This window comes from Streptomyces solicamelliae (genome assembly GCF_045348655.1).
Lineage (GTDB): Bacteria > Actinomycetota > Actinomycetes > Streptomycetales > Streptomycetaceae > Streptomyces > Streptomyces solicamelliae.
The window spans coordinates 449773-904068 of the sequence record NZ_CP160404.1 but is presented as its reverse complement, the minus strand read 5'-3'; the positions used below and the strand labels follow the sequence as shown (position 1 = coordinate 904068).

The following is a 454296-nucleotide window of genomic DNA, read 5'->3' as shown; positions in this document are numbered from 1 at the left end:
CTCGATGACGCCTTCCCCGTAGTACCTCGCGTACTTCTCCTCGACCAGGCTGTACCGCCGGCCGAAGTAGGCCTTGCCGTCGTTCTCCGCGTCCTTGGGGAAGTCGGCGGCCCGATAGCCGTTCGCGTACTGGTCGGCTCCCTTGCCGCGCCCGGGCGCCTTGAACAGGGAGATGTAGCCGTCCCGGTCGGAGTACTTCTCCTTCTTCGGCGTCGCCGGGGTGCTGGGCGCTGGCGCCGGGGCCGGCTTCTTCTTGGGCATGACGCCCGGGGAGGGCTTGGCCGGCGCGGTGGGGCTGGTCTTCCTGGTCACCAGGTCGGCGACCAGGCTGGGCAGCGTGTACGTCCACTTGTCGGTGTTGTATCCGTGGCTCGCCACCCAGTTGTCGAACTGCGTGCCGTAGTCACAGCCCGGCGTTCCGGGACCGCCGTCGCCCCAGCAGTCGCCGTCGACGAGCCAGCCGCCGTACTCCGCCGCGTGCGGGACGTTCGACACCAGGCCGTAGAAGACCTCTCCGGTGCCCATGAAGATGCCGTTGGCGGTGTCCGCGATGGCGTCGCCGGCGGCCTCGCACCAGTCGATCCCGAAGCAGTGGCCGTCGAGTTCGACATTGCTGACCGGGTTGCCGCCGGAGAAGGCGTACCGGTTTCCGGTGTACGGGTCGCTGCCCAGCCGCATGTCGGCGAGGGCACCGTTGTACATGTCCCGGGTGGTGAAGCGGTTCAGGCCCGGGTTGTAGTCCCGGAAGCCCATGTCGTACGTGCCGGAAGCGGCGTCCCAGCGCTTGGAGTTGAAGCGGTACGGGTTGTACGCCTCCTTGTCGGGCTGGCCGGCCTCGGGCTTGTCGATGCCGGTGAACTCGGACGCGTCGTCTTTGCCGTAGGCGGTGTAGCCGTAGGTCGCCTTGGTGTCACCCGCGCTGTCGGTGAGGATCTCCGCGTCGGTGTGGCTGTTGTAGCCGTAGACCCCGAGCTCCTCGGTGCCGTCGCTGTTGTGCTTGATCTGCGACAGGCGCTTGCCCCACGGGCTGTACTGGAAGGACTTGGTGATCTCACCTGCCACCCGCTCGTCGAGCACCTCGCCACTCGTACCGAGGTAGTTGTAGTCGGTGGTCTTGGTTCCCTCGGTCTTGGCGGTCTTGCGGTCCAGCGGGTCGAAGGTGTACTTCGTCGTCTTCGACGTGCCGTCACTCTGCAGCTTGGTGTGCTCGACGACGTGGTCGAAGCCGTCGTAGGTGTTGTCCTCCAGGGTCTTGCCGCCACCCGTGACGTTGTCCAGACGCCCGTACGCGTCGTAGTGGTACGTCGCGGTGGAACCGCCCGTGGTCGAGGTGTCGAGCCGGTTGCGGTCGTAGTCGAAGGTGGTCTGGACGCCCTTCACCGTCTGGTTGATGACGTTGGCGTTGTTGTCGTGGGTGTACGTCTCGGTCGCCGCCCCGTTGCCGGTCTTGGTGACCTTGGCGATCCGCTCGGCCGGGTCGTACGTGTAGGTGCTGGTGCTCTCGAGGTACGCCGCGTGGTTGTCGGCGTTCATCTTCTTCGCCACGTCCTGCGCCTTGTTGCCGTTGGCGTCGTACGTGTACGAGTGCGAGGCGACCAGCGCACCGCCGGACTTCTTCTCCGTGGTGCTCTTCAGCTCTCCGTTGAGGAAGTAGGTGTAGTCGACCGTGTTCTTGTTGGCCTTGGTCTCCCGCAGCATCTGGCCGCGGTCGGTGTAGGTGTACTCCGTCACCTCGGGGGAGGCGTCCGTCGGCGACTTGCCGACCTTCGCCGATTTGACCAGCTCGCGCAGGTCATAGGTGAACTGGGAGTACTGGTCGGGGTGGGTGACCGACTCCGTCTGGCCGTTCACGTCGTACACGTACGACGTCGTCTTCTTCGCCTCGCCGGCCAGAGCCTCGGTGACCTTCTCGACCTGGTTGAGGCCGGTGTAGGTCATCGTGTACGCGTCGATCCTGGCACCGGCGGAGGTGTCGTCGATCGACGTGGTGTTGCCGTTGGCGTCGTAGGCGTAGGCGAACGACTTGCGGTCCGTGCCCGCGGACGGCGCGTCCGTACGGGTCTTCATCGACCCGTCCGGCCAGTAGGCGGTCGTCATGGTCCGGGACGGCGAGCCGCCCGCACCGGTCAGGGTGCGCCCGGTCTGCCGGCCCACGCTGTCGTAGGTGTACGAGGTCCGGATGTCCCAGGCGTCCGTGGACGTCTTCACCCAGCCGTTGTCGAAGTAGGTGTAGTCCGTGTCGATGCGGACCGTCTCACCCGAGGACGGCGGTGCCGAGACCTTGCTCACCTGGCCGACCGCGTCGAACACCGTCTGGGTGTAGACGTTCGGGTTGTTGAAGGTGGCGTCGGCCGGGTCGTACGGCTGGTACTGCTTCACCGCACGGTTGAGCTTGTCGTACTCCGTACGGAGGGTGAAGTCCTCCGTGGCGGCGGTGTTCACACCGCGCGGGGTGACGACCTTGGTGCGGTTGCCGACCTCGTCGTACTCGAACTTCGTGGTCCGGACCGTGGTGCCCTCGTAGGGCTCCTTCTTCTCGACGGGCATGGCACGCTCGTCGTGGACGACCTCGGTCTTGTTGCGCTCCTTGTCCGTGGCCGCGATGACCAGCGAGTCCTTGTCGTACACCGTGGTGGTGTACTTGCCCGCGGCGTCTGTGCCCTTGACGACCCGGTGGTTGAGGTCGTAGGTCGTCTTCGCCGTGTAGTCGGTGGTGTCCGCGGTGGCGTTCTTCCGCGGGTCGACGACCGTCACGACGTTTCCTACGTTGTCGTACTCGTAGGAGATCTTGTCGCCCTCGGCGTCCACCACGCCGGTGAGCTGGTAGATCGCGTCGTACTGGTTGGTGGTGACGAAGTCCGTGGCGTCCGCGGTGGTCGCGACGCCCTTCGGCTCGGTCGTGGTGCTGAGGTTGCCGACCTTGTCGTAGGTGTACTTCGTGGTGCGGCTGACGTTGTTGTTGTCGGGGCCGGTCGACGCGGTGACGGCGTCCGCCGCGTTGTAGACGGCCGTGGTGACGGCGCCGGCCGGGTCGGCGGACGAGGTCACGTTGTCGTTGGCGTCGTACACCGGCGCCGGCGTGGTGATGTAGACACCGGCGGCCTGGTCCTTCGGCACCCTGCTGACGAGCGGGCGGCCGAAGGCGTCGTAGGTCTGCGTGGTCGTCTTCTGCAGGGCGTCGGTGACCGAGGTGACCTGGCCGCGCACGTCGTAGACGAACTTCGTCGCGTGGTTCTCCGCGTCGGTGGTCGTCTTCGGGTAGCCGGACGCGTCGAAGTCCGCGTTCGTCGTCGCGTTGCCGTTGGCGTCGACCGTCTTGGTCTGCTGGCCGTACGCGTCGTACTCGTACGTCGTGGTGTAGTCGTCCACGGTCGCCGTGGCGACACCCTTGGGGTCGGTGACCTTCGTCAGGTTGCCGAAGGCGTCGTAGCCGAACTGCCAGGCACGGCCCTCGCGGGACGTCTTGCGGACGAGGTCGGCCGAGTAGCCGTCCAGACGTGTCTGGTACGCGAACTGGGCAGCCCCCGGAAGAGCGGCCCCGTTCGCCGGGTCGCAGTAGTACGTGGCGATGAGCTGCTCGGACTGCCAGGTCTTGGTCGTCTCCGCGTCCCAGTCACGCAGCGGGAAACCGGTCTTCTGGTCGTAGCAGAACGCCGACTTGGCGCCGTTGGCCTCCTCGATGTACGTGACGTTGTTGTCCGCGTCCCAGTTCATCCTGGTGGTCTCGGACTTGGCGTTCGTCACCTTCACCTGGCGGCCGAAGTCGTCCGTCACGTAGTCCGTGGCGTGCGACTCCGCGTCGGTGACCTCGGTGTCGGTGAACTTCGAGTTCGAGGCGTTCGCCGCGTAGGCGTACGACGTGTCGTTGTTCAGCCGGTCGGTGATCTTCTTGGTCCACCAGTGGTACTTCGGGTCGTCACCGGCCGAGGGCGCGTAGTACGCCATCGCCGTGGAGTTGCCGCGCGGGTCGGTGGCCTTGACGAGCTTGACGTTCTTGTTGCCCTGGGTGGCGTCGTACTCGAAGCCGAAGACCTTCGGCTGGGACGAGCCCACGCCGTCGGTGATCTTGGTGAGCAGCCCCTTGTCGGAGTACTCGAAGGTCAGCTTGCGCAGCGAGATGTCGGTGATCGACTTGATGTGGTCGACGATCTTCGGGCTGCTGCTGTCGGTCTTCGTGTAGTAGTCGATCGTCAGCGACTGACGGCCGGTGGGGTCGGTGATGTACTTGAGGAACTTGGTCGGCTTGTTGTTGGACTTCCGCTCCTCGTACGTGTACGTCTGCGTGTTCCCGTTCTTCTCGATCAGCGACGTCATGTAGCCGTCGCAGCCGAAGACGAACCGGGTGCCGTCGGGGCGCGTGAGCGTCCAGGCGTCGGGGACCGGGTCCTTGAGCGGGGTGCAGTCCAGACCGGGCTTGGACGTCAGGTTGTAGTGGACACCGGCCGGGGCCTTCCAGGAGCCGTCGGCCTGCTTGCGGAAGACGTGGGTGGTGCCGTCACCGTCCGGGAGACGGATCTCCGTCGGGTGAGGGTTCGGGTGGAAGTCCAGCGCCGCGCCGAGCCGGATCGGGCCCGAGGCCTGGAACGACCAGCCGTGACCGGAGACCGTGTCCGACGTGTCCTGACTGTTGTACGCGAAGCGGGCGAAGGTGGTGACACCGCGGCCCGGGTTGGTGAACGCGTTGTACTGCCAGACGTTGTTGCCGGACGCCAGGTTGTTCATGACCGACGAGCCGGCGCCGGTGTTCTTGCCGGTGTAGGCGTAGAACTTCTCCATGCCGAGCTGGTTGGAGGTGGGGTCCTCGACCGCGACGTTCTGCTTCAGACCGGGGATGCCGGAGGTGCTGGAGATCCAGGTGCCGGTGGTCTTGTTGAAGAGGTCCCAGGTGAGGATGTAGTCGGTGCGCTTGTTGCCGTTGTCCGAGTTGATCGGTGTCTTGACCTGCGCCTGGAGGCCGACGGTGTCGCCGGGGACGATGTCCTTGGGCAGGGCGGTCTGGACCTGGTTGCCGCCGTTGGTGACGTCGGTGCCGTCGGGCAGCGTCCACCGGTAGGACAGGACGTGGTCTGCGGTCGTCCAGTTGGCGGCGGTGGTGTTGGTGAGGGTGAAGTCGACCGTGTAGTCGCTGTTCGGGGTCATGCGCGCGGGGGTCTGGGGCGCGTAGTACGTCGACTCGGTGGTGGAGTCGATGTACGTGACCACGATGCGCGGACGCAGGCGCTGTTCGGTGCCCTCGGACGACAGGAACAGGGTGCGTTCCTGCGAGGCGGTCTCGTCGGCCATCTTGATGACGACGCCCTGCTGGGAGGCGGGGGTGGTCACCCAGGACTGGGCGAGGGAGGTGATGCCCCAGTCGTGACGGGCCGGGTCGTTCGTCTTCGCGCCCGTGTCACCCACGACCGCGCCGAAGTCACCGCCGGCGGTCGTCCAGTTGGTGGTGGCGTTGGCCTTGACCCAGGTGGCGTTCTCGTCGAAGTCCCGGGTGAGCGGCCGCAGTTCGTAGAGCGCGCCGGCGGCGTCCGTGGCGGTCTGGGTGGACCACAGGCGGACCTTGGCGTCGAGGACGCGGGCCGTCTGCGGGATGCCCAGGGCGGGGAACTTCAGGACGGCGCGGGTGTCGCCGTAGGTGAGGGAGTTGTTGCCGACGCTCAGCCAGTTCTTCGGGCCGCCGTCGTCGATCGTGTCGTGCGTCGACGTGGTGCGGGCCGAGGACAGGGTGGTGTCCTGGGTGGCGTCCATGACCTTCGTCGTCCGGCCGGCCTTCGGCAGGCGGACGAGCTGGGTCGGGGCGCCGACGACCTGTCCGTCGTTGGTCTTGACCGCGACCATGTAGTAGTACGCGCGGCCGTACGGGTCCGGGTCGTCCGCCTTCGTCGGCGTGGCCGACGTGTCCGTGTAGGACGTCGTACCGGACGCGACCGGGGAGACGAGCGTCGCGGCGGACGGGGTGAAGGTCTGGTTGATGGACCGGTGGACCTGGTACTCGGCCAGGTCGTCACCGGTCGCGGTGGACGGGTCGGCGTAGGCCGACCAGTTCAGCTCCGCGCCGGTGTCGTGGATCGTGGTGGGGGCGGCGAGGTCGACGCCCTGTCGGCCGAAGGTCAGCACGAGGCGGGGGTAGTTGGCGGTCTCGCCGCCGTACCCGAACTCGCTGCCCTCGTACCGCGGACCGCCCTTGGGGCCGTTCGCCGTCTCGTCGCTACCTTGATCACGAAACCGTTGTTCGTGTACGTGCCGTCGATCCACTGCTGGACCGTCTTGGTCACCGGGAACGAATGCCAGGTGTTCAGCTCACCGGGCTGCTTGGTGACCACACCGCCCTTGGTGAACCGCATCGCGTCCGCGAGAACGGCCGTCGTGGTCGAGGCGGGGCCGTCACCGAGGACGACCTTGCCCAGCGTGCCCGCCTTGAACGGGTGGCTGCCGAGGGTCTTCCACACACCGCCGGTGCCGGCGGCCTGGTTGACCGTGTACGCCTTGGTGCCGCCGTTGTAGGTGACGGTGTACGGCGCGTTCGTCGCACGGTCGGCGGCCGGGACGTAGTGCGTCTCGACCTGGTAGGTGCCGTCCTCCGGCAGGCTCGGCTGCCAGGTGTAGGTGTCACCCGCGACCGAGTCCTTGTTGTACATGTACGTCTGGTTCACCGCGTACTGCGTGTACGCCGTGTTCCCCGACGCCGGCCACGAACCCACCGCAGCCGTCCGACCCGCCTCACCGTTGTCGACGAGGACGGAGGTGCCGGACAGTTCGCCGGTGAACGTGTTCGCGCTGTTCCAGGTGGCCGTGTCCTCCTGCCACGCCTGGGTCGCGCGGTGCGCCTCCAGCTGCACCTCCGTGTCACCGGTGGTGTGCGTCTGGTCGAAGTACAGCTTCAGATCGGCGGAGTCCAGCTTCGTCCCCGCCGCAACACCCGTGATCGGGAAACGGATCAACGCACGCGACGCGCCCGTCGTCGTGTTGCCGACCGACAGACGCCAGTTGTCCTTGTAGTTCGTCCCCGGACCGTCCGACGAGATCATCACGTCCTGCGCCGTCGACGGCGTCGGAGCGATCGCGATCGTCGGATCGATCGTCACGGGATACGCGCGCTCGGGGGCCGCCAGCCACTTCGCATCCGGAGTGACGGCGAGCGTCCACGCCTTGCCGGCCCGGGTGAGCTTCTGCGTCACGGCCGGGCTGTAACCCGTCTTCGCGTCCGTCATGAACGCCGACGGGATCACGAGGACCGGATCCGCGCCCTCACCGAAGAACGCGATCGAGCCGTCCTTGTTCGCCTTCGGCGTCAGACCGCCCGCGTCCAGGGTGAACGTGTACGACACCGGACCCGACGGCTTCGCGTCGAGAACGATGTTCTCCTTCACCCGCCCCGGACCCACCACGTACGACAGGTCCGCGCCACCGACCGCATCCTTGTAGGTGACGGTGTCCCCGGCGGCGACCGGGGACAGCTTCCCCGCACCGCCCTTCAGCCCCAGCGTCACCGTGTGGCCGCCGGCCTCGAACCGCAGCAGCCGGCCCGCGTCCGAACCGAACGACGTACGCGCGGCGTTCGTCGTGTTGACGAACGGGAAACCCGCCGTCCCGCCCGGCGTGACCGTCGGATCGATGTCCTTCCAGGACGCCCCCGACCGGTACCCCGTCGGCACCGCCGACACCTCGGCCTGCACCCGACCGTCCGACAACTGCCAGTACCGGGCGTTCGCGGTACGCCGCCCGGTCAGTTCCCCGACGCGCTTCGGCTTCGGGGCCGCCTTGCCCTTCGGGAGCTTCTCCCGGACCGGGAGCGTCGGTGTCCCGCCGGTCTGCGGGGCTTCCGGCAGGCCGTCCTCGTCGTCCGAGAACCAGCCGTCGAAAACACTCCCCGTACCTTCGGTGTCGTCACTCGAAACCGGGGCCGCATAAGCGACTTGTGGCAGCATGGTCCCGGCTATCGCCGAGGCCACGAGGCAGGCTATTACCCGCCCGTGTTTCGTTCTCACGCCATTCCTTCCATCGGCACATCCGTGCTGACCAGGCGCGATGCGGTGCTCAAGGCACGCGGAACCAGGCCGTCCCCAGAAAGTGGAAACGGCCTTGCACGCATACTGCGCCTGGTCGGAGCGTGGGCTTTCTAATCACCCGACTGATGCAGTGTCAATCAGCCGCGCAATTAGGGCATTTGTAGGGTGAAGCGAAGTGCCCGACAGAAGGGGCGGGCTCGCGGAGCGTCGTGGACCGTAAGGTGCTCGATGAGGTCCGCTCGCGTCGGCTCGGGTCAGGTGGACCTTCAGCGGGCCGTATCTCGTTACGTCACAGGCCGCCCGCTGGATAACCTGGGGAAATGCTTACAGAAGTGACAGCGACCCGCTATGTCACCCCTCTGCGTGAGGGCGGCTCGCTCCCCGGGATCGTCGAGGCCGACGATCTCGGTACGTACGTCATGAAGTTCACGGGGGCCGGGCAGGGGCGGAAGACCCTCGTCGCCGAGGTGATCTGCGGGCAGCTCGCGCGGCGGCTCGGGCTGCGGGTGCCCGAGCTGGTGTCGATCCAGCTCGACCCGGTCATCGGGCTCTCCGAGCCCGATCAGGAGGTGCAGGAGCTGCTCAAGGCGAGCGGCGGGCTGAACCTGGGGATGGACTTCCTGCCCGGTTCGCTGGGCTTCGACCCTCTGGCGTACGAAGTGGACGCGAAGGAGGCGGGGCGGGTCGTCTGGTTCGACGCGGTGATCAACAACGTCGACCGGTCCTGGCGCAATCCGAACATGCTCGTCTGGCACGGCGACCTGTGGCTGATCGACCACGGCGCCACCATGATCTGGCACCACAACTGGCCCGGCGCCCAGGCGTCCGCCGCCAAGCCCTACGACGCCTCCGACCACGCGCTCGCGCCGTTCTCGCCGGACGTCGCCGCCGCGGCCGCCGAGCTGGCCCCGCGGGTGACCGAGGAGCTCCTGACCGAGGTGGCCGCCGACGTGCCCGACGAGTGGCTGGTCGACGAGCCCGGCTTCGACGGCCCGGACGCGCTGCGCCGTGCGTACGTCGAGGCGCTGCTGCCGCGCGCCGCGACCATCCACGAGCGCATCACCCTGGGCCCGCGCACCGAGCGCCGGGCCCAGCAGCCGCCCGGCTGGCTCGCCGCCCGCCTCGCCCCCCGGCACGCCCAGGAGAAGGACAGCACCACGTGACCGACCGCGATGTCTTCGAGTACGCGCTGCTGCGCGTGGTGCCCCGCGTCGAGCGCGGCGAGTGCTTCAACGCCGGCGTGGTCGTGTACTGCCGCGCCCGGTCCTTCGTGGCCGCCCGTACGCATCTGGACGAGGCCAAGCTGGCCGTGCTCGACCCGGCCGCCGACGTGGTGGGCGTACGGGCGGCGCTGCACGCCGTGGAGGGGGTGTGCCTGGGCGGCGAGGACGCCGGACAGGCGGCCGGGGACGACGCCGGCCGGCGGTTCCGGTGGCTGATCGCGCCGCGCTCCACCGTCGTCCAGCCGGGGCCGGTGCACACCGGGCTGACCGTCGATCCGGAGGCCGAGGTCGAAAGACTGCTCGATCTGCTGGTGCGCTGATCGTGACGGCCGTAACGGTGGCGTGACGCGGTGCACCCGGTGGGCCGTTGACACCGGGTGCCAGGGCTTCTAGCGTCTCGTCTGCGGAAGGTACTAAGCGGTTGCTCACCCCAGGGCGGGCCGTCGCGGTTCCGCCATCAAGGGACGATCCAAGGGCGAGGAGAACCAGCATGACCACCGAGCAGCGCGTAGCCGTCGTCACCGGTGCGGCACGGGGCATCGGAGCGGCCACCGCCCTCCGCCTGGCCGCGGAGGGCCGGGCCGTGGCCGTACTCGACCTCGACGAGGCGGCCTGCAAGGACACCGTCGAGAAGATCACCGCCGCGGGCGGCCGCGCCATCGCGGTGGGCTGCGACGTCTCCGACGGCGCCCAGGTCGAGGCGGCCGTGGCGCGCGTCGCGGACGAGCTCGGCGCGCCGACGATCCTGGTCAACAACGCGGGCGTGCTGCGCGACAACCTGCTCTTCAAGATGAGCGAGTCGGACTGGGACCTCGTGATGAACGTGCACCTCAAGGGCGCGTTCCTGATGGCCAAGGCGGTCCAGAAGCACATGGTCGACGCCGGCTTCGGCCGGATCGTCTCGCTCTCCTCGTCCTCCGCCCTCGGCAACCGCGGCCAGGCGAACTACTCCGCCGTCAAGGCCGGTCTGCAGGGCTTCACCAAGACCCTGGCCAAGGAGCTCGGCAAGTTCGGCATCACCGCCAACGCCGTCGCCCCCGGCTTCATCGTCACCGAGATGACGGCCCAGACGGCCGCCCGCGTCGGCATGGGCTTCGAGGAGTTCCAGGCCGCCGCCGCGACCCAGATCCCGGTGGCGCGCGTCGGCCGCCCCGAGGACGTCGCCAACGCCATCGCCTTCTTCACGGGCGACGACGCGGGCTTCGTCTCCGGCCAGGTCATGTACGTGGCCGGCGGCCCGCTCAACTGACCCGGCACGGGACCAGAGGGACGACGACAGGGACAAGGGGCAGCGACATGACCGCACAGGAACTTCCTCCGCTCTCCGGAAAGGTCGCGCTGGTCACCGGCGCGAGCCGGGGCATCGGGTACGGCGTCGCCGAGGCGCTGGTCGCCCGCGGCGACCGGGTCTGCATCACCGGGCGCGGCGAGGAGGCGCTCAAGGAGGCCGCCGAGCGGCTCGGCGCCGACCGGGTGATCGCGGTGCCCGGCAAGGCGCACGACGAGGCCCACCAGGCCGCCGCCGTGGAGGCCACCATGGCCGCCTTCGGCCGGGTCGACTTCCTGGTGAACAACGCCGGCACCAATCCGGTCTTCGGTCCGATCGCCGAGATGGACCTGAACGTGGCCCGCAAGGTCTTCGAGACGAACGTCGTCTCGGCGCTGGGCTTCGCCCAGCAGACCTGGAGGGCCTGGCAGAAGGAGAACGGCGGCGCGATCGTGAACATCGCGTCGATCGCCGGCGTCTCCGCCTCGCCGTTCATCGGCGCGTACGGCATGAGCAAGGCTGCCATGATCAACCTGACCCTGCAGCTGGCGCACGAGTACGCTCCGCTGGTCCGGGTCAACGCGATCGCCCCGGCCGTGGTGAAGACGAAGTTCGCGCAGGCCCTGTACGAGGGCCGGGAGGCGGAGGCGGCGTCCGCCTATCCGCTCGGCCGGCTCGGCCTGCCGGAGGACATCGGCGGCACCGCCGCTTTTCTCACCTCCTCGCAGGCGGACTGGATTACCGGCCAGACGCTGGTCGTGGACGGTGGTCTGTTCCTCAACGCCGGAGTGGCGTGACCGTGACGCCTCTATGGCGTGACCTTTGTGTGACCGAATTCGGAGCCGTCATCTGACCGGTTTGTTACCGGTTGTGCGCCGAATGCCTCAAGTGCCCCGCCAGGGCTCCACATTGACCTGGCGGGGCACTGCGGTATGGTCGCTCGACCCATGGCTGAACGAGGAGCGTGCACGTGTTCAACCGGACCAGTCTGCAGATCACTGCAGCCCTTGCGTCCATATCCCTGGTGAGTGGCTGCAGCCTCTTCGAGGGTGACGAGGCCGAGGGCGAGAAGAAGCTCGTCGTGGGCACGACAAGCTCCCCGACCAGCCTGGATCCCGCTGCCGCGTGGGACAACTCGTGGGAGCTGTACCGGAACGTCTTCCAGACCCTGGTGGCCTTTCCGACCGGCAGCACCACCCCGCAGCCGGACGCCGCGGACTGTAAATTCACCGATACCGCGAGTCGTGTCTTCGAGTGCACGCTTCGTGACGGTCTGAAGTTCTCCAATGGGCACGTACTCGACGCGGCGGCCGTGCAGCACTCCATCGAGCGCATCCGGAAGATCGACGACAAGAGCGGTCCGAATGGAATGCTCGGTTCGCTCGCCAAGATCGAAACCGTCGGCAGCAGGACCGTGGTGTTCCGGCTGAAGGAATCGGACGCGACGTTCCCGTTCGTTCTCGCCACTCCCGCCATGTCGCTGGTCGACCCCGCCGAATACCCGATGGACTCCCTCCGCAAGGACGGGAAGCTGATGGGCTCCGGCCCGTACGTCCTCGACTCCTTCGAGGTCGACGGCGAGGGCATTCCCCAGGAGGCGGTCCTCACCAAGAACCCCTCCTACAAGGGCTTCGCCGACCGCAAGAACGGCGGCGTGACCATCAAGTACTTCGAGCAGTCCGAGCCGATGGTCACGGCCCTGAAGAAGAAGGAGATCGACGCGGTCTACCGTGGTCTGACCGCGGAGGAGGTCAACGAGCTCCAGGGCAAGGGCAAGGAGAACGAGCACCTCCAGATCGTCGAGACCACCGGCGCGGACATCCGCTACCTGGTCTTCAACTCCGCCGATCCGGTCGCCCGCAAGCTCCCGGTCCGCAAGGCCGTCGCGCAGGTGATCGACCGCGACGAGCTGGTCGGGAAGGTCTACCAGGGCACCGCCGAGCCGCTGTACTCGATGGTCCCCAAGGGCATCACCGGCCACACCACCAAGTTCTTCGACCGCTACGGCGACCCGGACGTCGCCAAGGCCCGCAAGATCCTCCGCCAGGCCGGGATCGACGAGCCGGTCGAGATGACCTTCTGGTACACCGAGGACCGGTACGGCTCCGGCACCGCCGCGGAATTCGCCGAGATCAAGCGGCAGCTCGACGCCACCGGGCTGTTCAAGATCACGATCAAGGGCAAGAAGTGGGGCGAGTTCCAGAAGGACTACCAGGCCGGCAAGTACCAGGTCTTCGGCCGCGGCTGGTTCCCCGACTTCCCGGACCCGGACAACTTCGTGGCCCCGTTCGTCGGCAAGAAGAACGTCCTCGGCAACCCGTACGAGTCTCCGAAGATCACCGAGAAGCTGCTGCCGCAGTCCCGCAAGCAGAGTGACCGCAGCGCGGTGACCGAGGACTTCGCGGAGGCCCAGGAGATCATGGTGGGCGACGTGCAGCTGCTGCCGCTGTGGCAGGGCAAGCTGTACGTGGCCGCCAGCGAGGACATCTCCGGCGGCGAGAACGCCCTGGACCCGCAGACCGTCATGCAGATGTGGGAGCTGGGCAAGAAGACCAGCTGGTAGGACCGGCCGGCCGCGGGCGGGCAGGAGGCCCGCGGCGGGCGTTGTCAGTGGCCCCCGGTAGGTTCTGATCCAGAAGTGATCGCCTACCGGAGGTTGTTGACGTGACCGACACCGACATGCTGCCCGAGTCCTGGCGCGGCGTCCTCGGCGAGGAACTGCAGAAGCCCTACTTCAAGCAGCTCACCGAGTTCGTCGAGGAGGAGCGGGCCAAGGGGCCGGTCTACCCGCCGCGCGAGGAGGTCTTCGCCGCCCTCGCCGCCACTCCGTACGACAAGGTCAAGGTCCTCGTCCTCGGCCAGGACCCGTACCACGGCGAGGGGCAGGGCCACGGCCTGTGCTTCTCCGTGCGGCCCGGCGTGAAGACCCCGCCCTCGCTCCGCAACATCTACAAGGAGATGAACGCGGAGCTCGGCCACCCGATCCCGGACAACGGCTATCTGATGCCGTGGGCCGAGCAGGGCGTGCTGCTGCTCAACGCGGTCCTCACGGTCCGCGCCGGCGAGGCGAACTCGCACAAGAACCAGGGCTGGGAGAAGTTCACCGACGCGGTGATCACGGCCGTGGCCTCCCGCCCCGACCCGGCGGTCTTCGTGCTCTGGGGCGCGTACGCGCAGAAGAAGCTCCCGCTCATCGACCAGGAGCGGCACGTCGTGGTGAAGGGCGCCCACCCCTCCCCGCTGTCCGCGAAGAAGTTCTTCGGCTCCAAGCCCTTCACCCAGATCGACGAGGCGATCGCGGCCCAGGGCCACGAGGCCGTCGACTGGCGGATCCCGAACCTGGGCTGATCCCCGGTGCGACACAGGCGCGGGCCCCGGCCCGCGCCTGACCGGGATCCGGCGCGGTGCGGGCTAGCGTCGGTCCGGCGACGCACCGCGCGGCGCCCCGCCGGACCGCACCCAAGGAGGCCGCATTGGGCGACCAGCAGCCCTCGGAGGATCCCGTCATGACCCGGATCGGGCAGGCGACGATGCTGCTCCACGCCGGGGACCGGGAAGAGGCCCGCAACCGCCTCGGGGCGCTGTGGGAGGAGCTCGGGGCGGACGGCGACCTCCTGCACCGGTGCACCCTCGCGCACTACATGGCCGACACCCAGGAGGACCCGGACACCGAGCTCGCCTGGGACCTGCGGGCGCTCGGCGCGGCGGAGGAGCTGAGCGAGGAGCGGGTCGCCCGGGACGACTCGGCGGTCGCGCTGCGCTCGCTCTACCCCTCGCTGCATCTCAACCTGGCCGCGGACTACGTCAAGCTGCGCCGGCCCGACGCGGCCCGCGTCCACCTCGACCGGGCCCGCGCCGCATCGGAGGCCCTCGGCGACGACGGGTACGGGAACGGCGTACGGGCCGCGATCGGCCGTCTGGAGAGCCGGCTCGGCCCGCAGGAGTGAGCCGGCGCGGCCGGTCGGCCCCGGCCGACCGCGGCGCGCTCAGCCCCGGCCGCCGTACGTGTCGCGGCAGATGCGGGACTGGTCGCTGCCGCGGCCCCAGCCGCCGTACTTCTCGCCGATGTCGCACACCTCGCCCCGGGACCGCGGCGGGTGAACCGGCAGCTTCGGCAGCACCGGCGGGAGGACGATCTGCGGCCCGCCGCCGGGAGACCGGCCCCGCTCGCGCTGCTCGTGCGGCCGGTCCGTCTCGTTCTGCTGCGAGCCCCCGTGGGCCCGCTCAGGGGCCTCCTGGCGCCGCGGCGGCGCGGCGGGCCGCTCCGGCGGATCGACGGCCTCCAGGGCCTCCCTGGCGGGCGCCTCGACGACGACCTGGGGCTCCGCCTGTCCGGCCGGCAGCCCGACCCCGGCGGGCGCCGGGATCGGCGGCGCTGCCGGTGGCGGCTCCACGGACACGCAGCCGGTGACCGCCGCGACGGTCACCCCGACCACCCCGGCCATCCCGGCCAGGACCTTCGTAGTGGTTCTCGTTCGATGCACCCGCGCAACCTTGCAGGTCGCAGGAGGTCCGCATACCCCTACCGGCCGGGAATGCCCCGCACGAGTGATCTTCGCGCCCCGGGGTTCCCGGCCGTACGGGCGGTGCCGGGTCAGTCCCCGGTGACGCCGTCGATCGCCTCGCGGACGAGGTCCGCGTGACCGTTGTGCCGCGCGTACTCCTCGATCATGTGCACGTAGATCCAGCGCAGGTTGAACTGCGTTCCGGTGCGGTGCTTGCCCGCGCCGATGTCGTCGAGCGTGCGGGCCGCCGCGAGCTCACGGGCCCGGGCGATCTCCGCCTGCCAGGTCGCGTGCGCCTCCTCGAAGGTGTCCTCGGGGTCCGGATCGAAGTCCTTGTCCCGGTCGTCCTCGGTGGTGTACAGCGGCGGGGCGTCCTCGTCGGAGAGGATCCGCCGGAACCAGTGGCGCTCCACCTCCGCCATGTGCCGCACGAGGCCGAACAGGGTCAGGTCCGACGGGGGAGCGGAGGCGGTGCGCAGCTGGGCGTCGTTCAGGCCCTCGGTCTTGACGGCCAGGGTGGCGCGGTGGAATTCGAGCCAGGACTCGAGGCTCTCGCGCTCGCCGGCCAGGGTCGGGGGAGAGGTGCGTTCGACGGTCATCCCGGAATCGTCGCCGCGGCCCGTGCGGCGCGCCAGCCGATTATCGGCCCTCGTCGCCCAGCATGCCGCGCAGCAATTCCTCGAAGCCGGTGCGCAGTTCGTCGAGGCTCGGCACGTCGGCGTGGAACGAGCCGATCGCGCAGGAGAACATCAGCCCCTCCGACCAGGCGACCAAGGACAGCGCGTGGCGCCGGGGGGACGGCGAGCCGGCCCGCTCCATCATCGCGATCAGCGGCCCGCGGAAGGCCGCGCCGGTGGCGTCGAAGAAGCTGCGCAGCTCCGGCCGGCGGGTCGCCTCCAGGGCCAGTTCGTAGCGGGAGACCAGCAGCGGCCGGTGGTCGGTGAGGTAGCGGTGCAGGGCGAGTGCGAGGGCGTCGGCGACGGCCTGGACGCCGCCGTCGGGCGCCGGCATCTCGTCCGGCGCGAGCACCTGCGCCTCGTGGTGGGCCTGGCGGCGCACGGCGGTCTCCAGGAGGGCCTGCCGGGTGCGGGCGTGATTGGAGGTCGAGCCCTGCGGGAGTCCGGCCCGCTCGTCCACGGCCCGGTGGGTGAGTCCGCGCATGCCCCGCTCGGCGAGAAGGGCCAGGGCGGTGTCGCCGATGAGGTCGGACCTCGGGGAAGGCGGCGCGGCGGAGGTGCGTGCGGTCATGGGGCCAACCTATCGATCCGCCCCTGGCCGCGGGACTACAGCTGTAGTACGGTCGAGATGTCACTACACCTGTAGTTTCGATCGAGGAGGGGTCATGCAGCAGCATGCCGTCGTCATCGGAGGCGGGATCGGCGGACTCACCGCCGCCGTCGCGCTCCACCGGCAGGGCCGCCGGGTCACCGTCCTGGAGCGGGCCGCGTCCCTCGCCCCCGTCGGGGCCGGGATCGGTCTCGCCCCCAACGCCCAGCGCGCCCTGGACGTGATCGGCCTCGGCGACCCGGTCCGCGCACTCGCCGCCTGGCAGGGCGACGGGGGCATGCGCACCCCGTCGGGCCGCTGGCTGTGCCGCACCGACGCCGCCGCGGCCGCCGAGCGCTTCGGCGGCCCGCTCGTCCTGCTCCACCGGGCCACCCTCGTCGACCTGCTGCGCGCCGCCCTCCCCGACGGCACAGTCCGTACGGGCGTCACCGCCTCGGTCGCCGACCCCGGCGACGGGCGGCGCCCGGCCCGCGTCGTGACGGCGGACGGCGAGACGTTCGAGGCCGGTCTCGTCGTCGCCGCCGACGGCATCCACTCCGCCGTCCGCCGCGGCCTGTTCCCCGACCACCCCGGCCCGGCGTACTCCGGGTTCACCACCTGGCGCGTCGTCGTCCCCGCCCCCGACCGGCCCTTCGCCCCGCACGAGACCTGGGGCGCGGGCAGCCTGTGGGGCACCCAGCCGCTCAAGGACGGCCGGATCTACGCGTACGCCATGGCCGCCGCCCCCGCCGGCGCGCACGCCGCCGACGACGAACGGGCCGAACTGCTGCGCCGCTTCGGCGACTGGCACGACCCGATCCCGGCGATCCTCGCCGCTGCCGCGCCCGAGGACGTCCTCCGCCACGACGTGCACCACCTGATCACGTCGCTGCCCGCCTTCCACCGCGGCCGCGTGGCCCTGCTCGGCGACGCCGCGCACGCCATGGAGCCCACGCTCGGCCAGGGCGGCAACCAGGCGATCGAGGACGCGATCGTGCTCGCCCACCACGTCGCCGCCGGGCCGCCCGTGGACCGCGCCCTCGCCGCGTACACCGCCGACCGGCTGCCCCGCACCACCGCGATCGTCCGCAAGGCCGCCCGCACCGGGCGGCTGACCCTGCTCTCCGCCCGCCCCGCCGTCGCCGTCCGCAACACGCTCATCGCCGCCGTGTCCCGCTGCGGACCCGGGCTGGTCCTGCGCGGCTTCGACGGCATCGCCGACTGGTCACCGCCGGCCGCCACGTATGCTGCCGACAGGCGGGACCTGCGGGAACGACAGGAGCCGCGGACGACCAGGCACTAGGGAGTGGACCGTGAGGATCGGCTGCATCGGGCTCGGCGACATCGCGCAGAAGGCGTACCTGCCCGTGCTGTCCACCCTCCCCGGCGTCGAGCTCCACCTGCAGACCCGCACCCCCGAGACGCTCCGCCGCGTCGGCGACTCCCTGCACGTCCCCGGCACCCAACGGCACGGCGACCTCGACGCGTTGCTGTCGGCCGGACTCGACGCCGCGTTCGTCCACGCGCCCACCGACGCCCATCCGGAGATCGTCGCGCGCCTCCTCGACGCGGGTGTGCCGACCTACGTCGACAAGCCGCTCGCGTACGAACTCGCCGACTCCCGCCGACTCGTGGAGCTCGCCGAGGAACGCGGCACCGGTCTCGCCGTGGGCTTCAACCGGCGGCTCGCCCCCGGCTACGCCCAGTGCCTCGACCACCCGCGCGAACTGATCCTCATGCAGAAGAACCGCATCGGGCTGCCCGAGGACCCGCGCACCTTCGTCCTCGACGACTTCATCCACGTCGTCGACACCCTGCGCTTCCTGCTGCCCGGCCCCGTCGAGCACACCGACGTACGGGCCCGGATCCGCGACGGCCTGCTGCACCACGTCGTGCTCCAGCTGTCCGGCGACGGCTTCACCGCCCTCGGCATCATGAACCGGCTCAGCGGCTCGACCGAGGAGATCCTCGAGGTCTCGGGCCAGGACACCAAGCGCCAGGTCCTCAACCTCGCCGAGGTCGTCGACCACAAGGGCCAGCCCTCGGTCCGGCGGCGCGGCGACTGGGTGCCGGTCGCCCGGCAGCGCGGGATCGAGCAGGCCGTGCACCTCTTCCTCGACGACGTGCGCGCGGGCCGGACGACCAGCGCCCGCGACGCGCTGCTCACCCACGAGCTCTGCGAGCACGTGGTGCGCGAGTGCCTCGCGCAGAGCGCCTGAACGAACCCGCGCCCTCCACCGCGCACAGCGCCGCGAGCACGGCGAACGCCGCGTACACGGCCCAGTCGCCGTACCGCACGTACGCCGTCGTCGCCTCGGACAGCGGTACGGAGTACACCGCCGTGCCGCGGTAGTCCGTGCCCAGCGGCTCGCCGACGCGCGCCCCGTCGGGCCCGTACACCGCGCTCACACCGGTCAGCGTCGCGTGCACCACCGGACGGCCGGACTCCGCCGCCCGCAGCGCCGCCAGCGAGGCGTGCTGCTCCGGGGCCCAGCTGCCCTGGAACGTCGAGGTCGCCGACTGCGCCACCACCACCTGCGCGCCGTCCCTGACCAGGCGCCGGGTCATGTCCGGGAACGCCGTCTCGAAGCAGACCAGCGGCCCGATCCCCAGCCCGTTTTCGCCCGGCAGCGTCATCACCACCTGGGCCTCGCCGCGCCGCCGGTCCTCCCCGGCCGCCCGGCCCACGGACGTCGCCCAGCCCAGCACCGAGCGGGCCGGGACGTACTCGCCGAACGGGACCAGGCGCATCTTGTCGTACCGCTCGCCCGTCAGACCGTCCGGGCCGATCAGGACGCTGCTCTTGTAGATGCCGGGCTCGTCCGAACGGCGCGCGTCCACGTTGACGAGGATCGGCGCGCCGACCGCCCGCGACAGCGCGGCGACCCGCTCCGCGAGCTCCGGGCGCCTGCCCAGGTCGCGGCCCACGCTGCTCTCGCCCCACACCACCAGGTCCACGTCCTGCCCGATCAGCGTGCGGGTCAGCCGCTCGCCCTCGTCGAAGCGGCGGTCCACGCCGCCCGCGCCGTGGTGGATGCCCGGCTGCACGACCGCGAACCTCACCGCACCGACCGGACTCGGCGGCTCCGCCCACACCCAGACCAGACTTGTGGTGAGCGCGCACACCAACAGCCCCACCAGGGCGGACACCCGTACGGCGGCCACCGACACCAGCAGCGCCACCGCGGTGTTGACCGCCACCACCAGCAGGCTCACCAGCCACACCCCGCCCACCGAGGCGAGCCGCAGCGCCGGGGCGACCTCCCACTGACTCGCGCCGAGCAGCCCCCAGGGGCCGCCGAGGCCCTCCCAGGACCGCACCAGCTCGACCATCAGCCATCCCGAGGGCACCACCACGACCGCGGCGAGGGCGCGCGCCGGCGACGGCTCGCCGCTCAGCATCGCCCGCACCACCCAGCCCCACGGCAGCCACAGCAGCCCGAGCAGGGCGGCGACGAGCAGGATGAAGACGTGGAGGTTCGGCACCAGCCAGTGGTGCACGGCCAGCATGAACCCGATCCCGCCCAGCCAGCCGTCCAGGGCGGCCCGGCGGGCGGAGCCCGCCGAGCGGATCAGCAGCAGCCACGGCACCAGCGCCACGTACGCGAACCACCACAGCGACGGCTCCGGGAACGCCAGCGCGGGCAGGGCCCCGGCCGCCGCGGCGAGCAGCGCACGCCACCACGGCGAGGCGAGCGCGGCGCGGGCGGCCCCGCCGGCTCGGTTGCGGGCGTTGGTACGGGCCGCCACCGGGATCTGCATGTACGCGACGCCTCCTCATGCCGACTGCCGACCGCCGACCGCCGGGGGAGCGGTGTCGCCTCCAGTGTGCGCGCCGGGCGCGTACGGGGACAGAGGGCGCGACCGGGGGCGCGCGCGGCGCGGCCGGGGTTCAGCCGGACGGCATCGCACGGGGCGACGCGGTGGTCGGCCGGAGGCCATCGCGCGGGGGCGGCCCGGGTCAGCCGGAAGGCATCCGGCGCCACTTCTCGTGCACGACCACGGACCGCAGCCGCCAGCCCGCGTCCGTGCGGGCCAGGCCGAAGGCGTACCGGCCGCCGCAGACGAAGTCCTCGCCGGACTCGAACCGCATCGGGTTGACGTAGTCGGCCCGTACCTCGGCGGTGTCGCCCGGGTAGCCGCCGAGGTCCTGGAGCCGGATCAGCCGGTTGACGACGAGGTGCTGGCGTACCGGGAAGAGCCGCATCGTCTCCGCGAGCCAGTCGGCGACCTCGGCCGCCGGGCCCTCGATCCCGCCCGAGCCGCGGTAGTCGGCGCGGCCGTCCAGGGTGAAGAGGTCCCGGTACGCCGCCCAGTCGGCGTCGTCCACGGCCGCGGCGTAGCCGGTGACCACGTCGTCGACGGCGAGCCGGTCCATCAGGGTCGCGAGCTCCACACGCAGCGTCATCGCCTCAGTGTGGGGCGACGGGGCGGCCCGGGCCAAGGGCCGTGCAGGGACTCGGACGACGCGACCGCCCGCGGGGGTCAGTCCCCGGACTCGCCGGCGTGGGGGGACAGGACGTCCGTGCCGACCAGGATGAACAGGACGATGCCGAGGATGATCCGGTAGATCACGAAGGGCATGAAGGACTTCGTGGTGATGAACTTCATGAACCAGGCGATGACCGCGTAGCCCACGGCGAAGGCGATGATCGTCGCGAAGATCGTCGGGCCCCAGGAGACGTGCCCCTCGCCCGCGTCCTTCAGCTCGAAGACGCCGGACGCCAGGACCGCGGGGATCGCGAGCAGGAACGAGTAGCGGGCCGCGGCCTCGCGGGTGTAGCCCATCAGCAGACCGCCGGAGATCGTCGCGCCGGAGCGGGAGACGCCGGGGATCAGGGCCATCGCCTGGCAGATGCCGAAGATCAGGCCGTCCTTCACGTTCAGCTGCTGCAGCGTCTTGCGCTCCCGGATGGCGCGGTGCCGGCCGCCGATCTCGTCGCGGGCCGCCAGCCGGTCGGCGATGCCGAGCACGATGCCCATCACGATCAGCGTGGTGGCGATCAGCCGGAGGTCGCGGAACGGGCCCTCGATCTGGTCCTTGAGCGTGATGCCGAGGACGCCGATCGGGATCGAGCCGACGATGACCAGCCAGCCCATCTGCGCGTCGTGGTCGGAGCGCATCGACTTGTCGGTCAGCGAGCGGAACCAGGCGGAGATGATCCGCATGATGTCCTTGCGGAAGTAGATCAGGACGGCCGTCTCGGTGCCGATCTGCGTGATCGCGGTGAACGCCGCGCCCGGGTCCTCCCAGCCCGCGAACGCCGCGGTGAGGCGCAGGTGCGCGCTGGAGGAGATGGGGAGGAACTCGGTCAGCCCCTGGACGAGCCCGAGGATGAATGATTCGAACCAACTCATGGGGCTAGGGCCGTCCCGAGTGTGCGCGTGCGGTCATGGGCGAGGCGGTCGTTGATCGACCGCCGCTCGCCCCGCAGCGTACCGCCCCCGGGTGAATGCCCCGAGGCCGGGCGTCAGTCCCCGGCCGGGCCGGTCCGGGTCCACCCGGGCGGGTCGACCCGGTCGGTGACGCTCGCGTCGTCCACGTCACCGCCGCATCCGGCGCACACGAGCCGGGGGGTCAGCTCGTCGCCGCAGCGGTGCGTCAGGACCACCGGCGGGACCTCGTTGAGGTGCCGGTCGCCCCAGGTCATCAACGCGAGCAGCACCGGCTGAAGTTCCTCGCCGGCCGCGGTCGCGCGGTACTCGTACCGCTGCGGGCGCTCGCTGTACGGGACCTTCTCGAGCACCCCCGCCTCGACGAGCTTGCGCAGCCGGGCGGTCAGGATGTCGCGCGGGGCGCCGGTGTTGCGGGCGATGCGGTCGAACCGGCGCACGCCGAGCAGGACTTCGCGGAGCACGAGCAGGGAGTACTTCTCGCCGACGAGGCTCAGGGCGTCGGCGATCGAGCAGGGGCGGGGCGCGGCCTTCATGGGACCAGCCTAGAGCAGCACCCGGGGTGAGTTGGAAAACTGGACTCGCTCCGCTATGTTACTCGCGATGGTCGGTCCAGTTTTCCAACTCATGTCGTCCAGTCCAGGAGCTGTGATCATGCGAGACGCCGTCATCGTCGAAGCCGTCCGTACGCCCATCGGACGCGGCAAGCCCGGCGGGGCCCTGTCCGACGTCCACCCCGTCGCCGTGCTCTCCCACACGTTGCGCGCGCTGATCGAGCGCAGCGGCATCGACCCCGCCCTCGTGGACGACGTGATCGGCGGGACCGTCGACCAGGTCGGCGAGCAGGCCATGAACACCACGCGGTACGCCTGGCTGGGCGCCGGGTTCCCGGAGTCCGTGCCCGCCACGACCGTCGACCGGCAGTGCGGGTCCTCGCAGCAGGCCGTCCACTTCGCCGCCCAGGGCGTGCTCTCCGGCGCGTACGACGTCGTCGTCGCCTGTGGGGTCGAGTCGATGAGCCGCGTCCCGATGTGGTCGAACGTGCCGCCCGGCGCGGACCCCTTCGGCCCCGGCGTCGCCGCGCGCTACCCGGAGGGCCTCGTGCCGCAGGGCATCAGCGCGGAGCTGATCGCCGCGAAGTGGTCGATCGGGCGGGAGGCGATGGACGAGTTCGCCGCCGCCTCCCACGCCAAGGCGGCGGCGAGCTGGGACGCCGGACTGTTCGACGCCGAGGTCGCGCCGTACGGCGACGTCCGCCGCGACGAGTCGGTGCGGCCCGCCACCACGACCGGGATCCTCGCCGGGCTGCGTCCCGCCTTCGAGGACCCGGCGTTCGCCGAGCGCTTCCCGCAGATCGACTGGTCCGTGACGGCGGGCAACAGCAGCCCCGTCAACGACGGCGCCTCGGCCGTCCTGATCATGGCCGCGGAGACCGCGGAGCGGCTCGGGCTGCGGCCGCTCGCCCGGCTGCACGCCTTCGCCGTGACCGGCTCGGACCCGCTGCTCATGCTGACCGGGGTCATCCCCGCGACCGAGAAGGTGCTGAAGCGGTCCGGGCTCGGGCTCGCCGACATCGACCTCTTCGAGATCAACGAGGCGTTCGCGAGCGTCGTCCTCGCCTGGCAGCAGGAGACCGGGGCGGACCTGGCCAAGGTCAACGTGCACGGCGGTGCCATCGCCCTCGGCCACCCGCTCGGCGCGAGCGGGACCCGGCTGACGACGACCCTGGTGCACGCGCTGCGGGCCCGCGGGGCGCGGTACGGCCTGCAGGCCATGTGCGAGGCGGGCGGTCTGGCGAACGCGATGATCGTCGAGGCGCTCTGACGCGGCTGCGCGATCGTCGAGGCGCCCTGACGCGGTTGCTCAGACGGGCGAGGGGGTCCGGTCCCCGGCGGGGACCGGGGCCTCGGTCGGCCGGGCCGGCTCGGTCGCCCGGTGCAGGCGGTGCCGCTTGCGCCAGGCGACGACCGCGCCCGCGAGGCCCGTCACCACAATGAACCCCGTCGAGATCAGGAACGCGGGCGACGACGGCGACGAGGCCTCGCTGCCGGCGATCACGTACGCGGTCGTGTTCGGCAGCGAGCCGAGTCCGGTGCCGATGAGGAACGGCGCGTACTTCATGCGCGACACCGCCGCGCAGTAGTTGGCGGCGGCGAACGGGATCCCTGGGAGGAGCCGGATCACCAGGGTCGAGCGGAAGCCGTGCCGGCTCAGCTGCCCGTCCGCCGCCTGCAGCCAGCGTCCGCGCAGCAGCGGGCGCAGCGCGTCCTGCCCCAGCAGCCGGCCGAGGGTGAACGCGATTCCCGCGCCGAGGACCGTGCCGGCCACGGCGCCGACGACGCCGAGCCACGTGCCGAACAGGGCGCCGGCGGCCAGGTTCAGGATCGGCCGCGGCACGAACGCGGCCGTGCACAGCCCGTATGCCACCCCGAACACCACGACCGCGCCGACGCCGGACAACTGCGGGGGCCAGCCCTCGGCCAGCAGTTTCTGCGGCTCGAAGAGCACGACGAGCGACACCGCACCGGCCAGCAGCGCGCCCAGCACGGAAATGCGCACCCGGGGGGAACGCAGCGCCCGGATGCAGCGAAGAAGGGAGGAGCCCGGCGGCCGGGTCACGGGGTCGAGCACGCGGCGAGACTAACCGAAGCCGGCAGGTGATCGCTGTCGCGTCGGTCACGGGACGCCGCGGGCGCAAGGTGTGCGCGTGAGGCCCCAGCCAGGGCCGCGCGGCGCCCCAGCCGGGGCCGCGCGGCGCCCCAGCCAGGGCCCTGCCGCGCCCCGGCCAGGGCCCTGCGGCGCCCCAGCCAGGGCCTCCGGGCAGGTCTGTGTCGCGGCCGGCCCCGGGAGGGACCACAGCGGCCCTTGCGCAGGCCTCTCCCCGGCACCGCCGCCTGCATAAGGTGGCCCCATGCCCGCCTCCGTGCCCGACAGCGACCTCGCCGACACCGTGCTGGCCCGCCTCACCACCGTGTATCCCGGCGGCGGGGATCCCTTCCGGGCGCAGGAGATGGTGGCGTACATGAAGGGGGTCGTGCCCTTCCTCGGGATCCGGACGCCGGAGCGGCGTGCGCTGTCCCGCGCCGTGCTGGAGGGGCTGCCGCGGCCCGGTGAGGACGACTGTGCGGCCGTGGCGCTGCGGTGCTTCGCGCTGCCGGAGCGCGAGTACCACTACTTCGCCGTCGACTACCTCCGCCGCCACGTCGCCCGCTGCTCCTCCGGCTTCCTGCCCGTCGCCCGCAGCCTCGTCACCACCGAGTCCTGGTGGGACACCGTCGACCACCTCGCCGCGCATGTCGTCGGCGGACTCGTCGCCGCCGACTCGGCGCTCGCGGAGCGGATGGACGAGTGGATCGGGGACGACGACCTGTGGGTCGCCCGCACGGCCCTGCTCCACCAGCTCCGCTTCAAGAACGCCACCGACGCCGAGCGCCTCTTCGCGTACTGCCTGCGCCGCGCCGGCCACCCCGACTTCTTCATCCGCAAGGCCATCGGCTGGTCGTTGCGCGAGTACGCCAAGACCGCCCCCGCCGAGGTCCGCGCCTTCGTGGCCGCCCACGAGGGCGAGTTCGCACCCCTGTCGGTCCGCGAGGCGCTCAAGAACCTAATCCCGTCTTAAGAGCGGGATTGGGGAGCCGAGTGCTCCCGGGCCTGTTCGAGCACCAAGGCCCGTGATGCCTATCAAGAACCTGGCCCTCAGGCCTCGTCAGAGAGTGGCGCGAGGGCTGTGGTGTTCATGGTGGTGGCGTCCAGGCGGGTGCCGAGTGGACGACTTCGTGTGATCGGGTCCCGAGACCTTGTGCCAGACCGAGCGCGTCTCGGCACCTCCCTGACCGCCACCGCAGGGGCGTCAACACTTGCCACTTGATCGCTCGTTGGAGTTGGTGGTGCGAGCCCACCGTGCGGTGACTTCTCGATGCTGCCGAGCCGCAGAGCTCCCAGATAGACCGAGGCCCGTGGGGTGAGCTGGTGCCACGAACAGCTACTGAGGTGGCGGACCGGCCCTCGCGTCGAGTCCTGGGATTAGGTCGCTGCGTGGTTCCGCACGAGCTCGTGACCAGCACAAATACACAGCAGTACCGGGAGGGACCTTGATCTACTGCGGCATCGACTGGGCGGAGAGGACACACGACGTCGCCCTCGTCGACGACACCGGCCAGCTCCTGGCCAAACGCCACATCACCGACGACGCCAACGGCTACAAGATCCTGCTGGACCTGCTCGCCGAGTACGGCGACACTGCCGAGGACCCGATCCCGGTCGCGATCGAGACGTCCCGCGGCCTGCTCGTTGCCGTGCTGCGGACCGGCAAGCGGCAGGTCTTCGCGATCAACCCGATGGCAGCCGCCCGCTACCGAGACCGGCACTCCGTCTCCCGCAAGAAGTCCGACCCCGGCGACGCGCTGGTCCTGGCAAACATCCTCCGCACCGACATGCACGCCCACCGGCCCCTGCCCAACGACTCCGACCTGGCCCGGGCCGTTGCCGTCCTCGCCCGAGCTCAGCAGGATGCCACCTGGAACCGCCAGCAGATCTCCAACCAGCTCCGCTCACTGCTGCGCGAGTACTACCCCGCAGCCCTGGCAGCAGCGGACGGCTGGAAGAACGGTCTGTGCCGGTCCGAGGCCCGCGAACTCCTCCGGACAGCCCCGACTCCGACCCGTGCTGCACGGCTCACCCGCACCCAGCTCCAGGCCGTCCTCAAGCGCGCGGGCCGCCAGCGCGGCATCGAGGCCGAAGTCGAACGGCTGCGTGAGGTCTTCCGGTCCGAGTGGGCTCATCAGCCACCGCTGGTCGAGGAGGCGCTGGGCAAGCAGACGCTCGCCCTCCTGACGCAGCTTGATGCGGCCTGCACGGCCGCCGACCAGCTCGCCAACGCCGTGGAAGAGTCCTTCCCTCAGCACCCGGACGCTGAGATCATCCTCAGCTTTCCCGGCCTCGGCCTCCAGCTCGGCGCCCGGGTGCTCGCCGAGGTCGGAGACGACCGGCAGCGGTTCGCCGACGCCCGCGGCCTGAAGGCATACGCCGGCGCCTCGCCCATCACCAGAGCCTCCGGAAAGAAGTCGTCCATCACCCGCCGCTGGGTCAAGAACGACCGCCTCAACCACGCCGGCTACCTCTGGGCCTTCGCCTCGCTCACGGCCTCACCCGGCGCCAAGGCCCACTACCGGCGCCGCCGCGACCACGGAGACTGGCATGCCGCCGCCCAGCGCAACCTCTTCAACCGCATGATCGGCCAGCTCTACCACTGCCTGCAGCGCGGCGAACAGTTCGACGAGCAGGCTGCCTTCCCCGCACCCCCTTCAACGGCGGAGATGGCAGCCGCTTGACCTGCAGTTATCTTGCTCAGTTCACCCACGGCAGTCGATCATTCAAGGATGAGACCCGAAGTTCAGGCTTTCGTCGCCGACGGCCCTCTCCCCGACTGGGACACCGACGACGAGGAGCTCGTCGACCGCCGAGGTCGGCAAATCGACGCCATCTCCGCGCCAGTCACACCCGACGAGGCGCAGGCCCTGGCTGGCTGCTTCGGCCCCGACGACTGCTATGGCGTCGCCTGGTCGCTGCTGCACCTGATCGAGACCAGCCCAGGCCCGCTGCCGGCCGTGACACGCCCGGGGCCCGACGCCGACGTCTGGCATCGCACGCTCTGGAATCGCTGGGGAAACCCCGGACTCACCGACGAGGACTTGACGCGTTAGAACCCTGAGGTGTCTCTGACCGCCGCGTAATTCGTTCGACGTGGACGGGCCGGTGCGCGAGGATCAGCGGCATGTTCCGGCACGCCTTCCTCGCAGTGACGTCCGCAGTCGCGGACGCGCCGAAGGCTGCCCTGGACGCGGCGTTCGCCGCAGTCGCAGCGCCCTTCGACGGCGCGCGAAGCTGACCCTCCCCGGAACGTCCGGCGGACCCCGCAGGGGGAGGGTCGGTAAGGCCCCAGGGGTCCCCCTCCGCGAGGGAGCAAGCATCGAGTTCCGGGAAGGAACCGAACCAGTCATGTCCAAGACGGCGTACGTGCGTACCAAGCCGCATCTCAACATCGGCACCATGGGCCACGTCGACCACGGCAAGACCACCCTCACCGCCGCCATCACCAAGGTCCTCAGCGAGCGCGGGACCGGCACGTTCGTGCCGTTCGACCGGATCGACCGGGCGCCCGAGGAGGCGCAGCGCGGCATCACCATCAACATCGCGCACGTCGAGTACGAGACCGACACCCGCCACTACGCGCACGTCGACATGCCCGGCCACGCCGACTACGTCAAGAACATGGTCACCGGCGCCGCGCAGCTCGACGGGGCGATCCTCGTCGTCTCCGCGCTCGACGGGATCATGCCGCAGACCGCCGAGCACGTCCTGCTCGCCCGGCAGGTCGGCGTCGACCACATCGTCGTCGCGCTCAACAAGGCCGACGCGGGCGACGACGAGCTGACCGACCTGGTCGAGCTCGAGGTCCGCGAGCTGCTGAGCGCCCACGGCTACGGGGGCGACACCGTGCCCGTCGTACGGGTCTCCGGGCTCCGGGCGCTGGAGGGCGACCCGCGGTGGACCGCCGCCGTCGAGGCGCTGCTCGACGCGGTGGACACGTACGTGCCGATGCCCGTGCGCTACGTGGACGCGCCGTTCCTGATGCCGGTGGAGAACGTGCTCACCATCACCGGGCGCGGCACCGTGGTCACCGGAGCGGTCGAGCGCGGCACCGTACGGGTCGGCGACCGCGTCCAGGTCCTGGGCGCGGAGACCGAGACCGTCGTCACCGGTGTCGAGACCTTCGGCAAGCCCATGGAGTCCGCGCAGGCCGGCGACAACGTGGCCCTGCTGCTCCGCGGCGTCCCCCGCGACGCCGTCCGCCGCGGCCACGTCGTCGCCGCGCCGGGCAGCGTCGAGCCGCGCAACCGCTTCACCGCGCAGGTCTACGTGCTGTCCGGCGCCGAGGGCGGCCGCAGCAAGCCGCTGTCGACCGGCTACCGGCCGCAGTTCTACATCCGCACCGCGGACGTCGTCGGCGACGTCGACCTCGGGTCCGCGGGCCTCGCCCGGCCCGGCGAGACGGTCACCATGACCGTCGAGCTCGGCCGCGCGGTGCCCCTTGAGCCCGGTCTCGGCTTCGCCATCCGCGAGGGCGGCCGGACCGTCGGCGCGGGCACGGTGACCGAGGTCGCCTGAGCCCACCGCGGCGGAGGCCCGCGTTCCGTACCCCCACGGGACGCGGGCCTCCTGCCGGTGCGTCAGACTCGGGTCATGACGCAGACACGAAGGACGGCACTGGTACTGGGCGCGGGTGGACTCGTCGGCGGAGCCTGGGAGTTGGGCGTGCTCCAGGGCCTCGCGGAGGCCGGCGCGGACCTGTCCACGGCGGACCTCGTCGTCGGCAGCTCCGCCGGCGCGGTCGTCGCGGCGCGGCTCGCCGCCGGGAAGGACACCCTCGCCGGGCTGTACGAGCGTGAGCTCGACGGCACCGCCCCCGCGGAGCCCGCGGCCCGGCTCGGCGCCGGAAACATCCTGCGGTACGCGCTCGCCCTGCTGACGTCCCGCACCCCCGAGGCGTACGGCCGCAGGCTCGGCCGGCTGGCCCTCGGCACGGACACGGTCGACGAGGCCCGGCGGCGGGCCGTGATCGCCCGGCGGCTCGACCCTGTCACCGACTGGCCCGAGCGCCCGCTCCTGGTCACCGCCGTCGACGCGCTCACGGGGGAGCTCGCCGCCCTGGACAAGGACTCCGGCGCGCCCCTCGCCGACGCCGTCACCGCGAGCTGCGCCATCCCCGGACTCTGGCCGCCGGCCACGCTCCTCGGCCGCCGCTACATCGACGGCGGGCTGCACTCCACCGCCAACGCCCACCTCGCCGCCGGGTACGCACGCGTCGTGATCATCGCGCCCAGCACCGTCGGCAGCAAGGTGATCCACGCCCCGGCCCGGCAGGGCGCCGACCTCGCCGCCACGGGCGCGCGCGTCGAGGTCGTCACTCCGGACAAGGCGTCGAAGGCGGCCTTCGGGCGCAACCCGCTCGATCCGTCGCGCCGCGCCCCCGCCGCCCGCGCCGGGCGGGCCCAGGCTGCCGCCCACGCGCCGGCGGTCACCGCGCTCTGGGCAGAATAGGCATGTGAACGAGCAGATTCCCGTGATCCGGGACGTCGACGGCGGCACCGCCCGTCTCCTCCCGGATGTCGACCGCGAGCGGGCCTGGCTGCTCACCGTGGACGACGCCCCCCAGTCGTACGTCGACCTCGACGAGCCGACGCACCTCGAGTTCGAGTACGCCCGCCGGCTCGCCCACGTCGTGGACCGGGCCGCCGAGGAGGGCGCCCCGCTCGACGTCCTGCACCTGGGCGGCGGGGCGCTGACCCTGCCCCGCTACGTGGCGGCCACCCGGCCAGGCTCCCGGCAGGACGTCGTGGAGGCCGACCGCGGGCTGCTCGCCCTGGTCACCGAGCACCTGCCGCTGCCCGAGGGTTCGGGCGTCACCGTGCTTGGGGCGGACGCCCGCGCCTGGCTGGAGGCCGCGCCCGCCACGTCCTTCGACCTGATCGTCGGCGACGTCTTCGGCGGCTCGCGGGTGCCCGCGCACCTGACGTCGACCGCGTACGCGAAGGCCGTGCGGCGGGCGCTGCGGCCGGGTGGCGTGTACCTCGCGAATCTGGCGGACGGCGCCCCGTTCGCCTTCCTCCGCTCCCAACTGGCCACCTTCGCCGCGGAGTTCCCCGAGCTGGCGCTGGTCGCCGAGCCGGCGGTGCTGCGCGGGCGGCGCTTCGGCAACGCGGTCCTCGTCGCGTCCGACGCCCCGCTCGACACCGCCTACCTGGCCCGCCGCGCCGCCGCCGACCCGTTCCCGGCGCGGGTGGAGGCGGGGGACTCCCTGACCCGCTTCGTCGGCGACGCCCGACCGGTCACCGACGAGGACGCGGTGCCGTCGCCGGTACCGCCGGGCGGCACGTTCACGGTCGGCTGACGCCCGGGCTCCCCCGGCCGGCGCTCCCCGAGCCGTCGGACACGCGGGCCGTCGGGCTAGCGGCCGTCGGGCTCGCGGGCCGTCAGACCGCCTCGGTGCGCACCGCAGCCGGGGCGGGCTCCCCGCCGCCCGCGACCTGCTTCGTCTCCGTACGCCGTGTCAGGTTCCGTACGTCCGGGACCAGCAGGACCAGCGCGGTGACCACCACGACCAGCGCCGCCGAGCCCCACAGCGCGTTCGTCCGGCCGAACCAGCTCTCCGCCGGGCCCGCCAGGGCGGTGGAGACGGGGAGCAGGGCCGTCGAGCCGAACCAGTCGTAGGCGGAGACCCGGGACAGCTTCTCCTCCGGGATCTCCTGGTGCAGCGTGGTCATCCAGGCCACGCCGAACATCTCGCTGCACACACCGCAGACGAACATCGCCGCGGAAAGTCCGATCGTGTCCAGCGGCACGGCGAGCGCCGCCGACGGCAGCGCGAGCGGGAACACGCCCAGCGTGCCGACCAGCAGCATCCGCCGCGGCTTCCACCGCATCATCAGCAGTGCGCCGCCCAGCGTGCCGAGGCCGAACGCGGCCAGCGCCAGGCCCCAGGGCTTCGAGCCGCCGAGTTCGTCGCGGGCGACCAGAGGTCCGTACACGGACTCGACCGCGCCGACCAGCGCCACCACGATCGCGAACTGCGCCACGATCGACCACAGCCACGGCCGGCCGATGAACTCCTGCCAGCCCTCGCGCAGATCGGAGAGCAGTCCGCCGCCGGGCGCGCGCTCGGCGATGTGGCTCACGTCCAGGAAGGCGCGCAGCCCGCCCGCGACGGCGAAGGCGACGGCGTCGATCGCGAGCACCCAGCCGGGGCCGACGAGGGCGACCAGGAGGCCGCCGAGCGCGGCTCCGCCGAGGCCCGCGCCGTGCATCGCCATCCGGAACAGCGCGAAGGCCCGGCCGGCCTGTTCGCCGGTCACGCTGGACATCAGCATGCCCTCGGCGGCGGGGTTGAAGAACGCCTGGCCGGCGCCGCACAGCGCGGTCAGAAGCATCATCTGCCAGATCTGCGGCTCGCCTGCCAGGACGAGCACCGCGAAGACCGCCTGCGAGACGCAGTTGAGCGCGTTGGCCGCGACCATCACGCGGTGCCGCGGCACGCGGTCGGCGACCGCGCCGCCGATCAGCAGGAAGAGGACCAGCGGGACGATCCGGGCCGCCGCCACCAGACCGACGTCCCCCGCGTCGCCGCCGGCGTCGAACACCGCCCAGGTGGTGGCGATCAGGGCGCCGTGCGCGCCCAGGTTGGTGACGATCGCGGCGGCGGTCAGCAGGGTGTAGTTGCGTCCGGCCCACGCGGGGGCGAGCCGGCGACGGGAGGCGGCGGGGGGAGTACTCACGTCAGGACTATCCCCGCCGACACACCTGTCTGCCAAACCGTTATGCGGCCGGTTCCCTCAACGGCGGGCCGTTCGGAGCCCGTCGGCCCCTCAGGAGCCCGTCGGGCCGCCGGGGGCCAGCCGGACCGTGCTCAGGATCTGCCGCATCGTCGCGTCCGGGACCTCGTCCTTGACGCCCGCGTTCGCGTACAGCACCCAGGTGGCGAAGTCGCCCTTGCCGTTCTTGAAGCTGAACGCGATCGACTTGCCGTCGGTGTCGCACTTGCCCTTCTTGGTCAGGCCGGTGGACCTGGCCGTGGCGACATGGCCGCTCAGTCCGGACTTCGAGGTGTACGCCTCGGCCGGGCTGACCTTGATCTTGTCCTTGCCCTTGTCGCCGGGCTCGTCCTGGGCGAACGGACCGAAGACCCACGCGCCCGCCTCGTTGCGCGCGTTGTCCGAGGTGTTGGTGGCGCCCTGGCCGCCGCGGGTGCCGGTGGCGGCCAGATTGCTGTCCTCCATCGACCCGTCCTTGTCGGAGTCCTCGCTGCACCACTTGGACTTGTACTCGGCCGGGGCCGACATGACGATGTACGCCGAACCGTCGTCCTTCTTGTGATCCTCGATGATCATCATGACGCCGCTGCCGGCCACCTCCCACGTCGCCGGGACGTCGAAGATCGTGCCGTGCCGCGGGTTGATCACCGGCTTCCAGCCCGGGATGGACGGCTTGGCCTCGGCGCCGCCGCCGCGCGGGTTGTCGATCGAGGGATCCGTGGCGGGCGTGGAGGCGCTGACGGACGGCTTCGGGTCACCGCCGGCCTGCGGCTTCTCCTCGTCCTTGTTCAGCACCAGGAAGCCGGTGACGCCGGCGGCGATCACGACGGCGAGCGCCGCCCCGATCGCGACGAGCGTCGTCCTGTTCTTCTGCCCGCCCGGTCCGCCCGGCTGCGGCGCGCCCGGCACCGCGTACTGCGGCACGGTGGGTTGCTGGTACGGGTTCGGCTGGCCGTAGCCCGGCTGCCCCTGCGGCGGCTGCCCCTGCGGGGGGTAGCCGGGCTGCTGGTAGCCCGGCTGCGGCGCCGTCGGCTGCTGGTACGGGTTCGGCTGCCCGTATCCCGGCTGCTGGTACGGGTTCTGACTCTGGTCCTGCGGGTTCTGCTCGCCCCCGGGCGGCTGCTGTCCTGGCCACATGGCCAGTAACCATAGAGGGGGCGCGGCTCCGGTGGGGACCGGGGATGGCCAAGCCGGGCTACTCGTGGGTAACATCGCGGCCATGAGCGCAGACCAGATGTCCGTCGGCGAGCTGCTCGCCGCCACGGTGCCCATGGCCAGGACCCTGAAGCTGGAGTTCCTGGAGACCACTCCGGAGCGTGCAGTGGTGCGCCTGCCGGACCAGGCCGACTACCACAACCACGTCGGCGGCCCGCACGCCGGCGCGATGTTCACCCTGGCCGAGTCCGCCAGCGGCGCGATCGTCCTCGCCGCCTTCGGCGAGCAGCTGAGCCGCGCCGTGCCGCTCGCCGTGAGTGCCGAGATCGGCTACAAGAAGCTGGCCATGGGCGTCGTCACCGCGACCGCCACCCTCGGCCGCCCGGCCGCCGAGGTCGTCGCCGAACTGGACGCCGGGCAGCGCCCCGAGTTCCCGGTCCGGATCGACATCACCCGCGAGGACGGCGCGGTCACCGGCGAGATGACCGTCGTCTGGACCCTGCGCCCCAACAGCTGACCGGCCCTCCGGCCGCTGCGCCTCCGCCCCCGCACCCCGAATGGGTGCGGGGGCGGAGGCGTTCCGGGGGCGGCGCCCCGGAAACGGACGAACCGTCACGCATAGTGCGTTCGGAACGATCCGCCGTACGAAGGAGCCGCCGCCGTGACCGTCGACGTACCCCAGGACCAGGCCGCCGCGCGCGGTGTGACCCGGCGCACCGCCCTCGGACTGCTCGGCGCGGCCGTCGCGCTCGCCGCCACCATGGCCCCCGCCGGGCCCGCCCGCGCCACGGCGCCAGGCCGACGGGTCGAGGAACTCCTCGGCGCGCTCACCCTCGACGAGAAGATCTCCCTGCTGCACGGCGCCGGCGACCCGAAGAGCCTCGGCCAGGCCGGGTACGTGCCCGGCGTCCCCCGCCTCGGTATCCCCGAACTCCGGCTCGCCGACGGCCCCGCCGGCGTGCGGGTGCGCGCGAACGCCACCGCGCTGCCCGCCCCCGTCATGCTCGCCGCCGCCTTCGACCCCGCCCTCGCCCGCGCCTACGGCCGGGTCATCGGCCGCGAGGGCCGCGCGCTCGGGCAGGACGTCCTGCTCTCCCCGATGGTCAACCTGATCCGCACCCCGTACGCGGGCCGCAACTTCGAGACCTTCTCCGAGGACCCGCTGCTCTCCGCCGACCTGGTCGCCGAGGAGATCGGCGGCATCCAGGCCGAGGGCCTGATCGCCACCGTCAAGCACTTCGCCCTCAACAACCAGGAGGCGAACCGCACTTCGATCGACGCCCGGGCGAGCGAGCGGACCCTGCACGAGACCGAACTGCGCGGCTTCGAGGCCGCCGTCGACGCCGGGACCGGCGCGATCATGGCCGCGTACAACAAGGTCAACGGCGTCCACGCGGGCGAGAGCGCCGCCCTCCTCACCGGTGTCCTGCGCGACCGCTGGGGCTTCGACGGCTGGGTGATGAGCGACTGGGACGCCACCCACAGCACCGCCCCCGCGCTCACCGCGGGGCTCGACATGGAGATGCCCGCCGGCGCCCGCTTCGGCGAACCCCTCAGGAACGCCGTCGCCGAGGGCACGGTCCCCGAGGCCGCCGTCGACCGGGCCGTACGCCGGATCCTCGCCGTCCGCGAGCGCTTCGGACTGCTCGGCCCGGAGACGTCCGCGCGCCCCGCCCGCGACGCGGCCGACGGCGCGCGCCTCGCGCTGCGGGTCGCCACCGCCGGGGCCACCCTGCTCCGCAACGAGCACGGCGCCCTGCCGCTGGCCGGGCCCGCCGCCCGTTCCCTCGCGGTCGTCGGGCCCACCGGCGCCGTCCCCTTCGTCAGCGGCGGCGGCAGCGCCCACGTCGTCCCGGACGCCGCCGCCCGTCCGGTCGACGCGCTGCGCGCCCGCGCCGGCGCCGGTGCCGAGGTCGCGTACGCGCTCGGCGAGGACCTCTACGGCAAGCCGCTCCCGCCGCTGACCCCGGCCGCCTCCCTGGAGGACCGGGGCGTGGCGGCGGGCGCGACCTGGACGCACGAGGCGACGCTCACCGTTCCCGAGGACGACAGCTGGACCTTCGTCGTCCACTACAGCGGCGAACGCCCGGTGATCACCGTCGACGGGGCCGAACTCTTCCCCGTCCGCCAGGGCGTCGCCGAGTTCTTCGCCGGCGGCCTGCTCGGCACCGCCCCCGACGGCCTGCACGTCCGCCGCGCCGACGTCCGGCTCACCGCCGGCGCGCACCGGATCACGGTGACCGCGAAGGGCGGGGCCACCGGCCAGCGGTTCTCGCTGCGGGCGATCACCTCGGCGGGCCGCGCCGCCGACGTCGCCGAGGCGGTCGCCGCCGCCCGCGCCGCGCACACGGTCGTGCTCTTCGCCTACGAGGACGCCACCGAGGGCCGCGACCGCACGACCCTCGCCCTGCCCGGTCGTCAGGAGGAGCTGATCCGGGCCGTCACCGCCGCCAACCCGCGCACGGTCGTGGTGCTCAACACCTCCTCCGCGGTCACCATGCCCTGGCTCGACCGGACCGCGGCCGTGCTGCAGATGTACTACCCCGGCCAGGAGGGCGCCGCCGCGACCGCCGCCGTCCTGTTCGGCGACGCCGACCCCGGCGGCCGGCTCACCCAGAGCTTCCCCGCCTCCGAGGACGCCCACCCGACGGCCGGCGACCCGCACCGGTACCCCGGCCAGGACGGCACCGAGGAGTACTCGGAGGGCGTCCACGTCGGCCACCGCTGGTACGACGGCCAGGGCGTCGCGCCGCTGTTCCCGTTCGGGCACGGACTGTCGTACACCACGTTCGCGTACGAGGGCCTCCGGCTCGCGCCCCGCGCCGACGGCGCTCTGGACGTCTCCTTCACCGTGCGGAACAGCGGCCGCCGGTCCGGCGTCGAGGTGGCCCAGATCTACGCCGGACCTTCGCCCGACCTGCGGCTCGACCAGCCCGCGCAGTTCCTCGCGGGCTACCGGCGCCTGGAGCTGGCGGCGGGGGAGCGGCGGCGGGTCACCGTTCGGATCGCCGCCCGTACGCTGTCGTCCTTCGACCCGGCCCGGGGCGGCTGGGTGCTCGGCACCGGTGTGCGCACGATCCGGGTAGGGTCCTCCTCGCGGGATCTGGGGCTGAGCGCAGAAGTCGAAGTGACATCGAGTTGATTCGATAGGCTGAGCCGACCGCAGTGCGCGACGCGGCGCACGCCAAGAAAACGGGAGGTACCGCGTTGCACGTCCAGGACTGGCTGGAGACGATCCCCGCGGTCGCCGTGTACGCGCTGGTCGGCGTGGTGATCGGCCTCGAGAGTCTGGGCATCCCGCTGCCCGGCGAGATCGTTCTCGTGAGCTCCGCGCTGCTGGCCTCCCAGCACGGTGACATCAACCCGTGGGTGCTCGGCGCCTGCGCCACCGCCGGTGCGATCATCGGCGACTCGATCGGCTACGCGATCGGCCGCAAGGGCGGCCGGCCGCTGCTCACCTGGCTGGGCGGGAAGTTCCCGAAACACTTCAGCCCGGCCAACATCGCCCTGGCGGAGCGGTCGTTCGAGAAGTGGGGCATGTGGGCGGTCTTCTTCGGCCGCTTCGTGGCGCTGCTGCGGATCTTCGCGGGCCCGCTGGCCGGCGTGCTGAAGATGCCGTACTGGAAGTTCGCCCTCGCCAACGTCTTCGGCGGCATCCTCTGGGCCGGCGGCACCACGGCGGTCATCTACACGGTCGGCGTCGTGGCCGAGGCGTGGCTGAAGCGGTTCTCCTGGCTGGGCCTGGTGCTCGCGGTGGCCGTCGGCGTGACCTCGATGCTGGTGATCAAGAACCGTGCCAAGAAGGCGGCGGAGAAGGCGGAGCAGGCCGAGAAGGATCAGAAGGACGCGCAGCCGGAGCCGGTCGCGGTGGCGGCCGACTGACCCCCGGTCGTACGGAAGGGCCCGGCGCTCGGTGGAGCGGCCGGGCCCTTCGGCGTACCGGGGTCAGCGCTCCTCGTGCGCCTCGCGGTGCGCCTTCGCCAGGTGCAGGTACATCTCCGCGTTGAGCTTCATGCCCTCGCGCTCCTCGTCCGTCAGCGGCCGGCGCACCTTCGCCGGGACGCCCGCGACCAGCGAACCCGGCGGGACGACCATGCCCTGCGGCACCAGCGCCTGCGCCGCGACCAGCGAACCGGTGCCGATGACCGCGCCGTTCAGGACGGTCGCGCCCATGCCGACGAGCACATCGTCCTCGATGGTGCAGCCGTGCACGGTCGCGTTGTGGCCGACGGTGACCCGCTCGCCGATGGTCACCGGGAAGCCCGGGTCGACGTGCACCGTGCAGTTGTCCTGGATGTTGGAGTCCGCGCCGAGCACGATCGGGCCGCAGTCCGCGCGCAGGACCGCGTGGTACCAGATGTTCGAGCCCGCGGCCATCGTCACGTCGCCGATCACCACGGAGGTGGGCGCGGTGAACGCCGTCGGATCGACCTGCGGCTCCTTGCCGCCCACACCCATGATCAACGCCCGCTCGGTCATCGTCCGTTCCGCCTTTCCTCGCTGTCGGTCGCGCCACGGGCACCCTACGAGATGCCCATGACGGACATCACAGCGCACCGCGGTGATCAGCGCGGACACGGCCGACTACGGTGTCCGGGTGCCCAGGAACAGAAACACGTTCTCGTCCTTCACCGCCTGGCGGCGGCGCGTCGTCGCCGGCGCCGTGCAGGGCGCGTGGCGATGGCTGCAGCAGGCGGGAGCCGTCTCCGCCGAGACGCCCGGGCGCCTGAGGTTCCGGAAGCTCGGGGCGGGCACCCGGCTGGCGTTCCCCCAGGGCACCGTCTTCGGCGAGCAGTGGATCGAACTGGGCGAGTGCTGCATCATCGCCGAGCAGGTGACGCTCACAGCGGGCATGATGCCGGGCCTCGACCTCGGTCCGGACCCGATCCTGACGCTCGGCGACGGCGTCGTCCTCGGCCGCGGCAGCCATGTCATCGCCGACACCCGCATCACCATCGGCTCCGACACCTTCTGCGGGCCGTACGTGTACATCACCTCGACCAACCACAGCTACGACGACCCGCACGAGCCGGTCGGCCGCCAGTGGCCGCGCACCGACCCGGTCGAGATCGGTCCGGGCTGCTGGCTCGGCACCGGCGCCGTGATCCTGCCCGGCGCGAAGCTCGGCCGCAACGTGGTGGTCGCGGCCGGCGCGGTCGTACGCGGCGAGGTGCCCGACCACGCGGTGGTGGCCGGCGCCCCGGCCAAGGTCGTGCGCCGCTGGGACCCGGAGCTCGGCTGGCAGCCCCCGCTGCGCACGCCCGCCCCGATGCCGATCCCCGACGGGATCACCCCGGAGCAGCTGGCCGCCCTGGCGGAACTGGACCTCCAGGACGGCTGAACCCACCTCAGCCGGTGGCGAGCAGGACCGTGCCGATCAGCGCGAGGCCCGCGCCCGCCGCCTGCACCGCGCGCAGCCGTTCCTTGAGCACACCCCGCGCGGCGAGCGCGGTGATCACCGGGTACAGGTTGGCGAGTACCGCCGCCACCGTGACCGGCCCGTTCTGCGCGGCCAGTGCGTAGGTGCCGTTGGCGGCCACGTCGGCGAGGCCGACGAACGCCAGCGCCGGGAGCGCGGCCGTGATCACCTTCCAGCCGCCCGCCCCGGGCTCGGGCAGCGCGCGGCCGCCGCGCTTCACGGAGGCGTACAGGGCGGCGCCGCCGACGGCCACATTGGTCACGCGCTGTACGAACAGCGCGAGGAAAAGACCGGTCAGCGTGGTGGACGCCTCGGCGATCAGCGCCATCACCGAGCCGAAGCCGAAGGCCGCCACGAGCGTGAGCAGTACGGCCTGCCGCTGGACCGGCGCGCCCTTCAGCTCCGGCCCGCCGGCCAGGACCACGCCCACGATCGCCACGCCGATGCCGGCGAACTGCAGCAGTCCCGGCCGGTCGCCGAGCAGCAGCCCGATCGACACCGGCACGATCACCCCGAGCGAACCGAGCGGCGAGACCACGCCCATCGGGCCGAGCGCGAGCGCCTTGTAGAAGCAGAGCATCGCCACCGGGCCGACCGCGCCTGCCGCCACGGCGTACCAGAGCTGCGGTCCGGCCTCGGTCCAGCCGCCGGTGGCGACCACGAGCGCGCCGAGCACGATCACGGCGATCGTCTGCGAGACGACCACGACGGTCAGCGCGGGCATGCGCCGGGTGAGCAGCCCGCCGCCGAAGTCGGCCAGCCCCCAGAGGAGGCTGGTGGCCAGGGCGAGCAGTGCTGTCATCGGATCCTCGCAGTACAGTGCGGTGAACATCGGGGTGCACTCGACGGTAGTCCACTCCATTGAACTCTGTCATCCAAAATAATGGACGGAATGTGTCGGACCTCGATCAGCTCACGCAGTCGCTCGCCCGCAACCTGAAGCGGTGGCGCGGCGAACGCGGCTTCACGCTGGACGCGCTCGCCGCCCGCTCCGGCGTCAGCCGCGGCATGATCATCCAGATCGAGCAGGCCCGGACCAACCCCAGCGTGGGCACCACGGTGAAGCTCGCCGACGCGCTCGGCGTCTCGATCACCACCCTGCTCGACTACGAGCAGGGCCCCCACGTCCGGCTCGTCCCGCCGGAGCAGGCCGTCCGCATGTGGTCCACCGAGGCCGGCAGCCACACCACCCTGCTCGTCGGCACCGAGTCCCGCGGCCCGCTGGAACTGTGGGCCTGGATGCTGATGCCCGGCGACGGCAGCGCCTCCGACCCGCACCCCGAGGGCACCACGGAACTCCTCCATGTCACGGCCGGCGAACTCACCCTCGTCGTCGACGGACAGCCGCACACCGTGCCCGCCGGGACCTCCGCCACCTTCGAGGCCCATGTCCCGCACGAGTACCGCAACGACGGCGACGTCCCCGTCGAGCTGACCATGGCCGTGTCGGTCCCGCCCGTCCGCTGAGACGGTCAACGGGTCTCCGTGCGACCGCTGTTAGCGTGTGATCATGCGCGCACCCATCGGAGACTTCGACGACGCCCGCCCCGCCCCCGACTGCCTCGACGAGCTCACGGAGCCCGTGGCCGCGGCCGTCCGCGCCTGGCGGGGCGCCGTCCCCGCCGACCAGTTCCTGTACGTGGACACCGACCCGGCCATCGCCGACACCGCGGTCTTCGTCGAGCACCACGGTGCGCAGCTCCTGGAGGAGTCCGCGAACTGCGTGATCGTCGCGGGCAAGCGCGGCGACACCACCACCCTGGCCGCCTGCGTGGTGCGCTCCGCGAACAAGATCGACGTCAATGGCGTCGTCCGCAAGGAGATCGGCGCCCGCAAGGTGCGATTCGCCGACCGGGACACCGCCATCGGCGCAACGGGCATGGAGTACGGCGGTGTCACGCCCCTCGGCCTCCCCGCCGACTGGCCCGTCCTCGTCGACGCCGCGGTCGTCGACACCCCCTGGGTCCTCGTCGGCAGCGGCCGCCGCCGCGGCAAGCTCATCCTCCCGGGCAAGGCCTTCGCCGAGCTCCCCGGCGCGGTGGTCCTGGAGGGCCTGGGACTGTCCGCAGACTGAGCGCCCCTCCGTTCGAACCGGCGGCGCGCCGGGGACGGTTGACGTGGACTTCCTGTGACGAAGATCTCCCTCGCTGCGCGTTCCTCGGCTATCGTGCAGTGTGGATTTAGCAATGATCCAGCAGTACTTCACGGTGGGCATGGATGTGATCGTCCACCTCCGAGGCGGTCGGGGGGCGCGGGGACGACTGCAGGCGATCGGGAACGACAGCGTCGTGCTGGCGACCGAGACCGGTCCGGCTCTGCTGAGCGCCGCCGCGGTCGAATTGATCGAGATGGCCGGTGCTGCTGCTTCCCCCGCCGCGTCGACAGGTGAGCGGCGGGGCGAGCATCGGACAGCGTCCGCGGAGCTCTCCGAGGAGTGGGACGCCCTGGGCGGAGAGTTCCCCGCGGGCTCGGTCGAGTTGACGTTCACCAGGCCGTCCTACCGACTCGATGCCGCCGTGCCCCTCCCGTACAGCGTCACGAACGACGTCCGGCAGGCCCTCAACCGGGCCAGGAACCGGGTAGAGTCGGCGCGGCTCACCCGAGACGGGGCCAAAGCCGGTCTCGCTGTGCGTGATCTTGCCCAGGCGGGCCTGGCGCTCGACTACCCGCCCGCGCTCCATCTGGCCGCGCTCCTGCTGCTGGAGTGGGAGGAGAGCGAGGCCACCCGCCACCAGGCCGGGCAATGGCTGGAATTGGCCGCTCACCTCGGCGGCCGCTACGCCTGGGACCTCGCCGTCCTGCGGGCCCGCAGCGGACACACCCCCGACGCCCTGGCGGCACTGGGCGACGCTCTGCACGACACGCCCGCCCAGGACAACGACGACCTGCTGCTCCGGGCCTTCCTCGACCTCGCGCTGCACACCGGGGACAGCGACAAAGCGGCCCGTGCGCTGTCCGGCGCCGTGACGGCCGAGGCCGGCCCGCGCCTGATCGCGACCCGCGCCGCCCTGCACCTGGTCCGGCGCCTCTTCCCCGAACGGGCCGCACCGCTCGAACCGCTCCTCTCCCGCACGGCACCCGCCTCCGGCGACCTGCGCCGCGTCCTGGACGTGTTGAGCCCGGGCATGTTGGAGCGGCTGGGCCCGGCGACCTCGAACGACGACCTCACGAACGCTGCGACGAACACCGGGACGGAGCCCGGGGCCGTCGTCGCGAAACCCCGTCCGACCGCCGCTCCCGAGGCTCCCCGCACCCCGGCCGACGGCCGCGACCCCCAGCGCCGGCTGGAGGCGGCCCAGCGCCAGTTCCAGCAGGGAAACCTCGACAACGCCCTGCGGATCGCGCGGACCGCGCTCGACCGCTTCCCGAGCCATCCGGGACTCCTGGACATCGTGGACATGGCCGAACGGGAACTCGCGGCACGGGCCGCGGACCGTTCACCCGCCCGGCCCCGGCCGGCCCGCGGCCGCGACTCCCTGAATGCCAAGGCCCAGTACGCAGCCACCCGCGAGAAGGACTGGCAGAAGGCCGAGGCCCTGTATCGGCAGGTGCTGGAGGAGGACCCGGGCAACGAGCGGGCCCGCCGTTCCCTCGCCTGGGGCCTGCACCGGGGCAAGCGCAGCGAGGAGGCCCTGGAAGTCCTCCGTGTCCCGGGCATAGCGGTGCAGGAGGTCCTCCAGCACCAGAACATGATCATCGCGATCCTGGGTGACTGCCAGCGCTGGTCCGAGGCGGCCCAGTTACTGGAGGAGCTGCTCGACGGCTGGCACAGCAACCAGACTCGCACCGGGCTCCTGAAGCGGCTCATCGTCCTCTACCGTCGGCTGGGCGATGCCGAACAGGCCAAGGGGGCAGCGCAGCGGCTGCTCCAGCACGGGCCGCGCAACCCGGAATTCATCTCGATCGCCGAGGAGATCGCCCATGCCGACCGTACCGGGGTGTGGGACACGTTCGACGGAATCGTCGCCACGAGCGACTGGCAGCCCGAGCGGGCCGTCTCCCTCAGCAGCATCGTGCAGATGCACCTGGACCGTTGCGAATACGCGGGCGTCAGCGCCGTACGCATTCAGGAGGGCTCCCTCAGCGAGCTCGACGTCCAGGAGTTGGTGAAGCTCATCGAACGGCTGGGCCCCTCCCGGCCCGCCGATCGCGCGGCTTACAACCTCTCCGCGGCCTGCATTCTCCGGGACCTCGATCAGACCGCCGACGACCGCTTCCGGAGGTCGCTGCGCGGCTTCGGCGCGGCCATGGGCGACCTGTGCACCGTCGAGCGCAAGCCGCCGGACGTGACCCGCGCCTACTACACCGAGGCGGTCTCACTCGGCGGTTGGGACGACATGGGGGAGCTGAAGGTCAAGCAGTTCGTGACCTCCTACCTCGACCCGGACTGGCAGCAGCCCGAGACCCGCCCACCCTTCGAGCTCTGCATGAGCTGGGTCCTGGAGGACAAAAACCGCCACAAGCCCCTGGCGATGGGGCTGGTCGGACTGCTGTCGGTGAGTTCGGAGCGCGTGCGGCGCGAGATCATCTCGCGGACGTACCGGGACACCCGGATCCGCGAGGTCCTCGTCCGCGAACTGCGGGCCTACCTCCAGGTCTCCGACTCCTCGACGGCGCAGAACGCCTACACCGAGCTATGGGAGGAGGCGTTTTCTCACCATGCACGGCTCCTGGACGCCCAGCGCGACACCCTCCAGCTCCTCCTTGATCGCGACGAACCTCTCCGCACCCTCACGGAGGACCAGGAGGTTCTTGAAGGCGCCGCCGGGATCGCGTACACGACGCCTCTGGACCGCGACCGTTTCACCAAGGTGGCCGGCATCCTCGCCGAGCTGCGCGGCTACCTGGAGCAGCCCGCCTACCTGGAGCAGGAGCGGCTGGAGTCCCGCATACGCGCCACGATCCGCGATCTGGTCAACACGATCGAGAGGCTGCCCACCCGGATCAGCCTGGAGTTTCTGGTCCCGCCGCTGGAGAACCTGGAATCGGCACTGACCGCCCACTTCCGGGACGTCCAGCGCGCCGCCGAACCCACCGACCTGGACGTCGAGCCCGTCCTCTCCGCCTATACGCCGAATGCAGCCTCGCTGATCCACGTGCAGCTCAGCGTCACCAACCTGCCCCGGCGCTCGCCCGCCGTCGATGTCAGGCTGCGGGTCCTGGACAACGACGACGACTACGAGCCGGTAGCCGCGCCGATCCCGGTGGCGCCCAGCCTGCGCGACGAGCAGACCGAGACGTGCACCGTGCCGCTGGTGCTGACACCCAGGACCATCGGCGAAAAGGTCGCGACCCTGCGGTACTGCCTGGAGTTCACCCTCCGCTCGGACCAGCGCCTCACCACCGAACCCCGCACCCTCTCACTGCGGCTCAGCGCCGCGCCGGACTGGGAGCCCATTCAGGACCCGTTCGCCGAGGGCGCGCCCGTCCAGAACGAGAGGATGTTCTTCGGACGCGACCGGCTCATTGAACGTCTCGCCGAGACGCTCCGCGGGGCCGACGCCAAATGCGTGGTGATCTACGGCCAGAAGCGCGTCGGCAAGTCCTCCGTCCTGCACCACCTGCAGAAAGCGTTGGAACCGCCCCTGCTGGCGGCGAAGCTGAGCCTGCTGGACATCGCCACGGACCTCAATCACGCCAGCCTGCTCTACCGGATTGCCAGCGCCTTCCACCACCGTCTGGAGGATCTGGAGGACGCGGGATACCCGCCGCTTGATCTGGAGCGCCCGGTTCTCCGTGAGTTCACCGACAGCGGCTCCCCGCATCTGCACTTCGACGCCTACCTCACCGACATCCAGCGCCACATGCGGCGCAGCGAAGCCCACCGCGACTGGCGGATGGTGCTGCTCCTCGACGAGTTCACCGTGCTCTACTCGGCGATCGAACGGGGCGCGCTGCCGCGAGAGTTCATGAAGTCCTGGAAGGCGCTGTTGGAGAGCCGCATGTTCTCCAGCGTCGTCGTCGGTAACGACCTCATGCCTCGGTTCCTCAAGATGTTCCCGAACGAGTTCCAGGTGGCCCGGCAGGAACCCGTCTCGTACCTGGACGAGAACTCCGCGCAGGCGCTGATCACGGAACCGATCGCCCTCGCGGACGGCGGAAACCGCTACCGGGGCGACTCCGTCCAACGGATCATCGCACTGACGGCCCGCAGCCCGTACTACATCCAGCTGCTCTGCAGCCGGCTGGTGCAGCACATGAACGCGGAGCGTCAGCCGCTCATCGGACCCGCCGACGTCGATGCGGTGGCCTCCTCGCTCACCAGCGGGGAACAAGCCCTGCTCCAGGAGCAGTTCGACAACCTGCTCACTCCCGGGGACGCGGACGTCAGCGAGCTGAGCGACGACGTCGTCCTCACAGTGCTCAAACGCGGTCTCTCCGGGCACCGAAGGGACCTGCACATCGACGGGCGCAAGGCCCGGGAACTGTCCGAAGGGCCGCGGGTTCTGGAGGACCTGCTGCGCCGTGACGTGATCGAACGCGAGTCGGCGGACCGCTACCGGATCAAGGTCGGTCTTTTCGCCGAGTGGCTCTGGCACCGGAGGGTATGACGCGATGACCGAGGCAGACAACCGGACGGGGATCGGCGGGGCGCACGTGCCGCGGCAGGGCGCTCCCGGCGTTCCGGTGGCCCGCGACAACCCGTTCGCCACCGTCGGGCATCCCGTCCACGGGGCCGCCCACGCCGGCCGGGCCCACCAGATCCGCGTGCTGCGCCAGCGGGTCCTGGAGCAGCCCACCGCCGGCGCCACGGCCGTCATCGGGCCGCCGCGGATCGGCAAGTCCAGCCTGGCGTACCACCTCTTCATGCGGCCCGAGGCCCTGGCGGAGTACCCCCGGCTGATCCCGGTGTGGATGAACGTCCGGACCGGCGGCGGGATCGCCCAGGTCGTGCTGCGGCTCGTCGAGGACGTGTGGGAGGCCCTGGAGGAGCGCGCGCCCGAGCAGGACCGCCGGATCACCGCCGCGTACGAGCGCGCCGTGGCCCCGGGAATGGAGTGGGTCGAGGCCCAGACCGAGACCCAGGAGTTCCTGAGGCTCGTCCGCAGACGGGGCTGGCGCGTCGTGCTGATCCTGGACGAGTTCGACGCCGCGCGTGAGGTCTTCCGGTCGCAGCCGGGGACGTTCCAGGCGCTGCGCGAGTTCGCCTACAACCTGGACTGGAACATCGGGCTGGTCACCACCTCCCGGCGGGAGCTCCGGGAGATCGTCGACATGGCGGACCCGGACGAGTCGACCTTCGCCGGGATCTTCCGCTCGGTCTTTCTCACCTGCTTCGACGAGCCGGACCTCACGGAGCTGGCGGGGCGCGTCGACGGCGTCGAGCCGGAGGATCTCGCCCGGACGACGCGCCGGCTCGCGGAACTCACCGGCGGACATCCGTACCTGGCCAGCGTGCTCCTCGACCGGGTCTGCTCGGCCGAGGCGGACCACCTGCCGCTGGCCACGGCACTGGAGCGCCACGTCGACCCGCTGCCGGCCGAGTTCTCCTACTACTACCGGGACCTGGCGGGTCTGCTGGACGCCGACGGCCGGCTGCGCGCCCTGCTCGAGGTCGTCCTCGGGCCGCAGCTCGTGGTGACGCCCGACGACGCGCAGGTCCTGCTCCAGCAGGGACTGATCGTGGTCCGGGACGACACCTACCGGGCCTTCTCCCAGGACTTCCAGGAGTACCTCACCCTGATCGGCCGGCAGCTGGGTCACTGGGATCAGTGGATGGCCGTCGAGGGGCGGGTCCGGGACCTCGTCGACGACGGGTTCACCGGGCGGTACGGCGAGGAGTGGCCGGACGAGCTCAGGGCGAAGCGACCGAAGCTCACCGCCGTCCTGGACAAGTGCGAGGAGCTGCGGGCCAGGGAGGCGCGGGCCTACGGCGCGCGGGCCTCGGCCCGGCTCCTCGACTTCACCTATCCCCGGGACCTGTACGACTTGATGGCCTCGCACTGGGACGTCTTCGGCAAGCTGCTCGGCAAGGACAAGGCGTACTGGAGCGAGCGCTTCTCGCTGCTCGCCAAGGTGCGCAATCCCATGGTCCACAACCGGATGTCCGTGGTGACCCCGGTCGAGCAGCGGATGTTCGGGGTGTACTGCGAGGAGCTGATGGAGCTGCTCGACCGGCTGGCCGACGGCTGAGCGCCGGGCCCCACGGTCTCAGCCCAGCCGGGGGATCTCGATCGCGGGGCAGCGGTCCATGACCATGTCGAGCCCGGCCTCGCGGGTCCGCGCGTACGCCGCCTCGTCGATCACGCCGAGCTGGAACCACACCGCCTTGGCGCCGACGGCCGCGGCCTCGTCGGCGATCGGGCCCGCGTGCTCGCTGTTCACGAAGACGTCCACCACGTCGACCGGGAAGGGGATGTCGGCGAGCGAGGCGTAGCCCTGCTCGCCGTGCACCGTCTCCGCCTTCGGGTGGACGGGGACGATCCGCTTCCCGAAGCGCTGCAGCACCGCGGCCACCCCGTACGCCGCGCGGGCGGTGTTCGAGGACAGGCCCACGACGGCCCAGGTGTCGCCGGCGGCCGTGAGGATCTTCCTCACGGTGTCCGACTCGGTGGTCGCGGTCTCGACGCTCATGTGCTGCCTCCTGTGGCTCGTCACTGGTGCAGAACGAGCCGCGGTCCCCGGTGATTCCCGGCCCTCGTCCGCCGCTCTCCCAAGCGGACCCGTTCCGCCCCGGCGGACCGAGGACGGCGGCGCCGCGGCGGGCGCATAGGGTGGCGGGATGCAGGAGCAGTACCGCACGGTGGCCCGGGAGGGCGTGCACGAGACCGAGATCAGCCGTTCGCGCTTCATCTGCGCGCTCGCGCCAGCCGCGACCGAGCAGGAGGCGCAGGACTTCGTCGCACGCATCCGCAAGGAGCACCCCACCGCCACGCACAACTGCTTCGCGTACGTCATCGGGGCCGACGGCTCCGTCCAGAAGGCCGGCGACGACGGCGAGCCCGGCGGCACCGCCGGGGTGCCGATGCTGCAGATGCTGACGCGGCGCGAGGTGCGGTACGTGGTCGCCGTCGTCACCCGGTACTACGGCGGGGTGAAGCTCGGCGCGGGCGGGCTGATCCGTGCGTACGGCGGCGTGGTCGGCGAGGCGCTCGACGCGCTCGGCACGATCACCCGGCAGAGGTTCCGGCTGGCCACCGTGACCGTCGACCACCAGCGCGCGGGCAAGCTGGAGAACGACCTGCGGGCGACCGGGCGCGCGGTGCGAGAGGTGCGGTACGCGGAGGCGGTCACGATCGAGATCGGGCTGCCGGACGCGGACGTGGACGACTTCCGGGCCTGGCTGGCCGACGTGACGGCCGGGACCGCCGGGTTCGAGCTGGGCGGCGAGGCGTACGGCGATGCGTGAGGGGGAGTCGCCGGGCGGCGGCCGCGCGCGGCTGGAGGTCGCGGCGGGCGGTGCGGCGGGGAGGGTGCCCGCGTCCGACGCGGACGGGCTGGCGCGCGGGGTGTCCGGGCCGGTGCCGGGCGGGCTGGCGCGCGGGGTGTCCGGGCCGGTGCCGGGCGGGTCGGTGCACGGGGTGTCCGGGCCGGTCCCGGGCCGGACGACGCACGCCGTGTCCGGGGTGTTCCCGGCCCGGAATTCCGAAGTCGCCGCCGTTGTCCGACCCTCCCGATACGCTCCTCGATCATGAGACTCCTGCACACGTCGGACTGGCACCTGGGGCGGTCGTTCCACCGGGTGAGCCTGCTCGACGCCCAGGCGGCGTTCCTCGACCACCTCATCGCCACGGTGCGCGAGCGCGAGGTGGACGCCGTACTGGTCGCGGGGGACGTGTACGACCGGGCCGTGCCGCCGCTGGCCGCCGTCGAGCTGTTCGACCGCGCGCTGCACCGGCTCGCCGAGGCCGGAGTGCCGACCGTCATGATCTCCGGCAACCACGACTCCGCCCGCCGGCTCGGCGTCGGCGCGGGGCTGATCGAGCGCGCCGGGATCCATCTGCGGACCGACCCGGCCGGCGCCGGGGTCCCCGTCGTGCTCTCCGACGCGCACGGCGACGTCGCGCTGTACGGGCTGCCCTACCTGGAGCCCTCCCTCGTCCGCGAGCAGCTCGGCGCGGTGAAGCCCGGGCACGAGGCGGTGCTCTCCGCGGCCATGGACCGGGTCCGCGCCGACCTCGCCGCCCGGCCCGCCGGCACTCGGTCCGTCGTCCTCGCGCACGCCTTCGTCGCGGGCGGCGAACCGAGCGACAGCGAGCGGGACATCACCGTCGGCGGGGTCGCCGCCGTCCCTGCCGGGGTGTTCGCCGGCGTCGACTACGTGGCCCTCGGCCACCTGCACGGCAGCCAGACCGTCGACGAACGGGTCCGCTACTCCGGCTCGCCGCTGGCGTACTCCTTCTCCGAGGTGCACCACCGCAAGACGATGTGGCTGATCGACCTCGGCGCCGACGGCGCGATCGAGGCCGCCGAACGCGTCGACTGCCCCGTGCCGCGACCGCTCGCCCGGATCAGCGGCCGGCTCGACGACCTGCTCGCCGACCCGGAGCTCGCCCGGCACGAGGAGGCGTGGGTCGAGGCGACCCTCACCGACCCGGTGCGGCCCGCCGAGCCCATGGCCCGGCTCACCGCCCGCTTCCCGCACACGCTCAACCTGGTCTTCGAGCCGGAGCGCACCGACGACGCCCCGCACGCCTCGTACGCCCAGCGGCTCCGGGACCGCACCGACCAGCAGATCGCGGAGGACTTCGTGGCCCATGTGCGCGGCGCCGGTCCCGACGGTGCCGAACGCACGGTGTTGCACGGCGCGTTCGAGGCGGTTCGGGTGGACGCGGCGGAGCGCGAGGTGGCCCGGTGAGGCTGCACCGACTCGTCGTCACCGGCTTCGGCCCATTCGGCGGCACGCAGGAGATCGACTTCGACGCCCTGTCGTCCGCAGGGCTGTTCCTGCTGCACGGGCCGACCGGCGCGGGCAAGACGTCCGTCCTCGACGCCGTCTGCTACGCGCTGTACGGCGCCGTGCCCGGCGCCCGGCAGAGCCCCGGCGCCTCGCTGCGCAGCGACCACACGCCGGCCGGCACGTACACCGAGGTCACCCTCGAACTCACCGTCGCCGGGCGGCGGTTGGAGGTCACCCGGCGCCCTGCCCAGCAGCGTCCCAAGAAGCGCGGCGGTGGCTTCACCACCGAGAAGGCGCAGAGCTGGCTGCGCGCGTACGACGCGGAGACCGCGAGCTGGCAGGCCCTCAGCCGCTCCCACCAGGAGATCGGCGAGGAGCTCACCCAGCTCGTCGGCATGAGCCGCGAGCAGTTCTGCCAGGTGGTGCTGCTGCCGCAGGGCGACTTCGCCCGCTTCCTGCGGGCCGATGCCGAGGCGCGCGGCAGACTGCTCGGCCGCCTCTTCGACACGCGACGGTTCGCCGCCGTCGAGGAGCGCCTCGCCGAGCTGCGGCGCGGCGCGGAACAGCGGGTCCGGGAGGGCGACGAGCGGCTGCTCGGCCTCGCCCAGCGGATGGCCGAGGCCGCGGCGGGCGGCGCGTCCGGGGGCGGCGCGGTCGAGGAGCGGCCCGGCGAGCCCGGGCTCGCGGAGGCCGTGCAGGTACGGGCCGCGGTGGCCCGATCCGAGGCGCGCGAGGCGCTCGACGTCGCCGACCTGGCCCTGCGCGCGGCGGAGGGCCGGCGCGCGGCGGCCCGACTCCGCCTCGACGACGAGCGCGAACTCGCCGCCCGGCAGCAGCGGCACGCCGACGCGCTGCGGCGGCGGGCCGACCTCGACACGCGGCGGGACGAGCGCGACGCCTGGCAGGCGGCCCTGGACCGGGCCCGCAAGGCCGACCTCGTCGCGCCCGCGCTCGATCTGCGGGACGACGCCGAGCGGGCGCACGCCGCGGCGACCGGGGCCCGCGAGCGGTCCCGCGCCGACCTGCCGCCTGACCTCGCCGACGCCGGCGCGGAGCCGCTGTCCCGGCTGGAGCAGGAGCTGCGGGACCGGCTCGCCCGGCTCGACTCCGCCCGCCGCGCGGAGCGCCGCAGCGCCGAGATCGGCGAGGAACTGGCCGCCCTGGAGAGGCAGTCCCGGGCGGACGACGAGATCATCCAGGACGCCGACGCCTGGCTGGCCGACTGGGAGTCCCGCCGGTCCGCCCACGACGAGCGGATCGACGCCGCGCAGGACGCCGCGACCCGCGCCGAGCACCTTGCGGGCCGCCTCGAACCGGCCCGCCGCCGCCTCGACGCCGCACGCCTTCGCGACAAGCTCGCGGCGCGGGTGACCGAGGACGAGGGCCGCGTCGTCGCGGCGCGCGAGGAGCGGAACGCGGCCAAGGAGACCTGGCTCGACGTCAAGTCCCGCCGTCTGCAGGGCATCGCCGCCGAACTGGCCGCCGCCCTGACCGACGGCGCCCCCTGCCAGGTCTGCGGCTCGGCCACCCACCCGGCCCCCGCCCGCACCGGCGCCGACCACGTCGACCGCGCCGCGGAGGACGCCGCGTACGCCACGTACACGCGGGCCGAACAGGCCCACGCGGCGGCCGAACGCGACCTGGCGGTCACCAAGGAGTCCTGGACGACCGCGCGGGCAGAGGTGCTGGCAGGGCACGTACCGACGGAGGCCGGAACGGCGCGCGCGACGTCCGCGTCGAGCACGGACACCGGCGCAGGCCCGGCTACCGCGTCCGCCCCGGCCGCCGCTCCCTCCGCCCTCTCCGACCCGGCCGTCGTGGAACTGGCCGACGAGGTGGAGCGCCTCGAGCGGGAGCACGCCGACGCGCACGCCCTCGCCGGTCAGGCCCACGCCGCCCGCGAGGCCAAGGCACGAGCCGAGCGGGAGCACGACGAACGGCTCGCGGCCAAGCAGGAGGCCGAGCGGCGGGCCGCCGGGCGGAGCTCGCAGCGCGAGACCCTGGAGCGGGAGCGCACGACGCTCGACGAGGAAGTCGCCCACGGGCGCGGCGAGTCGAGCAGCGTCGCCGAGCACGCGACCCTGCTCGAACGCCGCATCGGGATCCTGGTCGCCGCCGCTGAGTCCGTGCGCGCCGTCGAACAGACCGCCCAGCGGCTCAAGGAGGCCGACGGCCGGCTCGCCGACGCCGCCTTCCGCGCCGGCTTCGACACCCCCGCCGCGGCCGCGGCCGCCCGCATCGACGACGCCCGCCACCGCGACCTCCAGCACCGCCTCGACGCCTGGCAGGCCGAGGACGCCGCGGTCGCCGACCGGCTCCGCGACGCGGAGACCCGCGCCGCCGCCGCGCTCCCGCCCGCCGACCCGGCCGCCGCCGAGGCCGCCCACACCGCGGCCGAGCGGACGCTGCGCGCCGCCGACACGGCGCTCGCGGCCGTACGGGACCGGTGCGCCGCCCTCGGCCGGCTGTCCCGGCAGGCGGACGACGAGGTCCGCCGGCTCGGCCCGCTCCGCGAGGAGTACGAGCGGGTGGCCCGGCTCGCCGGGCTCACCGCCGGCACCTCCGCCGACAACGAGCGCAAGATGCGCCTGGAGTCGTACGTGCTCGCCGCGCGCCTCGAACAGGTCGCGGCCGCCGCCACCGCCCGCCTCCAGCGCATGTCGTCGGGCCGCTACACGCTGGTGCACTCCGACGCCCGCACCGGCGGCAAGCGGGCCGGCCTCGGTCTGCACGTCGTCGACGCCTGGACCGGCAACGAACGCGACACCGCCACGCTCTCCGGCGGCGAGACGTTCTTCGCCTCGCTCGCCCTGGCCCTCGGCCTCGCCGACGTGGTCTCGGACGAGGCCGGCGGCGTCCGCCTCGACACCCTCTTCATCGACGAGGGCTTCGGCAGTCTGGACGACCAGACCCTCGACGAGGTCCTCGACGTCCTGGACTCGCTGCGCGAACGCGACCGCAGCGTCGGCATCGTCAGCCACGTCCCCGATCTGCGCCGCCGCATCCCCGCCCAGCTGGAGGTGGTCAAGGAGCGGCACGGATCGGCCGTGCGCCTGCGGGTCGGCGGCTGACCCGCAGGCACGGCGGGTCAGGTCACCGGTGCGCCGAAGCGCTCTCGCCAGGACTCCAGGTCCTGCTCCGTGACCTTCGCGAACAGCACCGGCGGCACGGTGAACGGCGTGCCCGCCGGGACGGAGTCCAGGGACCTGGCCCGGCCGGGGGTCACCCAGGTCGCCGTGTCGTCCGCCAGGGCGAACGCCCCGCGCATGGCGGCGGCCGTGGCCGGGACGAACGGCTCGGAGACGACCGCGTACAGGTGGATCAGGTTCATCGCCGTGCGCAGGGTCAGCGCGGCGCCGTCCGGGTCGGTCCTGACCTCCACCCAGGGCAGCTTCTCGCCCAGGTAGGCGTTGCCCGCGGACCACAGCGCGCGCAGCGCGGCGGCGGCCCTGCGGAACTGCAGCGCCTCCATCTGCTCCTCGTACTCGGCCAGCAGACGCGCGATCTCCTCGCCCAGCCTCGCCTCCGCGTCCCCCGCGGCGCGGCCGGCCGGGACCTCGTCGCCGAACCGCTTGCGCGAGAAGGACAGCACGCGGTTGACGAAGTTGCCGAGGGTGTCGGCGAGATCCTTGTTGACCGTGGTGGCGAAGTGCTCCCAGGTGAAGGACGAGTCGTCGGACTCGGGGGCGTGGGCGATCAGGAAGTAGCGCCAGTAGTCGCCGGGCAGGATCTCCAGGGCCGCGTCGGTGAAGACGCCGCGCTTCTGCGAGGTGGAGAACTTGCCGCCGTAGTACGTCAGCCAGTTGAAGCCCTTCACGACGTCGACCTTCTTCCACGGCTCACGGACACCGAGCTCGGTGGCCGGGAACATCACCGTGTGGAACGGGACGTTGTCCTTCGCCATGAACTGCGTGTACCGGACGGTGTCGTCGGCCTCGTACCACCACGACTTCCAGTCGCGGACCGCGCCGTCTGAGGCGGCGTCCGCCCACTCCTTCGTCGCGGCGATGTACGCGACGGGGGCGTCGAACCAGACGTAGAAGACCTTGCCCTCGGCCGCGAGCTCCGGCCAGGTGTCGGCCGGCACCGGCACGCCCCAGTCGAGGTCCCGGGTGATGGCGCGGTCGTTCAGGCCCTCGGTCAGCCACTTGCGGGCGATGGACGTGGACAGATGCGGCCAGTCCGCGCCGACCCCGGCGATCCACTCCTCGACCTCGGGCTGGAGCTTCGACTGCAGCAGGAAGAGGTGCGTGGTCTCGCGGACCTCCAGGTCCGTGGAACCGCTGATCGCCGAGCGCGGACCGATCAGGTCGGTCGGGTCGAGCACCCGGGTGCAGTTCTCGCACTGGTCGCCGCGGGCCCTGTCGTAGCCGCAGTGCGGACACGTCCCCTCGACGTACCGGTCCGGCAGGAAGCGGCCGTCGACCGGCGAGTACACCTGCCGGATCGCCCGCTCCTCGATGAAGCCGTTCTCGTACAGCCGCCGCGCGAAGTGCTGGGTGATCTCCACGTTCTGCGCCGAGGAGCTGCGACCGAAGTGGTCGAAGGCCAGCTCGAAGCCGTCGTACACGGCCTTCTGCGCCTCGTGCGCCTGCGCGCAGAACGCGGCGACCGACAGCCCGGCCTCCTTGGCGGCCAACTCGGCCGGAGTGCCGTGCTCGTCCGTGGCGCAGATGTAGAGCACGTCGTGACCACGCTGGCGGAGGTACCGGGAGTACACGTCCGCCGGAAGCATCGACCCGACCATGTTGCCCAGGTGCTTGATCCCGTTGATGTAGGGAAGTGCGCTGGTCACCAGGTGTCGAGCCATCCTCGGACGCTCCCTCTCGTGCGGACGGGGCGAGCCCGTCGTTGCAGGTCGCCGCAATCGTAGCGACGGCTCCCGCGCCCCTTCGACGCAATTTGCCCGCCGGCCGGACAGCCCAGGACCGCACCGGAGACGCCTCGCAGCGGGGAGGGAATCACCGGCTGATCGGACGCCGGGGCAGGGGGGACGAGTACACGACGCTGGTCGTCACCGAGCCGAGGGTGCCGACCTTGCCGGAGACCTGTTCCAGGTGCTTCATCGAGCGGGCGGCGACCTTCAGGACGAAGCAGTCGTCGCCGGTGACGTGGTGCGCCTCCAGGATCTCCGGGGTGGTGTCGAGGAGGTCGTGGAACGGCTTGTAGTTCCCGTTCGGGTAGCGGAGCCGGACGAACGCGAGGATGGGCAGGCCGAGCCGTTCGGGATCGATCACCGCGGTGTAGCCGGTGATCACACCGGCCTCCTCCAGACGCCGGACCCGCTCGGTCACCGCGGAGGCCGACATGGACACCGACTTGGCGAGTTCGGTGAAGCTGGCCCGGCCCTGGTGCTGCAGGGCTTCGATGATGCGCCGGTCGGTGGCGTCCGGTGAGTATCCCGTCATGCGCGCCACACAACAGGGAAATCCCCGGGCGATCAAGCCTCGCCCGGGGACCCCGAGGGGGTGCGTCAGAGCTTCGAGATCTCGTCCACCAGGTCGTCCAGACCCAGCGGGCCCTGCGACAGCGCCGCCATGTGCCAGGCCTTCGCGTCGAACGCCTCGCCGTGCCGGGCCTGTGCGTTCGCCCGGCCGAGCAGCCAGGCCCGCTCGCCCAGCTTGTAGCCGATCGCCTGCGCCGGCATCGACAGGTAGCGGGTCAGCTCGCTCTCCACGAACGCGGCCGGACGGCTGCTGTGCCGCTGGAAGAACTCCTGCGCCAGCTCCGGCGTCCACCGCTCGCCGGGGTGGAACGGCGAGTCCGCCGGGACCTCCAGCTCCAGGTGCATGCCGATGTCGACGATCACCCGGCAGGCCCGCATCATCTGCGCGTCGAGGTAGCCGAGCCGCCGCTCCGGGTCGGGCAGGAAGCCCAGCTCGTCCATCAGGCGCTCCGCGTACAGCGCCCAGCCCTCGCAGTTCGCGGAGACGCCGCCGACGGTCGCCTGGTAGCGCGAGAGGGTGTCCGCGACGTGCGCCCACTGCGCGATCTGCAGGTGGTGGCCCGGCACGCCCTCGTGGTACCAGGTCGACACCAGGTCGTAGACGGGGAACCGGGTCTCTCCGTCCACCGGCAGCCAGGTGCGGCCGGGGCGGGAGAAGTCCTCCGACGGACCGGTGTAGTACGGGGCCGCCGCGCCTCCCGGCGGGGCGATCCGCGACTCCACCTTCCGTACCCGCTCGGCGAGTTCGAAGTGCGTGCCGTCCAGCGCCTCGATCGCCTCGTCCATCAGGCCCTGGAGCCAGACCCGGACCTCCTCGACGCCCTCGATGTGCGTACCGTGCTCGTCGAGGTGCGCCAGCGCCTCCCACGGGTCGGAGCCCGGCAGGATCCGGTCCGCCTCGGCGCGCATCTCGCCGGCCAGCCGGTGGTACTCGGCCCAGCCGTACGCGTACGCCTCGTCCAGGTCGAAGTCCGTGCCGTTGAAGTACCGCGACCAGCGCCGGTACCGCTCCCGGCCCACCGTGTTCGGGGCGTCCGCGACCGCCGGGGCGTACACGTCCCGCATCCAGTCGCGCAGCGCCGTCACCGCCGCCGTCGCGGCGTGCGCCGCCTCGTCCAGCTCGGCACGCAGCTCCTCGGGGCCGCCCGCGGCGAACTCCTCGAACCAGCCCCGCCCGTCCTCGCCGCCCGCCCACTCGGTGAGCTGCCCGACGAACGTGGCCGTCGGCCGCGGACCGGCGAACAGCTTCCGCTCCAGGCCCAGTTCGAGCGAGGCGCGATAGCCCTCGAAGGCGGCCGGCACGGCGCGCAGCCGCTCGGCGACGGCCGCCCAGTCCTCGGCGGTCTCGGTCGGCATCACGGTGAAGACGATCCGCACGCTGTGCGCGGGGGAGCGCAGATTGCTCACCGCGCAGAGCCCCTCCTCGGCCTCGTGCACGGCGAGTTCGGCGGTCAGCCGCTCGCGCAGCAGGCGGCCGCAGCGGCGTTCCGTGTCGCTCTCCGCGCCCGGACGGCGTTCGGCCTCGTCGAGCAGGGCCAGGGTGCGTCGGGCGAGTTCGGCCACCTCCTCCTGGCCGGCGGGGGAGAAGTCCGGAAGGCGGCCGGCGCTCTCGTTGACTCCCAGGTAGGTACCGGTGATCGGGTCGAGGGCGATGAGTTCGTCGACGTAGGTGTCGGCGACCTGGCGGGGCAGCGGGCTGCTGGAAGTCTCTGGCATGCGGCTCATCCTGGCCCCTCCGGCGCCCCCGCGTCACCCTCATCCGATCTCAGTCGGCTGACAAATGAGCGCCGGCCGAGGGCGGCAGCATCGGGCCGCACTCCCACTGCTGGAATATCAGCCGGGTCTCCACGCGCGCCACCTCGCGCCGTGAGGTGAACTCGTCGAGGACGAGTCGCTGCAGGTCAGCAGCGTCCGCGACGGCAACGTGCACCAGGTAGTCGTCCGGTCCGGTCAGATGGAACAGCGCCCGGGACTCCGGCAGGGCGCGGATCCGTTCGACGAAGGGGCCGATCAGTTCACGACGGTGGGGCCGAACCTGCACCGACAACAGCGCCTCGAGACCGCGGCCGAGTTTGGCTGGATCCAGTCGTAGCCGGTTGCCCAGGATCACTCCGGTGCGCCTCAGCCGGGCCACGCGGTCGAGGCAGGTCGACGGGGCCACGCCGACCTCGGCCGCGAGCTCGCGGTACGTGGTCCGGGCGTCGTTCTGCAGGAGGCGAAGAATGTGCAGATCGATCGGATCGAGTACGACGGAATCGGCCATGCGGCGAACGTAACACGACGGTTTTCCGCTACTCCCCGGTATCCGTTCAGGGTGCGGCCATGGACAACGACGTCTCGACCACCCCCAGAGCCCTGGCCACCGAGGCCGTGCACGCCGGACGCGAGGACCTCGCCGCCCTCGGCCTGCACGCCCCGCCGCTCGACCTGTCGACGACCTACCCCTCGTACGACACCCGGGCCGAGGCCGCACGGATCGACGAGTTCGCCGGCACGGGCGCCCGCCCGGACGGCCCGCCGGTCTACGCCCGCCTCGACAACCCCACCACCGCCCGCTTCGAGGACGCCCTCGCCCGCCTGGAGGGGACCGACAGCGCCGTCGCCTTCGCCAGCGGCATGGCGGCCCTGACCGCCGTCCTGCTGGTCCGGGCGAGCCTCGGCCTGCGGCACGTGGTGGCCGTCCGCCCGCTGTACGGCTGCAGCGACCACCTGCTCACCGCGGGCCTGCTCGGCACCGAGGTGACCTGGACCGACCCGGCCGGTGTCGCGGACGCGATCCGTCCCGACACCGGCCTGGTCATGGTGGAGACCCCGGCCAACCCGACGCTGGCCGAGGTCGACCTCGACGCCCTGGCGCACTCCTGCGGCTCGGTGCCGCTGCTGGTCGACAACACCTTCGCCACCCCGGTGCTGCAGCAGCCGGTGCGGCACGGGGCGCGGATCGTGCTGCACAGCGCCACCAAGTACCTCGGCGGCCACGGCGACGTGCTCGGCGGCGTGGTGGCCTGCGACGAGGAGTTCGCCCGCGCACTGCGCCAGGTCCGCTTCGCGACGGGCGGGGTGCTCCACCCGCTGGCCGGCTATCTGCTGCTGCGCGGCCTGTCCACGCTGCCGGTCCGGGTCAGGGCGGCCTCGGCGACCGCGGCGGAACTGGTCCGGCGGCTCTCCGCCGACCCGCGCGTCGCCCGCGTCCACTACCCGAGCATCGGCGGCGCGATGATCGCGTTCGAGGTGTACGGCGATCCGCACGCCGTGACCGCCGGGGTCCGGCTGATCACCCCGGCCGTCAGCCTCGGCAGCGTCGACACGCTGATCCAGCACCCGGCGTCCATCAGCCACCGCATCGTGGCCGAGGGAGACCGCAGGGCGGCCGGCGTCAGCGACCGGCTGCTGCGGATGTCGGTGGGGCTGGAGGACGTCGAGGACCTGTGGCGGGATCTGACGCAGGCGCTCAGCGCTCCTGCGGCCGGCACGCCTCGTCCGGCAGCGGACGCGATACCGGAGCCGCGGCCAGCTGCGCGGTGATCACCAGGGTGCCCTCCTCGATCTGGTAGTCGAGGGGCAGGTTCAGCGACCGCATCGCCGCGACCATGCCGGTGTTGGACGACTGCGTCACCGCGTACACGCTCCCGCAGCCGGCCTCCACCGCCAGGGCGATCAGCCGGCGCAGCAGCTCCGAGCCGATGCCGCGGCGCTGCCAGTCGTCCTCCACCAGCAGGGCGACCTCCGTCTCGTCGCCGTCCCAGAGCAGATGGCCGAGTGCGACGAGACGGCCGGATGCGGTCTGCACCGCGAGGGTGCGGCCGAAGCGGGGGCTGAGCAGGTGGTTCAGATAGCGGTCGGCGTCGGCCACCGGGCCGTGGTAGCGCAGGCCCAGGGTGCGGTCGGAGCAGCGGTCGTGCATGGCGCGGGCGGCGACGACGTCGCTCTGGTCCACCCGGCGGACGGTGATCTCGTTGCCCTCGGGCAGCGTGAGCACGTCCTGGCTGCGCGGGATGCGCGGGCCGAGCCGGGCGTCCAGCTCGACGAGGGCCCGGGCGCGGGCGAACTCGGTGGGCGTGAACGGCAGATAGGGCCGCTCGACGGTGATCACGCCGCCGTTGGGGTCGCGCAGCCGCATCACGGTCTCCTCCAGGACGCCCTCGACGGGCGCGGCCTCCCGGTTGGGGCGGCCGGTCGGGGAGACGGCGGGGATCGAGTGGATGGTGCAGCGGCCGAGGAGCTGGCGCAGCGCGAGCGGCAGTTCGGCCGCGTCGAGGGCGGTACGGGTGGCCAGGCCGAGCAGCCGGGTGGGGGTGTCGACGAGGTCGTGGGCGTCGGCGCGCTCGAGCCAGGTGCTGCGGCCGCCGGCCGCCGCGATCTCGCCGGTGAGCCGGTCGGCCTGGAGGCCGGCGGGGGCGCGCAGCAGGAACTCGTCGACGGTGCCGTCGGCGAGCGGGTGGGTCTGCAGCGTGAGGATGTCCACGCGGTGCCGGGCCAGCGCCGTGCACAGCGCGGCGAGGCTGCCAGGGGTGTCCTGAACCGTGGTCCGCATCCGCCACAGGACGGTCTCGGTCTCGATCCCGGCCCCGGCGGGCTCGTCGCCGTCGCCGCGCGGCGACGGCGGAGGTGTCCGGCCGGGATCGCCGGTGGGCGGCGCATGGCTGTGCCTCCGTGCCCACCATGTGTGGAACGCGGCGGTGGCGGTGAGCGCGATCGCGGAGGCCACCAGGAGGTACGGGCCGTCGGGTCCCTTCACCACGGTCTTCGCGATCGTGTCGGCCACCACCACGGCCGTGAACAGCGCGGCCAGTTCGATGAGGTCCCGCCGCCAGTGATGGGGGCGGCGGGCACTCTTCGCAGAAGTCACATCAGTCATGCACTCACTGTGGCCGAGCGGTGTTGCGTGATCACGAACGCTTTGTGACTGACGGGTTAAGCGCCAATCTGGTGGATTACCAGCGGTTTTCCACCGGTCATGACACCTCCTGCGCGGATCCGTGTGCGAGTGCGATCGTCAGGCGCTTCGCCTGCACCACGAGCTGCGACGCACCCTTGCGCCCCGCCACCCCGTCGAGTCCCGGCAGCGCACCGCCCGGCCGGCACTGCTCGGCGCAGTCCGCCGCCACCGCGAGCAGCTCGCCGAGACCCCGTACCGGCTTCGCCTCCTCCAGAAGCGGCGGCAGCAGCGCGGCGAGCACCGACCAGGTCGTGGCGTACGCGCCGGTCGCCGCCGCCGTACGAGCCGCGTCGGCCAGCCGGTTGGGCTTGGCGTATCCGTCCCGGACCAGCCCGGCCAGCGCCGTCCCCAGGCCGGCGGCGTCCAGCTCCCCGGACGCGGCGAGCACCAGGAGCGCGTCCACCGCCTTCAGCCGGTCCGCCGCGTGGGCACTGGTCGTGCCGCACGCCAGGGCGAGCATCCCCGCCGCACCGGGCTCGCCCTCCGCCTCGGCGAACGCCGTCAGCCACCAGGTCGAGTCCCGCGCGTCCCACTCGACGCCCGCAGCGAGCCGGCGCAGCAGCCAGGAGGCAAGTGCCTCGCGGTCCACCGGCAGGACCAGCGGCAGGTGCTCCTGCTGGTGACTCCAGAGCCGGCACGGCTCGGTGTGCGCGTCGAAGGGGCGGGCCAGCCACTGGAACGCGCCCGAGGCGTCCCACCGTATGTCCGGCCGTGCGCAGCCGATCACTTCGATCCGGTCCGACCAGTGGGGCTGCCCGTGTCGCCTCTCGACCGGGGGCCCGATCTGCAGCACGGGTGTGAGCGGCGCCGCGCCGGAGAGCCACTGCGCCAGCCGGTCGCCGGCCTCCGTTCCCAATGCGGCGGCCGCGTGGGCCGCCCCGGCGGCCGTCGGATCGGTACGCCGCACCCGCAGCAGCGCCTGCGCGAAGTCCGCCGGAGCGGGTTCGCAGCCCGCGTCCCGGTAGAGCCGCAGCCGCTCCACCAGCTCGTCCGCGTCCACCGCGCCGGTGTGCCAGGTGGGCATGGCGAGCAGGAACGGCAGCGCCGGCGTACCGATCAGGTCGGCGATCTCCCAGAGCCGCTGCTCGACGACCGCCTCCAGGACGTGCCGGGCGCAGTCCGGGTGGACGTGCTGCCGCGCCCGGCCGGCGTCGAGGAACTCCTGCGGCACCCTGCCGAGCAGCGCCGCGAGCACGACCTCGAGACCGTGCGCGGAGTGCCGGAAGTAGCTGTCCCGGTGCGGATAGCCCTCCATCAGCCACCATGCGTCGGCGACCAGCCCGCGCACCGCCTCGGCGACGGCACCGCGGTCCCGCGCCGCGTGCCGGACCAGCCCGTCGAGCACCCGGTCCAGCGCCTCGGGCTCCGCCCGGCGCCGTCCCTTCACCAGCGGGACCAGGTCCTCGATCAGCTCCGGCAGCGTGCCGGCCGCGGGTGCGAGCCGTCGCCGCTCCGGGACCGGCGGCAGGAACTCCTCGTACGGCAGGCCGGGTTCCGCCGGCAGGGCCGCGCCGAACAGGTCGCCGGCGAGCGGCCGGTGCACCGCGCTCAGCAGCTCCGCCGCCCCGGCCAGTTCGCCCCGCACCGCCTCGTCCACAGCGGGCAGGTGCGCGCCCACCAGCTTCAGCGCCCGCAGCTGGACGTCGCTGTCCGCGTGCCCGAACGCCTCCGCGACCACCGGCAGCAGCTCGGTCGACGCGGCGGGCCGCTTCTTCAACACCTTGCCGAGCAGCGTCAGCTGCGCCCGCACCAGCTTCTTCTCGGTACGGAAGAGGAGCGCGCCGGACATCTCCGCGAGCTGCGCGTCCGGGAGGTCGCCCGCGAGCGCCTGCACGGTCAGGGCCTCCTGCGCGTACCCGGCCACCGTCGACGGACCGTCGGCGGCCATGCCGAGCAGGTCGGCGATGTGCGCCCGCAGGTCCTCGTCCGTCGGTGCGAGGCGCTGGAGCAGCGCGAGGTGGAAGCGCAGGTCGTGCGGCCGTCCGCCGCGCACCAGCCGGGCGAGGCAGCCGTCGAGGAGGTCGCGCCGCTCGAGTTCGCCGTCCTCCGCCGCGGCGGTCAGGGCCTCCGCCCAGGCGTACCCCGAGGAGGCGTCGCCGCCCTGGGCGCTCGCGTGCCGATGCAGGGGCTGCGGGGTCTCCGCCAGCTCGAAGAGGCGGGCCACGAGCAGCCGGGTGTGCGGGTGGTCCCGCAGCTCCTCGGCCAGGCGCGTGTGGTCCAGGGACGCCGTCCACCCGGCCACGTAAAGGTCCGTGGCCGGCACCTCGCCGCCCGATCGAAGCACCAGCTCCTGGACGAGCCGGAACTCGAACTCGACGAAGTTCCGGCGGTCCGCGAGCCGCCGCGCGACGTCGCCGAGCCAGGCCGGGTCGCGATCCGCCAGGACCTCCAGCGTGGCCGTGTGGGACACGCCGCCCCAGTCCTCCATCTCCCGAGCGGCGAGCCAGGTCGCGACGGCCGCCGCACCCGTCTGGCAGCCTGTGCCCGCGACGCGGAGCGCCGCGAGCGTGCGCCGCCAGTCCCGCCACCGCACGCGGCCGTTCAGCAGTGCGGTCTTCAGCTCCTTGAGTTCGACCAGGAGGGCCTTGCGTCCGGCCGCGTCCAGGGCCTTCAGCAGGGCCGGGACCTCGTCCACGGCGCCCTTGCGGACGGCCTGCATCAGCGCCTGCGACGGATTGCGCGTGAGGATCATCGGCTTGCTCCGGTCGTTCCGTCGCGGCGCGCGATGCGGACCGCGAGCGCGTGCTTGCAGGGGCCGCGACGGCCCCGGTAGTCGGCCCACCACGGGCAGGTGCAGCTCAGCGCCCCGCCCGACTCCCGTACCTGGTAGGCCCGTTCGCCCGAGGCCACGGAGGCCAGGGCGCCATCGAGCGTCACCGCCCCCTCCGCGACCAGCACGCGGGCCGCCACCAGGCGCGGGTTGTGCCGCTCCGCGCGGCCGGCGTCGTACGGCAGCTCGCGGTGGAAGTACGCCGCGTCCGCCACGTCGTAGCCGACGCGGCCCGCCGTCCCGAGCCGGGTCAGCGCCGCGCGCACCCGTGCCACGGGCAGCCCGGACTGCTCGGCCAGGTCCGCCGGGTCGATCCGCGGCTCCCAGGCGAGCAGGACGGAGATCAGCTCCGCGTCCTGCGCGGCCTCCTCCGTGGCCAGCGCCTCGAGCACGCCGCCCTCGCCGGAGAAGCCGCGCGAGGCGTCCGGCGACAGCGTGAGCGTCATCCGCATGCCCGGCAGTACGACCTCCCAGGCGCTCGCCGTGGGCGCGCCGTCGGGCGCCGGCCCGTACACGCGCAGCGCCGTCGCGTCCCGCAGCACCCGCTCCAGGGCGACCAGCCGCTCCGGCCCCGTCAGACACACCGCGCCCGGCCCCGGCCGCGTCGTCGGCCGCAGCGTCCGCCCGGCCGGCACGACCCACAGCGGCCCCCGCCCCCGGCCCCCGGCGCGCGGCAGTCCGCGCAGGAACCGCACCGCCTCCGCCACCGGCAGCTCCGCCCGCAGATCGAAGCCGGCGCTCACCACCTGGGCCTCGGCGAAGCCGCGCAGCCAGCGGTCCGGCAGCGGCACCTTCTTCTCCACCACGCGCCCGCCGAGCGTGGTCACCGCCAACTCCTCGGGGCCGACCCGCAGATGCAGCGGATCGTCCCCGGTCATCCGGGACAGCGCCTCCCGCAGCGGGTTGTTGACGTCCACGTTCGTCGTGCCGTGCCCGGTCGCGGCCCCGTCCAGGCCCTCGCTCAGCACGTCGAGCCGCGCGTACACCCCGCCGCACCCCGAGAAGGACTCGAACCGCAGCCGGTCGCCGTTCCCCGTCACCACCGGATCCAGCGACGCCGGACTCGGTCTCTGGTAGTAGCGCGTGGCCGCAACGTCCGCCACCGCGAGCAGTCCCCGGGCGGCGACCCGGGGCGAGCTGAGGAACCCTGCGAAGAAACGGGGGTGCGCCTCGACCCCGTGGGGCGTGAGCCCCTCGGAGGTCTCCAGCCCGAGCACCCGCCCGCTCCCGGACGACTCCAGGACGGACGGGCGCGCGTAGGCGAGCGCCTGTACGGATCGCATCATGGCAAGAACCGTAGGCCCCGGCACTGACACGCGACGCCCGGCCGTCGCGTCAGGCCCCCGCGATCGCCCGCAGAGCCTCCAAGTGCCGCCGGTACACCACCCGGCCCTGGTCGGTGAGCGCCAGCCAGGTCCGCGTCCGCCGCCCCACCCGGCCCTTGTGCACGGCCACCAGGCCGGCCTCCTCCAGCGCCGCGACCTGCTTGGACAGCGCCGAGTCGGTGACCTGCACCAGGTCGCGGACGAACGCGAACTCGGCCTTGTCCAGCGGCGCGAGGGCCGCCACCACCGACAGCCGCACCGGCGAGGTCAGCAGCGGCTCCAGATCGTGCCGCGGATGCGGAAGGGGACCCGCGCTCACGCCGTCGCCCCGTCCCGCAGCTCCAGACCGACGCCGACCGCGACCGGCAGTGCGCAGCACAGCGCCGCGCCGACCGCGAACGGCACGCTGTCCGGCGCCACCATCGGGCCGAGCACCAGTGTCGCGGCGTACAGCACACCCCAGCTCGCGATGATCAGCCCGTGCCGCAGCCCGAACCGCCGGCGCACCGCGCGCTGCCGGCCCGCGTACGCGCTCAATCCCCCGACGCACAGCGCGAACAGCGCGGTGCTGACCCCGACCGCCACCGGCCCGTGCCACAGCAGGACCGTCAGCACCAGCGCCGTCTGCGCGACGCCGTAGACGATCAGGTACCGCAGGTACCAGCGGCTCTGCCGTCGTACCGCGTCCTCCATCGCCCCCGAGCGCGTCAACGCCTCGGCCGCGTCCGCGTATTCGGACATGACTCTCCCCCTTGTCGCCGTCGGCAATTACTTTCCACTATGGCAAGTCATTGCTGAGGCGGCAAGGGAGAGTTGGCCGGAGGAGCCGGCCGGAGTGCCCGTCTACTGGCCCACCAGCCCCGGCCGCAGAGTCTTCGAGAAGAGCACAAGCCCGCCCTCGGCCCGCAGACGGACCGTCAGTTCGCCGCTGTCGCCGTCGATGTCGACCTCGCCGAAGTACTGCGGCGACTCCATCGGCGACAGATTGGCGCGCTCCGGCGCGCGGACGAAGACCCGCTCCGGGCCGAACGTCGCGTCCAGGGCGTTGGCCGGGAAGCCACCGGCGGCGAGCGGACCCGAGACGAACTCCCAGAACGGCGCGAAGTCCTGGAACGCGGCCCGCTCCGGCGCGTAGTGCTGCGCCGAGGTGTAGTGCACGTCCGCCGTCAGCCACAGGGTGCCGGTGATCCGGCGGTGCTTGACGAACCGCAGCAGCTCCGCGATCTGCAGCTCGCGGCCGAGCGGGGCGCCCGGGTCGCCCTGCGCGATCGCCTCGATGTTCGCCGCGCCGTCCGGCACCACCAGGCCGAGCGGCATGTCCGCGGCCAGCACCTTCCACACCGCGCGCGACCGGCTCAGCTCCCGCTTCAGCCACTCCAGCTGCTCCGCGCCCAGGATGCCGGTGCCGTCGTCGGCCTGCCGGCCGGGCGAGTTCGCGTTCCGGTACGAGCGCATGTCCAGGACGAACACGTCGAGCAGCGGGCCGTACCGGACCACGCGGTGCATCCGCCGGTCCGCGCCGCTCGGCTGCAGCGTGGACACCGGGAAGTACTCGCCGAACGCCTGTACCGCACGGGCGGAGAGCACGTCCACGTCCTTCTCCGTGTAGCGCGCGTCCTCCAGGATCTGGCCGGGGTACCAGTTGTTGCGCACCTCGTGGTCGTCCCACTGCACGACGGACGGCACCTGGGCGTTGAACGCCCGCACGTTGTGGTCGAGCAGGTTGTAGCGGAAGTTGCCGCGGTACTCGTCGAGGGTCTCGGCGACCTTCGACTTCTCCGGCGTCGTCAGGTTGCGCCAGACCCGGCCGTCCGGCAGCGTCACGCTCGGCTGGATCGGGCCGTCCGCGTACACGGTGTCGCCGCTGCACAGGAAGAAGTCCGGGTCCAGCCGGCGCATCTCCTCGAAGGCGCGGAAGCCGCCGATGTCCGGGTTGATGCCCCAGCCCTGCCCGGCGATGTCGCCCGACCACAGGAACCGCACACCGTCCCGGCGGCGCGCCGGAGCCGTGCGGAAGGTGCCGGTGACGGGCTCGCCGGCGCGGCGCGGGTCGTCGGGGTCGGCCAGGGTGACCCGATAGTGGATCTGCTCGCCCGGCGGCAGCCCGCGCAGGGCGGTCGTCCCCGTGAAGTCGCTGCCGGGACCCAGCAGCGGCCCGTACCAGCGGCGGGCGCCGCGGAACGACTCGGTCGCCGCGGTCTCCACCAGCATCCGGGCCGGCCTGTCCGCCCGCACCCACACCAGGCCCGACGTCGCGGTGACGTCCCCGGCCTGGACGCCCCAGGCGGCGCGCGGCCGGCCCGACAGCGCGAGCGCGGGGGCCGCGGCGGCGCCCAGCGAGAGCGCCGCCGTCGCGGCCAGGGAGCCGCGCAGCACGCTGCGCCGGGCGGGGTTCGGACTCGGTGTGCCGTACGACATCGTCGCCTCCAGGCGGTCGGGCGGGGCCGGTGTGCCGACCCATGCCTAACGCCCGGCGGCGGCGACCGCGCGAACCCCGCGTGAACAACGCTGCGGGGCACGCGAGGTGATGTGCCGTCAGTGACTGTCGTCTGTGACTGTCGTCAGCGACTGCCGTCGAGGATGACGCGGGCGACCAGCGCCGGGTCGTCGTTCATCGGCACGTGGCCGCAGCCCGGCAGCCGCACCAGGCGGGCCTCCGGGATGGCCTGCTTGGCCCGGACGCCCTGCCGGCGCAGGAGCAGCCGGTCCTGGCTGCCCCAGGCGATGGTGACCGGCAGCCCGGTGACGTCCTGGGTGAGCGCGACACCGCGGCCGGACTCCAGGGTCCGGCGGAAGCCGGTCGCCCCGCGCAGTGCGAGCGCCTCGGCGAACGCCTCCTCGGGCGAACGGCGCGCGGGCCGGGCGTAGATGGTGCCGGTGAGGACGGCCCGTCCGGCCGCCGAGCGGGACAGCCGGTCGATGAGCGGCAGCGGCATGGCGGAGGCGGCCGCGCGCATCGCGCGCAGGGTGCCGAAGGCGTACCGCCGCTCGCCCTCGGACCAGAAGCCCGCGGGGGAGAGCGCGGTCACCGACCGCACCAGCTTCTGCCGCCCCATTTCGAGGGCGAGGAGTCCGCCGAGCGAGTTGCCCGCGACGTGCGGCCGCTCGATCCCGAGGGCCTCGCACAGCGCGCCCAGGACCGGTACCACCGTCGTCAGGTCGTACCCGCAGCCGTCCGGCAGCGGGGCGGACGCGCCGAAGCCCGGCAGGTCCACGGCGATGACGTCGCGCTCCGCGGCGAGCACCGGGATCACCGGCTCCCAGGCCTGCCAGTGGTGGCCGATGCCGTGGAGCAGCAGCAGCGGCTCGCCCTCGCCGCGCCGGTCGTATGTCACCGACACCTCGCCCGGCCCCAGCGGGGTCTCGATGGTGAACTCGATCTGTGCGGACATGCGACTGCTCCCTCTCGTAGACACCCTGTCAGGGAGAATTACCCACCGGTAGGGTCGAGTTCAAGGGGTAGCCGGAAGAGGCGGGGGACAGCGGCGGCCGAAAGGGACGGGCTGCAGTGGACACGGCGCGGGCCCCGGGCTGGGATGGGGGAGTGGTGACGGAGACTGCGACCGACCTGTTCGAAGAGCACCGCCCGCTGCTGACGGGCGTCGCGTACCGGATGCTCGGCCGCGCGGCCGACGCCGAGGACGTGGTCCAGGAGGCCTGGCTGCGCTGGATCGCCGCCGACGTACAACAGGTCCGAGAGCCCCGCGCCTATCTCGTACGGGTCACCACCCGCCTCGCCGTCGACCGGCTGCGCCAGGTCCAGGCGCGCCGGGAGGCGTACGTCGGCCCCTGGCTCCCCGAACCCGTCGTCACCGACTTCGGCTCGGCCGTGCCCGACACCGCCGAGCGGGCCGTGCTCGCCGAGTCCGTCTCGCTCGCCGTGCTCGTGGTCCTCGAATCGCTCTCCCCGCTGGAGCGTGCGGTGTTCGTGCTCCGGGAGGCCTTCGGCTTCCCGTACGCCGAGATCGCCGCCACCCTCGACCGCACCGAGTCCGCCGTGCGCCAGCTCGCCGGCCGCGCCCGCCGCCATGTCGACGAGGGCCGCCCGCGGTACGACGTCGACCCCGCCGAACGACGCGCGCTGACCGAACGGTTCCTCGAGGCCGCGGCCGGCGGCGACCTGGCGGAGCTGCTCGCGCTGCTCGCCCCGGACGTCCGGCTGGTCGGCGACAGCGGCGGCAAGTCCAAGAGCCCGCTGCGGGTCGTGGAGAGCGCCGACAAGGTGGGCCGGTTCCTGTTCGCCGTCGCGCGGACCGAGGTCGCGGACCACACGTACCGCTTCGACGAGATCAACGGCGCTCCGGCGCTGGTCGGCGTGGTCGACGGGCGGGTCGACGTGGTCTTCCAGATCGAGAGCGCCGACGGAGCGATCCAATGCGTCTACATCATGCGCAATCCGGACAAACTCCAGGCCGTACCCGTCTAGACCCTCCCGCCGCCGCCCCGTGTCCGCCCGAACCCGGGGCGGATTGCTGCGCACGGCTCACGACGGCGCGAACGTCCTGTGAACATCCGCGCCGGAGACCCGGTGCTGAGCCGACCCGACGCAGGATTGGTCTTGACCAAGGAGATGCGCCGTCCTATGGTCGCAGAGTTAGTGCAGGAACCTTTAATAAACAAGGGCGCGGAAAAGCCGCCGAGGACACGGATCTTGCGGAGGATCAGGGTGGGGACCACGCAGCTGGATTCGGTGCCGGAGCCCAAGTACTGGCACCTCAAGACCGTGATCGGCGAGGCGCTGGACTCCGACTTCGCCGTCGGCGAGATCCTGCCGAACGAACGCGAGCTCGCCGCCCGCTTCGGCGTCGCCCGCGCCACGCTCCGCCAGGCCCTGGAACAGCTCGAGCTCGAGGGTCGGCTGCAGCGCCGCCGCGGCGTCGGCACCACCGTCGCCCCGCCCCGCATGGGCGTCGACGTCTCCACCGCCCAGCAGGCCTGGCCCGGCGCCGGCGAGGACGTCTGGCAGTCCCTCGACTCCGCCGTCGACGTCCCGCCCGCCGCGGTCGCCCGCCAGCTCGACACCGAGCCCGACGAGCCCGTCCACGTGGTGCGCCGACTGCGCGTCAGCCAGGGCCAGCCCGTCGCCGCCGAGCTGCTGTACGTGCCCTTCGGCTGCGTCCCCGAGCGCCCCACCGCCGACCCGCTCGGCGGCCCCGCGCGCGCCCGCGCCGTCCTGCGCGAACTGCAGCGACTGGCCCTCGACGGCCAGGACCGCTCCGTGGAACTCGGCTCCGCCCGCGCCGACGACGCCAAGGAACTCGACCGGCTGCCCGGCGCGCCGGTGCTCGTCGTCACCACCCGGTACCTCTCCGAGGGCCGCACCGCCGCCGTGTCGGCGGCCACCTACCGCGCCGACACCTGCCGCCTCACCTTCGGCGACTCCGGCGACCTCGTCATGGCCTCCTGACGCACCGACCGACCCACCGACGACACGAAGCGGCCCCGGCGTTCACCGAACGCCGGGGCCGCTTCGCGTCGCGCCCGCTCACCGCCGGGACGTCACCGCCCCGTCCACGGCGAACAACTGCTCCTCGACATGGTCCAGCGCCAGCTTCAGCGCGCCCGTACCCACCGCCGCCTCGCCCAGCAGGGACAGCGCCACCCGCGGCGGGCGCAGACAGAACCGGGCCAGCTCCTCGCGCAGCGGCTGCAGCACCCCGTCCAGACCGGCTGCCCAGCCGCCGACCACCACCAGCTCCGGATCCAGCGCGAGGACCAGCGCCGCCACATCGTGGACCAGCCGCTGGATGAACCGGTCCACCGCCGCCTGCGCCCGGGCGTCCCCGCTGCGCGCCAGCGCGAACACCTCGGCCACCGCCTGCTCGTCGAGCGGGTGCAGCGGTTCGTCCGTCGTCGAGAGCAGCGTCTCCGGGGTGACCTCACGGCCCAGCAGATGCAGCGCCCCGATCTCGCCGGCCGCCCCGCCGTAACCCCGGTGCAGCCGCCCGCCGATCAGCGAGCCCGCGCCCGGGCTGAGCCCGGCGAGCACGAACACGATGTCGTCCGAGTCCGTCGCGGCGCCCTTCCAGTGCTCGGCGACCGCCGCCGCGTTGGCGTCGTTCTCCACGAGCACCGGGCAGCGGAACGAGCGGCGCAGCCGCTCGCCCAGCGCCAGGCCCGTCCAGCCGGGCAGCGCCGTGCTCAGCCGGACCGTGCCGTCCGCCTCGACGATCCCGGGCGTGCCGACGCCGACCGCGCGCAGATTGCTCCGCGGCACCCCGGCCCGCCGCAGGACGTCGGCGACCACCGCGCGGACCCGCTCCAGCCGTTCGTCCGCCGACGCCGTCTCGGAGACCTCGCGGGAACCGGCCATCATGATCCGGCCGTCGAGCCCGGACAGCAGCGCGGCGACCCGGTGCGGGCCGATCTCGACCCCCAGCAGATGCCCTGCCTCGACACGGAAGCGGAACCTCCGCGCCGGCCGGCCCTGCCGCCGGGTCTCGCGCTCCTCCGGCGCCGCCTCGACGACCAGACCGGTCGCCATCAGGCCCTCCGTCACGCCCTCGACGGTCGGCCGGGACAGGCCGGTGACCCGGGTGAGGTCGGTGAGCGTCAGCGCGTCGGATCCGCGCAGCGCATGGAGCACCACTGCGGAATTGATCCGCCGCAGCAGCGACGGGTCCCCGCCGGTCAGCCGCCCCACAGTGTGTCCTCCCAGCTCGCAGCGCGTGTCTGCCGGATGGTACTCAATGGTTGTCAAGGACGGCGAGGCGAGTGGGCGTCTGACGGACCCTCGGCCGACCGCCGACTGTCAGTGGGCTTCGCTTTACTTGATCCATGACCCTCGCAGGCCATCTCGCGACGATCGACCGGCTCCGACTCGACCCCTTCCCGGAGTCGCCGGTCAGATCCGGGCTGTGCGACAGCGGTCCGGGCTTCCATGTCGCCTCGCTCGCCCGCAGCGAGGAGTTCTGGGAGGACGACGGCACCCGTCGCTTAGAGGTGGAGGAGCAGTACGAAGCGGAGCGGGACGCGCTCGGCGAACTGCTCGCCGCCCGCTGGGGCGCGCACGAGCACGTCTCGCTCTTCTCCGTCCTCGCCCGCTCCATGGACGGCGAGGACATACCGGAACCGTGGGACGTCCTCAGCAACCACACGCCCGACCTCTACCTGTGGCGGGCGGACGGCCGCTGGATAGGGCTCGGCGTCTCCCAGTGGGACGACGAACTGCCTTTTGAACTCGTCCTGCTGGTCACCGAGGTCGACCCGCCCTGACGGTCTCGGACGCTCACTCCCCGGCGGCCGCCGCCCGCAGCCGTCCGTACTCCTCCGCCATCGTCTCGGCCGTCCAGTGCGCGTTCAGCCCGCTGGGGTTGGGCAGGGCCCAGATGCGGGTCTCGCCGATGGTCCGTTCCTGCGGCCCGATGCGAGCCTTCGGCTCGGCGAAGGCGGCCCGGTAGGCGGTCACGCCGACCACGGCGAGCCAACGGGGCCGCAGCTCCCGCACCTTCGCGGCGAGGATCCGGCCGCCCTCGCGGTGCTCCTCCGCGCTCAGCTCGTCGGCCCGCGCGGTGGGGCGGGCGACCACGTTGGTGATGCCGAGCCCGTACGCGAGCAGTTCGCCCTGCTCCTCCGGCAGCAGCCGGCGCGGGGTGAAGCCGGACAGGTGGAGCACCGGCCAGAACCGGTTGCCGGGGCGGGCGAAGTGGTGGCCGGTGGCGGCGGTCATCAGCCCCGGGTTGATGCCGCAGAAGAGTACGGAAAGGCCGCCCGCGGCCACGTCGGGGACGACGCGGTCGCGAGCGGCCTCCAGCTCCGCCGGGGTGAACCGGGTCAGAGGATGGCTCCCGGGGTGTAGCCCGCGGCCTCGGGGTGCTGCTTGACGAGCTCCTCGATGCGGCCGACGACCGTGGCCACCTGGCCCGCGGCCGCGCCGGTGAAGGACAGCTTGTCGGCCATCAGCGCGTCGAGCTCCGCGCGGTCCAGCGGGATGCGCTCGTCGGCGGCCAGCTTGTCGAGCAGCTCGTTGCGCTCGGCGCCCTGCTCGCGCATGGCGAGCGCGGAGGCGACGGCGTTCTCCTTGATGGCCTCGTGCGCGACCTCGCGGCCGACGCCCGCGCGCACCGCGCCCATGAGGACCTTGGTGGTGGCGAGGAACGGCAGGTACCGGTCGAGCTCGCGGGCGATGACGGCCGGGAAGGCGCCGAACTCGTCGAGCACGGTGAGGAAGGTCTCGAGCAGACCGTCGAGCGCGAAGAACGCGTCCGGCAGCGCCACACGGCGGACCACCGAGCACGACACGTCGCCCTCGTTCCACTGATCGCCGGCCAGCTCGCCGGTCATCGACGCGTACCCGCGCAGGATGACCATCAGGCCGTTGACGCGCTCGCAGGAGCGGGTGTTCATCTTGTGCGGCATCGCGGACGAGCCGACCTGGCCGGGCTTGAAGCCCTCGGTCACCAACTCGTGACCGGCCATCAGCCGGATGGTCTTCGCGATCGAGGACGGCGCGGCGGCCAGCTGCACCAGGGTGCTGACCACGTCGTAGTCGAGGGAGCGCGGGTAGACCTGGCCGACCGAGGTGAAGGCGTGCGCGAAGCCGAGGTGACCGGCGATCCGCTGCTCGAGGTCGGCCAGCTTGTCGGCGTCGCCGCCGAGCAGGTCCAGCATGTCCTGCGCGGTGCCGACCGGGCCCTTGATCCCGCGCAGCGGGTAGCGGCCGAGCAGGTCCTCCAGGCGGGCGTACGCGACCAGCAGCTCGTCCGCGGCGGTGGCGAAGCGCTTGCCGAGGGTGGTGGCCTGGGCGGCGACGTTGTGCGAGCGGCCGGCCATGACCAGCTCCGCGTACTCGCCGGACAGCTTGCCGAGCCGCGCGAGGACGGCGACCGTGCGGTCGCGCATCAGCTCCAGGGAGAGCCGGATCTGCAGCTGCTCGACGTTCTCGGTGAGGTCGCGCGAGGTCATGCCCTTGTGGACGTGCTCGTGGCCGGCGAGGGCGTTGAACTCCTCGATCCGGGCCTTCACGTCGTGCCGGGTGACCTTCTCGCGCTCGGCGATCGAGCCGAGGTCGACCTGGTCGAGGACGCGCTCGTAGTCGGCGAGCGCCTCGTCCGGCACCTCGATCCCGAGGTCCTTCTGGGCACGCAGCACCGCGAGCCACAGCCGGCGCTCCAGCTTCACCTTCTGCTCGGGGGACCAGAGGACGGCGAGCTCCGCGGAGGCGTAGCGGCCGGCCAGGACGTTGGGGATGCGGGGCTTCGCAGTCACAGCAGTCACGTGTCCTGATTCTACTGGCGGTTTCTGCAGGCCAGCGCCATGGCCCGGTTGGGAGCTTGCTACGAGACGCTCGTCACGTTGCCGGCCCCGTCGGGACCGGACCCGTTCGGCGACGCGGCGTACGGCAGCAGCTCCGGGCGCTTGGGCGGCAGGCCGTCGCCCGAGGACCGGCCGGTCAGGCGCCGCATGACCCAGGGCCCGAGGTACTCCCGGGCGAAGCGCGCGTCGGCGACCCGCCGGGCCGCCCAGGCCGGGCGTACGGCCGGCGGCAGTTCGGTGCGCCAGTCGTCCTCGGCCGGCAGACCCAGGGACTGCCACACGGCCTCGGCCACCCGACGGTGCCCCTCGTCGGTCAGGTGCAGCCGGTCGACGTCCCACATCCGTTGGTCGCCCAGGGCGGGAGCGCCGTACAGGTCGACCACCAGCGCGCCGTGCCGGGCGGCGAGCTGGTCGATGTGGTCGAACAGCTCCTCCATCCGGGGTCGGAAACGCTCCATCACCGGGCCGTTCCGGCCGGGGGAACGCATCAGCACCAGCTGCCCGCAGGACGGCGCCAGCTTCTCGACCGCCTCGGTCAGCAGCCCGCGCACCCGGCCCATGTCGCACTTCGGCCGCAGGGTGTCGTTGAGCCCGCCGACCAGCGTCACCACGTCCGCCTGCATCGCGGCGGCCGCGTCGACCTGCTCCTCGACGATCTGGCCGATCAGTTTTCCGCGGACGGCGAGGTTCGCATACCGGAATCCCGGGGTACGCGTCGCCAGACGGGCGGCCAGGAGGTCGGCCCAGCCGCGGTACGTCCCGTCCGGCAACCGGTCGGACATACCCTCGGTGAAACTGTCGCCCAGGGCGACGAGACTGTTGTAACGAGCATTGATCTCCATGGCGGAGCGATCATACCGCGCGGTATGGCGCGCACGGATCCGCGGGAGACCGGGAGGGGAAGACCCAATGAGCGAGGCGCTGCAGAGCGCGCTGGCGGAGGCGCTGGCGGACCTGGTGACGATGATCGACACCTGTGACGACGACGAGGCGCTCGACCAGGACATGGCGGTCACGTGGCTGGAGAGCACCGGCTACATCCTCGGCAGGCTCTCCGAGGCCGACCGCCGGACCCTCGACCGGCTCTTCCGCGAGGCCGCGCTCCGCCAGGAGCCCGGCCCGTACCGCGACGCGCTGCTCACCACCTCCGAAGGCTTCGGCCTCACCCTGGACGTGCACGCCGCGCAGTGCGACGCCGTCGAGGACCTCGGCCGCCGGTTCGTGAAGACCGTGCAGGACGCCGACCCGGCCACGCCCGTTCCCACCTGCCCCGGCTGGACCCTGGCCCACCTGACCCGGCACGTCGGCTCCGTGCACCGCTGGGCCGGGCACCTCGTCGGCACCCGGTCCACGACGCGCGTCCGTGCCGCAGACCTTCCGCTGGACCTGCCGGAGGACCCGGCCGCGTACCCCGGCTGGCTGGCCGCCTCCGCCCACTCCTGCCTGGGCACTCTTCGGAACGCCGACCCCGACACCGGCCTCTGGTCGCCCGGCGGCGACCCGCACGTGCGGTACTACCCGCGGCACCTTCTCGCCGAGCTGCTGGTGCACCTCGCCGACGCCGAGCTGGCGCTGGGCGGGGGACCGGGCCCGATCGAGCCCTCCCACGCCGCCGACGGCATCGACCACTTCCTGTCGAACGCCGCCCACCTCCCGTGGGTCGCCGAGCCGATCGCCCAGCTCGGCCGCGACGGCGCGGTGCTCCGCCTGGAGGCGGGCGACACCGGCGCCGTGTGGAACGTCACGCTCGGCGGGGGCGGCTTCGCCTGGCGGCGCACGGCGGAGGGCGACGCCACCGCGACGGTGCGCGGCGACGTCGCCGATCTGCTGCTGTTCGTCCACGGCCGGTACGAGACGGAGAACCCGCGGCTCGCCGTCACCGGCGACCGCGGGCTCCTCGACGCCTGGCGGGGTGCCACCGCGCTGTGAGCGCTAGGGCGCCAGCGGCCGGCCCACCAGCTCCCGCAGCACGTCTTCCATCGTGACGAGTCCGGCCAGCTTGCCGTCCTCGTCCAGGACCGCCGCCAGGTGCGTCCGGCTGCGGCGCATCGCCGTCAGCACGTCGTCCAGCGGCGTCGCCGCCCGCACCCGGGCGATCGGCCGCAGCGCCGACACCGGGAACGGCAGGTCGCGCGGGGTGACGTCGAGCGCGTCCTTCACATGGAGGTAGCCGAGGATCTTCCGGCCCGCGTCCACCACCGGGAAGCGGGAGAAGCCCGATTCGGCCGACAGGGCCTCCAGCTCCTCCGGCGTGGTGCCGGCCCGCGCGTACACCACGCGCTCCACCGGCATCACCACGTCCCGGACCGGGCGGCGGCCCAGCTCGAGCGCGTCGTGCAGCCGCTCGGCCGCACGGTCGTCGAGCAGGCCCGCGTCCCCGGCGTCGGTGACCATCCGGGCCAGCTCGTCGTCCGAGAACGTGGCCGCGACCTCGTTCTTGGGCTCCACCCGCAGCAGCTTCAGCAGCCCGTTGGCGAAGGCGTTGATCGTGAAGATCACCGGCCGCAGCGCTCGCGTCAGGGTCACCAGCGGCGGTCCGAGCGCCAGGGCCGTACGCGTCGGCTCGGCGAGCGCGATGTTCTTCGGCACCATCTCGCCGAGCAGCATGTGCAGGTACGTCGCCAGGGCCAGCGCGATCGCGAACGAGATCGTGGTGGCCACGCCGTGCGGCACGCCCATCGCGTCGAACATCGGCTCCAGCAGGTGCTCGATGGCCGGCTCGGCCACGATGCCGAGCACCAGGGTGCACAGCGTGATGCCGAGCTGCGCCGCCGCGAGCAGCGCCGAGACGTGCTCCAGACCCCACATGACGCTGCGCGCCCGCCGGTTCCCGGCCTCCGCCAGCGGCTCGATCTGACTGCGGCGTACGGAGATCAGCGCGAACTCCGCGCCGACGAAGAACGCGTTCACGACCAGCGTCAGCAGGCCGATCAGCAACTGGATCGCGATCATCGGCCCGCCTCCCGGGACTCGTCCGTACCGTCCCCGTCCGTCGGCGCGTGCATCAGCACCCGCGCCGCGCGCCGGCCGGAGGCGTCCACGACGTCCAGCCGCCAGCCCACCAGCTCGACGCTGTCGCCGACCTCGGGGATCCGGCCGAGCAGCGTCGCGAGGACCCCGGCCAGCGTCTCGTACGGGCCGTCCGGCACGCGCATGCCGATGGCCTGCAGCTGGTCCGTACGGGCCGCGCCGTCGGCGGACCAGAGCTCGCGCCCGTCCTCGTCGACGCCCGCCCGGGCCAGGTCCGGGGTCTCGTGCGGGTCGTGCTCGTCGCGGACCTCGCCGACGACCTCCTCGACGATGTCCTCCAGGGTCACCACGCCGGCCGTGCCGCCGTACTCGTCGATGACCACGGCCATCGTCCGCTTCCCGGACAGCCGGTCGAGCAGCCGGTCCACGGTCAGCGTCTCCGGCACCAGCAGCGGCTCGCGCACGATGTCGGCGACGCTGCGGCGGCGCCGCTCGTCGGCCGGTATGGCCAGCACGTCCTTGATGTGGGCGATGCCCACGACCGTGTCGAGGTTGCCCCGGTAGACCGGGAACCGGGACAGGCCGGTCGCGCGGGTCGCGTTGGCGACGTCCTCGGCCGTGGCCTGCACGTCGAGGGCGGTGACCTGGACCCGCGGCGTCATCACGTTCTCGGCGTCCAGCTCCGCCAGGTTGAGCGTGCGGACGAACAGCTCGGCGGTGTCCGCCTCGAGGGCGCCCTCCTTCGCCGAGTGCCGGGCCAGCGCCACCAGCTCCTGCGGGGAGCGGGCGGAGGCCAGCTCCTCGGTCGGCTCCAGGCCGAGCCGGCGCAGGATGCGGTTGGCGGTGTTGTTCAGGTGGGTGATCAGGGGCTTGAACGCGGTGGAGAACACCCGCTGCGGGTTGCCCACCACCTTCGCCATGGCCAGCGGCGAGGAGATCGCCCAGTTCTTCGGTACCAGCTCGCCGACGACCATCAGGACCACGGTCGACAGGGCCGTGCCGACGACCAGCGCCACCGACGAGGCCACCGACGCGGACAGGCCGATCGCCTCGAACGGTCCGCGCAGCAGCGCGGCGATCGAGGGCTCGGCCAGCATGCCGACGACCAGGTTGGTCACGGTGATGCCCAGCTGCGCGCCGGAGAGCTGGAAGGTGAGGGACCGTACGGCCTTCAGCGCGCCGCCTGCGCCCCGCTCGCCGCGCTCCGCGGCGCGCTCGAGGTCGGCGCGTTCGACGGTGGTCAGCGAGAACTCCGCCGCGACGAAGGCGCCGCACGCCACGGCGAGCAGGAGCGCCACCAGGAGCAGGAGCACTTCGGTCATCGGTTCACCTCCGTCCCATGATCGGGCAGGGGGAGGCGGATCGCTCGATGTCTGCTACTGGGAGGCTCGCCCATGGGCGGACGCTCACACCTTTCGGTCGTCGTTCGGTGCCCGGGCGCGCTCGCGCCGGGCGAAAGAAGACCATGGTAAAGGACAGGCAAAGCAGGGCCGTCATCCGGCCACATCGCGGACGCCTCCACGCCCTCGCACGCTCATGCCCTCACGAGGTGCCGTGCCCGGCCAGCGGCTTGACCCAGCGGGTCCACTGCTCCTGCGGCGCGTACGCGGCGGCCTGCCACGCCCGCTGCCCGAGCTCGTTCCGGTCGAGCACCATCGCGTCCGCCCGCCGCCCGCCGAGCCGTGCGAACCGCTCCTCCGCCGCGTCCAGCAGCGCCCCGCCGATGCCCTGCCGGCGGTGCTCCGGGTGCACGGCCAGCCGGTACAGATGGCAGCGCCATCCGTCGTACCCGGCGATCACGCTCCCCACGAGCACACCGTCCCGCTCGGCGAGGATCAGCGCCTCGGGGTCCCGGGTCACGAGTCGCGCCACCCCGTCCCGGTCGTCGGTGATGCTGGTGCCCTCGGCGGACTCCCGCCAGAACGCCAGCACGGCGTCGATGTCGTCGGGACCGGCCGGGCGGATACGCACAAGATCGTCCATGCGTCGAGCCAAGCAGAGCCGTCCCCGGCCGGGCGAGCGAATTCCACGGTGTGGACACGCTGCCGGCCTCCGGTGCGGTCAGTCCTTCCGGAGCTCCGCGACGACCTCCCCGAACGCCTCCATCGAGTCCTGCAGCACCGTGACGTACGAGAAGCCGTACCGCGCACGCTGCGCCCGCAGCCGGTCGGCGATCTCCCGCACCGTGCCGACGAGGAGCAGCGGCAGTTCGAGGGCCTGCTTCTCGGTCAGGTAGGGGACATGGGGGAGGAACTCCGCCACCGCTGCCGCGCGGTCCTCCGTCAGCACGACACGCTGGACCAGCAGGTTCCGTTCGGCCGGCGCCTCCCGGCCGGCCTCCCGTTCGAACCGGGTGTACGCCGCGACCCGCGCGTCCAGCTCCTCGGCGGTCAGCACCCGCACCCGCCCGCTCTCGGTGCGTCCGCCGGTGAACGCCGCCACCTCGGCGCGGCGCGCCGCGAGCCGCAGCAGCCGGTCGCCGTTGCCGCCGATCAGCAGGGGCGGCGCCTGGCCGTCGAGATGCCGGTCCAGCTCCTCGACCGTGCGCTCCAGCAGGGCGACGCGCTCGCCGGGCGGCAGGAAGTCGATGCCCGCCGCCTCGTGCTCCTCGCGTACGTAGCCCGTGCCGATGCCCAGTTCGAGCCGCCCGTCCGTCAGCGCCTGCGTCGTCGCGACCTCGCGGGCCAGCAAGGCCGGATTCCAGAAGCCGGCGTTGAGCACGAAGGTGCCGAGCCGCGGCCGGCTGGTCACGGCCGCGGCGGCGACCAGCGCGGGGAAGGGGGCGGGCATGCCCAGATGGTCGGCGACGAGGATCCGGTCGTACCCGAGTTCCTCCGCGCGCCGGCAGCGGGCGCGCCACTCCTCGCCGGTGCTGTGGCCGACCATGTTGACGCCGAAACGGAAGGGACGGACGGGTAATTCGGTCGCGTACATGTACGGGTCTCTCCCCTTGTCGGTGCTAGCAGATCGGCGCTAGCGTGGCGATGTGGCCAAGACACAGCTGAACGTACGCGTGGACGAGACCACCGCGGAAGTGGCCCGCCGGCGGGCCCAGCAGCGCGGGGTGAGCGTCAACCGGTACATCGAAGAACTCGTGCAGCAGGACGCGGGCGAGGTCGGGCGGGCCTTCGTCGAGGCCGCCGCCGACTTCATGCGCGAGTACGAGACCGTGTTCGCCGAGGAGTTCGGGCAGGAGCACCCCGGCCGCGCCGCATGACCGTCGACATCGACCTGTCCTGGCTGCTCATGGTCGCCGAGCACCGGACGCCGGGGGACCCGCAGGTGACCGACTGGGGCGCCCTGATCGCCGCGGTCGCCCGGCACGAGGCCGAGATCTTCGGCGTGTCCGTCTACACCGACCCGCACGCCCGCGCCGCCGCGCTGCTCCAACTCCTCCTGCACGTACCGGCGTTGGAGCACTCCAACGCCATGTACGCCTCCGCCGTCGCCTACGGCTATCTCGTCGCCTGCGGGTTGAAGGTCGTCACCTCGCCCGAGCAGGTCCGGGACCTGGCCCGGCTCGTCAAGGACGGCAAGGGGGACGTGCGAGCCGTCGCCGACGAACTGCGCGGCTGGACCCGCTGAGCCGTCGGGACCCGGTCCGTCAGGCCGACGGTCGGCGCGCCGAGCCCAGGACGCAGTACGACGACGGCATCCGCGGGCCCTTCTCCGGGATCAGCAGACTGCGGTACGACACGTCCTCGAAGCCGGCCGCCTCGATCGCCCGCACCGGCTCCCGCGCCGTGTGACAGCCGCCGAACAGCAGCGGCCACACCGTCAGGTCCAGGCCCCGCTGCGCGGTCGCCATCGCCCGCCCCGGCGCCCGGCCGTGCTCGAAGAAGCGCAGTTCGCCGCCCGGGCGCAGCACCCGGTACAGCTCCTGGAGCGCCCGCGGCACATCCCGTACCGTGCACAGCACCAGCGACGCCACCGCCGCGTCGAACGCCTCGCTCTTCACCGGCAGCGCCTCCGCCGCACCCGGAACCACGTCCACCGGAACGCCCGCCCGCAGCGCGGCATCCGTGGCCAACTGCCGCAGATGACGCTCCGGTTCGATCGCCACCACCTCGGAGACCGCGCCCGGGTAGTACGCGAAGTTCAGCCCGTTGCCCGCGCCGATCTCGATCACCCGGCCCGACAGGCCGGACAGCAGCGCCTCGCGGTGCCGCGCCACCCCGCCCTTCAGATCCGCCTGGACGCTGAACCGGGCGTAGAACCGGGCGAAGAGCGGATGGTGGACGGCGTCCTTCCGGACCTTCGGGGGGCGTGGTGACATGACGGACCTCCTCGGGCGGATACGCCCATTCTCCCCCGTGGATCAGTTCACGAAGCAGAACTCGTTGCCCTCGGGGTCGCGCATCACCTGGAAATCGCCCTGCGGGTCGGTCACGATCCCGCCGACCCGCACCGCTCCCAGCCGTTCCGCCGCGTCCGCGGCGGCGGACACCGAGCCGCCCTCCAGGTCGAGATGGAGCCGGTTCTTCACCGCCTTGCCCTCCGGCACCTGCTGGAAGGCGATCCGCACGAACCCGGGCGGTTCGACGTACGACCAGTCAGGACCGCGGTCCACCGGCTCGCCGCCGAGCAGCGCCGCCCAGAACCGGACCAGGGCCGCCGGATCCGCGCAGTCGAACACGATCTCGCTGACCTTCGCTCTCATGGCCGTCAGCCTACGGAACGGGCGAACGCCTCCGCGTCCCACGCGCCGCCGAGCCGCGGGGCGAGCCAGCCGGCCGCGCGCGTACGGAACTCCTCCGGCGTGAGCGCGCCGGCGCCGTGCGGGACCGCGCCGAGCAGCGGTGCGCCGGCGGCCTCCGGGAGGTCCGTCAGATTGCAGCGCTCCGCGAGGTCCGGCTCGTCCGGCCAGCTGCCGACGACCACACCGAGCGGGTCCAGGCCCCGGGCGCGCAGGGCCTCCGTGGTGAGCGCCGTGGCGTTGAGGGTGCCGAGCCCGGCGGGCGCGACGACCAGGACGGGGGCGTCGAGGGCGCGGGCCACGTCGGCGAGGGTGCCGCCGTCCTCGTCGAAGCGGACGAGGAGACCGCCGGCGCCCTCGACGAGCACGAGGTCGTGCTCCTCGGCGAGCTTCGCCGCGGCGGCGGCGGCCTCCGCCGGAGTGACGGGGGTGAGGCCGGCCCGGCGGGCGGAGGTCGCGGGGGCCAACGGCTCCGGGAACCGGGCGAGTTCGCTGGCCGTCGCGGCGCCGGAGAGGTGCGCGGCGGTGTGCGCGTCGCCCGGCTCGTCCGGCGCGAGGCCGGTCTGCGCGGGCTTCAGCACGGCGACGGAGCGGCCCTGCGCGCTCGCGACCGCGGCGAGCGCCGCGGTCACGATCGTCTTGCCGATCTCCGTCCCGGTCCCGGTGACGACGATGACGTTCACAAGAATTCCTTTCCTCGCTGCCCCCACCGGGGGAGGGGACCCGCTCAGCCCGCTGCCGCCGCCGCGCGGACCGCCGCGCAGATCCGCGCCACGTCCGCGTCCCCCGTCACGAACGGCGGCATCGTGTAGATCAGGTCGCGGAAGGGGCGCAGCCAGACGCCCTCCCGGACCGCCGCGGCCGTCGCCGCCGCCATGTCGATGTCGTGGTCCAGCTGGACCACGCCGATGGCGCCGAGGACCCGGACATCCCGGACGCCCGGGAGCGTGCGGGCCGGCTCCAAGCCCTCGCGCAGGCCGCCCTCGATCCGCTTGACCTCCGTCTGCCAGTCCTGCGACAGGAGCAGGTCGATCGAGGCGCAGGCCACCGACGAGGCGAGGGGGTTGCCCATGAACGTCGGGCCGTGGGCCAGCACCGGGACCTCGCCGCGCGAGATCCCGTCGGCCACCTCCGACGTGCACAGCGTCGCCGCCATCGACAGATAGCCGCCGGTCAGCGCCTTGCCCACGCACATCACGTCCGGCGCGACACCGGCCGCGTCCGCCGCGAACAGCGTGCCCGTCCGGCCGAACCCGGTCGCGATCTCGTCGAACACCAGCAGCACGCCGTGCTCGTCGCACGCCTCGCGCAGCACCCGCAGGTACTCCGGCGCGTGGAACCGCATCCCGCCCGCGCCCTGCACCACCGGCTCCACGATGACCGCCGCCAGCTCGTCCGCGTGCCGCGCGACCGCCTCGCGCAGCAGCTGCGCGTACGACTCCTCGTACGCCGCCGGCGGCGCGTCGACGAACAGCTGCCGGGGCAGCACCCCGGACCAGAGCTCGTGCATCCCGCCCTCGGGGTCGCACACCGACATCGGCTGCCAGGTGTCCCCGTGGTAGCCGCCGCGCCAGGTCAGCAGCCGCTGCTTGGCCGGCCGGCCCACGGAGCGCCAGTACTGCAGGCACATCTTCGCGGCGACCTCGACGGACACCGAGCCCGAGTCGCTGAGGAAGACGTGCTGCAGCGGCCCGGGGGTGATCTCGACCAGCCTTGCGGCGAGCCGGACCGCGGGCTCGTGGGTGAGCCCGCCGAACATCACATGGCTCATCCGGTCGAGCTGACCGCGCGCCGCCTCGTTCAGGACGGGGTGGTTGTAGCCGTGGATCGCCGACCACCAGGACGACATGCCGTCGATCAGCTCGTCCTGCCCGTGGGCCGGTTCGGCGAGCCTGAGCCGTACCCCGGACGCGGACGCGACGACCAGCGGCTCCGCACGGCCCGGCATGGGGCCGTACGGGTGCCAGACGTGCGCCCGGTCCAAGGCGAGCAGTTCGTCGTTACGCATTCGGCGCCAGGTCCGTGCCCGCGCCGCGGCGGCGCACGGCCACCAGGTCGGTACGGGCGGGGTTGGCGTCCTCGGCCGACGGCGCCTCGGCGGCGACCGGCTCGGAGGCCGGCTCCGCCGCCGCGTGCCCGCCGCACGGACCGCAGCCGCCGCCCGCGTGCGAGCCGCACGCTGCGGCATCCGCGTCCGCGGAAGCGGACGAGCCGCAGCCGCCCGCCGCCGCGCCGGAACCGCAGCCGCCGCCCGCCGCGGCGAGCGCGTCGGCACGGTGCGCGGGCAGCGTCGTCGTCCCGGCGCCCTCCACCTCGAAGCCGGCGTCGGCGATCATGTCGAGGTCGGCCTGACCGGCCTGGCCCTCACTGGTCAGGTAGTCGCCGAGGAAGATCGAGTTGGCGATGTGCAGCGCCAGCGGCTGCATCGACCGCAGGTGCACCTCACGGCCGCCCGCGATCCGGACCTCCACGTCGGGGCAGACGAAGCGGACCATGGCCAGGATCCGCAGACAGCGCTGCGGGGTGAGGTGCCACTCCTTCGCGAGGGGGGTGCCCTCGAACGGGATCAGGAAGTTGACCGGCACCGAGTCCGAGTCCAGCTCGCGCAGCGCGTACACCACGTCGACCAGGTCCTCGTCGGCCTCGCCCATGCCCGCGATCAGGCCCGAGCAGGCCGACAGGCCGGCCGCGTGCGCCTTCTGCACGGTGTCCACGCGGTCCGCGTAGGTGTGGGTGGTGGTGATCTCCCCGTACGTCCCCTCGGACGTGTTCAGGTTGTGGTTGTACGCGTCGGCGCCGGCGTCCTTGAGCCGCTCGGCCTGGCCGTCGGAGAGCAGACCGAGACAGGCGCAGACCTCGATGCCCTCGTTCTGCTCCTTGATCGTCTCGATCGTCTTCCCGACCCGCTCCACGTCCCGGTCCGTCGGACCGCGGCCGCTCGCGACCAGGCAGACCCGCTTCGCACCGCCCGCGACACCGGCGGCGGCCGCCTGGGAGGCCTCCTCCGGCTTCAGCCAGGTGTACTTGAGGATCCCGGCCGTGGAGCCGAGGCGCTGCGAGCAGTACGAGCAGTCCTCGGGGCACAGCCCGGACTTCAGGTTGACCAGGTAATTGAGCTTGACCCGGCGGCCGAACCACTGACGGCGCACCTTGCCGGCAGCGGCCACCACATCGAGCAGTTCGTCGTCGGAGGTCGCCAGCACGGCGAGCGCTTCTTCACGGGTCGGCAGCTCGCGCCGCAGGCCCTTCTCCACCAGCGTGTTCAGCAGGTCCATAAGGGCTGATCCTGACCTACGTCACGCCTTTCGGCCAAGGAGGATCCGAACAAACGGGCCCGTTCGAGGTGTGTGTATGACCACACCCCGACCTCGGCGTCCTGCGGTTAGGGTCTGTGCGCTGCCTACAAAAGGATCTGTCATGTCCCAGGCCGTGGACCCGCGCCGACGCGCGTTCGACTGGACCGACGCCGAGGCCCGCCGCCGTACGGACGCCGGACTCGTCCGGACGCTGCGCCCCCGCGCCGCCGAACCGGACGTCCTGGACCTCGCGAGCAACGACTACCTGGGCCTGACCCACCGTGCCGAGGTCAAGGAGGCGGCAGCCGAGGCCGCCCTGCGCTGGGGCGCCGGCTCCACCGGCTCGCGCCTGGTCACCGGCACGACGGCGCTGCACACCCGGCTGGACCGGGAGCTCGCCGCGTTCTGCGGCTTCGAGGCCGCCCTGGTCTTCTCCTCCGGCTACACCGCCAACCTCGCCGCGCTCACCGCGCTCGGCGGTCACGGCTCGCTGACCGTCTCGGACGCCGCCAACCACGCCTCCATCGTCGACGGCTGCCGCCTCTCCCGCGCCGAGACCGCGATCGTCCCGCACACCGACCCCGAGGCGGTACGCAAGACCCTCGACGCCCACCCGGGCCGCCGCGCCCTGGTGGTCTCCGACTCGGTGTTCTCCGTCGACGGCGACAAGGCCCCGCTGGCCGAGCTCGCCGCCGCCTGCCGCGCCCACGGCCCGGCCGCGCTGGTCGTGGACGACGCCCACGGCTTCGGCGTCCTCGGCGAGGGCGGCCGGGGCGCCCTGCACGAGGCGGGGCTCGCCGGCGACCCGGACGTGGTCGCCACCCTCACCCTGTCCAAGTCGCTGGGCAGCCAGGGCGGCGCGGTCCTCGGCCCGGCCAGGGTGATCGAGCACCTGGTCAACGCGGCCCGCACGTTCATCTTCGACACCGGCCTCGCCCCGGCCGCCGTCGGCGCCGCTCTCGCGAGCCTGCGGCTGATCCGCGAGGAGCCGGGACTCGCGGAGCGGGCCCGTACCGTCGCCGCCGCCCTGCACCGTGGGCTCACCGACGCCGGGCTGACCGCGGCCCGCCCCGACGCGGCGGTGGTGTCGGTGCACGCGCCCTCCCCGGACGCGGCGCTGCGCTGGGCCGCGGACTGCCGCGAACAGGGTCTGGGCGTCGGCTGCTTCCGGCCGCCGTCGGTGCCGGACGGCATCTCGCGGCTGCGGCTGACGGCCCGCGCCGACCTCACGGACCAGCAGGTCGACGAGGCCGTCGCCACGATCCTGCGCACGGCACCGGAGGCCTGACCTCCGGCGGACTCGGGGCCGGGGCCGGTGCCGGACTCGGGGCCGGGGTCCGGCCGTCGAGCAGACCGGCCCTCAAATGCGTTCTGGCATCGCAGAGTTCACCGCATCGAGCGACAGATTTACGCATATCTCCGTGAAACACCTCCCAGGTCCCCCGGAACGGTGGCACTCTGGCGCGAAGCGCAATCCGGGGCCGGGCGCCCCGGTGGGAAAGGGACAGCGTCGCCATGGCAGACCATCAAGAAGCAACCCTCACTCTGCCGAGCGATCCGGCCTCGGTCTCCACGGCCCGCAGATACGTCGCCGGCGTGCTCGCCGGCTGGGGCCTCGACGAGGGTTCCGAGACCTCCGACACCGTCCGTCTGATCGTCTCCGAACTGGCCACCAACGCCGTCCAGCACACCTTCGGCCAGTCGCCCACCTTCACCGTCGACGTCCGCCTCGAACGCGACGAGCAGCTGCACATCGGCGTCACCGACAGCCACCCCCGCTGGCCCCAGCGGCTGCCCGCCGCCGTCCAGCAGGACAACGGGCGCGGCATGGTGATCATCCGCTGGCTGACCGCCGAGTGCGGCGGCAGGCTCTCGGTCCGCCCGACCGACGACGGCGGCAAGACGGTCTGGATCGAACTCCCCTGGACCACCCCGTCCCCCAACTGACCCCGTCCCCCGACCGACAGGGGGTGACCGGCGGCGCGCTCGCCGGTCTCGGGCTCACCCTGCCGGCCGCCCCGGTGACGGGACACTGAACCGGGGCGGCCGCCGCGTCAGCGGACCCTGCCGTACCAGACCTTCGAGGACCAGATCCGGTCGAGCTTCACCCACGAGCCCGTCTTGGGGGAGTGCCAGATCCTGCCGTTCCCGGCGTAGATGCCGACGTGGTAGACGCGTCCGCCGGAGTGGAAGAAGACCAGGTCGCCCTTGGCCCGGCCGGAGGCCGCGATGTGCCGGGTCTTGTTGTACTGCTGCTGCGCCGTGCGGGGCAGCGCCTTGCCCGCGCGCTTGTACGAGTAGAGCGTGAGCCCCGAGCAGTCGAACCTGCTGGGCCCGGTCGCGCCGTACTTGTAGGGGGCGCCCTTCTTCGACGCGGCGACGCCGAGCGCCTTGCTCGCGTACACGGTGGCCGCCTCGGCCTCGGGCGCCGCGCCGGGGGCGAGGAGCGTGCCGCCGACGGCGGCGAGGGTCAGGGCCGATACGGCGCCGGCCCGGGAGAGCAGGGACGGGACATGAATCTGCGCAGACATGCGCAACCCTTCGTCAGCCGCCTGTGAAGGATGACCTGTCGGGTTCGGGCCCGAAGAAGCCCGGCCGCGGCTGCGGCTTCACCCCGAGGACCTGCCGTGGTCGTGCGTACGGCCGGTCCGTGTTGCCTGGGTCCTCCACTCCTGCCGATCCACTCTGTCGACCAGACGTCCGGAGCGGCGGCAGGACTCGGCGTCCGCCCGGACCGCCCCGCCGGGGATGGCGGGGGCTTGTCGTCGACAGGGATCTTGACCCAGCTCGTGCCGAAATCCGAGCTGAAACGAGGTGATGTGAGGCTGCTCACGACTGATCCGATCGGGTGGACAGGCAGTCTTTGTGATCAGCGGAGGTTTGGCGGATGAGCCCCGTACCAGCACCGGAATAGTTCATTCCGCCAAATGCGTACACCGGTTGCGCAACTCACCCGCGACACAAGTCGATTCGTCGACTACGCCGATCGAGCGAGGGTTCCTGCGACCGACTGGCCCTGGACACGACATGCGGAACTGTCAACTGGCGGAGGAGTCGGCCAGGGTGACCCGGTGTGCGCGGCGCTCGCCGTCCAACACCCGCAGGGCGCGCGCCAATGTGGCCGCGTGGACCTCGCTCTCCCCGCGCCGGTGCATGACTTCCAGGGCGTCCCGCAGGGCGACCGCCCGTCCCACCAGGGCCTGAGCCGCCCTCAGGGCCCCATAGGTATGCGATGCCCTGGATGGATTGATTCTCCCCAGTTGGTCGACGACTTCGAGGTACGCGTCGACCAACTCACCCTCGGCGCGGGTGAGGGCGGGGAGCGGCGGCAGTTCGGGGACCACCTGCGCTCACCTCGGTCCGGCGCCGCGGTTCTGCACCACGTGGTCCACGAGCCCGTACTCCACGGCCTGCCCGGCGTCGAAGACCGAGAGGCGGTCGAGGTCGGCGTCGATCCGCTCGCGGCTCTGCCCGGTGTGCTCGGTCAGCATCCCGGCGACCATGGCGCGCAGCCGCAGCATCTCCGCCGCCTGGATCTCCAGGTCGCTGGGCTGCCCCTGCACCGGCTCGTCCGTGCCCGGCTGCTCGAGCACGATGCGCGCCCCGGGCAGGGCCATCCGCTTGCCGGGCGCGCCGGCGGCGAGCAGGACGGCGGCCGTCGACACGGCCTGGCCGAGGCAGGTCGTCGCGACCTCGCAGGTGATGACCTGCATCGTGTCGTAGATCGAGGCCATGGCACTCGGCGAGCCGCCGGGCGAGTTGATGTAGAGCGCGATCTCCCGGTCGGGGTCGGCGTACTCGAGGTGCAGCAGCTGGGCGATCACGTCGTTCGCCGAGGTCTCGTCGATCGGCGTGCCGAGGAAGACGATCCGCTCCTCCAGGAGCTTGGAGTACGGATCGAGGGTGCGGCTCCCGTAGCTGGTGCGCTCGGTGAACTCGGGCAGGACGTAGCGGTTCTGCATGGCGGCGCCTCCTCTGTAAAAAATGTACAGGACGTACAGGCCGTAAGATGAGGAGCATGGCCTACGAGATTCCGGTGACGCAAGCGCGGGCAGAGCTCGCCGACCTGATCAACCGCGTCGTGTACGGCAACGAGCGCGTGGTCGTGACCCGCCACGGCAAGCCCCTTGTGGCCCTGGTATCCGCCGCTGACCTGGAGAAACTCGAAGCGGACCCGGAGCCGGCGGAGGAGCCGGTGATCAGCACGGTCGCCGCCGTCCGCCCGGTCGCGTCCGCTCCCGGTGAACAGGGCCGGTTCGGCATCGCCGCCCGCCACCGCGAACGGGGCGCCTGACGGAGCCCGTCCGGCGAACGCCTGAGGGCGATGGCCGCATGACGCAGCCCGCATGACGAAGGCCGCGTGCCCCCGTCCGCTACAGCGGGGACACGCGGCCGTACAGAAGGAGCGGGCTCAGCGCACCGGCTCCGGCTCCGGCTCCGGTCGCGCCGCGGCCGGGCCCTGCGCCGCGGCCGTCGCACCGCCCTGCCGCACCGCGAGCACCGCGACCAGGCCCGCCGTCGCCCACGTGCCCAGGACGAGGAGCGCGCCCCCGGCACCGTTGCCGTCGAAGTAGGCGACCGAGCGCAGAGCCGTGCCCGCCGCGCCCGGCGGCAGCCACTGGCCGAGCAGTCCGGCCGGCTCCGGCAGGAGCTGCGGCGCGGAGCCGATGCCCGAGAACGGGTTGCCGATCAGGATCATCAGCAGGCCGCCGACGCCCAGGCCGCGCGGGCCGAGCAGCGCGCCCAGGCCGGCCATCGTCGCGCCGATCGCCAGCACGGTCAGGCCCAGCACCCCGGCCTCCGCCCACCACGAGCCGGTCAGGACGCCGAGCCAGCTGTGCGCGAGCGCCGCGCCGGTGATGCCTGCGAGCGCCGCCGCGCCGACCAGCGCGGCCCCGGCCCGCAGTCCGCGCAGACCGAACAGCGTGACCACCGCGCCGGTCGCCGCCCCGCCGATCGCCAGCGGCATCAGGCTCGACGCGAACACACCGCCGCGCGGATCGGTCGCCGGCGCCTTGACGACATCGGTGACCTTGGGCTCGGCGCCCGCGGGCAGTTGCCCGGTGACCGCCTCGCGCAGCAGCTGGGCGACGGCCGGGCTCGCGGCCGTGGCGGTGAGCAGTTCGGGGCCCTGCGGGGTGACGACGATCGCGCCGTACACCTCGCGGTCCTCGATCGCGCGGCGGGCCGCGTCGGCGTCCGCGTAGCGGTGCACGTCGAAGGCGCCTTCGTGCCGGGCGAGGTTCTGCTCCAGCGGTGCGGTGGCGGTCGCCGGGCCCGCCACGCCGAGCGGCAGGTCGCGGGGGGCCGTCCGGGCGGCCGGCCAGGCGAAGGCCCACAGGGCCAGGGCCACCACGATCGGGATCAGGGCCAGGACCGCGACCGTGCGGCGGGTGGCGTTGGCGGACATGGCACCCCTCGATTCAAAGAGAAGGATCGTTCGTTTTTCTGTTGCCCCGACTGTCCCGCCGAGTCCGCTCCTTGTCAAGAAGGAATGTTCGTTTTAACTTTGCGGGCATGGCACGCGTATCCCAGGAGCACCTCGACGCCCGCCGCCGGCAGATCCTCGACGGCGCCGCCCGCTGCTTCGCCCGCAACGGCTTCCACGCCACGTCCATGCAGGACGTCTTCACCGAGGTCGGCCTGTCGGCCGGAGCGGTCTACCGCTACTTCAACGGCAAGGAGGCCCTGATCGCGGCCATCGCCCAAGAGGCGTTCGGCGGGATCCGGGCCGCCTTCGAGGACGCCTCGCGGATGGTCCCGCCGCCCATGCCGGACGTGCTGCTCGGCGGGGTGCTGCGCATGTTCCTGGAGCAGCGGATCCCCGGCGCCGACCAGCGGGCCTTCCCCCGGCTGATCATCCAGGTGTGGACCGAGACGCTGCGCGACGAGCAGCTGTCCGCGACCCTGGCCGCGGGCTACCAGGGCATGCGCGCGGCCTGGTCCGAGCTGGTCGAGGCGTACCGGAAGAACGGGCTGCTCCGCGCGGACGTCCCCGCCGACCACGTCGCCCGCACCCTCATCGCCGTCGCCCAGGGATTCATCGCTCAGCAGGCGCTCTTCGGAGACGTGGCCGTCGAGGTCCTGGAGGACGGGCTGCGCGGGCTCATGTCCATGGAGACGCAAAGCGCCAGTTAACGCGCCGGAAAAACTTCCGCCCTAACGTGCAATGTCTGACCGCACGGACCGTCCTCGCAGTTCGACGGGCTGTTGAAGATCGGTAGGGTCCACCGACGATCGACCGGTCCGCGGCCGTCAGGATGCCCGCCCGGTGGACGACTGTGAGGTGGAAGCGTGCAACTGAGCCCCCATGAGCAGGAACGCCTGCTCATCCATGTCGCGGCCGACGTGGCCGAGAAGCGCCGCGCGCGCGGGGTCAAGCTCAACCACCCCGAGGCCGTCGCCCTGATCACCGCGCACGTCCTGGAGGGCGCCCGGGACGGCCGTACCGTCGCCGAACTCATGGCCTCCGGGCGGAAGGTGCTCACCCGCGACGACGTGATGGCCGGTATCGCCGAGATGATCCACGACGTCCAGGTCGAGGCCACCTTCCCGGACGGCACCAAGCTCGTCACCGTCCACGAGCCGATCGCCTGAGGGGCTGACCCGCGCCGTGATTCCCGGAGAAATCCTTTTGGGTGAAGGTCCGGTCGTCCTCAACGAGGGCAGCCCGGTCACCACGCTCACCGTGCTCAACGCCGCCGACCGGCCCGTCCAGGTCGGCTCCCACTACCACTTCGCCGAGGCCAACCCCGGCCTGGAGTTCGACCGGCCGGCCGCTCACGGTCTGCGCCTGAACATCGCCGCCGGCACCGCGGTCCGCTTCGAGCCCGGCATCCCCGTCGAGGTCGAACTCGTCCCGCTGGCCGGCCGCCGGATCGTCGCCGGACTGCGCGGCGCGATCGGAGGACCGCTCGATGCCTGAACTGCACCGCGCCGTGTACGCCGACCTGTTCGGCCCCACCACCGGCGACCGCATCCGGCTCGCCGACACCGACCTGCTCATCGAGATCGAGGAGGACCGCAGCGGTGGCCCCGGCCGGGCCGGCGACGAGGCCGTCTTCGGCGGCGGCAAGGTCATCCGCGAGTCCATGGGGCAGTCCCGCACGACCCGTGCCGAGGGCGCGCCCGACACCGTGATCACCGGGGCCGTCGTCCTCGACCACTGGGGCGTCGTCAAGGCCGACATCGGCATCCGCGGCGGCCGGATCACGGTCCTCGGCAAGGCCGGCAACCCCGACACCATGGACGGCGTCCACCCCGGGCTCGTCATCGGCCCCGAGACCGAGGTCATCGCCGGCAACGGGCGGATCGTCACCGCCGGCGCCGTCGACGCCCACGTGCACTTCATCTCGCCGACCGTCGTCGACCAGGCCCTGGCCACCGGCGTCACCACCCTCGTCGGCGGCGGCACCGGCCCCGCCGAGGGCACCAAGGCCACCACGATCACGCCCGGGCCCTGGCACCTGGCCCGGATGTTCGAGGCCCTGGAGACCTACCCGGTCAACATCGGCCTGCTCGGCAAGGGCAACACCATGTCCCGCGAGGCCATGCTCTCCCAACTGCGCGGCGGCGCCGTCGGGTTCAAGATCCACGAGGACTGGGGCGCCACCCCGGCCGTCATCGACGCCTGCCTGGGCGTCTGCGACGAGACCGGCGCCCAGCTCGCCGTGCACACCGACACCCTCAACGAGGCCGGATTCGTCGGCGACACCCTCGCCGCCATCGGCGGCCGGACCATCCACGCGTACCACACCGAGGGCGCGGGCGGCGGACACGCGCCGGACATCATCACCGTCGTCTCCGAGCCGTACGTGCTGCCCAGTTCGACCAACCCCACCCGGCCGCACACGGTCAACACCGTCGAGGAGCACCTCGACATGCTGATGGTCTGCCACCACCTCAACCCGGCCGTGCCCGAGGACCTGGCCTTCGCCGAGTCACGGATCCGGCCGTCCACCATCGCCGCCGAGGACGTGCTGCACGACCTCGGCGCGATCTCGATCATCTCCTCCGACTCCCAGGCCATGGGCCGCATCGGCGAGGTGATCCTGCGGACCTGGCAGACCGCGCACGTGATGAAGAAGCGGCGCGGCGCTCTGCCCGGCGACGGCCGCGCCGACAACCTGCGCGCACGTCGCTATGTCGCCAAGTACACGATCAACCCCGCCGTCGCGCAGGGCATGGATCACCTGATCGGCTCCGTCGAACCGGGCAAGCTCGCCGATCTCGTCCTGTGGGAGCCGGCGTTCTTCGGCGTCAAGCCGCTCGCCGTGCTCAAGGGCGGCCAGCTCGCGTACGCGCAGATGGGCGACGCCAACGCCTCCATCCCCACCCCCCAACCGGTCCTGCCCCGGCCGATGTTCGGCGCGCTCGGCAAGGCGGCGGCCACCGGCTCGGTCAACTTCGTCGCCCCGGCCGCCCTCGAGGACGACCTGCCCGAACGCCTCGGTCTGGGCAAGACGTTCACCCCCATCGGCAGCACCCGCCGGGTCACCAAGGCGGACATGCGGGAGAACGACGCGCTGCCCCGCGTCGAGGTCGACGCCGACACCTTCACGGTGACGATCGACGGGGAGGCGGTCGAGCCCGCGGCCGCCACCGAACTGCCCATGGCCCAGCGGTACTTCCTCTTCTGATGACGAACAGATCGGCCCTCCTCGTGCTCGCCGACGGGCGGTTCCCCGCCGGCGGCCACGCCCACTCCGGCGGCGCCGAGGCCGCGGTGAGGGCCGGCCGCCTCCGGGACGCCGCGGACCTCGCCGCGTTCTGCCGGGGCCGGCTGCACACCACCGGGCTCACCTCGGCGGGCCTCGCCGGGGCGGCCGCGCTCGGCATGGACCCGTACGCGCTGGACGCCGCGGCCGACGCGCGCACCCCGTCGTCCGCGCTGCGGGCCGCGTCCCGCAAGCTCGGCCGGCAACTGATGCGGGCCGGCCGCGCCGCCTGGCCGGGGCCCGAACTCGACGCGCTCGCCGCGGCGTTCCCGCGGGGGGCGCACCAGCCGGTCGTGCTCGGCACCGCTGCCCGGGCCGCGGGGCTCGGGGCCGAGGACGCGGCGTACTGCGTCGCGTACGAGACGGTCGGCGGGCCTGCGACGGCGGCCGTGCGGCTGCTGAGCCTCGATCCGTACCAGGCCACTGCCGTCTTGGCCCGGCTTGCCCCGGAGATGGACGAGGTCGCGGAGCGGGCGGCGGCCGCGGCTCGGGAGGGCCTGCATGCGTTGCCCGCCGCGTCCGCGCCTCTGCTCGACATCGCCGCCGAGCACCATGGCGCCTGGCCGGTCCGTTTGTTTGCGTCGTGACCGGCTGTCCCGGGGGCCTCGGGGTCGAGGAGCTTGATCGGGCGCCGCCCTGCGGGGTTGTGCCCGCCCATCCCCCAGGCTCTCGGCTTCGCCCGAGCAGGGGGACCCCCATCGCCCCGCGGAACGTATGCCCACAACGGTAGAAGCAGGAGCCGCCCCTATGCATCTCGACCACTCTCACGATCACCACGGCGCCGTGTCCGCCGATGCCCACCGGCCCGACGGGTCCCGGCGGGCTCTGCGGGTCGGGCTCGGTGGGCCCGTCGGGTCCGGCAAGACCGCGACCGTCGCCGCGCTGTGCCGCGTCCTGCGCGACGAGTTCTCGCTCGCCGTCGTCACCAACGACATCTACACGCGCGAGGACGCCGAGTTCCTGCTGCGCAACGCGGTCCTGCCGCCCGAGCGCATCCAGGCCGTGGAGACCGGGGCCTGCCCGCACACCGCGATCCGCGACGACATCTCGGCCAACCTGGAGGCCGTCGAGGACCTGGAGGACGAGGTCGGTCCGCTCGACCTGATCCTCGTCGAGTCCGGCGGCGACAACCTCACCGCCACCTTCTCCAAGGGCCTGGTCGACGCCCAGGTCTTCGTCATCGACGTGGCCGGCGGCGACGACATCCCGCGCAAGGGCGGCCCCGGCGTCACCACCGCCGACCTGCTCGTCGTCAACAAGACCGACCTCGCCCCGTACGTCGGCTCCGACCTGGAGCGGATGGCCCGCGACGCCGAGGCGCAGCGCGGCGAACTGCCCGTCGTGTTCACCTCGCTGACCGGGCCGGAGGGCGTCGCCCCCGTCGCCGCGTGGGTCCGCGCCCGGCTCGCCGACTGGACCGCATGAGCCTGCGCGCCACCGCACGGATCGTCGCCGCCGCCGACGGCTCCCTGCCGGTCCTCCGCAGCGACGGCCCCTTCGCCCTGCGCCGCACCCGCAGCACCGACGCGTACACCCGGGTCACCGTCGTCGGCGCGATGAGCGCCCCGCTGGGCGGCGACGAACTCGACCTGGAGGCACGGGCGGAGGACGGCGCCCGGCTCGCCGTCGGCACCGCCGCCGCGACCGTCGCCCTGCCCGGCCGCACTCCCGGCCCCGCCCACTACCGCGTCCGGCTGTCGGTCGGGGCGGACGCGGCGCTGCGCTGGCTGCCCGAGCCGCTGGTCTCCGCCCGCGGCTCGGACCTGCGCGCCCGGACCACGGTCGAACTCGCCGCCGGTGCCCGGCTGGTGCTCCGCGAGGAGCAGGTCCTCGGGCGGTACGGCGAGGAGCCCGGGACCCTCAGGTCCCGGCTCACCGTCACCCTCGCCGGCCGTCCGCTGCTCGACCAGGAGCTCGCGTACGGGCCGGGTGCGCCCGGCGGCTGGGACGGTCCCGCCGTCCTCGCCGGCCACCGTGCGGTAGGGCAACTCCTCCTCGTTGCACCTGAGTTCGAGGCGAAACCGGCCGAGGCCGCGCTGCTCGGCGAGTACGCCGCCGTCACCCCGCTCGCCGGTCCCGCCGCGCTGGTCTCCGCCGTCGCCGCGGACGCGCTCGGACTGCGCCGGACCCTCGACGAGGCCCAGTCCGCACTCGTCCCGTTCTGAGGGTGTGACGACCCCTCATTTCACCGTCCGCGTCCAGGTGTTCGGTCAGCGGTGTGCGGAACTCGCTTATCGGTTCGGCAAAAAAACACCTGTACGACTGTTCGTGGGTGTACGGAGGGCGCGAGGATCCCCCTCGACTCGACTTTCAGCAAGGGGGAGGACCTACGTGACACGACGTACAGGAGCATTCGGCACGGCCGGAGCCCTGGTCGCCGGCGCGCTCGTCGCGAGCGCGGTCGCCGCGCCCACGGCCGGCGCCGACACCCGGGACCGGACCTGGTCCGAGGCCCGCGGCGTCACGATCGCGGCGGCGCGCGCCGCGAAGCAGGGCATCGACTGGGCCGACTGCCCGGCCGACTGGGGCCTGGCCAAGCCCATCCAGTGCGGCTGGGTGACCGTCCCGCTCGACTACGCCCGCCCGAACGGCAAGCAGATCAAGCTCGCCGTCGACCGCGCCAAGAGCACCGGCACCGACGCCGAGCGCCAGGGCGCGCTGCTCTACAACCCGGGCGGCCCCGGCGGCTCCGGCATGCGCTTCCCCGTCCGGACCACCAGCGGCAGCAAGCTGTGGGTCAACACCGCGAAGGCGTACGACTTCGTGGGCTTCGACCCGCGCGGCGTCGGCCACTCCACGCCGATCTCCTGCGTCGACCCGCAGGAGTTCGTCAAGGGCCCGAAGATGGACCCGGTCCCCGACAGCGAGGCCGACAAGCGCGTCCAGCGCAAGCTCGCCCGCGCGTACGCGGACGGCTGCGCCGAGCGCAGCGGCTGGATGCTGCCGCACATGACCACCCCGAACACGGCCCGTGACCTGGACGTCATCCGCGCCGCGCTCGGCGAGAAGAAGCTCAACTTCATCGGCGTCTCCTACGGCACCTACCTCGGCGCGGTCTACACGACCCTGTTCCCGGGCCACGTGCGCCGCATGATCGTCGACAGCGTGGTCAACCCCTCGCGCGAGAAGATCTGGTACCAGGCCAACCTCGACCAGGACGTCGCCTTCCAGACCCGCTGGAACGACTGGAAGGCCTGGGTCGCCGCCAACGACGCCACCTTCCACCTCGGCGACACCCCCGAGAAGGTCGAGGCACAGTGGCAGCAGCTGCGCGCCACCGCCAAGAAGGCCCCGCTCGGCGGCCTCGTCGGCCCGTCCGAGCTGATCGGCTTCTTCCAGAGCGCCCCGTACTACGACTCCTCCTGGGTGCCGGTCGCCGACGCCTGGAGCAAGTACGTCGCGGGCGACCCGAAGGACCTCATCGAGAACGCGGCGCCGAACCCCGACGACACGGCCGGCAACATCCGCGCCGAGAACGGCAACGCCGTCTACACGGCCGTCGAGTGCGCGGACGCCAAGTGGCCCACCAACTGGAAGCGCTGGGACCGCGACAACACCCGGCTGCACCAGAGCCACCCGTTCATGACCTGGGCCAACGCCTGGATGAACCTGCCCTGCGCCACCTGGTCCGCCAAGCAGCAGACCCCGGTGCAGGTGAAGTCCGGCAAGGACCTCACGCCGATCCTGATCGTGCAGGCCGAGCGTGACGCCGCCACCCCGTACGAGGGCGCCGTCGAGCTGCACAAGCGCCTGCACAACTCGCGGCTGATCACCGAGAAGGGCGCCGGCTCGCACGGCGTCACCGGCCTGGTCAACCCGTGCGTCAACGAGCGGGTGGACGCCTACCTGCTCAAGGGCACGGTGGACGCGGCGGACGTGACCTGCGCCCCGCACGCCACGCCGAAGCCGTAACACCGCACGGACACGGGGGAGGGGCGGCCGTCCGACGGCCGCCCCTCCTCTCCGCCTGTCAGCCGCGGGCCGCCAGCCAGGCGTCCTCCGCCGCGTAGTCGAAGAAGTCCACGCCGTACTTCACCAGGCCCGGGAACGCCTCCCGCCAGTCCTGCTCCCGCAGCCGCCCGGTCAGCCACTCGACCGTCGCCGGCAGCGAGTCGGTGTACGAGACCACCGGCCGGTACCCCAACTCCCGCTCCGCCGTGGCCATGTCGTACACGACCGGATGCGGGCAGGTCCACGGCGTCTGCCCCACCGTGCCCTCCGGCGGCCCCGGCAGCAGCACCGTCTCGCTCTCCGCGCCCAGCACCGCGTCGATCGCCGCACCGATCTCGGCGACCGTCGGGGCCTCGGGGTCCGCGGCGTTGAGCACCCGCGGCGCCGGCGCGGCCGCCGCGAGCCGGATCAGCTCGGCCAGGTTGTCCACGTGCACCGGCTGGAACCGGGACGTGCCCTCGTACGCCAGCGGCCGCACCGGCCGTCCGTCCAGGGCCCGCTTCACGAACCACGCCTCGCGCGGGCCGGGGCAGTACGGGCCGTGGATCGCGCCCGCCCGCAGCACCGTCGTCGGCAGCCGCTCGTCCGCCCGCAGCACCTCGTACTCGAGCGCGACCTTCCGCGTGCCGTACGTGCCGTGGCCCGGCGGCACCGTCGGCTGGGTCTCCAGGACCGGCACCGGATAGCGCGGGAAGCCGTCCGGCTCGTCCTGGGTGTCGAAGCCGCGGCCGCGGTCGTCGACGTACACCGCGCCGCTGGAGATCACCACCGCCGAGCCGATCCGGTCCGCGAGCCCGGTGAGCTGCCGGCCGTGCCCGGCGTCGTACGCGACCACGTCCACCAGCACGTCCACGCCGTCGCCGAGCGCCCGCGCCAGCGCGCCGTCCTCGTCGCGGTCCACCGCCACCGTGCGGGTCCCGCCCGAGTCCGTTCCGCCGCCCCGGCGGGAGGCGGCCGTCACCTCCCAGCCGTCCGCGGCGAGCGCCCGCACGGCCGCCCGCCCCACCTGTCCCGTCGCTCCCAGTACGAATGCGTGTCCCTTGGTCATGATCGCGACGCTACGGCGCCCCGGGCCCCGCGGCCCAGTGACTCAGCTCTCGGCAGAGCCGCGGGCCTTCACCACGGCCGCGTAGTCGTCCACGTACTCCTGTCCGGACAGCTCCAGGATCCGGTACATGATCTCGTCCGTGACCGCCCGCACCACCGCCTTCTCGCCCTCCATGCCCGCGAACCGCGAGAAGTCCAGCGGCTCCCCGAAGCGGATGGTCACCGGCCGGATCCGCGGCAGCACCTTCCCGGGCGGCTGGATCTCGAAGGTCCCCACCATCGCGCACGGCACCACCGGCACCCCGGCCGTCAGCGCCATCACCGCCACGCCCACCTTGCCCTTGTACAGCCGGCCGTCGTGCGAGCGGGTGCCCTCCGGGTAGATCCCGAGCAGCTCGTCCTTCGCCAGCACCGCGAGTCCCTCGCGGATCGCCGCCTGCCCGGCCTCCTTGCCGGAGCGGTCCACCGGGATCTGCCCGGCGCTGCGGAAGAACGCGGCCGTGAGCCGGCCCTTGAGGCCGGGCCCGGTGAAGTACTCCTGTTTGGCCAGGAACGTGATCCGCCGCTTCAGCACCGTCGGCATCAGGAAGTGGTCCGAGAACGACAGATGGTTCCCGGCGACGATCGCCGCGCCCTCCTCCGGAATGTGCTCCAGTCCCTCGATCCGCGGCCGGAACAGCAGCCGCAGGATCGGGCCCAGCAACACGTATTTCAGCAACTGGTAGAACACCAGGCGACCCCCGTCCATGTCCCCGCACCCCGTTGTGCGGAGATCCGACTGAGAGTGTCCAACCAAGCGCCCCCGTGGTCCACTGGAGGGGGAGCAGAACCATGCCCGGCGCGACGAGAAACCGACGGCGTCCCGGTGCGATCCGCATCGCGCTCCTGAGTCTCCTGAGCGCGGTGACGGCGGCCGGGCTGTACGGCTGCACCTCGGACGGCACGCAGGAGACCCCGCCGCCGGACGGTACGCCGCCGCCGAGCGCGCCCGCGAGCCCGACCGCCCGCTCCCCGTTCACCGGACTGCCCGCCAAGCCCGCCCAGGTCCTCGCCGTGAAGATCGACAACGTGCAGGCGGCCCGCCCGGCCACCGGCCTCGGCACCGCCGATCTGGTCTACGTCGAGCAGGTCGAGGGCGGCGTGACCCGGCTGCTCGCCGTGTACTCGGCCCACCTGCCCGACCGGATCGGCCCGGTCCGCAGCGCCCGCGAGTCCGACCTCTCCCTGCTGCGTCCCTTCGGCCGCCCGGTGCTCGCCTACTCCGGCGCCCAGTCCGCTCTGAACCCGCTGATCGAGGCGGCCCCGCTGTACCCGGTCACCGAGGGCGACACCCCGGCCGCGTTCGTGCGCGACCCCGCCCGGCCCGCCCCGCACAACCTGTATCTGCGTCCCGAGCGGGCGCTGGCCGCCGCTCCGGACGCCACGCGCGCCCGCGACATCGGCTTCCGCTTCGGCTCCGCCCCGGCCGACGGCACCGCCGTGAACTCGACCTCGGTGCGCTTCCCGGCCGCCCGCTACACCTTCACCTGGTCCGCCCCGGACAAGGCCTGGCGGGTGGCGATGGACGGCCGGGCGGGGCGCAGCACCGACACCGGGGCGCTGACCCCGGAGACGGTCGTGATCCAGTACGTCACCGTCCGCCCCTCCGGTTTCCGCGACCGGTTCGGTTCGGTCTCCCCGTACACCGAGACCGTCGGCAGCGGCAACGCGGTCGTGCTGCGCGACGGACGGAGCCACCAGGCCCGCTGGAACCGGCCCACGCAGGACGCCGGCACGGCCTTCACCACGCCGGCCGGGACCCCGCTGAACTTCGCCCGGGGCCAGGTCTGGGTGGTCCTGGCGCCGCGGTGACCCGCCCGCGCCGAGGCCGCTCAGGACGTGGGCCCGTGCGACCGTCCCGGCCGGGGCATCGTCGTCGGCGGGACGCTGTCCGCCGCCGCCATGCCGAGGGTGACCAGGCCGAGCACGACCCAGCCGAACCACAGCAGCCCGTTGCTGCCCAGGGCCACCGTGTACGCGGTCGTCAGCACCAGGGCGACGACGGTGATCACACCCATCGACTTCGTGGGACCGGACATGGCTGTCCTCCTCCGACCGGGGCCGTCCCCGCCATGGTCCCTCCGCTGCCGCGGGCCGCGCCACTAGTGGGCGCGGATCACCTGCCGCGGGTCTGGAGCGAGGCGAGGTACGCGTTGTACGCCTCCAGCTCCTGGTCGCCGTCCCGGTCCGCCTTCCGGTCCTCGCGGACCGCCTGGCGCTGCTCGGAGTGGTACCACTGGTAGACCAGCGCGATCAGCACGAGCACCGACGGGATCTCGCTGAACGCCCAGGCGATCCCGCCCGCCGCGTTCTGGTCGGAGAGCGCGTCGATGCCCAGCGAGACAGGCGGGTTCGCGTACGCCTTCACCATCGGCTCGGTCGCCATCATCAGGGCGATCCCGAAGAACGCGTGGAACGGCATGCCCGCGAACAGCTCCAGCATCCGCATCACGTAGCCGGGGCGGTGCGGACCCGGGTCGATGCCCATGATCGGCCAGAAGAACACCACGCCGACCATCAGGAAGTGCACCATCATCGCGATGTGCCCCGGCTTCGACTCCATCAGGAAGTCGAACAGCGGCGTGAAGTACAGCGCGTACAGGCTTGCGATGAACATCGGGATCGTGAACGCCGGGTGCGTGATGATCCGCATGTACCGGCTGTGCAGCAGCTTCAGGAGCAGCTCGCGCGGCCCGAGCGAGCCGCGGGCGGCCACCGGCAGCGCCCGCAGTGCCAGCGTCATCGGCGCGCCGAGCAGCAGCAGGATGGGCGAGACCATGCTGACGACCATGTGCTGCACCATGTGCACGCTGAACATGACCATGCCGTAGTCGTTGAGCTTGGTGCACATCACCAGCGCGATGCTGAGCACACCGATCGCGAACGCGACGGTCCGGCCGGCGCCCCACTTGTCGCCCCGCCGGCGCAGCCGCGCCACGCCCCAGCCGTACAGGCCGAGTGCGGCGAGACAGCCGAACAGGAAGAACAGGTCGGGAGAGAACTCCAGGGCCCGTCCCAGCGTGAACGGCGGCAGATCCATGGTCGTGCCGTGCCCGCTGTGATCCATGTGTGTACTCCTGGAGCCCGATTCGCGCTTTGTGTCCGCACCAGACTAGAACCGCCCCCGGCCGCGACTGCGACCGGGGGCGGTACGAAGGGGTGGCGGCGCGTGCTCAGAGCACGGTCTCGGCCTCCTCGTAGCGGTCCGCGGGGACCGTCTTCAGCGTCTGGGTGGCCTCCGTGAGCGGGACCATGGTGATGTCCGTGCCGCGCAGCGCGGTCATCATGCCGAACTCGCCGCGGTGCGCCGCCTCCACGGCGTGCCAGCCGAAGCGGGTGGCGAGGACCCGGTCGTACGCGGTCGGGGTGCCGCCGCGCTGCACGTGCCCGAGGATCACCGGACGGGCCTCCTTGCCGAGGCGCTTCTCCAGCTCGACGGAGAGCTGGTTGGCGACGCCGGTGAACCGCTCGTGGCCGTAGATGTCGGTACCGGCGGTCTTGAAGTCCATGGAGCCCTCGCGCGGCTTCGCGCCCTCGGCGACCACGACGATCGCGAAGCGCTTGCCGTTCTCGAAGCGGGCGCCGACCCGGGCGGTGAGCTCGTCCATGTCGAAGGGCCGCTCGGGCACGACGATGGCGTGGGCGCCGGCCGCCATGCCGGAGTGCAGCGCGATCCAGCCGGTGTGCCGGCCCATGACCTCGACGATCAGCACGCGCTGGTGGGACTCGGCGGTGGTCTTGAGGCGGTCGAGGGCCTCGGTGGCCACGCCGACGGCGGTGTCGAAGCCGAAGGTGACGTCGGTCGACGCGATGTCGTTGTCGATGGTCTTGGGGACGCCGACGATCGGCAGGCCCGCGTTCGACAGCAGGGTCGCGGCCTTGAGGGTGCCCTCGCCGCCGATCGGGATGATCGCGTCGAGACCCAGCTCCGCGACATGGCCCTTGGCCCGCTCGACGCCGTCGACCAGATGCGCGGGCTGGACCCGGGAGGAGCCGAGGATGGTGCCGCCGCGGGCCAGGATGCCGGCCACCGCGTCCAGGTCGAGCTTGCGGTAGTCCGCCTCCAGAAGGCCCTTCCAGCCGTCGTGGAAGCCGATGACCTCGTCGCCGTGGTCGACGACGGCGCGGTGCACGACGGAGCGGATGACGGCGTTCAGACCGGGGCAGTCGCCGCCGGAGGTGAGCACACCAATGCGCATAGCCCGAAATACCTTTGCAACGTGGGCCGACTCCGGACCACGTCGTCCGGTTGGATCCCCGCCACCCTATCGTCGGCGAGCGGCGGGGTCCTACCGGATGTCCAAAGTTTGGACGTCGTATTTACTTACGAATCCAATGGGCGTATGGGCGCTCAGACGTGCAGTCGGTTCACCGGCCCCGGAGCCCGTCAGGCGGTCTGCGTGGCCGCCGCGATCCGCTCGGCGCGCAGCGCCTCGTACCAGCGGTCGTCGGTCGGCGGCAGCGCGTTGACGTCGAGGGCCAGCTTCAGCATCAGGTCCGCGATCTGCGGGTTGCGCGCCATGACGGGGCCGTGCATGTACGTGCCGAACACGGTGTCGTTGTACGCGCCCTCGGTGCCGTCCCCGGTGCCGTTGCCACGGCCGAACACGGTGCGGGCGAACGGGCGGGCCGTCGGGCCGAGGTGCGTGACGCCCTGGTGGTTCTCGAAACCGGTGAGCTGGGGCAGGCCGAGGTGCGGGTCGATGTCCGCGAGCACGTCGCCGACGCACCGCTCGCCCTCGCCGCGCACCGTGGTCACGTCGAGCAGGCCCAGGCCGGGCTGGCGCTCGCCGACGTCGTTGACGAACTCGTGGCCCAGGATCTGGTAGCCGGCGCAGACCGAGAAGATGATCGCGCCGTTGGCCGCGGCCCGGCTCAGACCGCCGTCGCGGACCAGCCGCTCGGCCGCGAGCCGCTGCGGACGGTCCTCTCCTCCACCGATCAGGTAGATGTCGCCGGACGTCGGGACCGGCTGGTCGCTGCGCACGTCGAGCCGCTCGACGCTGAGACCGCGCTGGCGGGCGCGGCGCTCGACGACGAGCACGTTGCCCTGGTCGCCGTAGGTGCTGAGCAGGTCCGGGTAGACCCAGACCAGACGCAGGCTGCTGTCAGTCATTGCTTGCCAAGTCCTCTAGGGGGTCGGGTCGGGTCAGTTGCCGACGCGGCGGCGGACGTCCTGGAAGGCGGTGTAGTTCGCGATCAGCTCGATCTGCCCGGGCGGGGCCAGCTGGACGGCCTCGTCGAGCGTCTCGCAGACGCGGAACTCCACACCGGCGACCTCGAGGCGGACCGCCAGGTCCAGCCTGCGGTCGCCGATCACCATGATCGGATGTCCGGCCAGCCGGCCGTAGTCGACGTCCCACAGCCAGGAGGTGTCCGTGCCGTCCGCGCCGCGCGCGTTGACGGAGAGGATCACCGGGGCCGGCGGGCCGTCGATGAGGGAAAACGTTTCGAGCCAGCCCGCCGGGTTCTTCGCGAGCAGCAGCCGCAGCTCCCGGTTCTGGAAGCTGACGACGTCGTACCGGCCGGCCACCGCCTGCACCTGGTACATCCGCTCCAGGGCGACCTGCGGCGGCACCCCGAACACCGCGGCGACCGCGGCGGAGGTGGTGGCGTTCGCCTTGTTGGCGCGGCCGGGCAGCTGGAGGTGGATCGGCCAGGCCGAACCGTGCGGGTCGAGCACGTGGTCGCCGTTGAGCGCCCAGCTCGGCGCGGGGCGGCGGAAGCCGCAGTCGCCGCAGAACCAGTCGTCGCCGGGGCGCTGCAGCACACCGCCGCACGACGGGCAGGACCAGGCGTCGTCCTTCCACTCCTGGCCGGCGGCCACCCACACGACGTTGGGGGAGGAGGAGGCGGCCCAGACGATCAGCGGGTCGTCCGCGTTGGCGATGACCACGGCCTTGGTGCCGTTCAGCCCTTCACGCCACTTCTCCGCCAGCATCCGCGTCTCGGCGGCGCGGTCGAGCTGGTCGCGGGAGAGGTTCAGCAGCGCGATCGCCTTGGGCGTGGTGTCCCGGGCGACGCCCGCGAGGTACTTCTCGTCGACCTCGATCACGCCGTACTTGGCGTCCGAGCCGCCGGCCAGGGCGGAGGTGATGCCCGCGGGCATGTTGGCGCCCAGGGCGTTCGACACGACCGGACCCGCGGCCCGCAGCGCCTCGGCGATCAGCCGGGTCGTCGTGGTCTTGCCGTTGGTCGCCGACACCAGGACGACGTCCAGATGCTGCGCGAGCCGCGCCAGAAGGTCGGGGTCCAGCTTGAGCGCGACCCGCCCGCCGATCACCGAACCGCTGCCGCGTCCCGCCGCCCGCGACACCGCTGCGGCTGCCTTGCCCGCCGTCACGGCCAGCTTGGCGCGCGGCGACAGCGGCTCTGGATTACCGGGGTGTCCTGACATCGTCCTTGTTCCTCCTTGCGTCGGTCCGTGCTCAGCCTATCGAGATCCGGCCAGGGCCCCGAACCGCGGCACCGCCGAAACGACGAGGTCAGGCCGGAACGTAACCTTGCCGTCATGCGAAACCGCCCGATCCCCGGCACTTCCGGCCTCGTACGCGCCATGACCCTCCTCGGCGACCCGGTGCTGCACGCGCCCTGCGCCCCGGTCACCGACTTCGGCCCGGAACTGGCCCGGCTCGTGGAGGACATGTTCGCCACGATGTACGCCGCCGAGGGCGTCGGTCTCGCGGCGAACCAGGTGGGCGTGGGCCTGCGGGTCTTCGTGTACGACTGCCCGGACGACGAGGACGTGCGGCACCTGGGGCACGTGGTCAACCCGCGCCTGGTCGAGGCGGACGGGGAGGAGTTCAGCGGCCCCGAGGGCTGTCTGTCCCTGCCCGGTCTGGAGGCCCCGACGCCGCGCTTCGACCGCGCGGTGGTCGAGGGTGTACGTCTTGACGGGACGCCGGTGCGGATCGAGGGCACCGGGTTCTTCGCCCGCTGCCTCCAGCACGAGTGCGACCACCTGGAGGGCGGGGTGTACGCGGATCACGTCACCGGCCGGCGGCGCTCCCGGCTGCTGCGGTCGATCCGCAAGCAGCCGTGGGGCGGCGGGGTGGCCGTGCTGGAGGGCTGAGCGCTCCCGTACCGCCGGGTCTAGAACCCCGGAGCGCCCGGCAGGTCCTCCGCCTCGGCCAGCCGGCCCCACAGCAGGTCGGCCAGGGCGCTCACCAACTCGGCCCGGTTGCACGGGCGTTCGCCGAGCCACCAGTCGCCGGCCGCGTGCATCATGCCGACGATGCCGTGGCCCCAGATCCGGGCCATGGCGTCCCCGCCGGGGCCCAGGTCGATCCGCTCGGCGATCACCTGGCCCAGCTCCTCGCCCATCCGCCGCAGCAGCGGCGCGGAGTGCCGACCCACGTCGAAGCCCTGCTCGGTCTGCTGGGTCTCCTCGTTCGGATGCATCAGGAACCGGTAGACCTGGGGCATCGCCTCGATCGAGGCGAGGTACGTGTCGAGGGTCGCCTCCACGCGCCGTCGGCGGTCGGCGGGTGCGTCCAGCGCCGTCCGCAGCGCCGAGAGCAGCCCGTCGGTGTGCCGCTTGGCCAGCGCACGGTACAGCCCGCCCTTGTCGCCGAAGTGCCGGTAGAGGATCGGCTTGGTGATCCCCGCCTCCGCGGCGATGGCGTTCATCGAGGCCTTCGGCCCGTCCCGGAGCACCACACGGTCCGCCGCCTCGAGCAGCTCGCGCCGGCGCTGCGCGGCCGACTTCTGCTGATCGGCCCGGTGTGCAGTGTCCATGGTGTGTCTCCCCGCCCGTGAATGTTCCGTAAGGCTTGCGCAACGTAACACCCACCCGCCCCCCGGCGCGTTCCGGGCCGTGACGGGCGTCCGGTACGGGACGCCGGTTGACAGACCTTACTTGCGAGTAACAGACTGTTGTTACTGCAAGTAACGTAATGCTGGGAGGGAAAATGGCCGAGTTCACGCTCGATCTCAATGACGACCAGAAGCAGGTCCGTGACTGGCTTCACGGCTTCGCCGCGGACGTGATGCGCCCCGCCGCCGCCGAGTGGGACGAGCGTGAGGAGACCCCCTGGCCGATCATCCAGGAGGCCGCCAAGCTCGGCATCTACTCGCTCGACTTCTACGCCCAGCAGTTCTTCGACCCGACCGGCCTCGGCATCCCGATGGCGATGGAGGAGCTGTTCTGGGGCGACGCGGGCATTGCCCTGTCGATCGTCGGCACCGGCCTCGCCGCCGTCGGCGTCCTCGCCAACGGCACCGAGGAGCAGATCGGCACCTGGATCCCTCAGATGTACGGCGACGTCAACGACGTCAAGGTCGCCGCCTTCTGCTCCTCCGAGCCGGACGCCGGCTCCGACGTGGCCTCCATGCGCACCCGCGCCGTCTACGACGAGGCCAAGGACGAGTGGGTCCTCAACGGCACCAAGACCTGGGCGACCAACGGCGGCATCGCCAACGTCCACGTCGTCGTCGCCTGCGTCGACGCCGAGCTCGGCTCCAAGGGGCACGCCTCCTTCATCGTGCCGCCGAACACCCCCGGTCTGTCCCAGGGGCAGAAGTTCCAGAAGCACGGCATCCGCGCCTCCCACACCGCCGAGGTCGTCCTGGAGGACGTGCGCATCCCCGGCAGCTGCCTGCTCGGCGGCAAGGACAAGCTCGACGAGCGGCTCGCCCGGGCCCGCGAGAAGGCCAAGGCGGGCGGCGGCGAGCGCGTGAAGAACGCCGCCATGGCCACCTTCGAGGCGTCCCGCCCGGCCGTCGGCGCCATGGCCGTCGGCACCGCCCGCGCCGCGTACGAGGTCGCCCTCGACTACGCCAAGACCCGCGAGCAGTTCGGCCGCCCGATCATCGACAACCAGGGCATCGCCTTCCAGCTGGCCGACATGCGCACCCAGATCGACGCCGCCCGCCTCCTGGTCTGGCGCGCCTCCTGGATGGCGACCACCGGCAAGCCGTTCACCGCGGCCGAGGGCTCCATGTCCAAGCTGTTCGCGAGCGAGGTCGCCAAGAAGGTCACCGCCCAGGCCATCCAGATCCTCGGCGGCAACGGCTTCACCCGCGAGTACCCGGTGGAGCGGATGCACCGCGACGCCGCGATCTACACCATCTTCGAGGGCACCAGCGAGATCCAGCGTCTGGTCATCGCCCGCACCCTCTCGGGGATGCAGATCCGCTGACCCCCCCCACGGGCCGCGCCGGCTCCGCTCCCGTGGGGGGCGCGGAGCCGGCGCTCGGGCTTCGGGGGCCGGAGCGCCGGCGTCGGGACCGGTCGACCCGCCGACCGGCTGACCCGCCGACCGGCCGATTCCGGACGGGAGTTCACCAGACGCTACCCGTGAGTTCGGTCCTGCGGCAGAATCGTTCGTGGAAACGATCAAGGGGGCGTGGATCCATGACAACCACCGGAACCGAGATTCCCGGACCGGCGGGACTCCCGCTGCTCGGCTCGATGTTCGACCTCAAGAACGACTCGCTCGGCACCTTCCTCAAGGCCCAGCGCGAGCACGGCGACGTCGTACGGATCACCGCCGGACCGCCCGGGGTCCGCGCCACCGTGTACGGGGTCTTCTCCGCCGAGGGCGTCCAGCAGGTGCTCGCCACCGACTCCGCCAACTTCCGCAAGGACAACAACTTCTACCAGGAGCTCCGCGAGTCCTTCGGCAACGGCCTGCTGACCAGCCAGGACGAGGACTACCTGCGACAGCGCCGGCTCGTCCAGCCGCTGTTCACCAAGCGCCGCGTCGACGGCTACGCGGACGCGGTCGCCGCCGAGGTCGCGAAGCTCGTCGCCGACTGGGCGGACGCCGAGGACGCCACCGTCGACGTGCTCGACGAGATGACCGAGCTCGCGCTGCGCGCGGTCGCCCGGATCCTCTTCGGCACGGACGTCGACACCGCCGTGGAGATCGTCGAGCGCTCCTTCCCCGTCATCAACGACTACGTGCTCCGCCGCGGCTTCTCGCCGCTCAACGTCCCCCGCGACTGGCCCACCCCCGGCAACCGCCGAGCCGCCGCCGCGCACGAGGAGCTGTACGCGGTCTGCGACCGGATCATCGCCGAACGCCGGGCCTCCGGCCGCCGCGGCGACGACCTGCTCAGCCTGCTCGCCGAGGCGGAGAGCGCCGAGGACCGCAGCTTCGACCCCGGCGAACTGCGCGAGCAGGTACTGGTGTTCCTGCTCGCCGGCCACGAGACCACGGCCACCTCGCTGGGCTTCGCCCTCCACCTGCTCGCCCGCCACCCCGAGGAGCGCAAGCGCGCCCACGAGGAGGTCGACCGGGTCCTCGCCGGCCGCGTTCCCACCGCCGCCGACCTGGACGGCCTGCCGTACCTCACCCGGGTCCTCAAGGAGGCCATGCGCCTCTTCCCGGCCGCCCCGGCCATCGGCCGCCGCGCCGTCGCCGCCACCGAGATCGGCGGCCACACCATCCCGGCCGGCGCCGACGTCATCGTCGCCCCCTGGGTCACCCACCGTCACCCCCGCCACTGGCCGGACGCCGAGCGCTTCGACCCCGACCGCTTCACCCCAGAGGCGGAGGCCGAACGCCCCCGCTACGCCTGGTTCCCCTTCGGCGGCGGCCCCCGCGCCTGCATCGGCCAGCACTTCTCGATGCTGGAGTCGGTGATCGCCCTCGCGATGCTCCTGCAGGCGTACGACCTGGACGCCATCGACACCGAGGTCCCCCTCGCCACCGGCATCACCCTCCAGGCCCTGGGCACCGCCCGCGTCAGGCTGCGGGCGCGGTAGACGCACGTGGACGAGGGTGAACCGCAGCCGGGCTTCGGCGGGATCCTGACCCGGCTGCTGCGCCACCGCCGGACGGACGCCGGACGCCTGTCATCGGCGTCCGGCATCCCGGAGGCGGAACTCCGGACGGTGGTGCGGGGGGCGCCCCCGTCGCCCGGTCAGCTGGACGCCCTCGCCGCCGCCCTCGGCCTCCACACCGAGGATCTGCACGTGATGGCCGGTGTCCCGGTGCCGGACGCCCACTCCCGGTGGGACCCGGCGGGGAGGGCCAGGACGGTGAGCCTGCTCAAGGTCACCATGGCGCTGCCGCCGGACCAGCGGGACCGTGTCCACCGGCTGGTCGGCGAACTGCCCCGGGAACCCGTCACCGGGCCGTCGGAGCCGGTGCGGGTCTCCTACCCACGACGGGGCGGCTCCGGCGCGCTGCTGGTCAACCTGCTCTGCGGCAACCGGCTCGGGCACTCCGTGCCCAGCGGCGCCATGGCTCTGGCGCTGCTGACCCGTGGCCGGGTGTACCCGGCCGCGTCCACGGTCAACGGCATCGGCCGGGGCCGCGTCCCGCTGACACCGGAACTGGTGGCCGGCTTCGCGGTCACCCTCGGCATGGATCCGGGCGACCTCGCCGCCATCACGGGGGTCGAACTCCCGGAGCCGTCGCAGCCCACGGACCCGCTGACGCAGGAGATGGCTCGACTGCTGTGGAACTGCCGCCACCTCACCGCGGCGCAGGCCCGGCAGGCGTACGACACGGCGACGTCCCTGCCCGTGGCCGTGCCCGAGGACGCTCCGGAGGAGGACTGGAACCGCGTCCATCGCCGGTACGGGACCTGGTGGGGCGCACCGAGGGGATGACCGGCGCGGCCGCACTCAGCGGGTGGCGACGACGACCGTGGCGTACAGGTCCTCGTCGGTGACCACCCGCGGCGTCAGGCCCGCCGTGGCCAGTGCGTCGAGGGCCGCGGCGCACTGCCGCTCGCTGGTCTCCGACAGCAGGGAACCGCCCGGCGCCAGCCACGCGTCGGCCTCCGCGGCCACCCGGCGCAGCACGTCCAGGCCGTCCGCACCGCCGTCGAGCGCCACCAGCGGCTCGTGCTCGCGCGCCTCCGCCGGGAGCAGCCCGACCTCGGCGGAGGGCACGTACGGCACGTTCGCGACCAGGACCTCGACCCGGCCGCGCAGCTCCCGCGGCAGCGGGCCGAAGAGGTCGCCCTCGTACACCCGGCCCCCGCGCGGCTCCACGTTGCGCCGCGCGCAGCGCACCGCCGCCGGATCGACGTCCGAGGCATGCACCTCCGCGTCCGGCACCGCCGACAGCAGCACGGCCGCGGCCGCGCCGGACCCGCAGCACAGATCGACGCAGACGGCCCCGGGCCGGGCCAGGCCCACGGCGGAGCCGACCAGGAACTCGGTGCGCCGGCGGGGCACGAACACCCCGGGGTCCACGGCGATCCGCAGCCCGGAGAAGGCGGCCCAGCCCACGACCTGTTCGAGGGGCAGCCCGGCCACGCGCCGCGCGGCCATGGCGTCGAGCTCCACGGCGTCGCGGGCCGCGGCGAGAAGAAGCTCCGCCTCGTCCTCCGCGAAGACGCAGCCTGCGGCGCGCAGACGGGAGACGGTGGCGGAGCGGAGGGAATCAGAGGGGTACGACGGGTAGGACATGTGGACCTTCCGGGACGCGAGGGGCGCTCCCGCGGTCACCGTCGTCCGGCCGACCACACGGTCGTCGAGGGGGAGCACCCTGCCTGCATGGCGTGAATGGGTCCCACCTCCTCGGATCGTGCGCGGCCTCTGGCGCCGCACACACTACATGATCGTCACTGTGTGCGAGCGCCGGTCGGCCGGACGAACGCCCGGCGTCAGCCCGCGAGCTGCGCCTCGATCGCGGCGACCACCTCGGGGGCGTCCGGCTCGGTGCGCGGACGGAAGCGGGTCACCGTGCCGTCGCGGCCGACGAGGAACTTCTCGAAGTTCCACTGGATGTCGCCGGCCTCGCCCGCGGCGTCCGCGATCTGCGTCAGCTCCGCGTACAGCGGGTGCCGCTCCGCACCGTTCACGTCCGTCTTCTCCAGCAGCGGGAAGCTCACGCCGTAGGTGGTCGAGCAGAAGGTCCGGATCTCCTCCGCGCTGCCCGGCTCCTGGCCCGCGAACTGGTTGCACGGCACGCCGAGCACGGTGAAGCCGCGCTCCCCGTACTCCTTCTGCAGCCGCTCCAGACCGGCGTACTGCGGGGTCAGCCCGCACTTGGAGGCCACGTTGACCACCAGGACGGCACGGTCGCGGAAGTCGGCCAGCGAGGTCGGCTCGCCGGACAGGGTCTTCAGGGGGATGTCGTACAGGGCCACGAAAAGCTCCTCGGTTCCGGAACGGGAATAGGGTTGGATCCCAGCATGGGTGAAGAACCGCTGACGATCGAGATCGATTCCGCACCGGCCGACGGAACACCGCGCCGCGTGTGGTGCCGGCTCTGCGGCCGCCCCCTCACCGGCGCCGATTCCCGCCGCACCGGCCTCGGCCCGTCCTGCGACGCGAAACTCCACCCGCCGGGCCCGGACATCCGTACCCGGCGGCACGAGGTCGAGCAGGACACCCTGCCCGGCGTCTGAGCCCCACAGCCCTACAGCTTCCGGAACAGGCCCTCCTGGACCACCGACACCAGCAGCCGGCCCTCGCGGTCGTAGATGCGGCCCCGGGCCAGACCGCGGCCGCCGGTGGCGATCGGGGACTCCTGGTCGTACAGGAACCACTCGTCGGCGCGGAACGGGCGGTGGAACCACATCGCGTGGTCCAGGGACGCCATGTCGAAGCCCCGCGGCCCCCACAGCGGCTCCACCGGGATCCGCACCGCGTCCAGGAGCGTCATGTCCGAGGCGTACGTCAGGGCGCAGGTGTGCACCAGCGGGTCGTCGCCCAGCGGGCCGACCGCGCGCATCCACACCGCGCTGCGCGGGTCCGCGCCCCTGACCTCGTCCTTCGTCCAGCGCAGCCGGTCCACGTAGCGGATGTCGAAAGCCATCCGCCGGGCCATCCGGTCCAGCGCCTCCGGCAGCGTGCCGAGGTGGTCGCGGATCTCGTCCGCGAGCTGGGGCAGGCTCTCCGGGTCGGTGAGGTGCCGCGGCGGGAGCTGGTGCTCGAACGCCGACTCCTCCGGCTTGTGGAACGAGGCCGTCAGATTGAAGATCGTCCGGCCCTCCTGGATCGCGGTGACCCGCCGCGTGGTGAACGACCGGCCGTCCCGCACCCGTTCCACCTGGTACACGATCGGCACGCCCGGCCGGCCCGGCCGCAGGAAGTAGGCGTGCAGCGAGTGCACCGGCCGGTCCTGCTCCGTCGTCCGCCCGGCCGCGACCAGCGCCTGCCCGGCGACCTGCCCGCCGAAGACCCGCTGCAGCGACTCCTGCGGACTGCGGCCGCGGAAGATGTTCACCTCGATCCGCTCCAGGTCGAGCAGATCCACGAGCCTCTCGGCGGCGTTGGTCACCTCATGCTCCTTCTACAGCTGTCCGACCGACGTCACACGGACCACCGCACGGCCCTCCTCGTCGGAGGCGGCCAGGTCCACCTCCGCGCTGATGCCCCAGTCATGGTCGCCGTTCGGGTCCGCGAAGGTCTGCCGGACGCGCCACAGCCCGTGCTCCGGGTCCTCCTCGATCGCCAGCAGCTTCGGGCCGCGCGCGTCCGGGCCGGTGCCGAGGTCCTCGTACTCGTCCCAGTACCCGTCCATCGCCTCGCCCCAGGCGTCCGCGTCCCAGCCCGACTCGCCGTCCAGCTCGCCCAGCTGGTCCACCTGGTCCAGCGCCGCCAGCTCCACCCGGCGGAACATCGCGTTGCGCACGAGCACCCGGAAGGCGCGGGCGTTCGCGGTGACCGGCTTGACCTGGTCGGCCTTCTCCTGGGCCTCCTCGGCGCTCTCCAGCTCCGGGTTCGCCAGCTGCTCCCACTCGTCGAGCAGCGAGGAGTCCACCTGGCGCACCATCTCGCCCAGCCAGGCGATCAGGTCCTCCAGGTCCTCGGTCTTCAGATCGTCCGGGATGGTGTGGTCGAGCGCCTTGTACGCGCTCGCGAGATAGCGCAGCACGATGCCCTCGGTGCGGGCCAGCTCGTAGTGCGAGGTGAACTCGGTGAACGACAGCGCCCGTTCGTACATGTCCCGGATCACCGACTTCGGCGACACCGGGTGGTCGCCGACCCACGGGTGGGACTTCCGGTACGTGTCGTACGCGTGCCACAGCAGCTCGTCCAGCGGCTTCGGGTACGAGATGTCCTGGAGCCGCTCCATCCGCTCCTCGTACTCGACCCCGTCGGCCTTCATCGCGCCGACCGCCTCGCCGCGCGCCTTGTTCTGCTGCGCCGCGAGGATCTGCCGCGGGTCGTCCAGCGTCGACTCCACCACCGACACCATGTCCAGCGCGTACGACGGCGACTCAGGGTCCAGCAGGTCGAACGCGGCGAGCGCGAACGTCGACAGCGGCTGGTTCAGCGCGAAGTCCTGCTGCAGGTCGACCGTCAGCCGGATCGTGCGGCCCTCCGCGTCCGGCGTCTCCAGCCGCTCCACGACGCCTCCGTCGAGCAGCGACCGGTAGATCGCGATGGCCCGGCGGATGTGCCGCAGCTGGTTCTTCCGCGGCTCGTGGTTGTCCTCCAGGAGCTTGCGCATCGCCTCGAAGGCGTTGCCCGGCCGGGCGATCACCGAGAGCAGCATCGTGTGGGTGACCCGGAAGCGTGAGGTCAGCGGCTCCGGCTCGGAGGCGATCAGCTTCTCGAAGGTGTTCTCCGACCAGGCGACGAAGCCCTCCGGGGCCTTCTTGCGGACCACCTTGCGGCGCTTCTTCGGGTCGTCGCCCGCCTTCGCCAGCGCCTTCTCGTTCTCGATCACGTGCTCCGGCGCCTGCGCCACCACGAAGCCGGCGGTGTCGAAGCCGGCCCGGCCCGCGCGGCCGGCGATCTGGTGGAACTCGCGGGCCCGCAGCGTGCGCACCCGGTTGCCGTCGTACTTCGTCAGCGCCGTGAACAGCACCGTGCGGATCGGCACGTTCACGCCCACGCCCAGCGTGTCGGTGCCGCAGATGACCTTCAGCAGACCGGCCTGCGCCAGCTTCTCCACGAGCCGCCGGTACTTCGGCAGCATGCCCGCGTGGTGCACGCCGATGCCGTGCCGCACGTACCGCGAGAGGTTCTTGCCGAACTTCGTGGTGAACCGGAAGTTGCCGATCATCTCGGCGATGGCGTCCTTCTCCTCCCGCGAGCACATGTTGATGCTCATCAGGGACTGCGCCCGCTCGACGGCCTGCGCCTGCGTGAAGTGGACGATGTAGACCGGCGCCTGCTTGGTCTCCAGCAGCTCGGTCAGCGTCTCCGTGATCGGCGTGAGCTCGTACTCGTACGACAGCGGCACCGGCCGCGTCGCCGAGCGGACCACGGCCGTCGGCCGCCCCGTCCGCCGGGTCAGGTCCTTCTCGAACATCGACACGTCGCCGAGCGTCGCCGACATGAGCACGAACTGCGCCTGCGGCAGTTCGAGGATCGGGATCTGCCAGGCCCAGCCGCGGTCCGCCTCCGCGTAGAAGTGGAACTCGTCCATCACAACCTGGCCGATGTCGGCGTCCTTGCCGTCGCGCAGCGCGATCGACGCCAGCACCTCGGCCGTGCAGCAGATCACCGGCGCGTCCGCGTTCACGGAGGCGTCGCCGGTCAGCATGCCCACGTTCTCGGTGCCGAAGATCTTGCACAGGTCGAAGAACTTCTCCGACACCAGCGCCTTGATCGGCGCCGTGTAGAAGGTGACCTGGTCGTTCGCCAGCGCCGCGAAGTGCGCACCCGCCGCGACCAGCGACTTCCCGGAGCCGGTCGGGGTCGAGAGGATCACGTTGGCCCCCGAGACCACCTCGATCAGCGCCTCCTCCTGGGCCGGGTAGAGCGTGATGCCCCGGCCCTCCGCCCAGGAGGAGAAGGCCTCGAAGAGGGCGTCGGGGTCGGCGGTCGCAGGCAGCTGATCGATAAGGGTCACGCCCCCATCTTGCCTGGATTCCCCCCGGATGAGGGAACCGGCCGTCGGCCCGAAGATCACGGAGGATACGATGCCCCGTCGACCGGTCGTCAACTGAGCGCCGGCGTACGACGAATGGGGCGGGAACGACCATGATGGGACCGGCGCACTCGCTGTCGGGAGCGGCGGCCTGGCTGGGCGTCGGGGCGGCCGCGGCCGGCTTCGGACACCCCATGCCGTGGCCGGTACTCGTCGTCGGCGCGCTCATCTGCGCGGGCGCGGCGCTCGCGCCGGACCTCGACCACAAGTCCGCGACCATCTCGCGCGCCTTCGGGCCGGTCTCGCGGGGGCTGTGCGAGATCGTCGACAAGCTCTCGTACGCGGTCTACAAGTCCACGCGCTCCACCGCCGACCCGCGCCGCTCCGGCGGCCACCGCACCCTCACCCACACCTGGGTCTGGGCGGTGCTGATCGGCGCCGGCGCCTCCGCGGTGGCGATCACCGGCGGCCGCTGGGCCGTGCTCGGGATCCTCTTCGTGCACCTGGTGCTGGCCGTGGAGGGCCTGCTGTGGCGGGCCGCCCGGATGTCCAGCGACGTGCTCGTGTGGCTGCTCGGCGCGACCAGCGCGTGGATCCTCGCGGGCGTCCTCGACAAGCCCGGCAGCGGCGCCGACTGGCTGTTCGCCGGCCAGGACTATCTGTGGCTGGGCCTGCCGATCGTGCTGGGCGCGCTGGTGCACGACATCGGCGACGCGCTGACCGTCTCCGGCTGCCCGATCCTGTGGCCGATCCCGGTGGGCCGCAAGCGCTGGTACCCGGTCGGCCCGCCGAAGGCGATGCGGTTCCGGGCCGGCTCCTGGGTGGAGCTGAAGGTGCTGATGCCCGCGTTCATGCTGCTCGGCGGCGTCGGGGGCGCGTCGGCGCTCGGCTATCTGTAGGGGGAGCGGGTCGTGGGGATACTCGAGCTGTTCCGCGGCGGTGCGGGCTCCCGCAGCCCGCGGATCCTGGAGCGGCGGATCCGCGACGCCCACGCGCTGACCGGCCAGGGGCGGCACGCCGAGGCCGAGGAGGGGCTGCGGGCCGTGGTCCGCGACGCCCGGCACCTGTTCGGCGCGACGCATCCGGTGATGGTCTCGGCGCGGCTCGCCCTCGTGTCGGTGCTGCACGCCGCCGGCCGGTTCGCGGAGGCGGAGGACGAGGCCCGCGCCGTCGCCGCCACGCGCGGCCACCTGCCGGACGACGCGCTGCGCGTGCACGTCCTGGGGCTCGCGGAGACGCTGCGGAGCCAGCGCGGCGGGCACGAGGAGGCTGTCGCCGCGTACGACGGGCTGCTGCCCGAGATGACCCGGATCAACGGGCCCGAGCACCCGTGGACCCTGCAGCTGCGGACCAACCGCGCCATGGCGCTGGCCCAGCTCGGCGGGCATCCGGAGGCCGAGGCGGAAGCCCTCGCGATCGCCGCCTGTGCCGACCGGCTCAGGGCGCCCGGGGCCACCGCGCCCTGGCTGGCGGCGAGCATCGTGCTCGCGTACGCCCTGAACGGCGCGGAGCGCCACACCGAGGCCGAGTCAGTGGCCCGCGGGGCGCTCGCGCAGGCCGTCCGGGCCGCCTCCGCACCGGGCGTCACCCGCATGCTGCCGGTCCTCGGCGCCGCCCTCGCCCGTGCGCTGTCCGGTCAGGGCCGTCACGAGGAGGCCCTGGCCGAGGTGACCACGGCCCGTCTGTACGACACGGGCGTCCACGCCGGTGACACGGGCCTGACCGACCTGGCCGCGGCCCGCGCCCTCCACGGCCTGGGCCGCGCGCCGGAGGCACGGGCGGAGGCCGAGAAGGCGCTGGCGTCCTGCACGGCCGTGTTCGGTCCGGATCACCACCGGACCGCGGAGGCTCGCGAGCTGGTGGCGTCGCCGACGCCGGCGTGATGCCGTCCGGGTGCGGTGGGCCGGAGAATCCGCTCCCTCTCCCCGGTTCCGATGGCCCGGGATGTCGCGCCGCGTGCCGTCTGGCCATCCTGTCCCGCAGCGTCCATGATGTCTCTCCATGCGTGCCGACGGTCCGTCAGAAGACTGTCGGCATCGGACTGTTGGACTGGGGGGTCCGCATGGACAGACGGAGAGTACGGTTCGGGCGCGGCGGCGGACGGGGGACCGCGGCGGCGGTGACGGCACTTGCCGCACTCGCCGTGGCCGTGCCCGCGCAGGCGGCGGTGACGCCCGAGGGCGCGGCGGGAGGGACGTGCAAGCCCTCCGTGACGATCCTGCAGTCGGTGCCGCCGGGCACCGGAGGACCGGACATCGGGGGGTACGGGACCCGCGTCAACGACATCGGCCGGTTCGGCCTCGCGGTGGGAGCGTCCCGCAACGTGCCGGTCTACTGGACCGGCCGGCGGGTCCACCGGGTCCCGCTGCCCGAGGGCTTCGCGGGCGGCACCGTGGAGGCGGTCAACCGGTACGGACTGATGGTGGGGACCATCCGGAAGGCCGGAGAGACCCGGGCCTTCAGCTACCGGCCCGGTGCCACCGCCGTCACCCTGCTGCCCGGCGGCGGCCACGCGGCGGACGTCAACGACCGGGGCCACATCGTCGGCCACCGGGACGTGCCGGACGGCCGCAGTGTCGGCCTGGAATGGGTCGGCAGCACGCTCCGCCGCGAACTGGCCGTCCCGGCCCACGTCCGCGTCGCGGAGGTCACCGCGATCAACAACGCCGGCCGGATCGTCGGCCACGGCGACGGCGTGCAGGACGAGGAGTACGGCTACAACACGGCGCTGCTCTGGTCCGCCGACCCCGCCGCCCCGGCAACCGAGTTGCCGCCGACCTACCCGGGCGACACCTACAGCCACTACGAGCCGAGCGAGATCGACGAGCACGGCCGGATCGTCGGTTCGTACGGCTTCTCCCGTCACGACTCGGGCAACGGGACGACCTGGGCCCCGCCGTACGCGGAGCACCGCGACGTGCCGAACCTCGGCGAGCGCACTCAGGGCAGCCTGGAGGACACCAGCCCGACGACCGGCGTGAGTGTCGGCGTCGCCTGGGACTCGATCATCGTGGGGCCCTGGCCGCCCGAGACCGCCCCGCCGCGCCAGGCGCAGTACTGGCCGGGCAGCGGCCCCATGCTCGCGCTGCCTCGGCTCGTGCCGGACGGCCACTCCGCCGCGTACGCCGTCACCGACCGGGACCGCGTCGGCGGCCAGGCGGTGAACGCCGCAGGGATGCAGCCGGTCATCTGGAACTGCGCCTCGAAGCAGGCCTACCTGCCGACGGTCGAGACGCCGTAGCCGAGCCGCGGGGCCCCGATGACACCCGGGGTCCCGCGTGGCACTTCCGGCTCACCCGTGCCACGACCTCCACAACGCCGCGTACGCGCCGTCGGCGGTCACCAGGTCGTTGTGGCTGCCGAGTTCGGTGATGCGGCCGTTCTCGACGACGGCGATGACGTCGGCGTCGTGGGCGGTGTGGAGGCGGTGGGCGATGGCGACGACCGTGCGGCCGTCGAGCACCCGGGACAGCGAGCGTTCGAGGTGGCGGGCGGCCCGGGGGTCGAGCAGCGACGTCGCCTCGTCGAGGACCAGGGTGTGCGGGTCCGCCAGGACCAGGCGGGCCAGGGCGATCTGCTGGGCCTGCGCCGGGCTCATCGCCGCACCGCCCGAGCCGATCTCGGTGTCCAGGCCCTCGTCCAGGGCCCGCGCCCAGCCGTCCGCGTCGACCGCGCCGAGCGCCGCCCACAGTTCGGCGTCCTCGGCGCCGGTGCGGGCGAGCAGCAGGTTGTCCCGCAGCGAGCCGACGAACACGTGGTGCTCCTGGTTGACCAGCGCCACATGCTCCCGCACCCGCTCCGCGGGCATGCGCGCCAGCTCGGCCGCGCCGAGGGTGACCGTGCCCGTGCGCGGGGCGTAGATCCCCGCGAGCAGCCGGCCCAGCGTGGACTTGCCGGCGCCCGACGGGCCGACCAGCGCGACCCGGCTCCCCGGGGCGACGGCCAACGACACCTCGTGCAGGACGTCGACGCCCTCGCGGTACCCGAAGTGCACCTCGTCCGCCCGGACCGCTCGGCCCTCGGGCCGTACCCCGTCGTCGCCGGCGTCCGGCGCGATGTCGCGCACGCCGACCAGGCGGGCCAGCGACACCTGGGCCACCTGCAGCTCGTCGTACCAGCGCAGCACGATCCCGATCGGGTCCACCAGCATCTGCGCGAGCAGCGCGCCGGTGGTCAACTGACCCACGTTCATCCAGCCGTTGAGGACGAAGACGCCGCCGATCATCAGCACCGAGCCCAGCACCAGCATGTGGGTCAGGTTGACGACCGGGAACAGCACGGTGCGGAGGAAGAGCGTGTACCGCTCCCAGGCCGTCCACTCCGTGATCCGCCGGTCGGACAGCGCGACCCGGCCCGCACCGAGCCGGTGCGCCTCGATGGTCCGGCCCGCGTCGACGGTCTCGGCGAGCGCGGCGGCGACCGCCGCGTACCCCGCCGCCTCCGAGCGGTACGCCGCGCCCGCCCGCTTGAAGTACCAGCGGCAGCCGACGATCAGCAGCGGCGCGGCGACCACCACGGCCAGTGCCAGCGGCGGCGCGGTGAGGGTCAGGCCGCCGACCAGCAGCCCGACCCACACCACGCCGATCGCCAGCTGCGGCACGGCCTCGCGCATCGCGTTGGAGAGCCGGTCGACGTCCGTGGTGATCCGGGACAGCAGATCACCCGTGCCGGCCCGCTCCAGGACGCTCGGCGGCAGGCCCACCGACCGCACGAGGAAGTCCTCGCGCAGATCGGCCAGCATCTCCTCGCCGAGCATCGCCCCGCGCAGCCGCACCATCCGGACGAACAGGGCCTGCACCAGCAGCGCCGCCGCGAACAGGCCGACGACGTACGGGAGACGGAGCTCGCGCGCCCCGTCGGCCAGCCGCTCGACCAGCCCGCCGAGCAGGTACGGGCCGACCATCGAGGCCACCACGGCCACCGCGTTGACGCTCACCAGCGCCACGAAGGCCGTACGGTGCCGGCGGAGCAGCTCCCGTACGTACCCGCGGACCGTCGCCGTCGTGCCGACGGGCAGGGTGGTCGCCGACGTCGGCGCCGCCGGGTCGTACTCCGGCGGTGCGATGCCGATCATGCCGACTCTCCTTCCGCTTCCGCGAGTTCGAGCTCGTCGTCGAGTTCGTCCACGATCTCGTCGTCGAGCGCCTTCAGATCCGCGAGTTCCTCGTCCGTCTCCCGGGTGACGACGGACCGGTACCGGGGCTCGGTGCGCAGCAGTTCACGGTGCGTGCCGACCGCCACGGCCTGCCCCTCGTGGACCAGGACCACCCGGTCCGCGCGGTCGAGCAGCAGGGGTGAGGAGGCGAGCACGACCGTCGTCCGGCCCTGCCGCAGCCGGGCCACGCCTGCCGCGATCCGCGACTCGGTGTGCGAGTCGACCGCCGACGTCGGCTCGTCGAGCACCAGCACCTCCGGGTCGGTGACCAGCGAACGCGCCAGCGCCAGGCGCTGCCGCTGACCGCCGGAGAGCGAGCGTCCGCGCTCGGTGATCCGGGTGCGCATCGGGTCGCCGTCGGTGTCCACCGACGCCTGGGCCAGCGCTTCGAGCACGTCGCCGCACTGCGCCGCGTCCAGCGCCTGCGCCGCCGCGATCTTGCCCGACGACGGCACGTCCAGGAGTTCCCGCAGAGTGCCCGAGAGCAGCACCGGGTCCTTGTCCTGGACGAGCACGGCGGTGCGGGCGGTGCCCAGCGGCAGCTCGTCCAGTGGCACCGCGCCGAGCAGGACCGAGGCGTGCGCCTCGTCCGGCTCCGCGGGATGGCCGCCGAGCCGGTCCGCCAGCCGTCCGGCCGCGTCCGGGTCGCCGCAGACCACGGCGGTGAGCAGTCCGGCCGGGGCGAGGACGCCGGTGGCGGGGTCGTACAGGTCGCCGCCGAGCGCCGTGGCCCGGGTGTGGGCGCGCTCGTCCGAGGTGGTCGTGGTCCGCTTCAGCGACAGGACGCGCGCGGCCCGCCTCGCCGACGGCTTGGAGAAGGAGTACGCCATGGCGATCTCCTCGAAGTGCCGCAGCGGCTGGTACGTGAGCGCCACCATGCCGTACACGGTGACCAGCTCACCGACCGCGATCCGCCCGTCGAGCGCCAGCCGCGCCCCGTACGCGACGACCGCGAGCAGCAGCAGCCCCGGCAGCACCACCTGGACGGCCGCGATCAGCGCCCACATCCGGGCGCTGCGCACGGCCGCCCGGCGGACCTCCTGCGAGGCGGCCCGGTAGCGGCCGAGGAACAGCTCCTCACCGCCGATGCCGCGCAGCACGCGCAGTCCGGCGACGGTGTCGGAGGCGAGTTCGGTGGCCCGGCCCGCCTTCTCGCGCTGCTCGTCGGCGCGCTTGGTGGCGCGCGGCAGGAGCGGCAGCACGGCCAGGGCGAGCACCGGGACGCCCGCCGCGACGACGGCGCCGAGCGCGGGCTGGTACACGACGAGGCCGACGCAGACGAGGACGAGGGTGAGCGCGGCGGCCGCGAAGCGCGAGAGCGCCTCGACGAACCAGCCGATCTTCTCCACGTCGCCCGTGGACACCGCGACGACCTCGCCCGCGGCGACCCGCCGGGTCAGCACGGAGCCGAGCTCGGCGGTCTTGCGGGACAGCAGCTGCTGCACCCGCGCGGCGGCGGTGATCCAGTTGGTGACGGCGACGCGGTGAAGCATGGCGTCGCCCACGGCGATGACCACACCGAGCAGCGCGATCAGCCCGCCGGCGAGGGCAAGCCGGCCGCCGCTGCCGTCCACGACGGCCTGGACGGCGAAGCCGACACCGAGCGGCAGCCCGGCGATGCCGAGCTGGAGCAGCAGGCCCCAGAGCATCGCCTTGACCTGCCCGCCCAGCTGATTGCGGCCCAGCCAGAGGAGGAACCGGGTGCCCGAGCGGACATCGGGGACGCCTGGATCGGCATACGGAAGCTCACGGATCTGCACTCATGCAACGTTCGCCGTCCGGGGTGGCCCCCGGCAAACGGTTTTCCGGCAACACGGCACAGAACGCGCCAAGATCTCACAAGCGCTCCGGGGCGTGGCCCCGGCATCCGGCCCCGACGCCCGCGGGTGGACGGATCACCCGTTCGTACGGCAGCGCAGGCGGCGTGCCGAGCCCGCGCACAGACTTCAGGAGCGCCCCCGTGCCGTGCCGTGTCACGACGGGCGGGGAAGGACACCACTCGCGAGGGGCTGAGTCATGGCCGGAACGTTCCGCGGCAATCCGCACCGCGTCGCCGTCGCCGTCAGCGGCGAGCCGTACGTCGACCCCGAGCGCGCGGGCGAGGCGACGCCCGCCCGCGAACAGCCGGGCGGGGTCGGTTACTTCTGCTGAGACACAGGCGGGTGGCGATGTCCGTACACGACGACCCCCTCTTCACCCTGGACGCGCACGGCCGGGTCGTGGGGTGGAGCGGGCGGGCGGAGCACATCTTCCGCCGTCTCGCGGCGGATGTCCTGGGGCGGGGGGTGTTCGACCTCGTCGGCTCCGAGGGGCCGGGGCCGTGTCCGTGGCGGATCGTGCCGCTGACGGACGGGCCGCCGGAACGCGCGTGGGCGGTGTGGGCCGAGGACGACGGCCTGCCGGGGCTGAGCACGGCGATCCTGGACGCCGTGTTCGCGCAGGCGGATATCGGCCTGCACATCCTTGACGCGCAGCTGAGGGTCGTGCGGATCAACCCGGTCGCCATCGGCATGCGCGGCGTCTCCCGGGAGAGCGTCATCGGCCTTCCGGTGGCGGAGGCGTACGCGCCGCTGGGGGTCCGCCTCGACGAGTCCCTGCTGCGTGACGTCCTGGCCACGGGGAAACCGGTCCGCGACGTCCTCGTGAGCACCCGGCCGTTCGCCGACCCCGAACACGAGCACACCATCTCGTTGTCGGTCCACCGCCTGACCGACGAGGCGGACCGGGCCCTGGGACTGGTGGCGACCACGGTCGACGTGACCGACCGGGAGCGTGCGCAGGCCCGACTGCGCCTCCTGCACAAGGCCCGGGAACGGATCGGGAGCACACTCCAGGTGGAGCGCACGGCCGGCGAACTCGTCGACGTCGCCGTACCGGACTTCGCGGACAGCGCCGTGGTGGCGCTCACCGACGCCGTCCTGCAGGGCAAGGCGCCCGAGCTGCTGCCCCCGGACGGCGAGGCGCTGCTGCGCTGCACGGCGGCGGCCGGTGCGGACAGCGACCGCCCCGTCCCGCCGGCCGGGTCGATCCTGCTGCCCGGACTGTTCGGCCCGCAGCTTCCCACGTCCCCCGTCGTCCTGCCGCCGCCCGCGCAAGATCCCCCCGGTCCGGCGGGCACCGTCGACACCCCGCGACTCGTCGCGCCGCTGTCGGCCCGCGGGCAGATCTTCGGCGTGGTCGCCTTCGCACGCCGCCCCGGCCGCGAACCCTTCACCGCCGACGACCTGGAACTGGCGGAGGGCATCACCACGCGCACCGCGGGCCATCTCGAGAACGCGCTCCGCTTCACCCGCGAACACGTCGTCATGACGGCACTGCAGAGCTGGCCGCTGCGGCAGGAGCCGCAGACCCAGCGGGCCGCCGAGATCGCCCAGCGGCACCGCGCCGCCGGCAGCGGCGCCGGGTCATGGTTCGACATCCTGCCGCTCCCCGGCGCCCGCGTGGCCCTCGTGGTGGGCCAGGTCGAGCGTCCCGGGCTGAGCACCGTCGCCACGATGAGCCGGCTGCGGACGGCGGTCCACAGTCTCACCACTCTGGATCTCGACCCGCACGAACTCCTCGCCCGCCTGCACTCCACGGTGCAGCGCCTGGCCAGGGAACAGCCCGACGCGGAGGGGGTTCACGAACCGACGGTCCACTGCACGTTCGCCGTCCACGACCCTGTCAGGGGACGCTTCGACATCGCCCGGGCCGGCCGGTCGCTCCTCGTCGTCGTCCGCCCGGACGGCACCGTGGACACCGCGCCCGTGGACGAAGGACCCCTTCTCGGGGAGGAGGGCCCCCCGTTCGCCAGCGCCGGCCACGTTCTGCCGGAGGGAAGCACGATCTGCCTGGCGTCCCCCGCACTGTCGGAGGAGGAGGGCCCCACCGTCGACCGGCTGGCCGCCGCGCTCGGCCATCCGGGGCGCGGCCCGCAGGAGATGGCGGACGACGTGGAGCGACTGCTCGCGTCCGACCGTGTCCTGCTCGTCGCCCGCACGCGGCGGCTGCCCGCGCCGGACGTGTGGCAGCGCGAGGTGCCGGCCGAGTTCCGGGCCGTCGGCCGGGCCAGGAAGCGGGCGGAGGCGTGCCTGCACGACTGGGGGCTCGCCGTCGATCCGTTCGCCGCCGAGCTCGTCGTGAGCGAACTGGTCACCAACGCCGTCCGCTACGGGGCCGCCCCGATCACCCTCCGCCTCATCAGGGGAGAGTCGGCCCTGATCTGCGAGGTCGACGACGCCGCGCTCACCGCCCCTCACCTGCGCCACGCGAGGGCGGCGGACGAGGGCGGCCGCGGCCTCCACATCTGCGCCATGCTCGCCGAGGGCTGGGGCGTGCGCTACCGCGAGGACGGCAAGACGGTCTGGGCCGAACTGCCCGTCCTGCCGGACGGACGGGACGGCTAGCGCGGCGCCCCGCGCCGTAGGGTGGCGCCGACTGGCGGCGCATGGGCCGCGTCCGCACCTGCCAGCGGGCCGCCGCCGAGCAGGTGGAGAAGCTCCGGGTGCAGCTCGCGCGCGCCGAGCACTTCGAGGACACCTTCCGGCGGCGGCCTGACGCCGCCCGACCCCTCCGACAGCCCCTGACGAACGGCCCGCGAACACCGGAAGCCGACACGACGCTCAGGCCGCGTCGGGTGTCCGGTGGTTCATGCGTTCTTCCATGTGGCCGAAGAACTCCTCGGGCGGTGTCACGCCCGCCGTGACCCGGACGAACTCGTCACAGGCCTCAGGGCTCTGCGACACGGCCAGGAGCAGTTGCCGCTCCTCGGGGGACGGCGGTTCCATCGTGGCGAACTCCGCCGTGAACTCGTACATGCTCGTGACCTCGGCGTCCCTCGCCTCCTGGGCGGCCCGCATCGCCGCGTCGAAGGGCCGGCGGCCGGTGAGCGCGTCGTCGAGCGCGCGGGTGCAGCGTTCCGCGTCGCGGAAGGCGTCCTGGATGCCCTGGGCGGTGATGGGGTCCTTCAGGTATCCCGCGTCGCCGACGAGGGCCCAGCCCGGGCCGTAGGGCTTGCGGAAGTAGTTGGGGATGGCCGTGCCGACGTACCGCTCGGCCCGCGTGGCCTGCGCGATCCGGTCGGCGAAGGCCGGCGCACGGGCCAGCGTGGCGTGGTAGTTGCCCTCGATGTCGCCCCGGTTGGTCTCGAAGTCGCGCATGGGCCAGCCGCAGATGACCATCGTGAGGTCGTCGTGGGTGGGCCACGCGGCGAAGGCACGGTCGCCGCGGTCGTACGCCTCGAAGGTGCCGTCCATGGGCAGCCCCGCCCAGTACGTGTAGTAGTAGGCGTTGATCTTCGGTTTCTCGGCGTAGGGGGCGGCTTTCGTCGCCTTGGCGACGGACGAGTGGAGCCCGTCCGCACCCACCACGACACGGGCCCGGTCGACGGAGTGCGTGCCGTCCTTGCCGTGGCCCCTGATCCCGGTCACCGCGGGCCCGTCGAACAGGACCTCCTCGACCGTGTACCCCTCGCGCACCTCGGCGCCGGATTCCGCGGCGGCGTCGACGAGAAGCTTGTCGAGGACCGTGCGCCGCGGCGCGTACGACGCCTCGAACCCCTCTCCGGCCGGGGACCCGACGACGGCCAGCGGTCCGAGGTCGAACGCGTAGGTGCCGATGGGCGGACACCCGGTCGCCACGACCCGCTCCAGGAGCCCCCAGCGCCGCAGCGCGGCCAGTCCGGGCGGATGGATCAGATGCGTGGAGATCGTGTCGCTGGGGAAGGTCGCCCGGTCGACCAGGAGCACCCGGTGACCGAGGCGCGCCAGGAGCATCGCGGTCGGTGCGCCGGCACAGCGCGCGCCGACGACGATCACGTCATGGAGGTGGTTACCGTCGCCGGCCGTGCCGTTCATCCATCTCACCCGCCGATCGGCTGCATCGCCCGAGAGGCGGCGGGCCGGACAGGTGGACCGTCGCGGCCGTCGCCGCTGCGAGGCGCCGTCTCCTTCCACGCTAGAACACCGTCAGGGCCGCGTCGCGCGCTCCAGCTCCAGCAGCGCCGAGCAGTACGTCCGGCCGGTCGCGTGGTCCATGCCGATCTCGCACATCCGGTTCGCCGACAGATGCACGTCGTACGCCCGCGAGGTGACCTCCGCCGCCTCCCGCGCCGTCGCCGACTCCGTCAGCTCTTTGTGCAGCAGCCCGCGGTCGCCCGCGAACGCGCAGCAGCCCGCGTCCAGCGGGACGACGACCTCGTCGGCCACCGCCTCGGCCAGTGCCGTGAGCCGGTCCTCGTCGCCCAGGTGCCGCATCGAGCAGGTCGGGTGGACGACCGCCGAGCCGGTGCGGCGGCGCACCCTCAGCCGGGGGAGCAGCTCGTCCGCCGCCCAGACCAGCGAGTCGACGACCGTCAGTTCCGCGTGCAACTCCCGGTTGTCGTCGGTCAGGTACGGCACGACCTCCCGCGCGAGGCCGAGCGTGCAGGACGAGGCGTCGACCACCAGCGGCAGCGTGCCGCCGGCCGTCCAGCCCCAGGCGGCCTCGACGATCCGGTTCGCCATGATCGCATTGCCCCGCGCGTACCCCTTGGAGTGCCAGATGGTGGCGCAGCAGGTGCCCGCCACGTCGTCCGGGATCCACACGGGACGGCCCGCCCGCGCCGACAGCCGGACCACGGCCTCGGGCAGCGACGGCCCGCGCCGCGCCTTCGGTCCGCCGAAGATCCGGTTCACACAGGCCGGGTAGTACACGGCCACCGCCGCCGGCCGGTGCGTGCGCGGCAGCCGCCGGGGCGCCGCGCCGGGGACCTCGGGCAGCCACTCCGGTACGAGGTCGGGGCGCACGCTCCGGCGGGCCAGACCGGTCACCGACTCCAGGAACCGGTCGCCCAGCGGCGCCGCGGTCGCCACCGCGAGCCGCGCGGCGGCCTCCACGCCGCGGAAGTGCTTCGCCGCGTAGGCGGCGGCCCGCTCCTCGCCCGGGGAGTGCCTCGCGTGCCGGAAGTCCCTCATCAGCGCCCCGGTGTCGATGCCCACCGGGCAGGCGAGCCGGCACAGCGAGTCTCCGGCGCAGGTGTCCACGGCCTCGTACCCGTACGCCTGGAGCAGGCTCTCCGCCACCGGGGAGCCGTCCGCCTGCCGCATCAACTCACGTCTGAGGACGATCCGTTGCCGCGGAGTGGTGGTCAGGTCGCGGCTGGGGCAGGCGGGTTCGCAGAAGCCGCACTCGATGCACGGATCGACCTCCGCCTCCACCTTCGGGATGGTCTTCAGGCCGCGCAGATGCGCCCGCGGGTCGCGGTCGAGCACGATGCGCGGGGCGAGCACCCCGTCCGGGTCGATGATCTGCTTGGTCCGCCACATCAGTTCGGTGGCTCGCGGACCCCATTCCAGCTCCAGGAACGGCGCGATGTTCCGCCCGGTGGCGTGCTCGGCCTTGAGGGAGCCGTCGAACCGCTCCACGGTGAGCTTGCAGAAGTCCGCCATGAACCGTGCGTACCGCTCCACGTCCGCCGGGTCGGCCGCGTCGAAGGCGAGCAGGAAGTGCAGGTTGCCGTGGGCCGCGTGACCGGCGACCGCCGCGTCGAAGCCGTGCCGTTCCTGGAGGTCGAGCAGCGCCGCGCACGCCTCGGCCAACCGCTCCGGCGGCACCGCGAAGTCCTCGGTGATCAGCGTCGTACCGGAGGGGCGCGAGCCGCCGACCGCGGTGACGAACGCCTTGCGGGCCTTCCAGTACCCGGCCACGGTGCCGGGGTCGCGGGTGAAGGCGTTGTCGGCCGAGGCCACCGGGGCGATCAGGTCGAGGGTCCGGACGACGCGCTCGGCGGCCTGCTCGTAGGCGGTGAGCGCGGCGGTGTCCGGGGCGCGGAACTCGACCAGGAGCGCGGTCGTCTCCTTCGGCAGCCCGGCCCAGTCGGCGGGCACGCCGGGGACGCTGACGGAGGCGCGGAGGGTGTTGCCGTCCATCAGCTCCACGGCCAGGGCCCCGGCGTCGTTGAAGCGGGGCACGGCGGCGGCCGCGGTGGACAGCGAGGGGAAGAACAGCAGCGCGGCGGCGACCTCGCGGTCCAGCGGGAGGGTGTCGAGGACGACCTCGGAGATGAACCCGAAGGTGCCCTCGGAGCCGACCATCAGGCCGCGCAGGATCTGCACGGGCGTGTCGCCGTCGAGGAAGGCGTCCAGGCGGTAGCCGTTGGTGTTCTTGATGGCGTGCTTGGCGCGGACCCGGGCGCTGAGCTCCGGGTCGGCCTCGAGCTCCGCCTTGATCTGCAGGAGCCCGGCGCACAGCCGCGGCTCCGCGCGGGCCAGCTCCTCGTCGGCGGCCGGGTCGGCGGTGTCGACGACGGTGCCGCTCGGCAGGACGAAGGTGAGCGAGGCGAGCGTGCGGTACGCGTTGCGGGCGGTGCCGGCGGTCATGCCCGAGGCGTTGTTGGCGACGACCCCGCCGACCGTGCAGGCCGCGGCGCTGGCCGGGTCGGGGCCGAGGACCCGGCCGTGGCGGGCGAGCGCCGCGTTGACCCGTGCGACGGTGGTGCCGGGGCGGACCCGGACCCGCGCCCCGTCGTCGAGGACCCGGACGCCGGTCCAGTGGCGGCGTACGTCGACGAGGATGTCCTCGCCCTGGGCCTGGCCGTTCAGGCTGGTGCCGGCCGCCCGGAAGACGACCTCGCGGCCCTTGCCGTGCGCGTACGACAGCACGGCGGAGACGTCGTCGACGTCCTCGGGGACCACCACGACCTGCGGGACGAAGCGGTAGGGGCTGGCGTCGGAGGCGTAGCGGACCAGGTCGGAGACGGTGGACAGGACCTTGCGGGGGTCGCCGCCGAGCAGGGCGGTCAGCTCGTCGCGGAGGGGGCCGGGCGTGCCGCGGGCCTGGAGGTCGGGGACCCGGTCGGGGGCCGGGGTTCTGCGGCGGCTGCCGGGGCGCAGGGTGCGCGGGTCGGGCTCCAGCAGCGGCATCGCGGGCTCCCCTCAGCAGCGGCGCTCCGGTGCCGGGTCGACCAGAGCGGACAGCAGGCCGCCGAGCAGGTCCCGCTGCTCGCCGGTCAATGGAGCAAGGATGTCCTCTGCGGCGGCCCGCCGCGCGCTGCGCAGCTCGCGCAGCGTGGCGCGGCCCGCGTCGGTGAGCTCGATCCGGACCACCCGCCGGTTCGTCGGGTCCGGCGCCCGGCGCACCCGGCCGGCCGCCTCCAGGCCGTCGACCAGGCTGGTCACGGCGCGTGGCACGACCTCGAGACGGGCGGCGAGGTCCGCCATGCGGGGCGGCCGGTCGTAGTGCGCGACCGTGCGCAGCAGCCGGGACTGCGCCGGGGTGATGCCCACCGGCTCCAGGTGCTGCTTCTGGATGCGGTGCAGGCGGCGGGTGAGGCGCAGCAGCTGCTCGGCGAGCAGACCGTCGGAGTCGGGGGTGCGCGCGGCCGGGGTGTTCATGCGGGAACTTTATCAGGACCTGGTTCATTGTGAGTATAGGTAACAATGAGCTAGGCTCTGATCGACTTGAACATCGAATCGAATGTCTCCTTGATGGAGAGGTACCCGCACCGGCAACGGCACCGGGAAGCGCCGTTCCGTCCGACCCCGCGCAGGAGCCCATGCACCCCCACGACCAGTCCACCTGGACACCCCCGCCCCGTGACCCCGCCCAGCCGAAGGAACCCGCCCAGATCCGGCGGATCCTGCGGCTCTTCCGTCCGTACTGCGGCCGGCTCGCCGTCGTCGTCCTGCTCGTCGGCGCGTCGTCGCTGGTCACGGTCGCCTCGCCGTTCCTCCTGAAGGAGATCCTGGACACCGCGATCCCGCAGGGCCGCACCGGCCTGCTGAGCCTGCTCGCCCTCGGCATGATCGCCACCGCCGTGATGACCAGCGTGTTCGGCGTGCTCCAGACGCTGATCTCGACCACGGTCGGCCAGCGCGTGATGCACGATCTGCGCACCGCCGTCTACGCCCAGCTCCAGCGCATGCCGCTGGCCTTCTTCACGCGCACCCGCACCGGTGAGGTCCAGTCCCGGATCGCCAACGACATCGGGGGGATGCAGGCCACGGTCACCTCGACCGCGACCTCCCTGGTCTCCAACGTGACCGCCGTCGTCGCCACGATCGCGGCCATGCTGGCCCTCGACTGGCGGCTCACGCTCGTCTCGCTGGCCCTGCTGCCGGTGTTCGTGTGGATCAGCCGCCGGGTCGGCCGCGAGCGCAAGAGGATCACCACGCAGCGGCAGAAGCAGATGGCCGCCATGGCCGCCACGGTCACCGAGTCGCTCTCCGTCAGCGGCATCCTGCTCGGCCGCACCATGGGCCGCGCCGACTCGCTCACCCGGTCCTTCGCCGACGAGTCCGAGCGCCTCGTCGACCTCGAAGTGCGCTCCTCCATGGCCGGGCGCTGGCGGATGTCCACCATCGGCATCGTCATGGCCGCCATGCCCGCGCTGATCTACTGGGCCGCCGGCCTCGCCCTCCAGTCGGGCGGCCCGGCGCTCTCGATCGGCACCCTGGTCGCCTTCGTCTCGCTGCAGCAGGGCCTGTTCCGCCCGGCCGTCAGCCTGCTCTCCACCGGCGTGCAGATCCAGACCTCGCTCGCCCTGTTCCAGCGGATCTTCGAGTACCTCGACCTGCCGGTCGACATCACCGAGCCCGAGCGGCCGGTGCGGCTGGAGAAGGTACGCGGCGAGGTCGTCTTCGAGAAGGTCGACTTCCACTACGACGCGGAGAACGGCCCCACCCTCGACGGTGTCGACGTGACCGTCCCCGCGGGCGCCGGCCTGGCCGTCGTCGGGTCCACCGGCTCCGGCAAGTCCACCCTCAGCTACCTCGTGCCGCGGCTGTACGACGTGACCGGCGGCCGGGTCACCCTCGACGGCGTGGACGTCCGCGACCTCGACTTCGACACGCTGGCCCGCGCGGTCGGCGTGGTCTCCCAGGAGACGTACCTCTTCCACGCCTCCGTCGCCGACAACCTGCGCTTCGCCAAGCCGGACGCCACCGACGAGGAGATCGAGGCCGCCGCCCGCGCCGCCCAGATCCACGACCACATCTCCTCGCTGCCCGACGGCTACGACACCCTCGTCGGCGAGCGCGGCTACCGCTTCTCCGGCGGCGAGAAGCAGCGCCTGGCCATCGCCCGCACCATCCTCCGCGACCCGCCGGTGCTCATCCTCGACGAGGCGACCAGCGCGCTCGACACGCGCACCGAGCACGCGGTCCAGCAGGCCATCGACGCGCTCTCCGCGGGACGCACGACCATCACCATCGCCCACCGCCTCTCCACGGTCCGCGACGCCGACCAGATCGTCGTCCTGGAGTCCGGACGGATCGTCGAGCGCGGCACCCATGACGAACTCCTCGACCGGAACGGCCGGTACGCGGCTCTGGTGCGGCGTGACGAACACACGAACGCCCGAGCGGTTGTTCCCCGGTGCGTGTGATCGCCCCGGTATTCGTTGCTCAACTCCCGTGTGACGTCAGATGATTACGGTGCGCAAGCGACGGGCTGCAGACCGCGACCGCGCTGTCCCTGAAGAAGTATCTGTACGAGGAGAAGCACCACCATGGACCTGATCACCAACCTGCTCGCCGGCGTCTTCCACTTCCTGGGCTGGCTCGTCTGACCTCGATGACCCTGACCTGACCCTCGGGGTCGAGCAGGAAAGCGGCGCCGTCGGCCCCTCGTCCCAGGGGGTCGGGGGCGCCGCGCCCTCGTATGGCTCATACGACCTGTATGAGTCATACGACAGGAAGACAGTGATGTACACGGTTATGTCCGGTCACCGGGTTAGCGTGCCCCCATGAACCACGCGTTCCCCCGGCCCGAACGCCCACGCCGGCGCCGGGGCCGTCTGACCCGGCGCGGCCGGTTGCTGCTGCTCGTGACCGCCCTGCTCGTCGTGGCCGCCGCCGTCGCCGTACCGCTGCTGCTGCTCCGCCCGGAGGCGCAGCCCCCGGTCGTCGCGAAGAAGCGCACGCTCCTGATCCCGGAGGGCTGGCGCGCCGGCCAGGTGTACACCGCCGTCGACCGCGCCCTGAAGCTCCCCACAGGCACCGCCCGCAAGGCCATGACGGCCGCCGCCCCCGTCCTCCCGGCCGCGGCCCGCGGCAACCCCGAGGGCTACCTGTTCCCCGCGACGTACCCCATCGAGTCCTCGACCACCCCGGAGAACCTGCTCCGCTACATGGTCCGCACGGCGGGGGAGCGCTTCGGCACCGCCGGCATCACGGCGGGCGCCCAGCGGCACGGGCTGAGCCTGCACCAGACGGTGATCGTGGCCAGCATCGTCCAGGCCGAGGCGGACTCCGTCGAGGACATGGCCAAGGTGGCGCGCGTGGTCCACAACCGGCTCGCCCGCGGGATGGCGCTGCAGATGGACTCGACGCTCAACTACGCGCTGAATCGTTCCACCGTGGACACGAGCTACGAGGACACGCGCATCGACAGCCCCTACAACACCTACGAGCGCAAGGGACTCCCGCCCACCCCCATCGCCAACCCCGGCGAGCAGGCCATGGCGGCGGCGATCGACCCGGCGCAGGGGGACTGGCTGTACTTCGTCACGGTCCGGCCCGGCGACACGAGGTTCACGGCGGACTACGCCGAACAGCAGCGCAACGTCCAGGACTTCAACGAGGAACGCCGACGCGCGACGGAAGGCTGAACGGAGCCCCCGGCGGGGCACCGCCCGCCTTACGCGCGCACGGCCCGCCCTGGCCCCGCCCTAAGCGGGCACGGCCTCCGGCTCGCGGGCGAGCAGTCGGCGGATCTCGGTCACAGCGGCGCGTCCGGCGCGGTTCGCGCCGATGGTCGAGGCGGACGGCCCGTACCCGACGAGGTGGATGCGCTCGTCGCGTACCGCCCGGGTGCCCTCCACCTGGATACCGCCGCCCGGCTCGCGCAGCCGCAGCGGGGCGAGGTGGTCGATGGCGGCGCGGAAACCGGTCGCCCAGAGGATCACGTCCGCGTCGACGGTCCGGCCGTCGTCCCAGGCCACACCCGTCGGGGTGATCCGGTCGAACATCGGCAGGCGGTCCAGGATCCCGCGCGCGCGTGCGCTGCGGATCGCGTCGGTGAGCGGCAGTCCGGTCACGGACACCACGCTCTGCGGCGGCAGCCCCTGCCGCACCCGCTCCTCGACGAGTGCGACGGCGGCCCGCCCCTGCTCCTCGCCGAACGGTCCCTCCCGCCAGATCGGCTCCTTCCGGGTCACCCAGGTCGTCGCGGCCGCGACCTCGGCGATCTCCATCAGGTGCTGCGTCCCCGACGCCCCGCCGCCGACCACGACCACCCGCAACCCGGCGAAGGCGCCGGGCCCGGGGTAGGCGGCGGTGTGCAGCTGCCGCCCGAGGAAGGTCTCCTGCCCGGGGTAGCGGGGCAGGAAGGGCCGGTCCCACGTCCCCGTCGCGTTGATCAGTGCCCGGGTCGCGTAGGTCCCCTCGGACGACTCGACGAGCAGCCGCCCGCCCGTGCCCTCGCGCACGGCGCGCACGTCGACGGGCCGGTGCACCCGCAGGTCGAAGACCTCCTCGTAGGAGTCGAAGTACTCCCCGATGACATCGGAGGAGGGCCGCTCGGGATCGGCCCCGACCAGCTCCATCCCGGGCAGGGCGTACATGCCGTGCACCTTGCCGTACGTGAGCGAGGGCCACCGGAACTGCCAGGCCCCGCCGGGCCGCGGCGCGTGGTCGAGCACCACGAAGTCGTGCTCCGGCTCCAACCCGGTCCGCCGGAGGTGGTACGCGGCGGACAGGCCCGCCTGCCCGGCCCCGACGACCACCACGTCCACGTCGCGTACTCCGAAATCGTTCACGATTCCACTAACCGGGGGCGGCCCCGGGTTCTTCCCCGCCGGCCGAGGGGCGCCCCGACGGCCCAGCCGCGACAATGAGCCCCATGTCACCCGCCTTCACCACCAGGGTCCTCGACCTCACCACCGGCCGCTCCGAGACCGTCACCGACCTCACGGGGGCCTGCGAGACCTTCCTCCGCGAGACCGCCTCCGGCCGCGACGGCCTCCTCAACCTCTTCGTCCCGCACGCCACGGCGGGCCTGGCCCTCCTGGAGACCGGCTCCGGCAGCGACGACGACCTCCTCACCGCCCTCCACCACCTGCTCCCCGCCGACGACCGCTGGCAGCACCGCCACGGCAGCCCCGGCCACGGCCGCGACCACGTCCTCCCCGCCCTGGTCCCGCCCCATGCCACCCTCCCGGTCGTCAACGGCAGCCTGGTCCTGGGGACTTGGCAGTCCATCTGCCTCGTCGACACCAACAAGGACAACCCGGACCGACAGGTGCGGCTGAGCTTCCTGGGCTGACCGAGCCGAGCTCGGCCGAGGACCCGGAGGGCTGAGATCCGAGCCTCTGGTTCCTCGGGAAAGGGAAAATGGGTTGAGCCTCGGCGGCGGCGGCGCGAGGATCGGGCACAACCGATGAGTTCTTCCCGGCGCCGCGGTCTGTCAGTGTGACCCGCTTCGAGCGGAGGACACCGACATGACGGAAGGCACCATGCTCGACCCCCACACAACGCCCACCATCCCAGCCGCCCGCGTCACCACCGTGCTGCGGATTCTCGTGCTGTCGACCTTCGTCGTCCTCCTCAATGAGACGATCATGGTCAACGCGATCCCGCGCCTCATGCGCCACTTCGAGGTCAGCGCGGCGGCCGCCGGGTGGCTGTCCACGGCCTTCATGCTCACCATGGCCGTCGTCATCCCGGTGACGGGATGGTTCCTGCAGCGCGTGACGACCCGTACCGCCTTCGGTCTGGCCATGGCGCTGTTCCTCGCCGGCACGGCGCTGGCCGCGGCCGCGCCCACGTTCCCCGTGCTGCTGGCCGCCCGTGTCATCCAGGCCGGCGGCACCGCCGTCATGATGCCGCTGCTCATGACGACGCTGATGACCCTCGTGCCCCCGCAGGACCGTGGCCGGGTCATGGGGAACATCACCCTCGTCATCTCCGTCGCACCCGCCCTCGGCCCCGCGGCCTCCGGCGTGCTGCTGCAACTGGGGACGTGGCGCCTGCTGTTCCTTGCCGTGCTGCCCATCGCCGGAGCCATGGCGTTCTTCGGCCGCCGTCACCTGGTCAACATCGGCGAGCCGCAGGCCGGTCCCATCGACTGGCTGTCCGTACCGCTCGCGGCCGTGGGCTTCGGCGCCCTCGTCTACGGCCTGAGCGGGCTCGGCGCCGAGAGCTCGGCCCAGGCTCCCCTGCCCCCGGCCGTCACGACCCTGGTGGGAGGCGTGATGGTGGCCCTGTTCGTATGGCGGCAGCTGGCGCTGCAGCGCTCGTCCACGCCGCTACTGGACCTGCGCACCCTGACGTACCGCCACTTCTCCGTGGCGCTCGGCCTGATGTGCCTGTCCTTCATGGCGCTCATGGGCGCGTTCATCCTGCTGCCGATCTACCTGCAGGAGGTGGTCGGGCTGAGCTCGCTGCAGACCGGGCTGCTGCTCATCCCCGGCGGCCTCACCATGGGCCTGCTCGGACCGCAGGTCGGCAAGCTCTACGACCGGCTCGGTGCGCCGCGCCTCGTCGTGCCCGGGGCCGTGCTCACCGCGGTCTGCCTCGCCCTGTTCGCCCTCACCGACGCCCAGACCTCGCCCTGGCTGGTGCTCGCCCTTCACGTGGCCCTGAGTGCCGGCATGGCGTTCGTCTTCACCCCCGTTTTCACCTCCGGCCTGGCCGTGCTGCCGCCGCACCTCTACCCCCACGGCTCCGCCATCCTGGGCTCGCTCCAGCAGGTCGCGGCCGCCGCCGGTACCGCCCTGGTCATCAGCGTCATGTCGGGCCGGGCCGCCTCGGCCGGTGCTGCCGGCGCCGACGCCACCGGTGCCCTGGAGACCGGCATCCGGTGGGGATTCGGCGTCGGTGCCGCGATCGGCGGACTGACCGTACTGGTCGCGCTGCTGGTCCGTACCCCGCCCGCTCCGCAGCAGCCCTCCGAGTCGTCCGCCGCGTCGGAGGTCCAGGACGACGAGGACGGCACCACCGCGGACCAGGCGGCCCAGACGCCCGCGGGCTGACGTCGGCTCCGCGGTCCGCGGGCCGGAGCTGTCGACGTTCAGCAGGTGCGGCCGAGCCCCCTGGGCTGACCCGGGAACCCGGGCCGCAGCGAGATCGTCCCGGGGGCTCTTACCGCTCCGTCGATGAGCGGATCTGCTGCATGGCCCGGCGCCGGGCGTCCCGGAGCCGCTCGCGGCTGTCGTGGTGGCCGGTTCCGTCGGGGATCCGGGGTGCCGGACTGGCGTGACCGGTGGTGCCCGACTCCGCAGGAGCGGGGGTGGTCAGATCGAGGGCGGCAGCCAGAGCCCGCAGGTTCGGGTGCAGGAACAGCAGGAGCGGGTCCAGCCGCCGGCCGAGGACCGTGCTCAACTCCGCCCCGAACTGCAGCAAGGTGATCGAGGTGAAGCCGGCGTCGAAGAAGTTGGCCGTGGGGGAGACCGGGTGGCCGAGTACGGCCGTCGCCGTCTCCTGGAGGCGGTCGTCGAGTGACACGAGGGCCCCGGTGTCACTCGGTGCGGCGTCCGCTCCCGTGCCAGGGGCGACGGGCTTGAGATTCGCGGACAGTTCCAGTCGGTCCACGATCGAGATCGTGGCAGGAAGCGCCGGTGCGGCGAGCACCTCGGTGAGATGCGCGCGTACGAGGGCCTCCTGCGGACGTGCCTCCGCGGCCCGGGGCTGTACCCACAGCCGGAGCGCCTGGTGGTCTTCGTCGCCGACAAGTTCGGCCACCGCGTCGGCGACCCGGGGACAGCCGCGTGCCGCGGCCTCGACCTCGTCGAGCAGGACGCGGTGGGAGTTGACCAGAACCTGCCGATCGCGGCGACCGACCAGATGGATCAGTCCGGTCGTGTCACGCCGCGCGAGGTCGCCGGTGCGCACCAGACGGAAGGGTGCGGTGACGAACCGCTCGGGCGCGTCGGCGAGGTATCCGGACGCGATCCACGGCTCGCCGACGAGGAGTTCACCGCGTTCTCCGTCGGTGCACCGGCGCCCGTCCTCGGTGACGAGCTCGACCCGTCTGCCGGGCAGCGGGCGGCCGATGGGTACGTGGGAGGTGTCGGGGAGCGGGTCGTCGGGGTCGAGGCGGTGGGCGACCGCCAGTTGCGGGATCTCGACGCATCCGTAGCCGTTGACGATCACGGCTTGCGGGGCCCGCGACCTGATCAGCGCCGCCGTCGCGGTGCTGAGCGGGGCGCCGCCACAGATGACGAGACGCAGGTCGGGCAGGAGCGAGGCGTTCCGGTCCCCGCCGAGGACGAGCGCCAGCAGGGTCGGGGTCGCGCTGAGGACGCTGATCCGCTGGGCGCGCAGCCACTGGGCCAGGCCGGTGAGATCGGCCTGCTCGCTCGGCGTCGGCAGGCAGAGGCAGGCCCCCGTCCGTACCGCGAGGCCGATGTCGCGCAGGGCAGGGTCGTGGGCGGGGCCGCTGAGCAGGGCGACGCGGTCGTCGGCGCCCACGCCGAGCCAGGTCACGAGGTCGGCGACCGCGGCATCGGTCACGGGTGTGGGTACCAACACCGGGAGGGGATCCGCGGTCGTGCCGGAGGTGAAGAGCACATGGGCGGCCGATGGGAGGCCGTGCGCCTGCCGGGGTGGGGCGGGGAGCGCCCGCAGGGGGCCGTCGTCCAGGGGGAAGGCATAGGAGGCGTGGCTGCCGAGCGCCGCCGCGTCGCGGCGTGCCGGTGGCCACGCGGCATCGATCAGGACCGGGGTGACCTCGGCGCGCATGCAGGCGAGCAGCCGCTCGACGAAGAGCCGGTCCCGTCGGGCGGGCAGGGCGACCAGAGCCCCGGGTTCGGCCGTTTCCAGCAGGTGCGCCGCGCGGGCGGTGACGGCGCGGTCGAGCGTGTGCCGGTCGACGACTCCGTCGCCGGTGTCGAGAGCGGGCGCGGAGGGCTGTTCGGCTGCCGTACGGGAGAGGAGCTCGACCGTCGACGGCGCGGGACCGAGGGCGAGGGGTGGGGTGCCGGGGCCGCCGGTGCGCGGGGACGGCAGGAGATCGGCGAGGCGGCGCTGCGGGTCCGTCGCGGCGGCCGAGCAGACCTGTGCCACCTGTTCGGCGAATGCGGTGAGGTCGGCGACGTCGTGCGGTGCCGATCCCCGAGGGGCGACGAAGTGCAGGCGGTAACCGGCAGCGGCGCGTCTGACGTACAGGCTGAGATCGAACAGCGCCCACCCGGGTGGGAGGTCGTGTTCGGTACTCGACTGCCCGCCGAAGCGTGCCGGTGGAGCCGCCCCGGTGAGGTCGTTGAACCACAGACGGACGAGCGGACTGCGGGACGTGCGGGGGAGCTGCAGGCGGTCCAGGATCTCGTCGTAGGTGGGAGTCGCGTGATCGACGGCGTCGAGGAGTGTGAGCCGTGTCGCCGCGCACGCGTCGAGGACGCTCCGCCCGTCGGCGGCGGGATGGCCGGGGTCCAGCAGCAGGGTGTCGAGGAGGAAGGCGACGGTCTGCTCGTCCGCGGGGTCCGCGACCCGCACGCTCGGCACGCCGACCACACCCGGGTCGCCGCCGGAGCGTGCCGCGAGCACCGATGCGGCGACGGTCAGGAAGAAGACGGCCGGCGTGACTCCGGCGCTGCGCAGCAACGCGTCCACGGCACGGCCGGCCCTCGGCGGGAGGTCGACGGTGTGGGTGGTGGCCCGGTGCGCGTCGGGTCCGGCCGGGAGGGGGGCGGGCGCGGGCAGCATGGTGCGGGCGCGGGCGGCCAGCAGCCGACCCCACCAGTCGAGGTCCGCCTTCCACCGCGCGGAGTCGACGAGGCCGCCCTGGCGGCGGAGATGGGGCAGGAGGCGGGGGGCCGGGCGCGGCCACCGCGGTGCGGATCCGGTCCGGCGGGCCGCGTAGGCGGTGGCGAGGTCGTCGAGCACGATGTCCGACGCGCGCAGGTCGCTGATGAGGTGGTGCATCACCAAGGCGATCCAGGTGCGCCCGGTGCCGGGCGACCAGACGAGGCCGCACCGCCACAAGGGTCCGGGATCGAGGGGGATCGGCCGGTCGGCGATCCGCCGCAGTGCGGCGTCGACCTGGTCGGCCACGTCGTCGTGTGCCGTGCCGCGCACGACGTCGATCACCAGCGGTACGGAGACCGCCTCGTCGACGACGATCGCGGCACGGGCAGGTGAGGGCTCGACGACGTGGCAGCGCAGGGCTTCATGCCGGTCGGCCACATCCGCCAGGGCGGCGCGCAGCGGTGCGGGTTGCACCTGGGCGTCGAGCGTGAGCACTCGTACGACGTTGTAGGCGGGGGAGTCCGGGTAGAGCTGGTGCCACGTCCAGATCCTGCGCATGGCGGGGGAGATGGGCTCCGACTCCGGTCGACGGCCGGCCGTGGTCTCCGGGGCGGCATGGGGTGGAGCGGCCGTGGTCGCCGGGGCGGGTGCGTGCCTGGCCTGCTCGACCAGCGCGACGAGGTCGGTGAGTGAAGGGTTGTCCCTGATGAGGGCGGCGAGGCTGAGTGTGGCGTCGAGTTCGGTGCCGATGCGGGCGACGAGCCGTGCGGCCAGTACCGAGTGTCCACCCGCTTCGAGGAGTCCGGTGTCGGGCCCGGTGTCGCCGAGCAGGTCGGTCCAGATGGCGTGCAGTCGACGGGCGAGACCGCTGTCGGGGCCGGTCATCGGTGACCTCCGGGGAAGGTGGTCGGATCCGCCTCGGTCACGAGCTGTGCCAGCGCCGCCCGGTCGACCTTGCCGTTCGGGGTGAGGGGGAGTGCGTCCAGGCGGCCGAGATGGCTCGGAATCATGTAGGGCGGAAGCCGGGAGGCGAGCAGCTCGCGCATCTCGGTCCCGGACGTCCCGGCTCCGCGGCAGGTGTAGAAGCCGGCGAGCGTCCGGTTCCCGTCGCGGTCGCAGGTGACGACGACGGCGGACCGGACATCCCGCGCACCGGCCATCACGGCCTCGATCTCCTCGAGTTCGACGCGGTACCCGCGCACCTTCACCTGGTGGTCGATCCGGCCCAGCAACTGCATCTGGCCGTCCGCCCGCCAGCGGCCGCGGTCGCCACTGGCGTACATGCGCCGACCGGGCCGGAACGGATCGGGGACGAAGCTTCGTGCGGTCTGCGCGGGGTCCCCGTGATAGCCGAGGGCGAGTGACTCACCGGCCGTGTAGATCTGGCCGACTTCGCCGGGCGCGGTGGGTTGTCGCCGGTCGTCGAGGATGTAGTAGTGCGAGCCCTTCAGCGGGAGTCCGTAGGGGATGCTCGGCCACTGCGGGTCCACGGTGCCGATCTCGTAGAAGCACGACCAGATCGCGGTCTCGGTCGCTCCGCCCAGGTTGACGATCCGGACCTCGGGGAAGACCTCACGGGTCTCGTCCGGCATGGAGATGGGGATCCAGTCGCCGGCGAGCAACATCAGGCGCAGCGACTTCTGTTGCCGGTGGGGCGCGTCACGGTCGGTGAGGAACGGGAGGAGCCAGGCGAACATCGAGGGTGCCGAGTTCCACACGGTGATCTCTTCGTCGAGCAGCACCTGGGCGAGCACTCTGGGTTCGGCGAGTTCGGTGTCGCCGGCGATGCGCAGGGCGCCTCCGGCGGACAGCACCCCGAAGACATCGAAGATGGAGAGGTCGAAGCAGAACGACGTCACCTGCAGGAGAGTGTCGTCGGCCCGCACGGCGAACCGGTCGGCGGAGGCCGAGAGCGTGTTGACGAGTGCGCTGTTGCTGACCGCGACGCCCTTGGGGCGCCCGGTGGAGCCCGACGTGTAGATCACGTAGGCGACGTCGCCGGAAGTGGCCGGAACGGGCGGCGGGGAGTCGGGCTGCCGGGCGAGGTGCCATCGGGTGTGAACTCGCCCGGCGGACCGTTCTGTCGTGTCCGGCGGAAGGTCCGTTCGACGCAGGAGGCCTGTCTGCCTGCCCGGTGCCGGAGGCTCGATCGCCCAGGCGTGGTCGGGTCCGTGCGGGAGGGGACCGGGCAGGAGAACGGCACCGCCGGGCCGGACGACCGTCGCGAGGGCGCGCAGCAGCGCGGGGGAGGGCGCCGGAGGTACGACGGCCACGTCGACGGTCGTCGACAGGAGCTCGTCGAGGCGTTCCGGGTCTCCGACGACAAGGTCGGCGAACACACCCTGCTCCTCGGCCCATGCGGCCGCGGTGCGTACCGCGCCCTCGTCGGCGTCGACGGCGGTGAACAGGTCCAGGCGAGGGGCGACGAGCTTCAGCAGGTCGCCCCGCCCCAGGCCGATCTGCAGGACGGTGCCTGGCTCTTCGGCCATGACGTGATCGGCGATCGCCCTGAAGTCGCTCCCGGCGGGAGCTTGTTCCGCGGGCGGCGATGCGTGGCGTGGCTGCGGAGGACGTTCGGTGGGGACGTCGAGGAGCACGATGTCGGTGAGCTCGGGGCAGACGGCCGTGAGCTGCTCGAACAGGGCCAGGTCCTCGGCGAACCCGAGAAGGCAGCGGACCTCGGTCGAGCGCAGCACGTACGCGGTCCGTTCGAGCGGCCACTGGTCACTGACGGGTACGAACGCGGCACCCGCCAGAGCCGTGCCGAGGATCGCGACGACGGATTCCGGGCGGCGTCGTCCGATGAACGCCACATGGTGTCCGGGCTCGATGCGGTGCTCGTGGAGCAGCCCGGCGACCTGTGCCGAGAGCTTCAGCAGCTCCTCGTAGGTGTACACGACACGGTCCCGCTCCACGACGGCCGGTGCGTCCGGTGTCCGTCGCGCGGTGAGCGCGACGAGGCCCACCGCGGTGACGTCTTCGGGGACGGCCCGATCCGTGGCCGGGCTCGGCCGGGACGCCGTGACCGACGGCGCGGGACGGACGGCCTGAATGTGCGCCATTCCTGCCGCCACCGCGGCGCCGAACGCCGTCTCGTCCTCGTGCAGTGCGAGGTGGGAGCCCTTGACGCGGCTCTGCAGGGGATCCGTGCAGACCTCGCCCCAGGCCCGGAGCGACGGCTCGGGTACCAGCCAGTCGGCGTCGAAGCCGACGACGCAGGTCGGCACGGAGAGCGGGGGGCGCGGCCGGTGGCGGTAGCTCTGCACCACGGAGAAGTCGGCGTGCAGCGGCTCGGCGAACAGCTCGACCATGCCCGGGACTTCGAGCATCTCCGGGGCCGCGAGCCCCATCTCGACGGCTTCGCGGAGGAATTCCCTGCCGGGCGGACGCATCGTGACCGACGGGTGCCCGATCCCGCTCTGGGGAGCGCGGGTGCCGCACACGATCAGGCCCATGGGCGGAGTTCCCGCGTCGGCGAGCCGTGCGGCCGCCTCGTAGGCGAGCCACCCGCCCATGCTGTACCCCAGGAGCACGATCCGTTCCGTCGGCAGTTCCGCCAGCGCGTCGAGCAGCTCGGTGACGACGTCGTCGGCATCGCGCAGGCAGGGTTCGGACATGCGGGGGCCGTGTCCCGGCAGGTCGACGAGCGCCAGCACGCTGTCGCCGTCCAGGTGCCGGTGAAGCGGACGGAACGCGCGCCCCGAGCCGCCGGCGTAGGGCAGCGCGATCACGAGGGGGCCGTCCCCGTCCGGGTTGATCACGTCGCTGAACCAGGCCGACGAGAATGCGGTCATGCGGATGCCGTCCGATCTGGCGTCGTCAGCGGGGACTGGACCTGGGAGTCGTCGTGGACGACCACACGCAGTTCGCTGGTGTGGGGCCGGCCGTCGGGTCCGGCGAGCCACAGCTCGTCCGGGGACGGAAGCATCTCGGTGAAGGTGATGGCGGCTTCGGCGTCGGAGGCGACGCTTCGGCGCAGACCCCGCGCGAGATTGCGGAGGGACAGCGGAGCGTCCTGGTCGACGAGGTAGGGCTTCGGCTGGTCCGGTGTCCGGGCGAACAGCCACCGCGGCATGCCCAGTTCCTGCAGCCGCCGGCGCAGCGCGCGATGGCGGTAGTCGTTGTCGACGGTGTGGGGGAGTTCCGACACCGGCACGTGCCAGCTCTCCCGCGCGATGACCACGTCGTCGAGCAGCAGGCGGGGCTGGTGACCGGCGCGGGGCCGGATGCCGAACCGGTTGGCGACGACCGCGGTGAGGAACTCGCCGAGTACTTCGGTGAGCGGTGCCCGCCAGTCGGCGTCGGCGGAGCGGACGAGGAGTCGGCCGCCGTCGTCCTGTTCGACGACCAGTCCGGCCCCGGGCAGGGCCGCCCGGCCCGAGGGATGGCCCTCGTCCGCGGTCCAGGACCAGTACTGGTACAGGTCGGGAAGATCGAGGGCGAGGGGCGGATAGGTCCGTGAGGTGACCGCCGGTGACGCGGCCGGGTAGACGGGCACGAAGCGGCCGTCGGGGAAGTCGGCCGCGGTCGCCGCACGCAGTTCGGCACGATCGTCGGCCTGCGTGGCGAAGGCGCGGTTCTCCAGCGTGTTGACCGCGAGGTGCAGTTCGCCGAGCACCCATTGCGGACGGTGGCCGGGGCGTTCGCGGAGCATCAGGTCCGGGCTGTGCTGCCGGGCTGCACGCCATCCGACCGGGCCGGCCGGGAACAGCGTGCGTACGAGCGGGGCCATCGCCTCGGTGGAGAGCCGGACCGAGGATGCCGAGGACTCCGTCGCGGTGGCGAGCAGTTCCGCCCAGCGTGCCTGGAAGTCGTCGGCGACGCGTGCGACCGCGGTCCCGGGCAGTCCGCCGAGGAGGTCGCCGGAGGCCATCACCAGGTCGCACAGGGCCACCGGCCGCCCCGAGGCGGCCCGCAGGGAATCTGCGCGTGCCGCGAACTCCCGCTCGAGTTCCGCCCCGCTCTCGCGGACCAGCCAGCGGGCCGTGTCCAGCAGGAGCCCGAGCGGGGCGCGGAGGTCGTCGATCAGGTCGACGCCGATGGTGACGTCGAGGTCGCGCCGGCAGTCCTCGTACACGATGCACCGCCCGAGGTCGCGGTCGGGCTTGGCGCGCTGGTCGCCGACCCCGGCCAGGGACCGGAACTCCGTCCCCAGCCGGTCCAGGGCGTCGCGCAGTGCGATCGGGTCGCCGGCCGCGTCCGCGACGGCGTCCACGGCGCGGTCGAGCCGGTCGAGTTCGGCCAGGAGGCCGCCGCGCAGCTTCTCGTCCGGGATCTGCGCGAGGTGCCCGCGCAGGACGTCCTCGGGCCGGTCGGTGACCGGGACGGGCAGTCCGACGAGGACCGCACCGGTGGCGGTGAGCCGCTCCAGAGCCTGCTCGGCCGTCGGCTGGGCTTCGGGAGGTCCGTACGCGCTCAGCAGTTCACCCACCTGGCGCGGACGATCGAGGAGAGCCGTCAACGCGGCCTCGTCGGCGTCCAGTTGCTGCGGCCGGCGTCGTGGCCGGCGCAGGACTCGTCCGTCGAAGGAGCACGCCGGGTGGCGCCGCGCGATCAGGTGGGGGTGGAGTTCGGGCCGCGCGGCGAAGGCGCGCGCGATGGCGTCGACGGCCCAGTGCTCGCGGAAGAGGCTGCGGCTGCGCAGGCCGGAGGTGCCGTCGGTACGGATTCCGGGGTGGTCGTCGCCGAACCGTGCCCAGGCCACCGGACCGAAGAATCCGATGGTCTCGTTCTTGGCGCAGTAGCGCTGTGCGAGGAAGGCGACCAGCGCTTCGCGTTGGTCCCTGCGGGAGAGGCGTCCGTCTCCGCCCGCGGCGAGGTCGGCGGCGAAGCCGCCCATCCAGTTCCGGACGAGAGCCGGATTCTGCCAGGTGACCGCCTCGAGGAACGCCGGCTGCGCGACGACGGAGCGTACGGCCGCCGCGGCGGTCTCGCGGCTGCGGGTGTCGGAGTCGTCGTCCGCGCAGGAGGGGACCGCGAACGCGTCGAGCCAGGAGATCGGCATACCCGCGCTGCGCAGGGCGGCCAGCCGCCACAGCGACCAGTCGCCGTGCAGCGTGAGGCGATGGGCGGGCCCCGTCGTGGACTCGGACGACGCGGACGACTCGGATGCGGGGGAGGACGGGGGCGGCGCGACGGTCATGACCGCACCCGCTGGTCGACGACCTCGGCGAGTTCGGCCAAGGTGGGGGCCTCGAAGAGGAATCCGACGGTCAGCTCGATGTCGAACAGCTCTCTGATCTGCGCCATCAGGTCGATCGCGGTCAGCGAGTCGCCTCCCAGGTCGAAGAAGTCGTCGTCGGGTGAGATGTGGTCGTGGCCCAGGATGCGCACCCACAGACCGCGAAGACGATCCGTGGTCGAGTCCGGCGTCGTGTCCGTCGGGGAACCGGCGGCCGGTGCCGCGGGCCCTGGGGGCACGTTCCCTGACCCGGCCCGCTGGAGCGGCAGGGAAGGCACGGTACGAGGGGAGGCGGAGGTCGGTTGCGTGGTGGCGGGGTGCGCGGGAGACGGCACCGGCACAGGCGCGGGTACCGGCACGGGCACCGGCCCCGACAGAGGAACCGGCCCCGACACAGGCACCGGCCGGCCGTTTCGGTGCGGGCGCACCAGCACCTGATCGGGGGTGCGGGAGGAGAGCAGCCTCATCAGGATGCCGGTTCCGACGGACGGGTCGATGCCCGCATGCTCCTGGCCGTCGGCCTCCTGGCCTATCCGGTCGTCGGGGTCGGCGCCGAACGCCGTCCGGTCCGCCTTCCGCATCGTGAAGCCCTCGACGGCGACGAGGACGCGGCCGTCGGAGCCCATCACGTCGATGTCCGCCACGAGCTGTCCGTGACGGGTCTCCTTCCTGCGGATGTGGACGGCGATCTCCTCCTGGAGCGGAGCGAAGACGGTGAGCGCGCGGTACAGGAACGGCAGATACGCCTCGTCGGCGCGGTCCTCGGGGCCGGGCCCCGGGCACCCCCGCAGCGCGGAGGTCGCCATGTCCAGGAGCGCCGGGTGCAGAGGGTGGGTACGGAGATCATCGGCGAACCGCTGCGGGAGCCGCAGTTCGACCAGCCGTTCGTCCGCGCCGTCGCGGACCTCCAGGACCGAGTCCCAGCGCGGTCCGAGCGTGAAGGACCCGGCTGCGGATCCGGCCGTCGGACGCGTGGACATGCGCAGCGCGGCGAGATCGCGGGCAGGCGCCTCGACGCTCCGGCGTGCGATCCGTCCGGTCGCGTGCGTGACCCACCGCGCGGTCGTGTCGTCCGCCGGCTGGGACCGGACCTCGAAGCGGTGCCCGGCGCCGTCGGGTGCGAACGCGGCGATGACGCGCCGCGCCTGACGTGCGGTCAGGGGCGCGACGAACACGATGTCGGAGAGCACCGGTACGAGACCGGCGGGCGCCGGCACGGTGTGGTCGTACGCGCGGGTGACCAGGTCCAGATGGCCGGTCCCGGGCAGGATGGGGGTGCCGTCGAGCCGGTGCTCGTCGAGCGTCCAGGTGTCCGCGGCGTCGAGCGTGGCCGTCCAGTGCAGTTCGCCGACCGCGGGCGCGCCGTTGGGCCGGCTGGCCATGCCGATGGTCGTCCAGCTCGGGTAGTTGACGCTCAGCACCCTGCGCGCGGGGAACAGACCAGGACGCGTGCACAGGTCCATGACCCCGTTCGCCGCCGCGTAGTCCCCGCCGCCGACGAGGCCGTCGACGGCGGCGCGACTCGAGAACAGCACGGTCCAGTCGAGTTCGGGCCGGCCGGCCAGCGCCTCCGCGAGGGCGAACGTCCCGTGCACCTTGGGTCGCAGCACCTCGGCCGCCTGCGCCGGGTCGCGGGCCTGCAGGATTCCGTTGCCGGCCACGCCGGCGAGATGCAGCAGCCCCTGGACCGGCCCGAAGGCGGCCGCGACGATGTCGAGGGCGCGCCGCACCTGTCGCGGGTCGCCCACGTCGCACGCGAGGAGCCGGACCTCGGCCCCGAGCGCGGTGGCTTCGCGGACGGCGGCCGTGACGTCGGCCGACCAGGTGTCGACGGGCTCCTCGGTGGCGGGGAGGGTGCGGCCGAGCAGCGCGATCCGCGGACGGATGCCCGTCGCGGCGATGCTGCGCATGGTGGCCAGGCCGAGCGCGCCCATCCCTCCGGTGATGACGTACACGCCCCCGGAACGAAGGGCCGGTGTGTGGTCCGGCGACACCCGCAGCGGCGTTTCCCTGCGCACCCAGCGGCGACGCCCGCGCAGCGCGACGACGAGGTCGTCGTCGGCGCGGCAGAGTTCGTCGCGCAGTTCGTCGACGGGAGTGTGGGGCGAGAGGTCGATGATCTTGCAGCGCTGCCGGGGAAGCTCGGCGGCCAGGGTGCGTACGAGTCCGTGGACGCTCGCCTTCACCGGGTCGACCGGGTCGGCTCCCGAGACGTCGACCGCGCCGGAGGTCAGCGCGACGAGCTCGGGGACACGCCCCGTCCCGCCGGTTCGCAGCCCGTGCCGGACCAGCGACAGTGCGCTGAAGAAGCTGTCGTCCAGCTGCTGTTGGACGTTTGCCGTGGTCGCCGCCGGCCAGGGAGCGGCGGCGACGGCATGCACCAGCAGGTCGGCCTCGACGCCGCGGCGGGCGAGTTCGCCGAAGACCTGCTTCGTGTCGGCGGTGACGCCCGGGCGGACGGCGAACTCGTCGCCGTCGTGGCGGTAGGCGTCGGCCGGACGGATCCGGATCGTGTGCATCTCGGCCCGCTCGAGCGCGGCCACCACGTCGTTCGCGCGGGCCTCGGCGGCAGGGAGGAAGACGACGGCGGTCGCCCCGGCCCGGGTGAGATTCGGTGGTGTCGGAGCGGAGGCGGTCCAGTGCAGCGAGGAGAACGGGCCGGGCTGACCGTCTTCGGCATCCGAAGCGGTCGGCGGTGGTGCCGTGTGCGCTGCGCCGGGCGCGTCCGGCGCCGTCATGGCATCCGCGAGGGCGGCCGGCGGCGCGTCGACCCAGTGCCGCTTGCGCTGGTACGGATAGCCGGGGAGCGGGATCCGATGCCGGAGCGGAGCCTGCCCGACGGCTTCCCACGCGATGTCGGTGCCTGCCGTCCACAGGTGCGCCGCGGCCGTCAGCACGGCGGTCATGTCCTGGTGGGCGTCGTCGGCAGCCGTTCCGCCCCGCCTCTTCGGCAGCGTCGGCACGACGGCGACGGCAGCGTCCCGGACCCGCTCGTGGCGGCGGGCCAGCTCGGTGAGGACCTGCCCGGGGCCCACCTCCAGAAGTACCCCGGGCCCGGTCTCGCCCAGCGCGTCCAGAGCGGTGGCGAACCGTACGGGCTCGACGAGCTGATTCACCCAGAACGCGGGGTCGACGGCCTCGTCCGCGGAGATGACGCGTCCGGTGGCGGCCGAGTGGACGGGCACGGCCGGTGGCGCCAGGGTCACGCCGGCGAAGGCCTTCTCGAAGGCGCGGGCGGCATCCCGGAGCAGGGGGGTGTGGAAGGCACCCGACGTGGGCAGCCGGGTGCATGCGACACCGCGGTCGGCGAGCTCCGCGGCCACGTCGGCGAGGTCGTCCTCCGACCCGGCCAGTACGACCTGGTCGGCTCGGTTGATCACGGCCACGGTGACGGTCCCGCCGAGCACGTCGCGGAGCGCATCCGCACCGGTCGCGGCGGCGAGCATGCCACCGCCGGCGGGATGGTCGCGCATCGCCCTGGCGCGGGCCAGGACGAGTGCGGCGGCGGCGTCGGGTGCGAAGACCCCCGCGACCGTGGCGGCCGCCAACTCGCCCAGACTGTGGCCGAGAAGCGCGGTGGGACGGACTCCGGCCTGCTGCCACATGTGGGCCAGGGCGAGTTCGGTGGCGAACAGGAGCGGCTGTGCGAGGGAGGTCTCGTTGATGTCCAGCCCTGCCTTGCCGAGCCAGCAGTCGCGGAGCGGCAGGTCGGGGGAGTCCAGCCGGTCGAGCCATTCGTCGAGTGCACGTGTGAAACCCGGCACGCGCCGGTACAGGCCCCGCGCCATCTCCACGTGCTGGGAGCCCTGACCGGGGAACAGCAGACAGACGGAGGGCGGACCCGTCACCGGCTGCGGGGAGAAGAGGACGCGACCGGTGTCGGCCGCCGTCATGGTGGTGGCCGCGTCGTGCGCGCCGGTGCACACGGCCGCCGCGCGGACCGGATGGGTCTGGCGGCCGTGCTGCAGGGTCGCCGCCGCGTCCGCGAACACCTCTTCCCCCAACTGCAGGAAGGCATCGGCGAGTCGGCCGCGGACGGCCGGCTCGGCGTCCGCGGTGGGGCTCGACCAGACCACCGCACGCGGTTCCCCTTGGTGGGGTGTGAGGGCGTGGGCGGGGGGCTCCTCCAGCACCACGTGGGCGTTGGAGCCACCGATGCCCATGGCGCTGACGCCCGCGCGGCGTGGCCGCTCCGGGTCCCGGGGCCAGGCGGTGAGCCGGTCCTGTACGCGGAACGGGGAGGATCCGAAGTCGATCCGGGGGTTGGGCGAACGGTAGTTGATGCTGGGCGGCAGCTGCTCGTGCTCCAGCGCGAGTACCGTCTTGATGAAACCCGCCAGGCCGGCCATCGGTCCCAGATGCCCGATGTTGCCCTTCACCGAGCCTATGGAGCAGCCGCCCACCGGGAGTTGCTCCTCGGCGAGGCCGGTGAAGGCGTCGGTCAGCGCGCTGATCTCGATGGGATCGCCCACGACGGTGCCGGTCCCGTGCGCCTCGACGTAGGAGATGTCGGCCGGTCGCAGACCGGCCATCGCCAGTGCCTCCATCACCACGGCACGCTGGGCGGCCGCGTTGGGCGCGCCGAAACTGACCTTGTCCGAGCCGTCGTTGTTGATCGCGCTGCCGCGGATCACGGCGTGGATGTGGTCGTGGTCGGCGACGGCGTCGGGAAGTCTCTTCAGCATGACCGCGCAGGCGCCCCCGCCGAACACGGTGCCGTCGGCTTCCGCGTCGAAGGGGCTGCAGTGACCGCTGCGTGACTGCACTCCTCCTTCCGACCAGAGGTAGCCGTGCCCGTACGGGAAGTCGATGCTGGCACCTCCGACGAGCGCGGTGTCGCAGTCGCCGACGCGCAGCGACTGGCACGCCATGTGCAGGGCGACCAGGCTGCTGGAGCAGGCGGTCTGCACGGTCACGCTGGGCCCGTGCAGGTTGAGCTTGTAGGAGGCCATGGTGGCGATGTAGCCGCCGAGATTGAGGGACGCCACGTCGGAGAGAGGAAAGCCCATCGCGTCCTTCCGGGGGCGCAGATGGTGTTCGTCGTAGAGCGGCGCGCCGGCCGAGGCGAAGACCGCGGTGCCGGCACCGATGGTGGTCGGGTCGTAGCCGGCGTTCTCGATCGCCGTGTGGGCCGCTTCGAGGAACAGCCGGATCTGCGGGTCGCAGGTCTGCGCTTCGCGCGGTGTCATCGCGAACAGGCCGGCGTCGAAGTACTGCGCGCCCGGCACCAGGGCGGCCGCCTTCACGTACGAGGTGTCGCTCAGCAGCTCTTCGGAGACGCCGTGATCGCGCAGGTGCTCGTCGCTCAGCGCTGTCACGGACTCCTTGCCCCGGACGAGGTTCAGCCAGTAGGCGTCAACGCAAGACGCGCCGGGGACCTGTGCCGCGACCCCGACCACCGCGATCTTGTCGTCATCGTCCACTGAGGCCTCCTCGATCAACGACGTGCGACCTCTTGGAAGCTACGGCCCGGGTCGGGATCGGTCGTGTCGCCGAAACAGGCGACCGGTCACCGGCCCCGGGACGGATCGGCCGGCAGGAGGAGGGATCGCAGGGGCTGCAGCCGGCATCCGCGGAAGCGCTTCGCGGGCAGGGATCCGGTCCCGAAGTCGAGCAGTGTGGCGCCCTCGGCGATGGCGCGGGCGATGGGTTCGTAATAGGTCACGTTGAAGTACTGGGCGTGCTCCGGTGCCGCGTAGTCGCGGCCCACCGCCCTGACGGCCCAGGTGCCGCCGCGGCGGTGCACGACCGAGAAGGCCACCGGCCTGCCGGACAGATATCCCACCAGCGCGCGTACCTCGGAACCCGGTGTCATCGCGAGCATGGCCAGGTAGAACTCCGCCTCCAATGCGCTCGCGGGGTCGCCATGGCGCTGCTGGGTCTGCGCGAGCAGCGGTGCGACGTCGGCCGCGACCGAGGCCAGCGGCTCGTCGCGCAGGACGATCCCGCTGTCCGCGAAGGCGCGGCGCTCCTGGCGGACCTGCCATCGGCGCTTGCGCGGGAGGGCGGCCAGGTACTCGGAGAAATGGCCCCACTCGATCGGCATCACGGCCTTGTCGCGGGTCGCGACCGCGACCGCCTCCGGCTCGAACTCCGCGAGCCATCGCGCCTGGGCCGGGTCGAGGTCCGGGATCAGGACCTGCGGGCAGCCGGCCGCCGAGGCGAGCTCCCGGGCGGCCGAGACCAGGGTGCGCGCGGCGCCGGCGGCACACGCGGGCTCGATCGCCGAGCTCAGGAGCAGGTGATTCCGGTAGCCGCCGGCCCCACCGGCCGAACACAGTCGGGAGCCGGTCGAAGGGGGCGGGTCGCCGAAGATGTTCTCCGGGGCGAGGGAAGCGTCGTGGGGGCGCGCGAACTGATAGACGGGAAGCAGACCCAGAGCAGCACCTGACGTGCGGCGCACCACGAGATAGGTGACGGGGGTGCCACGTCTGCGCTCCACTACGTGGTGGCGTTCCAGTTCCCCCAGGACGTGGTCGGGTGCCGTGATGCCGAGTTCGTCCAGGAGGTCGATCGACACGTGGTCGACTTCCTCGGTACGCATTGCCTCATCCCGTCGCCTGCGGGCCCGTGGGACGAGCCCTCTCTGCAGGGGACAGTGCGGACCCGGCGGGCTGCCAGTCACCCGAACGGGCGGCATGACGCCGCGTGCGGCGTACCCGAGACTCACCTCATCGGTTTGCCCGCCGAACAGCTCGGATGAACGGTGAACTCGACGCGGGACTTTCGTATCGTACGGTGACGCCACCGCATTCCGGAATTGATGTCCGCTGGAGGAACGCGGCACAGGGTGGTCGAGTCGAACGGACGTCTCCTGGAGGGAATCTGATGAACGTTCACACGCTCAGTCGTGTGGATGCGCGGCGGATCGCGATTCGCGCGCAGCTTCTGCACGGCGAGCGGCCGAAAGCGTTGACCGACATGGTCCGGCACTTGACGTTGTTGCAGCTGGATCCCACCGCGGCCATTGCGCCGGCCGCGGATCTGGTGTCGTGGAGCAGGCTCGGCGGGGCTTATGCGCCGGAGTTCCTGGTCCAGGCGCTCAAGGAGCGGCAACTCGTCGAGATCGGGGCGACCATCCGGCCGGTCGAGGACGCGGTGCTCTTTCGGGCCGAGATGCTCGAGATGCGGCGCCGGCCGCCGGTGGCCGACTGGGAGAAGAGGTTCCACGGCTGGCTCGAGGCCAATGACGCCTGCCGCCGGGACATCTTTGCGCGGCTGGAAGCCGATGGCCCGCTGCTCTCGCGCGACATCCCGGACACGTGCGTGCTGCCGTGGAAGTCGACCGGGTGGACGAACGACCAGAACGTGATCCGGCTGCTGGGGCTCATGGCCGATCTGGGAGAGGTGGCCATCGCGGGGCGGCAGGGCCGCAACCGGCTGTGGGACCTGGCCGAGCGGGTGTACCCGGATGCCCCGGTTCCGGACCCCGGGGAGGCGTTGCGGGAACGCGACGAGCGGAGGCTGCGGGCCTTGGGCATCGCCCGCACCAAGTCGACCAAGGTGCCCATCGAGCCGTACGACGTCGGTGCGGCGGGCGAGGCGGCCGTCGTCGAGGGAGTCAAGGGCGAGTGGCGCGTCGACCCCATGTATCTCGGGCAGCCCTTCGAGGGGCGTGCCGCACTGTTGTCCCCCTTCGACCGCCTCATTCATGACCGCAAGCGTGCGGTGGAGCTCTTTGATTTTGAATACGGCGTCGAGATGTACAAGCCCGCGGCGAAACGCCGTTGGGGGTATTTCGCGCTGCCGATTCTGTTCCACGACCGCATGGTGGGAAAGCTCGACGCGACCGCGGACCGGAAGGCGGGCGTCCTCCGGGTCAATGCCGTCCACGAGGACGAGGCGTTCACGAAGGAGATGACGGTGGCCGTCGATGCGGAGGTGGACGCGCTGGCCGAGTGGCTCGAACTGGAAGTGGAGCGTTCTTGAGCGACGTGTTCTCTCCGCATCAGACCCTGCGACAATCTGCCGCCCAGCGCGCCCGGGCGCTATGACACGGACATCGTGGTACCGGCGCTTTGCTCGTCCCCTGTCGAGGTGACGAATTTACCGAGGAGAGCGGCTCGGGTGAGTTCGGCCTTGTTTCCGACGTCGAGTTTGACGCGAATACGTTTCACGTAGGTGTCGACGGTGTGCTGGCTTATGCCGAGCCGGGTCGCTATCTGGCCGTGCGTTCTTCCCTGCGCGATCTGGCTGAGCACCTGCTGCTCGCGGTCCGAGAGCGTGGGCTGGCCCGGCTGGACTCCGTTTCCCGTGGGGCCGGGGCCGGGCTGGTCCGAAGCCAGGGGACCGGCCGAGCCGGCGGCGGCGAGTTGGACGGCGCGCACAATCCTGGACCCCGGCTCGTGTTTGCTGATGACGGCTGTCGCGCCTTCTTTTATGTAGTCTTTGCCGTCTATGGAGGGGCCGTTGGTGAGGATGAGTACCGCCATGGACCGGGCGGCGTCCGTGACGATACGGGCATCTGTACCGGTGACCGCGTCGGCGTCTATGACCGCCACGTCGGCGAGCCAGCACGGCTCCTCACGGGCCGAAGTGCGGGTGGCGACAATTCTGACCCCGGCCGCAGTGAGGACCTGGCTCAGGCCGAGCAGGAAGCAGGGGGAAGTCACGAGCAGATCTGTACGGAGCATGCGTGTCCCAAGGAGAAAGGCGGCCACTGGCGGTAGTGCGACCGACGGACGTCAGGTGTGCATGAGTGATGCTGTCGCGGCGTCAGGATTATCCGTGAATAGGGACCTCCAACGGGGAACAACAGTACCCCTGTTCGGACATGTCAACCTTCGACTCGCCGGGGATGTGACACGCGTAGTGTGCATGACACTGAGTGGCAGAACATCCGCTGAACGTAAGGGAGTTGAGTGCGGTGGAGGCGCGCTGACGACCCATCGGCCGACTCGCTGCAGTTATGCCGGTCAGTAACCGTCGCACTACTCATTCGCTCACCGCTCCCCCGGAGATGGGCACAATAACCCGTCCCGCACTCGTGTGGTGAGAGGTTGTCAGTAGTGGGGTGAGGGGCTAGCGTTTTGGTGCGTTTTAGGGACAGTCGATCAATAGGCAGGAGGAGACTGCAGAGATGGCCGAAATTCTGCTGTACCACCACATCCAAGGCTTGACCGACGGGATCCAGGCGTTCGCCGACGACCTGAGGCAGGCCGGCCACACCGTGCATACGCCGGATCTGTTCGAGGGCCGCACTTTCGGGAGTCTCGAGGAGGGTATGGAGTACGCGCGGGAAACCGGGTTCGACACCCTCCGGGAGCGTGGTGCGGCGGCGGCCGAGGACCTCGGTCCGGAGCTGGTCTACGTCGGATTCTCCTTCGGCGTGACGATCGCTCAGAAACTCGCCCAGACGCGGCCGGGCGCACGTGGTGCGCTGCTTATGCACTCCTGCATCCCGGTGTCGGAGTTCGGGGAATCCTGGCCCGACGGCGTGCCGGTGCAGCTGCACGGCAAAGAGGGTGACGAGTTCTTCGAGGAAGACCTGCCGGCGGCACACGAACTGGCCAAGTCCGCCTCGGCCGCGGAACTGTTCGTCTATCCCGGGGAACAGCACCTGTTCACCGACGCCTCGCTCGATGCCTTCGACGCGGAGGCGTCCAAGCTGCTCATGGACCGCGTGCGGACGTTCCTCGCATCGGTCTGATGCACGCGCCGACCGGCGGCCGGTCTCACGCCGAACCCGGTGTGAGCCGGGCCGCGAGCGCGCGCCCGCGGCCCGGGCCGGAAGCCGGTCGGCACCCGTCCTGGTCAGAGGCGTACGAGCATCTTGCCCAGGTTGCGTCCGCGCATCATGTCCAGAAAGGCGCGAGGGGCTGCATCGAGGCCCTCGGCGAACGTTTCCCTGTAGTGCAGCTCGCCGCCGTTCAGCCACTCGGCGGCCTCGGCGACGAACCGATCCCGCAGGTCCGCGAAATCGCCGGCGAGAAAGCCCCGAAGGGTGAGCCGCTTGCCCATGCACAGCGCCAGGTTCCGGGGCGCCGCCGGTGATTCATCGGCGTTGTACATCGAGATCGCGCCGCACATCGCGATCCGACCGTGCGGGTGCATGGCGCCGATGGCGACCTCGAGGTGCCGACCGCCGACGTTGTCGAAGTAGACGTCGATGCCGTCCGGCGCGGCAGTGCGCAGGGAGCGGCGCAGGGCACCGTCGTGGTAGTCGAAGCCGGCGTCGAACCCGATGCTGCTCAGGTACGCGACCTTTTCCGGGGAGCCGGCGGACCCGACGACCCGCCCGGCCCCCTTCAACCGCGCGATCTGTCCCGCCGCGCTGCCGACGGCACCGGCGGCGGCCGACACGAAGACGGTCTCGCCCGGCTGCAGGGCGGCGACCTCCAGGATCCCCGCGTAGGCGGTGAGGCCCGGCATCCCGAGCACTCCGAGATAGGCCGAGGGCGGGGCGAGACCTGGGTCCACGCGCGTCGCGGCGTCCTCCGGCACGACCGCGTACTCCCGCCAGCCGGCCTGGTGCAGGACGACATCGCCCGCCGCGAAGAGCGCCGACCCGGACTCGATCACCGTGCCGACGGCGCCGCCCTCCAGCGGTCGCCCGATCTCGAAGGGCGGCACGTACGACGGGATCTCGTTCATCCGTCCGCGCATGTAGGGGTCCACGGACATCACCTGGTTGCGGACGAGCAGTTCACCTGCCCGGGGCTCGGCCACCACGACCTCGGCCAGGCGGAAATCGTCCTCCGACGGCCAGCCGAGGGGCCTCGAAGCCAAGTGGATCTCGCGGCCTTTCATGAGTGACACGGTAGGTGCCGCCCACGGATCGGCGTCGCCCCAAGTTCCGGTGACAGGACGCCTCGTCGGGCGTTGCCTAGCTTCAGTTGTCCCGACACTCCGTCCCCGTCAGCGGTGCTGCCGCGCACGCGCGGGTGTCGTCCCTCGTGCTGGAGGTTCACCGTGGCGCCGAAGGAACAGCTCGTGGTCTCGCGTACCGTCTCCGAGCTGTTGCAGGAGCGTACGCGCGAGCGGCCGGACGCGGTCGGCTACACCTATCTGACGGACGGCGAGGCCGAGCGGGAGACGCTCAGCCATGCCGACCTGGACCGCAGGGCGTCCGCGATCGCCGCCGCCATCCATGCCGCCGGCGCCGCGCCCGGGGACCGGGCCCTGCTGCTGATGGCTCCCGGACTCGACTACGTATCCGCCTTCTTCGGCTGCCTCTATGCCGGAGTGGTGGCGGTGCCGTCCTATCCGCCGGACCCGTTCCGGCCCGAACGCACCCTGCCCCGGCTCATGGGTGTGGTGGACGACGCCGATCCGGTCACCGCCCTGACGACATCGGATCTGCTCGGGTTCATCGACGGTCTCGGCGAGCATGCGCCACCCCTGCGGAAGCTGCGCTGGATCGCCGTCGACGCCGTGCCCGACGAGACGGCCGCACCCGTCGCGGTCGACCCCGCCTCGACGGCCTTCCTGCAGTACACCTCGGGCTCGACGGCCGCACCGCGCGGCGTGATGGTCTCGCACGAGAATCTGCTGCACAACCTCGGGATGATCCAGAAGTACTTCGGCACCGACCCCGACACCCAGGCGCTGATCTGGCTGCCGCCCTATCACGACATGGGTCTCATCGGCGGTCTGCTGCAGCCCTTGTACGCGGGCTGCCCCGTGACGCTGCTGTCTCCGCTGCACTTCCTCGAGCAGCCGATGCGCTGGCTGCGGATGATCTCGCGTCTCGGCGTCACCGTCAGCGGCGGCCCCAACTTCGCCTACGAGCTGTGTGCCCGCCGTGCCACTCCGGAGGAGGTCGACCAGCTGGATCTGAGCACCTGGCAGGTGGCCTTCAACGGGGCCGAACCGATCCGTCCGGCGACGCTGGACCGGTTCGCCGCCGTCTTCGGTCCCGCGGGGTTCCGGGCGGATGCCTTCCTGTCGTGTTACGGCCTCGCCGAGGCGACGCTGATCGTGAGCGGCACCGAACGGGGCACACCGGTGCCTCGACTCCAGGTCGACCGCGACGCACTGGCCGGCCACACGGCCGCCGCGCCCGGCGGGGGTGAGGAAGTGTCGCTCGTCTCCTGCGGTTCCGGGGCCGCGGACCAGGAGATCGCGATCGTCGACGCCGGCACCGGGCGACGATGCCCCGACGGCGTGGTGGGGGAGATCTGGGTTTCGGGGCCGAGTGTCGCCCGCGGGTACTGGCGCCGTCCCGAGGAGACCGCGCGCGTCTTCGGCGCACGCCTTGCGGGCGAGGACGCCGACTACCTGCGCACGGGGGATCTGGGGTTCTGGTCGGAGGGCGGGCTCGTGGTGACGGGGCGGTCCAAGGACCTTCTCGTCGTCCGCGGCCGGAACCACTACCCGCACGACATCGAGTACACCGCCGAGCACGCGCATCCGATGCTGCGGGTCGGCTGTTCCGTGGCGTTCCAGGTGCCCGATGACCGTGACGAGGACCGGTTGGTCCTGGTGATGGAGGTGCGCGGGGCGTCCGGGACCGTCGACGGCGCCGAGATCACCGCCCGGGTCCGCGAGGCCGTGGCCCTCGTCCACGGCCTGCGGGCCCACACGATCCTGCTGGTGCGCGCCGGCACGGTGCCGAAGACCTCCAGCGGCAAGGTCCAGCGCAGTCTGTGTCGCGCGCGTTATCTGGCCGGCGAGCTGACGGAGGCGGCCGTGGAGCGTGCGCCCGCGGCCACCCTGCCCCCGGCCACCCCGCCCGCGGTCGATGCGCCTGCGGGCGATGCGCGGCCCGGGCCCCGCGACGATCTGGACCACCGGCTGCGGGCGCTCGTCGCAGAGCTGCTCGATGCCGCACCCGACACCCTCGACGTGAAGGTTCCGCTTCTGGCCCTCGGCCTCGACTCGCTCGCCCTCGTCACGTTGCAGCACCGGATGGAAGCGGCGTTCGGTGTCACGGTGCCGCTCGGTGACGTGCTCGCCGGCGGGACCATGGAAGGGGTTCTCCAGCAGATCACGGATAGCTGGTCACAGCACGCCCCCGGGGCGGCCGGGACGGGAACGCCCGGGGACGGAGCCCCCTCGCCGGCCTGGGACGCGACCGGAGAGGCACGGGCACCGCTGTCGCACGGCGCGCGGGAGATCTGGCTGATGCAGCAACTCGATCCGGACAATCCCGAGTTCACCGTCGCGACCGCGCTGCGCCTGCCGGAGTCCGTCGAACTCGGCGCGCTGCAGAAGGCGTTGGACGCCGTCGTCGCCCGGCACCCGGTGCTGCGGACGACGTTCGAGGTGCGCGACGAGGAGCTGGTACAGGTCGTCCGGCCGGAGAGCCCGGTCACGGTCCGGGTGCACGACGTGCCCGAACTGGACGAACACGCCCTCGCCGCCCGCCTGAACGCCGTGTCGAGCACCCCGATCGATCTCGTCACCGGTCCCCTGCTGCAGGTCGACCTCTACCGCTCCGCAGTCGGTGAAGTCCTTCTGGTCCGCATGCACCACATCATCACGGACTTCTGGTCCAGCACGCTCCTCGCCCGTGAGGTGGGCGCCTTCTACAGCGCCTACGCCGCCGGTCAGGAGCTCACCCTGGCGCCGCCACGCGCCACCTATCTCGACGTGTCCGCCTGGCGGAACGCCGTCCTGGCCGACCACGAACACGTACGCCGCTCGGAGCGCCACTGGCTCGACCAGCTGGAGGTCGCGGCGGACACCGCGTGGCCACGGCTCACCTTTCCCCGGGGAGACGGGGGCGGACGCGACGGCGGTGCGATCGAGTTCGCGCTCACCGCAGAGCTGACGGACGCGCTGCGCGCGCGTGCCGCCGACGGGAACGCGACGCTGTACGTCCTGCTCCTCGCCTCGTTCATGGCGGTCCTGCACCGGACGACGGGTCAGCACGATCTGGTCGTGGGGACGCCCATGATGGGTCGCACCCGTCCCGAGTTCGCGGACGTGGTCGGATGCTGCGCCGGCACCTCGGTGATCCGCTGCCGAGCGGCCGGTGACATGCCGTTCTCCGCGCTGCTCGGCCGGGTGCGCCGACAGGTCATCGGCGCGCTGGAGCACCAGGACTACCCGATGTCCCTGCTCCGTGAACGGCACGGCGTCGGCGGACGCGGACATCTCGTGGACGTGCTGTTCACCGTCAACCAGACACCCCCGCGTCCCATCGGCGACCCCCGCGCGGCGGGATCGGCGACACCGCGCCGGCCGGGCACGGCGCACGACACCGCCGAGATCGCCGCGCTGGCCCAGGTGGGTCCCGCGGCGGTCCGCGGCCGGCTGGGTTCCCTGCCGGTCGAGAAGTTCCCGTTGTCCATCGGCGGGGGTGCGGTACCCGTCGAGGTCGTGATCGCCGAGGTGTCCGGCACCGCGCACGGGCTGCTGCGGTTCCGCGCGGGCTCGCTCGACGCCGTGGCGGCCGATCGCCTGGTACGGGACTACCTGGCGGTTCTGGACCGGGTCGCCGCCGACCCGGGCGCGACGCTCTCCGGCCTCACCGACAGGGGTGCGTAGTCAGCCGCGGATCGCGGAGAGCGTGGCCGCGATCTCGTGGGTGAGGGCGCGCGACCCCTCGTCGGAGAGCATCCAGTGGTCGGTCTTCAGCTCGACGCTCCGGAAGAGCGCCCGGGTCTGCGCCTTCCAGAGGGGCTGCTCCGCCGCGGGCACCGTCGGGTCGTCCGCCCCGCGCGCCGTCAGGATCGGGACGGGGAGCGCGGGGGAGCCGGTGTGGACGTAGCCGTCGAAGACCTCCCAGTCCGCACGCATCGGCCGTTCCAGCAGGTCGAGGAAGTCCCGGTCGGCCAGGAGCGCGTCCGGCAGGCCTCCCAGAGCGGCGGTCCGCGCGAACATGTCCTCGCGGGAGAGCCTGCTGGTGCCGGTGTCCGGAACGAGCTCCGGAGGCCGGCAGCTGCAGACCACGAGCAACTGCGGATTCGCACACGGCAGACGGACGAGCAGACGTGCGATCTCGAGGGCGACGAGGGAGCCGGAGCAGTGCCCCAGCAGGCCGTAGTCGCCGGAGAAGGCGGCGAAGTCGTCGCACCTCGCCGCTTCTTCGATCTCGGCGAGCAGCGAGGGGATCGAGCGGTGCGGCGCCTCCCGGACCCGGCGTCCACGCCCGGGCAGCAACGCCCCCGTCACGGAGATCCCCGCCTCCCCGGCCGTCTCGCGGAGCGAGTGGAACAGCGTGGGCCCCGCCGCGACGTGCGGAAAGGCGAACAGCTCAAATCCGTCGGTCTCCCTCCGGTAGGGAAACAGCCTGTCGATCGGTGACATCAGTGCTCCCTCTGCGGACCGGCAACCGGATACGCCCAGTCAACCCGGCCTCCGCGCAGGTCTCCTGTCCGGTGTTCGAGTGACAGGCCCCCACCTGCGACGCACGAGCGCCGGTACCCGATTTCTGCGACGCCACCGAGGTCCGGACCCGCCCCTAACGTGAGTCCTGTGGCCTCTCATCCTCCGCCCCCTGCATCCGATCGGACAGACGTGACCCCTGATGACGCGGCGCACCCCGCCGACGACGGTACGGCGACCTCCCGATCCGCTGTCGAGGAGGGCATCGGCGCGATCTTCCGCGACATCCTCCGGCGCGACGACATAGGCGTGCTCGACGACTTCTTCGATCTCGGCGGAAGCTCACTGATGGCCGTGCGGGCCCTCGGACAGATCCACGAGCGGTACGGGGTGCGGGTCCGGGCGATGGACTTCTTCGAGTCCCCCGTGGTGGCCACCCTGGCGCAACACGTGGTGGATGCCGCGCCCGCCCGGTGGCCCGAGGTCAGCAGGCGCCCCGCGGGAGCCGAACCCGTCCTGTCCTACGACCAGCAGCGGCTCTGGCTGGAGGACCAGCTCCTGCCGAGCGCCGCCTATCACGTGCACGGTCGGCAGCGGCTCCGCGGCGACCTGGACGTGGCGGCCCTGGACGCCTCACTGCGCGCCATCATGGACCGGCACGAGGCACTGCGCTCCCGGTTCCCCGTCCAGGACGGCAGGACGGTGCAGATCGTCGACGACCTCGCGGACGACTGGCACCTCCGGTTCGAGGACGTCAGCGCCCGACCCGACGGTGAGGACCGGGCGCGCGAACTGATGGACGCCGATGCCGCCGAGCCCTTCAGCCTCGAACACGGCCCCCTGGTGCGCTGTCTGGTGATCCGGGTGGGCGAGGCCGAGCATCTGCTGAGCATCACCGCGCACCACATCGTGTGCGACGACTGGTCGGTCGGTGTCTTCGTACGGGAGCTGTCCGCCCTGTACGCGGCGGGCGGCGATCCGCAGCGGGAGGATCTGCCCGAACTGGACGTCCAGTACCGCGACTTCGCCGTGTGGCAGCGGCGATGGCTGACCGGCGAGTACCTGCAGCGGCAGGTGGACTACTGGCGCGAGCACCTCGCCGGCGCCCCGGCCTCCCTGGCGCTCCCCAGCCGACGGCGCAGCACACCGGACGACGTTCTGGTGGGCGGACGGGTGTCCGCCGCGCTCTCGGCAGCCGATACGACGGCGCTCGGCGAGCTGTGCCGGAAGGCGGACGCGACCGCGTTCATGGCGCTCCTGGCCGGCTTCGGGACGGTTCTCGGCCGCTGGTCGGGCCAGGAGGACGTGGTGATCGGGGTGCCGATCACCGGGCGGTCCGACGCCCGCTTGCAGAACCTCATCGGCTTCTTCGTCAACACGCTCCCGTTCCGGCTCGACCTCGCCGGCGACCCGACGTTCGCCGAGCTCCTCGCCCGGGCCCGCAAGGCGGCGCTCGGCGGATACGCGCATGCGGAAGCGCCCTTGGACCTGCTGGTCGGCGAGCTTCCCGCGACCCGTGTCCCGTCCAGGACACCGCTGTTCCAGGTGATCCTGAACGGGGTCGACACCCCTGAGGTCCGTCCACTGGCGGGCACCACGGGGGAGTTGCTGGACACCCCGGCCCGGCCCAGCAAGTTCGAGCTGACGTTGAGTGCGCGTGAATGGGACGGCGTCCTCCGCTTCGACCTGGAATTCGACGCGAACCGGTACGAGCGCGTCATGATCGAGCAGCTTCTGGAGCAGATGACGGATCTCCTCCGGACCGCGGCGCACGCTCCTGACCGCCCGCTGAGCGAGTACCGGCCGACCTCAGCCGACGAGTCGCAGGCCGGGACCGCGGACCCGCACCTGGCGGAAGCGTCCCCCGCACCGGCCCGTGGACTGCTGTCGGCGGCCGACCCTGATGCGGTCGCGGTCGTCGACCGCGACGGCGAGTGGGCCTACCGCCGCCTCGACGAGGTGGCGGACCGCGTCTCCCGGGCGCTGACGCGGCACCTTCCCTCACCCGCCGGAAACGGTCGACCTGACGGCGACGAGGGCCGGGTCGTCCTCGCCTGGCGGCCGTCCGCTCTCTGCGTGGCCGCGCTCCTGGGGTGTCTGCGGGCCGGAATCCGGGTGTCCCTGGATCGCTCGGGCGATGCCCCGGAGGCCGCCGGACGCTTGGCGGTGCGCTCCGACGGCTCCGGCATCACGCTGCGGCTCGGGCCGGACGAGGTACACGTCATCGATCCCGACGGCCCGTCGAGCGACGGGACGGACTCGGGCACCGACGCGGTCGTCCCCGGTGGGGGCCCCGACTGGGCGGTGGCACGCTACGGGTTCGACTCCCACGACCGCTTCGCCGTGCTCTCCGGCTCCACCCACCACGTGATCTCGGGACTCCTGACCGCCTTCGCCGCGGGGGGGACCGTGGTGCTGGTCGACCGGACGACTGCCGGTGCGACGGGCGCGCTCGCCGCGGAACTGGAGAGCGCCGGTGTCAGCGTGCTCTATACGGGGCCGGAGTCGGTGCGCGGCCTGGCGGGTTCCTCCCTGCCCGGACTGCGCCACGTCGTCGTCGAGAACACGGGATCCTTCGTGGCACAGGACGTCGTCGCGGTACGCCGGACGGCCCCGGACGCCCGGTGCACGGGCCTGTACGGCATCGGGCCCGACGGCCGGCCCGCGACGGTCCACGACATCCCGGACGGGTGGGTGGCGGAGACAGCACCCCTGCGCGTCCCCCTCGGCCGTGCCGTGCACGGTCCGGTGCGGCTCGTCCGGCGCGGCGGACAGGACGCGGCGGTCGGCGAAGTCGCCGAACTCCGCGCGGAGGGCGGCCGGAGCGGGGAGCTCGGGCGGCGCTGGGCCGACGGGACGTTCGAGATGGTCGGCACGGCCGACAGCGACCCGTCGGCCGAAACTCTTCCGGTCACCTGCGCGCTGCGTGAGCTGCCGGGCGTCGTCGACGCCCTCGTCGTGGACGCGACGGAAGCCGGCGCGGACACGGAACTCGTCGCCTATGTGGTCACCGAGGACGGAGAGTTCGACCTCGCCGCGGCCAAGCCCCGGCTCGCGGCGCGGGTGCCCGACGCACTGCTCCCACGGCATGTCGTGGTGCTCGAACGGCTGCCGCTGACCGCGGACGGAGCGTACGACCTCGCCGCTCTGCCCCGTCCGGAGTCGCGGGAGACGGCCGACCGGTACGTCGCTCCGCGCACCCCGGTGGAGCGTCAGCTCGCCGACATCCTCGCGGAACTCCTCAAGGTCGACCGGGTCGGCGTCCATGACAGCTTCTTCGAACTGGGCGGATTCTCCCTGCTCGCGACGCAGTTGAACATCCGGATCCGGGAGACCATCCAGGTGGACCTCACCCTGCGCGACATCTTCGCCTCGGCGACGGTCGAGATGCTCGCGCGGCGCATCGCGTACCGCCAGGCCGAGCAGGAGCCGGTGGAGGATGTCGAGGCCCTGCTGAGCGATCTGGAGTCCGAGGCGTCCCGCCGCGCCTGAGGGCGCGGCGGTCCACTCGGCGCGGAACGACCGGATCCCTCGGCGGGCATGCCCGCCGAGGGATCCGGTCGTTCAGGCGTCCTGTGTCAGAACGAGAAGGTGCGTACGGAAATGGTCTGACCCGACAGCACCGGGAAGCCCGCCCAGCCCGTACCCGGCGGGAGCCGAGGTGCGTCGACACCCTCCGGCAGGCCGGAGGCGGCGGACAGGACGCGCAGGCGCAGAGGGCCGTCCCCCTTGGTCCGGAGGGTGAGGTCGACGCCCTTGTCCGAGGGCGCGGCGTAGCGGATTCCCCAGCCCCAGGGTTCGGCGAGCACGGCCTTCGTGGCATCGACGTCCACGCCGTCGACCGTCGCGCCCCGCACCGAGTGGCGGGTGGTGTCCGCGAACACGTCCACCATGAAGGCGTCGCCGGGCACGGTGAGGCGAAGTCGCACGGTGCGCTGCCCGGTGGCGGGGTCGACGACGTCGGGGGCGGTGCGTCGGAGCAGGGGCTCGGGGACGTCGCGGGCCTTGAGTGCGCTGCCGCGGTACAGCGGCGCCCCGGACAGGGACGGGATCCGGTCGTCCAGCCGGCTCGGTCCGGCGGTCAGCAGCCGCCCCACGGCCGGCTGCTCCCGCCCGCCGCGGCTGAGCCAACTGGCCGTTCCGGTGTCGGCCTCCCAGGCGTACGCGAGGCTGACGGGGCGCGGATTGCTGTCGCTGTACCCGTTCAGGGAGGCGGCGACCGCCGCTGCGGCCGCCGTGCCCAGGAGCAGGCTCGCCCCGAGTGCCGCGGAGACGCGGCGGCTCGGCCGTGGCTCGACGAGGGGAGACTCGACGAGAGGGAGCGCCGTCGCGGCGAGCAGCGTCAGCATCAGCAGGGGAGCGGCACTCAGGCCGAGTCCGACAGCGGCCGTCACCAGCACCGCGACCGGGAGCAGCAGGACGGTGGCAGGCAGCGCCGCGGCCCCGGCGGCCAGCAGGTGCAGCGGCGAGCGGGGTTCGGCGTGCGGCGTCGCGGCCAGGGCGCCCAGACCGAGCAGGGCCGGCCAGGTGAAGAGGTAGGCACCTCCGGGCAGCAGGACCGCGCTGACCAGCGCGAGCGCCACGAACCAGCCCAGTACGCCGGTGGTCGCCTCCGCGGGCGACATACGGCGGCGTGCCCACCGGTACCAGACCAGCAGGGCCCCCACCATCAGCAGCGCCCCCGCCACGAGGTAGGGCTCCGGGTGGTAGACGGCACCGATGCCGAGGCCGAAAGCGGGCTGGATCGCGGTCAGCAGCCACCATCCGCCGAAGCCGACGCCCGCGGCGGCCAGCAGGACGGCGGTGAACGAGCCCGCCGCGAGTCCGGCTCGGGAGGGACGCAGTCCGTGACGCCGGCCGCGGACCATGACCAGGACGAGGGCCGCGAGCGCGGCGAGGGCGAGCGGCAGGGTGAGCCAGGCCGGATAGGAGACGACGGTGCCGAACAAGGAGAAGTAGGTGGCCTCGGGCTCGTCCTCGGCGAGGTCGGCGGCGCCCAGTGCGCGCGCGGCGGCGAGGGCGGTGTCTCCCATGTGCTGCACGCTTCCGGCGTTCACGTGGGCGATGTCGTCCTGGGCCGTGTGGTAGCGGGCGACGCCGCCCATGTAGGCGAGGTTGATTCCGCGCATGCCGTCGGCGGCCAGGACGCTGAGGTCGGTGTCGTTGGGGAGCAGGCTGTACAACGCGCCCGCGAACGACGTGGTCACCACGTCGGAGTCGGCCACCGCGGAGGTCAGACCGCCCTCCATCTGGAACATCAGCGCCGGGCCCGAGACGCCGCGGGCCTCCAGATTCACGACCGCGACACGACGCGGATCGCCGGCCGCTCCCGAGTCGACGAACCCCTGGGCACCGAGCAGGCCGGCCTCCTCGGCGTCGGTGAACAGCACATCGATGTCGTTGCGCGCCTGCGGCAGCGAGCGGAGCGCACGGACGATCTCGAGGACGGCGGCGACATTGGCTCCGTTGTCACTGGCGCCGGGGCCGGTGGGCACGGAGTCGTAGTGGGCCACCAGCAGGACCCGGCCGGTGGGTTTCGAGCCCGGTACATGAGCGTGGACGTTGCTCACCCTGCCGAGTGTCGGATAGCCGTCCGTCGGCAGGCGGGACGCCACGCGCGTCTGCACGGTGGGCCGGGCGCCGAGGCTGCTCAGCTCACGGACGAGGTAGTCCCGCACCTCGGCCGCGGCCGCGGAGCCCGAAGGGTGCGGGACCGCGGCGATGTCGTCGATCCTCGCGAGGGCGCGCTCCGCGGAGAACTCCGTCTGCGGTACGGAGGCGGGCCTCGAAGCGGGCGGCCGCAGGGACCAGAGGCTCACAGCGCCGATCAGCAGCAGCGCGAGCGCGAGCGCGGCCGACACCGCGCGCCGGTGCCACGCGGGAGGCGAGGGCGCGCGCTGTGCGGCCGAGGACGGCGGTGTCCGCTGCTGGATCGTCATAGGCGTTGCCGACCTGTCATCAGAGAGCCCAGTCCTATCGGGTCCATGATCCGGCAGCCGTCGCGAGCCCGAGCACTCCCCGGTTTCAGGGACTCCGGGAGACAGGCCGGGCCGCGAGGAGATCGCTACGGTGAGAGCACGCTTCTCGCCGGCGAGCGGTCGCCGGCCGGCAACCCTGGACGACCACACGGGAGAGGGGCCCATGCGGCTGCGGAGTCAGACGGTCGAGCAGCGCGACTCACCCATCAGCACGGCCTACGATCTGCTCGAAGGGCACGCGTACGCCGGGAAGTTGCTCGACCTCGCGCAGGCCGCGCCGCAGTATCCGCCGGCTCAGGTGGTGAGCGAGCACGTGGCCGACCTCGTACGTCGCGGCGAGGGCGGCGAGTACACCGAGGTGCCCGGAATCCCACGGCTGCGTGCTGCGTTGGCCGCCGAGCTGAGCGAGGCGTACGCAGGGCGGGTGGCGCCCGAGAACGTCGTCGTCACCGCAGGGTGCAACCAGGCGTTCTCGCTGGTCGCCTCCGCGTTGGCGGGCCCCGGTGACGAGGTCGTGCTGGCGCTGCCGTACTACTTCAACCACGACATGTGGCTCCGGATGAACGGCATCGTGCCGGTGTATCTGGAGCCCGACGCGGACCTGGTGCCGCGCGCGGCGGACGCGGAACCGCTGATCACCGGGCGGACGCGGGCGATCGTGCTGGTCACCCCCGGAAACCCGACGGGCGTGACGATGCCCCCGGGGGAGATCGCCGAGTTCGCGGCGCTGGCCGCGAGGCACGGCATCGCCCTGGTGGTGGACGAGACCTATCGCTCCTTCCGGTCCACGGACCGGCCGGCGCACGACCTCTTCGCGGATCCGTCCTGGGCGAGGACCGTGGTGAGCCTGCACTCGTTCTCGAAGGACCTCGCCGTTCCCGGCTATCGGGTCGGGGCCGTGGTGGCATCGCCCGAGCTCAACCGCGAGGTGTGCAAGCTCCTCGACTGCGTGGCGGTGTGCGCCCCGCGGATCGGCCAGGAGGCGGCGTGGGCGGGACTGACGCAGGCCCGGCGGTGGCGGGTCGACCGCGCGCAGGAACTCGCACGCCAGAGAGCGTGGCTGGGGGAGGCGATGGCCGATCGCCCGGGCGGGTTCGAACTGCTGTCGTGCGGAGGGTTCTTCGGCTGGATCAGGCACCCCTTCGCCGACCGTCCGACGGCGGATGTCGTGCGGGCCCTCGTCCGCGAGCACGGTGTGCTGGTGGTCCCCGGCACCGCGTTCCTGCCCGACGACCGGCGGACCCTGCGGGTGAGTGCGGGCAATGCCGATCTGGCGGCCATCTCCGAACTCGCGGTCCGCTTCCGGGCCATGGGAGCCGCATGACCTCGCCGGGCGTGGATCCGGCCGTCGGTGTCCTGGCTTCACGTGACAGTGCAAGCAGGTGGTCCGGCAGTAGCTTGCCTCTTGTCCGAGCTGTCGACACACGATGAGTGAGGCACCATGAATCCGTTCGACGATCCCGACGGCACCTTTCTCGTGCTCGTGAACGACGAGGAGCAGTACTCCCTGTGGCCGGCGACTCTCGACGTCCCGGCCGGATGGAGCATCAGCCATGAGGCCGATACGCGCCAGGGGTGTCTCGATCACGTGGAGAAGACCTGGACGGATCTGCGGCCGCGCAGCGCCCGCGTCGAAGGCATCGCTTAGTGGACACCAGCATCTTCTTCTTCTCCGCGGACGCGGAGGCGGGAGGGGCCGGAACGGACCAGTACGCGCTGGTGAAGGCCGTCGCCGCGCGCATCGACGACAGCGCCATGTGCGGGCTGTGGACGCCCGAACGGCACTTCCACGTGTTCGGCGGTCTGTACCCCAACCCCTCGGTGCTGGGTGCCGCACTGGCCGTGTCGACCAGCAGGGTGGCGATCAGGGCGGGCAGTGTCGTGCTTCCCCTGCACGATCCCGTCCGTGTCGCCGAGGAGTGGTCGGTGGTCGACAACCTGTCGGCCGGACGCGCGGAGATCGCCTTCTCCAGTGGCTGGCACGCCAACGACTTCGTCCTGGCACCGGACGCCTACGAGGGGCGACTCGCGTCCCTGGACGATGCCATGGACCGCTTCACGCGGCTGTGGCAGGGGGGCGCGGAGAAGCGGACCGACGGCAACGGTGACCAGATCTCGGTCATGACATATCCGCGCCCGCGGCGATCCGAGATTCCCCTGTGGATGTCCGGGCAGTCCGACACGACGTTCGTGCACGCGGCGCGGCGAGGCATGGGCATCGTCACGAACTTCACCGGACGGCGCTTCGACGACCTCGAACGGAGAATCACCCTCTACCGTTCCGAGTTCGTGCCGTCCGGCCACACCCCGGAACCCCGGGTCGGGCTGATGCTGCACACGTACGTCAATGACGATCCGCACGCCGTGGTGGAGGCACTCGACTCGTCCTACGACGCCTACATCCGCCGCCACCTCGATCTGCAGCTGCAGAACGAGGCGGCCGACGTCACGGCGGCCGATCTGGACGACATGGTGGCCACGGCCAAGAGCCGGCTGCGGGGCGGCGGCGGCCTCGTCGGCGACAAGGCCACCTGTGCGGAGCGGATCCGCCGCTTCGCCGGGATCGGTGTCACCGAGATCGCCTTCCTGGTCGACTTCGGCATCGACCCGGAACTGGTTCTCGAGAGCCTTGACGATCTCGACGATCTCGCGTCGTCGGTCCGAGGGTTGGGGGAGTAATGGAACTGCCACTCGCGAAGCTCGAAGAATGGATGCGGCGTTACTACCACGCGGTCGACCACGACATCGGCAGCAGCGGCGTCCGGGATCTGACCGTCGGTGAGCTGTGCGACGTCGCCGGCTTCGAGCTGGCCGAACTGTCGGCGCTTCCGTTCCACGACAGCGAGCCCCTCGGGGGCCGGAATCTGCGCGCCGCGCTGGCCGATCGCTGGACCGGCGGGGACAGCGAGCGGGTGATGGTCACCCATGGGTCCAGTGAAGCGATCTGGCTCGTCATGCAGACCCTGGTGCGGCCCGGGGACGATGTCATCGTGGTCGATCCCGCCTACCAGCAACTGCATGACATCGCCGTGGCCCGGGGGTGTCGCCTGCGCAGGTGGGATCTCTCCTCCGGTGACGGGTTCGCCGTCGAGATGAACCGGCTGCGGGAGCTCGTGGCGGTGGAGCGGCCGCGCATGATCGTGGTCAACTTCCCGCACAACCCCACGGGTGTCTCCCTCACCCGCGAGCAGCAGGACGAGCTGATCGAGATCTCGGCCGCCGCCGGCGCCTGGCTCGTCTGGGACAACGCCTTCGGCGAGATGACCTACGAGGCCGAGAACCTGCCGCTGCCGCACGACCGCTACGAGCGCAGCCTGTCCTTCGGCACGTTCTCGAAGAGCTACGGCCTGGCGGGCATCCGTACCGGCTGGTGCCTGGCGCCCCCCAAGCTGCTGACGGAGATGGCGTACATACGCGACTACGTGGCGCTCTACGTCTCACCGGTGCTCGAGTTCTTCGCCGAGCGGGCCGTCCGCAACGCCGACCGCATCGTCGCGATGCAACGCGAACACGCCGCGGGGAACCGGGAACTGCTGCTCGCGTGGGCGCGGGAGCGGCCCGACCACGTCCGGCTGACCCCTCCTGCGGGCGGCGTCAGCGCGCTCGTCGAACTGACCGGCGTCCCGGACGTGACCGAGGTGTGCCGCAGGCTCGCCGAGGAGTACCGCACGCTGCTGATTCCCGGGGAGTGCTTCGGTGACGCGTACCGCAATCACGTCCGGCTGGGCTTCGGAGGCACCCGTGCCGAGCTCACGGCGGGGCTGGCCAACCTGGATCTGCTGCTGAAGCCGTGAGTCCGGCAGCGGTTCCGCTGCCGGACTCACGGATCGGGGCACCAGGAGAGGGACGTAGCGGACGACCTAGTAGATGACCCGGTCGTCCGCGGCCGGGCGCCAGGCCCGCGAACCACGGAGGTTGCGCGTGATGTTCAGACGCTTCAGCCAGCGGTCGCTTCCGTCGTAGCGGGCCCGGAAGGAGTTGCGGCCGTGCACGGCGCGGAAGTTGTCGATGAAGGCGACATCGCCCGGCTCCAGGGCGATGCCCTTCATCTTGGACTCGATCTCGTCGCACAGCCCGGTGTAAGCCGTCAGCGAGCGTTCGCTCCAGCCCTCGGTTTTCATGTGGTAAGGGTCCAGGACCATGTAGGGATCGGCCCGGTCGCCGAAAAGGACCGGTCGCTTGACCGGATTCGCGTTCCACTCCTCGATGGTCCGGAAGCTGTCCTCGCGCAGCCTCCGGATCGTCGGATCGCCGGTTGACGTCGAATTCACCGGCAGGTGGGAGTTGTCGGGCATCTGGGTGAAGGCCGGCTCGAAGAGCGCCTCGACGTCCAGCCCGGACCAGTCGAGATCGCCCGCGTCACAGACCGTCGTCTCGACGGCATCGGGGTTCTTCAGGCACATCAGGGCGACGTAGTCCCCGCGGCAGGGGTGGAACGCGTCCTCCGTGTGCCAGGACAGGTGCTGGAGGCTGTTCGACCCGAGTTCGTAATGCTCGTGGCCCTTGATGGGCAGGACGTCATGCATGATCCGGCCGTCCTGCTGGGTCGACCAGCCGAACACGTCGCCCAGCACCGAGGCGCACAGCAGGAAGAAGACCTCGTGGCGCAGGGTGGGCGAGGAGACGTGGCTGCCGCGCCAGTGCTCCGGTGTCGGTCCGATCTCCTCCTCGTCCACCTCGAAGCCGGAGACCAGGCAGAGCGCCGCCGGCTCGCGCAACCGGTGGTCCTCGAGGAACTCCAGGAGACGCGCGGGCAGTCGCCGGGCGAGCAGCGGAGCCCGTCGCTGGAGCTCCGGATCCTCGATGGTGGTGTACCGGGCAGCGATGTCGCGGAGCAGCGGGGCGACTTCCGTACGGTCGTGCGCCGTCAGCGTGAGCTTGTTCATCGCACTTCCTTCTGCCGCCCTGGTGCGCGGCGAGTTCAGGACACGTAGAGCGCGCACAAGCGTACGAGTCCACGCGGCGGCGGTGGAGGTGCCCAATACAAGGGACAAGTAATCAACGCCCTCCCAAAATATGGTCTCCAGCGTTGATCCCGATTCGGAATCCTTGATATCGGCAGACGAGGGAATTTGTGACCGCGAACCTGACCTTGATGGAAGTCGACGCTCTGACAGATCCCGACGGTGGCCTCAATCTGACGGACGGACATGCGCGTCTGGCGTTGACGCCGGAGCAGGCAGCCATCGTCGCCCGCATCCCGGAGATGTTCGCGATCGCCACCCGCCGAGCCTTTCCGGCCATCGAGGAGGCGGCGCACACCGCCTTCCTCGGCGCCATCGGGCAGCGCTCGGCACCGATCGGCACCGGCCGCATCCTGAGCTGCTACTCCTCGACGCTCGCCACCGACATCGTGGCGCGCGCCCTGCCGGCGGGCGCGACCGTCGCCGTCCTGCATCCGACGTTCGACAACATCGCCGACCTCTTCCAGACCCGAGGTCTGAAACTGGTGCCGCTGCAGGAAGAGGCGTTGCTCAACCAGGACTGGCCGGGATCACCGGTGAGCGTCGTCGTCATCACCATGCCGAACAACCCGACGGGCCTGGTCACCCCGGAGGGCCATCTGCGCTCGCTGGCCGAGCACGCCGCGCGGCACGGCCAGACGGTGATCGTCGACGCCAGTTTCCGCGGCCAGGTGCGGGACGCGCAGTACGACACGTACGCCGTTCTCGAGGCCGCGGGTGCGGACTGGATCATCATCGAGGACACCGGCAAGCTGTGGCCGATGCACGAGCTGAAGATCGGGATGCTGGCCTACAGCGAACGGACCACGCTCCCGATCAGGCGTGCCTTCTCCGAGTCGATGCTGGCCGCGTCACCGGTGGTGCTGCAGCTGGTCGAGGCGCTGGCCGGCGACTGGGCCGACGGCGGCTACGAGCGCGCCCGCGCTCTCGTCGAGCGGAACCGCAGCGCGGTGCGCGAGGCGATCGAGGCCGTCGGCACCGGTCTGGCCGACCCCGACTCCCAGATCAGCGTGGCGCGGGTCGCGCTGCCGGAGGGCGGCCCCGACTCCTCGCAGCTGTACCACGACCTGAGGGACCGCGGAGCGCACGTGCTGCCCTGTGCCCCCTTCTACTGGGCCGATCCCGAGAGCGGCCAGCGCAGCATACGCATGTCGCTCGCGCGGCCGTACGAAGTCGTCCACACCGCAGCCGCGGCCCTGGCCGACGCCTACTCCGCCCGGAGGTGAGCGGTGACCGCCGCGACGATGGACTTCGCGATCAGCCCGACGAGCAGACCCCTGCCCGCGGCCGAACGCGAAGCGGTGCTGAAGGAACCGGGGTTCGGGCAGACGTTCACCGATCACATGGTGACGCTGCGCTGGTCCGCCGAGCGCGGTTGGCACGACGGACGCCTCGAACCGTACGGGGCGTTCACGCTGGAGCCGGCGACCTCGGTGTTCCACTACGGGCAGGCGCTGTTCGAGGGGATGAAGGCGTACCGCCGGCCTGACGGAGCGGTCACGCTGTTCCGTCCGGACGCGAACGCGGCACGGTTCAACGCTTCGGCGCGGCGCATGGCGATGCCCGAACTGCCCCCGGAGATCTTCGTCAAGGCGGTCGAACTGCTGGTGGCCCACGACCGCGCCTGGGTGCCGGAAGGAGCCGGCCGGAGCCTGTACCTGCGCCCCTTCATGATCGCCACGGACCCCTCGCTCGGCTTCACCCACCCGTCGCGGACCTTCCTGTTCTGCGTCGTCGCCTCGCCGGCCACCGCGTACTTCGGCGGCGGGACGCCCAGGCCCCTGTCGGTCTGGCTGTCGACGAACTACACGCGCGCGGTCCGCGGCGGCACGGGATACGCCAAGACGGGCGGCAACTACGCGGGCGCCTTCGCCGCAGGGCTGGAGGCAACGGCCCACGGGTGCGACCAGGTGGTCTGGCTGGACGCCGAGGAACACCGGTGGGCCGAGGAGATGGGGGGCATGAACCTCTTCTTCGTCCATGCGCGGCCCGGCGGACGACCGCGCCTGACGACCCCGCCGCTGACCGGCACCCTGCTGCCCGGCATCACGCGTGACTCGCTCCTCACCCTGGCGCCGAAACTGGGCTACGACGCGGTCGAGAGCCCCGTCTCCATCGACCAGTGGCGCGAGGAATGCGCGTCGGGTGAGCTCACCGAGGTGTTCGCCTGCGGAACGGCGGCGGTGATCGCACCCGTCGGCACCGTGAAGTCGGAGAACGGGCAATGGACGGTCTCCGACGGCGAGCCGGGGCCGGTGACACTGCGGCTGCGCCGGGAGCTGCTGGGAATCCAGCACGGTTCGGCGCCCGACCCGGAGGGCTGGGTCCATCATGTCCGCTGAACTCGAAGTCCGCGTGCGCGAACCGCGCTGTATCCACGAGATGGTCGTCGCGCAGGCCCGCCGTACACCGGAGGCCGTCGCCGTCAGCCACGGGGACCTGCGGATCACCTACGGCGAGCTGGACACGCGATCGGCGGTGCTGGCGCGGCGCCTGCGGAGCGCCGGGGTGGCGCACGGCGACATCGTCGTGGTGCTCCTCGACCGGTCGATCGACCTGATCGTGGCGTTGACGGCCGTACTGCGCGCCGGCGGAGCCTACCTCTATCTGGATCCGGCCGAGCCCACCGGTCAGCGCGAGCGGATCCTGGCCGACACCCGCGCCCGACACGTCATCACCAACGGCGCCTTCGCCCCTCGGATCGACCTCCCGGTCGTGGTGCGCATCGACGACGTCGTCGATGCCGGGACAGCAGGAGCCGGCACCGACCCGGCCGACGAGGCCGGCGGAACTCCCGTCGACAGCCCCGCGTACGTCTGCTACACGTCGGGATCCACCGGGGACCCCAAGGGCGTGGTCGTCTCGCACCGGGCCGTGTTCCGGCTCGTCGACGACCCGTCCTGGATCGAGGTCCGCGACGACGACGTGTTCTTCCAGCTCACCCGCGTCGGGTTCGACGTGTCCACCTTCGAGATCTGGATGCCCCTGGTGCGCGGCCTGAGGCTCGCCCTGGGACCGCCGCTGCACGCCAACCTCGATCTCGCCGACCTGGCCGGGATCATGCGCGCCGAGGGCGTCACCGTGCTGTGGCTGACGTCGGGTCTGTTCCACAAGATGGTGATGCACCACCTGGACGGCCTCGCGGGGATCCGGCATCTGCTCGCCGGCGGCGACGTGCTGTCCCCCGCGCACGTGAGCCGGGTCATGACCGCCTACCCCGGCATGCTCTTCACCAACGGCTACGGACCGACGGAGAACACCACCTTCAGCACCTGCTGGACCACGAGCGAGCCCGGCTCGGCACCCACGGTGCCCATCGGGGTCCCGATCGACGGCAGCTCCGCCGTGGTCCGCGGCGCCGACCTGCAGCCCGTGCCCGACGGAGAGGTCGGCGAGCTGTGGGTGGGCGGCAGCGGGGTGGCGAACGGATACCTGCACCGAGGCCCGGAGACGGCGGCGCGCTTCGTCGCGGACCTCGACCCCGCGGCCGCCCCGGGCAGCCGGATGTACCGAACAGGCGACCTGGCGCGGTGGCGTGACGACGGCACCCTCGAGTTCCTCGGCCGGGTGGACCGGCAGCTGAAGATCCGCGGCTACCGTGTCGAGCCGAGCATGGTGGAGTCGGAGATCCTGCGCCTCCCCGGTGTCGCGCAGGCCGCCGTGGTGCCCCGCACGTACGGGGCGAGCGACACCCGCCTGATCGCGTACGTCGCCGCCGGCGACCGCGACCCGTCGACCTGGGCGGCGTTCAGCGCCTCGCTGCGCGAGCAGCTGCAGGCGGTGCTGCCGGCCCACCTGGTCCCGTGGGCGATCGTCCTGCACCCCGAGCTGTCGCTCAACCCGAACGGGAAGGTCGACCGTTCCGCACTGCCGTCGGCGAAGATCCCGCGGAACGTGTGGAACGCGTACGTGGCGCCCAGGGACTCCGTCGAGGCCCGGCTGGCCGAGATCTGGAGCGAGGCGCTGGACATCGACCAGGTCGGCGTCGAGGACAACTTCTTCGACCTGGGCGGGCATTCGCTGCTCGCCGCCGAACTGCTGGCCGCGCTGCCCGTGGAGTTCGACGCGACACTGCCCGCCCGCACGCTGTACCTGCGCCCGACGATCGCCGAACTCGCGAAGGAACTCCGCGGCGGCGCGGGGGAGTCGGAACCCGAGAGGAGTACGGATGCGTCCGCTCCGTAGCAACGAGGCCGGATCGCCCGCCGCTCCGGCCGCGGGCTGCCCCGTCGGTGCGGCCGCCGCCGGCCTGGCGCACTCCGAGGCCTTCACCGAGCTGGGTTTCCGCGGGGTCTGGGCCCGGATGCGCGAGGAGGACCACCTGGAGTGGACCCAGGTGGACGACCACAACGGCTTCTGGTCGGTGGTGACCTACGACGACGTGGAGCGGGTGCTGCGCGACGCCGCCGGCTTCACCTCGGAACGCGGCACCATGATCAACATTCTGGGGGTGGAGGACCCGGCCGGCGGGCGGCAGATCGCCGCGACCGATCCGCCGCGTCACACCGTCATGCGGGCGCGCCTGCAGAAGGCGCTCGCCATCAAGTCCATCGAGAAGCAGCAGAGCATGATCAGCCGCCTGGTCGACGAGGCGCTGGCACCGCTGGCCGCCGACGGCGGCTTCGACTTCGCGGAGGCGATGCTGGCCCTGCCGGTGGCCATCGGCGGCGAGTCCATGGGGCTGCCCCGGGCGGACTGGCCGCGGCTGGGAGAGCTCCTGGTCGCCTCGATCGCCGCCGACGATCCCGCCTACCAGAAGGACGGGGGCACCCAGGCGACGCTGGACGCCGCCCACCGCGAACTGTTCGCGTACTTCCAGGACATCTACCGCGAGCGGCAGCGCAACCTCGGCGACGACCTCATCAGCGTGCTGATCACCACCGAGGTGGACGGACGCACCATGACCCCCGGCGAGGTCATGTCGAACTGCTACAGCGTGCTGCTCGGAGCGGTCGTCACGACGCCGCACGCCCCCAACTACATGATGACCGAGCACATCGCCGACGGGACCCTCGACCGGTGGGCCGAGGACCTCACCGCCACCCCGACCGCGGTGGAGGAGGCGCTGCGACTGGGCTCACCGGTCAGCCACTTCATGCGGTACGCCGTCGACGACGTGGTACTCCACGGGACCCGCATACGGGCCGGCGACGCCGTGGTCAGCTGGCTCGGCGCGGCGAACAGGGACGGCGCGGTGTTCCCGGATCCGGAGCGCTTCGACCTGCGCCGGCGCCCGAACAAGCATCTGGCCTTCGGGATCGGCCCGCACTACTGCGTGGGGCACACCGTCGCGCGGGTCACCCTGCGCACCTTGTTCAACGAACTGCTGACGCGGTTCACGGCGTTCGAGCCGGCCGGCGAGCCGCAGCGTCTGCGCTCCAACTTCGTCTCCGGTCACCGGAAGCTGCCGATCACCGCGTCGCCTGTCCACACAGGCTGAGTCCGAACGTCGGAAAGGTTCCCCATGTCCTCGTCCCGACCTCCCCTGCGCAACCGCTGGCTGCCCCGTGAACCCTCGCGGGCCGCGCGCGCACGGGTCTTCCTCATTCCCTATTCGGGTTGCGGCGCGAGCATGTACCGGCAGTGGCCCGCGGAGCGGGACGGCGTGGAGTTCCTGCCGGTCGAGCTTCCGGGGCACGAGTCACGGTTCGCCGAGCCCAACTTCACCTCCTACGCGGAGCTCGGCGAGCAGATGATCGAAGGGCTCGCCCCCTACCTCGACGTGCCGTTCGGCTTCTTCGGCCACTGCGGGTCGGCGCTCGCGGCGTACGAGACCTCGGTGCAGCTGGTCACCAGGAACGTGGCGACTCCGTCCGCGCTGTTCGTCTCGTCCGAGGTCGCCCCCCAGGACGGCCCCGCCGGCAGGTTCCTCGAGATGGACGACCACGAGCTGGGCGCCGAGCTGGAGAAGCTGATCCGCGAACTGGGCGGCACGCCGTCCGCCGAACTGATCGAGCTGTACCTCGAGGTACTGCGCGCCGACGTGGAGACCAACAAGCGGTACGTCGTGCCCGAGCCCATCCGGCTGCCGTGTCCGATCATCGCCGTGGGCTGGACCGGGGACGAGGAGATCCCCTACTCCACCATGGGTGGCTGGCCGACGTGCGGGGACACGAAGTCGGTGCTGCTCGAGGGCGGTCACCACCGGTTCATCGAGGCGCCGGCCGACCTGCTCGACCTGATGGGTGCCGCCCTCGGGGCCACCTCATGAGCGGCGCCGGGGGCACGCCGACGGAGCGGGAACGGCGATTGCTCAAGCGGTTCGCCGCACCCGCGCCGACCGGGTCGACCACGCTGCTCTGCTTCCACTACGCCGGGGGGAGCGCGGGGCTCTTCCGCCACTGGCCCGCGCTGCTTCCGTCGGTGGACGTCATCGGCGTGCAGCTTCCGGGGCGGGCGGACCGGTTCCTGGAAGAACGCCATGTTCGGATGGAGCCGCTGGTGGAGGAGCTGATCACGGTCCTGGGGCCGTCGCTGGGCCGGCCGTTCGCCTGCTACGGATCGAGCATGGGCGCGCGGGTGGCGTGGGCGCTGGCGCATGCCCTGCGCGAGCGTGGACTGCCGGGACCCCGTGCGCTGTTCGTGGCCGCGAGCGGCGGGCCGGCCCTCGACGACGGGAGCTGGCTCTGGGAGGACCGCGACGACGGACTCGAAGGCTATGTACGGGAGATGGGGGGCACCCCGCCGTCCGTGCTCGCCGAGGCCGGTCTGCTGGCCGCTCTGCTGCCCGTACTGGAGGCGGACCTGACGGTGCTGAGCACCCACGACTTCCACCCGGACGTTCCGCTCGACATACCGATCCACGCCTTCGCCGCGGAGCAGGACGACGAGGCGGGGCCGGATCGCATGCGGGCCTGGCGGGACGAGACGACGGCGGCCTTCTCGATGGACGTGCTGCCGTGCGGGCATTTCTTCGACTCCGCGTCCGAGGCAAGGGTGATCGACTCCGTCGGCCGCATGCTCGGTGAGCTGCAGGTGCAGGTGCCCACGAACGAAGGAGTGGCGAAGTGAGCGACCTGGAAGCGCGCATCGCCGCACTGCCGCCGGAGCAGCGGGCCGTGCTCGAGGCCCGTCTGGCCGACCGCGCCGCCGCGCGCGGGCAGAGCACGGTAGGCCGGATCCTGCCGCGCGACCGCTCCGCCGCGACGCCGCTGAGTGTCGCCCAGCACCGGGAGTGGGCGGTCGGGCAGATCCGCTCGGTCAACAACATCACCGGCGCTCTGCGGCTGGAAGGCGGCCTCGACCTGACCCTGCTGAGCAGCGTCCTCACCGGGATCGTCGAGCGGCACGAGGTGCTGCGTACGACGATCGAGCTCGACGGACACGGGACACCGGTTCAGGTCGTCCAGGCGGTGACGCCGGTGCCGACGCCGGTGGTGGACCTGACGCACGTGGCGCCGTCACGGCAGACGGACGAGGTCACACGGCTCGCCCGCCGCGACATGACGCGCCCGTTCGACCCCGCTGATCCGCAACGCCTGCGGGTGACGCTGCTGAGGCTGGAGGCGGAGGTGCATGTGGCGCTGTTCGCAGCCGACCACGCCGCCTCGGACGCCTGGTCGCTGGCGATCATCGTCGAGGAGCTGGCCGCGACGTTCCGCAGCCGCCTCGGCGACGCCCCTGCGGACCTCCCGCCGCTCGACATCCAGTTCGGGGACTTCGCCGCGTGGCAGCGCGCGGAGCGCACCGAGGAGAAGGAAGAGCTCGAAGTCCGGTACTGGCGAGAGCAGTTGGCGGGCATGCCGGTCGAGTCGGCACTGCCGGCCGACCGCCCCGGTCCGGCGCGCCCGACGTATGCCGGCGGCGTGTACGACACGCGCCTTCCCGAGGAGCTGGCGGCGGGCGTCCAGCGGTTCGGGGAGAAGGAGGGCGCCTCGCTTTTCGGCGTGCTGCTGGCCGCCTGCTCCGTGCTGCTCAACCGGTACTCGGGCGAGGACGACGTGGTCGTCGGGTCGCTCGTGTCGGGACGCACCCGCGGGGAGACCCAGCGGCTCATCGGCAGCTTCGCCAACCCGCTGCCGCTGCGGGTGCGGATCCACGATGGACTGACGCTCCGTCAGGTCGTCCGGGAGGCCCACGCGACGCTGGCCGGCGCGCTCGACCACCAGGACCTCCCGTACGAGCGGGTCGCCGAGGGCCTCGACCTCGGCCGTGAGTCGACCCGCACCTCGTTCAGCCGGGTCTGGATCAACGTGCTCACCGTGCCCGACATGACGCTGGAACTGCCGGGGCTGCGCATCACGCCGGTGTCGATCGCCCCGGCCAAGACGTCGGTCGACCTCACCCTCAACGTCACGCCGGCCGCCGGGACGTTGCAGATCCAGTGGCACTTCATGTCCGAGCTCTTCGACACGGCCACGGTCGCGTTGCTGGCCGAGCAGTTCCAGCGGGTGCTCCGTCAGCTCGTCGACGATCCGGACACACCGGTCTGGGCCGTCGAACTCGAAGTCGGCGCCGCGGAGAGCAAGCCGGCGGTCCCGGCCGAGGTGAGCGGATTCGTCGAGCAGTTCCAGAACCGCGTGCGGCTCGCCCCCTACGCTCCGGCGGTGGTCTGGGACGGCGTCGCGACCAGCTACACGGAACTCAACCGCCGTGCGAACCGGCTGGCCCGCAGGCTGCGCGCCGCGGGAGTGCGCCGGGACGCGCGCGTCGGTGTCCTGGTGGACCGGTCCCCGGCCCTGGCCGTGGCGATCCTGGCGGTGCTCAAGGCACACGGGGCCTACGTGCCCATCGACCCGACGTACCCGCCGGAACGCATGGCGTTCCTGCTCGCCGACGCGGATGTACGCGTCCTGGTCACCGAGGAGCTGCTGGCGGACGTGCCGGGCTCCGGCGGGTGGACCACCGTGCTCATGGACGGGGCCGACGAGTCCGCGGCGGACGAGGGAGACCTCGACCCGCCGGATCCGGCAGCGGCGGCGTACGTCGTCTACACCTCCGGATCGACCGGTCGTCCGAAGGGCGCCGTGATCGAGCACCGCTCGCTCGCGGTGTTCGCGCGCGACGTGGTGGACCGACTCGGCCTGGGCACCGGCGACCGGTTCCTGCAGTTCGCCTCGCCGGGTTTCGACGTACTCGCCGAGGAGCTGTTCCCGACCTGGCTCGCCGGCGGCGCCGTGGTCATGCCGACGAAGCACCTGATCAGCGGTGAGGACGACCTGGCCGCGCTGGTCGAGCGGGAACATCTGACCGTGATGGAGCTGCCCACGGCCTACTGGCACGAGTGGGCGCGCGAGATCGACCGGCTGGGCCTGGAACTCCCCAGGCACCTCCGCCTGGTGATCATCGGCGGTGAGCGGGTCCTGCCCGAGCGCCTCGCCATGTGGCGGCGTACCGGCGTCCCCCTCGCCCACGTGTACGGGCTCACCGAGACGACGGTCAGTTCCACCTTCTTCCGGCTGGACCCGGACGATCCGGAGACGGAGTGGCCGAACCTGCCGATCGGCACCCCGCTCCCCTCGGCCGACCTGCGCATCCTCGACCGCCGGATGCAGCCGGTCCCGGCCGGGGGCGTGGGCGAGCTCTACATCGGTGGTGTCAGCCTGGCCCGCGGCTATCTGGGGCGCCCGGGCCTCACCGCACAGCGCTTCGTCGCGGACCCGACCCGGCCGGGCGAGCGGGTCTACCGCACGGGCGACCTGGTGCGCCGCCGCACCGACGGCAACCTCGAGTTCCACTCCCGGGTGGACACACAGGTCAAGATTCGCGGTTTCCGCGTCGAGCCCACCGAGGTCGAATCGGCGCTTCTCGACCATCCCGGCGTCGCCGAGGCCGTGGTGACGGTCCATGAGCCCGCTCCGGGAGACCGGCGGCTCGTGGCGCATGTGGTGCCGACGGCGGGGATGACCGGTGTGGCCGCCCTGCTGCGGGACTTCCTCCTCGACCGGCTGCCCTCCTACCTCGTTCCCTCGGCGTTCGTCGAGATAGCGGAGCTGCCGCTCAACGCGAACGGCAAGATCGACCGCGCGCGCCTGCCCGCTCCGGGCGGTGCGGACGCGACCGCCCGAGCAGGCTTCCGCGCGCCGGAGTCGGCGACGGAAAAGGCGTTGGCGGGGATCGTCGCCGGTGTGGTGGGCGTCGCGGAGATCGGCGTCGACGACAACTTCTTCGAGGTCGGCGGCGACTCGATCCTCGCGATCCAGGTGGTCGCCCAGGCGCAGCAGGCGGGCCTGCGGCTGACGCCGTACGACCTCTTCGCGAACCCCTCGGTCGGCCGGCTCGCCGTGGTGGTCGAGGCCGGCCGCACCGTCGATGCCGAGCAGGCGGACGTCACGGGTCCGGCGCCCCTCGCGCCCACCCAGCACGCTTTGTGCACGGCCGGGTTGACGGCACCCGCGCAGTGGAACCTGTCGGTGCTGCTGGACCTGGCCGTCGCGGTCGATCCCGAGGTGCTGCGCGCGGCCGTCGAGGCGGTGCTCGGGCACCATGACGGGCTGCGCCAGCGGCTGCTGCTCGCGGGGGCCCGGACCCGGTCGCGCATCGCCCCGCGCGGGGACGAGACGCCGTTCGCGTGCTACGACTTCGCGTCCGGCCAGGACCCGGATCAGCGGACCGAGGAGGTCTGTGCCGAACTGCAGCGCAGCCTCGATCCGGCGGTCGGGCCGATGATCAGGGTCGCGTTGCTGCGACCCGGCCGGGGGCGGGCGGACCGGCTGGCCGTGGTGGCCCACCGGCTGGTGGCAGACGAGGCGTCCATGAGGATCCTCCTCGCGGACCTGGAGACCGCGGTGGTGCAGCTGTCCGCCGGCGAGCCGCTGCGGTTCCTGCCGAAGACCACGTCGTGGCAGTCCTGGACGCGCCGGCTCGCCTCCTACGCGTCATCGGAGTCCGTACAGGGCCAACGCCCGTACTGGTCCGAGGTGGTGACCGGAGGTCCCGGCGGGGTGCTGCGCGGGCGGCTGCCCGACGACCACCCGGAGGAGCAGGGCCCCGACACCGAAGCCGGTTCCCGGACCGTCACCGCGCGTCTCGATCCGGCCGCGACCTCGGCGTTGCTCGGGGCGCCCGAGCGGCTGGCCTGCACGGTCGAGGAACTGCTGCTGGCGGCGCTGGCCCGGACCCTCGAGGAAATGACCGGTGCCGAGCGGCACCTCGTCGATCTCGTCCGCCACGACAGGGCGCAGCTGTTCGACGACGTCGATGTGACGCGTACCGTCGGCTGGTTCGGTCCCACCCACCCGCTGCTCCTGCGGGCCGCCGGGGAGGAGACGCTCCGCACCGTCAAGGAGACCCTGCGGGCCGTGCCCGCGGGCGGCACCGGCTGGCAGCTGCTCCGGCAGGGGCGCGAGCCGCTGGACGCGGCGCCGGTCGATCTCTCGTTCGCCTATACGGGCAAGGCCATGGAGCCCGCGTCCGGGACCTTCTCCGTCGCGGCGGACACCGTCGGCGGGGACCGCAGCCCCGTGGACCTCCGGCCCTATCCCCTCGAGGTCCGCGCCGGTGTCCGCGCCGGTGAACTCGTCGTCGCCTGGCAGTACGGCGAGCGGCGGCACGACGCCGGGACCGTGGAACGTCTCTCCACGAGCCACCTCTCCCACCTCCGCACGCTGATCGGCGCGGCGGCCCCGGAGGGCGCGTCGGCGAGCTTCCCGCTCGCGCGCGTCGACCGGGCCCAGCTCGACGGCCTGCTCGGCAGGCTCGCCGAGAGGCAGGCTGAATGAGCCCGGAGGACGTGGAGGACGTCTACGAGCTGTCGCCGCTGCAGCAGGGCATGCTGCTGCACAGCCTCTACGGCGGAGACTCCGACACGTACCTGGCGCAGCACAGTTTCGCCGTCGACGGGCGGCTCGACGCAGGCGCGCTGGAGACCGCCTGGCAGCAGACCGTCCGCGCACACCCTGCCCTGCGCACCTCCTTCCACTGGGAGGGCATGGACACGCCCCTGCAGGTCGTGCACCGCCATGTGACCGTCGACCTGCGCCGTCACGACTGGTCCGGTGTGGAGCAGGCCGTCCAGGACGAGAAGGCGGAGCAGCTGCTCGCGGCCGAGCGGGCGGCAGGGTTCGACCCGGCACAGGCCCCCCTGCTCCGCCTCGACCTCGTGCGCCTGGGCGCCGAGCGGCACCTCGTGGTGTGGACCCACCACATGCTGCCGATCGACGGCTGGTCCGTGCCGCTGGTCATCGGGGAGGTCGTCGCCCGCTACCTCAGCCTCACCGCGGGGACACCGCCTCCGGCACCCGCTCCGCCCTATCGCGACTACATCGCCTGGCTCCAGCAGCAGGACCTGGACGCCGCACAGGAGTACTGGGCCGAAACCCTCGGGAACGGCGCCGGGTTCGACAGACTGGCGCCTCTGCGGCCGGTCGCGCCGGACGCTCCGCCCTCGGTCATCGACGAGCACAACCTCGCGCTGGGCGACGAGTTGAGCGCCGCGGTGCGGCAGACCGCCGCCCGGCACGGTGTCACGCCGGGCACGCTGATGCTGGCCGCATGGGCCCTCGTGACGGAGTGCTTCAGCGGAGGCTCGGTCGTACGGTTCGGGGTTGCCTGCTCGGGCCGGCCCGCGCTGCTGCCGCAGGTGGAGCGGATGGTCGGCAGCTTCGTGAACAGCCTTCCGCTGCAGCTCACGGTTCCCGTGGACCGCGGCGTGGGGGAGTGGCTGCGCGAGGTCCAGGCGGCGCATGCGGCGGCGCGCCGCTTCGAGTTCACTCCGCTCGCCCAGATCAAGTCCTGGACGGGGGTCACGGCGACCGAGCGGCTGTTCGACACTCTGCTCGTTCTGGAGAACTACCCCGTCGACTTCGGCGAGAGCACCGACGCGCAGCCGCTGACGCTGCGGGGACTGACGGATTTCGAGAAGACCAGTGAACCCCTGACCGTCTTCGTCACCGCGGCGTCCACGCTGCGTGCGCTCTATCACCGGGACCGGATCGGCTCCCGGGAGGTGGAGGAGATCCTCGCGGCCTTCCGGACGGCCCTGACGGGGCTGACGCGTGAGGCGAGGATCGGCGGTGTCGCCTCGGGTCTCGCGCGGTCGGGGCGGCCGGAGCCGGCGGCGTCCGGGAGTTTCGCGCGGTACGGCGACCGAGGGGCGAGCCTGCCCGCGCTGGTGCGGCGGTGGGTGGAACGGACGCCGTCCGCGCCCGCGGTGGTGGCGGAGGAGGGCGTGCTCACCTTCGCCGAGCTGTGGGACCGGTCGTGCGCGCTGGCAGCGGCGCTGACCGACGCGGGAGCAAGCCGCGGATCGACGGTCGGGGTCTGTCTCGAACGCTCCGCCGACCTCGTGGTCGCCGTCCTGGGAACACAGCTCGCGGGTGCGGCGTACCTGCCGCTGGAGCCGTCGCTTCCCGAGGCGCGACTGTCGTTCATGGTCACCGACGCCGGGGCCGACGTGGTGATCGCACAGCCCGCCCTGGCGCCCCTGGCACGCCGTCTCGGCGCGGTCTCGGTCGTCAGCCCCCTGTCTCCGGTGCAGGTGCCCGGTACGGGCCGGACCCCGATGCCGATGCCGATGCCGATGCAGGGCTCCGACCTCGCGTACGTCATCTACACGTCCGGATCCACCGGACGCCCGAAGGGCGTCGCGATCACGCACGAGGCGATCCTCAACCGTCTGCTGTGGGCGCAGGACACCTTCGGCCTGACGCCGGACGACCGCGTGCTGCAGAAGACCCCGTTCGGCTTCGACGTCTCCGTGTGGGAGCTGTTCTGGCCCCTGATCACGGGTGCGGTGATGGTGGTGGCCCGCCCGGGCGGGCACCAGGACGCCGCCTATCTGGCCGGGATCCTGGCGGAAGAGAAGGTGACGACCGCTCACTTCGTGCCGTCGATGCTGGAACTGTTCGTGGACGACCCGGGCGCCGTCGAGCTGCCGGCCCTGCGGCGGGTGCTGTGCAGCGGGGAGGCGTTGCCTCATGGCCTCGCCCGCAGGTTCGCGCAGCTCCTGCCGCAGGTGGAGCTGCACAACCTCTACGGGCCGACCGAGGCCGCGGTGGACGTCACATGGTGGGACTGCGCCGGGACGGCCCCCGCGGGGGTGGTCCCCATCGGCCGGCCGGTGGCGAACGTACGGGCCCATGTCCTGGACGGCCGGCTCGCGGAGGTGCCCCGGTCGGTGCCGGGAGAGCTGTACCTGGGGGGTGTCCAGCTCGCGACCGGGTACGTGGGGCGGCCGGGACTGACCGCGGCCACGTTCGTCGCGCATCCGCTGGCGGGCCCCGGCGGACGGCTGTACCGCACGGGCGACAAGGTGCGCAGGCTGGCGGACGGGTCACTGGAATTCCTCGGCCGCATCGACCACCAGGTGAAGATCAACGGGTACCGGATCGAACTCGGGGAGGTGGAGCACACTCTGACCGGCCACCCCGCGGTGCGCGAGAGCGCCGTCACGGTCCACGCGCGCGGTGAACACCGCGAGCTCGCGGCGTACGTGACGGCCGCCGACCGAGAGGTCGATCGCGAGGAGCTGCCGGCGCAGCTGAGGACGTACCTCGCCGACCGGCTGCCGCGCTACATGGTGCCGGCGACGGTCACCGTGCTCGACGCGATGCCGTTGAGCCCGAACGGGAAGCTCGACCGGAAGCAGCTGCCCGATCCGCGCAGAGAGGTGCGCGTGTCGGACGGCCGCCCGTGGAGGGGACCGGAGACCCCGGGCGAGAAGGCGGTCGCCGCCGCCTTCGAGGCCGTGCTCGGAGTGCAGTCGATCGAGCGCGACAGCGACTTCTTCCAGCTCGGCGGGACGTCCTTCGACGCGGTGCGCGCGATCCGGCGGATCGAGGGAGCCACCGTTCCGCTGATCACCACGCACCCGACCGTGCGTGGACTGGCGGCCGCGCTGGAGTCGCCCGCCTCCGCCGCGAGCATGCTCCTGAACCTGGCACCGCGGACCCAGCCCGCGACGCAGCTGGTGTGCGTGCCGTTCGGCGGCGGCAGCGCCATCGCCTACCGGACACTCGCCGGCCACCTGTCGCCCGACGTCTCGCTCCAGGCGGTGACGCTTCCGGGACACGAACCGGGCAGCGACCCGCAGTTGCGTTCCGTCGACGCCATCGCCGGTGAGTGCGCCGCCGCCGTGCTGGCGCTGCCGCCCGGCCCGGTCGCCGTCTACGGGCACTGCGTGGGCGTCGCGCTGGCGGTCGAGGTCGTCCGCCGGGTCGAGGCCGCGGGGCGCCCGGTCGAGCGACTGTTCCTGGGTGCCTCCTTCCCCTTCTACGAGCCGCGTCGCATCGGGCGTGCCATGCAGCGGGTGCTGGCGGCTCTGGTGCAGCGAGGGTGGCTCCGGGTGGGCGCACGGACGGTGGGGACGACCCGGGGGAGTGTGCCCGAGGCAGATGAGGCGGAGGTGCGCTATCTGCGGTCCATCGGCGGCTTCGGCAGCGAGGTCGACGACGAGACCATCGCGTTCGTGATGCGCGCCTTCCGCCACGATGTCACCGAAGGCGGCCGCTACTTCGCCGAGACGTGGACGCGCGGGACCGAGCCGTGGCTGAGCGAGCCGGCGGAGCCGCCCACGCCGCTCTCGACACCGATCACCTTCATCGCGGGCACCGCCGACCCGATGACCTCCGGATACGGTCGTGGAGTGCGGCTGTGGGACCGGTTCAGCAGCAAGGTGGACCTGGCCGTGATCCCCGAGGGGAGCCACTACTTCCTCCAGGACCAGGCCGAGGCGCTGGCCGGGGTGATCGAGAAGTCCCTGGACGCTCACTGCGGCCGCTGCGGGGCGGTGACCGCGGCCGGTTGACCCCGGCCGCCGGCCGCCGGCCGCCCGGCCGCGGCCGGGGTCAGTGGGCCCGTGCGGTGCGCCAGGTGACCTCGCACGGGAGCGTGGCGAAACCGCGCTGGTGCGGGGTGTGGACGCGGCGGGCGCGGTCGGGGTCGACCTCGTACGCGGACACGAGAGCGCCGATCTCCTCCAGTGCGATACGCATCTCGAGCTTGGCGAGGACCGAGCCGAGGCAGTGATGCGGTCCGTGCCCGAAGCTGATCATCCTGCCGGTGTCGCGGTCCAGGTCGAAGCGTTCGGGGTCGGGGAAGACCCGCGGGTCGCGGTTGGCGCACGCGGGCAGGATGGCGATCCGGGCCCCCGCGGGCAGCCGGACGTCGTGCAGCACGGTGTCCTCGGTGAGGCGACGGGCGACCATCTGGCTGGCCGAGTCGTAGCGCAGCGTCTCGCTCGCCCAGTCGTCGGCCCGCCCGTTCAGCCCGGCCTGCTGGATCCCACGATCGAGATGCCCGTGGTACCAGGCGTTGCCGATGGTCTTGCCGGTGGACTCGTTGCCCGCGCCGACCATGACGAAGAGGAATCCGACGATCTCCGAATCGGTCAGCCGCCGGCCGTCGACCTCTGCCTCGATCAGGGTCGAGGTCAGGTCCTGGCCGGGGTTCTTACGGAGGTCGGTGACGAGGGCGACGAAGTACTGGGCCATGCGCAGCGCTGCCGCGGTCGCCGTCGGGCCGCGCTCGTCGGACATGTCCTCGCGTACGTTGAGCGCATCGGTGTCCGCGCGGATCAGGTCCCAGTCCCACTCGGGTATGCCGAGCATCTCGCACAGGACGTCGTTGGGCAGGGCGGCGGCGTAGTCGGTGGCGAAGTCGAAGCGCTGCTGACCGCGCAGGGCCTCGAGCCGGTCGCGGGTGACCTCGCGGACCCGCGCCTCCATCGCGGCCACGTGGCGCGGCGTGAAGGCGCTGGAGACCAACGCACGGTAGGTGCCGTGGTCGGGTGGGTCCATGGCGAGGAAGAAGCTGGTCTTGGGCGCATGCGGACCCCACAGTTCCGGCTCCAGCGAGATGCCGAACCGGTTGGAGAACAGCCGGGGTCTGCGCAGCGCGTCGACGACGTCGGCGTGGCGGGACAGGGCCCAGAAGTCCCGTTCCTCGTTGCGGTACACGGGAGCGTGCTCCCGCATCCAGGCGTAGAACGGATAGGGGTCCTCGTGGATCCGGAAGTCGAAGGGGTCGTAGCCGTGGGGGAACAGATCGGCGAGGGCGTCTGCTCCGCCGGCGGCGACCGGGTCGTGGGCCATGCCGGGATCCTCCTGGTCGGTGGTGGTCATGGGCGGGCGGCCGGTTCACGGCCCGAGGAGGAGCCTGCGGCGTCGGCCCGCTGCTTCGGTGCCGCGTCCGCCGCTGCCGGGGCGGTCAGCGGCACGTCGTCGCGCAGGGCGCGCAGGTCGCGTGAGAAGTAGGCGAGCCGCGCGACGATCAGGACGGCCACCCCGAGCAGCAGGATGAGGAAGGCCGAGCCGCGTCCGGCGCCGACGCCGATCACCCGGCCGACCGTGTCGGCCAGGGCGCCGTCCGGTCGCAGCAGCGGTTCGAAGATCCGCTCGGAGACGGGCCCGGCGAGCATGTAGCCGGTGAACAGCACCGTGTTGGTGATCATGTTGAAGGCGGCGAAGGCGCGGCCCTGCATGCCGGGCTCCACCTCGGTCTGCAGCACACTCCGGCTGGTGCCGTCGATGATCATCGAGCAGAACTGGAAGCCGAAGGCGGCGACGGCGACCAGGGCGATGCTCGGACGCAGGGCGCCCAGGCAGAGGAAGAACCCGAGCGGCACGGCCAGCCCGGCGATGCCGTGGATCCGCTTCGGCGGCCCTCCCCACGCGGCCATGGTGGCGCCGCCGAGGAACATGCCGACGCCGCCGGCCGTCAGCACCGCACCGAGCGCCGTCACCGAGGCCATGCCGATCACCAGCGGCGTGAAGAGGACGTCGACGAACCCGACCGCCAGATTGAGCGCGGCGTAGAAGCAGAGTAGCGGGACCAGACCGCGCCTGGTGGCGAGGTGGTGCCAGCCCTCGCGGATCTCCCCGAAGATTCCGGCCGGTCCGTCCTCCGACGGGGTGGGTCTGGGTATGCGGAGCCGGAGGAGGATGGCGATGTTGAGCAGGAACGTCGCGCAGTCGATGGCGAGGATGCCGGGGAGACCGATCGCGACGATGAGCAGCCCGCCGAGCGCCGGAGCCACGGTCTGGCTCACCGCGGTCGCGGTCATCACCATGCCGTTGGCGCGGCCCAGTTGGCTGCGCGGGGCGAGCTGCGTCACGCTCGCGTTCAGCGCCGGTACGAGGAACGCCCCCAGGGCCGAGCGGACGGTGATGGTGACGAAGATGTGCCAGGGCTCAAGAACGTCCAGGCCGGCGAGCACGGCCAGGGAGAGGCTCGTGCACACCCCGACCGTGTCGCCGGCGAGCATCACCGTGCGCCGGTCCCAGCGGTCGACCAGCGCTCCGGCGAAGGGGGACAGCGCGATCGCGGGCAGCAGTGACAGGATGAAACCGATGGCGAACTGGATCGTCGAGCCGGTTTCCAGATAGATCCAGACGGTGAGCGCGAACGAGGTCAGCGCCGTGCCCGTCATGCTGACGATGTAGCCCCCGCAGAGCACCGTGAACCTTCGCACCGGTCGACCGTCCGATCCCTGCCCTGTCGGCGTGGTAGAGGGCTTGTGTGGACACGTACTGACGCCCATGGTCGGGGAGTTCGCGGCGGGACTGCATCCCCCGAATTCTGGGACAGCGCGTCGCCGGCCGGGTCCGGCTCAAGCCCTCGACGGCCACCGCGGGCAAGCCGAGGACAGCCCGCGACTGACGGCCTCCGCCCTCTGCCGCACGAGCCCTCGGCCCGGTCACGGCCGGGGGCTCGCCGAGGACTGCCGGCCGCGTCAGCCCGCCGGGCCCTGGGGCGAGGTGGACCGCTGCGGGGAGCGGAGTACGAGCAGGGTGATCTCGCTGGGGGCGAAGACACGGAAGGGCGGGCCCCAGAAGCCGGTGCCGCGGCTGGTGTAGAGGAGGGTGCGGGTGCCGTGGTGGCTGAGGCCGGCGAGGGCCGGTTGGTCGAGGCGGACCAAGTGGTGGAAGGGCCAGATCTGGCCGCCGTGGGTGTGGCCGGAGAGCTGGAGGTCGATGCCGTGGGCCGCCGCGCGGTCGACGAACTTGGGCTGATGGGCGAGGAGGAGGACGGGGAGGTCGGGGTCGGCGCCGTGGAGGGCTCCGGCGAGGTGGGCGCGGTGACCCTCGAGCCCGGAGGACTCGGCGGTGACGTCGTCCACGCCGGCGACCACGAGGGTGTCGCCGCCGCGTTCGAGCAGCAGATGGCGGTTGCGCAGCGGCTCCCAGCCCAGCTCGTCCATCAGGTCGACCCAGCCCTGGGCCTCGCTGTAGTACTCGTGGTTGCCGGTGACGTAGACACGGGCCCGAGTCGCCCGCACGGTGCCCAGGGGGGTGGCCTGGGCGCGACGGCGCTCGGCGGTGCCGTCCGCGATGTCGCCGGTGTGGCAGACCAGGTCGGCCTCCAGGGTGTTCACCGTCTCGCAGACCCGTTCCGACCAGCGGGCCCGGTCGAGCGGACCGTAGTGCGTGTCGGTGATCAGGACGACTCGGGTGCCGTCCAGCCCGGCACCCAGACGCGGGAGTCGTACGTCGAGCCGGCGCACCCGCGGCACGCGTCGCGCCTCGGTGTAGCCCCAGGCGAGCAGCACGGCGGCCACGCCGAGGACGGCCCAGGTGACGATGCGCGCCCGGCCCTGTCCGTCACCGACGCCCGCCACGGTCAGGGTGAGCCGCAGCACGACGCCGAGCAGGACGGACCAGGTGAACAGGACCCAGATACCGCCCAGAAGCGTGTCACCGACGATCGCCGCCCGGTCCTGCCCGCGCCGACCGTGGCCGCGCACCATCGCGAGCGGCATACCGATCAGGCCGAGCGCGAACAGTCCGGTGCCGATCAGCGCGACGGGAAGCGGCCAGTGCTGACCGGTGTGCAGCAGAACCCAGCACGGCACGGTCCAGAGCAGGACGGGTGCGACCAGGGGGATGTAGCGCATCAGGCGCTGCAGTCGGCTCCGCTGCGCCCCTTGCGTGTCATTGGCGGCGGATCGGGTCTCGCTGGTCTCGGTCACGCTTCCCCTCCTGAGGTTCTGTCCGACGGCTGGTGCCCGCGGAGGAGCCGGGCCGTCGCCACGGCACATGTCATCGCACGATCTGTCCGTCCGCGGCCCCGGCAGGATCCGCCGCCCATGCCTCGATTCTCCATCGGCTGCGACGGCTTGGGGCGCCAGGTGCGGCAGAGCTTCCTGTGCCGACACCGCCCGACGTCCCGGCGTCGGGCGGTGTCGAGCCGCTTCCGTCACGGGTGGCGGCTCTGCCCGGTGTTCTCGGGGTGGCCCGGCCACCAGAAGCGCTTGCCGGTGAGGAGGACGAGGGCGGGGACGAGGACGGTGCGGACGAGGAGGGTGTCGAGGAGTACGCCGAGGCCGACGATCACACCGATCTGGGTGAGGGTGATGAGGGGGAGCACGCCCAGGACGGCGAAGACCGCGGCGAGCAGGATGCCCGCGCTGGTGATGACTCCACCGGTCGAGGCGAGGGCACGCAGGACCGCGCGTCGCGTGTCGTGGCCGGCGAGGGTGTCCTCGCGGGCCCGTGCGATCAGGAAGATGTTGTAGTCGACGCCGAGGGCGACGAGGAAGAGGAAGGACAGCAGGGGGACGTTGGTGTCGAGGGCGGGGAAGTCGTAGACGGTGCGGAAGAGCACCCAGGCGGCTCCGAGTGCGGCGAAGTAGGAGGCGATGACGGTCGCCACCAGCAGCACGGGCGCGACGAGGGCGCGGAGGAGCACGACGAGTACCAGGAAGACGACGGCCAGGACGAGGGGCACGACGAGGCGGGTGTCGTGGGCGTTGGCCCGGGCGGTGTCGTACGCCTCTGCCGTCGTGCCGCCGACGAGGGCGTCGGCGGACGGAACGCTCGCGACGGTGTCGCGCAGGCGCTCGATGGTCCGGTCGGAAGCCTCCGTCCCGGGCGCGGCTTCGAGGACGACGTCGGCTCGCGCCCACTCGGCGGTGGACGGTCCAGGGGTGACGCCGGCTACTCCCGGGACGGTACGGGCCGCCCGTACGACCTCGTCGCCGGCGGACGAGGCGGAGATCAGCGTGAGCGGGTCCGCGGCTCCGTCGGGCTGGACGGCCGCCAGGGTCCGCTGGCCGAGGACCGCCTCCGGGGTCTCGCGGAAGGAGTCCTCCTGTGCGAGCCCGGTGCGCAGGGTGAACGCGCCCGAGGCGAGCACGAGCAGGACCGCGGTGGCCGCGACGGCCACCTGGGCGGGGCGCTTGGCGACGGACTGCCCGATGCGGGACCACACGCCACCGCGGTCGGCGATGGCGGGCTCGCCGGCCTTCGGGACGAGCGGCCAGAACAGCCGGCGCCCGGGGAGGACGAGCGCGGCCGGCAGGACGACGAGCCCGAAGAGCATGGCCGTGGCGATGCCGACGGCGCCGGCGAAGCCGAGTCCGCGGTTGCCGGTGAGCTCGGCCGCGAGCAGGGTCAGCAGGCTGAGGACGACGGTGGTGCCGCTGGCCAGAACGGCCGGCGCGGTGCCCCGCCAGGCGCGGGCCATGGCGGTGAAGCGGTCTTCGGTGAGGTGGAGTTCGTCGCGGTACCGGGAGACGAGGAGCAGGGCGTAGTCGGTGCCCGCGCCGAAGACGAGGACGGAGAGGATGCCGGCCGCCGAGGCGTCGACCTCCACGCCCGCGTGGGGGGCGAGGACGCCGACCAGGATGCCGGCCACGCGATCGCCCGCACCCACCACCAGGAGCGGGACGAGCCACAGGATGGGGCTTCGGTAGGTGATCAGGAGCAGGACCGCGACGACCGACGCCGTGGCGACGAGCAGGTTGGTGTCGGCGCCTTCGAAGACGGCACCGACGTCGGCGCGGAACGCCGGGCCGCCGGTCACCTGCGCCTGCAGGGGCGCGGGAAGGTCCTTCGACGCGGTCTGCCGGATCAGGTCGATCTTCTCGGAGTTCTCGCCGTCGCCGGCCTCGGTGGGCAGCAGGACGGCCACGCTGGTGACCGTCCTGTCGACGGATGCCGGGCGGGCGGCCCCGGGAGCGATGCCGAGGGCGCCGAGCGGCCCGGACCGCTGGGAGATCACCGCCTGCTGGGACGGGGTCAGGGGGCTTTTGTCGGTGTTGCTGAAGACCACGATCGCCGGAGCCACGGCACCGGTCGGGAAGCTCTCCACGATCTCGGCGACCCTGGCCGACTGCGAGGCGGCGGGCAGGGAAGTGCCGGTCGCCTCGGTGGTGGTGGCATCGGACGGGCCCAGCGAGAAGGCGGCGCCCAGGCCGATGAGCGTGAGGAGGAGGACGAGCCATGCCGTGGCACGGGGTCGCCGGGGGCCGCTGCGGGGAGCAGGGGGAGTGGTCGGCCGATTGCGGTCGGCCAGGCGTTGGGACACGGTACGCACCCTCGATACTCGTTAAGTAACTTAGCGATTTTTACCGTGTCAGAATTCTTGTCATGGCGCAACATCCCTCTCCACGAGCACCGGTCGGCGACGCGCTCTCGGAAGCGCTGCGCGACGTCCTGACTCTCACGCAGCTGGCGCGCGGCGAGTTGGCCGAGAGACTCGGCATGCCGCTCACCAACGTGGAGGCGGTCGAGCACGTCGTCATGGCCCGAGCCGCCGACGACCCCATCGGTCCCGTGGAACTGTCCCGCCGGCTGGGCGTCACGAGCGCCGCAAGCACCCAGTCCGTCAACCGGCTGGTGTCGGAGGGGCATCTCGTCCGTCACCCGCATCCGCACGACCGGCGCCGGCAGATCCTCGACGTGACGGACACCGGCCTGCGGCACGTGATGGGGGAGCTGGCCCCCCTCCTGGGCCTGCTCCATGAGGCGGGGGCGGGGCTCAGTGACGACGAGCGGGAGGGAGCGAAGCGTTACCTGCGGAATGTCGCGGCGGCGTACCGCGTGTACCTCGCCGGCGATGCGGAAGACTGAGGCCGTCAGCACGTCGTCCGGGCGCGCCCGGCACCGTCGGGCGGTCGCGGTCCGAGCGCTGCGCTGCCGGTACACGTAGGTCACCTCGCACACTCCCCGGTCGACGCGTCTCCGGTCCTCACGGTGCAACCGGTTACGGTGCCGGAGCGAGTCGCATCGTTTGTGCAGCGCCTTCACAAGCGTGCGGGCCGGGCTCTGAGGCAGCCCGGCCCGCACTTCACTCGATCCGGGCTCCCAAGCGGCCCGGTCGTGCGCACGTCACTCGGCCCGGACCCTGAGGCGGTCCGGCCCGTACGGCATCCGGCTCGGTCAGCCGAACAGGCCGCCCAGGAGGGCGTTCAGCCCGGCCGGACCGCTCGCGGAGTCCGCGGCCTGGTCGGCGGTGTCGCTCGTGACCAGGGAGGACGAAGTGCCCTCCGGCCCGGCGGAGTTCGTCGCCGTGGCGTGGAAGGCTTCGCCCGCCGCCGTGGTGCCGCTGACGACCGAGGAGACGCTCGCGCCGGCCGGTCCGGCCTGCGAGTTGAGCTGGTCGTAGGTGTCGGCGTTGGCGACTCCGACCGACAGCATGACGGCCGGTGCGATGGCGGCGGCAACGACCGCGCCGCGCAGAACCTTGCGCATGAAGGTGTGACCTTTCTCGAGGGGTGTACCCGGCTGGGCACGAGTCGAGTATGTGCCCGGATCCGCTTATGTCTGGGAATCGTCCGCACCCGATCTCGCGTATTTCCTGCATTCCCGCAGGTCGGCCACGGAAATGCGATGTCCGGGATTCACGCGGATGGCTGCACAGGGGTGTCGCGGCGCCGTCTCCACACATTGTGAAGGCCCTGCGCGGAAATGGAATCAGTCGAATGTGTGGAAGAGGGGAATTCTGCATCCTACGCAGAATCGATTCTTCACTGGATTCAAATAGACGGTAATTCAGTCGAATGTGATTCGGTGGCTATTTCTGCATTGTGATTCGCGAGATGCGGGGGTGGGGTGAGGGGGTCCCGGGTGGGATAGTCGGACAAGCTGCTGAATCGTCGAACGCGTTCCCGAAGGCTGCCGAGGGCTCCTGCGGGCGGTTCGCGGCGCCCCCTTGTGGCGGGCACACGTGGGCCGGTGTCCCCGCGGTCGTCTCTGATCGTGGGCGGCCGCAGCCGTCCCCGTTCATCCCCCGGGGGTCCGCCCGGATCGGGGCTCGTCGGCGTCCGGCCCCGCGCGGTGAAAAGTGTGCCGGACGGTGCGGAATTGCGGCGCCGGAGGTGTGGGTTCGGTCGGCTGGATTCGGTCTCCTCACATGTGATCCTGACGTGTGTGACATGTGAAGGCGCCCCGAACTCGAGTCGCCGATTTCTTTCCGCTGTGACCGATGGCTAGCGTGTTCGCCGTGAGTCCTGTGCATCGTGAATATGGATTGATCTGTCGGCCCGGGGTTGCTCATAGGCCGCTGAGTGAGATCAGTACGCTCCGTGAATCCTTGCGCTATCGAGGTTTCAAGATCGCCTTCGATTTCGGATTCGTCGCGGTGGAAGCGGTCGCCGCCGACCTGCCGCTCGACGAAGTCATGTACCTCGCTCTGCGCGTCGACCCCTGCGACTGCGGGCGCCTCACGTTCGAGGGGGAGGGTCTCGACCGCGCGCACCTGGCATGGGTCGCCGCCCGCGCCTTCCCCGCCGCCCAGGGCCTCCTGCTGGCCGCGCTCGACTACGCCCGGCGTACCCGAGGGCGCGCCGGCCTCGACGCCCTGGTCCGCGAACTGTGCGCCCAGGACCCTGCCCCCTTCGAGTCGTTCCCCGTCGGGGCCCTGCTGGAGCGGGTGGAGACGGCGAGCCGGACGGTCGGGTACGGCGGCGCTCCCGGACGGATCTACGACGCCGTCACCTGGCCCCGGCGGGCCCGCACCTGGCTGCCCGACCTCAGCCCGTTCGCACGGTGACGGTGCCGGGAATGACCGACGGAACCGACCGGCGGAGCGCACTGACAGCGCTGCGGTACCTGGAGCTGACGCTCGACGGCGACAGGCGTGCGCGCAGGCAACTGGAGCGCAGGCCGCGCGACTTGGCCTTCGGGCTCGCACACGTCGGACTCATGGCCGTCGACGTCGTGGCCCTGCCCGCGCTCGCGGAGCGTCCGAACCCCCGACGGGAGGAGTGGCTGCTGCGCGTCCGGGAGATCTTCCGGACGCGTTGCCGCGTCGCCGCGAGGGTGGCACCCGTACTGCAGACCCGCATGCTGTCCCGCCTGGTCCTGCGCGTCATCCTGCCGCCCGGTGCGGGGAGGCGGGAAGGCGCGCAGGTCATCCGGAGCCTGGCCGACCTCTGAGGGCAGTCGCCCCTCCGTCCAGCGACCCATCCCCGTCCGTACGCCCCGGCCGCCGCGGCTTCACGCCGCGGCCCCCGGCCGGCCGGCAGCGCCCCGACGTCTTCCGTCACCAGACCGCGTCGCGGAGAGAAACATCATGGTGCCCCCGAAACCGACGCAGTTCGCGTGCCCGCACTGCGTCGAGAACCGCATGTCGTCCCTCGTCGAGGAGTCCCGCAGCCCATGCTTCGACCACGTCTACTCCACCTGGCGTCGTTCCGTCCTCGGCTGGGCGGAGCGCCTCGCGGGCGCAGGCGCAGGCGTCGACACGGAGGCCGTGAGCCAGGAGGTCTTCCTCGACGTGTGGCGGCAGTCCGCGATGCGCTGCCCGCGACGAGGACATGCGGGGGAGTGGCTCTACGCCCTCACCACCACGAAGACCGCCGAAGCCCTCGGCGCGGCTGACGGACACGCGGCCGCCGCCGCATACCTGCACCTCGAGGAACGGTGCGGGGACGCGGCGGAGCAGGTCGTCGACTGCCTCTGGCTCTCCGCGGCCATGCAGCGTCTTCCCCGGGAGCAGCAGGCCGTGCTGTACCTCGCGTACTACCAGGACCTGAGGCAGGAGCACATCGCCGACCGTCTCGGCCTCCCGCTGGGAACGGTCAAGAGCCACAGCAAGCGAGCCGTGCACGCCCTCAGGACGAGGGGCATGAGCCGGCGCCTCAGGTAGGGGAAGAGTTTCGATGCGGAAACGATGCGGGTTGAGCGGAGAGGCGGGTCAGCCGGAGCGTGACGGTGTGCGGGGCCGATGAGGTCCCGACGCCGACCGGAGGAGTGAGCGTCATGACCGCGCACCGGATCGCCGGTGACCTCGTCGACCCCTCGGAGCCGTACTCCGGCCACAGGCCGCTCGGTGACGACGACGACCGGATCGCCCGCGGCCTGGTCCGCGGCGACGAGTACTGCCTGGCTGCGGCCTACCGCCGCTGGGGCGGGCTGGTGCACGCCCTGGCGGCCCGGGCGCTGGGGGACCCCCGCGAGGCGGAGGACGTCACCCAGCAGGTGTTCGTCGCCGCGTGGCGCGGGCGGGCCAACTTCCGCCACGAGCGCGGCAGTCTGCCGGCGTGGCTCACCGGGATCACGCGCCGGAAGATCGCCGACGCGCTGACCGCCCGTACCCGCCGGACCGAGCTCACGGCGATGCTCGGCGCCGCCCTGCAGCACGAGGACCGGACGGACGAGCAGCCCGAGCGGATCCTCGACCGGATGGTCGTCACCGAGGAACTGGCCCGGCTGCCCGGCGTCCAGCGCGACGTACTGGAACTCGCCTACTTCGCCGACCTGACCCAGACCCAGATCGCCGACCGCACCGGCATGCCCCTCGGCACCGTCAAGAGCCACGCACGGCGCGGCCTCCAGCGGATGCGCCAGAGCCTCGGCTGAGGCGAGTGCCTCCCCCGAACCCGCGTCACTCCAAGCCACGTCCCGCGAACCCTCGTCACTCCTCCGCGACCTCGCCCGGCTCTCCGTACAGCCGTGAGACCACACCGATCGCCTCGCGCAGTCCGGTGGGACGCACCGTCCCGGGAGCGGGCGTCCGGCCGCGCCAGCCGGGGCCCGCGAGGAGGACGAGGGGCGTGGTGCGTGCTCCCCGTACCCCGAAGCCCGTCGCGGCGACATGCCGGGCCAGGGAGTGGTTCGCGGTGGACCGCGCCTGGGACCAGAGGGCGACGGCAGCCGGACCGGACCGTCGCACCGCCGCGTCGAGGGCCTCCGCCGGCACGGCCGCGCCGAACATCCTGGTCGGCAGCCCCCGTTCGGCGAGTCCCGCGGCGAGCGCCTCCAGAGACAGGCTGTGCTGCTCCCCGGGGACGCAGGCCAGCACGACCGGAGCGGCCGAGGACGGGATCGCCGGTTCGGTGACGGCGGCCCGCCGCAGCGCGGTGGAGATGTGCCAGGAGAGCAGGTGCTCCACCTCGACGTAGCGGTCGCCCGACGACTCCCACTTCCGGCCCACGGCGAGGAGCGTGGGCGTCATGATCTCCTCCCAGGCCGTGACCAGCCCGTGCTCCGCGAGCGCCTCCCGGAGCAGCCGTTCCATGGTCGGACCGTCGAGCCGCACGGCCGCACGGGCGAGCCCGCGGCACTCCTGCCGTACGTCGCCGCCCAGAGGCAGACCGCTGCCGGGCCCGGCGCGGCCGGTCCTGACCGGCGGCACGTCCTCCGGGGGCTCGGGATGCACCTGCCGGGCGGCCCGGGCCGCCTCCGCCGGCGGTACGCCCGACGCCGTCAGACGGCACATCTCCTCGAGCATGGCGACGTCCCCGGGGCTCCACCGCCGGTGCCGTCCGTCCGCGCGCACGGCAGGGCCGATGCCGTACCGCCGGTCCCAGGACCGGACCGTGGTGGGGGACACGCCCAGACGCCGTGCCACGGCGCCCGTCGTGATCCCGTGAGCCGTGTCGGATGGCATGTGATCCACCATACGACGCGGAATCGATGCGGAATCAGTGCGAAGGAGCGGTCGGTCCTGCATCCGCCTGCCCCGGCCTCGAAGAAGAAGACGCAGAGGAAGACGAGAAGCATCCGCGGGACGCGTGTACGCCACGCCCATCGGTGAAACGGATCAGCGCATGGACACTGCCACCCCGTCCGAGGGCCCCCGCTGCCTGGTCACCGGCGCGAGCGGTTACATCGGGGGCCGACTCGTGCCGGAGCTGCTCGACCGCGGCTACCGGGTGCGCTGTCTCGCCCGGCACCCGGACAAGCTCCGGGACTTCCCCTGGGCCGACCGTGCGGAGACCGTGCGCGGGGACGTCACCGACGCCGCCGGCCTCCGCGGGCCGCTGGCCGGCGTCGACGTGGCCTACTACCTCGTCCACTCCATGAGCTCGACGGCGGAGTTCGAGGAGGCCGACCGGCTCGCCGCCCGGAACTTCTCCACCGAGGCGCGGGCCGCCGGGGTGCGGCGCATCGTCTACCTGGGCGGCCTCGCGCCCCGCGGAGCGACGGACGGCGAACTCTCGCCCCACCTGCGTTCCCGGACCGAGGTGGGCCGGATCCTCCTCGACTCGGGCGTCCCCACCACCGTGCTGCGGGCGGCCGTCGTCATCGGCTCCGGATCGGCGTCCTTCGAGATGCTCCGGTACCTGACGGAACGGCTGCCCGTCATGGTCACCCCGAGCTGGGTGGACAGCCGCGTCCAGCCCATCGCGGTCCGCGACGTGCTGCGCTACCTGGTGGGGAGCGCCGGTATGCCGGCGGACGTCAGCCGGACCTTCGACATCGGCGGGCCCGACGTGCTCACATACCGGGAGATGATGCTCCGGTACGCGGAGGTCGCCGGTCTCCGCAAGCGCCTGATCGTCCCCGTGCCGGTCCTCACGCCCCGCTTGTCCAGCCAGTGGATCGGTCTGGTCACACCGGTCCCCGCCTCCCTGGCCCGGCCCCTCACCGAATCGCTGCGGCACGAGGTCGTGTGCACCGAGAAGGACATCACGCGGTACGTCCCGGACGGCCCCGGGGAGCCCGTCCCCTTCGAGGAGTCCCTCCGGCTGGCCCTCCGCCGGGTGCGCGAGGCGCGGGTCACCACGCGCTGGTCCTCCGCCTCGACGCCCGGGACCCCGAGCGATCCGCTGCCGACCGACCCGGACTGGGCGGGCGGCAGCCTCTACACCGACGAACGGTCGCGCACCGTCGACGCGAGCCCGGAGTCGCTGTGGCGGGTCATCGAGGGGGTGGGCGGGGAGAACGGCTGGTACTCCTTCCCGCTCGCCTGGGCCGTCCGCGGGTGGGCGGACCGGCTCGTCGGGGGAGTGGGGCTGCGCCGGGGACGCCGGGACTCGGCGCGGCTCCGGGTCGGCGACGCGCTGGACTTCTGGCGCGTCGAGGAGATCGACCGCGGACGCCTGCTGCGCCTGCGCGCCGAGATGCGGCTGCCCGGGCTCGCATGGCTGGAGATGGCCGTCGACCACGACGAGCGCGGCCGGACGTCGTACCGGCAGCGGGCGCTCTTCCATCCCCGGGGCCTCGCGGGACAGACGTACTGGTGGAGCGTGGCCCCGTTCCACGCGGTGATCTTCGGCGGCATGGCCAGGAACATCGCCCGGACCGCCGAGACGGAGCGCCGGCGGCGGGACGTGCCGTGAACGCCCGTCGCACGAGACCGGGACGGCTTCCCTCCGCGTGAACATGCGAAGCACTTCGGTGAATGCTCCAATGGACGCAGGCTCCGACGCACGACTCCAGCAACGACGCACAACTCCAGGAACTCGGACAGCTGAAGAACAAGGCTTCGGCTCCGCCGAAGGAGAAACGCATGGCCAGCAATGTCAGGGGTGCCGACCGGGGGGACATCGGGCACAGCTCGCACGGCGGCGTGGAGGTCGGGGGATGGGTCGTCTTCGCCGCGGTGTTGATGATCTTCGTCGGCTTCATGACCCTCTTCCAGGGGATCGCCGCGATCGCCAAGGACGACGTGTTCGTCAGCACGCGCAACTACGTCTACCAGTTCAGCCTGACCGGCTGGGGCTGGGTCCACCTGATCCTGGGCATCGTCATGGTGCTCGCCGGTTTCGCCCTGTTCAAGGGAGCCCTGTGGGCGCGCATGGTCGGTGTCGCGCTGGCAGGACTCGGCATGATCGCGAACTTCATGTGGCTGCCGTACTACCCGTTCTGGGCCGTACTGCTGATCGCGATCGACGTCATCGTCATCTGGGCTCTGTGCGCGGCACCGCGCTGGAAGGACGTGCAGTGACAGGTCCGGCACCCGCCGGACAGCCGGCGCGGCCCGGGGCGACGAGTTCGCCCCGGGCCGCGGCACGCTGCCGAGCGGCGGACGCCTCGCCGGGGCGTGCGTGCTCAGGACGCCAACTGGTAGATGCTTCTGCCCACCAGGAACACCCCCGCCACCAGCGCCACGGCCACGAGGGCCTGCTCCTGGTGCGTCTCGAGCCAGGTCCGCAGATTCCCGAGGCGCACACGGGCCGTGTCGGGCGCGAACATCGTGTACAGCTGCATCGCCAGCAGCGTGCTCGTGGCGAGGACGCAGTACGCGACCAGGACCAGGTAGGACGAGGTGTGGGACAGGTCGGCGCCCACCACGGTCGCCGCACCGGCCGCCACGAGCCCCCACGGCTGGAGCAACGGAGCCAGTCCGGCCGCGGTCCACACCGAGACACGGTCGAGCCGTGCCGCCATCCCGCCGGTGGAACGGGGCCGGGGGCCGGTGCGCTTGCGGACCGTGTGCCGGTACCAGCCGTACGCGACCAGCCCCACGCCGATCGCGAGCTTGACGGCGGACGAAGCCGTGGACGGCGGGGACTTGGGCGCCGGAGGCGTGCCGCCGGTGGAGACGAGTACGGCGACCAGGACGGCCACGAAGCAGGCGAGCCAGCCGATGATGAAGGCGAAGCCCTTCCACGTTCCCCCGGGCGCCGACACCACCAGGACGAACGCGGTCAGCGACAGCGGGAAGACCGCGATACACAGGCCGATGACCACCAGGTCAAGCACCATCGCAGCCCCCGCACGGTCCCGCGGGCCCGGCTGCCCGGCCGCTCTCGCTCATGGCCCCATCCTCACCGCCCCGCCGGAACCCCACAAATCCTCTGGACATGCGTCCCCGCGCCACCGTTCACCACGCGCGGCCGCGATTCACCTGTTCGGCCGTCGTGGCGGTCCCGCCGCGAGCCCGAACGCCCTGGGGGCGGCACCCTGGCAGCATGCAGCCAGCGCCACGGCGAGACCGCTCGCCGAGTTCCCGGGTGACGCGGCTGCGGGCCCGGGCCGAGGCCAGGTTCCCGTTGATCACGCATCTCACGTCCCATCTGATCTCGGTGAACGTGCTCGACTCGGCGACCCGGCTGGCGGCCCAGACGTTCCTCACGGCGGTCCCGTTGGTGTTCCTGGTCGCCTCCTTCGCCCCGGAGGGGCTGCGGGAGCAGTTGGTCGAGTCCGTGCACGCCCTGTTCGGCCTCTCCGGAAGCGCGGAGACGGAACTGAACAAGGCACTCGACGGCGCGGGCGATCCCTCGGACGAACTGCGGCAGACCACCGGTGCCATCAGCGGGCTGATGGTGCTCATCTCGGCCACCGCGTGCAGCCGTGCCATGCAGCGGCTGTGCGAGCGCGCCTGGAGCCTGCGCGGCGCGAGCGCGCGGGTGGCCGCCTGGCGCTGGCTCGCCTGGCTCGCCGCATGGCTGGTCATGCTCGCCGTGCAGGGGAGCCTGCGCGACGGCTTCGGGGCCGGCCTGTGGCTGGGCGTGCCGCTGCTGCTGCTCGCGGAGGTCGGCATGTGGTGGTGGACGCAGCATCTGCTGCTGACGGCGCGGGTGCCGTGGCTGCCGCTGCTGCCCGGCGCGGTGCTGACCGGAGCGGCCCTGGGCGTCCTCACCTCCACCGCGACGCTGTACGTGCCCCAGGTCCTCAACCACAGCCTGGACAAGTACGGCTCGCTGGGCGCGGTCTTCACCCTGTTGTCCTGGCTCATCGCGCTCTGCGTGGTCGTCACCCTCGGCATCACCGCCGGCGCCGTCATCGCCCGCGAACCCTGGGCGGCGCGCCGTCTGGGCACCCGCGGACCGCCGAACGGCACGCCCCGGGACGAGTGAGAGGACGAAGAGCGGCGGCAGGCCCCGCGGGCCCGCCGCCGCTCTTCGTCCGGCCGGAGCGGGTCAGCAGCAGCGGCCGGTGTTCTTCCAGCCCTCGCAGAACGAGCTGTCCCAGCAGCGGTTGGTGTAGAGCTGGCCGCGCGAACAGAACGGCACGTACACGCACTTGGTGTCGGTCCACCACGTGGCCTGCGCCGTCACCTTCGGCGCCACCGTGCTCATCATCCGGTCGGCAAGGCGCTGCAGCGTGCTCATCTCGGTCTCCCTCCGTCGCCGGCCACCGGGTGCGGCCGGGCCGAGCCGGAACCTATGACGGCGGTGCACACACCCCGTCCGCCTCCACCGGGACAGAACCTGTATGTCGCCTGCCTACCGTGCCGATCCGCAGGAGAACAGACCGCGGAGGAAGGGGGCGGGGGCCGTGGACATGGCGGATCCCCTGGCGTACGCCGGTACGGCCGGACGGGTGCTGCTCGGGTGCGTGTTCCTGGCGTCCGCGGCCGGCAAGCTGCGCGGGCGTACGGCGTTCACGGCCTTTCTGGACAGCGTCACCGCGCTGCGGCTCGTCCCGCCCGCGCTCGCCCGCGTCGCCGGGGTGACGGTCCTCGTCGCGGAGTGCGCGGTCGTGGTGCTGCTCGCCTGGGGCCCCTGGGTCCGGGCGGGGCTCTGGCTGGCCCTCGGGCTGCTGGCAGTCCTCACCTTCGCCGTCGCGCGCACGCTGCGCCGCGGGATCAGCGCGCCGTGCCTGTGCTTCGGCGGCGCGCCGGTGCCCTTCCGGCGCCGTCACGTCGTCCGCAACGCCCTGCTCCTGGCGGTCGCCGTCGCCGCGCTCCCGCAGCCGGACGCCCTGCCCGCCGGGGCCGCCGCGCTGGTCGCCGCCGCGGCGGGGATCGCCGGGGCGGCCGCCGTCGTCACCCTCGACGACCTCGTCGAGCTCTTCGCGCCCGACGACGAGCCGGCCGCGACCCCTCACCACGCCGGTCACTAGGAGTTCTCATGGATCTGTCGGACGCCCTCACCGGGCTGCTGACCGTGCTCTGCCTGTTCAACCTGGTCCTCAGCTACGGGATCGTCCGACGGTTGCGCGCCATGGCACGGGCCCGCGCCGGGAGTCCGGCGACCGTGTCCGGGCGCGTGGAGGACTTCACGGTCACCGCCACGTCCGGCGCCCGCGTCAGCCGGGCGGAGCTCGTGCCGGACAGCGTCCTGGGGTTCTTCTCTCCCGGCTGCCCGCCCTGCGCCGCGCTCCTGCCGCGCTTCGTCGCGGCGGTCGAGGACGCCGGACTGCCCGCCGAGCGCGTCCTCGCCGTGGTCATGCCCGGCGAGGACGACGCCGAGGCGCGGCAGTACGCGCAGCGCCTGGCGCGGGTCGCCACGGTCGTCGCCGGCGAACAGGCCCGTACCGTCTCGGCGGCCTGCGGGGTCCAGGGGTTCCCCGCCGTCTGCGCGATCGACGCGGTGGGCCGGATCCACGAGGTGGACAGCGACCTGGCGGCCCTCGCCGCGCACCGTCCGGCGGGCGTCGCGTGAGCCGTGCGGGCCGCCGGGCCTCCGCGCTGCGCGCGGTGGCCGCGCTGGCCGTGCGGGCCGCGCCCGGTGCACTGGCGGGCGTCCTGGTCGTCGCCGTGGTGGAGGCCGCTCTCCCGGTGCTCGCCGCATGGCTGACCAAGACCGTCCTCGACGCCCTGGCGGAACCCGGAGCGGGAACGTCAGCCGTGTACGTTCCCGCCGTCGCCCTGGCCGGTGTCGGCGTCGCGGCGTCCGTACTGCCCCATGTGGCGCAGCTGCTGCGTGCCGAACTCGGCCGTCGCGTCGGCCTGTTGGCCCAGGACCGGCTGTACGCCTCGGTCAACTCCCTCACCGGGCTGGGACGTTTCGAGGACCCGGCGGCGCTCGACAGGCTCCGGCTGGCCCAGCAGTGCGGCCAGGACACCCCGCCGCAGATCGTCGCCAGCGTCGTCGGACTCGCCCGCTCGGCCGTCACGCTCGCCGGGTTCTCGGTGTCGCTGGTGCTGCTGAACCCGTGGCTCGCCCTCGCCGTCGTCATCTCGGCCGTACCCGCCCTGCTCACGGAGATCAGGCTCGCCCGCGCCAGGGTCGGCACGGCGCTGACCGTGAGCCCGCTGGAGCGGCGCGAGTCGTTCTACGGCTTCCTCCTCGGCAGCGTGCAGACCGCCAAGGAGATACGCCTGTTCGGCATCGGCGACCACCTCCGCGGCAAGATGCGCCGTGACCGGAGCGCCATCAACGCCACCCACGGTCGGCTCGATCGCCGAGCGGCACTGGCCCAGACCGGTCCCGCGCTGGTCGCCGCCGCGACCGGAGCGGGCGGGCTCGTCTGGGCCGTGGGCGCGGTGGCCGGCGGAGAACTCACCCTCGGGGACGTGGCGTTGCTGCTCTCCGGCGTCGCCGCCGTGCAGGGCGGTCTCGCGGGGATCGCGGTCATGGTCGCCGTCACCCACCAGCATCTGATGCTCTTCGGGCACTACCTGGAGGTGACGACACAGCCCCCCGACCTGCCCGTACCCCACGACCCGCTGCCCGCAGGGCCGTTGACGCGCGGAGTGGAACTGCGGGACGTGTGGTTCCGCTACTCCCCGCAGCACGACTGGGTGCTGCGCGGGGTGAACCTGACCATCCCGGCGGGCGGCACGGTGGCGCTCGTCGGCGACAACGGCGCGGGCAAGAGCACCATCGTCAAGCTGCTGTGCCGGTTCTACGATCCCGTGCGCGGCTCGGTCCTCTGGGACGGCACGGACATCCGCGCACTGTCGCCGGAGGACCTGCGCGGCCGACTGAGCGGAATCTTCCAGGACTTCATGCGCTACGACCTGCCGGCGGGCGAGAACATCGGGCTCGGGGACGTGCGCCACGTGGCCGACACCGCCCGGATCCGCGACGCGGCGGCACGCGCGGGCATGGACGAGACCCTCGCCGCACTGCCCCGCGGCTACGACACCATGCTGTCGCGGACCTTCACCGAGGACGGGGCCGGGGACGACGACGGCGTCGAGCTGTCCGGCGGCCAGTGGCAGCGCGTGGGACTCGCCCGCGGGCTGCTGCGCCGGGACGCCGACCTGCTGATCCTCGACGAACCGAGCTCCGGGCTGGACCCCGAGGCCGAGCACGAGGTCCACCGGCTGCTCCTGGAGCACCGCGAGGGCCGGACCGGACTGCTCGTCTCGCACCGGCTCAACGCGGTGCGCGGCGCCGACGTCATCGTCGTGCTCCGCGGCGGTGAGGTCGTCGAGCAGGGCAACCACGACGAACTGATGCGCGCGGGGGGCCGGTACGCCACGCTGTTCCGCCGGCAGGCGGAGGGGTACACGGACGTCGCGGCGGTGGCGCGGTGATCCCGGCGGCGCTCGCCGGACTCGCCGCTCTTCTGTCCGTCCTGCTGGTGCGACGGCGGATGGTCGTGGTCACCGTCGACGGCTCCAGCATGGTCCCGACCCTGCGCGACGGGGACGTGGTGCTGGTCCGCCGCCGTCGCCCCGCGGACCTGTCCGTCGGGCAGGTCGTCGTGGTGGAGTGCCCCGTACCGCCGGCGGCACGGCCCGACTGGTCCTGGCCCGATCCCGACGAGCCGTCCGAGCGGCGCGCCTGGATGGTCAAACGGCTCGCGGCGCTCCCGGGACAGGAGTGGCCCGCCTCCTGCACCGGGCGGACCGGTTCCCTCCCGGACGGCACGCTCGCGGTCCTGGGGGACAACGCGGCGGCCAGCGTCGACTCCCGCCAGATGGGCGCGATCCCCGTGGACCGCGTCCTCGGGGTGGTGGTGCGGCGCATGAGCACGGGCCGACACCCCGTCAGATCGGCTTAGCTGCAAGAAGTTTCAGCAAGATCCTGCAAGCGTCTTGCTAAGTGTCCGTCACCCGGTGCATGGTTCAAGCCGACCGGATCGCGGGGGTGCGTCCGGCGGACTGGGGGTGGCGTGGAGGCGGCTTTTCGCATGCTCGGGCGGGTACGGCACGGGGGCGACACGGGTGCGGGGAGCGCGGCGGAGGTCGGCGGCGGCAAGGCGCGCGCCCTCCTGGTGACGCTGCTGCTGCAGGCGAACCGCACGGTCACCGTGGACCGGGTGGTCGAAGCCCTGTGGGAGGGGGAGCCGCCCCTGTCGGCGGTGGCCAACGTGCGCACGCACGCCAGCGTCCTGCGCCGGCACCTGAGGCCCGGCGCAGGGCTCGTCGGCGGAGGCGGCGGGTACGTCCTCGAGGTGGCGGCCGAACACTGCGACCACCTGGTGTTCCTGGACCGCGCCGCCGACGGGCGGGAGGCGCTGCGCGCCGGTGACTGCGCCGGGGCCGCGGAACTGCTGACCGCGGCGCTGGCCCTGTGGGACGGCGACCGGGCCGCGGTGGGGGTGCCCCGGCACGGCCCCCTGGAGGGCTGGCTGGGGCACCTGGAGGAGGAGAGGATGCGCGCCGTCGAGGACCTGGCCGGTGCTTTCCTGCACCTCGGCGAGCCCCGGGCCGCCCTCCGCGACGTGAACGCCCTGCTCGCCGTCTCGCCGCTGCGCGGCCGGAGCTGGGCCCTGCGGATGCGGGCACACCACGCGCTCGGCGAGCGCGGGAGCCTGGCCGAGACGTACCGGGCGGCCGTCCACGTCCACCGCAGCGAGCTGGGCGTCGGCCCCGACCGGCACCTCAGGCGCCTCTTCGAGGAGCTGGTCGCGGGCTGACGTCCGGGTGCGCTACCGCGCGGTCCTGCGGCGGTCGCCGCGGGTGGACGTGCGGTCGCCGGTGCCGCTGGCCGCCGTGCGCCGGCCGGAGCCGCGGCCGGACTGGCCGGTGGCGGCGCGGGCCGGGGTCCCCTCGCCGGTACGACGCTCGGGGGTGGTGCGGCCGTTCGACCCGGCCCCGGTACCCGTGGCCTTGCCGCTCCCGGCACGGCGGGCGGAGCCGCGGCCCTCGGTCGCGGACGGCCGCCCGGAGGCAGCGGGTCGCCCGGACGCCGCCGGCCGCCCGGACCCCGCCGGTGCCGCGGCGGTCCGGCGGTTCGAGCTCCGGCCGGTCGTGCCCGTGCCGGTGGCCGAGTCCGTCGCCGCCGCGTTGCCGCCGCCCCTCCGGCGGCGGCCGGACGGTGCGCCGGCCTTCCGCTCCCGGCGGGGCGCCGGCGGCGTCGCCGGCTGCGGCACCTCGATGGTGACGGGGACGCCGGAGGGCTCGCGGGCACCGGTGAGGGTGGCGAGCTCCGCGTCGCCGGACTGGACGCGGGCCGTCCTGGGGCGAATGCCCGCGTGGGACATGAGCCGGGTGAAGTCCCGCTTCTGGTCGGGCAGGACCAGCGTGACCACGCTGCCGGTGCCGCCCGCGCGGGCCGTGCGGCCGCCGCGGTGCAGGTAGTCCTTGTGGTCCGTGGGGGGATCGACGTTCACGACGAGGTCGAGGTCGTCGATGTGGATGCCCCGGGCCGCGACGTTCGTCGCCACCAGCGCCGTGACCTGGCCGCTCTTGAACTGGTCCAGGGTGCGGTTCCGCTGCGGCTGGCTGCGGCCGCCGTGCAGGGCGGCGGCGCGGACGCCGACGGCCAGGAGCCGCTTGGCGAGCCGGTCGGCGGACCTCTTCGTGTCGAGGAAGAGGATGACCCGGCCGTCCCGGGCCGCGATGCGCGTGGTGACGGCCTTCTTGTCCGTCTCGTCCAGGACGTGGAGCACGTGGTGCTCCATGGTGCTCACCGCTCCCGCGGACGGGTCCACGGAGTGCACCACGGGGTCGGTCAGGAACCGCTTGACCAGGCGGTCGATGTTGGCGTCCAGGGTGGCCGAGAAGAGCAGGCGCTGCCCGTCGGGCCGCACCTGCTGGATCAGCTTGGTGACCTGGGGCAGGAAGCCCATGTCGGTCATCTGGTCGGCCTCGTCGAGGACCGTGATGCGTACGTCGTCGAGCACGCAGTCGCCGCGCTCGATGAGGTCGTTGAGCCGGCCGGGACTCGCCACGAGCACCTCGGCGCCGCGCCGGAGCGCGGCGGCCTGCTTGGTGATGGACAGCCCGCCGACCACGGTGGCCAGCCGGAGGTTCACGGCAGTGGCGTACGGAGTCAGCGCGTCGGTCACCTGCTGGGCGAGTTCACGCGTGGGGACGAGCACCAGCGCGAGCGGCGCCTTGGGCTCGGCCCGCAGTCCGGCGGTACGGGCCAGCAGGGCCAGTCCGAACGCGAGGGTCTTGCCGGAGCCGGTCCGTCCCCGGCCGAGCAGGTCACGCCCGGCCAGCGAGTTGGGCAGCGTGGCGGCCTGGATGGGGAAGGGGGTGGTGACGCCCTGGGCGACGAGCGTCTTCAGGAGCCCCGCGGGCATGTCCATGCCGGCGAAGTCCTCGACGGCGGGAAGCGCGGGCGTCGTGCTTTCGGGCAGCCGGAACTCCCTCGGTGACGAGGGTGCCGGTGACGGCGACGAGGTGCGTCGGTTCGACTTCTGGGGCCTACGGGACATGCGGTGCTCTGCCTTCCTCGGAACAGCGCAAACCGGGGTCCGCACCATCACGGTGCGGACCCCGGTGTGCGGGTACGCGTGCGGCGATCAGGCGGGAACGATGTTCTCCGCCTGGGGGCCCTTCTGGCCCTGCGTCACGTCGAACGAGACCCGCTGGCCCTCGTGGAGCTCACGGAAGCCCTGGGTGGCGATGTTCGAGTAGTGGGCGAAGACGTCGGGGCCGCCGCCGTCCTGCTCGATGAAGCCGAAGCCCTTTTCGGCGTTGAACCACTTCACGGTTCCCTGTGCCATGATCTTCTCCTTCTGTAGGCAGAGGCCCCATCCGGAGATGCCGGAAAACAAATAATGCGCCTGAAGGAAGCATCCCGTCAGGCGCACATAGGTTCATGGGTACCGCAACTGCAACCCCTTGATTATAGCACTGCTCGACCGGGCGACCCCGCCCATGCCGAAGGAGCTGACCGACCTCATGACCGCAGGACGCCTGCTCAGGGCCCACGACCGACCCGCGACGCCCTGGCGGAACGGCGGCGGTGTGACCAGGGAGGTCGCCGCAGGCCCGGCCGACGCGGGCCTGGAGGACTTCGTCTGGCGGGTGAGCCTCGCCGATGTCGCGGCCGGCGGCCCCTTCTCGTCCTTCCCCGGAGTGGACCGGATCATCACCGTCGTCGACGGGCCGGGGATGGAGCTGACGGTCGACGGGGTCCCGCACACCGTCGACGCCCTGTACGAGCCCTTCGCCTTCCCCGGCGACGCCGACACGGACTGCCGGCTGCTCGGCGGCCCCCTCGTCGACTTCAACGTCATGACGCGCCGCACCGCCGCGACGGCGCGGGTGCGCGTGACGCGCGAGGGTTTCTCCGTCGCCCCGCAGGGCGGGGCCGTGACGCTCGTGATCGCCCTGGCGGGCACGGCGACGGTGGCCGAGTCCGGCGCCACCCTCGACCGCTTCGACGCCGTCCTCTTCTCCGGCCCCGGATCCGGCACCGTCCACGTCACCGGCGTGACGGCCGCCGTCACCATCACGCCGACCGGGGGCTGACCCGGCGCAGCGCGACGGCCGGCGGTGGCGGGTCCCTGGTGGAAAGTTCTGAACGGTGCTTCACTTCTTCGTGGCATGCCGACGGCCGCCCGACGTGCACGGAGCATCCGGACGACCGCAGACCCCACTCGGAGGATCCGATGAGCGCCCCCACCGACAGCTCCCCCCTGCGAAGCCGGCCCTCCGCGCGCACCCACGAGGTGACCAACCAGTCTCCGCCCCTCGTCGGCCACGACGTCGCGGACGACCCGGTGCTGCTGGAGGGCGTGGAGCGGGAGGGCGCGGCCTGGCACCGGGACGAGCTGCACCGCCTGGGCCGGCTCGCCGGGACCGAGGAGGTGCAGCGCTGGGGCGACGAGGCCAACCGCCACGAGCCGGTGCTGAGGACGCACGACCGGTACGGCAACCGCGTCGACGAGGTCGACTTCCACCCCTCGTACCACGCACTGCTCGACCTGTCGGTCGGCGCGGGTCTCGCCGGCGCGCCCTGGGCCGACGAGCGTCCGGGCGTCCATGTCGCGCGGGCCGCCGACTTCATGATCGTCACCGGGGTCGAGCAGGGGCACCTCTGCCCGGTCAGCATGACGTACGCCGTCGTTCCGGCCCTGCGCAACAGCCCCGGACTCGCCGCCCGCTACGAGCCGTTGCTGACCAGCCGGGTCTACGACCCCGGTCTGCGCGCCCCCGGCGACAAGCAGGGCCTGCTCGCGGGCATGGGGATGACCGAGAAGCAGGGCGGCACCGACGTCCGCGCGAACACCACCAGCGCGACCGAACAGACCGACGGCAGCTGGCGGTTGCGCGGCCACAAGTGGTTCACCAGCGCCCCCATGAACGACCTCTTCCTCGTCCTGGCGCAGGCCCCCGGCGGACTCTCCTGCTTCCTCGTCCCCCGGGTGCTGCCCGACGGCAGTCGCAACACCTTCCGCATCCAGCGGCTCAAGGACAAGCTCGGCAACCGCTCCAACGCCAGCAGCGAGCCCGAGTTCGACGACACCGTCGCCTGGCTCGTGGGCGAGGAGGGGCGCGGGGTGCGGACGATCATCGACATGGTCACCATGACCCGGCTCGACTGCGTCCTCGGCTCGGCGGCCGGCATCCGCGCCGCGCTGGCCCAGGCCGCCCACCACGTCCGGCACCGCTCCGTCTTCGGCGCCAAGCTCATCGACCAGCCGCTCATGCGCAACGTCATCGCCGACCTCGGCCTGGAGTCGGAGGCCGCCACCACGCTCGCGCTGCGCCTCGCCGGAGCCGCCGACCGGGCGCAGCGCGGCGACGCCGGCGAGCGCGCCTTCCTGCGCCTGGCCACTGCCGTCGGCAAGTACTGGGTCTGCAAGCGGCAGCCGGCCGCTGTCGCCGAGGCCCTGGAGTGCCTCGGCGGCAACGGCTACGACGAGGCGTCGGGCATGCCCCGCCTCTACCGCGAGGCCCCGCTCAACAGCATCTGGGAGGGCTCCGGCAACGTGAACGCCCTCGACGTGCTGCGCGCGCTGACCCGGGAGCCGGAGAGCATGCACGCGTACGCCGCCGAGGTCGAGGCGGCCGCGGGCGCGGACGCCCGCCTCGACGCCGCCTGGCGCGCGCTGCGCGAGCAGCTGCTCGTCACCGAGGACGCCCAACTGCGCGCCCGCAGCCTGGTGGAGCGGATGGCCCTGGTCCTGCAGGGCTCGCTCCTGGTCCGGCACGCCCCGGCCGCCGTCGCCGACGCCTTCTGCGCCACCCGCCTCGGCGGCGGCTACGGCCTGGCGTTCGGCACTCTCCCGGCCGGTCTCGACCTCGACGGGATCATCGCCCGCACCCCGGGCGCCACCGGCTGAGCCGTCCGGTCAACGGGACGCCAGACCGAGGGCGATGTCGACGATCATGTCCTCCTGGCCGCCGACCAGGCGTCGGCGGCCGCACTCGGTCAGGATGTCGCGCACGTCGACCTCGTACCGCCGGGCGGCGGTCTCCGCGTGCCGCAGGAAGCTGGAGTAGACCCCCGCGTACCCCAGCGTGAGGGTCTCGCGGTCGACCCGGACCGGGCGGTCCTGCAGCGGGCGGACGAGGTCGTCGGCGGCGTCCTGCAGCTTGAACAGGTCGCAATCGTGCGCGAAGCCCGACAGGTCGGCGACGGCCACGAACGCCTCGATGGGGCAGTTGCCCGCGCCCGCGCCGTGGCCGGCGAGCGAGGCGTCGACGCGGTACGCGCCGTTCTCCACCGCGACCACGGAGTTGGCGACCGAGAGCGAGAGGTTCTCGTGTGCGTGGATGCCGATTTCGGTGGCCGGGTCGAGGACGTCCCGGTACGCGCGCACCCGCGCGGCGACGTCGTTCATCGTCAGCCGGCCGCCCGAGTCGGTGACGTACACGCACTGGGCGCCGTACGACTCCATCAACCTGGCCTGCCGCGCGAGCTGTTCGGGCTCGGCCATGTGGGAGAGCATCAGGAAGCCGGAGACGTCCATGCCCAGCTCGCGGGCGGCGGCGATGTGCTGCGCGGAGATGTCGGCCTCGGTGCAGTGGGTGGCCACCCGCACCGAGCGGACACCGAGGTCGTAGGCGTGCCTCAGCTCGTGGAGGGTGCCCACGCCAGGCAGCAGCAGGGTGGTGAGACGGGCCTTCTCCAGGACCGAGGCGGCGGCCTCGATCCACTCCCAGTCGGTGTGGGAGCCCGGACCGTAGTTGACCGAACCGCCGGCGAGGCCGTCGCCGTGGGCGACCTCGATCGCGTCGACGCCGGCGTCCTCCAGGGCCATGACGATGCGCCGGACGTCGTCGGGGGTGATGCGGTGCCGGACGGCGTGCATGCCGTCGCGGAGGGTGACGTCCTGGACGAAGATCGGGGTGCTCACTGCGTGGCCTCCTTCGCGGCGGCGATCTTCTCGGCCATCTGCACGGCGGCCGAGGTCATGATGTCGAGGTTCCCGGCGTACGCCGGGAGGTGCATGCCCGCGCCCTCGACCTCCAGGAACACCGACACCTGGTGGGTCGGCCGCCCGGTCGCGTCCTCCGCGAGGAGCGTCTCCACCGGCTGATCGGCCGGGATCCCGGCGATCTGGACGTCCTGGACCGTCCGGTAGCCCGGGACGTACGCCGAGACCTCGGCGACCATCTTCCGCACCGACGCGGTGATCTGTGCCTTCGCCGTCTCGCCGTCCTCGCCCTCGGGCAGGGTGACCAGCGCGAAGACCGTGTCCCGCATCATCAGCGGCGGCTCGGCCGGGTTGAGGATGATGATCGCCTTGCCGCGCCGGGCGCCGCCGACCTGCACGATCGCCGAGGAGGTGGTCTCGGTGAACTCGTCGATGTTGGCGCGGGTGCCGGGGCCGGCCGACCTGGAGGCGATCGAGGCGACGATCTCCGCATAGGCCACCGGGACGACGCGGCTGATCGCGGCCACGACCGGGATCGTGGCCTGGCCGCCGCAGGTGACCATGTTGACGTTCGGGGCGTCGAGGTGCTCGTCGAGGTTGACCGCCGGGACGACGTACGGGCCGATCGCGGCCGGCGTCAGGTCGATCACGCGGATGCCGAGCGGGCGCAGCTTCGCGTCGTTGTGCCGGTGCGCACCGGCCGAGGTGGCGTCGAAGACGATGCCGATCTCGTCGATCCGCGGCGACCTCAGAAGCCCGTCCACGCCTTCGGCGGTGGTCTCGAACCCGAGGCGCGCGGCGCGGGCCAGGCCGTCGGAGGCCGGGTCGATGCCGACCATGACGCCCATTTCGAGATGCTGCGCCGTGCGCATGATCTTGATCATCAGGTCGGTGCCGATGTTGCCCGAGCCGATGACGGCGACCTTGGTCCTGCTGGTGCTGCTCATCGTCGCTCCTCAAGCGGAGAAGGTGACCGACACCGTGCCGAGGCCGGTGACGGTGGCGTGGACGGTGGCGCCCGGCGCCACGGGACGCATCGGGCCGAGGGCGCCGGACAGGACGACCTGCCCCGCGCGCAGCGGCTCGCCGAACTCACGGGCGCGGCGGGCGAGCCGGACGACGGCGTTGATTGGGTCGCCGAGGCAGGCGGCGCCGCTGCCGGTGGAGACGGTCTCGCCGTCGACGGTCATGGTCATCTCGGCCGCTACGGGGTCGAAACCGGTGAGCGGGACGCGCCGGGTGCCGAGGACGTAAGCACCTGCCGAGGCGTTGTCGGCGACCGTGTCGCCGAAGCTGATGTCCCAGCCGGCCACCCGGCTGCCGCAGATCTCGATCGCGGCGACGGCGTGGTCGACGGCCGCGCGCACCTGGGCGTCGTCCAGCGGTCCCTCGGCGAGGTCGGCCCCGAGGACGAAGGCGATCTCGGCCTCGATGCGCGGCTGGAGGACCGCGCCGACCGGCACGGCCGAGCCGTCGGCGTACTCCATGTCGTCGAAGAGGACACCGAAGTCGGGCTGGTCGACGCCGAGTTGCCGCTGCACGGCCGCGGACGTCAGACCGATCTTCCGGCCGACGACCGTGGCGCCGGCCGCGATCCGCTCGGCGGTCAGCCGCCGCTGCACGGCGTACGCGGCCGTGACGTCCTCGCGGCCGATCAGGTCGCGCACGGGGGCGGCGGGGGTGCCGGTGGCGGCGGCCCGACGGAGCCGGGCCGCGGCGGCGGCGATGCTGTCGTCGCCGACAGGGGTGTGAGTCTGGGGCATGTCGACCAATCTGCGGCACGGGGTGCGGCGAGCTCCATGAAGGCGTTCCACTCAGCGGTACGCTCTTTTCCATGGAGGACAGCCACACCGTCCTGGGCAAGGCACTGGCGATCCTGCGCGCGTTCGGCCCGGCGGACTCCGTGCTGCCGCTCGCCGAACTGGTGCGGCGCACCGGCCTGGCGAAGGGCACCGTGCACCGCGTCGCCGGGGACCTGGTCCACCACCGGCTGCTCGACAAGACCGAGCACGGCTACCGGTTGTCCGGCGGCCTCTTCGAGCTCGGCATGCGCGCCGCCACCGAACGCACCCTGCTGGAGCTGGCGATGCCGTTCCTGCAGGACCTCTACGAGCGCACCCACGAGACGGTGCACCTCGGTATGCGTGAGGGCCACGAGGTCGTCTACCTCGCCAAGATCGGCGGACACCGCCAGGCGAAGACCCCTTCCCGCACCGGCGGGCGCATGCCGCTGCACTGCACGGCGATCGGCAAGGTGCTGCTCGCGCACGCCCCGGAGGACGAGCAGACCGCCGTACTGACCGGCCCGCTCGAACGCCGCACCCCGCACACCGTGATCGCCCCCGGCCTGCTGCGCCGGCAGCTGGAGAAGGCGGTCGAGACGGGCGTCGCCTACGAACGCGAGGAGTCGACACCGGGCCTGCTCTGCGTGGCCGCGCCGGTCCTCGCACCCGACGGCCGAACGGCGGTCGCCGCCATCAGCGTGACCGGCCCGGTCGGACGCTTCCGGCCTGAGTCCCACGCGAACGCCGTACGCGCCGCGGCGACGGCCCTCGGCTCCACCCTCGCCCGCCGCCGCCCCTGACCCTCGCCCCTGACCACCGACCGGTCGGGCCACCGGGTCCTCGACGGCCGCCGACGTCACCACCCGGATGCAGCCGGGCCGGTCCGCGTACGAGCGGGGAGGGGTGAGGCGGTAGGCGATCCGGAAGAGGCGGCAGGCGGCGCCTGGGAGCAACTACCGGAACACTGACCCCTGTTCGGCCGGGAGAGCGCCGCATGACAGGATCGCGGCCATGTCCCTCAGTGTTCCCCGGCTCCGGATCGGCTCGACCGAGATCATCGCCCTTCCCGACGCGGAGGGCCCGTTCTTCTCCCCGCGCGCAGAGGCCTTCCCCGAGGCCACGGCCGGTCAGTGGGCCGAGGCCGACCGCTACGACCCGGGTGCGGTCGACGCCGAGGGCCGGTGGTGGCTCCGGTTCCGCGCGTACGCGATCCGCGGCGACCAGGGGATCACCGTCGTGGACGCCGGGATCGGTCCGGCGGACAGCCCGGCCGCCTCGTGGGCACCCGTGCCCGGTGCCCTTCCCGCGTCGCTCGCCGCGGCGGACATCGACCCGGCCGACGTCGACACCGTCGTGCTCACCCACCTGCACACCGATCACGTCGGATGGGCGGTGGTGACCGAGGCGGCCGTGCCCTCGGCGGACGGCACCGCTGCGGCCGGCGGGCGCCGCCCCTACTTCCCGAACGCCGAATACCTGCTCCAGCGAGCCGAGTTCGACGCCCTCGACGCGCTCAACCCGCAGCTCCGCGAGGCCCTCACCGATCCGCTCGCGGACGCCGGCCGGCTGAGGCTCCTCGACGGGGACACACCGCTGCGCACCGGGCGCGCGATCGCCACGCCCGGCCACACGCCCGGACACCAGAGCGTGCTGGTCGCCGACGGGCGCGAGCTGGCGCTCGTCACCGGCGACCTCCTGGTGCACGCGCTCCAGCTGCTCCACCCCGAACTCGCCTACGCGCACGAGCTCGACCCCGAGGCGGCCCGGCGGTCGAGGGAGCGGATGCTCGGCCGTGCGGCCGCCACCACGCTGCACCTGGCGACGCCGCATCTGACGGAGCCGTTCGTCTCCGTGTGAGCGGCTCAGGGGCGGTCGGGCGGCTCGCTCGGGCCGATCGCGGCCTCGATCTGGGCGAGCTGGGCGGCGAGGATCTCCTCGAACGCGGCGCCGCGGTCCGCCCCGAGGGGGCGGACCTCGCGGGCGAAGTGGGCCAGGGCCGGGAAGCGCTCGGGGTCGGCGCCGAGCACCGCGACGCGGAACAGCTCCATGCCCTGTTCGTACTCCTCCGGGGTGATGGTGCTGACTCCGGCCTCGGAGGCGATCAGCGCGGCGATGAGGACCGCGAGCCGGTGGTAGCGCGCCGGGATCTCCTCGTCGGCCAGGCCCGACGCGCGCAGGGCCTGCAGCACCTCTTCCATGACCAGCCGGGAACCGGCACCGCTCGACGCGTACCGTCCCCAGACCGCGGCGAGTTCGGGCTGCTCGCCGAAGGCCTCGCGCAGGCGCAGGGCCAGGGCGGTGATGCGCTGCTTCCAGTCGCCCTCGGCGCGGTAGCCGTCCATGGAGGTCAGGAGGATCCGGTCGGCGACCGCGCGCAGCAGTTCCGTCTTGCTGCGGAAGTGCCGGTAGAGGCTGGAGGAATCGGTCCCGAGGGTGGCGGCGAGCTTGCGCACGCTGAACGACTCCGCGTCGCTCGTGCGCAGCAACTCCGCAGCCGCGTCCAGGATTTCCTCGGTCGACCAACGCCTTCGGCCTGCCATGTCGCCCCTCTCGTCGAACTCAGTCTAGCCGTGCACTTGGTGTTGCACGCACCGCGTGCATAATGAGGGCATGGGCGCTGCGCGGCGCCCACCCCAAGGCACGCGAAAGGACGCATGTCGTGAGCAACTCAATGGACTTAACGGCACTGGACGCCGCCCTCGAGAACGTCCACCGGGCCGGGATGCCGGGCCTGTTCGCCGAGGTACGAGACGGCGACCGGGTCTGGCGCGGCGCCGCCGGGGTCGCCGATGTCACCACCGGCCGCCCCGTCACCGCCGACCTGCGGCACCGGGTCGGCAGCATCACCAAGACCTTCACCGCGGCAGCGGTCCTGCAGCAGGTCGAGGCCGGCCGGATCGAGCTCGACGCACCGATCGGCCGGTACCTCCCGAAGCTGGTTCCCGGGGAGCGCGGTGACGCGATCACGGTCCGGATGCTGGTCAACCACACCAGCGGCCTCCCCGAGTACTTCCCGTACGCCTACCCGTCCATGAAGGCGTTCCCCGCCCTCGCCGAGACCGGACCCGAGAGCCTGGACGACCTCCGGTTCACGCGGTTCGACCCCGTCGACCTGATCGCGATGGGGGTCACCGCACCCGCCGTCGGCACCCCGGGCGGCGCGCCGGGGCTGTACTCCAACACCAACTACCTGCTCCTCGTCCAGCTCCTGAAAGAGGTGACCGGCACCGCGGCCGAGCAGTACATCACCCGGAACGTCATCGAGCGCGCCGGTCTGCGGGACACCGGATTCCCCGCCGGCCGGACGATCGACGGGCCGCACTCGCAGCACTACGAGGCGTGGTTCGGCATGATCGACCCGCCGCGCGACTACAGCGTCTACGACATGTCATGGGTGGGGCCGTCGGCCTCGCTGGTATCGACCGTGGCGGACCTCAACCGCTTCTACCGCATGCTGTTCGCCGGTGAGATCGTCGGTCCGTCGTCGCTGGAGCAGATGCAGCGCACCGTCCAGGTCGTCTCCCAGGAGGGGAAGACGGTCGACTACGGTCTCGGCCTGTACCCGATGGCGGATCCCGGTCAGGCCACCTTCTGGGGGCACGGCGGTACGGTCTGGGGCGGCGGAGCACTGGCCATGATCCGTGCCGACGGCGAGCGGCAGATGGCCGTCGCGGTGAACCTGCAGAGGTGGAACAGGCTCGACTCCTCCGGCAGGCCGGAACCCCACGCCATCGACGCCGCGCTGACGGCCCTCTACAGCACCGCCATGTACGGCTGACCCGCGCGCCACCTGCCCCGGCTCACCGGATCGAGCCGAGGAAGGTTCTCGTCCGGTCGTGGTCCGGGGCGTCCAACAGCTTCTCCGGCGGCCCGGATTCCAGGACGCGGCCCTCGTCGAACATCAGGATGCGGTCGGAGACGTCCCGGGCGAAGCCCATCTCGTGGGTGACGCAGAGCATCGTGAGGTCGGTGGACCCGGCCACGTCCCGCAGGACGTCCAGGACCTCCGCGACCAGTTCGGGGTCGAGGGCCGAGGTCACCTCGTCCAGGAGCAGGATGCCGGGTCTCATCGCCAGGGCCCGCGCGATGGCGACGCGCTGCTGCTGGCCGCCGGAGAGGCGGGTGGGGTGGGCGTCGGCCTTGTCGGCGAGACCGACGAGGCCCAGCAGTTCGCGGGCCCGGGCGGCGGCCTCGTCCTTGTCGAGGCCCAGGACGTTCACGGGCGCCTCCATGACGTTCGCCAGGACGCTCATGTGAGGGAAGAGGTTGAACTGCTGGAAGACCATGCCGATGTGCCGGCGGCGCGGGGCGAGGTAGCGCTCGTTCGCCGGGACGAGCTTCCCGCCCGCGCCGGCCGGCATGTGGGAGAAGGGCTCCCCGTCCACCTGGATGACGCCGTCCGTGACCCGCTCCAGCGTCATCAGGAGACGGAGGATCGTGGTCTTCCCCGAGCCGCTCGGGCCGATCAGGGTCACGCGCTCGCCCGGTGCGACGGTGAGGTCGAGGCCGTCGAGCACGGTGTTCTCACCGAAGCGCTTCGTCACCCGCGTGAAGCGGACTTTGTCCCCCGGGCGTGTGTCAGTGGGCAAGGCGTGCCTCCAGTCGGCGTACGAGCAGGGACGTCGGCCAGCTCGCGAGCAGGAAGACGCCGGCGGCCAGGGTGAAACTCTCCAGATAGGCGAAGTGGGTGCTGCCGAAGGTGTTCGCCTCGTGGACCATCTCGTTCACGGTGATCACCGACAGGAACGGCGTCTCCTTGAACATCGAGATCGCGTAATTGCCCAGCGCGGGAAGCACGTTGCGCACCGCCTGCGGCAGCACCACCGCACGCCACACCCGCCGGCGCGGCAGCGAGAGCGCCGTGCAGGCGTCCCACTGTCCCTTCGGTACGGCGTCGATGCCCGCGCGGTACACCTCGGAGAGGTACGTGGCGTAGTGCACGCCCAGGACCAGCACGCCGATCGTCAGCGCGTTCAGCCCCGGCACCAGTACCCACGTGGCGAACAGCTGCACCATCACCGGGGTCGAGCGGACGAACGAGGCCGCCGCCCGGACCGGCAGCGCGAGCCACCGGGGCGCGGAGCGCTGGACCAGCGCGATGAGGAGCCCCGCGCACACCGCGACCGCGAAACCGAGCACGGTCGCGAGCAGGGTGACGCCGAAGCCCGACAGCACGACCGGCAGCGCGGCGCGCGCCGCCTCCATGTCCCACATCAGACACCACTCCCGTCCTGGCCGAGCCGGTTCTTCGCCGTGCGCTCCAGCGCGTTCATCCCCGTGCTCAGCAGGACGGCCAGGCCGAAGTAGAGAAGCAGGAGCAGCAGGTACGCGGCGGCCGTGCCGCCGGTCGCCGACCGCAACTGGTCGATCCGGAACGTCAGATCGGCGACGGTCACCAGGGACAGCAGCGGCGTCGCCTTCAGCAGCTGGATCAGCAGGTTCTTGAACGGCGGGATCATCAGCACGTACGCCTGCGGCAGCACCACCCGCCGCAGCCGCAGCCCCGGCCCCATCCCGAGGGCGAGCGCCGCCTCGCTCTGCGCGGCGGGCACCGCCGCGATCGAGCCCCGGACCACCTCCGCGCCGTACGCCCCGTAGTTGAGGCCGAACGCGAGCACCCCGCACGCCAGCGGCTCCAGCCGGAAGCCCAGCATCGGCAGGGCGAAGAACAGCCAGAACAGCTGCACGTACAACGAGGTGCCGCGCAGGAACTCGACGGTGACCCGGGACGCCCCGCGCACCAGGACGCGGCGGGACCGCGCGGCGAGGCCGAGCGCGAAGGCGACGAGGAGGGCGAGCGCCGCGCCCAGCCCCGTCGCCTCCAGCGTGACCAGCAGCCCCTCGCCGATCGCGGGCAGCGCCCGGCCCGTCTCGGCCAGGAAGTCAGCCATCCCCGCCGCCCGTCACGCCTTGCACAGCTCGGCCGTGCGCAGGGTGCGCGGCGGCACCTCGCGGTCGGTGAAGCCGTACTTCCCGATCAGGCCCACGTACCGGGCCGGATCGCCGGTGATCTTCGCGAGCTCCGCGTTGAACGCGTCGCGCAGCGAGGTGGCCCCCGGCCGGAAGACCGCGCCGCCCGGGCTGTACTGCTCCACGCCCTTGACCACCGGCACGAACGGGTCCAGGACCTCGACCGCGGCGCCCTCGTTGGTACGGGCCAGCCAGCGCAGCGAGATGCCGGTCAGGGCGAAGGCGTCGATCCGGCCGGCGAGCAGCGCGTCGAGCCCGTCCTGCTGCTTGGCCAGCGACACCACCGCCGGGTCCCGGACGCCGGCCTCCTTGGCGTACGAGGTCTCCACCGCGGCCGTCAGGACCCCGACGCGGACGCCCTTCGCCGCGCACGACCGCAGGTCGGTCAGCCCCTTGGGGTTGCCCTTGCGGACCATCAGCGCGGTCGGGGAGACGAACTCGGGCTCCGAGAAGATCACCTTGGCGCAGCGCTCGGGCGTGATGGCCATCCCTGCGCTGACCACGTCGAACCGCCCGGCGAGCAGCCCCGGGATCAGCGCCCCGAACTCGGTGAGCGTGGGCTTGAGCTCCCCGATGCCGAGGGCCTTGAAGATCTCCCGGTGGAGCGTCGGCGCCTCGCCGGCGAGCTCGCTCCCGTCCTGGAAGCCGTACGGAGCCTCGCCCGCGAAGCCCACCCGGACGTGGCCCTGCTTCCGCAGCTTCGCGAGCAGGTCCGCGTCGCCGGCCGGCGCCCCGGTGCCCACCTCCGTACGGCTGCACGCGGCGAGCGGACCGGAGACGGCGAGCAGTCCGCCGAGCGCGGCCGCCCGGGTCAGGAGGCGTCTGCGGGAGAGGGGCACGGTCATGTCCGTTCCTTTCGGCAGGGCGAGCAGAGTGAGCGGTGGGGGAGGCGCGGGGTGGAGCAGGTGCCGGCCGGTCAGCCGATCGGCGTGGTGTCCCGGGAGGCGATGAAGGACGGTCGCCGGACGGGCGCTGCGAACGGCAGCTCCGGCGCGTTCTCCACACTGTTGAAGACGAGGAAGACATTGCTGCGCGGGAACGGGGTGATGTTGTCGCCCGAGCCGTGCATGGCATTGCAGTCGAACCACACGGCGGAGCCCGCGTCCCCGGTGAAGTGCTCGATCCCGCACGCCTCGGCGAACGTGGTGAGCGCCTTCTGCGAGGGCGTGCCGGCGTCCTGCATCCGCAGCGACTTCTTGTAGTTGTCCGAGGGCGTCTCCCCGGCGCAGCCGAGGAAGGTGCGGTGCGAACCCGGCATGATCATGAGACTGCCGTTGGTCGTGAAGTTCGGGGTCAGCGCGATCGACACCGACACGGTCCGCATCTGCGGCAGCCCGTCCTCGGCGTGCCAGGTCTCGAAGTCGGAGTGCCAGTAGAAGCCGCTCGCGCCGAAGCCGGGCTTCACGTTGATCCGGGACTGGTGGACGTACACGTCGGAGCCGAGGATCTGCCGGGCGCGGTCCACGAGCCGCGGGTCGGCGGCGAGCCGGGCGAACACCTCACTGATCCGGTGCACTTCGAAGACGGACCGGATCTCCTGGGACCGCGGCTCGACGATCGCCCGCTCGTCCTCCCGGATCTTCGGGTCGGCGACCAGCCGGTCCAGTTCGGCGCGCAGTGCGGTGACCTCGTCGGGGCCGACGAGGCCGTCGACGGCGAAGAAGCCGTTGCGTTCGAAGTCCTCCAGCTCACGGGGCCAGAACGGCCCGGGGGTTCCGGGGTCGGACCAGACGACGGGTTCCTTGCGCAGGACGAGGGCTTCTTCGGCGCCGCGGGTGGGGTACGGGTCGACGGGGCGGGCGGGGGCGCTGGTCATCGCGGGTGCTGGCCTTTCTCGTACACGGGGGAGTGCGCGGGTCGTGGGGTGTCAGACGGGGTCCGGCTCCGTGAGCAGGGGGTAGACGCCGTTCTCGTCGTGGTCCTCGCGGCCGGTCACCGGCGGGTTGAAGACGCACAGGCAGCGGAACTCCTCCTTGACCTTGAGCGTGTGCCGCTCGTGGCCGTCGAGGAGGTACATCGTCCCGGGCGTGATCGTGTGGGTCTCGCCGGTCTCGTGGTCGGTGAGTTCGGCCTCGCCGGCCGTGCAGACGACTGCCTCGACGTGGTGCGCGTACCACATCGTGGTCTCGGTGCCGGCGTGGAGGACGGTCTCGTGGAGGGAGAAGCCGACGCGCTCGCGGGCGAGCACGATGCGCTTGCTCTCCCAGGTGCCGGAGGCGGACTTCACATGGCGGTCCGTGTTCTCCAGCTCGGCGAAGGAGCGGACGATCATGGGGTGTTTTCCTTCCGTACGGGGACGGGGGACGGGGGATCAGGCAGCGCCGGCGGTGTGCCGGACGGCGCGGGCGAGGATCCCGAGGCCCTCGTCGAGCTCGTCGTCGGTGACGGTCAGCGGCGGCAGGAGCTTGACCACCTCGCTGCGGGGACCGGAGGTCTCGACGAGCAGACCGAGTTCGAAGGCGCGGCGGCACACGGCCTCGGCGCGTCCCTCCTGCGCGAACTCCAGTCCCCAGACCAGGCCGCGGCCGCGGGGGGTGATGTCCAGCCGCTCGTTCCCCGCGGTGAGTTCGAGCAGCGCCCGCTCGACCTGGTCGGCCCGCTGGAGGGTGCGGTCCCGCAGGGCGCCGTCACGCCAGTACGTGTCGAGGGCGGCGGTCGCCGTGACGAACGCGGGGTTGTTGCCGCGGAAGGTGCCGTTGTGCTCGCCCGGCTCCCACAGGTCGAGCTCGTCGCGGAACAGGCAGAGGGACATGGGCAGTCCGTAGCCGCTGATGGACTTGGAGAGGGTGACGATGTCCGGGGTGATGCCGGCCTCCTCGAAGGAGAAGAAGTCGCCGGTGCGGCCGCAGCCCATCTGGATGTCGTCGACGATCAGCAGCATGTCGCGGCGGCGGCACAGGTCGGCCAGGCCCCGCAGCCACTCGTTGCGGGCCACGTTGACGCCGCCCTCGCCCTGCACCGTCTCGACGATCACGGCGGCCGGGTGGTCGAGGCCGGAACCGGAGTCCTCCAGGAGGCGCTCGAACCACAGGAAGTCCGGCACCTGGCCGCCGAGGTAGTGGTCGTACGGCATCTGCGTGGTGTGGGTCAGCGGCACCCCGGCGCCGGCGCGCTTGCCGGCGTTGCCGGTGAGGGCGAGCGAGCCCAGCGACATGCCGTGGAAGGCGTTGGTGAAGGAGACCACCGTCTTGCGACCGGTGACCTTGCGGGCGAGCTTGAGCGCCGCCTCGACGGCGTTGGTGCCGGTCGGGCCCGGGAACATCACCTTGTAGGGCAGGCCGCGGGGTTCGAGGACGGTCGAGCGGAACGTCTCCAGGAACCGTCGTTTCGCCGTCGTCGACATGTCGAGCCCGTGGGTGATGCCGTCGCTGCCCAGGTAGTCCAGGAGCGGTCGCTTCAGGGCGGGGTTGTTGTGGCCGTAGTTCAGCGAACCGGCACCCGCGAAGAAGTCGAGGAACGGTCGCCCGTGCTCGTCGAACAGGCGGCTTCCGGTGGCTCGTTCGAAGACGGTCGGCCAGGCGCGGCAGTAGCTGCGGACCTCCGACTCGACGGTCTCGAACACGGTCGTGGGCTTGTCGGCGATGAGCGTCATGCTGTTTCTCCAGTACGTGAGGGACGGCGCCCGGGGGGTCGGGGCGCCAGGACCGCGGCGGGTGGGCGGTCGGGGGCCGGGCCGGCGGTCAGAAGGTCAACGGCGCGATGCGGTGCAGCACTTCGGGCTCGTGGGAGTCGCCCGGGAAGACCACGGCAGGGAAGAGGACCGTCCGGCCGACCCGCGCGCCGTGCCGCCGCGCGAACGCGTCGAACAGTCGCTCGGACGCGGTGTTGCCGGGCGTGATGGTGGTCTCGACGGCGTCGATCCCGTGCGCGCCGGCCACGCGCAGGGAGAGCGCGTCGAGCAGCGCACCGGCGATGCCGAGGCCCCGGTACGAGACGTCGACGGCGATCTGCCACACCAGCAGCGTCCGCGGGGCGTCGGGCCGCAGGTATCCGGTCACGAACCCCACCGCCCGGCCGTCCGCGTCGCGGACGACGGCGGACGTGTCGGCGAAGTCCCGGCACCACAGCAGGTAGCTGTACGAGGAGTTGACGTCCAGCACCTCGGACTCACGCGCCAGCCGCCACAGCTGCGCCCCGTCCGCCACCTCCGGCCGGCCGACGGTCCACCCCGGGGGCAGCGTCGGCGCTTCGTCCTGAATGCGAATCGTGTGAGCAGTGGTCATGGGCGCCGAAGCTACCCAGCAGAACTGCGAACTTCCTGGGCCTGTGGGGTTACGGACGACGCGGTCTCTGTGTTATGCCTCCTGCCCCGGCGGCGAGTCGGCGTGCGGATCATGTCTCATATTCGGGGGCACTCATGCATAGAAACCGGGTCAAAGTGTCGTTGTATAACGACGATGTAACACCTTTGCCAGGTGTCACTTTTGCGATCGGAGTGTTATTGCATCGTGGGTCGCGAGGGCGTTTGGTGTCGCCGGGTCCGGAAAGGGATCTCCTGCTGGGCCCGGAATGCGGCGCCGGAACGCGGTGGAATGCAGGGGGAACGCGGCGGAATTCCACGGAAGCCGGCGCCCGGCGCGCTCAGAGGAAACGGTGCAGGATGTGGAGCCCCACCCGCCCGTGACGAGGGTGCTCGTAAGCCTTGGGAACGGTGCCCAGGATCGTGAAGCCGAGCGACTGCCACAGGCGCAGCGCGGGGTTGGTCTCGACCACCGCGTTGAACACCATGGCCGTGTAGCCGTCCGCACGCGCCGCGTCGAGGACGTGCCCGGCGAGCAGCCGGCCGATGCCGCGGCCCGCGTGGGCCGGGGACACCATGAACCCCGCGTTGGCCACCGTCCGCGCCGGGCCCCCGTAGTTGGGCCGCACATACGCCGAGGCGACGATGCGGTCCGCGGGATGGGACGCGTCCGGGTCCTCGACGACGAACACCCGGGCGCCCGGCGCCATCCACAGGGCCCGGGCGGTGCCCTCGTCGGCGCCGGGGTCCCAGGCGTACGTGTCGCCGGCGGCCACGATCTCGTGCCAGAAGGGCCAGATCCGCGGCCAGTCCTCCGCCACCGCGTCGCGCACCCGCAACGGCCTCCGCTCCGCGCGCTCGCCCACGGCCCGCTCCTCTCCTCGGTCGGGTACGCGGCGATCGTGCCAGACGCGGGTGGTGATGAGGAGCGGACACACAGGGGAGCCCCGGCCGCCCGGACCGTCAGGTCAGTTCCTGGACGCCCGAGCCGTCGCGGACGAACACGGTCCGGGTGTCGGTCGCCCGGTAGGTCTCGACGACGGTGAAGGCCGGGGGCGACCCCGCCTCCGGGGCGTCGGGAGCCTCGAAGTGGAGCACGTACGTCTTCGAGGCGTCCGTCTCGCTCTCGAGCTGCAGCCAGCCCTCGTAGCCCGCCGCCGGGAACGTACCCGTCGCCGTGAGGTCGACCTGCGCGGGCGTCCTGGTGATGTCGTACGTAGCCGTGCCGAGTTCGAGACGCTTGCGGGCACCGTCCTTCCAGCGCCGGAAGAGCGCGATCCACTCCTCGGGCCACAGACCGCCGCCGGTCACCGGCGGCATGTCCTGCTCCAGACGGTCGAGGATGTCGTCGGCCTGGGCGACGACGTCGTCGTAGTCCCACAGGTCCAGGGCCCAGATCATGTGCTCGCGGTCGGTCGCGCGGAACATGGGCCGGATGTGCAGCTCGAAGACAGGGGTGCGCATGTCAGGCGTACACCTCCATGAGCACGTTCTCCAGGGCGACTTCCTCGATCAGCCCGGCCGGCTGGTCGGCGGGGTCCGTGCTCGTGGGCAACGGGACGTAGTGGAGCGTCAGCACGTGATCCTCGGTCGGCTGGGGCGTCGCTTCGACGGCCGCGGTGACGTCGAAGCGGGCCGTGCAGCCCGTGGGGTGATGGGCCGGCGGCGGGTTGTCGTGCCCACCGTCGCCGTGACCTCCGTGACCACCGTGGCCGCCGTGCTCGTGACCGCCGTGGTCATGCTCGCCGTGTCCGTTCCCGTGGCCGTCCTCGTGCAGATGCGCCCGCCACATCACCACGTACCCGACGCCGTACTGCTCCGCGAAGTCCTCGTCGGTGCGGAACTCCACGTCCTGGGGGTGGGCGAAGGCCCGGATCATGAAGCTGCCGGTCTTGGGCACCTTCAGGTCGCTGAGCCGCACCGCCAGACGCCGGCCCTCGTCGGGCGGGGCCGAGAAACGGAACTGGGCGTGCTCCGTGTCGCGCAGCTGGGTCGTGAGGTCGTCCTCCGAGACCGGCTCCATGGGCTTCGACGCCACCAGCTCCCGCGGGCCGGGCATCGGCGGGGCGATGCCGAACGCGCTCGTGAGCTGGTCCGAGTACTCGTACGCGTAGCCGAGGGCCTCCGTGTCGTGGAAGTCGGCGATCTTGTGCTTCGGCCGGCTGGTGAATCCGCGCAGGTCACGGGTGGGCGACGTCAGGGCCGGTGCGCCGTTGCGGCGTTGCCACTCCGCCCACATCAGGTCGATGAAGCAGTGGAAGCTCCAGTAGATGGGGTCCTTGGCCGCCTGGCTCGGATTGGCCATCATGCCCCCGATGAACTCGGGGTGCATGTAGTTGTGCGGGCCCTCCTCGAGGCGGCCGTAGTCGCCGGCCGGATCGTCCTCCGGGAAGCCGGCGAAGAGTTCCTGGTCCGTCTCGGTGGTGACGATCTCCAGTGTGTCGGGCGGCAGTTCCTTGGGCAGCTGGTCCCGGTCCGGCGTCGCCGTCAGACCCGGCCGGGCGAACGCCGCCGGGAACTTCCCGGTCGTCTGCGGGTGGATCCAGTCCCAGTACGGGATGGTGACGTCGGCCGTCCGGGGCGGGTCGGCCGCCTGCAGCAGCTGCTCGAAGTAGTGCAGATGCGCGCGGTGCCACGGCAGGAACGCGTCGCTGCCGTGCTCGCACGGGCCGACGAACACGTTGTTGTGCAGGTCGGCCTGGAAGGCGTACCCCGTGGGGTCGCTCGGGTTCACCGCCGAACGGGCGCGCAGGATGTCGAGCGCGTGGATGTAGTCGTCCAGCTGGGCCTGGGTCAGGGAGTTGATGTCCCGGCGTTTCTTCGTCACTGTGCCTCCACCCCCCGGTGCATACGGACAGTGTTCATAGGTATGCATGAAGACACGGAACGTAACCATGGCGGTGGGGAACAGCTCGCCTGGCGGACAACGGGCCGTGCGCACCTTCAGGTCGGGCCACGGTGGCGCAGCCGATGTTCCTCCCCGCGTCCACGCCGGCCATAAAGGGCCGGCAGGCGACGGCCGAACTCGGCTACGGCCCGCTGCCTGCCCAGCCGGCCCGTGATGTCAGGAACGCACTGCCTCGAAGTCGACGCTGAGGACGGCGGCGAGCGAGGCCGCCAGGTGGGGGACGTGCCGGGCGGACAGACCGGCGATGTTGATGCGGCCGCCGGTGGTGCCGTAGACGGCGTACTGGCGGCGCAGCCGGCGCATGTCGTCGGGGGTGAGGGGGAGCGTGGAGAACATGCCCTTCTGGTGGGCCAGGGAGCGCGCCGCCCGTTCCGCCCCCAGGGCCTCCAGGTGGTCGGCCAGGGCCGCGCGGTTCTCGGCGATGCGGCCGCGCATCGCGTCGAGTTCGGCGCGCCACAGGGAGTGCAGGGCGCCGTCCTCCAGGACGGTGGCGACGACCGCCGCGCCGTGCTCGGGGGGCATCGAGTACAGGGTGCGGGCGGCGTTCTGCAGGGTGGTCTCGACCTGGCGCAGGGCCGCCTTCGACGAGGACAGGACCATGGCGCAGCCCGTGCGGTCGGCGTAGAGGCCGAAGTTCTTGGAGCAGCTGACCGCGATCAGCAGCTCGGGCAGGCGCGACGCCAGCATGCGTGTGGCGGCCAGGTCGGCCTCCAGGCCGTCGCCCAGGCCGTGGTACGCCAGGTCGATCAGCGGGACCCAGCCGTTCCGGGCGGCCAGGTCCGCCAGGGCCAGCCACTCCTCGGGCGTCGGGTCGACGCCGGTCGGGTTGTGGCAGCAGCCCTGCAGCAGCACCACGTCGTCACGGCGCGCCGCGCGCAGGCCGTCGACGAGGTCCGCGCCGTCGCCCAGGGCGTACGTACGGACCTTCAGGCCGGCGGCCTCCAGGATCGGCCGGTGGTTCACGTACGCGGGATCGCTGATCCACACCGTGGTGCCCGGGTACGACTGCCGCACCAGGTCGGCGAGCAGGCGCAGCGCGCCCGTACCGGCCACCGTCTGGACGGTCACCGCGCGCTCCGCGGGGATCCCCGCGCCGAGGACCAGGTCCTGCATCGACCGGTTGAAGCGCGTGTTGCCCGACAGGCCCCGGTACTCCTTCGACTCCGCGCGTTCCGCGAGCCGGGCCTCGGCCTCGCGGACCGCGGCCATCACCGGGGTGGTCCCCGAGTCGTCGCGGTACACCCCGAGGACGAGGTCCAGGCGCTCCGGGCGCGGGTCGGCGGCGTACTCCGCGGTGAGGTCCCACAGCGGGTCGACGGGCGGGGCGGGAAGCAGCTCAAGCACGGGCGGTGTCCTCGGTGGTGGTTCGGGGGCGGGGCCGTCGGTTGGCGAGCACGACACCCGTGGTGATCAGGGGGACGCCGATCAGGACGGAGACCGTCGGCGACTCGTGGAGGAGGGGGACGGCCAGCAGTACGACGGCCACGGGGCTCAGGCTGCCGACGACCGCGCAGCGCTCCGGGCCGAGCCGGCGGATCGCGAACGCGTACAGCAGGCCCGCGCACAGCCCCACGCCCAGGCCCTGGACGACGAGGAACAGCAGCACGTCACCGGCCGCCGCCCGGCCGAGGCCCATGGGCAGCACGCCGGTCAGCGCCAGCAGCGCGACGACCGCGAAGGACGGCAGGCACAGCACCCCGATGGAGCCGACCGGGTCGAGCTCCACCTCCCGCAGGCCCACGGTGTACAGCGCCCACAGCCCGCTGGCGACCAGCAGCGCGCCCGCGCCGAGCAGGACGTCCTGGTCGAGCGCGACGGTGTGCCGCCACACCAGCGCCACGACGCCCGCCACGATCAGCGCGAGACCGGCGCTCTGCGCGCCGCGCGGCAGGCCCCGCCCGCTCGCCACCATGAGGGCGGAGACGAACAGCGGCACCATGCCGGGCACGATCGCGCCGACGAACGCGGCCGACGTCAGCGCGCCGCCGTGCATCACGATCAGGAAGAACGGCACGCCCGCGCCGCACATGATCTTGAGCGCCGGACCCGGCCGTACGGAGGCCAGCGCGCGGCGCCGGCGCCACAGCGCCGGAGCGAGGACCAGCAGCGGCACGCCGAAGCGGATCAGGGCCGCGTCGGCGGGCAGCAGCGTCGACGCGCCGAGCGCGCGGGCGCTGAGCGCGAAGCCGGCCCAGATCAGGACCGTGAGGCCGAGGGCGACGGGACCCGCCGCCCGGTGCTCCAGGATCCCGCGCCGGGGCCCGGCGGCGGACGGCGCCTCGGCCGCTGCCGCCGTTGTCGTTGCGACCACTGAAAGGTTTCCTCACACTCGGAACGGAGTCGGAGACACCCCCGCCCGAACGGCAACCCTAGGAGCTTCGCCGGGGCAGCCGATTGCCAGTTCTGCCCTCCATGCCTAGCGTGGGGGCAGAATCTGCCAAGATATGAGGAAGAGGGACGGGGAACGGCGATGGACGACGTGGATCTCCAGATCATCCGCGAGCTGCAGGCGGACGGCCGGCTGTCCAACCAGGACCTCGCCGACCGCGTCCGCCTCTCTCCCTCGCCCTGCCTGCGGCGGGTGCGGAGGCTGGAGGAGGCCGGGCTGCTCAGCGGGTACACCGCGATGGTCGACCAGGTCGCGTACGGGCTGCCGATCACCGTCTTCGTACGGATCGGCCTGGAGCGGCACACGGCCGAGGCGGTCAATGTCTTCGAGGAGCACGTCGGCCTCATCGACCACATCCAGGACTGCTATCTGATGGCCGGCAGCAGCGACTACCTGCTGCGCGTCGTGATCGAGAGCCTGGAGGCGTACGAGACCCTGGTCCGGACGCGGATCCACGCCATCCCCGGTATCGCGTCGATCGAGTCCAGCTTCGCCTTCGGCAGCGTCAAGCAGTCCAAGGTCTTCCCGCGCCCCGGCACCCTCACGCGCCGCGGCCGCTCCTGACCGCGTCCGCGATCCGCGCGGCGGCCTCGCGGAGCCGGTCCGGCGGGTGGGCCGCGTAGCCGACGACCAGGCCCGGCGGGCCGGGGCGGCCGCGGTGCCAGGAGAGCGGATGGGTGAGGACACCGGCGGCGCGCACCCGCTCCGCGAGCTCCGTGTCCGGCACGGCGTCGGCGGCGCCGCCCGCCTCCGCCGCGCCGCCCGCCTCCGCCGATCCGGCCGGCTCCGGGAACGTGATCAGCAGATGCAGGCCCGCCGCGATCCCCTGCACCCGTGCGGAGGGCAGCCGCGCGGTCAGGGCGGTCAGGAAGGCGTCCCGGCGGCTGCGGTACCGGCCGCGGGTGAGCCGCAGATGACGGTCCAGGTCGCCGCCCGCGATCAGCCGGGCGAGCACCAGCTGCGGCAGCACGGGTGAGCCCAGGTCGCTGGCGTGCTTCGCCGCGACCAGTTCCTCCTGCAGCGCGCGCGGGGCGATCAGCCAGCCGAGCCGGATGCCGGGGGCCAGCGTCTTGGACACGCTGCCGGTGTGCACCACGTGCTCCGGCGCGGACGCCTGGAGCGCGGGCACCGGCGCCCGGTCGTAGCGGTGCTCCGCGTCGTAGTCGTCCTCGATGATCAGCCCGCCGGCCGCCGCCCACGCCAGCAGCGCGCGTCGGCGCCCGGGCGCCAGGACGACCCCGGTCGGGAACTGGTGGGCCGGCGTGAGCAGCGCCGCCGGCACCCCGGTGCGGGTCAACTCGCCGACGTCCAGGCCCTGTTCGTCCACCGGTACGGGCACCGGCCGCACGCCCCAGTAGGTCAGCGCCTCCACGGCCCCGCGCGACCCCGGGTCCTCCACGGCGATCTCCGTGACGCCCCTGGCCTTCAGCGTGTGCGCCACCAGGGCGAGGGACTGGGCGACCCCGCCCACCACCAGCACGTCCTCCGGGTCCGCGCGCACCCCCCGCACCCGGCCGAGCCAGCCCGCCAGTTCCCGCCGCAGCGCCGGCGAGCCGCGCGGATCGCCGTACGCGAACTCCGCCGTCGACGCCCCGCCGAGCACCTGCCGTTCGGCCCGCAGCCACGCGGTGCGCGGAAAGGCGGACAGGTCAGGCAGTCCCGGCGAGAGGTTGATGTCCACCGCCGGCGCGAACGGCCCGAGCGGCAGCCTGGGCAGCGCCGCCCCGGTCCGCGCCACGGGGGCCGCCCCGGCCCGCGGGCGCCCCGGGCCCGCGGGCACCACCGCGACCCGGGTGCCGCCGCCCGCGTGCCCGCTGACCAGGCCCTCCTCCGCGAGCCGCCGGTACGCCTCGACGACCACCCCGCGTGACAGCCTCAGGTCGGCCGCCAGCGCCCGGGTCGCGGGCAGCCGCGCGCCCGCGCGCAGCCGCCCGTCGGCGACGGCCGCGCGGACGGCGTCCACCAGCCAGGCCGTCAGGCCCGACGGGGGCGCGGCCGGACGCCGCAACTGCAGGAAGTCCGCGCCTTCTTCGGTCTCATTGGTCCTGTCCACAAGGCCACCGATGGTACTGGCCGGCGGACCAACCGGAAGATCGAATGGGGTGAAACACCGTACTGCGCACCACAGTTGTGGAGGACAGCCCCATGCACAGCACCGCAGCCGCCGACGCCTTCGACCACTGGCTCCGGACCGACTTCGTGGCCCTCAACACCCGCCTGGAGGAGGCCGGTCCCGGATCCGACCGGCTCGAACAGCGCCTCGCGCAGGAGGGCGCGGTGCTGGTCCGCCGGATCGCCGAGGAGGAAGGCCGCGCCGTGCTCGCCGCCGACCGCGACACCCGCTATGAACTCCTCGGCTCGGTCGGCATGTACCTCGCCGCCTGCCGCCGTCACGAGGTCGACGCCCCGCAGGGCCCGCAGTCGGCCGCCTGGCCCCTCGCGACCGCCCTCGGTGCCTCCCTCGGCGTCGCCCCGCGCTTCGTCTTCGCCCACCAGGCCTTCTGCAACCGGGCGGTCGGCGACCGCATCCGGACCTTCACCTCGTTCGACGACGAGCGCACCTTCATCGTCCACAACGCGCTCTCCGGCCTCGCCTACCGCCGCGCCGCCACCGCCCTCGGCGGCGTCGGGCCCCTCGGGGCGTCCAGCCCCATGACCGAGTACCTGCTCCGCGAGGCGCTGGCCGGGCTCGACGACGTCATGGACTTCGGGACGACGCTGAGCGAGAACCTCGACGTCGACCGCTTCTTCCACCACATCCGGCCGTACTTCAAGTCCCATCGCGTCGGCGCCGCCGAGTACCGGGGCGCGAACGCGGGCGACTTCGCGGCGGTCAACGCCGTCGACGTCCTGCTCGGCCTGTGCTCCCCGCACGACCCCTTCTACCAGGCCGTGCTCGCCGAGAAGCAGCCGTACCTGCCGCCGGAGGACCAGCCCGCCCTGCGCTCCGCCGTACGTGCCGAGCCGCTGCTCGACGTCTTCCTGCGCGAGGCGGAGCGGCAGGCCGTCACACCGCAGCTGCGCGAGAACGCCCGGCTGCTGCTCGCCCTGTGCACGCGGCACGGCGCCGTCTCCTCGTTCCACCACCACCGGCTGGTCGTGCCCTTCCTCCAGAAGCCGGCGTCGCTGCTGCCGGAGCCCGAGGACCTCACCTCCAGCGGCCCGCCCCTCGACATGGTCGTGGCGCAGCTGGCCCGCCTGGTGGACCTGCGGACGGCCCGGCCGCGAGCCGGCACCTTCGGGGCGCGGGACCGGCTCGACCGGCTGAGGACGGCGGCCGGGCTCTGACCGGCCGGGGTCCCGGGCCGGGCCCCGGCCCCGGATCCGGCACAATGCAGCAATGCACCCCGTGAGCGAAGACGACCCGTACCTCTGGCTGGAAGACGTGTCGGGCGAGGCCGCCCTCGCCTGGGTGGCCGAGCGGAACGCCGAGACAGACGCCGCCCTCGTCGCCGACCCCGGGTTCGCCGGGCTGAAGGAGCGGCTGCGGGAGGTGCGGGACGCCTCGGACCGGATCCCGTACACCACGCGGCGCGGGGCCTACCTCTACAACTTCTGGCAGGACGCCGAGCACGTCCGCGGGCTGTGGCGGCGCACGACGCCGGAGCAGTACCGCAAGGACGCCCCCGAGTGGGAGGTACTGCTCGACGTCGACGCGCTGGCCGAGGCCGAGGGGGAGAAGTGGGTGTGGGCCGGGGCCCGCGTCCGGCACCCCGCGTACGACCGGGCCCTCGTCCAGCTGTCCCGCGACGGCGGGGACGCGGTCGTGGTCCGCGAGTTCGACATGGCCACGCTCGCCTTCGTCGAGGACGGCTTCCGGGTGGAGGAGGCCAAGACCCGGATCGGCTGGATCGACGCCGACACCGTCTTCGTGGGCACCGACTTCGGGCCCGGCTCGCTGACCGACTCCGGCTACCCGCGCACGGTACGGCGCTGGCGGCGCGGCACCCCCCTGGCGGCGGCCGAGCAGGTCTTCGAGGCGGAGCAGGACGACGTCGACGCCTGGGGCGTGCACGACTCCACGCCGGGCTTCGAGCGGGACTTCGTCGGCCGTTCGCCGGACTTCTTCCACTCCGAGATGCACCTGCTGACCGCGGGCGGCGAGCTGGTCCGGATCGACGTCCCGGACGACGCCGAGGCGTACGCCCACCGCACGCACCTGATCGTGCAGCTCAAGTCGGACTGGCTGGGCCACCCGTCGGGCGCGCTGCTCGCCTTCGACTTCGACGCCTTCCTGGCCGGCGACCGCACCGCCGAGGTGCTGTTCACCCCCGACGAGCGCACCGCCCTCGCCGGCCAGTCGTGGACCCGCCGCCACCTGATCCTGGAGACGATGCGGGACGTCAGCACCCGGATCGAGGTGCTCACCCCCGGCGCGGACGGCTGGACGCGCGCGCCGCTCGCCGACGTGCCCGCGCTGTCCGCGGTGAGCGTCACCGACACCGACCCCGACGTCTCCGACGAGTACTTCCTCGACGTCTCCGGCTTCCTGCAGCCCTCCACGCTCTACCGCGGGGAGATCGGCGCCGGTTCCGAGCTCCTCAAGCAGGCGCCGGCCCGTTTCGACACGGCCGGGCTCGTGGTGCGCCAGCACTTCGCCGTCTCGGACGACGGCACCCGCGTCCCGTACTTCGAGATCGGCCCCGACCGCGCGGTCACCGGCCCCGGTCCGACGCTGCTCTACGGCTACGGCGGCTTCGAGGTCTCCCTCACCCCGTACTACGGCGGGGTCACCGGCCGGGCCTGGCTGGAGCGCGGCGGCACGTACGTGATCGCCAACATCCGCGGCGGCGGCGAGTACGGCCCCGCATGGCACCAGGCGGCGCTCGCAGCGAACCGGCCGCGCGCCTTCGAGGACTTCGCGGCCGTGGCCCGGGACCTGGTGGCGCGCGGCGTCACCACCCCGGCCATGCTCGGTGCCGAGGGCGGCAGCAACGGCGGACTGCTCGTCGGCGCGATGCTCACCCGGTACCCCGAGCTGTTCGGCGCGCTCGTCTCCGAGGTGCCGCTGCTCGACATGGTGCGATTCCACAAGCTGCTCGCCGGCGCGTCCTGGATCGCCGAGTACGGCGACCCGGACGACGCCGCCGACCTGGAGCACCTGCGGGCCCTGTCCCCGTACCATCATCTCGCCGCGGACCGGAGCTACCCGCCGGTGCTGCTGATGACCTCCACCCGCGACGACCGGGTCCACCCCGGGCACGCCCGCAAGGCGGCCGCGCGGCTGCGGGAGCTGGGGCACGAGGTGCTGTTCCACGAGAACACCGGCGGCGGTCACGCGGGCGCCTCGGACAACGAGCAGACCGCCCACAACGACGCGCTCGTGCACACCTTCCTGTGGCAGAGACTGAGCCGCTCCGAGGACTGATCAGCAGGTCCGAGGGCCGCGCCCGCTTCCCGAACATCCGCCCGTTCACGGCCGATTGACCCTCACTCAGCCGTGAACGGGCGCTTTTGCGTCCCCGCTTGACATGGACGGTTCAGGGCCCGGTAGAACCTGCGCCGACGGCTGCCAACCGGCGGCCCAGGAAGGGACTCGACCCATGTTCGGACCACGAGCGCGAAGGCTCCTTGCGGTCAGCGGGGTGATGGCGGTCGTCGCGACGATCAGCCCCCTGCCCGCGTACGCCGCGCCGCCCGACGGCGACACGATCGTCGAAGGCATCAAGAGCTGGTTCGGCGGTGACGGCCAGAAGGACGCCGACCCGCCCCGGCTCCCCGACACCGCGGTACCCAGCAACGAGCACCTCCCGAAGGGCAAGGCGGCCGCCGCGCCCCGGCGGGTCAAGGAGCTCACCGAACGGCGCACCCCGCAGGCCCGCTACTGGCAGCTCTCCGACGGCCGGATCCAGTCCGAGGTCTCCGGCACGGCCACCCACTACGCCACGGGCAAGGGCCGGGACCGGACGTGGAAGCCCATCGACACCACGGTCGCCCCCACCGACCGGGCCGGCTTCCCGCACGCCAACACCACCAACGTCGCCCGCACCTGGTTCGGCGACACCGCCGGGCAGCTCGTCCGGTTCGAACTCGACGACGGACACTGGGTGTCCCTCGGCCTCAAGGGCGGCGGCACGCGCAAGCTCGTCCCGCAGACCTCCGGCAGCACCGTCACCTACAAGGACGCCCTCGGCAAGGGCGCCGATCTCCGGTACGACGTCGGCAACGGCACCGTCAAGGAGGGCATAGTCCTCCACGGCCGGCCCGACGGCGCCCCCGCCTACGAGTTCACCCTCACCACCCACGGCCTCGCCGCCCAGGCGCGCAAGGACGGCTCCATCGCGCTGTACAGCGAGAGCGCCGGCCCCACCCGCCCGGAACTCGTCATCCCCGCCCCGTTCATGACGGACGCCCGGCCCGACGCGAGCGGCGCGTACGGCACCGCCGCCAGTCACGACGTCGCGCAGCGGCTCACCGGACGCGACGGCTCGTACGCGCTGAGCCTGAAGCCCGACGCCGCCTGGCTCGCCGCACCGGAGCGCCGGTACCCGGTCGTCGTCGACCCGACCATCTCGATCTCGCCGACGACCACCCAGTCGCGCGACGTGATGATCACGTCGGACGACCCGACGGCCAACCACGACGGCAGCTGGCGGCTCTCCGTCGGCAACACCGGCGCCGGCAGCTCCCGCGCGCTGCTGTACTTCGGCCTGTCCGCCGTGCCCGCGGGCACGAAGCTGGACTCCGCCGAGCTGAAGCTCTACTACGACCAGACCCACACCACCGGCGACAGTGAGGTCCGCCTGGAGGCCCACCGCGCCACCGGCGCCTGGACCGAGACCGGCGCGACCTGGAACAACGCCAACGGCCTCACCGGCGAACTGTCCGGCACCTCCGTCGTGGTCGACGACGGCGACGCCGGTCGCACCGCCGCCAAGGGCGCCTGGCCGGCGTCCGGGAACACCGCGTTCACGCAGTACGCGGTCAACCAGGACTACCTGTACAACAAGGACGCGGTCGCCGGGGACACCTACACCTGGCAGCCCAACCTCCCCGAGGACGGCCAGTACCAGGTCGACGCGCACTACGTCCCCGCCTCGGACCGGGCCGGCGCCGCGCCGTACACCGTGACCTACGACGGCGGCAGCAAGGCGTACACCGTCGACCAGCGGGCCGGCAGCGGCGGCGTGTGGAAGCCGCTCGGGACCCACCCGTTCAAGGCGGGCACCGCGGGCAAGATCGTCCTCGGCGACGGCCCCGCGTCCACCACCACCTCGGTGATCGCGGACGCCGTCCGGTTCACCAAGGGCGGCGTGGTCACCAAGAAGCCGGGCGAGCAGAACACCTGGCACAGCTTCCCGGTGACCAAGACCGTCCAGCAGTGGATCGACGGCACGTACACCAACCACGGCTTCGTCGTGAAGGCAGGCGACGAGTCCGCGAGCGCCCCCAAGGGCGGTCCGCGGTACGAGGCCGCCGAGTTCGCGTACAAGGGCGAGGCAGCCAACTTCCCGAAGCTGGTGCTCACCTGGGGCCGGCCCAGCGTCACGCTGGACGCGCCGCAGGTCATCCACGCCACCGGCGCCGAGCTCGACTGGTCCGCCTACGCCGACCCGTCGACCGCCGACGCCGACGACATCGTCGAGTACCAGGTCCACCGCAGCGTCTACCAGACCTTCACACCCTCCGCGCAGACCCTGGTCGCGCCGGTGTCGAAGGACCTGACCGCGTACACGGACTCGACGGCCACGCCGACGCCCGCCGACTCGGCGGACTCCTTCGGCAACGTCTTCTACTACATGGTCGCGGTGAAGACGAAGGACGGCCAGGTCGTCCCCGCGCCGACGCAGATCGTCAAGCTGCCCAAGGCCGGCCGCACCACGGTCGTCCTCCAGGGCACCGGGACCGACACCACCCTGTCGTCCACGCAGCCGGCCACCGGCCACGACACCCTCTCCGATTCCGGTCTCGCCCGGCCGTGGCTGTCCGTCGGCAACAACAGCGGCACGTACGGCAAGACGCGCGCCCTGCTGAAGTTCCCGGTGTCCGGCATCCCCGCGAACTCCCGGGTCCTGGAGGCGCAGCTCGACCTGTGGGGCTTCACCACCACCACGGACACCAGCGGCGCGGTCTACGAGGCGCACGGCCTGACGCGCGACTTCGACGAGGCCGCCGCCTCCTGGAACAAGGCGGACGCCGCCACCGCGTGGACCGCGCCCGGCGGCGACATGGACGCGGCCGTCGCGGACACGGTCGGCACGGTCACCAACGACCCGGCCCGGCAGAGCTGGTACGTCACCTCCCTCGCTCAGAACTGGGTCAGCGACCCGGCGAGCAACAAGGGCGTGGCGCTGCGGCTCCGCGACGAGTCGGCCACCGGACCGCAGGAGCGGACGGTCTTCCTGTCGTCGGAGGCGGAGGAGCCGCAGCTGCGGCCGCAGCTGGTCGTCACGTACATCGACAAGTCGACCGACTCCACGTACTTCGCGCCGTACACCCCGGCGCGGATGATCCCCGGCGACGACCAGACCGTCGACGTCACCCTGACCAACACCACCACCTCGGTGTGGCGGGCCGCCGAGCGCAAGCTCTCCTACACCTGGTCCCTCCCGGACGGCAGCGACGCCACCACCGGCGGCAACCAGCTGCAGACCGCCCTGCCGCGGGACCTGTACCCGGGCGAGTCGGTGACCGTCCCGGCCGCGCTGCGGGCACCGATCAACTCGGACTCCGGCAACAAGCGGCTCGACTACGTCCTCAAGTGGGACCTGCGCGACACCGTCGCGGGCAGCTGGCTGTCGGCCACCGAGTCGATCCCGCCGCTCGCCCAGAACATCCGCGTGGAGGACCCCACCTCCGACCAGCTGGGCATGGAGAAGTTCCTCTCGTACAGCGGGAAGAACACCGGCGCCGGCGGCACGCTGATGAACAACGTGTACGCGGGCAACACGGTCTGGCAGTACAACGCCTTCAACAACCCCGGCCGCGGCCTCACCACGTTCCTGCGGCTCGCGTACAACTCGCTGGACACCTCCGACACCGTCCTCGGCCACGGCTGGTCGGCGCAGGCCGCCTCGCCGCTGCGGCTCGGCGCGGGACTGGACTTCCACCCCGACCCGAACCCGACCGAGGTGACCCTGCCGGACGGCGACGGCACCTCGCACGTCTTCCGCAAGCAGGAGGACGGCACCTGGAAGGCCCCGGCCGGCGTGCACTACCTGCTCCGGCAGGGCGCGGGCACCGACTGCACCCCGGACAAGGACGGTGACCCGAAGGCCTGGTCGCTGACCCGCCCGGACCGTACGCAGTTCTTCTTCGACTGCGACGGCTACATCACCTCGACGGTGGACAAGAACGGCAACACCCAGACGTTCACCTACGAGGAGCGCAAGTCCAACAACAAGCCGGTCAAGTTCCTCCGGTACATCACCGACCCGGCCGGCCGGCAGACGCTCACCCTCGACTACTACTCGAAGGCCGACACCAGCAGCCCGAAGATCATCGACCACGTCAAGTCGATGACCGACGTCTCGCAGCGCAAGCTGACCTTCGAGTACTCCGACAAGGGTCTGATGACCAAGCTCACCGACGGCGCGGGCTCGACCCAGCCGAAGGTGTTCCTCTTCGAGTACGACGCCACGCAGGGCAACAAGAACGTCAAGCTGGTCAAGGTCACCGACCCGCGCGGCAACGCGACCTCGCTCGACTACTACTACCCGAGCGAGCACGAGGACCCGAAGTTCCACTGGCGCACCCAGACGTTCACCGACCGTCTCGGCGGCACCACCGGCTTCGTCTACACCGACCCCGACGGCAGCGCCGGTTCGACGATCGAGACCAAGGTCACCGACGCCGAGAACCACACCGCCGGCCAGCTGCTCGACGGCTACGGGCGCGTCACCCGGTTCACCAACGCCAAGTCCGAGACGACGAAGCTCAACTGGGACGCCGACAACAACGTGACCCGCCTGGAGGAGGCCAACGGGGCCGTCACCACCTGGGTCTACGACCAGAAGACCGGCTACCCGCTGGAGCAGAAGGACGCCGAGGCCAACAAGAACGGCACCCCGGCCCGGACGTACACCTACTCCACCGGTCTCGACGGCCACATCGCCGACCTCTTCCGGAAGAAGTCGCCCGAGGGCCGCACCTGGCAGTTCGGCTACGACACCCGGGGCAACCTGACGTCGGTCACCGACCCCAAGGGCCTCGCCACCGCCGAACCCGACGACTACACGTCGACGTCCGAGTACGACACCTACGGACAGCTGACGAAGTCCACGGACGCCAACGGGCACGCCACCGTCAACAGTGACTTCACCCCGGTCGGCTACCCGGCGACCATCACCGACGCCGCCCAGAACCGCTCGACGTTCGTGTACGACGAACGGGGCAACGTCAGGAAGGTCGTCAACGCCAAGGGCGCCGAGGTCACCCAGGCATACGACACCTTCGCCCGCCCGCTGGAGAAGAAGGAGCCCAAGGACCAGGCCGCCGGGGACTTCGTCACCACACCCGCCCCGGTCTACGACGCCAACGACAACATCACCCGCACCACCGCCCCGAACGGCACCGTGTCGACCTCCGTCTACGACAAGGCCGACCAGCTGACCGAGGCGGCGATGCCCGGTGACGAGCCCACCGACCCGGTGCGCCGCACCACCGCCACCTACGACAGGGTCGGCAACGTCCTGACCATCACCGACCCGCGGGGCAACGAGACCCCGACGGCCGGCGACCACACGACGACCACCACCTACGACGCCATCTACCAGCCGGTCGCCACGACCGACGCCGAGGGCGGCAGGGTCACCACGGAGTACGACAGCGTCGGCAACGTGGTGAAGGTCGTCGACCCGAAGAAGAACGCCACGGCGGACCCCGACGACTACACCACCGCGTTCACCAACGACCTGAACCACCGGGTCGTCAGGACCACGGACCCGCTCGGGAACGCCACCACCGTCCGCTACGACCGGGACGGCCTGACCCTCGGCAAGACCGACTCCGAGGGCAACGAGGCACTCGCCTCCTACGACGAACGCGGCGCGCTCGTCGAGTCCAAGGTGCCGTTCAGCAAGGACGCGTCCGGGACCCTCACGTACCGCACCACCAGGTACGCGTACGACGAGGTCGGCAACCGGACGAAGACGATCACGCCGCGCGGCGTCGAGACCACCGACGACGCCGACGACTTCACGGCCGAGACCGTCTACGACGAACTGAACCGGGTCAAGGAGGAGCGCTCGCCCTTCGACAAGGACGACGCCCGCTACAACACGCCCGACAGCACGCTCTACAGCTACGACTCCGTGGGCAACCTGCAGTCCGTCTCGGCGCCCCCGTCGAGCGGCCAGACCGTCCGCAACGTCACCGAGTACGCGTACTTCGACAACGGCTGGACCCGGACCGCGAAGGACCCGTGGGACATCACCACGTCCTACGAGTACAACGCGCTCGGCCAGCAGACGAAGAACACCATGACCTCGGCGGGCGGCTCCCAGCAGCGCACCATGACCTGGGACTTCTACCCCTCGGGCAACCAGCGCGCCCGCTCCGACGACGGCGTGCCCGTCGGCCGGCAGGTCGTGCTCGTCGACAGCTCGGACTTCAACAACACCGCGACCCAGGGCAACTGGTCCCGCACCCAGTCCGAGCTGCAGTACGGCTACGACACCTTCTCCCACCCGGCCGGCACCGGGGCCTCGGAGTTCGCCTGGCAGCTGCACATCCCGCAGGGGGGCACCTACGAGGTGTTCGTCCGGCACCCGCGGACGACCGGCGCGGCCAGTGACGCCAAGTTCACCGTCGCCCACTCCGGCGGCAGCACCGTCAAGACCGTCGACCAGACCCGGAACGCCGGCGACTGGGTCTCCCTCGGCAGCTACTCCTTCGCCGAGGACGGCCTGCACAAGGTCAGCGTCACCGACCAGGCCAACGGCACGGTCCTCGCCGACACCGTGAAGCTGGTGCGCTCGAACACCGGTGAGGCGGACACCGAGAAGAAGGACTTCACCTACAAGTACGACGCCAACGGCGCCATGGTGGAGGTGAAGGACAACTCCTCCGGTGCGAAGATCGACACCTACCGGATCGCCTACGACGGCGGCAACCGGATCGCCAAGGTCGAGGAGCTGGCCGGCGGCACGGTGAAGAACACCACCGCGCTGACCTACGACGCCAACGGCAACCCCGTCACCTCGACCCACGACCTCACCTGGTCGAAGATCGAGTACGACACGCGCAACCTGGTCTCCAAGGTGACCAACGCCGACTCGCCCACAGCGGCGGACCAGCAGATCACCTCGCTGACCTACACCGCCCGCGGGCAGCTGCTCAAGCAGACCCGGCCCAACGGCAACACGCTCGACCTGTCCTACTACCTCGACGGCTCCGTCAAGAAGTCCCTCGAGAAGACCTCGGGCGGGACGATCGTCGCGCAGCACGACCTGGAGTACACGCCGAACGGCCACCGCTCCAAGGACGTGCTGAAGCTGATGAACGCCGACGACAACGCGGCGACCATCGACAACACGTACACCTTCGGGTACGACCCCCAGGACCGGATCGTCAAGGTCGACAAGACCGGTGACTCCACGGCGACCGAGTCCTACACCTACGACCGCAACAGCAACGTCATCGAGCAGACCGTCGACGGCATCACGACGACGCAGCGCTACGACCGCAACAGGCTGCTGAGCGCCACCGCCGAAGGCGTCTCCTCCACCTACAACTACGACCCGCTCGGCCGGCTGGACACGGTCAGCATCGGCGGCGAGACCTCGCAGAAGTACACCTACGACGGCTTCGACCGCCAGGTGAAGGCCCGTACCGGCTCCGGCGCGGGCGCGGTCACCACCAGCTACTCGTACGACCCGTTCGACCGGACGGTCTCCCAGGCCACCTCGGGGGCCGAGGCCGAGACCACCGCGTTCACCTACCTCGGCCTGGGCAACCAGGTGCTGCGCGAGGAGCTGAACGGCAAGGCCGACAAGTCGTACCAGTACCTGCCGTCCGGCCAGCAGGCCACCCAGATCAAGCACAAGGACGACGGCGGCCGCGAGTACTCGCAGTACACCACCAGCCCGCGCGGCGACATCGAGGCGATCACCAAGGAGGACGGCAGGACCCGCGCGACCTACGGCTACACCGCCTACGGCAAGGACGACGCCTCCCAGTTCACCGGCGCCGACAAGCCCGAGGCGGGCAACCCCGACAAGGACTCGTACAACGCCTTCCGGTTCAACTCGTCCCGCTGGGACAAGGGTTCCGGCACGTACGACATGGGCTTCCGCAACTACGACCCGGGCCTGAACCGCTTCACGACCCGGGACTCGTACGGCGGCGCCCTGTCCGACATGTCGCTGGCCACCGACCCCTTCACCGGGAACCGGTACGCCTTCGCCGGCGGCAACCCGATCTCCTTCGTGGAGCTCGACGGCCACCTCTTCGGCCTGTCGCTGTCCGACATCGGCCACGCGGCGCTCGACGTCGTCGGCATGGTGCCGGTGGTCGGCGAGGTCGCGGACGTCGCCAACGGCATCTGGTACGCCGCCGAGGGCAACTACGCGGACGCGGCACTGTCCATGGCGTCGGCGATCCCGCTGGTCGGCTACGGGGCGACGGCGATCAAGGCCGGCAAGTACGTGGCCAAGGGCGTCGAGGCGGTCGACAGCGCCAACGACGTCCGCAAGACCGTCGACAAGGTCGACGACGTCGGCGACGCGGCGAGCACCGCGCGGAAGGCCGACGGCGAGACGCCCGGCGTCACACCGAAGAAGGAACCCGAAGCCCCGAAGTGCACCAACAGCTTCGTGCCCGGCACGAAGGTGGTGCTGGCCGACGGCTCCACGAAGGCCATCGAGGCGCTCCGCGAGGGCGACCGGGTGCTCGCCACCGACGTCGAGTCCGGTGACACCCGCGCCCGCGAGGTGCGCGCCACGCTCGAGAACAAGGGTCCGAAGGACCTCGTCACCCTGACCGTCGACGTCGACGGCCGGGACGGGGACCGCATCGGGAAGATCACCTCGACGGCGGCGCACACCTACTGGCTGCCGGACGTCGGCCGCTGGGCCGAGGCCGCGGACCTGGCCCCGGGCGCGTGGCTGCGGGCCTCCAGCGGTACCTGGGTCCAGGTCACCGCCGTCGCCCACGAGAAGCGCACCGAGCGGGTCCACAACCTGACCGTCGACGGCGTCCACACGTACTACGTGGTCGCCGGCGGGCAGAGCCTGCTGGTCCACAACGCCAACTGCGGACCGGTCGAGATCACGGTCAAGTACCAGCAGGGCATGTCCAAGGTGGAGTTCGCCAAGAAGGCCGCCGCCCTGCAGAAGCTCAGCGACCAGGGCAAGCTCTTCAAGGCCCCCAACCCGGTCGCCCGCAACAAGCAGGTCACCAAGAACTACAAGGGCGATCTGATCAAGCGGGTGTACGACCAGTACGGGTCCACCAACCCGGCCTTCGCCGACAAGCTGAAGGACCGCATCCTCAACCGGATGGACCCCGACCACGTCCACGAGCTGCAGCTCGGCGGGCCCGATGTGGCGAGTAACCTCAAGATGCTCGACCGCTACACCAACTGGCACGTCGGGACCCAGCAGATCTGGCCGCAGATCAAGAACCTGGACGACTTCACCCCGATCAAGATCAAGATCGAATGGTAGGGAGCGGATGATGAACGCCGAACTCCGGCGGGTGGTGGAGGAGTTGCGCGCCGCCCTCGACGAGCGCGACGAGTGGCGCATGATGAACGCGCTGCCCGCCGGGGCGCGGCCCGAGTCGCTCGACCCGGGGATCCCGCCCGCCGTCCGGGAGTTCCTCGCGCTGAGCGACGGGGCGACCTGCGGCGACGTGACGGTCTTCGGCAGCGGCACGCTCCCCGGGATGCAGTTCCACTGCGACCCGGTGGAGGGCGCCGCGGTGACGCTCGGACGGGAGAAGTGGTTCTGCATCGGGGTGATCTCCGACGAGCCGTTCTTCGTGGACCGGGCATCCGGGGCCGTCTGGTACTTCCCGGACACCGGGGTCGAATGGTGGATGTCATCCGATTTCGCAAAAGCGGCCGACGACTTCACCACTTTCTTCCTCGAGTCCGTGGCGGGTCCCGGCCATCCGCGGCTGACCGGCGCCGGCCCGGACGATCAGTGGCCCGAGCTGCTGGAACACCTGGGGCGCCTGCGCGCCTGAGGGGCCACTGAGAGCGGCATCACGTGAGAAAGGGCGCCCGGCCGGAGAACCCCGGCCGGGCGCCTTACGTATGCTCCCTCGAGACCTCCACGAGATTTCTCGGCGTTTTCCGTTATCCGGCCGGATCGCCGGGGTCTCCCAGACACAGGGAACGACGGCAGGCGCGACAGGCAGGGTGAGTCAGGGATGAGCGGACAGCACGGCACCGATCTGGTCAGGGCGGCACAGGCCGGCGACCCGTGGGCGCGGGACCAGCTCGTCGACGCGTACCTGCCCCTGGTGTACAACATCGTGGGCCGCGCGCTGAACGGCGGCCACGACGTCGACGACGTCGTGCAGGACACCATGCTGCGTGCCCTCGACGGACTCGGCACGCTGCGCGCCCCGGACAGCTTCCGCTCCTGGCTGGTGGCCATCGCCATGAACGCGATACGCAGCCACTGGCACGAATCGCAGACCGGTCTGCGCACCGGCGTCCTCGACGAGGCGCGCGATCTGGCCCAGCCCGGCGGCGACTTCGTCGACCTGACCGTGGTCCGGCTGAACCTCTCCGGGCAGCGGCGCGAGACCGCCGAGGCCACCCGCTGGCTGGAGCCGGACGACAGCGCGCTGCTCTCGCTGTGGTGGCTGGAGTGCGCGGGCCAGCTCACCCGGTACGAGGTCGCGATCGCCCTCGACCTGTCCACCGCGCACACCGCGGTGCGGGTGCAGCGGATGAAGGAGCAGCTGGAGACCGCCCGGATCGTCGTCCGGGCCCTGGCGCAGAACCCGCCGTGCCCGACGCTGCACTACGAGCTCGCCGGCTGGGACGGCCGCCCCTCCGCGCTGTGGCGCAAGCGAATAGCCCGGCACGCCCGCGGCTGCGCCCGCTGCGCCGGCCTGTGGAGCGGCCTCGTCCCGGCGGAGGGCCTGCTGGCCGGCCTGCTGTTCGTCCCGCCGGCGGCCGCGCTGGTCGCGGCGGTCCGGGAGGGCGCGTCGGGGCTGGGGCTGGCCGGGTCCTACGGGGCCGGTGCGGGGTACGAGGCGTACGGGGCCTCCGGGGCCGGTGCGGGGTACGAGACGTACGGGAACGGGGCGGCCCACGAGGCGTACGGGGCGGGTGCCTATGACCCGTACGGCTCCGGCGCGGCGTACGAGTCCGGCGCCGCGTACGAGCAGCCGTACGAGACGGGCGTGGCCGCCCACGAGTCGTACGAGCAGGGCGTGCCGGCGTACCAGTCGTACGAGACGGCCGGAGCCTACGAGCCGTACGAGACCACCCCGGCGTACGAGCCCTACGAGACCGCCACCCTCCACGAGTCGTACGAGACCGGCGCGGCACGCGAGTCCTACGAGCCGGCTCCGGAGGCGTCCGGCGCCGCCGTGCCGTCGCCCGCGGGCGGGGGCCGGGGCGGGCGCGGCGCGCGGCGCAGGCAGGCGGAGCGGCGGCGGCGCGACCGGCGTCGTGCCGTGGTCGCCGCCGGCATAGCCGTCGTGGCGGTCACCGGCGGGTCCTTCTACCTGGGCAGCGGCCGCGACGAGGACGTGACGACGGTCGACGCCGCGGACACGCCGTCGACCGGGTCCGGCCTCGACGTCGCACCCGCCGAGGCGTCCGCCTCCTCCGCGGTCCCGACGTCCCCGACCCCCTCGGCCTCGCCCACCCCGACCAAGAAGCCCTCGCCCACCGCGAGCCCCTCCGCCAAGCCGAAGCCCACGACCAAGGCCCCCGTCCGCCCCACCACGCAGGCTCCGCGCCCGCGCCCCACGCGCGAGGCGACCAGCGGGGGCGGGGGCGGCGGCTCCGAAGCCCAGCAGGTCGTGGCGCTGGTGAACTCCGAGCGGGCGAAGGCCGGTTGCGGTCCGCTGAGCGGGAACGCACTGCTCGACAAGGCCGCCCAGGGGCACTCCGAGGACATGGCCGCCCGGGACTTCTTCGACCACACCAACCCCGACGGCGACGGCCCGGGGGAGCGGGTGACCGCGGCCGGCTACCAGTGGTCCACGTACGGCGAGAACATCGCCATGGGCCAGCAGACCCCGAAGGACGTCATGGAGTCCTGGATGAACAGTCCGGGCCACCGCGCGAACATCCTCAACTGCTCCTTCAAGGAGATCGGCATCGGCATCCACCATGCGGGCGGCCCGTACTGGACGCAGGTCTTCGGCGCGCGGTGAGCGAGCCCTCCTAGGGGTGTCTGGCAATTCCCCGCGGCGTCGCGGAATTGTCAGACACCCCTAGCCCCGCGCGCGGACCGGGTGCTTGCTCAGGATCGACACCCGGTTGAACGCGTTGATCGTGATCGCCACCCACAGCACGGCGGACAGTTCGTCGTCCCCGAACACCTCCCGGGCCTGCGCGTAGGCGCGCTCCTGCGCGAGCTCGTCCGCCGGGGAGGTGGTCGCCTCGGCCAGGGCCAGGGCGGCCCGCTCGCGGGCGGTGAACACGTCGGTGTCGCGCCAGGCGGCGAGCACGGCCAGGCGCTGCGTGGTCTCGCCGGCCCGCAGTGCCGCCCGGGTGTGCACGTCGAGGCAGTACGCGCAGCCGTTGATCTGCGAGACGCGCAGGTTGACCAGCTCCACGAGGATGCGGTCGAGCCCCGCCGAGGCGGCGGTCGCCCGGACGGTCTCGGCCGTCTGGATCAGGGCGTGGTACGCCGTCGGGCTCTGCTTGTCGAGGTAGACCCGACCGTTCCCGGGGGCTCCCGCGGTGTCGCTCACCGTGCGCTCCTTCACCGGCCGCCGGCGTTCCGGCGGCCTTGTCGTCGTCCTCGTCGCCGCCCGTGCACATCATGGGTACAAGGGCTATGATCATCATAGTTTGTTGAAATCGAAACTACATGAAACGGGAGTCCGCGTCATGACCCAGCAGGCCACCGCCCCCGTCGTGCGGCATGTCGACGCCCGGCACCGCTACGAGATCCTGGTCGGCGGCGAGCGCGCCGGCCTCACCGCCTACCGCGACCGCGGCGGACAGCGCGTCTTCTTCCACACCGAGATCGACGACGCCTACGCCGGCCAGGGGCTGGCCGGCGTCCTCGTCCAGGAGGCGCTCACCCATGTGCGCGCATCCGGTCTGCGGATCGTGCCGGTCTGCCCGTACGTGGCGAAGTTCCTGAAGAAGCACGACGAGTTCGCCGACATCACCGACCCGGTGACGCCCGAGGCCCTGCAGTGGCTGGACGGCGTCCTGGGGCGCTGACCGGGCCCCGCGTTTGCGGGGGCCGTGGGGCTCCCGCAGGCTCGACCGTGGCGGGCCGTGTGCGGACCGCCACGCCCTGTCAGGTCACGAGAGGCGGCAGTCATGCCTTCGAAACTCAACCCGTACCTCACCTTCGACGGCGACGCCAAGCCGGCCATGGAGTTCTACAAGGAGGTCTTCGGCGGCACCCTCAGGGTGCACACGTACGAGGACTTCGCCGACCAGGTGCCGCCCAGCCACACCGACAAGGTCATGCACGCCATGCTCGAGACCGACGAAGGCTTCACGCTGATGGCCGGGGACAATCCGCCCGGCAACGAGTTCAAGCCCGGCAACACCATGTCGATCAGCGTGAGCGGTGAGGACGAGGCCCGGCTGCGTGGCTACTGGGACCGGCTCTCGGGCGGCGGCACGGTGGCCGTGCCGCTGGAGATGCAGATGTGGGGCGACGTGTTCGGCATGTGCGTCGACCGCTATGGCGTCACCTGGATGGTCAACGTCAACACCCGGCAGAGCTGACCCGCCTGGTCCCGCCCCCTCGCGCGAGCCGCACCGGCCGCTTCCGATCACCTCCTCGCGGAGGCCGGGAGCGGCCGGTGCGTTTTCATGTACCTTCCGGCGCGGATAGCCACCGCTTGCAACTAATGCGCGCATGCAAGTATTGTCTCCATCTGTAAGTCCCCCCGCGCAAGCATTTCTGGAAGGTGCATCGTCATGCCACTCGCGCTCCTGGCCCTGGCCATCGGGGCCTTCGGGATCGGCACCACCGAGTTCGTGATCATGGGCGTGCTGCCCCAGGTCGCCGGCGACTTCGGCGTCTCGATCCCCACCGCCGGCTGGCTGGTGACGGGCTACGCCCTGGGCGTCGTGGTCGGCGCCCCGATCCTGACCGTCCTGGGCGCGAAGGCGTCCCGCAAGAAGATGCTCATGATCCTCATGGGCCTGTTCGTGGTCGGCAACACGCTGTCCGCGCTCGCCCCGACCTTCGGCCTCATGCTGACCGGCCGGGTCGTCGCCTCCCTGGCCCACGGCGCCTTCTTCGGCATCGGCTCCGTCGTCGCCGCCGACCTCGTCGCCCCGCAGAAGAAGGCCTCGGCCATCTCCCTGATGTTCATGGGGCTCACCGTCGCCAACATCGTCGGCGTCCCCGGCGGCACCTCCATCGGTCAGGCCCTCGGCTGGCGGGTCACCTTCGGTCTCGTCGCCGTCCTCGGCGTCGTCGGCCTGCTCGGCGTGGCGAAGCTCGTGCCCGAGCACGGCCGGCCCGAGGCCGCGAACGTCCGCACCGAGTTCGCCGCCTTCAAGAACGTCCAGGTCTGGCTCGCCATGGCGATGACCGTCCTCGGGTACGGCGGCGTCTTCGCGGCCATCACCTACATCACCCCGATGATGACCGAGGTGGCGGGCTACACCGAGGGCGCGGTCACCTGGCTGCTCGTCCTCTTCGGGATCGGCATGTTCCTGGGGAACCTGCTCGGCGGGAAGTTCGCCGACCGCGCCCTGATGCCCATGCTGTTCGTCAGCCTGGCCGCCCTCTCCGCGACGCTCCTCGTCTTCACCGCGACCGCGCACCACAAGGTCCTCGCCGCGATCACCCTCACCCTGATCGGCGCCCTCGGCTTCGCGACGGTGCCCCTGCTGCAGAAGTGGGTCCTGGATCAGGCTTCCGCCGCCCCCACGCTCGCCTCCGCCGCCAACATCGGCGCCTTCAACCTGGGCAACGCCCTCGCCGCCTGGCTCGGCGGCGTCGTGATCGCCGCCGGACTCGGCTTCACCGCCCCCAACTGGGTCGGCGCGCTGCTCTCCGGCACGGCCCTGCTGCTGGCCTTCCTGGCCGCGTACCTCGACCGCCGCACCCGCGCCGCCCGCTCCCGCGTCGTAGCCGCCGGTACGCCGGAGGCCGCCCCCGCCCCGGTCGCGGCCGCCCACCACTGACCCTCACCACCGAACGACCCACGAGGAAGCACGCACCATGACCGTCATCACCGCCCCCGCCCCGCTGACCGTCCAGGACGCCGAGGCCCTGATCGCCGCCGCCCGCGACGCGGCCGAGACCGCCGGAGTCGCCGTCGCGATCACCGTCCTCGACGCCGGCGGCCACCTCCTGGCCTTCCGCCGCGACGACCGCGCCGTGCTCATCGCCGGCGAGACCAGCACCCGCAAGGCGTACACGGCGCTCCAGCTGAACGCACCCACCGCCGACCTGGTCGACCTGGTCAAGCCGGACGGGCCGTTCCACAGCCTCCCCACCGCCCTCGACCGTCCGCTGCTGTTCATCGCCGGCGGCATCCCCGTCCACCGCGACGGCCGGCTGATCGGCGCGATCGGCGTCGGCGGCGGCGCGCCCGAGCAGGACCACGGCTTCGCGACCGAGGCGCTCGGCGTCCTCGCCTGAGCCCGGGGCCGGCCGGTCGCACCCCCTGGGGCCGGCCGGTCGCCCCCTGAGGCCGGCCGGTCTCAGCCGTCCGCGGCCGTATCCGGCTCTTCCCGCGTCGCCCTGCGGTTCTCCCGCAGGGCGACGTACACCGCCCAGACCACCGACACCAGCGGTACCGCCACCACCGCCCCCACCACCCCGGCCGCGATCGAGCCCGCGATCACCGAGATCGCCACCACCAGCGGGTGCAGCCGCACCGCCCAGCTCATCACCAGCGGATGCAGCAGATGCCCCTCGATCTGGCCGATGATCACGATCAGGGCCACCACGATCCCCGCCACCAGCGGCCCCTTCGACGCCAGCGCCACCACAGCGGCGACCGCCAGCGCGATCGGGGAGCCGATCAGCGGCACGAACGCGGCCATGAACTCGAGCAGCGCCAGCGGCACCGCGAGCGGCACGCCGAGCAGCCACAGCGCCACGCCGACCAGGACCGCGTTCACCGCCGCCACCAGCACGATCCCGTGCGTGTACCCGGTGAACGTACGCCAGGCCGCCCGCCCCCCGATCCCCACCCGGTCGCGCACCGAGCCCGGCAGCTGCCCGCTGAACCACGCCCACTGCCGGTCCCCGGAGTGGATGAAGAACACCGAGCTGAACAGCGCGAGCGCCAGCGTCGTCAGCACCGCCACCAGCCGGTGCGCCCCGCTCACCGCCTCGCTCACCACGGTCGAGCGGTGGCTCGACAGCCACTGCCCGACCTTCGCCTGGACGTCCGACAGCGCCTCCGGGTTCACCCGGAACGGCGGCTTCTCCAGCCAGTTCTCGATCCGCTCGATGCCCTGCCGGAACTCCCGCACCAGCGTCGTCCGGTCGTCCGCCACCGCCTCGCCGACCAGCGCGAGGATGCCCAGGACCAGCGCGATCCCGCCGAGCAGGGTGAGCGCCACGGCCAGCGGGCGCGGCAGCCCCCGGGCGGCGATGTCGGCCACCGGCCGCAGCAGTGCGGTGATCACCAGGCCCAGGAACAGCGCCACGCCGATCTCGTGGAACCGTCCGAGCACGGCGAACAGGCTGTACACCAGCGCCCCGACGACCAGCACCCGCCACGCGTAGGCGGCGGCCGTGCGGAGGAACGGGACCACGTGCGGAGGCGGGGCGGGCTGCATGACCGACGACGTACCACCCCGGGCGCCCCGCGCCACGCCCCCGGCCCCACATTCGCCCGACCGGTGCCGCCGATGGGCGGCCCCGCCGCGCACCGGTGAGGATCGGAGGATGGGCGTGCTGCTGCCGGTCGTGTTCTCCCTGTTCGCCGCGTTCAGCAACGCGCTCGCGACGGTGCTGCAGCGCCGCGCCGCGCTGACGGTGCCGCAGTCCGACGCGTTCCGGCCCGGACTGATCCTCGACCTGATGCGCCGCCCGCTCTGGCTGGGCGGCATCCTCGCGGTGATCGCCGCCGGGGTCGGACAGGCCGCCGCCCTCGCGACCGGGCCGCTCTCGCTCGTCCAGCCGCTGTTCGTGCTCGAACTGCCGCTCGCGCTGCTCATCGCCTCCCTGCTGGCGCGGGAGAAACTGCCGTCCGCGCTGTGGCTCGCCGTGGCCGCCGTGGTCGGCGGGCTCGGCGTCGCCCTGGTCGCCGCCTCGCCCGACGGCAACCGCACCCATGTGGCCCTCGACCGCTGGGTGCCCGCGCTCGTCGTGCTCTCCGTCGCCGTGGTCGCCCTCGCGGTCGCGGGACTGCGCCGGCCCGCGGGCCGCGCCCGGGCCGGCTGCCTCGGGGCGGCCACGGCGATCTGCTACGCGCTGACCGCCGCCCTGATGAAGGCGGCCATGCACATCCTCGACGACCAGGGCATCGGCGGGTTCCTGACGAGCTGGCAGACCTACGCCTTCTGCGTGACCGGCATCGCCGCGCTGCTGCTCCTCGAACACGCCATGCAGGGCGGCCCGCTCGTCGCCTCCCAGCCCGCGCTCACCCTCGGCGACGCCACCATCAGCCTCGCCCTCGGCATCCTGCTGTACGAGGAGCACATCCGGTCCGGCTGGTGGCTGCTGCCCCAGCTGGCCGGCCTCGCCCTGATCGTCTTCGGCGTCTTCGCCCTGGCCCGCAGCGGGGTCAGCGCCGCCTAGCGAGGGCCTGTCCGGCGGATCAGGGGCCGGACAGGCCCAGGCCCGCTCACAGCGCCGACGGGGCCGCGCGCGGTACGCCGGCGACCTCGACCGCGTACAGCCGGATCAGCTCGTGCATCCGGAACACCCGCTCGGTGACCGGCTCCACCAACTGCGCCTCCACCAGCCCGTCCAGGGCGCAGGCCGCCCGGTACACGTCCGTCCCGAGCAGCCCCGCCACGTCGGCCACGTCGAACTCGGCGCGGTCGTACAGCCCCAGCAGCCGGAACGCCCGCACCGAGCGGACCCGGCCCGGCAGCGCCGTGTGCAGCAGCTCCCGGTAGCTCTCGGCGATGCAGGCGCGCACCGACACCCCCTCGGCGCGCAGCTCGTCGAGCCGGTGGCCCCGGTCCCGCAGCCGGTCCGCGAAGCCGGCGAGCGACCACTCCGGACGGGCGACGAGCCGCGCCCCCGCGATGCGCAGCGCCAGCGGCTGCCGACCGCACAGCCGGGCCAGCTCCACGGCCGCGCCGGGCTCCCGGACGAACCGCTCGCCCGTGCCCGTCAGAGCGAGCAGCCGGACGGACGCCTCCTCGTCCAGCGCGCCGACCGGGATCCGGGCGGCGAGCAGGGTCGGCAGGCTGGAGCGGCCGGTGGCCAGGACCGCACAGGCGGTGTTCGCCGGGATCAGCGGGCGGATCTGGGCGGCGTCCCGGGCGTTGTCGACGACGACGAGCAGCCGCCGTCCGGCGACCGCCGACCGGTAGCGGCGGACCGCCTCGGCGGGGGAGTCGGGGATCTGCCCGGCCGGTACGCCGAGGGCCCGCAGGAAGCCGGCGACCGGATCGTGCGGACGCTGCGGGCCGCCGTCCGGGGCGGGGGCGGCCAGATCCGCGTACAGCTGGCCGTCCGGGTACTGCGGCGCCAGCTCGTGCGCCAGCCGCAGCGCCAGCGCCGACTTCCCGAACCCGCCCTGCCCGTGCAGGACGACCGTCGGCGCGCTCACGGCCGACCCGGGCACGGCGAGCGCCGCCCGCGCGAGCGCCAGCTCGTGATGTCGGCCCACGAACACGGTCGTCTCCGGCGGTAACTGACGGGGCGTCACAGTCGACGGGGCGGCTGCCGGGGACGACACCTCGGTGCCGCCCGCCTCCGCCGCCGGACGCCCGAGCGCCGGGTCCCGGCGCAGTACCGCGCGATGGATGCGGCACAGCTCCTCGCCCGGGTCCATGCCCAGCTCGTCCCGCAGCGCCGCGCGCGCCTCGTCGAACGCGTCCAGCGCCCCGGCCGCGTCCCCGCTGCCGTACAGGGCCAGCATCAGCCTGCCCCGGAGCCGCTCGTTCAGCGGGTGCAGCGCGACCACCTGCCGCAGCCGCTGCACGACCCGGCCCTCCCGGCCCAGCGCCGACTCCACCTCGACATGCTCCTCCACGGCGCTCAGATACGCCTCCGTGAGGTGCTGCGCGAAGGCGCGCAGCGCCGGCCCCTGGCCGACGTCCTCCAGCGGGACCCCGCGCCACAGATCCAGCGCCCGGCCGTACAACTCCGCCGCCTCCGGCAGCCGTTGCCCGGCCACCGCGCGGCGCGCCCGCGCCACCCGCCCCCGGAAGCGCGGGAGGTCGAAGTCGGCGTCGTCGACCCTCAGCACGTACCCCGCGCGCGAGGTCGCGAGCCGCGCGCCGGTGGGCCGCAGGTGCCGGCGCAGCTGCATCACGTACGTCCGCAGATTGGCCACGGCCGAGCGCGGCGGCTCGTCGCCCCAGATCTCCCGGATCAGCGTCGGCACCGGCACCGCCCGCCCGCCGTGCGCGAGCAGCATGGCCAGCAGCACCCGCTGCTTGTCCGCGCCGATCTCCACCGGCTCCCCGGCCACCCGCAGTTCGAGCGGTCCCAGCGCCCGGAACACCGGCGCACCGGCTCTCGGACCGTCGCCGTCCGCCATGCCGCCGTTTTCGCTCATACGGCGGGCGTCCGGGGCGCGCCGAGCCGCCGCACCACGGTCCCGAGCAGTCCGCCGCCCGGGTAGCAGCCGCGATGGCGGGAGTCGATGCTGTCGGGGTTGTCGCCGCGCACCACCAGCGCGCCCGCCGGGACCCGTTCCCCCGGCCCCGCCCCCGCGGTCCCCTCCGGCACCGGATCGCCCGGCAGCGCGGTCACCCGCTTGACGTTCCAGCCCGCGCCGTGCCGGTCGGTGCCGTACGCGTCCTCCCGCTCCGACGTCGGCGGCGGCTTGAGGACCACGACGTCGCCCCGGCGCACCCGGGCCAGCGGCCGCCGCCGTACCACCACCCGGTCACCGTCCCGCAGCGCGGGAGCCATGCTGTCCCCCCGCACCGACACCACAACCACGGACGTGCGGACCCGTACGACCGCGATCGCGGCCCCCACGGCGAGCACACCCGCCCCTGCGCACAACCAGCCCCCGCGCAACTGAAGCCTCCTCAGGGATCTTCCTCAGGGATCTTCGAGCGATCAGGAATCCTCCGTCCCATCCGCCACAAGTGTCAATCCCTGCACGGCAGTTACACGTCAGGCCGCTGTATCCGGGCTGTATCCCCGCTGTACGTGCCGTGTACGGCCCGCTGTACGCCCCGCTCGTAGGGTCCTGAGCCGCACCGCCTTTCCTCCACCTACCGACGCAACGGAAGGGGCAGACATGAACGCTGTCAGGAAGCTCGGGGACAAGGTGCTGGAGCGTCTCGCGCCCAGCACGTCCGCTCAGGCCGACACCAGCTACTACAAGTTCTGCTACTGCAGCGGCCCGTACTACTACCGCAAGCTGTGCCACGTCGTCGGCGGCATCAGCAGCTGCGGCGCGTGCTACCGCTCGGGCGAGTGCTGAGCGCAGACCCCACGAGGCGCTCCGGGGCCACCCGGCCCCGGAGCCCACGGAACCCTCCGCCGAGGAGCCGACGCGCGTGTATTACATCGGGCTCGCCGCCCGCCTCCTGCTGGTCCTCGTCTTCCTCGCCGCGGCCGTCGGCAAGACCCGGCGGCGCTCGTCCTTCACCGGCTTCGCGGCCTCGCTGGCCGCGCTGCGTCTCTTCCCCCGCCGCCTGGCCACACCGGTGGCGGCCGCGACCGTCGCCGCGGAGGCGCTCACCGCCGTGCTGCTCGCCGTCCCGGCCACCGCGGGCGCGGGCCTCGCCCTCGCGATCGCCGTGCTCGCGGCGTTCGTCGCCGGCATCCTCGCCGCCCGGCGCGGCGGCCGCCTCGTGCCCTGCCGCTGCTTCGGCGCCACCAGCGCGCCCCTCGGCCTGCCGCACGTGATCCGCAATGCGCTGCTCGCCGCCGTCGCCGCGGTGGGCCTCGCCGCCCTGGCCGCGGCCTCCGCACCCGGCGCCGTGCACCCCGGCGGGCTCGCGCTCGCCGCCGGCACCGCGGCGACCGGGGCCCTGCTGGTCGTGCGCATGGACGACCTGCTGGCCCTCGTGCCGACCCCTCGCTGACTGGAGTCACCCATGGCCTATCTCGTCGTCGCACTGGTCCTCGTCGCCGCGCTCTGCGTCTTCCAGCTGCTCGTGATCTTCGCCGTGCTGCGCCGGCTGCGCGAGCACGAGACCAGGTTCGAGCAGCTCGCCCGCTCCGCCGGGCCGATGGACGCGTACGACCCGAACGAGCTGGTCGGCCGCCGGGTCCCCGAACTCGCCGCGCACACCGGCGGCGTCGCGCGCACCGTGGGCTTCTTCTCCGTCGGCTGCGAGGCCTGCCACGAGCAGGCCCCGGAGTTCGTGGCCGCCGCGGCGGCCGGCGACGCCTCGGCCGTCGTCGTCGGCACCCCCGCCGACGAGCTGACCGGTCTCCTCGCCGGCGTGCCGACCGTCGTCACCGGGGACGAGGGCGACCGGCTGATGAAGGCCGTCGACATCCGCGCCTTCCCGACCTTCCTGCAGGTCGACGAGGACGGCGTGATCCTCCGCGCCGGCATCGCCGTGGCCGAGTCGCCCTCCCCGGCCCCGGCCCCCGCGCGGTGACCGTCCCGCCGAACGGCCGCCTGCGGGCCCTGGGCCGTCTGCGGACCGTCTGGGCCGCCTGCTGGCAGGCCGCGCCCGGGATCTGGGCCGGCCACCTGCCGGTCGCGGTGGCGGCCGGACTCGTCCCGCCGGCCACCGCCTGGCTCACCAAGCTCCTGGTCGACGACCTCACGCAGGGCCGCGGCGATCACACCCTCGCCTACGCGGCGGGGCTCGGCGCGGTCGGCCTGTTCGGCGCGCTGCTCCCGCACCTCGGCGAGTACCTGCGCGGCGAACTCGGCCGCCGCATGGACCGGGCGCTGCGCGACCGGCTGCACACCGCGGTCAACGGCTTCCACGGCCTGTCCCGCTTCGAGGACCCCCGGCACCTGGACCGGCTGCGGATGGCGGCGCAGGCGTCCGGGGGCTCGCTCTCGCCGGTGACCGGCGGGATGGCCGAGACCGGCCGCAACGTCGTGGCGCTGCTGAGCCTGCTCGCCACGCTGTTCGTGCTCAGCCCGGTGATGGCGGTCGTCGTGCTGCTGGCCGCCGTGCCGGTGCTGCTCGGCCGGCTCGCGCTGTCCCGCCGACGGGTCGGCATGCTGGCGGCGACCTCGGAGGGGATGCGCAAGGAGCTGTTCTACTCGGCCCTCCTGACGGAGGAACAGGCGGCCAAGGAGGTCCGCCTGTACGGCCTCGGCGGCTTCTTCAAGGACCGCATGCTGGACGAACTGTCCGCGATCCAGCGCGCCGAGCGCCGCCTGGACCGCAGGGAGTCCGCCGTCCAGGGCGGGCTCGCCGTCCTCTCCGCCGCGGTGGCCGGCGGCGGCCTGCTCTGGGCGGTGGACGCGGCGCTCGCCGGCCGGCTCACCGCAGGCGACGTCACCGCCTTCGTCGCCGCCGTCGCCGGGGTGCAGGCCGCGCTCGTCGGCCTGGTCGCCGGACTCGCCCAGGCCCACGAGGCCCTGCTGCTGTTCGGGTACCACGTCGAGGTCACCGGACTCGACGACGACCTGGCGGCGTTGCCGGGGCCCGCCACGGCGCACCTCCCCGCGCTGCGGCACGGCATCGAGCTGCGCGACGTGTGGTTCCGCTACCACGACGACCACCCCTGGGTCCTGAAGGGCGTCGACCTGTTCATCCCCTTCGGCCGCTCCGTCGCCCTCGTCGGCCTCAACGGCGCGGGCAAGAGCACCCTGATCAAGATCCTCTGCCGCTTCTACGACCCCGTGCGCGGCTCGGTCCGCTGGGACGGCACCGACCTGCGGGCCGTCGCCCCCGACGAACTGCGCCGCCGCATGGGCGTGTTGTTCCAGGACTTCATGAACTACGACCTCACCGCCCGCGAGAACATCGGCGTCGGCGACCTCGACCGCCTCGCCGACCACGGCCGCGTCCGCGCCGCCGCCGAACTGGCCGGTGCGCACGAGCTGGTGGCCGCACTGCCGCGGGGCTACGACACCCTGCTCAGCCGGATCTTCTTCGCCGACGGCGAGACCGAGGAGGACGACGACCCGACCGCCGGCACCGTCCTCTCCGGCGGCCAGTGGCAGCGGCTCGCCCTCGCCCGGGCACTGGTCCGGCAGAACCGGGACCTGCTGATCCTCGACGAGCCCAGCGCGGGCCTCGACGCCCGCGCCGAGTACGAGGTGCACGCCGGACTGCGCGCCCACCGCGCCGGCCGCACCAGCCTGCTCGTCTCCCACCGGCTCAGCGCGGTCCGCGAGGCCGAAACGATCGTCGTCCTCGACGACGGCCGGATCACCGAACAGGGCACGCACGACGAGCTGATGGCGTCCGGCGGCGTGTACGAGCGGCTGTTCACCGTGCAGGCGGAGGGCTACGTGGACGCCTAGGGGGTGTCTGACAATTCCCCGTGGAAGAAGGAGCGGCGTCCGGTGCGTGCGATCGCAAGGCGCCGGAGAGCCCTCGTAGCGGAGCTACTAGGGCTTTTCGGCAACGCGGCGAGCGTGCGTGCCGGGCGTCGCGACGCGGCGGGGAATTGTCAGACACCCCCTAGGGCTCCGCCCGAGGGGGAGGGGGTGGGGGGCACGCCCGGAACGGGCCTCGTACGCTGGCCCGACCGTGCCCGCCCGCCCTGTGAGGAGCTTCGATGTCGCGACTGTCCGGACTGCTGGGGCTGCCCAGGATGCTGCGGCACCTGGGCGCGACCGGGGCGGGGCTGCCGGCGGACGACGAGGTGGAGTTCGACGCACCGGACCCGCGGGTGCGGGCGGCGTGCGAGGCCGTACGGCTCGGCCGGTTCGCACCGGCCGAGGAACTGCTCGCCGAGACCCGTGCGGAAGGCCTCTGGGACCTGCGGGGCGCGGCGGCGAACGCCCTCGCCGAGACGCTGCTGGAGAGCCCGGGGCGGCTCGAGGACTGGTGGGCCCGCAGACCCGGGGACCGGGACGTGGCGCTCGTCCGGGCCGAGGCGGCCATCGAGCGGGCCTGGGCCGTACGGACCGACGCGCGGGCCGCGCACGTGTCCGCCGGGCAGTTCGCCGCGTTCCGCGCGCTGCTCGCCGACGCCGTGCCCGTCCTGGAGGAGGCCGTCTCGCTCAACCAGGGCGACCCAACGCCCTGGGCGACGGTCCTCACCCACGACATGGGCACGCGGGCCCCGCGCGAGGACTTCGAGGACCACCTCGCGAGCGCCCTCGCCCTCGACCCGCACAACTGGTCCGCCCACGCGCGCGCCGTGCAGTACCTCGCCGCCAAGTGGTACGGCTCGCACGAGGAGATGTTCGCCTTCGCCGAGCGCGCGGCGGCCGCGAGCCCCGCCGGCCACCGGCTGCGCGGCCTGCCGGTCGTCGCGCTCTCCGAACTCGCCCTGGACGAGAGCATCGACGGCGAGGCCACCAAGTACGGCCCGCTCTCCCGGGACCGCGTCGACCGGGCCATCGCGGAGGCCCGCGTGCTGTCCGCGACCGGTCCGGCCGGCGAGCGGCGGCTGGCCGGGGTCCGCAACCACCTCGCGTGGGCGATGATCCGCGACGGTCGGCCCGACGCCGAGATCCTGGAGGTGTTCCGGGCGATCGGCCGCCACGCCACCAGCCACCCCTGGGCCTACCTCGGCGGCACGGACACGTTCCTTCAGTTCCGCACGGGAGTCCGCGCCGGGGTGGCGCTGAACACCCCGTTCTTCGGCGGCACGGTGACCCCGCCCGGGCCCGGCCCCGTCGACCCCTCCCTGCACGCGGGCGGCGCGCGCCGCGAACTGGCCCTCGTGCCCGCGACGATGCGCCAGGTCACCGAGGCCGTGGCGCTCACCGGCGTCACGTACCGCATGGCGCCGCTCCTCGGCACCGGCATCACTCTCGTCGAACCGGCCCCCTCGCAGGAACCGGCGGGCGGGAAGCGGTCAGGGCTGCGCCGGACGCTGCTCGGCGAGGGCGATCTCGTCCGACTGACCCGCACGTTCACCACGGGCGAGTCCTGGCCGGTCCTGGTGGTGTCCCTGGTCTCCGACCGGTACGGCCTGAGCCTCGTCCGCGACCGTGAGGTCGTCACCGGCCACTCCTGGCAGGGCCCGGACGGCATCCCCACCCAGGACGAGGCGGACGCGACCGCGGCCGCCCTCGTCGCCGCCTTCCCGAAGGGCGACCGGCGGCGCGTCACCGCCGCCCTCCGCGCCCCCGGCCGGGACCGCGGCCCGCTCGACGCGGCACTCGCGGCCCTCGGCCTGCCCGCTCTCCCGGAGGCGTACGGCGAGGGGTACGAGATCCTGGCGGACGTGCCCGAGGCGCGGGTGGTCGCCCGCCGCGGCCTGCGCGCCGCCCTCGGGGACTCGCTGCGCGGTGACCCGGCCGACCCGAAGGCCGAACTCCCGCCGCTCGGCCTGTGACCACGGCGCGCAACGGGGACGGCCGGCCCCGAGGGACTCGGGACCGGCCGCGCGTGAAGTCGAGGGCAAGGAAAGCGAACGGACTATCAGACTGTGAGTGTGGAGAAGGAAGCCCGCTCATGGCCTCGCCACGGCTGACGGTAGCAGTCAGGCCGGGACGATGTCGCGGAGATTTCCGGGCGTGAGCACCCGGGAGCCCGCCGGCAGCCCGTCGGGGCGCTCCAGACCGATGTAGGTCACCGGTTCCTCCGGGAGCGTCTTCCCGTCCCACAGGGTCACGTTCCCGCCGGCGACGGTCAGCAGCCCGACCAGGTAGCGGATCGTCAGGTAGCGTCGTTCGACGACCCCACGCACCAGCGTCGACACCGACACCCGGTTCTCCTCGACCCGGTTGCTCGCCGGCCTGCCCCGAAGATGGAAGTGCATCCACTTCGCGTACCAGCGGCCGTCGTCCTCGTCCCGCAGGAACACCAGCGGCAACGCCACCCGGCCGGGGCCGCGCAGGTCCGACTTCATCCGCACGGTGCGCGGCTCGAACGGCCGGCCCTGCTGTTCGGACTCGCGGAGCATGAACCCGAAGAACGACTCCTCGGTCTCCTCGAAGCCCTCCCCGGAGAAGAGGTTGACCTGCGGCACGATGTACCGGCCCCGCACCGCGCCCAGGCGCAGGTTGATGAACTCCGAGGCCCCGTCGGGTGCGTCCGTGATGTCACCGGAGTGCTCGCCCTCCACGCCGGTCAGCGCCGTGTACGACAGCCAGGACTGCGTCGAGTAGTCGGCCTTCAGCATCAGCGCCGACAGGTCGTAGTCGGTGCTCTGCGCGGTCTGCTTCCAGTACACGAAGAAGCGCAGCAGCTCGCCCTCGATCGCGGTCACCGAGCCGCGCGGCAGCACGCCGACGCCGGAGGCGACGGCCTTGCCGCTGAGCGGCAGCGCCACGTCGAGGACCTCCGGGTCGACCAACAGGTTCTCGGCGAGGGGGAGTCGACGGGACAGCTCGGCGTCGATCGACTCGATCAGCCGCTCGGCGTGGGACGCCGGCAGACCCGCGCGGGTGTCGGGCGTCACCCAGGCGGAGCCGCTGCCGTTGACGAACAGGCGGGGCGCGCCGAACGCCCCCCGGCGCCGGTTGTCCAGGTGCTCCCGTACGGACAGCAGCACCCGCCCCGACACCGCGGGTGCGACGGCCGTGGCGGCGGCCACCACCGCGCCCCGCACCTCGCGCTGCCGCACCGGGGTCTCCTCCCAGTCGGCGCGCAGCAGCCGGTCCAGGGACCGGAACAGCCTGCCGGGCGCGGACTTCAGCAGCGCCGTCGCCCCGAGCACGTCTCCGTGGTCGAGCAGCTCCTCCAGCCGGCTGTCGAAGGACCGCGCGACCTTCTCGCCGCGGGCGACCGCGAACACCTCCGCGGCATGCGGCCACTTCGGGTACTCGTGCGGGTGCAGCCGCTCGCCGAGGCGCTTCCACGCCTCGCGGTGCGCGGCGACGTCGGCGAGCTTCGCCGGGGACGCGGCGACCACCGCGTCCAGTCCGGCGAGCAGCGTACGGCGCACCGGCCGGGACAGCGCCCGGAAGCGCGTCGGCTCACGCAGGGTGACGTCGCCGTCCGCGAGCGCGCAGGCGAGCCGGAGCACGTCGGTGACGGTGTCCAGGAGCGGGCTCGCCCCGGCGCGCAGCCGGGCGGCGTTGACCACCGCGCGGTTCTCCCGGACGGGGAACTCCCCGGGCTGCGGCCCGCCGACGCACTCCGCCGCGAGAACGGCGAGATCCGCCAGCGCCTCCTCGCCCAGCGGCGTGGTGCTGCCGGCGAGCGCGAGGTACAGCTCGGAGACCTCCTCCGCCGGCTCACCGCCGAGGTGCAGCACCGTCAGGCGGTCGCCGGCGGCGGCGATCAGCTCGTCCTGGGCGGTGAGCATCTCCTCGTAGGTGTGCAGGTACGTGCCGTACGAGGGCAGGGTCAGCAGGTCCACCATCCCGGACGACAGCTGGGCGAGCGTGCTCGCGCGGGAGCTGTCGTCGGCGAGCGCCTCGGAGACGCACCACGCCCAGAAGTCGTGCGTGTCGGGGACGTTCGCCGGGAAGTCGCGGAAGTACACGTTGTGCCGGACGTGGTCGCCGACCCTCCGCCGCAGCGTGTCCAGCGTCTCCGCGGCGGTCCCGGTGACGGTCTCGCGGGGGAGCCCCGCCAGCCGTGCGAACAACGCGGAGGACAGCTTGAAGCCCGCGGTCATCAGCGCGGCGTCGAACTGCCGGGCCGCGGCCGCGCCCTGACCGGGGGTCGTCGTGGATCCGGAGGGTACGGGCAGGCGCAACGTGTGGCGGACGACGAGCTGTTCGAGAGTCGGGACCATCCCGGCATGGTCACAGACGAGCCGGACCCGTCGCATCCGGGTTTCGGGGCCCGTAGGCCCGCGGGACCGCCGGCCCGCCCGGTCAGGGTGCGGCGTACTGGGCGGCGAACTCCGCCGTCGGGGCGATGGGCGTGATGACGTCGATCAGTACGCCGTTCGGATCGGACACGATGAAGTGGCGCTGGCCGAAGTCCTCGCTGCGCAGCTCCAGCAGGGGCTCGAGCCCCTCCCGCACGACGAGCCGCTCCCACTCCGCGTCCGCGTCCGGCACCTCGAAGTTGAGCAGCAGCCCTTGGGCGGCGACGCGGTGGCCCTCGGGGATCGTGGGGTGGGTGTGGTCGAGCAGGGCGAGTTCGTAGCCGGGTTCCCCGGGCTGCCGCAGGCTCACGTACCAGTCCGCCGCGAAGGTCACCTCGAACCCGAGGAGCCGTGTGTAGAAGTCGCGGGACTCCTCCAGACGGGCCGTGCCGATCACCGGATAGAAGCTGGTCGTCCTCATGTCCGCCTCCCGTTTCGCATACCATCGGTACGCGAATCACGGTATTCACATACCTTCGGTATGTCAAAGGGAAGTCGCCGGAAAGGGGACGCGGTGAAGCAGTCGGGCGTGCGGGCACAGCAGCGGGAACAGACCAGGCGGGCGCTGCTGCGGGAGAGCAGGAGGCGTTTCGCGGAGCACGGTTACGCGGCCGTGGGCCTGGCGGAGATCGTCGCGGCCACGGGCGTCACGAAAGGAGCGCTGTACCACCACTTCGACGGCAAGGCGGAACTCTTCCGCGCCGTCCTGGAGGAAGTGCAGCAGGAGACGGGCCGGCGGGTGGCCGCCGCGGCCGACGCCCAGGACGACCCCTGGGAGCAGTTCACCGCCGGCTGCCAGGAGTTCCTCACGGCCGCGACCGATCCGGACCTCCAGCGGATCATGCTCATCGACGGCCCCGCCGTGCTCGGCTGGAACGAGTGGCGGGCCATGGACGAGGCCGCGTCGGCCCGTCACCTGGCCGAGGCGCTGACCGCGCTCGTCGACGCCGGGCTCGTCGCCCGGCAGCCCGTCGCGCCGCTGGTCCACCTGCTCTCCGGCGCGATGAACGAAGCGGCCCTGTGGCTGGCCTCCGACCCGGCCCCCGGAAACCTGGCCGACGCCCGCGCCGCCCTCGCCCGACTCCTCGCCGCCCTCCGCACGGACTGAGCCCGCGTCCGCACGGACTGAGCCCGCACGCGCGCGGCCTGACCCCGCGTCCGTACGGCCCGGCCCCGCGTCCGTACGGCCCGAGCGCGCGTCCTCCCGCTGCTCACCGCACCCCCCGGAGGCCGCCCGTGATCACCCTGAAGCAGCCGGGCGGAGCGCCCCGAGCGGCAGGGCTGGGAGCGGGTCGACTACTGAGCCCGCGAGGCGTGGCGGGCTCAGCCGCTCCGCGGCGCGTACATGATCACGGCCATGCCGGCCAGGCAGATCAGCGCGCCGATCACGTCGTACCGGTCCGGCCGGTACCCGTCCGCGATCATGCCCCAGGCCAGGGACCCGGCGACGAAGACACCGCCGTACGCGGCGAGGATCCGGCCGAAGTTCGCGTCCTCCTGGAACGTCGCGACCACGCCGTACAGGCCCAGCGCCACCACGCCCGCGCCGATCCAGACCCAGCCCCGGTGCTCGCGGACGCCCTGCCAGACGAGCCAGGCGCCGCCGATCTCGAAGAGCGCGGCGAAGGCGAACAGGGCGACGGAACGAGCGACGGTCATGGTCCACGACCCTAGCCGGGCACTCCGCGGCGGCTCACGAGGCCCCGTCCGCCGGGGACACCGCCCCCGGCGCGCGCCGCTCCACGGCCACGAGCGCCGCGTCGTCGCCGAGCCGCCCGCCGACATAGCCGGTCAGATCGGTGGACAGCCGGTGCAGCAGGTCGCCCGGACTGTCCCCGGACCAGGCGGGCAACCGCTCCGCCAGCGGATAGAACGCTCGCGACGCCCGGTCGCGGGCCTCGATCACGCCGTCCGTGTACAGCAGCAGCACGTCGCCCACCCGGAACGGGAAGGACTCGACGACCACGTCCGGGGAGAGCACCGCGGTCAGCCCCAGCGGCGGGCTCGGCGCGCCGCTGGTGAGGGACACCACCCGGCCATCGCGCAGGATCAGCGGCGGCGGGTGGCCGCAGTTCGCCACCCGGACCACCGGCTCGTCGTCCGGGATCTCCAGGACCAGCGCGGTCACGAACGCCTCCTCGCGGGCGAACTCCGCCTCCGAGTCCCCGTCGTCCTCCCCGTCGCCCCCGTACTGCGCCGAGCCGACGCCCGCCTCCAGACTCGCCACCACCTCGGGCAGCGCGCCCGCCCGCCCCGCCGACACCCGGAACGCGCCCATGACCAGCGACGCCTCGCTGATCGCGTCGAGACCCTTGCCCCGGGCGTCCCCGATGAGCAGCCGGGTCCCGGTCGCCGTGCGCGCCGCCGCGTACAGATCGCCGCCCATCAGCGCCTCCTCCTCGGCGGCCAGATAGAGCGACGCGATGCCCAGCGGACCGGAGCGACGCGGCAGCGGGTGCAGCACCGCGCCCTGCGCGGCCCGCGCGATCGAACGGAGCCGGGACACCTTGCTCTCGTGCTGCTCACGCAGATGGGCGAAGAAGGTGACCACCACCGAGATCAGGATCAGGGCCAGAATCTGGTACGTGTGGTTGAGGTCCGTCAGGCTCGTCCGCGCGACGGCCACGACGACCTGCGCCAGCACGGCCACCGCCCCCACCAGTGCCGTCGTCCGCGTCCCCGCGAACGACGCGGTCAGCGCCGGTGCGGCGACCAGGAACGGCCCCAGATGGACCTCCGGCGGAGCCAGGATGTCCACCACCGTCACCACGGCGATCAGCGCGAACGCGAACCCCAGCAGCCAGGGAGCGGCGCGGCGCCGCGGGATGCGCGGGGAGTCGACGCGCTGCGAGGAGTCCATACCACTTGCATACAGGAGGCTCGGCCGACGGGCTTACCGACATACCGACACGCCCCCGGGCACCGGCACGGCGGCGAAACTCGGCTGCGCGCCGGGCCCCGGCCTCCTACGCTGAAGAAGGGGTTCGGCGGTCCCGTGCGGTCGGAGGAGCACATGAGACGACGGCATCACTTCCACGTCGACCACGCGGGTCACTCCGTGAGCGTCACCGTCCAGACCGGACACACGTCCCAGGTCGAGGTCCTCGTCGACGGCAAGGAGACGGGCCACGCGACCACCCTGCACGACCGCCCCGTCGTCGTCGACGTCGAACTGCCGACCGACCCGCCGACACCGGTCGCGGTGCACGTCACCCCGGGCCCGGGCATCCCCCGCTGCTTCCTCGCCGCACCACCGGACGCGGAGCCGCAGGTGATGTCGCCGCGGCATTACTGACGTGGCACCACCGAAGCGGCACCACCGCACACACAGAGCCCCGAGAGGCGGTCCACGATCGAGGACGAGACGACGTACGCGCCGGTGGGCACGCAGGCGGGGCTGCTGCAGAGGGGGCGAGGGCTCGGCGTCGTCGAGGCGCACCGGGATCCGGCGGCGGCCTCTCTCGTGCTCGACATCGTCACCCAGGACTGGTGCTGGGACTTCGCCGACGCCCGCGAACTGTACGGCGCGCGGTTGGTACGGGACCTGGAACTCCCGCTCGACCCGCTCGTCGCGCTCCTGCGGGACGCGGACGAGCACGCGTGTGCCCGAGGCTCCGGCATGCTGTGCCTGCTCGCCCGCGGAGGATCGGCCGAGGCCCGCGAGGCGCTGCGGGCCTACGTCCGGGACGGGGAGCACTGGGAGGACACCCTGGTCGACATGGCGCGCGACTGGCCCGTCGCCTGGTGGGACGACCTGGCCGACGTCGCCCGGGCGCGACTCGACGGCCGGCAGCCGTACCTGTGGCGGTCGGAGCCCTGGAAGCGCTGGCGGGACCGTATCCCGCTCCAGCGCCGGGAGCGCCCGGCCGGGCGGCACCGCTACGACCTGGGTCCCCGCCCCGACCGGCTGCTCGCGGTCCTCGTCGACCCGGGCGAGGGCGACAGCGCGAAGGGGCAGGCCCTGCACACCCTGGCCGGGCGACCGCCCGAGCCCGCCCTGCTGTCGCTCGTACCCGAGCTGGGCTCCGCCGACGGCGGGCGGCCACTGCCGATGCTGGGACCGGCGGTCAGCCGCCTCGGGGCGCACGCCGTGCCCCGGGCGCGGGAGTGGGCGCGGGACGGGCGGACGTGGCTGGAGTGGATCGGTCTGGACGTTCTCGCCCGGCACGGCGAGCGCAGTGATGTGCCGCGCCTGACGGAGGCGTTGGAGGACGAGTGGTGGCAGGGGAACTGGTGCGGCCCCGCCGTGCTCGCCGAAGGACTCGCCCGCCACGGGGCCGCCGCGGCCGACGCCGTCCCCACGCTGCGGAAGTTCTGGCGGCACACCCCGCACTCGCACGAACGTCCCGCCTACCTCGAGGCCCTCGCCGCGATCGACCCCACCGGCCTGGAGCCGGTGTACGTCGAATCCCTCTGGGACTGCGAGGAGAAGGCGCGCCTGCTCGCCATCGCGTCGGCACCGGATCTGCCCGTCGTACGGCAGCGGCTCGCGGAGCTGGCCGACGACCCGATCGAGGAGCCGGAGGTGCGGGCGGCCGCCAAGACCCGTGTCGACAGCCTGAGTTGAGTATCCGTACCCACGCCGCCGGTCCGGTCCCGGACCCACCCTGGGGTCGAGACGAGGGGGCGGGACATGCGGAAGGTGCTCGGGGCGGTCCTCGCGGTGAGTCAGCTCGGCGGCTCCTGCGCCGTCACGCGCGCCAGGAGCCGCGTGTAGCGGCAGCGGCGGTCCGGCCGCGCGCGGGACTCGGCGCGACGCAGCGTCGGTACGGCGCCGGGGCCGATGCGGACCAGCGCCTCCTCGGCGGCCTGTCGGACGATGGCGTGGCTGTGGTCGAGCAGCGTGGTGAACGCGGGCACGGCCGGCTGCCAGCGGGCCTGGCCCAGGACCCGGACCGCGTTGCGCACGAGGTTCGCCTGCGGGTCGTCGAGCAGGATCTCGGTGAGCCCGAGATGGGTCTCGCGGTCGAGCAGCGCGCGGGAGACGCGGTGCGCGTGGAGCCGCGTGGCCGTGTCGGGGTGGGTGAGGACAGCGCGCAGGACGTCGGCGAGTTCCTGCTGCTCCAAGGCCGTCGCGTGCTCCGTGACGTGGGTGAGCGCGCGGCGGACCTCCGTCCGGTCGTCGGACCGGAGCCGCCCGATCAGCTCCTCGCGCGACGGCAGCGGTACCGTCGCGGCGGGGGCACGCTCGCGCAGGGTCCGGAGTGCGGCCGCGTCCTGCGCGACGGCGTCCGGGCCGCGCAGCGGGCCGTCGACGAGGACGAGCCGCGCTTCGGGGTGGAGTTCCTGAATGCGCGCGAGGGCGGGGGTGCGGAGGACGCGGAGGCCGGCGAGAAGGTCGAGCAGGCCGGTCGCGCCGGAGGTGATCCGGGGTTCCAGGGCCAGGGCGAGGACGTCCGCGGGCAGGCGGCGCAGGGCGTCGGCGGCGGGGCCGCGTGCGGCGGCCGGGCCCCGCTCCCAGAGGTGGAGGAGCACCGGCAACAGGGCTTCCAGCGCGTGGCCGTCGAGCCCGGCGGCGAGGTCCGCGAGGCGCTCGGCCCGGACCGCGTCATCGAGGACGGCGTCGGGTCCGGCCTCGCCGAGGGCCCGGCTCAGGGCCGCCCGGAGCGGGCCGTGCGGGACGTCCACGAGGCCCCGCAGATACGGCGCGAGCACGGCGGCGCGCGCCGCGGGCTCCGGCCAGGCCGGCAGCGTGCGCGCGGCGAGGTCGCGCTGCTCGGGCACGTCCGAGCCGAGCATGGTGAGCAGCCGCTCGCGCTGGGCCGCGGACCGGGGCTGGTCCAGGTCGGCGGGGCGGGGCGCGCGGGGCGCGCGTTCGGGGGAGGTCTCGGCGAGAGTCCAGGCCGGGAGCCCCAGCGGCTGAAGGTCCGTCATCCAGTCGACCAGCGCGGCCCGGACGGCGGTCGAGGCGTCGGTGTGGACGTCGATCAGCGCGACGAGCAGGGCACGGGAGTCGCGGATGCCCGACCGGGCGCGGAAGGCGGCCAGGTCCGCCACGCTCTGTGCGCCGGCGGCGAGTTCGTCGCGATCGACCTCGGGATCGACCTCGGGGTCGGTGTCGGTGACTCCGAACGCCTCCCGGAGCAGACGCGTCCGCGCGGCATCGGGGGTGGGCGAGAGGGCCGTCGCCGCGAGCTCGCGGTCGAGGTCCGCGCGGACCACGACCGCGCCGGAGAGACCGAGCAGGGGGAGCGTGGAGCGGCGGCCGGGGGACCGCGGGGACAGCGCCCGGACGGCTGAGGCGAGTCGGGCGGCGGCGGTGGACGTCAACGCCGGTGCCACGGCTTCGAGGGCCTCGATCAGCTCGTCCCGTGCCTCGCCCTCCGCCTCCGCCAGGCCGTCGAGCAGCACGGTGAAGGAGCGTGCGAAGGTGGCCCTCTCGTGGGCCGCCCACGGGGTGGGGCAGATCGAGGGCAGGAGGGGCAGTACGGTGCGCCGTGCGTGCCCCGAGGCGGCGGCCAGCTCCAGCCAGTCGGCCAGGAGGGGGCGCAGCTCGCACAGCTGGTCCCTGGAGCGGCCGGGGAGTTCGGCGAAGCCCAGCGCGATGTCCGGGTCCCAGCCCCGCTGCGTCAGGCGGCGCAGGTAGGCCTCGCCGGGGTCCGGAACGTGGCTGTGACCGAGCGACCTGAGCAGCCGCACGCGGACGCGCTCGTCCGGCTCGCGGCGCGCGGCCGCCTCGACGGTCGCCCCGAGGGTGTCCCCGAGCAGCGCGCGCAGCGCCTCGACGAGCAGCCGGCCCAGGCCGGGGTTGTCGGTGCGGCCGAGGTGGTGGAGGACGTGGGGTACGACCGACGGCGTTCCGGCCGTGGCGAGGGCCCCGGCGGCGGTCTTGCGGACGCTCATGACCTGGTGGTCGAGACAGTCGGCGACGGCCCCCGAAGCCCACCTGGCCCCGGCCGCCCCGAGGGCGGCCAGGGTCTGCCGTACCGTATCCGGGTCCTGCTCCGGCCCGGTGAGCGCGAGCAGCCCCGCCGACAGCGCCTCGACCCCGTCGCCGGAGGCGTCCCGGGCGAGCAGCGCGACGGCGTGCTTGCGGACGTGACGGTCGGAGTGGCGCAGCAGCCGGTGCACGCGGGCCCGGACGGGGCCGTGCGGTACGCGCGGCAGGTCGACCAGGACCTTGAGCAGGGCGGCCTGTTCGGCCGCGGTGACCCCGTCCCGCTCCACCAGCCCGAGCACCAGGTCGGCGGCGACCGCCTGCCCGGCCGTCTCGGCGTCGGCGGCGTCCAGCAGCGCCGCCGGGCGGATCCGCCCGCGGCCGTGCAGCCGCCGGCCCAGTCCGCACAGCGCCTCCACCACCTCCGGCGGGACCGGGGGCTCCTTGGCCGTGGAGGGTTCGCCGGCGATGCGGAGCAGCAGGTCGGCGAGTACGGGCAGGGTCCCGGGGCCGCCGTGGTCGGCGAGGCGGCGGAACGCGGCGACCGGCTGCTCCGGGTCCAAGTGGGAGGCCAGGACGGCGAGTTCGCGCTCGTCGGGGCCGCCGAGATCCGCGGCGATCCGTGCGGGGATCTGCTGCGGGTCCAGGCGGACGAGGATGCGGTGGCGGAGGTCCGGGTCGGTGGTCAGGAGCCAGAGGATTTCCAGGGCGCGGTCGCGTACGGGCCGCAACTCCGGTGTGATCGGGGAAGGTTCGGGGGTGTCGAGCCCGAGGCCCTGGGCGAGTACCTGGACGGTCCGTTCGCCGCCGACCGCTTCCAGGGCGTCGAGGGCATCGGCCGGCGCCTCGGGGAGAACGGCGAGTACGGCGGCCTCGGTCTCCGGGGCGCGCAGCGTGCGGAGTGCGCGCAGGAGCGGGCCGGGCGCCGGGGCCGACGGCAGCAGCGCGGCGACCTCCGCCGCGACCGGCAGCCCGGTCGCCCCCTGCGCGTCGAGCGCCACCAGCAGGTCGAGGCGGCGCGACAGGTTCGGGTCGTCCGGTGCGGTGTCCAGCAGCAGGTGGAGAAGCGCGTGGCGGCTCGTGTACAGGATCGTCGCCACCGCGCGCGCCGGGATGCCGTGGTCGGCCAGGGCGAGTGCGACGACGGCCGGCACGTCGGCGTCGGTGGCGAATTGGCCGCGGCGGTGCAGGGCACGCAGGCAGTCCACGGCGGCCCCGCCCAGGAGCAGCGGGTCCTCCGCGGCGACGGTGAGCACGGCGCGCACGTCGTCCCGCCGGGCGGTCTCCCCGAACTGCGCGAGCGCCCGCTGCCGCACCCGTCCCGGCCGGGCCCGGTCCTCGGCGGTCCGCAGCAGCAGGTCGCCGTGACCGTGCGCGGCGGCGGCCGCAAGTGCGGGTCCGGCGCTGGGGCCGTCGAGGAGGGGGGCCAGGAGGTGTGCGGGTAGTGGCTCCAACGCCGCCCAGGGCTCGGTGAGTTCGGTCAGGGCGCCGGTCGCGACGGCCTCGGTGGGTGAGTGCAGCAGTCCGGTCAGCACGCCGCGGACGAACCGCGGGCCGAGCAGCTGTGCCCGCAGTCCCTCCCGGGCCAGCCGCAGCGCCTCGCCCTCCAGGACGGGGTCCCCGCTGCCCGCGAGCTCCTCGACGAGTCCGGCGGGCCGGTCCACCGTGTGGAGGTCCGTCGCGTGGACGGCCTGGTACAGCACCTCTCCGCGCTGCTCGCGCGCCGGCGTCGCGGGGTCCCGTGCGAGCTCGGCGCGCAGCAGTGCGACACGCACCGCCGGGACGAGCACCTCGGAGGGCCACTCCCGCCATGCGGGGAGCGTCTCCGCGCCGCTCTCGGCCACGAGGAGCGCCTGCTCGGGGGTGCGGGGCGGGAGTCCGGCCGGGGAGGGGCGCAGGGGATCGATCACCCCGGGATCGTACGATCCGTGCCCTGGGCGTGACACACGCTTTTCGGCGGGGCGGGGCGGGCGTCCCGGCTCAGGCGGTGGTGTCGCGGCCGACCGCCTCGACCAGCGGCAGCAGTCGGTGCGGGACGCGTTCGCGGAGGGCCATCTCCGTGCGGGTGCGCACCACGCCGGGCAGGTTGATCAGCCGCTGGATCACGTCCTCCAGATGCCCGTTGTCGCGGGCGACGACCCGGGTCAGCAGATCGCCGCCGCCCGTGATCGAGAACGCCTCGACGATCTCCGGCACCGCGGAGAGCGCGTCGCCGACCTCGTCGAGGTGTCCCTGCGTCACCTCGATGTGCACGAAGGCGAGCACCGGGTGGCCGAGGGCGGCGGGGGAGAGGACGGGGCCGGTGCCGGTGATCACACCGTCCCGCTCCATGCGGTCGATCCGGGCCTGAAGAGTGCCCCGGGCGACGCCGAGGATCCGCGCGTACTCGCGCACGCTGGTGCGGGGCTGCTCGATCAGGAGCCGCAGGATGCGGGTGTCCAGGGCGTCGACGGCCACGGTGCGCGGTCCTCCTCATGGCCAGGTTTCCGGCCCTTCGACCGTACCAATGGCCCGGTGGGGACGCCGCGCGGGCGCGGGCACGGGCATGGGCTCACCAGCCGAAGCGCCGGTCGATCTCCTTGGTGAACTCCTCGAAGGTCAGCACGTCGTCGCCGTCCTGGTTCGCCGCGTCGAACAGCGCGGAGGCGGAGTCGACGTCGCCGAGCCCCCAGAACGGCAGGAGCCCCTGCGCGGCGAGCGTCGGTCCCTTGGACCGCAGCGCGGTGATCACCTCGACCCGGGTGAGGGTGCCGTCGCTGTCGAGGTCCAGCGCGTCGAACAGCGTGCGGGCCTTCTCGCTCATCGGGGGTTCCTTTCGGGGCTCACGGGCTCACCGGGAAGGACGCGCCGCGGCGGTGCGAGGTTCATCCGGCCGCCTTTCGGGCGGCGCTCGCTCCGACTCCGCCCGCGTCCCGGCCGGCCCGAGACCGAGGACGGCGCGGATGACCGTGGGCCGGTGGGCCGAGGTGGGGGCTCCTCACGCCGGACGACGAGCTCCATGCGTCAGTCCGACAGGGCCAGGCGGATGCCGAAGCCGGCGATGACGGTGCCGGTGATGCGGTCCATCACCAGACGGGCACGGGGGCGGCTCAGCCAGGTGCGGAAGGCGCGGGCGCAGGCGATGAGGGCGGCCGACCAGACCAGGCCCAGCGCGATGTGGACGGACGTCAGCATCAGGCCCATCGTGAAGTGGCCCTCGCCCGGCGGGATGAACTGGGGCAGGACAGCCACGTAGAACGCGCCGACCTTCGGGTTCAGCAGGTTCGTCAGGGCGCCCTGGCGGAAACCGGCGCCCAGCGAGTCCGCGGCCGTGACCGGCGCGTCCTCGTCCGGCACCTGCGGCAGGCCGCGGCGCAACGTGTCGTACAGCATGCGCCCGCCCATCCACACCAGGTACGCCGCGCCGGCCCAGCGCAGCGCCTCGTACGCGACCTGGGAGGCGGTGAGCAGCGCGGTCACGCCCAGCGAGGTGAGCGCGCCCCAGGTGAGCGTGCCGCCCTGGATGCCGAGCACCACACCCCAGGCGCGCCGGCGGTGACCGATCGCGGAGGTGCGCAGGATCAGCGCGGTGTCGAGACCGGGCGTGAGCGTGAGCAGCCCGACGACGAGCGCGAACGACCAGAGTGCGGTACCGGTTTCCATGGGCGCGACCCTATGCGATGCGGTGCGCCGCCAGTCCGGTGCTTGGGTCGGTGGCTGGCGCCGCGTGGGACGTTCCGGGGGTCGCATTCGGGACTGCATGATTTACGGCGCGTTCGGCTCTCTGGTGTTGTCGCCGTTTCTGTCGCGCCACAAATCACGCTTCACGTCCCGAATGCGACCCCCTCCACGTCCCCCGCTCCCCGTCGTCGTCGGGGCGGGGGCAGAGGGTCGAAGCGGTTTCGGGTGCCTGCGGTGCCTGCCATGCCTGCGGTGCCTGCCATGCCCGTGGTGCCTGCCATGCCCGCGCTGCCCGCGGTGCTTCGGGTCGGTGGCTCCCGGGTCTGTGCGGGCCTTGCGTCCTCGCCTCGCTCGTACTCCTACGCCGGCCCCGCGGCCCCGTCCTTCCCCGTGCCCGTGATGCGTTCCAGGTCGGAGAGCAGGCCGTCCAGCCAGGACACGGCCACGTAGTACGCCGGTGACGCGTCCGGCGGGTCCGCCTCCAGGCCCGCGGCGACGGTCGGGTCGCGCAGGGGGACCGGGGCCTCCGGTGTGTCGCCGCCGGGGTCGACCGCGGCCGACACCAGCAGCATCCGGCCCGCCACGCGGTCGCCGAGCCGCTGGACCTCCGCCGCGGCCTCCCGGCCCAGCGGCGGTTCCACCGTCGGGCCGTCGGGGCCGGCGGGCGGTGGGGGCGGGACGAGCAGGCGGTCCGAGCCCCACAGGGTGTGGTGGGCCATCATCAGCGTGGCCTGCCAGTCCGGATCCGTGGACGACGCTCCCGTCCGCAGGACCCCTACGCCCCGTCCCGCCCCGTCCGGCTCCCTCTGGAACTGTGCGAACGCCGACTCCGCGAGGATCAGACCGTGCTGCAGCGACCGGTGCCCCGGCGCGGTGGCCCGTGGCTCGCGGAGCCCACCCGCCACCACCGCCGCGACCGTCGCCACGACGATCTCCGCCGCCTCCCGCACCAGCTCGGCCCCCGACCGCCGTACCTCGTCGTGCGCGCCCCGGGGCCACGCGAGCAGCCCGAACACCGCGCCGATCGCGCTGCCCGCCAGCACCTCCAGGAGCCGGAACTCGGCCAGCTGCCACGTCGAGTGCGCCAGCTGCGCGAACACCATCGAGACGACCACCGTGAACAGGGCCTGCGTCCACCCCACCCCCTTGACCGGTCCCAGCGTGAACGCGCCGAGCATCACGAACGGCAGGATCACCGCGTACACCGTCGTGTCCGAACCCGCCGCGATCAGCAGTCCGGCCGCCACCAGCGCACCGACCAGCGTCCCGGTCAGCGCCTGCCGCACGGTCACCCGGGTCTCCGCCACGGTGGTCCGGGTCAGCGTCAGCGTCGCGAGCAGCGCCCAGAAGCCGTGCGGCAGCGTGTCCACGCCGGCGATCAGCCGGGCCGCCGCCAGTGCCAGGCTGATCCGTACCGCGTTCTGGAAGTGGACCGACCGCCGGCCCACGTTGCCGGCGAGCCGGTGCCACCAGAGTTCCGGGGCGCGTCTGCCCGCGTACCAGAAGCGGCCCGGAGAGGCGACCGCCCCGGCCGTCCGCCCGTGCACGGCCAGCGTGGCGGCCATCGACAGGGCCAGCGTGGCGTCCACGATCTCGAGGAGCGACGCCCGCCGCCGCTGTGCCGGGGCGGAGTCCGGTCCGGTGCCGGAGTGCGGAGCCGTCACCAGCGCCGTCCGGATCCTGGCCAGCTCTTCGTGCGTCCGCCCGGGGACTTCCGTGCCCTCCCCTGTCAGCCGCAGCGCGGTCTCGTCCGTCACCCGCGCCACCGCGTCGAGCACTCCGGGCCCGTGGCTTCCGGCCGGGGGCGGCCCGAGCCGCGTCAGCCGGCTCAGTACCGCGCGGGCCGCGAGGCCCGAGTGGGCGAGTGCCCGGTCCCGCAGGCCCGGCCCGGCCGGACGTGCCGGCTCCGGTACGCGGGACGGCCGCAGCCCCTGCGCCGCAGAGTGTGCCGCCCGCGCGTCCTGCGCCGTCAGCGCGTACGGCGGCGCGCCCAGCACCCGCGCCCAGTGCCCCGCGAGGCGCGCGGCCGCGGCGACCCGCTCCCCGTACGACGGCTCGGGCCGCTCCGGGAACAGGAACGCCTCGGCCAGGACCAGCAGGCCGAGCCCCACCGCCGCCCCGCCGAGCCGCTCCCCGAGTGAGCCCGGATCGTACGGCGGGAAGCACGGCAGGATGTACAGCAGTTGGAGGCCGGGCGCCGCTCCGGCCGGCCGCGGACCGCACACCGCGAGGAACGCCAGCGCGAACCCGACGACCAGCATCCCCGCCACCGCGCTCCACGTCCGTACGGCGAGGAACGTGCCGAGCGTGATCAGGACCCACGACCAGGGCGCCGCCCGCAGCATCACGGCGGCCCGCTGCCGTCCGGTGCCGGGGATGCGCGAGAGCCCGCCGAGAGCGACCGCGGCGAACAGCGCGTACGTCGCGGCGGTGACGGAGTCGAAGGCGTAGAGGAAGAGGTAGAAGCCGCCGCCCGCCGCGGCCGTGACCCGCACCGCCCGGCGGCCCGCGCGGCGGTACCCGGCGGGCACCGCGGCCCGCGACGCCCGGGGCGCCTGCGGCCCGCTCGGCGCCTTCACGACACCGGCCATGCCACCAGCATCACCCGGACCGGCGACCCCCGCGCGCCGTCACCTGTCCCGTCGCGCCCCGAACATCAGCCGTCGCGTCCCCGGGCTCCCGATGCTCTCCAGCGTCGGCTCCGGCTCCGACGCGTCCGGGCCGGTGGCGGTGAGCGGGATCGCCAGGCTCTGGCACATCCGCTGGGCGCGGGCGAGGGCGCTGAGGGTGGCGGGGGAGGGTGTGCCCGCGGGGAGCTCGACGACGACGGAACCCGGGCGGTGCGCGGAGACCAGCGCCTCGATCTGCAGCGCGGCGGCGGCGCGATTGGTGATGTCCAGGTCCCGGAGGATCGTGACGCGCAGGACGCCGTCGCCGGCACCGTCGAAGACATGGCTGATGATCATGGCCCACCTGCCGTTCAGACCCCGGGGGTTCGGCGTCCGTCCACATCGGCGCGCCGCTCACTGTCGAGGATAAGCGCGCTCCCCACCGCCGGCCCGTACGCGTCGCCGTGGCGCCGCCGGCAATCCAATGGCGCACTCCTGGCCGCCGGACGGAGGTGTCGACCGGACCAATGGTCCAGTGATCCATGCCCGTGTTGAGCCACTTGTGTCCCCGCCGTTATCCTTGGGGCATCCACCATTTCCAGGCGCCGCAGCGCCGGACGGCAACGACGCCGCCTCCGGACCGCGGTGCCTTCGTCGTGTCCGTGCGCGGCCCACCACCCCGGGCGGCAGCGGGACGGCGCGCACCACCGCAAGGGGGGCGGCGCACCGCCGTGAAGAAGATGTTCGTGGCCCCGGACCCGGGATTCCTGAGACTGCGCACCGCGCTGCGCGCCGTGCTCGGCACCGGCCTGTCCGTCGCGGCCGCCCAGGCGGCCGGACTGTCGCTGATCGCGTCGATCGTCGCCGGCCTCGCCGCGCTGCTCGCCCTGTTCACCGTCACCGACGCGAGCGTGCGCGCCCAGGCCGTCACCACCGCGCTGCTGCCGGCCGCGGGCTTCCCGGTCCTGGCCGTGGCCACCGCCCTGCACGGGTTCCCGCAGCTCCGCGACGCGGCGTTCGTGCTCGTGGTCTTCTGCGGCGTGTACGCCCGGCGCTGGGGGCCCCGGGGCCACGCCCTGGGGATCTTCGCGTTCATGATGTTCTTCAGCACGCAGTTCCTGCACGCCGTGCCCGCCCAGCTCCCGGAGCTGTACGGGGCCGTCCTGCTGGCCCTCGCCGCCTCCGGCGCGACGCGCTTCGTCCTCTGGCCGATCGAGCGCCGCACCCCGCCCGCGGCCGCCCCGCCGGCGCTGCCCGGGGCCGGCCTCGCCCGGGCCACCACCCGGCAGGCCGTACAGGCGTCGGCCGCCTCCGCGGTCGCGCTGGTCGTCGGCCAGTTCCTCTCCGACGAGCGCTGGTACTGGGCCGTGGGCACCGTCTGGTGGATCTTCGTCAACACCACCTCGCGCGGCGAGACCCTGGTCCGCGGCTTCCGCCGGGTGCTCGGCACGGTCGTCGGCATCGTGTTCGGCGTGCTCGTCGCGATCCCGCTGCACGGCGCGCCCGCGCCCACGGCGGTCCTGGTCGCGGTCTGCGTCTTCGGCATCTTCTACACCGCGGCCGTCTCCTACTCGTGGATGATGCTGGCCGTCACGGTCATGGCCAGCTCGCTGTACGGCCTGCTCGGCGTCCTCGACGCCGGACTGCTGGTGCTCCGGCTCGCCGAGACGGGCGTCGGCGCGGTCTGCGCCGCCCTGGCGGTCGCGCTGGTGCTGCCGATCACCACGCACGCCACGAATCACGCCTGGATCCAGCGGGCGCTGCACAGCATGCACGCCGCCACCGCCGAGGCCATCGCCCGGCTGGCCGGCGACCGCGAGGGAGACCCGGCCCCGCACGCCGCCGAGCTGGAGCAGCTGCTGGTCCGGGTGCGGATGGCGCTCGCCCCGCTGCTGCACCCGCTGAACCCGTTCCGCGCCCGCAAGGCCCGCGCCCGGCACGTCATCGCGCTGCTCGACGACTGCGCCCGCGAGGTGCGCGGTCTGGTGGCCGTGGCCGCCGACCCCTCCGCCGCGCACGACGCCCGCCTGGCCGCCGCCTGCTGGCGGGTGGAGGAGGCGGTGGAGGCCCTGACGGCCGACGAGCTGGGCTGCTGCCGCGTCGACACGGACGCACCGCAGGTGCACCCGGCCCAGGACCGCGGCGAGCCCGCCCTGGCGCACCTCCACGGCCTCGAGAAGGCCCTCGCCGAACTCGCGACCCCCCTGAACTCCAAGCCCCAGGACCCGCTTCTCTCCGCCTGACCCCCGTTGGTCTAGACCGCCTGCTACCGTCGCCGACGCAGAGGGATCACGCGGAGGGGAGAGGCCGTGACGCAGCAGGACACTGCAGGGGATGCCGCCGGAGCGCGGGAGGGCGGGGCTGCTGACCACCCCGCCGTCGGCCCGCCGGGCGACGCGGCGCGCGCCGACGGCGCCGCACCGGCTGCCGCCGCCCCGATCGGCGGCTTCGTGCCCGCCCGCCGTGCCCCGCGGGCGTTCGTCGGGTCGTTCACCTCGGCCGGGGGCCGAGGTGTCGTCGCTGCCGACGTCGACCCGGACAGCGGGGCGCTCCGGCAATCCGGTGCGACGGACGCCGTCGCCGATCCGTCCTTTCTCGCGGCCGGGCCCGGCGGCCTCCTGTACGCCGTCTCCGAGGGCGATGACGGGGCCGTGGCCGCGTTCGACGTCTCCGGGGGCGTGCCGCGTCTGTTCGGCGCGCCCGCGCGCGTACGCGGGGCCGGGCCCACTCATCTGTGCGTGGCCGGCGGGCACGTGGTGACGGCGAACTACACCTCCGGGAGCGTCAGCGTGCTGCCGCTCGCCGCGGACGGTTCGCCGTGCCTCGCCTCGGACGTCCTGCGGCACGAGGGGGCCGGGCCCGTCGTCGAGCGGCAGGCCGGGCCGCATGCGCATCAGGTGGTTCCGGATCCGGGCGGGCGCTGGATCCTCTCCGTGGACCTCGGCACGGACTCCGTCCGTGTCTGCGCGCTCGACCCGGCGACGGGGGCCCTGCGCCTCCACCACGAGTGCGGGCTGCGGCCCGGCAGCGGGCCCCGGCATCTCGCGTTCCATCCGTCGGGCGCGTACGTGTACGTCGTGTACGAGCTCGACCCGGTCGTCACCGTCTGCCGCTGGGACGCCGACCAGGGCGTCCTGGAGCCGCTGGGGGAGACCGCGCTCACGGCGCCCGGGTACCCGTCCGGGATCGTCGTCGCCCCGGACGGACGGTTCGCGTGGGCGGCGGTCCGCGGCGGCGACGTCCTCGCGGTTCTGGCCCTGTCCGGCGAGGGGGACGCGGCGGAGCTCGTCGCCACCGTGCCGTGCGGCGGCCACTGGCCCCGCGACCTGGCGCTCGACCCCGCCGGGCGGCGGCTGTACGTCGCCAACGAGCGCTCCGGCGACGTCACCTGGTTCGACCTCGACCCGGCGACCGGCCTGCCGGCTCGGGCCGGCTCGCTCCCGGTGCCGGCGGCGACCTGCGTGGTCTTCGCCTGACCGTCCGGCCAACGCCGCAGGGCCCGTACCGGAACTCCGGCGCGGGCCCTGCGGCTGTCGTGCGGATGACGTGCGGTGGGCGTCAGAGCGCCGGGGACCCCTGCTGCAGCGTGATGCCCTGGGCCGCCGCGTACTGCGAGAGCACCAGCTTGCCGATCGCCGGGTACGCGCCGAGCGGCTCCGAGGAGGCGCAGCCCGCCTCCTTCGCGGCCTCGTCGAGCAGGCCCTCGGCCAGCTCCGGGCCGACCAGGTACGGGGCGAGCGCCAGCTGCGCCGAGCCCGCGCCGCGCAGCTGCTCGGCGACGGAGGCGATCGAACCCTCCTGGTCGAGCGCGGCGGCGATCACCGGGACCGCCAGGCGCGCGGCCAACAGCATGCCGGTGATGCCGGCGGCCTGGACGGCCTCCTCGCCGCCGACCGTCGCCAGGATGATGCCGTCGGCGGCCGTGGCCACCGTGAACAGCCGGGCGCGGTCGGCACGGGCCAGACCGGCCTCGGAGAGCCGCACGTGCAGCGCCTCGGCGAGCAGCGGGTGCGGGCCGAGGACGTCGGTCAGCTCCGCGCCCGAGCCGCTGCTGAGGACGGACTCCCGGATCCGGCGCATCAGCGCGCTCTCCGGGCCGGCGAGCAGCGGGACGACGACCGCGGGCGCACCGTCGGGGGCGCTGACCTCGCGGCCCGCGGCCACGGCGAGCTCGTAGCGCTGGGCGCGCACGGCGGTGACATGGGCCAGGACGGTCCCGAGGGTCGGGTACTCGGTGTCGTCGCCGTCGACGTAGCCGATCGCGGCCTCGAGGCCGGGCAGCTCGGAGCGGGCGATGCTGACGACTTCCTCGGCCAGGGAGCGTATGGCCGGAGTGGGCGTGCCGGGTACCGCCAGGACCAGCGTCGGAGCGCCCTCGGGCGCCGCCACGGGTTCGGGTCGGCGGTGCCGCCCGGTCTGGCGGGGGCGCGGCATTCGTACGGGCAGGCCGGGAGTGGGCCCAGTGGGGGAGCTCATGCGGCCGCATGCTACTGGTTTTGACCGCCCCGCTGTTCGGTGAGGTGCGACTGGGCGTCGGATGCCCGCGTTTGTCCGACCTGCCTCTTACGGGGTCAATGCTCGGGTACGTACAGCAGTCGCGGATCCTCCGGCAGGCGGAGGCCGCCGGCCGCCAGCGCCGCGGCGAGCGCGACCGCGCCCGACAGCGGGTCCCCGGCCGCGGCGACCCGCCGGGCGTGCGGGAGTTGTGCCGCCAGTTCCTCCTCCAGCGGTACGAGCAGCGGCTCGCCGAGCTTGAACAGCCCACCGGTCAGCGCGACTTCGCCCACAGCCGCATTCGCCTCGCCGGCCGGCGCGGGGCACACCGCGGCCGCGGCCTCCGCGATGTGCGCGGCCGCCTGCCGCAGCACGCCGGCCGCCACCGGGTCCCCGTCCGCCGCGCAGCGCGCCACGTCGGGCGCGAAGGCGGCCAGTACGGCGGGCCGGTCGGTACGCGGGTACAGCGCGCCGGGAAGCCCGGCCGCCGGCCCGAACCGCCGCTCGGCGCACACCAGCAGCGCGGGCGAACCGCCCCGCCGCCCGTCGTGCGCCCGCATCGCCGCCTCCAGACCGGCCCGGCCGATCCACGCGCCGCCGCCGCAGTCCCCGAGCAGATGGCCCCAGCCGTCCGCCCGCCGCCAGCCGTGGAGATCGGTGCCGAGCGCGACCAGTCCCGTCCCGCCGGCCACGACCGCCCCGGGTCGCTGCCCGAGCGCGCCCGCATACGCGGTGACCGCGTCGGCCGCCATGGCGAGCCGTCGCACCCCGAGGGCCTTCTCCAGCGCCCCGGGCAGCTCGGCCCGCAGCCCGTCCCCGAGCGTCGCCATCCCTGCCGCCCCGACCGCCACCGCGGCCACCCGGCCGCCGTGCCGTCCCAGGAAGCCGTTCACGACCGGCAGCACCTGCCCCAGCAGATGGCCGGCGTCGATCCCGCGCGGCCCGGTGCGCACCGGATCGCGCGTCGACTCGGTCTCCGCCGGCCGGCCACCGGCCGCGTCCGCACAGGCGATCCGGAGACCGGAGCCGCCCGAATCGACGCCCACCACCCACTCGCTCACGGCACTGTCCACGCCGCGCACCCTATCCCCGGAGTGGTCGGGCGCTGTCGGTGTAGGCCGGTAGGGTGACACACCGTGGCAGCGCGACCGTTGAACGAACTGGTGGAGCCCGGCTGGGCTGAGGCGTTGCGTCCCGTCGAGGGGCGCATCGCGGCGATGGGCGACTTCCTGCGGGCGGAGATCGCCGCCGGCCGGCAGTACCTGCCCGCGGGGCAGCACATCCTGCGGGCCTTCCAGCAACCCTTCGACGACGTACGGGTACTGATCGTGGGTCAGGACCCGTACCACACGCCGGGGATGCCGATCGGGCTGAGCTTCGCGGTGGCGCCCGACGTACGCCGGCTGCCGCCCAGCCTGGAGAACATCTACCAGGAGCTCAACACCGACCTGGGCCTGCCCCGTCCGTCGAACGGCGACCTCACCCCCTGGGCCCGCCAGGGAGTGCTGCTGCTCAACAGGTCGCTGACCACCGAACCGCGCAAGGCCAACAGCCACCGCGGCAAGGGCTGGGAAGAGGTCACCGAGCAGGCGATCCGCGCCCTGGCCGCCCGGGGCAAGCCGCTGGTATCGATCCTGTGGGGCCGGGACGCCCGCAATCTGCGGCCGTTCCTCGGCGACCTGCCGGCGATCGAGTCCGCCCACCCCTCGCCGATGTCCGCGGACCGCGGCTTCTTCGGCTCCCGCCCGTTCAGCCGCGCCAACGAACTCCTGGCGGGGCAGGGCGCCGCACCCGTCGACTGGCGCCTGCCCTAGCGCTCCGCGGGCGCACCCCGCACGCTCCTCAGCCGATCACCGCCGCTCTCACGCAGAGCACGTCGGGCAGGTGCTCGGCCAGGAGCTGCCAGGTGTCGCCGTCGTCCGCGCTCGCGTACACCTCGCCGTTCCGGTTGCCGAAGTAGACGCCGGCCGGGTTCGCGTCGTCGGTGCGCAGGGCGTCGCGGAGGACCGTGCCGTAGTGGTCGCCCTGCGGGAGCCCGGCGGACAGGGCCTCCCAGCTCGCGCCGGCGTCGGTGGTCCGGTAGACCCGGCAGCGCCGGCCCGCCGGGACGCGGTCCTCGTCGGCGTTGATGGGGAAGACGTACGCGGTGTCCCCGCGGTGCGGGTGGGCGGCGACGGCGAAGCCGAAGGTGGACGGCAGCCCGGCGCCGATGTCCGACCAGGTCGCGCCCGCGTCGTCGCTGCGGTAGACGCCCCAGTGGTTCTGCAGATAGAGCCGGTCCTCGTCGACCGCGTCGCGGGCGACCTTGTGCACGCACTGGCCGAACTCCGGGTTGGGATCGGGCAGGAAGACCGCCGAGACCCCCTTGTTCGACGGGTCCCAGCTCGCGCCGCCGTCCCGGGAGCGGAACACGCCCGCCGCCGACACCGCGACCGTCACCGAGTCCGGGTCCCGGGGGTCGGTGACCACCGTGTGCACGGCCTCACCGCCGCCACCCGGGGCCCACTTGCTACGCGTGGGATGCTCCCAGAGCGGCCGGATCAGCTCGAACGACGCGCCGCCGTCCACCGACTTGAACAGCGCGGCCGGCTCCGTCCCCGCGTACACCACGTCCGGCTCGTCGCGGCCCGCCGGCTGCAACTGCCAGACGCGCTCCAGCGAAGCTCCGGTGTCCTGGGGGAACTTGACGGCCGGCTGTTTCGGCTCGGTCCATGTCGCGCCGAGATCCTCGGAGCGGAAGACCGACGGGCCCCAGTGCGAACTGTCGCCGCCGACGAGCAGCCGGGGCGTGCCGCCGCGGGTGTCGATCGCGACCGAGTACACGGCCTGCGCGTTGAAGTGGGGACCGTCGAAGTCCCAGCGTCCGCCGCGCCGGCGGCCGATGAACAGACCCTTGCGAGTGCCTACGGTGAGCAGTACGTCGGACATGGCCGACACCTCCGGAACGACGCCGTTGTCGTGGATACGGGCAAGTCTGCACCCCACCACTGACAACGGCCCCCCGACCGGGCGTCCCCGCAGGTCACGGGCGTGTTCAGGCGCGCTCGCACGATTCCGGCGCGGTCGTTTCCGGCAGGAGTCCGGTGGCCGGAGAGACCGCGCCGGCCTCGCCGTATCCCCCGCCTACGCCGCCGGCCGGGCCGCCGTGCGCAGCCCTTCCCAGTCCGGGATCTTCACCGAGTGCCGGCCCAGGGAGCGGCCCAGTTCCGCCTCCGCCCGTTCGATCGCGAGCCAGCCCGGCCAGGTCACCGGCTCGTGGCCCAGCTCGCGCAGAGCGGCCACCGGGTCCGCCGGGACCTCGCGGGTCGCCAGCGCCGGTGCGTCCGCGAGGAGTGAGGCTGCGGTCTCCTTCGCGCAGGGGCGGTTGGTGCCGATCACGCCGGTCGGGCCGCGCTTGATCCACCCGGCCACGTACTCCCCGGGCGACGCGACCCCGTCGCGCAGCACCCGGCCCGCGTCGTGCGGCACGGTCCCGTGCGCCTCGTCGAACGGCAGCCCGGGCAGCGGGACGCCCCGGTACCCGATCGCCCGCAGCACCAACTGGGCCTCGACGTCCTCGTACACACCGGTGCCCCGCACGCCCCCGGCGCCGTCCGGCTCCGTGCGCTCGAACCGTACCCCGGCCACCCGCCCGTCCTCGCCCAGCAGTTCCACCGGCCGCAGGAAGAACCGCAGCGTGATGTGCCGCCCGGGCCCGTCGTCCCGCGGCTGCGCCGCCCAGCCCCGCACGACCTCCAGATTGCGCCGGTTCACCGCCGGCAGCCCCGAGGGGTCCGCGAACGCCGGGTCGAGCGCCAGGTCCGCCGGGTCCACGGAGACCGACGCGCCCGGCAGCGTGCCCAGTTCGCGCAGTTCCTTGGTGGTGAACCGGGCCTGCCCGGGGCCGCGCCGGGCCACCATGCGCACCTCGCGCACCCCGCTGTGCTCCAGCGCCGCGAGCGCGCCCTGCGGGACGTCCGTGGGCCGCAGCTCCGCCCCGCCGCGGGCCAGGATCCGGGTCACGTCGACCGCCACGTTGCCCGCGCCGATCACCACCGCCGAGCGCGCGCCGAGCCCGAAGCCGTCGCCCGCCGCGTCCGGGTGGGCGCTGTACCAGGAGACGAACTCGGTCGCCGACCGGCTCCCGGCCAGGTCCTCGCCGGGAATCCCGAGCCGCCGGTCGCGGGCCGCGCCCACGCAGTACACGACGGCGTGGTACAGCTCCAGGAGCCTGGCCGGTGTCAGTCCCCGCGCGCCGACCTCGACGTTGCCGAGGAAGCGGATCCGCTCGTCCTCCAGGACGGCGCGCAGGGTGCCCTGCAGCGACTTGATCTTCTCGTGGTCGGGGGCGACGCCGTACCGCACCAGGCCGTACGGGCAGGGCAGCCGGTCCAGCACGTCCACCCGCACCCCGGGGACGAGGTCCTGCCGCACCAGGTCCTGAGCGGTGTACACCCCGCTCGGACCCGAGCCGACGACTGCGACGCGAAGCACGGAACGTCTCCTTCCCGCCGGTGTCTCCAGGATCGCACCGGCGGGCTCCGGACGGGCGGCCGTGCGGCTACATCGAGCGCATCCGGTTGATCTCGGCCGTCTGCTGGGCGATGACGTCGTTCGCCATCTCCTCGATCTGCACGTTGTTGCCCTCGGACAGGACCTCGGCGGCCATCGTCACCGCCCCGTCGTGGTGGGTGATCATCAGCTTGAGGAAGAGATCGTCGAACGCCTCGCCCCGGGCCGCCTTCAGCTGCGCCAGCTGGGCGTCGGTGGCCATACCGGGCATCGCTCCGTGGCTGTGGTGGCCCTGCTGTGTCTGCCCACCGTTCGTTTTCAGCCAGCCCTCCATCGCGGCGATCTCGGGCTGCTGGGCCGCCGTGATGCGCGCCGCCAGCTTCTCGACCTGGCCCGACGCGGCCCGTTCCGGGACCAGCGCGGTCATCGTCAGCGCCTGCCGGTGGTGCACGATCATCATCTGCGCGTAGTCGCGGTCCGCCGCGTTCGGCCGCTCGTCCGGGAGGGCGCGGGCCGCCTCCTGCGGGGAGAGGGTCCGGGCCGCCTCGCCCGGCTTCCCGGGCGCGATCACACCGGCCCCCGAGCCCTTGCCGGCCTGCGGCCCGGCGTCCGAAGGCCCCGCGTCGCAGCCGGCGAGGAGGAACACGGCGAGCAGACCCGCGGACGCGAGGGCGGCGGTGCGGACCGGGCGCTTCGACAAGACGACCTCCAGGGACGAGCGGGGCGGACGGCGGGAACGGGACGGACGGGACGGACGGGTACGTGAGGGGCCGTACTCATGTCTGCGTCAGGAGCGTCGAGTAAAAACCTTCATGACGGCTGTGTTGCCATCTATTGAGATGTACACGGAAAGGAAGATACTGCCGGGGTCACAGGAACCGTTCAACTCTGAACGGACACAAGGGAGGACGCGTGACTTCGGTGCGTACCACGCACGTACGACGCAGACCTCTGGCAGTGGCGGCGGCCGCCGTCGGACTGCTGGCCACCCTGCTGACGGCCGGACCCGCGGCCGCCACGCCCGACCCAGGCGACGCCGCCACCCAGGGCGCCGTCACCGCCGAGCAGGCAGCAGAAGCACGGACCGCCGTCCGCAGCGGCGAGATACCCGGCGTGGACGAGGTCGTCCACAGCGACAACATCACCCATCTCACCAACATCCCGAAGGACGCCCTGCCGGGGACCAACTCGGACCTGGCGTTCCAGGGCAAGTACGCCTTCGCCGGCAACTACGACGGTTTCCGGATCTTCGACGTCAGCGACCCCAAGGCCCCCAAGACGGTCGCCCAGGTGCTCTGCCCGGGCTCCCAGAACGACATCTCCGTCTCCGGCGACCTGCTCTTCCTGTCCACGGACTCCTCCCGCAGCGACGACTCCTGTGCCAGCACCACGCAGCCGGCCACGGAGAAGTCCTCGTGGGAGGGCATGAAGATCTTCGACATCAGCGACATCGCCAACCCGAAGTACGTGGCCGCGGTCGAGACGGCCTGCGGTTCGCACACCCACACGCTCGTGCCGGAGCGCAAGGACGTGTACGTGTACGTGTCCTCGTACTCGCCGAACGCGGCCTTCCCCGACTGCCAGCCGCCGCACGACGGCATCTCGGTCATCAAGGTCCCGCGCAAGGCTCCGGAGCAGGCCCGGATCGTCAACTTCCCGGTGCTGTTCCCGGGTGAGGGCCCGGACGGCGGCGGCAACCCGGGCGGGCCCACCAACCCGGGCGTGTCCAAGACCACCGGCTGCCACGACATCACGGTCCTGCCGTCGAAGGACCTGGCCGCCGGCGCCTGCATGGGCGACGGCATCCTCTTCGACATCGAGGACCCGGAGCACCCGAAGGTCATCGACCAGGTCCAGGACAACGTGAACTTCGCGTTCTGGCACTCGGCGACCTTCAACCAGAAGGCGAACAAGGTCGTCTTCACCGACGAGCTCGGCGGTGGCGGCGGCGCCACCTGCAACGCGGTCGTCGGCCCGAACCGCGGCGCCGACGGCATCTACGACATCGTCGGCAAGGGCGACAACCGCAAGCTGGTGTTCCGCAGCTACTTCAAGATCCCGCGCCACCAGGCGGACACCGAGAACTGCGTGGCCCACAACGGCTCGCTCATCCCGGTCAAGGGCAAGGACCTCATGGTCCAGGCCTGGTACCAGGGCGGCGTCTCCGTGTGGGACTTCACCGACTCCGCCAAGCCGAAGGAGATCGCGTACTTCGAGCGCGGCCCGATCAGCACCGACGTGCTCCGGACCGGCGGCTCGTGGTCGGCGTACTACTACAACGGCTACATCTACTCGAACGACATCGCCAAGGGCTTCGACGTGCTGAAGCTCAGCGACCGGCGTACCGACGCCGCGAAGCGGATCCGGATGGACGAGCTCAACGTCCAGACCCAGCCGGACTACTTCGAGGACTTCGAGGACTGACGCACCGACTGACGCACCACACGTGACGGCAGGCCGTCGGGCGGATCCCCGTCCGGCGGCACGCCCATGTCCCAGTCGAGCCCGTACCGCTGGAACAGCTCCGCGCGCAGCCGCGGCAGCGGCATCGGCGCACCGGGCAGCAGCACCGCCACCACCGCGCCCATCAACAGCGCCCGCAGCAGCGGGTACTCGGTGTCCACGTCCGGCGTGCCGTACCGGGCCATGGTGTCCCGCAGCAGGAAGGCGAGCCGCTGCTGCTCCGGGCACTGTACGAAGCCCTCGGCCTGCAGGATGCCGGCCATGTGCGTCCGCATCAGCCGTGGCCGGTCCCGGGCCAGGCCCAGGATCGCGTCGATCGCCCGGGCCAGCCGCTCCCGGCCGTCCTCGGTGCGCGGCTCCCGCTCCAGGGCCTCTTCCAGCGTCAGGTGCATGAGCCGGTGCACGGCCGACTGCAGCAGCTGGCGCTTGCCGGGGAAGTAGTACGACACCAGTCCGCGGGCCGTACCGGCCCGGTCGGCGATGTCGCCCAGGGTGGTCTCCTCGTACCCGCGCTCGCCGACGAGCTCGACGGCGGCCTGCAGAATGCGCTCGCGAGAACGCCGACGAAGCTCTTCATTGACCGCTGGGCTCCGCGGGGACATGCTGGACTCCTGCGTTGACTGGCTTCCAGCCAATATACTCAGAGCGTCCTGCCGCCGAGCCTCACGCCTGGCCGGCCGGGCGCTGCCGTCTGTTCTGGGCGACGCGGGGGATCGTCCAGAACAGGCGGTTCTGTCCTATTCTCCTCCGGTCTCCCGGGGTGAGTGGGCCCGACAGGTGAGTACGGTCACGCCGACCAGGCAGACCCCGATCAGCCAGCCGGCGACCACGTCCGACAGCCAGTGCACGCCCAGGTACACCCGGGTCCAGCCGACGCCGATCACCGACACCAGCGCCGTCACCGTCACGAGGCTCCAGCCGCGCCACCGCTCCTGCCAGTGCAGCGCCAGCACCCACAGCAGCAGTCCGCAGGTCACCGTCGCCGTCAGCGCGTGCCCGGAGGGGAACGCGTCGTACCGGGCGGAGTCGACCGGGTCCGGCCAGTGCGGGCGGTCCCGTCCGACCAGCACCTTCAGCGCGTGCTGCAGGGCCGCGGTCAGCAGGCTCGCCCCGGCGACCCACAGCGCGAGCCGGCGTTCCCGGCGCAGCCACAGGAACACCACGGTCACCGCGATCAGGGCGCGCATGGTCCAGGGGTCCCAGACCCAGTCGCTGAGGATCCGGTTCAGCTGGGTGAAGCCCGGTTCGGTGACCGCGCTGCGGTGCAGCGACTCGGCCACGTCGCGGTCCACCGTGAGCAGCGGGGAGCACTGGGCGACCACGAGCACCAGCAGGAGGAGGGAGAGCAGGCCCGAGACGACGGCGGAGGAGCGCATGCGTCGATCTTCGCGGACGGACCCGAAGCGCGTCCTCCGCTTCCGCCGGAACGGCGGGACGTGTCCTGAGACAGGGCCGATCAGTTCAGGGCCGCGAGTCCCGGTACCAGCGCGACGACCAGCGGGACCACGGGGAGCAGTGCCGCCGTGGCCGTCAGGTGCAGCCGCTGGAGCGGCCGGAGTCGCGGCAGGGCGGTCAGCAGCCGGTTCACCCGCTGGGGCAGGTGCGCCTCCGGCGACGAGGAGGGACCGAACACGCCCCGGTCCTCGTTGAGTTCGACCAGCGCGAGCGCGGTGGTCAGCCGGCCGTGCCGGCGCGAGGCCACGTCGTCGGCGGCCAGCTCGACCAGGCGGTGCATCTCGGCGCGGAAGGCGGCGAACACCGGGATCCCCGGGAAGCCCCCGGCGAGCGCCGCCGCGCAGTGCAGCAGCCAGTCGTGCCGGGCCCGGGCGTGCCCCTCCTCGTGCGCCAGGACCGCGTCGAGCTGACGCCCCTTCAGTCGCTGCAGCGCGGCGGTGGTGATGACCAGCTGCGGTGTGGACCCCGGCAGGAAATAGGCGTCCGGCCGCTCGCCCTCCAGGACGACCAGCGGTCCCGCGCCGCGCTCCTCACCCGGCAACAGGGGGGAGCGCACCAGCAGTTCGCGTCGTCGCTGCCTGCGGCGGGCGCGGGCGCGGCGGATCTCCCGGGCGAGCATCGCGGCGGTCCACAGTCCGCCGCAGGCCAGGAGCACGGCGAGCGGCGCGGACCAGGGCTGGTGGGAGCCGAGTTCGTACGCCTCGATCACGCCGTTCGGCGCGGAGGCGAACAGTCGGCCCCGTACGGCCTGCCAGGCCACGGCGGCGCTCAGAAGCATCGACAGGCCGAAGCTGAACAGCACGGCGGCCACCACGCACTGCCACACCCACAGCGCCACCACCGGCTCGCGCTCCGCCCACACCGCTCGCGCCAGCAGCCGGGGAGCGACGGCCGCGGTCACTACGCCGAGGGCGAGCAACGTGAGAGAGACCACCATGCCGCCAGCCTATGAGGCCGTGCTACCCGGGGGTATGGCCGTACGCGGCAAGTGACGTACGCCACGGTTTGGACGGCACCGCCGCGCACACCGCCGCGATCGTCACAACGTCACCAGCATCGCCAGCATGGCGAGCCCCATCGACAGCCGGCAGACCGCCGTCAGCTCGGGTCGCGCCGTCCAGCCCACCCTCGCGGCCGGCCCCGCCGAGGGCGCGGGCACGGACATCACCGGCACCAGCCGCGCCCCCGACCGCAGGACGTACACGGTGTAGTAGAGGAGCAGCGCGCCGGTCAGCAGCGGCAGCCCCGCCGTCGGTATGCCGCCCCCGCCGTGCGCCCCGTGCGCTCCCTGTGTCGCCGACATCGCCGGGACCGCCATCGCCAGCGCCATGTACACCATCGCCAGCGAGCCGACCAGATGGTGCAGATGGTGCCCGCCGTGCCGGGCCGGCCACAGTGCCCGCAGCGCCGCGCCGCCGAACACCACCGCGTACAGGGCCCAGCTCCACGCGGGCGGCGCGAACACCGCGGCGGGCACGGCCATCGCCGCCATCCCGAACCCCATCAGCGCCTCGCCGCCCGCAGCCCGCCGCTCCGCGCCCGCGCAGCTGCGCATCCGCACCAGGCAGTACGCCCCCGAGGCCGCGCACAGCGCCACCAGCAGCCACCCGACCGTCGCCGGTCCGTGCACGGGCCACCTCCCCCTCGCCGCCACTGCTGCGTGGATGCCCGCCCCTCCGGGCCGCTACGCGAGCGCAGGGGTGTACAGGGGGAGCGCGCCGGGCGGGAGTTACGCTCGGGGGAGTCGCCGCCGCCACGAGGGGAGCCCCACAGCCATGGACACCGCACTGCCCCGGGAGACCGGAACGCTCAGCTACCGGGACGCGGTCGAGGCGGACGTCGCCGCCGTGGTCCCGCTGGTCGAGTCGGCCTACCGGGGTGACTCCAGCCGCACCGGCTGGACGACCGAGGCGGACATCCTGCAGGGGCAGCGCACCGACCCCGAGGGCGTGCGGGAGGTCATCGCCGCGGACGGCTCCAGGCTGCTCCTGGTGGAGCGGGACGGCGAGCTGATCGGCTGCTGCCACCTGGAACACCGCGGCGAGGCGGCGTACTTCGGCATGTTCGCGGTCCGGCCGGGTGTGCAGGGCGGCGGCCTGGGCCGGGAGATCCTCGCCGAGGCCGAGCGGCAGGCGCGCGAGGGCTGGGGCGTGACCGAGATGCACATGACCGTGATCTCGGTGCGCGACGAGCTCATCGCGTACTACGAGCGGCGCGGCTACCGCCGCACGGGACGGATGACCCCGTTCCCGTACGGCGACGAGCGCTTCGGCCTGCCGCAGCGCGACGACCTGCAGTTCGAGCTCCTGGTGAAGGAACTCGTCTGACGACGGCCCGCCCGGTCAGGCGGTGAAGCGGCCGGTGCGGCGGATCTCCGGGTAGTCGGTCGCCGCGCCGTCCAGTTCCAGGGCCCGGACGAGGCGCAGGTGGTCCTGGGTGTTGACCACCCATCCGATCACCTTCACGCCCTCGCCGTGCGCGTGCTCCACGGTCTCCAGGGAGAGCCGGCGGATGTTCAGTGCCAGGCTCTCCGCCCCGACCGCCTTCGCCCGGTCCACGATGTCCGCGCCCCAGCGGCTGGCGATGAGCGCCGTCCGCACCCCCGGCACCAGGTCCTTGATCTCGGCGAGCGCGGCGTCGTGGAAGGACGACACCTCCACCCGGCCGACCAGGTCGCGCCGGTGCATCACGTCGGCCAGCGCCCGCGCCGCCGCCTCGTCCTTGATCTCCGCCTGGAGCGGGGACCGGACCGCGTCCAGGACCTCCTCGAAGACGGGGATACGCTCGCCGTGTCCGGCGTCGAGCCCGCGCAGCTCGGCGAGCGTCTGCTCGGCGATCAGGCCGGTGCCGTCCGTGGTGCGGTCGACCTCCGCGTCGTGCATGACGACGAGCGCGCCGTCCTTGCTCAGGTGCAGATCGAGCTCGATGACGTCCATGCCCGCGTGCTCCGCGCGGACGAAGGAGCGCAGGGTGTTCTCGGGTTCGACACCCATGACTCCGCGATGACCGATGGTGAGGAAACTCAAGATCTTCTCGCTTCCGTCGATGGCCGGGCCGTCGAGGTCCGCACGCCCGGGTCCCTTCCGGGCGCCGTCGCGGCTCGGGCGCAGCCTAGCGCCGGGCGCCGACGATGCCATCGGTCGTGCACGGGCCGTCGGAGGCGTTGCTTCCAGGGATTTCGCGCCCCATGGAGGCTGACGCCTCACCCGCGCGTGGGCGCGTCCGCCGCGCCTTGACGTTCCTGCGGAGATGGTCATTCCGTACGTACACGTGGATGACGCCCTGCCGCGCAGGAAAAATCACGGTGACCATGGGGGGTCGGCAGGATAATTTCTTCTCTCTCCTCTTGTCTCGAAGAACCCTGAATGGTTACGGTGTTTTGACACGAGGTTCTCCTGTGAAGGAAGAGGCATGACGGAAATTCTTGTGCAGGACGCGATCAGCGGGGGCATAGCGACCGGCGAGCGTGTGGTCGACCACCCCGCCTGGCCGGCGCTCAAGAAGGCCGTGGAGGAGATCCGCCCCTGGCAGTCGAAGGACGGCTCCATCGACTTCGAGGCCGACGGCGCGCCCTCCCGTGCCCTCGTCGAGAAGACCCTCGAGCGCGTCGTCGACTCCGTCGAGACGCTCTCCCCGCTGGTCCCGCACGGCGCCGCGTACCACCGCGCCCTCGTCGCCGACCTGCGCAAGTGGGCCGAGCAGGGCTTCGGCGTGCCGGACTTCCTCGACTCCCTGCTGGAGTTCCACCCCGCCTCGCGCCGCGAGGACGGCCTGCAGCACCTCGTGCTCTTCCCGATGTACACCCAGAACGGCAACCCGGACCGCAACCTCGAGGCGGTCGTGCTGCGCATGGTGTGGCCGGAGTGGCTCTCCGAGCTGGAGGCCACCCGCTACGACAACCCGCTGTTCTGCGGCATCACCTTCGAGGACTTCACCGCCGGGTACGACACCAACTCGGCCGTCCTCTTCCCCGAGACCATCGCCGTCCGCGAGGCCCCCGAGCGCTTCACCTGGGGCGGCATCTTCTGCGACCGCGAGGCCGCCCGCTTCCGCAAGGTCACCGAGGCCTCCGTCGACATCCTCGGCATCGAGCTGCCCGAGGACATCGCCGCCATGGTCGAGGACCAGGAGCGCTGCGAGAAGGCCTTCGTCCTGTGGGACATGGTCCACGACCGCACCCACAGCCACGGCGACCTGCCGTTCGACCCGTTCATGATCAAGCAGCGCCAGCCGTTCTGGATGTACGGCCTGGAGGAGCTGCGCTGCGACCTCACCGCCTTCAAGGAGGCCGTGAAGCTCGAGGCCGAGGGCAACGAGCACGGCCGTGACGTCCAGTACGCGGTGCTCTTCGACCGGATGTTCCGCTTCCCGGTCTCCGGCGACCGCAACCGCAACTACGACGGCCTCGGCGGCCAGCTGCTCTTCGCGTACCTGCACAAGCACGACGTCGTCCGCTGGACCGACAACAAGCTGCAGATCGACTGGGTGCGCGCCCCCGAGATCACCAACCAGCTCTGCGCCGAGATCGAGAAGCTGTACCGCGACGGCATCGACCGCCCGAAGCTGGTCCACTGGTTCGCCGCGTACGACCTGGTCTCCACCTACCTCGCCCCGCACCCCGGCTCGAAGTGGGCCAAGGGTCCCGACGCCCTGGACCTGACCCAGCCGCCGCGCAAGCTCGTCGACGACGTGCTTCCGGACGAGTTTCCGCTCAGCATGTTCTATGAGGCCCTTTCCAAGAAGCTCAAGGGTGTGATCGCCGCCACGAAGGGGATCACTGCCTCGAGCGCCGCGGGGTCCGAGCAGGCTGCCGCGTGAGCTCTCGCACGGAGGACACGGAGGAGGCGTCGCCCATGACGAACGGCAACGGAAACGGCGGATCGCTCGACGGCGCGGTGGTCGCCGTCGCGGGAGCGGCCGGACCGGCGGGCCGGGCCGCCCTGCTGCGCCTGGCGGAGGCCGGCGCCACGGTCGTGGCGTCCGACGCCGACCCGGCGCGGCTCGCGGAGGCGGTCGACGCCGCCCGGTACGCGCACGGCGGTGCCACGGTCACCGGCGACACGGTCGACCTGCTCGACCTGGAGGCCACCAAGGAGTGGGCCGCCAAGACCGAGAAGGAGTTCGGCCGGGTCGACGGCCTGGTCCACCTGGTCGGCGGCTGGCGCGGCAGCGCCTCCTTCACCGAGACCGACCTGAAGGACTGGAACTTCCTGGAGCGGCTGCTCATCCGCACCGTCCAGCACACGTCCCTCGCGTTCCACGACCCGCTGCTGCGCAGCGGCAACGGCCGCTACGTCCTGATCAGCCAGTCCGGCGCGCACAAGCCGGTGGCCACCAACGCCGCGTACAACGCCGGCAAGGCCGCGGCCGAGGCCTGGACGCTCGCCATGGCGGACTCGTTCCGCAAGGCCGGCGGCGACGCCGAGCCGCAGGCGGCCGCCGCGATCCTGGTGATCAAGGCCCTGGTGCACGACGCCATGCGCGCCGAGCGCCCCAACGCCAAGTTCGCCGGCTTCACGGACGTCAAGGAACTCGCCGACGCCATCGCCGGGCTCTGGGACCGGACCGCCTCCGAAGTGAATGGACAGCGTCTGTGGCTGACCCCCGAGCCGTGACCGGCGTCCCCCCGAAGACCGACGCGCGTCGTCACCACGACCCGTCGGTCCGGGGCTTCGCCAGTGACAACTACGCCGGTGTCCACCCGGAGATCCTCGCGGCGATCGCCCTCGCCAACGAAGGCCACCAGGTCTCCTACGGCGAGGACGAGTACACCGAGCACCTCCAGCGGATCATGCACAGCCACTTCGGCCCGACCGCCGAGGCCTTCCCGGTCTTCAACGGCACCGGCGCGAACGTCACCGCCCTGCAGGCGCTGACCGACCGCTGGGGCGCGGTGGTCTGCGCTGAGACCGCGCACATCAACGTGGACGAGGGCGGCGCCCCGGAGCGGATGGCGGGCCTCAAGCTGCTCACCGTGCCGACCCCGGACGGCAAGCTCACTCCCGAGCTGATCGACCGGCAGGCCTGGGGCTGGGACGACGAGCACCGGGCCATGCCCCAGGTCGTCTCGATCACCCAGAACACCGAACTGGGCACCGTCTACACGGTGGACGAGATCCGGGCGATCGTCGAGCACGCCCACGGCCTGGGCATGAAGGTGCACCTCGATGGCGCCCGGATAGCCAACGCGGCCGCGTCCCTGGACGTGCCGATGCGGGCGTTCACCAACGCGGTCGGCGTCGACGTGCTCTCGTACGGCGGCACCAAGAACGGCATGCTGTTCGGCGAGGCGATCGTCGTCCTCAACCCGGACGCGGTCAGCCACATGAAGCACCTGCGCAAGATGTCCATGCAGCTCGCGTCCAAGATGCGGTTCCTCTCGGTGCAGTTCGAAGCGCTGCTCGCCAAGGACCTGTGGCTGCGCAACGCGCGGCACTCCAACGAGATGGCGCAGCGGCTCGCGGCCGGCGTGCGCGAGATCGACGGGGTGGAGATCCTCTACCCGGTGCAGGCCAACGCGGTCTTCGCGCGGCTGCCGCACGAGGTCACCCGGCGGCTCCAGAAGCGGTTCCGCTTCTACTTCTGGGACGAGGCGGCCGGCGACGTCCGCTGGATGTGCTCCTTCGACACCCGCGAGGACGACGTGGACGCGTTCCTCCAGGCGCTGAAGGAAGAGATGGCGCGCGGCTGAGACCGCGCGAGACCGACGGCGGCCCGCCGGAGTCCTGAGAGGGACCCCGGCGGGCCGCTTCGTCGCCGAATGTCAGTGCAGTGGAGTGGACTGCCCGGTCCGGTAAGCTGTACCGCATGCGATTCATCGTCTCCGACGGGGTACGGACCCTCGTCCCCGGCTTCACCCATCTCGCCATCGAGGCCCGCGGACTCGTCAACGGGCCCAGTGACGACGCCAGTTCGGCTCTGCTCGACGACGCCGCGCGGCGGCTCGCCGAGCGGCTCGACGGCCGTACGCCCGACCAGGACCCGCACATCGCCGCCTGGCGCGCCGCGTACACCGCCTTCGGCGCCAAGCCGTCCCGTACCCGCAACTCCGCCGAGGCGCTGGCCCGGCGGGCGCTCGCGGACGGCGGACTGCCCCGGATCAACCGGCTCGTCGACGCCTACAACGCGATCAGCGTCGCCCACCTGATCCCGGCCGGCGGCGAGGACCTCGACCGCATCCAGGGCGACATGCGGCTGATCCGGGCCGTCGGGGACGAGCCGTTCACGACCACGGCCGGCGGCGAGCAGACCGTCGAGCACCCGGAGACCGGCGAGATCGTCTGGTGCGACGACGAGGGCGTCACCTGCCGCCGCTGGAACTGGCGCCAGGGCCCGCGCACCCGGATCGACGACGCCACGGAGAACGCGATCTTCCTGCTGGAGTCGCTGGCCCCGATGACCGTCGACGCCCTGGTCGCCGCGGGCGCCGAGCTCGCCGAGTCCCTGGAGAGGCTCAGCCCCGGGGCGCGGATCACCGTCCACAGCCCCGTCTGAGGCGCGGGGCGGGTCAGCCCCGGTCCTTGACCTCCTGCGGGGTCGGCGCGGTGCCTCCGAGGTGCGCCGGTACCCACCAGGTGTCCGTCGCGTCCTTCGGGCGCACCGGGTACGCCCGCTGCGCCGCCTCCAGGAGCTCCTGGACGCGCTCGCGCAGGCGTCGCGTGAGGGCGCCCGCGTACTGGTCCGCCGGCGCCTCGATCGGCTCGCCGACCCGGATCGTCACCGGGATGTGGCTGCGCTTGAAGTTCCGCGGACGGCCCTTGGTCCACACCCGCTGGGTGCCCCACAGCGCCATCGGGATCAGCGGCACCCCGGCGTCCTGCGCCAGGCGCGCCGCGCCCGACTTGAAGCTCTTCAGGGTGAACGACTGGGAGATGGTCGCCTCGGGGAACACGCCCACGATCTCGCCGGCCCTCAGGGACTCCAGCGCGTGCTGGTACGCGTGCTCACCCTGGGAGCGGTCCACCGGGATGTGCTTCATGCCGCGCATCAGCGGACCGGAGATCTTGTGCTTGAAGACCGAGTCCTTCGCCATGAACCGCACCAGCCGCTTCTGCGGCAGCGCGGCCAGGCCCGTGAAGATGAAGTCCAGATAGCTGATGTGGTTGCTCACCAGCACGGCGCCGCCGGTCCTCGGGATGTGCTCGGAACCCTTGGTGTCGATCTTCAGGTCGAGCGCCTTGAACATCGTGAGCGCGGCGCCGATGACCGGCCGATAGACGAGCTCTGCCATCTTGGGAGGAACCCCTTCTCGAATGCCCGGGGAGGGTTCTCCCGGCGGAAGTTACGCAGCCGTAGGTTTGCGGCTTTGGGAGATCGTGCCCCATGTGGGCCGCGCTGACCAGTCCTGACGCCTGCGTACAGGGAGATTCTCGTCACTCCCGGTGTTCGTGGCGGGAATCGAACGGCGCTGTGGGACGCTGCACCGGGGGAGCGGCGAAGGGCGCCGGAACAGGGACGGAAGCGGGCGATGACACCGATGGAGGACCGGTCGAGGGTGATTCTCGACGCGGACCGGCTGGGCGCCGAGCTGGGGGAGCGGGCCACATTCGTCCAGTTCTCCACTGCCTTCTGCCAGCCCTGCCGGGCCACCCGCCGCACCCTCGCCGAGGTGGCCGACATGGTCGAGGGGGTGCGGCACGTCGAGATCGACGCGGAGGAGCGGCTCGACCTCGTCCGCGAACTCGGCATCGCCCGCACCCCGACCGTGTTCGTCCTCGACCGCGCCGGCCGGATCGTCCGGCGGGCGTCGGGGCAGCCGCGGAAGGCGGACGTCATCGCGGCGCTGGGTCGAGCGGTCTGACGGCGTGACATGTCTCCCACATGTCGGGACCCGCTTGACTGTGTACGGCAACGATCGTCACCCTGACGAGGTGCTGCCCCCAGAACTCCTTCTCCATGGGCGGGCCGACGTGGATCTGGCCCGCAACGCGAGTGCGCGCTGTCCGGGTGTCCGGTAACCCCAGGCCCCGTACGTCTCCCCCGCAGAAGGACAACTCGATGACGGTTTCGCCCGAGCTCCGCACCACTCGGCAGGCCAGCTCCGATCTTCTCCGCTCCGTCTTCCGGCAGCACGCCGCCGGCGTCGCGGTCGTCACCGCCCACGGTGACCGCCCCGTCGGCTTCACCGCCACCTCCCTCAACTCCGTGTCCGCGGAACCCGCGTTGATCTCCTTCGGAGTGGGCACCGGCTCGTCCAGCTGGCCCGTGCTCTCCGAGGCCGAGCACATCGGCGTGCACATACTCGGCGAGCACCAGTCCGGGCTCGCCGCCACCTTCGCGCGCAGCGGCGCCGACCGCTTCGCCCCGCCCACCCGCTGGCGGCCCGGCCCCGAAGGGGTCCCGCTGCTCGACGGCGTCCTCGCCTGGCTGGTGGCCCGTGTGGTGGCGAAGGTCCCGGCCGGCGACCACCGGATCGTCATCGCCGAGGTCGTCGACGGCGACCCGCGGGGCGAGGGCCGCCCGTTGCTGTACCACCAGGGTCGCTTCAACGCCCTGCGCGACTGAGCGTTCCCGGCGCGCGGCGTTGGCAAGGTCACACGCCTGAGCGCTTGCTCACTGGTAACGAACTGGGTGTACTGACGAGTAATATCCCGTCGGGGGCGTCGGACGCCCCGACCGGAAAACCCGCCCTTCAGGCGCCTATGCTGCCCCTTGACAAGGCAGCTCAGTAATGACGATGCAGTAGGAGAGCCGGCGTGAGCTTGAGGATCGTTGTCTGTGTGAAGTACGTGCCGGACGCCACCGGCGACCGGAAGTTCGCCGACGACCTGACGGTCGACCGCGACGAGGTCGACGGCCTGCTGTCGGAGCTCGACGAGTACGCGGTCGAGCAGGCGCTGCAGATCGCCGAGGAGGCGGACGACGCCGAGGTCACCGTGCTCACCGTCGGCCCCGAGGACGCCAAGGACGCGCTGCGCAAGGCGCTGTCCATGGGTGCCGACAAGGCCGTCCACGTCGAGGACGACGACCTGCACGGCACCGACGTCATGGGCACCTCGCTGGTGCTCGCCAAGGCGATCGAGAAGGTCGGCTACGACGTCGTCATCGCCGGCATGGCGTCCACCGACGGCACCATGGGCGTCCTGCCCGCCGTCCTGGCCGAGCGCCTGGGCGTCCCGCAGGTCACCCTGCTCTCCGAGGTCTCCATCGAGGACGGCGTCGTGAAGGGCCGTCGCGACGGCGACACCGCCTCGGAGCAGCTCGAGGCGTCCCTGCCGGCCGTCGTCTCCGTGACGGACCAGTCGGGCGAGGCCCGCTACCCGTCCTTCAAGGGCATCATGGCCGCCAAGAAGAAGCCGGTCGAGGAGCTCGACCTGGACGACCTGGAGATCGACGCCGACGAGGTCGGCCTCGAGGGCGCCTGGACCGCGGTGGACTCCGCCGCCGAGCGTCCCGCGCGCACCGCGGGCACGATCGTCAAGGACGAGGGCGAGGGCGGCAAGCAGCTGGCCGAGTTCCTCGCGAGCCAGAAGTTCATCTAAGGCTCGCGCGAGCCATCTCACCCGCCCCCTTTTCGTTCGCAGGAGATTGAAGTCCCATGGCTGAGATTCTCGTCTACGTCGACCACGTCGACGGAGCCGTCCGCAAGCCCACGCTGGAGCTGCTGACGCTGGCCCGCCGCCTCGGCGAGCCGGTCGCGGTCGCCCTCGGCAACGGCGCCGCCGACACCGCCGCGGCCCTGGCCGAGCACGGCGCCGTGAAGGTCCTCACCGCCGACGCCCCGGAGTTCGCCGACTACCTGGTCGTCCCGAAGGTCGACGCCCTCCAGGCCGCGTACGAGGCCGTCTCCCCGGCCGCCGTGCTGGTCCCGTCCTCCGCCGAGGGCAAGGAGATCGCCGCCCGCCTCGCCGTCCGCATCGGCTCCGGCATCATCACCGACGCCGTGGACCTGGAGGCCGGTGACGAGGGCCCGGTCGCGACGCAGTCCGCGTTCGCCGCGTCCTTCACCACCAAGTCCCGTGTCTCCAAGGGCACTCCGGTCATCACGGTCAAGCCGAACTCCGCCCCGGTCGAGGCCGCCCCGGCCGCCGGCGCCGTCGAGGCCCTGTCCGTGTCCTTCGGCGAGCTGGCCACCGGCACCAAGGTCACCTCGCGCACCCCGCGCGAGTCGACCGGCCGTCCGGAGCTGACCGAGGCCGCGATCGTGGTCTCCGGCGGCCGCGGCGTCAACGGCGCCGAGAACTTCGCGATCATCGAGTCCCTCGCCGACTCGCTCGGTGCGGCCGTCGGCGCCTCCCGCGCCGCGGTGGACGCCGGCTGGTACCCGCACTCCAACCAGGTCGGCCAGACCGGCAAGTCCGTGTCGCCGCAGCTGTACATCGCCTCCGGCATCTCCGGCGCGATCCAGCACCGCGCCGGCATGCAGACCTCGAAGACGATCGTCGCGATCAACAAGGACGCCGAGGCGCCCATCTTCGAGCTCGTCGACTACGGCGTCGTGGGCGACCTCTTCGACGTCGTCCCGCAGCTCACCGAGGAGATCAAGACCCGCAAGGGCTGAGCCTCGCAGGGCTGACCTGCTGTTCTGTACGGCCCGGGGGCCGCGCGGCGAAATATCGCCGCGCGGCCCCCGGCCGTTTCGGGCAACCATTGACGCAGGTCCCGGCGGACTACTAACTTCGCTATACGGATTGTTGATTCCGTGCAGCGGAAAACAGGAGGATGTGGGATGGGTCAGCAGGAGAAGGTGTCGACGAGCCTCGCCGGCGCGGTCAGCGAGGGCATCAGCGCCTCCCTCGCCACGGTGGACGCCGAGCTCGACCGGCGCTACCCCGGAGACCCCGGCACCCGTCAGCCCGTCCACACCGTCTACGTACCCGGCAACGTCTTCGCCGCCGACACCATCCGCTCCTGGGGCGACCAGGCCCTTGCCGCGCTCGACGAGCACGCCCCCGACGCCGGCACCTTCGCCCGCGTGCTCGGCCTCTCCGACGCCCTCGCCGAGGACGTGTACGGCCGCGTCCGCGCCAAGCTGGAGCGCGAGCCGATCGAAGACCTCCGGGTCGACTTCGAGGACGGCTACGCCGGACAGGACGAGGACGCCGACGCCGCCCGCGCCGCCCGCCTGATCGCCGAGGCGTACGCCGGGGTCACCTCCCGGCCGGAGGCTGGAGGAGGCACCGCCGCCCCGTACATGGGCATCCGGATGAAGTGCATGGAGGCCGCCGTCCGCGACCGCGGCATCCGCACCACCGACGTCTTCCTCACCGGCCTGATGGAGCACGGCGGCCTGCCCGACGGCCTGGTGCTCACCCTGCCCAAGGTCACCTACCCCGAGCAGGTCTCCGCCTTCGTCCGGCTCCTGGAGGCCTTCGAGAAGGCCCACGGCCTCGACGCCGGCCGCCTCGGCTTCGAGATCCAGATCGAGACCAGCCAGGCCATCCTCGCCGCCGACGGCACCGCCGCCGTCGCCCGCATGATCGACGCCGCCGAGGGCCGCGCCACCGGACTGCACTACGGCACCTTCGACTACAGCGCCTGCCTCGGCGTCTCCGCCGCCTACCAGGCCAGCGACCACCCGGCGGCGGACCACGCCAAGGCGATCATGCAGGTAGCCGCGGCCGGCACCGGCGTACGCGTCTCCGACGGCTCCACCAACGTCCTCCCGGTCGGCTCCACCGCCCACGTCCACGAGGCCTGGAAGCTGCACTACGGGCTCACCCGCCGCGCCCTGGCCCGCGCGTACTACCAGGGCTGGGACATGCACCCGGGCCACATCCCCACCCGGTACGCCGCCGTCTTCGCGTTCTACCGCGAGGGCTTCGAGGCCGCCGCCAAGCGCCTCTCCGCGTACGCCAACCACGCCGGCGGCGACGTCATGGACGAGCCCGCGACCGCCAAGGCCCTCAGCTCCTACCTGCTGCGCGGCATCGACTGCGGCGCCCTCGACACCCCCGAGGTCGACGCCCTCACCGGTCTGACCCGCGCCGACCTCGACCGCTTCGCCGCCCCGCGGCGCGGCGACCTGACGGCCACGGCCCAGTGACGGCCACGGCCTCGTCAGGGCTCGCCCGCCGCTGACTCAGGCGGGCGGGATCTCGCCCGTGCCGCGCGGGATCAGCGTGGGCGTCAGCTCGATGCGGGCGGGCGGCTCCTCCGCGCCGTCGAGACGGCGGAAGAGCCGCTCGGCCGCGGTGCGGCCCAGGGCGGCGGCGTCCTGGGCGACGACCGTGATGCCGAGCAGATCGGCCAGCTCGATGTCGTCGAAGCCCACCAGGGCCACCGGCGCTGGGTGCTCGGCGAGCACCCGGACGGCGGTGACGGTCACCCGGTTGTTGCCCGCGAAGAGGGCGGTGACCGGGGCCGGGCCGGTCAGCATCGCGGTGACGGCGGCGCGGACCGGGCCGGGATCGGTGGGGCCGAGGGAGACCCAGGCCTCGTCCACCGGCAGGCCCGCGTCGTCCATGGCCGCGCGGTAGCCGCGCAGCCGCTCGGTCGCGGTGTGGATGTGCGGCCGGTCACCGAGGAAGCCGATGCGGCGGTGGCCGTGGGCGATCAGATGGGCCACGCCCTCGCGCGCCCCGCCGAAGCTGTCCGAGAGCACGGTGTCCGCGCGGATGCCGCCCGCCGGGCGGTCCACGAACACCGTGGCGATGCCGGCCCGGATCTCGGGCTCCAGATAGCGGTGGTCGGAGCCGGCCGGGATCACGATCAGCCCGTCCACCCGCCGGGCGCACAGCGCGAGCGCCAACTCCTGTTCGCGGTCGGGGTCCTCGGCGCTGGAGCCGTTGATCAGCAGCGCGCCGTGGGTCCGGGCGACCTCCTCGACGGCGCGGCTGAGCGGCCCGTAGAAGGGGTCCGCGAGGTCCTCCAGGACCAGGCCGATCGAGGCGGTGCGGCCCTTGCGGAGCACCCGGGCGCTGTCGTTGCGGCGGAAGCCCAGCGAATCGATGGCCTCCTGGACCCGGCGCTCGGTGTCCGCGGTGACCCCGGGCTCTCCGTTGACCACCCGGGAGACCGTCTTGAGGCCCACCCCGGCGCGCGCGGCCACGTCCTTCATGGTGGGCCGCGTGCCGTAGCGACGGTCGGAGGGGCGGGTGGAGTCGGCCACGGTGCGCTGTTCCTCTGTTCCTCGGTCCCGGCGGGAGATGTTGTCGAGCATAGGCCCTGGACAACGTTGTCAGAGGCGGGGAGACTGGATCTCGACCAAGCCTCCCCCTGCCTTCCCCGGAGATCCCGCACCCATGCACACCGAGCTCGTCGCCGCTCTCGACATCGGCGGCACCAAGATCGCCGGCGCGCTCGTGGACGGCTCCGGAGGGATCCTCGTCCGGACGCAGCGCCCCACGCCGGCGCGGGAGGACGGCGAGACGGTGATGCGCGCGGTCGAGGGGGTCCTCGCGGAGCTCACGGCCGGGCCGCTCTGGCCGTCGGTCCGGGCGGTCGGCATCGGCAGCGCCGGGCCGGTGGACGCGGCGCGGGGTGCCGTCAGCCCTGTCAACATCCCCGGCTGGCGCGACTATCCGCTGGTCGAACGGGTGCGCCGGGCCGTCGACGGCCGCCCCGTCACCCTGGTCGGCGACGGCGTCGCCATGACCGCGGCCGAGCACTGGCAGGGCGCGGCCCGCGGGTACGACAACGCGCTCTGCCTGGTCGTCTCCACGGGCGTCGGCGGTGGACTCGTCCTCGGCGGCCGCCTCCACCCCGGACCCACCGGCAACGCCGGTCACATCGGGCACATCAGCGTCGACCTGGACGGCGACCCCTGCGCCTGTGGGGCCCGCGGCTGCGTCGAACGCATCGCCAGCGGCCCGCACCTCGCCCGCCGCGCCCTCGACGCCGGCTGGCGGCCCGGCCGGGACGGCGACGCCTCGGCCGCCGCGGTCGCCGCCGCGGCCCGGGCCGGCGACCCGATCGCCCAGGCCTCCTTCGACCGGGCGGCGCGTGCGCTCGCCGCGGGGATCGCCGCCACGGCCCACCTCGTCGAGCTCGACATCGCCGTGGTGGGCGGGGGAGTGGCCGGGGCGGGCGAGGTCCTGTTCGCGCCGCTGCGGCGCAGCCTGCGCGCGTACGCCACACTGTCCTTCGTCCGCGACCTCACCGTCGTGCCCGCCCTCACGGGCACGGACGCCGGCCTCCTCGGCGCGGCCGCGGCCGCCTGCGGCCCGCTGACGGCGGAGAAGCAGGGGGCCTGACGGCGGGTCCGGTGCCGCGCGGCCCGGGAGGCCCGACGGCCCGTGGGCCTTGATTCGGCAGTCCGACGGAATGACGGATTCCCACCCGGCCACCCGCGCCGGACATCCGTGCGGCGCCTCTCCCCACCCGATTCGCCCGGCCGACCGGGCCGTCGGCCCGGTCTCAGGCCGCCGCCGGTTCCGCTCCCGTCCCCGCCGTGCGTTCCCCCGTCGGCTGCTGCGGGACGACCACCAGGAACGCGTCCGACTCCAGGTCCATCACGACCTGCGCCGGCAGGCCCTCTTCCCGGCGTGCCCGTGCGTACTCCTCGGCCGGCCAACTGCCCCGCGGGCCGCCTGCGGGAAACCGTTCCAACACCGTGCGCATGTCCGCACCCCCTTGTCATTGCCCGATCAACGAGGCTCCGTTGCGAAGTGTCACGCCTCGGCGGGCCGCGTGGTTCGGGCCGTGAGACGACTCACACCCCGGCGTTCGTCATGGCAGGGTGGTGGGGGCAACCCCACCAAGGGGCTATACAGAGGGGGCACTGTGATCGTCTGGATCAACGGAACGTTCAGCGCGGGCAAGACCAGCACCGCGCGCGAACTGGTCGAGCTGATCCCGCACAGCACCTTGTACGACCCCGAACTCACCGGCTTCGGACTGCGCCACCTGCTGCCGCCGAAGCGCCTCGCCGAGGTCGACGACTTCCAGGACCTGCCGATCTGGCGGCGCATGGTCGTGAACACCGCCGCCGCGCTGCTCGCCGAGGTCGGCGGCACGCTCGTGGTCCCGATGACCCTGCTCCGCCAGGAGTACCGGGACGAGATCTTCGGCGGTCTGGCGGCCCGCCGCATAGAGGTCCGGCATGTGCTGCTCGCAACTGACGAAACGATCCTGCGCGGTCGCATAGCCGGCCGCGAGGAGTACGCGGACGACCCGGAGGGCAACGAGCGGGTCCGGAACTGGGCGTACGACCACATCGACCCGTACCTCGCCGCGCTCGGCGGCTGGCTCGGCGAGGACGCGTACGTCGTCGACAACTCGAGCCTCACGCCCGCCGCCACCGCGGCGACCGTCGCCGAGGCGCTCCGCAACGGCGCGGCCCGGCCCTGCGGGATCGTGCAGACCCCCGAGCCGACGAGCGAGACCGTGGCCTCCGGGGTGCTGCTCTTCGACGAGCAGGACCGGGTACTGCTCGTGGACCCCACGTACAAGGCCGGCTGGGAGTTCCCCGGCGGCGTCGTCGAGGCCGGAGAGTCGCCCGCCCGGGCCGGGGTCCGCGAGGTCGCCGAGGAGCTGGGGCTGCGGCTGGACGCCCCGCCGGGTCTGCTCGTCGTCGACTGGGAGCAGCCGCAGCCCCCGGGGTACGGCGGACTGCGCTTCCTCTTCGACGGCGGGACGCTCCCCGCCGCGGCCGCCGCCGAACTCCTGCTGCCCGGTGCCGAACTGCGCGGCTGGCGGTTCGTGACCGAGGCCGAGGCCGCCGAACTGCTGCCCCCGGTCCGCTACCAGCGGCTGCGCTGGGCGCTGCGCGCCCGCGAACGGGGCACCGTGCTCAACCTGGAGGGCGGCGTCCCGGTCGGCTGACGGCATGAGCCGCGCCGGCCGATGACCTAGAGCCCTTTCCGACCCTGATCCGCCGGACAGGCCCTAGGCCGCCTCCGCCGCCCGCTTCAGGACGGTCGCGGCGTTCTCCGTCAGGGGGACGCCGTGACCGAAGCACACCACCGACGGGGCGAGTCCGGCGAGCCGTCGCATCGACGCGCGGGCCCGTTCCCGGTCGGTGTGGAAGACGCCCAGTGTCACTCCCTGGACCGCGGCCACCGTGTCACCGGTGAACAGCACGCCGTGCCGGGGCAGATGGACGGCGATCGAGCCGTCCGTGTGTCCCGGGGTGTGCACCACGAACGCCCCGTCGCCGAAGCCCAGTTCGTCGCCGTCCTCCAGCTCCCGGTCCACCCGCGTCGGCGGCGCGACGGGGACGGTGAGTCCGTGCGCGTACAGCGGGAGCTCCCAGTCCAGCAGGACCGGCTCGGGGACCGGCGCCTCGCCCCGTACCACCGGCGCGTCCAGGCGGTGGGCGAGGATCTCGGCGCCGTGCCGTTCCGCCAACTCCTGGGCGCAGCCCACATGGTCGCGGTGGCAGTGCGTGAGCACGATCCGGCGCAGCCGGGCCGGGTCGAGGCCGGCCGAGCGGATCGCCGCGTCGACCGCGTCGGCGGCGCCCGTCCAGCCGGCGTCGATCAGCGTCAACTCCTCCTCGTCGCGCCAGAGATGGGCCTGGCCGATGGAGAAGTCCAGCTGGTGGAGCCGGGGTGTGATCTCGGTGAGTTCGACGGTGACGTCCATGCGGCGAACGTACGCATCCGCGCACGTCCGCCGCACACTTCTCTGCCCTCGGCCGATTCCGCCGAGGGCGGAGCGGATCAGTTCTGCTTCGAGCGGGCGTAGTTGAGCAGGAAGTGCGCCTCGGCGACCGACAGCCGCTCCAGCTCCTCCGGCGACACCGACTCGTTCACCGCGTGGATCTGCGCCTCCGGCTCGCTCAGGCCGATCAGCAGGATCTCGGCCTCCGGGTACAGCGCGGCCAGCGTGTTGCACAGCGGGATCGAGCCGCCCATGCCGGACGCCTGCATCTCCTCGCCCGGGTACGCCAGCTTCATCGCCTCGGCCATCGAGGTGTACGCCGGGCTGGTGACGTCCGCACGGAACGGCTGGCCCTGGCCGACCTGTTCGAAGCTCACCCGCGCGTTCCACGGCACGTGCTTCTCCATGTGCGCGAACAGCAGCTTCGTCGCCTCGCCGGCGTCCTGGCCGGGCGGCACCCGCAGGCTGATCTGGGCGCGCGCGGTCCGCGGGATCGACGGCGTGGCGCCGGCCACCGGGTGGCAGTCGATGCCGACGACGGTCACGGCCGGACGGGCCCAGATGCGGTCCGCCACGGTGCCGTGGCCCGGCAGCTCCACACCCTCCAGGACGCGGGCGTCCTTGCGGAAGTCCTCCTCCGGGTACTGCAGACCGTCCCAGACCGCGTCCGCGGGCAGCCCGTCGATGACCGTGGAGCCGTCCTCGGCGCGCAGCGTGTCCAGGACGCGGATCAGCGCGGCAAGGGCGTCCGGCGCGGCGCCGCCGAACTGCCCGGAGTGCAGATTGCCCTCCAGGGTGTCGATCTGGACCCGGACCATCGTCATGCCGCGCAGCGTGGCGGTCACGGTCGGCAGACCGACCCGGAAGTTGCCCGTGTCGCCGATCACGATGGCGTCCGCGGTCAGCAGCTCAGGGTGCGCCTCGGCGTACTGCTCCAGGCCGCCGGTGCCCTGCTCCTCCGAGCCCTCGACGATCATCTTCACCGTCACCGGCACGCCGCCGTTGGCCTTGAGGGCGCGCAGGGCGAGCAGGTGCATGATGAAGCCGCCCTTGCAGTCGGCCGCGCCGCGCCCGTACCAGCGGCCGTCGCGCTCCGTCAGCTCGAAAGCAGGGGAGATCCACGCCGACGGGTCCAGCTGCGGCTGCACGTCGTAGTGCGCGTAGAGAAGAACCGTCGGCGCGTCGGCCGGACCGGGCAGCACGCCGTACACAGACTGCGTACCGTCGGGGGTGTCGAGCAGCGCGACGTCCTGGAAGTCCTCCGCGCGCAGCGCGTCGGCCACCCAGTTCGCGGCGGCCTCGCACTCGCTGCGCGGGGCCACGGCCTCGTCCGCCACCGACTGGAAGGCCACCAGCTCCGCGAGCTCCGTCTTGGCGCGGGGCATCAGGGACGCAACGGTCTCGGCGATCGGATGGGCGGTCATGGGCACGCTCCTGGTGGGTGCGACGTTAGAGAGGACGAACGCCGTTTCGGTTGTACGGCGAACGCATGGCCGATCCTACGGCGCGGGCACCCGAAGGCCGCGCCGTAGGATGCCGAGAAGAGCAGGCACCACCGGGTCGGATCAGGAGCAGAAGCACATCGTGAGCAGCGAGAACGCAGACGCCGGAGCGGCAGAGGCGGGCGCGGGGCAGTCCGCGGCGGACGGCGTCCGGGCAGGCGACCCGGAAGGGACCGGGCCCGGCGCGGAGCCCGCGGCCGGCGCGGAGCCCGAACGTCCGGGTGAGCCCGAGGGTGTGTGGGACGTCGTCGTGGTGGGAGCCGGCCCCGCCGGGGCCTCGGCGGCGTACGCGGCGGCCGTGGCCGGGCGGCGCGTGCTGCTCCTGGAGAAGGCGGAGCTGCCCCGGTACAAGACGTGCGGCGGAGGCATCATCGGCCCGTCCCGCGACGCGCTGCCGCCCGGCTTCGAACTGCCCCTGCAGGACCGGGTGCACGCGGTCACCTTCTCGATGAACGGCCGGTTCGCCCGCACCCGCCGGTCGCGCCGCATGCTCTTCGGCCTGATCAACCGGCCGGAGTTCGACGCCGGTCTGGTCGAGCAGGCGCAGAAGGCCGGCGCGGAGCTGCGGACCGGGGCGGCCGTCGCCCGGGTCGAGCAGCACGGACCGGCGGTGCCGGACCGGCGCACGGTCGCCGTGGTGCTGGCCGACGGCGAGACGGTCCTCGCGCGCGCGGTGGTCGGCGCGGACGGCAGCGCGGGCCGGATAGGAGCGCACGTCGGGGTGAAGCTCGATCAGGTCGACCTGGGCCTGGAGGCGGAGATCCCGGTGCCGGCCACGGTGGCCGAGGACTGGAAGGGCCGGGTCCTCATCGACTGGGGCCCGATGCCGGGGAGTTACGGCTGGGTGTTCCCCAAGGGCGACACGCTGACCGTGGGCGTGATCTCGGCGCGCGGCGAGGGCGCCGCGACCAAGCGGTACCTGGAGGACTTCATCGCCCGGCTCGGGCTCGCGGGCTTCGAGCCGGCGATCTCGTCCGGGCATCTGACGCGCTGTCGCAGCGACGACTCGCCGCTGTCCCGGGGCCGCGTCCTGGTCTGTGGCGACGCGGCGGGCCTGCTGGAGCCGTGGACCCGCGAGGGCATCTCGTACGCGCTGCGCTCGGGCCGGCTCGCCGGGGAGTGGGCGGTCAGGATCGCCGAGGCGGGCGACGCGGTGGACGCGCGGCGGCAGGCGCTGAACTACGCCTTCGCGATCAAGGCCGGGCTTGGTGTGGAGATGGCCGTCGGGCGCCGGATGCTGGCCATGTTCGAGCGCCGGCCGGGTCTGCTGCACGCGACGATCACCGGACTGCGGCCGGCCTGGAACGCGTTCGCGGACATCACGCGCGGGGTCACCTCGCTCGCCGGCATGGTCCGGACGAACGGGGTGGCGCGCCGCGCCCTGGACGTGGTGGACCGCCGTCTGGTGGGCGGCCCCGGTCCGAGCAGGGGCGTGACGCAGCCGACGGGAGCCGACGAGGAGTCCTGACGAGGAGTCGACGAGGAGTCCTGGCAGGGGGTGTGGCGGCGGTCCGTCGCGGGCGACGAGCCCGGCGGGCCGCCGTCGTCGTGTGCGCCTGCGCCGCCGGCCCGGGGGCCGGGCCGGGGTCATCCGGTGGTGGTGATGCGGAAGACCGGGTGCTTGGGGGCGATGGCGCGCAGCTCCTCGTCGGAGGAGTCCGGGCCCACGCCCCCGAAGAAGACGCCGACCTCGGCCTTCCAGCGCTTGAGGTAGGCCCGCAGCAGGGCGGGCTTCTCGTCGTCGGCGAGCTCGACGGCGGTGAACGGGGTGACGTGCTTGCCGAGGTGCAGTTCGCCGCCGCCGGCCGCGCGCATGTTGTGGGTCCACTGGACGTGGCCGCGGGGGGCGACGAGGTACTGGCCGCCGTCGAAGGTCAGCAGGTTGACGGGGGTGCGCCGCCACTCGCCGGTCTTGCGGCCGCGGACGGCGAGGACGCGGGAGCCCCAGACGCTGATGCCGCGGCGGGTCATCCACGCGACGGCGCGGTTGAAGACGTTGATCGTGAACCAGCCGGGCTTGATGACGTGCGCGGACGGGCTGGGCTGCGGCTGAGCGGACATCGGGATCTCCTCCGGAAGCAAAGTGTGAGCAGTGCTCTCGCTTGAGATCAGTGTGCACGGATCGGCGCTCACAAGCAAGAGCGATGCTCTCGTTTGTGTGCAGTGCTCCGTTTTGATGGCACACTGATCCCATGACCAGCGTTCAAGGAGCCCGCGCCCGGGCGCGGGCCGAGATCACCGCGACCATCAAGGACCAGGCCCGCCGGCAGCTCGCCGCCGACGGCGCCGCCAAGCTGTCCCTGCGTGCCGTCGCCCGCGAGGTCGGCATGGTCTCCTCCGCCCTCTACCGCTACTTCCCCAGCCGCGACGACCTCCTGACCGCCCTGATCGTCGACGCCTACGACGCCGTCGGCGAGGCCGCCGAGGCCGCCCTCGCCGCCGCCCCGAAGGCCGACCACCCCGCCCGCTGGACCGCCGTCTGCCGCGCCGTCCGCGCCTGGGCCCTCGCCCACCCCCACGAGTACGCCCTCATCTACGGCTCGCCGGTCCCCGGCTACAGCGCCCCGCAGGACACCGTCGGCCCCGCGGCCCGCGTCGGCCGCGTCCTGATCGCGATCCTGCGCGACGCGTACACCTCCGACCGCATCTCGCTGCCGCCGCTCGACGGCCGGCTGCGCCCCGAGGCCGAGCGGATCGCCGCCGACCTCGCCCCCGATCTGCCGCCCGCCGTCGCCGTCACCCTGGTCGCCGTCTGGGCGCAGCTCTTCGGGACGATCTCCTTCGAGGTGTTCGGCCAGTTCCACCGGGTCGTCGAGGACCGCGACACCTTCTTCGACGACGCCGCCGCACGCCTCGGCCGCGAGGCCGGTCTGCTGCCGCGCCTCTGACGCGACCCGGTGCGGGCCTCCCGTACTCCTCCGGGAGTACGGGCGATCACCACGCGCGGCTGACGCCGCCGCCCGCCCGCCGCGTCTAGCGTGGCCGTATGGACGAACAGCGCCGCGCCGCCGGCCCCCCGTGGCTGCGCCACTGGGCCGACACGGAGCCGGGTGCCCGGCTGCCCTGGCGGTCCACGCTGCTGATCGCCGCGTTCGTCCTCGTCGGTACCGGCTTCGCCTCGCGCGGCCAGCTCGACCGGCAGCCGCTCGACGTGTACGCCCGGATCCTGCTGCTCGCCGGACCGGCACTGCTGCTGTTCCGCCACCGCCGGCCGGTCCCGGTCGTGTTCGGCGTCGCCGCCACCGCCCTCGTGTACCTCGCCGCCGGCTACCCGTACGGACCGGTCTTCGTCACCGTCGCCGTCGCCTGCTACGCCGCGATCGTGCACGGCCGGCGGCGCGCCGCCTGGTGGGCGCTCGGGCTGCTCTGGCTCGGCCACGTCCTGGCCGGCCACTGGCTCTACCGGTACCTGCCGCCCGCCGGCGACGGCCCCGCCCCCTGGGGCCAGGAACTCGCCGTCGCGGGCTTCGTGGTGGCGATCCTCACCGCCTCCGAGCTGGTCAGGGTCCGCCGCGAGCAGTGGGCGCAGCAGCGCGCCGAGCGTGCCGCGGCCGAACGCCGCCGCGCCGACGAGGAACGGCTGCGCATCGCCCGCGAACTCCACGACGTCCTCGCGCACTCCCTGTCCGTCATCAACGTCCAGGCCGGAGTCGGCCTCGCGCTCCTCGACGGCGACCCGGAGCAGGCCCGTACCGCGCTCACCACCATCAAGGCCGCCAGCAAGGAGGCGCTCGGCGAGGTCCGCCAGGTCCTCGACTCCCTGCGGACCCCCGGCGACGCCCCCCGCACCCCGGCGCCCGGCCTCGACCGGCTCCCCGAACTCGTCGAACTGGCCGCGGCGGCCGGACTCGCCGTCGACGTCGCCCGCACCGGCGACCCGGCCCCCGTCCCGCCCGGCGCCGACCTCGCGGCCTTCCGCATCGTCCAGGAGGCGCTCACCAACGTCGTCCGCCACTCCGGCTCCCGCACCGCCCGCGTCCACGTCGAGCAGCACCCCGACGCGCTGCGGCTGCAGATCGACGACGACGGCCCGGCCACCGGCGACGACGCCGGCGGCAGCGGCAACGGCCTGGCCGGCATGCGCGAGCGGGCGGCGGCCCTCGGTGGCACGATCGACGCGGGCACCCGGCCCGACGGCGGGTTCCGGGTCCGCGCCAGGCTCCCCCTCCGTCCGAAGGAGACCCCGTGATCCGTCCGAAGGAGACCCCGTGATCCGTCCGAAGGAGACCCCGTGATCCGTCCGAAGGAGACCCCGTGATCCGTCCGAAGGAGACCCCGTGATCCGTCCGAAGGAGACCCCGTGATCCGCGTCCTGCTCGCCGACGACCAGCTGCTGGTGCGGGCCGGCTTCCGGGCCCTGCTCGACGCCCAGCCGGACATCGAGGTGGCCGGGGAGGCCGCGGACGGCGACGAGGCTGTGGCGCTGGTCCGTGAACTGCGGCCGGACGTCGTCCTGATGGACATCCGCATGCCGCGGCTCGACGGCCTGGCCGCGACCCGCGCGATCACCGGCGACAACGGGCTCGGCGACGTCAGGGTGGTCATGCTGACCACCTTCGAGCTCGACGAGTACGTCTTCGAGGCGATCCGCGCCGGCGCGTCCGGCTTCCTGGTCAAGGACACCGAACCGGAGGAGCTGCTGCGGGCGGTGCGTGCCGTCGTCGACGGCGACGCGCTGCTCTCGCCCGGCGTCACCCGCCGCCTGATCGAGGAGTTCGCGGCCCGCTCCAAGGGCCCCGCAGGGCCGCACGGCCTCGACGAACTCACCGAGCGGGAACGGGAGGTGATGGCCCTGGTCGGCATCGGTCTGTCCAACGAGGAGATCGCCCGCCGTCTGGTCGTCAGCCCGCTGACCGCCAAGACCCACGTCAGCCGGACCATGGTGAAGCTCGGCGCCCGCGACCGCGCCCAACTGGTGGTCCTGGCCTACGAGTCGGGGCTGGTGCGCCCCGGCTGGCTGGGCTGAGCGCGCGGGGGCGGCCGCAGTGCCTGCGGCCGCCCCGGTTCCGTGCCCGCCCCCGTGCGGGCACGGACGTCTTGTGAGAAACGCCGGGTCAGTCGCGCGCTCCGACCGGCTCCTGGGCGGGCCGCGTCTCGGACTTCGCCACGATCAGCGACTCCGGCCGGCTCCGCCGGGTCCGCAGCCCCGGCAGCGTGATCAGCAGACCGGCGAGGGCGATGACGGCGACGACGGCGAGACCCGGCCGGAAACTGTCCAGGACCGCCTGCGGCGAACCGCCGGTGTGCCCGCCCGCCGTGATCACCGCGGTGACGACGGCCAGGAAGATCGCCCCGCCGACCTGGATGGAGGTGTTCAGCAGACCGGAGACCATGCCCTGCTCGTCGTCCGCCACCCCGTTGGTGGCCTGGATGTTGAGCGAGGGGAAGACCAGGGCACAGGCCGCGCCGATCAGCAGCATCGACGGCAGGATGACCGCCGCGTACTGCGGGGTGAGCGAGATCCGCAGGAAGAGCGCGTAGCCGACGACGAGCAGCGTGAAGCCGGCCGCGATCACCCGCGGGGTGCCGAACCGGTCGACGACCGCGCCGATCTTCGTCGAGGACAGCGCCACCAGCAGACCGGCCGGCAGGAACGCCAGCGCCGTCTGCAGCGCCGACCAGTGGAGCAGCGCCTGCATGTACTGGGTCACGATGAACTGGAAGGCCACGTACGAGCCGAAGAACGCGGCCGCGCCGAGCTGGGCCCGCACCTGCGAGCCGGAGCGCAGCACTCCGAGCCGCACCAGCGGGCTCGCGCTGCGCCGTTCGATCGCGACGAAGGCGGCGAGCAGGAGGGCGGCGCCGAGGAAGGACAGCAGCGTGCGGGCCGAGCCCCAGCCGGCCTCGGGGGCCTGGACGACGGTGAAGACGAGCAGCAGCATCGCGGCCGTGCCGGTGACGGCGCCCGGCAGGTCGTAACCGCCGCGGCCCTGTTCGCGGGCGCTGTGCGGGATCAGCTTCAGGGCGAAGGCCAGCGCGATCAGGGCGACCGGTGCGGGCAGCAGCATCGTCCAGCGCCAGCTGAGCTCGGTCAGCAGGCCGGAGAGCACCAGGCCCATGGAGAAGCCGGTGGCGGCGCAGGTGGTGTAGATGGACAGGGCCCGATTGCGCTGCGGGCCCTCCTTGAAGGTCGTGGTGATGATCGAGAGGCCGGCGGGCGCGGTGAAGGCGGCGCTCAGGCCCTTGATGAAGCGACTGGCGATCAGCAGCGGTCCGGAGTCGACCAGTCCGCCGAGGAGCGAGGCGAGGGCGAAGACGGCGAGGGCGATGAGGAAGACCCGGCGGCGGCCGAGGAGGTCTGCCGCGCGGCCGCCGAGGAGTAACAGCCCGCCGTAGCCGAGGATGTAGCCGCTGACGATCCACTGGAGCGTGGCGGTGGACAGGCCGAGATCGGTGGCGATGGACGGCAGCGCGACACCGACCATGGAGACGTCGAGGGCGTCGAGGAACATGGCGGCGCAGAGCACGAGCAGGGTCCCCCACAGGCGGGGGCTCCATCGGTCTTGTGGCGCAGGGGAGTTGAGCGGAGTGGTCATGCACCGCACAGTACATGCATGCGCATTGGATGCAAACGCATTTAATTCCGATGCAACAGAAGGCGGCTTCTCTGCTAACGTGCGCTCATGGCAGCGAAGAAGTCCGAACGGGTGCTCGTCCAGGAGTGGCGGGACGTCCTCTCGCTGCATGCCCGGACCACCTGTGAGCTGGACCGCGCGCTGCACGAGTACGGCATCGGCGCCAGCGACTTCGAGGTGCTCGACGTCCTGGCCGAGTCGACGCCCGCGGACGGCGGCAGCGCCTTCCGCGTCCAGGAACTGGCGGCCCACGTCCATCTGAGCCAGAGCGCGCTGTCCCGCCTCGTGGCCCGTCTGGAGAAGGCCGGGCTCGTCGCGCGCGGGATGTGCGGCGAGGACCGGCGCGGGGTGCGGGTGGCTCTCACGGACGCCGGCCGGCAGCGGCACGCGGAGGCGAGGCCGCTGCAACGGGCCGTGCTGAAGCGGATGTTGGACGAGCGGGCGACGGCGCCGGGCGCCTGAGGGCGTCGGCTACGACCAGGTGATCGCCGAGTGCTCGCGCCAGAGCGCGGCGAGCGAGGCGTCCCCGGACACGTCCACGGCGTCGGCGGGCAGCCGGTTCCAGAGCAGCAGATAGAGCTGTGAGGCGGGCCCGGAGAGCGTGCAGTCGGCGGGACCGTCGTCGTCGCGCACGGTGTCGGGCGCGGCATCGGGCGACAGCCGTACGGTCCACACGTCACCCGTGTCCGTGGCGCGCACCCGCAGCACGCGGGGCGTCTCGCTGCGGACGCGGCTGTAGCTCCGCCCGTGGAACGCGCGCAGGAGCTCGTCGACACCGTCGACGGCGAGGCCCGCGGCGACCGGGCGCGGCCCGCCCGGGAGCGCCGACTCGGCGTCCGCGCGGTGCACTTCGGTCTCGTGCGCCTGGCGCCGCGCCCAGAACGCGAGCGGCGACGGCGCGGGCAGGAACGTCCAGCACTCCAGGTCCGCGGGTGCCTTGCCGAGGGCGTCGACCAGTGCGGCGTGCCCCTCGCGGAAGTACGCGAGCAACTCCGCACCGTCGAGCTGCGTCTCGCCCCCTTCGGGCCGGTACGAGGTGTGCCCCTCGGTCACGAATCCGGCCGCCCAGCGGTGCACCATCGCGGTGTGCCGCAGGAGATCACGGACCTGCCAGCCGGGGCAGGTCGGCACCGTCGCGTCGAACCCCGCCTCGGCGGCCGCGGCGGCGAGCGCGCGGCCCGACGCATCGAGTGCGGTGACCTGCTCGGCGACGCTGAGGATCGGTTCCATGCCATCGATTCTGCCAGCTGGTTGCCCGGCCGCCGCGGCCGGCCGGGCCCGTGATCGGCGACCGGGCGCCGATCGCGCATCAACCCGGTACACCCGACTCCACTTGGACGGGCCCACACGCTAGATTCACCTGGTCTTCACAGCACAACCACAGGGAGGGGACCCGCATGACCCAGCAGCCCGGATGGGGCCCGCAGCAACCCGGTCAGCCGCCGTACGGCTACCCGCAGCAGCCCGGCCCGTACGGCCCGCCGCCGCCGCAGAGGAGGGGCATCGGAGTCGGCGGCGGCATCGCGATCGGCTGCGGCGTACTTCTCCTCCTGGGCGTGCTCCTCATGGTGATCGGGCTGCTCGCCTACGACGGCGACAGCGGCGAAGCCAAGGGCCCCCGACAGCCCGCCCCCACCGCCCCCGCGGAACAGCCGACCGGCAAGGCCCCGGCCACCGAGGCGCCGAAGGAGCAGAGCCAGGCCGACGAGTTCAAGGCCTTCGTCGCGAAGAACGGCACCGAGGCCGAGAAGGCCGCGATCAAGCACGTGACGAAGGTGCAGGGCGCGGACGTGCAGAACGACCTCCTCGACACGGCCGACGTCTACACGGACTTCGAGGGCGGCATCATGAGCAAGGACGCCGCCCAGGCGAAACTCATCGCCTCCGCGTTCGCCGACTGGAAGACCTCGAAGAACGGCCTCGTCACCGTCTACGGCGCGGACGGCCGCCTCATCTCCAACGGCAACTACTGACCGACGGGGCGTGGCCGCAGGCCCTCCGACGAGGTCCGCGGCCCACCTCACGCCTGGGGCGGCCAGGTGCCGAGGGCGTGGGCGAGGGCGCGGGTCTGTGCCTGGGTGATGCCCCGGGCCAGGGAAACGCCGGAGCGGGGGCTGTGCGGCTCGTCGCACAGGAGGATGCCGTCGAAGAGCCGGTCGTCGGGTGCGGCGCCCGAGAGAGGGGACGCGGTGGGGCGTATCCACTCGGCCGGCTCCCAGAGCGGATGGTCCACGAGCAGCGCCTCGCTCAGCCGCCCTGCCTCATCCTCCGGAGCTCCCACCCGGACGAGCGCGTCCCGCACGATGCCGCCGGCGGCGGGCGGGAGATCGGCGTCGCCCAGAACGGGCAGGAGCAGGAGCAGGCGGACGTGCGGATCGTGCAGCCCGGGGGCTTGGAGATCGGGCGTGCGGGCTATGCGAAGCAGCTCGCTCCACGCCAGACCCGGGCCGGCGTGATGCCCGTCCAGCGTGGCGAGGTGTCCGCGGTGATCCCAGTCGGGGTGCGTGACGACGTACTGAGTGCCCGGGTCGTCAGGAAGGTTGCACGCCTGCACGACCACCGTGTGCCCGCCGCCGAACGGAACCCGGAACACCGGCCAGCGCTCCGGGTCGGACAACGCCTCGTACGCCGCGTCCGCATCGGCCCCGTCCACGCCGAACCACGCGGGCTCGGGCTGCTCACCCTCCTCCGTCCGGCACAGCCACATCAGATAGGCCGCCCAGAACCCCGGCAGAGCGAGCAGCTCCTCGCCCGGGGCGACGAGGGCGGCCTCGGATTCCTCGATCTCGTCGATCAGCACCCGTACAGACTGCCAGCCGCCTCTGACATCCGTCTTCCCGCACGATCCCCCTTCAGGGGATTCGCCGAGCTCGTGACCCAACTGCCCTACGTCAAATGCAGGTTGAGCAGGGCTTCGCGGCATCCGGGTGCTGTAGTTTCCTGCCATGGCCACGAGCAAAGTGATCGAGAACCCGGAACTGCGCTTCTCCGCCTTGTTGGTGCGCGCGGCAAGCCTTCCGGGTGTGCGTATCGACAGGGAGGCGTACCTCCGTCAGGCGCTGGCTCGCTTTTGCTCCGAGGACGAAATCCGCAGAGCGATCGACGAGACCCCTGCAGCGGCGGGCATCCCCCTCGAGGTACTCGACAGGGCAGCCGACGATTCGATCCGCTACGAGACCGCCAAGGCCAGCGCCCTCTCTGCGGCTGCCGGGATACCCGGCTTGCTCTTCCTTCCCGCCACTGTCCCCGCCGATGTGGCACAGTACTTCGGCCACATGCTGCGAATCGCGCAGAAGCTCGCCTACCTCTACAGCTGGCCCGACCTGTTCTCCGGTGACAGTGATGACCTTGATGACGCGACCAAGGGAGTGCTGACGCTGTTCATCGGCGTGATGTTCGGCACCCAATCGGCGAATGCCGCCGTGGGGAAGGTCGCGGGGATGATGTCGAAGCAGGTGGCCAAGAAGCTGCCGCAGAAAGCACTCACCCAGGGCGTCATCTATCCCATAGTGAAAAAGGTCGCGGGTTACCTCGGCGCTCAGATGACGAAGCAGACTTTCGCGAAGTCGGTCTCCAAGGCCATCCCCGTCGTCGGGGCCGTCGTTTCCGGCGGGCTCACGCTTGCGACCTACCTCCCCATGGCCAAGAGGCTGAAGAAGCACCTCTCCAGCCTGGAACTGACGAAGCCCACGCATCGAACGGCCGACGTGGAAGTCGAAGAAGTCGACGAGCCCCTGACCTCGGATCACGCTGAGCGGTATGTCGCGGACGGCGCCGTCGTCGACCTGGAGAGTCCTCGCTCCTCTTGAGGGCCCATCCGGAACAGCCTCTCGTCCAGCAGCTCGGGGCCCCGCCCGAACGGACCGTCGTGGCAGCCGGGTACGCCCGCAGGATGGAGATCCACGGCGTCGTTGCTCGCGCGGGGCCCATGATGCCGCGTCCTCGTCCGGCCGGCGGCCGTCAGGCCCCGTTGTCGGCGGTGGTGTTGCGGGTGAGGTGGCCGATGAGGGCTGCGGTGGCGGCCAGGGCGGCGACGGTGGTGAGGGCCAGGGGGAGGGAGAGCCAGTCGGCGAGGAAGCCGATCGACGGGGGGCCGAGGAGCATGCCGCCGTAGCCGAGGGTGGAGGCGGTCGCGACGCCGCTGGGGCCGGCGAGCGCGCCGGCGCGGGCGACCGCGACGGGGAAGATGTTCGCCAGGCCGAGGCCGGTGATCGCGAAGCCGAGCAGGGCGGCCCAGACGTCGGGGGCGAGCGAGCCCAGCAGCATGCCGAGTGCCGCCGTCGCGCCGCCGACCACCAACGTGCGGGTCTGGCCGAGGCGTTCGAGGAGCGCGGTGCCGGAGAGCCGGCCGGCGGTCATGGTGAGCGCGAACACCGAGTAGCCGGCCGCCGCGACGCCCGGGTGGGCGTGCAGGTCCTGCTCCAGGTGCAGTGCGCCCCAGTCGGCGAGGGCGCCCTCGCCGTAGGCGGTGCAGAGGGCGATGACGCCGAGGACGAGGACGACGCGACGCGGGCCGCGCGCCGCCGGGCGCGACGCGGCGGCCGCGGGCTCCCGCGGCGGCGCGGGGGAGGGGTGGCGCAGGAGGACCGGACCGGCGAGCGCCGTGAGCGCGAGGCCGGCGACGGTCAGCCCCAGCAGGTGCGCCGACGGCGCCACGGACCCGGCGACCAGCCCGCCGAGCCCCGCCCCGAGCATCCCGCCGAGGCTGAACGCGGCGTGGAACCCGGGCATCACGGGCCGCCGCAGCGCCGCGACGAGATCGACGGCGGCGCTGTTCATCGCCACGTTGATCCCGCCGTACGCCGCGCCGAACACCAGCAGGACCAGGCCGAGGGCGAGGGGCGAGCGGGTGAGCGCGGGCAGCGCGATGCTGAGCGAGAGCAGGACGGCGGTCACGACGGTGACGGCGTGGCTGCCGTACCGCCGGCACAGCCGGCCGGTCAGGGTCATGGTCACGACCGCGCCAGCCGAGACGCCGAGCAGGGCGAGGCCGAGGTCGCCGGCGGACGCGCCGGTCTGCTGCTTGATGGCGGGGATGCGGACGACCCAGCCGGCGAAGAGGAACCCGTCGAGGGCGAAGAACAGGGTGAGGGCGACGCGCAGGCGGGACAGGGAGTGGGTGGCGGTGTCTCCGCCGTGGCCCCCCGGAACGGCCGTCGCTAGTTTGTTTAGTAGCGGCACAAAGTCAGCGTAGCAGGCTCTGCGGCCCTGCCGTAGGGTCGCCGCATGCGATCGACGGTGAGGTGGGCCGCGCTGACGGGGGCGGCGGTCCTGGTCTCGGCGGAGTGGCTGAACTGGCGCTGGTCCCGCACGCTCGTCGGGAACCGTGCGGGCGACAGGGAGGCGGTCGTCGTCCTCGGGTACCGCAACCCTCAGCCTGCTGCGAACCGTGTCAACCGCTGGCGGGTCCGCGCCGGACTCCGCTCCGTCGATGTCGATGTCGACGCCGCCGGCGCCGGCGGGCGTGCCACGCGCGTGATCTTCAGCGGCGGCCCGACCAGCGGCGGCCCCGCCGAGGCCCGGCTGATGGCCGACTACGCACGGTCCGAGCTCGGGTTCGACGGCAGGGTGCAGATCGAGGACCGGAGCGCGTCGACCTGGGAGAACGTCACGCACGTGATCCCGCTGATCGAGGACGCGGACCGCATCAAGATCGTCTCCCAGCCGGCGCACGCGCTCAAGGCCCGCGCGTACCTGCGGCGGCAGCGGCCGGACCTCGCCGAACGGCTCGTCCGCGCGGACGACTACCGCCCGGGCGAGTGGCTGCTCCTCAAGCCGCTGCTCGCGGTGTACGGACTGTGGGCGCTGCGGCGTCTCCGGGCCGACGAGCGGAACCCGCCGCGGTAGCGGTGCGGCGGTGGTCCAGCGCGGTACGGACCAAGGCCGCCGCGAGGGCGGGGAGCCGGTCCTGGGGGACCAACGCGGCCAGGGCCCGCGGATCCGTCGGCAGGCCCAGTTTCCGGGCGCCGTCCAGGGCGCGGCCGTCGAGGACCGGGGCGTACTCCGGCCAGACCCCCTGCACCTCGCGGAGGAAGATGTCCGCGCCCGCGGGGCCGATGCCCGGGGAGGCGCGCAGGGCCTCGCGCAGCGCGTCCGGGTCGCCGTCGGCCGCCGCGCGCATACGGCGCAGGTCGCCGCCGTACTCCGCCAGGACCAGCTCGGCCTCGCTGCCCAGCTGCGTCGCCGTGCTCTCGTCGTAGCGGCGGTACCCGCCCTCGCCGAGCGCGTCGACCCGCTGCTGCCACGTCGCGTCGTGCATGCGTCGCGGGGTGCTCATGCCCGCCGCGAACAGGGCGCGGGCCGCCGCGACCGCCGTCGACGCGCGGATCCGTGCGCTGAGCAGATGGGTCAGGACGAGGAGCTCGTACAGCGGCTGCGGGGTGTCCTTCAGCCGGATCCCCGCCTCCTCCGCGTACGTCTCCCCACGCTCGGCGAGCAGCGCCTCCACCTGCGCCCGCGCGCGCGTGTCGTCAGTGCCGGTGCCGGTGCGGGCACCTGTACCTGCGTCGGTGCCTGCGTCTGTGCCAGTGCCGGTGTCGGGCATGCCGCCTCCCGGGGAAACCCCGCCCCTCACCCCGCGCGGTACCCCCCGCGCCGGCCGCAAAACCGTCCCCTCCCGCCCGTAGGGGAACCAAGGCGGCCGATCATGGGAGACTCGCCCCCATGAACGGCAAGGCGACCACGACCCGGACACGGCTTGACAGGGGCCGCAGCGCACTCGGACCCGCGCTGGAACTCGTGCACACCGGACGCGCCCCCACCCGCGCCGTGCTCACCGCCGAGCTGGGTGTCACCCGGGCGACCGCCGGGGCCGTGGCCGCCGAGCTCGAAGCCCTCGGCCTCATCCGCGTCGACTCCAACCCGGGCGCCGCCGCCGGCTCCCAGGGCCGGCCCTCGCACCGCCTCTCCGTCGACGACAACGGGCCCGTCGCCCTCGCCGCCCAGGTCCACGCCGACGGCTTCCGTGCCGCCCTCGTCGGCCTCGGCGGGCGCCTCGTCGCCACCGCGCCCGGCTGCGTCACCGTCTCCGAGGACCCCGCGCAGGTACTCGGCGAGGTCGTCGAGGCCGGTGCGGCGCTGCTCCGCGAGAGCGGGCGCCGCTGCGTCGGCGCCGGGCTCGCCGCGCCCTCCGCCGTCGCCGAACCCGAGGGCACCGCCCTCAACCCGCTCCACCTCGCCTGGCCCGCCGGCGCGCCCGTCCGCGAGATCTTCGCGGAGCGGGTACGCGCCGCCGGCATCGAAGGCCCCGCCTTCACCGGCAACGACGTCAACCTCGCCGCCTTGGCCGAGCACCGCCACGGCGCCGGCCGCGGGGCGCAGCACCTGCTCTGCGTCGCCACCGGCCACCGCGGCGTGGGCGGTGCGCTCGTCCTCGACGGCCGCCTGCACACCGGCAGTTCCGGCCTCGCCCTCGAGGTCGGGCACCTCACCGTGAACCCGGAGGGCCGCGCCTGTTACTGCGGCAGCCGCGGCTGCCTCGACGTCGAGACCGACCCGCTGGCCTTCCTCGTGGCCGCCGGCCGCGACCCCGGCCCCGAGGTCTCCCTGCTCGCCCAGTCACGCGAACTGCTGCGCAGCCGGCCGGACGACCCGGGGGTGCGCGCCGCCACCGAGGAACTGATCGACCGGCTCGGCCTCGGGCTCGCCGGCCTGGTCAACATCCTCAACCCGGACCGCATCATCCTCGGCGGCCTGCACCGCGAACTCCTCGACGCCGACCCGGAGCGCCTGCGCGCGGTCGTCGCCGACCGCAGCCTGTGGGGCCGCAGCGGCGGTGTACCGATCCTGCCGTGCACCCTGGACCACAACAGCCTCGTCGGCGCCGCCGAACTCGCCTGGCAGCCGGTCCTCGACGACCCGATCGGCGCGCTGGGGGGCCAGAAGGCGGAGTGAGGGGAGCCGGGAGGAAGAAGACACAAACCACTGGCCCCCGCCCCACCAGCCCGCTACCGTCCCGCCCCATGACCGACAACGATCTTCCGCCCCGCCTCGGCAGCCTCACCTTCCACGGTCCGCTCTCCGAGACCCGGGCCGCCGGGCTCATCCAGCGCCTCGCCGACGCCTCGCCCGCCACCGTCCTCGACATCGGCTGCGGCTGGGGCGAGTTGCTGCTGCGCGTGCTGGAGGCGGCACCCGGGTCGACCGGCGTCGGGCTCGACATCAACGCCGAGGACCTCGCGCGCGGGCGGCTCCTGGCGAAGGAGCGCGGGCTGTCCGACCGCGTGACGTTCGTCGAGGAGTCCGCGCTCGGCACCACCCGCGGGCCCGTGGACGCGATCCTCTGCCTGGGGTCCAGCCAGGCGCTCTGCGACCCCGAGCTGCCGCACGACCCCGCGGCCGCGCTGCGCGAGCTGCGCCGGCTGGTCCGGCCCGGCGGCCGGGTCGTGCTCGGCGAGGGTTTCTGGGAGCGCACGCCCACCGACGCTGAGCTCGCCGGCATGTGGCCCGGTGCCTCGGCCGCCGACCACCTGCTCCTCCCCGAACTCGTCGACCTGGCCGTCGAGTCCGGCTTCCGGCCCGCCTGGATCGAGACCGGCGGCCGCGACGAGTGGGAGGCGTTCGAGTCCGGCTACCGCCACGACACCGAACTCTGGCTCGCCGCCCACCCCGACCATCCGCTCGCCGAGGAGACCCGCGCCCGTGTCGACCGCCAGCGCTCCGGCTGGATGCACTACCGCAACGTCCTCGGCATCGCCTACCTGACCCTCGTCCCGGTCGGCTGACGGGACGTCACCATAGGCGGCCCCGGGCCAACTTGCCGCGCTCCGGGGCCGACAGGTGCAGTACCCGGAACCGTTCGCCCGCGTCCGCGGCCGGTTCCGCCGCCCACAGGGTGAAGGCCAGTAGCTCCCAGTGGCGCGGGTCGACGGCGAGCGCGCTCGCCACCACGCCGTCCGTCCGGGCCTCCGCCTCGTGCCGCGCCAGTGCCTCCTCGACGGCCTCCGCCGGGGGAGCCCCCTCCGGCAGCGGGCTCCGGCGACGCGTCGCCGTGCGCGGCGCGCTCGCGGCCGCGGGCCCCTCCGCGTACCCGAGCCCCGCCCAGTGCTGGACGACCGGCCGCCCGAAGTCGTTCACGATCCCCTGGAAACCGGGGCCCCACAGGAAGGCGTTCATGCCCTCGGGAGCCGCCCACAGATAGAACGGCGCGTACTGGTTGACCGGCGAGCCGTCCGCCCGCTCCCGCATCAGATACGCCTTCACCGCCAGCCCCGGGAAGGCGTCGAGCAGATGCCCCCGGGTCGCCACCCGCTCGCGGATGATCCCCATGTCGTAATCCGCGGGCAGAGTGATCTCGTACTGCATCGCGTGCATGCGACCAACCCCCTCGAAACTCGAAAAGTCCTACTCCACCCGGCCCTTGTGGGCCGCCAGCAGCATGAGCAGTCCGTCGACGGCGGTGTCGAAGGCCGCCGCCGAACCCGACGACCGGGCCAGCACATAGCCGCCCTGTACCGTCGCCACGACCGTCGCCGCCAGTGCCTCCGGGTCCAGCGGGCCCGTCAACTCCCCGCGTTCCAGACCCTCCTGGACGATTCCGGCGAGCCTGCCCCGCAGCCAGTCCAGCGTCTCGTCGACCGGCGCGCGCAGTTCGTCGCTCGCCATCACGTCCGGGTCCATCGTCAGCCGGCCCACCGGGCAGCCCCGCAGCACGTCGCGCTCGCGCCGCAGGTACGCCTCGATCCGCGCATCCGCGGTTCCCTCACCGCCCAGCGCCGCCTCGGCCGCGGCCCGCAGCTCCTCCGCCGTGCGCCGGATCGCGGCCAGCGCCAGATCCGGCTTGCCGGCGAAGTGGTGGTACATGCTGCCCTGGCCCGCTCCGGCCGCCTGCTGGATCGCCTTGGGGCTGGTGCCCACGTACCCGCGCTCCCACAGCAGCGCGCGAGTGGCCTCGATCAGTCGGTCCGGAGTGCTCATGCGGACACTGTACATACCAGTAGGTACAGAAGGGGCGCTTCCGGACCGCATTCCCGGACTGAGGTTCCGTTGACGTCCCGTACTCCCCACGTCGTACGCGCGAAGCCGCTGACCGTACGACGCCCCGGACCCCCTCCGCGCGGGACTCTCGGCAGTACCGAACCCAAGGAGCTGACCGAGATGAACACCCTCGCCCACGCAGGCCCCGGACCCTGGGTCCTCTTCTTCCCGCTGGTCTGGGCCGCCGTGATCGTCACCGTCGTCACCGTCCTGCGCCGTACCGTGTGGCGCGGTCGCCGCGGGCCCGGCGGCTTCGCCGGCCCGCGGCCCGCCTACGACGAGAAGTCGCCCATCGCGCTCCTCGGCCACCGCTTCGCCGCCGGGGAGATCGACGAGGACGAGTACTGGCGCCGCCTCACCGTCCTGGAGGAGCAGTTCGGCCGGGTCGCCCGGCCCAAGGGAGGCGGCCCGGCATGACGAACCGCCCGTCATGACGAACCGTCCGCGGCCGTCCGCCGTCGTCCGCGGTCGTCAGCCGGCGACCGCGGACCTGGCCGTGGCGTGGGTCCGCACCGACTCGGCGGGGGCGCCGAACGGGACGTCGTCCGGGACGAAGGCCGCGGGCGCGAACGGCCCGTCCGTGGTCGCGCCGTGCACCGCGTGCGGACGCGGCGGCGCGGTCAGCGACAGGGAAGGGGCCGGAAGAGTGAACCAGACGACCTTCCCGGACCCCTCGGCCCGGACGCCCCAGCTCTCGCTGACCGCCTCGACGATCGCGAGGCCGCGCCCCGAGGTGGCGTACGGATCGGGGTCCTCGCCCGGGTCGCCGGCCGTCTCGGACGGCAGCCGCGGGTCGTGGTCCTGGACCGACACGGTGAGCCGGTCGAGCAGCAGCTCGACCTCGACGGTGCACTTCTTGTCCGGCTGTGCGTGCCGGTGGACATTGGTCAGCAGCTCGGTCAGGCCGAGTGCCGCATGGTCTATCAGTGCGTCCAGGTGCCAGTAGCGCAGATGCGCCGACACGATTCTGCGGACCTGACCGATCCGCGACGGCAGAGCCTGGACCTCTACCGTGCAGTGCCTGCTCGGTTCGCTGATCACGGCTGCGACTCCCCGAAATTGGTCCGGAAGAAGACGAAGATCCGATCCAGCAGTCAGCTGCCTGCTGTTCGTGCAGAGCGGAGGCTGGGTCACAGCGTCACCGCTCATGAACCCTGAGTGATGCCACCCAGCCTGGACCAGCCGTCGCGACCCCGCAACTCGCGGCGACCGTCACCCTCCGTCAGTCGTCGTCGCCCTTGCCGCCCGCCGCCCGCTTCAGCGCGTCCAGGAAGCCGCCCGAGCGCGCGGGCTCCATCGTCAGCCGGTAGCGGGTGCCGTTGACCGTCGCGACGGCCGAGTCCGGGCCCGAGAACCAGGACCGGCCCGCCCGTACGGCCTTCACCGGTGCGCTGTCGATCTCCCGGCCGTAGCTGGTCAGCAACGACAGCCGGCCGTCCTCGATCCGCACCTCGCCGGCCCGGGTCAACGACCGCGGCCAGCGCTCGATGCGCACGCGCGTGGCACTGAACTCGGGCTTCGACATGACCTACCGCCCCCTTCGCACCGGTCTCCCTCGCCAGTCTGACCGAGCGCGGGGCGCGGCACCAGACCCGGCGGAGCCTTCGGCCGAACGGGGTTCCCGGCCCTCCCCGGGCCCGTCCCGGCGTCTCCCAAGGGACTCCTATGGCTCCCCAAAGCGATCGTTTGCGCAGGTGAGGGGGTTATCGTCGGCAGTGGGAACAGGACGAGGAGAACCTCCATGAGCACCACCATGCCGCCCGCCACCATCGACGTGGACCGCAGCGACCCCGCATACCGCGCCTGGCTGAAAGACGCCGTCCGCAAGGTGCAGGCCGACGCGAACCGCTCGGCCGACACGCACCTGCTGCGCTTCCCGCTCCCCGAGGAGTGGGGCATCGACCTGTACCTGAAGGACGAGTCCACCCATCCGACCGGCAGCCTCAAGCACCGGCTGGCCCGCTCGCTGTTCCTGTACGCGCTGTGCAACGGCTGGATCCGTCCCGGCAAGCCGGTCATCGAGGCGTCCAGCGGTTCGACGGCCGTCTCGGAGGCGTACTTCGCCAAGCTGATCGGCGTCCCGTTCGTCGCGGTGATGCCGCGCACCACCAGCCCGGAGAAGTGCCGGCTCATCGAATTCCACGGCGGCCGGTGCCACTTCGTGGACGACTCGCGCACCATCTACGAGGAGTCCGCCGCCCTCGCCGAGCGCACCGGCGGCCACTACATGGACCAGTTCACGTACGCGGAGCGGGCCACCGACTGGCGCGGCAACAACAACATCGCCGAGTCGATCTACCAGCAGCTGCGCCTGGAGCGGTACCCGGAGCCCGCCTGGATCGTGGCCACCGCGGGCACCGGCGGCACCTCGGCGACCATCGCCCGGTACGTGCACTACATGCAGCACGACACCCGCGTCTGCGTCGCCGACCCGGAGAACTCCTGTTTCTTCGACGGCTGGACGCTGGGCGACCCGAACGCCACCGCCGACTGCGGCTCCCGCATCGAGGGCATCGGACGGCCGCGCATGGAGCCCAGCTTCGTGCCCGGCGCCATCGACCGGATGATGAAGGTGCCCGACGCGGCGAGCGTCGCGGCCGTACGCGCCCTGGAGACGGCGATCGGCCGCAAGGCGGGCGGCTCGACCGGTACCGGGCTGTGGAGCGCGCTGAAGATCGTCGCCGAGATGGTGGCGGCGGGCCGCACCGGCAGCCTGGTCACGCTGATCTGCGACCCCGGCGAGCGGTACCTCGACAAGTACTACTCCGACGCCTGGCTCGCCGAACAGGGCCTGGACATCGCCCCGTACGCCGCCGCGCTCGAGAGCTTCCTCGCTACGGGCGACTGGCCGGAGTGAGCCGCCGGTCCAGGCAGCGCATCGCGTCCCGGAACGACTTGCGGACGCCCGGCCGGGCCAGCCGGAGGGCCAGCCGGCAGGGGGCCGGGCCGTCGACGGCCATGGTCCAGGTGACCCGGGTGCCGGCACCCGCCGCGGGGGAGAGGACCCAGTCCTCCAGCATGGCGGTCACGCCGGGGGCGTTGGTCTCGTCGATCCGGTAGGCGTACCGGGCTCCCGGCTCCGCCGCCATGATCGTCTCCCGGAAGCCGATCCCGCCGCGCAGCCGGACCGTCCGCCCCGCGCCGCCCTCGTGCGGGGTCGCGACGGCCACCGCGGCGAACCAGTCGGGGGTGCTCTCCACATCCTCGGCGAGCGCGCGGTACACGTCGCCGGGCGGGGCGGCCAGTTCGGCGGTGAACGCCAGGCGTACGGGCGCGGTCGCGGCGAAGTCGAGCTCCACGAGCCGGAGTCGGCGGGGCATGGACCGTACCTCCCGAGGGGCGGGGCCGAGGTCCGCACACGATAGCTGGCGATCCGTCAGATGCCCAGCCTCCGTCCGGCTGCGACGACATGACGAGTCGTCAGCTTCTCAGCAGCCCGTCCATCGCCCGGCCGAACAGCAGCCGGCCCGCCGTGGCGAGGAGCGGATCGGCGGCACGGGGCAGGCCGCGGAGACGCAGCTCCTCGTGCCACACGACGCGGCTGCCGCCGCCCGCGGCCGCGGTCACCTCGATCTCCGCCCAGCCGAGCACCACCCGCCCGCGCTTCTCCAGGCGGCACACGCCCGGCGCGGCCGTCGGCGGCTCCCAGCGGACGAGCTCCATCGGGTCGTCGAAGGCGACCCGCCCGAGGCCCGTACGCGCCGTGAAGCGGGTGCCGACCGCCGTCGGGCCGGGCGTCAGGACGCGGGTGCGGGTGAGCGGGACCTGCGCGCCGTGCGCCGGCCAGTCCGTCAGACGCCGCCACGCCTCCGCGGGCGGGAGCGGGGTGATCCGCTCGATCCGGAACACGCTCATGCGTCGCCCTCGGACTCCTCCACCGACCCGCCCGGGCCCGCGACGACCAGACCCGGGAGATGCTCGCTCATCTCCGCGCGGATCCGCGCCGACGCGCCCCGGTCGGTCACCAGCGTGTCCACCTCGTCCAGATTCGCGAACGAACTCAGGCCCAGCGTCCCCCACTTGGTGTGGTCGGCGACCACCACGACGCGGCGCGCCGACCGCATCAGCCGCCGATTGGTCTCCGCCTCCGCCAGGTTGGGCGTGGAGAGACCCGCCTCCACCGAGATTCCGTGCACGCCGAGGAACAGCACGTCGAAGTGGAGCGAGGCGATCGCCCGGTCCGCGACCGGTCCCACCAGCGCGTCCGACGGCGTCCGCACCCCGCCCGTCAGCACCACCGTCGCCGCGCCCGGCCGCGCCGCACCCGACGGGCCCGGCGGCTGCGCGGCATGGAACACGTCCGCCACGCGCACCGAGTTGGTCACCACCGTCAGGTCCGGCACGTCCAGGAGCTGCTGCGCCAGCGCGTACGTCGTCGTCCCGCCCGAGAGCGCGATCGCGCTGCCCGGCGAGGCCATCGCCGCCGCGGCCCGCGCGATGTCCTCCTTCGCGCCCGGCTCCAGCGTCGACTTGGCCTCGAACCCCGGCTCGTGACCGGCCGGCTCGGCGACCGGCACCGCACCGCCGTGGACCTTCTCCACCAGGCCCTGCCGGGCCAGCGCGTCCAGATCCCGGCGCACGGTCATGTCCGAGACATTGAGCCGCCGCGTCAGCTCGTTGACGCGGACACCTCCCCGACGCCGTACCTCGTCCAGAATCAGAGCGCGCCGCTGTTCCGCGAGGAGGTTCTGATTGTCGCTCACCGCCGGGGCCGGTCCTTCCAGAGGGGACAAAGTGCGGATTGTGTGCGTCCCCTGCCCCGGGGCCGTACACATCCGCAATTCTGTACGTGCCGTCGAATCCTCCCACTCAGAGAGTGAGCCACCGAAGTGTCCCCTGCCACACCGGCCCCGCAGAGCGGGGGCGCGGCACTCGAGCTGCTCGTCCACGGCGTCGGCGGCGCCACCCCGCAGGACATGCTCGACGACCCGCGCACCATACGGGTCACCGGCGACACCACCGCGGCCATGCACCGCCGTGGCGCCGACCTCGACGCGGAGGACCACCCCGAGCGCTACGCCGAACGGCCGGTGCCGGAGGCGTACTGCTGGTCCAACCTCACCTCGGGCAACGGCACCCGGGCGCTGTGGCTGCTGCTCCTGCCGTTCATGGTCGTCAACCTCGCGCACTGGATGCGGCCGCCGGCCGGGGGCCGCCGCCGCGCCGTGCGCCTCTACGGCGTCCTCGTACGGCTGCTCGCGCTCACCCTCACCGTCCTGCTGACCGCCGCCGCGTGCGAGGTCGCCCTGGACCTGACGGCCTGGCAGTGCGCGGGCTCCGCCGCCTGCGCCGCCGACCGCGCCTGGCTCGGCTTCCTCGCCGCCGACCGCGGCGGCTGGTGGTCCCAGCCCGGCCGCCGACTCGCGCTCGCCGCGCTCGTTCCGGCCGCCCTCGTCGCCCTGCTCTGGTACCTGTCCAACCGCACCTGGACCGCGTACGAGGCCCAGCGCCCGCCCACCGGGTACGACGACGTCGCCACGCCCCCGCCCGGCGACCCGGCTGCCGGCGACTCCGGCGACTCCGTGAACCCCGACGACTCCGGCGACGAGGACCAGGAGCAGGAACGGATCCGTCCCGCGCTCGGCCGACCCGGCTTCTGGTACGGCCGCCGGCTCGTCGCCCGGCTGCGCGCGGCGCACACCGCCGCCGGGTTCCTCACGATCGCCGCCGCCGTGTGCGGCGCGGCCGCCCGGCACGACCGGGTGACCGGCGGTGCGGCGGCCCTCGTCGGCTCGGTGCTCGAAGGCGCGCTGGTGCTGGCCGCCCTCGTGTGCCTCGTCGTGGTGATCCGGCGCGGCCGCAGCGAGAAGCGTCTCGACCACGCCGTCGACAGCGCCCTCGTGGCCTGGCTGCCCGCCGCCTCACTGACGTTGCTCGGCGCGGCACTCCTGTACGCCGCCTGGTCCCGGCCGGGCTGGGTGTCCGCCGGCACGCTGCCCGGCGACACCACCTTCGGCGTGCTCACGCTCTCCCAGGGCCTGCTCGTCGTCGCCCTCGGCGTGGTCGCCCTCTCCCTGTACCGCAGCGCCCCGCATGCCCGGACCGCCATGTCCGGGCTGGGCGGCCCCGCCACCGCCATGCTGGCCTGCGCGCTCGGCGGCGTCATGACCGGCGGCGTCGCCCAGCGCGTCGCCGACTGGCTGGACGGCCCGGGCACACCCGGCGCCGGGGGCGGGCGGATCGTCGGCCCGCCGGTGCTGCTCAGCTGGCAGGCGTCGGTGATCCCGGTGCTGCTGATGGTGCTCGTGGTGCCCTGCGCGGTGCTCGCCGCCCGTACCGCCCTGACGGCCCGCCGGTTCGCCAAGGAGGTGGACGCGGACTACGGCGTCACCAGCCCCGACCCGGTTCGCACCCAGCGCATCGCCTCCACCCGCGCCGCCGCCGGGCTCACCGACGCCGCGCCCGCGCTCATCGGCATCGTCGCCGGCGCGACCCTGCTGCTCGGGGCCGGCGCCGTGGCCGGGGCCTGGACCAGCGGGAACGTGCCCGGCCGGGCCTTCGCCGGCGCCCACGACGTGATCGCCGGCGCCGCCGACACCGCCCAGGCAACCGGCTCCTGGCTGGTCGGCTTCGGCTTCATACTGTTCGTCACCTGGGGCAGGCGCGCGTACAAGGACGCCTCCGCCCGCCGCACCATCGGCATCCTCTGGGACGTCGGCACCTTCTGGCCGCGCGCCGCGCACCCGTTCGCCCCGCCCTGCTACGCCGAGCGGGCCGTGCCCGACCTGACCTGGCGGATGAGCTCCTGGACGCGTACCACCGGCGGCCGGCTGGTCATCTCGGGTCACTCGCAGGGCAGCGTGCTCGCCGCCGCGGCGGTCTGGCAGCTACCCGAGCACACCCGTCACCGCGTGGCCCTGCTGACCTACGGTTCCCCGCTGGAACGGCTCTACGGCCGTTGGTTCCCCGCCTACTTCGGCACGGACCAGCTGACCGCGCTGAACGGCGAGGTGCACTGCTGGCGCAACCTGTGGCGGGCCACGGACCCCATCGGCGGGCCGATCGGGGTCCCCGCCGACGGCGACAAGCCGGCCGTCGACCGGGACGCCCTGCTCGACCCGCTGGTGTACGGCCGCGAACACGACCACCCGCTGCCCGAACCCGTCCTCGGCCACTCCGACTACCAGGCCGACCCGGCGTTCGCCGACGAACGGACGCTGCTGCTCGACCGGTTGCCGCCCGCACTGCCCCGGCAGCGCACGGAGGCGCAGGCGGCCGGGGAGGGCAGCTCGGACAGTCAGGGCAGCTCGGACAGTCAGGGCCGCAGGGACAGTCAGGACAGCTCGGGCAGGTCCTCCGGGTAGAGCAGGGTCAGGTCGTCCGTGCTCGCCTCGGCGAGCGCGGCGACCCGGCCCGCATGCCGCTCCACCATCGACTCGAAGGTCTGGCGGGCGGTCCGCCCGTTGCCGAACGCCGGACCCTTCGGCAGCTCCGTGAAGTACTTCAGCAGGGCGTCCTCCGTGCCGTCGGCGAGCCGGTACTCGTGCTCGTCCGCCTGCTGTCCGACGATCCGCAGCAACTCGTCGGGCACGTAGTCGCTGAAGGTGATGGTCCGTGAGAAACGGGACGCCACACCGGGGTTGACGGTCAGGAACCGTTCCATCTCCGCCGTGTACCCGGCCACGATGACGACCACCGCGTCCCGGTGGTCCTCCATCAGCTTCACCAGCGTGTCGATGGCCTCGCGGCCGAAGTCCCGGCCGGAGTCCTCCGGCGACAGCGCGTACGCCTCGTCGACGAACAGCACGCCGCCGCGCGCCCGGTCGAACGCCTCCTGGGTGCGGATCGCCGTCGAGCCGATGTGCTCGCCGACGAGGTCGACCCGGGACACCTCGACCAGATGGCCGCGCTCCAGGACGCCGAGGGAGGCCAGGATCTCGCCGTACAGCCGGGCCACCGTCGTCTTGCCGGTGCCGGGGTTGCCGGTGAAGACCAGATGGCGGCGGACCGAGGCCGCCTTGAGGCCGGCCTCCTGACGCCGGCGGCCCACCTCGATCATGTTGGTGAGGGTGCGGACCTCGTGCTTGACGCTCTCCAGGCCCACCAGGCCGTCCAGTTCACCGAGGACGTCCTGCGACGAGCGTGCCTCGGCCGCCGGCTCGGGCGCCGCCGGTGCGGGCGCCGTCGTCGGCGGGGCGGGGGAGCGGGGCGCCGGGACCATGCCGAGCAGCCCCGGCGACTGCGTCGCCGTCAGCACCGGAGCGGCGGAGTCGGCGGCCGTCGTGCGCACCCCGCTCTCGTCGCTGGTGCAGTCCTCCGCCGTCGGCCCGTCCTGCGGGAACTCGTACCCGCCGCGGGCGCACCGCTCCGTACGGCACTTGCGCAGTGTGGTCCGGCAGCCGTCCATCACGTGGAAGCCGTAGCCGCCGCTGCCGGTCACCCGGCAGCCGAGGAAGGAGCCGCGGCCCTCCGCCGACACGTAGAAGCCGGCCTCGGCGGGGGAGGCGACGGCGACCCGGTCGATCGTCGGGTCGGCGCCCTTGGTGACGATGACGCCGGTCTGCACGGAGTCGATGGTGCAGCCGGCGAGCGTGCCGCCGCTGCCGTGGTCCCGGAACCAGGCCCCGGTGGACGCCTCCCGGATCCGGCAGTCGTCGAGCTGCGCGGACGCGCCGTCGCTCACCGACACGGCCGTGTTGCGCACCTGCGAGAGATCGCTGTCGACGACGTCGACCCGCGAGCCGCGGTCGAGCACGAACAGCGCGTCCGGGACGTCGTGCACCCGGCAGGACTCCAGGACGGCGGTCGCCCCGTCGCTGACCCAGACCGCGGGGTAGTCGCCCGTGCTGTCGTGGATCTCGCACTGGTTGGCGTCCACCCGGGTCCCCGGGTCCCACACCGACAGTCCGTTGCGGCCGAAGCGGCGCACCGTCGACCGGGTCAGCGTCAGGACCGAACGGGACCGCAGGTCGATCGCGTTCTCCGGGACGTCGTGGATGTCGCAGTCTGCGAGGTTCAGCACCGCGTCGGTGTCCAGGGTGACGCCGTCCGCGGACGTGCGGTGCACCGACGAGTCCGTCAGATGGGCCGCGCCGCGCCCGGTGACCTGGACGCCGGTGCCCTTGATCTCGTACACCTCGCAGCCCACGGCCTCCAGGGCACTGCCCTCGCCGACCACGGTGAGCCCCGCGCCCGAGGCGTGGTGGATCCGGCAGCGCTCCAGGCGCGGATGCGCCGCCCCGCGCACCGAGACGCCGGCCTGTCCGGCGGAGACGATCTCGCACTCCTCGAACACCCCGCCCGCGCCGTCGAGCACGGCGATGCCGACGCCCGCCGGGTTGTCGACGGTCACCCGCCGCACGGTCGGCCGGGCCGCGCCGCGCACTTCGAGCCCGGCGGCGGAACGGGTCACGATCCGCAGGTCGAGCAGTTCGGGGGTGCCGTCCTCGACAAGGAGCGCGGGCGCGGCCGTGTCCTGGCCCTCGACGTGGATGTCCTGGACGGTCGCCGACGCCCGCACGGTCAGCGGCACGCCGTCGGCCGGAGCGATCCGCACCGAGCCCTGCCCGCCGTCCGGACCGCGCAGCGTGACGGCCCGTCGGATCACCAGGTTCTCCCGGTACGTGCCGGGCGCGACGGTGAGGACGTCGCCGTCCCCTGCGGCCTCCAGGGCCGCCGCGAGGGAGGGGTACTCACCCGTGCGGCGCCGCCACCGCGACGTACCGGTGTGCGTCACCTGGACCGTGCCCTGTGCCATGGGTGTGTCTAGCCCCCGCCTCATGCGTCGTCGCTGATCCGATGCCCCACCGTAGCGCGCGCGGGGAGGGCGGGTTGACGGGTCGTCCCCCGCCGCCCCCGCGGCTCAGCTTCCCGTGCCGGTGCGGCCCCAGTCCGGACCGGTTCGGGCCCACTCCAGGTCCAGTTCCGCGTACCGCCGGCGTATCAGTCCGCGTACGACGGCCCGTCGCGCCGCCTCTGCCGCGACCGCCACCGCCGAGGCCGCGAACAGGCCCGCGAACAGCGCGTGGGCGCGAGCCGTGCCGGCCCGGAGCGGGGCGCTGACCGCGCGCCCCTCGGCGTCGGTCCATATCCGGAAGGTCTCCCCGGGCTCGGGATCGGGGTCCAGGGTGTGCACGGTGCCGGTCCGGGTGCTGCCGTCCGGGGCCGGCCAGCGGGCCACCACGAGGGTGCGCAGCCGCTGTTCGCCCGCGGCGTCGGGGTTCTGCGGGGCCTGCGCGGGCGGCTCGGCCTCCCGCACCACGCGCGCCGTGACGGGCCGGCGCTCCGCCTGCTGCGCGCGGGCCGCGTGCTGCAGCGCGTCGTCGGTGCGGCCGCCGGCCCACAGCCCGGTCGCCGGAGCGCCGAGCACGAGGAGCAGGAAGGCGACGCACGCGACCCAGGCCTCGGCCAGGTCCGTGGTCCGGCGCAGGGGATTGTGCCGCCAGCGCCAGAGCCCGGTGAACGTCCCCACGGTCCGCACCCCCTCGGCTCGCTGTTCCTGCAACGAGTGTGCCCCGGCCGAGCGTTCCGTGCGCGGCGGTCGTCAAGGTTGTGGATAACCCGGCGACCGCAGGGCCGTTCAGTCGAGGATCTTGACCTCGTCGCCGACCCGTACGGTGCCGGTGTGCTCGGGCACCAGGTTCTGCCCGAAGACCAGCTTGCCGCCCCGCCGGCGGTGCACGGCGAGGGTGCGCAGCGGCTCCTTGCCCCGGACGCCGGTGAGCTGGTCGGTCGTCGTGACCACGCAGCGGCCGGACGGCTTCGCGACGCGGAAGGTCACCTCACCGACCACGAGCCGGGTCCAGCCGTCCTCCGCCCACGGACCGGTGCCGTCGACGACGAGGTTGGGCCGGAAGCGGTTCATGGGCAGCGGGCCCTCGGCCGCGTGGTCGCCCTGCGCGATCAGCGAGTTGAGCGCGTCCAGGGACGCGGTCGCCGTGACCAGCAGCGGGTAGCCGTCGGCGAACGAGACCGTCTCGCCCGGCAGCGCGTACTCCGGGTCCACCGGCCGCCGGACCGCAGGGTCGTCCAGGTGCACCAGCCGGACCTCGGCCTCCAGGTACCGGCTGAACCACGCGTCGGCCGCGCGGCCCGCGGGAACCGCCTGGACCTCGGTACCGAAGACGTCCACCGCGACCGTGCCGGAGGGATCCGGGACCTCCACGGTCAGCGGCTCGAGACCGGGCGCAGTCAGACGTATGTCCCCGCCCGGCAGCAACTCCGCGGCGGCCAGCGTCATCCGCGGAGCCTCGCGTTGGGTCACGACCTTGCCGGTGCCGGCCACCACGGTCCAGCGGCGGTCACCGGCCAGTCCCCAGGGCTGAACCTCCGCCTCGGCGGGCGCGAAGCCGCGCAACGCCTTGACCGGATGGATGTGGACGGAGCGCAGCACAGGATTCGACATGCGGCCATCCTGCCAGCCGCTCCGGCCGACCTTCCGGACGGACGATCAGTATCCGCCGCCCTGGTAGGGGCGGTTGTACGGGTCGTCGTACGGCGCGGGCGCCTGCATCGGCCGCGGGGCGGCCGCCGGGCGCATCGCCTCGTAGCCGGTGGCCATCGGCCGGGGCGGCTGCGGGGCCTGGGGGCCCGGGTAGCCGTAGCCGCGCGAGGCGGCGGGCTGCTGCGGGATGTACGGCGCCGGAGCGTGCTGCAGCGGCACGGGCGCCGCCTGCTGCATCTGCTGCGGGTAGCCGTACGAGCCGCCGTTGTAGGCCGGGGGCGGCGTGGGGCTGGGGGCCGCCGGGAGGGCGGGCAGGGCCGCGGGGAGCGCCGGCAGGTAGCTGTGGCCGGTGTCGTACGCGGAGGGCACTCGGATCGGCGCGATCTGAGGGGTGCCCCGTTCTGCGACCAGGGAGTCGTAGATCGGGGTGTCGGGGAACGACGTGGCGGAGTGGTAACCGCCGCCATAGGTGGCCCGGGGGGAGGTCATGGCACATAAGTTAAGCCCACGATGTGCTGGTGGGTAGACCGATAAGCGGGTTGTTTGACGAGCTCTGAGTGACGACGCATTCCCCAATGGCATCGAATGCGACAAAAACGGACGGCGCGAAGGGTGATGATCTCGCAAAGTCCAAGCTGAGGAGGGGTTACCCGCGGGTCGGCGCGGGCGCCCCGACGGGGCTTCCACGGCACTTCCGCCCCGCGGGAACGCTCTTCGGAATAAGTTGGCGTACGAAATCGCGGTGCACGCGGACTCTCGATGGGGGCGATCATGTCCATGCTTAAAGGAGCCAATGTTCCGGTGCCGGCGCGAAGCGTCCGCGTCGAATTGGGCTGGCGTTCATCGGCGGGCGTACCGGACGTCGACGCCTCGGCGCTACTCCTCGTGTCGGGGAAAGTGCGCTCCGACGCCGACTTCGTCTTCTACAACCAGCCGGCGCACGCCTCGGGTTCGGTGCGGCACGACGGGAAGCGCACCGCAGGCGGCTCCGTCACCGACACCCTGAGCGTCGACCTGGAGCGCGTCGAGCCCGCCATCGAGCGGATCGTGCTCGCCGCCTCCGCGGACGGCGGAACGTTCGGCCGCGTGCCGGGACTGTACGTACGGGTCGTCGACGCCGCCTCCGGCGCCGAACTCGCCCGCTTCGAGAGCGTCGACGCCACCGTCGAGACCGCGTTCATCCTCGGCGAGCTGTACCGCCGGCAGGGCGCCTGGAAGTTCCGCGCCGTCGGACAGGGCTACGGCTCCGGCCTGGAGGGCCTCGCCACCGACTTCGGCATCACCGTCGACGAACCCCAGCAGGCGGCGGCCCCGGCGCCCACGCCCACCCCCGCACCCGCGCCCCAGCCGTACACGCCACCCTCCAGCGCGGCGACCGTGGCGAGCCAGCCCACCATGCCCTCCATGCCCACGGCGTCGTTCACCCCGACCTTCACCCCGCCCCCGGCCCCGATGCCGCCCGTGCCCCCTGCTCCTCCCGCCCCGCCCGCGCCCCCGGTGGCCCCCACCCCGACGCAGCCCGTGCGCCTCACCAAGGTCACCCTGACGAAGGAGGCGCCGGTCGTCTCCCTCGCCAAGCAGGGCGGCACCTCCGGCGTGATGCGGGTGAACCTCAACTGGGAGGTCCGCAGGCAGTTCTCCGGCTGGGGCGCCAAATTCGGCCGCGCCGTCGCCAACCACTCCGACCTCGACCTCGACCTGTGCGCCCTGTACGAGCTGTCCGACGGCCGCAAGGGCGTCGTCCAGGCCCTCGGCAACGCCTTCGGGGCGCTGCACCAGCCCCCTTACATCCACCTCGACGGCGACGACCGGACCGGCGCGGTCGCCAGCGGCGAGAACCTCACCATCAACCTCGACCACCGCGACAAGCTCCGCCGCCTCCTCGTCTTCGTCACCATCTACGAGGGCGCCCGCAGCTTCGCCGACCTGCACGCCACGGTCACCCTCCAGCCGCAGCACGGCGCGCCCATCGACTTCTCCCTCGACGAGTGCACCGTCCCCTCCACCGTCTGCGCCCTGGCGCTGCTCACCAACACCGGCGGCGACCTCGTCGTCCAGCGCGAGGCCCGCTACCTGGTCCCGGCGCGCGGCGTCAGCCCGCAGCGCACCGTCGACCAGGCGTACGGCTGGGGCATGAACTGGACGCCGGGACGGAAGTGACCGGAAGCCCGACGCGGCTCACCGGTCCGGCGCGGCCTCGGGACGGGCGTACGTACGCCCCTTCCAGGCCGCACCCCGCCCCCGGTAGTGCTGCACCGCCGAATCCACCGTCATGAACAGATAGAGCAGCGCGGTGAACGGCAGCGTCACGGACAACCACAGCGGCTGCCGGTAGTAGCGGAGCATCGGTACGTACGTCCCGGCCATCACCGCCCACGCCGCCGCGCCGGTCCACGCGGCCGGCCCGTCCCCGGTGAGCAGCCCCACGGCCAGCGCCGCCGGCGGGACCGGATAGACCAGGCAGAGACCCAGGACCGTGCCCCCGAGCAGCAGCGGACTGTGCCGCAGCTGGGCGTACGCGCTGCGCGACACCATCCGCCACAGGTCCCCGAGCCGCGGGTACGGCCGCACGCTGTCCACCCGCTCCGCCAGCCCCAGCCAGATCCGCCCGCCGGACCGCTGCACCGCCCGGGCCAGCGCCACGTCGTCGATCACCGCGCCCCGGATCACCTCCGGCACCCCCGCCCGCACCGCCGCCTCCGTGCGCAGCAGCACGCAGCCGCCCGCCGCCGCGGCCGTCCGCGCGCCCGGGTCGTTGATCCACCGGAACGGATACAACTGCGCGAAGAAGTAGACGAACGCGGGCACGATCAGCTGCTCCCAGACCGTCGCCACCCGCAGCCGCGCCATCTGCGACACCAGGTCCAGCCCGTTCGTCTCCGCCGCCGCCACCAGCCGGCGCAGACTGTCCGGCTCGTGCGCGATGTCGGCGTCGGTGAGCAGCAGGTACGCGGGGCCGCCGTGCGCCGGGTGTCCGTCGGCCCGCGAGTCGCCGAACGGCGGACCGCCGAGCAGCGGGTCGTCCGGCTCCGGGCAGCCCCGCCGGGCCCGCGCGATGCCGTGCCTCAGCGCCCACAGCTTGCCCGTCCACCCCGGCTCCGGCTCCCCGGGGGAGACCACCGTCAGCGGCAGCCCGGTGAACCGGTCGGCGAGCTCGCGCGCCAGTTTCCCCGTCCCGTCCGAGCTGCCGTCGTCGACCAGGACGATCTCCGCAGGCCCCGGATAGTCCTGGGTCAGCAGCGACGGCAGGCTCACCGGCAGCACCTCGGCCTCGTCGCGCGCCGGCACGACGACGGCGACCCTCGGCCACACGGGCGGGTCCACCCGGGCGGGCAGCCGCTGGTCGGTCCGCCAGAAGAACCCCTGACCCAGCAGCAGCCACCCCCAGGCGGCCAGCGAACCCACGGCGATCCAGGCAATGGTGCTCATTCCGCGCAGTCTGCCCCAGAACGCCGGGAGCGCAAGGGCGGTCGGATAGGGTGACCGGGTGAAGATCGCCCTCATCGACTCCGGAACGGGCCTCCTCGCCGCGGCGGCCGCGGTCCGCCGGCTGCGGCCGGACGCCGATCTGGTGCTCTCCTCCGACCCCGACGGCATGCCCTGGGGTCCCCGCAGCACCGACGACATCGTCGAGCGGGCGCTCGCCGCGGCCCGCGCCGCCGCCGCCCACGAGCCGGACGCGCTGGTCGTCGCCTGCAACACCGCCTCCGTGCACGCCCTGCCCACCCTGCGCACCGAGCTGGAGCCCGCCGTCCCGGTGATCGGCACCGTCCCGGCGATCAAGCCCGCCGCGGCGGGCGGCGGCCCCGTCGCGATCTGGGCCACCCCGGCCACCACCGGAAGCCCGTACCAGCGCGGACTCATCCGCGACTTCGCCCACGGCGTCGAGGTCGCCGAGGTGCCCTGCCCCGGCCTCGCGGACGCCGTGGAGGCCGCGGACTCCGCCGCCGTCGAGCGGGCCGTCGCCGCGGCCGCCGCTCTCACTCCGCGTGACGTCCGCGCGATCGTCCTCGGCTGTACGCACTACGAACTGGTCGAAGAGCTCATCCGGACGGCGGTACGGCCCACCGGCCTGCCTCCGCTCGTTTTGCACGGCTCCGCCGGGGCAGTCGCCGCACAGGCACTGCGCCGCATCGGCGCGGAGCCCGCGCCCGGTCTCGCCCCCACCGGCGGACTGACCGTGCTGCACAGCGGCCGGGCGGCCGAGCTGCCGCAGGCGGCGCTCGCCTACCCCGAGGGCCGGCTGCTCCGGTCGGTCGCATCCGCCCGCTGACGGCGACGGAACGTCACTGCGGGGCGGCTTGTCCGGCACCCGGCCGGACGGCGACGCAGCGCCGTAGGAGCAGAACGTGAGTAGGCTGCCACTCATGACGGACCACTCCCGGGACGAGGCGCCCGGAGCAGGCTCCGAGCCCGAGATCTGGACCGGTCGGGCGACCAACCGCGTCCAGTGGGTGCTCGCCGTCCTCGGCGCGGGCTTCATGGCTCTCGGCATCGAACTGGCCGTCGAACGGCCCTGGACCTCCGGTGCCGTCCCGCTGCTCATGTCCGTGATCGGCTGTGTGCTCGCCGGGCTCCTGATGATGTTCGGCACCCTCGCGTTCGTCCATGTCGCGGTGAAGGTCGACTCCCGGGCGATGGAGGTGCGCTGCGGCCACATGGGCCTGCCCCGCCGCCGCATCCCGCTCTCCCACGTCGTCGGCGCGGACTTCGCGCCCAGCGTCGACCCGCGCCAGTGGGGCGGCTGGGGCTACCGCTGGCGGCCGGACAAGGGCACGGCCGTGGTGGTCCGCCGTGGCGAGGGCCTGGTCCTCACCCTCGGCGACGGCCGCAGTTTCACGGTCACCGTCGACGACGCGGCGACGGCCGTCCGGGTCATCCGCGGCCACCTGCGCCGGTCGAGTCCCGCTGCCGGGGTGTAGGGCTCAGGCGTCGTCGACGTTCCGGTCCGGTACGGTGCCGGCCGTGGCGAGGCCGGCGAGGAGACCCGCGGCGGCCGTGACCGGGGTGAAACTCAGGGCGTTGCCGACCGCGGCCAGGACGGCCAGCGCGGTCAGCGTCGCGGCGGCGGTGAGGACGACCGGCGTGGAGCGTGGCGAGGACGCGAGCCCGCACAGCAGCCAGCCGTACGCCGCGCCGAGCAGCACCACCCCCGGGACGCCCTGTTCCGCGGCCTGCTGGAGCACCGCCGAGTGCGGCTTGCCGTCCGCGTACAGCGTCTGCTGCGCCGTCGGGCTCAGCTCCCCGAAGCGGTCCGGACCGGCACCGCGGACCGGGTTCTCGTGCGCCATCGCGGCCGCGTCCCGCCAGAGCCCCACGCGGTGCCCCGTCAGCAGGCCCTCCGTCGAGGACGCCGGCCCCTCCGGAAGCGCGTTCTCCGCGACGGCCCAGGACCCGCCGGCCACCAGCCCCGCGGCCAGGGCAAGCCCGGCCAGGCCCAGGACCCGGCGCCGCATACGGACCGCGGCCAGCGAGCACAGCAGGACGCCCAGCGAGGCGATCACCCCGACCACCGAACCCAGGACGGCCGCCGTCACGGCGACGGCCACCGCCAGCGCCCGCAGGGCCCGGCGCAGCGGGCCGGGCCGTGCGGCCGCGGCCGCGCAGCAGGCCGCCCCGGCGGCCAGGACGAGAAGCGCCGTCGTCGCCCCCGTGCGGCCCAGCGGAACCGCGACGTCCACCGTGCCGGGCGCGCCGTCGCCCGAGAGCAGCGCGAAGGCCGCCGCCCCCAGGGCGGCGGCGGTCGCCGCGGCGACCGGCAGCAGCGAGCCGACGATGCGTCCCACCGCGTACCCGGCGGCCACGGCGAGCACCGCGAGGACGACGCCCTCGGGCCGGGCCTCCCGCCCGGCGGCGCTGATCAGCGACCAGAGCACGCACGCGGCGAGGATCAGGACCCCGGCCACGTCCGTGGTGTGCCCGCGCTCGCGCACGGCAGGCCGTTCGGCCACTTGCGCAGTCATCCCCGTCGCCCCCCGACTGTGACGGCACGGCGCGCACGCCGATCGGGCCGCGCGCCGGAGCCGCCGTCACGGTAGCGGCAGGAGTGCCGCCAGGGGGAGTACTTCGTGCAGGAACGTTGCGCCATCGACGGAAAAAACGGTCGAGTCCGTCAAGGCAGAGTCTGCGGAGGTCCTGCCTGGCCGCGGAGCGCACCGGCGAACCGGCCCTGCCGCCGACCTGCTCGGGGCACAGGGACCCACCGTAGACTCCGCTGTGTGAGCACCACCATGACTCCCGTCGACGCGTCCGAGCCCGACATGCCCCCCGGGTCCGCCTCGTCCTCCGCCGCCTCCCGTTCCTCCGAGGCTGCCGCGTGGCGCGCACGGACGCGGCGTCTGGCGCGGCCGGGCGCGGCCCTGCTGTCCGGTGTGCTGCTCTTCCTGAGCTTCCCGCCCCGCCCTCTGTGGTGGCTGGCGCTGCCCGCCTTCGCGCTGCTCGGCTGGACGCTGCGCGGCCGGCGGCTGCGCGCCGGGTTCGGGCTCGGCTACCTGGCCGGGCTCGGCTTCCTCGCGCCGCTGCTGATCTGGACGGGTTCCTTCGTCGGCGCCGGCCCGTGGCTCGCCCTTGTCGCCGCCGAGGCGGTGTTCGTGGCGGCCGCCGGACTCGGTATCGCCGCGGTGTCCGGACTCCCCGGCTGGCCCCTGTGGGCCGCGGCGGTCTGGATCGCCGGCGAGGCCGCCCGCGCCCGGGTGCCGTTCGGCGGCTTCCCCTGGGGCAAGATCGCCTTCGGGCAGGCCGACGGGATCTTCCTGCCGCTGGCCGCCGTCGGGGGTACGCCTCTGCTCGGCTTCGCCGTGGCGCTGTCCGGCTTCGGCCTGTACGAGGCGCTGCGCCGCGCGGTCGCCTACCGCCGTACCGGCCGGCTGCCGCGCGGCCCGGTCACCGCCGCCGTGGCGGCGGTGCTCGTCCCGGTGGCCGGGGCGGCCGCGGCGCTGCCGCTGGTCGACGCCACCGCCGAGAACGGCACCGCGACCGTCGCCGCGATCCAGGGCAACGTGCCCCGCCTCGGCCTGGACTTCAACGCCCAGCGCCGCCAGGTCCTCGACAACCACGCCGACCGCACCGCACAGCTAGCCGAGGACGTGGCGCGCGGCAGGGCGAAGCAGCCCGACTTCGTGCTCTGGCCGGAGAACTCCTCCGACATCGACCCGTACGCCAACCCCGACGCGTACGACGTCATCGACAAGGCCGTGAAGAAGATCGGCGCGCCCACCGTCATCGGCGCGGTGATCGCCCCCGAGACCGGCAATCTCCGCAACACCCTCATCGAGTGGGACCCGGACCGTGGCCCGGTCGACACCTACGACAAGCGGCATGTGCAGCCCTTCGGCGAGTACATCCCGATGCGGTCCTTCGTCCGGATCTTCAACAGCAACGTGGACCGGGTCAGCCGTGACTTCGGCGCCGGCACCAGGATCGGCGTCTTCGACCTGGCCGGGACCCGCGTCGGGCTCGCCACCTGCTACGAGGCGGCCTTCGACTGGGCGGTGCGGGACACCGTCACGCACGGCGCCCAGCTCATCGCCGTCCCCAGCAACAACGCCACCTTCGGGCGCAGCGAGATGACCTATCAGCAGCTCGCGATGTCCCGGGTCCGCGCGGTCGAGCACAGCCGCTCCGTGGTCGTGCCGGTCACCAGCGGCGTCAGCGCGGTCATCCGGCCGGACGGGCAGATCGTCCGCCAGTCGGCGATGTTCACCCCGGACGCCCTGGTCGAGGAGGTGCCGCTGCGCTCCTCGCAGACCCCGGCCACCCGGTTCGGCATCGCGCCGGAGCTGCTGCTGCTCGGCGTCGCCGCCGGCGGTCTCGGCTGGGCGGCGGTGCGCGCCCGCGGCCGGAAGGCGCGTGCGGGCGCGACGGACACGGACTGACGGGCGCGCCGGACGCGGACCGAGGACCGCCCCGGTCGCGGACCGAGGACCGCGCCGCGCACGGACCGAGGCGGCCTCCCGAGGTCCCCGACCCGAAGATCCACAAGGCCGTAGGGTCGGGGGCATGGGTACTCCCGATTTCATCCGGCACCTGCGCGAGACCGCCGGCCATCAGCTGCTGTTCCTGCCCGGCGTGACCGCCGTCGTCTTCGACGACCGGGGCCGGGTCCTGCTCGGCCGCCGTGCCGACAACGGCATGTGGTCGGTGGTCGGCGGCATCGTCGAGCCCGGCGAGCAGCCGGCCGCCTGCGCGGTCCGCGAGGTGTACGAGGAGACCGGCGTGCACTGTGTCGCCGAGCGGGTCGTGCTCGTCCAGACGCTGCGCAGGCCCGTCGTCTATCCCAACGGCGACCAGTGCCAGTTCATGGACGTCACCTTCCGCTGCCGGGCCGTCGGCGGCGAGGCGCGGGTCAACGACGAGGAGTCCACGGACGTCGGCTGGTTCGACGTGGACGCGCTGCCGCAGATGAAGCGCTTCTCGCACTTCCGGATCGAGCAGGCGCTCGCCGACGAACCGACATGGTTCGACCCCACGCCCCCTGAGTGAACTATGTGCCGGGACCACATCGGTCGCGGGTGGGGCGCTTCATAGGGTGCCGAGCATGAGCGCCCCCATAGCACCGGCCTCCGTCCCCGTCCCCGCCCCGGACGCGGCCGCGGACCCGGCCCCCGCCCTCGCGGCCCTGCCCGGCTCCGTCACCGTCGACCTCGCCGGCCGCACCGCCCTCGTCACGGGCGCGGCCAGCGGCATCGGCCGCGCCTGCGCGCTGCGGCTCGCGGCCGCCGGGGCCCGGGTCAGAGCCGTGGACCGGGCGGCCGACGGGCTCGAGTCCCTGGCCGAGCGGGCCGCCGGACTGCCCGGGGCCGTCACCCCGCAGCTCCTCGACCTCACCGACCTCGACGCCGCCGAGGCGGCCGCCGCCGGAACCGACATCCTCGTCAACAACGCCGGGCTGCAACTGGTGCGCCCCATCGAGGAGTTCCCGCCCGACGTCTTCCACACCGTGCTCACCGTGATGCTCGAGGCGCCGTTCCGGCTGATCAGGGGCGCACTGCCGCACATGTACGGACAGGGCTGGGGCCGGATCGTGAACGTGTCCTCCGTGCACGGGCTGCGCGCCTCCGCCTACAAGTCCGCCTATGTGGCCGCCAAACACGGTCTCGAAGGACTCTCCAAGACCGCAGCCCTGGAGGGCGCGCCCCATGGAGTCACCTCGAACTGTGTGAACCCCGGCTATGTCCGCACCCCGCTCGTCGAGAAGCAGATCGCCGACCAGGCCGCCGCCCACGGCATCCCGCCGGAGCGGGTCGTCACCGACGTCCTGCTCAAGGACTCCGCCCTCAAGCGGCTCATCGAACCCGAGGACGTCGCCGAGGCCGTGCTGTACCTCTGCTCGCCCCCGGCCTCGTTCATCACCGGCACCTCGCTCGCCCTCGACGGAGGCTGGACCGCCCACTGAGGCCGTCCACGTTTTCCACAGGGCTGGTGCGAGCCCCCGTACGGCAGGTATCCCTGTGTCCATGTCCCACGAACAGGTCTCCTACCTGGAGCTCCTCGCCCGCGGAGCGGCGACGGAGGCGTACGACCGGCCCGTGCTGCTCGCCCGTGCGAGCGGCGCGGGCCCCGAGGCGCTGGCCGGGCTCGAGGAGGCCAAGCAGCTCGCCCTGCGGGTCAGGGCCGAGCTGGAGGGCCGGCGCCGCCGCGAGGCCGAGCTCTCCGCGCTCTTCGAGACCGCCCACGACCTCGCCGGGCTGCGCGACCTCGACGCCGTGCTGCGCGCCATCGTCCAGCGCGCCCGCTCCCTGCTCGGCACCGAGGTCGCCTACCTCAGCCTGAACGACCCGGTCGCCGGCGACACCTACATGCGGGTCACCGAGGGCTCCGTCTCCGCCCGCTTCCAGCAGGTGCGGCTCGGCATGGGCGAGGGCCTCGGCGGACTCGTCGCCCAGACCGCCCGCCCCTATGTCACCGACGACTACTTCGACGACGACCGCTTCCAGCACACCCGCACCATCGACAGCGCGGTACGCGACGAGGGACTGGTCGCCATCCTCGGCGTGCCGCTCAGCCTCGGCAGCCAGGTCATCGGCGTGCTCTTCGCCGCCGACCGGCGGGCCAGGGTCTTCGAGCGGGAACAGGTCGCCCTGCTCGGCTCCCTCGCCGCGCACGCCGCCGTCGCCATCGACACCGCCAACCTGCTCGCCGAGACCCGTTCGGCGCTCGCCGAACTGGAACGGGCCAACGGCATCATCCGCGAACACAGCGCCGTCATCGAGCGCGCCTCCGAGGTCCACGACCGGCTCACCGAACTGGTGCTGCGCGGCGGCGGGGTGCACGACGTGGCCGACGCGGTCTCCGAGGCCCTCGGCGGCACGGTCGCGTTCACCGAGGAGCCGCCCGGCCTCGCCCGTCTCGCCGGCGGACACGTCCTGCGGGACGGCGACGAGTGGGTCGCCGCGGTCTCGGCGGGCGGCGAGGTGTTCGGCGCGCTGGTGCTGCGCGGACAGCCGGAGCTGGACCCGGTGGACCAGCGCACCCTGGAGCGCGCCGCGCTCGTCACGTCCCTGCTGCTGCTCGCCCGCCGCTCCGCCGGCGAGGCCGAGCAGCGTGTCCGCGGCGAGCTGCTCGACGATCTGATCGACGCCCCCGACCGCGACCGCCGGCTGCTGCGCGAGCGCGCGGCCCGGCTCCGTACCGACGTCGACGCGCCGCATGTGGTGCTCGCCGCCCGCATCGACCGGGCCCGCCAGGGCGCGGAGGCAGGCGGCGGCCGCGAGAGCGCCGACCGCCAGCGCCTGTGGTCCGCCGCCTCCCACCTGGCGGCCACCCGGCACGGCCTCGCCTCCGCCCGCGACGGCGGCACGGTCCTGCTGCTGCCGCTCGGCCCCGGCGACACCGCCGCGGAGCTGGCCCGGCAGACCGCCCGCCACCTCGGCGGCGCCCTGCACGAACCGGTCACCGTCGGCGCGTCCTCGCCCGTCGCGTCGCCCGCGGCCACCCCGGGCGCGGTGGCCGTCGCGTACGAGGAGGCCCGCCGCTGCCTCGACGCGCTTCGGCTGCTCCACCGGTCCGGCGACGGCGCGGCCGCCGAGGACCTCGGCTTCCTCGGGCTGCTGCTCGCCGACTCCCGCGACATCGAGGGCTTCGTCGACCGCACGATCGGCGAGGTCGTCGCGTACGACGGGAAACGCGGCACGGACCTGGTGCGCACCATGGAGGCGTACTTCGCCAGCGGCATGAGCCCCGCCCGCACCAAGGACGATCTGCACGTCCACGTGAACACCGTGGCGCAGCGGATCGAGCGGATCGGCCGGCTGCTCGGCCCGGACTGGCAGTCCCCGGCCCGCGCCCTGGAGATCCAGCTGGCGCTGCGGCTGCACGCCCTGTCGGGCGCGGTGGTGCGCTGAGGGCGATGCCGTTACGCACGGAAGAGCGCCGGGCCTTCGAGGCCCGGCGCTCTTGCGTGAGGTGCGGGTGTCAGGCGGGCTGGGCCCGCACCGCCGCGTCCGCGGCGGGAGAGGCGGCCGCGTCGGCCGGGTCGCCCGCCACGGTGGCGAGGTCGCGGTGACGGGTCTCCTTGGCGCAGGCGATCGCCACGACGGTGAGCAGCGCGGCGGCGATCACGTACAGGGCGATCGGCGTCGAGCTGCCGTAGCTGGTGAGCAGCGCGGTGGCGATGAGCGGGGCCGGGGCGCCGGCGGCGACGGAGGAGAACTGCGCGCCGATGGAGGCGCCGGAGTACCGCATCCGGGTCGCGAACATCTCCGAGAAGAAGGCCGCCTGCGGCGCGTACATCGCCCCGTGCAGGACCAGGCCCACGGTGACGGCGAGCAGCAGGCTGCCGAAGCTCCTGGAGTCGATGAGCGCGAAGAACGGGAACATCCAGGCGCCGACGCCGACCGCGCCGATCAGGTACACCGGGCGGCGGCCGATCCGGTCGGACAGCGCGCCCCAGGCGGGGATGACGGCGAAGTGGACGGCGGAGGCGATGAGCACCGCGTTGAGGGCGCTCTGCTTGGACATGCCGGCCTCGGAGACCGCGTAGACGAGGATGAAGGCCGTGATCACGTAGTAGCTGATGTTCTCGGCCATGCGGGCGCCCATGGCGATCAGGACGTCCCGCCAGTGGTTGCGCAGCACGGCGACCAGCGGGGCCTTCTCGGTCTGCGCGGCCTCCGTCTTGCGCTGCTCGGCGGCCGCGAGGGCGGCCTTGAACACCGGCGACTCGTCGACGGAGAGACGGATCCACAGGCCGACGAGCACGAGTACGCCGGAGAGCAGGAACGGCACGCGCCAGCCCCACGAGAGGAAGGCGGACTCGGAGACCGTCGCGGTCAGCGCGGCGAGCACACCGGTCGCGAGGAGCTGGCCGGCCGGTGCGCCGGTCTGCGGCCAGGAGGCCCAGAACCCGCGCCGCTCGGCGTCGCCGTGCTCGGAGACCAGGAGCACGGCCCCGCCCCACTCGCCGCCGAGCGCGAAGCCCTGCACCAGCCGGAGCACGGTGAGCAGCACCGGAGCGGCGCTGCCGATCGCCGCGTGGGTGGGCAGCAGACCGATCGCGAACGTGGCGCCGCCCATCATCAGCAGGCTCAGCACCAGCAGCTTCTTGCGTCCGAGGCGGTCACCGTAGTGGCCGAAGACCAGCGCGCCGATCGGGCGCGCCGCGAAGCCGACAGCGTACGTCAGGAACGACAGCAGCGTGCCGACCAGCGGGTCCGACTCGGGGAAGAAGAGCTTGTTGAACACGAGCGCCGCGGCCGAGCCGTAGAGGAAGAAGTCGTACCACTCGATGGTGGTGCCGATGAGGCTCGCGGCGACGATGCGCTTGAGATTCGAGGGGCTGGGCGGAGCGGTCGCGGGGGAGGACATCGGCACCACTTCCTGCATGTGACGGGGACGTTTGCGTGTCGCCACACCGTAGAAACGCCCAGGTCACAGGCGTATGTGGTGGGACACCATAGTTCCGGCCCCAGGAGTGCGTGCGCCCACCATCGGCAGGGTACCGAAAGCGGAATCGGGCATGCCGAGAGGGCGGCGGTCCACCGGTCGCCGCCCTCCCGGGTGGGTGCGCGTGCCCGCGTGCGGCTGGGGCCGGACAGGCCCTAGCCCTGCTGCCCGCCCGCCGGAGCGGTCGCGGCGACCTGCGCGAGGGCGTAGAAGCTCGACCCGCCCAGGCCCGCGGCCTCGGCGGCCTTGAGGTTGCGCACCGTCGCCGCCAGCACGTTCGCGGCGAAGCCGGCTCGGCGCATGCCGTCGAGCACGGTCTCCCCGCCGTGCGTGAACACGGCGAGGGTGGCCTGGTCCGTCGTGAAGTCGCCGCTGTCGACCGCCCGCACGGCCTCCCGGGTACCGTCCTTCAGCACCGCCAGGACCTTGTCGGTGGCCTCGTCGAGCACCTCGCCCCCGACGCCCTGGCTCTTGGCGTAGGCGATCGCGTCGACGTACGCGGCGAGGGCGGCCGTGTACACGCCGCCGACGATCGTGGCGTCGACCGCGCTCGCGGCCTGCACCTGCTCGGAGACGAAGCGCGTTGCCGGACCGAGCGCGCCGAGCAGCTTCTCGTGCTCCGCCCAGGCTTCGGAGCTGCCCGAGAACAGCACGTAGCCGCGCTCGGTACCGAATGTCCTGGGGGAAGCACAGGATCGCCGCGTCCAGATAGGGAACGCCTCGCTCGGCGGCCCACGCGTCGGCGGTCTCCGACTCCTCCGTGGAGCTCGTGCCGGTGTTGAGCAGGGTCTTGCCGGCCCAGCTCCCGACGGCCTCCAGGCTGCGGAGCACCGGCCCGTACGCCGGGGCGCAGGTCAGGACCAGACCGCCGCCGCCAGGTCCGCATCGGCGCGGACGTGCTCCGGCAGTTCCTCGGCGAGGCTCCGGGCGCGCGAGGCGTCCGGGTCGTACGCCGTGACCGCCCAGCCCGCCCGCGCCAGGGCACGGGCGATCGAGGAGCCCATGAACCCGTTGCCGATGACCGCGACGTCGCGGTCGGTGCGCTCGGTGTGTGTAGCCATGCATACTCATTTCGCGGGCGAGAAAGTCGAACTCGAATTGATTCGACTTTAAGTGGTCGAGACACCGTCAATCCCGACCCGACCCGACCCGCTTCGAGCCCGGTAGGCGATCACCCCACCGGCTCCAGCCGCAGTCGGCGGACCGGCCAGGGCGGCGGCTCGGCCGGGCCGAACCACACCCGGACGTCCTCCCCGGTGCGGACCGGCAGACGGGGGAAGTCGTTCTCGGCGTGCTCGGTGCGGTGCAGTGCGTGGACCGGAGCCAGATGCCGGGCGGCGTACGCGTCGAAGGCCGCCTCGTCCGAAGGGTGGCAGACCGTCGCCACCACCTGACGCGCCCCCGGCAGCGCCGTGAAGCACGGCCCGCGCAGCAGCAGGACGTCGTCGCTGTCGACCATGGTCGCGTTGGCCGCTTCGCGGTGCCGCTGCCACAGCGGCCCCCCGTAGAACGCCTCCAGCGCGCGCCGGCGGTGCGCCATGTCGGGGAACGCGCGCAACCAGACGAAGCGGTCCGGGTCGTCCAGGTCCCGGAACCGTCCGCCGACGGTGATGCCGACCGCCTGCTGCCCGGTCACGAACTCCCGCTCGAACAGCTCGATCAGGGTCTCCCGGGCGCCCGGGTGCAGGGTGTACTGCCGTAGTTCGACGATGCTCATGCGCCGCAGGCTAGGGGCGCTCCCCTGACATCCTCTGTCAGTGGATACTGGCCGTCATGCGCGCGACCCGGCTGGTCACCCTGCTCCTGCTGCTCCAGAACCGGGGCCGGATGACGGCCCGTGAGCTGGCCGAAGAGCTGGAGGTCTCCGTCCGCACGGTGTACCGCGACGTCGAGGCCCTCGGCGGCGCCGGGATCCCGCTGTACGGCGAGGCGGGACACGCGGGCGGTTACCGGCTGGTCGACGGCTACCGCACCCGGCTCACCGGACTGACCGCGGACGAGGCGCAGGCGGCGTTCCTCGCCGCCCTCCCCGGCGCCGCCGCCGACCTCGGCCTCGGCGAGGCGCTCGCCGCCGCCCGGCTCAAACTGCGGGCCGCGCTGCCGGCGGAGCTGCGCGAACACGCCGGGCGGATCCAGGAGCGTTTCCTGCTCGACGCCCCCGGCTGGTACGGCGACGCCGACCGCACGCCCCATCTGGCCGCGGTCGCCACGGCGCTGTGGGAACGACGGGTGCTGGTCCTGCGCTACCGACGCTGGCGGGCCCCGGAGGAGATCGAGCGCCGGATCGAGCCGTACGGACTGGTCCTCAAGGCCGGCCGCTGGTACCTGGTCGCCGGGGGACCCTCCGGAATCCGCACCTATCGCGTCGATCAGATCCTCGGACTCACGGAACTGGACGAGGAGTTCGCGACCCCCGACGACTTCGACCTGCCGGCGTACTGGGCCCGCTACCTGGCCGACTTCCGGGCCCGGCTGCACTCGGGCGACGCCCTGGTCCGTCTCACTCCCGAGGGAGCCCGGCGCCTGGGCGTCGAAGCCGCCGGCGACGGATGGACGGAGACCCGGGTGCCCATCGAGTCGATCGCCCACGCCCACGGGGAGTTCCTCCGCCTCGGCACCGACATCGAGGTCCTGGAACCCGCCGAACTCCGCGCCCGCATGGCCGAGACGGTCGGCGCCCTGGCCGCCCGCTACCGGAGCCCGGAGCTCTGAGCGGCCCCGGCGTCATACCGGCGCGGTGGCGGGCGGCTGTGGCTGCTGAGGCTGCTCCGCCTCCGCGGGGCCTGCCAGGAACTCCACGATCGCCAGCACGAAGACGAGACACAGCGCGATGCCGACGACCGTCCAGCCCGTGGGGTACGACCACAGGAGGTAGATCACGAGCGCTCCGGCCACCACGATCCAGTTGATCCACGTGCGGAAGCGGCGCACGAAGGGGCCCACCGGACCGAGGCGGAGCCCCGCGCGGTCGGCGGTGCCGCGGAGCGCGCCGATGCCGGACGTCCACAGGCCGCGGAGGAACGAGGCGCGGCGGCCGGGGCCGGTGAGCCAGGCGGCGAGGGCGATGACGACGGCCAGGGCGACGGTCATCCGGATCATCAGCTGCAGCAGGTGGATCACGGTGTCGTACACCTCGGCCGCCGCGTCCTGCGACACCTGCGCGGGCAGCCGGTCCAGATAGACGGCGCGGAACACCCGCAGCCCGATCGCCAGCACGATCACCGCCGCGGCGGCGCACAGCGAGGCCGTCACCAGGGCCCGGCGCCTGCGCACGGCCAGGAGGACGCCCGCCGCGAGGAGGACGACGGCCAGCACCACGAGCCAGTCGCCGGCCAGCTGCAGGATGCGGACGTACGTCCGCACGTCCTCCAGCTGGTCCGACTTCACCAGCACGAAGTTCGTGTTCACCTGCGGGATGCGGCCGGCGACCGTCATGCCGTCGGCGACCAGCCGCTCCTTCACCTGGTCGATCACGGGGCCGAGATTCAGTGTGACCGCGTTGTCCTGGAGCTCGATGGCCCCGCCGCCACTGCCCGTCAGCGCCTTGTCGACCGCCGCGTGCGCCCTCCGGTTCGCCTCGGTCCACACGGTCTCGAACTGCTCGGACGCCACGATCGCCCGCGCCTTGTCGCGGACGAAGGACTCGACGGCCCCCTCCAGCGAGTCGCCCAGCTTCCCCAGGGCCTTCTCCAGCCGGGGCCGCTCCGCGGGTGCCGCGTCGGAGAGCAGCGTGGACAGGTCCAGGCGTGTCATCACCGCGTTCGTCACCCGGTTGGCCACCGCTTCCTGAACGGCGGGTTCCGACGCCAGCGGGGCGACCGTCTCCACGTAACGATCCGTGTCGCCGACCACGTCGGACGCCCAGGCGGCGACGATCGACAGCGGCGCGAGGAGGACGCCGAGCGTGATGAGGACCGCGGCGAAGAACGACCGGACCCGATGCCTCGGCGGCCGCACGCCCTCGCTCTCCAGCGCGGCCACGCGCGCCCTCAGCTGCTGGAGCTCGGTGTTCTCGCCGTTCCCGGCGTGGCCGGCCCCGGCCGCCTCGTCGTCCGCCACCTGTGCCTCCCGCATCGGTCCGCTGCTCTCCTGCCAGGGGACCCCTCCGCGCGGCGCGGCGCGAACCGTACTGCGTCATTCGTGGTGATTCATCCGACATGCGAAACGTGGGGGCGGCCCGTTTACTGGGGAGGCACTCGACCCCGACCCGGCAGCGCTGCCACCGGAGGACACCCATGGCCACCCTGACCGTCTGGAAGTTCGACACCCCCGACGGTGCGGAAGCCGCCGAGAGCACCCTGCTCCAGCTGCAGAGGCAACAACTGATCCAGGTCCTGGACGCGGCGGTCGCCACCTGGCCGCAGGACGCCAAGAAGCCGAAGACCAAGCAACTGCACAATCTCGCCGGCGTCGGCGCGCTGTCCGGCATGTTCTGGGGCATGCTCTTCGGACTGATCTTCCTGATGCCTCTCTTCGGCGCCGCCATCGGCGCGGCCGCCGGCGCGCTCGGCGGCAAGATGGCCGACGTCGGCATCGACGACGACTTCATCGAGTCCGTCAAGTCCCAGGTAACGCCGGGCACTTCGGCGATCTTCCTGCTCTCGCAGGACGCCGTCGTCGACCGCGTGAAGGAGGCCTTCCCCGGCGCGCACGCCGAGCTCATCCAGTCGAACCTGGACAGCGCGCAGGAGGCGAAGCTCCGCGAGGTCTTCGCCGAGTAGTACCCGCGAGCCGCATGCCGCCCCGTCCCCGGAGGCTTCAGGACACGAAGCCGACCACGCCGGAGCCGGGGCGCGCCTGCGCCCGCCGCAGCCAGCCGATCACGTCCGTCACGGCGGCGCGTATCTCCGGCTCCAGTGCCGGCGCGCGGCCGTCCCGCATCGTCGCCTCGACCTGCTCCAGCGCCTCCAGGCACTGCGCCTGCGTCCACTCGCCGCAGCGCGGAAGATCGTAGACCGGTACGCCCTTGGGGAACCCGCCGTAGTACCCGAGCTCCGCCACCGACACCGCCGTGACCCGCAGCGCGCGCAGCCCCTCGTCCACCAGCTCGAGCCAGTCGCCCCGGAACGGGCTGAAGGACGAGTTGTCGAGGAACTGCCCGGTCATCGCGCACAGCCGCTTGTACGCGTAGCCGTACTGGAAGGCGTACCGCCGTTCCTCCGGGTACGGCCCGCCGCGCACCACCGTCCGCAGCGCCTCGTACGCCGTGGGTGCGCCGTCCGCGATCTCGGACGAGAACCACGAGTCGTCGGCGGCCATCTCGGCACCGAACTCGGCCCGTATCGCCTTCAGCAACTCCTCGTTGCCGGAGCCCACGAAGGCACGGGTGGCCTCGGTGTCGAGCAGGTACACGCTCAGGGAAGAACTCATGTGATCACGGTAGCGGCGCCCACTGACAGCCTCGAAGAAAGTGCGTACTCCCGATCCGTCGGGGTAGCCGCGACGCAGAGGCCACGCGCGCGGCGGGCGGCGGAGCCGTGCCGCAGGGCGCCGAGGCGATCAGGACCGAACCGACGGAGGACGTGAGACCGCGATGGCCGACTTCGAGCTGATCGACGTGTCCCTGGTGTCCGACGACTTCGGGAGCCTGCGCGTCCCCCTGGGCGGGCAGCCGCGCGAACCCGTCGTCCTGCCCGCCGGCGCGGTCGTCTCCGTCGTCCTGACCTTCCGGACGGAGACGGAGATCGACGGGCTGAAGTTCGACGAGACCCGGTCCTGCGAGGGGACCCGGATCGCCGCCCTCACCCACACCCTGGGCGGATTCCGCGCCGGCGGGCCGTACGAAGTGCGGCTGCCGCCCGAGCGGCTCCCCGTCGGGCCGACGAGCGGGGGCCGCTACGAGGCCACCGGCCGCTTCGTCGACGCCGACGGACGCGAACTGGCCCGGGAGAGTCACAGCTTCCGCATCGTCCCGCAACCCCTCCCGGCCTGACGGACCCGCCTGCCTCTCAGCTCTCGCCCAGCGCCCGCGCCAGACCGCTGCGGTCGGTGCCGAGCTTGGTGAACACGGAGGAGAGGAGTTCCGAGACCGCCTGCGTGTCGAGGTTCATCTCCTTGGCGATCGCCACGGAGGACAGCCCCTTCGCGGCGTGCTTGCCCGCCTCGTGCTCGGCGACCGTGAGGGTGCCACGCCCCGAGTCGTGCAGCCGGCGCGGCCGCAGGCCCGCCGCGGCGAGCTGGCTGCGGGTCCGCGACGCCAGCGCGTCGGCACCGCAGACCGTGGCGACCTCCATGCCGCGGTACAGCTGCTGGGTCGCCTGGGGCTGGTCGCCGACCGCGTACAGCGCCGAACCGTGTTCCACCAGCGCCTGCGCCAGCTCGTACGCGGCGGGCGACTGCTCCAGATGCGAGACCGCCTCCTGCAGCAGCGTGATCGAACGCGTCGGATCCGCCGTCGCCGCCTCCACACGCAGCGCGTGCCCGATCACGCTCGGCACCCCGAACGCCCGAGCCCGCGACACCGCCTCCGCGGCGGTCGCCGCCGCCCGCTTCGGGTCGTCGACGGCCTCGGCCAGCGCGAGGTCCATCTGCCAGGGGCTCCAGGAGGGATTCCGGATACCGCGCAGGTCGAAGCGGCGTCCCGCCTGGGTGAGTTGGTGCCGGGCCTCGTCGATGCGGCCCTGGGCGAGGAGGAGCTTGCCGTAGACGGCCTGCGGGTCGGGATAGACGATGGAGCGTGAGGAGTAGCGGCTCAACCCGTGCCGGTTCGCGACCTCTTCGGCCTCCGCGACGTTGCCCCGCGCGATCAACGTCTCGACCAGGGTGCCGACCGCGTACCACTGGGCAGGGATGTCGGGCCCGACGCGTTCGGCGATCTCCAGTCCGTTGCGGACGAAGTCCTCGGCCTCGCTGAGCCGGCCGCGCCGGTAACGGACGTACCCGAGCAGCGTGTACAGGAAGGACAGGTGCGCGCCGCGCCAGCCCTTCAGCTCGAACTCGAGGATGCCCTTGTTGAACAGCTCCTCGGCCCGTCCGGGCTGGTCGCAGTACATCAGTGTGATGGCGACGGCGGCCGGGACCTCGAAGCCGAAGTCCTGATCGGTCCAGCTCATGCCGCCTTCGAGAGCCTGCTCGGCGTAGTCGAGGGAGACGGTGGCGGGCTCACCGCGCATCGCGGCGTCCCAGGAACGCAGGCCCAGGATGTGCCTCTCCGGCAGTCCACGGCCGGTGAGCCGCTTGGCGAACTGGGCGAGAAGCCGCGACCGCGCGGGCGAGTTCTCCTTGTCGACCTGTACCGAGCTCCACTTGAACTGCTCGGCCTGCATCCGCAGTCGGGTACGGCCGCTGCCCGCCCGCCGCGCCTCCTCGGAGAGCAGTTCGGTCGCGGAGTCCAGACGACCGGAGTGGGCCATGGCCTGAGCGAGCCGGTACGTGATCGCCTCACGGAGGTTCTGCTCGATGAAGGGCTCTTCGAGCGCCGCCTGCAGCTGGTTGATCGTCGTGACCGGGTCGTGCAGCAGATTTGCCGAGCCCAGCTCGAAGAGCACCTCCGCGCGGTCCTCCGCGTCCGGGGGCTCCCGCAGCGCGCGGGTCAGATAGCGTCGCGCGGCGTCCGGCGCACCCGCGGAGAAGTTGTCACGGGCGGCCTGCCGCAGTTGCTGGACGACCCAGGGGTCGCCCTCGGGGTGCATCTCCAGTAAATGCCGTGCCGCGGCGGAGGCGCCGTGCCCGTCGTTGATCAGCGCCTGCGCCGCCACGCCGTGCATCGCGACGCGCACGCCGGGCGGCATCGACCGGTACACCGCGGTGGCGATGAGCGGATGGAAGAACTCCACGACCTCCTGGCGGCGCACGTTCGTCAGAACGGTCAGGATGCGCGCCTTGCGGAGCAGTTCGATGGATTCCGTGACCTGGGCCTCGCCGAGGGCCGCGACCCCGCCGACGATGGTGGTCGGGACGGCGGTGCCGAGTACGGCCGCCGCCCAGGCGAACCGCACGGTGGACGGGCCGAGTTGCTCCAGACGCTCGATGATTCCGCTGCCCTTGACCGCGGAGGCCAGGTCGCGCAGCTGCGCGATGCCGTCCTGGTTCGGCCGCAGTCCGCGCTCGCGGCCCTTCATCGCGAGCTCGACCACCTCGAAGGGGTTGCCGCCGCTGATCGCCCAGCACTCGCGGCAGAATACGTCGTCCGCGTTCTCGCCGAGGACGTCGCGGATGATGCGCGCGACACCACTGGTGGTGAGCGGGGAGAGCTCGTGCGGACGTGCGCCGCGACGGGACATCAGCGCCCGCAGGCCGGCCGCGTCGGCGGGGATCTCGTCGGGACGACAGGCCACCAAGACGACCATGCCCAGCTCCTCGGCGCGCGAGGCGAAGGAGGTGAGCCAGGCCAGGGACTCCGCGTCCGCCCAGTGGGCGTCGTCGAGGACCAGGACGACCGGGGCGCGACGTACCGTCAGCTGGGTCACGACCCAGTCCAGACCGTCGCGGACACCCTGAGGGTCGGGTGCGATCGCTCCCTGCCGGGAGGCGGTGAGGCCCAGGGCGGGCGCGACGATCCGGTACCAGTTCCCGAACGCTTCGCGGCGGTCCTGTTCGGACATGGCCGCGAGGGTGGGCTGCAGAAGCTGGCGCATGACGTGGAACGGCACCTGCCGCTCCTGCTCGCCGCCGCGCGCGAACAGCACGGTGCAACCGCGTTCGGCCGCGTACTCACGCGCCGCTGTGAGCAGCTTCGTCTTGCCCATGCCCGCGGGGCCGACGAAGGTCAGCACCCCGCCCCGACGGTTCGCCGGACCCGGGTTGGGTCCGCCGCACAACTCGTCCACCGCGCGCCGGATATCCAGGAGCTCGGACTCCCGTTCGAGCAGCGGGTTCGAGTTGTCGCTCCTGAGATCAGTGACAGATGACATTCCCGCCCCTCCTGCGTGTACGGGCGAGTCTATGACCTTCGGGGCGTGGCGGCGCGGCTTCGCTCCGTATTCTTTCAACCCGGCTTGTTCCGAGGCGAGATGGTGTACTGTCTGCGCTTTCGTGCCGGGCCGGGACATTCCGCTTCACAGCGGGATCCCCGGCCCGGCACGCTCAGCCGCGCGCCACCGGGATCATGGGCAGAGCGCTCGGCTGCGGGATGCCCGCCGGCAACTCGCGCACCTCGACTCCCGGAACGGGGGTCAGCCGCCAGCGGGACGCGACGCTCGCCACGAACGCCAGGATCTCCGCCACGGCGAAGGAATCGCCGATGCACTTGTGCGCCCCCGCGCCGAAGGGGATGTACCGGTGGGCGCGCGGAGCCTCGCCGCCGTCGCGGTCCCAGCGGTCCGGGTCGAAGACCGTGGGGTCGCCGAAGAGCGCGGGATCCCGGTGCAGGGCGTACGGGCTGTAGCCCACCTCCGCGCCCTCGGGGATCTGCACGCCGCCGAGTACCAGTGGCTCGAGCGCGCGCCGGGTGAACAGGAGCGGAGAGTGCAGTCGCAGCGCCTCCTGGAACACATGGCGCGTGTACGTGAGTTCCCTGAGGTCCTCCGGGCGTACGGGACGCCGGCCTACGACGCGGTCGACCTCGGCCTGCACCCGCTCCTCCGCCTCCGGGTGCCGGCCGAGCTCGTGGAAGATCCACGCCAGCGTCGTGGCGGGGGTCTCCGTGCCGGCGAACATGATGGAGATGACCTCGTCCCGCACCTGCTCCGGGCTCATCGTGGCGCCCGTCTCCGGGTCAGCCGTGGTGAGCATCAGGGACAGGGCGTCACGGCCGTCGGTCTTCTCCGGCTCGTACCGCTCGATGACCTCGTCGATGATCTGCCGCAGGCGGGCGGCGGCCGTGTCGAAGCGCCGGTTGGCCGGGACCGGGAGCCGGTCCAGCGCCTTGGGCATGACGGCGCGCAGGAGCATGCCCTCCAGGACGATGGGCAGGGACCGGTGCACCTCCTCGACGGCGGGCTTGCTGAGGTCGCCGGAGAAGATCATGTCGGCGACCGCCGCCATGGCGTAGCGGCGGGTCTCGTTGAGGACGGAGATCTCCTGGCCGTCCGTCCACGACGCCGCCATCTCCTCGGCGTTGCGGCACATCGCCTCGGTGTACTCGGCGATGTGGTCGCGATGGAACGCCGGCTGCATCATGCGGCGCTGCTTGCGGTGGAACTCGCCGTCGGTCGTGACCAGGCCGTTGCCGAACATGGGCCGGAGCCGCTCGAACACGCGGCCCCGGCCGAACCGCTGGGCGTGCTGGACGAGTACGGCGTTGACGTGCTCGGGACTCGTCGCGACGTGCACCGGCCACGTCCCGATGTCCAGCCGCACGATGTCCCCGTGCTCCCGCAGGGACTCGAGGAAGGCGATGGGCTGTTTCCACAGCTGCAGAACGTGTCCTAAGAGCGGTATGCGGCCCGGTGCGGGGGCCGCAGGGACCGCCGTCGAGGTCTGCTCATCCACCTGTGTCACGGGTCGACCCCCCGTCATGCGACCGAGACCAGGTCCGGGCGGGTGTAGGCGCCCTCCAGACCGGCCGCGAAGCGTTCGTCGTTGTATCGCGTGCACTCGTAACGCTGCCACAGCTCCGTGCCGATCATCCAGTCCTCGTAGGTCCGGACGCAGCGGGCGACCTCGTCGCGCAGGGCCGGGCCGGTGCCGGGTTCGGCGTCGAGGGTGGCGAAGAGCCGGTCCTTGGCCTTCAGGTAGTCCTCTATGCGCAGTTGGATGAGGTTCTCGACCTCGCCTACGGCGTCGCGCAGCGAGATGCGGTCTCGGGAGGCGATCCGGGACACGAGGTTGTTGGTGTCCCCGCAGGCGTACTCCTTCGGCAGCGAGAACACGTCGTTGCCCCAGGAGATGACGTCCAGCGTGCTCGCCACGACCTCCGCGAACTGGGGGAGGCCGGTGATCCGGTCCGGGAGGTCGATGCCGAGGGCGGCCTCCACCATGTCCATCATCGGCAGGAGTTGGGAGCTGTTGCGACGCAAGAGGATGTAGTCCTCGACCGTGGGGCGGGCGTCGGCACGGCGGTTGCCGGCCTCCTGGTCGAGCGAGCGGAGCACGAGACGGACATGGGCACGATAACGGTCGGCGCAGGCCTCGGACATGCCGTCGACGATGCGGCCGCAGACGTCGATGAACCCGTTCACCAGCGGATTGCGCTCCTCCGCCGCTCCGTCGGCCTGTCCGGTGTCCAGGTACGAGGTGATGGCGCCGACGACGGGGCGCCAGGCCTCCAGTTCGCCGTTCCTTATGAGGTGGTCGTGCTGGTCGTCCAGGACGAACGACCAGGCCATCCACTCGGCGAGCAGCAGTACCCGCTCGTACGGGACCTCGCCGCTGACCCTGCCCGCCAGGTGTCCGCAGCCGATGCCGGAGAACTGCTCCAGGGCGCGGGTCACGAGGCCGTGGCCGGCCACCCAGGCGGTCGCCTCCTCGTTGGCCCGGGCCGCCTGCGGATGCTTTGCGTTCCCGAAAGGCAGATGAAAGTCGGGGACGGAGAAATTGTGGAGCTGGTTCATTCTTCCCCCAGGGTGAAAGAGTTCGCCCGGTGTGCCGTTGTCGGCTCGTGTGGCTCCTAATCCGCCTCCTGGCAACGCGATCTGGCTAGTTGTCAGGTAATTAACCCTCAGAGGGGAGCGAACTGTCAATGTAGGAGGGCGAATCTGCGCGATTGATCGTAAACCGTCAATCTTCGTACGGGAGTCGGGTATGCGAGGGGCATATTCGTTCGCGCGCTCGTGCGCGGGCGGTCGAACGCGCGCGTGAGTCCGGCCTAACGTGCCTGCTGTGACGGGCAGTTCGAGGGTGCCCGAAGCGGTCTGGCGGGGGTGGTGGGCAGGGCTCGCCGAGCGCGCCCCGTTCGTTGGGGCGTTGCTTCCTTTTCGTCAGCGAACTGCCGGCCGGTCGAACGGGTCGAGGGATTCGCCGTGCGTTCCGTGGTGCGTATCCGATATTGCGGAGATGAATGACGGCGAGGATCGCGGAAGGGTGACATCCGATGCGTGGGCGGGTAATGGCGGGGGAGTGGGGTACGCGCGGCCGGGCGGTGGGGGATTCGTTTGCAGAAACGATTCCCCGTGAATTGCGGGCCCGCCCGTCCCGTCAATTCCTCCGCGTTCGGCGCGAGGTGTCGAGGTGCCGGCGCCCCGCCGTGCCCGGCCCGGCGGTGGCCTGCCAGGGCCCGGCTCGGGGCCGCTCGGGGCTGGTCCGGGGCCGGTCCGGAGGTGCGAGGAAAAGATCTTCTTCTGACCGCTTCGGTCGTACACGGCTGAATAGTAGAAGCGGAAAGAAGAACGTCGTTCAAATTGCGTCACTTCTCGCCGTGCGGCCGATAAATGCTTGTGAACGTGCCCGAGGAGCCGTCAGTGCGCCGGTCCCGCGCCGGTGCAGCGCCGGTTGAACTGCGGATTCGGCCGGTCGAACGGGCCGGTCCGGGCAATGCGGTGATCTGCTTGTGCAAGCGGGGGAGGCGGCCCGAACACGTCCGCCCGGGCCGGCGGGGCGCCGGTCCGGGCGGACGGGGTGACGGGGCGGGCGGAAGCGGGTCCGCCCGACGGGTCAGGCCTGGGGGGCCGGGTAGGTCGGGTACTCGACGCCCGAGACGTGCTGGACGACCCGGATGACCTGGCAGGAGTAGCCGAACTCGTTGTCGTACCAGAGGTACAGGATCGCGTTGTCGCCGTCGACCTTGGTCGCACCGGCGTCGACGATCGACGCGTGACGCGAGCCGACGAAGTCCATGGAGACGGCGTCGGGGGCGGTGGTGAAGTCGATCTGGCGCTTCAGCGGCGAGTGCAGCGAGACGTCGCGGAGGTACTCGAGGACCTCGTCGCGGGTGGTCTCACGGCCCAGGCGCAGGCTGAGGATGGCGATCGAGACGTCCGGCACCGGCACGCGGATCGAGGAGCCGGTGATCGGGGCCTTGAGGTCCGGCAGCGCCTTCGCGACGGCCGAGGCGGCGCCGGTCTCGGTGATGACCATGTTGAGCGGCGCGGAGCGGCCGCGACGGTCGGCCTTGTGGTAGTTGTCCAGGAGGTTCTGGTCGTTCGTGAACGAGTGGACCGTCTCCACGTGGCCGCGCAGCACGCCGTACTCGTCGTCCATGGCCTTCAGCGGCGGGACGATCGCGTTGGTAGTGCAGGAGGCGCAGGACAGCACCTTCTCGTCCGGCTTGATCGTGTCGTGGTTGACGCCGTGCACGATGTTCGGGACGTCGCCCTTGCCGGGAGCGGTCAGGACGACCTTGTCGATGCCCGGGCGCAGGTGCTTGGAGAGGCCCTCGCGGTCCCGCCACTTGCCCGTGTTGTCGATGAGGATGGCGTCCTTGATGCCGTACGCCGTGTAGTCGACCTCGGACGGGTCGTTGGCGTAGATCACCTTGATCGCGTTGCCGTTGGCGAGGATCGTGCTGTTCGCCTCGTCGACGGTGATGGTGCCGTTGAACTGGCCGTGGATCGAGTCGCGGCGCAGCAGCGAGGCGCGCTTGACGAGGTCCTGGTCGCCGCCACCGCGGACGACGATGGCGCGCAGGCGCAGCCCGTTGCCGGAGCCGGCCTTCTCGATGAGCAGGCGGGCGACGAGGCGGCCGATGCGGCCGAAGCCGTAGAGGACGACGTCGCGGCCGGCGCCGCGCTCCAGCTTGTTCTCGCCGGTGGCGCCGGAGACGGCCTCGGCGGTGAACTCCTCGATCGACAGGCCGCGGTCGTCCTCGCGGTACGTCGCGGCGAGCATGCCGATGTCGATCTGGGACGGGCCGAGGTCCAGCGTCGTCAGGGCCTGGAGGAAGGGCATCGTCTCGGTGACCGACAGCTCCTCGCCGGCGATCTGCCGGGCGAACCGGTGGGTCTTGAGGATGCTGACCACCGACTTGTTCACCAAGGAGCGGCTGTGCAGCAGGATGTTCACGTCCTGCTCACGGTGCAGCTTCCCGATGATCGGGATCATCGACTCCGCGATCTCCTCGCGGTGCTTCCAGTTGGTGAACGAGTCGTCTTTGACAGTCACAGGTTTATCTTTCGAGCTAGGCGGCGCTCATATGCTAACCCGACCCCCGTTTGATCGATCAAGGGGGGCCGGGAAGGCTGTCGGCAGGCTCACACCGCGCGGCGCAGCGCGCCCTCGGCGCGCAGGTCGGCCAGGGTGGGATAGCCGTCCACGGCCATGATGAGGTCTGCCTCGGCGAGCAGCGACCGCAGGACGTGCACGATGCCGTCGGTCCCGGCGAGCGCCGCGCCGTACACGTACGGGCGGCCGACGCCGACCGCCGTCGCACCGAGCGCCAGCGCCTTGATCACGTCCGCCCCGGAGCGGACCCCGGAGTCGAACAGCACCGGCAGCCCCTCGGCCGCCTCCACGACGCCCGGCAGCAGGTCGAGCGCGGCGAGGCCGCCGTTGGCCTGCCGGCCGCCGTGCGTGGAGCAGTACAGCCCGTCCACGCCCCCGTCCCGGGCGCGGCGCGCGTCCTCGGGATGGCAGATGCCCTTCAGGACCAGCGGCAGATCGGTCAGGGAACGCAGCCAGGGCAGATCGTCCCAGGTCAGCGGGTTGCCGAAGACGGACACCCACTCCATGACCGCGGCCTGCGGGTTGCTCTCCGGAGACTCCTTCAGACGCGCCCGGAAGACCGGGTCCGAGGTGTAGTTCGCCAGGCAGTGCCCGCGGAGCTGCGGAAAGTTGGACCCGGCCAGATCACGCGGCCGCCACCCGGTGATCCAGGTGTCCAGGGTGACGACGATCCCCTTGTAGCCCGCCGCCTCCGCCCGCCGGACCAGGCTCGCCGCCAGTTCGCGGTCGGTCGGCGTGTACAGCTGGAAGAAGCCGGGCGTTCCGCCCTGCTCGGCCGCCACCTGCTCCATCGGGTCCACGCTCAGCGTCGAGGCGACCATCGGCACCCCGGTACGGGCGGCGGCCCGCGCGGCGGCCAGGTCGCCGTGACCGTCCTGCGTGCACAGCCCCAGCACGCCGACCGGAGCCATGAACAGAGGCGACGGCAGCGTCAGACCGAACAGGTCCACCGTGAGGTCGCGCTCCTTGGCCCCGACCATCATCCGCGGCACCAGCCCCCAGCCGTCGAAGGCGCTCGCGTTGACCCGCTGGGTGCGCTCGTCGCCCGCGCCCCCGGCCACGTACGACCAGACGGACGGCGGCAGCGCAGCCTCCGCGCCCGCCTCGAGCCCCTCGTAGGCCATCGGCAGCTCGGGCAGCACCCCGGCGAGGCCGTTGAGGTAGATCTCGTACTGGTAGTCCCCGAACTGCGCGGCCATCCGCCGTCCCCTCCGTCACCCTCCGCCCCGGCCGACCCGGGCGCGCCGGGACCACCCTGCCAACCCCACGCCCCGCAGGGCCATGGTCGCGACACGATCGGCGGGAGTGGCCGAGGTCGGCGCGGACCGGCTGGGCGGATCAGCGGAATCAGCCGGGGACCGGCGACGACGGTCAGTCCGGCGGCTCCGGTACCGGCTCGGTCCCGGGCTCCGGATGCACCGCCGGATCCTCCTCGGGATCCGGCGCCCCCGGGTCACGCGGGACCGGCTCCGGCTCCGGCTCCGGGACGTTGTCCGGGCGATCGGGGATCGTCATGGCCGCGCACCGCCTCACATGTGCCGGTTCGAGTAGTACCGCTCGATCAGCTGCAGGTGCGGCAGATCGTCCTCGTGCTGCCCGCTCTCGAACGGCGGGGAGTCCTTGATCTCGGCCTTGGTCGCCGCGATGTGGACGGTCTCGTCCTCCGGGACGATCCGGGCCACCAGCCCTGCCGGCAGCAGGACGCGGTGCCCGAAGATCCACGGACCGGTGTCCACGACGACGTACGACCGGCCGACGTCCTCCGAGTGCCGGTCGATCTTCCCGATGTGCCCGTCGCTGGCCTCCACCCGGTAGCCGATCAGCTCCGCACCGGGCGCGTGACCGGACGTCTCGGAGTAGCCCCACAGGTCGGTGCGCATCCCGGCCACCTCCTCTTCACCCTTCTGCGCCTGCCCCGGATCCCTCCGGACACGCCTTCCCGGCGTGTGAGGCAGGGCCCTTTCCCACCGGGCACGATCACGAGATATCTTGATGTCGAGCAATCTCGCATACGCAGACGTGGAGCGGAGCACCTGGTGACTGACTCGACCATCATCTACACCCACACCGACGAGGCGCCCGCCCTGGCGACGTACTCGTTCCTCCCCGTGGTCCAGGCGTACGCCGCCACGGCCGGGGTCGGTGTCGAGACCCGGGACATCTCCCTGGCGGGCCGCATCATCGCCCACTTCCCGGAGTACCTGGAGGAGGGCCAGCGCATCGCCGACGCCCTCGCCGAGCTCGGCGAGCTGGCCAAGTCGCCGGCCGCCAACATCATCAAGCTGCCGAACATCTCGGCGTCCATCCCGCAGCTCAAGGCCGCCGTCGCCGAGCTCCAGGCCCAGGGCTACGCGCTGCCGGACTACCCGGACGACCCGAAGACCGACGAGGAGCGCGAGATCCGCGCCCGCTACGACAAGGTCAAGGGCAGCGCCGTCAACCCCGTCCTGCGTGAGGGCAACTCCGACCGCCGCGCCCCCGCCTCGGTCAAGAACTACGCCAAGACGCACCCGCACCGCATGGGCGCCTGGACCGCCGACTCCCGGACCAACGTCGCCACCATGGGCCGCGACGACTTCGCCTCCACGGAGAAGTCCACCGTCATCGCCGAGGACACCACCCTCACCTTCGAGCACGTCGCCGCCGACGGCACCGTGACCGAGCTGCGCGCCCCGCTGAAGGTCATCGCCGGCGAGGTCGTCGACGCCTCCGTCATGCGCGCCGCCGCCCTGCGCACCTTCCTGAGCGAGCAGGTCGCCCGCGCCAAGGCCGAGGGCGTCCTGTTCTCCGTGCACCTCAAGGCCACGATGATGAAGGTCTCCGACCCGATCGTCTTCGGCCACGTGGTCCGCGCCTTCTTCCCGAAGACCTTCGAGACCTACGGCGAGAAGCTGGCCGCCGCCGGCCTGTCCCCGAACGACGGCCTCGGCACCATCCTCGCCGGCCTGTCCGCGCTCCCCGAGGGCGACGAGATCAAGGCCTCCTTCGACGACGAGATCGCCGAGGGCCCGGCCCTCGCCATGGTCGACTCCGACAAGGGCATCACCAACCTGCACGTGCCGTCCGACGTCATCGTCGACGCCTCGATGCCGGCCATGATCCGCACCTCCGGCCACATGTGGGGCCCGGACGGCCAGGAGGCCGACACCCTCGCCGTCCTCCCGGACAGCTCCTACTCCGGCGTGTACCAGGTCGTCATCGACGACTGCCGCGCCCACGGCGCCTTCGACCCGTCGACCATGGGCTCCGTCCCGAACGTCGGCCTGATGGCGCAGAAGGCCGAGGAGTACGGCTCCCACGACAAGACCTTCGAGATCGCCGCCGCGGGCACCGTCCGCCTCGTCGACGCCGCCGGCAACGTCGTCCTGGAGCAGGAGGTCGCCGAGGGCGACATCTTCCGCGCCTGCCAGACCAAGGACCTGCCCATCCAGGACTGGGTCAAGCTGGCCGTCACCCGCGCCCGCGCGACCGGCAGCCCGGCCGTCTTCTGGCTGGACGAGAGCCGCGGCCATGACGCCCAGATCATCGCCAAGGTCAAGCAGTACCTGCCGGAGCACGACACCGAGGGCCTGGACATCCAGATCCTCTCCCCGGTCGAGGCCACCAGGTTCTCCCTCGAGCGCATCCGCCGCGGCGAGGACACCATCTCGGTCACCGGCAACGTGCTCCGCGACTACCTGACCGACCTCTTCCCGATCCTGGAGCTGGGCACCAGCGCCAAGATGCTCTCCGTGGTCCCGCTGATGGCGGGCGGCGGCCTGTTCGAGACCGGCGCCGGCGGCTCCGCCCCGAAGCACGTCCAGCAGCTCGTCAAGGAGAACTACCTGCGCTGGGACAGCCTCGGCGAGTTCTTCGCCCTGGCCGCCTCCTTCGAGCACCTGGCGACCACCACGGGCAACGCCCGCGCCCAGGTCCTCGCCGACACCCTCGACCGCGGTACCGCGACCTTCCTCAACGAGGACAAGTCGCCGACCCGTCGCGTCGGCGGCATCGACAACCGCGGCAGCCACTTCTACCTCGCCCTGTACTGGGCCCAGGAGCTGGCCAAGCAGACCGACGACGCCGAGCTGGCCAAGGCCTTCGCGCCGCTCGCCGAGACGCTCACCGCGAACGAGCAGAAGATCGTCGACGAACTGAACGCCGTCCAGGGCGCCCCGGCCGAGATCGGCGGCTACTACCAGCCCGACCCGGCCAAGGCCGCGGCCGTCATGCGTCCGTCCGCGACGTTCAACGAGGCCGTCGCGAGCCTCGGCTGACCCACGGCGGCCCCCGAGGCCGCCCGCACCGCGCACACCGCCCCGGCAGGCTTCCGGCCTGCCGGGGCGGTCCCGTGCGGCGGCCCGTGCGCCGCCGTCCCGGAACGCCCGCGTCCTGCCGGTGGCGGAACCCGAACCGCGGTGTGAACCTGAGGGAATGAGCTGGGCATCATGGACGACGGCCGGGGTCTACACCGGACGCGGCGGGGTCCTCACCGAGGAGGGCGGCATCGTCACGGGTGACCTGACGGTGCACACCACCTACGCGGACGACGAGGCACGCGTCGCCGTGCAGTACACGGGCGCCTCCGACTGGTTCACCCTGTCGGGCAGCCCCGTCCCGTGCGCCTCCGAACAGGAGAGCCGGGACCTGCACGACGCCGTCGTCGCGGCGGTCCGCGCCGGCGGCGGGGCGACCGTCCCGTACCCCCCGGACACCCCGAGCGCACCACGGCGTACCGTCTCCGACTGAGAATTCCGGTCGCGGCGCCCGCATAACCGTCATCCCACGGCCTCCCGCGGATCTCCCGTACGACGGGACACACGGACCAGGCACGAGGGAGCACGGACATGCACAGCGACGAGCGGCGCGCCGAGGAGCTGGTGAACGCGGCGCGGACCGGCGACGCCGGAGCCCGGGACGCGCTGGCGGCGGCGTACCTCCCGCTGGTCTACAACATCGTCGGCCGCGCCCTGAACGGGCACGCGGACGTCGACGACGTCGTGCAGGAGACGATGGTCCGCGCCCTCGACGGGCTGGACGGGCTGCGCGAGCCGGCCCGCTTCCGCTCCTGGTTCGTGGCCATCGCGATGAACCAGATACGCCGCCGCTGGCGCAGCCGTCAGCAGCAGCCGCAGACCGCGCTCGACACGGTCGCGGAGACTCCCGACCCGGCCGGCGACTTCGTGGACCTCACCATCCTGCGGCTCGGCCTGTCCGGGCAGCGCCGCGAGGTCGCCGAGGCCACCCGCTGGCTCGACACCGACGACCGCGAGCTGCTCTCCCTGTGGTGGCTGGAGGCCGCGGGCGAGCTCGACCGCGCCGAGCTGGCCGAGGCGCTGGGCGTGGGCGCGCAGCACGCGGCGGTCCGGGTGCGGCGCATGAAGGAACAGCTGGAGACCGGCCGCGGCATCGTGCGGGCCCTGGCCGCCGAACCCCGCTGCCCGGCCCTCGCCGACACGGTGGCCACCTGGGACGGCGCCCCCTCGCCGCTGTGGCGCAAGCGGATCGCCCGCCACCTGCGGGACTGCCGGGCCTGCTCGGGCGCGTGGGCCGGGCTGGCCCCGGCGGAGGGCCTCCTGGTGGGGCTCGGCCTCGTCGCGCCGCTGCTGGGGGCGGCGGGCATGGCGGGCACGGGCGGGTACGAGACGGTCGCGGGCGCCTACGACGCCGACGCGGTGCCGGCGGAGGCGGGTGCCGCAGGGCAGTCTCCGGAGGCTGCCGGGCCCGCGTCAGAGGCGGGTGCCGACGCTGCCACGACGGCTGCCGGTGACGCCTCCGAGGCGGGCGGCGCCGCATACGAGACGGCCGACGCGCGGGGTGAGGCGGGGGCGGCGGCGCCGGGTCCGGAGGCCGCGGGTCCCGCGTACGCGCCCGGGGGCGGTGCGGCTCGCTCGGCGCTCGGGGCGGGCGCGGTCGCCGTCACCGCGTTGCTGCTCGTCGCGCTGTGGCCCGAGCAGGAGGCGGCGGCCCCGCCGCCCGCCGCCGCCCCGCCGACCGTCGTGGCGACGGTCCCGGCCACGCCGCCGAGCCCCAGTGCGTCGCCCAGTCCCAGTCCGTCGCGCCCGAAGCCGAAGGCGTCCCGTACCGCACCCCGTCCCACGCTCGCCGAGCGGCTCACCCGGATCGTCAACCTCCGCCGGGACGAGGCGGGTTGCGGTCCGCTGCGGCTCGATCCGAAGCTCACCGAGGCGGCGCGGCGGCACGGCCGGGACATGGTCGCGCAGGGCTACTTCGACCACGCGAGCCCCGACGGCCGCAACGTCGACTCCCGCATCAGCGACGCCGGTTACTCCTGGAGCGCGGTCGGCGAGAACCTGGCGATGGGGCAGGGCGACCCCGGCGCGGTGGTCGGCGACTGGATGGACAGCTCCGGCCATCGCCGCAACCTGCTCGACTGCCAGTACCGCGACACGGGCGTCGCCGCCGTGTCGGGGCCCGACGGCACCGTGTGGGTGCAGACGCTCGCCAAGCCGCTGTAGCGGTCTTCGGGGGCGTCAGCCCTTCGCGCCGAAGACCTGGACCCACCAGGGGCCGTTGGAGCGGAGGTTGACGCCCACGCCCACGTCCCTGTACCCGCAGTTGACGACGTTGCGCCGGTGCGTGGCGCTGTCCATCCAGTCGCGCATCGCCCGCGCCGGGGTCTTCGGGCCGCGGTGGATGTTCTCGCCCCAGGCGCGCCAGTCGTACCCGGCGGCCGTGATCCGGTCCCCGCCGTCCGCGCCCTCCGGGTCGCGGTGCTCGTAGTAGCCGCGCGCCGCCATGTCGTCCGCGTGCGCCTGCGCGGCGGCACGCAGCGGCCCCGACGAGCGCAGCGGATCACAACCCGCCCGCAGCCGCTCGGTGTTGACCAGCGCGACGAGCTGTTCGGCGTACCGCTCGGCCGTGCCGAGGTGCGGCTCGGCACGGCCCGGGGGACCGGCGGGCGGCACCTCGCCCCGGTCCGGCCCGGACGGCTCCGCGGGGACCAGGCAGGCCCATCCGGTCACCGCCAGCACTCCCGCCACCGCCGGAGCGCGCCAGCCGGGGCGCCGGGCCGCCCGCGCCCCGTACTCGTCGTCGCGCTGCTGCATGCGCCCCAGTCTCGGCGCGCCCCGCGGGGACGGCACCCGGAGCCGCGCGGACGGAGGTACGCCGAGAAGGCCCGCCGGGCGTCAGTCGTGCGGGACGACCGTCACCGGGCAGTCCGCGTGGTGCAGGGCCGCATGGGCGACCGAGCCGATCCGCGGGCCGATCGCGCCGCGCTTGGCGCGCCGGCCGACGACCAGCAGCGACGCCGACGCGGAGGCGGCGAGCAGCACCTGGCCCGCGCTGCCGATCTCCACGTGCTCGGTCACGCGCACGTCGGGGTACCGCTCGCGCCACGGGACCAGCGCCTCGTGCAGGGCCTTCTCCTCGAACGGCACCAGACCGCCCGCGTCGTCCGCCAGCCGCATCGAGCCGGGGCTGTACGCGTACAGCGGCGGCAGGCTCCATGCCCGCACGGCACGCAGCCCGGATCCGCGGGCCGCCGCCGCCTCGAAGGCGAACCGCAGCGCCGGGGCGCTGTCCTCCGATGTGCCGAGCTGTCCGACGACGACGTCGCCCTCGTCCGCCGAGGCCCCGGCCTCCTCTTCGGCGTGGCGCGAGCGGACCGCGACGACCGGCCGCTTCGCGCCGGCGATGATCTGCTGCCCGTACGAGCCGAGCAGGAAGCCGAGGATCGGCCCCTGCCCGCGCGAGCCGATGACCAGCATCTCCGCCTGCTCCTCAAGGCCCAGCATGGCGGCGACCGGCGTGTCGGACACGACCTCCGCCGTGACCGCGACGTCCGGGTGCGCCGCGACGACCGAGGACTCCGCGTCCTTGAGCAGGTCCTCGGCGAGCCGCGCCTGGGTGCTGCGGTCCTGTTCGAGCGGCAGGTCCAGCGGCTGCCAGAGCCAGGCGTGCACGAGCCGCAGTGGCAGCTTGCGCCGTCCCGCCTCGCGGGCCGCCCAGTGCGCCGCGGCGAGACTTTCCGCGGATCCGTCCACTCCGGCGACGATCTCGAGACTCATGCGGCCGACCTCCAGGCGCTCGTGTGCGGTGTCTGCAGCACGGTAGTCGGTGCCCGGTACCGTGCGTGCTCCTTCCAGGATGGGGCGTCCGGCCGTCCCGCGAGAGGGCCGAAAGACCCTGTCGGACGGCCCGCTCGGCTCTGCCGCCGCCGGACGGCCGTTCGGCTCCTGCCGGCGCCCGACGGCTCAACCCGCCAGGGGCAGACCGGCGTTGAGGTAGTGGTCGCCGATCGCGCGGAGCCGGTGCGCGGAGGAGTGGTCGGCGGTCAGGGCGCGGGCGTCGCGCCAGAAGCGGTCGAGGCCGGTTGCGCCGTCGGTGGCCTCCGGGCCGACGAGTTCCAGGACGCGGGTGGTGATGTGCAGGGCCGCCCTTTCGGTGACCGCCTCGGCCGCGGCGACCAGGACGGAGAGCTCTGCGCGCTCCTCGACGGCGAGGCCGGGGCCCGCTGCCAGTCCGCGGGCCAGCCCGTCGGTGGCGTGGGCGGCGACGGACGCGGCGGCGTGGGCGGCGGTGGCCAGTTCGCCGTACGCGAGCGGCAGGTACGGATCGTCGTCGCGGGACGCGAAGGAGGCTCCTTCGGGCAGGGGCGCGGCGTGCGCGGCACGGCTGACGTCCCGGGCCTCGGCCAGCGCGCCCTCCGCCACGCCGAGCGCGACCTGCACCAGGAGCAGCCCCTGGACGAGCGGGGCGAGGCCGGCGTACGGGGCGACGGCGTGCTCGTCGCGCGGCAGCCGGCCGAGGACCCGGGCCGCGGCGACGGGGGAGGCGTCGAAGGTGACGGTGCCGGCTCCGGACACGCGCCGGCCGACGCGGTCGGTGGCCGGTTCGACGAACACGGTCGGGTCGGCGGGGTCGACGAGGACGGCCAGGAGGTCACCCGTGCCGGTACAGCGGGCGCCGACGACGAGCCGGTCGGCGACCGTGACCCCGGATTCGAAGTACCGCCTGCCGTCCAGGACATGGCCCGCGCCGGCCGGTGCGGCGACCAGGTCGGGGCCGCCGGTACGGGACGGCTCCACGCCGCCCGCGAGCAGCCAGCCCTCGCGTGCGGCCGCCCGGTCCACGGGTTCGGCCGTGCCGGTCTCCGGCGTGGCGAGGAGCTGCGAGGTCCACGCCAACGCGTAGTGGTGGGCGAGGAGTTCGCCGACCGAGCCGTCGGCCGCGGCGAGCTCCCGGAGCGCCGCGCAGGCCGCGGGGAGCGCGGCCCCGCGCCGCCCGCCCGGTGCCGGCGGGGTGAGCCGGGCGGGCAGCCCCGCCTCCCGGAGCCGCGCGACCTCGTCGTGCGGGGGCTTGCCGGCCCGGTCACGGGCGAGCGCGTCGGCGGCGAGGTCGTCGGCGACCTCCCGCGTGACGCGTCGCCAGTCCGCTGCCGCAGCATCGCCTCGCATGGTCCTCCGCTCCCCCTTCGCCCGCGATCCCCAGTTTTCCCACTGGAATAGTAGGGATACTGTCATGACGAAGGGAGCGGTCTCCAGGGGTGGTTCGTATCGCGGACACCGTGATCCCGGCTGGTGAGATGATGCTGGTGAGATGGTGAGACGCGGGGTTCACCGGCAGGCGGGCGTCAGGGGTTCGTCCACGCCTCCGGCGCGTCCGCGAGCGCCGAGACCTCCGCCGGCAGGTTGCCCGTGGCCACGTCCGCCAGCGACACCCCTTCGAGCACCCGGCGCACATTGGCCCGTACCGCGATCCACAGCGGCAGCAGCGACTCCGCGGGACCCGTGTACGCCAGCTCCGGCGGCCGCACCCCGCGCACCGACACCAGCGGGCCGTCCACCACCCGGATCACGTCCGCGACCGTGATCTCCGACGCCGGCCTCGCCAGCCAGTACCCGCCGTTGCCGCCGCGCTGGCTCTGTACGAGCCCACCGCGCCGCATGTCGCCGAGGATGCCCTCGAGGAACTTGTGCGAGATGCCCTGCGCGTCCGCGACGGCCTCGGCCTTCAGCGGGCCCTCGTCCTGTGCGGCGGCGAGGTGCAGCGCGGCACGCACGGCGTAGTCGGCCCTGGCTGAGATGCGCATGGCCGCATTATCCCGCACCGCCGCCGGTCAGCCGAAGCGGCGGCCCGCCAGAGGCGCTGTGGCGTCGCCGGAGCCCGTGCGCACCCCGCGCAGGAACGCCTCCAGGGCCTCCAGGGAACTGGTCGTGGGCTGCCAGCCCAGTTCACGGCGGGCCCGCTCCGTGGACATCACCGGCAGGCGCAGCACGGCGTCGAACAGCCCCGGCGACGCCTGGGCCAGCCGCAGCCGCCAGGCCGCGGACAGCGCCCCGCGGACCGCGGCGTCCGGCAGCCGCACCGTCCGCGCGGCCAGCAGGCCCGCCAACTGCCGCGCGTCCACGACCGGTTCGGCCGCGAGGTTGAACGCACCGCGCACGTCGGCGAGGACCGCGAGCCGGTATGCCTGCGCCGCGTCGTCGGTGTGCAGCGTCTGGAAGCGCAGCCCGTCGAGGTCCGGCACCAGCGGGATCAGCTCCGGGCGCAGCAGCGCCCCGGGGAACAGCCGGCCCGCGAAGATCCGGCGCTGCTCGCTCGCCGCCTCCTCCTTGAAGAGGAAACCGGGGCGCATCCGTACCACCCGGATCTCCGGGTGCTCGCGCTCGTACGCGTCCAGGACCCGCTCCAGGTACGCCTTCTCGCGGCAGTACGCGGCGCCCGGCCAGCCGTGCGTCGGCCATGCCTCGGTGACCCCCGGGCCGGACTTGGGCCCCGGCGTGTACGCGCCCACGGACGAGGCGTACACGAGCGCGGGCACGCGCGCCGCCGCCACCGCCTCGAACACCCGCAGCGCCCCCAGCACATTGGTCCGCCAGGTCGTCACCGGATCGCGCGTGGGCTGGAACCGCCAGGCCAGATGGACGACCGCGTCGGCGTCCGCGAAGTGGCGCGTGAGCGCGGGGCCGGCGTCGTCGTCGGTCAGGTCCACGGTGTCCCAGGACGTCTTGGGCAGCTCCAGGGCGGGCCGGCGGCGGGCCAGGCCCCGTACCGAGCCGACCCTGGGGTCCGCGGCCAGCGCGCGTACCACGCTCGTGCCGACGTTCCCGGTCGCGCCGACGACCACGACGCGCAGCGATGCGCCTTCTCGGGTCTCCATAGGGACACTCTCCGTCACCTCGCGAGCTCTCGCATCCGCAGGATTCCGGCCCGTCCAGGTGCCCGACGTGAGGTGTTTCCGCACGTCAGAGGGTGTGTAGGGGCCAAAGGGTCACGGAGCGTGCCCGTCCGGCTCGCGGGGGCGGCCGATCGGCCCCAAGATGGCCGCAGCGGGGGTCCAGCCAGGAGGACATGATGCTGCTGCCCGACCGAAACACGATCGACCGACTGCTGCACCACTACCGGGCGCAGGAGCGGATCGTGCTGGCGCGTCCCGGAGATCTGGGCATCCGCCGCCGCTTCGAGGACACCGCCTACACCCTGTGCGTCCTGATGGGCGAGCGCACGGCGCGCGAGGCCGTGCACGCCGCGGAGCACTACGTCGGACGCAGCACCGCCGCCGTCGCCCCGCCCGCCCCCGCGGAGGCGGCGGGCTGACCGCCGCTCGCACCCCCGCCCCATCGGCGCGATAGTCGAGGGGAGGGACAGGCAGCAGACGAAGGAGGCGGGCCGGCGGATGGTCGGAGATTCCGGACGGTTCGACGTGGACGTGACGGCCGGGTCCGGCGTGGTCGTGCTCACCCTCACCGGGGAGCTCGACCACGACACGGCGGACCCGCTGCGCACGGCGCTGGACGAGCAGATCGAGGCCGGCGCGCCCCGTATCGTCGTCGACTGCGCCGCCCTGACCTTCTGCGACTCCACCGGCCTCAACGCCCTGCTGCGAGCCCGGCTCCAGGCGCACGAGTCGGGCGGCCGGGTGGAGTTGGCGGACCTGCGGCCGCCGGTGAGCCGGATGTTCGAGATCACCGGGGCCCGTACCGTCTTCACGGTCCACGACGACCTGCGCGCCGCGCTCGCGGCCGCGGACCGGCGGCCGGAACAGCGATGACCCCGATGGCCGACGACGACACGCGGGACACGGCGGAGCCCGACCGGGTGCGCCGGCTCGAACTCCGGGGCGCCGAGCACGCGGTCACCCGCTGCCGCGACTTCACCGCCCGGGCGCTCGCCGACTGGGGCTGGACCCCGGCCCACGACCCGGAGGCCGGCGAACGAGCCGACGACGTCCTGCTGTTGGTGTCGGAGGTCGTCACCAACGCCTGTCTGCACGCCGGCGGCCCCGAGGAGCTCGTGCTGCGCCGGCGCGGCGGCGTGCTGCGCGTGGAGGTCGCGGACGCGAGCCCCGAACCGCCGAGGCGCGGTGCCCCGCGCCCCGCCTCGCTGCCCGGCGGCCATGGCGTGATGGTCCTCGACCTGCTCGCGGGCCGCTGGGGCGCGCAGCCGCGCCCGGACGGGCGCGGCAAGGTGGTGTGGCTGGAGATCGCGGGGCCGTAGGGCCTACTGCGGGGTGTCCTCGGCCGGGGCGTCCTGGAGCAGTCCGTCGCGCAGGGTGCCCAGGATGCGGGCGAGGAGCCGCGAGATGTGCATCTGGGACAGGCCGAGCCGCGCACCGATCTGTGCCTGGGTGAGCTCCGCGCCGAAGCGCAGCGACAGGATCTCCCGGTCGCGCGCGTCGAGCCGGGCGAGCAGCGGCTTGAGCGACTCCAACGCGTCGATCAGCCCGTACGCGTGCTCCTCCGTGCCCAGGTGCCGCAGCAGGCCGTTGAAGGCGTCCTCGTCGTCACCCAGCGGAGTGTCCAGGGAACGGGCCGCATAGCCGTTCGCCGCCTGCTCGCCCTCCGCGACCGACGCCTCGTCCGTGCCCAGGTGCCGTGCGAGCTCCGCCCTGGTGGGCCGCCGCCCCAGCTCCTGCTCCAGGGAGTCGACCGCCTTCGCCAGGTCGATGCGCAGCTCCTGCAGCCGACGCGGCACCTGGACGGACCAACTGGTGTCACGGAAGAACCGCTTCATCTCGCCGACGATCGTCGGCAGCGCGAACGCCGAGAACTCGATTCCGCGCCCCGGCTCGAACCGGTTGATCGCCTTGATCAGGCCGATCGTGCCGACCTGGATGATGTCCTCGGTCGGCTCGGCGCGGTTCCGGAACCGGCGGGCGGCGAACTTCACCAGGCTGAGGTTGAGCTCCACCAGCGTGTTGCGCACGTACGCGTACTCAGGGGTGCCCTCCTCCAGCTCCTCGAGACGGGCGAAGAGGGCGGTCGACAGCGTCTGTGCCTCCCGCGTGCCGACGTCCGTCGGCCGGTCGATCTCGGACAGTCCGCCGAGTGCCTGCCTGCGGACGGCCACCGGGGACTCGGGGGCGGCGGGCGTAGGGGTGGGTGCGGGGCTGTGTACTGCGGAACCTGACATGTGGCACCTCCGACGGGGTCCGTCGTACGAGGTTCCTGAACAAAATATGCCCGTTATGAGGTGGTTCGAAGCCTCTCTCTGGGTACCCGCAGCGCATGGGCGAGGAACGGAAGGTGAGGTACGCGTCGACCACCCGCCGGATCCCGCTCGCCGACGGTCAGGTGAGCGTGGGGGAGTGCCGGGACCGGACGGCCGAAGTGCTCGAGGAGTGGTTCGGCCGGGACGGTTCCGCGCGGCGGGCGGCCGTCGACGACGTCCTGCTGCTCGTCTCCGAGGTCGTCACGAACGCGCACACCCACGGCGGCACCCCGTACGAGCTGCTGCTGCAGCGCTCCGGCGACCGGCTGTGGGTGCAGGTCAGCGATACCAGCCCCGTCCCGCCGCGCCCGCACGGCCGGCATCGGGCGGGCCACCCCTCCGGGCACGGCCTGTACCTGGTGGAGCGGCTCGCCGACGCGTGGGGCTCGGTGCCTCGCGGTGACGGGAAGGTGGTCTGGTTCGAGCTCTCCGTCGTCGGCGTGCCTGATCGCCGCCCCTCCGGGTAGCCGCTGAACGTCATGCGACGCCGACACGGACGACACGGAGAGGAGACGGTCATGCCCCGCGGATCCAGCCCGAAACGGGAGCGGCAGTACGAGCACATCAAGGAGAGCGCGCTGGAACGCGGCGAGAGCCGCGAGCGCGCCGAGGAGATCGCCGCCCGCACGGTCAACAAGGAGCGCGCACGGGCCGGGGAGTCCAAGACGGCGAGCAAGCAGTCGCTGGACGACATGTCGTCGTCGCGCCGCGGCGGACTGCGCTCCCACAGCGGCTCCCAGGGGCCGACCTACGACCAGCTCTATGCCGAGGCACAGCGCCGGAACCTGCACGGCCGGTCGAAGATGAACAAGGCCGAGCTCAAGCGCTCGCTGGGGCACTGAACTGAGCGGACCCGGCCCCGGCGTTTCGGGCGATTGCCCGGCTCCGGCTGTCTGCTTGGGCGTCGGCCTCAGCCTTGGCCGTCGGTGTTCGCTCCCGCGTTCCTGCGCCTCCGGAACCACAGGCCCGCCGCGGCCGCCAGCGCGGAGCCGACGAACCCCAGCGCGAAGCCGCCGCCGTCCCCCGGCTCCTCGGCGGGCGAGGCCGTCCGGCGGACGGTCTCACGGGCCCTCGCGGGCCGGTTCGGGCCCGCGGCCTGCTGCGCGTCGCCGCGCGCGGGTCCCGGCCGCAGCGAGCCCACCGGCCGCACCTTCCCCGCGGCCTCGAAGCCCCAGTCGAGCAGCCGCCGCGCCTCCTCGTACACGGCGAGCCCGCCGCCCGACCGCGGGTTCATGACCGTCACCACCAGCGTCCGCGAGCCGCGCTGCGCGGCCGCGATCAGCGTGCTGCCCGCCCCGCTGGTGTAACCGTTCTTGACGCCGATCAGGCCCGGATAGCGGGCCACCCCGCCCTCCCCGGTGAGCAGCCGGTTGGTGTTCCGGATCCCGTACGACCAGCCGCCGGCGGGGAAGCTCGTGTACGCAGTCGCGCAGTAACGGGCGAAGTCCGGGTTCTGCAGCCCGGTCCGGCCGAAGACCGCCAGGTCGTACGCGGACGAGACCTGGCCCGGCGCGTCGTACCCGTCCGGGGACACCACCCGCGTGTCCCGCGCGCCGAGCGCCTCCGCCTTCTGCTGCATCTTGCGCGCCATCCCGTCCCAGCCGCCGTCCAGTGCCGCCAGCACCCGCACCGCGTCGTTGCCGGAGCCGAGGAAGACGCCGTTCCACAGATCGGAGACCTTGTACTCGTACCCCTCCTTCACGCCGACCAGGCTGCTGCCCGAGCCGATCCCTTTCAGCTCCTCCTCCGTCGCCTTGTGCCGCAGGTCGGCTGGCAGGTTCGGCAGCACGGTCAGGGCGAACAGCGCCTTGAGCGTGCTCGCCGGCGGCAGCCGCCGGTGCGCGTCGCGCGCGGCCAGCACCTCGCCCGAGTGCACGTCGGCCACCACCCATGCCTGGGCCGAGACGTCGTCCGGCAGTGCCGGAGCGCCCGGCAGCCGCTGGACCTGGGGGCCCGGCCGGTACAGCTGCGCCGGGTCGACGAAGGAGCGGGCAGGGGGAGTCGGCTCGGCGACGGTCGCGGCCAGGGCTGCCGGGGCCTGCAGGGCGAGCAGGAGCGCCGTGGCGCCGGCGGCGGCATGACGAACGGCTGAGGTGACGATCATTCAGTCACCGTAGGAAGGGGTCCGTCCCGCCCGCAGGACGGAGTGCGCCGACCGGCGTAGTGGGGCGTACCCGGCCGGCCACGGGATACCCCGCACGTCACGGGGCGGGACCAGGCATGCTGTCCACGTGTCGTCACTTCTGCACCCCAGCCGACCGGGTGACGGTCCGTCGCCTGCCGCCGCCGCCCCCGACGGGACCTCGCCCGTACCCGCCGCGACCCCGGGCCCGGCGCCCGGCGGCCGGCCCGGCGCCGCGGACACCCCCGGACCGCCGCCGCCCCGGGACCCGTACGACGGGGGCTTCGGCGCGCCCTCGGGCGGGCCGGCGGCCCGTGGAGAGGCGGACCGGCCGGGCGGGCCCGCGCCCACCGGTCACATGATCGTGTGCGGCGACGACGTGCTCGCGCACCGGCTCGCGAGCGAGCTCAGCGACGCCTACCGCGAACTGGTCACCCTCGTCGTCCCCGCCACGACCCCCGCCCCGGAGGAACCCACGGCGCCGCGCCCCGGCCGGGCGATGGCCCTGTTCGGCCGGGTGACGGCCGCGGTGACGCGGAATACGGCCGCGGCCGGACCGGACGCGGGCGGAACTGCCGCGTCCGCCACGACCACCACGGGCCCCGTCCGGCCGATCCGGGTCATGGAGGCCGCCGGCCTCGACGACGACGTCCTCCTCCAGGCGGGCGTCCGTCGGGCCGCGGCCCTCGCGCTCGTCCACGACGACGACGAGGTCAACATCCGGGCCGCTCTGGCCGCGCGCCGGCTCAACCCGCGCCTGCGCCTGGTCATCCGCCTCTACAACCGCAAGCTCGGCCAGCACCTGGAGAACCTGCTCGACCAGGCCGCCGCCGTCGCCGAGCCCGGCCTCGACCCGGAGGCCCTGGACGCCACCACGACGGTGCTCTCCGACGCGGACACCGCGGCGCCCGCCCTCGCGGCCACCGCCGTCGCCGGGACCAGCAAGGTCGTCCAGGCCGGCGGGCTGCTGCTGCGCGCCGTGGACCGGCCGCCGCCGGCCCACGGCGAGCTCACCGACCCGGGCCTGTGCACCCTCGCGCTGCTGTCGGCCACCACCAACGACCCGGCGGGCATCGAGGGTTCGCACGCCAGCGGCCGGCACGGACCGCAGCTGCTGCCCGACGACCGCGCCGTCGCCGCGGCCACCGGGCGCGGCACGGTCGTCCTGGAGGCGATCAGCCACACCGCCCCGAACGGCCCCGCGTCGGCCACCCGCGCGGGCGGTGGCGGCTTCCTGCCCGTCGCCTCGCTGTTCTCCCGGCGGTTCCGCTATTCACTGGCGGGAGTGGTGGCCGCGGTGGCGTCCATCGCCGTCGCCACATGGCTGACCACGGGCGACCACCCGCTGCACGCCGCCTACCTCACCCTCCTCGACATCTTCGCCATCGGCGACCCGGCCGTCGAGGAGCCGGTCAGCCGTCAGATCCTGCAGATCCTGGCAGGCTTCACGGGCCTCCTGGTCCTGCCCGTCCTGGTCGCCGGACTCCTGGAGGCACTCGGCACCTTCCGCTCCGCGACCTCGCTGCGCCGCCCCTCGCGGGCGCTCTCCGGCCACGTCGTCCTGCTCGGCCTCGGCAAGGTCGGCACCCGCGTCCTCGCCCGGCTTCGCTCCCTCGGCATCCAGGTCGTCTGCGTGGAGGCCGACCCGGAGGCGCGCGGGATCGCCCTGGCCCGACGGCTACGGGTGCCGACCGTGGTCGGCGACGTCACGGAGGAGGGCGTCCTGGAGGCCGCGCGGATCCACCGCGCCCACGCCCTCCTCGCCCTGACCAGCATCGACATCACCAACCTGGAGGCGGCGCTGGCCGCCCGCGCCCTCAAGCCGGACCTGAAGGTCGCGCTACGGCTGTACGACGACGACTTCGCCACCGCGGTGTACCGCACCCTCCGCGCCGCCCACCCCGAGGGGCTGACCCGCAGCCGCAGCGTCTCCCACCTGGCCGCACCGTCGTTCGCCGCGGCGATGATGGGCCGCCAGATCCTCGGCGCCATCCCGGTGGAACGCCGCGTCCTGCTCTTCGCCGCCCTCGACGTGGCGGGTCACGCCCTCCTGCAGGGCCGCACGGTGGCGGAGGCCTTCCGCCCCGGCGCCTGGCGCGTCATCGCCCTGGAGACCACGACCCCCGAAGACCGCACCACCCGCCAGAACGGCCACCGCGACCAGCCCCACCTGGTGTGGCAGTTGCACCCCGGCTACGTCCTCAAACCCGGCGACCGCGTGGTCCTCGCCACCACCCGCCGCGGCCTCGCCGAACTGCTGTAGCGCGGGACGCCCTCGTCACCCGTTTCCCACCCCTCGCAGAGGTCGCTCCAGCCCCCGAGCAGCCCCGTTCCGAGGGGCTTGCTCGGTCACGGGACGGTCACTCTCCCTGCCGGGCCCGACGGGTCATCAGGTGCCTCAACTTGACGTGCAGGCAGCGGTGTTGGGTGATCGCGGGACAGGTGGTGGGTGAGCACCGGTAGGCTGGCGCGGTCACACGATCGGATGACGCTGAGGCTGGCGACAGAACCTCACCCGCCCCTGAAAGTTACGTGTCCTGGCGGGTGGCGTTCTGCCCGAAGTCGCATACTTAATTACCCTGTGCGCAGGGCTGTGATTCAGCACTAGCAAAGAGAGGCAATCCATGGCTACTACTCTCATCTCCGCGGCCACCAAGCCCGGGACCGTCTCCCGTCGGCATGTCCGCTCCGGCGCCGCGCTGCAGCAGCGCGGGTCCGTGCTGGGCCGAGGGGATGCGAGCGCCGCTCTGAGTCGGATCCTGACTGCGCCCCCGACTGCTCCGGTCCCCCAGGTGGACGCGGCTTTCCAGTCGGCGATGTAACAGCGGAAGCCGACTGCGTTTACCATGGACCGGCCTTGCCTCACGTTGACTCAGTTCGTCGTCAAGCTGCACAGTCGTTGTGATCTCGCATGTGATCATTGCTATGTGTACGAGCACGCCGACACGAGTTGGCGGGGCCGGCCCAGAATGATCTCCCGGACGATCCTGGCCCAGACGGCCTTACGCATTGCCGAACACGCGCGCAGCCACGAACTCCCGGCCGTCCATGTAGTCTTGCACGGTGGCGAACCGCTCCTTGCCGGACCTGCCGGAATCCGGATGGCGGCCGAGGAACTGCACCGCGCCCTGGACGGGACGACCGTCCTGGATCTGAAGATCCACACCAATGGCGTCCTGCTGAGTGAGCGCTTCTGCGACCTCTTCGACGAACTCGGCATCACCGTGGGCATCTCCCTCGACGGGGACAAGGAAGCCAACGACCGACACCGCCGCTATGCGAACGGCCGGTCCAGCCACGCCCAGGTCCTCAAGGCCGTCCGACTCCTGAACCGCCCCGAGTACCGGCACCTGTTCGCTGGTTTGCTGTGCACGATCGACGTCCGCAACAACCCGGTCCACGTCTATGATGCGCTCGTCGAACTCGACCCGCCTCGCATCGACTTCCTACTGCCGCACGCGACGTGGGACGAGCCTCCCCTGCGCCCCGGTCCGTCCGCGGCTCCCTACGCGGAGTGGCTCGACGCGATCCATGAGCGCTGGGACGCCACCGGACGCCCCGTCGGCATCCGCATGTTCGAGTCGATCCACCGCACCCTGCGCGGCGAGAGCAGCCTGATCGAATCACTCGGCCTCACCCCGGCCGACCTGGTGGTCGTCGAGACGGATGGCACTTTCGAGCAGGCTGACAGCCTGAAGACCGCGTATGACGGCGCGCCGGCCACGGGCATGGACGTCTTCCGCAACACCCTGGACGAGGTCCTGAACCACCCGGGAATGGCCGCTCGTCGGCAGACCGTCGAGGACCTCAGCCCCGCCTGTCGAGCTTGTCCCGTCGTAACCTCCTGCGGAGGCGGGCTCTACGCCCATCGCTATCGTACCGGGGCCACCCCCGAGGACACCGGCTTCGACAACCCTTCTGTCTTCTGCCCCGATCTGAAGGCGCTCGTGTACGCCGTCCAGGACCGCGAGAACACCCGTCTGCGGGGCCTCGACGCCTGGCCTGCAGAGACACCCGAAGACCTCGCAGCCTTCGACGCCCTGGCGCGCGGCCACGGCAGCGCGGACAGTGTCGCCCGACTTGCAGGAGCCCAACTCCTCGCGACTGCTGCTCTGTTGGACGCAGTCCGCGAGCGCGCGGCCGACATGATGCCACAGGATCCTGTGGAACACGCGGCCTGGGAACTCCTCGACGTCCTCGACGCAGAGGCGCCCGAAGCGATCGACACCGTCCTCGCCCACCCCTGGACCCGTCCCTGGGCCGCCGACGTCCTCGGTGCAGGCAGGCAGGCAGGACCCGGGCTCGCCGAACTCGTCGCCGCCGCGGCCCTCCGGGCCCGACACCCCGCAGCCGTCACCGTCCCCGTGCGCGGACCCGCCGACGGCGCACCCACAGGCGGCGGACTGCTCCGGCTCCCCGGACTCGGCGTCGTCCTCCTGGACGGCCACACCGGCTCCGTCCAAGTCACTGCGCACGCTGACGAGTTCATCGTCCGCGCCGACCGGCGCGAGCTGCACATCGGCTGGGACGAAGGCCTCGACTGCGATTCCCCGTACTGGCGTCCCGTCCGCCTCGTCGACCTGCCCGGCTGGACGGTCGCCCTGGAGGACACCGACCCGCTGCGCCATGCCTGGGGGGTCGCCGTGGCCGACCGCCTCGCACCACGTGATGCCAAGGACTGGGCCGAGGACCTCACCGCGGCCTGGGAGACCGTCCGCGCCGGACTGCCCGAGTTCGCTCCCGCCCTCGCCGCCGGCCTGCGGAGCATCACCCCGCTGACCCGACGCCACGGACACGCCTCCGCGGTATCCTCCCGCGACGCCGTCGGCACGGTCGGCATCGCCCCGCCCGAGCGGCCCGAGGAGCTGGCCCTGCTTCTGGTCCGCGAGTTCCAGCGCGTCAAGTTCCGTGCGCTGCGCGACTCCTGCACCCTGGCCACGCCACCCACGGCTCCTGTTCTCGATACGATCGAGGACGCGTACGCCCGGCTCGCGGACACCGCGTACGCTCCGGACGCCGGTCGCACCACCCCTGTCGAACCGGTGCTCACCCCCCTCCCGGGCCTCTCCGCCCTTGGTGAGCGTTTCGTGGACGGAATGCGCGGGAAGGCTGCCGAATCCCGGCCCTTCTGAGGGACACTGGGCATCGCATGCATGGACGGGGGGAGTCGTTCGTGTCAGGAATCGCCCAAGGCAGAAGCCGTGATCGTGCGGCGCCGTATTTCTTTCTGAGTTATGCGCACACGCCGAAGAACCACCCGAACGACCGTGATCCCAACCACTGGGTGGAGCACTTCTACCGTGATCTGTGTGATCACGTACTGCAGTTGACCTCCTTACCCGCCGGAGTTCCGGCGGGTTTCATGGACAAGCAGATGCAGCCCGGCGAGGGCTGGCAGGAGAGCCTCTCCGAGGCGCTCTCCTACTGCAGGGTCTTCGTCCCGCTCTACTCGCCCCGCTACTTCCTCAGTGAACAGTGCGGCCGGGAATGGTTCGCCTTCACCCAACGGGCCGTCAACCACCAGTCGCGGGGGAACGGAAACTCCGTGAGCGAGATCGTGCCCGCGCTCTGGGTGCCCGTGCCGCCCCGACAACTGCCCCAGCCGGCCGAGCGGTTGCAGTTCAACCATGCCAGCTTCGGCGACGAGTACGCCGACGAGGGATTCTACGGACTGATCAAGCTGAAGTACCTGCGCGAGCAGTACGAGCGGGCCGTCTACCTGCTCGCCAAGCGCATCGTCCGGGTCGCCGAGGAGACGGGACTGCCCGACGGCGACCCGCACCGGGACTATCTGTCCGTGCCCAGCGCGTTCGGGCCGCCCGGCCCGGCCCGCCGGATGGACGTCTCCGTCCTGGCCTGCTCCAGCACCGAACTGCCCGACCAGCGAGGCCCCGACTGCTACGGGACGCACGCGCGGGAGTGGAACCCGTACCGGCCCGACTCGTCCCGCCCCCTGGTGGAGCACGCGGCCGAGCTGGTGCGGAACCTGGACTACCGGGTGAACGTGGGCGAGTTCGACGCCGACGCCGGCCGGATGCTCGCCTCCGGGCCACCCAGTGCTCCCGGTCTGCTGCTCCTGGACCGCTGGGCCCTGACCACCCGTCACGGCCGGGAGCTGGTTGACCGGCTCTGCGCCGAGGACCGGCCCTGGATCAGCGTCATGGTCCCGTGGAACCGCTTGGACCCCGAATCGGCGTCAAGGGAACCGGAGTTGCGTGACATCGCCGACGCCGCTCTGGCGCCCCGGCAGCTGGAATCCGCCGGACACCGCTCACCCGGTGGCGGACTGCTCACCCTGGAGGCCTTCAACCAGGAACTGCCCCGCGCCGTCGAGGCCGCGGAGAAGCACTACAAGGCACATGCCCGCACCTTTCCACCGGAAGGGCCCAGCATCCCGCTGCCCCGGCTGCTCCCGGAGGGCATCGGCTACGGGGCCGAGGCCCCGGTGCGACCCGTTCAGCAGCGCACGGACGAGAAACCGAGCACGTCGGAGAAGGGGGAGGACACGCCGTTATGACCGCGAGCCGTGAGGGGACCGTCGTCACCTTCTACTCGTACAAGGGCGGGACCGGCCGGACCATGGCCCTCGCCAACACCGCATGGATCCTCGCGTCCAACGGACACCGGGTGCTCGCGGTCGACTGGGATCTGGAGGCACCGGGCTTACACCGGTTCTTCCACCCCTTTCTGGATCTGCCCGCCCTGGAGGCCACGCCCGGGCTGATCAACCTGATCAGCGAATACCAGACGGAAGTCCGGCGGCCCGCCGACCGTGAGCGGGACTGGCACCGCGAGTACGCCCGGGTCCGCCCGCACGCCACCTCTCTCAACTGGGCCTTCCCCGGGGGCGGCAGCCTCGACTTCCTGTCCGCCGGCCGCCGCAACCGCGACTACCAGGCGACCGTCGGCAAGATGGACTGGGACGACTTCTACGAGCGGTTCCAGGGCGGTCAGTTCTTCGACGCCATGCGCGCCGACATGCGCAAGCACTACGACTACACACTGATCGACAGCCGCACCGGACTCAGCGACATCGCCGACATCTGCACCGTCCAGATGCCCGAGGTCCTGGTCGTCTGCTTCACCCTCAGCGACCAGAGCATCGAAGGCGCCTCCTCCGTCGCCCGCGACATCGAGGAGCGGTTCGGCGACAAGGGCATCCGGATCCTGCCCGTGCCGATGCGCATCGACGACGGCGAGAAGGAGAAGGCCGACGCCGGCCGCGCGCTCGCCCGCAAGAGCTTCGGCGGACTGCCCAACGACATGAGCGCCGAGCAACTCGCCCAGTACTGGGGGAGCGTGGAGATCCCGTACCGGCCCTTCTACGCCTACGAGGAGATCCTCGCCGCGTTCGGGGACGCGCCCAACGTCTCCAGCTCGCTGCTCACCGCCTGTGAGCGGCTCACCGCCGTACTCACGCGCGGCGTCGTCACCACCATGCCGTCCATCGACGAGGTGGAACGCCTCGCCTACGTCAGCGCCTACACCCGCCGCAGGCCCGCGCCACCCGCGAACATCGTGCTGTCGTACGTCGCCGAGGACCAGATGTGGGCCGACTGGCTCACCTCCCTGCTCAACCGGGCCGGATTCAAGGTCGCCGCGCTCGACGCCCACACCATGCCGCTCGCCGACCTCGAGGCCGACTTCACCGCGACGGGCAGCTACCGCGTCGTCTCGGTCGTCTCGCAGTCGTACCTGAGTTCGCACCGCGCCCGGGCACTGTGGGAGTCGGTCATCGGCCAGGACCCGTCCGGCGGCCGCCGCCAGCTCCTGCCCGTCCGGGTCGGCGACGTCCGGCTGGGCCTGCCGCTGAGCAGCCGCGGCGTCGTCGACCTCGTCAGGCTCGACTCCGACGAGGCCACCTCCACGCTGCTGACCGCCCTGGACCGGGAGGAGGCCGTGGGCACGACCCCCGTCGCGCCGGGCGGCCCCCGCTTCCCCGGCGGCACCCCCCGGATCTGGAACGTGCGGCCCCGGCACGCCTGGTTCACCGGCCGCACCTCGATCCTCGAGCGGCTCCGTGACCAACTGCGCGGCGAGAGCCGTGCCGGACGCCGCCTTCCGCAGGTGCTGTACGGCCTCGGCGGCGTCGGCAAGACCCAGGTGGCCCGTGAGTACGCGCACCGCTTCCGCGCCGACTACGACCTCGTGTGGTGGGTCGAGGCGGAGCAGTCCGACCGGGTCGTCTCGTCGCTCGCCGACCTCGCCGACGAGATCGGCCTCGTGGGCGACGGCAACGTGACCGAGGCGGCGACCGCCGCCCTCCAGGCGCTGCGCCGCGGCACCCCGTACAACCGGTGGTTGCTGATCCTGGACAATGTCGAGGACCTGGACCAGGTCCTGGAACTGCTGCCCGACGACACCGGGCGGACGTCCGACGGCGTCTACGGCCACATCCTGGTCACCTGCCGGAACCGGCCCGCCGCCAGCCGGGTCGAGACCGTCGAGGTCGACGTCTTCACCCGTTCCGAGAGCGTCGAGCACCTCTGCCGACGGGTCAACCGGCTGCCGGCCCGCGACGCCGAGCGGGTCGCCGAGGCCGTCGGCGACCTGCCACTCGCCGTCGAGGTGGCCGCCGCCTGGCTCGCCGAGACGGCGACGCCCGTCGACGCGTACGTGGAACAGCTCAAGGCCCAGACCACGAAGGTGCTCTCGCTCGGCCGGGCCGAGGACTACGCCGAGCGCATCGGCGCGACCTGGAACATCTCCATCGACCGGCTCCGCGGCGAGTCCAAGGCGGCGGTGCGGCTGCTCGAACTCTGCGCCTTCTTCTCCGCCGAGCCGATCTCGATGAAGCTCATCGGCAGCACAGCCATGCTGGGCTACCTGCTGCCCTACGACCCCGATCTGCGCGACGGGTACGTGCTGGGCAAGGTAACGCGTGCGCTGAACCGGTTCGCCCTGGCGAAGGTGGACCCGGCCGACAACAGCATCCAGATCCACCGTCTGGTCCAGGCCGCCGTCCGCTCCCAGCTCTCGCCCGAGGAGCAGGAGCGGACCATGCACGAGGTCCACAACATCCTCGCCGAAGTGAGCCCCACCGCACCCGGCGACGCGGCCCCCAAGGTCAACGACCCCCAGCACTGGCCGGAGTTCGAGCTGATCTGGCCGCACCTCGGCCCGTCCGGCATCGTCGACTGCAACGAGGAGAAGGGCCGGCAGCTGCTGGTCGACCGCGTGCGCTACCTGCTCAAGCGCGGCGAGCTGGAGATGGCACGGGTGCTCGGGGACCAGCTCAACGAGACCTGGACCACGCAGCTCGGCCCCGACGACCGCACCACTCTGAACCTGCGCTTCGAACTGGCCAACGCGCTGCGCTCGCAGGGGCTGTACCAGGACGCCTACCGGATGGACGACGACACCCGCGCCCGTCAGCGGCGCATCCTGTCGTCCGGCCACCCGAACACCCTCACCACCTCCGGCAGTGTCGCGGCGGATCTGCGCGGCCTCGGCCGGTTCGCCGAGGCGCTGGAACTCGACCGTGAGGTCTTCGCCGGCTTCCGGGAGGCCTTCGGCCCCGAGCACCCCAGCACGTTGAAGGCGGCCAACAACCTCGCCATCGACCTGCGGCTCAACGGCGACAGCGAGGAGGCGCGGCTGCTCGACGAGCAGACGGTGGACCTGCGCAGCAGCGTGAAGGGCGGCGCCGAGCACCCGTACACGCTCACCACCCAGGGGCACCTCGCGAGAGACCTGCGCGAGACCGGCGACTACCGCGGCTCGGTGGAGCTGCTGCGCGAAGTGGTCGAGTCGTTCGAGCAGGTGCTCAACCCCGACGTGCCCGAAGTGCTGCGCACCAACAAGAACCTCGCCGTGTCGCTGCGCAAGGCGGGCAGCCCGCACGAGGCGAAGCGGATCTCCGAGGTCACGTACAACCGCTACCGCGAGCGGTACGGGACACGGGTGCCGGACGCGCTGGCCTGCGGCCTCAACCTGGCCGCGGACTACTCGGCGGTCGGGGACAAGCGGGCGGCCCTGGAGCTGGCCCGGCAGGTGCTGGACGGCTACCGGGAGGCCATGGGCGACGAGCACCCCTTCACGCTCGCGTGCCGGAACAACATCGTGATCTATCTGCGCGGGGTCGGGAACGGCGAGGAGGCCCTGCGGGAGGGCGAGGCGGTACGCGAGGCGCTGGAGGAGAAGCTCGGCGCGGAGCACCCGTACACGTTGAGTGCCACGATCAACCTCGCCAACGTGTACGGCGACGTGGGGCGGATCGCCGAGGCCGAGCGGTGGGAGCGCAGCACCCTGAGCGCGCTCGTCGCCCGGTACGGAGAGGATCACCCGGACGCGCTGGTCTGCCGCTCGAACCTGGCGATCACGCTGCGCGCGGCGGGCCGTGAGGAGGAGGCGCAGGAGCAGCGTTCCCTGGCGCTGGAACCCGCCCTGAAGCAGTACGGCGCCGACCACACGATCACCGAGGGCGCCCGGGTCTGGCGGCGGGTCAACCGCGATCTGGAGCCGCAGCCGGTGTGACCCTTCCGGTGTACGGGGTGCGGGCCGTCCGGTCTTCCGGGCGGCCCGACCGTCATCCGGTGCGCTGCGCCTCGTCCCCGCCCGATGCGGGCCTGGTCGCCCAGCTCAGGACCTTCGTCAGCACGCGCAGGGCGGCGAAGTGCGCCGCGCCCCGTTCGACGACGAGTTCGGCGCGCGGGATCCGCTCGGCGAGCCAGCGGGTGTGCTGCACCGGTGCGAAGATGTCCTTCTCGCCGTGCCACAGGAGGACCGGACCCGCGATGTCCTCGGGCCGGAACCCCCAGTCATGGCTGAAGGCCATGACGTCGTCGACCCAGCCGTCCGCGGAACTGCTCAGTCCCTCGGCGAAGTTGCGCACCAGCATGGACCGGATGCCGACGTCCGAGACGATCTCCCGGTCCGCAGCCGGCAGGCCGCGGTGCATGTCGGCCACCGAGGCGTCCGGGTCCGAGCGGATGGCCAGTGTCCGGAACTCCAGGGCCGCCGTCAGCTGCCGGTGCCCCGCGGCCGCGTTGATGTACTCCCGTACGTTCGACTCCGTCATGCCGTCGAACCAGTTGAGCCCCGGCGCGTTGCGCGGTGCCAGACCGACCAGGGCGGCCGTGCGGACCGCCCGGTTCGGCAGGAGGGCCGCGCAGGCGAGCGCGTGCGGCGCGCCGCCCGACCGGCCCACCACCGCGAACTCGTCGATGCCCAGGGCGTCTGCCACCGCCTCCACGTCGGCCGCCGCGGCGGCGACGCGCCGGCCCGGCAGCCGGTCCGAATCGCCGTAGCCCGGCCGGTCGAAGGTGATCAGCCGGACCCCGAGCCGGTAGAGCACGGCCGCCCGCGGTGCCGGGCCGAGCCGGCTCCCCGGGGTGCCGTGCAGCATGAAGACGGGCCGGCCATGCGGATTCCCGAACGCCTCCACCGCGAGATCGCGGCCGTCCCGGGTCCGAATCAGCTGAACCAATGGGTGCCTCCCCCGTGAGAACGCCACTGCGTCGAGTATGGGGGCGAAAGGGTGTGGGGTACATACGTCCTCCGGCCGAACGGTCAGTCGTCCCCGGTCCGGCCACGCGCGTCCACCACCGTTACCTCCGCGCCACCGGTACCTCCCGCAGGGCCGACACCAGGTTCAGGAGGCGGGCTTCGTTGCCGGTGAGGCCGGCGGCGCGGAGGGCGGTGTCGGCGTCGGTCATGGGCGGGGTGAGGATGGCGGCGGCGAGCGGGGTGAGGGACGGGTCGCTGAAGACGGCCTGGGTGGTCTCCAGGAGGCGGATGTACGCCTGGGCCGCGGCGCGTTCGCGGGCGGTCATGCCGGTCATGTCGGGCTCCCTCTCGACGGTTCGGGTGCCTCCACCCTCTCGTACGGGTCTGACAGTCAGGTTTCGGCGCCCCGCTCGGCCAGGTGCGAGGCCAGCCGTTCGAGGAAGATCCGCTGGCCCTTGACCAGCAGCGGAGTCGCCCGCGGAGGGGTGAACCAGCCGATGCGGTCGAGTTCCGGGAACGTGCGGAGCGTGCCCGAGCCTCTCGGCCACTCCATGGTGAACGTGCCGAAGACGGCGCGTGCCGGGTCGAGGTCCGCCTCGACCGCCCAGACCGTGACGGTCTTTCCGCTGCTCTGCCGCGCCTCGCCCAGCGGGACGCGTACGCCGGCCGGGGCCGGCAGGCCCAGTTCCTCCTGGAACTCGCGGGCCGCGGCGGCCTCCGGGGTCTCCTCCGGGCCGTACTCGCCCTTCGGGATCGACCACGCCGCCTCGTCGCGCGCCGCCCAGAACGGGCCGCCCATGTGCCCGATCAGGACTTCGACCGTGTCGCCCGCGGCCGTACGACGGAACAGAAGGAGACCCGCGCTTCGCTTGTCCGGCATGCCGTCAAGTGTGGGCGAGCGCGGGTCCCCCTGCCACTGTGCGTCGCGGGTCAGATGCCGCAGCTGCTCGCCGACCAGAACCGGCTCGGACGGTGGTCGACGTGCGCGTGGTCCCCGTGGTCCGGGTAGCCCGGGCCCAGGATCCCGTTGAAGCCGTGGTTCCGCGCCTGCCTGGCCAGCGTGCACAGCGACGGTGAACCGGTCAGGTCGGCTGCGTCCCCGTACAGGTGACGGCTGCTCGACGAACCGCCGACCGCCGAGTTGCAGGCGTACGAGCGGAAGCCGCTGCTCACCGAGATCGGCACGTCGCCGAGGGCGTGCCGCAGGGCCTCCAGCTTCCACATCGTGCGCAGCGCGTTCTGCTTGGCCGTCGCCGCGCTCACCGCGCCGCCCGACCAGTCGCTGTTGCAGCGGTTCAGCTCGGCGTACGTGAAGTGCGCCGGGGTGCAGTCGGCGTCCTGGAGTGCGTACAGCTTGGAGAACGTCGCGGGGCCCGCCACGCCGTCCGCGGCGAGGCCGTACGCCTGCTGGAAGCGGGTCACCGCGGCCTTGGTGGCCGGGCCGTAGCTGCCGTCGATCGCGAGGACCGCGCCGTATCCGGGGTAGCCCGCGACGCGGATCTGCAGCTGGGTCACGTCCGCGCCGGACGCGCCGGAGGACAGGGTGCGGTTCCAGGTGTAGCACTCGTCGGCGTATGCCGTGCCGGACGTGGCGACGGTGCCCGCGAAGGCCGCGGTCACCACGAGGACCAGGCCGAGCATGAATCTGACGGTACGGCGGACCATGAGACCTCCGTGCGGAGAAAGCGGAGTGAGGGGGAGTGGTCGTGCCTAGTCGTTCAACGCGCGTTGCGCCGTGCCTCGGTTGGTCTGTGCGGCATGAGCATGATGGGTCCTTCGCGGGCGGTCAACAGGCTCTGTCAGGTGCCAGTGGACCTGACCACTGGCACCTCCTGTCACTCCGTCGTCACCGCGCCCGCAGCACCACCGGGCCGCCCTCGGGGTCCACCGCCCCGGCCCACCCCGCCGGCACGCGGACCGAACGCGACGGGTCCAGGGCGCGCAGCCGGCGCGAGCGCCACAGCAGCCGGCCGTCCTGCACGGCCGCCAGGACGGGCAGGGCCAGGGGTTCCGCCGGGCGCAGTCGCAGAGGTCTCCTGGCGTCCGGTGCCAGTCGGTTCGGTGTCACCCACAGCAGCGGCCGCTCCACCACCAGCGGGACCGTGCGCCTCGGCCACGGCGCCGCCGCCAGGTGGCACAGGACCGCGTGCGCCGCCTCCCGGCCTTCCGCCGCCGCGACGGCCGCGGGCTCCACGCCGCGCAGGGCATTGCCCGCCGCGAACACGCCCGGCACCGACGTCCGGAACGCGCCGTCCACCGCCGGGCCCCGCGTCGCCGCGTCCAGCGGCACCCCGCCGGACCGGGCCAGCTCGTGCTGCGGGATCCAGTCACCGGAGAAGACCACCGTGTCGCACGCCAGCGTGCCCGTACGGCCGCCCCGGTGGCGCACCGTCACCCCCGTCGGACGGCCGCGGCCCACCAGGCCCGTCACCGTCGTCCAGGCCATCACCGGCGCGCCGAAGGCGTCCCGGTACGCGAAGGAGTCCCGGTACGCGCGCGGCCCCTCCGTCACGACCCCGACGACCTCCACCCCCGCCTCCCGCAGCGTCCGCACCGCGCTCCGGGTCACCGGCTCCGCGGCGCCGACCACCACGGCCCGCCGCCCCAGTGCCTCGCCCCGCAGGCCGTACAGCGCGACCGACTGCTGGAGTTCGCCCGTCGTCAGCACGCCCGCCGGGCGCGAACCCGGTACCAGGCGGGCGCTGCGCGGCCGCTCCCGCGCGCCTGTCGCCAGGACGACGGCCCCCGCCGTGATGCGCTCCAGGCCGGCCGGGCTCGTCACGTCGAGCGTCAGGGCCTGTCCCGGCGCCCAGCCCGTCGCCGACACCTCCGTCCGGACCGTCGCCCCCGCCCGTACGGCCGTCTCCGCCAGTCCGGTCGCGTACTCCGGGCCGTCCAGCGACCGCCACGGGCCGAAGCCGGGGCGGTCGCAGTGCCGGGGGACTCCGCCCGGCCGCCGGTCCCGTTCCAGGACCTCCACGCGGCCCGCGCCCGCCGCCGCCAGTTCCGCGGCCGCCGACAGCCCCGCCGGGCCCGCGCCGACGACCAGGACCTCGACCGTGCGACGCCGCCTTCCGTGCGCGTCCGGCCCGTTCACCCCTGCGCCTCCTCGAACTGCGCCCGCACCGCCGCCCCGCACGCGAAGCCCTGGCAGCGGCCGCCCCGGGCGCGGGTGCGCCGACGCAGGCCGTCGAGCGTGGCGGGCGGGATCGTGGAGGCCAGCGCGTCGCGGATCTCGCCGCGCGAGACCCGCTCGCAGTGACAGACCAGGCGCCCGTACGCGGGGTCCCGCGCGATCAGCCCCGCGTCCTCGTACGGGCGCGGGAACGCCTCGCCGAGGTTCGGCATGCGCACCGGGGCCAACGCCCGCTCCGGGCCCAGCTCCAGGCCGCCGTCGGCGAGCAGCCCGACCACGTGCGCGGCGATGGCCAGGGAGGCGGTGAGCCCGGTGGAGCGGATGCCGCCGACCGTCACGTACCGCTGTCCGGGGTGCGCGGTGATGCGGTAGTCGTCCTGCCCGGTCGCCGCCCGCAGGCCCGCGTAGACCGCGGTGACCTCCTCCTCGACCAGCTCCGGCAGGATCCGCCGGCCCTGCGCGCGCAGCGAGGCGAGGCCCTCGGCGGTCGAGCCGGTGGCCGTCTTGTCGTCCAGGTCCTCGGCGGTGGGGCCGAGGAGCACGTTGCCGTACACCGTCGGCGCGACGAGGACGCCCTTGCCGAGCCGGCCCGGTACGGGCAGCAGGATGTGCCGGACGAGGGAGCGCGCGAACTTGTCGTACACGATCAGCTGGCCGCGCCGGGGGGTCACCGTGAAGTCGTGGTGGCCGAGCAGCGCGTCGAGCGCGTCCGCGTGCAGCCCGGCGGCGTTGACCAGGTGGCGGGTGCGCAGCACGCCGCGCGGGGTGACGAGGCGGTGCGGGTCGCCCTGGCGGACCTTCTCCACCCGGCAGTCCAGGTGCAGGTCCACGCCGGAGCGCACGGCCTGGGTGGCGAACGCGAGGGTCGTCGTCCACGGGCACACGATCGCCTCGCCGGGCACGGACAGCGCACCCCGCGCCCCGGGCCCCAACCGCGGCTCCAGCTCCTTCAGTTCGGCCGCGCCGACGCAACGCGTCTCGTGGTACGCGTTGCGCTCGGCCTTCGCCGCCAGCTTCGGCAGCGCGGCGAGCTGCTCCTCGTCCCAGGCGACCAGGAGCGCGCCGACGGTCTCGACGGGGATGCCGGTCTCGACGGCGTACGCGAGCAGTCGGCGCTGCCCGTCCCGGACGAGCCGGGCCTCCAGCGAACCGGGCACGGCGTCGAAACCGGTGTGCAGGATCGCGGTGTTGGCCTTCGAGGTGCCGTCGCCGACGTCGCCCGACGCGTCCACCAGCGCGACCTTCAGCCGGTGGCGGGCCAGCTCGCGGGCGACGGCACAGCCGACCACCCCGGCGCCGACCACCGTCACGTCGTACGGGGGCCGTCCCGGATCCGTCCCGGTCCCCGGCAGCGGCCCGGACCGCGTCACCGTCATGCCGAAGCGCCCCCACCGGCATCCGCGGCGAGCAGCGTCCGCACCACCGCTCGGAACCGCTCGCGCCGCTCCCCGGCCCGCGCCGCCGGGATCCGCGGCTCGTACACCGCCGACGGCTTCCGCGGCGGTACGGCGTCGTCGACCGTCAGTGAAGGGTCGAGGCCCAGCCGGGCCACCGCGCCGACGCCCAGCGCCGTCGCGTCCGGCAAGGCCGATACCTCGATGGGTAGTTGGAGCAGGTCTGCCTGGGTCTGCATCAGCAGCGCCGAACGGGTCAGGCCGCCGTCCACCCGCAGCACCTCCAGCGGGCGGCCGAGGTCCCGCGCCGCCGCGTCGGCCAGTTCGGCCACCTGCGCGGCGAGACCCTCGCACAGTGCCCGCACCAGGTGCCCCGGCCCGGTCTCCAGACCGAGCCCGGTGAGCGAGCCGCGCACGTCCCCGCGCCACCACGGCGCGGCGAGGCCGGCGAGGGCCGGGACGAAGGTCACGCCCCCGGCGTCCGGGACCGAGCCGCCCACCGCGTCCAGGTCCGCCGCTCCGCCGGGCAGCACGCCCAGATCGGTGAGCCAGCGCACCGCCGAGGCCGCCGTGTACACCTGGCCGTCCAGGCAGTAACTGGTCCGCCCGGCGAGCCGCCACGCCACACAGCTCACCAGGCCCGACGAGCCCGCACGCGGCACCGGACCGGTCTGCGCGAGCAGGAACGCGCCTGTCCCGTACGTGCACTTGGCCGCTCCGGGCTCGGTCACCCGCTGGGCGAGCAGGGCCGCCTGCTGGTCCACGAGCAGTCCGGTGAGCGGGAGTTCGGGCCCGAAGGCGCGCGTGACACCCACCGGGGCGTCCGCGTCGACCACGCGGGGCAGCCGCTCGCCGCCGAGCCCGTAGATGTCCAGCGCGGCCTCGGACCACGCCACGGTGTCCAGGCCGAGCAGCTGGGTGCGCCCGGCGGTCGCCGCGTCGGTGACGAACTCACCGGTGAGCCGGTGCACCAGCCACGCGTCGCTGGTCGTCACCACGCCCTCGCGGGTGAGGTGGCGTCGGATCCAGGCCATCTTGGGCGCGGCGAAGTACGGATCCAGGGGTAGTCCGGTGAGCGAACGCAACGTCGCGCCGTGCGGGGCGAGTTCGGCGCAGAGCGGCTCGGCGCGGCGGTCCTGCCAGACGAGCGCGTCGGTCAGCGGCGCGCCGGTGGCCGGGTCCCAGGCGAGCACCGTCTCGCCCTGGTTGGCAAGTCCCACCGCGGCGACCGGACCGGCCGCCGGGCCCGCGTCGGCGAGCGCCGCGCGTCCCGCGGCGACGACGGATCCGTACAGCTCAGCCGGGTCGACCTCGACCCGTCCGCCCGGCAGATGGCGCGGGCGCACCGGCGCGGAACCGGTGCCGAGCACGCCTCGCTCGGGGCAGAGCACGAGGGCCTTCGTGGCCGAGGTGCCCTGGTCGACGGCGAGTACCGCACCACTCATCGCGCCACTCCGCCCACCGCGCCGCTCCGTCCTCGCTCTTGATCGCAGGGTGGCAGCCTGGTCCAGTCGGCGGACGGCGTCAAGCGGTCCCCGCGGTTCGCGGGAGCCAGGACCGGACTCCGCTGACAAGAAGTCAAATTTGCGTTATGGCCGAATAGTTGCGGCGATCACGGAGCCGTCCGAACAAGTGGACGTGCGGCGTCCAGCGGCCTCTATAGTGATCGCCGATCGACGGCAGGACTGCCCGCCGGAGGGCCGACCACCCTCCCTTCCGTGCCCCGAGGAACCATGACCGCGACACCGCACGCACCACGTCCCGCCGAATGAGCGGCGGCCAGGGCTTCAGACCCGTGTACCACCCGGCGGGCCACGACAACGAGTTACGCGTCGCACTCCAGGACCTGCGGACCGGCCGCTGGGTGTCCATGGCCCGATTACTCGACGGCACCGCCGGCTGGGCCGCGTGGACCCGCCGCACCCAGGTGCTCGCCGCCGTCGCCGCCGGCTCCGACGTCGTACGGGCCTGGCGCACCGAGGAACCGCGCAGCGTGGCCGCACTCGTGATGCACACCCGGGTCGCCGTCGAGCGGGCCATCCGCGCCCACCGCTCCGGCCACCCCAGCGCCGCGGACCTCCGCGACGAGGCGGACACCGCCTGCCGCACGGCCGCCGCCGCGGCCCCCGCCGATCCCGTGCCCTGGATCTGCCTGCTCGCCCTCGCGGCCCTCGACCCCGGCCAGGAGCGGGCCGAGCACCGGCAGGGACCGCCCGCCCCGATGCTCCCGCCGGGCCCCTGGGGCCTGCTCGCCGAGGCCGCCCGGCGCGATCCGCAGAACCGCGAGGCGCACCACCGGATGCTCCAGTTCCTGTACGCCCGGCGCGCCGCGGGACCCGTCACCGAAGCCCTCACGTACGCGCACTGGGCGGCCGACGCCGCGCCCATCGGCTCCGCGCTGCACGCCCTGCCGCTGTACCCCCGGGTGGAGCGGTACCGGCGTGAGCGCGGGCACGAGCGGGCCCTCGACCTGTACTGGGTCGCCGAGGACGCCATCCGGGACGCGGGCCGCGCGCTCGACTCCTGGTTCCTGTTCAGCGCGGTGGAAGAGGCTGCACTGCCCGACCTGAACCACCTGGCGCACGCCCTGTGGGGCGCGCACCACTTCGAGGCCGCCGGCCGTGTGTTCGAGGCGCTCGGCCCGTACTGGACGACGCTGCCCTGGGCGTACCGCGCCGAGGATCCCGACGACCCCGCGTCGGCCGAGCAGCTGTTCCGGACCGTCCGCGCCCGCTGCCTCGACCCTTGACGCGATGTCACATCACCGCCGGCGCAGGAGGATCACCCGCTCCCGTCCCCGTCCCTCGGAGGTACCGGCATGTCCCGCACCGTCCCCGTCTCCCTGCCGAACGAGTCCCGGCCACCCCAGGACGAGGAGGCCCGACTGAGAGAGCTCGGCTATCAGCCGGTGCTCGCCCGCCGGATGGGGGGCTTCGGCAACTTCGCCATCAGCTTCTCCGTCATCTCCGTGCTGTCCGGCTGCATGACCCTGTACGGCTTCGGCCTGGCCACCGGTGGCCCCGCCGTCATGATGTGGGGCTGGATCGGCGTCGGCGCGTTCGTGCTGTGCGTCGCCCTCGCGCTCGCCGAGGTCACCAGCGCGTACCCGACCTCCGGAGCCCTGTACTACATGGCCGACCGGCTCGGCGGCCGGCGCTGGGGCTGGTACACGGGCTGGCTCAACCTGCTCGGTCTGCTGGGCGCGATCGCCGGCATCGACTACGGCGCGGCGCTGTTCACCGGAGCGTTCCTGAAGCTGCAGTGGAACATCACGCCGACGCCCGGCTCCACCTTCGTGATCTTCCTGTGCATCCTGCTGCTGCACGCGCTGCTGAACCTCTTCGGCGTCCGCCTGGTCAGCGTGCTCAACTCGATCAGTGTGTGGTGGCACCTGACCGGTGTCGCCGTCATCGTCGGCGCGCTCGTGCTCGTGCCCGACCGGCACCAGTCGCCCGGCTTCGTGTTCACCGAGTTCGTCAACGAGACCGGCTGGGCCAATCCGTTCTACGTCGCCGCGATCGGTCTGCTGCTCGCCCAGTACACCTTCTCCGGCTACGACGCCTCCGCGCACCTGTCCGAGGAGACCGCCAACGCCTCGGTGAGCGCCGCCAAGGGCATCGTCCGCTCCGTGTGGGCCTCCTGGATCGCCGGGTTCCTGTTGCTCGCCGGGCTCACCTTCGCCATCCAGGACTACGAGGGCACCGCCGGCTCCGAGACCGGCGTGCCGCCCGCGCAGATCTTCCTGGACGCGCTCGGCGCCGACGGCGCGACGGTGCTGCTGCTCGTGGTGATCGTCGCCCAGCTGTTCTGCGGCAACGCGGAGGTCGCCGCGGCCAGTCGCATGGTGTTCGCCTTCAGCCGCGACAACGCCCTTCCGGGATCGGCGATCTGGCGGAGGGTCAGTAGTCGGACGCAGACCCCGGTCCCGGCGGTGTGGCTGTCCGTGGTGGTCGCGGCGGTGCTCGCGCTGCCCTCGCTGTACTCGGCCACGGCGTACGGCGCGGTGACCGCCATCAACGTCATCGGGATCACGCCCGCGTACGCCATCCCGGTGTACCTGCGGCTGCGCGCCAAGGACCGGTTCGAGCCGGGACCGTGGAGCCTGGGGCGGTGGAGCAGGCCGATCGGCTGGATCGCGGTGGTGTGGGTGGCCTGCGTGACGGTGCTGTTCTGCCTGCCGCAGCGGTCGCCGGTGACGGCCGACTCGATGAACTACGCGGTCGTCGCGCTCGCGGTCGTCCTCGTACTGGCCACGGTGTGGTGGTACGTCGCCCGGCGCTCGTACGGGACGCCGCAGGCGTACGGGAGCGCCCGCGAGCGGGCGGAGATCGAGGAGGGCATCGTCTGACGCCCGTCGTCCCGGCCGGGTCGAGCGGTCCGGGCCCGCTGAGGCCGTCCGGGCCGGCTCAGCTGTCGAACTCGTAGGTGAGCGCGGCCTCCTGGGCCATGAAGTCGATGTCCGTGATCTCCAGGGTGTGGCCGTGCTGGTCGTTCACCACCCGGTGGACGACCAGCCGGGCGGCCGGCCCGTCGTTGCCGCCCTGGGTGACGCCGACCGACTCCCGGTGCGTCACCTGGAGGCCCGCCCGGTGCATCCAGTGGTAGAGCAGCCGCAGGTCCGGCTGGTGCCGGGCCGCGCCGACCCGTCGGTACCGGCCCAACTCCGGTATCCGCGCCAGCGCGTGGCGGGAGAACCGGGACTCGGCGCGCTGCACCGGAGTGCCGTCCGGGTTCAGCACCACCTGCCGGTGGACGAGCGTCGGCTCGCCCGGCAGCAGCGCGAGCCGCGTGGCCAGCGCGGCCGGCAGCGGCTCCCAGGAGAGCGCGGCGCGCACCACCGCGCCGTGCGTCTCCGCGCCGCCCGGGAACGCCTGGCGTCGGGCGGGCAACACGGTGACGCGGTCCGGGTGTTCGGCCGTGCGGGCGGCGAAGGTGCCGCGCCGGTCGGTGACCACCCGCCCCTCGTCGCGCAGCACCTGCAGGGCGCTGCGGACCGTCTGGCGGTTCACCGCGTGCCGCCGGGAGAGCTCGCGCTCCGAGGGCAGCCGGCTGCCGGGGGCGATGCGTCCCCGGGCGAGCTCCTGCCGCAGGGCTTCGGCGACGTGGACGTACAGCGGTGTGGCATGGCGTTCCAAGGCAGGCCCCTTCTTCGCTCAGTGTGATCGAGCGGTACGCGTGGGTGATCAATTCCTATCATTGGTCTAAACCATTTGGAAGCTCTGCCGGGACTCTGGCCGAAAGCGGCTCCGGATGCGCGGCCCGGCGCGCGGCCCTTAACTGTCTCCATGCGGTCCGGTGAAGCGGGTCCAAACCCAGGGACTGCCGGACGCGGCGGGAGAGGCGGGTGAGGCCGGATGACAACGCCGTCCGAGCGGGCCCAGCGCGGCCGGGCGATCCGCAAGCGGGTACCCCGTTCCTCCCACGGCAACTGGATCCCCGGCTCCAACCGGCAGGATCCGATCGCCGTCCTCGAGCGGCAGGGCGTCGACCGCGTGTCCGAGCTCCTGCCGCTGCGCTACGGGCGCATGGCCGTCTCGCCGTTCGCCTTCCTGCGCGGCGCCGCCGCCGTCATGGCCGCCGACCTCGCCGTCCAGCGGCACACCGGGCTCACCGTGCAGCTCTGCGGCGACGCCCATCTGCTGAATTTCGGCGTCTACGCCTCACCCGAACGGGCGATGCTCTTCGACGTCAACGACTTCGACGAGACCCTCCCCGGGCCCTTCGAATGGGACGTCAAACGGCTCGCCGCCAGCGTCGCCGTCGCCGCCCTGCAGAACGGCGGCACCAAGGCCAAGGCCCACCGCGCCGCCCTCGTCTCCGCCGCCGCCTACCGCGCGGCGATGAACCGGCTCGCCGAGCTCGGCGAACTCGCGGTCTGGTACGAGAAGATCGACGCCGAGCACCTGCTCCAGGCCGCACGCGGCCGACGCGCCACCGTCGAGGCCCGGCTCGCCCACGCCCGCCGGCGCACCAGCCTCCAGGCCCTGCGCAAGCTGACCGAGGAGACCGAGGACGGCGGCCGCCGCATCGTCGAGGACCCGCCGCTCCTCGTCCGCGTCGGCGACCTCGACCGGACCTCCCTCGGCAAGATCTTCAGCGACTACCGCAGCTCACTCTCCGAGGAGCGCCGGCTGCTCCTCGACCGGTACCGGTACGTGGACGCCGCCCGCAAGGTCGTCGGCGTCGGCAGCGTCGGCACCCGCTGCTTCATCCTGCTCCTGGAGGGCAGGGACTCCGGCGACCCGCTGATGCTGCAGATCAAGGAGGCCGGCCGGTCCGTCCTGGAGGAGCACCTCGCGCCCAGCGCGTACTCCCACCAGGGCCACCGGGTGGTCGCCGGGCAGCGGCTCACCCAGGCCGCCAGCGACATCTTCCTCGGCTGGATGACCGGGCCGGAACGCCGGCACTTCTACTGGCGGCAGCTGCGCGACATGAAGGGCTCGGCCGAGGTCGAGACCATGTCGGCGTCCACGCTGCGCGATTACGCGGCGCTGTGCGGCCGCACCCTGGCCCGGGCCCACGCCCGGTCCGGCGACCGCATCGCGATCGCCGGATACCTGGGCACGTCCGACGTCTTCGACCGCGCGATCGCCGACTTCTCGATGCGGTACGCGGCCCAGAACGCCGACGACTACGCGGCGCTCACCGCCGCGATAGCCGCGGGCGTGGTCGCGGCGGCGCCGGGGGTGTGACCCCCGCGGTGGCCGGGGCTCAGTCCTCCGGGGTCTCCCGCCACATCGCGGGCTCGTGCAGTCCCTCACGGACCGGAGCCAGGACCGCGCGGACCACCTCCGGCGCGAACAGCGCCGTCGCCGGTTCCGTCAGCGTCAGCACGGCGCGGAAGGGCGCGCCGACCACCGGATCGCTCATGTAGCGCTCCTGGATGCGGTCGAAGTACCAGGACGTCGGTTTGTCGGTGACGCGGGTGCCGAGGATGTTGCCGGTGACGCCCGGCATCTTCTTGTCGGCGCCGGTCGAGATGTCCCACGCGAACGCGGACGCGTCGAACAGGGCGCGCTGCACGCGTCGCGTCGACGGGGTCTTCCTGCGGTCGCCGAGGGCGTCGCGCAGTGCCACCGCGCTCAGCGCCGCGACGGCCATGCCCTGCCCGTAGATCGGGTTGAACGTGGCGAGCGCGTCGCCCATGGCCAGGAAGCCGGCCGGGCGGCGGCCCGGGCGGTCGTACCGGCGGCGGAGGTTGGCCGTCTTGCGGAAGCCGAACACCGGGGAGTCCGGCTCGGCGCGCGCCAGCCACTCGGAGACGAGCGGGTGCGGCAGCCGCTTCGCGTACTCCTCGAACCCGGCCTCGTCGGTCGGCGGCGGGTCGTCGCGCAGCCCGGAGAACGTGACCAGGTGGCGGCCCTCGCCGATGGGCAGCACGACGGCGCCGTACACCTGCCGGGGGTTGGGGACCACGTAGTAGCCGAGCGCGTCCGTGCGCTCCGGGTCCTCCTCCGACCGGTAGATCCGCGTGGCGTACGCGAGCCCGGAGTCGAGCAGTTCCTCGTGCGGGGCCTCGGCGCCGATGGCGGCCAGCCAGTCCGGGGCCTTCGAGCCGCGTCCTGAGGCGTCCACGACGAGGTCGGCGTCGAGCGTGCGCGCCTCCTTCTCCGCCCCCGCGCCGCGCTCGCGCAGCCGCACGCCGCGCACCCGGGCGGAGTCGCCGACCAGGCCGACGACCTCGGCGCCCTCGACGGTCTCGATCCGCGGGTCGGCCAGGACCCGGTGGCGGGCCAGCCGGTCGAGCTGCGGGCGGGCTCCGGTGTACAGGTGCGTGGTGGCCCGACTGCGCCGGATCCAGCTGCCGTTGGCCCACTGCACGAGGTCCTGCGGCATCCCCACCCTGGGCGCGCCCAGTTCGCCCAGCTCGTCGAGGAAGCCCGGCAGCAGCGACTCCAGCGCCCGCTGCCCGCCCTCCAGGAGCACGTGCAGATGACGGGCCTGCGGTACGCCCGGGCGGGCGTCGGGGCCCTCCGGGTACCGGTCCCGCTCGACGACGGTCACGCGCTCGGCGTGCTCGGCGAGCACCCGTGCGGCCAGCAGCCCGGCGAGGCCGCCCCCGATCACCACCGCGTGACGTGTCCGACGGTCGTTCCCCAACTGGTCGGCCATGCCCACCCTTTCGTCGCAGGTCCCCCTGGTCCGTCTACGACTGTCCAGTATCCACGGACGGTTGGGGGAGGTCGCGCGCGCCGAGCCGGAGATGCTCGATGTGGTAGACGGCCTCGTCGAGGAGTTGGGCGACGTGGTTGTCGTACAGGCTGTACTCGATGCGGCGGCCCTGGCGGACGCCGGTGACCAGGCCCAGCGTGCGCAGCAGGCGCAACTGGTGGGAGACGGCGGACTGCTCCATGGCGACGGCCTCGGCGAGCTCGGTGACGCCGCAGGGGCCCTGGCGCAGGCGCGTGAGGATCATCAGCCGGGACGGGGTGGCGAGGGCCTGCAGGGTGGCGGCGATGGTGGCCGCGGACTCGGCGTCCAGCTGAATGGCCGGCGTCGTCCCGCCGTTCGCTCCGTGTCCCATGGGGCCATCGTATCGGCGGCGGTGTCGGCGACCGAGGGCGACGGCGGTCGGGTGACGGCGAGACCGGCAGGCATATATTCATGAATGAAGACCTCTTCATGTATTCCGCTATGGTGAGGGTCCGCGCTTCCGCCCCCCGACCGTGATGAGGTGTGCCCGATGGCTTCCCCGGTGCTCGACGACCGGACCGCCGCCCCCGCCGCGACGGCCCCGCCCGCCGCGCGGCGGACCGGCCTGTTCGCCCTGCCGGAGGTCCGCTGGGCGGCCCTCTCCGCGCTCGCCTTCCTCTCCGCGCTGCCGCTCGACCTCGCCGGGGCGCCCGCCTGGGCGTGGGGGCCGCTGTACGCGGTCTGCTACGCCGCGGGCGGCTGGGAGCCCGGTCTGGAGGGCCTACGGGCACTGCGCGCCACGTCCCTCGACGTGGACCTGCTGATGGTCGTCGCCGCGCTCGGCGCCGCCGCCATCGGGCAGTACCTGGACGGCGGGCTGCTCATCGTCATCTTCGCGGTCTCCGGCGCCCTGGAGGCCCTCGCGACCCGGCGCACCGCCGACTCCGTGCGCGGGCTGCTCGACCTGGCGCCCGAGACCGCCGTCCGGCTGCTCCCCGCCGGCGGCGAGGAGACCGTCGAGGCCGCCTCGCTGCGCGTCGGTGACACCGTGCTCGTACGCCCGGGGGAGCGGCTGCCGGCGGACGGCACGGTGCTCGACGGGGCGAGCGACGTCGACCAGGCGTCCGTCACCGGCGAGCCGCTGCCCGTCCCGCGGGCGGCCGGCGACGGGGTGTACGCCGGGACGCTCAACGGCGCCGGGGCGCTCCGGGTCCGCGTCGGCGCGGACCCGGCCGACTCGGTGATCGCCCGGATCGTCGCGCTCGTCGAGGAGGCGAGCGCCACCAAGGCCCCGACCCAGCTCTTCGTGGAGCGGATCGAGCAGCGCTACTCGGTCGGGGTGGTCGTCGCCACGCTGCTGCTCTTCGCCGTGCCGCTCGCGCTCGGCGCGGACTTCACCGAGACGCTGCTGCGGGCCATGACCTTCATGATCGTGGCCTCTCCCTGTGCGGTGGTCCTGGCTACCATGCCGCCGCTGCTGTCCGCGATCGCCACCGCCGGGCGGCACGGCGTCCTCGTCAAGTCCGCCGTCGCCATGGAGCGTCTGGGGGAGACGGACCACGTGGCGTTCGACAAGACCGGCACGCTGACCGAGGGCGCGCCGCGGGTCGCCCGCGTCCGGGGCGACGCGTCGGTGCTCGCGCTCGCCGCGGCAGCCGAATCGGACAGTGAACACCCCCTGGCACGGGCGGTGATGACGGCCGCTCAGGAGCGCGGCCTGCGTGTCCCGTTGGCGACGGACTTCGTCTCCGTACCGGGCCAGGGCGTACGCGCCGTCGTCGACGGCCGCACCGTGGAGGTCCGCCGGGCCGCCGGCGACGCGCATGCCGACACCGCCGTCGAGGTCGTCGTGGACGGCGAGATCCGCGCCGTACTGGAACTCACCGACCGGCTCCGCGAGGGCGCGCCCGAGGCGGTCGCCGCCCTGACCGGCCTCACCGGCACCGCGCCGGCCCTGCTGACCGGCGACAACGCGGGCGCCGCGCGGCGGGTCGCGGACGCGGTCGGCATCTCGGACGTCCGCCCCGGACTGCTGCCGGAGCACAAGGCGGAGGCCGTCCGGGACGGGGAGCGCGCGGGGCGGCGGGTCCTGTTCGTCGGCGACGGCGTCAACGACGCCCCCGCCCTGGCCGCCGCCCACGCCGGCATCGCCATGGGCCGCGCCGGCTCCGACCTGGCCCTGGAGACCGCCGACGCGGTCGTCGTCCGCGACGAACTGGCCGCCGTCCCCGCCGTGATCGCCCTCTCCCGCCGGGCGCGGCGCCTGGTCGTCCAGAACCTGGTCCTCGCGGGCGTCTGCATCGGCGCCCTGGTGATCTGGGACCTCGTCGGCCATCTCCCGCTGCCGCTCGGCGTGGCCGGCCACGAGGGCTCCACGATCCTCGTCGCCCTCAACGGCCTCCGCCTGCTGCGCGACGCGGCCTGGCGGAAGGCGTCCGCACACCGTTCGGCCTAGCTACGTACGGTCACCCCCGCCCACCGCCCGTAGCGTCGGAACCGACAGCCGTCGAGCGTTGGGAGAACAGCATGCACCGCCGTACCGCCGTGGCCGGCATACTCCTGGCCTGCGCGTCCGTGGTCCCGTCGGCCGGGATCGCGCAGGCCCAGGACCTGGACTGCCGGGACTTCGCCAGCCGCGAGGAGGCCCAGTCCGAGTTCGACCGGAACAGGAACGACCCCCACCGCCTCGACGAGGACGACGGCCCCGACGACGGCATCGCCTGCGAGTGGCTGCCGACCCGCCACGAGCCCACGTTCGCGCCCGTGGATCCCGCGCCGATTCCGCTCGACCCCACCCTCGAGCCCGTGACCCCCGCGCCGATCACTCCGGCGCCGATCCTCCCCGACGCCGTGACCCCCGCGCCCGTGACCCCCGCGCCCGTGACCCCCACGGTCATGCCCACCCTCGGCACCCGGGGCGGCGTCGGCGGCTCGTACGGCCCCTCGGCCTTCGAAGCCGCCCTCGGCCTCGGCCTCACCGGCGCGGCCGCACTGGCCGGCGGGTACGCCCTGCACCGGCGGCGGTCCCGCACCTGAGGCCCGGCGCCTAGCCCTTCAGCTCCGCCAGGGCGTCCGTCAGCCAGGCCACCCAGAACCGTTCCAGGTCGATCCCGCCCCGGAGCACCAGGTGCCGCAGGCGGTCCGGCTCCGTGTCACGGCGCTCCGCCGGGAAGTCGCGCTGCTCGATCTCCAGGTACTCGTCCAACTGCGTCCGGTGCAGGGCCAGATGGCGTTCCAGTTCGTCGCGCATGCCGGCCCCGCCGACCACCGCGGCCGCCCGCATGCGGAGCAGCAGGGCGGAGCGCATGGGCTTGGGGTCCTCGGTGCGCGCGACCCATTCCGACAGCTCCGCGCGGCCCGCGGGCAGGACCTCGTACTCCTTCTTCTGCCCGCGGGTCGGCGTCGCGGAGGGCAGGGCACGGATGTGCCCTGCCTGCTCCAGTTTTCCCAGCTCGCGATAGATCTGCTGGTGCGTGGCCGACCAGAAGTAGCCGATCGACTTGTCGAAACGGCGCGTCAGCTCGAGGCCCGAGGACGGTTTCTCGAGCAGCGCGGTCAGGATCGCGTGCGGGAGGGACATGCACGCATCCTAGATTCGCCTCACAGGGTGGCCGCCAGACGCGTCCCCTGGTCGATGGCCCGCTTGGCGTCCAGCTCGGCGGCCACGTCCGCGCCGCCGATCAGGTGCGCGGTCCGGCCGGCGGCCACCAGCTCCTCGTACAGGCCGCGGCGCGGCTCCTGGCCGGTGCACAGGACGACCGTGTCGACCGGCAGGACGGTGGTGGTGCCGTCGACCGTCACGTGCAGGCCGTCGTCGTCGATCCGCTCGTACGTCGCGCCCGCCAGCATCGTGACCCCGCGGTGCTTCAGCTCGGTCCGGTGGATCCAGCCGGTCGTCTTGCCGAGGCCCGCGCCGACCTTGCTCGTCTTGCGCTGGAGCAGGTGGACCTGGCGCGGCGGCTTCGGCCGCTCCGGGGTGCGCAGGCCGCCCCGCTGCTCGTACGAGGTGTCCACGCCCCACTGGCGGAAGTACGTCTCGGCGTCCTGGCTCGCGCCCTCGCCGCCGTCCGTCAGGAACTCGGCGACGTCGAAGCCGATGCCGCCCGCGCCGAGGATCGCGACCCGCTCGCCGACGGGCGCTCCGTCGCGCAGCACGTCCAGGTAGCCGACCACGCTCGGGTGGTCGACGCCCTCGATCTCCGGGACGCGCGGGGTGACGCCGGTGGCGACGACGACCTCGTCGTAGTCGGCGAGGAGTTCGGACGTGGCGGTGGTGTTCAGCCGGACCTCGACGCCCTTGGCCTCCAACTGGACGCGGAAGTAGCGCAGCGTCTCGTTGAACTCCTCCTTGCCCGGCACCTGCTTGGCGACGTTCAGCTGGCCGCCGATCCGGTCGGACGCGTCGAACAGCGTGACCGTGTGGCCGCGTTCGGCCGCGGCGACCGCGCAGGACAGACCGGCCGGGCCGGCGCCGACGACGGCGACGCGCTTGGCGAGCCGGGTGGGGGAGAGGACCAGCTCGGTCTCGTGGCAGGCGCGCGGGTTCACCAGACAGGAGGTGATCTTCAGGCTGAAGGTGTGGTCCAGGCACGCCTGGTTGCAGCCGATGCAGGTGTTGATCGTCTCGGCGCGGTCCGCGGCGGCCTTGGCGACGAAGTCCGGGTCGGCGAGGAAGGGGCGGGCCATCGAGACGATGTCGGCGCGACCCTCGGCGAGGATCTCCTCGGCGACCTCGGGGGTGTTGATGCGGTTGCTGGTGACCAGCGGCACGGACACCGCGCCCATCAGCCGCTTCGTGACCCAGGTGTACGCGCCGCGCGGCACGGACGTCGCGATGGTCGGGATCCGGGCCTCGTGCCAGCCGATGCCGGTGTTGATGATCGTCGCGCCGGCCGCCTCGATCTCCTTGGCGAGCGCGACGACCTCGTCGAGCGTGGAGCCGCCGGGGACGAGGTCCAGCATGGAGAGCCGGTAGATGACGATGAAGTCCTCGCCGACCCGCTCGCGGATCCGGCGGACGATCTCCAGCGGGAAGCGGACCCGGTTCTCGTACGATCCGCCCCAGCGGTCGGTGCGCTGGTTGGTGGCGGAGGCGATGAACTCGTTGATCAGGTAGCCCTCGGAGCCCATCACCTCGACGCCGTCGTACCCGGCGGCCTTCGCGAGCTCGGCGCAGCGGGCGTAGTCCTCGACGGTCTGCTCGACCTCGGCGTCACTGAGCTCGTTCGGTACGAAGGGGCTGATGGGGGCCTTGATCGCGCTGGGGGCGACCAGGCCCTCGTGGTACGCGTACCGGCCGAAGTGCAGGATCTGCATCGCGATCCGGCCGCCCTCGGCGTGCACCGCGTCGGTGATCAGGCGGTGCTCGACGACCTCGTCGTCGGTGGTCAGCTTGGCGCCGCCGTCCCACGGCCGGCCGGCGTCGTTGGGCGCGATGCCGCCGGTCACGATGAGGCCGACGCCGCCGCGGGCGCGCTCGGCGTAGAAGGCGGCCATCCGCTCGAAGCCGTGCTCGGTCTCCTCGAGGCCGACGTGCATCGAGCCCATGAGCACCCGGTTGGGCAGGGTGGTGAACCCGAGGTCGAGCGGGCTCAGCAGATGCGGGTACGGGGTGGTGGCCGGGGCCTGGGCCGGGGTCGCGGACATGGGGGCCTCCTCGCGCGGGGTCGTCACCCCAGTTCTAAGGGACCGCGGCACGGTTCTGCAACTAGTTGCAGAAGGATCGGGGCGTGACGTGTACTACTCGGTAGCCTCGGGTGCCATGGAGTACGCGCTCACCCACGAAGACAGCACCTTCCTGAACTTCCGGGACCACCCCTTCCAGCGCAGGTACGCGCATGCCTACCGGTGGGTCGACATCAAGCGGCTCCGGCTGCCCGCGGCGCCCCTCGCGGACCGGGAACTGCTCACTGCGCTCATCGGCCACGAGCAGTTCCGCGACGACTATGCGGGCGGGGGAGTCACGCCGGACGGCATGCGGCACGGCCCGTACTGGCTGAGCCGGGTCACGCCGGAGGCGTACGAGCCGGTTCGCGCGGCGGAGGCCGCGCGGCAGCTGTGGGAGTGGGCGGACCAGTACGAGCCCGTCCCCGTCGGCCTGGCGGCGGACCTGCGCACGGAATCGACCGTCGACGACTGGGCGGAGGCCGACTGTGTGTACCGCCTGACCGAGCTCGCGGACGACGCGTACCACGACTGGGGACCGGTGCACGGGGAGTTCCACGAGTTCGTGATCATCGACCGCGGCGCGAGGCGGATGACGGTACTGGTGGCGGCGGACGACTGAGGGTGGTGGAGAGGCCGGAGCGGGCGGTGCGTCCGCCACGGCCACGGCGGCCGAGGGGCGGCGGACGACGGTGGTCCGCCTGGTGGGCGCCCCGCCGCTCGGCCGCCTGGCCCGTCCGTCCACTCGCCCGCCCGCTCGGGCGGGCGCCCGTGGCCCGCCCGCCCGGTCGCGTCAGCCGGTGGGCCTGTGGGTGCCCTGTGCCGTCTCCGCCCACGCGTCCAGTTCCTCCGCGGTCCGCGGGCCCGGTACGTCCTCCGGCAGCAGGCCCTGCTCGCGCAGGAGACGGGTGACGGCCATGCCCCACGGGCGGCGCAGGCGGGCCGCCGCGAGGAGGGCGTCGTCGGCGAGCAGTTCCTCGATCGGGCCCGTGCGGAGCCCGGTGGGCGACAGTACCGCCGCGTCGTCCGCCCAGCGCAGCGCCAGGTCCACGTCGTGCGTCGCCATCACCACCGTCGTACCCGTGTCCCGCAGCCGGCCGAGCACCTCCAGGAGCCGCTCCTGCCCGTGCGGGTCCAGGCCGGCCGTCGGCTCGTCCAGGATCAGCACGCGCGGCCGCATCGCCACCGCACCTGCGATCGCCGCCCGCTTGCGCTGGCCGTACGAGAGCAGGTGCGTCGGCCGGTCCTCCAGCGCCGTGATGTCCAGCGCCTCCAGCGCCTCGCGCACCCGCAGCCGTACCTCGTCCTCCGGCAGCCCCAGGTTCAGCGGCCCGAACGACACGTCCTGCCCGACGGACGCCGCGAACAGCTGGTCGTCCGGGTCCTGCAGCACCAGCTGCACCGTCGTCCGCAGCCGGGTCAGGCCCCTGCGGTCGTACGCGACCTCCTCGCCGGCCAGCCGCAGCGCGCCCGACCGGCACTGCAGGCCACCGCTGAGCAGCCGCATCAGCGTCGTCTTGCCGCTGCCGTTCCGGCCGAGCAGCGCCATCGCGCGCCCCTCCGGCACGGCGAAGTCGATCCCGTCGAAGACGGGTGGCCCGTCCTCGTAAGCGAACCCCGCCTGCACGAGCTGGACGACCGGGGGCTGAACGCTGCTCACGGCAGAGACCTTTCGAGTACGAGGGTGAGGGCGACCAGACCGGCCAGCAGCGCCGCCGTCGCCGCGAGGAACCGCCGTGACACCGCGGCCTCGGGGACCAGGACGCGCAGCGTCCCGTCGTAACCGCGCCCGGCCAGGCCCGTCTGCAGCCGCTGCGCCCGGTCGAAGGCGCGCACGAACGCCGTCGCGCCCAGGCCGGCCAGCGAACGCCAGGTCGCCGCCCGGGTGGTGAGGCCGAGCCGGGCCGCCTGCGCCTGCCGGACCCGGGCGACCGCGTCGAGCAGCAGGAAGCCGATCCGGTACATCACGAGCGCCACGTCCACGACCGGCGCGGGCACCCCGGCCCGTACCAGGCGCGGCAGCACGTCCGAGACGGGCGTGGTGAACGCGAACAGCAGCACCCCCAGCGACGCCGCCGAGGTACGCAGCAGCAGCTCGGCGGCATGCCGCGGGCCGTCCGGCGCGAGCGTGACGAGGCCGTCGGGACCGCCGACCTGGAACAGCAGCGGCACCGCGCCGGTCACGCAGAAACCCAGCGGGATCCGGAAGGCCCGCCACAGCTGCCGCGCCGGCACCCCGGCGGGCCCGAGCAGCACGGCCAGCGTCGCCGCCGCGACGAGCGGCGCGCCCGGCCATGGGGGCAGGGACACCGCGCACAGCGTCAGGCCGAAGCCGAGCACGGCCTTCTCGCAGGGATGACGGCGGCGCCAGCGACTGCTGTGCGCCGCCACGTCGATGGGCAGCACCGGGGGTCAGGCCTCGGGGGAGGGGTGCGGTGCGCGCTCGGTCTTCGGCGCGGCCTCCGGATCGCCGTCCCGTACGGCACCGTCCGTGTCCGTGCTCGCAGGCACGGATGCGGGCACCGTCGGGCCGACCGGCGAGTCACTCTCCGCACCCACACCCGCCCGCGCCCGCGCCTCGCCCTGCTTCCGTCCCTTGCGCAGCCCGAAGTAGTACGCCAGCACACCCGCGCCGAGCGCGGCCTGGAGCGAGAACAGCGCCGACTCGATCTCGCCGGACGGCGGCTCGTACAGCGGGCTGAACCAGGGCTTGTAGTCAGGTTCCAGCTCGGTGATCGCCACCTCGGCCTCGCCGTCCGCGCCGGTGAACGGCTCCTCCTTGTGGTCGCCGAGCCCGAGCGCCAGGGGCAGTACGGCCAGTGCGGCCACCGCGAGCAGCAGCAGAGCGTTGATCTTCGCGTTACGGCTCATCATCGGACCGCCGCCCCCGTCGTCGTACCGTCCTGCGCTCCGCCCTTGCCGCCGCCCTGGAGCAGCACGCCCAGGCGCGTCAGCTCGCCCTTGCTGGACTGGGTCAGCAGCCGCATCACGAGCACCGTGAGCAGCCCCTCGCTGACCGCCAGCGGCAGCTGCGTCACCGCGAAGATGGAGCCGAACTTCGCGAGCGCGCCGACGAAGCCGGTGCTCGGGTCGGGGAAGGCCAGCGCCAGCTGCACGCTGGTGACGCAGTACGTCGTGAGGTCGGCGAGGAACGCGCCGGCGAACACGCTCACCATCAGCGGCAGGCCGAACCGCCGCAGCAGCCGGTAGATGCCGTACCCCGCCCAGGGCCCGACGATCGCCATCGAGAAGACGTTCGCGCCGAGGGTCGTGAGACCGCCGTGGGCCAGCAGCAGGGCCTGGAAGAGCAGGGTGATCGTGCCGAGCACCGCCATGATCGGCGGCCGGAACAGGATCGCGCCGAGCCCCGTACCCGTCGGATGCGAGCAACTACCCGTCACGGACGGCAGCTTGAGGGCGGAGAGGACGAAAGTGAACGCGCCGGACGCGCCGAGCAGCAGGGTGGACTCGGGGTGGGCCTTGACCTCACGGGTCAGGGCGCGGACGCCGTGGACGACGAAGGGGGCGGACGCCGCGCCCCAGGCCGCCGCGTGCAAGGGGGGCAGATACCCCTCGGCTATATGCATGGTTGGGAGACCCTCTCCAGCACCTCGTGGATGGACAACGCACCTTGGCCGGTCTCCTGGCTGACGGTCATGCCGCCCGGACTCCGCCTTCCCACACCGCAGCGGTCACCCGCGGCGGTCCAGTGGCCTCCCACGAGGGGATGGAGCCGGACCTCCCGATCACAGTGGCGAGGGCCGCACCGGTACTGCACCGGTTTCCCGTACACCAAGGCCCTGCGACATTAGTGCGTTGACCAGGCGCATCACAACATGGCCCGGTTTCGGCGGACGAGGTCCGGAAGGAGTACGGGCCCCTTCCGGACCTCCTCCGGACCCCTTGCGGACCTCCTCCCGGCCCCTCCCGAGCCCCTCCCAGACCTCTTCCGCCCGGTCATTCCTTGCGGTAGCCGTACGCCTCCGAGGCCGCCGCGGCCACCGCGTCCAGGTCGCCGCCGGCGCTCGCCGTGACGAGCGCGGCGACCGCGCCCTCCAGGAAGGGTGCGTCCACGAGCCGCGCCCCCGCGGGGAGTTCGTCGCCCTCCGCGAGCAGCGCCTTCACCGTCAGCACGGCGCTGCCGAGGTCGACGAGCAGCGCCACGCCCGCGCCCCGGTCGACGGCCCGCGCGGCGTCGGCGATCAGTTCGGAGCTGGTGCCGAGCCCGCCGTCGGGGGTGCCGCCCGCCGCGGCGAGCGGCGCGGTCGGGCCGCCGCCGGCGAGCCCGCGGGCGAGTTCGGCGACGGCGGAGGCGACGGCGGCGCTGTGCGAGACGAGCACGAGGCCGACGTACGCCCGATCGTCGGCGGTCACGCGGCCGCCTCCGCGAGGGCGGCGATCAGCAGCGCGGAGGAGGCCGCCCCCGGGTCCTCGTGTCCGATGCTCCGCTCCCCGAGGTAGCTGGCCCTGCCCTTGCGGGCCTGCAGCGGCACGGTCGCCAGGGCGCCCTGCGCGGCCGCGTCGCGGGCTGCCGCGAACGACTCGCCCAGCCCCTCGACGGCCGGAAGGAGCGCGTCCAGCATCGTCTTGTCCCCGGCCTGCGCCCCGCCGAGCTGCGCGACGGCCGCAACCCCGGCGCCGAGCGCGGCGGCGAGCCGCTCCCGGCCGACGGTCGCCTCGACGCCGAGCTCCTTGCCGGTGCGCCGCAGCAGCGTCCCGTACAGCGGTCCGGACGCCCCGCCCACCGTGGAGATCAGCTGCCGCCCCGCGAGCGTCAGGACCGCGCCCGGCGTGTCCGGCGCCTCCTTGTCCAGTACGGCCGTGACGGCGGCGAACCCGCGCCGCAGGTTCACGCCGTGGTCCGCGTCGCCGATCGCCGAGTCCAGCTCGGTGAGCCGCCCGGCCTCCCGTTCCACGGCGGCAGCGGTCAGGACCAGCCACCGCCGAAAGAACTCACCGTCGTACCGAGTCACTTCAGGCACTCCCCTTCTCGCGGCTCAACGACCCCAGCGCAGCGCGGGCGTCTCCACCGGCGCGTCCCAGAGCCGGAGCAGTTCCTCGTCCAGGCGGCACAACGTCACGGAGCAGCCTGCCATGTCGAGCGAGGTCACGTAGTTCCCGACCAGGGTGCGGGCGACCGGCACGCCGCGCTCGGCCAGTACGCGCTGGACCTCGGCGTTGAACCCGTACAGCTCGAGGAGCGGGGTGGCGCCCATCCCGTTGACGAGCGCGAGCACGGGTCCGTCGGGCCGCAGATCGTCGAGCACGGCGTCGACGGCGACGTCGGCGATCTCCCGGGAGGTCATCATCGCCCGCCGCTCCCGCCCCGGCTCGCCGTGAATCCCGATTCCCAACTCCAGCTCACCGGGAGGCAGCTCAAAAGTGGGACTCCCCTTGGCGGGCGTCGTACACGCGCTCAGCGCTACCCCGAAGCTCCGTGAGCTCGCATTGACCTGACGGGCGATCGCCTCCACCCGCTCCAGCGGCTGCCCCTCCTCGGCGGCCGCCCCGGCGATCTTCTCCACGAACAGCGTGGCCCCGGTCCCGCGCCGCCCGGCCGTGTACAGACTGTCGGTCACGGCCACGTCGTCGTCCACGAGCACCTTGGCGACCTGGATTCCCTCGTCCTCGGCGAGCTCGGCGGCCATCTCGAAGTTGAGCACGTCCCCGGTGTAGTTCTTCACCACGAACAACACCCCGGACCCGCTGTCCACCGCGGCCGCCGCACGCACCATCTGGTCGGGAACGGGCGACGTGAAAACCTCCCCGGGACACGCCGCCGCCAACATCCCCGGCCCCACGAACCCCCCGTGCATCGGCTCATGCCCGGAGCCGCCTCCCGACACGAGCGCGACCTTCCCCTCGACGGGAGCGTCCCGTCGCATCACCACCCGGTTCTCCACGTCCACCGCCAACTCCGGATGCGCGGCGGCCATCCCGCGCAACGCGTCGGCGACCACGGTCTCGGGGACGTTGATCAGCATGCGCATGAGTGTCTCCTTGGGATCCGACGTGATGGTGTGTCAGCTGAATGGGACGGCTCGGCTGGCGGCGGTCGAGGTCTCCACGCTCGGCAGTATCGACGCTGCCGCGGCGATGGTCACGTGGGGCGTGGCTGCGGGGTACCCCTTTCGGGCACGTGCGTGGGGCGGGAAGGTGACCGGAGTGAGTGCTCACTCATTGACGGAGTGAGTGCTCACTCCGTAGTCTCGATGTCATGACAGCACCTGAGGAGAACCGGACCACCCGCCGCCGCGCCCCCGCCATGTCGCCGGAGCAGCGCCGGGAAATGATCATCCAGACCGCGATCCCGCTGATCGCCGAGTACGGCGCCGCGGTGACGACCTCGAAGATCGCCCGCGCCGCGGGCATCGGCGAGGGCACGATCTTCCGCGTCTTCGCCGACAAGGACGAGCTGCTGCAGGCGTGCATGGCCGAGGCGCTCTCTCCCGAGCACGCGGTCCGCGAGCTCGACGCGATCGACCTGTCCCAGCCGCTGCCCGACCGGCTCGCGGAGGCGGCCGAGGCGCTGCAGGCGCACATGTCCAGGATGGGCGCGATCGCCGGCTCGCTGGGGCATCGTGGCGGCAAGCACCCCGGCACGGTGCGCGGCGCGGGCCGCGACGAGTCGACGACCCGTATCCGCGAGGCCCTCGCGGAGCTGCTGGAGCCCGACAAGGCCGCCCTGCGCCGGCCGCCGGAGCAGATCGCCGCCCTCTTCTTCGGGCTGCTCTTCACCCAGCCGCGTACGGACGACGAGCCCGACCTGACCCCGCAGGAGCTCGTGGAGTTCTTCCTGCACGGAGCGATCGCGGAGGGCGCCAAGTGAGCGCGCGCAGAAGGCGCCTGGGGGTTGCGGTCCTGGCCGTCCTGGCCCCCGTCCTGGTGTGGCTGGTCACGGACCCGCTGCTGGGGCACCGGCTGCGGATCGCCGACGGTGGGCAGACGCTCGACATCGGCGCCGTGCCGGTGGCCTTCGTCGCCCTGCTCGCGTCGCTCTTCGGCTGGGGACTGCTGGCCGCCCTGGAGCGGTTCGGGGTGCGGCGCGCCCGCGCCCTGTGGACCGGGGTGGCCGGCGTCGTACTGGCCGTGTCCTTCCTGCCGTTCATCGGCGACGGCATGGACGGCGCCACCCGGGTCTCCCTCGCCCTGATGCACCTGGCGGTGGCGGCGGTGCTGATCCCGGGGCTGGGCGGCAGATCGCCCGAGGCGGAGGCCCGTACCGCCGACGGGTGACCGCCGGCACCAAGCAGGCCGCGACCGGCACCAGATGGAGGCAGCCCGGCCGGGGACGACCGTCAGGGTGCCCGGTACCCGATCGGCAGCCACCGTGCGCTCCGTTCCGCAGCCACCGTGCGCTCCGTTCCGCGGAGTACAGCACCCAGCCCTCGACGACCCCGACCCGAACGTCGCCGTCGTCACGCCGTGACGTCCGACGGCGCCGGCCTTGTCGGTGCCCGGTGTTAGCGTCGCGACCATGGCAAACCGTTCGTACCTCTACTCCGCAGACTCGATGCCGAATGAGACGGAGATCCCCAAGGGGATCCGATGCATTTCCGAGCACAACTGGGACATCCCGCTCGCGCACAAGCTCATGGTGGGGCGCGGAACGACGATCGTCCCGTCCATGATCTGGAACCCTCCGATCGGCATCGCCGCGGACTACGCCGACGGGGCAGCGCTGCTCCGTGACCTCCTGCGCGCGGTCGGCAAGGGCCTGGAGGACGACGCCGAGTTCGCCGAATGCGTCGCCAGGACCACAGCCCACCTCGAGAAGCAGCAGGCGAAGTACTTCGTCCTCGAGACCGGGGAGATCGTCTCGATGACGGGCGACGATCCGGCAGCGAGCGTGCGGCGTCTGGCGTCCGAGGACATTCCCGACGCCGTCGCCAAGGCCGAGGCGGCGATCGCCGGCCAGAACGACGACTGGCTCGCCTCGGTCCGGGCCGACTGGCAGAGCCACTTCGCGTCCTTCTACAGCGAGGCGCTCTACTTCTCCTTCCCCAACTGACGGGACCGCGGCGCGGCCCCGGGTGGGCTTGCCGCCGGGGCGGCCGCGGAGGGTCGTGGGGTCCGCCGCAGGACGGGAGGCGTGGTGGAACACAGCTCCCCGAAGTCGATCACCCCGCAGACGTGCCGTCCTCGGTGAGGACGCTCGCCGGATGCAGGAGCGAGGACCCCCGCGCCCGCATCCGACGGGCGTCCCGTCCGGCGCGGGCCGGTACAGGAGACCCGCTCTCCGAGGCGAACCGGCGGTCACGCCGAGGCGACTCGGCTCACCGATCCGGGTCACGGAGAGCGAGACCGCGCCGATCGATCCCGTCCGTCCCGCCGCCCTCGGCTGGACCAGCCGGTCCGGGCTGGTCACCCAGCACGCCGTCATGCAGAAACGCTCAGGTCGACGCCGACCGGGCGACGGTGGCCGCTTCCTGGTTCGCCGGGCATCCGGTGAGCAGCGGTCGGGTCACCGCAGAGGTTCGAGAATCCTGCGGGCTTCCCTGCTCACGTCGCCATCCGCATCCGACGTCAACGCTGAGCACAGTGCCGCGAGCCGTACTCCGTCCTCCTTGGACTGACAGCAGACATCGTGGATCGCATCATCGAGCTGATCGCCGGTGTCGTCATCCGCGTCGGCGAGCGCGACCAGCACCATGCGCAGACCAAGAACGTCCCAGCGTTCGAGCAGAGCCTCCGCCGTCTCGTGAGTGACGATAGTGTCGCGACCATCCAGCAGCAGCCGGTGCAGGACCTCCGCTACTTCGGGAATCTCCGCAAAGGGTGCCAGACTCCGGCCCGAGGCTGCCCTCACGGACCATGACGGCGAAGTTGAGCCCTGAAGGAAGGGGGTCAGCTCGTCATCGAAGGCGGCACGGCTCATGGTTCTCACTCTGGCACACCCTTTCGCCCCCCTTTCGCCCGCCCTTTCGGCCATCGCACAGTCGCGGTCGCCATCGGGTCCATCGCAGCCGCCGTCTACGCTCTCGGCATGCAGCGCAGCGATGTCACGAGGGATGACGGCACGTGGATGGGCCTGTCCCTGGACGTGCCGGACGGCCGCCGGCCGGGGCTGTGCGTCTTCAGTGCCGGGCAGCGACTGATGGTCTCCCAGCTGTCGCGGCCCGTGCTGCTCGCCGTGGTCGACGAGCGGCTCCAGGGCGTGGACTTCTGGCGCACCGACGAGTACCGCTCCTTCGTCCCGCCGTTGCGCGCCGATGTGGGGCGGGCCCTGGCGGGCAGTCCGGAGCGGTGGGCTCACCGTTTCGCGCAGTACCTCATCGACTCGTCGGGCAGCCCGATGCATGAGGGGCGGTGGCTGCTGTCGTGCGAGAGTCCGCTCCGGCGCTGGCGTCACGCCGACGATCCACACGCCGAGTACTGGAGCTCGATGCTCGTCGAAGGCCATCCGGACGGATACCTCGACTGGTTCATGCATTCTCATTCGTGGGAGGTCCTTCCGCTGCGGCCGATGCCCGCTGCCGAGGACAGCCGGGTCAAGGCGTACCGCAAGCAAGCCCGTGAAGGGACGCTCCCACCCGTCCTGTTGTGGTGGGTGAGCGGGCTGGACTGCCATCTGATCCTGGACGGTCACGCGCGGCTCGCCGCGGCGATCGCCGAATCCGTCGAGCCTCCGCTGCTGCAGTTGCACCGCACGGTGCCGCGCGATGACCTGGCCGCGCGCATCGATGAGGCCGTGGGCTTCTACGAGGACGAACTGGCACGCCTCGCCGAGCTGCGCGCCGTCCACGGCCCCACCGTTCCGGACGGCGCTGCCACCGCCGGCCCCCAGCTCGTCCGGCTCCTCCACGACCTCGACGCCGCGGAACAGCCGACCTGGGCCTGGCCCCTGCCCGGCGGGGAAGAGCGGTGGCTTCGCCTGGCAGGCGAGGTGACCGCCGGCCGGGACTGGCCCCCCTGAGTCCGTCCCCACGCCTCCGCCCGGTCCGGCCTCCTCCTCGGCCAGGAGGACGAGGCGGCGATCGGCTCCGGCGGGGTCGAGTTCAGCCCGCGGCCGGGGCGTCGATGATGGTGCCGTCCTTGTCGAGCGTGTGGGTGTTCCAGTACACGTCCCACTTGTCGCCGACCTGCTGCGGCACCTTGCCCTCCGGATACCGCGCGAATCCAGCCGGGGGCTCCTGCTCGTCCGAGACGCAGGCGGACCCGGTACCGCCCACGGACATGACGGGGTACTCGCCGCTGCTGCAGATGTCCTCCTGGTACTCGAGGCCGGCGCAACCGGTGAGGGCCACGACCGCGGCCGCGCTCGCGAGAGCGGCAGCCGCCATCCGTCCAGGGCGAGTCCGTCCAGGGCTCAGGGCAGTGGCGGGTCGGCTCATCGTGCGGAACACGTGCATGGCGCTCTCCAGTCGTTCGGTCTGCCGCCACTCTCGCGGCCGGAGGGCTGCTCTGCCTTGAGTACGCGTACTCAGAAGGACTTCACTTGGTACCGAGCCGGTCGACCCTGCGGCGGAGCGAGAGGGGCGCAAAGCGCGCAGGACCGCCTCAGGGAGATGACGGCGTCACCCGGCCGGCCTCTCGTTGATCAGGGAGCCTTCGCGCAGCCATCGGACGAACGCGAAGGCCCAGGTCACGGAGAGGAGCAGCAGCAAGGTGAGGGCCAGGAGCCAGGGGGCGGGGCGGGACCACCCGGCGAGGAGGGCGACGACGGCAGCGACGACCAGCACGGTTTGCACCGACTTGTACGCGGACGGGTGCCGGTCGTAGTCCGCCAGGGCGGGCAGGAGCACCACCAGGGTGAGCAGCATCGCGGCCACGGACCCGCCCATCAGCCAACTCAAGGAGGCCGGTGTCCGGTGGTCGGTGGCGTGCTCCACGAGCCCGACCATGCCGGCGCCGGCGGCCGCCACGGCCATGGTCAGCGGGAGGTGGGCGAAGATCCAGGTCGCCAGGGAGTGGCCGCTCTCGCGTGGCATCCGGCGGGACACCAGATCGGCGTAGTTCCACCAGAACCCGAAGCCGATCGCGAGCCCGAGCAGGCCCGTGGTCGTCACGAGCGTGCTGCGTTCGATGTCGGACAGGCCGTCCACGACGCCGATGACGACTTCGCCGAGCACGATGATCAGGAACAGTCCGAAGCGCTCGACCATGGGCTCGGTGACGACGTTGTAACTCGGTGTTCTGCGCCAGGAGATGAGCACGGCGCACTCCACGCCGCTCCACGCGACGACGAACACCGCCCAGAGGACGAGACGGGCGTCGGCCGACAGCGGTACCGATGCCGCGATCAGGACGATGCCCGCGACCATGACGATCAGATAGCGCCGGGGCGTAGCGCGCAGTTCCGGCGGGTCCAGCCGGTACACGGAGTACCACTGGTAGCTCAGCAGGGCGAGCAGCAGCGCGTACAGCGCCGCCAGGGTACGGCCGTCGTCGCCGTCGGCGTGGCCGACGTAGACCGCCATGAGGGCCAGCAGCAGCATCTGCACGAAGATCAGTGAGCGGGTGTGACCGTCCTCGCGGCCGTGCAGCTCGTAGAAGAGCGTGCCGTTCAGCCAGGCGATCCAGATGAGTCCGAAGACCACGGCGAACGTCGCCACGCCCCGCCAGGAGAAGTCCTCCGCGAGGGTGTGGGCCGCCTGGCCGACCAGGACGACGTAGACGAGGTCGTAGAAGAGCTCCAGGAAGCTGACGCTGCGCTCTGTGTCCACCTCGCCGTGCCGCCGCGGGGGGCGGAAGAGCCAGCGGCGGGTACCGGTGCCCAGGGGGACCGCCTCCGCGGTGGCGGGTCGGGGCTCGGGGGCGCTGTCGGACATACGAGGCTCCTGGGGGACGCGGCCGAACGTGTCGCGAAGTGATCGTGACGGCTCCGCCGGCGCGGCAGCCGCAGGCACACCGCTCCAGCCTCCGCGACCACGGATGCGAGCGCATTCGGGCGGCATCGGCGTGGTGGCCAGGTGAGGGCGGAGCCGCGGCTCGGCACCGACGGCCGGCACGTTCTCCACGCCTGGCGGAACGGCGTGGACCACCGGGAGGCCCTGCCCTACTGTGGCCGTCGTTCGAAGATCAACGAGATCGGGCGGGGGCCTCGGGATCCCGTCCGCAGGGGGTTGTGCGATGCACGGTATGGGGGGCGCGTGATGTCAGGTGGAGCGGTCGTGAAGACGGTGACGGCGATCGGGCTCGTTCTTGGGGTGGTCGGGTCCATCACCGCTGCGTTCCTGTCGCCCGAGGGTTATCTGCCGGGCGACGCCATGGTGCGGACCTGGGCCACCGCGAAGGACCGGCCCGGCGATGGCAAGGGCAACCGCAGTTGGGTCGTCGGGGACGTCGCCGTCCGCAGCCGGTTCGATGCGGTGACCGGCTTCGGCATCGGCGAGGGCCAGGACGGGAAGAGGCTCTGGGAGTTCGTACCGCCCGGCCGCGCCCAGATCTGCGGGAGTGCGCGACGTGCGGACGAGGGGGTCCTCCTCGTCGCGTACGGCACGGAGAGCAGTGCCGCCGGCGGCGGGAGCGGCAAGCCCGCCGCGCCGGGCAAGGGCAAGGGCTGCTCGACCGTCCTCGCCCTCGACGTGAAGGACGGGCGGGAGCTGTGGAGGGTCCCGCGGACCGTCTCGGACGGCCGGTTCCCCGGAGACGGGTTCCTGGTCGCGGGCGGCGACCTGGCCATGGTCGACCACGAGCGGACCGAGCAGGAGAGACGGGCCGGGGTCAGCAACGGTCTGCTGCGCGCCCACGACCTCCGCACGGGCAAGGCCCGCTGGACGGCGGCCGTTCCCGGCACGTGCGGGGTGCGGGAGGCGTCCGTGGGCAAGGAGCAGATTTACGCCGTCCTGGGCTGCGGCGGGCAGGACACGGACGACGCGGGCTCCGGGACCGGCGAGGACCCCGAGATGATGGCGGCGGCCTTCGACCGCGGCACCGGCGCCCTGAAGTGGAACGTTCCCATCGATGCCCGTCGCCCCGTGGCCCTGGAGGCCGGCGTGGGCATCGAGTCGACCGATCCCTTCGTGCTCAGGGTCGTGCGGTCCGAGAGCGGGAACTCGGGTGAGACGGTGGGCGCGTACGTCCCCTTCGGCAAGGACGGGCGTCCTGGTCCGGGCATCGAGTTCACCGGTGACTACGGTCAGATCGACGCGGCGGAGAAGGGGCAGGTGGCGGTCGTCGGCGAGCGGCTGTACGCGCTGCCGTGGATCTGGTCCAAGGGGCGGAACTCCCGGCTGGTCGCCTTCGATCTGAAGACGGGCGAAGAGGTGTGGAACAACGAGCTGGACGAGCCGGCGGCCGGGCTGGCCGTGCGGGGCGACCGGATCACCGTGCTGTGCGAGTGGTCGACCCAGGCCAGCGCCATCACCGACCTGGTCGTGTACGACGCCGGCGACGGCGAGGAACTCGACGAGCGCCATCTCCGTGACCCGGCGCCCAGCGGCTACTTCTTCGAGCACGGCGAGCAGATCATCGTCCCCGGCACGGGCGGCGACCGTGCCTTCACCGCATTCAAGCGCTGGTGAGCCGTTGACTCACTCCCTGCCCCACGGCAGGCCGCCGGCCGGTGCACGTCTCGCGAGCTGCGGGCGACCGGTCGGCGGGGAGCGGGCCGCGGTCGCGGATCCGCTGTTCGGCGGCTCGTTCCGCCCCTGATCCGCGAGCCGGCCCCGTATCCGCGAGCCGGCCCCGCGCGGGCGGCGGCGCTCGACGCGAGGAGGGAGCGGGCGCGGGAAGTGCGCTCTTGCATTAGTGCGCGTGTGCAAGTATTGTCTTCACGTGTAAGGCGCGCTTGCATTCGGAGGCGTCGCTCGTGCGGGGGCCGTTTCGGCCCTCCCCCCACATCTCGCAAAGGCACTTCTCATGTCGCTCAAGAACGTCCTTCCCGGCCGTCTCGGCTTCGGAACCGCCCCGCTCGGCAACATGTTCCGCGCGATCCCCGACGACGAGGCCCGGGCCACCGTCGAGGCCGCCTGGGACCACGGCATCCGCTTCTACGACACCGCCCCGTTCTACGGCGCCGGGCTCGCCGAGGAGCGGCTCGGCGAGGTTCTCGCCACCAAGCCCCGCGACTCCTTCGTGCTGTCGACCAAGGTCGGCCGGGTCGTGCTCGACGAGCACGAGACGGACGTGCCCGACTTCGGCGAGAAGGGTGGACTGTTCGAGCACGGCAACCCGAACAAGATCGTCCACGAGTGGACGGCCGACGCCACCGAGCGCTCCATCGAGGGCAGCCTCAAGCGGCTCGGCACCGACCGGCTCGACGTCGTCTGGGTGCACGACATCGCCCAGGACTTCCACGGCGACCTGTGGCTGCAGAAGTTCGAGGAGGCCCGCACCGGCGCCTTCCGCGTACTGTCCCGGCTCCGCGACGAGGGCGTCATCAAGGCCTGGGGCCTCGGTGTCAACAAGACCGAGCCCATCGAGCTGACCCTCGCCCTCGACGAGCCGCAGCCCGACGGGTTCCTGCTCGCCGGCCGCTACACCCTCCTCGACCACGAGCACGCCCTCACCCGGCTGCTCCCCATGGCCCAGGAGCAGGGCGTCGACATGGTCGTCGGCGGGCCGTACAGCTCCGGCATCCTCGCCGGCGGCACCCACTTCGAGTACCAGCAGGCCCCGGCCGAGATCATCGAGCGGGTGGGGAAGCTGAAGGCCCTCACCGAGCGCCACGGCGTCTCCATCAAGGCCGCGGCCCTGCAGTTCTCCCTCGCCCACCCGGCCGCCGCGGCCGTCATCCCCGGCGCCACCCGGCCCAGCCGGATCGCGGAGGACACCGCAGCCCTGGACGAGACCGTCCCGGCCGCGTTCTGGACCGACCTGCGCGCCGCCGGACTCGTCTCCCCGGCCGCCCCGCTCCCGAACAACGCCTGACCCCCCACCCCGCACAGACAGCAACAGGAGCACCACCATGGCTTCCACGTCCGTCTCCCGCGTCGTCCCCGCCTCCCCCCAGGAGGTCTGGAACCTCATCGGCGGCTTCGACGCCCTTCCGGACTGGCTCCCGTACATCCCCGAGAGCATCGCTCTCGAAGGCGGCCGCGTCCGCCGGCTGACCAACCCCGACGGCGACCTCATCGTCGAGCGCCTGGTCGGCTTCGACGAGGCCGAGCGCCACTACAGCTACGCCATCCTCGAAGCGCCGTTCCCCGTCGACGGCTACGTCTCCACCCTCCGGGTCCACACGGTCCCCGGCCGTGACGACGTCGCCGAGGTCCAGTGGTCCGGCCGCTTCCACCCCAAGGGCGCCACCGAGGCCGAGGTCGTCGACCTCTTCACCGGTATCTACGCCGACGGTCTCGACGCCCTGCACAAGACCCTCGCGGCCTGACAGGACAGCTGTGGCGTCAGGAGTGTCCGCGCCACTGGAGGACCTTCAGGGCCGCGCCGACCTCGATCGTGTGCTGGGCGAGCGGGCGCGGCAGGAGCCGGTCGGCCCGGGCCAGCCGTCGCAGCAGGGTGTTGCGGTGGGTGAACAGCCGCGCGGCGGCCCGGGTGGCGTTGCACTGTTCCTCGATGAAGACGCGCAGTGTCGCGGTGATCTCGGAAGGCGCCGTCTCCAGGTCGCCGAGGGTGCGTTTCACGAACCGGTCGGCGCCTTCGGGGTCGGCGGTGAGCAGCGCGACGAGTTCCACCTCGTGGTGGAAGGCCAGCCGTGACGGTGAGGTGAGACGGGTCAGCATCTGCTGGGTGGTCAGGGCGTCGAGGTGGCTGCTGCGGAAGCCGTCGACGCCCGGCGCGGTGGAGCCGAGCGCGACCCGTACGTCCGGCAGCCGGTCCAGTGCGGCGCGCGCCCGGTCGCCGTCGGGCCGCCCGTGGACCCACAGCCAGCGGGTGGCGGCACTGGCGATGACGCTCAGGGGGCGGGGCTGGTCGGCGGCCTCGGCGAGGGCGTCGGCGGCCCGGTCGAGCCGGCTCAGGTCGGCGTCGGGCGCATCGGTCCAGACGATCGCGGCGGTGTGCGTCGGCTGCAGCCGGTAACCCAGCCGGCTCTCGGCCCGCTCCCGGGTGATCGGCGCCCCCTCCAGGAGCAGGGTGACGGTCTCCCGGCGCTCCGCATGGGTGCCGCGGGTGAGTTCGTCCCGCTCGGCGCGCATCCGGGCCGAGATCGCGTTCACGGTGTCGTCCACGAAGGCGGCGATGGAGCGCAGGGACACGTCGAGGAGTTCGGCCAGCTCCTGCGGATCGCTGGTGAGCGAGCAGGCGATCTGCGTCCAGATCCGTACGGCGACACTCTCGCCGACCCGGTACGCGTCCAGGGCCGACTCGTCCAGGCCGCGCCGGACCATGTCCCGGGCGACGGCCAGCGGTGCCTCCGTGTCGTTGGCCGGGACCGGCTCGCCCGGCGCGCGGACGTTGGAGGCCGCCCAGAACAGCAGGTTGGAGCGGTTGGTGCGGCGCGTCCCCGCGGCCAGCGCCGGATCCGCGGCGATCTGTCGCCTGGCCTCGCCGGCCAGGGTCGCCGCGTCCAGCTCGGCGACCCATTCGGGGGAGGGGGTGAGCGCGATCTCGGCGCCCTGACGGATCAGCTCCCGGACCCGGGGCGAGGGTGGCTGCCACGACATGCGTCGATCGTACGGGTGCAGATCGCCACCCCTCGGCGCTCGGGTGGTGCGGATTGCACGTTGTCGCCGAGTCGTGGCGGCACCAGCATGGACGCACCATCCACCGCCACCGCCGGGAGCCGCCCGTGTCCTCGTCCCCTGCCAGGTCCGCCGTCGAGCACCTCGACGTCCTCGTCGTCGGAGCCGGGATCTCGGGCATCGGCGCCGCTCGGTACCTGAAGACCGAGCTGCCGTCGAAGAGCTTCGCGATCCTCGAGGCCCGCCAGGCCTCCGGCGGGACCTGGGACCTGTTCCGCTACCCGGGCATCCGGTCGGACTCGGACCTGCACACCTTCGGGTACGAGTTCAAGCCCTGGCGCGACGAGCAGTCCATCGCCGACGCGCCCCGGATCCTGGCCTACCTGCGGCAGGCGGCCGCCGAGAACGGCCTGGAGGCGCACACCAGGTACCACCACAAGGTGCTCGGCGCGTCCTGGTCGACCGACGAAGCACGGTGGACCGTCGAGGTCGAGCGCACCGACACCGGTGAGCGCACCACGCTGACCTGCGGCTGGCTGTTCTGCGCGGGCGGCTACTACCGCTACGACGAGGGCTTCACGCCCCGGTTCGAGGGCCTGGAGCGGTTCCGCGGCACGGTCGTGCACCCGCAGCACTGGCCGGAAGACCTGGACTACGCGGGCAAGCGCGTGGTCGTCATCGGCAGCGGGGCGACCGCGGTCACCGTGGTACCGGCGATGGCGGACACCGCCGCGCACGTGACCATGCTGCAGCGCACGCCGACCTACGTCATGCCGATCCCGCGCGCCGACGTGCTCGCCAACGCGCTGAGGACGTACCTCGGCGAGCGGCGCGGCTACGCACTGGCCCGGCGCAAGAACATCGTCCGGCAGCGCCTGGTCTGGAGCTTCTGCCAGCGGTTCCCGAAGGCCGCGCGGCGGATGATCCGCTGGGTGAACACCCGGCAGCTGCCCGCCGGTTACCCCGTCGACGTGCACTTCAACCCGCCGTACGACCCCTGGGACCAGCGGCTGTGCGCCGTCCCCGACGGCGACCTGTTCCGGGTGATCCGCGAGGGCCGGGCCTCGGTGGTCACCGACCGGATCGCGCGCTTCACCGAGCAGGGCATCCGCCTGGAGTCGGGCCAGGAACTGGCGGCGGACGTCGTCGTCACCGCCACCGGGCTGAACGTGCAGGCGTTCGGCGGCGTCCGCCTCACCGTCGACGGGCGGGAGGTGCGACTGTCGGACACCCTCGCCTACAAGGGCATGATGCTCTCCGGCGTGCCGAACCTCGCCTTCGCCATCGGTTACACCAACTCCTCCTGGACGCTGAAGATCGGCCTGCTCTGCGAGCACTTCTGCCGGCTGCTCGCCCACCTGGACGCCCACGGCTACGACATCTGCCGGCCCGAACCGTCGGACCCCGGGATGCCGACCCGTCCGTTCCTGGACTTCGGGGCCGGCTACGTCCAGCGCGCCGTCGACTCGCTGCCCCGCCAGGGGGACCGGATGCCGTGGCTGACCTCGATGGACTACCGGGACGACGTCAGGTTGCTGCGGTCCGGCAGCGTCGCCGACCCCGAACTGCGCTTCTCCCGGGCCGCGGTCCGGACGGGGGTGACGCCGTGACGGGCCGGGGTGACGGCGTGGCAGACGGCGCCACCTCCGTACCCGGCAGCACCCCGACGATGCCGGAAGACGGGACGTAGCCGAGGACCGGTCCGTCGACCTGCCGGCCGGCCCGCGGCAGGGGTGAGACCGTGGCCGCCCGGTCAGTCGGGGAAGACCTCGCCTCGCTCGGCCTTCTCCACGAGGAGCGCCGGCGGGGTGAAGCGCTCGCCGTACGCCGCTGCCGGCTCGCGCGCCCGCTCGACGAAGCCGGCCACGCCTCCGTCGTACCCGTGCACCGCGGGAGGCGCCAGGTCCGCACCGGCTCGATCACGGGTGGCCCACCCTTCGTCGGCGGCGCGTTGAGGGGGCGTTGAGGGGCTCCGCGTGACCTCGGTCAGCGGCGTTCGTAGGACGTGAAGGGCTTGTTCCGTGACCCGTACGACTCGTAGCGGGCGCCGATGATCCGGCCCTCGTGCACGAAGAACGTGTCCACCGGCTCCGCTCCCTCGGGGAAGGTGCGCACTTCGCGCTGCTCGCCCGTGGCGCCGTCGAGGACCCGCAGGCTGTACGTGGACGTCCGGTCGCCGAAGAAGGGCGTCTCGTGGCGCGAGGTGAGGACGGTGATCTTTCCGTCCTGGGGAACGATGCGATGGCCGGTGTCGCCGTCGAGGCGGTCGTCGTCCACGGTGCCGCCCCAGACCGGCTCTCCGGTGGCCAGGTCGAACGCGGTCAGGCGGTGCGGGTCGACACTGCTGTTCCGCACCCGGTGGAAGGGCAGGGCGTAGAGCCTGCTGTCGTCCACTGCCGCCGTGAGTCGTTCGGAGAGCTTGATCTCGCCGTACGGACCGCTGAAATCGATCGGAGGGTTCGGGCGGCCGTTCCTGCCGAAGGAGTGGTAGGCCCCGATGTCGGAGTCGCCCGAGGCCGAGGTGGCCACGACCACCGGGTCGGCCGACACGAACTCCGCACGGACGTCCCAGGGGATGCTGGTCCGTCCCCCGAGCGGGGCGGACCACAGGAGCGCGCCGGTCGCCGGGGCGAGGGTGGCCACGTGCAGCTCGGCGTCCCTCGGGATCTTGTCGCCCCAGGGGTTGTCGGTGCCGCCGCAGGCGAGGAGTGCCGCGAACTGGCGCTCGGCCACCGCGGTCCGGATCGGGACGCAGCTCTTCGGCAGGGCCGCCTTCCAGCGGGGCTTCCCGCTGCGTACGTCCACGGCGTGCAGCTCGTTCTTCGTGAGCAGCACCGCGACGCCGCTGCCCGCGGACACCGGAGAGGGCTGGAGGCGATGGAGGCCGGACTCGCCGGCGGTGAGAGGGACCTGCCAGATCTGACGGCCGCTCTTCATGTCGATCGCGACGGCGGTGGTGCAGAGCTCCTTCTTGGCCGCGTGGGGAGCACCGTCCCCGTCACGGGTGAGGACCAGGACCGAGTTGACGCTGTCGGCGGCCACGTGGCAGACCGCCGAGCGGCCGGGTGGCACATACTCCCAACTCCGCTTGCCGGTACGGGCGTCGTACCCGCGCACCGCGTCGAAGCGGCTGTGGACCAGCGTGTCGCGAGACAGCCAGGCCCCGTTGCCCTCCTGCTCGGCCTCGCGGTCCGCAGGGGTGTCCCAGACGGTGCCCAACTGCTCGGCCTCGGAGGAGCATCCGGCGGCGAGCGCGCCGAGCGCGACCAGGGCCGCCACCTTCACGGCCAGGCGGCGCCTGGTCCGTCTGCCGGACGGCTCGTCGTCCTGCCGCGCAGTCATGTCCGCATTCCCCCGTGCGTGTCGCTTTCGACGGTCCACAGGACTTCCCGCGTTCCTCGGCGATGATCATCATAGGGGTCAAGGTGCTCGTTCACGAGGTGAGGAGAGGCAGCGTGCAGGACAGGCCGCGGCGGGAGGAAGCGCTGGACCTCCTCCGTGCCGAGCTGGTCGTCGGACGACCGACGAAGGCGGCCGAGTTGACCACTCGGGCTGCGTGGACGGCCTTCATGCGGTTCGGTCGGCAGCGCTTTGCCACCGCGCCGACAGCCGACTCGGACGGCTTGCTCGTCCAGTACGGCACGTACGCCCTCACCGGGCGGCCGATGTTCACGCTGGACCTCACGCGCCAGTTCGACATCAGTGACGACGACGGTGAGCACCACCACTACGTACAGGTTCACTGCGAACTCCGCTACGAGTGCGCAATCGTCCTGGACGCGCTGGGAAGCTTCACCTCCTGGTTCTTCCACGACGCCGGTGCGGACCTCGACGAGTGGTTCGCCGCCATGGAGCGTCACCTCGAACCGCTGCTTGATCGCGGGCTCTCCGAGATCGACGTGTACGAGGAGCCGGTGTAGGGCGCCGTGACGCTGTCATTGACAGATCGTTCATGGCGTTGATACGAACTTGGGTCAGTGTCGCGTGTACCCGGCGAAGAGACCGTCGTGGGCATGGAGGCGCCGAAGCCAAGGAACAGTCTTGGTGACATCCCATGGACGCCTGACGGCGTTCGGCCATCAGTTGATCGAAGTACACCTCTGGCTCCGCGAGGAGCTCGCGGCGCTGCGGCAGGACGTCGACGCCTATCTGGCCGGCGGTACGCGCGTCCGCGAGTTGCGGACCCACTGCCTGACCTTCTGCTCGGCACTGGACCGGCATCACAACGGCGAGAACGACTTCGCGTTCGTCAAGGTAGCCGAGCAGTTCCCCGAACTGCGCCCCGTGCTGGAGGAGTTGCGGCGCGACCACCAGTTGGTGGACGACTCCCTGCAGCGGCTCGAGACCCTCGTCGGGGAGCTCGCCCCGGAGTCCGACCCCACCGCGTTCAGGCGCGAGCTGGACAGCCTTGCCGCGCTCATCGAGACGCACTTCACCTACGAGGAGAAGCGGATCGTCGCGGCCCTCAACGCGCTGGAGGTGCCGGGTTGGGAGCGTGACAGGCCCGCGTTCCTGCTCACCGGCGACGGGGAGCGCCGGTAGAGCGTTCGTTCTAGTGGTGTGGTACGTTGCCGGTGTCGCTCTGGGTAGAGCGTTCGTTTTAGTGAGATGGGGGAAGCTCCTTATGGGTATCGAAAAGTCGTCGGTCACCGTCGTCGGGCTCGGGCCCATGGGCCGGGCCATGGCCGCGGCCTTCCTGGACCGCGGATACGACGTCACCTTATGGAACCGCACCGCCTCCCGCGCGGATGAACTCGTGGCCCGCGGCGCGGTGTTCGCGCCGACCGTGGACGACGCCCTGGCCGCGAACGAGGTCGTCGTCCTCAGCCTCACCGACTACACCGCCATGTACGACGTGCTGGAGCCCGCCACGGCGCGGGCGCTGGCCGGCCGGATCCTGGTCAACCTCAGCTCGGACACCCCCGAGCGGGCCCGGGCCGCCGCCCGTTGGGCGGCCGAACGCGGTGCCGTGCATCTCACGGGGGGCGTCACCGTGTCGCCCGCCGGGATCGGGCAGCCCGACTCGTCCACCTTCTACAGCGGCCCGCGCGAGGTGTTCGAGGAGCACCGGTCCCTGCTCGAAGTCGTGACCGGGCACGTCGCGTACCAGGGCGAGGATCCGGGGCTCGCCGCACTCCTCTACCAGCTGGGCATGGTCATGTTCTGGACGTCCATGGTGAGTTACTGGCAGGCGATCGCCCTCGCCCGCGCGAACGGTCTGACCGCGGCCGACATCCTGCCGCACGCCGTCGACACCGCGAACTCGCTGACCGGGTTCTTCGCCTTCTACGCCGAGCGCATCGACGCCGGCAACCATCTCGGCGATGTCGACCGGCTGGCCATGGGAGCGGCCAGCGTCGAGCACGTCCTGCACACCTTCGCGGACTCGGGCGTCGACACCGCCCTGCCGGCCGCCGTCGCCGACCTCTTCCGGCGCGGCATGGACGCCGGTCACGCGACGGACAGCTTCTCCAGCCTGGTGGAGCTCATGCGGACGCCGACTGCGTCGTCCTGAGGGGTGCTGAATGGAGCGTGGCAGACCTCGACGTGGCCGAACTGCCCCACGCGCGGCACTTCATCCAGGAACACGCACCGGACGCGATCGCGGCGGCGATCGCCCGGCGCTTCCTGCGAGCGCCGCGCCCAGCAGGCACCGTGGGCTAGGCTGCGGGCATGACTACCGGGACGGCCTTGCGCCAGGCACGGATGGGTGACCCGGTGCCCCACTGAGCGCCGTACGGGCCGCTGAGGGCCCGCAGTTCGAACGAGCACCCGCCGCTGCCGCGAGGGCTCCGCCTCCGTCGTGTTGACGAACAAGCTCGACACATCGACCACGACAGGAGAATCGATGCCCACCCATACGCTGTGGATTCCCACCGAGGACGGCCTGGCCGACGCCTTCGTCGCCTTCCCCGACGGCGGCGAGTGCCATCCGGGAGTGCTGCTGTACTCGGACGCGTTCGGCCTGCGGCCCGCGCTCAAGGAGATGGCCCGTGAACTGGCCGGGCACGGGTACTACGTGCTCGTCCCCAACCTCTACCACCGGCACGGCCCCGCACCGGTGGTCGACCTTCCCGCGCACATCGGAGAAGCCGTCCGGCCCGCGGTCGTCGCCCGGCTGATGCCCCTGCTCGAAGCGGCCCTGACCCCCGAGCGCACGGCGCGCGACGCCGACGCCTACCTCACGTTCCTCACCGCCCGGCCCGAGGTCGCCGCCGGACCGGTCGCCGTGACCGGGTACTGCATCGGCACCCTCCTGGCGCTGCGCACGGCGGCGGCCCAGCCCGACCGGGTGGCCGCCGTGGCCGGGTTCCACCCGGGGCGCGTGGTCACCGACGGGCCCGACAGCCCGCATCGCCTGGTGCCGCAGCTCACCGCCGAGGTCCATCTCGGCCTCGCCGAGGGCGACATGTCGCCCGAGGTGATCGGTGAGCTGCACCGGGCCCTGGACGCCGCGGGCGCCCGCGACACCTGCGAGATCTACCCCGGCACCGTCCACGGCTTCACGATGTCCGACACCGACGCCTTCAGCGCGGACGGGCTGAAGCGGCACTGGGACCGCCTGCTCACCCTTCTGGACCGTACGGTGGCCGGCGGCTGAGCCGGCGGGTCCTCAGACGCCCTCCTCGCCGAAGGCGGCGAGGATGCGTTCCGCGGCCAGGGTCGCCGTCAACTCGCCCTGCCTGAGCTGCTGTTCGACCTGCGGGGTGAGCGCGCGGACCGCGGGGTTCGCGTGCAGGCGGGTGAGCAGTTCGTCGCGGACCATCGTCCAGGCCCAGTCGACCTGCTGGTCCCGGCGGCGGGCGTCCAGGCGGCCGGTCGCGCTGAGGAGGGAGCGGTGCTTCTCCAGCCGCGACCATACCTCGTCGAGGCCGGTCGACTCGCGGGCGCTGCAGCTGAGGACGGGAGGCGTCCAGACCGCCTCCCGGCCGTGCATCAGCCGCAGCGCGCCCGCGAGTTCGCGGGCGGCGGCACGGGCGTCGGCCTCGTGCGGGCCGTCCGCCTTGTTGACCGCGACGACGTCCGCGAGCTCCAGGACACCCTTCTTGATGCCCTGCAGCTGATCGCCGGTGCGGGCCAGGCTCAGCAGCAGGAAGGAGTCGACCATGTTCGCGACCGCCGTCTCCGACTGGCCGACGCCGACCGTCTCGACGAGGATCACGTCGTAGCCGGCGGCCTCCATCACCACCATCGACTCGCGGGTCGCCTTCGCGACCCCGCCGAGCGTGCCCGCGCTGGGGGACGGGCGGACGAACGCCGCCGGGTCCACCGCCAGCCGCTCCATCCGGGTCTTGTCACCCAGGATCGACCCGCCGGTCCGGGTGGACGACGGGTCGACGGCGAGCACCGCCACCCGGTGCCCCAGCCCGGTCAGCATCGTGCCGAAGGCGTCGATGAACGTCGACTTGCCCACCCCGGGAACACCGCTGATCCCGATCCGCCGCGCCCGGCCGCTGTGCGGCAGCAGCCGGGTCAGCAGCTCCTGGGCCAGCGCCCGGTGCGCGGGGCGGGTCGACTCCACGAGGGTGATGGCGCGCGCCACGAGGGCGCGCTTCCCGTCCCGGACACCCTTCTCGTACGTGTCGATGTCGATCGCCATGGGCTACAGCTCGTGCCCCAGGTCGGCCGAGAGCCGGCGGACCAGGTCCGCGGCCGCGTCCGGGATGACCGTGCCCGGCGGGAAGACCGCGGCGGCGCCCATCTCCAGGAGCGTGGGCACGTCCTGCGGCGGGATGACCCCGCCGACCACGATCATGATGTCCTCCCGGCCCTCCGCCGCCAGCTCGTCCCGCAGCGCGGGGACGAGCGTGAGGTGACCGGCCGCCAGCGACGAGACGCCCACGATGTGCACGTCCGCCTCGACGGCCTGCCGGGCCACCTCGGCCGGCGTCTGGAACAGCGGGCCGACGTCGACGTCGAAGCCCAGGTCGGCGAAGGCGGTGGCGATCACCTTCTGGCCGCGGTCATGGCCGTCCTGGCCCATCTTGGCGACCAGGATGCGGGGGCGCCGGCCCTCGGCCTCCTCGAAGGAGTCCACGAGCGCGCGGGTGGAGTCCACGGACGGGGACTCGCCCGCTTCGTTGCGGTACACGCCGGAGATCGTACGGATCTGGCCGGCGTGCCGGCCGTACACCTTCTCCAGGGCGTCCGAGATCTCGCCGACGGTGGCCTTCGCGCGGGCCGCGCGCACGGCCAGCTCCAGCAGGTTGCCCTCACCACCGGCCGCTCGCGTGAGGTCCTCCAGCGCGTCCTGGCAGGCCCGCTCGTCGCGCTCGGCACGCAGCCGCCGCAGCTTCTCGATCTGCTGCGCCCGCACCGAGGAGTTGTCGACCTTCAGGACCTCGATCTGCTCGTCGCCGTCCACCCGGTACTTGTTCACGCCGATCACCGGCTGCCGGCCCGAGTCGATCCGCGCCTGCGTGCGGGCCGCGGCCTCCTCCACCCGGAGCTTCGGGATGCCCGCGTCGATGGCCTGCGCCATGCCGCCGGCCGCCTCGACCTCCTCGATGTGCTGCCAGGCCCGGCGCGCCAGGTCGTACGTCAGCCGCTCCACGTACGCGCTGCCGCCCCACGGGTCGATGACCCGGGTGGTGCCGGACTCCTGCTGGATCAGCAGCTGTGTGTTGCGGGCGATCCGCGCCGAGAAGTCGGTCGGCAGCGCCAGCGCCTCGTCGAGGGCGTTGGTGTGCAGCGACTGGGTGTGGCCCTGGGTGGCCGCCATCGCCTCCACACAGGTGCGGGTGACATTGTTGAAGACGTCCTGGGCCGTCAGCGACCAGCCCGACGTCTGTGAATGGGTGCGCAACGAAAGGGACTTGGCGTTCTTCGGGTCGAACTGCCTCACCAGCTTGGCCCACAGCAGCCGGGCCGCGCGCAGCTTCGCGATCTCCATGAAGAAGTTCATGCCGATCGCCCAGAAGAACGACAGCCGCGGCGCGAACGCGTCCACGTCCAGCCCCGCCTCGCGGCCCGCCCGGAGGTACTCGACGCCGTCCGCCAGCGTGTACGCCAGCTCCAGGTCGGCCGTCGCGCCCGCCTCCTGGATGTGGTACCCGGAGATCGAGATGGAGTTGTACCGCGGCATGTGCTGCGAGGTGTAGGCGAAGATGTCGGAGATGATCCGCATCGACGGCTTCGGCGGATAGATGTAGGTGTTGCGGACCATGAACTCCTTGAGGATGTCGTTCTGGATGGTCCCCGCCAGCTTGTCGGCGGACACGCCCTGCTCCTCGGCCGCCACGATGTACAGCGCGAGGACGGGCAGCACCGCCCCGTTCATGGTCATCGACACCGACATCTTGTCCAGCGGGATGCCGTCGAACAGCTGGCGCATGTCGTAGATCGAGTCGATGGCCACACCCGCCATGCCGACGTCGCCGGTGACCCGCGGGTGGTCGCTGTCGTACCCGCGGTGGGTCGGCAGGTCGAAGGCGACCGACAGACCCTTCTGGCCGGCCGCGAGGTTGCGCCGGTAGAACGCGTTGGACTCCTCGGCCGTCGAGAAGCCCGCGTACTGGCGGATCGTCCACGGCTGGTTCACGTACATCGTCGGGTACGGGCCGCGCAGATACGGCGCGACGCCCGGGTACGTGCCCAGGAAGTCGAGGCCCTCCAGGTCACGGCCGGTGTACAGCGGCTTGACCCCGATGCCCTCGGGCGTCTCCCAGAGCAGGTCGTCGCCGTCGGCGGCCCGCTTGACGGCGGCGTGCCATTCCTCGGCACTGCCCGCCGGGGACGGGGAACCGAGGCCGATCCCGGTGAAGTCGGGGATTCCCATCAGGACGCTCCCATGCGGTCGAGAGTGGCGGAGAGCACGGCGACCGCGTCGCACCCCGCGAAGACGTACGAGTCGACACCCGGGTACGAACCGGGCCGGCCGGCCAGGAACACGTGCCGCGCCCCGGCCGCGCGCAGGGCCGCGACCTCGGACTCGGCCTGCTCCTCGTACAGGGCGTCGCTGGAGCACAGGCAGACCTCGGTGGCTCCGCTGTCCTCGAAGGACCCCTCGGTGACCGGCTCGACGCCGCCTGCCTGGAACAGGTTCGCGGCGAAGGTGAGGCGCGCCGTGTGCGCGGCGGCGGGCCCGAGCGCCGCGAGATAGACCCGCGGCCGGGACCCGGTCGCGGCCAGGTGGGCGTCGGAGCGGGCGCGCAGCGCCTCGTACGCCTCGTCGCGCCGTACCCGGGGCAGGCCGCCGGTCGGCTCGGCGGGCGCGGGCTCGCGGACCACCGGCTTCTCCGCCAGGTGCGGGAACTCGCTGACACCGGTGACCGGTTCGCGGCGCTTGGCCAGCTTGCCGCTGCGCGCCTCCCAGGTCTCGGCCAGGTCCTGGCCCAGGCGACCCGAGCGCAGGGCGGCCGCCTGACCGCCGAGGCCCTCGATCCGCTGGAAGAACTCCCAAGCGGCTCCGGCGAGTTCGTCGGTCAGCGTCTCCACGTACCAGGAGCCGCCGGCCGGGTCGATCACCCGGGACAGGTGCGACTCCTCGATGAGGATCGACGAGGTGTTGCGGGCGATCCGGCGCGAGAAGGAGTCCGGCAGGCCCAGGGCGTGGTCGAAGGGGTGGACGGTGACCGAGTCGGCACCGCCCACGCCGGCGGCGAGCGTGGCGACCGTCGTGCGGAGCATGTTCACCCACGGGTCGCGGGCGGTCATCATCACCGGCGACGTCACCGCGTGCTGGAGCTGCGCCCCCGCCGCCGGCGCGCCGCACGCCTCGGCCACCCGGGCCCACAGACGCCGCGCGGCACGGAGCTTGGCGACGGTCAGGAACTGGTCGGCGGTGGCCGCGTAACGGAACTCCAGCTGCCCCAGGGCCCGTTCGACACTCAGACCGGCGTCGGTGAGCGCCCGGAGGTACGCCACACCGGTGGCGAGCGAGCAGCCCAGTTCCTGCGCGGCCGAGCCGCCGGCCTCGTGGTACGGCAGGGCGTCCACGGTCAGCGCCCGCAGCCCCGGGTACGTCTCCGCGCAGCGGCGCGCGAGACCGACGGCGACCGGATACCCGTCGCCGTCGTAGGCGGAACCCGTGCGGGCCTCCGTCCCGAGCGGGTCGGCGCCGAGGTTGCCGCGCGCCGCCCCGGCGGCCACACCCCTGCGGGCGTACAGCGCGAGGAGCTCCTCCGCGGCGGCGGCGGTCTCGTGACCGGCGTCCAGGACGACCGGGGCCAGGTCGAGGTAGACGTCCCGGAGCACCCGGTCCAGCGCGTCCACCGGGACGCCCCAGTCGCCGACGGCCACCCACAGCGAGGTGACGCCGTTCTCCAGGTCCGTCAGGACCGCCTCGGGGTCGGCCACCGTGTGCCGCTGGCGCACGTCCCAGCCGCCCGCGGTGTTGCCCTCGGCACGACCGGAGCGGACGAACGGGGCGAAGCCGGGGAAGCCGGCGTCGGGCACGCCGTCGGCGGCCGCGTAGAGGGGACGCGCCCGCAGGCCGTCCTCCAGCGCCGTCGACAGCGCGTCCTCGGCCTCGGTCTCGGGAACGTCCTTGCCCGACCGGCTCAGCACACCCGCCACGAGGCGTTGCCACTGCGCATGGGTCGCTGCGGGGAACTCGGCGGCCAGAGAGAGGCCGTCGTCAGGCAGCACAGTCATGCCCGGATGCTAGGCCAGGTGCACAAAGGAGCAGCAGGGTGACCAGCTGTGACCTTGGCCTCTCCAAAGTGGGCTTGATCAGGCAGCTCTCCTCGTGCTTGCACCGGAAATCCGCGCTCGGACGGCCCTGTCAGGCCTCCGCGAGCCCGCCGCGGGCGATCACCTCCGCGTACCAGCGGGCGCTGTCCTTCAAGGTCCGCCGCTGTGTGGCGAAGTCCACGTGCACGATGCCGAACCGTTTGCTGTACCCGTACGCCCACTCGAAGTTGTCGAGCAGCGACCACAGGAAATAGCCCCGCACGTCCGCGCCGTCCGCCAGCGCGCGGTGCACCGCCGTCAGATGCGCGTGCAGGTAGTCCACCCGCTCCGGGTCCTTCACGTTCCCCGACGGGTCCGCGTAGTCGTCGTACGCCGCGCCGTTCTCCGTGATCACCAGGGGGACGTCGGGCAGCTCGTCCCGCAGCCGGAGCAGGAGTTCGTACAGACCGTCGGCGTCCACCGGCCAGTCCATGGCGGTGCGCGGGCCGGGCGCCGGCACGAAGCGTACGTGCCGCTCGGCGCCCGCCCACGGCGACGGCGACTCGGAGATGCCCGCGGCGACGACGGAGGGGGAGTAGTAGTTGATGCCGAGCGAGTCGATCGGCGCCGCCGCTGCCGCCAGGTCGCCGTCGTGCACGAACGACCAGTCCGTGACCGACGCGGTGTCCTCGACCAGGTCCTGCGGGAGCCGGCCGTGGAAGACCGGGTCGAGGAAGATCCGGTTGCCGACGGCGTCGATCCGGCGGGCCGCGTCCCGGTCCTCTGGGCGCTCCGTAAGGGCGCGTACGGCATGGAGGTTGAGGGTCAGCGACACCTCGGCGGACGCCGGTAGTGCGCCGCGCAGTGCGCGGGCCCCGAGCCCGTGCGCCAGGTTGAGGTGGTGGGCGGCGCGCAGCGCGGCGAGGTCGTCGGTGCGGCCAGGGGCGTGCACGCCGTTGCCGTAGCCGAGGAAGGCGGCGCACCACGGCTCGTTGAGCGTGGTCCAGGTCGCCACCCGGTCCCCGAGGGCCTCCGCCATGACGGCCGCGTACTCGGCGAAGCGGTACGCAGTGTCCCGGTGCGGCCAGCCGCCGGCGTCCTCCAGCTCCTGCGGCAGGTCCCAGTGGTAGAGCGTCGCCACGGGGCGGATGCCGGCCTCGAGGAGGGAGTCGGCGAGGCGCCGGTAGAAGTCGAGGCCCTTGCGGACGGCCGGGCCGCGCCCGGTGGGCTGGACCCGGGGCCAGGCGATCGAGAAGCGGTAGTCGGTGACGCCGAGCCGCCGCATCAGGGCGATGTCCTCGTCGACGCGGTGGTAGTGGTCGGCGGCGATGTCCCCGGTGTCACCGTTGCGGACCTTGCCCGGGGTGCGGCTGAACGTGTCCCAGATGGAGGGCGTGCGGCCGTCCTCGGCGGCGGCGCCCTCGATCTGGTACGCGGCCGTGGCCGTGCCCCAGCGGAAGCCCTCGGGGAAGCGGAGGGCGGGCGTCGCGCCGGTGCGGGGAGCGGTGCGCGGGTCGTCGAGCGCGGTCATGGGAGGGCAGCTCCGTGGAGTGAGACGACGGGGGAGTGAGACGAGGGGAAGGAAGACGAAGGGCGGGTGAAGCCGCGGGCTGGTGAAGCCGGCGGGTCAGCCCTTGACCGCGCCCTGCATGATGCCGCCGACGATCTGCCGGCCGAGCAGGCCGAAGACCAGCAGGACGGGCAGGGTGCCGAGAAGCGTGCCGGCCATGATCACGGACTGGTCGTTGACATAGCCGCCGCCGAGCTGACGCAGGGCGACCTGGACGGTCGGCTCGGAGGAGGAGAGGGCGATGATGGGCCAGAAGAAGTCGTTCCACGCGGCCATGAAGGTCAGCAGACCGAGCACGGCCATGCCGGGCCGGGCGATCGGCACGACGATCGACCAGAAGATCCGGGCGGTGGACGCCCCGTCCACCCGGGCCGCCTCGATCAGCTCGTCGGGCAGCGACTGCACCAGGTACTGGCGCATGAAGAACACGCCGAAGGCGGAGACCAGGCCGGGCAGGATGACGGCCTGGAGCTGGTTCACCCACTGCAGTTCGGCGATCAGCATGAAGAGCGGGATCACGCCGAGCTGCGGCGGGATCATCATGGTCCCGACGGTGACGGCGAGCAGCGCGCCGCGGCCGCGGAAGCGGAGCTTGGCGAAGGCGAACCCGGCCAGCGTGCAGCACAGCACGGTGCCGAGGGTCACGGACCCCGACACGACAAGGGAGTTGAGGAGCGCCTTGCCGATGTCGGCCTCCTCCATCACCGCCTCGAAGTTGCGCATCAGGTTCGGGCCCGGCAGGAGCGTCGGCGGGACCTTCGCCAGATCGGCGTTGGAGCGGCTGGCGGCGACGATCGTCCAGTAGAACGGGAACGCCGAGACGAGCACGGCGACGATCAGGAACGCGTACGCGAGCCGGCCGCCCTGCATCGTGCGTCCGGCGCGCGACCGGTACCGCCGTCCGGCCGGCGGCTGTTCGGGCGCCGGGGACGTGGCCGGGGGAGTGGCGAGCACGGTCATCGGCCGGCCTCCTTGCGGGAACGGCGCCGCGCGATCAGGGCGTTGACCCCGACCAGCAGCACGATCAGCAGGAACATCACCCAGGCGATGGCGGCGGCCCGGCCCAGATGGAAGAAGCCCCAGCCCTGCTCGTACATGTAGAGACCGAGCGTCTGGTACTGGTGCGCGATGCCGCCGGAGGCGGAGCCCTCGAACAGCAGGGGCTCGCCGAAGAGCTGGGTCGCGCCGATCGTCGAGACCACGACCGTAAAGACGATGGTGGGCCGCAGCCCCGGCAGGGTGACGTGGAAGAACTGCCGCCAGCGTGACGCCCCGTCCATCTCGGCGGCCTCGTACAGCTCCTGCGGGATGGACTGCATGCCGGCCAGGTAGATCAGCGCGTTGTACCCGGTCCAGCGCCAGATCACGATGCTGGAGACCGCGACCTGGGAGGCGAGGGTGCCGGTCTGCCAGTCGACGGGGCCGATGCCGACGAGGCCGAGGACGTAGTTGATCAGGCCGAAGTCGTGGCCGAAGAGCTGGGCGAAGACGAGCGTGGCGGCGGCCACGGAGGTCGCGTACGGCAGCAGCATCGCGGTACGGAAGAACGTCCGCCCGCGCAGCTTGTAGTTGAGCAGGTGCGCCAGGCCGAGCGCCATCACCAGCTGGGGGACGGTGGAGATCACCCCGATGGTGAACGTGTTGCGCAGCGAGGTCCAGAAGAACTCGTCGTTCAGCAGCGCGGTGTAGTTGCCGAGGCCGCGCCACTCCATGTCGCCGGGCGTCTGGAGCTCGACGCGGTAGAGCGACACGAAGGCCGTGTAGATCAGGGGGAACAGCCCGAAGGCGATGAAGAGGGTGAAGAACGGGGCGACGTAGGCGTACGGCGAGAGCGTGCGCCACGCGCGCCGGACGGGTGAGGCCGGGCCCGCCGCTGCCGGGCGCGGCGGCGGGATCGGGGTCGGTTGCGCGGATGCGGTGAGGGTCACGGTGCGGCCCTTCGGGAGCGAGGAAGAAGCGGTGCGGGGCGAGGGGGAGCCTCCGGATCGGGCCGGGGCGGAGTCCGAGCGGGGGAGGAACGCCCGGGCCCGTCCCGACCGGAGGCGGTCGGGGGTGGCGGGGGCGGTCGGGGGCGAGGTCAGCCGGGACCACGGGACCGGCCGACCGACGTCGGCCGGGCCCCGCCGGGCCGACCGACGTCGGCCGGGCCCCGCCGGGCCGACCGACGTCGGCCGGGCCCCGCCGGGCCCGGTCCCGGCCGGCGTCAGCCGATCGTGTTCTCGACGCCCTTCTTCGCGTTCTTCCACGCCTGGTCGGACGCGGTCCCCTTGCGTTCGACCTCGCTCAGCGCGTTGGTGATCTGCTGGGCGACGTTCTGGTCGTGGACGCCGAGGACCTGCACCGGGGCGGCCTTGGCCGCGTCGCCGAAGATCTGGCCGATCGGCGCGCCGGAGAAGTAGGGGTCCGTGGCGCCGGCGATCTTCGTGATCGCGCCGGTGGACGACGGGAAGTTGCCCTGCTTGGTGAAGATCTTGGCCTGCTGCTCGGGCGCGGTGAGCCACTTGATCAGCTCGTACGCCTCCTTCTTGTGCTTCGCCGCCTTCGGCACCGCGAGGTACGAGCCGCCCCAGTTGCCGGCGCCGCCGGGCAGCGCGGCCACGTCCCACTTGCCCTTGCCGGCGTCGCCGGCCTGGCCCTTGATGTAGCCGAGCATCCACGCGGGGCAGGGGATCGTGGCGAACGAGCCGGCCGCGAACGCCTGGTTCCACTGCGGCGACCACTGGTCGAGCTTGGCGCTCAGCCCGGCCTCGCTCGCCTCGACGGAGGTGTCCCAGGCGGCCTTGAGTGCCGGGTTGGTCTCCCAGATCAGCTTGCCGGAGGCGTTGTAGTACCGCTCCTTCTGCTGGCCGATCATGACCGAGTAGAGGCTGCCGACGCTGTCCAGCCAGGCGCTCTTGCCGGGCGCCTTCGCCTTGTACTGCTTGCCGAGGTCGAGGTACCCGTCCCAGGTGGCCCAGCGCTTCGCCAGCTCCGTGCGGTCGGTCGGCAGGCCGGCCTGCCGGAAGAGGTCCGTGCGGTAGCACATGGCCTCCGGGCCGACGTCGGTGCCGAGGCCGAGGACCTCGCCGCCCTTGCCGTTGGCGGCCGCCCACTTGGCCGGGGCGAACTGGCTCTCGAGCGAGTCCGCGCCGTACTTCCTCAGGTCCTCGAACCGGTCGGTCTGCTGCTGGGCGACGGAGGCGATGCGCCCGACTTCGACGGCCTGGACGTCGGCGAGACCGCCGCCGCCGGCGAGCCGGGTCTGCAGCGACTTCCAGTAGTCGGCCTCGTCCTCGGTGTCGGTCTGCTTGATGGTGACGCCCGGGTGGAGCTTCTCGTACTCGGCGTAGAGCCCCGCCTCCTTGTAGCCGAAGGAGCCGAACAGGTCGACGGTGAGGGTGACGTCGCCGCCGGCGCTGTCGGAGCCGCCGTCCCCCGAACCCCCGCAGGCGGCGAGCAGGGACCCGGCGAGCGCGAGTGCCCCCATGCGGAACGCGGCTCTTCTGGCGGCTCGGGCAGTGCGCATGAGAAGTCTCCCTGGGCTGAGGGGCGGGCGAGAACACGTTGAGAGCGCTCTCAAGTTGTGCCGGAGCTTGCCGGTGACGGACGTGTTCCGTCAAGAGTCGAAGACATAACGGGTCGGATTCGGCCCTCACTTCGGCTCTTGCGCAATCTCTTGACACCCCTGTTTCAAGAGGAATACGTTTCCGGCCGATCTGAGAGCGCTCTCGAACGGCCCGGCGGCCTGCGGCGGTCTGCAGCGGTCGAAGGGAGCCCGAGCCGCTCCGTCCGTCGTGATGACTTGAGGTGTTCCCCATGTCAGTCCCCCACTCGCGCCCAGCCGTCGTGCTGGCCCTGGCCGCCGCCCTGGCGGCCGTCGGGCTCGTACCTGCGGCGTCCCCGGCGGCGGCCGCCGCCGTCCCCGTGGGCGCCGGCAGCTACTCCGACACCCGGCCCGCCGGCACGTCCGGCCCCACCACGAACACCGGCGCGCCCGTGACCCCCAAGGTCACCCCGGCCGCCCAGGGCAAGCCCGTGCCCACCAACGACTGGTGGTCCTCGCTCGCCTTCCAGCGCTACGGCGACAACCCGTACTCCACCCCGATGTACGGCCATCCGCTCACCTACCAGGCCACCGCGGGCGGCCTCGACATCGGCTACCCGACGACCCCGCAGATCGTCGGCGACGGCCGCCAGTACGAGTACGCCCACAAGCGGGACCTCACCATCGGCCTGACCGGGCTCAACTCGCCCGACACCAAGGCGGACGCCTGGTCCGACTGGACCGTCACGCCCTACTGGTCCGACGGCGCCCGCACCCTGCGCACCACCATCGGCCACGGCAGCCCCTTCGTGTACGCCCGGGGCTCCGGCGGCAACGCCCAGATCACCACCGCGGGCACCCCGGCCGTCTTCGCCGACCAGGGCAACGTCCTCGGCATCACCGTCGCCGGCCACCACTACGCCCTGTTCGCGCCGACCGGCGCCGACTGGAACGTCTCCGGCACCACCGTCAGCGCCGCACTCGGCGGCAAGGACTACTTCTCCGTCGCCGTGCTGCCGTCCACCGACGCGCTCGCGACCTACAAGAAGTACGCCTTCAGCTTCGTCACCGGGTCCACGGTGAACTGGAGCACCTCCGGCGGCACCGTCCGCGCCACCTACACCCTGACCACCGAGGCGAAGGAGGGCACCGAGCGCGGCACGCTCCAGGCGCTCTACCGGCACCAGTGGCTGCGCACCACCGACGCCCTCACCCCGTACACGTACGTCTCGCCGCGCGGCACCATGAAGGTCCGTGAGGGCGCGTCCTTCGGCACCAGCCAGAAGGCGGCCCCGGTCCTGCCCGGCCTGCCGAGGACCGGTGACGTCGACGCCGCCAGGCTGCGCGGCCACCTGAACGAGGTCGTCAACGCCGCCGACCCGTTCTCCGGCGCCACCGACACGTACTGGACCGGCAAGGCGCTCGGCCGGCTCGCCCAACTGGTGCCGCTCGCCGACCAGATCGGCGAGACCGCGATCCGCGACCGGCTCCTCGGCCTGATGAAGGGCCGCCTGCAGGACTGGTTCACCGCGGGCGGGTCGAACGAGTTCTCGTACGACCGCACATGGAAGACCCTCACCGGCTACCCCGCCTCCTACGGCAGCGACACCGAGCTCAACGACCACCACTTCCACTACGGCTACTACGTCTACGCGGCCGCGATCGTCGCCCAGTACGACGCCGGCTGGGCCGCCGACTCCGCGTGGGGCGGCATGGTGAAGACCCTGATCCGGGACACGGCCAACCCCAGCCGCACCGACGGTTCCTTCCCGTTCCTGCGCGGCTTCGACGTGTACGCCGGGCACAGCTGGGCCAGCGGCCACCAGGGCTTCGCCGCCGGCAACAACCAGGAGTCCTCCTCGGAGTCCACCAACCTCAGCGCCGCGCTCGTGCTGTGGGGCTCGGCCACCGGCGACACCGGCCTGCGCGACCTCGGCAGCTACCTGCTGGCCACCGAGGGCGAGGCGATCGCCCAGTACTGGTTCGACGCCGACCAGCAGGTCTTCCCGGGCTCCTTCGGCCACGACACCGCCGGCATGGTCTGGGGCAGCGGCGCCGCGTACGCCACCTGGTGGACCGCCAACCCCGAGGAGATCCACGGCATCAACGTCCTCCCGGTCACCAGCGGCGGCTCACTCCACCTCGGCGGCCACCAGGCCGCGATCCGGCGCAACATCGCCGAGATGGAACGGGAGAACGGCGGCCCGGCCGTCGAGTGGCGCGACCTCCTCTGGGAGTTCCAGTCCCTCGCCGACCCGGCGGCCGCGAAGGCGAAGTGGGACGCGGGGAACGGCGGTTACACCCCGGAGGCGGGCGAGTCGAAGGCACACACGTACCACTGGCTCACCAGCCTGAACGCCCTCGGGGCGCCCGACACCGCGGTGACCGGCGACCTCCCCACCTCCGCGGTCTTCGCCAGGAACGGCACCCGCACGTACGTGGCCCACAACCACGGCTCCACCGCCCGTACGGTGACGTTCTCCGACGGCAAGGCGCTCGCGGTGCCGGCGCGGTCCACCGCCGTCGGGAACGGGACGGTCACCGACCCCGACCCTGATCCCGACCCCGAGCCGTCGACCGGCGACACCTTCCGGCTGCGCTCCGGCGGCGTCCTCACCACGGCCACCGGCGGCACGCCCGGCAGCGACACGATCCCGTCGGCGGGCGGCGCCAACCACGACGGCACCCCGTACCGGCCGCTGGTCTACGAGGTCCGCGGCGTCAACGGTACGTTCGGCGCCGGCCGCACGACCGCGTTCCGCCTCCCGGTGGACGCCGGGACCGCCGTCGGCCTCGGCCAGCAGGTGCGGGTCAGCTACGACCTCACCGGCGACGGCTCCTTCGACCGGACGGAGACGTACCACTACTTCGCCACGGACCCGGTCGCCGGCTGGGAGGAGTACAACCAGGGCCGCGGCCTGAAGTCCGCCACCGGCACGCTCGGTGACCTGCGCGGCGGAACGGTGCGGCTGGAGGTCTGGAGCGCGATCGGCAACGCGGACTCGCGCCTGCAGACGGGGACGGACACGGCGGTGCTGGTGATTCCGTACAGCTGAGTCGGCCCCGGCATGATCTGCGGCGGGTGCGGGGCTTCGGGCCCGCACCCGCCGTGCGCGTCTGTGTCTGTCCGTGCGCCCTACGCCGACGCCCGCCGGACCAGGCTCGTCTGCGTGATCACCGACGCCGACGCCGACGCCGACTCCGCCTCGCCCGCGCCGTCGAGCCGCCGCATCAGCAGCTTCACCATGATCCGGCCCATGCCCTCGATGTCCTGGCGGACCGTGGTGAGCGCCGGTGCGGTGTCCCGGACCACCGACTCCATGTCGTCGAAGCCGACCACCGCGACGTCCTCCGGCACCCGCACCCCGCGCTCGCGCAGGGTGCTCAGCGCGCCCGCGGCCATCAGGTCGTTGGAGGCGAAGACGGCGTCGAGGTCCGGCCACCGGTCGAGGAGCTGCGCCATCGCCCGGGCCCCGCTCTCCCGCGTGAAGTCGCCCTGGCACAGCAGCGCCGGATCGGCGTCCACCAGGACGTCGTGGTAGCCCGCGATCCGGTCCAACGCGGAGGTCTGGTCCCGCGGTCCCGCGATGTGCGCGATCCGCTTCCGTCCCAGGGACACCAGGTGCCGTACGGCCTCCCGAGCCCCGCCGCGGTTGTCGCAGTCCACGAACGGCACCGCCAGGTCCGAGCCCGCCGGGCGGCCCCCGAACACCGTCGGGACACCGCTGCGGACGATCAGCGCCGACAGTCGGTCGTCACTGTGCAGCGAGAACGCGAGGGCGCCGTCGACATGGCCCCCGCCCAGGTAGCGGGCGATCCGCTCGTGGTCTCCGGGACCCTCCACCCACAGGAGCACCAACTGGGCGTCGTGCGCGGTCAGTTCCCGGCTGATGCCCCGTACCTGCTGCTCGAAGAACGGGTCCGAGAAGATCCGGAACTCGGGCTCCGCGATGATCACGGCCACCGCGCCGTTGCGCCGGGTGACCAGGGTGCGGGCCGCGTGGTTGGGGACGTAGCCGAGCTCCTCGACGGCCCTGCGCACCTTCTCCACCAGCGGGGCGCGGACGCCCGCGCCGCCGTTGACGACCCGGGAGGCCGTGGCGCGGGACACGCCGGCGCGGGCGGCGACGGCTTCGAGCGTGGGGCGGGGCCCCGTGATCTGCTCGGTCAAGGCGGAGGCTCCTCGGCTGCGTCGGCGGTGCGGTGACGGGGCGGGTGACGGGCGGAGACAGGGGGTGACTCGGGGTGGTGCACGTTCAGGATATCTGTATCCGCCACGCTCTGAGAGCGCTCCCAAGAGGATGAGGGAACGTCCCCGCCGACCGCCGTCGGCGGGGGCGTTCCCCACTCACCTCAGGTGCCGCCGCCGGTCCCTCACTTGTACGTGAGGTCCTTGGCCGTGTACCGGCAGTTCGTGCCGTCCGGGCCGGTGCCCAGGACCTTCGGCTCGGCGCCCGTGCTGTTGCCCCGGAAGCGGGTGCACGGCTGTATCTTCCTGCCGCCGTCGCCGGTGATGCGTACCTTGCGCAGGGCCGCCGTGTCGCCGTAGTTGGCGTTGATGCCGACGATCGACTTGCCCGGGGCGGTCACGTCCACGTCGTTGATGATCACCTGGCGGTTCCTGTACTGGGTGGAGCAGTTGCCGCAGGTGCGCACCAGCTTGCCGAAGTCCGACACCTGGAACCTGGTCACCACCAGCTTTCCGGCGCCGTTGAACTGGAAGACCTTGTCACTGGCGTGCCGGGCGCCGCCGCCGTGGACCGTGTAGACGGCCGAGGCGGACTTGCCCTTGAAGGTGGCCGCGTCCTCGCCGACGTCCTCCCACCAGACGTTCTGCAGCGTGCAGCTGCCGAGGCAGTGGACGCCGTCGGCGGCGGGCGTGCCGAGGACGACGTTCTTCAGGACGGCGCCGTCCGCGAGCTGGAACACCGGGTCCTGGCCCTCGTCCTGGCTGCTGCCGCCGAGCGCCCCGCTGCCGTAGAAGCGCTGGTACGCGCCGTCGTAGGTGCCGGTCACCTTGATGGTGCTGCCGACGGCCTTCTGCCCGGTGGCCGTCGGCCAGGCGGACGCGGCGCCGGCCGAGGACAGCATCGTCGTGGTGACGACGGCCGTCGCGGTGAGGCCGAAGGCGGCCGCGCCGCCGATGACCGCGCGCCGCTTGGTGAGGCTGCGGCGGTGCCGGCGTACACGTGGTTCGGGTCGTGCTGTCATACCCATTCCTTGCGTGGTGGGGGATGCTTGCGCCCTGTTGTCGCCACCACCGCGGAAGAGGTTGCCGCGCGATCGAAACTTTCTGTACGAGCTCCGCCGGTGACCGTCTAGTCGTCGCCGCGAGGCGCGAAGTCTCCCGAGGCGGAGAGCCGTTGGGAGCCCGCGTCCGCCGTCGCCGTGTACCGGTCGGCCCCGGCGTCCCGGCCGCCGCGCCGATGGTCGTACTGCCCGGCGAACACCCACTCGCCCGCCGGGACCGTGCGGCCCTGCCTGAGCACCCAGGTGTAGGTCAGGAAGCCGTCTCGCTCTTCGACCGCGAGGGCGAAGTCCTCTTCCGGCAGCGTGCGCCAGGCGCCCGTCGAGGACACCCCGCCGGTCTGGGCGATGCGCAGGCTCACCGTGAGTGCGGTGAGGTCGGTCGTCGACTTGAGCGTGACGTTGCTCTGGGCCCAGAACTCGTTGCTGTGGGGGTCCACCGAGCCGTCCGACCACAGGGGGGCGGTGGTGGCGCCGGCGGAGGGGGTCGGAGGGGCGACGGGGGGTGTGTACGGGTTGCGGGTCGGCTCGCCCGAAAGGCGTGCGTCGTCGGTGCTCTTGTCGTGTTGCTTCGGGGGCGGGGGGACGACCGGCGGGCGGGTCGCCGTCTCCGGTGACGGCGTGGTGGTCGGGGACGCCGTTTCCGTGACCCGTGTCGCGGGCTGTTCCTCCTGCACCCCGGCGGCGATCGCCAGGCTGCCGGCCGCCAGTACGCCCGCCACCCCGGCCGCGGCGCCCACGACCCGCAGCCGGCCGGACACCGGCCGGCGCCGCGGACGGGTGTCCGCGCCGGCCTGCTCGGACCTGCCGCGCTCGATCCGGGCCAGGATGCGCGCGCGGTCCGGCTGATGCGCCTCTGCCGCCTCGCGCAGCCGGGCGCGCAGCTCGTCCTGCCCGTCCCGCGTCATCGGTTCCTTCCTCCGGCCGCGTGCAGCTGCTGCGGCGCTCCCTGTGTCCCGAGCAGCCGCTGCAACTCGGCCATCCCCTTGGAGGTCTGGCTCTTCACCGTACCCACCGACACGCCCAGGGCCAGCGCGGTGTCCTTCTCCGAGAGGTCGAAGGCGTGCCGCAGCACCACGCAGGCGCGCTTGCGGAACGGCAGCCGGCGCAGTGCCGCCTGCACGTCGAGGGTGCCGGCGACGTCCGGGTTCTCGGTGCTCTCCTCGCGCGGCGACCAGAACAGGGCGATCCGGCGCCGCTCGCGCACCGCGCTGCGGATCCGGGTGCGGGCCAGATTGGCGACGACCCCGCGCGCGTACGCCACCGGGTGGTCGGCCGCGCGCACCCGGTCCCAGCGGTGCCACAGGGCGAGCAGCGCGTCCGCCGCCAGATCGTCGGCGGCGTCCGCCTCGCCGGTCAACAGGTGGGCGAGACGGGCCAGTTCGGCGTAGTGACGTTCGAAGAACGCATGGAACTCCACGGAGGCGGCGTCGTCGACGACTCTCCCCACGGGCGGACTCTCCTCGGTGCGAACCCCTGGGCGTCGAACGGCTGTACGCCGGGATGAGATCCGGAACTGTATCAATGATCAATGGGTGACACCGCCGGCCTCGACCGGCCGCATCGTGGACATGGACGCCCGGCACTCGGGACGCCCCGGCGCCCGCAGGCGGAGCCGGGCGCGAAGTGGGACGCTGAAGGGGAGCTTCGGGCCGAGGAGACTCGGGAGGTCGCATGGGACGGGACGTTCCGGCGCTGGTGTTCACCCGTGACGACCGTCGGCAGTTCCGGAACAAGATGCACGCATGCCTCGACGTGCTCGCGCAGATGCTGCGGGAGTCACGCTTCGACTTCGAGCGCCCGCAGGTCGGCCTGGAGATCGAGCTGAACCTCGTGGACGGCGAAGCCGAACCGGCCATGCGCAGTACGGACGTTCTCCAGGCGATCGCGGATCCCATCTGGTCCAGCGAGCTGGGCCGGTTCAACCTGGAGATCAACATCGAGCCGCGACGGCTCACCGCGGGCGGTCCCGACTCCTGGGAGCAGGAGATCCGCGACTCCCTCAACCACGCCGAGGCCAAGGCCGCCGACATCGGCGCGCACCTCGTCATGATCGGGATCCTGCCCACCCTCGACCTCTCCGACGTGGGCCCCGACTCGCTCTCCGAGAACCCCCGCTACCTGCTGCTCAACGAGCAGATCTTCTCCGCGCGCGGCGAGGACCTGCTGATCTCGGTGGACGGCGTCGAGCGGCTGCGGACCTACGCGGAGACGATCACGCCGGAGGCGGCCTGCACCAGTACGCAGTTCCATCTCCAGGTGTCGCCGGACCAGTTCGCCGACTACTGGAACGCGGCCCAGGCCATCGCCGGCGTCCAGGTGGCCCTCGCGGCCAACGCGCCGTTCCTGTTCGGCAAGGAGCTGTGGCGCGAGACGCGCATCCCGCTGTTCGAGCAGGCCACCGACACCCGGCCGGACGAGATGAAGGTGCAGGGCGTGCGCCCGCGGGTCTGGTTCGGCGAGCGCTGGATCACCAGCGTCTTCGACCTCTTCGAGGAGAACGCCCGCTACTTCCCGGCCCTGCTGCCGCTGTGCGAGGACGAGGACCCGCACGAGACCCTCGACAGCGGCGGGATCCCCGCCCTCGGCGAGCTCACGCTGCACAACGGGACGGTCTACCGCTGGAACCGCCCCGTGTACGCCGTCGTCGACGGCGTCCCGCACCTGCGGGTGGAGAACCGGGTGCTGCCCGCCGGCCCCACCGTGGCGGACGTACTGTCCAACGGCGCGCTGTACTACGGGCTGCTCCGCGCCCTGGTCGAGGAGGACCGGCCCGTCTGGACCCGGATGTCCTTCTCGGCCGCCGAGGACAACCTGCACGCCGCTGCCCGGCACGGCATCGACGCCCACCTGTACTGGCCCGGCACCGGCGAGGTGCCGGTGACGGAACTGGTGCTGCGCCGGCTGCTGCCGATGGCGGACCGCGGCCTGGAGCGCCTGGGCATGGACGCGGCCTGGCGCGAGCCGCTGCTCGGGATCATCGAGCAGCGGTGCGTCACCGGACGCAACGGGGCGGTGTGGCAGTCCGAGATGTTCCACCACATCCACGACATCCACCACGTGAACCGGCACGAGGCGCTGCGCCGGATGACCAGGCAGTACATCGACTACATGCATCTGAACGCCCCGGCGCACACCTGGCCCGTCGAGTGAGCCGCCGCGAGGCCCGGATGCCCTGACGGCACCGACTCGCGAGGCACGGCAGATCGGGACAAGATGGCGATTTGTGCGGGTCGTAGAGGCCCGCCTCCGGCAGGAAGGATCGGTTCATGGACCCCGTGCTCAGCAGTGGCGCGCTCGCCGAGTTGCGGCAGCCCCGCCCGTACCCGGCCGTCTCCCTCGTGATGCCGACGCACCGCCGCGAACCGGAGAACGCCCAGGACTCCGTACGCCTGCGGAACCTCGTCGCCGAGGCCGAGAAGGCGGTCGGCGACGACCCTGACGTGCCGCGGGAGCGGCGGCTCGCCGTGCTCGACCAGCTGCGCCGGGCCCTGGACGAGATCGACCTCGTGCACGCCGAGGACGGCCTGGTCGTCTACGCGGCCGAGGGCGAGCACCACGTCTGGTCCGTCGCCCGCGAGGTGCCGGAGCGCGTCGTCCTCTCGGACACCTTCCTCACCCGCAACCTGGTCGCCGCCCAGGCGGCCGAGCAGCCGTACTGGGCGCTCACCGTGGCGGCCGACCGGGTCTCCCTGTGGAGCGGCGACCCCGAGCATGCCATCGAGTCCGACGGCGACGGCTTCCCCCTGACCCGGAGCCTGGAGGACCCGGACGCGGAGCGGAAGGAGCGGATCGGCGACATGCCGAGCACCTTCCAGGACGAGGCGACCAAGCAGTTCCTGCGCGAGGCGCACGACAAGCTGCGGGCCGTGCTGGCCGACGACCCGCGCCCGCTGTACGTGCTCGGCTCCTCGGCCGCGCTCTCGCTGATGGACGAGCTGGGCTCCTTCGGCCCGGACGCGATGGCCATCCCGCAGGGCGGCCTCGCCGCGGGCCCGGCCCGGGCCGTCTGGGAGGCCGTCGAGCCGCAGCGCACGGCGCGCCTGGCGGCGGCGACGTCCACCGTCGTCGCCGAGCTGAACGCGGCGCAGGGGCGGCACGAGTTCGTGGGCGGCATCGACGAGGTCTGGCAGGCGGTGAAGGAGTCGCGGGTGCGGCTGCTCGCCGTCGAGGAGAACTACCGGACCGTCGTGCGCGACGACGGCGGCCACCTGAAGCCCGCGGCCGCGGGAAGCGCCGGGGCGCGCGACGACATGGTCGACGAGATCGTCGAAAAGGCCCTGGAGGCCGGCACGGAGGTCCACTTCGTGCCCGACGGCACGCTGGCGGAGCAGGGCGGCGTCGCGGGAGTGCTGCGGTACTGAGCGGCGCCCGGACCGGGGTCCGCTAGCCGCCCGCGCCGCTCCCGAGCGGGCGGTGCAGGGCGGCGAGCAGCAGCCGGAGCTCGGTCTCCGTGACCTCGGCCGCCCGCGCCGTGGGCGCGGGGCCGGGCGCGCCGAGGAAGGCCGAACGGGCCAGGGCGGTCCCGATCAGGACCAGGGCGAGGACGTCGAGCTGGGCGGCCGTCAGGTGCTCGGCCAGCTCCCGGCGGCGTACGGCCCCGGCGATCAGCAGCTCCAGCTGCTCGCGCACGGCCAGGTACACGTCGTCGTGCAGGATGCGCCGCAGGTCGGCGTCGTGCGCCGCCTGGCCCATCAGTGACAGCAGCGCGGGGCCGGCGTCGGCGTCGAGCAGCTGCTGCTTGCGCGTGAGGAACTCCCGTACGTCCCCTTCGAGGGAGCCGGTGTCGATGCCGCCGAGTTCGTCCAGCGTGATGTGCCGGGCGACGGCCCCGGCGAGCGCCTGCTTGGAGGGCCAGCGGCGGTAGAGGGACGCGGTCGAGGCGCCTGCGCGGCGGGCGACGGCCGTGGTGGTGAACGCCGCGTAGCCCGACTCCTTCAGGACCTCGATGGCCGCGTCGATCAGGGCGGTGTCCACCCGCGGGTCCTTGCGCCTCCCCTTGTGCGGGGGGTGCGGCGGGCCGGCGTTCGTCGTCGTCATGTCCGAATTCTCTCGTGCCCGACTCTCTCGTACCCGGGGGCTGGAACGTTCGCCGCGTCGACCTCTATCCTAAACGAAAAGCTTTCGTTTCGTTTGAGTGGAGAGCGACGACGATGACGACGACCGTGACGACGCACGCACCCGTCTCCCGGACCGCCCCCGGGATCCCCGAGACCGTGGCCGCCGCCCGCGCCTTCTTCGACTCCGGCGCGACCCGCCCGCTGGGCGACCGTGTCCGGAACCTGCACGCCCTGCGCGCCCTGCTCACCGAGAACGAGACCGCCTTCGAGGAAGCCCTCTGGGACGACCTCCACAAGGGCCCCGCGGAGGCCCAGCTCACCGAGATCAGCGTGACCCTCGCCGAGATCCGGCACACCCTGCGGCACCTGCGCCGCTGGGCGCGGCCGAAGCGCGGCCCGGTCCCCGCGGTGCTGCTGCCCGCGAAGGCGCGACTGGTGCCCGAGCCGCTCGGTGTGGTGCTGGTGATCGCGCCCTGGAACTATCCCCTGCAGCTCCTGATGAACCCGCTGGTCGGCGTGCTGGCCGCGGGCAACACGGCGGTGCTCAAGCCGAGCGAGCTCGCCCCCGCGACGTCGGCGCTGATCGCCCGGCTCGTCCCGCGGTACTTCCCCGACGGCGAGGTCCGCGTCGTGGAGGGCGGCGTCGAGGAGACCACGGAGCTGCTGGCGCAGCGCTTCGACCACATCGTGTTCACCGGCAGCGGCTCCATCGGCCGCATCGTCATGCGGGCCGCGGCCGAGCACCTGACGCCGGTGACGTTGGAACTGGGCGGGAAGTCCCCGGTCTGGTTCGACGACGACGCCCGGCTGCGGGCCGCGGCCCGGCGGCTGGCCTGGGCGAAGTTCACCAACGCCGGGCAGACCTGCGTCGCCCCCGACTACGTGATGACGACGCCCGACCGCGTGCCGGCGCTCGCCGCCGCGCTCCGCACCGCGATCGGGGAGCTGTGGGGCCCGGACCCGCGCGCGACCCGGGACTACGGCCGGATCGTCAGCGAGCGCCACTTCGACCGCCTCGTCGGCCTGCTCGACTCCGTCGACCCCTCCGACGTGGCCGCCGGCGGCACGCACGACCGCGCCGAGCGCTACCTCGCGCCCACGGTCGTCACCGTCCCCGCCGGCGCGGACGGCCCCGTCATCGGCCCGGACGCGGCCCACCCCCTGCTGCGGGACGAGATCTTCGGCCCCGTGCTGCCGATCGTCGCGGTCGCCTCGGCGGAGGAGGCCGTGAAGGTGGTCAACAGCTGGGACAAGCCCCTCGCCCTGTACGTCTTCACCTCCTCGTCCCGCACCCGCCGCCTGTTCGAGCAGGGCACCTCCTCCGGGGCCGTCGTCCACGACGCGGGCCTCGTCCATGTCGCCGCCGCGGGCCTGCCGTTCGGCGGCGTCGGCCCCAGCGGCATGGGCGCGTACCACGGCGCGTACTCGTGGCGGAGCTTCACCCACCTGAAGCCGGTCCTCACCAAGCCCCTCGCCCCCGACACCCTCCGCCTGGCCCAGCCCCCGTTCCCCACCTTCGCGCTCCGCCTCGCCCAACGGATGATGCGCCACGGGTGAGTCGACGGCACCGGTCCCTACGAGCCGGTGCGGGAGCCTTCCGGTACGCCGGGGACGAGGTGGAGGCGGTCGGCCGCGGCGCTGTACGCGACCGGGTCGCCGGGCTCCTGGAAGTGCAGAGCGAGCCGGGCCCCGGCCCGGTACGCGGCGAGGCCGGCTCGGCAGTACGCGACCATCGGATCGGGCAGGTCGTCGAGCGGGAACCACCGCATGGCGTCGCAGACTTCGGGCTCCCTGACGCGCGGGGTGCCCGTCCAGTCGCGGACCTCGAAGAAGAAGCCGACTCGCGCGGCCCCGTCCGGGGCGCGGTGATGCACGGTCACCGCCGCGCGTACCGCGGCGGGCTTCACCACGAGGCCCGTCTCCTCCAGGGTCTCCCGCACCAGCGCGGTGACGACGTCCTCGTGCGGCCCGTCGAGGTGCCCGGACGGCAGATGCCACAGACCGGCCGCGTACACGGTGCCGGCGCGGCGGGACAGGAGGACCTCGGGGCGGCCGTGCGGCCCGGTGCGGACGGCGGTCAGGTGGACGTCCACGGGTTCGGTGTGACGGGTGGTCATCGGGACCAGCCCGATTCGGTGTACGCGCGGCCGGACCGGATGCCGTCGACGGCGGCGCGTGCGTACGGGACGATCGCGTCGGGGAGTCGCTCCACGTTCCACCACTTCCACGCCACGCACTTGTCGGGCTCGCGCAGGTGCGGGGTGCCCTGCCAGCGGCGGGCCCGGAAGACGAGCTGGATGCGCGGGCGGTCGCCCGGGGCGTCGAGCAGGTGCACGGTGTGGACGAGCTCCAGGTCGGCCGGGTCGATCACCAGCCCGGCCTCCTCGTCCGCCTCCCGGACCAGGCACGCGGTCGCGGACTCCGCCTCGCAGTGGCCGGCCAGGAAGTGCCAACGGCCGCCCGCGTACGCGGAGTCGGGGTGGCGCAGGCCGAGCAGCACCGCCCCGTCCCGCTCCAGGTACAGATGCACGCCCACCACATGCGGTACACCCCGCGACGGCGCCCAGGCG

390 protein-coding genes, 2 pseudogenes and 2 riboswitches (1 of these 394 only partly in view) are annotated in these 454296 nt (G+C 72.7%); of the genes and pseudogenes, 188 read left to right on the top strand and 204 right to left on the bottom strand.

All coding sequences use genetic code 11. The features are described from left to right. Nucleotides 1–537 precede the first annotated feature (537 nt). Nucleotides 538–7919, bottom strand: a pseudogene (locus tag ABZO31_RS04170) (DNRLRE domain-containing protein); the annotation flags it as partial. A 401-nt stretch (nt 7920–8320) separates the two neighbouring features. On the opposite strand from ABZO31_RS04170, the gene ABZO31_RS04165 reads away from it, so the two are divergent. The 7 genes from ABZO31_RS04165 (at nt 8321) to ABZO31_RS04135 (ending at nt 14437) form a co-directional block, all read left to right on the top strand. Beyond that, nucleotides 8321–9163, top strand: a complete 843-nt coding sequence (locus ABZO31_RS04165; RefSeq protein ID WP_406859575.1) for a HipA family kinase — start codon at nt 8321–8323, stop codon at nt 9161–9163. After that, entirely contained in the window at nt 9160–9543 is a 384-nt protein-coding gene (locus ABZO31_RS04160) for a DUF3037 domain-containing protein (protein WP_406859574.1), read from the top strand. The genes ABZO31_RS04165 and ABZO31_RS04160 overlap by 4 nt, the downstream gene beginning before the upstream one ends. 170 nt (nt 9544–9713) lie before the next feature. Beyond that, nucleotides 9714–10472, top strand: coding sequence for a 3-oxoacyl-ACP reductase FabG (fabG, locus tag ABZO31_RS04155; RefSeq protein WP_406859573.1), 759 nt, complete (start codon nt 9714–9716; stop codon nt 10470–10472). A gap of 47 nt (nt 10473–10519) precedes the next feature. Next, nucleotides 10520–11287, top strand: a complete 768-nt coding sequence (locus ABZO31_RS04150) for an SDR family oxidoreductase (protein ID WP_406859572.1) — start codon at nt 10520–10522, stop codon at nt 11285–11287. Between the two features lie 173 nt (nt 11288–11460). Beyond that, the gene (locus tag ABZO31_RS04145; RefSeq protein WP_406859571.1) at nt 11461–13053 is read left to right on the top strand and encodes an ABC transporter substrate-binding protein; all 1593 of its coding nucleotides are present in this window, start codon (nt 11461–11463) and stop codon (nt 13051–13053) included. Nucleotides 13054–13169: 116 nt separating this feature from the next. Continuing rightward, nucleotides 13170–13838: a uracil-DNA glycosylase gene (gene ung, locus ABZO31_RS04140; RefSeq protein ID WP_406865248.1), complete on the top strand. Its 669-nt coding sequence runs from the start codon at nt 13170–13172 to the stop codon at nt 13836–13838. Nucleotides 13839–13996: 158 nt separating this feature from the next. Next, entirely contained in the window at nt 13997–14437 is a 441-nt protein-coding gene (locus ABZO31_RS04135; protein WP_406859570.1) for a hypothetical protein, read from the top strand. Between the two features lie 39 nt (nt 14438–14476). On the opposite strand, the gene ABZO31_RS04130 is transcribed toward ABZO31_RS04135, so the two are convergent. The 3 genes from ABZO31_RS04130 to ABZO31_RS04120 form a co-directional block, all read right to left on the bottom strand. Further along, nucleotides 14477–14974 carry a hypothetical protein gene (locus tag ABZO31_RS04130; protein ID WP_406859569.1) on the bottom strand — a complete coding sequence of 166 codons (498 nt, stop codon included), beginning with the start codon at nt 14972–14974 and terminating at the stop codon, nt 14477–14479. 110 nt (nt 14975–15084) lie between these two features. After that, nucleotides 15085–15594: a DinB family protein gene (locus ABZO31_RS04125; RefSeq protein ID WP_406859568.1), complete on the bottom strand. Its 510-nt coding sequence runs from the start codon at nt 15592–15594 to the stop codon at nt 15085–15087. Nucleotides 15595–15634: 40 nt separating this feature from the next. Then, complete coding sequence (locus tag ABZO31_RS04120) at nt 15635–16243, bottom strand: TetR/AcrR family transcriptional regulator (protein WP_406859567.1); 609 nt, start codon at nt 16241–16243, stop codon at nt 15635–15637. A gap of 94 nt (nt 16244–16337) precedes the next feature. On the opposite strand from ABZO31_RS04120, the gene ABZO31_RS04115 reads away from it, so the two are divergent. Beyond that, complete coding sequence (locus tag ABZO31_RS04115; RefSeq protein ID WP_406859566.1) at nt 16338–17564, top strand: FAD-dependent monooxygenase; 1227 nt, start codon at nt 16338–16340, stop codon at nt 17562–17564. Nucleotides 17565–17574: 10 nt separating this feature from the next. Continuing rightward, nucleotides 17575–18480 (top strand): Gfo/Idh/MocA family protein, encoded by a 906-nt coding sequence (locus ABZO31_RS04110; RefSeq protein ID WP_406859565.1) that lies wholly within the window; start codon nt 17575–17577, stop codon nt 18478–18480. Here ABZO31_RS04110 and lnt (ABZO31_RS04105) read toward each other — a convergent pair. The 4 genes from lnt (ABZO31_RS04105) to ABZO31_RS04090 form a co-directional block, all read right to left on the bottom strand. After that, the gene (gene lnt / locus ABZO31_RS04105) at nt 18425–20023 is read right to left on the bottom strand and encodes an apolipoprotein N-acyltransferase (protein ID WP_406859564.1); all 1599 of its coding nucleotides are present in this window, start codon (nt 20021–20023) and stop codon (nt 18425–18427) included. The two genes, ABZO31_RS04110 and lnt (ABZO31_RS04105), sit on opposite strands and share 56 nt — an antisense overlap. 199 nt (nt 20024–20222) lie before the next feature. Continuing rightward, a complete protein-coding gene (locus ABZO31_RS04100; protein WP_406859563.1) occupies nt 20223–20669 on the bottom strand; it encodes a nuclear transport factor 2 family protein in 447 nt (148 codons plus the stop codon). Between the two features lie 77 nt (nt 20670–20746). Next, on the bottom strand, nt 20747–21619 hold the full coding sequence (locus ABZO31_RS04095; protein WP_406859562.1) for an undecaprenyl-diphosphate phosphatase: 873 nt from the start codon (nt 21617–21619) through the stop codon (nt 20747–20749). Between the two features lie 113 nt (nt 21620–21732). Then, the gene (locus tag ABZO31_RS04090; protein WP_406859561.1) at nt 21733–22191 is read right to left on the bottom strand and encodes a winged helix-turn-helix transcriptional regulator; all 459 of its coding nucleotides are present in this window, start codon (nt 22189–22191) and stop codon (nt 21733–21735) included. A gap of 118 nt (nt 22192–22309) precedes the next feature. Here ABZO31_RS04090 and ABZO31_RS04085 point away from each other — a divergent pair, with 118 nt between their 5' ends. Then, nucleotides 22310–23479 carry a thiolase family protein gene (locus ABZO31_RS04085; RefSeq protein ID WP_406859560.1) on the top strand — a complete coding sequence of 390 codons (1170 nt, stop codon included), beginning with the start codon at nt 22310–22312 and terminating at the stop codon, nt 23477–23479. Nucleotides 23480–23518: 39 nt separating this feature from the next. Here ABZO31_RS04085 and ABZO31_RS04080 read toward each other — a convergent pair whose 3' ends face one another. Next, a complete protein-coding gene (locus ABZO31_RS04080) occupies nt 23519–24286 on the bottom strand; it encodes a TVP38/TMEM64 family protein (RefSeq protein ID WP_406859559.1) in 768 nt (255 codons plus the stop codon). 280 nt (nt 24287–24566) lie between these two features. Here ABZO31_RS04080 and ABZO31_RS04075 point away from each other — a divergent pair, with 280 nt between their 5' ends. The 6 genes from ABZO31_RS04075 (at nt 24567) to ABZO31_RS04050 (ending at nt 30605) form a co-directional block, all read left to right on the top strand. After that, nucleotides 24567–25274, top strand: a complete 708-nt coding sequence (locus ABZO31_RS04075; protein WP_406859558.1) for a DNA alkylation repair protein — start codon at nt 24567–24569, stop codon at nt 25272–25274. Nucleotides 25275–25746: 472 nt separating this feature from the next. Continuing rightward, complete coding sequence (locus ABZO31_RS04070; protein WP_406858863.1) at nt 25747–26985, top strand: IS110 family transposase; 1239 nt, start codon at nt 25747–25749, stop codon at nt 26983–26985. Nucleotides 26986–27033: 48 nt separating this feature from the next. After that, nucleotides 27034–27357: a hypothetical protein gene (locus tag ABZO31_RS04065; protein WP_406858864.1), complete on the top strand. Its 324-nt coding sequence runs from the start codon at nt 27034–27036 to the stop codon at nt 27355–27357. A 295-nt stretch (nt 27358–27652) separates the two neighbouring features. After that, the gene (tuf, locus tag ABZO31_RS04060) at nt 27653–28822 is read left to right on the top strand and encodes an elongation factor Tu (RefSeq protein ID WP_406859557.1); all 1170 of its coding nucleotides are present in this window, start codon (nt 27653–27655) and stop codon (nt 28820–28822) included. Nucleotides 28823–28897: 75 nt separating this feature from the next. Further along, entirely contained in the window at nt 28898–29755 is an 858-nt protein-coding gene (locus tag ABZO31_RS04055) for a patatin-like phospholipase family protein (protein WP_406859555.1), read from the top strand. Nucleotides 29756–29759: 4 nt separating this feature from the next. After that, nucleotides 29760–30605, top strand: a complete 846-nt coding sequence (locus ABZO31_RS04050) for a spermidine synthase (RefSeq protein WP_406859554.1) — start codon at nt 29760–29762, stop codon at nt 30603–30605. Nucleotides 30606–30687: 82 nt separating this feature from the next. Here the strand turns inward: ABZO31_RS04050 and ABZO31_RS04045 are convergent, their stop codons facing one another. Both ABZO31_RS04045 and ABZO31_RS04040 read right to left on the bottom strand, forming a co-directional pair. Next, the gene (locus ABZO31_RS04045) at nt 30688–31986 is read right to left on the bottom strand and encodes an MFS transporter (RefSeq protein WP_406859553.1); all 1299 of its coding nucleotides are present in this window, start codon (nt 31984–31986) and stop codon (nt 30688–30690) included. Between the two features lie 90 nt (nt 31987–32076). Further along, nucleotides 32077–33159 carry a hypothetical protein gene (locus ABZO31_RS04040; protein WP_406859551.1) on the bottom strand — a complete coding sequence of 361 codons (1083 nt, stop codon included), beginning with the start codon at nt 33157–33159 and terminating at the stop codon, nt 32077–32079. 97 nt (nt 33160–33256) lie between these two features. Here ABZO31_RS04040 and ABZO31_RS04035 point away from each other — a divergent pair, with 97 nt between their 5' ends. The 3 genes from ABZO31_RS04035 to ABZO31_RS04025 all read left to right on the top strand — a co-directional run bounded on the left by ABZO31_RS04035 (nt 33257) and on the right by ABZO31_RS04025 (nt 37059). Then, nucleotides 33257–33694: a DUF4442 domain-containing protein gene (locus tag ABZO31_RS04035; protein WP_406865247.1), complete on the top strand. Its 438-nt coding sequence runs from the start codon at nt 33257–33259 to the stop codon at nt 33692–33694. 144 nt (nt 33695–33838) lie between these two features. Next, nucleotides 33839–36319, top strand: a complete 2481-nt coding sequence (locus tag ABZO31_RS04030) for a beta-glucosidase family protein (RefSeq protein WP_406859550.1) — start codon at nt 33839–33841, stop codon at nt 36317–36319. 65 nt (nt 36320–36384) lie between these two features. After that, on the top strand, nt 36385–37059 hold the full coding sequence (locus ABZO31_RS04025; RefSeq protein ID WP_406859549.1) for a DedA family protein: 675 nt from the start codon (nt 36385–36387) through the stop codon (nt 37057–37059). A 63-nt stretch (nt 37060–37122) separates the two neighbouring features. On the opposite strand, the gene ABZO31_RS04020 is transcribed toward ABZO31_RS04025, so the two are convergent. Continuing rightward, nucleotides 37123–37656: a gamma carbonic anhydrase family protein gene (locus ABZO31_RS04020; protein WP_406859548.1), complete on the bottom strand. Its 534-nt coding sequence runs from the start codon at nt 37654–37656 to the stop codon at nt 37123–37125. A 118-nt stretch (nt 37657–37774) separates the two neighbouring features. On the opposite strand from ABZO31_RS04020, the gene ABZO31_RS04015 reads away from it, so the two are divergent. Further along, entirely contained in the window at nt 37775–38518 is a 744-nt protein-coding gene (locus tag ABZO31_RS04015) for an acyltransferase (RefSeq protein ID WP_406859547.1), read from the top strand. Nucleotides 38519–38525: 7 nt separating this feature from the next. On the opposite strand, the gene ABZO31_RS04010 is transcribed toward ABZO31_RS04015, so the two are convergent. After that, nucleotides 38526–39398 (bottom strand): EamA family transporter, encoded by an 873-nt coding sequence (locus tag ABZO31_RS04010; protein ID WP_406865246.1) that lies wholly within the window; start codon nt 39396–39398, stop codon nt 38526–38528. 92 nt (nt 39399–39490) lie between these two features. On the opposite strand from ABZO31_RS04010, the gene ABZO31_RS04005 reads away from it, so the two are divergent. The 4 genes from ABZO31_RS04005 to ABZO31_RS03990 all read left to right on the top strand — a co-directional run bounded on the left by ABZO31_RS04005 (nt 39491) and on the right by ABZO31_RS03990 (nt 46729). Continuing rightward, nucleotides 39491–40063, top strand: a complete 573-nt coding sequence (locus ABZO31_RS04005; RefSeq protein WP_406859546.1) for a helix-turn-helix domain-containing protein — start codon at nt 39491–39493, stop codon at nt 40061–40063. Nucleotides 40064–40106: 43 nt separating this feature from the next. After that, nucleotides 40107–40670, top strand: coding sequence for a YbaK/EbsC family protein (locus ABZO31_RS04000; protein ID WP_406859545.1), 564 nt, complete (start codon nt 40107–40109; stop codon nt 40668–40670). A gap of 112 nt (nt 40671–40782) precedes the next feature. Next, nucleotides 40783–45147 carry a tetratricopeptide repeat protein gene (locus ABZO31_RS03995; RefSeq protein WP_406859544.1) on the top strand — a complete coding sequence of 1455 codons (4365 nt, stop codon included), beginning with the start codon at nt 40783–40785 and terminating at the stop codon, nt 45145–45147. 4 nt (nt 45148–45151) lie between these two features. Then, on the top strand, nt 45152–46729 hold the full coding sequence (locus ABZO31_RS03990) for an ATP-binding protein (RefSeq protein WP_406859543.1): 1578 nt from the start codon (nt 45152–45154) through the stop codon (nt 46727–46729). Between the two features lie 18 nt (nt 46730–46747). Here the strand turns inward: ABZO31_RS03990 and ABZO31_RS03985 are convergent, their stop codons facing one another. Beyond that, complete coding sequence (locus ABZO31_RS03985) at nt 46748–47170, bottom strand: CoA-binding protein (protein WP_406859541.1); 423 nt, start codon at nt 47168–47170, stop codon at nt 46748–46750. Nucleotides 47171–47318: 148 nt separating this feature from the next. Between ABZO31_RS03985 and ABZO31_RS03980 the strand changes: the two genes are divergently transcribed. The 3 genes from ABZO31_RS03980 to ABZO31_RS03970 all read left to right on the top strand — a co-directional run bounded on the left by ABZO31_RS03980 (nt 47319) and on the right by ABZO31_RS03970 (nt 52507). Continuing rightward, nucleotides 47319–47945: a YigZ family protein gene (locus ABZO31_RS03980; RefSeq protein WP_406859540.1), complete on the top strand. Its 627-nt coding sequence runs from the start codon at nt 47319–47321 to the stop codon at nt 47943–47945. 282 nt (nt 47946–48227) lie between these two features. Next, nucleotides 48228–49394, top strand: a complete 1167-nt coding sequence (locus ABZO31_RS03975; RefSeq protein ID WP_406859539.1) for an exonuclease SbcCD subunit D — start codon at nt 48228–48230, stop codon at nt 49392–49394. Continuing rightward, complete coding sequence (locus ABZO31_RS03970) at nt 49391–52507, top strand: AAA family ATPase (RefSeq protein ID WP_406859538.1); 3117 nt, start codon at nt 49391–49393, stop codon at nt 52505–52507. Before ABZO31_RS03975 ends, ABZO31_RS03970 begins: the two co-directional genes overlap by 4 nt. Before the next feature lie 17 nt (nt 52508–52524). On the opposite strand, the gene metG is transcribed toward ABZO31_RS03970, so the two are convergent. The 4 genes from metG to ABZO31_RS03950 form a co-directional block, all read right to left on the bottom strand. Then, the gene (gene metG, locus ABZO31_RS03965; RefSeq protein ID WP_406859537.1) at nt 52525–54246 is read right to left on the bottom strand and encodes a methionine--tRNA ligase; all 1722 of its coding nucleotides are present in this window, start codon (nt 54244–54246) and stop codon (nt 52525–52527) included. A gap of 151 nt (nt 54247–54397) precedes the next feature. Beyond that, a complete protein-coding gene (locus ABZO31_RS03960) occupies nt 54398–54844 on the bottom strand; it encodes an Lrp/AsnC family transcriptional regulator (RefSeq protein ID WP_406859536.1) in 447 nt (148 codons plus the stop codon). Nucleotides 54845–54909: 65 nt separating this feature from the next. Then, complete coding sequence (locus tag ABZO31_RS03955; RefSeq protein WP_406859535.1) at nt 54910–56598, bottom strand: DUF885 domain-containing protein; 1689 nt, start codon at nt 56596–56598, stop codon at nt 54910–54912. A 49-nt stretch (nt 56599–56647) separates the two neighbouring features. Then, nucleotides 56648–57145: an Lrp/AsnC family transcriptional regulator gene (locus tag ABZO31_RS03950; protein ID WP_406859534.1), complete on the bottom strand. Its 498-nt coding sequence runs from the start codon at nt 57143–57145 to the stop codon at nt 56648–56650. A gap of 59 nt (nt 57146–57204) precedes the next feature. Between ABZO31_RS03950 and ABZO31_RS03945 the strand changes: the two genes are divergently transcribed. Continuing rightward, a complete protein-coding gene (locus ABZO31_RS03945; RefSeq protein WP_406859533.1) occupies nt 57205–58407 on the top strand; it encodes a trans-sulfuration enzyme family protein in 1203 nt (400 codons plus the stop codon). Here ABZO31_RS03945 and ABZO31_RS03940 read toward each other — a convergent pair. The 7 genes from ABZO31_RS03940 to ABZO31_RS03910 all read right to left on the bottom strand — a co-directional run bounded on the left by ABZO31_RS03940 (nt 58334) and on the right by ABZO31_RS03910 (nt 67308). Further along, nucleotides 58334–59740, bottom strand: coding sequence for a GNAT family N-acetyltransferase (locus tag ABZO31_RS03940; RefSeq protein WP_406859531.1), 1407 nt, complete (start codon nt 59738–59740; stop codon nt 58334–58336). The two genes, ABZO31_RS03945 and ABZO31_RS03940, sit on opposite strands and share 74 nt — an antisense overlap. Nucleotides 59741–59837: 97 nt before the next feature. Further along, complete coding sequence (locus ABZO31_RS03935) at nt 59838–62513, bottom strand: DUF6493 family protein (RefSeq protein ID WP_406859530.1); 2676 nt, start codon at nt 62511–62513, stop codon at nt 59838–59840. Continuing rightward, entirely contained in the window at nt 62510–63877 is a 1368-nt protein-coding gene (locus ABZO31_RS03930) for an SWIM zinc finger family protein (RefSeq protein ID WP_406859529.1), read from the bottom strand. The genes ABZO31_RS03935 and ABZO31_RS03930 overlap by 4 nt, the downstream gene beginning before the upstream one ends. Before the next feature lie 49 nt (nt 63878–63926). Further along, nucleotides 63927–64235: a transcriptional regulator gene (locus ABZO31_RS03925; RefSeq protein ID WP_406859528.1), complete on the bottom strand. Its 309-nt coding sequence runs from the start codon at nt 64233–64235 to the stop codon at nt 63927–63929. Beyond that, on the bottom strand, nt 64232–64657 hold the full coding sequence (locus ABZO31_RS03920) for a hypothetical protein (protein ID WP_406859527.1): 426 nt from the start codon (nt 64655–64657) through the stop codon (nt 64232–64234). Before ABZO31_RS03920 ends, ABZO31_RS03925 begins: the two co-directional genes overlap by 4 nt. A 102-nt stretch (nt 64658–64759) precedes the next feature. Continuing rightward, a complete protein-coding gene (locus tag ABZO31_RS03915; RefSeq protein WP_406859526.1) occupies nt 64760–66334 on the bottom strand; it encodes an alkaline phosphatase D family protein in 1575 nt (524 codons plus the stop codon). 143 nt (nt 66335–66477) lie between these two features. Further along, the gene (locus ABZO31_RS03910) at nt 66478–67308 is read right to left on the bottom strand and encodes an alpha/beta fold hydrolase (protein ID WP_406859525.1); all 831 of its coding nucleotides are present in this window, start codon (nt 67306–67308) and stop codon (nt 66478–66480) included. 152 nt (nt 67309–67460) lie between these two features. On the opposite strand from ABZO31_RS03910, the gene ABZO31_RS03905 reads away from it, so the two are divergent. Both ABZO31_RS03905 and ABZO31_RS03900 read left to right on the top strand, forming a co-directional pair. Then, entirely contained in the window at nt 67461–68342 is an 882-nt protein-coding gene (locus tag ABZO31_RS03905; RefSeq protein WP_406859524.1) for an RNA polymerase sigma-70 factor, read from the top strand. A 240-nt stretch (nt 68343–68582) separates the two neighbouring features. Beyond that, nucleotides 68583–69323 (top strand): GntR family transcriptional regulator, encoded by a 741-nt coding sequence (locus ABZO31_RS03900; RefSeq protein ID WP_406859522.1) that lies wholly within the window; start codon nt 68583–68585, stop codon nt 69321–69323. A gap of 78 nt (nt 69324–69401) precedes the next feature. Here ABZO31_RS03900 and ABZO31_RS03895 read toward each other — a convergent pair whose 3' ends face one another. After that, complete coding sequence (locus ABZO31_RS03895) at nt 69402–70559, bottom strand: ROK family protein (protein WP_406859521.1); 1158 nt, start codon at nt 70557–70559, stop codon at nt 69402–69404. Between the two features lie 134 nt (nt 70560–70693). On the opposite strand from ABZO31_RS03895, the gene ABZO31_RS03890 reads away from it, so the two are divergent. Then, complete coding sequence (locus ABZO31_RS03890; protein ID WP_406859520.1) at nt 70694–71131, top strand: hypothetical protein; 438 nt, start codon at nt 70694–70696, stop codon at nt 71129–71131. A gap of 13 nt (nt 71132–71144) precedes the next feature. Here ABZO31_RS03890 and mug read toward each other — a convergent pair whose 3' ends face one another. Genes mug through ABZO31_RS03875 form a run of 3 tightly spaced genes read right to left on the bottom strand, consistent with a single transcriptional unit; the run spans nt 71145 to nt 74013 of the window. Then, nucleotides 71145–71693, bottom strand: coding sequence for a G/U mismatch-specific DNA glycosylase (gene mug, locus ABZO31_RS03885; RefSeq protein WP_406865245.1), 549 nt, complete (start codon nt 71691–71693; stop codon nt 71145–71147). After that, on the bottom strand, nt 71690–73132 hold the full coding sequence (gene purB / locus ABZO31_RS03880; protein ID WP_406859519.1) for an adenylosuccinate lyase: 1443 nt from the start codon (nt 73130–73132) through the stop codon (nt 71690–71692). Before purB ends, mug begins: the two co-directional genes overlap by 4 nt. Nucleotides 73133–73191: 59 nt before the next feature. Next, a complete protein-coding gene (locus ABZO31_RS03875) occupies nt 73192–74013 on the bottom strand; it encodes an SGNH/GDSL hydrolase family protein (protein ID WP_406859518.1) in 822 nt (273 codons plus the stop codon). 67 nt (nt 74014–74080) lie between these two features. Between ABZO31_RS03875 and ABZO31_RS03870 the strand changes: the two genes are divergently transcribed. Next, nucleotides 74081–75100 carry a maleylpyruvate isomerase family mycothiol-dependent enzyme gene (locus ABZO31_RS03870; protein WP_406859517.1) on the top strand — a complete coding sequence of 340 codons (1020 nt, stop codon included), beginning with the start codon at nt 74081–74083 and terminating at the stop codon, nt 75098–75100. Nucleotides 75101–75103: 3 nt separating this feature from the next. Here ABZO31_RS03870 and ABZO31_RS03865 read toward each other — a convergent pair whose 3' ends face one another. From ABZO31_RS03865 to ABZO31_RS03850, 4 genes are all read right to left on the bottom strand, one after another. Next, nucleotides 75104–76123 (bottom strand): hemolysin family protein, encoded by a 1020-nt coding sequence (locus ABZO31_RS03865; RefSeq protein ID WP_406859515.1) that lies wholly within the window; start codon nt 76121–76123, stop codon nt 75104–75106. Beyond that, nucleotides 76120–77463 carry a hemolysin family protein gene (locus tag ABZO31_RS03860; RefSeq protein WP_406859514.1) on the bottom strand — a complete coding sequence of 448 codons (1344 nt, stop codon included), beginning with the start codon at nt 77461–77463 and terminating at the stop codon, nt 76120–76122. The genes ABZO31_RS03865 and ABZO31_RS03860 overlap by 4 nt, the downstream gene beginning before the upstream one ends. A gap of 220 nt (nt 77464–77683) precedes the next feature. Continuing rightward, nucleotides 77684–78124 (bottom strand): GNAT family N-acetyltransferase, encoded by a 441-nt coding sequence (locus tag ABZO31_RS03855; RefSeq protein ID WP_406859513.1) that lies wholly within the window; start codon nt 78122–78124, stop codon nt 77684–77686. A gap of 78 nt (nt 78125–78202) precedes the next feature. After that, nucleotides 78203–79075: a TIGR03621 family F420-dependent LLM class oxidoreductase gene (locus tag ABZO31_RS03850; RefSeq protein WP_406859511.1), complete on the bottom strand. Its 873-nt coding sequence runs from the start codon at nt 79073–79075 to the stop codon at nt 78203–78205. A 52-nt stretch (nt 79076–79127) separates the two neighbouring features. Between ABZO31_RS03850 and ABZO31_RS03845 the strand changes: the two genes are divergently transcribed. After that, nucleotides 79128–79358 carry an antitoxin gene (locus ABZO31_RS03845; protein WP_393650241.1) on the top strand — a complete coding sequence of 77 codons (231 nt, stop codon included), beginning with the start codon at nt 79128–79130 and terminating at the stop codon, nt 79356–79358. Next, on the top strand, nt 79355–79726 hold the full coding sequence (locus tag ABZO31_RS03840; protein WP_406859510.1) for a fic family toxin-antitoxin system, toxin component: 372 nt from the start codon (nt 79355–79357) through the stop codon (nt 79724–79726). The genes ABZO31_RS03845 and ABZO31_RS03840 overlap by 4 nt, the downstream gene beginning before the upstream one ends. Nucleotides 79727–79745: 19 nt before the next feature. Here the strand turns inward: ABZO31_RS03840 and ABZO31_RS03835 are convergent, their stop codons facing one another. Genes ABZO31_RS03835 through bioB form a run of 5 tightly spaced genes read right to left on the bottom strand, consistent with a single transcriptional unit; the run spans nt 79746 to nt 84112 of the window. Beyond that, entirely contained in the window at nt 79746–80417 is a 672-nt protein-coding gene (locus ABZO31_RS03835; protein WP_406859508.1) for a class I SAM-dependent methyltransferase, read from the bottom strand. 42 nt (nt 80418–80459) lie between these two features. Further along, the gene (locus ABZO31_RS03830; RefSeq protein ID WP_406859506.1) at nt 80460–80801 is read right to left on the bottom strand and encodes a VOC family protein; all 342 of its coding nucleotides are present in this window, start codon (nt 80799–80801) and stop codon (nt 80460–80462) included. A 5-nt stretch (nt 80802–80806) separates the two neighbouring features. Continuing rightward, the gene (gene bioD, locus ABZO31_RS03825; RefSeq protein WP_406859504.1) at nt 80807–81520 is read right to left on the bottom strand and encodes a dethiobiotin synthase; all 714 of its coding nucleotides are present in this window, start codon (nt 81518–81520) and stop codon (nt 80807–80809) included. 44 nt (nt 81521–81564) lie between these two features. Beyond that, complete coding sequence (locus tag ABZO31_RS03820; protein WP_406859503.1) at nt 81565–82845, bottom strand: adenosylmethionine--8-amino-7-oxononanoate transaminase; 1281 nt, start codon at nt 82843–82845, stop codon at nt 81565–81567. Beyond that, the gene (gene bioB / locus ABZO31_RS03815) at nt 82838–84112 is read right to left on the bottom strand and encodes a biotin synthase BioB (RefSeq protein ID WP_406859502.1); all 1275 of its coding nucleotides are present in this window, start codon (nt 84110–84112) and stop codon (nt 82838–82840) included. The genes ABZO31_RS03820 and bioB overlap by 8 nt, the downstream gene beginning before the upstream one ends. A gap of 142 nt (nt 84113–84254) precedes the next feature. On the opposite strand from bioB, the gene ABZO31_RS03810 reads away from it, so the two are divergent. Then, a complete protein-coding gene (locus tag ABZO31_RS03810) occupies nt 84255–85421 on the top strand; it encodes an 8-amino-7-oxononanoate synthase (RefSeq protein WP_406859501.1) in 1167 nt (388 codons plus the stop codon). Between the two features lie 227 nt (nt 85422–85648). Then, nucleotides 85649–86080 (top strand): ATP-binding protein, encoded by a 432-nt coding sequence (locus ABZO31_RS03805; RefSeq protein ID WP_406859500.1) that lies wholly within the window; start codon nt 85649–85651, stop codon nt 86078–86080. Nucleotides 86081–86187: 107 nt separating this feature from the next. Here ABZO31_RS03805 and ABZO31_RS03800 read toward each other — a convergent pair whose 3' ends face one another. The 3 genes from ABZO31_RS03800 to ABZO31_RS03790 all read right to left on the bottom strand — a co-directional run bounded on the left by ABZO31_RS03800 (nt 86188) and on the right by ABZO31_RS03790 (nt 88095). After that, nucleotides 86188–86664 (bottom strand): C40 family peptidase, encoded by a 477-nt coding sequence (locus tag ABZO31_RS03800; RefSeq protein WP_406859499.1) that lies wholly within the window; start codon nt 86662–86664, stop codon nt 86188–86190. 3 nt (nt 86665–86667) lie between these two features. Beyond that, nucleotides 86668–86867: riboswitch (cyclic di-AMP (ydaO/yuaA leader) on the bottom strand. Nucleotides 86868–87171: 304 nt separating this feature from the next. Continuing rightward, a complete protein-coding gene (locus ABZO31_RS03795; protein WP_406859498.1) occupies nt 87172–87477 on the bottom strand; it encodes a hypothetical protein in 306 nt (101 codons plus the stop codon). A 6-nt stretch (nt 87478–87483) separates the two neighbouring features. Next, on the bottom strand, nt 87484–88095 hold the full coding sequence (locus ABZO31_RS03790; protein WP_406859496.1) for an ATP-dependent Clp protease proteolytic subunit: 612 nt from the start codon (nt 88093–88095) through the stop codon (nt 87484–87486). A 56-nt stretch (nt 88096–88151) separates the two neighbouring features. On the opposite strand from ABZO31_RS03790, the gene ABZO31_RS03785 reads away from it, so the two are divergent. Next, nucleotides 88152–88427, top strand: coding sequence for a type II toxin-antitoxin system Phd/YefM family antitoxin (locus ABZO31_RS03785; protein WP_406859495.1), 276 nt, complete (start codon nt 88152–88154; stop codon nt 88425–88427). Nucleotides 88428–88544: 117 nt separating this feature from the next. Here ABZO31_RS03785 and ABZO31_RS03780 read toward each other — a convergent pair whose 3' ends face one another. Next, on the bottom strand, nt 88545–89543 hold the full coding sequence (locus ABZO31_RS03780; RefSeq protein WP_406859494.1) for an ABC transporter permease: 999 nt from the start codon (nt 89541–89543) through the stop codon (nt 88545–88547). Between the two features lie 107 nt (nt 89544–89650). On the opposite strand from ABZO31_RS03780, the gene ABZO31_RS03775 reads away from it, so the two are divergent. The 8 genes from ABZO31_RS03775 (at nt 89651) to ABZO31_RS03740 (ending at nt 96762) form a co-directional block, all read left to right on the top strand. Then, nucleotides 89651–90271, top strand: coding sequence for a TetR/AcrR family transcriptional regulator (locus ABZO31_RS03775; protein WP_406859493.1), 621 nt, complete (start codon nt 89651–89653; stop codon nt 90269–90271). A gap of 156 nt (nt 90272–90427) precedes the next feature. Continuing rightward, nucleotides 90428–90730, top strand: a complete 303-nt coding sequence (locus tag ABZO31_RS03770) for an urease subunit gamma (protein ID WP_406859492.1) — start codon at nt 90428–90430, stop codon at nt 90728–90730. A gap of 16 nt (nt 90731–90746) precedes the next feature. Further along, nucleotides 90747–91058, top strand: coding sequence for an urease subunit beta (locus ABZO31_RS03765; protein WP_406859491.1), 312 nt, complete (start codon nt 90747–90749; stop codon nt 91056–91058). Beyond that, the gene (locus tag ABZO31_RS03760) at nt 91051–92772 is read left to right on the top strand and encodes an urease subunit alpha (protein WP_406859490.1); all 1722 of its coding nucleotides are present in this window, start codon (nt 91051–91053) and stop codon (nt 92770–92772) included. Before ABZO31_RS03765 ends, ABZO31_RS03760 begins: the two co-directional genes overlap by 8 nt. Continuing rightward, a complete protein-coding gene (locus tag ABZO31_RS03755; protein WP_406859489.1) occupies nt 92772–93437 on the top strand; it encodes an urease accessory protein UreF in 666 nt (221 codons plus the stop codon). The genes ABZO31_RS03760 and ABZO31_RS03755 overlap by 1 nt, the downstream gene beginning before the upstream one ends. Nucleotides 93438–93597: 160 nt before the next feature. Then, on the top strand, nt 93598–94275 hold the full coding sequence (gene ureG, locus ABZO31_RS03750) for an urease accessory protein UreG (RefSeq protein ID WP_406859487.1): 678 nt from the start codon (nt 93598–93600) through the stop codon (nt 94273–94275). Beyond that, nucleotides 94272–95015, top strand: a complete 744-nt coding sequence (locus ABZO31_RS03745) for an urease accessory protein UreD (protein WP_406859486.1) — start codon at nt 94272–94274, stop codon at nt 95013–95015. Before ureG ends, ABZO31_RS03745 begins: the two co-directional genes overlap by 4 nt. Nucleotides 95016–95181: 166 nt before the next feature. Further along, on the top strand, nt 95182–96762 hold the full coding sequence (locus tag ABZO31_RS03740) for an alpha/beta hydrolase (protein ID WP_406859485.1): 1581 nt from the start codon (nt 95182–95184) through the stop codon (nt 96760–96762). 58 nt (nt 96763–96820) lie between these two features. Here ABZO31_RS03740 and ABZO31_RS03735 read toward each other — a convergent pair whose 3' ends face one another. Further along, nucleotides 96821–97849, bottom strand: coding sequence for an NAD-dependent epimerase/dehydratase family protein (locus ABZO31_RS03735; RefSeq protein WP_406859484.1), 1029 nt, complete (start codon nt 97847–97849; stop codon nt 96821–96823). Nucleotides 97850–97891: 42 nt separating this feature from the next. Continuing rightward, nucleotides 97892–98578, bottom strand: coding sequence for a lysophospholipid acyltransferase family protein (locus ABZO31_RS03730; protein WP_406865244.1), 687 nt, complete (start codon nt 98576–98578; stop codon nt 97892–97894). A gap of 101 nt (nt 98579–98679) precedes the next feature. Between ABZO31_RS03730 and ABZO31_RS03725 the strand changes: the two genes are divergently transcribed. Then, nucleotides 98680–99699: a DUF3048 domain-containing protein gene (locus ABZO31_RS03725; protein WP_406859482.1), complete on the top strand. Its 1020-nt coding sequence runs from the start codon at nt 98680–98682 to the stop codon at nt 99697–99699. A 20-nt stretch (nt 99700–99719) separates the two neighbouring features. Here the strand turns inward: ABZO31_RS03725 and ABZO31_RS03720 are convergent, their stop codons facing one another. From ABZO31_RS03720 to ABZO31_RS03700, 5 genes are all read right to left on the bottom strand, one after another. Further along, nucleotides 99720–99926 (bottom strand): hypothetical protein, encoded by a 207-nt coding sequence (locus tag ABZO31_RS03720; protein ID WP_406859481.1) that lies wholly within the window; start codon nt 99924–99926, stop codon nt 99720–99722. A gap of 77 nt (nt 99927–100003) precedes the next feature. Continuing rightward, complete coding sequence (locus ABZO31_RS03715) at nt 100004–100954, bottom strand: cytochrome c oxidase assembly protein (protein ID WP_406859480.1); 951 nt, start codon at nt 100952–100954, stop codon at nt 100004–100006. 106 nt (nt 100955–101060) lie between these two features. Then, a complete protein-coding gene (locus tag ABZO31_RS03710; protein ID WP_406859479.1) occupies nt 101061–102086 on the bottom strand; it encodes a 6-phosphofructokinase in 1026 nt (341 codons plus the stop codon). A 188-nt stretch (nt 102087–102274) separates the two neighbouring features. Beyond that, nucleotides 102275–103003 (bottom strand): type 1 glutamine amidotransferase, encoded by a 729-nt coding sequence (locus tag ABZO31_RS03705; protein ID WP_406859478.1) that lies wholly within the window; start codon nt 103001–103003, stop codon nt 102275–102277. A gap of 33 nt (nt 103004–103036) precedes the next feature. Further along, nucleotides 103037–104284, bottom strand: a complete 1248-nt coding sequence (locus ABZO31_RS03700) for a Mur ligase family protein (RefSeq protein WP_406859477.1) — start codon at nt 104282–104284, stop codon at nt 103037–103039. A gap of 114 nt (nt 104285–104398) precedes the next feature. On the opposite strand from ABZO31_RS03700, the gene def reads away from it, so the two are divergent. Further along, nucleotides 104399–104959 carry a peptide deformylase gene (gene def, locus ABZO31_RS03695; protein WP_406859476.1) on the top strand — a complete coding sequence of 187 codons (561 nt, stop codon included), beginning with the start codon at nt 104399–104401 and terminating at the stop codon, nt 104957–104959. A 20-nt stretch (nt 104960–104979) separates the two neighbouring features. Here def and ABZO31_RS03690 read toward each other — a convergent pair whose 3' ends face one another. Then, nucleotides 104980–105624 (bottom strand): TetR family transcriptional regulator, encoded by a 645-nt coding sequence (locus tag ABZO31_RS03690; RefSeq protein WP_406859475.1) that lies wholly within the window; start codon nt 105622–105624, stop codon nt 104980–104982. Nucleotides 105625–105797: 173 nt separating this feature from the next. Between ABZO31_RS03690 and ABZO31_RS03685 the strand changes: the two genes are divergently transcribed. From ABZO31_RS03685 to ABZO31_RS03675, 3 genes are all read left to right on the top strand, one after another. Continuing rightward, complete coding sequence (locus ABZO31_RS03685; RefSeq protein WP_406859474.1) at nt 105798–107027, top strand: acyl-CoA dehydrogenase family protein; 1230 nt, start codon at nt 105798–105800, stop codon at nt 107025–107027. Nucleotides 107028–107242: 215 nt separating this feature from the next. Then, nucleotides 107243–108598 (top strand): cytochrome P450, encoded by a 1356-nt coding sequence (locus ABZO31_RS03680; RefSeq protein ID WP_406859473.1) that lies wholly within the window; start codon nt 107243–107245, stop codon nt 108596–108598. Nucleotides 108599–108604: 6 nt separating this feature from the next. Further along, a complete protein-coding gene (locus tag ABZO31_RS03675; protein WP_406859472.1) occupies nt 108605–109450 on the top strand; it encodes a hypothetical protein in 846 nt (281 codons plus the stop codon). 15 nt (nt 109451–109465) lie between these two features. Here the strand turns inward: ABZO31_RS03675 and ABZO31_RS03670 are convergent, their stop codons facing one another. Further along, a complete protein-coding gene (locus ABZO31_RS03670) occupies nt 109466–110257 on the bottom strand; it encodes a putative protein N(5)-glutamine methyltransferase (protein WP_406859471.1) in 792 nt (263 codons plus the stop codon). A 197-nt stretch (nt 110258–110454) separates the two neighbouring features. After that, on the bottom strand, nt 110455–110940 hold the full coding sequence (locus tag ABZO31_RS03665) for a glutathione peroxidase (RefSeq protein ID WP_406859470.1): 486 nt from the start codon (nt 110938–110940) through the stop codon (nt 110455–110457). Between the two features lie 45 nt (nt 110941–110985). Between ABZO31_RS03665 and ABZO31_RS03660 the strand changes: the two genes are divergently transcribed. Further along, the gene (locus ABZO31_RS03660; protein ID WP_406859468.1) at nt 110986–111201 is read left to right on the top strand and encodes a DUF6011 domain-containing protein; all 216 of its coding nucleotides are present in this window, start codon (nt 110986–110988) and stop codon (nt 111199–111201) included. A gap of 11 nt (nt 111202–111212) precedes the next feature. On the opposite strand, the gene ABZO31_RS03655 is transcribed toward ABZO31_RS03660, so the two are convergent. Both ABZO31_RS03655 and ABZO31_RS03650 read right to left on the bottom strand, forming a co-directional pair. Beyond that, nucleotides 111213–112076: an acyl-CoA thioesterase gene (locus ABZO31_RS03655; protein ID WP_406859467.1), complete on the bottom strand. Its 864-nt coding sequence runs from the start codon at nt 112074–112076 to the stop codon at nt 111213–111215. 12 nt (nt 112077–112088) lie between these two features. Further along, the gene (locus ABZO31_RS03650; protein WP_406859466.1) at nt 112089–114662 is read right to left on the bottom strand and encodes a DEAD/DEAH box helicase; all 2574 of its coding nucleotides are present in this window, start codon (nt 114660–114662) and stop codon (nt 112089–112091) included. Between the two features lie 71 nt (nt 114663–114733). Here ABZO31_RS03650 and ABZO31_RS03645 point away from each other — a divergent pair, with 71 nt between their 5' ends. The 3 genes from ABZO31_RS03645 (at nt 114734) to ABZO31_RS03635 (ending at nt 117861) form a co-directional block, all read left to right on the top strand. Further along, a complete protein-coding gene (locus tag ABZO31_RS03645) occupies nt 114734–115519 on the top strand; it encodes a metal-dependent hydrolase (RefSeq protein WP_406859465.1) in 786 nt (261 codons plus the stop codon). 12 nt (nt 115520–115531) lie between these two features. After that, the gene (locus ABZO31_RS03640; RefSeq protein ID WP_406859464.1) at nt 115532–116503 is read left to right on the top strand and encodes a tetratricopeptide repeat protein; all 972 of its coding nucleotides are present in this window, start codon (nt 115532–115534) and stop codon (nt 116501–116503) included. 179 nt (nt 116504–116682) lie between these two features. After that, nucleotides 116683–117861 carry a hypothetical protein gene (locus ABZO31_RS03635; RefSeq protein ID WP_406859463.1) on the top strand — a complete coding sequence of 393 codons (1179 nt, stop codon included), beginning with the start codon at nt 116683–116685 and terminating at the stop codon, nt 117859–117861. A gap of 51 nt (nt 117862–117912) precedes the next feature. Here the strand turns inward: ABZO31_RS03635 and ABZO31_RS03630 are convergent, their stop codons facing one another. Both ABZO31_RS03630 and ABZO31_RS03625 read right to left on the bottom strand, forming a co-directional pair. Next, complete coding sequence (locus ABZO31_RS03630) at nt 117913–119694, bottom strand: ABC transporter ATP-binding protein (RefSeq protein ID WP_406859462.1); 1782 nt, start codon at nt 119692–119694, stop codon at nt 117913–117915. Continuing rightward, complete coding sequence (locus ABZO31_RS03625) at nt 119691–121535, bottom strand: ABC transporter transmembrane domain-containing protein (protein ID WP_406859460.1); 1845 nt, start codon at nt 121533–121535, stop codon at nt 119691–119693. The genes ABZO31_RS03630 and ABZO31_RS03625 overlap by 4 nt, the downstream gene beginning before the upstream one ends. Before the next feature lie 256 nt (nt 121536–121791). Between ABZO31_RS03625 and ABZO31_RS03620 the strand changes: the two genes are divergently transcribed. From ABZO31_RS03620 to ABZO31_RS03610, 3 genes and pseudogenes are all read left to right on the top strand, one after another. Further along, entirely contained in the window at nt 121792–121926 is a 135-nt protein-coding gene (locus ABZO31_RS03620) for a hypothetical protein (RefSeq protein ID WP_406859459.1), read from the top strand. A 17-nt stretch (nt 121927–121943) separates the two neighbouring features. Beyond that, nucleotides 121944–124160, top strand: coding sequence for a SpoIIE family protein phosphatase (locus tag ABZO31_RS03615; protein ID WP_406859458.1), 2217 nt, complete (start codon nt 121944–121946; stop codon nt 124158–124160). Between the two features lie 47 nt (nt 124161–124207). Next, nucleotides 124208–124306, top strand: a pseudogene (locus tag ABZO31_RS03610) (MerR family transcriptional regulator); the annotation flags it as partial. 70 nt (nt 124307–124376) lie between these two features. Here ABZO31_RS03610 and ABZO31_RS03605 read toward each other — a convergent pair. From ABZO31_RS03605 to ABZO31_RS03595, 3 genes are all read right to left on the bottom strand, one after another. Beyond that, a complete protein-coding gene (locus tag ABZO31_RS03605) occupies nt 124377–125609 on the bottom strand; it encodes an NAD(P)/FAD-dependent oxidoreductase (protein WP_406859457.1) in 1233 nt (410 codons plus the stop codon). Nucleotides 125610–125720: 111 nt separating this feature from the next. Continuing rightward, nucleotides 125721–128654, bottom strand: a complete 2934-nt coding sequence (locus ABZO31_RS03600) for an FAD-binding and (Fe-S)-binding domain-containing protein (protein WP_406859455.1) — start codon at nt 128652–128654, stop codon at nt 125721–125723. Nucleotides 128655–128666: 12 nt separating this feature from the next. Then, on the bottom strand, nt 128667–129125 hold the full coding sequence (locus ABZO31_RS03595) for a MarR family winged helix-turn-helix transcriptional regulator (RefSeq protein WP_406859454.1): 459 nt from the start codon (nt 129123–129125) through the stop codon (nt 128667–128669). A gap of 161 nt (nt 129126–129286) precedes the next feature. Here ABZO31_RS03595 and ABZO31_RS03590 point away from each other — a divergent pair, with 161 nt between their 5' ends. Then, on the top strand, nt 129287–131116 hold the full coding sequence (locus tag ABZO31_RS03590; protein WP_406859453.1) for an ABC transporter ATP-binding protein: 1830 nt from the start codon (nt 129287–129289) through the stop codon (nt 131114–131116). Nucleotides 131117–131476: 360 nt separating this feature from the next. Beyond that, nucleotides 131477–132340 (top strand): endolytic transglycosylase MltG, encoded by an 864-nt coding sequence (gene mltG, locus ABZO31_RS03585; RefSeq protein ID WP_406859452.1) that lies wholly within the window; start codon nt 131477–131479, stop codon nt 132338–132340. 60 nt (nt 132341–132400) lie between these two features. On the opposite strand, the gene ABZO31_RS03580 is transcribed toward mltG, so the two are convergent. After that, the gene (locus tag ABZO31_RS03580) at nt 132401–133489 is read right to left on the bottom strand and encodes an NAD(P)-binding domain-containing protein (RefSeq protein WP_406859450.1); all 1089 of its coding nucleotides are present in this window, start codon (nt 133487–133489) and stop codon (nt 132401–132403) included. Between the two features lie 83 nt (nt 133490–133572). Between ABZO31_RS03580 and ABZO31_RS03575 the strand changes: the two genes are divergently transcribed. Both ABZO31_RS03575 and ABZO31_RS03570 read left to right on the top strand, forming a co-directional pair. Further along, nucleotides 133573–133995: a secondary thiamine-phosphate synthase enzyme YjbQ gene (locus ABZO31_RS03575; protein ID WP_406859449.1), complete on the top strand. Its 423-nt coding sequence runs from the start codon at nt 133573–133575 to the stop codon at nt 133993–133995. 175 nt (nt 133996–134170) lie between these two features. Further along, the gene (locus ABZO31_RS03570; RefSeq protein ID WP_406859448.1) at nt 134171–135703 is read left to right on the top strand and encodes a DHA2 family efflux MFS transporter permease subunit; all 1533 of its coding nucleotides are present in this window, start codon (nt 134171–134173) and stop codon (nt 135701–135703) included. Between the two features lie 109 nt (nt 135704–135812). Here the strand turns inward: ABZO31_RS03570 and ABZO31_RS03565 are convergent, their stop codons facing one another. From ABZO31_RS03565 to ABZO31_RS03545, 5 genes are all read right to left on the bottom strand, one after another. Beyond that, nucleotides 135813–139301: an AMP-binding protein gene (locus tag ABZO31_RS03565; RefSeq protein WP_406859447.1), complete on the bottom strand. Its 3489-nt coding sequence runs from the start codon at nt 139299–139301 to the stop codon at nt 135813–135815. Continuing rightward, nucleotides 139298–142210 carry an AMP-binding protein gene (locus ABZO31_RS03560; protein WP_406859446.1) on the bottom strand — a complete coding sequence of 971 codons (2913 nt, stop codon included), beginning with the start codon at nt 142208–142210 and terminating at the stop codon, nt 139298–139300. Before ABZO31_RS03560 ends, ABZO31_RS03565 begins: the two co-directional genes overlap by 4 nt. Next, on the bottom strand, nt 142207–144558 hold the full coding sequence (locus ABZO31_RS03555; RefSeq protein ID WP_406859444.1) for a lantibiotic dehydratase: 2352 nt from the start codon (nt 144556–144558) through the stop codon (nt 142207–142209). The genes ABZO31_RS03560 and ABZO31_RS03555 overlap by 4 nt, the downstream gene beginning before the upstream one ends. Then, nucleotides 144555–150020, bottom strand: coding sequence for an SDR family oxidoreductase (locus ABZO31_RS03550; protein ID WP_406859443.1), 5466 nt, complete (start codon nt 150018–150020; stop codon nt 144555–144557). The genes ABZO31_RS03555 and ABZO31_RS03550 overlap by 4 nt, the downstream gene beginning before the upstream one ends. An 86-nt stretch (nt 150021–150106) precedes the next feature. Then, nucleotides 150107–151141, bottom strand: a complete 1035-nt coding sequence (locus ABZO31_RS03545; RefSeq protein WP_406859442.1) for a GNAT family N-acetyltransferase — start codon at nt 151139–151141, stop codon at nt 150107–150109. 284 nt (nt 151142–151425) lie between these two features. On the opposite strand from ABZO31_RS03545, the gene ABZO31_RS03540 reads away from it, so the two are divergent. Then, nucleotides 151426–152526 (top strand): DNA glycosylase AlkZ-like family protein, encoded by a 1101-nt coding sequence (locus ABZO31_RS03540; protein WP_406859440.1) that lies wholly within the window; start codon nt 151426–151428, stop codon nt 152524–152526. Between the two features lie 59 nt (nt 152527–152585). On the opposite strand, the gene ABZO31_RS03535 is transcribed toward ABZO31_RS03540, so the two are convergent. Continuing rightward, the gene (locus tag ABZO31_RS03535) at nt 152586–153209 is read right to left on the bottom strand and encodes a helix-turn-helix transcriptional regulator (RefSeq protein WP_406859439.1); all 624 of its coding nucleotides are present in this window, start codon (nt 153207–153209) and stop codon (nt 152586–152588) included. Nucleotides 153210–153676: 467 nt separating this feature from the next. On the opposite strand from ABZO31_RS03535, the gene ABZO31_RS03530 reads away from it, so the two are divergent. Beyond that, a complete protein-coding gene (locus ABZO31_RS03530) occupies nt 153677–154246 on the top strand; it encodes a dienelactone hydrolase family protein (RefSeq protein ID WP_406859438.1) in 570 nt (189 codons plus the stop codon). 104 nt (nt 154247–154350) lie between these two features. On the opposite strand, the gene ABZO31_RS03525 is transcribed toward ABZO31_RS03530, so the two are convergent. Next, nucleotides 154351–155346 carry an NADP-dependent oxidoreductase gene (locus tag ABZO31_RS03525; protein WP_406859437.1) on the bottom strand — a complete coding sequence of 332 codons (996 nt, stop codon included), beginning with the start codon at nt 155344–155346 and terminating at the stop codon, nt 154351–154353. Between the two features lie 162 nt (nt 155347–155508). On the opposite strand from ABZO31_RS03525, the gene ABZO31_RS03520 reads away from it, so the two are divergent. After that, nucleotides 155509–159030, top strand: coding sequence for an AMP-binding protein (locus ABZO31_RS03520; RefSeq protein ID WP_406859436.1), 3522 nt, complete (start codon nt 155509–155511; stop codon nt 159028–159030). Here ABZO31_RS03520 and ABZO31_RS03515 read toward each other — a convergent pair whose 3' ends face one another. Continuing rightward, nucleotides 159031–159792, bottom strand: a complete 762-nt coding sequence (locus ABZO31_RS03515) for a thioesterase II family protein (RefSeq protein ID WP_406859435.1) — start codon at nt 159790–159792, stop codon at nt 159031–159033. A 210-nt stretch (nt 159793–160002) separates the two neighbouring features. On the opposite strand from ABZO31_RS03515, the gene ABZO31_RS03510 reads away from it, so the two are divergent. Next, nucleotides 160003–163302: a condensation domain-containing protein gene (locus ABZO31_RS03510; RefSeq protein ID WP_406859434.1), complete on the top strand. Its 3300-nt coding sequence runs from the start codon at nt 160003–160005 to the stop codon at nt 163300–163302. 86 nt (nt 163303–163388) lie between these two features. On the opposite strand, the gene ABZO31_RS03505 is transcribed toward ABZO31_RS03510, so the two are convergent. Continuing rightward, a complete protein-coding gene (locus ABZO31_RS03505) occupies nt 163389–165749 on the bottom strand; it encodes a M20/M25/M40 family metallo-hydrolase (protein ID WP_406859433.1) in 2361 nt (786 codons plus the stop codon). A gap of 202 nt (nt 165750–165951) precedes the next feature. Between ABZO31_RS03505 and ABZO31_RS03500 the strand changes: the two genes are divergently transcribed. The 4 genes from ABZO31_RS03500 to vioD all read left to right on the top strand — a co-directional run bounded on the left by ABZO31_RS03500 (nt 165952) and on the right by vioD (nt 169582). Continuing rightward, entirely contained in the window at nt 165952–167112 is a 1161-nt protein-coding gene (locus tag ABZO31_RS03500; protein ID WP_406859432.1) for an aminotransferase, read from the top strand. 117 nt (nt 167113–167229) lie between these two features. Then, on the top strand, nt 167230–167436 hold the full coding sequence (locus ABZO31_RS03495) for an MbtH family protein (RefSeq protein ID WP_406859431.1): 207 nt from the start codon (nt 167230–167232) through the stop codon (nt 167434–167436). Beyond that, nucleotides 167436–168467, top strand: coding sequence for a MupA/Atu3671 family FMN-dependent luciferase-like monooxygenase (locus tag ABZO31_RS03490; protein WP_406859430.1), 1032 nt, complete (start codon nt 167436–167438; stop codon nt 168465–168467). The genes ABZO31_RS03495 and ABZO31_RS03490 overlap by 1 nt, the downstream gene beginning before the upstream one ends. Then, on the top strand, nt 168467–169582 hold the full coding sequence (vioD, locus tag ABZO31_RS03485) for a capreomycidine synthase (RefSeq protein WP_406859429.1): 1116 nt from the start codon (nt 168467–168469) through the stop codon (nt 169580–169582). The genes ABZO31_RS03490 and vioD overlap by 1 nt, the downstream gene beginning before the upstream one ends. 66 nt (nt 169583–169648) lie before the next feature. Here the strand turns inward: vioD and vioC are convergent, their stop codons facing one another. Then, complete coding sequence (gene vioC, locus ABZO31_RS03480) at nt 169649–170674, bottom strand: arginine beta-hydroxylase, Fe(II)/alpha-ketoglutarate-dependent (protein WP_406859428.1); 1026 nt, start codon at nt 170672–170674, stop codon at nt 169649–169651. A gap of 209 nt (nt 170675–170883) precedes the next feature. Here vioC and ABZO31_RS03475 point away from each other — a divergent pair, with 209 nt between their 5' ends. From ABZO31_RS03475 to ABZO31_RS03440, 8 genes are read left to right on the top strand one after another with little or no spacing between them, the layout of a single operon-like run. After that, entirely contained in the window at nt 170884–171978 is a 1095-nt protein-coding gene (locus ABZO31_RS03475; RefSeq protein ID WP_406859427.1) for an aminotransferase class I/II-fold pyridoxal phosphate-dependent enzyme, read from the top strand. 18 nt (nt 171979–171996) lie between these two features. Continuing rightward, the gene (locus ABZO31_RS03470; RefSeq protein WP_406865243.1) at nt 171997–173094 is read left to right on the top strand and encodes a branched-chain amino acid aminotransferase; all 1098 of its coding nucleotides are present in this window, start codon (nt 171997–171999) and stop codon (nt 173092–173094) included. After that, complete coding sequence (locus tag ABZO31_RS03465; RefSeq protein WP_406859426.1) at nt 173084–174937, top strand: amino acid adenylation domain-containing protein; 1854 nt, start codon at nt 173084–173086, stop codon at nt 174935–174937. The genes ABZO31_RS03470 and ABZO31_RS03465 overlap by 11 nt, the downstream gene beginning before the upstream one ends. Further along, nucleotides 174921–176192, top strand: coding sequence for a cytochrome P450 (locus tag ABZO31_RS03460; RefSeq protein ID WP_406859425.1), 1272 nt, complete (start codon nt 174921–174923; stop codon nt 176190–176192). Before ABZO31_RS03465 ends, ABZO31_RS03460 begins: the two co-directional genes overlap by 17 nt. Nucleotides 176193–176216: 24 nt before the next feature. Next, a complete protein-coding gene (locus ABZO31_RS03455) occupies nt 176217–176963 on the top strand; it encodes a thioesterase II family protein (RefSeq protein WP_406859424.1) in 747 nt (248 codons plus the stop codon). Next, nucleotides 176960–177763, top strand: coding sequence for a thioesterase II family protein (locus tag ABZO31_RS03450; protein ID WP_406859423.1), 804 nt, complete (start codon nt 176960–176962; stop codon nt 177761–177763). Before ABZO31_RS03455 ends, ABZO31_RS03450 begins: the two co-directional genes overlap by 4 nt. Next, entirely contained in the window at nt 177760–182412 is a 4653-nt protein-coding gene (locus tag ABZO31_RS03445; RefSeq protein WP_406859422.1) for an amino acid adenylation domain-containing protein, read from the top strand. The genes ABZO31_RS03450 and ABZO31_RS03445 overlap by 4 nt, the downstream gene beginning before the upstream one ends. Beyond that, nucleotides 182409–186437, top strand: a complete 4029-nt coding sequence (locus tag ABZO31_RS03440; RefSeq protein ID WP_406859421.1) for an amino acid adenylation domain-containing protein — start codon at nt 182409–182411, stop codon at nt 186435–186437. Before ABZO31_RS03445 ends, ABZO31_RS03440 begins: the two co-directional genes overlap by 4 nt. Before the next feature lie 40 nt (nt 186438–186477). On the opposite strand, the gene ABZO31_RS03435 is transcribed toward ABZO31_RS03440, so the two are convergent. From ABZO31_RS03435 to ABZO31_RS03420, 4 genes are all read right to left on the bottom strand, one after another. Next, the gene (locus ABZO31_RS03435; RefSeq protein WP_406859420.1) at nt 186478–187752 is read right to left on the bottom strand and encodes a cytochrome P450; all 1275 of its coding nucleotides are present in this window, start codon (nt 187750–187752) and stop codon (nt 186478–186480) included. Beyond that, nucleotides 187749–189101: an MFS transporter gene (locus tag ABZO31_RS03430; RefSeq protein ID WP_406859419.1), complete on the bottom strand. Its 1353-nt coding sequence runs from the start codon at nt 189099–189101 to the stop codon at nt 187749–187751. The genes ABZO31_RS03435 and ABZO31_RS03430 overlap by 4 nt, the downstream gene beginning before the upstream one ends. Before the next feature lie 261 nt (nt 189102–189362). Then, complete coding sequence (locus tag ABZO31_RS03425) at nt 189363–190598, bottom strand: metallophosphoesterase (protein WP_406859418.1); 1236 nt, start codon at nt 190596–190598, stop codon at nt 189363–189365. A 227-nt stretch (nt 190599–190825) separates the two neighbouring features. Then, nucleotides 190826–192937: an MMPL family transporter gene (locus ABZO31_RS03420; RefSeq protein ID WP_406859417.1), complete on the bottom strand. Its 2112-nt coding sequence runs from the start codon at nt 192935–192937 to the stop codon at nt 190826–190828. Between the two features lie 62 nt (nt 192938–192999). Between ABZO31_RS03420 and ABZO31_RS03415 the strand changes: the two genes are divergently transcribed. After that, nucleotides 193000–193482 (top strand): MarR family winged helix-turn-helix transcriptional regulator, encoded by a 483-nt coding sequence (locus ABZO31_RS03415; protein ID WP_406859415.1) that lies wholly within the window; start codon nt 193000–193002, stop codon nt 193480–193482. A gap of 309 nt (nt 193483–193791) precedes the next feature. On the opposite strand, the gene ABZO31_RS03410 is transcribed toward ABZO31_RS03415, so the two are convergent. Further along, on the bottom strand, nt 193792–194103 hold the full coding sequence (locus tag ABZO31_RS03410; protein WP_406859414.1) for a hypothetical protein: 312 nt from the start codon (nt 194101–194103) through the stop codon (nt 193792–193794). An 841-nt stretch (nt 194104–194944) separates the two neighbouring features. Here ABZO31_RS03410 and ABZO31_RS03405 point away from each other — a divergent pair. The 4 genes from ABZO31_RS03405 to ABZO31_RS03390 all read left to right on the top strand — a co-directional run bounded on the left by ABZO31_RS03405 (nt 194945) and on the right by ABZO31_RS03390 (nt 197214). After that, nucleotides 194945–195403 (top strand): hypothetical protein, encoded by a 459-nt coding sequence (locus ABZO31_RS03405; RefSeq protein WP_406859413.1) that lies wholly within the window; start codon nt 194945–194947, stop codon nt 195401–195403. An 11-nt stretch (nt 195404–195414) separates the two neighbouring features. Further along, nucleotides 195415–195789, top strand: a complete 375-nt coding sequence (locus ABZO31_RS03400) for a hypothetical protein (protein WP_406859412.1) — start codon at nt 195415–195417, stop codon at nt 195787–195789. A 136-nt stretch (nt 195790–195925) separates the two neighbouring features. Beyond that, entirely contained in the window at nt 195926–196501 is a 576-nt protein-coding gene (locus tag ABZO31_RS03395; protein WP_406859411.1) for an RNA polymerase sigma factor, read from the top strand. Nucleotides 196502–196614: 113 nt separating this feature from the next. Beyond that, nucleotides 196615–197214, top strand: a complete 600-nt coding sequence (locus tag ABZO31_RS03390) for a sigma-70 family RNA polymerase sigma factor (RefSeq protein ID WP_406859410.1) — start codon at nt 196615–196617, stop codon at nt 197212–197214. Between the two features lie 55 nt (nt 197215–197269). Here ABZO31_RS03390 and ABZO31_RS03385 read toward each other — a convergent pair whose 3' ends face one another. Further along, a complete protein-coding gene (locus ABZO31_RS03385) occupies nt 197270–198244 on the bottom strand; it encodes a MerR family transcriptional regulator (protein WP_406859409.1) in 975 nt (324 codons plus the stop codon). Nucleotides 198245–198404: 160 nt separating this feature from the next. On the opposite strand from ABZO31_RS03385, the gene ABZO31_RS03380 reads away from it, so the two are divergent. Together ABZO31_RS03380 and ABZO31_RS03375 are read left to right on the top strand one after the other, a co-directional pair. After that, on the top strand, nt 198405–199919 hold the full coding sequence (locus tag ABZO31_RS03380; protein WP_406859408.1) for an SDR family oxidoreductase: 1515 nt from the start codon (nt 198405–198407) through the stop codon (nt 199917–199919). 170 nt (nt 199920–200089) lie between these two features. Then, nucleotides 200090–200527, top strand: coding sequence for a DUF7144 family membrane protein (locus ABZO31_RS03375; RefSeq protein ID WP_406859407.1), 438 nt, complete (start codon nt 200090–200092; stop codon nt 200525–200527). 104 nt (nt 200528–200631) lie between these two features. On the opposite strand, the gene ABZO31_RS03370 is transcribed toward ABZO31_RS03375, so the two are convergent. Next, complete coding sequence (locus ABZO31_RS03370) at nt 200632–201288, bottom strand: GAP family protein (RefSeq protein ID WP_406859406.1); 657 nt, start codon at nt 201286–201288, stop codon at nt 200632–200634. Nucleotides 201289–201494: 206 nt separating this feature from the next. Between ABZO31_RS03370 and ABZO31_RS03365 the strand changes: the two genes are divergently transcribed. After that, entirely contained in the window at nt 201495–202382 is an 888-nt protein-coding gene (locus tag ABZO31_RS03365) for a YhjD/YihY/BrkB family envelope integrity protein (protein ID WP_406859405.1), read from the top strand. A 63-nt stretch (nt 202383–202445) separates the two neighbouring features. Here the strand turns inward: ABZO31_RS03365 and ABZO31_RS03360 are convergent, their stop codons facing one another. Then, on the bottom strand, nt 202446–202637 hold the full coding sequence (locus tag ABZO31_RS03360; RefSeq protein WP_406859403.1) for a hypothetical protein: 192 nt from the start codon (nt 202635–202637) through the stop codon (nt 202446–202448). A gap of 172 nt (nt 202638–202809) precedes the next feature. Here ABZO31_RS03360 and ABZO31_RS03355 point away from each other — a divergent pair, with 172 nt between their 5' ends. From ABZO31_RS03355 to ABZO31_RS03335, 5 genes are all read left to right on the top strand, one after another. Further along, complete coding sequence (locus tag ABZO31_RS03355) at nt 202810–203370, top strand: MauE/DoxX family redox-associated membrane protein (RefSeq protein ID WP_406859402.1); 561 nt, start codon at nt 202810–202812, stop codon at nt 203368–203370. 8 nt (nt 203371–203378) lie between these two features. Beyond that, nucleotides 203379–203912: a hypothetical protein gene (locus ABZO31_RS03350; protein WP_406859401.1), complete on the top strand. Its 534-nt coding sequence runs from the start codon at nt 203379–203381 to the stop codon at nt 203910–203912. Next, nucleotides 203909–205735, top strand: coding sequence for an ABC transporter ATP-binding protein (locus tag ABZO31_RS03345; protein WP_406859399.1), 1827 nt, complete (start codon nt 203909–203911; stop codon nt 205733–205735). The genes ABZO31_RS03350 and ABZO31_RS03345 overlap by 4 nt, the downstream gene beginning before the upstream one ends. After that, the gene (locus tag ABZO31_RS03340) at nt 205732–206205 is read left to right on the top strand and encodes a S26 family signal peptidase (RefSeq protein ID WP_406859397.1); all 474 of its coding nucleotides are present in this window, start codon (nt 205732–205734) and stop codon (nt 206203–206205) included. The genes ABZO31_RS03345 and ABZO31_RS03340 overlap by 4 nt, the downstream gene beginning before the upstream one ends. A 129-nt stretch (nt 206206–206334) precedes the next feature. Then, nucleotides 206335–207063, top strand: a complete 729-nt coding sequence (locus ABZO31_RS03335; protein WP_406859396.1) for an AfsR/SARP family transcriptional regulator — start codon at nt 206335–206337, stop codon at nt 207061–207063. 12 nt (nt 207064–207075) lie between these two features. Here ABZO31_RS03335 and ABZO31_RS03330 read toward each other — a convergent pair whose 3' ends face one another. Together ABZO31_RS03330 and ABZO31_RS03325 are read right to left on the bottom strand one after the other, a co-directional pair. Then, nucleotides 207076–208812 (bottom strand): DEAD/DEAH box helicase, encoded by a 1737-nt coding sequence (locus ABZO31_RS03330; protein WP_406859394.1) that lies wholly within the window; start codon nt 208810–208812, stop codon nt 207076–207078. An 87-nt stretch (nt 208813–208899) separates the two neighbouring features. Next, entirely contained in the window at nt 208900–209103 is a 204-nt protein-coding gene (locus ABZO31_RS03325; protein ID WP_015663066.1) for a cold-shock protein, read from the bottom strand. Between the two features lie 178 nt (nt 209104–209281). Between ABZO31_RS03325 and ABZO31_RS03320 the strand changes: the two genes are divergently transcribed. Further along, on the top strand, nt 209282–209854 hold the full coding sequence (locus ABZO31_RS03320; RefSeq protein WP_406859393.1) for a HutD family protein: 573 nt from the start codon (nt 209282–209284) through the stop codon (nt 209852–209854). Between the two features lie 140 nt (nt 209855–209994). Beyond that, the gene (locus tag ABZO31_RS03315) at nt 209995–211671 is read left to right on the top strand and encodes an acyl-CoA dehydrogenase family protein (protein WP_406859392.1); all 1677 of its coding nucleotides are present in this window, start codon (nt 209995–209997) and stop codon (nt 211669–211671) included. 9 nt (nt 211672–211680) lie between these two features. Here ABZO31_RS03315 and dmpG read toward each other — a convergent pair whose 3' ends face one another. The 3 genes from dmpG to ABZO31_RS03300 are packed head-to-tail and all read right to left on the bottom strand — an operon-like array spanning nt 211681 to nt 214472. Further along, nucleotides 211681–212688, bottom strand: a complete 1008-nt coding sequence (dmpG, locus tag ABZO31_RS03310; protein WP_406859391.1) for a 4-hydroxy-2-oxovalerate aldolase — start codon at nt 212686–212688, stop codon at nt 211681–211683. Continuing rightward, nucleotides 212685–213656 carry an acetaldehyde dehydrogenase (acetylating) gene (locus tag ABZO31_RS03305; protein WP_406859389.1) on the bottom strand — a complete coding sequence of 324 codons (972 nt, stop codon included), beginning with the start codon at nt 213654–213656 and terminating at the stop codon, nt 212685–212687. Before ABZO31_RS03305 ends, dmpG begins: the two co-directional genes overlap by 4 nt. 9 nt (nt 213657–213665) lie before the next feature. Next, complete coding sequence (locus tag ABZO31_RS03300; RefSeq protein ID WP_406859388.1) at nt 213666–214472, bottom strand: 2-keto-4-pentenoate hydratase; 807 nt, start codon at nt 214470–214472, stop codon at nt 213666–213668. A gap of 71 nt (nt 214473–214543) precedes the next feature. On the opposite strand from ABZO31_RS03300, the gene ABZO31_RS03295 reads away from it, so the two are divergent. After that, a complete protein-coding gene (locus tag ABZO31_RS03295) occupies nt 214544–215293 on the top strand; it encodes an IclR family transcriptional regulator (protein ID WP_406859386.1) in 750 nt (249 codons plus the stop codon). Between the two features lie 211 nt (nt 215294–215504). Next, nucleotides 215505–216350 (top strand): MBL fold metallo-hydrolase, encoded by an 846-nt coding sequence (locus ABZO31_RS03290; RefSeq protein ID WP_406859385.1) that lies wholly within the window; start codon nt 215505–215507, stop codon nt 216348–216350. Between the two features lie 5 nt (nt 216351–216355). Here ABZO31_RS03290 and ABZO31_RS03285 read toward each other — a convergent pair whose 3' ends face one another. Next, a complete protein-coding gene (locus ABZO31_RS03285) occupies nt 216356–217033 on the bottom strand; it encodes a TetR/AcrR family transcriptional regulator (protein WP_406859384.1) in 678 nt (225 codons plus the stop codon). Nucleotides 217034–217164: 131 nt separating this feature from the next. Here ABZO31_RS03285 and ABZO31_RS03280 point away from each other — a divergent pair, with 131 nt between their 5' ends. Next, the gene (locus tag ABZO31_RS03280) at nt 217165–218271 is read left to right on the top strand and encodes a serine hydrolase domain-containing protein (RefSeq protein ID WP_406859383.1); all 1107 of its coding nucleotides are present in this window, start codon (nt 217165–217167) and stop codon (nt 218269–218271) included. A 22-nt stretch (nt 218272–218293) separates the two neighbouring features. Here ABZO31_RS03280 and ehuA read toward each other — a convergent pair whose 3' ends face one another. The 13 genes from ehuA to ABZO31_RS03215 all read right to left on the bottom strand — a co-directional run bounded on the left by ehuA (nt 218294) and on the right by ABZO31_RS03215 (nt 229922). Further along, on the bottom strand, nt 218294–219082 hold the full coding sequence (gene ehuA / locus ABZO31_RS03275) for an ectoine/hydroxyectoine ABC transporter ATP-binding protein EhuA (protein ID WP_406859381.1): 789 nt from the start codon (nt 219080–219082) through the stop codon (nt 218294–218296). Then, nucleotides 219072–219707, bottom strand: coding sequence for an ectoine/hydroxyectoine ABC transporter permease subunit EhuD (gene ehuD / locus ABZO31_RS03270; RefSeq protein WP_406859380.1), 636 nt, complete (start codon nt 219705–219707; stop codon nt 219072–219074). The genes ehuA and ehuD overlap by 11 nt, the downstream gene beginning before the upstream one ends. Next, entirely contained in the window at nt 219707–220384 is a 678-nt protein-coding gene (gene ehuC / locus ABZO31_RS03265; RefSeq protein WP_406859379.1) for an ectoine/hydroxyectoine ABC transporter permease subunit EhuC, read from the bottom strand. Before ehuC ends, ehuD begins: the two co-directional genes overlap by 1 nt. 12 nt (nt 220385–220396) lie before the next feature. After that, nucleotides 220397–221308 carry an ectoine/hydroxyectoine ABC transporter substrate-binding protein EhuB gene (gene ehuB / locus ABZO31_RS03260; RefSeq protein WP_406859377.1) on the bottom strand — a complete coding sequence of 304 codons (912 nt, stop codon included), beginning with the start codon at nt 221306–221308 and terminating at the stop codon, nt 220397–220399. Between the two features lie 71 nt (nt 221309–221379). Then, complete coding sequence (gene thpD, locus ABZO31_RS03255; RefSeq protein WP_406859376.1) at nt 221380–222279, bottom strand: ectoine hydroxylase; 900 nt, start codon at nt 222277–222279, stop codon at nt 221380–221382. Between the two features lie 51 nt (nt 222280–222330). Further along, entirely contained in the window at nt 222331–222735 is a 405-nt protein-coding gene (locus ABZO31_RS03250; protein WP_406859375.1) for an ectoine synthase, read from the bottom strand. Nucleotides 222736–222774: 39 nt separating this feature from the next. Beyond that, nucleotides 222775–224055, bottom strand: a complete 1281-nt coding sequence (gene ectB / locus ABZO31_RS03245) for a diaminobutyrate--2-oxoglutarate transaminase (RefSeq protein WP_406859373.1) — start codon at nt 224053–224055, stop codon at nt 222775–222777. 88 nt (nt 224056–224143) lie between these two features. Further along, nucleotides 224144–224686 carry a diaminobutyrate acetyltransferase gene (ectA, locus tag ABZO31_RS03240; RefSeq protein WP_406859372.1) on the bottom strand — a complete coding sequence of 181 codons (543 nt, stop codon included), beginning with the start codon at nt 224684–224686 and terminating at the stop codon, nt 224144–224146. A 358-nt stretch (nt 224687–225044) separates the two neighbouring features. After that, nucleotides 225045–225542 carry a GNAT family N-acetyltransferase gene (locus tag ABZO31_RS03235; RefSeq protein ID WP_406865242.1) on the bottom strand — a complete coding sequence of 166 codons (498 nt, stop codon included), beginning with the start codon at nt 225540–225542 and terminating at the stop codon, nt 225045–225047. A gap of 124 nt (nt 225543–225666) precedes the next feature. Next, nucleotides 225667–226167, bottom strand: coding sequence for a hypothetical protein (locus ABZO31_RS03230; protein ID WP_406859371.1), 501 nt, complete (start codon nt 226165–226167; stop codon nt 225667–225669). 1 nt (nt 226168) lies between these two features. Next, nucleotides 226169–227530 (bottom strand): tyrosinase family protein, encoded by a 1362-nt coding sequence (locus ABZO31_RS03225; protein ID WP_406859369.1) that lies wholly within the window; start codon nt 227528–227530, stop codon nt 226169–226171. 237 nt (nt 227531–227767) lie between these two features. Then, entirely contained in the window at nt 227768–228955 is a 1188-nt protein-coding gene (locus ABZO31_RS03220; RefSeq protein ID WP_406859368.1) for an aromatic amino acid transaminase, read from the bottom strand. Next, nucleotides 228948–229922 (bottom strand): DMT family transporter, encoded by a 975-nt coding sequence (locus tag ABZO31_RS03215; RefSeq protein ID WP_406859367.1) that lies wholly within the window; start codon nt 229920–229922, stop codon nt 228948–228950. The genes ABZO31_RS03220 and ABZO31_RS03215 overlap by 8 nt, the downstream gene beginning before the upstream one ends. 159 nt (nt 229923–230081) lie before the next feature. Here ABZO31_RS03215 and ABZO31_RS03210 point away from each other — a divergent pair, with 159 nt between their 5' ends. Beyond that, the gene (locus tag ABZO31_RS03210) at nt 230082–230564 is read left to right on the top strand and encodes an Lrp/AsnC family transcriptional regulator (protein ID WP_406859365.1); all 483 of its coding nucleotides are present in this window, start codon (nt 230082–230084) and stop codon (nt 230562–230564) included. Here the strand turns inward: ABZO31_RS03210 and ABZO31_RS03205 are convergent. Continuing rightward, complete coding sequence (locus ABZO31_RS03205) at nt 230542–232053, bottom strand: PLP-dependent aminotransferase family protein (RefSeq protein ID WP_406859364.1); 1512 nt, start codon at nt 232051–232053, stop codon at nt 230542–230544. The two genes, ABZO31_RS03210 and ABZO31_RS03205, sit on opposite strands and share 23 nt — an antisense overlap. Nucleotides 232054–232145: 92 nt before the next feature. Between ABZO31_RS03205 and ABZO31_RS03200 the strand changes: the two genes are divergently transcribed. From ABZO31_RS03200 to ABZO31_RS03180, 5 genes are all read left to right on the top strand, one after another. Then, a complete protein-coding gene (locus tag ABZO31_RS03200; protein WP_406859363.1) occupies nt 232146–233288 on the top strand; it encodes a monodechloroaminopyrrolnitrin synthase PrnB family protein in 1143 nt (380 codons plus the stop codon). A gap of 52 nt (nt 233289–233340) precedes the next feature. Then, the gene (locus tag ABZO31_RS03195; protein WP_406859361.1) at nt 233341–235368 is read left to right on the top strand and encodes a prolyl oligopeptidase family serine peptidase; all 2028 of its coding nucleotides are present in this window, start codon (nt 233341–233343) and stop codon (nt 235366–235368) included. Between the two features lie 175 nt (nt 235369–235543). Beyond that, on the top strand, nt 235544–244606 hold the full coding sequence (locus ABZO31_RS03190) for a DNRLRE domain-containing protein (protein WP_406859359.1): 9063 nt from the start codon (nt 235544–235546) through the stop codon (nt 244604–244606). Between the two features lie 10 nt (nt 244607–244616). Beyond that, nucleotides 244617–245129: a hypothetical protein gene (locus ABZO31_RS03185; protein ID WP_406859358.1), complete on the top strand. Its 513-nt coding sequence runs from the start codon at nt 244617–244619 to the stop codon at nt 245127–245129. A gap of 186 nt (nt 245130–245315) precedes the next feature. After that, the gene (locus tag ABZO31_RS03180) at nt 245316–247286 is read left to right on the top strand and encodes a sigma-70 family RNA polymerase sigma factor (protein WP_406859356.1); all 1971 of its coding nucleotides are present in this window, start codon (nt 245316–245318) and stop codon (nt 247284–247286) included. Between the two features lie 60 nt (nt 247287–247346). Here the strand turns inward: ABZO31_RS03180 and ABZO31_RS03175 are convergent, their stop codons facing one another. Then, nucleotides 247347–247829 carry a carboxymuconolactone decarboxylase family protein gene (locus tag ABZO31_RS03175; RefSeq protein WP_406859354.1) on the bottom strand — a complete coding sequence of 161 codons (483 nt, stop codon included), beginning with the start codon at nt 247827–247829 and terminating at the stop codon, nt 247347–247349. 139 nt (nt 247830–247968) lie between these two features. Between ABZO31_RS03175 and ABZO31_RS03170 the strand changes: the two genes are divergently transcribed. The 4 genes from ABZO31_RS03170 (at nt 247969) to ABZO31_RS03155 (ending at nt 250705) form a co-directional block, all read left to right on the top strand. Continuing rightward, nucleotides 247969–248310, top strand: a complete 342-nt coding sequence (locus ABZO31_RS03170; protein WP_406859353.1) for a GNAT family N-acetyltransferase — start codon at nt 247969–247971, stop codon at nt 248308–248310. Between the two features lie 102 nt (nt 248311–248412). Further along, on the top strand, nt 248413–248829 hold the full coding sequence (locus tag ABZO31_RS03165; RefSeq protein WP_406859352.1) for a VOC family protein: 417 nt from the start codon (nt 248413–248415) through the stop codon (nt 248827–248829). A gap of 195 nt (nt 248830–249024) precedes the next feature. Then, entirely contained in the window at nt 249025–250245 is a 1221-nt protein-coding gene (locus tag ABZO31_RS03160; RefSeq protein ID WP_406859351.1) for an MFS transporter, read from the top strand. 37 nt (nt 250246–250282) lie between these two features. After that, nucleotides 250283–250705 carry a GlcG/HbpS family heme-binding protein gene (locus ABZO31_RS03155; RefSeq protein ID WP_406859349.1) on the top strand — a complete coding sequence of 141 codons (423 nt, stop codon included), beginning with the start codon at nt 250283–250285 and terminating at the stop codon, nt 250703–250705. 62 nt (nt 250706–250767) lie between these two features. Here the strand turns inward: ABZO31_RS03155 and ABZO31_RS03150 are convergent, their stop codons facing one another. Next, nucleotides 250768–251856 carry an AI-2E family transporter gene (locus tag ABZO31_RS03150; RefSeq protein ID WP_406859347.1) on the bottom strand — a complete coding sequence of 363 codons (1089 nt, stop codon included), beginning with the start codon at nt 251854–251856 and terminating at the stop codon, nt 250768–250770. A 109-nt stretch (nt 251857–251965) separates the two neighbouring features. Between ABZO31_RS03150 and ABZO31_RS03145 the strand changes: the two genes are divergently transcribed. After that, entirely contained in the window at nt 251966–252820 is an 855-nt protein-coding gene (locus tag ABZO31_RS03145) for a DMT family transporter (RefSeq protein WP_406859345.1), read from the top strand. 46 nt (nt 252821–252866) lie between these two features. On the opposite strand, the gene ABZO31_RS03140 is transcribed toward ABZO31_RS03145, so the two are convergent. Further along, the gene (locus tag ABZO31_RS03140) at nt 252867–254759 is read right to left on the bottom strand and encodes an AfsR/SARP family transcriptional regulator (RefSeq protein ID WP_406859344.1); all 1893 of its coding nucleotides are present in this window, start codon (nt 254757–254759) and stop codon (nt 252867–252869) included. Next, nucleotides 254756–255196: a S26 family signal peptidase gene (locus ABZO31_RS03135; RefSeq protein WP_406859343.1), complete on the bottom strand. Its 441-nt coding sequence runs from the start codon at nt 255194–255196 to the stop codon at nt 254756–254758. Before ABZO31_RS03135 ends, ABZO31_RS03140 begins: the two co-directional genes overlap by 4 nt. Before the next feature lie 259 nt (nt 255197–255455). Here ABZO31_RS03135 and ABZO31_RS03130 point away from each other — a divergent pair, with 259 nt between their 5' ends. From ABZO31_RS03130 to ABZO31_RS03110, 5 genes are all read left to right on the top strand, one after another. After that, nucleotides 255456–255641, top strand: coding sequence for a hypothetical protein (locus ABZO31_RS03130; RefSeq protein ID WP_406859342.1), 186 nt, complete (start codon nt 255456–255458; stop codon nt 255639–255641). Nucleotides 255642–255717: 76 nt separating this feature from the next. Next, complete coding sequence (locus ABZO31_RS03125; RefSeq protein ID WP_406859340.1) at nt 255718–256248, top strand: MauE/DoxX family redox-associated membrane protein; 531 nt, start codon at nt 255718–255720, stop codon at nt 256246–256248. Nucleotides 256249–256260: 12 nt separating this feature from the next. Then, on the top strand, nt 256261–256773 hold the full coding sequence (locus ABZO31_RS03120) for a hypothetical protein (protein WP_406859338.1): 513 nt from the start codon (nt 256261–256263) through the stop codon (nt 256771–256773). Next, nucleotides 256770–258608, top strand: coding sequence for an ABC transporter ATP-binding protein (locus tag ABZO31_RS03115; protein WP_406859337.1), 1839 nt, complete (start codon nt 256770–256772; stop codon nt 258606–258608). The genes ABZO31_RS03120 and ABZO31_RS03115 overlap by 4 nt, the downstream gene beginning before the upstream one ends. A gap of 257 nt (nt 258609–258865) precedes the next feature. Then, on the top strand, nt 258866–260599 hold the full coding sequence (locus ABZO31_RS03110) for a hypothetical protein (RefSeq protein WP_406859336.1): 1734 nt from the start codon (nt 258866–258868) through the stop codon (nt 260597–260599). A 147-nt stretch (nt 260600–260746) separates the two neighbouring features. Here the strand turns inward: ABZO31_RS03110 and ABZO31_RS03105 are convergent, their stop codons facing one another. Together ABZO31_RS03105 and ABZO31_RS03100 are read right to left on the bottom strand one after the other, a co-directional pair. After that, the gene (locus ABZO31_RS03105; RefSeq protein WP_406859334.1) at nt 260747–262951 is read right to left on the bottom strand and encodes a hypothetical protein; all 2205 of its coding nucleotides are present in this window, start codon (nt 262949–262951) and stop codon (nt 260747–260749) included. 82 nt (nt 262952–263033) lie between these two features. After that, complete coding sequence (locus tag ABZO31_RS03100; protein ID WP_406859333.1) at nt 263034–263450, bottom strand: VOC family protein; 417 nt, start codon at nt 263448–263450, stop codon at nt 263034–263036. 93 nt (nt 263451–263543) lie between these two features. On the opposite strand from ABZO31_RS03100, the gene ABZO31_RS03095 reads away from it, so the two are divergent. Continuing rightward, entirely contained in the window at nt 263544–264137 is a 594-nt protein-coding gene (locus ABZO31_RS03095; protein ID WP_406859332.1) for a TetR/AcrR family transcriptional regulator, read from the top strand. Nucleotides 264138–264352: 215 nt separating this feature from the next. Here the strand turns inward: ABZO31_RS03095 and ABZO31_RS03090 are convergent, their stop codons facing one another. After that, nucleotides 264353–264688 carry a YnfA family protein gene (locus tag ABZO31_RS03090; protein ID WP_406859331.1) on the bottom strand — a complete coding sequence of 112 codons (336 nt, stop codon included), beginning with the start codon at nt 264686–264688 and terminating at the stop codon, nt 264353–264355. Between the two features lie 34 nt (nt 264689–264722). Next, nucleotides 264723–265889, bottom strand: a complete 1167-nt coding sequence (locus ABZO31_RS03085) for a PP2C family protein-serine/threonine phosphatase (protein WP_406859330.1) — start codon at nt 265887–265889, stop codon at nt 264723–264725. Between the two features lie 153 nt (nt 265890–266042). On the opposite strand from ABZO31_RS03085, the gene ABZO31_RS03080 reads away from it, so the two are divergent. Next, entirely contained in the window at nt 266043–266324 is a 282-nt protein-coding gene (locus ABZO31_RS03080) for a hypothetical protein (RefSeq protein WP_406859329.1), read from the top strand. Nucleotides 266325–266408: 84 nt separating this feature from the next. Further along, a complete protein-coding gene (locus tag ABZO31_RS03075) occupies nt 266409–267596 on the top strand; it encodes a hypothetical protein (protein WP_406859328.1) in 1188 nt (395 codons plus the stop codon). A gap of 101 nt (nt 267597–267697) precedes the next feature. On the opposite strand, the gene ABZO31_RS03070 is transcribed toward ABZO31_RS03075, so the two are convergent. The 6 genes from ABZO31_RS03070 to ABZO31_RS03045 form a co-directional block, all read right to left on the bottom strand. Continuing rightward, nucleotides 267698–271816, bottom strand: coding sequence for a HEAT repeat domain-containing protein (locus ABZO31_RS03070; RefSeq protein WP_406859327.1), 4119 nt, complete (start codon nt 271814–271816; stop codon nt 267698–267700). Between the two features lie 70 nt (nt 271817–271886). Beyond that, nucleotides 271887–272363 carry an Lrp/AsnC family transcriptional regulator gene (locus ABZO31_RS03065; protein ID WP_406859325.1) on the bottom strand — a complete coding sequence of 159 codons (477 nt, stop codon included), beginning with the start codon at nt 272361–272363 and terminating at the stop codon, nt 271887–271889. 94 nt (nt 272364–272457) lie between these two features. Next, a complete protein-coding gene (locus ABZO31_RS03060; RefSeq protein ID WP_406859324.1) occupies nt 272458–272709 on the bottom strand; it encodes an EF-hand domain-containing protein in 252 nt (83 codons plus the stop codon). 200 nt (nt 272710–272909) lie between these two features. Next, entirely contained in the window at nt 272910–273548 is a 639-nt protein-coding gene (locus ABZO31_RS03055; protein WP_406859323.1) for a LysE family translocator, read from the bottom strand. 377 nt (nt 273549–273925) lie between these two features. Next, the gene (locus ABZO31_RS03050) at nt 273926–276157 is read right to left on the bottom strand and encodes an FUSC family protein (RefSeq protein WP_406859322.1); all 2232 of its coding nucleotides are present in this window, start codon (nt 276155–276157) and stop codon (nt 273926–273928) included. A 39-nt stretch (nt 276158–276196) separates the two neighbouring features. Beyond that, the gene (locus tag ABZO31_RS03045) at nt 276197–276532 is read right to left on the bottom strand and encodes a hypothetical protein (protein WP_406859320.1); all 336 of its coding nucleotides are present in this window, start codon (nt 276530–276532) and stop codon (nt 276197–276199) included. 383 nt (nt 276533–276915) lie between these two features. Between ABZO31_RS03045 and ABZO31_RS03040 the strand changes: the two genes are divergently transcribed. Together ABZO31_RS03040 and ABZO31_RS03035 are read left to right on the top strand one after the other, a co-directional pair. Continuing rightward, nucleotides 276916–278418: an FUSC family protein gene (locus ABZO31_RS03040; RefSeq protein WP_406865241.1), complete on the top strand. Its 1503-nt coding sequence runs from the start codon at nt 276916–276918 to the stop codon at nt 278416–278418. Nucleotides 278419–278613: 195 nt separating this feature from the next. Next, a complete protein-coding gene (locus ABZO31_RS03035) occupies nt 278614–279651 on the top strand; it encodes a lactonase family protein (RefSeq protein ID WP_406865240.1) in 1038 nt (345 codons plus the stop codon). Between the two features lie 82 nt (nt 279652–279733). Here the strand turns inward: ABZO31_RS03035 and ABZO31_RS03030 are convergent, their stop codons facing one another. Both ABZO31_RS03030 and ABZO31_RS03025 read right to left on the bottom strand, forming a co-directional pair. Further along, nucleotides 279734–280651 carry a sirohydrochlorin chelatase gene (locus ABZO31_RS03030; protein WP_406859319.1) on the bottom strand — a complete coding sequence of 306 codons (918 nt, stop codon included), beginning with the start codon at nt 280649–280651 and terminating at the stop codon, nt 279734–279736. Nucleotides 280652–280746: 95 nt separating this feature from the next. Continuing rightward, nucleotides 280747–281742: an N-acetylglucosamine kinase gene (locus tag ABZO31_RS03025; RefSeq protein ID WP_406859318.1), complete on the bottom strand. Its 996-nt coding sequence runs from the start codon at nt 281740–281742 to the stop codon at nt 280747–280749. Between the two features lie 63 nt (nt 281743–281805). On the opposite strand from ABZO31_RS03025, the gene ABZO31_RS03020 reads away from it, so the two are divergent. Further along, nucleotides 281806–282483 carry a uracil-DNA glycosylase gene (locus ABZO31_RS03020; RefSeq protein ID WP_406859317.1) on the top strand — a complete coding sequence of 226 codons (678 nt, stop codon included), beginning with the start codon at nt 281806–281808 and terminating at the stop codon, nt 282481–282483. A 28-nt stretch (nt 282484–282511) separates the two neighbouring features. Here ABZO31_RS03020 and ABZO31_RS03015 read toward each other — a convergent pair whose 3' ends face one another. The 3 genes from ABZO31_RS03015 to ABZO31_RS03005 form a co-directional block, all read right to left on the bottom strand. Next, the gene (locus ABZO31_RS03015; protein WP_406859316.1) at nt 282512–283657 is read right to left on the bottom strand and encodes a WD40/YVTN/BNR-like repeat-containing protein; all 1146 of its coding nucleotides are present in this window, start codon (nt 283655–283657) and stop codon (nt 282512–282514) included. A gap of 135 nt (nt 283658–283792) precedes the next feature. Beyond that, nucleotides 283793–285142, bottom strand: a complete 1350-nt coding sequence (locus tag ABZO31_RS03010; RefSeq protein WP_406859314.1) for an FAD-dependent oxidoreductase — start codon at nt 285140–285142, stop codon at nt 283793–283795. 67 nt (nt 285143–285209) lie between these two features. Next, nucleotides 285210–285860, bottom strand: coding sequence for a DUF305 domain-containing protein (locus ABZO31_RS03005; RefSeq protein ID WP_406859313.1), 651 nt, complete (start codon nt 285858–285860; stop codon nt 285210–285212). A 212-nt stretch (nt 285861–286072) separates the two neighbouring features. Here ABZO31_RS03005 and ABZO31_RS03000 point away from each other — a divergent pair, with 212 nt between their 5' ends. Then, the gene (locus tag ABZO31_RS03000; RefSeq protein ID WP_406859312.1) at nt 286073–287584 is read left to right on the top strand and encodes an LVIVD repeat-containing protein; all 1512 of its coding nucleotides are present in this window, start codon (nt 286073–286075) and stop codon (nt 287582–287584) included. Here the strand turns inward: ABZO31_RS03000 and ABZO31_RS02995 are convergent. The 4 genes from ABZO31_RS02995 to ABZO31_RS02980 form a co-directional block, all read right to left on the bottom strand. After that, nucleotides 287560–288225 carry a TetR/AcrR family transcriptional regulator gene (locus ABZO31_RS02995; RefSeq protein WP_406859310.1) on the bottom strand — a complete coding sequence of 222 codons (666 nt, stop codon included), beginning with the start codon at nt 288223–288225 and terminating at the stop codon, nt 287560–287562. The genes ABZO31_RS03000 and ABZO31_RS02995 overlap by 25 nt on opposite strands. A gap of 135 nt (nt 288226–288360) precedes the next feature. Continuing rightward, entirely contained in the window at nt 288361–288999 is a 639-nt protein-coding gene (locus ABZO31_RS02990; RefSeq protein ID WP_406859309.1) for a phosphatase PAP2 family protein, read from the bottom strand. A gap of 80 nt (nt 289000–289079) precedes the next feature. Further along, nucleotides 289080–290015, bottom strand: coding sequence for a M56 family metallopeptidase (locus ABZO31_RS02985; protein WP_406859308.1), 936 nt, complete (start codon nt 290013–290015; stop codon nt 289080–289082). 102 nt (nt 290016–290117) lie between these two features. Further along, entirely contained in the window at nt 290118–290708 is a 591-nt protein-coding gene (locus ABZO31_RS02980) for a DUF5134 domain-containing protein (protein ID WP_406859307.1), read from the bottom strand. 145 nt (nt 290709–290853) lie between these two features. On the opposite strand from ABZO31_RS02980, the gene ABZO31_RS02975 reads away from it, so the two are divergent. Further along, complete coding sequence (locus tag ABZO31_RS02975; RefSeq protein WP_406859306.1) at nt 290854–291405, top strand: GNAT family N-acetyltransferase; 552 nt, start codon at nt 290854–290856, stop codon at nt 291403–291405. A gap of 15 nt (nt 291406–291420) precedes the next feature. On the opposite strand, the gene ABZO31_RS02970 is transcribed toward ABZO31_RS02975, so the two are convergent. Beyond that, nucleotides 291421–292104, bottom strand: coding sequence for a glycerophosphodiester phosphodiesterase (locus ABZO31_RS02970; RefSeq protein WP_406859304.1), 684 nt, complete (start codon nt 292102–292104; stop codon nt 291421–291423). Nucleotides 292105–292489: 385 nt separating this feature from the next. Between ABZO31_RS02970 and ABZO31_RS02965 the strand changes: the two genes are divergently transcribed. The 4 genes from ABZO31_RS02965 (at nt 292490) to ABZO31_RS02950 (ending at nt 296572) form a co-directional block, all read left to right on the top strand. Beyond that, entirely contained in the window at nt 292490–293896 is a 1407-nt protein-coding gene (locus tag ABZO31_RS02965; protein ID WP_406859303.1) for a DUF6421 family protein, read from the top strand. A 35-nt stretch (nt 293897–293931) separates the two neighbouring features. After that, nucleotides 293932–294693: an SDR family NAD(P)-dependent oxidoreductase gene (locus ABZO31_RS02960; protein ID WP_406859302.1), complete on the top strand. Its 762-nt coding sequence runs from the start codon at nt 293932–293934 to the stop codon at nt 294691–294693. Beyond that, complete coding sequence (locus ABZO31_RS02955; protein WP_406859301.1) at nt 294672–295769, top strand: threonine aldolase family protein; 1098 nt, start codon at nt 294672–294674, stop codon at nt 295767–295769. The genes ABZO31_RS02960 and ABZO31_RS02955 overlap by 22 nt, the downstream gene beginning before the upstream one ends. Nucleotides 295770–295885: 116 nt before the next feature. Beyond that, nucleotides 295886–296572, top strand: a complete 687-nt coding sequence (locus ABZO31_RS02950; RefSeq protein ID WP_406859300.1) for a B3/4 domain-containing protein — start codon at nt 295886–295888, stop codon at nt 296570–296572. A 13-nt stretch (nt 296573–296585) separates the two neighbouring features. On the opposite strand, the gene ABZO31_RS02945 is transcribed toward ABZO31_RS02950, so the two are convergent. Continuing rightward, complete coding sequence (locus tag ABZO31_RS02945; protein WP_406859299.1) at nt 296586–297308, bottom strand: lysophospholipid acyltransferase family protein; 723 nt, start codon at nt 297306–297308, stop codon at nt 296586–296588. A gap of 246 nt (nt 297309–297554) precedes the next feature. On the opposite strand from ABZO31_RS02945, the gene ABZO31_RS02940 reads away from it, so the two are divergent. The 5 genes from ABZO31_RS02940 to ABZO31_RS02920 all read left to right on the top strand — a co-directional run bounded on the left by ABZO31_RS02940 (nt 297555) and on the right by ABZO31_RS02920 (nt 302063). Then, nucleotides 297555–297878: a TlpA family protein disulfide reductase gene (locus ABZO31_RS02940; protein ID WP_406865239.1), complete on the top strand. Its 324-nt coding sequence runs from the start codon at nt 297555–297557 to the stop codon at nt 297876–297878. 197 nt (nt 297879–298075) lie between these two features. Then, nucleotides 298076–298582, top strand: coding sequence for a flavin reductase family protein (locus ABZO31_RS02935; RefSeq protein ID WP_406859298.1), 507 nt, complete (start codon nt 298076–298078; stop codon nt 298580–298582). A 191-nt stretch (nt 298583–298773) separates the two neighbouring features. Then, entirely contained in the window at nt 298774–299559 is a 786-nt protein-coding gene (locus ABZO31_RS02930; RefSeq protein WP_406859297.1) for an electron transfer flavoprotein subunit beta/FixA family protein, read from the top strand. Nucleotides 299560–299615: 56 nt separating this feature from the next. Further along, on the top strand, nt 299616–300578 hold the full coding sequence (locus ABZO31_RS02925) for an electron transfer flavoprotein subunit alpha/FixB family protein (protein ID WP_406859296.1): 963 nt from the start codon (nt 299616–299618) through the stop codon (nt 300576–300578). A gap of 168 nt (nt 300579–300746) precedes the next feature. Continuing rightward, nucleotides 300747–302063 carry a DUF6986 family protein gene (locus tag ABZO31_RS02920; RefSeq protein ID WP_406859295.1) on the top strand — a complete coding sequence of 439 codons (1317 nt, stop codon included), beginning with the start codon at nt 300747–300749 and terminating at the stop codon, nt 302061–302063. A gap of 36 nt (nt 302064–302099) precedes the next feature. On the opposite strand, the gene ABZO31_RS02915 is transcribed toward ABZO31_RS02920, so the two are convergent. Next, a complete protein-coding gene (locus ABZO31_RS02915) occupies nt 302100–303077 on the bottom strand; it encodes a LacI family DNA-binding transcriptional regulator (protein ID WP_406865238.1) in 978 nt (325 codons plus the stop codon). 184 nt (nt 303078–303261) lie between these two features. On the opposite strand from ABZO31_RS02915, the gene ABZO31_RS02910 reads away from it, so the two are divergent. Further along, nucleotides 303262–304212 carry an ROK family protein gene (locus tag ABZO31_RS02910; RefSeq protein WP_406859294.1) on the top strand — a complete coding sequence of 317 codons (951 nt, stop codon included), beginning with the start codon at nt 303262–303264 and terminating at the stop codon, nt 304210–304212. A gap of 163 nt (nt 304213–304375) precedes the next feature. Here the strand turns inward: ABZO31_RS02910 and ABZO31_RS02905 are convergent, their stop codons facing one another. After that, nucleotides 304376–304579 (bottom strand): hypothetical protein, encoded by a 204-nt coding sequence (locus ABZO31_RS02905; RefSeq protein ID WP_406859293.1) that lies wholly within the window; start codon nt 304577–304579, stop codon nt 304376–304378. A gap of 162 nt (nt 304580–304741) precedes the next feature. Here ABZO31_RS02905 and ABZO31_RS02900 point away from each other — a divergent pair, with 162 nt between their 5' ends. Then, nucleotides 304742–305782: an NUDIX hydrolase gene (locus tag ABZO31_RS02900; RefSeq protein ID WP_406859292.1), complete on the top strand. Its 1041-nt coding sequence runs from the start codon at nt 304742–304744 to the stop codon at nt 305780–305782. A gap of 63 nt (nt 305783–305845) precedes the next feature. Here the strand turns inward: ABZO31_RS02900 and ABZO31_RS02895 are convergent, their stop codons facing one another. Both ABZO31_RS02895 and ABZO31_RS02890 read right to left on the bottom strand, forming a co-directional pair. Next, complete coding sequence (locus ABZO31_RS02895; protein WP_406859291.1) at nt 305846–306544, bottom strand: MBL fold metallo-hydrolase; 699 nt, start codon at nt 306542–306544, stop codon at nt 305846–305848. A gap of 77 nt (nt 306545–306621) precedes the next feature. Continuing rightward, nucleotides 306622–307986 (bottom strand): dipeptidase, encoded by a 1365-nt coding sequence (locus ABZO31_RS02890; protein ID WP_406859290.1) that lies wholly within the window; start codon nt 307984–307986, stop codon nt 306622–306624. Nucleotides 307987–308095: 109 nt separating this feature from the next. On the opposite strand from ABZO31_RS02890, the gene ABZO31_RS02885 reads away from it, so the two are divergent. Then, entirely contained in the window at nt 308096–309532 is a 1437-nt protein-coding gene (locus ABZO31_RS02885) for a geranylgeranyl reductase family protein (RefSeq protein WP_406859289.1), read from the top strand. Between the two features lie 119 nt (nt 309533–309651). Here the strand turns inward: ABZO31_RS02885 and ABZO31_RS02880 are convergent, their stop codons facing one another. Next, nucleotides 309652–310125 carry a nitroreductase family deazaflavin-dependent oxidoreductase gene (locus ABZO31_RS02880; RefSeq protein ID WP_406859288.1) on the bottom strand — a complete coding sequence of 158 codons (474 nt, stop codon included), beginning with the start codon at nt 310123–310125 and terminating at the stop codon, nt 309652–309654. 131 nt (nt 310126–310256) lie between these two features. On the opposite strand from ABZO31_RS02880, the gene ABZO31_RS02875 reads away from it, so the two are divergent. The 3 genes from ABZO31_RS02875 to ABZO31_RS02865 all read left to right on the top strand — a co-directional run bounded on the left by ABZO31_RS02875 (nt 310257) and on the right by ABZO31_RS02865 (nt 313030). Next, the gene (locus ABZO31_RS02875; RefSeq protein WP_406859286.1) at nt 310257–310952 is read left to right on the top strand and encodes a TetR/AcrR family transcriptional regulator; all 696 of its coding nucleotides are present in this window, start codon (nt 310257–310259) and stop codon (nt 310950–310952) included. Nucleotides 310953–311050: 98 nt separating this feature from the next. Further along, the gene (locus ABZO31_RS02870; RefSeq protein ID WP_406859285.1) at nt 311051–312253 is read left to right on the top strand and encodes a sensor histidine kinase; all 1203 of its coding nucleotides are present in this window, start codon (nt 311051–311053) and stop codon (nt 312251–312253) included. Nucleotides 312254–312364: 111 nt separating this feature from the next. Continuing rightward, nucleotides 312365–313030: a response regulator gene (locus ABZO31_RS02865; RefSeq protein ID WP_406859283.1), complete on the top strand. Its 666-nt coding sequence runs from the start codon at nt 312365–312367 to the stop codon at nt 313028–313030. An 88-nt stretch (nt 313031–313118) separates the two neighbouring features. Here ABZO31_RS02865 and ABZO31_RS02860 read toward each other — a convergent pair whose 3' ends face one another. Next, nucleotides 313119–314600, bottom strand: a complete 1482-nt coding sequence (locus tag ABZO31_RS02860; RefSeq protein ID WP_406859281.1) for an MFS transporter — start codon at nt 314598–314600, stop codon at nt 313119–313121. An 87-nt stretch (nt 314601–314687) separates the two neighbouring features. Between ABZO31_RS02860 and ABZO31_RS02855 the strand changes: the two genes are divergently transcribed. Continuing rightward, the gene (locus ABZO31_RS02855; protein WP_406859279.1) at nt 314688–315101 is read left to right on the top strand and encodes a MarR family winged helix-turn-helix transcriptional regulator; all 414 of its coding nucleotides are present in this window, start codon (nt 314688–314690) and stop codon (nt 315099–315101) included. A 9-nt stretch (nt 315102–315110) separates the two neighbouring features. Here ABZO31_RS02855 and ABZO31_RS02850 read toward each other — a convergent pair whose 3' ends face one another. After that, nucleotides 315111–315869: a maleylpyruvate isomerase family mycothiol-dependent enzyme gene (locus ABZO31_RS02850; RefSeq protein ID WP_406859278.1), complete on the bottom strand. Its 759-nt coding sequence runs from the start codon at nt 315867–315869 to the stop codon at nt 315111–315113. A gap of 167 nt (nt 315870–316036) precedes the next feature. Here ABZO31_RS02850 and ABZO31_RS02845 point away from each other — a divergent pair, with 167 nt between their 5' ends. Then, entirely contained in the window at nt 316037–316612 is a 576-nt protein-coding gene (locus ABZO31_RS02845; RefSeq protein ID WP_406859277.1) for a hypothetical protein, read from the top strand. Between the two features lie 47 nt (nt 316613–316659). Here the strand turns inward: ABZO31_RS02845 and ABZO31_RS02840 are convergent, their stop codons facing one another. Further along, the gene (locus ABZO31_RS02840) at nt 316660–317439 is read right to left on the bottom strand and encodes a hypothetical protein (protein ID WP_406859276.1); all 780 of its coding nucleotides are present in this window, start codon (nt 317437–317439) and stop codon (nt 316660–316662) included. A 145-nt stretch (nt 317440–317584) separates the two neighbouring features. On the opposite strand from ABZO31_RS02840, the gene ABZO31_RS02835 reads away from it, so the two are divergent. Continuing rightward, nucleotides 317585–318448, top strand: a complete 864-nt coding sequence (locus tag ABZO31_RS02835; RefSeq protein WP_406859275.1) for a hypothetical protein — start codon at nt 317585–317587, stop codon at nt 318446–318448. Nucleotides 318449–318599: 151 nt separating this feature from the next. Here the strand turns inward: ABZO31_RS02835 and ABZO31_RS02830 are convergent, their stop codons facing one another. Continuing rightward, nucleotides 318600–319820: an MFS transporter gene (locus ABZO31_RS02830; RefSeq protein WP_406859274.1), complete on the bottom strand. Its 1221-nt coding sequence runs from the start codon at nt 319818–319820 to the stop codon at nt 318600–318602. Nucleotides 319821–319865: 45 nt separating this feature from the next. On the opposite strand from ABZO31_RS02830, the gene ABZO31_RS02825 reads away from it, so the two are divergent. After that, nucleotides 319866–320486: a YdcF family protein gene (locus ABZO31_RS02825; RefSeq protein WP_406859273.1), complete on the top strand. Its 621-nt coding sequence runs from the start codon at nt 319866–319868 to the stop codon at nt 320484–320486. On the opposite strand, the gene ABZO31_RS02820 is transcribed toward ABZO31_RS02825, so the two are convergent. Further along, nucleotides 320410–321183, bottom strand: a complete 774-nt coding sequence (locus ABZO31_RS02820) for an endonuclease (RefSeq protein ID WP_406859271.1) — start codon at nt 321181–321183, stop codon at nt 320410–320412. The genes ABZO31_RS02825 and ABZO31_RS02820 overlap by 77 nt on opposite strands. A gap of 119 nt (nt 321184–321302) precedes the next feature. On the opposite strand from ABZO31_RS02820, the gene ABZO31_RS02815 reads away from it, so the two are divergent. Both ABZO31_RS02815 and ABZO31_RS02810 read left to right on the top strand, forming a co-directional pair. After that, the gene (locus ABZO31_RS02815; RefSeq protein WP_406859270.1) at nt 321303–322532 is read left to right on the top strand and encodes an ROK family protein; all 1230 of its coding nucleotides are present in this window, start codon (nt 321303–321305) and stop codon (nt 322530–322532) included. Between the two features lie 68 nt (nt 322533–322600). After that, nucleotides 322601–323362, top strand: a complete 762-nt coding sequence (locus tag ABZO31_RS02810) for an SAM-dependent methyltransferase (RefSeq protein WP_406859269.1) — start codon at nt 322601–322603, stop codon at nt 323360–323362. Between the two features lie 7 nt (nt 323363–323369). Here the strand turns inward: ABZO31_RS02810 and ABZO31_RS02805 are convergent, their stop codons facing one another. Beyond that, nucleotides 323370–323951, bottom strand: a complete 582-nt coding sequence (locus tag ABZO31_RS02805) for a DUF4865 family protein (RefSeq protein ID WP_406859268.1) — start codon at nt 323949–323951, stop codon at nt 323370–323372. A gap of 30 nt (nt 323952–323981) precedes the next feature. After that, entirely contained in the window at nt 323982–324569 is a 588-nt protein-coding gene (locus tag ABZO31_RS02800) for a TetR/AcrR family transcriptional regulator (protein ID WP_406859267.1), read from the bottom strand. 165 nt (nt 324570–324734) lie between these two features. Here ABZO31_RS02800 and ABZO31_RS02795 point away from each other — a divergent pair, with 165 nt between their 5' ends. Beyond that, nucleotides 324735–325031, top strand: coding sequence for an SHOCT domain-containing protein (locus tag ABZO31_RS02795; protein ID WP_406859265.1), 297 nt, complete (start codon nt 324735–324737; stop codon nt 325029–325031). A 54-nt stretch (nt 325032–325085) separates the two neighbouring features. Here ABZO31_RS02795 and ABZO31_RS02790 read toward each other — a convergent pair whose 3' ends face one another. Together ABZO31_RS02790 and ABZO31_RS02785 are read right to left on the bottom strand one after the other, a co-directional pair. Continuing rightward, nucleotides 325086–325655: an ATP-binding protein gene (locus ABZO31_RS02790; RefSeq protein ID WP_406859264.1), complete on the bottom strand. Its 570-nt coding sequence runs from the start codon at nt 325653–325655 to the stop codon at nt 325086–325088. Between the two features lie 181 nt (nt 325656–325836). Further along, nucleotides 325837–326139, bottom strand: coding sequence for a hypothetical protein (locus tag ABZO31_RS02785; RefSeq protein ID WP_406859262.1), 303 nt, complete (start codon nt 326137–326139; stop codon nt 325837–325839). Between the two features lie 216 nt (nt 326140–326355). Between ABZO31_RS02785 and ABZO31_RS02780 the strand changes: the two genes are divergently transcribed. Next, nucleotides 326356–327471: a PLP-dependent cysteine synthase family protein gene (locus ABZO31_RS02780; protein ID WP_406859261.1), complete on the top strand. Its 1116-nt coding sequence runs from the start codon at nt 326356–326358 to the stop codon at nt 327469–327471. On the opposite strand, the gene ABZO31_RS02775 is transcribed toward ABZO31_RS02780, so the two are convergent. The 3 genes from ABZO31_RS02775 to ABZO31_RS02765 form a co-directional block, all read right to left on the bottom strand. Then, nucleotides 327449–327934, bottom strand: a complete 486-nt coding sequence (locus ABZO31_RS02775; RefSeq protein WP_406859260.1) for an SRPBCC family protein — start codon at nt 327932–327934, stop codon at nt 327449–327451. The genes ABZO31_RS02780 and ABZO31_RS02775 overlap by 23 nt on opposite strands. 100 nt (nt 327935–328034) lie before the next feature. Beyond that, complete coding sequence (locus tag ABZO31_RS02770) at nt 328035–328469, bottom strand: SRPBCC family protein (protein WP_406859259.1); 435 nt, start codon at nt 328467–328469, stop codon at nt 328035–328037. Then, nucleotides 328466–329317, bottom strand: a complete 852-nt coding sequence (locus ABZO31_RS02765) for a DeoR/GlpR family DNA-binding transcription regulator (protein WP_406859258.1) — start codon at nt 329315–329317, stop codon at nt 328466–328468. The genes ABZO31_RS02770 and ABZO31_RS02765 overlap by 4 nt, the downstream gene beginning before the upstream one ends. Nucleotides 329318–329443: 126 nt before the next feature. On the opposite strand from ABZO31_RS02765, the gene ABZO31_RS02760 reads away from it, so the two are divergent. Further along, the gene (locus ABZO31_RS02760; RefSeq protein WP_406859257.1) at nt 329444–331918 is read left to right on the top strand and encodes a hypothetical protein; all 2475 of its coding nucleotides are present in this window, start codon (nt 329444–329446) and stop codon (nt 331916–331918) included. Here ABZO31_RS02760 and ABZO31_RS02755 read toward each other — a convergent pair. From ABZO31_RS02755 to ABZO31_RS02740, 4 genes are all read right to left on the bottom strand, one after another. After that, entirely contained in the window at nt 331888–334311 is a 2424-nt protein-coding gene (locus ABZO31_RS02755) for a right-handed parallel beta-helix repeat-containing protein (RefSeq protein WP_406859256.1), read from the bottom strand. The two genes, ABZO31_RS02760 and ABZO31_RS02755, sit on opposite strands and share 31 nt — an antisense overlap. Nucleotides 334312–334416: 105 nt before the next feature. Continuing rightward, nucleotides 334417–335025, bottom strand: a complete 609-nt coding sequence (locus ABZO31_RS02750; protein WP_406859255.1) for a hypothetical protein — start codon at nt 335023–335025, stop codon at nt 334417–334419. Nucleotides 335026–335133: 108 nt separating this feature from the next. Next, on the bottom strand, nt 335134–335958 hold the full coding sequence (locus ABZO31_RS02745; RefSeq protein ID WP_406859253.1) for an MOSC domain-containing protein: 825 nt from the start codon (nt 335956–335958) through the stop codon (nt 335134–335136). 45 nt (nt 335959–336003) lie between these two features. After that, a complete protein-coding gene (locus ABZO31_RS02740; protein WP_406859252.1) occupies nt 336004–336486 on the bottom strand; it encodes a DUF6643 family protein in 483 nt (160 codons plus the stop codon). A 270-nt stretch (nt 336487–336756) separates the two neighbouring features. Here ABZO31_RS02740 and ABZO31_RS02735 point away from each other — a divergent pair, with 270 nt between their 5' ends. Then, a complete protein-coding gene (locus ABZO31_RS02735; RefSeq protein WP_406859251.1) occupies nt 336757–338157 on the top strand; it encodes a TerD family protein in 1401 nt (466 codons plus the stop codon). A gap of 18 nt (nt 338158–338175) precedes the next feature. On the opposite strand, the gene ABZO31_RS02730 is transcribed toward ABZO31_RS02735, so the two are convergent. Continuing rightward, complete coding sequence (locus ABZO31_RS02730; RefSeq protein ID WP_406859249.1) at nt 338176–339426, bottom strand: glycosyltransferase; 1251 nt, start codon at nt 339424–339426, stop codon at nt 338176–338178. A 58-nt stretch (nt 339427–339484) separates the two neighbouring features. On the opposite strand from ABZO31_RS02730, the gene ABZO31_RS02725 reads away from it, so the two are divergent. Together ABZO31_RS02725 and ABZO31_RS02720 are read left to right on the top strand one after the other, a co-directional pair. After that, nucleotides 339485–340270, top strand: a complete 786-nt coding sequence (locus tag ABZO31_RS02725) for a glutamate racemase (protein WP_406859248.1) — start codon at nt 339485–339487, stop codon at nt 340268–340270. Between the two features lie 94 nt (nt 340271–340364). Then, nucleotides 340365–340919, top strand: a complete 555-nt coding sequence (locus ABZO31_RS02720; protein ID WP_406859247.1) for a hypothetical protein — start codon at nt 340365–340367, stop codon at nt 340917–340919. Nucleotides 340920–340922: 3 nt separating this feature from the next. On the opposite strand, the gene ABZO31_RS02715 is transcribed toward ABZO31_RS02720, so the two are convergent. After that, nucleotides 340923–341960, bottom strand: coding sequence for an O-antigen ligase family protein (locus tag ABZO31_RS02715; protein WP_406859246.1), 1038 nt, complete (start codon nt 341958–341960; stop codon nt 340923–340925). 255 nt (nt 341961–342215) lie between these two features. Here ABZO31_RS02715 and lnt (ABZO31_RS02710) point away from each other — a divergent pair, with 255 nt between their 5' ends. From lnt (ABZO31_RS02710) to ABZO31_RS02695, 4 genes are all read left to right on the top strand, one after another. Continuing rightward, on the top strand, nt 342216–343871 hold the full coding sequence (lnt, locus tag ABZO31_RS02710) for an apolipoprotein N-acyltransferase (protein WP_406859245.1): 1656 nt from the start codon (nt 342216–342218) through the stop codon (nt 343869–343871). Nucleotides 343872–343995: 124 nt separating this feature from the next. Beyond that, entirely contained in the window at nt 343996–344478 is a 483-nt protein-coding gene (locus ABZO31_RS02705) for an NUDIX hydrolase (RefSeq protein WP_406859244.1), read from the top strand. A gap of 55 nt (nt 344479–344533) precedes the next feature. Continuing rightward, nucleotides 344534–345391, top strand: a complete 858-nt coding sequence (locus ABZO31_RS02700) for a 3-hydroxybutyrate dehydrogenase (RefSeq protein ID WP_406859243.1) — start codon at nt 344534–344536, stop codon at nt 345389–345391. Between the two features lie 61 nt (nt 345392–345452). Next, nucleotides 345453–347339: a helix-turn-helix domain-containing protein gene (locus tag ABZO31_RS02695; protein ID WP_406859241.1), complete on the top strand. Its 1887-nt coding sequence runs from the start codon at nt 345453–345455 to the stop codon at nt 347337–347339. 70 nt (nt 347340–347409) lie between these two features. On the opposite strand, the gene ABZO31_RS02690 is transcribed toward ABZO31_RS02695, so the two are convergent. From ABZO31_RS02690 to ABZO31_RS02675, 4 genes are all read right to left on the bottom strand, one after another. Continuing rightward, complete coding sequence (locus tag ABZO31_RS02690) at nt 347410–348801, bottom strand: MFS transporter (RefSeq protein WP_406859240.1); 1392 nt, start codon at nt 348799–348801, stop codon at nt 347410–347412. Between the two features lie 233 nt (nt 348802–349034). Continuing rightward, nucleotides 349035–349532, bottom strand: a complete 498-nt coding sequence (locus ABZO31_RS02685; protein ID WP_406859239.1) for a hypothetical protein — start codon at nt 349530–349532, stop codon at nt 349035–349037. A gap of 201 nt (nt 349533–349733) precedes the next feature. After that, nucleotides 349734–349940: an FAD-dependent oxidoreductase gene (locus tag ABZO31_RS02680; protein WP_406859238.1), complete on the bottom strand. Its 207-nt coding sequence runs from the start codon at nt 349938–349940 to the stop codon at nt 349734–349736. Between the two features lie 110 nt (nt 349941–350050). Next, on the bottom strand, nt 350051–350596 hold the full coding sequence (locus ABZO31_RS02675) for an NIPSNAP family protein (protein WP_406859237.1): 546 nt from the start codon (nt 350594–350596) through the stop codon (nt 350051–350053). Nucleotides 350597–350652: 56 nt separating this feature from the next. Between ABZO31_RS02675 and ABZO31_RS02670 the strand changes: the two genes are divergently transcribed. Further along, the gene (locus tag ABZO31_RS02670) at nt 350653–351591 is read left to right on the top strand and encodes a helix-turn-helix transcriptional regulator (protein WP_406859236.1); all 939 of its coding nucleotides are present in this window, start codon (nt 350653–350655) and stop codon (nt 351589–351591) included. A 12-nt stretch (nt 351592–351603) separates the two neighbouring features. Here the strand turns inward: ABZO31_RS02670 and ABZO31_RS02665 are convergent, their stop codons facing one another. Next, nucleotides 351604–352953, bottom strand: a complete 1350-nt coding sequence (locus tag ABZO31_RS02665; RefSeq protein ID WP_406859235.1) for a hypothetical protein — start codon at nt 352951–352953, stop codon at nt 351604–351606. A gap of 161 nt (nt 352954–353114) precedes the next feature. Here ABZO31_RS02665 and ABZO31_RS02660 point away from each other — a divergent pair, with 161 nt between their 5' ends. Continuing rightward, entirely contained in the window at nt 353115–353600 is a 486-nt protein-coding gene (locus ABZO31_RS02660) for a DUF1269 domain-containing protein (RefSeq protein ID WP_406859234.1), read from the top strand. A 37-nt stretch (nt 353601–353637) separates the two neighbouring features. Here ABZO31_RS02660 and ABZO31_RS02655 read toward each other — a convergent pair whose 3' ends face one another. Next, a complete protein-coding gene (locus ABZO31_RS02655; protein WP_406859233.1) occupies nt 353638–354249 on the bottom strand; it encodes a DUF7691 family protein in 612 nt (203 codons plus the stop codon). A gap of 163 nt (nt 354250–354412) precedes the next feature. Here ABZO31_RS02655 and ABZO31_RS02650 point away from each other — a divergent pair, with 163 nt between their 5' ends. Continuing rightward, nucleotides 354413–354811 carry a hypothetical protein gene (locus ABZO31_RS02650; protein ID WP_406859232.1) on the top strand — a complete coding sequence of 133 codons (399 nt, stop codon included), beginning with the start codon at nt 354413–354415 and terminating at the stop codon, nt 354809–354811. 16 nt (nt 354812–354827) lie between these two features. Here ABZO31_RS02650 and ABZO31_RS02645 read toward each other — a convergent pair whose 3' ends face one another. From ABZO31_RS02645 to ABZO31_RS02615, 7 genes are all read right to left on the bottom strand, one after another. Further along, nucleotides 354828–357731: an ATP-binding protein gene (locus ABZO31_RS02645; protein WP_406859231.1), complete on the bottom strand. Its 2904-nt coding sequence runs from the start codon at nt 357729–357731 to the stop codon at nt 354828–354830. A 172-nt stretch (nt 357732–357903) separates the two neighbouring features. Further along, a complete protein-coding gene (locus ABZO31_RS02640; protein WP_406859230.1) occupies nt 357904–359259 on the bottom strand; it encodes a cytochrome P450 in 1356 nt (451 codons plus the stop codon). A 14-nt stretch (nt 359260–359273) separates the two neighbouring features. Next, complete coding sequence (locus ABZO31_RS02635) at nt 359274–360311, bottom strand: terpene synthase family protein (RefSeq protein ID WP_406859229.1); 1038 nt, start codon at nt 360309–360311, stop codon at nt 359274–359276. Nucleotides 360312–361350: 1039 nt separating this feature from the next. Continuing rightward, nucleotides 361351–362796 (bottom strand): glyceraldehyde-3-phosphate dehydrogenase, encoded by a 1446-nt coding sequence (locus tag ABZO31_RS02630; protein ID WP_406859228.1) that lies wholly within the window; start codon nt 362794–362796, stop codon nt 361351–361353. Nucleotides 362797–362885: 89 nt separating this feature from the next. Then, nucleotides 362886–364055 (bottom strand): alpha-hydroxy-acid oxidizing protein, encoded by a 1170-nt coding sequence (locus ABZO31_RS02625; protein ID WP_406859227.1) that lies wholly within the window; start codon nt 364053–364055, stop codon nt 362886–362888. 172 nt (nt 364056–364227) lie between these two features. Next, nucleotides 364228–364371, bottom strand: coding sequence for a hypothetical protein (locus tag ABZO31_RS02620; protein ID WP_406859225.1), 144 nt, complete (start codon nt 364369–364371; stop codon nt 364228–364230). 14 nt (nt 364372–364385) lie between these two features. Next, nucleotides 364386–364736 carry a PRC-barrel domain containing protein gene (locus ABZO31_RS02615; protein ID WP_406859224.1) on the bottom strand — a complete coding sequence of 117 codons (351 nt, stop codon included), beginning with the start codon at nt 364734–364736 and terminating at the stop codon, nt 364386–364388. Between the two features lie 156 nt (nt 364737–364892). Here ABZO31_RS02615 and ABZO31_RS02610 point away from each other — a divergent pair, with 156 nt between their 5' ends. From ABZO31_RS02610 to ABZO31_RS02600, 3 genes are all read left to right on the top strand, one after another. After that, nucleotides 364893–367112: an NADP-dependent isocitrate dehydrogenase gene (locus ABZO31_RS02610; RefSeq protein ID WP_406859223.1), complete on the top strand. Its 2220-nt coding sequence runs from the start codon at nt 364893–364895 to the stop codon at nt 367110–367112. Between the two features lie 157 nt (nt 367113–367269). Continuing rightward, complete coding sequence (locus tag ABZO31_RS02605) at nt 367270–367584, top strand: hypothetical protein (RefSeq protein ID WP_406859221.1); 315 nt, start codon at nt 367270–367272, stop codon at nt 367582–367584. A 98-nt stretch (nt 367585–367682) separates the two neighbouring features. Then, nucleotides 367683–369314: a sigma-70 family RNA polymerase sigma factor gene (locus tag ABZO31_RS02600; protein WP_406859219.1), complete on the top strand. Its 1632-nt coding sequence runs from the start codon at nt 367683–367685 to the stop codon at nt 369312–369314. Between the two features lie 15 nt (nt 369315–369329). On the opposite strand, the gene ABZO31_RS02595 is transcribed toward ABZO31_RS02600, so the two are convergent. The 5 genes from ABZO31_RS02595 to ABZO31_RS02575 form a co-directional block, all read right to left on the bottom strand. Then, the gene (locus ABZO31_RS02595; RefSeq protein WP_406859218.1) at nt 369330–369905 is read right to left on the bottom strand and encodes a CAP domain-containing protein; all 576 of its coding nucleotides are present in this window, start codon (nt 369903–369905) and stop codon (nt 369330–369332) included. Nucleotides 369906–369986: 81 nt separating this feature from the next. Beyond that, nucleotides 369987–370868, bottom strand: coding sequence for a universal stress protein (locus tag ABZO31_RS02590; RefSeq protein ID WP_406859217.1), 882 nt, complete (start codon nt 370866–370868; stop codon nt 369987–369989). Between the two features lie 186 nt (nt 370869–371054). After that, on the bottom strand, nt 371055–372257 hold the full coding sequence (locus ABZO31_RS02585) for an acyl-CoA dehydrogenase family protein (RefSeq protein ID WP_406859216.1): 1203 nt from the start codon (nt 372255–372257) through the stop codon (nt 371055–371057). A gap of 176 nt (nt 372258–372433) precedes the next feature. Continuing rightward, entirely contained in the window at nt 372434–372892 is a 459-nt protein-coding gene (locus tag ABZO31_RS02580; RefSeq protein WP_406859215.1) for an RrF2 family transcriptional regulator, read from the bottom strand. Nucleotides 372893–372919: 27 nt separating this feature from the next. Next, on the bottom strand, nt 372920–373963 hold the full coding sequence (locus ABZO31_RS02575) for an NAD-dependent epimerase/dehydratase family protein (RefSeq protein ID WP_406859214.1): 1044 nt from the start codon (nt 373961–373963) through the stop codon (nt 372920–372922). Between the two features lie 191 nt (nt 373964–374154). Here ABZO31_RS02575 and ABZO31_RS02570 point away from each other — a divergent pair, with 191 nt between their 5' ends. From ABZO31_RS02570 to ABZO31_RS02560, 3 genes are all read left to right on the top strand, one after another. After that, a complete protein-coding gene (locus ABZO31_RS02570; protein ID WP_406859213.1) occupies nt 374155–374400 on the top strand; it encodes a DUF5133 domain-containing protein in 246 nt (81 codons plus the stop codon). A 79-nt stretch (nt 374401–374479) separates the two neighbouring features. Next, nucleotides 374480–374854, top strand: a complete 375-nt coding sequence (locus tag ABZO31_RS02565; RefSeq protein WP_406859212.1) for an STAS domain-containing protein — start codon at nt 374480–374482, stop codon at nt 374852–374854. After that, on the top strand, nt 374851–375300 hold the full coding sequence (locus tag ABZO31_RS02560; RefSeq protein ID WP_406859211.1) for an ATP-binding protein: 450 nt from the start codon (nt 374851–374853) through the stop codon (nt 375298–375300). Before ABZO31_RS02565 ends, ABZO31_RS02560 begins: the two co-directional genes overlap by 4 nt. A 3-nt stretch (nt 375301–375303) precedes the next feature. Here the strand turns inward: ABZO31_RS02560 and ABZO31_RS02555 are convergent, their stop codons facing one another. Further along, on the bottom strand, nt 375304–376215 hold the full coding sequence (locus ABZO31_RS02555; RefSeq protein WP_406859210.1) for a SigB/SigF/SigG family RNA polymerase sigma factor: 912 nt from the start codon (nt 376213–376215) through the stop codon (nt 375304–375306). A 95-nt stretch (nt 376216–376310) separates the two neighbouring features. Here ABZO31_RS02555 and ABZO31_RS02550 point away from each other — a divergent pair, with 95 nt between their 5' ends. Together ABZO31_RS02550 and ABZO31_RS02545 are read left to right on the top strand one after the other, a co-directional pair. Continuing rightward, the gene (locus ABZO31_RS02550; RefSeq protein ID WP_406859208.1) at nt 376311–376760 is read left to right on the top strand and encodes an ATP-binding protein; all 450 of its coding nucleotides are present in this window, start codon (nt 376311–376313) and stop codon (nt 376758–376760) included. Between the two features lie 51 nt (nt 376761–376811). Continuing rightward, entirely contained in the window at nt 376812–377135 is a 324-nt protein-coding gene (locus ABZO31_RS02545; RefSeq protein ID WP_406859207.1) for a plasmid stabilization protein, read from the top strand. A 68-nt stretch (nt 377136–377203) separates the two neighbouring features. Here the strand turns inward: ABZO31_RS02545 and ABZO31_RS02540 are convergent, their stop codons facing one another. Beyond that, a complete protein-coding gene (locus tag ABZO31_RS02540) occupies nt 377204–378397 on the bottom strand; it encodes a D-alanyl-D-alanine carboxypeptidase family protein (protein ID WP_406859206.1) in 1194 nt (397 codons plus the stop codon). A gap of 376 nt (nt 378398–378773) precedes the next feature. On the opposite strand from ABZO31_RS02540, the gene ABZO31_RS02535 reads away from it, so the two are divergent. From ABZO31_RS02535 to fxsT, 4 genes are all read left to right on the top strand, one after another. Continuing rightward, on the top strand, nt 378774–380678 hold the full coding sequence (locus ABZO31_RS02535) for an NAD-binding protein (protein WP_406865237.1): 1905 nt from the start codon (nt 378774–378776) through the stop codon (nt 380676–380678). Between the two features lie 583 nt (nt 380679–381261). Beyond that, nucleotides 381262–383547 carry an FxsB family cyclophane-forming radical SAM/SPASM peptide maturase gene (locus ABZO31_RS02530; RefSeq protein WP_406859205.1) on the top strand — a complete coding sequence of 762 codons (2286 nt, stop codon included), beginning with the start codon at nt 381262–381264 and terminating at the stop codon, nt 383545–383547. A gap of 17 nt (nt 383548–383564) precedes the next feature. Beyond that, on the top strand, nt 383565–384932 hold the full coding sequence (locus tag ABZO31_RS02525; RefSeq protein WP_406859204.1) for a TIR-like protein FxsC: 1368 nt from the start codon (nt 383565–383567) through the stop codon (nt 384930–384932). Next, the gene (gene fxsT / locus ABZO31_RS02520) at nt 384929–388891 is read left to right on the top strand and encodes an FxSxx-COOH system tetratricopeptide repeat protein (RefSeq protein WP_406859203.1); all 3963 of its coding nucleotides are present in this window, start codon (nt 384929–384931) and stop codon (nt 388889–388891) included. The genes ABZO31_RS02525 and fxsT overlap by 4 nt, the downstream gene beginning before the upstream one ends. Nucleotides 388892–388943: 52 nt before the next feature. Here fxsT and ABZO31_RS02515 read toward each other — a convergent pair whose 3' ends face one another. From ABZO31_RS02515 to ABZO31_RS02485, 7 genes are all read right to left on the bottom strand, one after another. Further along, the gene (locus ABZO31_RS02515) at nt 388944–389843 is read right to left on the bottom strand and encodes an alpha/beta fold hydrolase (RefSeq protein WP_406859202.1); all 900 of its coding nucleotides are present in this window, start codon (nt 389841–389843) and stop codon (nt 388944–388946) included. A gap of 121 nt (nt 389844–389964) precedes the next feature. Beyond that, the gene (locus ABZO31_RS02510; RefSeq protein WP_406865236.1) at nt 389965–390189 is read right to left on the bottom strand and encodes a hypothetical protein; all 225 of its coding nucleotides are present in this window, start codon (nt 390187–390189) and stop codon (nt 389965–389967) included. A gap of 65 nt (nt 390190–390254) precedes the next feature. Then, nucleotides 390255–390743, bottom strand: coding sequence for an NUDIX domain-containing protein (locus ABZO31_RS02505; RefSeq protein ID WP_406859201.1), 489 nt, complete (start codon nt 390741–390743; stop codon nt 390255–390257). A gap of 50 nt (nt 390744–390793) precedes the next feature. Then, entirely contained in the window at nt 390794–391528 is a 735-nt protein-coding gene (locus tag ABZO31_RS02500) for a D-Ala-D-Ala carboxypeptidase family metallohydrolase (RefSeq protein WP_406859200.1), read from the bottom strand. Nucleotides 391529–391709: 181 nt separating this feature from the next. Beyond that, nucleotides 391710–392960, bottom strand: a complete 1251-nt coding sequence (locus ABZO31_RS02495) for an FAD-dependent oxidoreductase (protein ID WP_406859199.1) — start codon at nt 392958–392960, stop codon at nt 391710–391712. Continuing rightward, on the bottom strand, nt 392957–394375 hold the full coding sequence (locus ABZO31_RS02490; RefSeq protein ID WP_406859198.1) for an FAD-dependent oxidoreductase: 1419 nt from the start codon (nt 394373–394375) through the stop codon (nt 392957–392959). Before ABZO31_RS02490 ends, ABZO31_RS02495 begins: the two co-directional genes overlap by 4 nt. Beyond that, nucleotides 394372–395838, bottom strand: coding sequence for an FGGY family carbohydrate kinase (locus ABZO31_RS02485; RefSeq protein ID WP_406859197.1), 1467 nt, complete (start codon nt 395836–395838; stop codon nt 394372–394374). Before ABZO31_RS02485 ends, ABZO31_RS02490 begins: the two co-directional genes overlap by 4 nt. 323 nt (nt 395839–396161) lie before the next feature. Here ABZO31_RS02485 and ABZO31_RS02480 point away from each other — a divergent pair, with 323 nt between their 5' ends. Together ABZO31_RS02480 and ABZO31_RS02475 are read left to right on the top strand one after the other, a co-directional pair. Beyond that, the gene (locus ABZO31_RS02480; RefSeq protein ID WP_406859196.1) at nt 396162–397142 is read left to right on the top strand and encodes a hypothetical protein; all 981 of its coding nucleotides are present in this window, start codon (nt 396162–396164) and stop codon (nt 397140–397142) included. Between the two features lie 69 nt (nt 397143–397211). Next, nucleotides 397212–398741: an amino acid permease gene (locus ABZO31_RS02475; protein WP_406859195.1), complete on the top strand. Its 1530-nt coding sequence runs from the start codon at nt 397212–397214 to the stop codon at nt 398739–398741. 58 nt (nt 398742–398799) lie between these two features. Here ABZO31_RS02475 and ABZO31_RS02470 read toward each other — a convergent pair whose 3' ends face one another. Beyond that, a complete protein-coding gene (locus ABZO31_RS02470) occupies nt 398800–399528 on the bottom strand; it encodes a GntR family transcriptional regulator (protein WP_406859194.1) in 729 nt (242 codons plus the stop codon). A gap of 219 nt (nt 399529–399747) precedes the next feature. Between ABZO31_RS02470 and ABZO31_RS02465 the strand changes: the two genes are divergently transcribed. After that, entirely contained in the window at nt 399748–401085 is a 1338-nt protein-coding gene (locus tag ABZO31_RS02465) for a DUF2252 domain-containing protein (protein WP_406859193.1), read from the top strand. 19 nt (nt 401086–401104) lie between these two features. Here ABZO31_RS02465 and ABZO31_RS02460 read toward each other — a convergent pair whose 3' ends face one another. Further along, nucleotides 401105–402505 carry an NAD(P)/FAD-dependent oxidoreductase gene (locus tag ABZO31_RS02460; protein ID WP_406859192.1) on the bottom strand — a complete coding sequence of 467 codons (1401 nt, stop codon included), beginning with the start codon at nt 402503–402505 and terminating at the stop codon, nt 401105–401107. 34 nt (nt 402506–402539) lie between these two features. Then, nucleotides 402540–402917, bottom strand: a complete 378-nt coding sequence (locus ABZO31_RS02455) for an ArsR/SmtB family transcription factor (protein ID WP_406859190.1) — start codon at nt 402915–402917, stop codon at nt 402540–402542. A 159-nt stretch (nt 402918–403076) separates the two neighbouring features. Between ABZO31_RS02455 and ABZO31_RS02450 the strand changes: the two genes are divergently transcribed. Together ABZO31_RS02450 and ABZO31_RS02445 are read left to right on the top strand one after the other, a co-directional pair. Then, a complete protein-coding gene (locus ABZO31_RS02450; RefSeq protein ID WP_406859189.1) occupies nt 403077–404981 on the top strand; it encodes a heavy metal translocating P-type ATPase in 1905 nt (634 codons plus the stop codon). A 71-nt stretch (nt 404982–405052) separates the two neighbouring features. Next, nucleotides 405053–405562 (top strand): excalibur calcium-binding protein, encoded by a 510-nt coding sequence (locus tag ABZO31_RS02445; protein ID WP_406859188.1) that lies wholly within the window; start codon nt 405053–405055, stop codon nt 405560–405562. Nucleotides 405563–405572: 10 nt separating this feature from the next. Here ABZO31_RS02445 and ABZO31_RS02440 read toward each other — a convergent pair whose 3' ends face one another. Both ABZO31_RS02440 and ABZO31_RS02435 read right to left on the bottom strand, forming a co-directional pair. Continuing rightward, nucleotides 405573–406106 carry a PadR family transcriptional regulator gene (locus ABZO31_RS02440; RefSeq protein ID WP_406859187.1) on the bottom strand — a complete coding sequence of 178 codons (534 nt, stop codon included), beginning with the start codon at nt 406104–406106 and terminating at the stop codon, nt 405573–405575. A gap of 20 nt (nt 406107–406126) precedes the next feature. Then, on the bottom strand, nt 406127–408172 hold the full coding sequence (locus ABZO31_RS02435) for an FAD-dependent oxidoreductase (RefSeq protein ID WP_406859186.1): 2046 nt from the start codon (nt 408170–408172) through the stop codon (nt 406127–406129). Between the two features lie 88 nt (nt 408173–408260). Here ABZO31_RS02435 and ABZO31_RS02430 point away from each other — a divergent pair, with 88 nt between their 5' ends. Continuing rightward, nucleotides 408261–408812, top strand: coding sequence for a hypothetical protein (locus tag ABZO31_RS02430; RefSeq protein WP_406859185.1), 552 nt, complete (start codon nt 408261–408263; stop codon nt 408810–408812). Between the two features lie 171 nt (nt 408813–408983). Here ABZO31_RS02430 and ABZO31_RS02425 read toward each other — a convergent pair whose 3' ends face one another. The 7 genes from ABZO31_RS02425 to dhaK all read right to left on the bottom strand — a co-directional run bounded on the left by ABZO31_RS02425 (nt 408984) and on the right by dhaK (nt 414180). Continuing rightward, nucleotides 408984–409850 carry an ATP-binding cassette domain-containing protein gene (locus ABZO31_RS02425; RefSeq protein ID WP_406859184.1) on the bottom strand — a complete coding sequence of 289 codons (867 nt, stop codon included), beginning with the start codon at nt 409848–409850 and terminating at the stop codon, nt 408984–408986. After that, the gene (gene cbiQ, locus ABZO31_RS02420; protein WP_406859183.1) at nt 409847–410596 is read right to left on the bottom strand and encodes a cobalt ECF transporter T component CbiQ; all 750 of its coding nucleotides are present in this window, start codon (nt 410594–410596) and stop codon (nt 409847–409849) included. The genes ABZO31_RS02425 and cbiQ overlap by 4 nt, the downstream gene beginning before the upstream one ends. Nucleotides 410597–410602: 6 nt before the next feature. Next, complete coding sequence (locus tag ABZO31_RS02415; protein WP_406865235.1) at nt 410603–411061, bottom strand: energy-coupling factor ABC transporter substrate-binding protein; 459 nt, start codon at nt 411059–411061, stop codon at nt 410603–410605. Continuing rightward, nucleotides 411061–411777 carry an energy-coupling factor ABC transporter permease gene (locus tag ABZO31_RS02410; RefSeq protein ID WP_406859181.1) on the bottom strand — a complete coding sequence of 239 codons (717 nt, stop codon included), beginning with the start codon at nt 411775–411777 and terminating at the stop codon, nt 411061–411063. Before ABZO31_RS02410 ends, ABZO31_RS02415 begins: the two co-directional genes overlap by 1 nt. Before the next feature lie 28 nt (nt 411778–411805). Then, a riboswitch (cobalamin riboswitch) is annotated at nt 411806–412030 on the bottom strand. Nucleotides 412031–412147: 117 nt separating this feature from the next. Continuing rightward, complete coding sequence (locus ABZO31_RS02405; RefSeq protein WP_406859180.1) at nt 412148–412564, bottom strand: PTS-dependent dihydroxyacetone kinase phosphotransferase subunit DhaM; 417 nt, start codon at nt 412562–412564, stop codon at nt 412148–412150. Next, complete coding sequence (dhaL, locus tag ABZO31_RS02400) at nt 412561–413163, bottom strand: dihydroxyacetone kinase subunit DhaL (RefSeq protein ID WP_406859179.1); 603 nt, start codon at nt 413161–413163, stop codon at nt 412561–412563. The genes ABZO31_RS02405 and dhaL overlap by 4 nt, the downstream gene beginning before the upstream one ends. A 24-nt stretch (nt 413164–413187) precedes the next feature. Further along, the gene (gene dhaK / locus ABZO31_RS02395) at nt 413188–414180 is read right to left on the bottom strand and encodes a dihydroxyacetone kinase subunit DhaK (RefSeq protein ID WP_406859177.1); all 993 of its coding nucleotides are present in this window, start codon (nt 414178–414180) and stop codon (nt 413188–413190) included. A 227-nt stretch (nt 414181–414407) separates the two neighbouring features. Between dhaK and ABZO31_RS02390 the strand changes: the two genes are divergently transcribed. The 3 genes from ABZO31_RS02390 (at nt 414408) to ABZO31_RS02380 (ending at nt 416201) form a co-directional block, all read left to right on the top strand. Beyond that, a complete protein-coding gene (locus ABZO31_RS02390) occupies nt 414408–415019 on the top strand; it encodes a TetR/AcrR family transcriptional regulator (protein ID WP_406859176.1) in 612 nt (203 codons plus the stop codon). Then, the gene (locus tag ABZO31_RS02385; RefSeq protein WP_406859174.1) at nt 415016–415426 is read left to right on the top strand and encodes a DUF6069 family protein; all 411 of its coding nucleotides are present in this window, start codon (nt 415016–415018) and stop codon (nt 415424–415426) included. Before ABZO31_RS02390 ends, ABZO31_RS02385 begins: the two co-directional genes overlap by 4 nt. Nucleotides 415427–415667: 241 nt before the next feature. Beyond that, nucleotides 415668–416201: a hypothetical protein gene (locus tag ABZO31_RS02380; RefSeq protein ID WP_406859172.1), complete on the top strand. Its 534-nt coding sequence runs from the start codon at nt 415668–415670 to the stop codon at nt 416199–416201. A 453-nt stretch (nt 416202–416654) separates the two neighbouring features. Here ABZO31_RS02380 and ABZO31_RS02375 read toward each other — a convergent pair whose 3' ends face one another. Further along, on the bottom strand, nt 416655–417068 hold the full coding sequence (locus ABZO31_RS02375) for a hypothetical protein (RefSeq protein WP_406859170.1): 414 nt from the start codon (nt 417066–417068) through the stop codon (nt 416655–416657). A 108-nt stretch (nt 417069–417176) separates the two neighbouring features. Between ABZO31_RS02375 and ABZO31_RS02370 the strand changes: the two genes are divergently transcribed. After that, on the top strand, nt 417177–418106 hold the full coding sequence (locus ABZO31_RS02370; RefSeq protein WP_406859169.1) for a hypothetical protein: 930 nt from the start codon (nt 417177–417179) through the stop codon (nt 418104–418106). Between the two features lie 82 nt (nt 418107–418188). Here ABZO31_RS02370 and ABZO31_RS02365 read toward each other — a convergent pair whose 3' ends face one another. Together ABZO31_RS02365 and ABZO31_RS02360 are read right to left on the bottom strand one after the other, a co-directional pair. Then, nucleotides 418189–418473, bottom strand: a complete 285-nt coding sequence (locus ABZO31_RS02365) for an SCO0607 family lipoprotein (RefSeq protein ID WP_406859168.1) — start codon at nt 418471–418473, stop codon at nt 418189–418191. A gap of 234 nt (nt 418474–418707) precedes the next feature. Then, complete coding sequence (locus tag ABZO31_RS02360; protein WP_406859167.1) at nt 418708–419961, bottom strand: low temperature requirement protein A; 1254 nt, start codon at nt 419959–419961, stop codon at nt 418708–418710. Nucleotides 419962–420303: 342 nt separating this feature from the next. On the opposite strand from ABZO31_RS02360, the gene ABZO31_RS02355 reads away from it, so the two are divergent. From ABZO31_RS02355 to ABZO31_RS02345, 3 genes are all read left to right on the top strand, one after another. Then, nucleotides 420304–421656: a PQQ-binding-like beta-propeller repeat protein gene (locus tag ABZO31_RS02355; protein ID WP_406859166.1), complete on the top strand. Its 1353-nt coding sequence runs from the start codon at nt 420304–420306 to the stop codon at nt 421654–421656. Between the two features lie 337 nt (nt 421657–421993). After that, the gene (locus tag ABZO31_RS02350; RefSeq protein ID WP_406859165.1) at nt 421994–423004 is read left to right on the top strand and encodes an aldo/keto reductase; all 1011 of its coding nucleotides are present in this window, start codon (nt 421994–421996) and stop codon (nt 423002–423004) included. Between the two features lie 37 nt (nt 423005–423041). Next, nucleotides 423042–423461, top strand: a complete 420-nt coding sequence (locus ABZO31_RS02345; RefSeq protein WP_406859163.1) for an SRPBCC family protein — start codon at nt 423042–423044, stop codon at nt 423459–423461. 16 nt (nt 423462–423477) lie between these two features. Here the strand turns inward: ABZO31_RS02345 and ABZO31_RS02340 are convergent, their stop codons facing one another. Continuing rightward, on the bottom strand, nt 423478–424695 hold the full coding sequence (locus ABZO31_RS02340; RefSeq protein WP_406859162.1) for a PucR family transcriptional regulator: 1218 nt from the start codon (nt 424693–424695) through the stop codon (nt 423478–423480). Nucleotides 424696–424820: 125 nt separating this feature from the next. On the opposite strand from ABZO31_RS02340, the gene ABZO31_RS02335 reads away from it, so the two are divergent. Beyond that, nucleotides 424821–426323 (top strand): flavin-containing monooxygenase, encoded by a 1503-nt coding sequence (locus ABZO31_RS02335; protein WP_406859161.1) that lies wholly within the window; start codon nt 424821–424823, stop codon nt 426321–426323. 376 nt (nt 426324–426699) lie between these two features. On the opposite strand, the gene ABZO31_RS02330 is transcribed toward ABZO31_RS02335, so the two are convergent. Further along, nucleotides 426700–428055 carry a PQQ-binding-like beta-propeller repeat protein gene (locus ABZO31_RS02330; protein WP_406859160.1) on the bottom strand — a complete coding sequence of 452 codons (1356 nt, stop codon included), beginning with the start codon at nt 428053–428055 and terminating at the stop codon, nt 426700–426702. A 14-nt stretch (nt 428056–428069) separates the two neighbouring features. On the opposite strand from ABZO31_RS02330, the gene ABZO31_RS02325 reads away from it, so the two are divergent. The 5 genes from ABZO31_RS02325 (at nt 428070) to ABZO31_RS02305 (ending at nt 431314) form a co-directional block, all read left to right on the top strand. After that, nucleotides 428070–428633, top strand: coding sequence for a hypothetical protein (locus ABZO31_RS02325; RefSeq protein ID WP_406859158.1), 564 nt, complete (start codon nt 428070–428072; stop codon nt 428631–428633). A gap of 124 nt (nt 428634–428757) precedes the next feature. Beyond that, nucleotides 428758–429255 carry a hemerythrin domain-containing protein gene (locus ABZO31_RS02320; protein WP_406859157.1) on the top strand — a complete coding sequence of 166 codons (498 nt, stop codon included), beginning with the start codon at nt 428758–428760 and terminating at the stop codon, nt 429253–429255. 82 nt (nt 429256–429337) lie between these two features. After that, a complete protein-coding gene (locus ABZO31_RS02315) occupies nt 429338–430228 on the top strand; it encodes an NAD(P)-dependent oxidoreductase (RefSeq protein WP_406859156.1) in 891 nt (296 codons plus the stop codon). Between the two features lie 17 nt (nt 430229–430245). Beyond that, on the top strand, nt 430246–430377 hold the full coding sequence (locus ABZO31_RS02310; RefSeq protein WP_406859155.1) for a hypothetical protein: 132 nt from the start codon (nt 430246–430248) through the stop codon (nt 430375–430377). A gap of 184 nt (nt 430378–430561) precedes the next feature. Then, nucleotides 430562–431314, top strand: coding sequence for a dienelactone hydrolase family protein (locus tag ABZO31_RS02305; RefSeq protein ID WP_406859153.1), 753 nt, complete (start codon nt 430562–430564; stop codon nt 431312–431314). A gap of 12 nt (nt 431315–431326) precedes the next feature. On the opposite strand, the gene meaB is transcribed toward ABZO31_RS02305, so the two are convergent. From meaB to ABZO31_RS02270, 7 genes are all read right to left on the bottom strand, one after another. Further along, nucleotides 431327–432313, bottom strand: coding sequence for a methylmalonyl Co-A mutase-associated GTPase MeaB (gene meaB, locus ABZO31_RS02300; protein WP_406859152.1), 987 nt, complete (start codon nt 432311–432313; stop codon nt 431327–431329). A gap of 3 nt (nt 432314–432316) precedes the next feature. Continuing rightward, a complete protein-coding gene (gene scpA, locus ABZO31_RS02295) occupies nt 432317–434491 on the bottom strand; it encodes a methylmalonyl-CoA mutase (protein ID WP_406859150.1) in 2175 nt (724 codons plus the stop codon). Further along, a complete protein-coding gene (locus ABZO31_RS02290; RefSeq protein WP_406859149.1) occupies nt 434491–436308 on the bottom strand; it encodes a methylmalonyl-CoA mutase family protein in 1818 nt (605 codons plus the stop codon). Before ABZO31_RS02290 ends, scpA begins: the two co-directional genes overlap by 1 nt. 130 nt (nt 436309–436438) lie before the next feature. Further along, nucleotides 436439–437857: a GH1 family beta-glucosidase gene (locus ABZO31_RS02285; RefSeq protein ID WP_406859148.1), complete on the bottom strand. Its 1419-nt coding sequence runs from the start codon at nt 437855–437857 to the stop codon at nt 436439–436441. Between the two features lie 96 nt (nt 437858–437953). Continuing rightward, the gene (locus ABZO31_RS02280; RefSeq protein ID WP_406859146.1) at nt 437954–438856 is read right to left on the bottom strand and encodes a carbohydrate ABC transporter permease; all 903 of its coding nucleotides are present in this window, start codon (nt 438854–438856) and stop codon (nt 437954–437956) included. Next, nucleotides 438853–439824 (bottom strand): carbohydrate ABC transporter permease, encoded by a 972-nt coding sequence (locus tag ABZO31_RS02275; RefSeq protein WP_406859144.1) that lies wholly within the window; start codon nt 439822–439824, stop codon nt 438853–438855. Before ABZO31_RS02275 ends, ABZO31_RS02280 begins: the two co-directional genes overlap by 4 nt. Before the next feature lie 275 nt (nt 439825–440099). Beyond that, nucleotides 440100–441401 (bottom strand): extracellular solute-binding protein, encoded by a 1302-nt coding sequence (locus ABZO31_RS02270; RefSeq protein ID WP_406859142.1) that lies wholly within the window; start codon nt 441399–441401, stop codon nt 440100–440102. Between the two features lie 290 nt (nt 441402–441691). On the opposite strand from ABZO31_RS02270, the gene ABZO31_RS02265 reads away from it, so the two are divergent. Next, on the top strand, nt 441692–444475 hold the full coding sequence (locus ABZO31_RS02265) for a glycosyl hydrolase (RefSeq protein WP_406859140.1): 2784 nt from the start codon (nt 441692–441694) through the stop codon (nt 444473–444475). 80 nt (nt 444476–444555) lie between these two features. On the opposite strand, the gene ABZO31_RS02260 is transcribed toward ABZO31_RS02265, so the two are convergent. The 4 genes from ABZO31_RS02260 to ABZO31_RS02245 form a co-directional block, all read right to left on the bottom strand. Then, a complete protein-coding gene (locus ABZO31_RS02260) occupies nt 444556–445590 on the bottom strand; it encodes a LacI family DNA-binding transcriptional regulator (protein WP_406859139.1) in 1035 nt (344 codons plus the stop codon). 203 nt (nt 445591–445793) lie between these two features. Continuing rightward, on the bottom strand, nt 445794–446630 hold the full coding sequence (locus ABZO31_RS02255; RefSeq protein ID WP_406859138.1) for a pectate lyase: 837 nt from the start codon (nt 446628–446630) through the stop codon (nt 445794–445796). A gap of 107 nt (nt 446631–446737) precedes the next feature. After that, a complete protein-coding gene (locus ABZO31_RS02250) occupies nt 446738–447574 on the bottom strand; it encodes a hypothetical protein (RefSeq protein ID WP_406859137.1) in 837 nt (278 codons plus the stop codon). Then, nucleotides 447571–448116: a SigE family RNA polymerase sigma factor gene (locus ABZO31_RS02245; protein ID WP_406859136.1), complete on the bottom strand. Its 546-nt coding sequence runs from the start codon at nt 448114–448116 to the stop codon at nt 447571–447573. The genes ABZO31_RS02250 and ABZO31_RS02245 overlap by 4 nt, the downstream gene beginning before the upstream one ends. 224 nt (nt 448117–448340) lie before the next feature. Between ABZO31_RS02245 and ABZO31_RS02240 the strand changes: the two genes are divergently transcribed. After that, entirely contained in the window at nt 448341–449819 is a 1479-nt protein-coding gene (locus tag ABZO31_RS02240; protein WP_406859134.1) for a glutamate--cysteine ligase, read from the top strand. A 116-nt stretch (nt 449820–449935) separates the two neighbouring features. Next, nucleotides 449936–451030, top strand: coding sequence for a chemotaxis protein (locus tag ABZO31_RS02235; protein WP_406859133.1), 1095 nt, complete (start codon nt 449936–449938; stop codon nt 451028–451030). 22 nt (nt 451031–451052) lie between these two features. Here the strand turns inward: ABZO31_RS02235 and ABZO31_RS02230 are convergent, their stop codons facing one another. Next, nucleotides 451053–451706 (bottom strand): TetR/AcrR family transcriptional regulator, encoded by a 654-nt coding sequence (locus ABZO31_RS02230; protein ID WP_406859132.1) that lies wholly within the window; start codon nt 451704–451706, stop codon nt 451053–451055. Nucleotides 451707–451819: 113 nt separating this feature from the next. Here ABZO31_RS02230 and ABZO31_RS02225 point away from each other — a divergent pair, with 113 nt between their 5' ends. Beyond that, nucleotides 451820–453283 (top strand): aldehyde dehydrogenase family protein, encoded by a 1464-nt coding sequence (locus ABZO31_RS02225; protein ID WP_406859130.1) that lies wholly within the window; start codon nt 451820–451822, stop codon nt 453281–453283. 17 nt (nt 453284–453300) lie between these two features. On the opposite strand, the gene ABZO31_RS02220 is transcribed toward ABZO31_RS02225, so the two are convergent. Further along, entirely contained in the window at nt 453301–453843 is a 543-nt protein-coding gene (locus ABZO31_RS02220; protein ID WP_406859129.1) for an NUDIX hydrolase, read from the bottom strand. Further along, a protein-coding gene (locus ABZO31_RS02215; RefSeq protein WP_406859128.1) for an NUDIX hydrolase crosses the window boundary here: on the bottom strand, nt 453840–454296 show its final stretch. 470 nt of this gene lie beyond the right edge of the window; only the last 457 of its 927 coding nucleotides appear in the window; its start codon lies beyond the right edge, outside the window; the stop codon is at nt 453840–453842. The genes ABZO31_RS02220 and ABZO31_RS02215 overlap by 4 nt, the downstream gene beginning before the upstream one ends.

Excerpts from the sequence above, each read along its gene's own strand:
- ABZO31_RS03960 (WP_406859536.1), bottom strand. The coding sequence starts at position 54,844 with ATGACGGGATACTCACCGGACGCCACCGACCGGCGCATCATCGAAGCC.
- ABZO31_RS04115 (WP_406859566.1), top strand. The coding sequence starts at position 16,338 with ATGCAGCAGCATGCCGTCGTCATCGGAGGCGGGATCGGCGGACTCACC.
- ABZO31_RS02410 (WP_406859181.1), bottom strand. The coding sequence starts at position 411,777 with ATGCATATAGCCGAGGGGTATCTGCCCCCCTTGCACGCGGCGGCCTGG.
- ABZO31_RS02960 (WP_406859302.1), top strand. The coding sequence starts at position 293,932 with ATGACGAACGGCAACGGAAACGGCGGATCGCTCGACGGCGCGGTGGTC.
- ABZO31_RS03940 (WP_406859531.1), bottom strand. The coding sequence starts at position 59,740 with ATGACTGATGTGACTTCTGCGAAGAGTGCCCGCCGCCCCCATCACTGG.
- ABZO31_RS03290 (WP_406859385.1), top strand. The coding sequence starts at position 215,505 with ATGTCCCTCAGTGTTCCCCGGCTCCGGATCGGCTCGACCGAGATCATC.
- ABZO31_RS02255 (WP_406859138.1), bottom strand. The coding sequence starts at position 446,630 with ATGACAGCACGACCCGAACCACGTGTACGCCGGCACCGCCGCAGCCTC.
- ABZO31_RS03745 (WP_406859486.1), top strand. The coding sequence starts at position 94,272 with ATGAGCCTGCGCGCCACCGCACGGATCGTCGCCGCCGCCGACGGCTCC.
- ABZO31_RS03200 (WP_406859363.1), top strand. The coding sequence starts at position 232,146 with ATGCACAGCACCGCAGCCGCCGACGCCTTCGACCACTGGCTCCGGACC.
- ABZO31_RS03385 (WP_406859409.1), bottom strand. The coding sequence starts at position 198,244 with ATGCCATCCGACACGGCTCACGGGATCACGACGGGCGCCGTGGCACGG.
- ABZO31_RS02290 (WP_406859149.1), bottom strand. The coding sequence starts at position 436,308 with ATGACTGTGCTGCCTGACGACGGCCTCTCTCTGGCCGCCGAGTTCCCC.
- ABZO31_RS02625 (WP_406859227.1), bottom strand. The coding sequence starts at position 364,055 with ATGGCCGCGCAGTTCGGGGACTACCAGTACGAGATCTACCTCAACGGC.
- ABZO31_RS02225 (WP_406859130.1), top strand. The coding sequence starts at position 451,820 with ATGACGACGACCGTGACGACGCACGCACCCGTCTCCCGGACCGCCCCC.
- ABZO31_RS02480 (WP_406859196.1), top strand. The coding sequence starts at position 396,162 with ATGAGCGGCGGCCAGGGCTTCAGACCCGTGTACCACCCGGCGGGCCAC.
- ABZO31_RS03605 (WP_406859457.1), bottom strand. The coding sequence starts at position 125,609 with ATGAACGGCACGGCCGGCGACGGTAACCACCTCCATGACGTGATCGTC.
- ABZO31_RS03140 (WP_406859344.1), bottom strand. The coding sequence starts at position 254,759 with ATGAGCGAAAACGGCGGCATGGCGGACGGCGACGGTCCGAGAGCCGGT.
- ABZO31_RS03680 (WP_406859473.1), top strand. The coding sequence starts at position 107,243 with ATGACAACCACCGGAACCGAGATTCCCGGACCGGCGGGACTCCCGCTG.
- ung (WP_406865248.1), top strand. The coding sequence starts at position 13,170 with ATGCTGCCCGAGTCCTGGCGCGGCGTCCTCGGCGAGGAACTGCAGAAG.
- ABZO31_RS02635 (WP_406859229.1), bottom strand. The coding sequence starts at position 360,311 with ATGAACCAGCTCCACAATTTCTCCGTCCCCGACTTTCATCTGCCTTTC.
- ABZO31_RS02920 (WP_406859295.1), top strand. The coding sequence starts at position 300,747 with ATGGGTCAGCAGGAGAAGGTGTCGACGAGCCTCGCCGGCGCGGTCAGC.
- ABZO31_RS02620 (WP_406859225.1), bottom strand. The coding sequence starts at position 364,371 with ATGACGATCCCCGATCGCCCGGACAACGTCCCGGAGCCGGAGCCGGAG.
- ABZO31_RS02935 (WP_406859298.1), top strand. The coding sequence starts at position 298,076 with ATGACGGTTTCGCCCGAGCTCCGCACCACTCGGCAGGCCAGCTCCGAT.
- ABZO31_RS03390 (WP_406859410.1), top strand. The coding sequence starts at position 196,615 with ATGACCGCGCACCGGATCGCCGGTGACCTCGTCGACCCCTCGGAGCCG.
- ABZO31_RS03090 (WP_406859331.1), bottom strand. The coding sequence starts at position 264,688 with ATGACCGTCGCTCGTTCCGTCGCCCTGTTCGCCTTCGCCGCGCTCTTC.
- ABZO31_RS03465 (WP_406859426.1), top strand. The coding sequence starts at position 173,084 with ATGTCCGCTGAACTCGAAGTCCGCGTGCGCGAACCGCGCTGTATCCAC.
- ABZO31_RS02485 (WP_406859197.1), bottom strand. The coding sequence starts at position 395,838 with ATGAGTGGTGCGGTACTCGCCGTCGACCAGGGCACCTCGGCCACGAAG.
- metG (WP_406859537.1), bottom strand. The coding sequence starts at position 54,246 with ATGGCTCGACACCTGGTGACCAGCGCACTTCCCTACATCAACGGGATC.
- ABZO31_RS03995 (WP_406859544.1), top strand. The coding sequence starts at position 40,783 with ATGATCCAGCAGTACTTCACGGTGGGCATGGATGTGATCGTCCACCTC.
- ABZO31_RS03875 (WP_406859518.1), bottom strand. The coding sequence starts at position 74,013 with ATGGAGATCAATGCTCGTTACAACAGTCTCGTCGCCCTGGGCGACAGT.
- ABZO31_RS02745 (WP_406859253.1), bottom strand. The coding sequence starts at position 335,958 with ATGTCGAATCCTGTGCTGCGCTCCGTCCACATCCATCCGGTCAAGGCG.
- ABZO31_RS03330 (WP_406859394.1), bottom strand. The coding sequence starts at position 208,812 with ATGTCCCGTAGGCCCCAGAAGTCGAACCGACGCACCTCGTCGCCGTCA.
- ABZO31_RS02805 (WP_406859268.1), bottom strand. The coding sequence starts at position 323,951 with ATGCACGCGATGCAGTACGAGATCACTCTGCCCGCGGATTACGACATG.
- ABZO31_RS03370 (WP_406859406.1), bottom strand. The coding sequence starts at position 201,288 with ATGGTGCTTGACCTGGTGGTCATCGGCCTGTGTATCGCGGTCTTCCCG.
- ABZO31_RS02985 (WP_406859308.1), bottom strand. The coding sequence starts at position 290,015 with ATGGTGGTCTCTCTCACGTTGCTCGCCCTCGGCGTAGTGACCGCGGCC.
- ABZO31_RS03335 (WP_406859396.1), top strand. The coding sequence starts at position 206,335 with ATGCTCGGGCGGGTACGGCACGGGGGCGACACGGGTGCGGGGAGCGCG.
- ABZO31_RS02770 (WP_406859259.1), bottom strand. The coding sequence starts at position 328,469 with ATGAGCGTGTTCCGGATCGAGCGGATCACCCCGCTCCCGCCCGCGGAG.
- ABZO31_RS03415 (WP_406859415.1), top strand. The coding sequence starts at position 193,000 with ATGGCGCAACATCCCTCTCCACGAGCACCGGTCGGCGACGCGCTCTCG.
- ABZO31_RS03670 (WP_406859471.1), bottom strand. The coding sequence starts at position 110,257 with ATGTCCTACCCGTCGTACCCCTCTGATTCCCTCCGCTCCGCCACCGTC.
- ABZO31_RS02740 (WP_406859252.1), bottom strand. The coding sequence starts at position 336,486 with ATGACCTCCCCCCGGGCCACCTATGGCGGCGGTTACCACTCCGCCACG.
- ABZO31_RS04165 (WP_406859575.1), top strand. The coding sequence starts at position 8,321 with ATGCTTACAGAAGTGACAGCGACCCGCTATGTCACCCCTCTGCGTGAG.
- ABZO31_RS02565 (WP_406859212.1), top strand. The coding sequence starts at position 374,480 with ATGGTCGGAGATTCCGGACGGTTCGACGTGGACGTGACGGCCGGGTCC.
- vioD (WP_406859429.1), top strand. The coding sequence starts at position 168,467 with ATGGAACTGCCACTCGCGAAGCTCGAAGAATGGATGCGGCGTTACTAC.
- ABZO31_RS02905 (WP_406859293.1), bottom strand. The coding sequence starts at position 304,579 with ATGCGCACGGTGTTGGAACGGTTTCCCGCAGGCGGCCCGCGGGGCAGT.
- ABZO31_RS02990 (WP_406859309.1), bottom strand. The coding sequence starts at position 288,999 with ATGCGCTCCTCCGCCGTCGTCTCGGGCCTGCTCTCCCTCCTCCTGCTG.
- dhaK (WP_406859177.1), bottom strand. The coding sequence starts at position 414,180 with ATGCGCATGCTGATCAACGTCCCCGAGACCGTGGTCGCCGACGCGTTG.
- ABZO31_RS03865 (WP_406859515.1), bottom strand. The coding sequence starts at position 76,123 with ATGATCGCGATCCAGTTGCTGATCGGCCTGCTGACGCTGGTCGTGAAC.
- ABZO31_RS03355 (WP_406859402.1), top strand. The coding sequence starts at position 202,810 with ATGGCGGATCCCCTGGCGTACGCCGGTACGGCCGGACGGGTGCTGCTC.
- ABZO31_RS04095 (WP_406859562.1), bottom strand. The coding sequence starts at position 21,619 with ATGAGTTGGTTCGAATCATTCATCCTCGGGCTCGTCCAGGGGCTGACC.
- ABZO31_RS02860 (WP_406859281.1), bottom strand. The coding sequence starts at position 314,600 with ATGACCACTCCGCTCAACTCCCCTGCGCCACAAGACCGATGGAGCCCC.
- ABZO31_RS03460 (WP_406859425.1), top strand. The coding sequence starts at position 174,921 with ATGCGTCCGCTCCGTAGCAACGAGGCCGGATCGCCCGCCGCTCCGGCC.
- ABZO31_RS03150 (WP_406859347.1), bottom strand. The coding sequence starts at position 251,856 with ATGCAGCCCGCCCCGCCTCCGCACGTGGTCCCGTTCCTCCGCACGGCC.
- ABZO31_RS03755 (WP_406859489.1), top strand. The coding sequence starts at position 92,772 with ATGACGAACAGATCGGCCCTCCTCGTGCTCGCCGACGGGCGGTTCCCC.
- ABZO31_RS03540 (WP_406859440.1), top strand. The coding sequence starts at position 151,426 with ATGAACGTTCACACGCTCAGTCGTGTGGATGCGCGGCGGATCGCGATT.
- ABZO31_RS02280 (WP_406859146.1), bottom strand. The coding sequence starts at position 438,856 with ATGACCGTGCTCGCCACTCCCCCGGCCACGTCCCCGGCGCCCGAACAG.
- ABZO31_RS03720 (WP_406859481.1), bottom strand. The coding sequence starts at position 99,926 with ATGTCCGGTCCCACGAAGTCGATGGGTGTGATCACCGTCGTCGCCCTG.
- ABZO31_RS04120 (WP_406859567.1), bottom strand. The coding sequence starts at position 16,243 with ATGACCGCACGCACCTCCGCCGCGCCGCCTTCCCCGAGGTCCGACCTC.
- ABZO31_RS02735 (WP_406859251.1), top strand. The coding sequence starts at position 336,757 with ATGGGGGCGATCATGTCCATGCTTAAAGGAGCCAATGTTCCGGTGCCG.
- ehuB (WP_406859377.1), bottom strand. The coding sequence starts at position 221,308 with ATGACCGTGCCCCTCTCCCGCAGACGCCTCCTGACCCGGGCGGCCGCG.
- ABZO31_RS03975 (WP_406859539.1), top strand. The coding sequence starts at position 48,228 with ATGAGACTCCTGCACACGTCGGACTGGCACCTGGGGCGGTCGTTCCAC.
- ABZO31_RS03280 (WP_406859383.1), top strand. The coding sequence starts at position 217,165 with ATGGACTTAACGGCACTGGACGCCGCCCTCGAGAACGTCCACCGGGCC.
- ABZO31_RS03190 (WP_406859359.1), top strand. The coding sequence starts at position 235,544 with ATGTTCGGACCACGAGCGCGAAGGCTCCTTGCGGTCAGCGGGGTGATG.
- ABZO31_RS03785 (WP_406859495.1), top strand. The coding sequence starts at position 88,152 with ATGGCCTACGAGATTCCGGTGACGCAAGCGCGGGCAGAGCTCGCCGAC.
- ABZO31_RS02580 (WP_406859215.1), bottom strand. The coding sequence starts at position 372,892 with ATGCGCATCTCAGCCAGGGCCGACTACGCCGTGCGTGCCGCGCTGCAC.
- ABZO31_RS03840 (WP_406859510.1), top strand. The coding sequence starts at position 79,355 with ATGACCGTCGACATCGACCTGTCCTGGCTGCTCATGGTCGCCGAGCAC.
- ABZO31_RS03830 (WP_406859506.1), bottom strand. The coding sequence starts at position 80,801 with ATGAGAGCGAAGGTCAGCGAGATCGTGTTCGACTGCGCGGATCCGGCG.
- ABZO31_RS03945 (WP_406859533.1), top strand. The coding sequence starts at position 57,205 with ATGGACAACGACGTCTCGACCACCCCCAGAGCCCTGGCCACCGAGGCC.
- ABZO31_RS03685 (WP_406859474.1), top strand. The coding sequence starts at position 105,798 with ATGGCCGAGTTCACGCTCGATCTCAATGACGACCAGAAGCAGGTCCGT.
- ABZO31_RS02585 (WP_406859216.1), bottom strand. The coding sequence starts at position 372,257 with ATGCGAGGCGATGCTGCGGCAGCGGACTGGCGACGCGTCACGCGGGAG.
- ABZO31_RS03910 (WP_406859525.1), bottom strand. The coding sequence starts at position 67,308 with ATGTCCGCACAGATCGAGTTCACCATCGAGACCCCGCTGGGGCCGGGC.
- ABZO31_RS02315 (WP_406859156.1), top strand. The coding sequence starts at position 429,338 with ATGGGTATCGAAAAGTCGTCGGTCACCGTCGTCGGGCTCGGGCCCATG.
- ABZO31_RS03440 (WP_406859421.1), top strand. The coding sequence starts at position 182,409 with ATGAGCCCGGAGGACGTGGAGGACGTCTACGAGCTGTCGCCGCTGCAG.
- ABZO31_RS03305 (WP_406859389.1), bottom strand. The coding sequence starts at position 213,656 with ATGAGCAGCACCAGCAGGACCAAGGTCGCCGTCATCGGCTCGGGCAAC.
- ABZO31_RS03450 (WP_406859423.1), top strand. The coding sequence starts at position 176,960 with ATGAGCGGCGCCGGGGGCACGCCGACGGAGCGGGAACGGCGATTGCTC.
- ABZO31_RS04085 (WP_406859560.1), top strand. The coding sequence starts at position 22,310 with ATGCGAGACGCCGTCATCGTCGAAGCCGTCCGTACGCCCATCGGACGC.
- ABZO31_RS02540 (WP_406859206.1), bottom strand. The coding sequence starts at position 378,397 with ATGATCGTCACCTCAGCCGTTCGTCATGCCGCCGCCGGCGCCACGGCG.
- ABZO31_RS03515 (WP_406859435.1), bottom strand. The coding sequence starts at position 159,792 with ATGTCACCGATCGACAGGCTGTTTCCCTACCGGAGGGAGACCGACGGA.
- fabG (WP_406859573.1), top strand. The coding sequence starts at position 9,714 with ATGACCACCGAGCAGCGCGTAGCCGTCGTCACCGGTGCGGCACGGGGC.
- ABZO31_RS03060 (WP_406859324.1), bottom strand. The coding sequence starts at position 272,709 with ATGAGCGAGAAGGCCCGCACGCTGTTCGACGCGCTGGACCTCGACAGC.
- ABZO31_RS02870 (WP_406859285.1), top strand. The coding sequence starts at position 311,051 with ATGGACGAACAGCGCCGCGCCGCCGGCCCCCCGTGGCTGCGCCACTGG.
- ABZO31_RS02360 (WP_406859167.1), bottom strand. The coding sequence starts at position 419,961 with ATGTCCGACAGCGCCCCCGAGCCCCGACCCGCCACCGCGGAGGCGGTC.
- ABZO31_RS04000 (WP_406859545.1), top strand. The coding sequence starts at position 40,107 with ATGCGCGCACCCATCGGAGACTTCGACGACGCCCGCCCCGCCCCCGAC.
- ABZO31_RS02810 (WP_406859269.1), top strand. The coding sequence starts at position 322,601 with ATGACCGACAACGATCTTCCGCCCCGCCTCGGCAGCCTCACCTTCCAC.
- ABZO31_RS02450 (WP_406859189.1), top strand. The coding sequence starts at position 403,077 with ATGGCTTCCCCGGTGCTCGACGACCGGACCGCCGCCCCCGCCGCGACG.
- ABZO31_RS03870 (WP_406859517.1), top strand. The coding sequence starts at position 74,081 with ATGAGCGAGGCGCTGCAGAGCGCGCTGGCGGAGGCGCTGGCGGACCTG.
- tuf (WP_406859557.1), top strand. The coding sequence starts at position 27,653 with ATGTCCAAGACGGCGTACGTGCGTACCAAGCCGCATCTCAACATCGGC.
- ABZO31_RS03560 (WP_406859446.1), bottom strand. The coding sequence starts at position 142,210 with ATGACCGCATTCTCGTCGGCCTGGTTCAGCGACGTGATCAACCCGGAC.
- ABZO31_RS02500 (WP_406859200.1), bottom strand. The coding sequence starts at position 391,528 with ATGGTCCGCCGTACCGTCAGATTCATGCTCGGCCTGGTCCTCGTGGTG.
- ABZO31_RS02605 (WP_406859221.1), top strand. The coding sequence starts at position 367,270 with ATGAGCTGGGCATCATGGACGACGGCCGGGGTCTACACCGGACGCGGC.
- ABZO31_RS03360 (WP_406859403.1), bottom strand. The coding sequence starts at position 202,637 with ATGAGCACGCTGCAGCGCCTTGCCGACCGGATGATGAGCACGGTGGCG.
- ABZO31_RS02690 (WP_406859240.1), bottom strand. The coding sequence starts at position 348,801 with ATGTCCTCCCCCGCGACCGCTCCGCCCAGCCCCTCGAATCTCAAGCGC.
- ABZO31_RS03575 (WP_406859449.1), top strand. The coding sequence starts at position 133,573 with ATGTCACCCGCCTTCACCACCAGGGTCCTCGACCTCACCACCGGCCGC.
- ABZO31_RS02785 (WP_406859262.1), bottom strand. The coding sequence starts at position 326,139 with ATGTCGAAGCCCGAGTTCAGTGCCACGCGCGTGCGCATCGAGCGCTGG.
- ABZO31_RS02940 (WP_406865239.1), top strand. The coding sequence starts at position 297,555 with ATGGAGGACCGGTCGAGGGTGATTCTCGACGCGGACCGGCTGGGCGCC.
- ABZO31_RS03600 (WP_406859455.1), bottom strand. The coding sequence starts at position 128,654 with ATGCCGCTGCTGGAGCCCGACCCGCGCACCCTGCGCCCCGGCAGCCGC.
- ABZO31_RS04035 (WP_406865247.1), top strand. The coding sequence starts at position 33,257 with ATGTCCGTCGGCGAGCTGCTCGCCGCCACGGTGCCCATGGCCAGGACC.
- ABZO31_RS02455 (WP_406859190.1), bottom strand. The coding sequence starts at position 402,917 with ATGGGACACGGAGCGAACGGCGGGACGACGCCGGCCATTCAGCTGGAC.
- ABZO31_RS02330 (WP_406859160.1), bottom strand. The coding sequence starts at position 428,055 with ATGACTGCGCGGCAGGACGACGAGCCGTCCGGCAGACGGACCAGGCGC.
- ABZO31_RS02675 (WP_406859237.1), bottom strand. The coding sequence starts at position 350,596 with ATGAGCATCGTCGAACTACGGCAGTACACCCTGCACCCGGGCGCCCGG.
- lnt (WP_406859564.1), bottom strand. The coding sequence starts at position 20,023 with ATGCAGATCCCGGTGGCGGCCCGTACCAACGCCCGCAACCGAGCCGGC.
- ABZO31_RS02350 (WP_406859165.1), top strand. The coding sequence starts at position 421,994 with ATGTCGCTCAAGAACGTCCTTCCCGGCCGTCTCGGCTTCGGAACCGCC.
- ABZO31_RS02415 (WP_406865235.1), bottom strand. The coding sequence starts at position 411,061 with ATGAGCCGTAACGCGAAGATCAACGCTCTGCTGCTGCTCGCGGTGGCC.
- scpA (WP_406859150.1), bottom strand. The coding sequence starts at position 434,491 with ATGGGAATCCCCGACTTCACCGGGATCGGCCTCGGTTCCCCGTCCCCG.
- ABZO31_RS02240 (WP_406859134.1), top strand. The coding sequence starts at position 448,341 with ATGGGACGGGACGTTCCGGCGCTGGTGTTCACCCGTGACGACCGTCGG.
- ABZO31_RS02825 (WP_406859273.1), top strand. The coding sequence starts at position 319,866 with ATGCGATCGACGGTGAGGTGGGCCGCGCTGACGGGGGCGGCGGTCCTG.
- ABZO31_RS03620 (WP_406859459.1), top strand. The coding sequence starts at position 121,792 with ATGGCCGGAACGTTCCGCGGCAATCCGCACCGCGTCGCCGTCGCCGTC.
- ABZO31_RS02615 (WP_406859224.1), bottom strand. The coding sequence starts at position 364,736 with ATGCGCACCGACCTGTGGGGCTACTCCGAGACGTCCGGTCACGCGCCC.
- ABZO31_RS03455 (WP_406859424.1), top strand. The coding sequence starts at position 176,217 with ATGTCCTCGTCCCGACCTCCCCTGCGCAACCGCTGGCTGCCCCGTGAA.
- ABZO31_RS02435 (WP_406859186.1), bottom strand. The coding sequence starts at position 408,172 with ATGTCCGCGACCCCGGCCCAGGCCCCGGCCACCACCCCGTACCCGCAT.
- ABZO31_RS03315 (WP_406859392.1), top strand. The coding sequence starts at position 209,995 with ATGAGCGCCCCCACCGACAGCTCCCCCCTGCGAAGCCGGCCCTCCGCG.
- ABZO31_RS02570 (WP_406859213.1), top strand. The coding sequence starts at position 374,155 with ATGATGCTGCTGCCCGACCGAAACACGATCGACCGACTGCTGCACCAC.
- ABZO31_RS04075 (WP_406859558.1), top strand. The coding sequence starts at position 24,567 with ATGCCCGCCTCCGTGCCCGACAGCGACCTCGCCGACACCGTGCTGGCC.
- ABZO31_RS04090 (WP_406859561.1), bottom strand. The coding sequence starts at position 22,191 with ATGAAGGCCGCGCCCCGCCCCTGCTCGATCGCCGACGCCCTGAGCCTC.
- ABZO31_RS02375 (WP_406859170.1), bottom strand. The coding sequence starts at position 417,068 with ATGAGCCGTGCCGCCTTCGATGACGAGCTGACCCCCTTCCTTCAGGGC.
- ABZO31_RS02665 (WP_406859235.1), bottom strand. The coding sequence starts at position 352,953 with ATGCGGGAGGCACAGGTGGCGGACGACGAGGCGGCCGGGGCCGGCCAC.
- fxsT (WP_406859203.1), top strand. The coding sequence starts at position 384,929 with ATGACCGCGAGCCGTGAGGGGACCGTCGTCACCTTCTACTCGTACAAG.
- ABZO31_RS03300 (WP_406859388.1), bottom strand. The coding sequence starts at position 214,472 with ATGCCCCAGACTCACACCCCTGTCGGCGACGACAGCATCGCCGCCGCC.
- ABZO31_RS03055 (WP_406859323.1), bottom strand. The coding sequence starts at position 273,548 with ATGGAAACCGGTACCGCACTCTGGTCGTTCGCGCTCGTCGTCGGGCTG.
- ABZO31_RS03705 (WP_406859478.1), bottom strand. The coding sequence starts at position 103,003 with ATGACTGACAGCAGCCTGCGTCTGGTCTGGGTCTACCCGGACCTGCTC.
- ABZO31_RS04010 (WP_406865246.1), bottom strand. The coding sequence starts at position 39,398 with ATGACAGCACTGCTCGCCCTGGCCACCAGCCTCCTCTGGGGGCTGGCC.
- ABZO31_RS03735 (WP_406859484.1), bottom strand. The coding sequence starts at position 97,849 with ATGACCAAGGGACACGCATTCGTACTGGGAGCGACGGGACAGGTGGGG.
- ABZO31_RS03850 (WP_406859511.1), bottom strand. The coding sequence starts at position 79,075 with ATGTACGCGACCGAATTACCCGTCCGTCCCTTCCGTTTCGGCGTCAAC.
- ABZO31_RS02535 (WP_406865237.1), top strand. The coding sequence starts at position 378,774 with ATGATCGTGTGCGGCGACGACGTGCTCGCGCACCGGCTCGCGAGCGAG.
- ABZO31_RS03615 (WP_406859458.1), top strand. The coding sequence starts at position 121,944 with ATGTCCGTACACGACGACCCCCTCTTCACCCTGGACGCGCACGGCCGG.
- ABZO31_RS02775 (WP_406859260.1), bottom strand. The coding sequence starts at position 327,934 with ATGCCCCGCCGACTCCGGCTCGTGGAGCTCGACTTCGCCGCGACCGCG.
- ABZO31_RS03380 (WP_406859408.1), top strand. The coding sequence starts at position 198,405 with ATGGACACTGCCACCCCGTCCGAGGGCCCCCGCTGCCTGGTCACCGGC.
- ABZO31_RS02680 (WP_406859238.1), bottom strand. The coding sequence starts at position 349,940 with ATGGCTACACACACCGAGCGCACCGACCGCGACGTCGCGGTCATCGGC.
- bioB (WP_406859502.1), bottom strand. The coding sequence starts at position 84,112 with ATGGACCTGCTGAACACGCTGGTGGAGAAGGGCCTGCGGCGCGAGCTG.
- ABZO31_RS03495 (WP_406859431.1), top strand. The coding sequence starts at position 167,230 with ATGAATCCGTTCGACGATCCCGACGGCACCTTTCTCGTGCTCGTGAAC.
- ABZO31_RS03160 (WP_406859351.1), top strand. The coding sequence starts at position 249,025 with ATGCCACTCGCGCTCCTGGCCCTGGCCATCGGGGCCTTCGGGATCGGC.
- ABZO31_RS02670 (WP_406859236.1), top strand. The coding sequence starts at position 350,653 with ATGCGCGCGACCCGGCTGGTCACCCTGCTCCTGCTGCTCCAGAACCGG.
- ABZO31_RS03170 (WP_406859353.1), top strand. The coding sequence starts at position 247,969 with ATGACCCAGCAGGCCACCGCCCCCGTCGTGCGGCATGTCGACGCCCGG.
- ABZO31_RS02365 (WP_406859168.1), bottom strand. The coding sequence starts at position 418,473 with ATGGCGGCTGCCGCTCTCGCGAGCGCGGCCGCGGTCGTGGCCCTCACC.
- ABZO31_RS02645 (WP_406859231.1), bottom strand. The coding sequence starts at position 357,731 with ATGTCATCTGTCACTGATCTCAGGAGCGACAACTCGAACCCGCTGCTC.
- ABZO31_RS03165 (WP_406859352.1), top strand. The coding sequence starts at position 248,413 with ATGCCTTCGAAACTCAACCCGTACCTCACCTTCGACGGCGACGCCAAG.
- ABZO31_RS02780 (WP_406859261.1), top strand. The coding sequence starts at position 326,356 with ATGAGCACCACCATGCCGCCCGCCACCATCGACGTGGACCGCAGCGAC.
- ABZO31_RS04100 (WP_406859563.1), bottom strand. The coding sequence starts at position 20,669 with ATGACGCTGCGTGTGGAGCTCGCGACCCTGATGGACCGGCTCGCCGTC.
- ABZO31_RS02590 (WP_406859217.1), bottom strand. The coding sequence starts at position 370,868 with ATGAGTCTCGAGATCGTCGCCGGAGTGGACGGATCCGCGGAAAGTCTC.
- ABZO31_RS03590 (WP_406859453.1), top strand. The coding sequence starts at position 129,287 with ATGCACCCCCACGACCAGTCCACCTGGACACCCCCGCCCCGTGACCCC.
- ABZO31_RS02575 (WP_406859214.1), bottom strand. The coding sequence starts at position 373,963 with ATGGAGACCCGAGAAGGCGCATCGCTGCGCGTCGTGGTCGTCGGCGCG.
- ABZO31_RS03395 (WP_406859411.1), top strand. The coding sequence starts at position 195,926 with ATGGTGCCCCCGAAACCGACGCAGTTCGCGTGCCCGCACTGCGTCGAG.
- ABZO31_RS03185 (WP_406859358.1), top strand. The coding sequence starts at position 244,617 with ATGAACGCCGAACTCCGGCGGGTGGTGGAGGAGTTGCGCGCCGCCCTC.
- ABZO31_RS02600 (WP_406859219.1), top strand. The coding sequence starts at position 367,683 with ATGCACAGCGACGAGCGGCGCGCCGAGGAGCTGGTGAACGCGGCGCGG.
- ABZO31_RS02220 (WP_406859129.1), bottom strand. The coding sequence starts at position 453,843 with ATGACCACCCGTCACACCGAACCCGTGGACGTCCACCTGACCGCCGTC.
- ABZO31_RS02945 (WP_406859299.1), bottom strand. The coding sequence starts at position 297,308 with ATGGCAGAGCTCGTCTATCGGCCGGTCATCGGCGCCGCGCTCACGATG.
- ABZO31_RS03595 (WP_406859454.1), bottom strand. The coding sequence starts at position 129,125 with ATGAACACCCCGGCCGCGCGCACCCCCGACTCCGACGGTCTGCTCGCC.
- ABZO31_RS02490 (WP_406859198.1), bottom strand. The coding sequence starts at position 394,375 with ATGACGGTGACGCGGTCCGGGCCGCTGCCGGGGACCGGGACGGATCCG.
- ABZO31_RS03030 (WP_406859319.1), bottom strand. The coding sequence starts at position 280,651 with ATGAGCTCCCCCACTGGGCCCACTCCCGGCCTGCCCGTACGAATGCCG.
- ABZO31_RS02965 (WP_406859303.1), top strand. The coding sequence starts at position 292,490 with ATGACGGAAATTCTTGTGCAGGACGCGATCAGCGGGGGCATAGCGACC.
- ABZO31_RS03295 (WP_406859386.1), top strand. The coding sequence starts at position 214,544 with ATGGAGGACAGCCACACCGTCCTGGGCAAGGCACTGGCGATCCTGCGC.
- ABZO31_RS03130 (WP_406859342.1), top strand. The coding sequence starts at position 255,456 with ATGAACGCTGTCAGGAAGCTCGGGGACAAGGTGCTGGAGCGTCTCGCG.
- ABZO31_RS02235 (WP_406859133.1), top strand. The coding sequence starts at position 449,936 with ATGGACCCCGTGCTCAGCAGTGGCGCGCTCGCCGAGTTGCGGCAGCCC.
- ABZO31_RS02380 (WP_406859172.1), top strand. The coding sequence starts at position 415,668 with ATGGCAAACCGTTCGTACCTCTACTCCGCAGACTCGATGCCGAATGAG.
- ABZO31_RS02950 (WP_406859300.1), top strand. The coding sequence starts at position 295,886 with ATGCGATTCATCGTCTCCGACGGGGTACGGACCCTCGTCCCCGGCTTC.
- ABZO31_RS02700 (WP_406859243.1), top strand. The coding sequence starts at position 344,534 with ATGAGCGCCCCCATAGCACCGGCCTCCGTCCCCGTCCCCGCCCCGGAC.
- ABZO31_RS03980 (WP_406859540.1), top strand. The coding sequence starts at position 47,319 with ATGCAGGAGCAGTACCGCACGGTGGCCCGGGAGGGCGTGCACGAGACC.
- ABZO31_RS03105 (WP_406859334.1), bottom strand. The coding sequence starts at position 262,951 with ATGGTCCCGACTCTCGAACAGCTCGTCGTCCGCCACACGTTGCGCCTG.
- ABZO31_RS03545 (WP_406859442.1), bottom strand. The coding sequence starts at position 151,141 with ATGCGTACCGAGGAAGTCGACCACGTGTCGATCGACCTCCTGGACGAA.
- ABZO31_RS02475 (WP_406859195.1), top strand. The coding sequence starts at position 397,212 with ATGTCCCGCACCGTCCCCGTCTCCCTGCCGAACGAGTCCCGGCCACCC.
- ABZO31_RS03475 (WP_406859427.1), top strand. The coding sequence starts at position 170,884 with ATGGAAGTCGACGCTCTGACAGATCCCGACGGTGGCCTCAATCTGACG.
- ABZO31_RS03410 (WP_406859414.1), bottom strand. The coding sequence starts at position 194,103 with ATGCGCAAGGTTCTGCGCGGCGCGGTCGTTGCCGCCGCCATCGCACCG.
- ABZO31_RS03050 (WP_406859322.1), bottom strand. The coding sequence starts at position 276,157 with ATGGCCGGTGTCGTGAAGGCGCCGAGCGGGCCGCAGGCGCCCCGGGCG.
- ABZO31_RS03525 (WP_406859437.1), bottom strand. The coding sequence starts at position 155,346 with ATGAAAGGCCGCGAGATCCACTTGGCTTCGAGGCCCCTCGGCTGGCCG.
- ABZO31_RS02545 (WP_406859207.1), top strand. The coding sequence starts at position 376,812 with ATGCCCCGCGGATCCAGCCCGAAACGGGAGCGGCAGTACGAGCACATC.
- ABZO31_RS04065 (WP_406858864.1), top strand. The coding sequence starts at position 27,034 with ATGAGACCCGAAGTTCAGGCTTTCGTCGCCGACGGCCCTCTCCCCGAC.
- ABZO31_RS02885 (WP_406859289.1), top strand. The coding sequence starts at position 308,096 with ATGCCGAGAAGAGCAGGCACCACCGGGTCGGATCAGGAGCAGAAGCAC.
- ABZO31_RS02890 (WP_406859290.1), bottom strand. The coding sequence starts at position 307,986 with ATGACCGCCCATCCGATCGCCGAGACCGTTGCGTCCCTGATGCCCCGC.
- ABZO31_RS03855 (WP_406859513.1), bottom strand. The coding sequence starts at position 78,124 with ATGGACGATCTTGTGCGTATCCGCCCGGCCGGTCCCGACGACATCGAC.
- ABZO31_RS02445 (WP_406859188.1), top strand. The coding sequence starts at position 405,053 with ATGCACCGCCGTACCGCCGTGGCCGGCATACTCCTGGCCTGCGCGTCC.
- ABZO31_RS03935 (WP_406859530.1), bottom strand. The coding sequence starts at position 62,513 with ATGATCCTCACGCGCAATCCGTCGCAGGCGCTGATGCAGGCCGTCCGC.
- ABZO31_RS02795 (WP_406859265.1), top strand. The coding sequence starts at position 324,735 with ATGAACACCCTCGCCCACGCAGGCCCCGGACCCTGGGTCCTCTTCTTC.
- ABZO31_RS03715 (WP_406859480.1), bottom strand. The coding sequence starts at position 100,954 with ATGGATCACAGCGGGCACGGCACGACCATGGATCTGCCGCCGTTCACG.
- ABZO31_RS04055 (WP_406859555.1), top strand. The coding sequence starts at position 28,898 with ATGACGCAGACACGAAGGACGGCACTGGTACTGGGCGCGGGTGGACTC.
- ABZO31_RS02270 (WP_406859142.1), bottom strand. The coding sequence starts at position 441,401 with ATGCGCACTGCCCGAGCCGCCAGAAGAGCCGCGTTCCGCATGGGGGCA.
- ABZO31_RS03635 (WP_406859463.1), top strand. The coding sequence starts at position 116,683 with ATGGACAGACGGAGAGTACGGTTCGGGCGCGGCGGCGGACGGGGGACC.
- ABZO31_RS02925 (WP_406859296.1), top strand. The coding sequence starts at position 299,616 with ATGGCTGAGATTCTCGTCTACGTCGACCACGTCGACGGAGCCGTCCGC.
- ABZO31_RS02550 (WP_406859208.1), top strand. The coding sequence starts at position 376,311 with ATGGGCGAGGAACGGAAGGTGAGGTACGCGTCGACCACCCGCCGGATC.
- ABZO31_RS02440 (WP_406859187.1), bottom strand. The coding sequence starts at position 406,106 with ATGTCCCTCCCGCACGCGATCCTGACCGCGCTGCTCGAGAAACCGTCC.
- ABZO31_RS02755 (WP_406859256.1), bottom strand. The coding sequence starts at position 334,311 with ATGGCACAGGGCACGGTCCAGGTGACGCACACCGGTACGTCGCGGTGG.
- ABZO31_RS03285 (WP_406859384.1), bottom strand. The coding sequence starts at position 217,033 with ATGGCAGGCCGAAGGCGTTGGTCGACCGAGGAAATCCTGGACGCGGCT.
- ABZO31_RS03760 (WP_406859490.1), top strand. The coding sequence starts at position 91,051 with ATGCCTGAACTGCACCGCGCCGTGTACGCCGACCTGTTCGGCCCCACC.
- ABZO31_RS03690 (WP_406859475.1), bottom strand. The coding sequence starts at position 105,624 with ATGGACACTGCACACCGGGCCGATCAGCAGAAGTCGGCCGCGCAGCGC.
- def (WP_406859476.1), top strand. The coding sequence starts at position 104,399 with ATGCGAAACCGCCCGATCCCCGGCACTTCCGGCCTCGTACGCGCCATG.
- ABZO31_RS03645 (WP_406859465.1), top strand. The coding sequence starts at position 114,734 with ATGATGGGACCGGCGCACTCGCTGTCGGGAGCGGCGGCCTGGCTGGGC.
- ABZO31_RS02250 (WP_406859137.1), bottom strand. The coding sequence starts at position 447,574 with ATGACGCGGGACGGGCAGGACGAGCTGCGCGCCCGGCTGCGCGAGGCG.
- ABZO31_RS03790 (WP_406859496.1), bottom strand. The coding sequence starts at position 88,095 with ATGCAGAACCGCTACGTCCTGCCCGAGTTCACCGAGCGCACCAGCTAC.
- ABZO31_RS02880 (WP_406859288.1), bottom strand. The coding sequence starts at position 310,125 with ATGTCCGCTCAGCCGCAGCCCAGCCCGTCCGCGCACGTCATCAAGCCC.
- ABZO31_RS02340 (WP_406859162.1), bottom strand. The coding sequence starts at position 424,695 with ATGTCGTGGCAGCCACCCTCGCCCCGGGTCCGGGAGCTGATCCGTCAG.
- ABZO31_RS04150 (WP_406859572.1), top strand. The coding sequence starts at position 10,520 with ATGACCGCACAGGAACTTCCTCCGCTCTCCGGAAAGGTCGCGCTGGTC.
- ABZO31_RS02305 (WP_406859153.1), top strand. The coding sequence starts at position 430,562 with ATGCCCACCCATACGCTGTGGATTCCCACCGAGGACGGCCTGGCCGAC.
- ABZO31_RS03500 (WP_406859432.1), top strand. The coding sequence starts at position 165,952 with ATGCGGCTGCGGAGTCAGACGGTCGAGCAGCGCGACTCACCCATCAGC.
- ABZO31_RS03920 (WP_406859527.1), bottom strand. The coding sequence starts at position 64,657 with ATGTCCGAATACGCGGACGCGGCCGAGGCGTTGACGCGCTCGGGGGCG.
- ABZO31_RS02655 (WP_406859233.1), bottom strand. The coding sequence starts at position 354,249 with ATGAGTTCTTCCCTGAGCGTGTACCTGCTCGACACCGAGGCCACCCGT.
- ABZO31_RS03325 (WP_015663066.1), bottom strand. The coding sequence starts at position 209,103 with ATGGCACAGGGAACCGTGAAGTGGTTCAACGCCGAAAAGGGCTTCGGC.
- ABZO31_RS03570 (WP_406859448.1), top strand. The coding sequence starts at position 134,171 with ATGACGGAAGGCACCATGCTCGACCCCCACACAACGCCCACCATCCCA.
- ABZO31_RS02650 (WP_406859232.1), top strand. The coding sequence starts at position 354,413 with ATGGCCGACTTCGAGCTGATCGACGTGTCCCTGGTGTCCGACGACTTC.
- meaB (WP_406859152.1), bottom strand. The coding sequence starts at position 432,313 with ATGGCGATCGACATCGACACGTACGAGAAGGGTGTCCGGGACGGGAAG.
- ABZO31_RS02265 (WP_406859140.1), top strand. The coding sequence starts at position 441,692 with ATGTCAGTCCCCCACTCGCGCCCAGCCGTCGTGCTGGCCCTGGCCGCC.
- ABZO31_RS02370 (WP_406859169.1), top strand. The coding sequence starts at position 417,177 with ATGCAGCGCAGCGATGTCACGAGGGATGACGGCACGTGGATGGGCCTG.
- ABZO31_RS02975 (WP_406859306.1), top strand. The coding sequence starts at position 290,854 with ATGGACACCGCACTGCCCCGGGAGACCGGAACGCTCAGCTACCGGGAC.
- ABZO31_RS03660 (WP_406859468.1), top strand. The coding sequence starts at position 110,986 with ATGGGTGAAGAACCGCTGACGATCGAGATCGATTCCGCACCGGCCGAC.
- ABZO31_RS02465 (WP_406859193.1), top strand. The coding sequence starts at position 399,748 with ATGACAACGCCGTCCGAGCGGGCCCAGCGCGGCCGGGCGATCCGCAAG.
- ABZO31_RS03365 (WP_406859405.1), top strand. The coding sequence starts at position 201,495 with ATGCAGCCAGCGCCACGGCGAGACCGCTCGCCGAGTTCCCGGGTGACG.
- ehuC (WP_406859379.1), bottom strand. The coding sequence starts at position 220,384 with ATGGCTGACTTCCTGGCCGAGACGGGCCGGGCGCTGCCCGCGATCGGC.
- ABZO31_RS04135 (WP_406859570.1), top strand. The coding sequence starts at position 13,997 with ATGACCCGGATCGGGCAGGCGACGATGCTGCTCCACGCCGGGGACCGG.
- ABZO31_RS03435 (WP_406859420.1), bottom strand. The coding sequence starts at position 187,752 with ATGACCACCACCGACCAGGAGGATCCCGGCATGGCCCACGACCCGGTC.
- ABZO31_RS03890 (WP_406859520.1), top strand. The coding sequence starts at position 70,694 with ATGACCCTCGCAGGCCATCTCGCGACGATCGACCGGCTCCGACTCGAC.
- ABZO31_RS03210 (WP_406859365.1), top strand. The coding sequence starts at position 230,082 with ATGGACGACGTGGATCTCCAGATCATCCGCGAGCTGCAGGCGGACGGC.
- ABZO31_RS04020 (WP_406859548.1), bottom strand. The coding sequence starts at position 37,656 with ATGACCGAGCGGGCGTTGATCATGGGTGTGGGCGGCAAGGAGCCGCAG.
- ureG (WP_406859487.1), top strand. The coding sequence starts at position 93,598 with ATGCATCTCGACCACTCTCACGATCACCACGGCGCCGTGTCCGCCGAT.
- ABZO31_RS02530 (WP_406859205.1), top strand. The coding sequence starts at position 381,262 with ATGGACCGGCCTTGCCTCACGTTGACTCAGTTCGTCGTCAAGCTGCAC.
- ABZO31_RS02910 (WP_406859294.1), top strand. The coding sequence starts at position 303,262 with ATGCACACCGAGCTCGTCGCCGCTCTCGACATCGGCGGCACCAAGATC.
- ABZO31_RS03805 (WP_406859500.1), top strand. The coding sequence starts at position 85,649 with ATGGCAGACCATCAAGAAGCAACCCTCACTCTGCCGAGCGATCCGGCC.
- ABZO31_RS03180 (WP_406859356.1), top strand. The coding sequence starts at position 245,316 with ATGAGCGGACAGCACGGCACCGATCTGGTCAGGGCGGCACAGGCCGGC.
- ABZO31_RS04040 (WP_406859551.1), bottom strand. The coding sequence starts at position 33,159 with ATGTGGCCAGGACAGCAGCCGCCCGGGGGCGAGCAGAACCCGCAGGAC.
- ABZO31_RS03775 (WP_406859493.1), top strand. The coding sequence starts at position 89,651 with ATGGCACGCGTATCCCAGGAGCACCTCGACGCCCGCCGCCGGCAGATC.
- ABZO31_RS03810 (WP_406859501.1), top strand. The coding sequence starts at position 84,255 with ATGTCCCAGGCCGTGGACCCGCGCCGACGCGCGTTCGACTGGACCGAC.
- ABZO31_RS03375 (WP_406859407.1), top strand. The coding sequence starts at position 200,090 with ATGGCCAGCAATGTCAGGGGTGCCGACCGGGGGGACATCGGGCACAGC.
- ABZO31_RS03820 (WP_406859503.1), bottom strand. The coding sequence starts at position 82,845 with ATGCGTAACGACGAACTGCTCGCCTTGGACCGGGCGCACGTCTGGCAC.
- ABZO31_RS02730 (WP_406859249.1), bottom strand. The coding sequence starts at position 339,426 with ATGAGCACCATTGCCTGGATCGCCGTGGGTTCGCTGGCCGCCTGGGGG.
- ABZO31_RS02230 (WP_406859132.1), bottom strand. The coding sequence starts at position 451,706 with ATGACGACGACGAACGCCGGCCCGCCGCACCCCCCGCACAAGGGGAGG.
- ABZO31_RS03155 (WP_406859349.1), top strand. The coding sequence starts at position 250,283 with ATGACCGTCATCACCGCCCCCGCCCCGCTGACCGTCCAGGACGCCGAG.
- ABZO31_RS02595 (WP_406859218.1), bottom strand. The coding sequence starts at position 369,905 with ATGCAGCAGCGCGACGACGAGTACGGGGCGCGGGCGGCCCGGCGCCCC.
- ABZO31_RS02555 (WP_406859210.1), bottom strand. The coding sequence starts at position 376,215 with ATGTCAGGTTCCGCAGTACACAGCCCCGCACCCACCCCTACGCCCGCC.
- ABZO31_RS02800 (WP_406859267.1), bottom strand. The coding sequence starts at position 324,569 with ATGTACAGTGTCCGCATGAGCACTCCGGACCGACTGATCGAGGCCACT.
- ABZO31_RS03555 (WP_406859444.1), bottom strand. The coding sequence starts at position 144,558 with ATGACCGTCGCGCCGCCCCCGTCCTCCCCCGCATCCGAGTCGTCCGCG.
- ABZO31_RS03700 (WP_406859477.1), bottom strand. The coding sequence starts at position 104,284 with ATGTCAGGACACCCCGGTAATCCAGAGCCGCTGTCGCCGCGCGCCAAG.
- ABZO31_RS03040 (WP_406865241.1), top strand. The coding sequence starts at position 276,916 with ATGTTCGTGGCCCCGGACCCGGGATTCCTGAGACTGCGCACCGCGCTG.
- ABZO31_RS02855 (WP_406859279.1), top strand. The coding sequence starts at position 314,688 with ATGGCAGCGAAGAAGTCCGAACGGGTGCTCGTCCAGGAGTGGCGGGAC.
- ABZO31_RS03710 (WP_406859479.1), bottom strand. The coding sequence starts at position 102,086 with ATGCGCATTGGTGTGCTCACCTCCGGCGGCGACTGCCCCGGTCTGAAC.
- vioC (WP_406859428.1), bottom strand. The coding sequence starts at position 170,674 with ATGAACAAGCTCACGCTGACGGCGCACGACCGTACGGAAGTCGCCCCG.
- ABZO31_RS03320 (WP_406859393.1), top strand. The coding sequence starts at position 209,282 with ATGACCGCAGGACGCCTGCTCAGGGCCCACGACCGACCCGCGACGCCC.
- mltG (WP_406859452.1), top strand. The coding sequence starts at position 131,477 with ATGAACCACGCGTTCCCCCGGCCCGAACGCCCACGCCGGCGCCGGGGC.
- ABZO31_RS03800 (WP_406859499.1), bottom strand. The coding sequence starts at position 86,664 with ATGTCTGCGCAGATTCATGTCCCGTCCCTGCTCTCCCGGGCCGGCGCC.
- ABZO31_RS03250 (WP_406859375.1), bottom strand. The coding sequence starts at position 222,735 with ATGATCGTCCGCTCCTTCGCCGAGCTGGAGAACACGGACCGCCATGTG.
- ABZO31_RS02715 (WP_406859246.1), bottom strand. The coding sequence starts at position 341,960 with ATGACTGCGCAAGTGGCCGAACGGCCTGCCGTGCGCGAGCGCGGGCAC.
- ABZO31_RS03100 (WP_406859333.1), bottom strand. The coding sequence starts at position 263,450 with ATGAGGACGACCAGCTTCTATCCGGTGATCGGCACGGCCCGTCTGGAG.
- ABZO31_RS03470 (WP_406865243.1), top strand. The coding sequence starts at position 171,997 with ATGGACTTCGCGATCAGCCCGACGAGCAGACCCCTGCCCGCGGCCGAA.
- thpD (WP_406859376.1), bottom strand. The coding sequence starts at position 222,279 with ATGACCAGCGCCCCCGCCCGCCCCGTCGACCCGTACCCCACCCGCGGC.
- ABZO31_RS03045 (WP_406859320.1), bottom strand. The coding sequence starts at position 276,532 with ATGATCATCAGCCATGTCTTCGACGGTGCCGGCGACGGCGTCCTGCGC.
- ABZO31_RS03110 (WP_406859336.1), top strand. The coding sequence starts at position 258,866 with ATGTCGCGACTGTCCGGACTGCTGGGGCTGCCCAGGATGCTGCGGCAC.
- ABZO31_RS03120 (WP_406859338.1), top strand. The coding sequence starts at position 256,261 with ATGGCCTATCTCGTCGTCGCACTGGTCCTCGTCGCCGCGCTCTGCGTC.
- ABZO31_RS03835 (WP_406859508.1), bottom strand. The coding sequence starts at position 80,417 with ATGTCACCACGCCCCCCGAAGGTCCGGAAGGACGCCGTCCACCATCCG.
- ABZO31_RS02995 (WP_406859310.1), bottom strand. The coding sequence starts at position 288,225 with ATGTCCCCGCGGAGCCCAGCGGTCAATGAAGAGCTTCGTCGGCGTTCT.
- ABZO31_RS02850 (WP_406859278.1), bottom strand. The coding sequence starts at position 315,869 with ATGGAACCGATCCTCAGCGTCGCCGAGCAGGTCACCGCACTCGATGCG.
- ABZO31_RS03145 (WP_406859345.1), top strand. The coding sequence starts at position 251,966 with ATGGGCGTGCTGCTGCCGGTCGTGTTCTCCCTGTTCGCCGCGTTCAGC.
- ABZO31_RS03505 (WP_406859433.1), bottom strand. The coding sequence starts at position 165,749 with ATGACGATCCAGCAGCGGACACCGCCGTCCTCGGCCGCACAGCGCGCG.
- ABZO31_RS03230 (WP_406859371.1), bottom strand. The coding sequence starts at position 226,167 with ATGCGCACCCCTGTCTTCGAGCTGCACATCCGGCCCATGTTCCGCGCG.
- ABZO31_RS03085 (WP_406859330.1), bottom strand. The coding sequence starts at position 265,889 with ATGGACTCCTCGCAGCGCGTCGACTCCCCGCGCATCCCGCGGCGCCGC.
- ABZO31_RS02915 (WP_406865238.1), bottom strand. The coding sequence starts at position 303,077 with ATGAAGGACGTGGCCGCGCGCGCCGGGGTGGGCCTCAAGACGGTCTCC.
- ABZO31_RS02460 (WP_406859192.1), bottom strand. The coding sequence starts at position 402,505 with ATGGCCGACCAGTTGGGGAACGACCGTCGGACACGTCACGCGGTGGTG.
- ABZO31_RS03950 (WP_406859534.1), bottom strand. The coding sequence starts at position 57,145 with ATGGCCGATTCCGTCGTACTCGATCCGATCGATCTGCACATTCTTCGC.
- ABZO31_RS03725 (WP_406859482.1), top strand. The coding sequence starts at position 98,680 with ATGCCCGGCGCGACGAGAAACCGACGGCGTCCCGGTGCGATCCGCATC.
- ABZO31_RS02510 (WP_406865236.1), bottom strand. The coding sequence starts at position 390,189 with ATGACCGCCCGCGAACGCGCCGCGGCCCAGGCGTACATCCGCCTCCTG.
- ABZO31_RS02560 (WP_406859211.1), top strand. The coding sequence starts at position 374,851 with ATGACCCCGATGGCCGACGACGACACGCGGGACACGGCGGAGCCCGAC.
- ABZO31_RS02660 (WP_406859234.1), top strand. The coding sequence starts at position 353,115 with ATGGCCACCCTGACCGTCTGGAAGTTCGACACCCCCGACGGTGCGGAA.
- ABZO31_RS03930 (WP_406859529.1), bottom strand. The coding sequence starts at position 63,877 with ATGATGCGATCCGTACAGGCGCTCGCCTACGCGCGCCCGTCCGTCCTG.
- ABZO31_RS02720 (WP_406859247.1), top strand. The coding sequence starts at position 340,365 with ATGACGGACCACTCCCGGGACGAGGCGCCCGGAGCAGGCTCCGAGCCC.
- ABZO31_RS02505 (WP_406859201.1), bottom strand. The coding sequence starts at position 390,743 with ATGCCGGACAAGCGAAGCGCGGGTCTCCTTCTGTTCCGTCGTACGGCC.
- ABZO31_RS04125 (WP_406859568.1), bottom strand. The coding sequence starts at position 15,594 with ATGACCGTCGAACGCACCTCTCCCCCGACCCTGGCCGGCGAGCGCGAG.
- ABZO31_RS03860 (WP_406859514.1), bottom strand. The coding sequence starts at position 77,463 with ATGACCGAAGTGCTCCTGCTCCTGGTGGCGCTCCTGCTCGCCGTGGCG.
- ABZO31_RS02345 (WP_406859163.1), top strand. The coding sequence starts at position 423,042 with ATGGCTTCCACGTCCGTCTCCCGCGTCGTCCCCGCCTCCCCCCAGGAG.
- ABZO31_RS03195 (WP_406859361.1), top strand. The coding sequence starts at position 233,341 with ATGCACCCCGTGAGCGAAGACGACCCGTACCTCTGGCTGGAAGACGTG.
- ectB (WP_406859373.1), bottom strand. The coding sequence starts at position 224,055 with ATGACGCTCATCGCCGACAAGCCCACGACCGTGTTCGAGACCGTCGAG.
- ABZO31_RS03915 (WP_406859526.1), bottom strand. The coding sequence starts at position 66,334 with ATGTCGTACGGCACACCGAGTCCGAACCCCGCCCGGCGCAGCGTGCTG.
- ABZO31_RS03530 (WP_406859438.1), top strand. The coding sequence starts at position 153,677 with ATGGCCGAAATTCTGCTGTACCACCACATCCAAGGCTTGACCGACGGG.
- ABZO31_RS03400 (WP_406859412.1), top strand. The coding sequence starts at position 195,415 with ATGACCGACGGAACCGACCGGCGGAGCGCACTGACAGCGCTGCGGTAC.
- ABZO31_RS03565 (WP_406859447.1), bottom strand. The coding sequence starts at position 139,301 with ATGACCGGCCCCGACAGCGGTCTCGCCCGTCGACTGCACGCCATCTGG.
- ectA (WP_406859372.1), bottom strand. The coding sequence starts at position 224,686 with ATGACCACTGCTCACACGATTCGCATTCAGGACGAAGCGCCGACGCTG.
- ABZO31_RS02895 (WP_406859291.1), bottom strand. The coding sequence starts at position 306,544 with ATGGACGTCACCGTCGAACTCACCGAGATCACACCCCGGCTCCACCAG.
- ABZO31_RS02820 (WP_406859271.1), bottom strand. The coding sequence starts at position 321,183 with ATGCCCGACACCGGCACTGGCACAGACGCAGGCACCGACGCAGGTACA.
- ABZO31_RS03080 (WP_406859329.1), top strand. The coding sequence starts at position 266,043 with ATGAGACGACGGCATCACTTCCACGTCGACCACGCGGGTCACTCCGTG.
- ABZO31_RS03630 (WP_406859462.1), bottom strand. The coding sequence starts at position 119,694 with ATGATCGGCATCGCACCGCCGGAGTACGACCCGGCGGCGCCGACGTCG.
- ABZO31_RS02525 (WP_406859204.1), top strand. The coding sequence starts at position 383,565 with ATGCATGGACGGGGGGAGTCGTTCGTGTCAGGAATCGCCCAAGGCAGA.
- ehuD (WP_406859380.1), bottom strand. The coding sequence starts at position 219,707 with ATGTGGGACATGGAGGCGGCGCGCGCCGCGCTGCCGGTCGTGCTGTCG.
- ABZO31_RS02815 (WP_406859270.1), top strand. The coding sequence starts at position 321,303 with ATGAACGGCAAGGCGACCACGACCCGGACACGGCTTGACAGGGGCCGC.
- ABZO31_RS02875 (WP_406859286.1), top strand. The coding sequence starts at position 310,257 with ATGACCAGCGTTCAAGGAGCCCGCGCCCGGGCGCGGGCCGAGATCACC.
- ABZO31_RS03350 (WP_406859401.1), top strand. The coding sequence starts at position 203,379 with ATGGATCTGTCGGACGCCCTCACCGGGCTGCTGACCGTGCTCTGCCTG.
- ABZO31_RS02705 (WP_406859244.1), top strand. The coding sequence starts at position 343,996 with ATGGGTACTCCCGATTTCATCCGGCACCTGCGCGAGACCGCCGGCCAT.
- ABZO31_RS03955 (WP_406859535.1), bottom strand. The coding sequence starts at position 56,598 with ATGCCAGAGACTTCCAGCAGCCCGCTGCCCCGCCAGGTCGCCGACACC.
- ABZO31_RS03990 (WP_406859543.1), top strand. The coding sequence starts at position 45,152 with ATGACCGAGGCAGACAACCGGACGGGGATCGGCGGGGCGCACGTGCCG.
- ABZO31_RS02695 (WP_406859241.1), top strand. The coding sequence starts at position 345,453 with ATGTCCCACGAACAGGTCTCCTACCTGGAGCTCCTCGCCCGCGGAGCG.
- ABZO31_RS03985 (WP_406859541.1), bottom strand. The coding sequence starts at position 47,170 with ATGAGCGTCGAGACCGCGACCACCGAGTCGGACACCGTGAGGAAGATC.
- ABZO31_RS02390 (WP_406859176.1), top strand. The coding sequence starts at position 414,408 with ATGACAGCACCTGAGGAGAACCGGACCACCCGCCGCCGCGCCCCCGCC.
- ABZO31_RS03780 (WP_406859494.1), bottom strand. The coding sequence starts at position 89,543 with ATGTCCGCCAACGCCACCCGCCGCACGGTCGCGGTCCTGGCCCTGATC.
- ABZO31_RS02835 (WP_406859275.1), top strand. The coding sequence starts at position 317,585 with ATGGCCACGAGCAAAGTGATCGAGAACCCGGAACTGCGCTTCTCCGCC.
- ABZO31_RS02845 (WP_406859277.1), top strand. The coding sequence starts at position 316,037 with ATGACCCAGCAGCCCGGATGGGGCCCGCAGCAACCCGGTCAGCCGCCG.
- ABZO31_RS02285 (WP_406859148.1), bottom strand. The coding sequence starts at position 437,857 with ATGACCGCGCTCGACGACCCGCGCACCGCTCCCCGCACCGGCGCGACG.